Here is a 461,373-nt window from a genome sequence, read left to right as displayed (position 1 = left end):
GCCCGCGTGGTGGCGGCCACTTCGCCGTGGCTGTGGTAGGTCAGGCGCAGTGCCGGGTAGCGGAACAGGTCCCGCTCATCGGCGCCCGGCTCGGTACGGTCCTTCAAGTAACGCTTGAGGGCCTGGCTCAGGGCCCCGGTGGCCTGTTCATGCAAGGCCGCCAGACGGTCGACGGCCTGTTCGGGAGTATCAACGACTACAAAAGCGTGGCTCACACTGTGCTTCCTGTCTGGACATGCATGTGAACCATCTTGCCTGCCTTCTTGGGTAAAAACATCCCCATTGATCGGTGTTGCATGCATTCGCGGGCACGTCCGCTCCTACAGCGGCCAGGTGGGCGTAGCCCTTGTAACCAGAGCCTCGACATCTACACCCCGTGGTAACGCTCCGTACACCCGGCCGCTCCCCGCCAGCCGGCTACCGATAAAGGCATCACTCACCACCGCATTCCCTGCCTCCAGCAACAGCTTGGCCTGCAACGCCAGGGCAATGTCCTCAGTCAACTGCCGCGCCCGGTACTGCAGGTCGCCCGTGTCGGCAAACGCCCCCTTGAGGCTACCGATGTGCGCGGCCAACCGTGGGTCACCATGCCCATCACCCAACTCGGCAAACAACGCGTCCAGCACGCCCGGCTCCTTGGACAACGCCCGCAACACATCCAGGCATTGCACATTGCCCGAGCCTTCCCAGGTCGAGTTGACCGGTGCTTCGCGGTACAGCCGCGGCAGGATGCTGTCCTCCACATAACCCGCACCGCCCAGGCATTCGGCTGCCTCGTTGATCATGGCCGGCGCTCGCTTGCAGATCCAGTACTTGCCTACGGCCGTGACCAGCCGGGCGAAATGCGCCTGCTGCGGGTCGTCGAGCTGCTCCAGCGCCTGCCCCATGCGCAGGCTCAGGGCCAGCGCGGCCTCGCTTTCCAGCGCCAGGTCGGCCAGCACGTTCTGCATCAGCGGTTGTTCGTTCAATACCCGGCCACCGACCTTGCGGTGCGCGCAGTGGTGAGCCGCCTGAGTCAGCGCCTGGCGCATCAAGGCGCTGGAGCCGACCATGCAGTCGAACCGGGTCATGGCCACCATCTCGATGATGGTCGGCACGCCCCGCCCTTCCTCGCCAATCATCCACGCCAGTGCCCCCCGGAACTCCACTTCGCTGGAGGCGTTGGAGCTGTTGCCCAGCTTGTTCTTCAGCCGCTGGATATAGAACTGGTTGCGGTTGTCGTCCGGCCGATGGCGCGGCAGCAGGAAGCAGCTCAGGCCCTTTTCGGTCTGGGCCAAAGTCAGGAAGGCATCACACATGGGCGCCGAGCAGAACCACTTGTGCCCCACCAGCTCGTAGGCCTGACCCGGGCCGGCTGCGCCCACCGGATAGGCCCGCGTGGTATTGGCGCGCACATCGGTGCCGCCCTGCTTCTCGGTCATGGCCATGCCCAGGGTAACCCCGGCCTTGTGCCGGTCGCCGATGTTGCGAGGGTCATATTCGCAAGCCAGGATTTTCGGCAGCCAGTACTCGGCCAGCTCGGGTTGCAGGCGCAACGCCGGCACGGCGGCGAAGGTCATGGTCAGCGGGCAGCCGGTCCCGGCCTCGGCCTGGCTGTGCAGGTAGGTCATGGAAGCCCGTGCCACATGGGCGCCAGCACGGGGCTCGGCCCAGGGCAAAGAAGGCAGGCCGTGTTCGACGGCGGTGCGCATCAGCTCGTGGTAGGCGGGGTGGAACTCGACCAGGTCGATGCGATGACCATAGCGGTCGTGGCTGACGAATTCGGGTTTGTGTGCGTTGGCCAGGAAACCGGCCTGCATCAGCGGGCCGCCAGCCAGGGCACCGTAGGCGTCGATCCGCAACTCGGCCCAGCCTGCGCCGAAACGCCGGGACCATTCCTGCAGCGGCAGGTCGAGGCGGTAGAGGTTGACGCCGTCGAGGGGCGGAGGCTGGTTGGTGACTTCGTGGGTTTCAGCGTACTGGTGCAGGTTCATCGGGGGCTCCTGGATCCGGGTAGGCTTGAGAGACCCAGTGAAGCACTGGTTGCGGGGGAGTCAAAGGGGCATTAATGACGAAACGTGGGGTGGGGGCATGATTTGAGGATGTGTCAGGGCTGACAGGTGTCCGCCCTGCCCCAATCCCACACCTTCAAAGCGAACGCCGCGCCTGCAGGATGCTCGGGCTCATCTGCACCTGCGAAATCGCCATGTTCAAGCTCAACTCGAACCGGCTCCCCAACCCACGCGTCGACTCATGCGCCAACCGCGCGCCCAGCAATTCCCCCATCTGCCGGCAGATCGACAAGCCAATCCCCAACCCGCCATAGCGCCGGGTCATCGACCCATCCACCTGGAAGAACCGCTGGTACAGGGTCGACTGCTCAAGGTCATCAAAACCAATCCCGCTGTCACTGACCGTAAAGGTCAACGCCAGATCCCCCGGCCCTACCCGGCGCCCGCGCACCTGGATCATCACCCCGCCCTGGTGGGTGAACTTCAACCCGTTCTCCACCAGACAGCCAAGGCAGCGGGCCAATTTCTCTCCATCGCCCTCCAGCGCATCCGGCAGGTCAGCCGGGATATCCAGGCTCAGGTACAAGCCCTTGCCCAAGGCCTGCCCGGCATAACCGGCGCGCAAACCCTGCAACAGCGTGCGCAGGCTGAACGGCGCCGGCTGCGCACGTAGGCGGCCGGCCTGCAATTCAGACAAGGTGAGAATGGCATCGACCATGTCCATCATCCCCTGCGCAGACCCCACCGCCGTGCGGTGATACTGGGCCATCTCGGCCTCCATCGGCAGGGTGTGCATCAGTTCCAGCGAGCCGATCACGCCATTCATCGGGGTGCGCAGTTCGTGGGTCACACTGGCCAGAAACTCATCCTTCAACCGGTTGCTTCTGGCCAGTTGCAGGTTCAACTGCTCCAGCGTACGTCCGGATTCGCGCAAGGTTTGCGCCTGCTGCTCGCGCAGGCTGTTGATGCGGTCGGCCAGCGCCAGCGACAGCAGTGCCACCTCCAGCGCCGAACCCAGCTGGCTGGCATACATGGTGATGAACAGGTTCGGCAGGTAGCCCAGCACCATCAGGGTGTTGACCAGGCCGCCGAGCAGGAAGGCCGTCCAGGCGATGATGAACCAGCGCGCCACGCGCAAGCCCCGCCACCAGGCGTACAGCCCCGCACTGAAGATGCTCACGGTAAACAGCAAGGCCAGCAGCGTGGCCATGCGCAGGGCAATGCCATAGGGCACGCTCACCGCCATTACCATGACCAGCGCGCCAGCCAGCATCAGCACTTGCAGCAAACGGTCAAAGCCGCGGCTGATGTTGCCCAATTGCAGGAAATGCCGGGCAAACTGGCAACCGAACAAGCCTGCCGCACCGATGAACAGTGGTGTCGAGGCATTCGCCCACCAGGGGCTGTCCGGCCAGAAATAAGCGACACCCGCACCGTTCACCGACACCTGATAGAAACCGAACGAGGCGATGTACAGGATGTAATAGAGGTAGCTGACGTCCCGCACACTGAGGTAGATGAACAGGTTGTACACCAGCATCACCAACAACACGCCGTAGATCATCCCCAGCACATACAGGCGCGTGGGCTGCTCTTCCATGTAGGCTTCAGGGGACCACAGCGCCAGCGGTGCCTGCACCGAGCCCTGGCTGTGCAGGCGCAGGTAGGCAGTAGTCACCTCGCCTGGCGGCAACTGCAGTTCGAACAGGTAGTTGTTCTGCCGGATCTGCCGGCTGTTGTAGGGCAAGGCATCGCCGGTGCGCTGCGCCAGGCGGTAGACACCGCCGCTATCAGGCAAATACAGCTCCAGGTGGTCCAGCGGCGGGTAAGCCAGCTCCAGTAGCCACTGCCGTGGGGCAGCGCCGGGCGCGGCAACCGGGCGCAGCTCGACCTTGAGCCAGAACACCGAGGTGGAGTAACCGGCATTCAGCACGTCTTTATCGTGGGGGCGGAAATGTTTGGCAAACCCGGGGGCACTGACCTGGGCGATGCTGGCGCTGCCATCGAGGTCTTCATACACCTGCATGGCCTTGCCCAATGGAAGGTGCTGCGTAGCGCTGTCGAAATCGACCGCTCCAGCCAGCACGGGCAGCAAGCCCAGAAGCACAATCAGCAAATAGCGCATACAGCCCCAGCATGGCCTGCTCGGTCGCGTCGCGGTTGCCTCCCATCCGTTTGAGACGACGTGATCCTGCAGAACCCGTTTGTCGAGTTATCCGAGCACTCTAGCATAGCTTCGCAACCTGGCAATCGGCCATATCAAAAATCAAAGAGAAGGCTCTAAATCAATGCTTTCAAAAGATCTAAACAAATAATTCTGACCGTTCGATCAACAAAACTCGTTTGTCGGACGATCCGCCCAAACAGGTTTGGTGGTAAGCTCGCCGACCATGAATACCTACAGCTCCCGCCCCGTTGTCCTCTGTCTCTCCGGCCACGACCCAAGTGGCGGCGCCGGCTTGCAGGCAGATATCGAAGCCCTGATCGCCCAAGGCTGTCACGCTGCGCCCGCCGTGACCGCCCTGACCGTGCAGGATACCGTCAACGTTTCCGACTTCCGCGTGCTCGACCGCGAGTGGGTACTGGCCCAGGCCAATGCCGTGCTGGCCGACTCCACGGTGGCCGCCGTCAAGCTGGGCATGCTCGGCTCGATCGAGATGGTCGACACCGTGGCCGAGCTGCTGGCTGCCCATCCACACCTGCCGCTGGTGTGCGACCCGGTGCTGCGTGCCGGCGGCGGTGGCCGCCTGGGCAAGGACGAAGTGGGCTACGCCCTGCGCGAGCGCCTGCTGCCACTGGCGACCATCGCCACGCCAAACCTGCCTGAGGCACGCATCCTCGCCGAACTGCCCGAAGGCACCGCCGACGAGTGTGCCGAGAAACTCTTGCCGTTCTGTAGACACCTGCTGATTACCGGCGGTCACGGCGACGAAGACGAAATCCACAACCGCCTGTACACCCAGGACGGCAAGCACCACACCTGGACCTGCCAGCGCCTGCCGGGCAGCTATCACGGCTCGGGCTGTACCCTGGCCAGCGCGCTGGCCGGCCGCCTGGCCCTTGGCGAGCAACTGGAAAGCGCCGTACGCAGCGCACTGGACTACACCTGGCGCACCCTGCGTGACGCCGAACAGCTGGGCAAAGGCCAGTACGTGCCGCGCCGCCTGCCCCTGGACTTCTGCTCCTGATACGAGGCCTTCCATGAAGCTACGCGGTCTGTACGCCATCACCGACAGCCAGCTGCTCGCCGGCCGTTTCCTGTCCCATGTCGAGGCGGCACTGGAAGGCGGCGTGTGCCTGCTGCAGTACCGCGACAAAAGCGACGATGCAGCGCGCCGCCTGCGCGAAGCCGAAGGGCTGATGAAGCTCTGCGAGCGCTACGGCACTCAACTGCTCATCAACGACGACGCCGAACTGGCCGCACGCCTGGGCGTCGGCGTACACCTGGGGCAGACCGATGGCCCGCTGACCCCGGCCCGTGCCCTGCTCGGCCGCCAGGCGATCATCGGCTCAACCTGCCACGCCAGCCTCGACCTCGCCGCCCAGGCCGCCAGCGAAGGGGCCAGCTACGTGGCCTTCGGCCGCTTCTTCAATTCCGTCACCAAGCCGGGTGCGCCCGCTGCCAACGTCCAACTGCTGGAGCAGGCACGCGCCCAGGTGAAACTGCCGATCGCGGTGATCGGCGGCATCACCCTCGACAACGCCGCCCCGCTGGTCGCGCACGGCGCCGACCTGCTGGCGGTGATCCACGGCCTGTTCGGTGCCGACAGCGCGCAGGAAGTTACCCGCCGCGCCCGCGCCTTCAACGCCTTGTTCGCATCCTGATTTCGAGAGAACTTTCATGTCCCGTTCCGAAGACCTGTTCGCCAAAGCCCAGAAGCACATCCCCGGTGGCGTCAACTCGCCAGTGCGCGCTTTCAAAAGCGTGGGCGGCACGCCGCTGTTCTTCAAGCATGCCGAAGGCGCCTACGTTGTTGACGAGGACGACAAGCGCTACGTCGACTATGTCGGTTCCTGGGGCCCGATGATCCTCGGCCACGGCCACCCGGACGTGCTGAACTCGGTGCGCAAGCAGCTGGAGCACGGCCTGTCCTATGGCGCACCGACCGCCATGGAAACCGACATGGCCGACCTGGTCTGCTCGCTGGTGCCGTCCATGGAAATGGTGCGCATGGTCAGCTCGGGCACCGAAGCCACCATGAGCGCCATCCGCCTGGCCCGTGGCTACACCGGCCGTGATGCCATCATCAAGTTCGAAGGCTGCTACCACGGCCACTCCGACAGCCTGCTGGTAAAAGCCGGTTCCGGCCTGCTGACCCAGGGCGTGCCAAGCTCGGCGGGCGTACCGGCTGACTTCGCCAAGCACACCCTGACCCTGCCGTTCAACGACATCGCCGCCGTCGAGAAGACCCTGGCCGACGTCGGCCAGACCGTGGCCTGCATCATCGTCGAGCCGGTGGCCGGCAACATGAACTGCGTACCGCCGGCACCGGGCTTCCTCGAAGGCCTGCGCGAGCAGTGCGACAAGCACGGCGTGGTACTGATCTTCGACGAAGTGATGACCGGCTTCCGCGTTTCCCTGGGCGGCGCCCAGGGCCACTACGGCATCAAGCCGGACCTGTCCACCTTCGGCAAGATCGTCGGTGGCGGCATGCCGGTCGGCTGCTTCGGTGGCAAGCGTGAAATCATGGGCTGCATCGCCCCGCTCGGCCCGGTCTACCAGGCCGGCACCCTGTCGGGCAACCCGCTGGCCATGGCCGCCGGCCTGACCACGCTGAAGCTGATCAGCCGTCCGGGCTTCCACGCCGAGCTGACCGACTACACCAGCCGCATGCTCGACGGCCTGCAACAGCGCGCCGATGCCGCGGGCATACCGTTCGTCACCACCCAGGCCGGCGCCATGTTCGGCCTGTACTTCAGCGGTGCCGACGACATCGTCACCTTCGAAGACGTGATGGCCAGCGATGCCGAGCGCTTTAAGCGCTTCTTCCATTTGATGCTGGACGGTGGCGTGTACCTGGCACCAAGCGCATTCGAGGCAGGCTTCACCTCCATCGCCCATGGCGACAAAGAGTTGCAGATCACCCTGGATGCGGCTGAAAAGGCCTTCGCAGCCCTGAAATAATGGTTAGCCTGCACCGGCCTCGGTGGGAGCGGCGGTTCGGCGCCCCGACTTGCCCGCAAAGAGGCCGGCACAGGAAATAATTACCCCCGCACAATCAGCTGACTTCCCCAACCAAGCAGAAATTCGAGTAAAACTTTGTAAGGTTGGCGCTGCTTATCCCATAATGTGCCACCAGAGACATTGGCCGCAGCTTTGCAGAGGTAAGTCGATCCCCATGAACCGCACCGGCCGCGCCCTGACCCTGGGCTGCCTGTTGCTTCTTCAGCCCCTGCTGGCCCTGGCGGAGGGCGGTAACTCGTTGCTCATTCCGGCGACGGGCCGCTGCACCTTGAACGTTCAGCCTGAAGACCTGGCAAACGCCCTCAAGGCCTGCGAGCAGACGGCAACCGCAGGGGATGCCCAGGCGCAATTCGAACTGGGCGAGTACTTCTACACGCAAACGCCGAAAAACCTCGACAAAGCCCTGGACTGGTTTCAGAAGGCCTCGCTGCAAGGCCACGCCGACGCGCAGTACCGCCTGGGGGCCATGTTCTTCCATGGCGAAGGGGTCAAGGCCAACAACGTGCAGGCCTACATCCTGCTGAAGATGGCCGCCGTCAACGGCGCAGAAGATGCGCTGGACATGGCCGACGAAGTGACCGAGCAAATGCCCCGCGACGAGCTTGAGCACGCCACTCAGGTGCTCGGCCAGATCTTCCGCAAGTACCTGCTGGAACTGCAGAACGCCGAAGGGCGCACGCCGTTCTCGCCGCTCCCCTGAGGCTTACCTTTCCGGCATCGGCATCGGGAACGGCATGACATTGCCGCCGCCCTTGGCTTCGCTGATCTTGGCCGTGCCCAGGCGCTCCACCTCATCGATGCGCACGATCGAGTGCATCGGCACAAAACTGCGGACTACCCCTTCGAACTGGCTCTTGAGCTTTTCCTCACTCGGGTCCACCACCAGTTGCGAGCGCTCGCCGAACACGAACTCCTCGATTTCCAGAAAGCCCCACAGGTCGCTCTGGTAGATCTGCTTGGCATACATCTCGAAGACCTGCCCCTGGTTGAGGAAGATCACTTTATAGATGGCAGGTTCGCGTTTGCTCATGTTCGGCGGGATAACACATGCGTAAGAAAAGGCGGGCATCATAGCAGACAGGTTTGCTGATCTGTGTCGGCTGTAACGGCCCTACATACCGTTGAACGTTTCAGTGCTTTCGCCACTGCCATTCAAGGGTTATTCTTGAGTTCACATCCATTGCCGTCGAGCGGCTAAAAACGACCTTGAACGCACCCATAGAACCCCATCGTTTCATCCTCGAACCCTTCGAGGCCCACCGTTTCGCCAACCTGTGCGGCCAGTTCGACGAGCACCTGCGCCTGATCGAACAGCGCCTGGCCATCGAAATCCGCAACCGCGGCAATCAGTTCGAACTGATCGGCGAACCCAAGACCACTTCCGCTGCCGAACAGCTGCTGCGCCGTCTCTACCGCGAGACCAAGGCCACCGACCTGTCGCCGGAAACCGTACACCTGTACCTGCAGGAGTCGGCCGTCGAGAACATCGACAACCCGGCCGTCAACGAGGTCAGCGTGTCGCTGCGTACGCGCAAGGGCAACATTCGCCCGCGCGGGCTCAACCAGCAGCGCTACGTGAAGGAAATCCTGGCCAACGACATCAACTTCGGCATCGGCCCGGCCGGTACCGGCAAGACCTACCTGGCCGTGGCCTGCGCCGTGGACGCGCTTGAGCGTGAACAGGTACGCCGTATCCTGCTGGTACGCCCGGCGGTCGAGGCGGGCGAAAAACTCGGCTTCCTGCCCGGCGACCTGGCGCAGAAGATCGACCCGTACCTGCGCCCGCTGTACGACGCCCTGTACGAAATGCTCGGCTTCGAACACGTGGCCAAGCTGATCGAGCGCCAGGTGATCGAGATCGCCCCGCTGGCCTACATGCGTGGCCGCACCCTGAACAACAGCTTCATCATCCTCGACGAAAGCCAGAACACCACGCTGGAACAGATGAAGATGTTCCTCACCCGCATCGGCTTCGGCTCCACGGCGGTGATCACCGGCGACATCACCCAGGTCGACCTGCCGCGTGGCACCAAGTCGGGCCTGGCGCACGTCATCGAGGTGCTGAAAGACGTTCCGGGTATCAGCTTTACCCACTTCCAACCCAAAGATGTGGTTCGTCACCCACTGGTGCAGCGCATTGTCGAAGCCTACGACCGCTTCGAAGCCCGCCAGGCCAAGCCCGAGGCGCCCGGCAAAGATGCTTGAACTTGATATTCAACGGGCCACGGACGCTGCCGCCCCGGATGACGCCGCCTTCCGCCGCTGGTGCGAACTGGCCCTGCGCCAGCGCAGTGCCGACTCGGAAATGACCATTCGCCTGGTCGACGAAGCCGAAGGCCGCGAGCTGAACCACACCTACCGGCACAAGGACTACGCGACCAACGTGCTGTCGTTCCCGGCCGACGTGCCTGACGACCTGCTCGATATCCCGCTGCTGGGCGACCTGGTCATCTGCGTGGCGGTGGTCGAGCGTGAAGCGGCCGAACAGGGCAAGTCGCTCGAAGCGCACTGGGCACACCTGGTCATCCATGGTTGCCTGCACCTGCTCGGTTACGACCACATCGAGGATGAGGAAGCCGAGGAAATGGAAGGCCTGGAACGGGAATTGCTGGCAGAACTGGGTCACCCCGACCCGTATGCCGAAGATGAAACCGACTCAATCACACACTGATACACGAAGGATCACGAGAACCGCCATGAGCGAAGATCGATCGAGCAACGGGCAGAAGTCCTGGCTGGGTAAACTGACCCAGGCTTTTGCCCATGAGCCGAAAAACCGCCAGGAGCTGCTTGAGCTGCTGCGCGAAGCCCACCAGAACAAGCTGCTGGACAGCGAAGCACTGACCATCGTCGAAGGCGCCATCCAGGTCGCCGACCTGCAGGTTCGCGACATCATGGTCCCGCGTTCGCAGATGATCAGCATCAAGGCCAGCCAGTCGCCGCGCGAATTCCTGCCGGCGGTGATCGACGCCGCGCACTCGCGCTACCCGGTAATCGGCGAAAGCCATGACGACGTACTCGGGATCCTGCTCGCCAAAGACCTGCTGCCGCTGATCCTCAAGGAAAACGGCGACAGCTTCAACATCAAGGATCTGCTGCGTCCGGCCACCTTCGTGCCCGAGTCCAAGCGCCTGAACGTGTTGCTGCGCGAGTTCCGTGCCAACCATAACCACATGGCCATCGTCATCGACGAATATGGCGGTGTGGCGGGCCTGGTGACCATCGAGGACGTGCTGGAGCAGATCGTTGGCGACATCGAGGACGAGCACGACGTCGAGGAAGACAGCTACATCAAACCGCTGCCCAGCGGTGACTTCCTGGTGAAGGCGCTTACCCCGATCGACAACTTCAACGAGTTCTTCGACAGCGAGTTCTCCGATGACGAGTTCGACACGGTCGGCGGCCTGGTGATGAGCGCCTTCGGCCACCTGCCCAAGCGCAACGAAACTACCGAGATCGGGTCTTACAAGTTCCGTATTCTCAACGCCGACAGCCGGCGGATACACTTGCTGCGCCTGACCCCGATCACCCGTTAAGGACAAACATGCGTTGGATCACCCGCCCCGGCTGGCCCGGTAACCTGCTGGCCCTGGCGGCCGGTGCCTCCACACTCCTGGCCCTGGCGCCATTCGACATCTGGCCGCTGGCCGTGTTGTCCATCGCCATGCTCTACCTTGGCCTGCGCGAGCTCAGCCCGCGCCAGGCCATGTGGCGTGGCTGGTGGTTCGGTTTTGGCCTGTATGGCGCCGGCACCTGGTGGATTTACGTCAGCATGAACACCTACGGCGGCGCCTCGCCGCTGCTGGCGATTCTGCTGCTGCTGGCGTTCTTCGCCGCGCTGGCCTGGTTCTTTGCCTTGCCCACCTGGCTGTGGGCACGCTGGCTACGGCGCAACGAAGCGCCGCTGGCCGATGCCCTGTGCTTCGCGGCGCTGTGGCTGCTGCAAGAGGCCTTTCGCGGCTGGTTCCTGACCGGTTTCCCCTGGCTTTACGCCGGCTACAGCCAGCTGGACGGCCCGTTGGCCGGCCTGGCGCCGCTGGGCGGCGTGTGGCTGATTTCCTTCACGCTGGCGCTCACTGCTGCCCTGCTGTGCAACCTGCACCGCCTGCGTGCCCGCCCCTCGTTCCTGGCCGTGGGCTGCCTGCTGTTGTTGGCCCCATGGGCACTGGGCCTGGCGCTCAAGGGCCACGCCTGGACCAAACCGGTAGGTGACCCGTTGAAAGTGGCGGCCATTCAGGGCAACGTCGAGCAAGACCTGAAATGGGACCCTGCGCACATCGACGCGCAACTGGCCCTGTACCGTGACTTGAGTTTCAGCTCAAAGCCCGTGGATTTGCTGGTGTGGCCAGAAACGGCGGTGCCGGTGCTCAAGGACCAGGCCCAAGGCTACATCGACGTGATGGGCCGTTTTGCTGCCGAGCGGCATTCGGCGCTGATCACCGGCGTGCCCGTGCGGGAAGTGGTGCACCATCAGCGCCGCTACTACAACGGCATCACCGTGACCGGTGAAGGTGACGGCACCTACCTCAAGCAGAAGCTGGTGCCGTTTGGCGAGTACGTACCGTTGCAGGACATGCTGCGTGGCGCCATCGAGTTCTTCAACCTGCCCATGTCGGACTTCGCCCGCGGGCCGGAAGACCAGCCACTGCTGCAGGCCAAGGGTTATCAGATTGCGCCTTACATCTGCTACGAAGTGGTCTACCCCGAGTTTGCTGCTGGCCTGGCGGCACGCAGCGACCTGCTGCTGACCATCAGCAATGACACCTGGTTCGGCACCTCGATCGGCCCGTTGCAGCACCTGCAGATGGCGCAGATGCGCGCGCTTGAAGCCGGACGCTGGATGATCCGCGCCACCAACAACGGCGTGACCGCGCTGATCGACCCGTTTGGCCGTATTATCACGCAGATTCCGCAGTTCCAGCAGGCGGTGCTGTATGGCGAGGTGGTGCCGATGCAGCAACTGACGCCTTACCTGCAATGGCGTTCGTGGCCGTTGGCGATTGTCTGTGCATTGCTGCTGGGCTGGGCATTGCTGGCAGGCCGCATCGCCAAAACCGTCTGAGTTATCCTGTACCGGCCTCTTCGCGGGCAAGCCCGCAAAGAGGCCGGTACAGGCAGTGCAAGGCTCAATAGAAAATCCGATACCCCACCAACCCCACCACCTCATTAAACAACTGCCCGCTCTGCCACATCGCCCGGCTCTCCGGCAGCAACCCGCCAAACGGCCGCGCATGATCCTGCCCCAGGAACCCCACCGGCGCCGGCACCACCTCGAACCCCGCCTGCTCAAAGCTCCAGCGCGAGCGCTGCATGTGCCAGGCCTGGGTCACCACCACCACACGACGAATCCCCAACGGCTGCAGCACCTTGGCCGTGAACTGGGCATTTTCCCAGGTCGTGCGGCTGGCCTCTTCACGCCACTTCACGTCAACAGCAAAGTCTTCGTGAAGGCGATCCGCCATCAACCGCGCTTCGCTCGGCGGCGTGCCATAGTGCAACCCACCACTGGTCAGCACCGGAAGGCCTGACGCCTTGGCCAACTGCGCAGCAAAACGCATGCGCTCCAAAGCCGTGGCCGTGGGCTGGTCGCTACCGCCCCAGGCCGGATCGCCGCGCTCACGCCCTGCGCCCAGCACCACAATGGCATCCGCCCGCCGCGCAAGCGCGGTCCAGTCGTTTACGGCCAAGGGAGGCTCGCTTTCCAGCCTATGCGCGGTTTCCTGCACCACCAGCGGCAAACTCATCAGCCACAGGCCACCAAGCCCCATGGCAAAGCACAACGCCGCCAACCGTGGCCGTCGAGCACGCAGCCACCACGCTGCAAGCAGCAGCAGAAACAGGATGCCCGGCGGCATCAGCCATTGTTTGATGAAGAATCGGATCGGCATCGGCCACACCTCCTTGGCAGGCGTGCAGCCTAGAAGGATCGGCGCCGGTCAACAAGGGTGCGGCCGGCGCCGATCGTGAGTTGTGTGATAGTGAAGAACCGGCGCGCGATAGCCCGCGCCTGGCGTCCTGAACGGCTAGCGATGTGGCAGCGTCCTGGATCTCGCCGGATTGGCGGGGCGTTTCTTGTCCTTGAGCCAGAGGATCTTGGCCGATGTCGGCTCCGCTTGCGGGTAACTGCCGACAGAGGCATTGTGGCGCTCCGGGAGGGATTCCAGGTAAGCCTTGATCACTTCGAACTCTGCGTGGCTCAGGCCACGCAACTCCAGCTCGGCTGGCATCTCGTCGCGCAATCGTACCGAGGTCCTTGCCACTTCCAGTGCCAGGCCAAGCCGGTCGATCAGGCGCTCGTAAAGCTCCGGTTTCATTGCGGGTAGCTGCGTCTCTCCCATCCGTTCACCTCAATTGAAGATAAAGAATATCTCCCCCCACATCTGAGCTTAGCGGCGCCATGAAAAGCAGCCGGGTGCTGCGACCAGCGGCCATTCGCAACGAAGGTTTCCCACGATGCGCAGCGCTGCTGTATGCTACGGCGTTCACTCTAAACGACACCGGAGTGCCGGACGCAGCGAGGTTCCGCTGCCTGGAACAAGGTCTCTTCTCTCTCAGCCAAAAGTAGCCATGCACGAACAATACACGCCCCGTGATATCGAAGCCGCCGCCCAGAAGTTCTGGGACGAGCAACAATCGTTCGCTGTTACCGAACAGCCAGGCAAAGACACCTACTATTGCCTATCGATGTTCCCGTACCCGAGCGGCAAGCTACACATGGGCCACGTTCGCAACTACACCATCGGCGACGTGATTGCCCGTTACCAGCGCATGCTGGGCAAGAACGTCCTGCAGCCGATGGGCTGGGACGCATTCGGCATGCCCGCGGAAAACGCGGCGATGAAAAACAACGTCGCCCCGGCCAAGTGGACATACGAAAACATCGACTACATGAAGACCCAGCTCAAGAGCCTGGGTCTGGCCATCGACTGGGCACGTGAAGTCACCACCTGCAAACCCGACTACTACCGTTGGGAGCAGTGGCTGTTCACCCGCCTGTTCGAGAAAGGCATCATCTACCGCAAGAACGGTACCGTGAACTGGGACCCGGCAGACCAGACCGTACTGGCCAACGAGCAGGTCATCGACGGCCGTGGCTGGCGTTCGGGCGCGCTGATCGAAAAGCGCGAAATCCCGATGTACTACTTCCGCATCACCGACTACGCCGACGAGCTGCTGGAAAGCCTCGACGAGCTGCCGGGCTGGCCTGAGCAGGTCAAGACCATGCAGCGCAACTGGATCGGCAAGTCGCGCGGCATGGAAGTACAGTTCCCGTACGACCAGGCCACCATCGGCCACGAAGGCACCCTGAAGGTCTTCACCACCCGTCCCGACACGCTAATGGGCGCCACCTACGTCGCCGTCGCCGCCGAGCACCCGCTGGCCACCCAGGCGGCCCAGGGCAACCCGGCGCTGCAGGCGTTCATCGACGAGTGCAAGAGCGGCAGCGTTGCCGAGGCCGACATGGCCACCCAGGAGAAGAAAGGCATGGCCACTTCCCTGCTGGTAGAGCACCCGCTGACCGGCGAGAAGCTGCCGGTATGGGTCGCCAACTACGTGCTGATGCACTACGGCGATGGCGCCGTGATGGCCGTGCCGGCCCACGACGAGCGCGACTTCGAGTTCGCCCACAAGTACAACCTGCCGATCAAGGCCGTGGTGCGCACCAGCGCGGGCGATGAAGTGGGCAGCGAGTGGCAGGCCGCCTATGGCGAGCACGGCCAGCTGATCAACTCCGCCGAGTTCGACGGCCTGGACTTCGCCGGCGCCTTCGATGCCATCGAAGCCGCTCTGATCCGCAAGGAACTGGGCAAGTCGCGTACCCAGTTCCGCCTGCGTGACTGGGGTATCAGCCGCCAGCGCTACTGGGGCTGCCCGATCCCGATCATCCACTGCCCGTCCTGCGGCGACGTGCCGGTGCCGGAAGACCAGCTGCCGGTCACCCTGCCCGAGAACGTGGTGCCGGATGGCGCCGGCTCGCCGCTGGCGCGCATGCCGGAATTCTATGAGTGCACCTGCCCGAAATGCGGCACTGCGGCCAAGCGCGAAACCGACACCATGGACACCTTCGTCGAGTCGTCCTGGTACTTCGCCCGCTACGCTTCGCCGAACTACGACAAGGGCCTGGTAGACCCGAAAGCCGCCAACCACTGGCTGCCGGTCGACCAGTACATCGGCGGTATCGAGCACGCGATCCTGCACCTGCTGTACGCGCGCTTCTTCCACAAGCTGATGCGTGACGAAGGCCTGGTTACTTCGAACGAGCCGTTCAAGAACCTGCTGACCCAGGGCATGGTCGTCGCCGAAACCTACTACCGCGTGGCCAGCAACGGCGGCAAGGACTGGTTCAACCCGGCCGATGTCGAAATCGAGCGCGATGCCAAGGCCAAGATTATTGGTGCTCGCCTGAAGACCGACGGCCTGCCGGTGGAAATCGGCGGCACCGAGAAGATGTCGAAATCGAAGAACAACGGCGTCGACCCGCAGTCGATGATCGAAGCCTACGGTGCCGACACCTGCCGCCTGTTCATGATGTTCGCCTCGCCGCCCGACATGAGCCTGGAATGGTCCGACTCCGGCGTCGAAGGTGCCAGCCGCTTCCTGCGCCGCGTCTGGCGCCTGGCTCAGGCTCACGTCAGCCAGGGCCTGCCGGGCAAACTGGATGTCACAGCACTGGACGACGCGCAGAAGGTCATCCGCCGCGCCATCCACGCAGCCATCAAGCAGGCCAGCAACGACGTGGGCCAGTTCCACAAGTTCAACACCGCCATCGCCCAGGTGATGACCGTGATGAACGTGCTGGAAAAGGCCCCGCAGGCCAGCGAACAGGACCGCGCCCTGCTGCAGGAAGGCCTTGAAGCCGTCACCCTGTTGCTGGCACCGATCACCCCGCACATTTCCCACGAGCTGTGGCAGCAACTGGGCCACCAGCAGGCCTTGATCGACGCTGGCTGGCCAGCTGTCGACGAAGCAGCCCTGGTGCAGGACACCATCACCCTGGTGGTGCAGGTCAACGGCAAGCTGCGTGGCCAGGTCGAAATGCCGGCTGCTGCCAGCCGCGAAGAAGTCGAAGCCGCTGCCCGCAGCAACGAGAACGTCCTGCGCTTCATCGATGGCCTGACCATCCGCAAGGTCATCGTGGTACCGGGCAAGCTGGTCAACATCGTCGCCAACTGATGGCAGCGCTCGCTCGCAGTCACTGCGGGCGGGCGTAACTGGCCCACAAGGGAGCAACAACATGATCAAACGCAATTTGCTGGTAATCGGCCTGGCGGTCATGCTCAGCGCCTGCGGTTTCCAGCTGCGCGGCACCGGCTCTACCGAGCTGAGCGTGAAGGAAATGGACGTCAGCGCGCGCAACGCCTATGGCCCGACCGTGGTCCAGCTGCGTGAAGTACTGGAGCGTAGCGGCGTCAACGTACATGCTGGCGCACCGTATCGCCTGGTACTGACCAACGAACAGGAGCGCGAGCGCGCGGCCACCTACAACAGTGGTAACCGTACCGCCGAGTACGAGCTGACCACGGTGTTGAACTACAGCATTCAGGGCCTGAACAACCTGGAGCTGATGAGCGACAAGCTGGAAGTGCGCAAAATCTACCTGCGTGACGGCTCGAACATCACCGGTTCCGAGCAGGAAGCCAACCGCGCCCGTGAAGAAATGCGCCGCGATCTGGTCAACGCCATGGTCGTGCGCCTGCAGATGCTGAGCCCGTCCCAACTGGACGAGCTGCAGCGCAAAGCCGACGAACGCGCCCAGGCCGAAGCCGCCGCGCTGGAAGCTGCCCGCCGTCAGCAGGCCGAAACGCCTCAGCAGTCGCCGCTGGAAGTACCGGGCAACTAAGCCCGTGTGGGGCACCTTCGGGTGCCCCCCTGTTTCCCATGAAACTCGCCCCCGCCCAACTCAACAAGCACCTGCAAGGTACCTTGGCACCGGTCTACGTGGTCAGCGGTGACGACCCGTTGCTATGCCAGGAAGCCGCAGACGCCATTCGTAATGCCGCGCGTCAACAAGGTTTCGACGAGCGCCAGGTGTTCAGTGCCGACGCCAACTTCGACTGGGGCACCCTGCTCCAGGCTGGCGCCAGCCTTTCCCTGTTCGCACAACGCCGCCTGCTGGAACTGCGCCTGCCTTCGGGCAAACCTGGTGACAAAGGCGCCGCGGCGCTGATGGAATACTGCGCCAACCCCGCCGAAGACACCCTGCTGCTGGTCAGCCTGCCCAAGCTCGACGGTAGTGCGCAAAAGACCAAGTGGGGCAAGGCGTTGATCGAAGGCGCGCATTGCCAGTTCATCCAGATCTGGCCGGTGGACGTGCACCAGCTGCCGCAGTGGATCAACCAGCGCCTGCAACAGGCCGGCTTGTCGGCACAGCGTGACGCTGTCGACCTGATTGCCGCGCGCGTGGAAGGCAACTTGCTGGCAGCGGCGCAGGAAATCGAAAAGCTCAAGCTGCTGGCCGACGGCAACCAGATCACCGTGGAAACCGTGCAGGCCGCTGTTGCTGATAGCGCCCGCTTCGATGTCTTCGGCCTGGTGGACGCCATTCTCAATGGCGAAGCCGCGCATGCCCTGCGCATGCTCGAAGGATTGCGTGGTGAGGGTGTAGAACCACCGGTCATCCTCTGGGCCCTGGCCCGTGAGCTGCGCCAGCTGGCTGGGCTAGCCCAACAGTTCAGCCAGGGTGTACCGCTGGACAAGGCCTTCAGCCAGGCCCGCCCGCCGATCTGGGACAAACGCCGACCGTTGGTCAGCAAAGCCCTGCAGCGCTTGTCGGCGCAACGCTGGGCGCAGTTGCTGCAGGATGCCCAGCGTATCGACGCGCAGATCAAGGGGCAGGCCGAGGGCTCTCCTTGGACGGGCTTGGCGCGGCTGTCGCTGCTGATGGCTGGCCAGCGTCTGGCGCTACCTCCGGAATAACTGGGGTCGCTGTGGGAGCGGGCATGCCCGCTCCCACAGGACTGCGATCGACCATAAACACAATCAATTGGCCCGCCCCCGCCCCAAGCCCTACAGTGCGTCCCAAAACCACCCACCGGGAACCTGCACTATGAGCAAAAAGCCGAAAAAGCACGGCCCCAACAAGGCCAAGTCCATCATCGCCCAACCGCTGTTCCGCTGCCGCCAGGAACAACCGGCCAAGGGCAAAGGCAGCTACCGCCGCGAAGCCTTCCAATCGAGAGATTGGGAGGCTTCCTACTTTTTGGCTGCATGAAAGCATCGCAAGCGCAGGCATGGTATGGTCGTCACCTGACCTGCAATTCTGGATCTGTGCATGCTCTTCCGTCTTCTCCCCCGTTGGGAAACCCGCCAGCTGATCGCGGCCTCCAGCTTCATCCTGCTTGTGGCCTGCGCGGAAAAACCCACCGCCGCCGACGCACTGCCGCTGGCCCCTGCGCAACCCGCTCCCGTGGTAACCGTGCCCGGCGCGACGCCTGACGTCAGCACTGAAATCCAGCCTCTGCAAACCTTCGCCCAGTGGCAGGCCGGCTTCCGCCAACAGGCCTTGCAAGCCGGGATTTCACCCAGCACCTTCGACCGCGCGTTCCTCGGCGTCACCCCTGACATGGACGTGATCAAGGCCGACCGCAGCCAGCCGGAGTTCACCCGCCCGGTGTGGGAATACCTCGAAGGCGCCCTGTCGCCCCTGCGCGTGCGCAATGGCAAGAAGCTGCTGGAGCAGAATGCCGAGCTGCTGACACGTATCGAACAACGCTATGGCGTGGACCGCCAGGTGCTGGTCGCGGTGTGGGGCATGGAAAGCAACTTCGGTCAATTCCAGGGCAACAAGTCGGTGATCCGCTCACTGGCCACCCTGGCCTACGAAGGCCGCCGCCCACAGTTCGCCCAGGACCAGCTGATCGCTGCGCTGCAAATCATCCAGCATGGTGATATCCAGCCTGAAGCCATGCGCGGCTCGTGGGCCGGCGCCATGGGCCAGACCCAGTTCATCCCGACCACCTACAACACCCATGCCGTGGACTTCGACGGCGATGGCCGCCGCGACATCTGGAACAGCACACCGGATGCCCTGGCTTCGACCGCGCACTACCTGCAGAGCTCGGGCTGGAAACGTGGCCAACCGTGGGGCTTCGAGGTACAGGTGCCGGCTGGTTTCGATTTCTGGCAAGCCGATGGCGTGCTGCGCAAACCGGTGAGCGAATGGCTGGCGATGGGCGTGAAACTGCCTGCAGGCACGCAACTGCCGGCCAACAGCAACCAGTTGCCTGCCGCCCTGCTGCTGCCGGCGGGTGCGCGTGGGCCGGCGTTCCTGGTGCTGGACAACTTCCGCGCCATCCTCAAGTACAACAACTCGTCGTCCTACGCGCTGGCGGTGAGCTTGCTGGGGGATCGCTTCAGCGGCTGGGGCTTCATTGCCGGCAGCTGGCCGAAGGAAGACCTGCCGCTGAGCCGCAGCGAGCGTATGGAATTGCAGAACCTGCTGAACAGCAACGGGCATGAGGCCGGGAATGCTGATGGCATTATCGGCGCCAATACCCGCAAGGCCATTCGCAATGCCCAGCAGGGGCTGGGGTGGCCGGCGGATGGGTATCCGACCCACAAGCTGCTTGAGAGCCTGCGTGGCCAATGAAATTTCTGGGGCTGCTTTGCAGCCCCGGCAATCTCAAGCCTTGAACAGATCCTGCTCCAACACCAGACGCTGCCGATCACTGTCCAGCCTCACCCGCGCCCCCAACGGCAAGCACACATTCGGGTCACAATGCCCACTGCGCCACCCCGCCAGCACCGGTATCCCCAGAGGCGCAAAGGTTTCCTCCAGCAACGGTGCAAGCGCCGCCGTGGTAATCCCGGCAAAATCCCCAACCAGCACGCCCTTAACCCCTTCCAGCTTGCCCGCCAGACGCAACTGGGTCAGCAGCCGGTCCACCCGGTACAACGGCTCGTTGACGTCCTCGATAAACAGAATGCACCCCTGCGTATCCAGTTCGGCCAGCGTCCCCATGGTCGCACCCAGCATCGACAGGTTGCCGCCCAGCAGCGGACCACTGGCCACACCCGCCAATACACTGCTCAAGGGATAGTCCGTCGGGTGCACGATCTGCTCGCCTGCCCGCACATGCCCTGCCAGCTGCGCCAGCAACGACGACTCAGTTGGAGGCAACTTCGCCCCCAAAAGGTCGGCATTGAGCATCCCACCATGGAAGGTAACCAGCCCGCTATGCCGATAGATCGCCGTGTGCAGTGCGGTAATGTCGCTGTAGCCGATCAACGGCTTGGGGTTGCGCCGAATCAGGTCAAAATCCAGCCGGTCGAGCAGGCGCATACTGCCGTAACCACCGCGCATGCACAGGATGGCGTCGATGGCCGGATCGGCAAAGGCATCGTGCAAGTCTTGCAAGCGCTGCTGGTCGGAGCCTGCCAGGTAGCCCTGGGCCTGGTTAACAGCGGGGTACAGGCGGCAGCTGTAGCCACGGTCGGCAAACCACTGGCTGACCTTGTGCGTATCCAGCCGCGCCGCGCCTGCCGGGGCGACAATGGCAAAGCAGGCGTTAGCCGGCAACGCGGCTGGCAGGCTCGGTAGTAAGGTTTCGGCGCAGTTCATTGCGGCTCCTTGCAGCGCTTGGTACACAAACAAAAATGCCGATGCCGCCCTTCGGCGTGCATCGGCATGCGTGCCTCAGACCAGGCTCAGAGCTTGATCTTGGCTTCGTGGGCCTGCTGGTCAGCGTGGTACGAAGAACGCACCAGCGGGCCGGAGGCGACGTTCTTGAAGCCCATCTTGTAACCTTCCTCGGCGAACCAGGCAAAGGTGTCCGGGTGCACGAAACGCTGCACCGGCAGGTGGCTGCGCGACGGCTGCAGGTACTGGCCGAGGGTGAGCATGTCGATGTCATGCTCGCGCATGCGGTGCATCACTTCGATCACTTCCTCGTCGGTCTCGCCCAGGCCGAGCATCAGGCCCGACTTGGTAGGTACATGCGGGACCATCTGCTTGAACTTCTGCAGCAGGTCCAGCGACCAGTCGTAGTCCGAGCCCGGGCGCGCGGCCTTGTACAGGCGCGGTACGGTTTCGAGGTTGTGGTTAAACACATCTGGCGGCTCTTGCGCGGTGATTTCCAGCGCGACGTCCATACGGCCACGGTAGTCCGGCACCAGGGTTTCCAACTGCACGCCCGGCGACAGCGCGCGGATCTCGCGGATGCAGTCGGCAAAGTGCTGGGCACCACCGTCACGCAGGTCGTCGCGGTCCACCGAGGTGATCACCACGTACTTCAGGCGCAGGTCGGCAATGGCGACCGCCAGGTTTTTCGGCTCGTCCAGGTCCAGCGGCTTCGGCCGGCCGTGGCCCACGTCACAGAACGGGCAACGACGGGTGCAGATGTCACCCATGATCATGAAGGTGGCGGTACCACCCGAGAAGCACTCGCCCAGGTTCGGGCAGGAAGCCTCTTCACACACGCTGTGCAGCTTGTGCTTGCGCAGCAGTTGCTTGATGCGGTCTACCTCGGGCGATACCGGAATACGCACGCGAATCCAGTCAGGCTTTTTAGGCAGCTCTTCGGTGGGGATGATCTTCACCGGGATGCGCGCCACCTTTTCGGCGCCACGCAGTTTTACCCCAGCTTCCACCTTCTTCGGCGCTGGGCGCGGGGTGACATCCTGGGTGGGTATCAGGTTCGGCACGGCTTCTTGCACAGTTGTCATATTCAGTCGATTCCGCCCGTGAGGGTCGTCTGCTCAGCGTAGTCGAGGTGCTTGACCAGCTGTCCGCGCAGCCTTGTCCTGACCTCGTCGAGTTCGATCGGACCTGCCAGGTCGCGCAGCTGGGTCATCGCCAGCCCCGCATAGCCGCAGGGGTTGATTCGGCGGAATGGCGCAAGGTCCATGTCCACGTTCAGGGCAAGGCCGTGGAACGAACGGCCGTTGCGAATTCGCAGGCCGAGGGAGGCGATTTTCGCTCCATCGACATAGACGCCCGGGGCGTCGGGCTTGGCAGAAGCCTGCACGTCATAACTGGCGAGCAGCTCGACCAGCGTCTGCTCGATACGGCTGACCAGCTCGCGCACCCCAAAGCCCAGCCGGCGCACATCCAGCAGTAGGTAGGCCACCAACTGCCCGGGGCCATGGTAGGTCACCTGGCCGCCGCGGTCGGTCTGCACCACCGGGATGTCGCCCGGCACCAGCAGGTGCTCGGCCTTGCCAGCCTGGCCCTGGGTGAAGACCGCAGGATGCTCGACCAGCCAGATTTCATCCTGGCTGTCCGGGGTGCGCTGCTCGGTGAAGCGACGCATGGCCTCCAGCACCGGTTCGTAGGGCTGCAGACCAAGCTCGCGAAAACCGAGGCAGGCGGACATCAAAGCACCATTTTCACGATGCCAGTAGCGCGCAGGGCGCTGTTGATATCGTGCAGCTGGTTCTCGCTTTCGGCAACGATGTGCAATTGCACGGTGGTGTACTTGCCTTCCTTGCTCTGGCGCTCGGCCAGGGTGGAAAGGTCGACTTTGGCGTGCTTGCTGAGGATTTCGATCACGGTGTCCTTGAAGCCGACAACGGTATCGCCGATTACCTTGATCGGGTAATCGTCGCAAGGGAATTCGATTTTATGCGACTTGACGTCTGGTTCGCTCATGGCGGAAACGGCCTCGTAAGCCGTGGCAACAACAACGCCCCCGCGAGATACGCGGGGGCATGCAGGTCACGTATCAGTTGAACAACCCGTAGAAGAATAGACGGATGCTATCCCACATACGGCGGAAGAAACCACCTTCCTCGACGCCATCGAGGGCGATCAGGTCGGCACTGTGAACCACTTTCTCGTCCAGTTTGACTTCCACTTTGCCGATCACGTCACCTTTGGCGATGGGTGCGGTGAGCTGCGGGTTCATGGTCATCGAAGCCTGCAGGCGCTTCAATTGGCCTTTAGGCATAGTCATGGTCAGGTCGTCGGCCAGGCCAGCCTTGATCTGGCCGGTGGCGCCCTTCCAGACAGGAGCCTGGGTCAGCTCGGTGCCCTTCTGGTAGAAGGTCTGGGTTTCGAAGAAGCGGAAGCCATAGGTCAGCAGCTTCTGGGTTTCGGCAGCACGCGATTGCTCGCTGTTGGTACCGAACACCACGGCGATCAGGCGCTGGCCGTCGCGAACGGCCGAAGCCACCATGCAGTAGCCAGCTTCGTCGGTGTGGCCGGTTTTCAGGCCATCGACGGTCTTGTCACGCCACAACAGCAGGTTGCGGTTCGGCTGCTTGATGTTGTTCCAGAAGAATTCCTTCTGCGAATAGATGGCGTAGTGGGCCGGGTCGACGGTGATGATCGCACGGGCCAGGGTGGCCATGTCGTGCGCCGACGAATAGTGGTCCGGGTGCGGCAGGCCGGTCGGGTTCATGAAGTGGCTGTTGGTCATGCCCAGGTCGGCAGCCGTCTTGTTCATCATGTCGGCGAAGGCATCTTCGCTGCCGGCGATGTGCTCGGCCAGGGCGACCGAAGCGTCGTTGCCGGACTGGATGATGATGCCGTGCAGCAGATCGCTGACGGTCACCTGGCTGCCCACCTTGATGAACATGCGCGAACCGCCAGTACGCCAGGCGTTTTCGCTGACGGTGACCGGGTCGTTTTCACCGATCTGGCCACGGCGGATGTCCAGGGTGGCGATGTAGGCGGTCATCAGCTTGGTCAGGCTGGCCGGCGGCAGGCGCTCGTCACCGTTGTTCTCGACCAGCACGTTGCCGCTGGACGCGTCCATGAGTACGTAGGACTTGGCTGCCAATTGAGGTGGTGCCGGCGTCATCTGCTCAGCCGCGAAGGCGGCAGGCGTGATCATCAGCAGTACAGGCAGGCAAAGTCGTTTGGCAAGGTTGGTGATGTTCATCCGTCTCTCGAAAATCGCTAATGGTCTGAGATGTTCCCTGGGCAAGATCGTGTGCCCAGCGCCAGTCAGTCTAGTTTTGTGGCCGTCGGCCTGGCCCACGAACGTGCGGCTTTATGTCGCTGCGGGCAAAAGCCGTCATTGTACATGGGCGCGCCCGGCAATTCATGACAAAACCGACAGTTTGGTTGCGGCCACGCTGATGGCCGCCCCATATAAACGGTCAGTCTGCTGTGACCAGCTTGGCCTGCCCCAAGTTCGCCAGGCGGATGCTGTCTTGTGCCTGCTGGATCTCGCCCTGGCTGCCGATCGGCCCCAGGCGTACGCGGTGCAGGGTCTGCTGGTTACGCACGATCGAGCTGATGAACACCGGCGCATTGACCATGGTGCTGAGCTTGGAGCGCAGCAGCTCGGCTGCGTCCGGGTTGGCAAAGGCGCCTACCTGCAGGAAGCTGCCGCCGTTGCCCGCCGGCACGTTGTTGCCTCCCACCTGCACCGGCACCACCGGCGCTGCGTGCTGCTGCGGCGGCGGGGTCCATTGCTCGACACGCCCGGTGTTGGCCGGGATCGCCTGGGTCTGGGCTACCTGCGGTTCTTTGAGCACCATCGGCGGCGTCTGGCCACGCTGGGCCCACCACTGCTGCGGGTCGATACCCTCGACGCGCACATGCGCGGTGCCGATCTCGGCGTAACCCAGCTTTTTCGCCGCCGCATAGGACAGGTCGATGATACGGTCGGAATAGAACGGACCACGGTCGTTCACCCGCAGGATCACGCTGCGACCGTTGGCCAGGTTGGTCACCCGCACATAGGCCGGCAGCGGCAGCGTCTTGTGCGCTGCACTCATGCCGTACAGGTCATACAGCTCGCCGTTGGCGGTGTTCTGCCCATGGAACTTGGTGCCATACCACGACGCGGTGCCCTCGGCGCGGTAGTTGCGCGAGTCCTGCATCGGGTAGTAGGTCTTGCCCAGCACCGTGTACGGGTTGGCCTTGTAGTTGCCCGTATGCACGGTCGGCGTGGCATCGGGGATCTTGTTCACATCCACGTCCCACCACGGTGCGCCGTCCTTGTGTGCCCGGTTGATGTCCAGGCCTGGCTGGCTGCGAACGACGTTGCCACTGCTTTGCTGGGCCGGGCGATTGGAGGAGCAACTGGCCAGCACCACGCCAACGGCGAGGCAGGTGAGCAGCTTGAAAGAGTTGGCAGAGATGATTGCGCGCATTACTTGACGCCCCGTACTTGAACCAGCTGTTCCGCAAGCTGATGCACCGCCATGGCATACATCACGCTGCGGTTGTAACGCGTGATCGCGTAGAAGTTCTTCAGGCCCACCCAGTACTCGGGGCCATTGTCACCCTCAAGGCGGAAAGCGGTAACCGGCAGATCATCGCGCAGCGAATCATGAACCGACCAGCCGAGCGCGCGCAACTCCCCGACGGTTTTCACAGGCTCGATGCCTGTGGTCAGGCCTTCGTCGGCGCGTGCGCCATCCACCCAGGCGCGGCTGACCACGCCCCCACCGGCCACCCAGCCATGACGCTTGAAGTAGCTGGCGACGCTGCCGATGGCATCGTCCGGGTTGTTCCAGATGTTGATGTGACCGTCGCCGTCGAAGTCCACCGCAAAGTTACGGAAGCTACTCGGCATGAACTGCGGCAGGCCCATGGCGCCGGCGTAGGAGCCTTTGAGCGTGAGCGGGTCGAGCTGTTCATCGCGGGCCAGCAACAGGAATTCGCGCAGTTCCTTGCGGAAGAATTCAGCCCGAGGCGGGTAGTCGAAGCCCAGGGTCGACAGGGCATCGATCACCCGGTAGTTGCCAGTGTTGCGGCCAAAGAACGTTTCCACACCGATGATGGCGACGATGTACTGTGCCGGCACGCCGTATTCCTGCTCGGCACGGGCCAATACCGCCTCGTGCTGGCGCCAGAAGTCCACACCACGGGCGATACGCGCGTCGGTGAGGAACATCGGCCGGTAGTCCTTCCAAGGTTTGACCCGTTCGGCCGGGCGCGAGATAGCGTCGAGGATCGACTGCTTTCGCTGCACGTCAGCGAAAACGCCCATCAGCTGCTCAGGGGCAAAGCCATAGTCGCGGCTCATTTCGCCGACAAACTGGGCCACCTGCGGCGAGCCTTGGTAATCGCCGGCATGGGCCAGCTGTACAGCGCCGAACAGGCCCACCGCGCCGATCCACGGCGCACAACGGGCAGCCCAGTTACGCACTGCTTGCATGAAATTCTTCACCTTATTCAAACCTGTGCGATCCATTTGCGGTGCGTGTGGATCGACATCAGAACGCCAAACGCTGACAGCAGCGTCACCAACGATGTTCCGCCATAGCTGATAAACGGCAGCGGCACGCCCACCACGGGGAGAAGGCCGCTGACCATTCCGATATTGACGAACACGTATACAAAAAAGGTCATGGTCAGGCTGCCCGCGAGCAGCTTGCCGAACAGGGTCTGCGCCTGGGCCGTGATCATCAGGCCACGGCCGATCAGCAACAGATAGACAATCAGCAACAGGCAGATGCCGACCAGGCCGAATTCCTCGCCCAGTACGGCGATGATGAAGTCGGTGTGGCTTTCGGGCAAAAAGTCCAGGTGCGACTGGGTACCGAGCAGCCAGCCCTTGCCGAACACTCCGCCCGAACCGATTGCAGCCTTCGACTGGATGATGTTCCAGCCCGTGCCCAACGGGTCGCTCTCCGGGTCGAGGAAGGTCAGTACCCGCTGCTTCTGGTAGTCGTGCATCACGAAGAACCACATCGCCACCGCCACCGGCACTGCCGCTGCCAGCACGCTGAGGATCCAGCGCCAGCGCAGGCCACCCATGAACAGCACGAAAGCACCGGAGGCAAGGATGAGCAGCGCGGTGCCCAGGTCAGGCTGGCGTACGATCAATATGAACGGCACGCCAATCAGCACAAGGCTGATGGCCACGTGCTTCAAATGCGGTGGCAAGGTGCGTTTGGACAGGTACCAGGCGATGGTCGCCGGCATGATGATTTTCATGAATTCCGAGGGCTGGAAGCGGATCACCCCGGGGATGTTGATCCAGCGCGTGGCCCCCATGGCGTTGTGGCCCATCACGTCCACCACCACCAGCAACAGCACACCGGTCAGGTAGGCCAGCGGCACCCAACGGGCCATGAAGCGTGGCTCGAGCTGGGCGATGACGAACATCGACACCAGCCCGATGCCGAACGAGGTGGCCTGCTTGAGCAGCAAGTCCCAGTTCTTGCCACTGGCCGAATACAGTACGAACAGGCTGCCGGCCGCAAGGGTGAGCAGAATGACCAGCAAGGGGCCGTCGACATGAATGCGCTGCAGAAAGCTGGCGCGCCGACGCATCACATCCTCGCTGGAGAGCATGCGATCGAAATTGTTCATCACAGGGCCGATTCCTGGGTCACGGTGGCAGGCGCGAACTCGGGCTTGAGCCGGCCGTTTTCGTCGAGCAGCCAGGCGTCCATGATCTGGCGTACCACGGGGGCAGCAACACCAGAGCCGGACTCACCGTTCTCGACCATCACCGAGACCACGATCTTCGGGTCATCGGCCGGGGCAAAGGCGACGAACAGGGCGTGGTCGCGGTGGCGCTCCTGAAGTTTGTTGCGGTCGTACTTCTCACCCTGCTTGATCGCCACCACCTGGGCGGTACCGCTCTTGCCGGCAATGCGGTACTGGGCGCCAGCGGCCGCCTTGCGTGCAGTACCACGGGCGTTGTGCATCACCTGCTCCATGCCGTGGGTGACCTTGGCCCAGTCGGACTTGTCACGCAGCACGATGTTGTCCATGGGGTTTTCGTCCACCGGCGGCTGGCCTTCGATGGTCTTGGCCAGGTGCGGGCGGTTCCACACGCCCTTGTTGGCGATCAATGCGGTGGCCTGGGCCAATTGCAGTGGCGTGGCCTGCATGTAGCCTTGGCCGATGCCGAGAATCAGGGTTTCACCCGGGAACCAGGCTTGGCGGCGCGTGGCACGCTTCCATTCACGCGATGGCATCAACCCGGCGGACTCCTCGAACATGTCGAGGGAAACCCGCTGGCCGATGCCGAACTTGTTCATGTAGCTGGACAACCGATCAATGCCCATCTTGTGCGCAAGGTCATAGAAGTAGGTGTCGTTGGAACGCATGATCGCGGTGTCCAGATCGACCCAGCCATCGCCGGAGCGGTTCCAGTTACGGTATTTGTGGTCATAGTTGGGCAACTGGTAGTAGCCCGGGTCGAACACTCGGCTGCTGGCGTTGACCACGCCACTGTCCAGGCCGGCAATCGCCACGGCCGGCTTGATGGTCGAACCCGGCGGGTACAGGCCACGCAGCACGCGGTTGAACAGCGGCCGGTCTATCGAGTCGCGCAGTTCGGCATAAGCCTTGAAGCTGATGCCCGTCACGAACAGGTTGGGGTCGAAACTTGGCTGGCTGACCATCGCCAGCACCTCGCCAGTACGCGGATCGAGCGCCACCACCGCGCCACGCCGACCGCCCAGCGCGGCTTCGGCGGCTTCCTGCAGCTTGATGTCCAGGCTCAGCACGATGTCCTTGCCAGGTTTCGGGTCGGTGCGTTTGAGCACTCGCAGCACACGGCCACGGGCGTTGGTCTCGACTTCCTCGTAGCCGACCTGGCCGTGCAAGGCGTCTTCGTAGAAGCGCTCGATGCCGGTCTTGCCGATATGGTGGGTGCCGCTGTAGTTCACCGGGTCGAGGGTTTTCAGCTCTTTCTCGTTGATGCGCCCCACATAACCCACCGAATGGGCGAAATGCGCCCCCTGCGGATAATGCCGCACCAGCTGCGCAACCACTTCCACACCTGGCAGGCGGAACTGGTTTACTGCCACCCGGGCGATCTGCTCTTCATTCAGCTCGAACAGGATCGGCACGGGCTCGAAGGGCCTACGGCCCTGACGCATGCGCTTCTCGAACAGCGCCCGGTCATCGGCAGTCAACTCCAGCACTTCGACGATGGTATCCAGCACTTCTTGCCAGTTACCTGCACGTTCGCGGGTCATCGACAGGCTGAAGCTGGGCCGGTTGTCGGCAACGATCACCCCGTTGCGGTCGAAAATCAGCCCACGAGTCGGGGGAATCGGCTGCACGTGCACCCGGTTGTTCTCCGACAGCGTCGAGTGGTAGTCGTACTGGATGATCTGCAGGTAATACAGCCGTGCGATAAGCACACAAATAAGCAGCATGATCGCCACCGCGCCGACCACGACGCGGTTGCGCACCAAGCGGGCGTCTTTCTCGTGGTCCTTGAGACGGATCGGCTGCGACATCGGACTGCTTACAGGCTCATTTGTGGTAAGGGTGCCCGGACAACACGGTCCAGGCGCGGTAGATCTGCTCGCCGATGAGTATCCTTACCAACGGGTGCGGCAGGGTCAGCGGCGACAGCGACCAGCGTTGCTCGGCGCGCGCACAGACCTCAGGCGCAAGGCCTTCCGGGCCCCCCACCATCAAATTCACCGTGCGCGCATCCAGGCGCCAGCGATCCAGCTCGGTCGCCAACTGCTCGGTACTCCAGGGCTTGCCATGGACCTCGAGGGTGACAATGCGTTCCCCAGGCTGCACCTTGCTCAGCATGGCTTCGCCCTCCTGACGGATCAGGCGGGCGACGTCGGCATTCTTGCCACGGGTATTCAGCGGGATTTCCACCAGCTCCAGCGACAGCTCGGCAGGCAGGCGCTTGGCATATTCATGCCAGCCTTCCTCGACCCACTTCGGCATGCGCGAGCCGACCGCAATCAGGCGCAAACGCACAGCGCTGCCCTTATTCGCGGTCTTTGAGCTTGTCGGAGTACTCGTGAGCGTGGTCCGGGCTGTGGTGCTTGCCATCGGCAGCACGGCTTTGCTCGGCACCCTGCCACAGGCGCTCCAGGTCATAGAACTGGCGGGCAGCGGCAGTCATCATGTGCACGATGACGTCGTTCAGGTCCAGCAGCACCCAGTCGCTGTCGCCCTTGCCTTCTTCACCCAGTGGTTGGGCGCCCTTGGCCTTCACGGCTTCGCGGACCTTTTCCAGCATCGCGTTGATCTGGCGGTTGGAGGTACCGGTGGCAATGATCATGTAGTCGGTCAGGCTGTGCTTTTCGCGCACGTCGATGACCTGGATGTCCTGGGCCTTGACGTCTTCCAGCGCTGCCTTGGTCAGGGCGACCAGTTCTTCGCCGTAAATTTTCTGCTTGGTCATATAAAACTCGTTCAACTCGTTAGATGAGGCGCCAGAGGCACCGTCAGTTGGGCGCACGATACAGTTCGTGCGCCTCGATGTAGGCCAGTACGGCGTCCGGCACCAGGAACCTCACCGATTTGCCGCTGGCCAGCAGCTGTCGGATCTGTGTAGCCGACACCGCAAGCGGCGTCTGCCAGACGAACGAAATATTTCCCGCCGGGCCGGACATGGCGGCAGGATCGCTCTCCGAGCGCGCAGCCAGCAGGTTGCGCAGCTCGTCAGGGGGTTCTACGTCGGCATCCGGGCGTTGCAGCACCAGGATGTGACAGTGTTGCAGCAGTTCTTCCCAGCGATGCCAGGTAGGGAGGCCACAGAAGGCATCCCAGCCCAGCACCAGGAACAGCTGGTCGTTTTCGGCCAGTTCGGCGCGGATCGACTCCAGCGTATCGATGGTGTACGACGGTTTGTCACGTTCCAGCTCGCGGGCATCGACGCTCAGGCAGGCAACGCCTTGCACCGCTTCACGAACCATCGCCAGGCGATCCTCGGCGGCCACCTGCGGGGTGTCGCGGTGCGGCGGCCGGGCGTTGGGCAGCAGGCGCAACTCGTCCAGCCCCATGAACTCGGCCACTTCCAGCGCGCTGCGCAGGTGGCCGATGTGCACGGGGTCGAAGGTGCCGCCTAGAATGCCGATGCGCCGGACTGCCTGGGCCTTGCTCAACTCAGCACGACCCCTGGCCGCGCAGCTGGCCATCGCCGATGACCACGTACTTCTCGCAGGTCAGGCCTTCCAGGCCGACCGGGCCACGGGCATGCAGCTTGTCGGTGGAAATGCCGATTTCCGCACCCAGGCCGTACTCGAAGCCGTCAGCAAAGCACGTCGGGGTGTTGAGCATGACCGACGCCGAGTCGACTTCAGCCATGAACTGGCGGGCTTCGCCCTGGTGTTCGCTGATGATCGAGTCGGTGTGGTGCGAGCCATAGTGGTTGATGTGCTCGATGGCCTGGTCCAGGCCGTCCACCACGCGGATCGACAGGATCGCGTCCAGGTACTCGGTGTGCCAGTCGTCTTCGCTGGCCGGCTTGGCCTCGATCAGCGCGCGGGTACGCTCGCAGCCACGCAGCTCCACACCCTTCTCCCGGAAGCGGCGGGCCATTTCCGGCAGGAAGCGCTCGGCCACCTGCTGGTCGACCAGCAGGGTTTCCATGGCGCCACAGATGCCATAGCGGTAGGTCTTGGCGTTGAAGGCCACGTTCCAGGCCTTGTCCAGGTCGGCATGCTGGCTGACGTAGACGTGGCAGATACCGTCCAGGTGCTTGATGACCGGCACCCGGGCATCGCGGCTGATGCGTTCGATCAGGCCACGGCCGCCGCGCGGCACGATGACGTCGACGAACTGCGGCATGCTGATCAGCGCGCCCACGGCTTCGCGGTCAGTGGTCTCGACCACCTGAACCACGGCTGCCGGCAGGCCGGCTTCAGCCAGGCCACGCTGGATGCAGGTGGCGATGGCGCGGTTGGAATGGATGGCTTCGGAGCCGCCGCGCAGGATGGTCGCGTTACCCGACTTCAGGCACAGGCTGGCGGCATCGATGGTCACGTTCGGGCGCGATTCGTAGATGATCCCGATCACCCCCAGCGGTGTGCGCATCTTGCCGACCTGAATGCCCGATGGGCGGTAGCTCATGTCGCGAATCGCACCGACCGGGTCCGGCAGGCTGGCCACCTGGCGCAGGCCGGTGATCATGCCGTCGATGCGTGCCGGGGTCAGCGCCAGGCGGTCGAGCAGCGCCGGCTCCAGGCCATTGGCGCGGCCGGCGGCCAGGTCCAGTTCGTTGGCGGCAGTCAGCTCGGCACGGGCAGCATCCAGCGCATCGGCGGCGGCTTGCAGGGCGCGGTTCTTCTGCGCGGTGCTGGCACGGCCGATCACCCGGGAAGCCTCACGGGCAGCGCGACCCAGGCGGGTCATATAGTCAAGAACGGACTCAGTCATGGGTTCGGTGTCTTGGCGAAGGGGAAATCGGCTGATTATAACTGCCGCGCAGGTGTACGCCCAGCGGCGGGTGGCGGATGGTAGAAAATGGTAGTTCGTCTCACGATTATCTGCGCCTGTGAAATCGAGCGCCGCGCGGGCGGCGCTCAATTTCAACGACAACGAATACACCACGGCGAGCACACCGAAGCCCCACAAGCGAAACATACAGATACCATTCAATCGCGCCCCTGGTTCAGCCTCGATTAAGCCAATCATTGCTATCATCCCGCCTCCCCAGCCACGAACCGCCCGCATGCCAGCCCTGCCCGACAGCTTTTTCGACCGCGATGCCCAGACCCTGGCCAAAGCCCTGCTCGGCAAGGTTATCCGCCATCGCCACGGCGACCTGTGGCTTGCCGCGCGCATCATCGAGACCGAGGCTTACTACCTCGCCGACAAAGGCAGCCACGCCTCGCTCGGCTACACCGAAAAGCGCAAAGCGCTATTCCTGGATGGTGGTCACATCTACATGTACTACGCCCGCGGCGGCGACTCGCTGAACTTCAGCGCCCACGGGCCGGGCAACGCGGTGCTGATCAAGTCCGCCTATCCTTGGCAGGATGCCCTTTCAGGCCCCAACAGCCTGGCGCAGATGCAACTGAACAACCCCGATGCCAGTGGCAAGCTGCGCCCGGATGAGCGCCTGTGCGCGGGCCAGACCCTGCTATGCCGGGCCCTGGGCCTGAAAGTGCCGCACTGGGATGCCCAGCGCTTCGACGCCGAGCGACTGTACGTGGACGATTGCGGCAACGCCGTACCACGGGTTATCCAGGCCGCGCGCCTGGGCATCCCGCACGGACGTGACGAACACCTGCCCTACCGTTTCGTCGATGCCGAATACGCCCGCTTCTGCACGCGGAACCCGTTACGTCGCGGCCAAGTCGAAGGCCGTGACTTCTTCATTCTCGAACAAGGAAGCTGAACATGGGCCAATGGCTCGACAGCCTGACCGGCTGGCTCAGCGCCAACCCACAGTGGCTTGGCCTGGCGATTTTCCTGGTGGCCTGCATCGAATGCCTGGCCATCGCCGGCATCATCGTGCCGGGCACCGTGCTGCTGTTCGCCGTCGCGGTACTGGCCGGCAGTGGCGCCTTCAGCCTAGGTGAAACCTTGCTGCTGGGCTTCCTTGGCGGCCTTTTGGGTGATGTGCTGTCGTATACGGTGGGCAAGCACTTCCACCAGAACATCCGCCGCCTACCCTTACTGCGCCATCACCCGGAATGGATTGGCAGCGCCGAGACCTACTTCCAGCGTTATGGCATTGCCAGCCTGCTGGTAGGCCGCTTCATCGGCCCTCTGCGGCCGATGCTGCCGATGGTGGCCGGCATGTTCGACATGCCTCTGCCGCGCTTCATCGCCGTCAGCCTGGTGGCCGGCGCTGGCTGGTCGGTCGCCTATCTGCTGCCCGGCTGGGCCACTGGCGCAGCCATGCGCCTGCCGCTGCCGGAAGGCTTCTGGCTGGATGCGGGCATCATCGCCGGCACCCTGGCCGTGGTGATTGGCCTTAGCCTTAACTGCAGCCTGCGTGACCAGCGTCACGGCACCCGGCTGGTTGCAGGCCTCAGTTTCATCGCCCTGGCCGGGATATTTATCGGTTGGCCTTACCTGCATGAGTTCGATCAAGGCGTGATGACACTGGTCCAGGAACACCGCAGCCAGGCCATCGATGGCACCGTGGTCCTTGTGACGAGGCTGGGCGACTTCCGTACTCAGTTCTTCCTTGGCGGGCTGCTGACAGGCCTGTTGCTGCTTGCCCGGCAGTGGCGACACGCCATGTTCGCTGTCGGCGCCCTGATGGGCACGGCGATTGCCAACGGCACACTCAAATGGCTGTTCGCCCGGGCACGACCGGAAGTGCTGACCGACCCGCTGACCAGCTACAGCATGCCCAGCGGGCACAGTTCGGCGTCGTTTGCGTTCTTTCTGGTGATGGCCGTGCTGGCGGGGCGTGGGCAGCCACCGCGGATGCGCCTGACCTGGGTGATGCTGGGTTGCATTCCGGCCCTGGCGATTGCCCTGTCGCGGGTTTACCTGGGGGCTCACTGGCCGACAGACATTCTGGCCGGAGCACTGCTGGCGTGCTGCGTGTGTGCGCTTAGCCTGACCCTGGTGCAACGGCGCCAGACACTGCCAGCCTTGCCGCAGCGGGCGTGGTGGCTGGTGTTACCGGCCTGCGTGGCGCTGCTGGCGTTCTTTGCCATGCATGCGCTGCCGCAGGCTTTACTTCGATACCAATATTGATGTAGCCAGTACCCTCAGGCAAACAGTTCGCCCTGAATCCGCTCCAGCAGCTTCTGGATCTCCCCCAGCCGCTGCTGCGGTGAATCCAGGGTCAACAAGTCCAGCTTGTCCTCTTCCATGAACGGCAGCAGGTACGCCAGCTGATTGGACAGCGCCTGACGCCCATCCACTGGCCTCGGCATGTCCAGCGCTTCGACCATCGGGTGCTCACCCAGCGCCACCAGCAGCGCCAACAGGTCATCGTCGGCTTCAAGCAACGGGCTGTCCGCCTGTTCCGGCAACCACTGTACCTGCCCTACCAGCAACTGGTCTTTCTGCACTTCGGTGCTGTCGAGGTTAAAGCGCCGAACGCCTTCAACACGGATACCCAGCAACCCGTTGTCCTGCTGCACGAAGTCGCGGATGACCGCCTCACAGCCAATCGAGGCGACCATCGGCGGCGCTTTGCCAACCTGCTCGCCCTCAAGGATGCACACCACACCAAAACCTTCGCCCTGCTTCATGCAGCGGCTTATCATGTCCAGGTAGCGCGCCTCGAAAATCTGCAAATCGAGAAAGCAGCCAGGAAACAGCACGGTATTGAGCGGAAACAGCGGTAGCGTCATCACAAGTCCTCAAGCCACCAGGCTGACCGCCAGCGGCAGGAACACCGCCGTGGCCACGCCCATCAGGCTCATCGCCAGCGCGGCAAAGGCGCCGCATTCATCACTTTCCTGCAGGGCCACCGAAGTGCCCACCGCGTGCGCGGTCACCCCAAGCGACATGCCTCGCGCCTCAGGGCTGTGTACCCCGAAGCGGTTCAGCAGTGCCGGGCCGAAGATGGCCCCGATCACCCCGGTAATCAATACGAACACCGCAGCCAAGGCCGCCACGCCACCAATCTGTTCGGCCACCAGCATGGCGATCGGCGAGGTCACGGACTTCGGCGCCATGGTCATCAGGATCATGTGTTCGGCACCGAACCACCAGCCCAGCAACAGGCAGAACAGGGTGGCGAACAGACCCCCGACTACCAGCGTAGTAAATGTGGGCCAGAACAGCTGGCGGATACGCCGCAGGTTGAGATAGAGCGGCACAGCCAGGGCGACAGTGGCAGGCCCCAGCAGGATGTTCATGATTTCGGTGCTTTTGCGGTACTCGCTGTAGTCGATACCGCACAGCAGCAATACACCGATTACCAGCAACATCGACACCAGCACCGGCTGCAGAAAGATCCAGCGGGTCTTTTCGTAGGCCGCCAGCACAACCTGGTAGGCCCCGAGCGTAATGCCGATACCGAACAACGGGTGATGGACGACTGCGTCAAGCGCGCCTTGCCAGTCGAGCATCATGGCTGCTCCTCACGCTTGCCCTGGCGCTGGATGAGCTTTTGCATCAGCACCCCGACAAACACCAGCGTCACCAGACAGGAAATCAGCAAGGCACCGACAATGGCCCAGAAATCAGCGGCAATGTCCTTGGCATACACCATCACCCCTACCGCCGGCGGCACCAGCAACAGCGGCAGGTAGCGCAACAGGCTACTGGCGGCCTCGTTCAACGGCTTGCCCACTTCACCGCGAGCCATGAGAAAGAACAACAGCAGCAACAGGCCAATAATCGGCCCCGGCAAAACCGGCACCAACAGGTGATTGATCGCCGTTCCCAGCAGCTGGAACAGCACCAGCCAGCTCAAACCACGCAACAGCATAAGCATCTCCCTCGGGCATGGTGGCCATTATAAGCACGCCCGGCTATAGACCGATATTCGCCGAAAAGCGGGCAACTTGACTGAAACGGTTCGCCGTGCTGATCTTGCACTTTCGTACCAACTGACAACCCGGAGAGTCCGCGATGCCCTATGTACCGGTTACAGAGCTTTCGCAGTACGTTGGTAAGGAACTGGGCCGCTCTGCCTGGCTCAAGATCGACCAGCAGCGCATCAACCTGTTCGCCGAGGCAACCGGCGATTTTCAGTTCATTCATGTCGACCCTGAGAAGGCGGCAAAAACACCGTTTGGCGGCACGATTGCCCACGGTTTCCTGACATTGTCGCTGATTCCCAAGCTGATCGAGGACATCCTGGTCCTGCCGCAAGGGCTTAAGATGGTGGTGAACTATGGGCTGGACAGCGTCAGGTTCATTCAGCCGGTCAAGGTCGACAGCCAGGTGCGGTTGAAAGTGGACCTGGCCGAGGTGACAGAGAAAAAGCCGGGGCAGTGGTTGCTGAAGGCGATTGCCACCTTGGAAATTGAGGGTGAAGAGAAGCCTGCTTATATAGCTGAATCGCTTTCCCTGTGTTTTGTCTGATGCATTCCGGGGGCGCCGCGTGCGCCCCGATCCACAAATCCCCCGCACTCGCGTAAACTGCCAGCCTTCGCGCAGCCTAGGGCTGCCCCTGTCGATTTACCAAAGGTGCCCGCCATGCCCTGGCTGCAAGTACGCCTGGCCATCAGCCCGGAACAAGCCGAAACCTACGAAGACGCCCTGCTTGAAGTAGGCGCCGTCTCGGTCACGTTCATGGACGCCGAAGATCAACCGATCTTCGAGCCAGACCTCAACACCACCCCGCTGTGGTCGCACACCCACCTGCTGGCCCTGTTCGAGGCCGATGCAGAGCCTGAGCAGGTGTTTTCCCACCTGCGCCTGCTGACCGGCGCCGAGCTGCCCGAGCACCAGGCCGAAGTGATCGAGGACCAGGACTGGGAACGCAGCTGGATGGACAATTTCCAGCCGATGCGTTTCGGCCAACGTCTGTGGATCGTGCCGAGCTGGCACGATGCCCCGGAAAAGGACGCCGTCAACCTGCTGCTCGACCCGGGCTTGGCCTTCGGCACTGGCACCCACCCCACCACTGCCTTGTGCCTGGAGTGGCTGGATGCCCAGCAAATGCAAGGCACCCAGGTGCTGGACTTTGGCTGTGGCTCGGGCATCCTGGCCATTGCCGCGTTGCTGCTGGGCGCCCGTGAAGCAGTCGGTACCGACATCGACGTGCAGGCCATCGAGGCTTCGCGCGACAATGCCCAGCGCAACGGCATTGCCGATGAAAAGCTGGCGCTGTACCTGCCCGAGCACATGCCGGCCATGCAGGCCGACGTGCTGGTCGCCAACATTCTGGCCGGCCCGCTGGTATCGCTGGCGCCGCAGTTGTCCGGCCTGGTCCGCCCAGGTGGCCTGCTGGCTCTGTCGGGCATCCTCGCCGAGCAGGGCGAAGAAGTGGCTGCCGCCTACGCCGCCGACTTCGAGCTGGACCCGATCGTCGTACGCGACGGCTGGGTGCGCATCAGTGGTCGCCGCCGTTAAGCGGGCCTAGAATAGTCTTCTGCACAGCTCCCGGATTGCCGCATGACCGACAGTTTCGTCACCCAGTGCCCGCATTGCCAGACCAGCTTTCGCGTCACCCACCACCAGTTGAGCGTGGCTCGCGGTGTGGTGCGCTGCGGTCACTGCTTGCAGGTGTTCAATGCCGCCAAGCAGTTGCTGGAGCAGAACCGCGCCAATGCCCCCGTGGCGCCTGCGCCAGTACCCGCTGTGCCGGCCGAACCGCTGATCGAACAGGCGGTCACCCCTGAGCCCGCCATCGAAGTGCGCAACGATAGCGCTGACGATGCCTGGGCGCTTACCGCCCAGGCACTGGATGAGCTCGACCTCGACAAGGAACTGGAGCGCCTGGAACGTCGTGGCCAACCGGCACCCACACGCCCGGCCAACCTGGATGGCGGGCTGCAGGCACGGCGCGACGAGCTGCACCCGGACGAGCACGCAGACGACCTGTTCGGCACAGCCACCGATGAGCCCTTCGAACCCCAACAGCCGACAGAAGCCGCCCCGGCGCTGTTGGAGCCAGAGCCCCTGGCGCTGGACCTGGAACCGGCACCCGGCGAGCGCACCGAACCGACCCTGGGCAGCAACCACGACCTGGATATCGATGACGAGCCGCCCGTACACCGCGCGCCCGAAATCGATAAGCAGCCTGCCTTCAGCGAGCCACTGCGCGCCAGCGATGACGAAATACCGGAAAAAGGCCTGAGCGCCCGCGACGATGAGCCGCTGGCGCTGCATCTGTCGGCCCGCGACGATGAACCTGACGAGCCACTACCCGGCGACCGCCTTGAACCAGGCCTTGCCAGTAAACCTGAGCGCCCGGCCCGCAAGGAACCGCTGGTCGACGTGGTCGACGACCCGCTGCAGCTGGGCTGGGAAAAACCCGCCCCCAACTGGGGCAAGCGTTTGCTGTGGGGTTTTCTGACCTTGTTGGCTGCTGGCCTGCTGGCCTTCCAGTACGTGTGGTTCCATTTCGACGAGATGGCCCGCCAGGACCAGTACCGGCCAATTTTCCAGCAGGTCTGCCCGATGGTCGGTTGCCAGGTGCCCACCCGCGTCGATATTGCACGCATCAAGAGCAGCAACCTGGTGGTGCGCAGCCACCCCGACTTCAAGGGTGCACTGATCGTCGATGCGATCATCTACAACCGCGCCCCCTTCTCCCAGCCGTTCCCGCTGCTGGAACTGCGCTTTGCCGACCTCAATGGCCAGCTGATCGCCAGTCGTCGCTTCAAGCCCAGCGAGTACCTCTCAGGCGAATTGGCCGGGCGTGGCGACATGCCCAGCCAGACGCCGATCCATATCGCTCTGGACATCCTCGACCCGGGGCCGAAGGCCGTCAACTACAGCCTGAGCTTCCGTTCGCCGGAATAGGCAGTGCGCCAGCGGGGCTGCCAGGCAGCCCCGCTGTCCATATGTGGCACCAAAAGTCATAAGCCGACAACTGTTCAGATTTTATCCAAATCCATCTTTATCCGGTCACCGAGAGCGGGTATCATGCCAACCCTTTTTCGAACTCCAAGATTCGGCCCCACAACAGGGATCACCTATGTCGGCGGTACGCATCGGCCAATACACACTGCGTAACAACCTGATCCTCGCGCCCATGGCCGGGGTCACGGACCAGCCTTTCCGTACACTTTGCCAGCGCCTGGGCGCGGGCATGGTGGTGTCGGAAATGGTCAGCAGCGACATGAGCCTGTGGAACAGCCGCAAGTCGAGCCTGCGCCGCATCCATGAAGGTGATCCCGAGCCACGCTCGGTGCAGATCGCCGGCGGTGATGCGCAGATGATGGCAGCGGCGGCGAAGGCCAACGTCGAAGCGGGCGCCCAGATCATCGATATCAACATGGGCTGCCCGGCAAAAAAAGTCTGCAACAAAGCTGCAGGCTCTGCTTTATTGAGAGATGAAGCCTTGGTCCACGAAATCCTCCACGCCGTTGTAGGCGCCGTGGATGTTCCGGTGACCCTGAAGATCCGCACCGGTTGGGACCGGGCGAACAAGAACGGCCTGAACGTGGCGAAGATCGCCGAACAGGCCGGCATCCAGGCGCTGGCGGTGCATGGCCGTACACGCGCCGACCTGTACACCGGCGAGGCCGAATACGACACCATCGCTGCCATCAAACAGGCGGTGTCGATCCCGGTTTTTGCCAACGGCGATATCACTTCGCCAGAAAAGGCCCGGGCGGTGCTGGATGCCACCGGGGTCGACGGCCTGTTGATCGGCCGCGCCGCCCAGGGGCGGCCGTGGATCTTTCGCGAGATCGAGCATTACCTGCGCACTGGCGAACACCTGCCAGCGCCGCAGCTGGACGAAGTGGAACGCATCCTGCTGGAGCACCTGGCCGCGCTGCATGCCTTCTATGGCGATGTGATGGGCGTACGTATCGCCCGCAAGCACGTTGGCTGGTACCTGGCAACACGACCCGGCGGCAAGGAGTTTCGCTCCCGGTTCAACGCTTTGGAAGATACACAAGCGCAGTGCGCCAACGTTCGCGCGTTTTTCAGTGAACGTCGACAGAGCCTTGAGACAGAGGACGGACAAGGGGTGGCCGCATGACGATGATGACCGAGACATTTGTGAGTGGAACAACGCCCGTGAGCGAAAACGCCAACCTGAAACAGCACCTCAACACGCCGAGCGAAGAGGGCCAGACCCTTCGCGACAGCGTCGAGAAGGCGCTGCACAACTACTTCGCCCACCTGGAAGGCGCGACCGTGACGGACGTGTACAACCTGGTGCTCTCCGAAGTCGAGGCGCCCCTGCTCGAATGCGTGATGAACTACGTGAAGGGCAACCAGACCAAGGCCAGCGAGATGCTCGGGCTGAACCGAGGCACCCTGCGCAAGAAGCTCAAGCAGTACGACTTGCTGTAAGCCAGAATCCCAACCAGAAAAGGCGGCTCCCTGAACAGAGGCGCCTTTTTTGCTGACTCCACCGCGTTATTGGAACCCGAAATGACCGACCAGACTACCCGCCTGCCAGTCCGCCGCGCCCTGATCAGCGTCTCCGACAAGACCGGTATCCTCGAATTCGCCCGTGAGCTGCAACAGCTCGGTGTCGAGATCCTGTCCACCGGCGGCACCTACAAGCTGCTCAAGGACAACGGCGTGAACGCGGTGGAAGTGGCCGACTACACCGGCTTCGCCGAAATGATGGATGGCCGGGTCAAGACCCTGCACCCGAAGATCCACGGCGGCATCCTCGGCCGTCGCGGCACCGACGACGCCATCATGAACGAGCACGGCATCAAGCCGATCGACCTGGTCGCGGTCAACCTGTACCCGTTCGAAGCCACCATTTCCAAGCCTGGCTGTGACCTGCCGACCGCTATCGAGAACATCGACATCGGCGGCCCGACCATGGTCCGTTCGGCTGCCAAAAACCACAAAGACGTGGCCATCGTGGTCAACGCCAGCGACTACGCCGGCATCGTCGAAGGCCTTAAAGCCGGTGGCCTGACCTACGCCCAGCGCTTCGACCTGATGCTCAAGGCGTTCGAGCACACTGCCGCCTACGACGGCATGATCGCCAACTACATGGGCACCATCGACCAGGCCAAGGACACCCTTTCGACTGCCGATCGCAGCGAATTCCCGCGCACCTTCAACAGCCAGTTCGTCAAGGCCCAGGAAATGCGTTATGGCGAGAACCCGCACCAGAGCGCGGCGTTCTACGTAGAGGCCAAGAAAGGCGAAGCCAGCATTTCCACTGCCGTCCAGCTGCAAGGCAAGGAACTGTCGTTCAACAACGTGGCCGACACCGACGCCGCGCTGGAGTGCGTGAAGAGCTTCGTCAAGCCAGCCTGCGTTATCGTCAAGCACGCCAACCCGTGCGGCGTGGCCGTTGTGCCTGAAGACGAAGGCGGCATCCGCAAGGCCTACGACCTGGCCTATGCCACTGACACCGAGTCGGCATTCGGCGGCATCATTGCCTTCAACCGCGAGCTGGACGGCGAAACCGCCAAGGCCATCGTCGACCGCCAGTTCGTCGAAGTGATCATCGCGCCGAAAATTTCCCAGGCTGCCCGTGAAGTGGTTGCCGCCAAGCAGAACGTACGCCTGCTTGAGTGCGGCGAATGGCCTGCCGAGCGCGCTGCCGGTTGGGACTTCAAGCGCGTCAACGGTGGCCTGCTGGTGCAGAGCCGCGATATCGGCATGATCACCGCTGATGACCTGAAAATCGTCACCAAGCGCGCCCCGACCGAACAGGAAATCCACGACCTGGTGTTCGCCTGGAAAGTGGCCAAGTTCGTCAAGTCGAACGCCATTGTCTACGCCAAGCAGCGCCAGACCATCGGCGTAGGCGCTGGCCAGATGAGCCGCGTCAACTCCGCGCGCATTGCTGCAATCAAGGCCGAGCATGCTGGCCTGCAGGTGCAGGGTGCGGTCATGGCCTCGGACGCGTTCTTCCCGTTCCGTGATGGCATCGACAATGCGGCTAAAGTGGGTATCAGCGCCGTGATCCAGCCGGGTGGTTCGATGCGTGATGCCGAGGTGATTGCAGCCGCTGATGAAGCCGGTATCGCCATGGTGTTCACCGGTATGCGCCACTTCCGCCACTAATTACGTGGATCCCGAGGCGAGTCGAGATCCTGTGGGAGCGGGCTTGCCCCGCGAATACGATGGTGCCTTCACCACCGCATTCGCGGGTCAAGCCCGCTCCCACAGAGATCGCCGGCAGCCTCAGGATCACCTGAATCGAGGTTTTGACATGAAAGTTTTGATCATCGGCAGCGGCGGCCGTGAGCACGCCCTGGCCTGGAAAGTCGCCCAGGACCCACGCGTCGAGAAAGTCTTCGTTGCCCCAGGCAACGCCGGCACCGCTATTGAAGCCAAGTGCGAAAACGTCGCCATCGACGTCTGCGCGCTGGAGCAACTGGCCGACTTCGCCGAGAAGAACGTCGACCTGACCATCGTCGGCCCGGAAGCACCGCTGGTCATCGGCGTGGTGGACTTGTTCCGCAGCCGTGGCCTGGACTGCTTCGGCCCAACCAAGGGCGCGGCCCAGCTGGAAGGCTCCAAGGCCTTCACCAAGGACTTCCTGGCACGCCACAAGATCCCGACCGCCGACTACCAGAACTTCACCGAAATCGAACCTGCACTTGCCTACCTGCAAGAGAAAGGCGCACCGATCGTGATCAAGGCCGACGGCCTGGCTGCGGGCAAAGGCGTGATCGTCGCCATGACCCTCGAAGAGGCCGAAGCCGCCGTGCGTGACATGCTGGCCGGTAACGCCTTTGGTGAAGCCGGTTCGCGTGTGGTGATCGAAGAGTTCCTCGACGGCGAGGAAGCCAGCTTCATCGTCATGGTCGACGGCCACAACGTATTGCCCATGGCCACCAGCCAGGACCACAAGCGCGTCGGCGACCAGGACACCGGCCCGAACACCGGCGGCATGGGTGCCTACTCCCCTGCCCCGGTGGTGACCGCAGACGTGCACCAGCGCGTGATGGACCAGGTCATCTGGCCGACCGTGCGCGGCATGGCCGAGGAAGGCAACGTCTACACCGGCTTCCTCTACGCAGGCCTGATGATCGACAAGGCGGGCAACCCCAAAGTCATCGAGTTCAACTGCCGCTTCGGCGACCCAGAGACCCAGCCGGTCATGCTGCGCCTGGAGTCGAGCCTGGTGCTGCTGATCGAAGCCGCTTTCGCCAAAGCGCTGGACAAGGTCGAAGCTCAGTGGGACCCGCGTCCAAGCCTGGGCGTGGTGCTGGCAGCTGGCGGTTACCCAGGCGACTACGCCAAGGGCGACGCCATCAGTGGCCTGGACGCTGCGGCCAAGATCGAAGGCAAGGTGTTCCATGCCGGTACTTCGCTCAAGGATGGCCAAGTGGTCACCAACGGCGGCCGCGTTTTGTGTGCCACCGCCATGGGCAGCACCGTTGCTGACGCGCAGCAGCAAGCTTACCGTCTGGCCAAGGAAGTGAGCTGGAACGGCAGCTTCTACCGTACCGACATCGGTTATCGGGCCATCGCCCGCGAGCGCGGTGAGCACCAGCAGTAAGTACTACCGGAGCGCCGTAGCGCTTTCAGCGCACGGCATCCGGCTCGTCGACAAGGCCCGCCACGGGCCTTGCCTTCGACTTGGCGCGCCGCGCATAGTGAGTACCCGGCACATCGACCAAGAAGGGATTTCGTAGTGCGTCGGCTTCGGATTGCCTCAGCTCTGATCGTCAGCTTGCTGACCTTGCTCTGCATGTTCCCGGCAGCTGCCGAACATGACGGAGGCTGGACCGTTCTGCTCGACGAACAGGCCAACCTGCAACTGAGCGATGTGCGCTCCGAGCGCTACCGCAACCAGTTCAGCCCTCTGATTCTTGCCGAGCTGGATGCAGCGCCTGCGGAACAGGCCTTGTGGCTGCACTACCGCCTGCAACCCGGCGACCAGGAACAACTGCTGCGGGTATTTGCCCCAGACCTTTCTGGCCTGGACCTCTATGCCCTCGATGGCAACCAGCTTCTGCGTCAGCTGCACCACGGGCGCCTGGCCGGCAACGCCAGCCCCACCCTGCGTGGCAGCGACCATATATTACCCCTGCCCAACAGCAAACAACCGCTGGACATCTACCTGCGCCTGGTTTCCGAACACCAGCTACGCCCGGCCATCAGCCTGGAACCGGCAGCCGTAGCGGCTTCAGACCAAAGCCAGCCCCTGCTGTTCGGCATGCTGTTCGGTGGCCTGGTGATGCTGATCATGCACAACCTGATCCGCTTCCTCTACAGCCGTTCCACCACCACCCTGATCCTGGCGCTGTACCACGGCCTGATGCTGCTCAGCGGCCTGATCCTGCTGAACCTCAGCGGCCCTTGGTGGCATGTGTGGCACAACGCGCAAACACCCGCCGCCTACTTGACACTGGTGCTGGCAGGCCTGGCCGGGCTGTATTTCACCCAACATTTCTTCACGCCGTGCAATTCGCCACGGCTTAACCGCCTGCTGCAAGGTGAGATGCTGGTGGTCGGGGTCAGCGGCCTGGTGCTCTTGTTCGTCGACACCCTGCCCCTCAACCTGATGACCTACGCCCTGCTGGCCTTGGGCAGCGTGAGCATGCTGCTGGTCAGCAGCTACCACTGGTACCGTGGCTATGCACCCGGGCGCCTGTTCAGCCTGGCCATGGTGGTGTTCAACCTGGGTGGCCTGGTACTGCTGCCGGCCTTGCTGGGCCTGACCCGCACCTCGACGCCCTGGTTGCTGTGCATCCTGTTGGGCCTGACCGTGGTCAGCGGCCTGCTGCTGAACCTGGCCGTCAGCGAACGCCTGCGCCGCATGAGCGAGGAGCGATTCAGTGCTAGCCGTGCACTGGCCGCCAGCGATGCCGAAATCAATGCCAAGGCCGAGTTCCTGGCCAAGATCAGCCACGAAATCCGTACCCCCATGAATGGTGTGCTGGGCATGACCGAGCTGCTGCTGGGTACGCCGCTGTCAGTCAAGCAACGCGACTATGTGCAGACCATCCACAGCGCCGGTAACGAGCTGCTCACGCTGATCAACGAAATTCTCGACATTTCCAAGCTGGAATCCCGGCAGATCGAACTGGATGATGTGCAATTCGACCTTAACGCGCTGATCGAGGATTGCCTGAACATCTTCCGCGCTAAGGCCGAGCAACAAAACATCGAGCTGATCAGCTTCACCCAGCCACAGGTGCCGCGCGTGATCAGCGGCGACCCGACACGACTGCGCCAGGCCCTGTCGAGCTTGCTGGAGAATGCACTGAAAAATACCGACCAGGGCGAGATCCTGCTGGTGGTGGCGCTGGACCAGCGCGGCGAGGTGCCACGCCTGCGTATTGCCGTGCAGGACAGCGGCGAACCGCTGCCCGCCGCCGACCGCGAAGCCTTGCTGCAGGCCGAGTTGCACAGCCACCACTTCCTGTCCAGCAATAAGCTGGGCGGCCACCTTGGCCTGGTCATTGCCAAGCAGCTGATCGGCCTGATGCAGGGCGAGTTCGGCATCAAGAGCAGCACCGGTATGGGCAACACCCTGTGGCTGACCTTGCCGCTGGACCCTTCACGCCTGGAGCAACCACCGGCCGACCTCGAAGGGCCGCTGCGCGATGCCCGTGTGCTGGTGGTGGACGACAACGACACCTGCCGCAAGGTGTTGGTACAGCAGTGCAGCGCCTGGGGCATGAACGTCAGCGCGGTGCCATCGGGCAAGGAGGCCCTGGCGCTGCTGCGTACCAAGGCGCACCTGCGGGACTACTTCGACGCCGTGCTGCTGGACCAGAACATGCCCGGCATGACCGGTATGCAGCTGGCCGCCAAAATCAAGGAAGACCCGAGCCTGAACCACGACATCCTGGTGGTGATGCTCACCGGCATCAGCAATGCGCCGAGCAAGGTCATTGCGCGTAACGCCGGGGTCAAGCGGATACTGGCCAAGCCGGTGGCCGGCTACACGCTGAAAACCACCCTGGCCGAAGAGCTGGCACAGCGCGGCCGCGAGCAGGCGGTGCCTGCAAGCCTCCCAGGCATACCGCAGGCGCTGGACCTGCCTGGCAACTTCCGCGTGCTGGTCGCCGAGGACAACAGCATTTCGACCAAGGTCATCCGCGGCATGCTCGGCAAGCTCAACCTCGAGCCCGACACGGCCTGCAATGGCGAAGAAGCCCTGCAGGCGATGAAAGCGCATCGCTATGACCTGGTGTTGATGGACTGCGAAATGCCGATACTGGACGGCTTCTCGGCCACCCAGCAGCTGCGTGCCTGGGAAGCAGCCAACCAGCGCCAGCGCACACCAGTGGTGGCGCTGACGGCGCACATTCTGGCCGAACACAAGGAGCGCGCACGGCTGGCGGGCATGGACGGGCACATGGCCAAGCCGGTGGAATTGTCACAGTTGCGCGAGCTGATCCAGTACTGGGCCAACCAGCGGAAAACCCAGGTAGATCCAGCGCATACTTCCTAGCTGACACAAGCATCCGCATTGCTGAGGACTACGCCCCATGCTCCATGAGTTGTTCAGCGTCTACCTGAAAATGCTCGTGCTCTACAGCCCGTTCTTCGTGCTGTCGTGCTTCATCAGCCTGACCCGCGGCCACTCCAGCAAGGAGCGTAAGCAACTGGCCTGGAAGGTGGCCTTCGCAGCGCTGGTCGCCAGCGTGCTGCTGTACCTGTTCGGGCGGGTGATTTTCGGTATTTTTGGCATCACCGCCGACGCCTTCCGCATCGGAGCCGGCAGCGTGCTGTTCATCTCGGCCCTGGGCATGGCCCAAGGCAAACCGGCCGTGCAGGCCGATAACGTGCAGCAAGATGTGACCATCGTACCGCTGACCATCCCACTGACCGTCGGCCCCGGTACCATTGGTGCCCTGCTGGTGATGGGCGTCGGCCAGCCGCACTGGGATGACAAGTTGCTGGCCATCATCAGCATTGCCCTGGCCAGCTTCACCGTGGGCCTGGTGCTGTACCTGTCACACGGTATCGAACGCATTCTTGGCGAGCAGGGCCTGCAGATCGTCAGCCGCTTGATGGGCCTGTTTGTCTGCGCATTGGCAGCGCAGATCATCTTTACCGGTATCAAGGGATACCTGATGCCCTAAACCTCCATTTCATGGATTTCCTTCAAGGCAATCTTCACCAGTGCCCGCTCGACACCGCTGCGACGTTCCTGATTGAACAGGCGTGTATTGAAACGCACCAGCTCTGCGGCCACCTGCATGTTGCGGCGCTCGCGAAACAGAAAGCCATTGGTGAATACCGCCGTGTTGCCAGCCTCGTGGTACACCACAATATCCACGTAGTTGCCACTGACTGGCGCACAGGACAACAGTTGAAACTGCGCTCGGTCCCTGCTGCGAGACTCGAAATGCAGCAAGGGTTTGCCGTTTCTCTTTAGTGCCTCGAACGCCAGCGCCATGCTGCTGGAATGCTGAGCCCCTGCGACGGCGTCGATCTTGCTCAACGCCTGATCGACAATTCTGGGCCGTTGCGGGTCCGGCCAATGGACTTCTTCAGCAGACTTCGCGTCCCACCCCAGGTACATCAACTTCTTGCGGTAGTAATCGTATTGTTCCTGCTGCGTTGCTTTGGCCATGTCTTGCAACGTCACGGCCTCGGCCCATAACGAAGCAAGCTTCACGGCCTGACGCTGCTCAAGGCTGACGCCGGAAATGAACGAAACCAGGCTTGCGCCTACGACTACGGCTTCATGCTGTTGCATCGCCACCCTCCGGCTTCAACACGCCTAGATCAATGATTTTTCCAACATGCTGTGTTCGCTCAAGCAGATCGTGCAGGCCTTGGCGATGAGCGACAGTCAGGTATTCGCTCAATGTTCCGGCACTGGCCCGCAGGTCTATCCCCTCGGCAGGTATAGGCTGCAAACGGGTATCGGGACGAATCTGTGATGCAGGCAAGGCACTCTTGAACGCCAACCCACACATATCCAGAGACGCATCAGGCAGCATCACGCCCAGCTCGTAGGCGTAGTGTGTGGTCTTGTCCTGCTCCGCCAGCGTGAAGGGTTGCAGGTGCTTCTGCACCACCACCTGCGAGAGCAGGGTAAGGGCAGCCCGCAAATGACCCGCCAGGCTGGGATGACGGGCCTGCAAATCGTCGCTGAGCCGCTGAACCGGCACCAGTGATTGCCCAGCCTGCGCCTGCTGGTGATCACTGCGGCTGCGCACGACCACCCAGCCTCGCTCCTCCAGTGCCGTGCGGTACCCGCTGTACCAGCGCCCGTAGTGGGTAAACCGTGAGCCGTTCAATTTGTCCGAGCGCAGCTGGGCAAACAGAATCGAGTCCAGCGCATACTGCCTCAAGGGCTGCGCCGCGTCCGCGACCAGCAGCGCGGTGCCACCAACGAGCCACAAGGAGTAGCCTTCCTTACTCATTGCAATACCTCGAATTTCAAACGTGCAGAATGAAGAACGGGGCCCGCAGGCCCCGTTTGCTCTCAAATCTCGTATTCGTCGGCGGCCTTGACGGCCTTGTCAGCGAGTTTCTGCTCGATGGTTGCGCGCACCTGGTCGGTGTACACCACTTCATTCAGGGCAAGTACTGCCGAACCGCAGTAGCGGTCTTTGCTCGAACTCTTCCATTCGAACACCGTGGTATTCAGGTCGTTTTCACTTGGCGAAGCACTGAATGCGTTCACCAGCATGAACAGTTCGCCCTCAGGCGTTTCAATGCACGTTCCCAACCCTGTGGTCGAGACCGGGTTGCCTTTGACGTTCTGTTTGTAAACCTTCTGCGCTTCTTCGATGTTGCCGAACGCAGTGATGGCATCACCGGCCAACTTGGCCATGGCCTCGCCTACTGGCCCGCCGAGCAAGGCTTTACCTGCGGCACTGGCGACCTTGAACGCGATCGGGCCCAGGGTCAGCGATTTGCTCTTGTCATAGTCGCGCTCGTAAGAACGCCGGCCCGCCACCCAGCCCAGAGTGCGCATGACTTCCAGAAACTTGTTGAACCAGGCTTCGGACTCTCCGTCGCGGTCATGCAGTTTGGACGCCACGCGAGAAGCGAACTGGAAGGTGGTCTTGGCATCGCGCCGGCTTTGCGCCGACATGCCTGCGCTCAGCGCCAGAAGGGATTGTTCGACAACAGCAATGCTATCGCCACTGGATGCTTTGGTATCGGTCATGGAAAGGGTCCTTGAATGCCCTCGACGGGAATCATCGAGGGGCATTCACCCTATGCCGAAAACGACGAGGGAGCAGGCATGAACCGGTTCCCTCGGTACCTCACTCGTCTGCCGGGTACCAGCGCGGGGTATACACCCACTGCTTGCCATCGGCGCTTGGGAATTGGCAGGTCGTGGACGAGCCGACCAGAACCATGGTGCGCATGTCGACCATTTCTGGCAGCAACTCGGCCAATGTGACTACCTTCAGCGTCTGCCCCGGCCTACCGATGTCACGGCCAAGGACTACAGGGGTGTTGCCATCGCGATGCCGGCGCACAACCTCCAGCGCCACCCCAAGCTGGTGCGGTCGGGACTTGGAAATCGGGTTGTAGAAGGCCATTACCAGGTCAGCCTGGGCCGCCAGATCCAGCCGCTTCTCGATGATGGACCAGGGCTTCAGATTGTCCGAGAGCGACATCACGCAGAAGTCATGCCCCAGTGGTGCACCTGCCTGGGCGGCCGTCGCGAGCGAGGCTGATACGCCAGGCAGTATCTCGAGGTCGACGCGGTGCCACGCCGGGTCACTGGACTCATGCAACGCTTCAAGCACAGCAGCAGCCATGGCGAACACGCCCGGATCACCCGACGACACCACCACCACCGAACGGCCCTGGGCCGCCAGCTCGAAGGCATGCCGGGCGCGCTGCATCTCTTCACGGTTGTCGGTGCAGTGCAGCACCTGGTCGTCACGGAACGGCCCGGCCATGCGCACATAGGTTTCATAGCCAAGTACGTCTTCGGCACGCGCCAGCTCTGCCTTCACCGCCGGCACCATCAGTTCGGCAGCGCCCGGCCCCAGGCCGATAACGGCCAGACGACCACGACGGCGGCCAACCTGCGCCACCTCGACCGGGGCAGGCGCCACAGCAATGGCCGCCCCCTCAAGCTCGGTCAGCCGGGCATCGGGCAACGCCGCCGCAAGCATGCTGGCTACCCCGTCTGGATTGGCAGCGAAGCGCAAGGCCACACCCAACGCCTGCGCGGCCTCATGCAAGCCGCTGTCGGCCATGGCCTGCTCGTCCGCCAGCAGACAGGCTACCGATGGCTCGGCGATGCCGGCCTGCTGCAGTGCGGCACGAATACCGTGCAGGTTACCGCCTGCAACAGCCACAACCACCGAACGCGGGTGAATCAGCAGTTCGTCGCGGTTGGCCGGGCGCGCCTGATGCCCCACATGAATGGTGCGCCTAGCCGCCTCGCTGGCGGGTAACTGCGTCTGCTGCAGCCAGGGGGCATCACCTTCGATGCGCACCGAGTCGCCGGCCAGCAGGTCGGAGACAAAGCGCTTGCCTTGCTCGATATCCGCCAGGGCATAGCCCTGTGGCGGGTTCAGCAAGCAGGTACCAAAACGCAGCTCGCCACTGGTGGTAATGGCAGCGGCAACCCCCAGTGCTTCAGCCAGTTCACGCGCCATCACGTTCACGCCGCTCAGGCCACCGAGTAACGGCACTACCGCGCTGCCATCTTCGGCCACGGCCAGCACCGGCGGCTCGACGCCCTTCTCGCTGAGCAGGCTGGCCAGGCTACGGATGACGATACCTGCAGCGCACAGGGCGATGATCGGCGTGTCCTGCTGGTACAGCCGGCGCAGGGTGTCGCCGAACGCGGTGTAATGAAGGTCGACACCTTCGACCCGGCCTTCCAGGCCATGGATCGACGCCTGCGGGTAACGCTTCTGGATTCGCTGCGCGGTGGCCAGGCTGCCTGGGCCAAGGATGACAATGGCGGGTGCCTTGTGCATGTTCAACCCTGCCATTTTTCACCCGGCACAATGATCAGCGAGAAGTACGGCGACGACTGCGGGTCGACCTGGTCCAGCGGCACGATCTTCTGGTTGGCCATGGTGGCCCGCTCCACATACAGCGCACGCCCGTCCAGGCCCAGTTCGGCCAGCACCTCGCGTACCTTGGGGAAGTTGCGGCCAAGCTTCATGATCACCGCAGCATCGGCGTCGGCCAGGCGGCGCTTGAGCTCTTCGGCCGGCAATACACCCGACAACACCGACAGGCTCTGGTTGCGGTAGACCAACGGCGCGCCCAGCACCGAAGCACCACCGAGCATCGAGCAGACGCCCGGGATCACTTCGGCCTCATACCGCTGCGCCAGGCGATCGTGCAGGTACATGTAGGAGCCGTAGAAGAACGGGTCGCCTTCGCAGATCACCGCCACGTCGCGGCCGGCATCCAGGTGCTCGGCCACCTGCACGCTGGCTTCGTCGTAGAAGTCGCTGATTACCTGTTCATAGGACAGCGGCGCTGGCAGGGCTTCGGTGGTAACCGGGTAGACCAGTGGCAGCAGGGTCTGCTCGGGCTGCAGATGTGCCTCGATGATACCGAAGGCGTTGCCACGCTTGCCCTTGGCCACGAAGTAGCCGACCACAGGCGCTTCGCGCAACAGGCGCAGGGCCTTGAGTGTGATCAGTTCAGGGTCGCCAGGGCCCACGCCCAGGCCCAGCAGTCGTCCACGCGGCGCCATCATTCCACCTCCGTGGCCAGGGCGTTGACCGCAGCGGCGGCCATCGCGCTGCCGCCCAGGCGGCCCTGCATGATCACGAACGGCACGCCACGGCTGTCGGCGGCGAGCATGGCCTTGGACTCGGCGGCGCCGACGAAACCGACCGGGAAGCCAAGGATCAGTGCCGGCTTGGGAGCGCCCGCGTCAATCATCTCCAGCAGGTAGAACAGCGCGGTAGGCGCGTTGCCGATCACCACTACGCTGCCTTCCAGGTATGGGCGCCACAGCTCGAGGGCTACGGCGGAGCGGGTATTGCCAGCATCCTTCGCCAGGCCTGGCACGCTCGGGTCGCGCAGGGTGCAGATAACCTTGTTGTCTGCGGGCAGGCGTGCCCGGGTAATGCCTTCAGCCACCATGTGCGCATCGCACAAGATCGGCGCGCCGTTAAGCAGCGCTTCGCGCCCGGCCCGGCCGGCACCTTCGGAGAACTGCAGGCCGTCGATGGCATCGACCATGCCGCAGGCGTGGATCACGCGCACGGCGAGCTTTTCGAGGTCTGCGGGAATCCGCTCGAGCCGGGCTTCCTCACGGATGATACGGAAGGAATTGCGATAGATCTCCTGACCATCGCGGATGTAGTCAATCATCAAGGTGCTCCGTCGGCAGGTCGAGCATGGCGCCTGCTTCATTCAAGGTAAGGTCGGTGGCGCGCAGGGCTCCGAAGCCCGGATGGCGCGCATCACGCAGGTACAGGTCATAACGGCCCGGTGAACGGGCCAGCAAAGTGGCCGGGGCTACATGAGCCACGGCGCAGGAACGGGGGCAACCGGACAGGTGCACGCTGGCGGGTACACCTGGGCCCAGCAGCGCGGCCAAGGCAACGGCGTCGGCCTTGGTCTCGCCAAGGGCCTTGGCGCAGCCGCTGGCGCCGGTGCAGGCGCTGATACGTGCCAAGGGTTCATGGTCGTGGCACAGCAAGCCCAGCGCAGACAGTTCGGCCTGGGCCTGATCGATGTGTCGTTCTTGCAGATTGGTCAGCACCAGGCTTTGCCAGGGGCTAAAGCGCAGGCTGCCATCGCCCCATTCACGGGCAATACATGCAGCACCGCGCAACATGGCTGGGGTCAGGCGGCCTTGGGGTGGGGCAACGCCAAGGGCAAGGCCTTGAACCTGGGGTAGCACCCCCAGCCAAGAAGCACGGTGTGGTTCGCGTCGCCATGTGAGCACGGCGTCGTCGCGGCAGATGTCCAGCCCGAGCCCATCGACGAAATCGCTTGCCGGGTATACCTCAAGCAACTGGCGCATGCGCGCCTGCGCAGGGGTTGCCAGGTCGAGAAAGCGTTCCAGCACGGCACGCACCAGCGCCAGGCCTTGCTCCAGCGGCACCGCACCGAGCGCCTGGCCATCTGCCGGGCAACCCGCCAGGCCGAACGCCAGCCAGGTCTGCTGCTCCAGGCGCAGGGCCGACAGCCACAGGTCGTGAGGGTGTTCGAGCATGGCCAGGCGTTCGCCGGCATCCAGCTGCACGGCGAACTTGGCCGACAGTTGATGGAAGCGCGGGGTAATTTCCAGCATAAGGAGGATCTGCTCGGCCAACGGCCGCGCATCCAGCAGCATGGCTGGGTCATGCCCGGCCAGCGGGCTTAGCATCAGGTTGCGCACATCATCACCGGCCGCTTCGCGCGGGCCCAGGCCGGCAACGAGCAACGTGTCGATCAGCGCACGGTGCTCGCTACCGATGCCACGAATCTGCAGGTTGCCACGGTTGGTGGCCTCAATCACACCGCCGGCGAAGCGCTCGGCCGCCACCGCCACCGCTTCGGCCTGGCTGGCCAGCAGCAGGCCGCCCGGCAGCTTGATGCGGCAGATGCCGCCGTCACGGGCACTGACGATGCGCCACAACCCCGGGCAGGCCGAGGGGCGGGGCGAAACGTTGGGAGCATGGGCCTGCGTCAAAGGGGCGTCCGGCAATCTGTGAAAATGCGCTTGAGTGTAGAAGGCGCGGTATTATGCCTGCTTTGTCCGGCGGCATGAAAAGCCGGTGGTCGAGCATCATTCGAGTTTGAGCAGATTTTTGGGTGCGCAGCGGCCCCAAAATCTTGAAGAGGTATACATGGCACCCTGGCTGACAGTAGTAGGCATCGGCGAAGACGGCTTCAGTGGCCTGGGCAAACAGGCCCGGCGCGCGCTGCTGGGTGCTGCGCGGATCTTCGGCAGCCCGCGCCAGCTGGCCTTGCTGCCACGCTGCGTGCCCGGCGAACGGCTGGGCTGGCCAAGCCCGTTCTCGCTGGCCCCGGTGCTGGCCTTGCGCGGCGAGCCAGTGTGCGTGCTGGCCAGCGGTGACCCGATGTTCTACGGCGTCGGCGCCAGCCTGGCGCGCCAGGTGCCTGCCGATGAAATGCGCGTGCTGTCGATGCCCTCCTCTTGCGCCCTGGCCGCTGCGCGCCTGGGCTGGCCGCTGCAGGACGTGCAAGTGGTGTCGCTGGTCGCCCGCCCCTTGGCGGCGCTCAATGCCCACCTGCACAGCGGTGTGCGCTTGCTGGTGCTGAGCAACGATGGCGACAGCCCGGCGGCCGTTGCAGCATTGCTTCGCGAACGTGGCTTCGGGCCAAGCCGCCTGCGGGTTTTCGAACACCTGGGTGGCCAGGATGAACGCGCATTGGAGGGCACCGCCCAAAACTGGCCGCACGCCGAAACCGCAGCGCTCAACCTGGTGGCCATCGAATGCCTGGCCTCACCCGAAGCGCCACGCCTGCATCGCCTGGCCGGGCTGCCGGACAGTGCCTTCCGGCACGACGGCCAGCTGACCAAGCGCGATGTCCGCGCTATCACACTGGCGCGCCTGGCGCCCCAGCCCGGCGAACTGCTGTGGGACGTGGGCGCCGGCTGCGGCTCGATCGGCATCGAATGGATGCGTGCCCACCCGGCCTGCCGCGCACTGGCCATCGAGGCCGACGAAGGCCGCCAGGGCTTCATCGAACATAACCGCGATGCGCTGGGTGTACCTGGCCTGCAACTGGTTCGCGGCAAGGCGCCAATGGCACTGCAAGGCCTGGAACAGCCCGATGCCATCTTCATCGGCGGCGGCGTCACCCGTGAAGGCGTGCTGGACTTTTGCTGGGCGAACCTGCGCCCCGGCGGCCGGCTGGTGGCCAACGCAGTGACCTTGCAAAGCGAACTGGCCCTGGCGCACTTTCGCGAACAGCACGGGGGTGAACTGACCCGCCTGCATGTCGCCCATGCCCAACCCTTGGGCACGTTCGATACCTGGCGCCAGGCGCTGCCGATCACCCTGCTGGAAGTGATGAAGCCCGCCGATGCGTGAAGAAACCCGCGAACAGCCGGCGCCCCTGCGCAGCGGCCTGACCACCGGCAGCTGCGCTACCGCCACCAGCCTGGCAGCGGCCAAGCTGCTGCTCACCGGCCAGCAAGACGATGCAGTGGATATCACCCTGCCCAAGGGCAAGGTGGTGCAGATGCGCCTGGAGTTCTGCCGCCTGATCGGCGAAGGCGCCGAAGCCGGCACCCTCAAGGATGCGGGCGACGACCCGGATGTGACACACGGCGCCTTGCTCTACAGCCAGGTGCGTCTGTTGGCCGAGACGGGCATCCGCTTTGTCGCGGGGATCGGCGTCGGCACCGTGACCCGGCCGGGGCTGGTGCTTGCGGTTGGCGAACCGGCCATCAACCCGGTACCTCGGCGCATGATCACTGAACACCTGCAGCGCCTGGCCGATGAGTGTGGCTATCCCGGCGGTTTCGAGGTCACGGTCAATGTGCAGGGCGGTGAGCAACTGGCCCTGAAGACCATGAACCCGCGCCTGGGCATACTGGGCGGGCTGTCGATCCTCGGCACCAGCGGCATCGTGCGGCCGTTTTCCTGTGCAGCCTATATCGCCTCGATTCATCAAGGCATCGACGTGGCCCACACCAACGGCTACACGCATATCGCCGCCTGCACCGGCAACGCCAGCGAAGACACCATGCGCCGCGTCTACGGCCTGCCAGAAATCGCCCTGATCGAAATGGGTGATTTCGTCGGCGCAGTGCTCAAGCACCTGCGCAAGGTGCCGGTACCACGCCTGAGCCTGTGCGGTGGCTTCGGCAAGATCAGCAAACTGGCGGCCGGGCACATGGACCTGCACAGCCGCCATTCCAGCATCGACCTGCCGCAACTGGCTGGCTGGGCTGCAGACATTGGCGCTGACGAAGCGTTGCAGGCCGCCATCATCGGCGCCAACACCAGCCAGCAAGCACTCGCTCTGGCTCATGCGGCCGGCGTTGCCCTCGGTGATGCCGTGTGTGCCCACGCCCTGGCCTTCGCCCGCAGCGTGGTGCCGGCACAGGTGCAAGTGGAAGTGTTCGCCATCGACCGCCAAGGCGGCATCGTTGGCCGGGCGGGCGTGCAATGACTGCGCGCATTCTGCTGTTGGGCGGCGTCACCGAGGCCCTGGCCATCGCCCGTCGCCTCGGCCCGCAGCACGTTTACAGCCTGGCGGGTATCGGCCGCGTGCCGCAGGACCTGCAATGCCAGGTGCGGGTCGGTGGCTTTGGCGGCGCTGAAGGCCTGGCCAGCTACCTGCGCGAGGCCGGTATCACGCTGTTGATCGATGCCACCCACCCTTACGCCGCGCAGATCAGCCGCAACGCCGCCAGTGCTGCGCGTATTGCCGGCATCCCGTGCTGGGCCTTGCGACGCCCGGCCTGGCAGGCGCAAGCGGGGGACGACTGGCGCGAGGTCGAGGACTGGGCGGCGTTGATCGAGGCGCTCAAGCCGTTTCGCAGGCCGCTGTTCACGCTGGGGCGAGAGCCGCTGCAACATCTGGACGAAATACCGCCGGAACAGTTCTGGACCTTGCGGGCGTTGGAGGCATGCCCTGGCAACGAGCGTTGCGAAGTGATTGGTGCCCGCGGGCCATTCCATATCGAGGATGAACGGGCGTTGTTCCGGCGCCGCAGGATCGATGTGCTGATCAGCAAGAACAGCGGCAGTGTGGCGACCGAACCGAAGCTCGAAGTGGCGCGGGAGTTGGATGTGCCGGTACTGATCCTGAAGCGCCCGGTGCTGCCGGAAGTTGACCGACAATTCGGCTCACTGACTGATCTGGCAACAGCGCTCCTACACTGATTTCAGATTTTTCTTCCAGCCTGCCAAGTGGCCCGTTACCGCCCTACTGCCTTAAACTCAATTCCCCCACCCCGGAAGGTTTCACCCATATGGAAATGCAATGGTGGATCTGGCTGGTCTTCGGCATCGCGCTGATCCTGCTCGAACTGGTCCTGCCGACGTTCTTCATCCTCTGGTTCGGCATCGGTGCCGTGCTGGTCTCGCTCACCTCGCTGGCCGCCCCCAGTCTGCAACTGGACATGCAGGTATTGCTGTGGGTGTTGCTGTCGTCGGTCACCACCGCGTGTTGGTTCAAGCTGTTCCGGCGCAAGCAGCCGGATGTGCGCTGGACCGCCGACAGCGTGATCGGTGAAGTGGGCTTGCTGACCGCTGGCGTTTCAGAGTTCCAGAAAGGCCGCGTGCGCTTCCAGAAGCCGATTCTGGGTAACGAAGAATGGACCTGCATCGCCGACAGCGAGATCCCTGCTGGCGAACGGGTGCGCCTTACCGCCATCGAGGGGAACACCGCCCGCGTCATTCGGGCCTGAACCTGCACTAAAAGGAATTTCGCATCATGACCAGCCTTATCGTCGTCGCGGCCATCGCCCTGTTCGTCCTGATCACCGTGTTCAAGGGGGTGCGTATCGTGCCCCAGGGCGAGGAATGGATCGTCGAGCGCCTGGGCCGCTACCACAGCACGCTCAAGCCCGGCCTGAACATCCTCATCCCGTACATGGATGTGGTCGCCTACCGCCTGCCGACCAAAGACATCATCCTCGATGTGCAGCAACAGGAAATCATCACCAAGGACAACGCAGTCATCGTGGCCAACGCGCTGTGCTTCGCCAAGGTGGTCGACCCGCAGAAGGCCTCCTACGGCGTGCAGAACTTCTCGTTCGCCGTCACCAGCCTGACCATGACCTCGCTGCGTGCCATCGTCGGTGCCATGGACCTGGACGAAGCCTTGTCCAGCCGCGAGCAGATCAAGGCACGTTTGCGCGATGCGATGTCGGAGCAAACCGAAGACTGGGGCGTGACCGTGCGCTCGGTGGAAATCCAGGACATCAAGCCCTCCGAGAACATGCAGCTCGCCATGGAGCGTCAGGCGGCAGCCGAGCGTGAGCGCAAGGCCGATGTAACCCGTGCCGAAGGGGCCAAGCAGGCGGCGATCCTTGAAGCGGAAGCACGCCTGCAGGCCGCCAGGCTGGATGCCGAAGCGCAGATCAGCCTGGCCGAAGCTTCAGCGCGGGCGATTTCGTTGGTCAAGGAAGCGGTGGGCAACGAGACCGTACCGGCCATGTACCTGCTGGGCGAGCGCTATGTCGGGGCCATGGAGAACCTGGCGGGCAGCAGCAATGCCAAGGTGGTGGTGCTGCCGGCTGACCTGCAGGAGACCGTGCGCGGGTTGATGGGCCGTAACAAGGCTTGAGATTGTCAGGGGCGCTTTGCGCCCCCATTAACCGGCAACCTGCGTCACTTCACCGCACCCCGCCATTTTTACCTATACTCCGCCTTACAATACCCACCACGATTCCTGACCGGATCTCTCCATGCCCCCACGTCGGCACATTGCATGGATAGCCTGCCTTGCAGTGCTGTTCAACCTGCTGGCCATGCCGCTGTCTTCTGCTGCGCCCAAGGGCCCGGCCGAGCAGTTGCTGTGGGGGGCTTTCTGTTCCAGCATGGCCAACAAGGCCAAAGTCGACGTCCAGGCCCTGGCCAAGATCGACCTCGGCACGCAAAACGACGAAAGCGCCAGCATGATGAACTGCTGGTGCTGCTCGGGCGCCGCACCGCTGCTGGCCCTGCCCGGCTACCCGCCACAGTTGCACAACCCGCCGACACTGCTCGCCGGGCTATTGTCGCCACCGGCTGACTACCAACCCTCGCCGCGCCAACTTTGGCCTGCGCTCAACCCCCGTGCCTCTCCGCTGGCCTGAGTTCATCACGCTGTCTGCCTGAACCTGAACAGAACGGAGATTTACCATGCTCAAGCACGCCCTCGTCATGGCCGCCCTGCTGCTGCCTGGCGCCTTTGCCAATGCCCACGAATACAGCGTGGGCGACCTGCACATCGCCCACCCCTGGTCACTGCAGTTACCACCCAACGCGCCGAACGTCGCGGCGTATTTCGTGGTGCACAACTATGGCAAGACCGATGACCGCCTGCTCAGCGTCAACAGCCCCATCAGCGATGACGCGCAACTGCACGAGCATGCCATGAGCGCCAGCGGCGCCATGAAGATGCAGCAGGTGCCCAGCGTAGTGGTACCTGCCGGCAAGGACCTGACCTTCGCCCCCAGCGCCTACCACGTGATGCTGATGCAGCCCAAGGACCGCAGCCTGCTCACCGACGGCAAGCGCTTCCCGTTGACCCTGCACTTCGAAAAGGCCGGCAACATCACTGTTGAGGTGGCCGTGCAGAAGCAGGCGCCAGCGGACCAGCCGCAAGCCCACGAACACGCGCACTGACACCTGCTGACAGGCACTCGCCATGAGCCTGCCGCGCAACAGCATCAGCCGTACCACCCGCCCTGACCGCAGGCGCGCCGGTGGTGGATGGCTGAGCCTGTTCGCCATGTGGATGATCTTCATCGGCCCACTGATTTCCCAGTCGATGCCGATGGACCACCATGCCGGCATGAGCATGCCGATGGACATGCCGATGACGGCTGCCCATCAGCATGGCGGCGACACCCATCACGGCCACGGCAACGATGGCCAGCTGCATGTGATGTGGGAAAAGTGCGGTTACTGCAGCCTGTTGTTCAACTGCCCGGCCCTGCCCCAGGCCCTCAGCCCGCTCAGTGCCGGCAGTGTCGTCCCCACCCCCCACCTGCTTGCGCCAACGCACCAGGGCCATGCCCGGCAGGCTGTATTCCCCGGTGCGCGCAGCCGCGCCCCACCTTCCGCGATCAGCGTCTGAACCCACATTTTGCGCACGGAGCCAGGAGGCTTCGCGCTAACTCATGACTGATCGACTGGAATCATTATGTCCGGCTGCACCCCTGTTTTTGCCTTGTCCCTGCGTGGGACCATCGCCGCCCTGTGCGGCTCGCTGCTCGCGCCCGTGGCCCTGGCCGCCGACCCTGGCCATGAGGGCCATGTGCACGAAGCCCCCGAGCTGAGCCCGACGGTGATCACCGCCGTGGCCCCGAGTTCGCCGCTGACCGTGGTCACCAACCCGAAAGACCCGCGCCAGCCCGTACCGGCCAGCGACGGCGCCGACTACCTGAAGACCATCCCCGGCTTCTCGGCAATACGTGCCGGTGGCACCAACGGCGACCCGGTACTGCGCGGCATGTTCGGCTCGCGCCTGAACATCCTCACCAACGGTGGCCTGATGCTGGGCGCCTGCCCCAACCGCATGGACGCGCCCACGTCCTACATCTCGCCGGAAACCTACGACCGCCTCACCGTGATCAAAGGCCCGCAAAGCGTGATCTGGGGCCCGGGCGGCTCGGCAGGCACCATCCTTTTCGAACGCGAACCAGAGAAATTCGGCACCCTCGGCAGCCGGGTGAACGCCAGCCTGCTGGCCGGCTCCAACGGCCGCTTCGACAAGGTGCTGGATGCCGCCGCCGGCAACAGGCAGGCCTATGCCCGCTTCGTCGGTAACCAGTCTCGCTCGGACGACTACCACGACGGCAACAACGACACCGTGCCGTCGCGCTGGGAAAAATGGAACGGCGATGTCGCCCTCGGCTGGACGCCCGACCAGGACACCCTGCTGGAACTGACTGCCGGCAAGGGCGATGGCGAGGCCCGCTATGCCGGGCGTGGTATGGACGGCTCGCAGTTCAAGCGCGAAAGCCTGGGCCTGCGCTTTGAAAAGTCCAACCTCGGCGAGGTGCTCGACAAGGTCGAGGCGCAGGTCTACTACAACTACGCCGACCATGTGATGGACAACTACAGCCTGCGCACCCCATCGGGCAGCGGCATGATGGGCATGCCGATGGTCAGCAACGTCGACCGCCGCACCATGGGCGCACGCATCAAGGCCACCTGGCGCTGGGCCGACGTGCAACTGATCGGCGGCATCGACGCGCAGACCAACGAACACCGCAAGCGCGGTGGCATGGGCGTGGACGCGCACAAGGGCCAGGCCTGGACCAAGGACGCCGACTTCCACAACTACGGCGCTTTCAGCGAACTGACCTGGTACGTCAGCGGTGAAGACCGGCTGATTACCGGTGCCCGGCTGGACCGCGCCTCGGCCCGTGACTTGCGCAAAGGCAGCGCCACCGAAGGCGACACTCGCGCCGACACCTTGCCCAGCGGCTTCGTCCGTTATGAGCACGACCTGGCAGCCATCCCGGCCACCACCTACATCGGCCTCGGCCACGCCCAGCGCTTCCCCGACTATTGGGAGCTGTTCTCGCCCAAGCTGGCACCACCGGGGGCGGCCAACGCCTTTGACGGTATCAAGCCGGAGAAAACCACCCAGCTCGACTTCGGCATCCAGTACCGCACCGAGCGCCTAGAAGCCTGGGCTTCGGGCTATGTCGGGCAGATCCGCGACTACATCCTGTTCGACTACCGCACCGGCATGATGGGCATGAGCACCTCCCAGGCACAGAACATCGACGCCCGCATCATGGGCGGCGAACTGGGCGCGGCCTACCAGCTGACCGAAAACTGGAAGGCCGACGGCACGCTGGCCTACGCTTGGGGCAAGAACAGCAGTGATGGCAAAGCGCTACCGCAAATGCCACCCCTGGAGAGCCGCCTGGGCCTGACCTACAGCCGTGATGTGTGGAGCGTCGGCGCACTGTGGCGGTTGGTGGCGGCGCAAAACCGCATTGCCGAGAACCAGGGCAACGTGGTCGGCAAGGACTACGACAAGAGCGCCGGCTTCGGCGTGTTCTCGCTCAATGGCGCCTACAAGGTGAACAACAACCTCAAGCTCAGCGCGGGGGTCGACAACCTGTTCGACAAAACCTACGCCGAGCACTTGAACCTGGCCGGGAACGCCGGGTTCGGCTACCCGGCTACAGATCCACAGCCGGTCAATGAGCCAGGCAGGACCTTCTGGACCAAGGTCGATTTCAGCTTCTGACAACAACAACGGGCGCAACTTCGGTTGCGCCCATCAGCTGGTCACACAGGAGGTTCCCATGAAAGGAACACGCATCAATTTCTATAACCTGGCCTGGCGTTGGCATTTCTATGCGGGGCTGTTCGTGGCCCCGTTCATGATCCTGCTGGCGATCACCGGGATCATCTACCTGTTCAAGCCGCAGCTCGACCCGCTGCTGTACCGCGACCTGATGGTGGTCGAAGCCGGCCACCACCGACAGGGCGCCGATGCAATGCTGGCCGAAGTGCGCCAGGCCTACCCCAAGGCTCACGTCGGCCAGTACCTGCCGCCGCTGAACGCGGAGCGCAGTGCGCAGTTCGTGGTGCATGACGGCGGGCGTGAACTGAATGTGTTTGTCGACCCGTACAGCGGCAAGGTCCTCGGCGAGCAGGACGGCAAGCAAAACCTGCAAGCCATCGCCCGCGCCCTGCATGGCGAACTGATGGTCGGCACGGTTGGTGACCGCCTGGTGGAGCTGGCGGCCGGCTGGGGCATCGTGCTGGTGGTGTCGGGCCTGTATTTGTGGTGGCCGCGCGGACGCAACGGTGCCGGCGTGCTATGGCCACGGCTGTCGTCACGCGGCAGGCTGTTGTGGCGCGACCTGCATGCGGTAACCGGCTTCTGGGGCTCGGCCTTGCTGTTGCTGATGCTGGTCAGCGGCATGACCTGGACCGGCTTGTGGGGCAAGCAGTACGCCGATGTGTGGAACCGCTTCCCGGCGGCCATGTGGAACGACGTGCCCAAGTCGGACCAGCAGGCGGGTGAATTGAACAGTGCGCACCGCCAGACCGTGCCCTGGGCGATGGAGAACACGCCGATGCCGCAGTCCGGCGCGCACGCCGAACACGCCGGGCACCACATGATGTCGGACATGCCCGCAGCCCCCCAGGTGAGCGTGCAGCAGGTCGAAGACATCGCTACTGCCCGCCAGGTCGAGCCGGGTTACAGCATCACCCTGCCGACCACGGCAGACGGCGTGTTCACCATTGCCGTGTTTGCCGACGACCCGCGCAACGACGCCACCCTGCATGTCGACCAATATACCGGCAAGGTCTTGGCTGATGTGCGCTGGCAGGACTACAGCCCGGTCGCCCGCGCCACCGAGCTGGGGGTAATGCTGCACGAAGGCAAGATGTTCGGCGCCCTCAACCAGATCATCATCCTGCTGGTGTGCCTGATGATCCTGCTGGGCTCGATGAGCGGGCTGGTGATGTGGTGGAAGCGCCGGCCAACGGGTGGGCTGGGCGTACCGCCGCTGCGCCATGACCTGCCGCGGTGGAAGACGGCGGTGGGGGTGATGCTGGTGCTGGGGGTGATGTTCCCGCTGGTGGGGGTGTCGATGGTGGTGATGTGGGTGGTGGATAGCCTGGTGGTACGCCGTCGTCGGGTGCTGGCCAGCGCCTGAGTTTTAGCCTGCGCCGGTTTACCCGCGAAGAGGCCGGCACAGGCAGAACACTGCTACCCAAATGTAGAGTCGATCTGTCGCGCCCCGAACTGGAACGCGCGTGTTAGCCTAACCGGCTACCTCAGACAAGAAGACCGACCTTACAAGGGAATGCAGCCTATGACGCAAACCTCATCCACACCACCCGAAGAGCAACACCTGCAACGCAACCTGACCAACCGCCACATCCAGCTGATCGCCATCGGTGGCGCCATCGGTACAGGCCTGTTCATGGGCTCGGGCAAAACCATCAGCCTGGCCGGGCCATCGATCATCTTCGTCTACATGATCATCGGCTTCATGCTGTTCTTCGTCATGCGTGCCATGGGCGAACTGCTGCTGTCGAACCTCAACTACAAGTCGTTCATCGACTTCTCGGCCGACCTGCTCGGCCCCTGGGCAGGTTACTTCACCGGCTGGACCTACTGGTTCTGCTGGGTGGTCACTGGTATTGCCGACGTGGTGGCCATCGCGGCCTATACGCAGTTCTGGTTCCCGGACCTTCCACAGTGGATACCCGCGCTGACCTGTGTAGGGCTGCTGCTGTCGCTGAACCTGGTCACCGTGAAGATGTTCGGCGAGATGGAATTCTGGTTCGCGCTGATCAAGATCGTCGCCATTCTCGGCCTGGTCGCCACCGGGCTGTACATGGTCATCACCGGCTTCACTTCGCCCAGCGGGCGCACGGCGCAACTGGCCAACCTGTGGAATGACGGCGGCATGTTCCCTAATGGCCTGATGGGCTTCTTCGCCGGTTTCCAGATTGCCGTGTTCGCGTTCGTCGGTATCGAACTGGTGGGCACCACCGCAGCCGAAGCGAAGAACCCGGAGCGCACCCTGCCGCGGGCTATCAACTCGATCCCGGTACGGATCATCGTTTTCTATGTGCTGGCGCTGATTGCAATCATGGCCGTGACCCCGTGGCGCGACGTGGTGCCGGGCAAGAGCCCGTTCGTGGAACTGTTCGTACTGGCCGGCCTGCCGGCGGCAGCCAGCATCATCAACTTCGTGGTACTGACCTCGGCGGCCTCTTCGGCCAACAGTGGCGTGTTCTCCACCAGCCGCATGCTCTATGGCCTGAGCCAGGAAGGTGACGCACCCAAGGCGTTCGAAAAACTGTCGAGCCGCTCGGTGCCAGCCAACGGCCTGTACTTCTCCTGCACCTGCCTGTTGCTGGGTGCGGTGCTGATCTACCTGGTACCGAACGTGGTCGAGGCGTTCACCCTGGTGACCACCGTTTCGGCGGTGCTGTTCATGTTCGTGTGGACGCTGATCCTGCTGTCGTACCTGAAGTACCGCAAGCATCGTGCAGCGCTGCACCAGGCGTCGAAGTACAAGATGCCGGGCGGGCGCTTCATGTGCTACGTGTGCCTGGTGTTCTTTGCTTTCATCCTGGTGTTGCTGAGCCTGGAGGCAGATACGCGTTCGGCGCTGCTGGTGACGCCGATCTGGTTCGTGCTGCTGGCAGTGACTTATCAGGGTGTGCGCAGCAGACGTCATCCACGCTCGGCAGTGCGTAACGGCTGATAGCCCTGGGGCTGCTTTGCAGCCCCAATCCTGTGCACACAAATATCCCAGGCACCAATCTGGATCCAACCAACGCCCCAACACCTCGCACAACCCCTCTATTACGCACCTTCCGCCACTAGGCACACCCCTTGCAACCCCCTCCCCGCTTGCCCAACACATAAAAACTCAGCGGAGAGAGCACATGAAGCGTCGCAGTCTGATCAAGGCCTTTACCCTCAGCGCATCGATTGCGGCGATGGGCCTGAGCTGGAGTATCCAGGCCGCCGAGACCATCAAGGTCGGCATCCTGCATTCGCTGTCCGGGACCATGGCCATTTCCGAGACCTCGCTCAAGGACATGGCGCTGATGACCATCGACGAGATCAACGCCAAGGGTGGTGTGAACGGCAAGATGCTGGAGCCGGTAGTGGTCGACCCGGCTTCCAACTGGCCGCTGTTCGCCGAAAAGAGCCGCCAGCTGCTGACTCAGGACAAGGTGGCGGTGGTGTTCGGCTGCTGGACGTCGGTGTCGCGCAAGTCGGTGTTGCCTGTGTTCGAGGAGCTCAACGGCCTGCTGTTCTACCCGGTGCAGTACGAGGGCGAAGAAATGTCGCCGAACGTGTTCTACACCGGCGCCGCGCCCAACCAGCAAGCGATCCCGGCCGTGGAATACCTGATGAGCGAAGACGGCGGCAGTGCCAAGCGCTTCTTCCTGCTGGGCACCGACTACGTCTACCCGCGCACCACCAACAAGATCCTGCGCGCCTTCCTGCACAGCAAAGGCGTGGCCGACAAGGACATCGAAGAGGTGTACACGCCGTTCGGCCACGCCGATTACCAGACCATCGTCGCCAACATCAAGAAGTTCTCCGCAGGCGGCAAGACGGCGGTCATCTCAACGGTCAACGGCGACTCCAACGTACCGTTCTACAAGGAACTGGCCAACCAGGGCCTGAAGGCTACCGACGTGCCGGTGGTGGCGTTCTCGGTAGGCGAAGAAGAGCTGCGCGGCATCGACACCAAGCCGCTGGTGGGCCACCTGGCCGCCTGGAACTACTTCGAGTCGGTGGATAACCCGGTGAACCAGAAGTTCGTTGCCGACTGGAAGGCCTACGCCAAGGCCAAGGGCCTGCCGGGCGCCGACAAGGCCGTGACCAACGACCCGATGGAGGCCACCTACGTAGGTATCCACATGTGGGCGCAAGCCGTGGAAAAAGCCAAGTCCACCGATGTGGACAAGGTGCGCGAAGCGCTGGCCGGGCAAACCTTCAAGGCGCCATCGGGCTTCACCCTGACCATGGACAAGACCAACCACCACCTGCACAAGCCGGTGATGATCGGCGAGATTCAGGATGACGGGCAGTTCAGCGTGGTGTGGGAAACCGAACAGCCGCTGCGGGCGCAGCCGTGGAGCCCGTTCATTCCGGGGAATGACAAGCGCCCGGACTATGCAGTGAAAGGTAACTGAGTGCATTGGGGCTGCTTTGCAGCCCTTTCGCGGATAAATCCGCGCCTACAGGTTCAGCGCCGACCGTGTAGGAGCGGATTTATCCGCGATGAATCCACCGCCGATTTCCAGGATTACCCGCATGCTCAGACTCCTGCTCACCCTTCTCCTGCTATTGCCCTTGGCAACCCAGGCCAGCGAGGGCGAATTCTTCCTCACCGCCAAGCCCGCCGAGCAAGCCCAACTGCTCGAAAGCTGGGCGGCGCAACCCGATGCCACTCGCCTGCCGCTGCTCGAAAACCTGCGCCAAGGCCGCATCGCCGCTGACGACACCCGCAAAGTACGCCTGAACAACCGCCTGCGCGGCCTGATTGACAACGCCCTGGCCAGCCACCGGTTGCTCAGCGACAACAGCGATACCCGCCTGGCCGCCGCCCAGCAACTGCAAAAAAGCGCACAACCTGCGCAAATGGCCTTCCTCGACCGGCGCTTCGCCAGCGAACCCGACACCGCCGTGCACGCCGCCCTCGGCCTGGCCTTGGCCAACCTGCAACTGGGCGCCAGCGAGCCGGCAGTACGCCTGGCCGCCGTGCGCCTGCTGGGCGAAACCGGCGACCCGCTGGCCCGCACCCGCCTCGAAGCCCTGCTACAACCCGATGCAGAAAGCGACCCAGGGGTGCGCACCGCTGCCGAAACCAGCCTGGCCCAGGTCAAGCGCAAGCTGCTGGTCGGCGAGCTGCTCGGCCAGGCCTTCAGTGGCCTGTCGCTGGGCTCGATCCTGCTCCTGGCAGCACTCGGCCTGGCCATCACCTTCGGCCTGCTGGGGGTGATCAACATGGCCCACGGCGAAATGCTGATGCTGGGCGCCTACAGCACCTACATGGTCCAGGTGCTGGTGCAGCGCTACGCCCCGGACGCCATCGAGTTTTACCCTCTGATCGCCCTGCCGGTGGCCTTCGCCATCAGCGCCGGGGTCGGCATGGCGCTGGAGCGCACGGTCATCCGTCACCTCTACGGCCGCCCATTGGAAACGCTGCTGGCCACCTGGGGCATCAGCCTGATCCTGATCCAGGCCATCCGCCTGCTGTTCGGGGCGCAGAACGTCGAGGTGAGCAACCCGGCCTGGCTGTCGGGCGGCATCCAGCTGCTGCCCAACCTGGTGCTGCCGTACAACCGCCTGGTCATCATCGGCTTTGCCCTGGCCGTGGTGCTGCTCACCTGGCTGCTGCTCAACCGCACGCGGTTGGGCCTGAACGTGCGCGCCGTCACCCAGAACCGCAACATGGCTGCCTGCTGCGGCGTGTCCACCGGGCGTGTCGACATGCTCGCCTTCGGCCTGGGCTCTGGCATTGCCGGGCTCGGCGGCGTGGCCCTGAGCCAGGTCGGCAACGTCGGCCCGGACCTGGGCCAGAGCTACATCATCGATTCGTTCCTGGTGGTGGTGCTGGGCGGCGTCGGCCAACTGGCCGGCAGCCTCTGGGCCGCCTTCGGCCTTGGCATCGCCAACAAGCTGCTGGAGCCGCAGATCGGTGCCGTGCTTGGCAAGATCCTCATCCTTGCGTTGATCATTCTGTTCATCCAGAAACGCCCGCAAGGCCTGTTCGCCCTCAAGGGACGGGTAATCGACTGATGAACCAGCCACTGCTTGTCACCGCTACGCAAAAGGCCGGGCCGCGCCTGACGCTGGCCATCGGCGCCCTCGTCGTCCTGCTGCTGGTCGCCCTGCCGCTGTTGTCACTGCTGCCGGCGGACCATGCCTTGCAAGTGTCGGCCTACACCCTGACCCTGGTCGGCAAGATCCTCTGCTACGCCATCGTCGCCCTGGCCCTGGACCTGGTCTGGGGCTACGCCGGCTTGCTGTCGCTGGGCCACGGCCTGTTCTTCGCCCTGGGCGGCTACGCCATGGGCATGTACCTGATGCGCCAGGCGGCCGGTGACGGCCTGCCGGGGTTCATGACCTTTCTGTCGTGGACCGAGCTGCCGTGGTACTGGGCCGGCACCCAGCATTTCGCCTGGGCTCTGTGCCTGGTGGTGCTGGCGCCGGGGCTGCTGGCACTGGTGTTCGGCTGGTTTGCCTTCCGTTCGCGAATCAAGGGCGTGTACTTCTCGATCATGACCCAGGCCCTGACGTTCGCCGGCATGCTGTTGTTCTTCCGCAACGAAACCGGCTTTGGTGGCAACAACGGCTTCACCAACTTCCGCACCATTCTCGGTTTCGACATTACCGCGCAAGGCACCCGGGCAGTGCTGTTCCTGCTTACCGTCGGTTTGCTGCTGACCAGCCTGTACCTGTGCTGGCGCCTGACCCGTAGCAAATTCGGCCGCCTGCTCACCGCCGTGCGCGATGCCGAAAACCGCCTCATGTTCTGTGGCTACGACCCGCGTGGTTTCAAGCTGCTGGTGTGGGTGCTGAGCGCTGTGCTGTGCGGCCTGGCGGGTGCGCTGTACGTGCCACAGGTGGGCATCATCAACCCCAGCGAGATGTCGCCGACCAACTCCATCGAAGCCGCCGTGTGGGTGGCCCTGGGCGGGCGTGGCACGCTGATCGGCCCGTTGCTCGGTGCCGGCCTGGTCAATGGCATGAAAAGCTGGTTCACCGTGGCCTTCCCGGAGTTCTGGCTGTTCTTCCTTGGCGCACTGTTCATCCTTGTCACCCTGTACCTGCCCAAGGGCGTGGTCGGCCTGTTGAAGAAAAGGAGCCAGTCATGAGAGGCGTGCCCCCGGTCCACCCGGAATTCATGCTGGAACCTGTGTTCGACAACCTGGGCGCCGGCCGTGATGCCATCGGCCTGGGCCAGAGCCGCAAGGCCGGCCTGGATACCCGCCACGGCACGGTGCTGAGCCTGGAGGACATCAGCGTCAGCTTCGATGGCTTCAAGGCACTCAACGCGCTGAACCTGTACATCGGCGTGGGCGAACTGCGTTGCATCATCGGCCCCAACGGCGCCGGCAAGACCACGATGATGGACGTGATCACCGGCAAGACCCGCCCCGACACCGGCAGCGCCTATTTTGGCGACACCCTCGACCTGACCCGCATGAGCGAATACCAGATCGCCCAGGCCGGCATTGGCCGCAAGTTCCAGAAGCCCACGGTGTTCGAGGCGCTGACCGTGTTCGAGAACCTGGAGCTGGCGCTGAAGACCGACAAGTCGGTGTGGGCCAGCCTGGCGGCGCGCTTGGGCGGTGAGCAGCGCCAGCGCATCGAAGAGGTGCTGACCACCTTGCGTCTGCTGCCCCTGGCTCAACGTCAGGCTGGCTTGCTGTCCCATGGGCAGAAGCAGTTCCTGGAGATTGGCATGTTGCTGGTGCAAGAGCCGCAATTGCTGCTGCTGGACGAACCGGTGGCCGGCATGACCGATGCCGAGACCGAGTTCACCGCCGAGTTGTTCAAAGGCCTGGCCGGCAAGCACTCGCTGATGGTGGTGGAGCATGACATGGGGTTTGTGGGGAGCATTGCCGACCATGTGACCGTGTTGCACCAGGGCAGTGTGCTGGCAGAAGGTTCGCTGGAGCAGGTGCAGGCGGATGAGCGGGTGGTTGAGGTGTATTTGGGCCGATGATCTATTCCAAGGACATGACATGCTGAAAATCGACACGCTGCACCAATACTACGGCGGCAGCCACATCCTCCGGGGCCTGTCCTTCGAAGCCAAGGTTGGCGAAGTCACCTGCCTGCTGGGCCGCAATGGTGTGGGCAAGACCACGCTGCTGCGCTGCCTGATGGGCCTGGTACCTGCCCGCGATGGCAGCATCGAATGGGAAGGCAAGCCCATCACCAGCCTCAAGCCCCAGCAACGGGTACATGCCGGTATCGCCTATGTACCCCAGGGCCGCGAGATCTTCCCGCGCCTCACCGTCGAGGAAAACCTGCTGATGGGCCTGTCCCGCTTCCCGGCCCGTGAAGCCCGCGAAGTCCCCGCTTTCATCTACGAGCTGTTCCCGGTACTGGAGCAGATGAAGCAACGCCGTGGCGGTGACCTGTCGGGCGGCCAGCAACAACAGCTGGCCATCGGCCGCGCCCTGGCCAGCCGTCCGCGCCTGCTGATCCTCGACGAGCCGACCGAAGGCATCCAGCCTTCGGTCATCAAGGAAATCGGTGCTGTCATCCGCCGGCTGGCCGAGCGTGGTGACATGGCGATTCTGCTGGTGGAGCAGTTCTACGACTTTGCCGAAGAACTGGCCGACCAGTACCTGGTCATGGCTCGCGGTGAGATCGTCCAACGCGGGCGTGGCGAAAACATGCAGGCCGAAGGTGTGCGTGGGCTGGTAACCATTTAATCTGCAAGCAACGACCCTGCGAGACGCTGTCATGAGTTACGAAATACGCGATGCCCTGTCTCCCGACGTGCCAGGCATCCTCGACATCTACAACGACGCTGTGCGTAACACCACGGCGATCTGGAATGAAACACCAGTGGACCTTGCCAACCGCCAGGCCTGGTTCGATGCACGCGCGCAGCAGGGGTATCCGATTCTGGTGGCAGTGGATGAGACGGGTGTACTGGGGTATGCCTCGTTTGGCGACTGGCGGCCGTTCGAAGGTTTTCGCCTGACCGTGGAGCACTCGGTATATGTCCGGGGTGACCAGCGTGGCAAGGGGTTGGGGCCGGTGTTGATGGCGGCGTTGGTCGAGCGGGCACGCGGTTGCGGCAAGCATGTGATGGTCGCGGCCATCGAAAGTGGCAATGCGGCGTCGGTGCGCCTGCATGAGCGGTTGGGGTTTGTGGTGACCGGGCAGATGCCGCAGGTGGGGGTGAAGTTTGGCCGGTGGCTGGACTTGACCTTCATGCAGCTGGTGCTGAACCCAGGTGCAGAGCCATCCTGAGATTGATGTTGCCTAAACTGGCCTCTTCGCGGGCACGCCCGCGAAGAGGCCAGTTTAGGCAAACACACTCACATCTGAGTAAACCTGCCCAGCCGCTGGCGCAACATGTTGTTCTCACTGCGCAATTGCTGCACCTCCTGCAGCAACTCCAGCGCCAGCGCTACCCCTTCCCATTCCAGTTCCAGCTCCTGGTGCAGCTTGGCCGCACGCCGGGTCAGCAGCGGCGCCTGATCGTCGAACAACCAGTCCTCAGGCGTTCGCCCGGAGGGTTCGACAATGCCGTGCTCGACGATTTCGATCACGCAGTCCGCCGTGACATCGGCTTCCTGACACAGGGTACGCATGTCCAGTTGAACGATCAGGGTGCTGCTCATGATCACTTACTCCATTGTGCCCTCGGGTTGAACGCGGCCTTTTCGGAAAGCTTGGCCCACAGTTCACGGGTAGATTCGTCAGAAGTCGTCGGCATGACCACCTTGAGCTGCGCGTAAAGGTTGCCGCGCTCGCCCTGCTTGTTCGCCAGGCCTTTGCCCGGTACGCGCAGGCGCTGGCCGCTCTGGCTGTCGGGGCGGATGGTCAGGTTGATCTTGCCGTCCAGGGTCGGCACCGCCACCTTGGTGCCCAGGGCCGCCTCCCACGGTGCCAGTGGCACAGTGATGATCAGGTCATGGCCTTCGACATCGAACAGCGGGTGCGGTGCCATGCGGATGGTCAGGAACAGGTCGCCATTGGCCCCGCCACCGCTGCCCGGTGCGCCCTGGCCTTTAAGGCGGATACGCTCGCCGTCGGTCACCCCGGCCGGGATCTTCACGTTCAGCGTCTTGGTGGTGAAACCGGTGCGCTGGCCCATGGCATTGGTTTGCGGCACCTGGAAGGCGATCTGCTTGGACTCCTTGCTCAGGGTCTCTTCAAGGAATACCGCCAGTTCAAGCTCCACGTCCTGCCCTCGCCTGCCGGCACTGCGTTGTTGCTGACGGGCGCCACCGAAAGGGTTGCCACCCCCTCGCCCACCGAAGATCGAGCTGAAGAAGTCGGAGAAGTCGCCGCCCTCGAAGCCGCCGCCACCGCCACGGCTTTCCCAGCCCGGTGGTGCCTGGAACGGCCGGCCATGCTGGCCGCCGTACTTGCGGATTTCGTCGAACTCGGCACGTTTCTGCGCGTCGCCCAGGACTTCGTAGGCCTCGTTGGCCTCTTTGAATTTGTCCTCGGCGTCGCGCTCCTTGCTGACATCGGGGTGATACTTGCGGGCCAGCTTGCGGTACGCGGCCTTGATCGCCTTGTCGTCCGCCGTGGGCTCTACGCCGAGTATCTTGTAATAGTCTTTGAAGTCCATTTATGGATCACCAATGTAAATGTGCGTGTTGCCACTGAAGATAGGGGTCAAGCATAGCCTTTCAAGGCCGCTTTGGGTTTGCCCTATGGCAGACGACTGGTCTTGATTCTGTAGCCAACTGGCATACACTGCGCGGCCGTTTTGCCTCCGGAAGCTCATTCCCTATGTCTGACGTATCCCCGGCCCGCGCCCTGGGCATCGACTTTGGCACCTCCAACTCCACGGTCGGCTGGCACCGCCCTGGCGTGGAATCGCTGATCGCCCTGGAAGACGGCAAGATCACCTTGCCTTCGGTGGTGTTCTTCAACATCGAGGAACGTCGCCCGGTTTATGGCCGCCTGGCACTGCACGAGTACCTGGAAGGCTACGAAGGCCGCCTGATGCGCTCGCTGAAGAGCCTGCTGGGCTCCAAGCTGATCAAACACGACACCAGCGTGCTGGGCAGCGCCCTGCCGTTCAAGGACCTGCTGGGCATGTTCATCGGCGAGCTGAAAAAGCGCGCCGAGGCTGCCGCGGGTCGCGAGTTCGACCAGGTGGTGCTGGGCCGCCCGGTGTTCTTCGTCGACGAAGACCCGGCTGCCGACCAGGAAGCCGAAGACACCCTGGCCGATGTCGCGCGCAAGATCGGTTTCAAGGATGTGTCGTTCCAGTACGAGCCGATTGCCGCAGCCTTCGACTATGAGTCGAGCATCAGCCGCGAAGAACTGGTGCTGATCGTCGACATCGGCGGTGGTACGTCCGACTTCACCCTGATCCGCCTGTCGCCCGAGCGCCACTTGGTCGCCGAACGCCAGAGTGACATCCTCGCCACCGGCGGTGTGCACATTGGCGGTACCGACTTCGACAAGCAGTTGAGCCTGCAGGGCGTGATGCCGCTGTTCGGCTACGGCAGCCGCATGAAGAGCGGCGCGCTGATGCCCACCAGCTATCACCTCAACCTGGCCACCTGGCACACCATCAACGCCCTGTATTCACAGAAGTCGCAACTGGCGTTGGGCAGCATGCGCTACGACATCGAAGACAGCTTCGGCATCGACCGCCTGTTCAAGCTGATCGAACAGCGCGCCGGGCACTGGTTGGCGATGGAGGTCGAGGCCAGCAAAATCGAGCTGACCCACAGTGAAAGCCGCCACATCGACCTGCGCCGTGTCGAGCCTGAGCTGACGGCAGAGCTGACTCGCGTGCTGTTCGAAGAAGCGATCGAAGGGCTGCTGGAGCGAGTGCGGGGTAGCGTGACCGAATTGCTGGCCAAGGCTGGCGTGAGCGAAGGCCAGGTGGACACGGTGTTCTTCACTGGCGGTTCCAGCGGTATTCCGGCGCTGCGTAACAGCGTTGCGGCGATGCTGCCGAATGCGCGGCATGTGGAAGGCAATATCTTTGGCAGCATTGGTAGCGGGCTGGCCATCGAGGCGCGCAAGCGGTACGGGGCGGCCTGAAGCATCTTGGGGCTGCTTTGCAGCCCCGGCAATCTGTCAGACCAGTTCAGCCCGCTTGAGCTCACTCTTCAGATAGGCATAGTAAATCGGCCCCGCCACCACACCAGGCAGCCCGAACGCCGCTTCGAACACCAGCATCGCCAGCAGCAACTCCCACGCCTTGGCACTGATCTGCCCCCCCACGATCCGCGCGTTGAGGAAGTACTCGACCTTGTGGATGACAATCAGGTAGCCCAGCGCTGCCGCCGCCACCCAGATCGACAGCGACAAGCCGACAATGGTGATCAGGGTGTTGGACATCAAGTTGCCGATTACCGGCAGCAAGCCCAGCAGGAAGGTCAGCACGATCAGCGTCTTGGTCAGTGGCAGGTGCACGCCGAACAGCGGCATCACCACCGCCAGGAAGATGCCGGTGAAAAACGTGTTGAGCAGCGAGATCTTGATCTGCGCGAAGACGATGTTGCGAAACGCCTTCACCAGTAGATTGAGGCGCTCGAACAGCGCCGCGGCCAGGGGCTTGCGCCGGGAAACATCGGGAATGCGCTGCAAAGCGATGATGGCACCCAGGATCATGCCGATCAGCAGTGTCACGAACATGTGCGCCATGCCCTTGCCCACCAGTTGCAGATCGCTCAGGTGGCTCTTGATCCAGTCACCGATGGCCACCTTGAACTCGGCGGCGCTGGCGGGCAGGTAGCCCTCGATGAACGGCGGCAGTTGGCCACGGGCGCGCTCGACCAACGCCATGAACTTGTCCAGCGAGGCGCCGGGGTTTTCCGCCTCGTGCAGCAGGAAGCTGAAGGCACCGGCAATCAGCAGCGTCAGGGTACTGACCACCAGCGTACCGAGCAGCGCCACGGCCAGCCAGCGGGCGCGTTGGCCGGCCAGCAGCGGTTGCAGACGCGGGGTAAGCATGTTGACCAGTTCGAACACCAGCAGGCCGGCAAGCAGGCTGGGCAGCAACTTCAGGGGCAAGGCCAGCAGCAGCCCGGCCATGACGATGATCAGGCTGGCCAGGGTGATCTGACGGGGGGTAAAGGTCATACAGCCTCGACGGCAGACAGCGGGAATGCCCGCAGTCTGCCAGCCTTGCGCCTGCAGGCATAGGCGCAGGTCATTTCTTCTTCAGGCACTCGCTCATGAAGGCTTTGCGTTCGTCACCCTTCAGGGCCTTGGTGGTGGCGTCGGCGTTGCAGGTTTTCATCTTCTCTTGCTGGGTTTGCGGCACGTCCTTTTTCAGGCAAGTGCTCATGAAGGCTTTGCGCTCATCGCCCTTGAGGGCCTTGGCGGTGGCGTCGGCGTTGCAGGTTTTCATCTTTTCCTGCTGCGCGGTGTTGGCCGCGAAGCCTTGGGCGCTGAACAGCACGGCCAGCACCAGTAATGGAATGTGCAGCACTTTCATGGAGTGGTCTCCTTCGCTCCGCGCCCGATGCACGGGGGTCGAGCTGAGTGTAGCCAAGAGATGCCTGACTTGAGTTTTTCGGTGGTGCATAGATCGAGCGCCGCCCGTGCGGCGCATCGCGAGCTGCGCTCGCTCCTACGTTTGTTTCGGGCCAGTAACGCCTGTGCCAGGCGCGCGCGACCGCCTACTTCGTGCAACGCGATATTCAGCCATGCGCCAAAGCGTACGCACGCACATCCCACAGGCATAATTGGCCCGAAACAAACGTAGGAGCGAGCGCAGCTCGCGATGCGCCGCGCGGGCGGCGCTCGATCTGACAGGCGCCGCTGTTATCAAAGGCGAACGCCTCCAAAATCTGCTTTTCCGAGTACCTGTTCCATGAACTACCTGTTCCCCCTCACCGCCATCCTCATCTGGGCCGGCAACACCGTGGTCACCAAGATGTCCGCCGGTGCCATCCACCCCGCCGAAATCGGCTTCTACCGCTGGCTGCTGGCCGCCCTGCTGTTCACTCCGTTCCTGCTGCCCGCCGTGTGGCGCAACCGCGCAGCGATCCGCCCGTACCTGGGCAAGGTGTTCGTGTTGGGCGTGCTGGGCATGGCGCTGTACCAGAGCCTGGCCTACTTCGCCGCCGGCATTACCAGCGCCACCAACATGGGCATCATCCTCTCGCTGATGCCGCTGATGTCACTGGCACTTTCCATCGCCTGGCTGGGCCAGCGCCTGAGCTACGGTGCCCTGCTGGGCGCAGTGGTGTCGTTCTTTGGCGTACTGGAAGTGGTCAGCACCGGCCATCCCGCCAGCCTGCTGGCGCACGGCCTGAACAGTGGCGACCTGCTGATGCTGGTGGCCACCCTGGCTTACGCGCTGTACAGCTTCCTGCTGAAGAAATGGCAGCTGCGCCTGCCGCCTCTGCAGTTGCTGTACCTTCAGGTGCTGGTGGCCATCGTCGTGCTGCTGCCGTTGTTCCTGCTGTCGGACAAGACCGGCCTGAACAGCCACAACATCGGCCTGGTGCTGTACGCCTGCGTGCTGGCCTCGATGATCGCGCCGCTGGTGTGGATGCAAGCTGTGCATCGTCTGGGGCCAAGTCGCACCACGCTGTTCTTCAACCTGCTGCCGGTTGTCACCGCAGTGATCGCCGCCGTGGTGCTCGACGAGCAACTGGCCCGCTATCACCTGGTCGGCGGCTTGCTGACCTTGGCCGGGGTGGTGCTGGCCGAGCGCTGGACCACGCCCATTCGCCGCTAAAGCCCTTCAGCCTTGAGCCGGGCGGCATGTTCAGTGAACAGCCGCACCGGCTCTGCACCTTTGCCCACGGCGCCGAGCGACTGGTTGACGATATCCAGATGGTCCAACGGGTAGTCGTCACCAATCACCTGACCCAGGTGCGAACTGAAACGCCCGACCATGCCGTCACATTGGCCCTTTTCCTTGACGAAGCTGCGCGCGAACAGGCGGCAGAAGCGGTTGCTGCCGTCAAAGCGGTTGCGCCCCTGGTCGGTCAGGCCGGGCTGCAAGGTGCCGGACCACGAGTAATAGCGCACGCCATCGACTTCATACGCCCCTTCCCCGCCCCAGGTCTGCGGCAGGCCCTGTGGGTAAGCCTGGTTGAACAGCCCCACCCCGGCGCGGGTCAGCGACTGGTGCGAGGCGTGCACATCCACCGGCAGCGGGTCGCGGCGCCAGCCGGTTTCCAGCCACACCAGCAACACGGCAAAACCATGCAATACGGCCTTGAGAATACGGCCCTGGGGGGAATCGCCCGGTGCCGTGCGCTCCAGGTGGTCAGCCAGCTCGGAGCCATGGTTGGGGCCAGCCACCGAGGTGACCGAAGCCACGCGATCCGGCCGCTTGGCCGCAGCGTAGCGCGCACTCAGGGCACCCTGGCTATGGCCGATCAGGTTGACCTTGGCGGCGCCGGTGCGCTGGCAAATGTCTTCGATGATCGCCAGCAACTGCTCGCCACGCACCTCGCTTGAGTGCAGCGGCGAAACCTGCACCGGAAACACCCGTGCCCCGCCCTTGCGCAGGGCCGGCACGATGCCGAACCAATACGGATAGAGCACCAACCGGACAAACCCGAGCATGCCCGGCACCAGCACCAACGGGTATCGCGTGGCCAATTCCTGCTGCATTGCCCCAGCCCCTTTCCGTGGACGACCGGCCAACACTACAGCGGCCATCATGACCATCGCAATCGAACTCCTGGCGCGCGCTGTGGTTCCAAACCACACAGACCCTTTGCAAGGAGCGGGACCATGTACAAGCAGACCCTGGCAATCCTTCTGGCAAGCGCCACCCTGGCCGCCTGCGGCAGCCGCCCGGAAAACCCGGTGGACTACGTCACCTACCGCGACGAACCACTGGTCAAGCAAGTGGAACACGGCATGACCATGCAGAAGGTCATCGCCATCGGCGGCAGCCCGTCGAACGTGATCGACCTGCCGCACGGGGGCACCTGCAACGACTACATCCTCAACCGCGACGGCAAACAGCAGCCCTACTACGTGCGCTTCGACGCCACCGGCCATGTCGACGCCAAGGGCTTCAAAACCTGCAAACAACGCCAAGAGGACAGCGACGCCTTGCATGGCGCCTGAGTCCCACCCTGATCTACCGTCCTGACCCGTCTGGAGATAACCATGAGCAACGTTGAACTGACCGATGTGCAAACCCTGCGCGAGCGTGCCCGCCAGCATGTCGAGCAAGGCGCGGTGACCGAGGGCTACAACGCCGACCGCACGGAGATCCTGCGCCTGCTGAACGAGTCACTGGCCACCGAACTGGTCTGCGTGCTGCGCTACAAGCGCCACTACTTCATGGCCAGCGGCATCAAGGCCAGTGTGGCGGCCAGCGAGTTTCTGGAGCATGCCAACCAGGAAGCCGAGCATGCCGACAAACTGGCGGAGCGCATCGTGCAACTGGGCGGGGAGCCGGATTTCAACCCGGATAACCTGAGCAAGAATTCCCATGCCCAATATGTGGCGGGTAATTCATTGAAAGAGATGGTGCTGGAGGATCTGGTGGCGGAGCGGATTGCCATTGATAGCTACCGCGAGATCATTCAGTACATCGGCGATAAAGACCCGACTACGCGGCGCATCTTCGAGGACATCCTGGCGCAGGAAGAAGAGCACGCGGACGACATGTCCGATCTGCTACAAGGGCTGTAATCGCAAGGGGCTGCTCTGCAGCCCATCGCCGGCTTGCCGGCGCTTGGGCCGCAACGCGGCCCCCTATCATTTCTTGCCTTTCACCGCAGCCGGCGCCTTGCCCGCCTTCATCTGCTGCAACAGCGGCGTGCACTGGTTGGGATCATCCCCACTGCTGGGCGCAATCAGCGCCAGCAACCCCGCCGCCGGCCCGGCCACGACACCGAGCGCCACCATTCCCGCACCGCGCAGCGCCAGCGGCAACGCCTGCACCCCGGCACTGGGCTTGGCAAACGGCCCGCGCACATACAGCGGCGAGCGCAGCGAGAACAGCCGCAGCCCTTTCGATTCCGGCGTGATCTTCAAGTCCAACTGCTCGCTGGCGAAATTGGCCGTGCCGTTGATGTAGATGATGGCGTTCTCGGTATCGAAGATGAACAGGCGCGTTGTGGCCAGGCCATCCTTGATCCCCACATCTGCCGCCGCGCAATTGATCTTCACATCCTCGTCACCAAACAGTTTGCCGACCACGTAGTTGCCCACGTTCAAACCGGCAATCTCCATCAAGCTACGACTGATGGCGCCATCGTTGATCAGCATGCGCAGGTCACCATTGGCCGTGCCCAGCAAAGCCGCTACCGAGTTGCCACGGCCGCTGATGTCGGCATCACCGTTCAGCTCGCCAAAGCTGGTCTGCATCGGTGCAAAGGAAGGGAACAGTTGCTTGAGCTTGAAACCACGTGCAGTCAGCTGGGCACGCCCCTGCAATGGCACGTTGCGCCCGTCCAGGCGAATCTTCGAGGCCAGGTTGCCGCCCGCCACGCCAAACCGCAGGGGCTCCAGGCGCAGCAGGCCGTCTTCCAGAATCACGTGGGCCGACAAGTCATTGAACGGCAGTTGCGCGCTGTGCACGATGCGCTTGCCGGCAAAGGTGACATCCGCGTCCATGGCGCGCCAACGCTCGGTGCGGAACTCTTCCACCGGCAGCACCTTGCCCGTCGGCTGCTTGCTGGCACCGCCACGGGCCTTCTGTTCGGCGTTGGAGTCGGCGCCGATCAGCGGTGCCAGGTCCTTGAACAGCAACTGGTTCGAAACCAGGTTGCCGGACAACTTGGGCCGTGGCTGGCTGGCGACGAAGGCCAAGTCACCGTGAATATCGCTGTCACCGATCTTGCCATTGAAGCCCTGATAGTTGAATGTCGCCCCTTGCGCCGCGTGCAGGTTGGCGTTGAGGCGGCCGTCAGTGGAGTAGGCCGGGGTGTCTGGCAGAGTCACGCCGGTCAATGGATAGAGGTTACCCAGGCTGGCGCCGGACAAGCGCAGGCGCAGGTCGAGGGCGCCGAGGTTGCGTGGATCGGTCAGGGTGCCGGCGAGCACCACATGGGTATCGGCAATCCGCACGTCGGCCTGCAGCGGGAACGGCTGGCTGGCGTCCTGTAATGCCAACAGGCCGCCGATTTTGCCGGTGCCGGACACCGGCTGGCCCTTGTAGCGGCCCTGGGCCTTGAGCCCGAAGGCGTAGTCCTGGGCACCACCGGCTTTTTCGGCGCTGGCCTTGCCGACGATGTCGCTGAACGGGATCGGTTTGCCCAGCGGGTCGATCTGCACCTTCATGTTGGTTTGCAGGGTCTGGTCGTCGAAGCTGACATTACCTTGGTCGAAACCGATGGCGCCGATGTCCAGCTGCCATTTTGAAGGTTCTGCGTTTTCGTCTTTTGGCCCGAGGTCAAAGGTCCAGTTGGCCCGGCCATCGGCCAGGCGGGTGAGGCTGGCCGTCGGTTTGGTCAGGTTGATGCGCGGGATGCTGATCTGCTGGAACAGCAACGGCAGCGGCGCCAGGCGGAACTCGACACGCTCCAGGCCGACCATCTTCGGCTCCTTGAGCCAGTCGGGGTTGCCCAACGTCAGGTCTTCGGCGATGAAGTGCGGCCATGGCACCCAGGCACGCCAGCCACCTTCTTCGGGCTCGGTATGCCACTGCACGGCAAGGTTGCCATTGATCGCAAAAGGCCGCTGCAGGGCCTCGGACACCTTCTCGTTCAGCAGCGGCTTGACGCGGTTCCAATCAAAGGTGGCAATCACAACCACCAGGATCGCCAGCAGTGTCAGCAGGCTGGTGAGGGTCCAGACGAGAATTCTGGCGGGACGCGTCATTGCGGGGTTCTCCTTGCGGCATGGCACAAAACGGGCGCAGCGGTGGCACTTGATATCTGGGACTGATGAAAACCCGCAGGGTTTTATCGATGGCGCCATGATAGCGAAGTTTTTCCTGGCCTTTTGCTCAGCAATTTGTCGCGCCAGGCCCTACCTGTTACCCGCCCGCAGCAGGGGAAACTCGCCGCGCCTATCCCTGCAAGGTACGGAATAGAGCCGTTTCCAACCTCTATCAATGCGGTCGATTGTTACCATTACCCGTATGAACTTCTCTCTGGCGTTACGCGGCGTAGCATTGGCTCCGTACCCACTTTCCAGCCCCCGAGAGGAGCACCGAAATCATGAAACGTCATCTGCTGACCCTGACCCTGTCCATCCTGGCTGCCAACGCGTTTGCCCTGCCAGCCGCCGAACAACACCTGACCGCTGAATCGCGCTCCAGCGCTGCCGAAATCGCCCAACCGCTGAAAACCGTAGCCGAAGGTGGTTCTGACCGCCTGATCGAACGCAGTGGCCGTGTCGCCGAAGGTGGCTCTGATCGCCTGATCGAACGCAGTGGCCGCGTCGCCGAAGGTGGCTCTGATCGCCTGATCGAACGCAGTGGCCGCGTCGCCGAAGGTGGCTCTGATCGCCTGATCGAACGCAGTGGTCGCGTCGCCGAAGGTGGTTCGGATCGCCTGATCGAACGCAGTGGCCGCGTCGCCGAAGGTGGTTCTGATCGCCTGATCGAACGCAGTGGCCGCGTCGCTGAAGGTGGTTCGGATCGCCTGGTTGAACTCAGCCGTGTGAGCTGATCGCCATGGTCGAAAAGAACAACTCATGTCACAACGCTTGCTCCCCTCCAGGCCCGGTCATTGACCGGGCTTTGTTTTTTTAACTAGAGTGCCCAGCCTTACCGTCACAGAAGCCCGCACCATGCTGCCGCGCGCCGAACAGAAGCTACAGACCCGCCAGGCCCTGCTCGATGCCGCCTGCCTGCTGATGGAGAGCGGCCGGGGGTTCGGCAGTATCAGCCTGCGTGAAGTGGCCAAGACGGCAGGCATCGTGCCCACCGGGTTCTACCGGCATTTTTCCGACATGGACGCCTTGGGCCTGGCCCTGGTGGCCGAAATCGACACAACCTTCCGTCAGACCATCCGCCTGGTACGGCAAAACGAATTCGAACTGGGCGGCATCACCGACGCCTCGGTGCGCATCTTCCTCGACGTGGTGGCCGCCCACCGCGCGCAGTTCCTGTTCCTGGCCCGCGAGCAGTACGGAGGTTCACAAGCCGTGCGCCAAGCCATTGCCCGCCTGCGCCAGGACATCAGCGACGACCTGGCCACCGACCTTGCGCGCATGAAACGCTGGCAGCACCTGGACAGCGCCGCGCTGGCGGTGATGGCCGACTTGGTGGTGAAAACGGTGTTTGCCACCCTGCCAGAGCTTATCGACAGCCCGGAAGCGGGTTATCCACAAGCGCTGACACCGCAGGAAAAGATCACCCAGCAATTGCGCTTCATCTTTGTCGGGGCGCGGCATTGGCAAGGGCTAGGCAACCCACAACCCTAGTTCTGCTACCATGGCGCCCTGCCCGACAGCGACGAGCGCCGACATGTCCAACCCCCGCCACACCCTGCCCGAACTGGCCCGTTTCAACCAGCACTTCGCCGAGCGCATCGTACCGCTGTGGCAAGGCCCGGGCTGGAATGCCGACATGGCCCTGCCCTACGAGGCGCTGGACAATCAGCATCAGCCATTGCCAGTGCAGCGCTACCGGGCCATGGCCTGCGCACGCCAGCTGTACCTGTTCAGCAGCCGCATCGGGCAACCGGGCGCAGCCGAGCGCGCAGCCGCCTTGTTCCGCTCGTTGCAAAAGCACTTTCACGACGCCGAGCACGGTGGCTGGTTCTACAGCATCGATGCCCAGGGCAAACCGCTGGACCGCCGCAAGGACCTGTATACCCACGCGTTCATCGTCTTCGCCTGCGCGCACTACTGGGGCAAGGTACGCGAAAACCTGGTCGAGTCCACCTTGAACGCTGCGCTGGACATCATCGACCAGCAGTTCGCCCGTGACGACGGCCTGTACGAAGCCAGCCTGGGCGAAGACTGGGCCGACCTGGGCAGCGGCCCGCTGCAGAACCCGCAGATGCACCTGGCCGAAGCGTTCCTGCAAGTGCTGACGGTGCGTGATGACGGGCATACCCAACAGTCGCTGCTGCAACTGTGCGAGGCACTGCAAACACACTTCATCGAACCGGCCCACGGCCTGATGCTTGAAAAGCCACGCGGGGCTGTGGATAACTGGTTTGAGCCGGGGCACCAGTTCGAGTGGTTCTACCTGCTGCATACCTCACCGCTGCTGCGTGATACGCCGCTGCATGCGTCCATCGACCGGGCATTCGGCTTTGCCGAGCAGTACGGGGTGAAAGATGCGGCAGTGCTGGCGATGCTGGATGTGGAGGGCAAGGTGATCGACGCCACCCAGCGGATCTGGGCGCAGGCGGAGTACCTGCGGGCGCTGGTGCTACGTGAGGCGGGTGAGGCGAAATTGGCTACCCAGATGCAGGCGCTGGAAGCGCGGTTCCTGCGGGAAGCGGGCTGGTATGAATGCCGGGATGGGGAAGGCAATGTCAGCCGGCATGATATGCCTTCGACTACGCCCTACCACTTGGCAACCTGCCTGGAAGGCTTGCAGCGCCTGAGCTGATGCGTTCGCGGGTAAACCCGCTCCCACAGGTATTGCACAAGCCCTGTGGGAGCGGGTTTACCCGCGAATAGGCCATCAAATCTAGCCCTTGACCGTACGGTCGATGGAGAACCCTGCCCAATCCTGGCTCACCGGCATCAGCTCCAGGCTGTTGATGTTGATGTGCGCCGGCTGGTTGAGGATCCAGAAGATGGTCTCGGCAATGTCCTGCGGCTGGATCGGCTCCGCACCGGCATAGGTAGCGTCGTACTTGGCCTGGTCACCGCCGAAGCGCACCAGCGAGAACTCGCTCTCGCACAGGCCCGGCTCGATGTTGCTCACCCGCACGCCAGTCCCGCGCAGGTCGCAGCGCAGGCTCAGCGAGAACTGGCCAACGAAGGCCTTGGTGCCGCCATACACGTTGCTGCCTGGGTACGGGTAGTTGCCCGCCACAGAACCCACGTTGAGGATCGATGCACCACGGCCGTGGGCGATCAGGCGTGGCAGCAGCAGGCGGGTGGTGTACATCAGGCCCTTGATGTTGGTGTCGACCATGGTTTCCCAGTCGTCCAGGCTGCAGTTCTGCGCTGCGTCCACGCCCAGCGCCAGGCCAGCGTTGTTCACCAGGCCGCGCAGCTTGTCGAATCCGGCCGGCAGAGTGGCGATGGCCTGTTCCATGGCCTTGCGGTCACGTACGTCCAGCACCAGGCCATGCACTTCGGTCTTGGCCGACAGTTCCGCGCACAGGGCGTCCAGGCGCTCCTTGCGACGGCCAGTGAGCACCAGTTTCCAGCCGGCCTCGGCAAAGCGGCGGGCGGTGGCCTCGCCGAAACCGGACGTGGCGCCAGTGATGAATACGGTGGACGTCATGCTCTGTTCCTCACGGTAGGTTGTCATGGCAGCTTTGCAGCATGCCCGCGCCGGGCGCTGGCAGCAAGCCAGTCAGGCGGCTGTTCATTTTTTGTTCATCTGCGGCAAACCCTTGCCGCAGAGGGCCCGGCGCCAGCTATGCGCATGTTATCCACAAGGCTTTCCCCACGGATTGGGGGCAACTTGTCCACGGTGCGGAACCCTTTCAGCGCTGCGTGGTCGGTGGATATCTTTTCGATGATGGCGCAGGGCTTTCAAGCATGCCGCCTGCAGCAGTCTGTCCAACGTTTCTTCACAGAGTTATCCACAGGTTTTTCAGCGGCATCCAAGTGTTTGCAGGGCTTTGAAAAACCTTGAAAAATCATCCACAAAGAGCGCCTGATCAAAAAACGATCAAACCTCTGCAGAGCACGGTATCAAAGGGCTTGAGCGAGATGCCACCATGTTTTCCACAGGCGGTTCCACATTATCCGTGGAAAAGATCCGGCCTGTGGAAAGATGGGCTTGGGAAGGAAAACCGGGGTATGTGGAGACAGGCCCATGGCAAGTTGTCCACATTGCGAATGGGGCCGCTCAGCGGCCCCGAATGAAACTCAGTGCCCGCCAAGGTAGGCGTTACGCACCTCTTCGTTGACCAGCAACTCCTGCCCGGTCCCGGTCATGCGGATCTGCCCGTTGACCATCACATACGCACGGTCCGACAGCTTCAGCGCATGGTTGGCGTTCTGCTCCACCAGAAAGATGGTCATCCCGCTCTTGGCCAGCTCGCGCAAGGTCGAGAAGATCTGCTTGACCACAATCGGCGCCAGCCCCAGCGACGGCTCATCCAGTAGCAGCAGCTTCGGCCGGCTCATCAACGCCCGGGCAATGGCCAACATCTGCTGCTCACCCCCGGACATGGTCATGGCCCGCTGGTTACGCCGCTCCTTCAAGCGCGGGAACAGCTCGTACATGCGCTGCATGTCTTCGTCGGCATGCTTGTCGCCGATGGGGATGGTGCCCATCATCAGGTTCTCCTCGACGGTCATGTCGGGGAATACCCGGCGCCCTTCCGGCGACTGAGCGATGCCGTTGGAGGCGATGTAGTGCGACGACTTGCGGGTGATGTCGGTGCCGCGATAAACGATGTGCCCCGACGCTGCCCGAGGCTGGCCGAAAATAGACATCAACAGGGTCGACTTGCCCGCACCGTTGGCACCAATCAGGCTGACCGTCTCACCTTCGTTGATGTGCATCGACACCTTTTTCAGCGCCTGGATCGGCCCATAGAAAACGTCCAGGTCCTTCAGTTCGAGAATGGGCGCACTCATACCAGTTCCTCTTCGTCTGCACCCAGGTAGGCGGCGATCACCGTCGGGTTGTGGCGGATGTCTTGCGGGGCGCCTTCGGCAATCACGTTGCCGTGGTCCAGCACCACGATATGGTCGGAAATGCTCATGACCATGCCCATGTCGTGCTCAATCAGCACCACGGTGATGTCGTGCTCGTCACGCAGCACGCGGATCATGCGGCTGAGTGCCTCGGTTTCCTGCGGGTTCAGGCCTGCTGCCGGTTCATCCAGGCAGATGACTTTGGGCCGCGTACACATGGCCCGGGCAATCTCCAGGCGACGCTGCTGACCGTACGACAGCTCGCCGGCCAGGCGGTTGGCGCAGTCGACCAGGTCGACCACTTCCAGCCAGTAGAAGGCGTGGTCCAGCGCATCGCTCTCGGCCTTGCGGTAGGCCTTGGTGTTGAGCACCCCGGCCAGCAGGTTGCGGTTGACCCACATGTGCTGGGCCACCAGCAGGTTTTCCACCACCGACATTTCCTTGAACAGGCGAATGTTCTGGAAGGTACGGGCCAGGCCTGCACGGTTGACCAGGTGAGTGCCGCCGAACATCTTGTAGTACATGCGGTTGGCAAAGCGCGCCGGCGACACGAAGTCCGCCGCCTGGAAGCGCTCGCCCAGCAGCTGGATGACGTTGGTGTGGCTGCCGCGAACGTTCAGCTCGATGCGCCCGCCGCTGGCCTTGTAGAAGCCGGTCAGGCAGTTGAACACCGTGGTCTTGCCCGCGCCATTGGGGCCGATCAGGGCGAAGATCTGGTTGCGCTTGACCTTGAGGCTGACGTCGCTGAGCGCCTTGATGCCACCGAACTGCATCATCAGGTTGTCGACCGAGAGAATGATATCGTCGCTCATGGCGCCACTCCTTTACGCGGGGTCACACCGGTACGGCTGATGCGGATCAGCCCACGCGGTCGCCAGATCATCATCAGCACCATCAGTACGCCAAACAGCAGCACCCGGTATTCGGAAAAGCTGCGCAGCAGCTCGGGCGCCACGGTCAGCACGAACGCTGCGATCACCACGCCCACGGTCGAGCCCATGCCACCCAGCACGACGATGGCGAGGATCAGCGCCGACTCGAAGAAGGTGAACGACGACGGGTTGACGAAGCCCTGGTAAGTGGCAAAGAACACCCCGGCCAGGCCGGCAGTGGAAGCACCCAGGGTAAAGGCCGACAGCTTGACCAGTACGTGGTTCAGGCCCATCGAACGGCAGGCGATCTCGTCTTCACGCAGTGCTTCCCAGGCCCGGCCGACCGGCATGCGGGTCAGGCGGTGCTTGATGTACAGCACGGCCAGCACGACGATGAACAGCACCGCGTAGATGAACACGAACTTGAGGTTGGCGTTGTAATCGAAGCCGAAGAACTCGTGGATCGGCACGCCGCCGTCCTTGGCCCGACGGCCGAACTCCAGGCCGAAGAAGGTTGGCGACGGCGCCGGCATGCCGTTGGGGCCACCGGTGAACGACAGCCAGTTGTTCAGCACCAGGCGGATGATTTCGCCAAAGCCCAAGGTCACGATCGCCAGGTAGTCACCGTGCATCCTCAGCACCGGGAAGCCGAGAATGCACCCCGCCAGTGCTGCGGCAATCGCCGCCAGCGGCAGCACGCTCCAGAAGCCCAGGCCCAAATACTGGTAGCCCAGCGCCAACCCGTAGGCACCAATGGCATAGAACGCCACGTAGCCCAGGTCGAGCAGGCCGGCCAGGCCGACCACGATGTTAAGGCCAAGGCCCAGCAACACGTAGATCAGCCCAAGGATGACCACGGTCAGCAGGTACTTGTTGGCAAACACCGGGAACACAATGGCAATCACGATCAGCGCGGGGATGATGTAACGCAAGCGCGACTTGTAGTCCGGTGCGTTCACATGCACGCCCGAGCCACCGCTTTCAAAGCCCTGGAGCATGCGCGTGCCAGCGGCGGTCTGCAGGTACAGGCTGAGCAGGAAGCGCCCCAGCATCACCCCGCCCACCAGCCAGGCCACGCGCCGCGGCTCGGCATTGAAGCTGTAGCCGTCGAGCACCACGCCGACGACCGGGCCAAACACAATGAGTGCCAGCAGGCCGGCGACGATGGTCTCCAGCAGGCTGCGTTTAAGGTCGAAACCCTTGGTTTCGGTAACAGCGGCAGTTTTGGCAACGGACATGTTCACACCTTAGCCACGAGCGGGTGACCCAGCAGGCCTTGTGGGCGGAAGATAAGGATCATCACCAGCAGCGAGAAGCTGAACACGTCCTTGTAGTCGGAGTTGATCAGGCCAGAGAACAGCGACTCGGAAATACCCAGGATGATCCCGCCGAGCATGGCGCCAGGCAGCGAGCCTATACCACCGAGCACAGCGGCGGTGAACGCCTTGATGCCGATGATGAAGCCGGCGTAGAAGTCGAAGGTGCCGTAGTTCATGGTGATCAGCACGCCGGCCAGCGCGGCCATGACTGCGCCGATGACGAACACGTAGGAGATCACCCGGTCGGTATTGATGCCCAGGATCGAGGCCATCTTGCGGTCTTGCTGGGTGGCGCGGCACATGCGGCCGAGTTTGGTGTACTTGATCACGTAGGTGAGCAGGCCCATGCCGACGAAGGCGGCCACCAGAATGAAGATCTTGGTGTAGGTCAGTTGCACGAAGCCGGTGCCGACTTCGACACGCATGGCACCTTCAAGCAAGGTTGGAACACCTTGCTGGCGGGCACCCTGGCTGATCTGTGCATAGTTTTGCAGGATCAGCGAAATGCCGATGGCGCTGATGAGCGGTGCCAGGCGGGTAGAGTTACGCAGGGGTTTGTAAGCGATGCGCTCGATGGTGAAGCCGTATACGCCCGTAACGACGATGGTGAACAACAGCGTGCCCAGCATCAGCAGGGGGAACGACTCGATACCGAAGTAAGCCAGCAATGCCAGGCTGATCGCCGCCAGGTACGCGGAGATCATGTACACCTCGCCGTGCGCGAAGTTGATCATGCCGATAATGCCATAGACCATTGTGTAGCCGATGGCGATCAGGCCATAGACCGACCCGAGGGTCAGGCCGTTGACCAGTTGCTGCAGGAAAATACCATCCATAACGCAATCTCACCTGATTGAGATTGCACGAGCGCCGACCACGGCGCGGGCCACCGGTGCGGGGCCCTCGCAGCGCAGAACTGTGCAGATCTACGAATAAAGACAGGTACCGCGGGGCTTGGGCCCGAGCATCAGCCCGGGCCGTGGGCCGTTGTTATTTTTGTTTTTCCAGCTGGTGGTATTTACCGTCTTTATCCCACTGGTAGACCACATAGTCGGACACGGTCAGGTCACCCTTGCTGTCCCACTTCTTCTCGCCCATCACCGTCTTGACCGGGTTGGCCTTGAGCCACTTGGCGGCGTCTTCGCCCTTGTTCGATTTGGCGCCATTGAAACCGGCGGCCAGGGCTTCCAGGGAGGCGTAGGCATACAGGGTGTAGCCTTCTGGTTCGGTACCGTTCTTGCGGAACTCCTCCACCACCGCCTTGCTGTCTGGCAGCAGGCGCGGGTCGGCGCCGAAGGTCATGTACACGCCATCGACGTACTGCGCGCCGCCAGCTGTGGCCACCAGTTCGTCGGTGACGATGCCGTCATCGGACATGAACTTGACGTCCTTCAGGCCCTGCTCGCGCAGCTGGCGCACCAGCGGGCCAGCCTCTGGGTGCAGGCCGCCGAAGTAGACCACGTCGGCACCCGTGGAGCGGATCTTGGTGACCACGGCGCTGAAGTCTTTCTCGCCACGGGTCAGGCCTTCGTACAGCACAGGCTTCACGCCGCGTTTTTCCAGTTGCGCCTTGGTCGCGTCGGCCAGGCCCTGGCCATAGGTGTCCTTGTCGTGCAGCACCGCGACTTTCTTGCCCTTGAGCACGTCAACGATGTAGTCGCCGGCGACGATACCCTGCTGGTCGTCACGGCCGCACATGCGGAACATGGCACTGAGGCCGCGCTCGGTCACTTGTGGGTTGGTCGAGCCCGGGGTAATGGCAATGATGCCCGCTTCGTCATACACCTCAGAGGCTGGAATGGTGTTGGAAGAACAGAAGTGCCCCACCACGCCGATCACTTTGTCCTGATCGGCCAGGCGGTTGGCCACGGCCACGGCCTGCTTCGGTTCGCAGGCGTCATCGCCTTTGACCAGGACAATTTTCTCGCCGTTGACGCCACCGGCGGCGTTGATCTTGTCGGCCGCTGCCTGCGCACCTTTCATGTACTGATCGCCAAACGCGGCGTTAGCCCCGGTCATTGGGCCCGCTACACCGATCTTGACGTCGGCCTGAACATACGAAGAAACACCCAGTGCTGTAGCCACGGCCAGAGCCAGGAAACCTTTCTTGTAAAACGTCTGCGACATGAGGTGGTGCTCCTAGAGTTTTTTTTGGTTGGCACTACAACTTCTCAACCCTGTGCTCAGAGCAAGGGCCGTGCCATAGGGTTTGTCTTCCGGGAAAACACACTGTGCTAGGCGCCAGCAGGCGACCGGCGGCCTTTTCTTTATTGAGCGTGCAACCGTCTGCCACGCGGCAGGCGCCACCACACGTACAGACAAGGAGCTACCGCCTGGTGCCATCATTGCAACCCCGCCAAGTGTTAACGTGCAACCAGCCTGTAACAGCGGACGTCACCGAACTGCACACCGCTGGTGCGCGACTGCTACAGGCGGCACCGTTTCAAGGCTAGCCGGTGCACGGAAAAACACCTCTGTTTTGGCTGTTCCGGCCTCTTCGCGGGCAAGCCCGGACACAACAAGCCCCAAAAGGCTGGCACAATGTCCGCCATTCGCCGCTTCCGGAGCCCCACTTGATGAGCGAGAGCGCATTCGCCGAGCGCATCGTGCACAACCTGCTCGACACCGACTTCTATAAACTCACCATGATGCAGGGTGTGCTGCACAACTACCCGGACGCCGACGTCGAATGGGAATTCCGCTGCCGCAACGGTGAGGACCTGCGCCCTTATCTTGGCGAGATCCGTCACCAGCTCGAACTGCTCAGCGACCTCACGCTGGATGATGGCCAGCTGGCCTTCCTCGAACGCATCAGCTTCCTCAAGCCCGATTTCCTGCGCTTTCTGCGGCTGTTTCGCTTCAACCTGCGCTACGTACGCATCGGTATCGAAAACGACCAGCTGTTCCTGCGCCTGAAAGGCCCGTGGCTGCATGTGATTCTGTTCGAAGTACCGTTGCTGGCCATCATCAGCGAAGTGCGCAACCGCCACCTGCACCCACGCATGCGCCTGGCTGAGGCCCGCGACCAGCTTCACCGCAAGTTCGACTGGCTGCGCGCGCATGCCAGTGACGATGAACTGGCCGAACTGCAGGTAGCCGACTTCGGCACCCGGCGGCGCTTTTCCAGCCGTGTGCAGGAAGACGTGGTGCGGGTACTGCGCGACGACTTCCCGGGCCGCTTCGTCGGCACCAGCAACGTCGACCTGGCATGGAAACTGGATATCAAGCCACTGGGTACCATGGCCCACGAATGGATCATGGCCCACCAGCAACTCGGCCCGCGCCTGATCGACAGCCAGATCGCCGCGCTGGACTGCTGGGTACGCGAATACCGCGGGCTGCTCGGCATCGCCCTGACCGACTGCATCACCATGGATGCCTTCCTTGGCGATTTCGACCTGTACTTTGCCAAGCTCTTCGACGGCCTGCGCCACGACTCCGGTGAACCGGTGGCCTGGGCCGAGAAAGCCATTGCCCACTACCAGAAACTGGGTATCGACCCGATGACCAAGACCCTGGTGTTTTCCGATGGCCTCAACCTCACCCGTTCGCTGGAAATCTTCCGTGCCCTGCGCGGTCGCATCAACGTCAGTTTTGGCATCGGCACCAACCTGACCTGCGACATCCCGGGTGTGGCCCCGATGAGCATCGTGCTTAAAATGACCGACTGCAACGGCGCGCCAGTGGCCAAGATCTCGGACGAAGCCGCCAAGACCCAATGCCGCGACGAGAACTTCGTCGCCTACCTGCGCCACGTATTCAAAGTCCCCAGCAAGGAGTAACCCATGCAAGCGGTTCAGCAAGAGATTGCACAGGCACTGAAGGTACAGCCGCCGTTCGCCGACACTGCCGCGCTTGAGGCCGAAGTCGCCCGGCGCGTGGCGTTCATCAAGGACTGCCTGGCCAACGCCCGGCTCAAGACCTTGGTGCTGGGCATCAGCGGTGGCGTCGACTCGCTGACCGCCGCCCTGCTCGCCCAGCGCGCCATCAACGAGTTGCGCGCCGAGACCGGCGACAAGGCCTACACCTTCATTGCCGTGCGCCTGCCGTACCAGGTGCAGCATGACGAGCATGACGCCCAGGCCTGCCTGGACGTGATCAAGGCCGATGAAGTGCACACCGTCGACATTGCCCCGGCAGTGAGGGCGCTGGCCGCCGAGGTTGTAGAACTGAAGAATGGCTCGCCAACCCTGGTGGACTTCGTGGTGGGCAACGTCAAGGCGCGTACGCGCATGGTCGCCCAGTACACCATTGCCGGCGCACGTGCGGGCCTGGTGATCGGTACCGACCACGCCGCTGAGGCGGTGATTTCTACCCCCCTTCACTAAAGTGCACACCCCCCTTCGTATCGCCTACCCCCCCCCCTTTCCCCCGCCACATTTCCCCACCCATAATTCACATGATTAGTACACCAACAAATTTGTCTGGATGGCTAAGGTGCGAAGATGAAGGTGATCACTGTCAAAGCGAAGCCCTTAGACCTTAGTGACTCAGTCCTCGCCCGAGGACCGTACCGGGAACAGTTCCTTGCTCAGCCCGAAGCCCGGAATACTCAAGTGGTGGTCACGGGGTGCGTGTTGATAGGGAATGACGAGCAGGTTCAGCCTCTGACCTCTGACTACCTGTGCCGCAATTACCGCAAGACCCTGCTGGCTGATGCCACGACCACCTGCTACGCAAGCCGCATCTCTTACCTCTTGGATTACCTAAGAACCCAGGTTGAGTTTGAAGGAAGTGATCGAGATGAAGCGCTGCTTAGCGTTACGGTCGGTAGGCTCGAGCAGTACCTAGCCGGCCTTAATAAAGCAGGACTTGCGCCGAAGACAGTGCAAGGCAGGGATGCAGCGCACCATCATCTCTTTAATACGTACCTGTGCAAGCGCTTCGACGAGCGCGCAGCGTTTAGGGAGGACAACCCGTATTCGGATGGTCTGATCTGGAGCGGTAAGGCCAACGCCTTAGGCATTGTTCAGCCCTGCAACATGGATGAGCTGGAGCAGCTGATTCTGCATGCAGAGTGTGAACGTGAGCGCTGCCTGATCCAAGCCATCTACGACACGGGAGTCCGAAAGTCGGAGGTTCCTCGAATCACATTGCAGGCTGTGCGGGATGCGCTCAACTTCCAGCGGCTTTTGTTCATCACCACAGGCGACATGCCTCCTCTAAAGGCTCCGTATTGCCCGCTACATATCCTAGGGAGCAAGGGATTCAAGAACCAGATCAACCCTCGAACCACGTTGGTGAGCAGGACGACGCTGGAGCGGATTGAGGACTACCACAAGACCCCGCTTTATCGGAGGTTTGCAAAGAACTATGCGTCTCCGGAAGAAACCCCTGCGTTCTTCAATGCATTGGGTCAGCCCTACACCAAAAAAAATGTCGAGAAGCTCTTTGAGCGAGTCTGTAAACGCGCCATTAAGAAAGGAAAGATCAGGCGTCTAATTTCGCCTCATAAGCTGAGGCATGGTGGCGCATACGCCATTCTTCACAGCCCTGATTTGGGTAAGGACTATATGGATCGCCTGGCTACGCTTATGAAGTCTTGGGGGCATAAGAGCCCGGAAACATCTGAAGGTTACACGCTTATCCCTTTTGACATTTACCTAATGCTAGCCGAGCCTAATTCAGTGATGAGAACGAAATCCAGCGAGATGGAACTTCTGCGAAATCGAACTACTAAGCGCATCCGAATGGGAGATAGTAAATGACATACAAAACTCCCAAAAGCGTGCGTCACGACGAGATAGGGCTAGCCAAGCGCAAGCGTTTGGAGCGCGATATCACAAAGGAGTTTGAGGCTTGGGCTATTGAGGTCAAGTCCAGCAGGAATAATCTGCTGAGCGTTCCGCTCCAAAAAAAGGGCGAGCCAGCTATAGCTTGCAAGTATTTACAAGCAAAGTTTAAGTGTGATTACAGTGTTTGCAGTTCACGAACCGAAATCCTTAATTCGGTTATCGATGCAATGATTAAAGAAAAAATCATCATCACAGGCCACAACTCTTCTTCGAATGAATGGCGACGCAAACTACTGGCATGGTACGAAAGCCTCAGCGACAATGAAAAACAATCCATCCCCATTATCGCCAACACTATTTCAGCACATAGATACCTCAAGCATATTCCTGGAATGGAAAACCTTAAATGGGCTCGTTCAAATCTTCCATTGGTCGAGAAAACGTTCAATGAAATAATTACCGACCTGGAAAAGCGCGGGGTTATCAACTCTAACTACAAGACAACCGCAGAACGCCAACTGGAGATCAAAAAAAAGAGAGAGCTATCACCTCGAGGTGATAGCTGGGAGAAGCAGCTGAAGGATCTGCAAGCCGTTCCTCTTTCCCATATCGATGATCTAGTTCCAACAGATCCTGCCAGGCCGTTCGTACAAATCTTTCATATGTTCGCAGCTACATCTCTGAGGAGGAAAAGCGAGGAAAGCCAACGGAACTTTGTAGAAAGCTTCAGGTATGTAAGCAAGCATTTGAAGAGTGTTGGCTATTCAGGGATCGAACATGCCTTTGATTGTATAGGGCCAAACTATTTACCGAGATTTCGCAATTTCCTAATGGAGGAACGTTCCAGCGGAGCAATCAGTTCGCATACAGCCAACTCAATCATGGCGAATACGCGACAGATGATGAGGCGGGCCCTAAATATAAAAGGAATTGGCTTTGCAGCTTTCATCTATGCAGAGGGCTTTTATGCAAAACGCGACTCTGGGGAGTACTGCCCTTATCCCGCCAAAGCTCGGCAAGAAATTAAGGAAGCATGCGAGCGGGAGATAAAAATAACAAATGAGCTGGCTACTGATTACATAAATTTCAACGGCGGATGTGATCCTATTGATGAGCAAGGCAATCTCCGACGAGGAAAAGCGACGCTTGACAATGCTCGCTGGATTTTCGAAAAGAAGCTCAACTGCCAGAGGATAAGCGCAGCGTTCGCCGACATGAGCAATGTTTATGAAAAAGGGTTTTGTCAGATTTTCCGCTACGCGCCTCAGAGCATTGTTCAAATCTACGAAAGCTGGGGCATAATTTATGCGCACACCTCACGCTTGCTTGCCCCCTATGTAATTCGTCTAGCACAAATTACCGGCCTTAATGCCGACCCGCTTAAAGCTCTCGATATTGATGACTTCATCAAAAGTCACGCGATCACCAAACGTCCATATTTGCGTTACTGGAAAGAACGCTCCGACGGTGAAAAACTGTTACATCTGGACCTAATGAAGGCGGATTATAATTGGTTAAGTGTTGCCCAGAGCATTGAGGTTGAAAAGATTTTCAGGGATGTAATTTTCTTGACTCGTAACATTCGAAAAAACGCGGCCCCTTCAATAAAGAATAGGCTTTTCCTTTACGAGTCCGGAGACTCTAAAAATTTCCGAGAGATCAAATCTCTCGAGCGCTCCGCTGTCATCAATGCCATCATGAATAGATTCGCTAAAGATCACGGATTGAAGGATGAAAAAGGTAATGATTTAGCGATATCCGCGTCTCGGCTCAGGCCAAGCCTCGTAGCTGAACTGGTCGACCAAGGTGCATCTATCCGTGAAATCCAGGTGATCCTCGGACACAAGCACATCACGACTACTTTGGGATATCTGGACAAGCTTGAGTTCAGCAAAATCGCGCGAAAGGTGGTTGATGAAGGTTTGCAGAAAATTCACAAAGAATATGTACTCGCGGAGCCGAGCATTGCGGACGCATCCAATCGCACCATCGACACCCATAACGATTCTCACTCCACCGCGGTCTTCATCAGAACAGGGTTAGTAGAGTGCCGTGACGCATACGATCCGCCCCCTGAGATCAAAGAGCTCTCTGACTACAAAGAGGGCAACCCTTGCTCGCTTTTGAATAAGTGCCTGTCGTGCCGCAACTGCATCATCACGGCCTCCAATTTGCCTGACCTTTTCGCTATGCAACGCGATTATCGTGCGATGCTAGAAACTAGCAACGTCGCACAGACACCGTACGGTCACATCATCCGGGAAAATCTTTTAACTTTGGGCAGCATTCTCACTCCTTCTCCACAGGGTTTCGATGCAGAGCAGTTAGAACTAGCTGAGCGACTGTCTGAAAATATCCTAACGAGCACCTTGGTAGAAGGAATGACACTCTAATGGCAATGTTTGAGACCCTGATCTACCAAATCAAACCATTAAGAGAAGAGTTCGCACACCTGCTTAGCGCGCAGCATGATCCTGAGGCAGATCTTGCGTGCGCCAATTTGCGAGATTTAGGAAAAATCGCTAATGCGCTCACAATCTTCAACGCCCTTATGAATCTTCCCGTAAGCAAAATTAGCGTCATGAAGGATATGATATGGGACTTCAATGATGAAGCACATTTGATCGCGAGAAACATAGAAGGTGCTAAATCCAGAATTGATTTCGGAATCTATACAAACCTCAACTCGACCATTTTGTTTGAGCTCCGTATCGCTTTCATGTGCATCCTCCAGATGCCTGGCGCCGTTCGCGCAGGAAGAAAAAACAAGTCCGCTCCCAAGCCACATACAGTTATCGACATCTTCAAAACGGTTATCCCTTTCGTAGATAAGCTTTGCGAGCACAAGCGTCGTGATCTGGGTGGCGAATTTTTCGAGTTATCATATTATAGTCTCGCTGATTTTTGCGAAAGCGACTATGTCGACCAGGCAAAAAAATTTGATCGAGCGTACACCAAATCAATCCACCAGGGTTTCAAGTTTCTTCGCTCTCATTTTTTGGCAGAAAATCTTTTCGAGAAGCCATTACCACACGTTGAAATGTCATCTCTGGAGTGGATCAAAAATAGGGTCGCAAGCCCTAAACATCGTGAAAGGCAAAAATATTTTGATAATGATATTTTCGAAAAATGCTCACGCCAGGCGACCTTCGCGGTGGTCGATTTCCTCAAAGCATTAGCAGAACCAGTCCATGACAAAGATGGACTGGATCGCGCCAAACTGAGCAATTATGACCGAGCATCACAGGTCAAACTAACCCGCAGAAATTATGATATCTATGTAGCAATTCGACTCTCTTCAAAAAACTATCCTGGAAAAGATATCGTTCCACTTCTCTACGAACCTAATGAGGAGTTTTGGTCACCGCAGCAGCAGGGATTATTCAGAGATCAGGAAGGGTTACGGAAGCTGACGAACGCAAAAATTGATAAAAACTTCTATCGTTACCTTACTCACATCAACAATAGTGCCTATTACATAATTGGCCAGTACACTGGCATGAGACCATCTGAGCTTTCAGGCATCCTGGCTGAAGGGTGCCTGACGACCGATGACTTTGGACACCACCTAATACTAAGTACCGTTATAAAAAATAGACAGGCCACCACCAAAATTTTTGGAGATACATGGGCTGCAATCCCGGTCGTCCTAGATGCTGTTAGAGTGCTACAGCTATTAAACAGATTCAAACTAAACCCTTGGCTCCTGACTAACATGAACACTGTAAGCCCAGGACAGCAAGATAAAGCCAAACCAATAGTGAAATTCAATTACCTGCTACAAGCATTCTTAGCAGAAACACTTGAGCCCAAAAAGGTCGGCGAGCTGGATGTCTCTCCGTACACGCTTCGGCATTCCCTGGCCCACCAGATGTTCCGTGCCGCTGTAGGATTGCCATTTATTTCATATCAGCTCAAGCATTTCGGCAACTTGGTCAGTAGCATCGGGCAGAACCGCCTGAGCGCTGTTACCATTGATTACGGCAACATCGGGTCTGCACTCACGTCCGATGCCGGTCGAGAAGCGATTAACGCTATACGACATGACGCTGAAAAAGAGTTTGTCATGAACGCGTGTAACCCAGACGGCGGCTTTGTAGGTGACAATGCTGAGGCTCACCGTCAACGGCTGAGGAATTACTTTCAGGGCTACCTTGAAGGCGGTTACTCCAAGGACGAGATCTTTGATCGGATGGTTGAGGTTGGCTTCGCGATCATCAACGTGGGTCAGGGTTACTGTTATGGGGATGCCACGGAAGAATTCGACTCATCTCTTCCCTGTATTGGCTCACTTCGTTGCAACCCGTATCGCTGCAAGAACGCGGTGGTCACCAGAGCCAACGCACCTAAATGGCGAGAGGTCTATGTACAGAACACGATCGCTCTTCGCCAGTTGGAGTCGCAGGCTGGAGCCAACGGGCAGATGATTCATGCTGGCTTTGCGAAATCGATCATGCAGATGAAAGCAGCCATTGCGGAAGCGGAAGCAGTTCTATTGGGTCTCGGAGAAGAGTTAACGGTATGAGCTCGGCACACTACGACGATAAGAACGCTGAACTGGCTGCTGCCATTACGCAGCAGTTGAACGAAACCCTGCACAGACTAGAGAAAGACTCCTCCCTTCCTGCCTCAGCTTCCTCATTGGCCAAGCTATCTGGTGTCCATCGAAACACCATATACAACCGCAAATGGCCATTGGTGAAGCTTAAAGAGATCAGGGCCAAGCGAGCCCTTCAGAAAGCAGAAGAAGCTTCCTCAAAGGCTGTTCAGAAGTCACCCGAGGAGCTGCTTGAGCTGAGTCGGCTAGAAGTCGTCTACTGGTTCACCCAACTACAGGATGCGCGAAGCTCAGTGGCATCGTTAACTAAGAAAGTCAAGGAAACCGAATCAAGTCGGAATTTTTATATGAACATAGCTTTAGAGCGGCTAACCAAAATCAACGAACAGGCATCCGAAATCATCAAGCTTCAGGATGCGCTCGCACTGCAGGAGGAAGAGATTTCACAGCTAAAGCTCAGCTTGAACCCCGAATAGTGTGATCCTAGCCTCCCGTCTCGCTACAAATTTCAGCCGAGTAAGCCTGGCGCATTGCATCATCGGTAATGTAGGAATCAGCTTTCCCTGAAAACAGCTATTTGAATACGAACCTGTGCATGGCTTCGGGGCTTGTTAGTTTATTTCACTAACCTTTGAGCTTATGGAGCTGTATCACCTTGCTCCAGAGAGATGTCGCTATGTGGCAGACTTGCAGTCCGCTTGCAGGACACGATTGCCGCTCATTCCCTAAACCATTTTCCTCGGCAAGATACCTAGGGAAAAATAATCGCCTAAATCTAACCCTGCAACACCGGATAATGCTAAAGCCTGAATATTAATCACAATGGCTGAGCTCCAGAGCGCAGGGTCATCACTAGCCAATAGGCTATGCCAGCTTAGCGCCCCTTATGATCATAAGAATGATCGCAAAATACAGGGCGCACGGTGGCAAAGCGTGTGGACTGTTCGAACATGTAGGCAATGCGTAGCAGATCCAGATCTCGCCTGTAGCGCCCGACAATCTGAACCCCAACAGGTAGACCTGTCTGCGAGAATCCACACGGCACGGAGATAGCAGGATGGCCAGTGACAGATATGTAGTAGGAAGCGCTCATCCAATCGATGTAGCTTCCCATGGGAACAGCATTAATTTCGGTGACGTACTCCTGTTCGACGGGGAATGGCAGAACCTGGCTCACTGGGGTTACCAGAAAATCATACTGGGTCAAAAACTGGGAAAGCTTCGCAAAGCATTGACTTTGCAATCTCTGCGCTTGTGCAATTTTCAGTGCAGTCAGATTTCTACCAAGCTCCAGGTTCCACCTCACCGTATCCTTGAGCGCGTCTTTGTGATCCGGGTATAGGTGGCCGTAGGTCGTTTCGAAAATCATTCCCCGCAAGGTATGAAATGCTTCATGCGCACCGGTCAAGTCCGGCGTTGCCTCCTCGACTTCACAGCCAAAACTGGAAAACACATCCAACTGTTTTTGAATTACCTGAATGACTTCAGGTGCAACGGGTAGGCAGCCCAAATTGGGTGACCAAGCTATGCGAGCACCAGAGAAATCATGCTCTAGCCGACCGGAGAAGCTCGCTGAGTCTTGTCTGAATGAACAAGGGTCGCGCGGATCCTCACCACAGATCGCATTGAGCAGTAAACCGACATCCTCAACACTTCGGGCCATGGGCCCTGATGCACATAGGACATCGAAGCCATTCACGACTGGGTACTGCGGGACAACACCAATCGATGGCCTCAGCCCAACAATATTGCAGAAGCTTGCAGGGTTTCTTAGAGATCCGCCCATGTCGCTCCCATCGGCAAGTGGGACGAAACCACAGGCTAATGCCGCCGCAGCCCCACCACTACTGCCACCACAGGTGAGATCAAGGTTGTAGGGATTGCGCGTTGGGCCAAATACCTGATTAAATGTCTGCGAGCCTGCCGCAAATTCAGGTACATTCGTCTTCCCCACTGAAATAGCGCCCGCCTATTGGGACTTTTCGACAACAGCATTATTTTCGGTTGGAACAAAGTCTTTGAACAACGGGGATCCAAATGTAGTGCGCATTCCGGCCGTGAGGAAAGTATCTTTATGAGCAATAGGTAGTCCATGCAAAATACCTAATTTGTGTCCTTTGACCTGTGCTTCATCGGCATCAAGTGCACGCTTCAGAGTTCCTTCCACATCCAACGTTACAATCGCCTTCACACGACCGTTGAAATCTTCGATCTGACTCAAATGCGCCTGCGCGACATCTCTCGAACTAATATGCCCCGCCCGAATTTCTGAAGCCAACTCAGTAGCGCTTTTAAAACACAATTCATTAGACGCAGACATGCAGCCTCCGCACACGCAACGGGTGGACACTAAACTTTGGCAAGTGAAATATTACGCGTCTCGGGCATCTGCCAGGCCGCGATAAATGAGCCTAGGCAAAGAACCATTAGGGAGAGGGTGAATAAATACTGCCTATCCATATTGGTCAGCAGTGTATTTAAGTAAGGAGCAGTTCCTCCGAACAAGGCCACGGAGAGTGAGCTAATTAAACCGATGCCCATGGCCCGCGATCGGGTAGGGAGTTGCTCAGCCATTAATGCAGGGTAGATCGAGGTGAGCATCGCCCAAAAAATCAACGCAACAGACTGCGCCCAGAACAATGTCCATGCGCTGGAAGAAACCAGCCAGTTAAGCGGGAAGGCGAGCAAGAACATGCCACTGGCGAAGGCTAGACACATGGGCCGGCGGCCAACTCGATCGGAGAGCGCTCCGAAAACAGGTAATGCTACGAGGCCCACCAGCTGAGCACAAAGACTTGCCACATAGGCGTCGCTGGCAGATATGCCTTTGACAGTGATCGCATAGGTCGAGGCAAATACACACCACGTGTAGTACGTGATGGTCGAACCGCCTGTCAAAATCACCAACCTCAAGCCTTTATAAAAATTCGATGTCGAATTTTCAGTCTGGGCGCCGGTGTCGCTCCCCTGCTCTTTTTCAAAGATCTCGCTTTCGACCATCCCACGTCGCATAAAGCAGGCATAGAGTCCTAGCAGCGAGCCTACGAGGAACGGAACCCGCCAACCCCAGTCCAGCATCTGCTCGGCAGTAAGGGTGCTCGTGAGCAACGTGCCGAGTGCTGTAGCACTGAGGGTGCCGATTGAAACCGCCACATATACTGCGCTCGACCAAAAGCCGCGGGAATGATCGGGAGCAATTTCGCTTATTTAGACGTAAGAGGCTGCGCTCTCTCCGCCATGCGCTAAGCCCTGCCCAATTCGAGCTACGACCAAGATAGCGGAGCTGATCACTCCCACCTGTTCATATGTGGGAGCCAGGCCAATCACCAAGCTGCCTATAGCCATAAATGAAGTGGTAGCAATCATAGCGAATCGACGGCCTTTGACATCGGCGATCCTGCCGAAGAAAACCCCACCTATCGGTCGAGCGACAAAGCCCACTGCGAAGATAGCCAACGTGGCTAGAAGCGCCGATAGACCTTGGGATTTGTCGAACATGTTCTGAGCGAGAAACGACGAGAAAATGGCGTAACACTTCCAGTCGAATCACTCCATTGCATTCCCAACGCTGCTCGCCCATAACCCTTTAAGCCGAGTGCTTCGAGCCTTAGCGATTGAAGGGCCTGAGGGGGCATCCCCCGGATCCGAGATTGAGCTAAGCCCTACAGAGGTGACATTCATGTAGCCTCCTGGTGAGTTTCTTATTTTAGTGACCGGGGGCCTCAAGCCTGCGCGCTCAAGGCAGACTGGATGCTAAGTTCCTGTAATTTAAATTACAAACAAATCAACTTTACGGTTTCTGTAATGAATACTACTTTAACGGAGCAATTCAGGCCTCACGGGGCTAACAGGAGCGCCGGACAGAACATCGTCTGCGCTAAACCGCTGTACAGCCGGGGATCGGCCGATCGGTGGCGTGCTGCGCGTCAGCGACGATTTCGAATACGAAATGGTCGGCGTTAGCACCGCGAAAATCGCCAACGAGAGAACCCCGTTTAGGGGCGACAAGCAACCAAGCATTGAGGCAGGTGCGGCCCCCCCAATGACCTCACGTCCGCTATTTTCAGTAACGCCGACGCGCTCGTCAGGGCAACATGCACCTCATTCCTCGTCCACGAAAGTGGATACTGAGGGCGCGTCTACTTTCACCAGCGTATAGCGCGATCTAGTGCATTTAACCCCCCCTAACAAATCAACCAATGTCCATAACAATGCCGCAGGCCGATAACGCAGTGACTTTAAAAATCAGCGCTGCGCAAAAACACCGAATTAACAATCGAAGACACTGATCTGTTAGCGCCGCGCTCAACGAATTCATTGCAGGTCCAGGTAGAAACTTCATAAGACGTAGTAAAAGGGTAATGCAATCATTTGACTCGCCCACTCTTTTGCAGCTAGAGGTGGCGGTTCGTCAGTAACCAAGCTTACCGGCTATGCCTTCCAACCTTTCGCGCTAAACCTCCGCCGCTCGTCGTCTGCCCCCTCACAAGCCGCTTCGCGCTACGGGAAATACTGGACAAATAGCCACCACAGGCGATACTCTTGGCTATGTAAGTGTAAGAGTTTTTAACTAAGCTCGACACAAACACAAACTGGAAAGGAGTCCTTTACATGTTAGCTCTCAGTGATTCAGCCTATTAGTTGCACTGCTTAGGGCAAGAATTGGTTTCGTGAGTTGATGGCTCTGAGAAACGACCTTGATGCAGGGCATTTTTAAATGGCTAATGGTAAGATACTTAGGCAGCTTTTCAAGGCAGGTGCTCTCGGAGACCCTGCAGCATTTCGACGAGCGTCTGAAGCTATAATTGAAGAAGAGCGCCAAAAACAACATCATTTATTAGCAAATGATCTTGAGCAGATCCTCTACGGCGGGGATATGCACGTGCAGTCCACGCGAAAGCCCCAAGTCTTGACCGATATTCCGGTCGATAAAGAGCGTGGGCTACCGCTTCTCGACATAAGACCGCCGAAGCGCTCCCTTGAAGAGATCATCCTGCCAGACAGCAGTACAGCAATGATCGACGAAATGCTTGAGGAGCATCGCCGCGCAGACGTTTTGAGAAGCTATGGCATGAAGCCCTCAGGCAAGGTCATTTTCTTCGGCCCACCTGGATGCGGTAAGACGCTGGCCGCCGAAGTCATAGCGTTCGAGCTCGACCGATCTTTGGCAATTGTTCGGCTTGATGCGCTTGTGTCCTCCTTCCTAGGAGAGACTGCCGCTAACCTGCGTAAAGTCTTTGAGTTCATTGCCAAACACCAGCTGGTCGTTTTATTTGACGAATTTGATGCGATTGGTAAAGAGCGTGCAGATAGCTCCGAGCACGGCGAGCTTCGACGTGTAGTGAACGCCGTTCTACAGATGATGGATGCCTATGATGGGCAAAGCCTTATCTTGGCTGCGACGAATCATGAAAATATCCTAGACTCAGCAATTTGGCGCCGGTTTGATGACGCCATCGAGTTTCCATTACCCGATCACAAACAGCTAAGTGCATTGTTACAACTCAAATTACGGGGAATTCGACGCCAGTTCGATGTTGATGATGGTGAGTTGCTTGCAGAGTTTGAAGGCAAAAGCGGTGCGGATGTTGAGCGTGTTGTAAGGCGCGCGGTTAAGCGTATGATACTTAGGAATCAAGAGTTCCTCACCGTGAAAGAGTTGCGTAGCGCACTGGTACGAGAGGGCCTCCGAAAACACTAACCCGCTGCTATCAAGGATGATGAATTGGCTACCTATAAGCACCTGAGCTTTGAGCGCGAGAACCTTGACAACACGAGACGCTCAAAACAACCCCCCAAGTTCACTACCCGTGGTGATCTTCGAGGGCATGGTCAGAAGCTAAATGGTTACTTTGCTACCGCAGCGGGAGCTGCGCGTCTACAGCAGCGGTCTTCAGAAAACTCTCCCTTTGTTCTCAAGCTCCAGTACGACGGCGCCATGAGCTTCGACAAGCTCGAGAAGCATGGCCTGGAATTCATCAGCCAAGAAGGTAAGCAGATATGCGTCGTGTTTGCCGATGAGGCGGGCTTGGCCGTCTTTCAGGAACACCTGAACAAGCTGGGTGTGCTTGGCGAAAACGTCACCTATAAACAGGTATTGGAGGCTATCGAGGGCATTGATGCCTGGTCTGCCGAGGATCGAAAAAGTTGGGCGTTAAGGCACATTGGACTGCCCGACACGAACACCTTCAAGCTGGATGTCGAACTTTGGCCTCACCATGTAGCGAATCATCCTACACGTCTGCGTCTACGCGTCTCGTTTGAGAAATGGCTTGCTGAGGCTGACATCACCACCATCCACAAGCTCAATTACGACAGCTTGGTCATGTACCGCGTGGAAGTGAGCAAGGCTCAAGCCGACGCCCTACTGGACCACAGCGACGTGCGCTTTGTCGATCTGATTCCTCAGACCGGTATTTCCTATCCCCAGTTAAATCGAGACATCGCCGACCTGCCGCTGGATATCCCTCAGCCGCCTCAAGACGCGGCGCGGATATGCATTCTCGACAGTGGTATTAACACGAACCATCCCCTACTCAGAATGGCTATCGGCGAGAGCGAGTCGTTTGTCGACGGTCAGGATCCGTTCGACGAGGCAGGGCACGGCACCGCTGTGGCAGGTATCGCATTGTATGGTGATGTAGAGGCCTGTAATGAAGGCAATTTCTGGAGGCCGCAGTTCTGGCTGTACAACGGCAAGGTCATGCGCAAATGCCAGCAAACTCACAATGCGGTGTACGACGAGCATACAGTCGAAGCGACGCTCACTGAAGCTGTGGATCACTTTGTCGGTTTGGGCTGCAGGATTTTCAACCTCTCACTCGGCAATAGCAACGCCCCATACGATGGTACCCATGTTCGAGGTCTTGCTTACATCCTCGATGTGCTCGCCCGCAGACATAATGTCCTTTTCATCGTGTCGACCGGAAACTTTGCGGGCTCGGATGATCCTGCAGTGCCCGTCAACAGCTGGCGTGAGGAATACCCAGAGTATTTGCTTCACGAGCGGAGTGTCATTATCGATCCCGCCCCAGCAATGAATGTTCTGACTGTGGGCAGCATTGCTCGACATGACGCTACGTACGATAGCCAGCGTTACCCTGAGATACATCAGCTGGCACCCGCCTGTGAAAATCAGCCGTCACCATTCACCCGCCATGGGCCTTCGGTGAAAGGGGCTTTTAAGCCGGAACTGGTCGCTCCTGGTGGCAATCTAGCGTGCCCTATGAATACGCCAAACAATCAGTGGCGAATTGACATGCGCGGGCTGGGGGTTCTGACCATGAACCATGAGTGGCAAGGTCGTACGCTATTCAAAGAAATCAGTGGCACCAGTTTTTCGGCACCCTATATCACTCATCTCGCTGGCCGGCTCCTGAACGAGTACCCGAACGCCTCGGCCAATCTCCTACGTGCCATGCTTGTCAACCATGCGTCACTTGCCCAGCAAGTGCACAGCACCTTTTCTGACGAGATGCGAGCGGGATACAAGGCCAACAAAGCCACATACAATCGGGAAATCTCCCGTGACGTGGGTGGATATGGCCAAGTCAACGAAGCAGATCTGTTCCGATCGTCTGACCAATGCGTAGTGTTGATGTGTGAGGAGGCAATCGAGAAAGACTCCTGCCAATTCTTTGAGTTGCCCCTTCCAGCATCGTACCTGCGGTCGACCAGAGCGGTAAGGGAGCTCACCGTGACCCTGGCATACTCGCCAGTGGTTAAAACAACACGACTGGACTATCTAGCCACCCAAATTAGCTATCGTTTGGTGAAAGGCAGCTCGCTCGATGAGGTGCAGTCATTTTTCAATAAAGACACGCAAGGCGAAGCAGATACACGGAACGATGACGCATCGACAAATCGCGAAGTCTCAGCCCAGCAGCGAAGCCGTGGAACAGTCCAGTCATCCAAATGGACGTTCAAACAACGCAATCCCAATGAAAAATGGTTTGTCGTCGTGATCCGACAGGATAGGGAATGGAACCATCCAGACGTACTGGACAAAGAGCCTTACTCGCTGGTGGTAACTGTTGCTGACCGAGATAACGAACACGCTCAGCTCTATACTGAAATCCAAGCAGCTCTGCAGCTCCAGGCACAGGCACGCGAACTGGCGAGGCAGAGAGCAACAGTTTAATCGCGAATCTGCTTAGTCCGTGTCCTGCGGATCCCCCAGGCACGAACACCTTCTGGCAGTTAGCGTGAATACGCTGCTGCAGTACTGATGATGGATGCCTAGCAGAGCGAAGCAGTCGTGCCCGCCACCTTGTAAACCACTTTTTTGATCTGTAAACCACAATGGTTTACAGGTCAAAAAAGTGGTTTACAACAGACTGATACGCCTAACTCATGACATGACCTCCGAAATCTAATCGGAGGTTTTGGGACTTTAACCAAGCTGGAAACTCAATGCAGAGCAGTAATTACCAGCCAGAAAAATCCTGACAACCATTAAGCTCTACCTCGCCCTCAACAACATCAGACAATGCTTTCTCAAGGATCGCCAACCCTTGCGCCGCTATACTTTTTGTTATATTGAGTGCTGGCGTTAGTTCAATTACGTTACTATGGATGCCCACATAATATACGACGAGACCTAATTGGAACGCCCGAAAAACAACGCGAGCAGCAAGATCCTTTCCACTTACTCCCGGAAGAATATCGTCTCTGAGTTCAATACCTAACGCCAGCCCAATACCACGCACCTCGTGAATCGCAGGTTGTTGTGTTGCTAGGACATTTAAGCGGTCATGGATGTAAGCACCAACGTCGTTGGCATTGCGCAGCAATTTTTCCCCATCAATTGTCTGAAGAACTGAAATTGCAGCTGCGGCGCAAACAGGGTTGCCATGAAGTGTCTGGAGAGAAAAGCCGGTACTGAAGTTCATCAGCCATTCTGGCCCTATCACGGCCGAGATTGGCAATCCACCTCCTAAGCCCTTCCCCATGATCACGACGTCTGGTTCAATATTGAAATTCTCAAATGCGTGGAATACTCCTATTCTGCCAACGCCAACTTTCACCTCATCGGAAACAAGCAAAACTGCGTTATCACGGCATCGCTGCTGCACAGCCTCAAAAAATCCAGCAGGCGGAACCAGTAATCCACCGTCGGCTTGGATAGGCTCAATGAAAAATGCGCCGTAATATCCCGGTCTCGCAGAAATCGCCTCATCAATACAGGCTAGGGCCTCGCACGCTTGCGAACGACTGGCCGGGTACGGTATTAAAGTCAGGTGTTCTGACCTAGTGGCTCGCTGAAAAGGGTGCCCCGAGAAGGCCATTGATCCGCTCGTACCACCGTGATAAGCCCCCTCGAATGCCAAAATGCCAGGCCGGCCAGTGGCAGCACTGATGACCCGGTTTGCTGTCTCGTTGGCATCTGACCCCGAATGGCCGAACCATACCCGTCCTGCTGCTCGAGCAGGTGTGCGGGCGAGCAACATCTCTGCCAACTCGACAGTGGGCAGATTAGCACTGGAAAGATAACTAGCACCCGCCTGATCGGAGAGCGCGCTGTTTACTGCCGAACAGATGGCTGCATGGGAATGACCTAGAGAAGCAGCTCCCCAAGAGGCAGAAAAATCGATTAGAGTGCGCCCATCGTCTCCACGTAGTGTTGCGCCTTTGCCTCCGGTTACCGCGAGAGGGAAAAACCGGAGATGGGCTAGCTTGGAAATCGAGCATAAATCTCGCTCATATAGGCCAGAAATCGAACTCCCAGACTTTGTACCCTGCGAATCTGAACGATTATCCATTACACCCTCCAGCGTAGCTATTCTTATGCAATTCTGCGACTAGCCGCACTCTCACACGAAGTTAATTTAGCTGATCGAAAACCAGCGCGGGATAAACTATCTCGCTAATTCTCTCCGCCATTAACCAGGCAGTTTCACACAAACCAAGAATTAAGCCATTTACTTTTCGGCGGTATCATCAGGCGGCCATTTGATTAGTAAGTGCAAGTTAGTTATATGCGCGGCGAAAGGTGGATCCCTGCGATCATACAGCGCACAGATCCCCCTGCCAGTTCGACGGTTGGCACCTGCAGAGGCACCAGACGCGCGGTATGCAATCGGGTCGGCACGATTCGAACGCGCAGTAAAGGCTATACGCGACAAATGGTCGAACACCATGGTCCCCGTTCCCTCCAGAAACAAACCATCGGCCTCAAGTCCTGAGTAGTCTATGACGCCCTGGACGCGATATTCCTTTTTGAGCATCTCGATGACATCGTTTCTACGCTCCCACCGGCGATTGGGCGAATACATTGGATAGATCGCGATGTGTCCGCCGGTGTGGGTAGAAAACCAGTTATTGGGAAAAACAGAGTCAGGCGTGTCATTATTGCCGAGATCTTCGAACAGATAAACACGTACGCCTTCGGTCTCAAGCCGTACGACGGCTTGGGTCACTTCATTGTAAGCCGCTTGTGCGATCGCACTGTCCGCCAGGTGGCTTGCTTTACTTTGGAACTTATTATCGACAGCTGTCTCTGGATTCGGCATGAATAAACGGGGCCGAATCATTACTACAGAAGAAGGTGCCTGAATGGAGCGTCTAGATACCTGCATTTTTTGAATTTCCTAGTTTGTTTATCTAGGACACATGTGCTGAAAAAAAATTGGGGATTTAGGAGTAGTCCGGCAACCTTTTTAAGCAACTCTGGTAGACACCGGGTACAAGTGCCTAGGTTTGATATCGGCGATAGTCAAAAAGCAGTACCAAATCCTGGCGCTGAATGGCGCACATCCGATCTGGAAACTGAGCGTTGTCTTCGAGCGTATGACACCAGGCGCGCAACAGGCGCAAATGACTGACCAGATATCCCGCCAGGAAACTCCTGAGTCGACTGCCAAAGCAGGAAATCTGGTGGCGACTGTCGAGAATCCAGTTAATAAAGACTCGTACGTCTTTAGGCTGAGTCAAATCTAGAGCTTCATGGGGAGTGCGTTCGCTGTCCTGCAGATACAGAGTCCACGCATCGTCTTGGCTGTGGGGAGCCCGGGGTTGAAGCAGAGTCCTAGGCGATCGAAGCCTTTGATCCATTTCACTGGGCAAGACCTCCTGAAAATCAGGGTAGCCGGCAAATCCAAGCTTCTTCACCAAACGAATGATTGTCGGATCGCTGACTCCGGCTTGCTCCGCCAAGCGTGTCATCGAGCCCAGCCCACTATGGGGATATCGGTCGAGCAACACACGGATTACCTTGCGTTCTGAAGGGCTTGGCTTGAGAAATGCTTCGCTAATTTTGTCACGTAAATTCGTCATTGGATCGCCTTCAAAAAGCGCTGTTGTTTTTACTACAGAGTCCAATGAATCAATCCTATTAGAAGCAAACACTACACGTCCAGCACATTTCTCACCACTTGGCGAATTCACTACCCAGGGAAGACGATCGGCTGCCTTGGTCGCGTCGAGCCAGTATGACTGTCGATGGCCGCAGGTATTGGGAGAGGCATGACTAGCCTAGAGAGGCCACGTCGGACACTTAATCGAGCGCGCTCCGAGCATTCAAGGCACCCGGCTCCGTTTCTGCAGCTCTGGAAATCCGAACGAAATTCAGTGTGATTGACGTGAAGGTAGACGCTCCATCACGTCAAAAATTGATATTCAGTGCTGAAGGCAGCACGCAATTAAATACTCCCTCGTTCAAAGATCCGCATCCTGGCGGGCCACCAAACCGACGGATATGCGCGCCGGTACGGAAACAGCATTGGCCCGGGTGATGGAGGTGTTCGGTTGCGGCTAACCCCCACTGTGCTTACGTCTTCGCCATTCGCCGGGCTAACCGGATGAAAGCGCTGGTCCAGCTTCAACCAGTCGAAGAACCCTCGAATCTCTCTAGAGCTTTGGAGCTACCAGCGTAAGCATCCGAGGAACTCACCCACGTCGGCCACGTTCGCTGTGGAGCAATGAATGTGATGGGCCAGATCTGCCAACCACACATGTATAGAAGGCTCCTTCAGCACGTATCCCATCTAACGGTCGCGTGAACAGATGGCTTGAGCCACAAGCACATTTCTCGGCTGACATGACGCCCTTAATTGACAGTTCCCTCAGCAAAGCTCAATCTGTCCACAGTCTTCAGTGGGCTATTTTCACACATCTCAAGCGACAGCCCCCCCCTGCCGCTGGCAATACCAACTCTAAACCACCTCTATAGGAGATATCCGATGCCATCGTTTCCTAATGCTGTGTTTAGCCCATCAGAGTGGGCTCTGAGGTGCGAGCTTGCTGCGTTGTATCGTCTGCTTGCTCACTTCAAGATGACGGATCTCATCGATACCCACATTTCTGTCAGATTGCCCGACAGTGGTGAAGCCTTTCTGATCAATCGGTACGGTGTGCTCTTCCATGAAATCAAGGCCACCGACCTGGTCAAGGTCGACCTCCATGGCGACGTGATCGATCAGCGTGATGGCACCTACCCAGTCAATAAAGCGGGCTTCAACATCCATTCAGCCATTCATAGCGCCCGACCTGATGCTGCCTGTGTCATCCATACCCATACCGCTGCTGGTATAGCCGTCTCGGCTCAGGAGGATGGCCTCCTCCCGCTTACGCAGCATGCACTGAAGTTCTACGGGTGCTTGAGCTACCACGACTACGAAGGCATTGCCCTAAATCCTGAGGAATGCCCGCGTCTTGTCAAAGATCTCGGATCGAACAAGGCCATGATCCTGAGGAACCATGGGCTGCTTACTCTGGGCAGCTCGATGGCAGAAGCCTGGAACCAAATCTACTTCTTGGAAAGAGCTTGCCAAGCTCAAATCCAAGCGCTTGCGGGTGGAGTCAAGCTTCGGTTTCCGTCTGAAGATGTCTGCCGACTAACCGCCATCCAGTCAGCCGATGAGATTAGGGACAATCTGCATCTCCTGGCCTGGGACGCGGCACTGCGATTAGTCGCTGACCAAAAAGCTGAGTACTGCTCCTAGAGAATGAAATCCTGGCATCCCGTCTTGCCAATGTCTTGGCTCTTAGGGATTCCAGACCAGGCCAAGCCGCCACTGCTTTCCCAACCCCCAGGCCTTCGGAGATCAGCAAGTGGCTCAAGCTATCCAAGCGAGCGGTTCGGTTTCCGTGAGAAATCCCTTTCAGTGAAAGCAAAGGTGATGAATAGGGCGGGGGTAAAGGCCTTCACTCTGCATCGGCTACCGCTGATCTGGGCTTCGGGATCATCTGCATGGAGAGTTGACAGCAAAACGCAACGATAGCAAACTGTCCACAGTCTACAGTCCTCAGGACCTTTCAGGCCCAATTCGACGGAAGACAACGCGCTGATCGAAGATGGAATGCGATCAGGAGCAGGACTAGGAAGAAGGTATAACTACAAGAATCAGCTGTATCGACAGTATGCCAAGGCGAATCGATAACTCACGGCTGTTCCAAGCATGATGTAAAACTGCCCCCAACAATTTGTCATAAAAAAGTGGAGCGCCTTATGCGTGAGGACAACATTGTAGGCATTGACATCGGTGGCACGTTCACTGATTTCGTGTCTTATGACGCTACGACCGGCCAAATCGAAAACTGGAAAAATTTGACGACCCCAGAGAACCCCATTGAGGGTGTATTGGAAGGTCTATCGAAAATTGAGTCGATGGAGACCGTCAACAAAGTCCGTTTGGGTACTACAATTGCGACCAATGCCCTTTTAACGCGCAAAGGTGCAAAGGTTGCCTATGTAACTACCTGCGGATTCAAAGATGTGCCTTTCATTCAGCGCGGTGATCGTCGTAGCCATTACGATATCAGCTGGATCAAAACTAAGCCTTTCGTAAGTCGAGCTGATTGCTTCGAAGTGGTAGAGCGGGTAAGCGCACTCGGCGAAGAAATTATCGCTCTTGATGAAAGCGGTGTTCGTGAGATCGCTAAGCAGATTCGTGAAGATGGTACCATCGAAGCAATTGCTGTCTGCACACTTTTCTCTTATGTGAACCCGAAGCACGAAGATCGAATTGCTGAAATCTTGGCAGAAGAACTTCCAACCATTCCGGTTTCGTCGTCTTTCAATGTTCTTCCTAAATGGAAAGAATATGATCGTGCCTCTACAACCATTGCCGACGCTTTCCTCAAGCCAATTGTCCAGGAAAGTTTCGCACGCATCAAGTCGTGCCTTGATGATCTGGGTGTAGGCGACAAGGTTGGAGTCATTAAGTCGAACGGCGGTGAATCCAGCATCTGGGGTGCTGCCGCAACTCCAGTACAAATGGCTCTCTCCGGCCCCACTGGTGCCGTGGTTGCTACCCGCACAGTGGCCGAATTGACCGGCATCAAAAATCTCGTCATTTTTGACATGGGAGGCACGTCTACTGACTGCGCCACCGTCGTGAATGGCCAAGAGAATATCACCACCGATTTCGAAATCGAGTGGGGTATCCCAATTCAAGTGCCGATGATCGACGTACACACCATCGGTGCCGGCGGCGGCTCCCTCGCCTGGATTGATAAAGGGGGCTTGCTACGTATGGGCCCTCAATCCGCGACTTCCGTGCCTGGGCCTGCCTGCTATGGGCGCGGCGGGTTGGAAGCCACCGTCACTGACGCCAACGTGGTTTTGGGTCGGATAAACCCTGACTATTTCTTAGGTGGCCGAATGAAGCTGGATGCGAAGGCAGCGCATCAAGCTGTAGCGCGAATTGCAGACAAACTGCAGATGGCAGTGGATGAAGCGGCAATGGCCATGCTGCAAATTGCCAACAACAACATGTTGGGTGCTCTGCGAACCGTACTGCTTCAGCGTGGCTTGGATCCTCGCGATTTCACTCTTCTGTCTTCGGGTGGGGCTGGCCCCGTGCATGTCTGTGATCTGCTGAATATCAGCGGTATCCCTCAAGGACTTGTCCCGAATTATCCTGGCCAGTTCTCGGCGTTCGGTTTCATCATGACCAACGCCCGCGTAGATAAGCACAGAACTATCCAGCAAGTATCGACCCGCTTCGACGCTGCTTCTGTTGATCAAACGATGATAGGTTTGGTTGAAGCTGCGGTCAAAGAGTTGGTTGATCAAGGCTACGAACAGAACATCCAAGTTCAGCGCTCCATCGAGGCTCGCTATCTTGGCCAAAACCATGGGCTGGAACTCCAAGTGGCTATGGAGACGATCACGGATGAGTCTGCATCGCAGCTTTGGGCAAGCTTCCACGAAATCCACAAGGCTCGCTTCGGTTTCGCCATTCCTGGTGAGACGATTGAACTTGTTACCGTGAAGGTGGTTGCTGTTGCCTCGGCTGAAAAGCCAAATATTCCAAAGCTCCCTGCAGCTACCACTCCTGCTGCATGGATATCCAGCCGTAAGGTTCGGTACGAGCAAGGATGGATCGACACGCCTATTTATGATCGTACCAATCTACTGTGTGGTCATACTATTTATGGACCTGCCGTGATCGAAGAAAGCGCATCTGTAACTATCCTGCGCCCCGATCAGCAGATCGTGGTGAATGAATACGGCTACATGCTTGTTTCGGCAAAAGTTGTGGGGGGTGAATGATGGACATGGTGGCAATGAGTGTTCTCGACTCGACAATGGTGTCCATCTGCCGGGAAATGGGTATCACCCTGCAGAAAACTTCATACTCTACGATTTTCAACGAAGCTCTGGACTTCACTTGTGGGCTTGCAGACATCAAAGGCAATCTGATTGCCGTAGCGGATTTCTGCCCTGCAATGATCGGCGGCATCCCACTACTTGTGCAGTCGTGCCTGAAGGAGATCGATGTGGAAGACCTCCAAGAAGGCGACATCATTCTTCACAACGACCCCTACCGTGGCGGTTTACACACTCCAGAGCATACCTTCTTCAAGCCGATCTTCTTTGAGGGCAAGCTGCAGGGATGGGCGATTGCTATCGGCCACATTGCAGAGGTTGGCGGCATGGCGCCTGGTGGCTTTGCAGGCGAAGCTACTGAAATCTTCCAAGAAGGCGTCCGTATTCCTCCGGTAAAGATCAAGAAAGCCGGTGTAGATAACAACGATATCTGGCGCATGATCCTCGCCAACGTTCGTACCCCTCGCACTAACTACGGCGACCTCCGAGCTTTGATCGCTGCGGTTGATTTGGGTGAGCGGCAGATGATCGAAGTTCTGAAGAAGTACGGGACCGTAGAAGTCCAGCAGATTGTCGGCGATCTGCTCGATTACGCTGAGCGGCGCATGAAGGCAGAGATCGAAGCGATCCCTGACGGTGTCTATGCCTTCGAAGATGTAGTCGAAAGTGACGGTGTTACGCCTGATACAACTTACCGTATCGCTGTGGAAGTTCATGTGCGTGGAAGCCAGATCATCATCGACTACGCCGGCTCTGCTCCACAGGCAAGAGGCCCTATCAACGCAACCTTGGGCGTCTCGACCTCGGCCGCTTACAACGCAGTGTTACACATGACGGATCCTTCAATTCCTCGTAACAGCGGGTGCTTCCGTCCGATCAAGGTGTTGTCGCCCCCCGGCACCATCATGAACGTGGACTTCCCAGCGCCGTCGGTGGGTGGCAACACAGAAACCCATCCTCGCATTACGGGCGCTATTTTGGGGGCGATGGCATCGGCGGTACCCAATCGGGTAATGGCCGCAGAAGGTGCCACTCACTGTAATTTCGTCTTCGGTGGGGTTGATGCGGTCAGCGGCGAATACTTCGCTTGCTATGACCTTGAGACTGTGGGCTGGGGGGGACGTGCCTTCGCGGACGGTAACGATGCCGTTGACTCGATTAACGGTAACTGCCGCACAACGCCTGTCGAGGTCTTTGAGACTCGTTTCCCATGGCGCGTCGAGAAGTTGGCCTTCGACACCGACTCCGGTGGTGCCGGGGAATTCCGCGGCGGCCTGGGCTACTCCAAGGAGATGGTGTGCCTGAACGCGTTGATCACCGTCTCTCAGATGACCGACCGCCATGAGACGAAGCCCTGGGGCCTCAATGGTGGCCTGGATGGCCAATGTGGTGCCACTTTGGTTAAGAAGAAGGGCACTGACATCTGGGAAACCATGTGCGAGGCCTATGGCAAAGTTTCAAGCAGCCGGTACTCGAACGTTTCGATTCTTGAAGGCGACCGAATCAAGCTAAAAACGCCTGGTGGCGGCGGCTTCGGCAACCCTGCGAAACGTAGTCGAGAGTCTGTTGAGCGCGACCTGCAAAATGGATACATCTCGCTTGAGTCGGCTAAGGCTAACTACGGATATCTGGAGAAATAATCATGAAGTTCTCTGAAAACGGCCTCTACATTGAACGATATGTGAAGTGCGCCAATTGTGGGGTGTTGATCTATCCGCAGGACGCCGACAAAAAAGTCAAGATTGACCACAAAGAGCTTTGCTCCGACTGGTGCGTTACCTGGGCTGCTGAACGTGAAAAGCGGGCCGCTAAACAGTAGTTGTTTTAGGGGGCAGAAATGCCCCCATGCAACTCTTAGGAGACAGGATGAAAAAGGTTAGCTTCAAACGTATTGATCAGATGACGCCCAGCGAGTGGAAACTCATTGAGTCTTTCGAAACTGAAGAGCACAGGAGCATGCCCTCGCTGGTAATCGACAGCCTAAAAATGCTCGCTCATGGTGAGCAGCCCTATCAGATTGATCGTCTGCAGCACTCCCTTCAGTCCGCTACGCGGGCCTTTCGGGATGGAGCAGATGAAGAGATGGTCGTAGCAGCGTTGGTACACGACATTGGTGATAGCTTAGCACTCTACAACCATGCTGAAATGGCAGGCGCTTTGATCAAACCCTATGTTTCGGAGAAAACTCACTGGATCGTCCTGAATCATGATGTCTTCCAAGGCTTCTACTATTGGGAGAACCTGGGCTGGAATAAGGATGCTCGCGAGAAGTTCCGAGGTCATCCGTGGTTCGATGAGTGTGATAAATTCTGCCGCGACTGGGACTGCCTATCTTTTGATCCAGAATATGACACTCTGAGCCTTGATTTCTTTGCACCAATGATTGAGCGTGTATTTTCGCGCAAACCGTACTCTCACCGATAATAAAAATAGCAGCGCGCTCTGGTTTTTCCGGAACCATTAAAGACAACTGCCTCGAATAAGATAGTTTCCAGACACTTCAGTTAAGTTCGGAGATATAAAAATGGCGGCCCCTACTAAAAGCGGCGGCGCGGAGCATTCTGTCGCCGTCATACCACTTGATGAACGAGTTAATAAAGTTTCGCTGTCCATGGCATGGTGGGCGGTGTGCAGTGCTATGTTCTACATTATTGTCGGAGGGGCACTGGCTCTAGATTTTGGAACATTCAATGCCATTGTCGGCATGTTGTTGTCCGTGGTGGTATACAGCGTCATTACTTGCGTCATGACCAAGCATGCGATAATGACTGGCCATTCGGTCACCTCGTTCTCTGTAGAGCTTTTCGGATCCAAAGGCTCCGTTTTGGCCGCTATGATTTTGGGCGCAACAGCAATTTACTACGCAGTATTTGAAGGCTCTGTAATCGCGTTCGCTCTCAGCCATTTTTTCTCGAGCATTAGCTACTCTGTGGCTGCACTCCTAGTGGTGATCTATAGTGTCCCCTTGGTTCTTGGCAAAATCCAGGTGTGGCTTGATAAGCTGAACGGATTTCTTCTGCCAATCTATTTAATCGGACTAGCCGCAGCAGTATTTATTTCGGTTTACGAATACGGCTATAAAACCGACTGGATGACCTTTGGCCCCGAAAATCCTTCGCCGTACGGATGGTGGAACTGCTTCGTGTACTATATGGGTGTATGGGTACTGATGCTATTTGCCTATGAATATGCGAAGTTCGGAAAGCCTTCCGACACCCGCTTCCACAGCAAATTCAATTTTGGCTACCCATTCTATTTTGTCACAATTGTGGTAAACGGAGCCTGTGGCATTTATTTGGTTAGCTCGGTTCCTAGCATCGAGAAAATTTCCGAGACCTCCGTTGTTCTCGCCATTCTCAATCTCCTCGGCATCTGGGGGCTTCTATTTGTCTGGGCCACTCAAACAAGGATCAATACCGCGAACTACTTTGTGGCTACGACCAATCTTCGAAATATAGGTCAGATATTCGGCCTGCGACTGAGTTGGGCTGTATGGGCGGCAGTTGTCGGTTGCTTCGTGTACCTGCTTATGCTAGCTGATGTGTTCAAGTATCTTATGGAAGCGCTAGCCTATCAGGGCATTATTGTTGTTGCCTGGGTGGGAGTAGCCCTATGCAAAATTATTGAAGCCAGCGAGGCCAAATTCTCAGCGCCCCCAACCCCAACGAAATCCATCAACATAGGTGGAATTGGCGCCTGGACTGTTGCCTCGCTTATTGGAGTCGCGTTGATGAGTAGCCCCGGACTGTTGGCAACATTTTCAGCACCAGCAACAGCTGTGGTGGCGTATGCCGCAATGCGGTGGGCGTCCAAAGTCAAGGTTAAGCCTGAGGTGCCAGCTGATGCAGGTGAATCAGTGTAAATGACTCGGCAGGCCGTTGTCCGCAGCGGCCTACCCTTAGCTCATTGACACCCATTTCGGAAGGGCGCAGAATTCTGTCCACAGCCGACAGTGCGCAATCAAATATAAGAGTTTACCTGAATCTTGGTTGCGCTTGAATTTCCAAGCCGGGTTATATTCATGAGCCAAGTTTTAACCAGCGTCGTTTCGACACAAGATCTCACTAAATCGACATTGAGCGTTCCTGTGTTAGAGAGCAAGCCCTTGTCGGAACAGGTTACGGAATACCTTTATAAACTGCTGGTCACGGGTGAGCTCAAGGGCGGACAGCGGGTCAATGAAGCTGAGCTGGCTCGGACCCTGAAAATTAGCCGCAATCCAGTGAGGGAGGCGATTCGAAAACTTGAAGAGCGTGGACTGTTGATTTCCAGTCCCCGGCGTGGCACGTTTGTTCGCTCTTTCTCAGCCTCCGATATCCAAGATATATTCACGTTTCGTATTGCCCTCGAGGAATTCGCAATTCGTCAGGCTTTCTCTCTTCTCACGGATGAAGATGTAGAAAGCCTTACGCTGATTGTCCGCCAAATGGAAGCGGCCGCTCGCGCCGGCCATGAAATGGAACTAGTCGAGAGAGATATCGCGTTTCATCAGCGCATCTGTGAGCTTTCGAGAAATACCCAAACGATTCGGGCGTTCTCTAATATTTATGCTGAAATCCAAATATCGATCAGCCTGGTTGAGCACAAGTTTGACAACCTGGTAGAGGCTGCAATTGATCACTGGCCAATCATTGATGCGTTTCGAGCGCGAGATGAGGAAAAGATCATCGAGTCTGTTCGGTATCACATCCGTGATTCGTGGAAGCGAATCAATGAGGCCTACAACTATTAAAGCGGTTTAGGCTTTATTCCATACAGAAGCTTCGACCAAGCCAGCGCAGGCTACTCGGCCTGCACTGAACTGACCAAGTGGTTTGGAAGCTGTGGATAATCCGACAGCCTTTGAGCGATGTGGGTGAAGTACGCCTTTAAGGATTCTCCGATCAAGTCAGCACAGGCCGTCTGACCTGTGCTGAAATAGCCTTCCGTCCAACTGCCCTCTACAAGCCCGCCATTCCATGAGTCAGATGAGCTTTTCCGATTTCGAGTACGCCGGTGAGCGCAAGTAAACCCGCCGCGAGCGTTTCCTGGCCGAGATGGAGCAGGTGGTTCCGTGGAGCGGTTTGGTGGCTTTAATTGAGCCGCACTACCCAAAGGCCGGCGGTGGTCGCAAGCCGTATCCACTGGAAACCATGCTGCGCATTCACCTGCTGCAGAACTGGTTCTCGTTGAGCGACCCAGCCATGGAAGAGGCGCTGTACGAGATCACTTCGATGCGCCAGTTTGCGCGGCTGACGCTCAGCGCTCCGATCCCCGAAGACACGACCATCATGAATTTCCGACACCTGCTGGAGAAGCACGAACTGGCGGCGGGCATTCTGGAAACCATCAACCATTACCTGCGAGACAAGGGCCTGTCGTTGCGCCAGGGCACCATTGTCGATGCCACCATCATTCACGCGCCCAGTTCGACCAAGAACAGGGACGGCAAGCGCGATCCCGAGATGCACCAGACGAAGAAAGGCAACCAGTACTTCTTTGGCATGAAGGCGCATATCGGTGCCGATGCTGAATCGGGCCTGGTGCACCACGTCCACGGCACAGCTGCGAATGTGGCTGATGTAACGGAGGTCGCTCACCTGCTGCATGGCGACGAAAATGTTATCTGTGCCGATGCGGGCTATACCGGCGTAGAGAAGCGACCGGAGCATGAAGGGCGGTGGTGGTCTGGCAGGTCGCAGCCCGCCGCAGTACCTACAAGCACTTGAGCAAACGCAGCGTGCTCTACAAAGCCAGACGCAAGATCGAGAACGTCAAAGCGCAGACGCGAGCGAAAGTCGAACATCCATTTCGTGTGATCAAGCGTCAGTTCGGCTATGTGAAAACCCGCTTCCGTGGCTTGGCCAAGAACACGGCGCAACTGACCACGCTGTTTGCCCTGTCGAATTTGTGGATGGTGCGCCGGCAATTATTGCCTGCTGCGGGAGAGGTGCGCCCGTGAGGGCAGAAAACCAAGGCTTTGACTTGGTTATCCAATAATCAGCGGCTGAAAATCGGGCTTTTCGGCATCCCTCAACCGCCCACTTCCGGCTGATGAGAAACTTGCTCGGAGTTTCCTTAGCGGATCTGAATCATGGCGAAGCCCTGATTTTGGTCCGATTGACGGCTGGAAAAAGGTGTCTGGTGCGATCGAGATGTTGCTCATGGTTCGCTCGCGCAAACTTGTTCGCAGTTTCCAAGGAGCGATGCTTCAATGGTCTACAATCCGGACGACTGTTTGTCGCAAACGCTCGTAGAGCATTGGGGCGTCCGCTAGCTTTGGACGTGACTGGAATACGGCTACGATCTGGATACCATCATGATTTTTCCCACTGAACAGTGCGCTTCCCACCTCGAGCCACTCACGCGCACGGCAGACAATGCCGCCATGTATGCGGCTCTGATGGCAGCGGGATGTACGCATGAGATCTGTGAGCAGTTCGGTAGTACTGTGCCTGGTTACCGTTTGATCCGAGTTGACGATCGGCTGAAAGCTGTTGCCGGCAACGACTTTGAGATTGCGTTGGTCGACGATAGCTCAAAATCGATCGCCTATTATGCCAAAGTCACGTCGGTAGATTTCCCGTGCATCGGTGACCGAACGGTTGTGCGCCATCAGATCTGGCGATCGGCAGACATACGCCATACTCAAGCGCTTCTAGATATATCGCAGGGAGTGCTTTTCAGCTACCTCGTGAAGCACTATGACATCCTCTTGGACGAGGCTGGTATAACTGGTGGTGGAAGATTTTACTGGTCCCGTCAGATCTCACGTGCCATCGACGATGGCTTAGATGTGTATCTGTATGAGCCAGCGACGCGAGCGCTTCGGCCAATTCCAACGCAGAGTGTGCTGAATGGCATAGAGAATCAGAATTCTGCGGGCTCCAGTCAGGATCCCTTGCTAGCTCTCATTTCGAGCTGTACCCGGCAAACCCGCCGGGGCAAAAAGCCCCAGTGTGAAGCGCGTGGTATCAATGTCTAGCTGATGTCGTTGCGGCCGATGCGAATTGCGGCTCGGCCGCAACGGATTTTTTCGATATGTCAAACGCCGTGCAGTACTGCCGAGAAGGTGTATAGCTGATAAATATCTGGGCTTACATATTCAACCTAGGGGGCAGCTGGCGAACGGATGCAATTCTCGCAGGCCACACAATGAAGTATCCGTCCGGCCAACACACCTTCCTGACGCCACCGCCGAAGGCCATGGTGTCCACCTAATTTAAGTGGACACCATTTCTGGCCCTTCAAGTGGATTTCCCATGCACCGTCAGCACCGCATCTACAGCAAATCTTTCAAAGCCCAAGTCATCCAGGCGTGTTCCGAGCCCGGTGCCTCCATCGCCAACGTCGCCTTGGGTTACAGCCTTAATGCCAACCTCGTCCATAAATGGATTCGGCTGCACAATTTGAAAACCACGGCTGTCCAGCCAGCGTTCATCCCGCTGCACCCTCAAATGCTCAGCGCCGGATCGCATGCCCAGCCCTCCAGCATTTGCCTTGAAATCCAACACTCACGCACGCCCATCAAAATGAATTGGCCAGTGGACAGCGCAGCCGCCTGCGCCAGCTTTCTTCGAGAGTTGCTGCGGTGATTCGCATCGACACCATCTGGCTCGCCACTGAACCGATGGACATGCGCGCCGGCACCGACACTGCCATGGCCCGCGTGATTTCGGTGTTCGGTGCGGCGCAGCCGCACTGTGCTTATCTGTTCGCCCACCGCCGCGCCACGCGCATGAAAGTCCTGGTGCACGACGGGCTCGGTATTTGGCTGGCAGCACGCCGACTGCATCAAGGTAAGTTCACCTGGCCAGGTACCCGCCAGATCGTGTCCCGAGAAGTGGTGTAACTGAACCAACCGAGGGCGCCCTGTGGGCGAAAGAGAGTGGTCATCGTGGTTCTTGGCTAACGTTGAGTTTGCGAAGACCTAACACTCACCAGGGAAACCACGATGACCAAGCCCACTATCGCACTGACCGAGTTGGTTGAGAAAGGGGCAGACGCTGATCTGCTCAAGCAAATGATCCAGTTCGTTGCCCAGCGCATGATGGAATTCGATGTCGAAAGCCTGTGCGGCGCCGGCTTCGACGTTAAAAGCCCTGACCGGATCAACAGCCGCAACGGCTACCGGGATCGCCTCTGGCAAACCCGCGCTGGCGATGTCGATCTCAAGATCCCGAAACTGCGTCAGGGCAGCTATTTCCCCGGCTTTCTTGAGCCTCGTCGTACTGCCGAGAAGGCCATGGCGGCGGTGATCCAGGAAGCGTATATCCAAGGCGTTTCAACGCGTTCGGTGGACGAGCTGGTCAAAGCCATGGGCATGACCGGCATCTCGAAGAGCCAGGTGTCACGGCTGGCCGGCGAGATCGATGAACGCGTCCACGCCTTCCTTGATCGCCCTCTGGAGGGCGACTGGCCTTACCTGTGGATCGACGCTACGTCCGTCAAGGTGCGGGAGGCCGGACGCATCGTCTCGGTCGCCGTAATAATCGCCGTGGCCGTGAACACTGATGGTGGCCGCGAAGTCCTGGGCATGCGGGTCGGCCCGTCAGAGGCCGAGCCGTTCTGGACGGACTTCCTGCGAAGCCTGATGCGGCGCGGCCTGCGTGGCGTGAAATTGGTCATCTCCGATGCCCACGAAGGTCTGAAGGCTGCGGTTTCCAAGGTCTTCAACGCGACCTGGCAGCGCTGTCGCGTGCATTTCATGCGCAACGCCATGGCCCATGTCGGCAAAGGCCAGCGCACCATGGTGGCAGCGCTTCTGCGCACGGTTTTCGCTCAGGATAGCCGCGCTGAATGCCATCAACAGTGGCGCCTGGTTGCAGACCAACTGCGCGAAAAGTACCCCAAGATCGCGACACTCATGGACGGCTGCGAGGACGAAGTGCTGGCGCACATGGCGTTTCCCAAAGCGCATCGACAGCAACTGCATAGCACCAATCCACTGGAGCGGCTCAACGCAGAGATCAAGCGCCGCACCGACGTCGTGGGCATCTTCCCCAACGATCCTGCGATCACAAGGCTGGTAGGGGCGATGCTGCTGGAGCAGAACGACGACTGGTGCCTGCAACGGCGATATATGCAGTTGGAGGCCTTTGAATCCGTCAGCGATAATCCACAGGCCAAGCTGTCGGCCGTGATCAACTAAACGGCAAACTCAGTGGCCAGAACCATGATGAGTTACACCACTTACTGGAACACGATCGGAGCACGATAAAATAGACTCGGACTTTGCAGAATTATCCAAACGATGCGCTGGCTTGAAGCAGCTCAAAACCAATGCGCAAGGAAGTGATTGGAACGCCGTCGAGCTGATTTTGTACCCATTGCTGCTCACATTCGCGCTGGCACTTCGCCTGTGACGGACTCCTGCGGACTACCTAAGATAAGCCAAACAGGCTCAGGCACAAGCCCTCTCTACTTGCGGCCTATCTGGCACAACGGAAGTCAATGCCCAGCAACGGTGATACGCGGCTGGATTTAGAAGCAACCGAAAAACCTTAGTTTCTATCTGAAATTCCGAGAAACTGAACTTTCGCCGCTCGGAAGCTGAAATTTTGTGGAGTTTTCAGCCATCTACGGAAAGGAATTCTGTGATGGCGAAGCGCTACGAACTTTCAGATGAGGCATGGGATGTGATCGCTGATCTCTTTACCCCGACTCATAACAGAGGCAGGCCGCGATCCAGTGATCGCCTGATGCTCGACGGCGTGCTGTGGCTTTTGTGCTCAGGTGCTGCGTGGCGGGACATGCCGGAGCGCTTCGGACCTTGGCGAACGGTCTACCACCGCTTTCGGGATTGGCGGATCCGGGGAATCTTCGATCAGATGCTCAAGCGATTACACCTCAAGCTCAACGATCAAGGCCTCATCGACTTGCAGACCTGGATGATCGACTCAACCGCAATTCGAGCAACCCGCGCCTCATCAGGTGCAGGTAAAAAAGGGGGCCTGATGAACCTGCCTATCACCCTTTAGGCCGCAGTCGCGGCGGCCTCACGACTAAAATTCACACGCTTTTCGAAGCCCACGGCGTGCCGGTTCGGTTTCTTCTGTCCGGCGGTCAAGCCAGTGACATCAGCTACGCCAAGCCGCTGCTAGATGACGTCATCATTCCAACGAGCCTGCGCGGTCGGCCTCGCAAGCGCTGCCGCTGGCTCCTGGCCGACAAGGGCTACGACGCTGATGCTCTGCGGCGGTACTGTGATCGGTACCGGGTGCAACCGGTCATACCGCTACGTTGGATGTAGCGCAAACCCAAGCGCGGATGTTTGGCTGGCTGAAAGAAAACCGACGTATCGTGACACGCTTCGACAAGCTCGCGAAAAGTTACGCGGCGATGGTCTCGCTGGCTTGCGTCATGCGATGTTTGCGACACCTCTTTTCAGACAGAACCTAGGCTCCTCACCCCCACCTGGAGAGGGTGGGGATGAGGATTAAGCGGAGGGCCCTACTTTCTTGGAGAGAGGTGGATGCCCGCAATCATGCAACGCACGGAGCCTCCAGCCATCTCGACAGTGGGAACATCGAGCGGTACGAGCCTGGCCGAGCGCTCAATACGACCGCGTTGCTCTGCGGTGAGGCTGTTATAAGCCCTGCGCGAAAGAGCCAAGATGCGCCCGTCCCGCCCGGAGAGCTCAATGGCATTGCCGGCAAACTCATTGATTTGCTGGTTAGTCAGATCAATGACATCACGTCCCGACTCCATCAATCGCATGCGCACTTCCTCAGCGCGAGCCTTGTTTGTGAACGTACCGAAGCCCACCAGAGCGAACTCGGTCGCCACGCACATCAGCACGTTAGTGTGGTAGATCGGCGCCCCCTTTTCGTCTGCTGTATCAAACAACATCGGCTCGAAGTTGAAGTGGGTACTGAAACGCTCCAAGGCAATCGGATTAGCCCGATTTGAACGTGCTGTGTAAGCGACTCTGGACATGTGATCGAAGACCATTGCCCCGGTTCCCTCAAGGAACAGTTCATCCTGCTCAAGCCCCGAGTAGTCGATCACATCTTGAACCCGGTACTCCCGCTTGAGCATCTCAATGACATCCACTCGTCTTTCCCTTCGACGATTTGGAGAATACATCGAGTAAATCGCCACATGCCCGCCTGGGTGGGTCGAGAACCAATTATTGGGGAAGACGGAGTCGGGGGTGTTGTTCTCACCAAAGTCATCAAACAGGTGAACCCGCACACCCTCAGCTTCAAGCCGGCCCGCGGCCTGCGTGACCTCGCCCCGGGCAATCTCGGAGAGCGCTTGAGCAGCGATCTCAGAATTGGTGCTCTGGAATGAGTTATCTGCTGCCGTTTCCGGGTTGGGGGTGAAAGTATGTGGCCTGACCATCACCACTGCCGCAGGTGCCTGAATCGATCGCGTAGGAAATGCCATCTCGAAATTCCGATGTGTGCCTGATCTTGGAGTTATGCTACGCGTCGGATGCGTTTCTTGGCAGCCCGACCACGGGTATGGCTGAACAGATCCTTGGGATCATCCTCAACCCATGGCACCAGATCGATCTTCGTCCCCGCACCACGTTTCTCAGCTTGCTGCAGCACGTAGCGCAGTACCGAGTAGTCCTCAAGAGCAAAGCCCACGGAGTCAAACACCGTAACTTGCTCAGCGCTTTGGCGCCCTTCCTGTTCGCCCGTCAGCACTCGCCAGAGGTCAACGACAGGCGAGTCTGCTTCAAGCTGCTGGATGTCGCCTTCGATACGGGTTTGAGGCTCGTATTCCACGAAAACCCTGGCCTTGCGCAACACATCAGCGTGAAGCTCGGTCTTACCGGGGCAGTCACCACCAACAGCGTTCAGGTGCATGCCCGGCTCAAGCATCTCCGGTGTGATAATGGTTGCGTAGGCCTTGTCGGCAGTCACGGTGGTGACGATGTCCGCACCCCCTACTGCATCGGCAACACTCTGGGCACGCGTGATTTTGAGCTCTGAATATTCCTGCAGGTTTCGGATCAGTTTCGCGGTGGCAAGAGGATCGGTGTCGAAGGCCGCGATCTCCTGGATGCCGAGATGCTTATGGAAAGCCAGGGCCTGGAACTCACTCTGGGCGCCATTCCCGATCAATGCCATCTTGCGAGAGTTCGGACGGGCGAGTGCTTTCGCCGCCATCAACGAGGTCGCGGCAGTACGCAGAGCCGTCGCGATTGTCAGCTCGGACAGCAGGACGGGATAGCCAGTGTCGACATCGGCCAAAACCCCGAATGCCATGACTGTATGCAGATCTTTGAAAGTATTGGATGGATGGCCGTTCACATACTTGAACGCGTACTTACTGTTGTCAGCCACTGGCATTAACTCAATCACCCCAACATCTGAATGACTCGCGACACGGGCGGATTTATCGAATTCCGGCCAACGCTTGAAGTCCTCTCGGATGACCTCAGAAAGCTCTCCCAGGAACTGGACTACTCCAATGTCATGAACCAGATCAGACATAGTTGGAACATCGATGAAATGCGTCATTGTTTTGCACCTTATAAGTGCGCCCGCTCCCAGTCAGTGCACAGCGAGCGCCAGATATATTTTTGCCAACCCCAAAATTATGATGAAATATTGGTACAAATTGAAGCATACAGGTTGCCAGATTTATCAGATTTCTGGACAATTTGCTTACCCAACCTAGCAGTATGGCCAGCGCAGAATTATGGACAGCATTGATCGAGAACTCATCGCCCTCCTCCGAGACAACGCTCGACTCCCCATCATGACACTAGCCAAAAAGCTCAAGGTCGCTCGGGCTACCGTTCAAAACCGCCTCACCAAGCTGGAAGACAGCGGCATCATCATGGGCTACACGATCCGCCTACAATCAGACGCCATCGAGCGGGGAGTAAGGGCAATCACCAGTATCGGTATCAGTGGACATCACGCTGCAGAGGTCAAACACGCGCTGCGCGGGCATCCCAACGTGGTTGCCATTCATACAACCAATGGCCGCTGGGACCTCATGGCAGAGCTCCGCGCCGAAACACTCGAAGCCTTTGACAAGGCGCTGAACACCATCCGATCCATCCCCCACATCGAAAACACTGAAACCAGCATCCTGCTGTCGACGTTCAAAATGTAGGGAGATAGTAGGCTTTAGCACCAAAGCTGTGCAGCTGAGCAGAATGCTCAGCGAGCTACGCAGAATGCTGAATGAGCCCTCTAGGGCTGACGTTTTGTAGCGTTCCTGTTGACAACAGTGGCTGGCAGAATGGGCACTTCCCAGCCATTAGGGCGAAAGCCGGCAACAAAACAACAATAACCTTACACCGCTACTGAGATCTAATTATCTGACAATTTAGTCAGGTTATTCCTTCGGGATTACTGTTTTCGTCAGCGTAATCACGAGCACCTCCACTTCATGAGGTGCCCACGCGCATATAATCACCTTCCGTAAGGTATGGTGTATTAGGTTTCTATAAAAAAAGAATAAGAGGTCAATTATGCATCAATCGTGCAATTCGCAAGACGCGATACATGGCGACCGTCGAACACTTAAGCGACGATTGGAAAACAGACACATCCAGCTAATTGCCATCAGCGGCGCCATTGGCACAGGTCTATTCATGGGTTCCGGGAAGATGATCGCCCTTTCCGGATCATCAATCATCTTAGTCTACGCAATTATTGGATTCTTCGTCTTCTGCATCATGCGAGCAATGGGCGAGATGCTCCTCGCCAACCTTGAAATGGGCTCGTTCGCAGAGCTCGTCCATCATCACCTGGGCCCACGCGCCGGGTTCATTCTCGCCTGGTCTTATTGGCTTAGCTGGGTGGTCACCGCAGTGGGTGACGTAGTAGTAGTCGCCGGATTTCTTCAATACTGGTATCCAGATCTTCCTACCTGGATTCCGGCATTCGGCGCGATGTTCCTGCTCGTAGCGCTCAACATGCTCGCCGTCAAAGCCTTCGGCGAGGTGGAGTTCTGGTTCGGTCTGATCAAGATCATCGCCATCGTAGCCCTCGTGCTCACCGGCCTTTACATGGTGGCCACCTCCTACACCTCCCCTGGTGATGTGACTGCGTCGTTCAGCCACCTGGTCGAGCCGGGCGTGATGATGCCGCACGGCGTGTTGGGCTTCCTGGCCGGCTTCCAGATCGCCATCTTCTCGTTCGTAGGCACCGAACTCATCGGCACCGCTGCAGCTGAGGCCCACAACCCCGAGAAAACGCTCCCCAAGGCCATTAACACCATCCCGCTACGGATCTTACTGTTCTACATCGCTGCGCTCGCCTGCATCATCAGCGTGATCTCCTGGGCCCACGTGCCTGCGAACCGAAGCCCCTTCGTCGAGCTGTTCCTGCTGGGCGGCTTGCCAGCGGCTGCCGGGATGATCAACTTCGTGGTGATGACGTCTGCGGCCTCCTCGGCCAACAGCGGCGTGTACTCTGGCTCTCGCATGCTCTACGGCCTATCGCACAACAAGCAGGCTCCTCAGACCTTCGGACGTCTGTCAGATTCAGGCACTCCCATCCGGGCACTGATGTTCTCCGGCCTGTGCATGACCATCGCGCTGACGTTGCTGTTTGTGATCCCAGACGTCATGGCGGTCTTCACCCTAGTCTCTACCATCTCGGCGGTCATGGTGATCGTGACCTGGTCATTGATCTTGCTGTCGTACCTCGCCTACCGCCGCAGCAGCCCTGAAGCCCATCAGCGATCAACCTTCAAGCTCCCCGGCGGCAAGCTCACTGCGGTGACGTCACTGGTGTTCCTGATGTTCGTCCTGTGTCTGCTTGCACTTGAAGCAGATACCCGCACCGCCCTGTATGTGATGCCTGTCTGGTACATCGGCTTGCTGCTGGCCTATCAGCGCAGCGCGAAGGCATCCGGCCATGTAGCCGTATCGGCGTTATGAGGGGATGCCCGTGAGCTCGACCACAGGCATCAAACTTGACGCTCTGACCAAAGAGCGCATCAGGGAAGCAGCAGGCTCGCTTGACCGAACGCCTCACTGGTTCATGAAGAAGGCCGTGATGTACTGGCTGGAGCGAGTTGAGGCGGGTGCCAGCGTTGCTGACATGCTGAACGAGGTCGAGCTCAAGGACGATGATCGGCTGAACAGCGTGCTGACCCGGCAGCGACTGCTGAACGCCGACTAGCGAAAGGTAACGACCGCAGCCAGTGCTGCGGTCGTGTCACTTGGGCCCCTCAAACGAGCGAGGCCTGAGCGAGACAGTGCTGAAAGCTCTCCAAGAACACCGTCTCCGCCATGGTCATCCTCTGCTCCCTGTTCCAGAGCAGGTGCAAGTCCACATCGACAATCCCTTCGTAGGGCGGCAGCCGCCAGAGCAAGCCTTTCTCCAGATCCTCATGGAGAAGGTGCTCAGGCATGCAACCCACTCCGTAGCCGGCACACACCAGCCTCTGGACTTCCTCGACGCTCGGCGAGGAAGCAACGATGCGCCCGGTGAAACCATGCTGATCGCGGAACATCGCAAGCGGCGAAAGGTTGCCGCCCAACTGGTCGCTCACGAAGCTCACAAAGTTCTCCCCACGCAGGGACTCGAGGCTGACATCGGTGCGCCCGAACAGCCGATGTCGCACACCACAGAAGAACGCATAGCGCTGATTGAGAAGCAGGCGCTGCTCCAGCTTGGGCTGAGGTATACGACACAGACCAACACCTGCCGTGGCGGTCTTCTGCAGCAGAGAACTGATGATGTCGGCACTGCGCATGACATCAATCTCCAGCTCGACTCGCGGGTGAGCCTCGTGGAAGTCACCCAGAAAATCGTCATAGACCCGCGACTGCACGCGACTGACGCTCAGGATCCGCACCTTCCCCACGACCTCATCGCTCCCTTTCTCAACAGCCGCACTGATACGTGACACGTCGCCATAGATATCGATGGCGATACGCAGCACTTCCTCCCCGGCAGCCGTCAGGTCGAAGCGCGGGCCACCTCGAAGAATGAGGGCACAGCCAAGCTGCTCTTCAAAACGCCTAAGCGCCTGGCTAACCGCTGACTGGGTCACATGCAACCTTGCTGCAGCCCTACTGATGCTGCCCTCCTGGCCAATCGCAAGGTAGGTACGCAGCAGGTTCCAGTCCAGGCGGTCGTTCAGAAATCGACGCCCTTCCCATTTGTTGACCAAAGCATCAGATCTTGAAGTTGGCGGATTCATTTACGGGCCCATTAGTAGAGCTGCTAATACGACGGATAAGAATTAGCAAATTGACTAATCATAGCCCCAAGGCGATAAATCCCGAAAGCGCCGAACAGAGCGCAACCGGTACAGCCAAACCTGCCCACCTGCCTATAACTCTAAGAAGGGCCTTGCATGCATACGTCAAACCAGCCGCGTCGTGCGGCGGCTGCCGCATTTGTCGGCACCACCATCGAGTTCTACGACTTCTACATCTACGCCACGGCGGCTGCACTGGTACTGGGTCAGGTGTTCTTCCCGAGCAGCAACCCTTTGCTCAGCACCTTGGCGGCATTCGGCACCTTCGCCGTAGGCTTCATTGCCCGACCGATGGCAGGCATGGTCTTCGGCCATCTGGGCGACCGTCTGGGCCGCAAGAAAATGCTGCTGGTCACCATGGTGCTGATGGGCCTGGCCACCACAGGCATTGGCCTGCTGCCCAGCTACGCCTTTGCTGGCATCTGGGCCCCCATCGGACTGATTGCCCTTCGAATTGTCCAGGGGATCTCTGTCGGTGGTGAGTGGGGTGGTGCCGTCCTGATGGCCAGCGAGCATGCGCCGGCCAAACGCAAAGTGTTCTACGCCTCGTTCGCTCAGCTCGGCAGCCCGGCTGGCCTGCTGCTCGCGCTGATCGCATTCCGCCTGGTGTCTTCCTTGGAGCCCGAAGAGTTCCTGAGCTGGGGTTGGCGTCTGCCGTTCCTGGCCAGTGGCGTCCTGATGCTGGTGGGTCTGGCTATCCGCTTCGGCGTCGAGGAAAGCCCTGAATTCCAAGCCGCCAAGGCCAAGCAAGAGGTCGTCAAATACCCGGTGCTGGAAGTGGTACGTGACTGCTGGAGGCAGATCCTGTTTGCCGCTCTCGCGGTGACCATCGGCTCTGCCGGCTTCTTCTTCACGAACACCTTCATGATCACCTACGTCACCACCTACCAGGGTATCCCTCGAGCAACCATCCTCGACTGCCTGTTCCTGGTGACCATCCTGCAGTTCCTGACTCAGCCACTGGCCGCGCTGCTGGCTGAACGCATTGGCGAAGGCCGCTTCCTCAAGCTGGTAGCCCTGCTGTGCATGGCTGTGCCCTACCCCATGTTCATGCTGGTCGGCACCCAAAACCTGGTGTTGATGACAGCCGGCATCGCCATGGCAGTGGTCACGCTCTCGGCACTGTATGCAGTGATCGCCGGCTACATGACCCAGGCCTTCCCTGCTCACCTGCGCTACTCCGGGATCTCTCTGGCCTACCAGTTGATTTGCGCTATCGCCGGGGGCAGCACGCCGATCATCGGCACGTTGCTGGCCGACCGCTTCGCCGGCCAGTGGCTGCCACTCGCCGTGTTCTTCACCGCGCTCTCCACGCTTTCTTTGATCGGCGTCTGTGGCCTCTCTCGCCTGCGTGGCGAGCAGCAGCAACCCACCCCCGCCATCGCTCGTTAAATCAGGAGTTTTCATGAGCAAGCCGCACAACATTAGCGATGTCGAATGGCAGGCACGCTGCGAACTGGCCGCGCTGTACCGGATGGTTGCGCACTTCCGCATGACCGATTTGATCGACACCCACATCACCCTGCGTATTCCTGGGCCTGAGCATCACTTCCTGATCAACCAATACGGCGTGATCTTCGACCGGATGCGCGCCAGTGATCTGGTACGCATCGACCAACATGGCAATGTGGTCGACCAGGCCAATGGCGAGCGCCGGGTGAACGCGGCTGGCTTCGTGATCCACTCGGCGATCCACATGGCACGACCGGACATGCACTGCGTGATCCACACCCACACCGCAGCCGGCATCGCCGTCTCGGCTCAGGAGCACGGGTTGCTCCCGATCAGCCAGCACGCGCTGAAATTCTACGGCAAGCTGGCCTACCACCAGTACGAAGGCATTGCCCTGTCTCTGGATGAACGCGAGCGCCTCATCGCCGACCTCGGCACGCACAAGGCAATGATCCTGCGAAACCACGGCCTGCTGGCCGGCGGCTCCAGTGTTGCCGAGGCCTTCCACGAGATTCACTTCCTAGAGCGCGCCTGCCAGGCGCAAGTACAGGCATTGGCCGGCGGCAGCAAACTCATCTACCCCAGCGAAGAAGTCTGCCGCCACACCGCCGCGCAGTTCCAACGCGACGAGTCAGCGCAAATCATCAGCCTGAGCTGGAACGCCGCCCTGACCTTGATCGAACACCAACGCGAGTCGTACTGCTCATGAAACCGCTGGTACTGCTTTCAACCGACCAGGCACTTCTGGGCCAACTGCAGTCTGCCTTCGCTCGCAGTGCTCCCCAGCTACGCGTAGTGCTGGCCAACGATCCCGCAGCCCAGGAGGCACAGGTAGCCGCATGCTGGTTCCCTCCCGTAGGTAGCCTCAGCGCATTACCCAACCTGAAGCTGATCCACTCGGTGGCTGCAGGTGTTGATCACCTGGCCAACGACCCGAGCCAGCCAGCCTTGCCAGTGTGCAGAGTCGTAGACCCAGCTCACCGCCAAGGCATGGCGGAGTATGTTCGCTGGGCGGTCATCCACTACCACCGGGACTTCGACCGAGCACTTGCCCAACAGCAGCAACAGGTATGGCAACGTCATCCTCAACGCCTCGCTGGTGAATACCGCATCGGCGTCATGGGGCTCGGCTCCCTTGGAGGGGCTATTGCCGGCGAGTTGGCCGAGGCTGGGTATGCTGTCCGAGGTTGGTCGAGGAGTGCCAGACAGCTGAGCGGCGTGCGCACATTCTCGGGCCCAGCGGAGTTCGACCAGTTCCTGGATGGTCTCGACCTGTTGATCAACCTGCTGCCATTGACCGATGCCACTCGCCGCATCCTCTGCCAGAAGACCTTTGAAGCCTTGGCGCCAAACGCGGCAGTGATCAACTGCGGACGAGGGCAGCACCTGCAGGTAGATGACCTGATCAACGCCGTCAACAGTGGCCGACTGCGCGGTGCGCTTCTCGATGTGTTCGAGAAAGAGCCGCTGCCTTTGGACAGCCGCCTCTGGAACACGCCGGGAATCGTCGTCACACCCCACATGGCCTCATGCGCTTCCCACGACTGTATTGCCCAGCAAGTTGCCGAGAACGCTCGGCGTCTGGCCTGTGCTGAACCACTCCTGAACCAAGTAGACCCCGCGCTCGGATACTGATCCCACCGCCTGTTTGAGGATTCACATCATGCATACATGCAATGGCACACGGCTGTGGGACAGCCTCATGGACATGGCCAAGGTCGGCCCAACCGCCAAAGGCGGCAACTGCCGCTTGGCACTGTCGAAAGAAGACCGAGACGGACGCGAGCTGTTCGCAAGCTGGTGCCGCGAGGCCGGAATGAGCATCCATGTTGATGCCATCGGCAACCTATTCGCCCGCCTGCCAAGCCGCAATGACGCCCTGCCCCCTGTGGTCATGGGCAGCCATTTGGACACCCAACCGAAGGGCGGTCGCTTCGATGGCATCTACGGCGTACTTGCCGGCCTGGAAGTGATACGTAGCCTTCAGGACAAAGGCCTGCAGCTCGAGCGCCCATTGGAAATCGCGGTCTGGACGAACGAAGAAGGCGCTCGTTTCACTCCTGCCATGCTCGGATCGGCGGTGTTCACGGGCGAGCTGCCCCTCGAGCAAGCGCTGTCCAGCCGCGATGCTGAAGGCGTCAGCGTTGCCGAAGCGTTGGAGCAAACCGGCTACGCAGGTGAGCTACCTCTGGGCCGTGAGTTCGACGCGTACTTCGAAGCACACATCGAGCAAGGCCCAATCCTGGAGGACGCCGGCCTGCCCGTAGGGTTGGTCACGGGTGGGCAAGCGATCTGCTGGCTGGACATCGAGATCAGTGGCCAGGCCGCTCACGCAGGCACCACGCCAATGCCTCTGCGCCGCGACTCCTTATTCGGCGTAGGGGAAATGATCACCGCACTGGAACAACTGTCACGCGACTTTGCGCCCAAAGGCCTTGTTACCGTTGGCCAATTGCAGATCGCTCGCTCTTCCCGCAACACCATCCCTGGCCACGTGGCGTTTACCCTCGATCTTCGCAACCACGAAGATGCCGCCATCGCTGACATGGAAGCCAGCGCCCGTGCACTCATCGACCAAATCGCCACCAAGCGTGGCTTGGAAGTCCAGATCAACCGTCACTGGCTGAGCCCGGCCACGCCTTTCGACCCGGCCTGCATCGATGCAGTACGCAAAGCCATCGAAGGCCTGGGCTACCCGTACCAGCCAATCGTCAGCGGCGCCGGCCATGACGCCATCCACCTGGCCCGTCACTGCCCAACCACCATGGTGTTCATCCCCTGCGTCGGCGGCCTGAGCCATAACGAAGCCGAAGACGCCTTGCCCAACGACGTGACCATGGGCTGCGACGTACTGCTCAACGCCGTGCTGACCCGCGCCGACAGACGCTGACTTAACCAGATCCACCCAGACGCCCAGCCAATTCAAGAAAGCTGGGCCCACGGGAACGCTTTGCCCAAAAACAAGAAGTAGCCGCTCCGCCTTCAGCTGCCAATAACAACCAGAACCCATCTTTCGGGAGAAAATGGCAATGACCAGCCCTGCGTACACCGAGGTTGCCAGCGCGCAACCACAACGCACCGCCGACATGAAAAAAGTCGCGGTCGCCAGTGTGATCGGCACCACCGTTGAGTGGTATGACCTGTTCCTCTTCGCCACGGCCTCGGCCCTGGTATTCAACAAGATCTTCTTCCCAGGCTTTGATCCCCTGGTAGGCACCCTCCTCGCTTTCGGCACCTTTGCTTCAGCCTACGGCGCCCGGATGATCGGCGCCGCGCTGTTCGGTCACTTCGGTGATCGCCTGGGCCGAAAGTCGATGCTGCTCATCTCGCTGCTGACCATGGGTGCGGCCACCTTCGCCATCGGCCTGTTGCCGAGCTATGAATCGGTGGGCATCTGGGCGCCGATCATGTTGCTTACACTGCGCATCATCCAGGGCCTGGCTCTGGGCGGAGAATGGGGCGGCGCCGTGCTGATGGCGGTGGAACATGCGCCAAAGCATCAACGCGGACTCTACGGCTCGTGGGTTCAGATCGGCGTACCGGCGGGGACGATGCTGGCCAACCTCGTGTTCCTGATGTTCGCCACCACGCTGACCAACGAGCAGCTGCTGGATTGGGGCTGGCGTGTGCCGTTCCTGCTCAGCGTTCTGCTGATCGGATTGGGCTTGTACATTCGCCTCAACATCCATGAGACACCGTCGTTCAAAGCGGTGGAGAACAAAGGCAGCCAAGTCAAAGTGCCGCTGTTCGAGGTGTTCCGCAAATACTGGAAGCAGGTAGTCCTGGGTGGTGTGGCAACTATGTCCACTGGCACCTCCTACAACCTCATCGTGGCCTTCGGCCTGACCTACGGCACCCAGACCTTGGGCTTCACACGTGGAGAAATGCTCACGGTAGTGCTGGTTTCCTGCGCTGCCTGTATCGCTATGCTGCCGTTCTTCGGCGCCCTCTCCGACAAGGTTGGACGCAAGCCGATCATCATCGGCGGGATCATCGCCGAGGCACTCGTGGCCTTCCCGATGTTCTGGCTGATGGATTCCAAAGTTCTCGGCCTGGCGTTCGCCGGTTACATGCTGATGATGACGGCATTCGCGGCCAACTACGGCCCCATTGCCACATTCCTCGCGGAGTTGTTCGGCACTCGAGTTCGTTACTCGGGCCTGTCGATCAGCTACATGCTTTCCGGCCTGCTCGGAAGCGCCGCAACCCCTCTGGTTACCACCGCATTGCTGTCGTGGACTGGCAAAGGCTCATCGATTGCCTGGTACATGATCGGCTCAGCCGTTGTTTCTCTGATCGCGCTGCTGCTACTCACTGAGACCTTCAAACGGGATATCGACCAAGCACGGCAGTAATTCCGTGCTGTACCCCCGAGTTTCTCTCGCCAACCAGGCGAGTGTTTCCTACTTCCGTTTGAAGAGATTCCAGATGAAAAAATACCTGATGAGTGCAGGCGTTTTCGCCTTGTCCCCTTTCGCTCAAGCCGATCTGGTGGGCGACAGCCATGCGAACCTTGGCCTGCGCAATTTTTACTTCAACAACGACTTCCGCGATCAGGCCGGCAGTCTCGGCCAGAGCAAAACCGAAGAATGGGCCCAGGCCTTCGTCCTCGACTTCAAATCCGGCTACACCGAAGGGCCAATTGGGGTCGGCGTGGATGCCCTGGGATTGATGGGCGTGACGCTTGATAGCGGCGATGGTCGCCACCGGGGCAGCAGCATGATCCCCGACGACGGCAGTGGCGCGGCCCAACAGTGGAGCCGCCTGGGCCTGACACCCAAGCTGAAAGTCGCCAACACCGAACTGCGATACGGCACGCTGATGCCCAAGCTGCCGGTGCTGACCTACAACGATGGTCGCCTGCTGCCCCAAACGTTCGAGGGGGCCCAGATCACCTCAACCGACCTAGATGGCCTGACCCTTACCGGCGGGCGCCTCAACCGTGCTACGGGCCGTGCCTCCAGTGACCGTACTGGATTGGCCGTAGCCGGCGGCACCCGTGAGAGCGACCAGTTCCTCTTCGCGGGTGGCGACTACCGGATCGGCAAACAACTCACGGCGCAATACTACGTTGCCAACCTCGAGGACTATTACACCCAGCACTTCGTCGGTCTCACCCACACGCTCCCACTCTCCGAAGGCCAATCGCTGCGCACTGACCTGCGCTACTTCCGCACCTTCTCCGATGGAGCCAACGACTCCGCTGCGGGTCGCGCAAGTGGATACCGAGTGGGCGGCTACACCGAGGACGGTGACGGCAAGATCGATAACCACACCTGGAGCGCAGCGCTGACCTATTCCGTCCAGGGCCACGCGCTCATGGCCGGCTATCAGGAGGTGTCGGATGGAAGCAACTTCGTCCAACCGAACCAGGGCTCCCTCAGCGGCAAGGGCGCAGGTGGTGCCAGTGTCTACCTCTACACCGACCGGATGCTCGCGAGCTTCAACCGAGCGGGCGAGCGTACCGCGTTTGCCCAGTACAGCTATGACTTCGCCGCTGCCGGCGTACCTGGCCTGAAATTCTTCCTGATGTACCTGAAGGGTGAAGACATCCGCACCACCAGCGGCAATGACGCGTCCGAGTGGGAACGGGATGTGGGCCTGGACTATGTCATCCAGGACGGTGCGCTAAAAGGCCTCGGCCTGGCCTGGCGCCATGGATTGCTGCACTCCGAAATCGACCCCAACCAAGAGCAGAACCGACTCATCGTCAGCTACACCCTGGCGCTTTTCTGATCCCTGACCATGTGCTGTCGGCGAGCCGGCGGCACATCTTCGCTTCAAGGAGCTCTCAATGAACCGCATCCACAGCGCCCCTGGAACCATCAGCCCAGTGGGCCCCTACTCCCAAGCCGTGGTCAGCGGCCACTTGGTGTTCACCGCTGGCCAAATCCCATCGCTAGGCAGCCTGGAAGAACAGCCCGACAATTTCAAAGATCAGGTCAGGCAGACCTTCGCCAACCTTGCCGCGATCCTCGAAGCGGCGGGCTCCAGCCTTTCCAACATCGTCAAGGTGAACGCCTACCTGACAGCCCCAGATCAACTGGTGCCCTTCAACGAGGTGTACAAGGAAATCCTTGGCCATGCACCACCCGCACGTACAACCGTCTGCGTGCAGCTGTGGGGCGTGAGCTTGGAAATCGACTGTGTGGCCGAGCTGGTCGACATGGAGCGCGGGCAATGAACGACGACCTGATCGCAAAACTACGAGAAGTGAGCTTCGCCACGCTTGGCCACTTCCTCGAGCGCGGGTTCGTCAGCCATGAAGTCCGCGCAATGGTGCCGGGCGGTCGCATTGTTGGGCGCGCCGTGACGCTTCGCCTGGCCGAACCCGATGCCATTGCCGTCAACCGCGCCCTTATCGCCCTTCGGCCAGGCGATGCCCTGGTGATTGACACCATGGGGGACCATGCCCACGCGTGCGTGGGTGCAGTCACGCAGTTTGCAGCTCGTTGCTCGGGTGCCGCTGGCATCATCGTCGATGGCTTGGTCACCGATATCAACGAACTGCGAAGCTGCCAGTTGCCGGTGTTCGCTCGCGGTACTACCCAGCTCACGACCAAACTCATCGGCGGCCAGGCTAGCCAGATAGATGTGCCCGTGACCTGCACTGGTGTTGAAGTTCATCCAGGGGATTACGTGCTGGGTGATGACAATGGCGTACTGATCCTACCGCCAGAAGAACTTGCGACAGTGATCGACAAAGCGCTGCAGTCCGAACTCAGTGAACCCGACATCCTGGCGCGCCTGCGCAATTGTGAACCGCTTCAGGATGTGCTAGCCACGACTACAGGAAACAGCTAACCCAGGCCGGTGAGCCTGATCTCGGGTGAGTGAGTGCTAAATCTGCCACTCACCCATAATTGGAGGGCAAAAAAGCCCGCGATGGAGGAGCGGGCCGGATGAACCGTAGAGATGTAGGATAGCCAAACCCGCCCTTTGTGAAATTTACGTGAGGCACTCTGCGTGCAACGAGCCGGTGTGCTTGATCAGCAATCGAAAGCTCTGAAACCCGTGGGCATCAATGTAATCAATGTGATCGTGTTAGATGCACGATATGTAGTAGACATGCTCACTCTACGTGAGACATGTCTCGCTCTATCCGTTTCAAATGCCCCTCGACGTAGAACGCTGCTGCGTCCTCATCGCCAGTCACGATCGCTTCATAGATTAGTTGGCGTTCAGCCAGATACAGCCGAGTGCGCTCAAGGCCCGAAATTTTGCCTGGATTTGGCCTCGTCCATTGCGCTTGAGCCATGACGCCATTGATCTCTTCGGCAATTTTCGTAATCAGTGGATTACCAGTCATCTGCGCGAGCTGGCGATGGAATAGCCGGGCGGATTTGTTCCAGCTCGCTTGGTACAGCGGGTCGGTGATGTCTTTCACGTCGCTCATCTCATCGAGATACTGCTCTGCGATCGGATCGCGTTGAGCACGGCGCGCAGCCAACCGGGCAATCGCTGGCTCAATCAGCATACGCACTTCGAGAGCGCTTATAAGGCTTAGCTCTAGATCGGCCATCTGATCCCGCGGGGGGAGCGGTGGAACGTTGCTGCGACACTCCAGAGTATCGGCGACATAGGTACCTGAGCCCTGTCGAGTGACTACAAGACCTTCATCCTGAAGAGCGCCGATAGCTTCCCTCACCGCTGGCCGGCTTACGCCAAGCAGTTGCGCCAAATCGCGCTCGGAGGGTAGGCGCGAGCCTTGAGCGTATCGTCCATCGAGAATGCCTGCCCGGATCCGATCTGCGACCTGTTCATAGATCTGCTTAGGGCGAAAGTCTGCTTGCATTGGGTGGCTCTCTTCACGGGTGCTCGTGGATTCAAGGAGAAAATTTTACCACTAGTCAGCTAACTGGTAATGAAGCTGACCAGATTAGGCAAGTGCAACCCGATTAAATCATTGATTTTTAACAATTTATTTGAATTTTAGCGCTGCGGACTGGGCCGAAATGACCCGCAGAGGTTGCACCAGTCATTGCAACCTGGAACAAGCGGGCCTAGAATGACCGAATATTGGTCTGCGAAATTACCAATAAGTAGAATTTTCCCTTTTCAGGATGTGCATTCTGAAGAATTTCTTCTTGATCTGGTCCGTTTTAGAACCGAAATGAACCAGGCAAGCTACCCACAAGATCACTACTCTCGGTGAAGGCAATGCCAATCGTAGGTGTAAATAAGCTGATCGGTTACATGCAAGCACTGCTCCGGAAGGTGACCCGACTGAGGTCGAAAATCTTTAGCCGCATGGTCGAGACATTGGACGCCATCGTTAGCGAAATTCGCCGTCAAAACTGGGTAAACGAGAACCCGTTGTAAACAGCACTCGCCTACTGCCAGCGCTAACTCGAAGCGCATCGCACCGCAATTTCACTGTTCGCCGAACCCAGGAAATCAAGACATGAGCACAACAACAACTGTCGGCGTCAAACTGACTGCCGAACTTCGTGATCGCCTGAAAACCGCCGCACAATCGATCGAGCGCACGCCCCACTGGGTAATCAAGCAACTGGTGGTCGGTTTCGTCGAGCGTACCGAGCAGGGCTCGGCTGTGGGCCATCTGGTTAACCTTTTCGATGAAGCTGTCAACGAGCAACAGATCCTTGATGCGATTCCGGAGGGGGGCGAACACGTCTTCTTGGAGTTTGCAGAGAGTATCTTGCCGCAGACGGTGATGCGCGCGGCCATCACATCGGCTTACCGCCGGCCAGAGAATGAAGCGGTACCGATGCTGCTCGAAATGGCCCGTCTGGGTGAAGACCAAGCCGAGGCGGCCAACAAGATGGCATTGGGTATCGCCCAAAAACTGCGAAACCAGAAGAATGCCAGCGGTCGCCAGGGGTTAGTGCAGGGCTTACTACAGGAGTTCTCACTTTCCTCCCAAGAAGGTGTTGCGCTGATGTGTCTGGCCGAAGCCTTGCTGCGCATCCCGGATAAAGCCACTCGGGATGCATTGATCCGGGACAAAATCAGCAATGGCAACTGGGGGCAACACCTGGGTAATAGCCCATCAATGTTCGTTAATGCCGCATCCTGGGGGCTGCTGATCACCGGCAAACTAGTAAGTACCCACAATGAATCGGGTATGACTTCAACCCTTAATCGGATCGTCGGTAGAAGCGGTGAGCCGCTGATTCGCAAAGCCGTAGATATGGCGATGCGCTTGATGGGCGAGCAGTTTGTTACCGGTGAAACGATCGGCCAAGCGTTGGCCAATGCCACCAAAATGCAGAATCAGGGTTTCCGCTATTCCTACGACATGCTGGGTGAAGCTGCTCTGACCGATGAAGACGCCCGTCGTTATCTGGCTTCTTATGAGCAAGCCATTCATGCCATCGGCAAAGCCTCGCAAGGTCGCGGTATCTACGAAGGCCCAGGGATTTCCATCAAGCTATCGGCGCTTCATCCACGCTACAGCCGTGCCCAGTACGATCGAGTAATGAGCGAGCTGTTTCCTACCCTGCTGGGCTTGACTCGATTGGCGAAGCAGTACGACATCGGGATCAACATCGATGCCGAAGAAGCTGACCGCTTGGAAATTTCCTTGGACTTGCTCGAGCGACTGTGCTTCGACCCGTCGCTAGCTGGCTGGAACGGCATTGGCTTCGTAATTCAGGCCTACCAGAAGCGCTGTCCGTACGTGATCGACTACGTTATCGATCTGGCCAAACGTAGCCGCCACCGTCTTATGATTCGTCTGGTAAAAGGTGCCTACTGGGATAGTGAGATCAAGGTTGCGCAGGTCAATGGACTTGAAGGCTACCCCGTTTATACCCGTAAGCCTTACACCGACTTGTCATACGTCGCCTGTGCCCGAAAGTTGCTGGCGGCGCCACAGCACATCTACCCACAGTTCGCTACTCATAACGCCCATTCGTTGTCAGCCATCTATCAGCTTGCCGGTCAAAATTATTACACCGGACAATACGAGTTCCAGTGCTTGCATGGCATGGGCGAGCCTCTGTATGAACAAGTCGTCGGTAACCTGGCTGACGGCAAATTCAACCGGCCCTGCCGAATCTATGCGCCAGTCGGTAGCCATGAGACTCTTTTGGCCTACCTGGTGCGTCGCCTGCTGGAGAATGGTGCCAACACTTCTTTTGTGAACCGCATTGCCGACCACAGCATTGCCTTGAAGGATTTGGTCGAAGATCCGGTACATCAGGTGGAAAAGTTTGCTGCTCAAGAAGGCGAAGTCGGAAAGCCGCACCCGCGCATCCCATTGCCCCGTGACCTGTACGGCGATGCCCGGCTTAACTCTGCCGGCCTCGATCTATCCAATGAGCAGCGTCTTGCATCGCTGTCTTCGACTTTGCTGGCGAGCTCGCATCAAGCCTATGAAGCCAGACCGGTAATCGGGAACTATGCGCCTCAGTGCCTGGAACCAACGCCTATTCTCAATCCAGCTGACCATCGTGATGTGGTAGGCCAGGTTAGTGAGGCCAGTCTGTCAGATGTGCACATGGCTTTGGACATCGCTGAGTCTAGTGCACAGATTTGGCAATCGACTCCACCGGAGGAGCGCGCCGCGATTTTAGATCGTGCAGCCGACATAATGGAGGGCGATATGCAGCCGCTGATGGGGCTGCTGGCTCGTGAAGCAGGCAAGACATTCAACAATTCGATCGCTGAAGTTCGAGAAGCAGTGGACTTCCTGCGCTACTACGCAGATCAGGCGCGCAGCTTTGCAAACGATAGCCATCGCCCACTAGGGGCTGTGGTGTGCATTAGCCCATGGAACTTCCCTTTGGCGATTTTTACGGGGCAGATTGCGGCAGCACTGGCTGCAGGCAATACGGTGTTGGCGAAGCCGGCAGAGCAGACTCCGCTCATCGCTGCTGAAGGCGTACGTATTCTTCTTAAAGCTGGCATCCCAGAAGGTGTGTTGCAGCTATTGCCGGGCCGCGGCGAAACCGTTGGGGCAACCTTAGTTGGTGACGGTCGAGTACGTGGTGTCATGTTCACCGGTTCCACCGAGGTCGCTGGCATCCTGCAGCGTAACATTGCAGGTCGCCTGGACTCTCGGGGCCGTAACGTACCCTTGATCGCAGAGACCGGCGGTATGAACGCAATGATTGTCGACTCGTCGGCACTTGTTGAGCAGGTGGTAGTGGACGTTATCAGTTCCGCCTTCGACAGCGCCGGCCAGCGCTGCTCTGCACTTCGCGTACTGTGTGTGCAGGACGATGTAGCTGACCGAGTAGTGCAAATGCTTAAAGGTGCCATGGCAGAGTACCGGTTAGGCTCCCCGGAGCATCTTGAAGTCGATATCGGTCCGGTCATCGACCAAGAGGCAAAGGACGTGATCGATCGGCATATTCAGGCCATGCGTCAGAAAGGGCGCGGCGTCTTTCAAGCCGCACGCTTTCAGAGCGAAGACGTTCGCAAAGGCACGTTTGTGGTGCCGACACTTATCGAGCTGGAAAGCTTTGGCGAGTTAGTAAAGGAGATCTTCGGTCCGGTACTTCACCTCGTGCGCTATAAGCGCAGCGAGCTGCCTAATCTTTTGGAGCAAATCAATGCTTCAGGTTATGGACTGACATTAGGTGTGCACACCCGTATCGACGAGACCATCGCTCAAGTGGTCGACTCTGCGAATGTTGGCAATCTCTATGTCAACCGCAACATCGTCGGAGCCGTTGTCGGTGTGCAGCCGTTCGGGGGCGAAGGTTTGTCCGGTACCGGTCCAAAAGCTGGTGGCCCGCTGTACATGTATCGCCTACTGTCCAGTCGACCGGAAAACGCAGTGATTGAGCAGTTGGCCAAAGGAAACTCCGAGGCAGTCGCAGTGCCTGCCGCAACGGCTGAAGGGTTGGCCGCTCTGATGCACTGGGCCAAAGAACATGACCCGGCGTTGGCTGGTGTGCTGGACGATTTTGTCACCCGTTCACCGAGCTTCCGCTGCCATACCTTAGTAGGCCCGACCGGCGAACGTAACACCTATACATTGCTTCCTCGCGAACGGGTGCTCTGCTTAGCTCAGAACAAGCAGGACCTGCTGGTGGAAATTGGTGCAGCTTTGGTTGTGGGTAGTCTGGCGGTCGTACAGGAGCACCAGTTTGCGTTGATTGCCGCTCTGCCAAAGGCCGTCACTCGGCGAGTGGCCACCGTTGCGGATTGGACGGCCGTAGGGTGCCAGTTCGACGCCATTCTGCATCACGGCGATTGTGATCAACTGGCAGAAATAAGCCGACATGCCGCTTCGCGCAAAGGCGCGATTATTGGTGTGCATGGCTTGAGCGCCGGTGAGACTGACGTGCCACTGGAACGCCTGCTTATCGAGCATGCCCTTAGCGTCAATACCGCTGCTGCGGGTGGTAACGCCAACCTTATGACAATCGGTTGAGTAGTCTCCGCCGGGGAAAGAAAACTCGGCGGTTTCTTGTGTTTTTTCCTCAGCGACTTGGCGCTCCAGTGTGCTGGAGCCCGTCGCTTTTTTTGACACTGCGATTTGCCCCGCGATGGCAATTTCAATCAAATCCACTTGAGGTAGAGCAACATGGCCAAGGCCGCCGATGTCGTTGTGCAATGCCTGGAAAACGAAGGTGTCGAGTATGTGTTCGGCATTCCTGGTGAGGAAAACCTCGACCTGCTCGAATCCCTGCGCAAGTCGAAGATCAAGCTGGTACTGACCCGTCACGAGCAGTCTGCAGGCTTTATGGCTGCCACCTATGGCCGTCTGACCGGCAAGACCGGCGTCAGCCTGTCGACCCTTGGCCCTGGCGCCACCAACCTGGTTACTGCCAGCGCCTACGCCTACCTGGGCGGCATGCCGATGATGATGATCACCGGCCAGAAGCCGATCAAGAAGTCCAAGCAGGGCCGTTTCCAGATCATCGACGTGTGCGGCATGATGGACCCCATCACCAAGTACACCCACCAGTTCGCCTCGGCTGACAACATCCCGGCGCGCATGCGTGAAGCCTTCCGCCTGGCAGAAGAAGAAAAGCCCGGTGCCGTGCACCTGGAGTTGCCGGAAGACATCGCCGCCGAGCAGACCGACAGCCTGCCGATACCCCCCAGCCTGCACCGTCGCCCGCTGGCTGAGCACAAGGCCATCGAGGCAGCCGTGCAGAAGCTGCAGAACGCCCGCAACCCGATCCTGGTGATCGGCGCCGGCGCCAACCGCAAGATGACCGCCAAGGTCTTGAAGCAGTTGATCGACAAGACCGGTATCCCGTTCATCACCACGCAGATGGGCAAAGGTGTGGTGGACGAGCGTCACCCACGCTTTTTGGGCAACGCCGCGTTGTCGTCGGGTGATTTCGTGCACCGCGCCGTCGAAGCCGCCGACCTGATCGTCAACATCGGGCACGACGTAATCGAGAAGCCGCCGTTCTTCATGGTGCGCGGCGGCACCGAGGTTATTCACATCAACTTCCGTTCGGCTGAAGTGGATGCGGTGTACTTCCCGCAGGTGGAAGTGATCGGCGATATCGCCAACGCCGTGTGGCAGATTGGCGAGGCCCTGACCGATACCAGCCACTGGGACTTCACGCGCCTGATGGCCATTCGCGAGGCCAACGAAGCGCAGACTGCCGAAGGCGCCGACGACGACCGCTTCCCGGTCTACCCGCAGCGCCTGGTGGCCGACATCCGTCGCGTGCTGCCGTCCGAAGGCATCGTGGCCTTGGACAACGGCATCTACAAGATCTGGTTCGCCCGCAACTACAAGGCCCACAAGCCTAACACCGTGCTGCTGGACAACGCCCTGGCGACCATGGGCGCCGGCTTGCCTTCGGCCATGGCGGCGCACCTGGTGTACCCGGACCGCCCGGTGATTTCGGTGTGCGGCGACGGTGGCTTCATGATGAACAGCCAGGAGCTGGAAACTGCCGTACGCCTGGGCATGCACGTGACCGTGGTGATTCTGCGCGATGACGGCTACGGCATGATCCGCTGGAAGCAGGCGAACATGGGCTTCACCGATTTCGGCCTGGACTACGGCAACCCGGACTTCGTGAAGTATGCCGAGGCCTACGGTGCCAATGGCCACCGTGTGGAAAGCGCTGAAGGTTTGCTGCCGTTGCTGGAGCACTGCATCAAGACCCCAGGCGTGCATGTGATCGACTGCCCGGTCGACTACAGCGAAAACGACCGGATCCTTAACAGCGAGATCCGGGAGCGCGCACTCGCTCTGTGAGGACCTTGAGTTTTCCTACAATTTCCTCATAAGCCACTGATGTGGCGAGCGCGTCTGACTACCTTCCCTCCAAGGGCAATGCCCAAAATCCCGATATGGGGACTCATCGCATACCTGTTGAGTCCGCCCCGAGTGGCGAGCAGAAGCCGCCCATCCGCATCGAAAACCTCGATGCTGGGCGGCCCTTGGCTCCAATCACAGTGACGCTCTCTGTTAGCCCCATTCTAGAGGCGTTTCGAGCGTGGCTAACCTCCAGACCGGCTACCAGCATATCGCCAAAAGTCACCATCAAGGTGTGAAATAGAAATTTCAGGCATGAGCAAAAACTGTAGACTGTAGTGAAACCTACAGATATAATTTGGGCATAGAATGTGAAGCAAAACATACATCCCATAAAAATGTGCGCACATGACTAATCTACGAGAACGCCTAACCTCCGCCGACCTGAGTCCGACTCCATCAGAGCGGAAGGTTATTCGAGCCCTACTGGATAACTATCCACGCAGTGGGCTGGGGCCGATGGCCAGACTGGCTGAGCATGCTGGCGTTAGCGATCCGACAATCGTTCGCTTGGTTAAGAAGCTCGGTTTCAGCGGATACGCTGAGCTCCAAGATGTGCTGCTGAGCGAGATGGATCACCGTCTGCGCTCACCTGTCACCTTGCTACAGCCGAAATCTCACTCTTCCCAGGACGATACTTGGAATAGCTATCTGAGTGAGAGCTGCCGGACCCTAAGTGAGGCTCAGGCCCTCACCCAGCCCGAGGATGTCCGGGTATTAGTCGAGCTTATTCTTGAGCCCCGTCATTCGTTGTATTGCTACGGAGGGAGGCTGAGCAGCTTTTTGGCGCAATACCTTGTGAGCCACTTACGACTGCTTCGTCCAAGCTGCTACACCCTTGAAGATAATGCTCAATTACCAGACAGGTTGTACGACATTGAGCGTCAGGACGTAGTTCTGTTGTTCGACTACCGCCGATATCAAACTCAAGCATTACGCGCTGCCACTGCCGCCAAATCTCGCGGAGCACGCTTGGTGCTATTCACCGATATTTATGCTTCGCCTCTACGTGAGTTAGCTGACCTTGTCATTAGCGCCCCGGTTGAATCCTTCTCCGCGTTTGACACTCTGGTTCCCGCTCTAGCTCAAGTGGAGGCGCTGATAGCCGTTCTCACGCTGCGCAGCAAAGACCTTGAAGGTCGTCTGGAAGGCATAGACACGCTGCGGGCAAGTTTCGCCGCTCACCTGCTCGAGGAAAAACAATAATGTTGACGTTGCCCCACCAATCACCTCGCGACTTGCCCTATGTGCATGGTCACACCGCACTTTTGTTGGTCGACATGCAGCGTGCGTGGTTAGATCCGCAGTTCGACCCCCATTTGCAGAATGCGGACGCTGAGTATTTCCTGACTCGAACTCAGGCTCAAGTCATACCTAACCAGCAACGCCTTCTCAAGGCGATGCGTGATGCCCAACAAAACGTGCTTCACACCATCATCGAAAGTCTTACCGCGGATGGGCGTGATCGTTCGCTGGACCACAAACTGTCGGACATGCATTTGCCGAAGGGGTCCTACGAATCAGGAATTATTGATGAGTTGGCTGCCACAGAAAATGAAGTGGTCCTGCCCAAGACATCTTCTGGCGTATTCAACTCCACCAACATCGACTATGTCCTACGCAACCTGGAAACCCGGCATTTGATCATTGCCGGCATCGTTACCGACCAGTGTGTGGACATGGCCGTGCGCGACGCCGCTGATCGCGGGTTTTTGGTGACGTTGGTAGAAGATGCCTGTGCTACTTATAGCTCGACCCGCCATCAGGCCTGCTTGGAAGCTATCAAGGGATATTGCTGGATTACGGATACAGAAACCGTCATCAAGCGCCTGCAGGAGATGTCGGTATGAACCGTTCCAGCTTGAATAACGCACTGATCGCAGCCACGCCGATGACTACTGTTGTCACCACAGATTTGGTAGGAATCACCCGAGGTCGGTCATTCCCTACGGACGAGCTCGAAAGCTATCGGGTAGCGGGTGTTGGTTGGGTACCAGCAAACAGTGCTATCACCCCCCAGTCAACTGTAGCCGAAGATAATCCTTGGGGGGCATACGGTGACCTACGTCTGATTCCTGATATGGCATCACGGGTTCGCGTTCCTAATGGTCCCGATGCCGGTGCACCCGCTCTAGACTTTGTCCACGCTGACATTTGCGAGACAGATGGGCGCCCATGGGCAGCCTGTCCGCGCACGTTGCTGCGAAACGAAGTACAGCGTTATCAAGATGAGCTGGGACTGACTATCACTGCCGCTTTCGAGCATGAATTCAATCTCGGTATTCCTCAGTCAGGATCGGCACATCATGCCTTTTCTTTGGGTGCACAGCACGCCGCAGCGAGCTTCGGTGGCTGGCTGCTCAGTGCTTTGAGGGCTGGAGGTGTGGAACCGGAAATGTTCCTGCCTGAATACGGCAAGGCTCAGTACGAAATCACCTGCCGGCCGACTCAGGGTGTGGCCGCAGCTGACCGAGCAGTGAACGTACGAGAAATAACACGAGAAATTGCTCGGCAGATGGCCTTGGACATCAGCTTCTCGCCGAAGGTCGAGGAACAGGCCGTTAGTAACGGGGTACATCTGCACATCAGCCTTCAGGATCAAGACGGCGAAGCAATGATGTACGATCCCAATCAAGAGAATGGGCTGTCAGAGCTCGGACAGCAATGGGCTGCAGGTGTGCTGAAATACCTGCCGGCGTTGTGTGCTTTCAGTGCACCAACACCGATTTCCTACCTGCGATTGAAGCCTCATCACTGGAGCGCTTCCTACGCATGCCTGGGCCAGCGTAACCGTGAAGCATCTCTGCGTATCTGTCCGACCATCACGCTTGGTGGTAAGTCTCCCGCCAAACAGTACAACTTGGAGTTCCGGCCACTTGATGCCACCGCGTCGCCACATCTAAGCATGGCTACCGTGCTTATTGCTGGACGCCTTGGTATCGAGCAGAAATTGTCTCTGAGCGCGACAACGGACGAAGAGCCAGACACTCTCAGTGACGAGCAGCGCCGGGCGCGCAACATTGTTGCTTTACCAGGAAATTTGGGTGAGGCGCTGGCTTGCTTGAAAGACCATGCAGATATCGTCGAAGCGCTGCCAGAAGTTCTGACACGTGCGTACTTTACAATGAAAGCACAAGAGCTGGCCGCAACAGAAAAGCTCGCCCCCAATGAATTGTGTGACCACTATGCGCTCCTTTACTGAGTTTAATGAAAGTCGGGAGCTGGGCTTTTACCAGCAGCCTGCTTACACGGTTGAGCGGGGGGACTCAAAGCACCCAGTAATTTTGGTGTGCGAGCATGCTAGTGCTTACATTCCGGAACAGCTCGGCAGCTTGGGGTTGAGTGAAGAAGCAGCTCGGGAACATATTGCTTGGGACATTGGTGCTTTGGCGCTTGCTAAAGAGCTCTCAGAAAATCTCGGTGCCACACTGATAGCGGCAAACTATTCGCGCCTGCTAATAGACCTGAACCGCCCGCTTGAGGCCCCAGACAGTATTCCTGAGCGTAGCGAAATTTACGAAATCCCAGGCAATCAAGATCTCGATGAAATTACACTGAAGTATCGGAGAGAAACTTTATTCACCCCTTTTCACCAGCGATTGAGTGAGTTAATCAATGCGCGGCTCGCTAAGGGACAGCCGGTGCGTGTTATCGGCGTGCACAGTTTTACTCCTCTATATTTTGGCAAGCCGCGGAGTCTTGAGGTAGGCGTGCTGTATGCGCACGCTCATGACTATGCTGGGCGGATGCTGGAAGGTCTGGCGTCTCGGGGTGTGAAAAGTGCGGCCAATCAGCCATATGAAATTAACGCTCTTGAAGACATGACTGTTCCCGTTCATGGGGATAATCGCGGCATTGACGCTGTGCTAATTGAAGTCAGAAACGACCTATTGCGGACACCGGACGCCGTGAGGGCTTGGTCGGAGGTGCTAGCGCCACTGTTATAAAGCCTTTTGCTGGGTAGCTCGGTAATACAACTACAAAAACACCGTTTGGGCGCTTTATTAAATCTGCCGGTTTAAAGAAGTTCGCGCCGCTGTTGACCCATGTCCAGCGGCCGGACATCGCCCTTCCTTGCTTACGGAGTACGCTGTCATGGCATTAGAAGATTTTGGTTATAAACAGGAGCTGAAACGAAGCCTGTCGCTAGCCGACCTTGTAATTTACGGCATGATTTTCATGATTCCTATTGCGCCGTTTGGCGTGTATGGGTACGTCAACCAAGAAGCTCCTGGAATGGTGCCGTTGGCTTACATCATTGGAATGGTGGCCATGTTGTTCACCGCCTTGAGCTACGGCAGCATGGCCCGTGCTTTCCCCATAGCAGGATCGGTTTATTCGTACGCACTCAGAGGGCTGCATCCTAATGTCGGATTCCTCGCTGGCTGGCTGCTTCTGCTGGATTACTTACTGATTCCACCACTGCTGTACATCTATGCAGCCATGGCGCTGAATCATCTCTATCCTGAGATTCCGAAGTTTGCCTTCATCCTGATGTTCATGGTTAGCGCCACACTGGTAAACCTTCGCGGGATAACTTTTACAGCGCGTATGAATATCTTGTTCCTCGTCGCGCAATTGATTGTCCTGGGGATTTTTCTCGCGTGTGCATGGAAAGCATTGCACAGTGGGGCGGGCAATGGGCAGTTGACGCTTTCGCCTCTTTACAATGCAACAAATTTCAACTTCTCGCTGCTGATGCAGGCTGTATCAATTGCCGTCCTGTCATTTTTAGGTTTTGACGCTATTTCCACCTTGGCTGAAGAAACTAAAGGTGATGCAGGAAAGAGCATAGGTCGAGCTGCACTGATCAGTCTCCTCATTATGGGAGGGATCTTTGTAGCACAAACATGGTTGGCTACCGACCTCGCTGCTGGCATGGGCTTTACCTCCGCAGACACAGCGTTCTATGAAATCGCAGCCGTTGCTAGTGGAGATTGGCTCGCTTCACTAACCGCAATAGCCACTGCGCTGGCTTGGGGCGTAGCTGTATCGATCACTTCTCAGGCGGCCGTATCACGCCTGCTGTTCGGTATGGCGCGCGATCGCAAATTGCCTCAGTTTCTTGCCAAGGTTCATCCGAAATATAGTACACCTCATCTGAGCATCTATTTGGTAGCCGTTCTCTCTGCGCTGATTTGCTATCTGTTTATCGACGCGGTCGACACCCTTACATCGCTTGTCAACTTCGGAGCCCTCAGCGGATTTTTAATCCTGCATTTGACTGTGATTAACTACCACTGGCGCCGACAGAAATCAGGAAAATTCCTGGCTCATTTGGTATTTCCTCTTCTCGGCTTCGCGATTACCGCAGCCATTATGATGAATATGGGACTTGAGGCTCAAGAGTTGGGCTGTGCTTGGGTCGTGATAGGTCTCGCGTACTTGTATTTCTTGAATCGCCGAGGTGACAACTTGGTCCTCTCGAAAGACATTTGAAGATTATAGGTGGCTAATGTCCGCCAGCTTTTCACTGGTATTGATGTTTTAAATGGATGAGGGCCCATAGCTCTCATCCATAGATACCTACTAAACTTAAAGCCGGAGAAATGAACGATGACTCGTTATCTTGATGTAAATGACCTAAGCCAACTGGTGGCCAGCAAGGGCCTCGCTGTGTGTCTTGCCGAAATGGCTGAGTGCATCCGCGAAGACTATGCCCGCTGGAGCGACTTCGATAAGTGTGCCCGTCTAGCTAACCACTCTGAGAACGGCGTTATTGAGTTGATGCCTGTCTCGGATGCTTCGCTGTATGCCTTCAAATATGTGAACGGGCATCCAAAAAACACCTTCAACAACATGCTGACCGTAATGGCATTCGGTGCATTAGGCGATGTAGATACTGGTAAGCCAGTCCTGCTGAGCGAAATGACCCTTATTACGGCGATTCGGACCGCAGCGACCTCTGCCTTGGTCGCCCGTTATATGGCCCGCCCTAGATCCCGTGTTATGGCATTGATCGGTAATGGCTCGCAAAGCGAGTTCCAGGCGATTGCATTCCATACAATGGTGGGGATTGACGAGGTGCGTCTATTTGACATAGACGCTAACGCTAGCAAAAAACTGGCGAAAAACTTGAAAAGCTACCCAGCACTGAAAGTGGTGATCTCTCCTTCTGCTGCCGAAGCTGTGCGAGGTGCGGATATCATCACCACAGTCACTGCCGATAAAGCATACGCCACGATCCTAACTCCTGAAATGATCGAACCTGGTGTACACCTGAATGCAGTAGGTGGAGATTGCCCAGGCAAGACTGAACTGCACCGGGACATTGTCGAGCGTAGTCGCGTAGTAGTCGAGTACGAACCACAGAGTCGTATTGAAGGTGAAATTCAGCAGATGCCTGCCGACTCGCCAGTGATTGAGTTCTGGCAAGTAGTGAATGGCCAGGCGTCGGGCCGTGAGCATGAAGAGGAAGTGACGCTGTTTGACTCTGTAGGGTTCGCGCTCGAAGACTACTCTGCACTCCGTTATATCCTGAATATCGCGAAACAAGGGAACTTTGGTAGCGAGATCGAGTTGGTGCCAGAACTAGATAATTGTAAAGACCTGTACGCTCGCCTACTCAATGTGAAATCCCCGGCCGAGCGCAAGCGCGCGTAACTTAATAGGGCAAGGTATGCTGCGCACAGCTTACCTTGCCCAGTCCCACTTAAATAGTGAAACACTCTTAGCCAGAGATTCTTCCTAGCAATTAATTGTCTCGCAAAATCAACTTAAAGAGTGATCTGTCTTTAGTGACCCTGGGCATTACATTCACTCTAGCAATCATTTGATAAAAGCTTAGATGCGCTCTGATGCCGTCTTCAAAATTGTAGCGCCCCGCTAAGACAATTAATTGATACGAGTGCTAGCGCTTAGTTATATTTTCAGACTGATTGACTTCTCGCACGATCCTTAATAATCAGCTCGGGCAGCGAAATAGTTTTGCACTGATTAGCATAAACTGCACTGACTTTGAGATCTTTGTGTTGTGCTAACACCCGGTCTCGCTCGTAACGGCTCAACATCAGTTTGGTTCAACAGGATCTAGTCCCATGAGTGTTAACCGAATTTCCATTCAATGGAAGATCACCTTGCTGGCCGGACTGTGTCTACTGGCCATTGTCGCCACACTTATAAGTATCTCGCTGTACCGCATGCACGCAGGGACCACGCTGGTCAAAGCTAACAACGCGCAAATGCTTGAAGCCTCAGCACGGGAGCGCCTGAAGGGAGAGGGTAAAATCCAGGCCCTGACGATACAAAGTTATTTGATGGCGTCTTACCAAAACGGTCTAAACTTCTCCCGTTATGTACTTCTACAACGTCTTCAAGCGCAAAAGCTGCGAATCGAAAGTAAGGTGCTTCGTGACGAGCTTAACCAACAAGTGAAGGCGGTACTTCAGGCCAATCCGCAATTGCTCAGCCTCTACCTGGTGTTCGAGCCTGATGCGCTGGCGGGCGATGATGCCATTTTTGCAGGCCGTAGCGGTGTTGGCAGTAATGAAAACGGCCGCTTCGCCACCTACTGGGCGCAGCGCGGCGGGCAACTCAGTAGCCTTGCAGTGACCGAGGACATGATCCGCGATGTCACGCCCATGCTTGACGGCAGCCCCTCCAATACTTGGTTCAACTGTTCTAGGCAGTCTCTGCAACCCTGCTTGCTAGAACCATATTTTGATGACACGTCGGGTCAGAAGACTCTCATAACGACCCTGACATTCCCAGTTCTCGAAAACGGCAGAATGTTAGCGGTAGTTGGCATGGACATAAGTCTAAGCAACTTGCAGCAACTGGCCTCCGACGGCAGCATGGGTCTTTATCAAGGCAAGGGCGCCATCAGCATCATCAGCCCAGCAGGCCTCTTGGCGGGCCACAGCAGTGATTCCAGCCTTCTCGGCCTGACACTGGCCAAGGCCTATCCGGAGGAAGCGAAAGGACTACTGGACCTGCAACGCCAAGGCCAACCGCACGAGCAACAGACCGGCGGCCACTTACAGGTACTGTCGCTGCTGCAACCGATACCGGGTGCGCGGCCGTGGGCCGTGCTGCTGGACGTGCCGATGGGCACCTTGCTTGCGCCGGCGTTGGCTCTGCAAAAAGACCTAGACCAACGCAACGCACACGGGACTTGGCTGGAACTGGTGTTCGGGTTGGCCGCAGCTATCGTCGGCTTGTTGCTTGTGTGGTTAACAGCGCGGGGGGTTACCCGGCCGATCCTCGGTGTGGCGTATATGCTCCAGGATATCGCCAGCGGCGAGGGCGACCTGACCCGACGCTTAGACTATGCGCGCAAAGATGAACTCGGCGAGCTGGCCGGCTGGTTCAATCGCTTCCTCGACAAACTGCAACCGGTGATCGCTGACGTTAAGCGTTCGGTGCATGACGCTCGCAACACTGCCGACCAGTCCGCCGCCATTGCAAGCCAGACCAGCGCTGGCATGCAGCAGCAGTACCGCGAAGTGGACCAGGTAGCCACAGCATCTAACGAGATGAGCGCCACTGCCCAGGATGTCGCGCGCAGCGCGGCGCTGGCCGCGGATGCTGCCCGCGGCGCTGACCAGGCTACCCGTGAAGGCCTGAGCGCGATCGGCCGTACCACCACTGCCATCGAAGCTCTCGCCCGCGACATGAGTAGCGTCATGAGCCAAGTCGAGGGTCTGGCGGGCAATAGCGACCAGATTGGTCTGGTGCTGGAAGTGATCCGTAGTATTGCGGAACAGACTAACCTACTTGCACTAAATGCCGCCATTGAGGCGGCCCGGGCCGGAGAAGCCGGGCGTGGCTTCGCGGTAGTGGCCGACGAGGTGCGCAACCTTGCCAAGCGGACTCAGGACTCGGTGGAGGAAATCCGTCAGGTCATCGAGGGACTGCAGGCCGGCACCCGCGATGTCGTCGAGTCCATAAACAGCAGTTACCAGCAGGCCCAGGGCAGCGTCGAGCAGGTCGAGCAGGCGGTGACCGTCTTGCGCCGGATCGGCGACTCTGTGTCGATCATCACTGACATGAACCTTCAGATTGCCAGTGCCGCCGAGGAACAGAGCGCGGTGGCTGAGGAGATCAACCACAATGTGGCGGCGATCCGCGACGTTACAGAATCACTTTCAGGCCAAGCGGCGGAATCGGCACAGGTCAGTCAGTCGCTGAACCGCTTGGCCAGCCATCAGCAGGGACTGATGGAACAGTTCAAGGTCGTTTGAGTTAATCGGTCCGCTCCTGCAAGTGACTGAGCAAGCGTCGTAGTTGAAGAGTGGATTGGTATACAATCAACTGACAACGGATAAGCTCTGTAGGCTGAACGACGATAAACTGCTATGACATTCCAGGTAAAACAGTGATGAACATGCGGTTTTCTCAGCAGCAATCAGCGGTTGGCTTGAAGGTCGCGCTGAGAATTATCAGGGCTTGGGACGCGACACCTCAGCAGGCATGCCGCATCCTCCGGATCTCCCTCTCTACGTATCGACGGGTTATGAAGGATGGGGATGGCTTGCGACGACTGGATCGAGACCAAGAGCAGCGGATCGGTTTTGTGCTTGGCATACACGCCACACTGAGAAGCGTCTTTAGTAATCAGGCCAACGTCCAGAGCTTTCCTCGACTTAAAAACGGGAATGAGTTTTTTGATGGGCGCTCTCCTCTTGAGGTCATGGCGCATGGAGGCATGATCTCCTTGTACGAAACCTACAAGCGATTGCTAGAGCTTCGACAAGCGCTGTAGCTCGGCCGTTGCCCAAGTGAATATTTTCAATACATACAACGGGTCCCTGAATGCTTCGGGACTCGGCCCTGGTGGCTTGCGAAATGTCACTCGCAGTAGGAATGGTGACTGTAGCAGGTGGACGTTTTCTCGAAAGCTTTTATGACCGTTGCATGGACTTGTATTTCGACCTGGCTTGCAAGCTTCAGAGTTAAACACAGGACCAAATCCGCGAAGTGTTAGAAACCCGCTTGTGGGAAATCGAAAATCCTTTGATCGTATTCGTCGATGACATTGACAGATAGAGACAGATTCGCGTTGTCCTGACACAAGCAAAAGCTAATGCTAACCTACCTAGTACCATTCTTTCAGCCTAGCATTGTAGAAAAGGCTCTTATTCCAAAACTAATGGAGATGCTTGAGCACTCCTGAGAAATATTGTTTAAGCAAACTGTGGTCTACCAACGACTCCAACTGCTCTAACACATGCTCTTTTGGGGGGAGAGGGGTTATCCCAATACCTAGACTCTATGCGAGCGAGGCTAAAGGCTTTCCACGCCCTTCCCGTTTCCTCCCAGGATATTTGGGGCCCAAATCAGCAGTTGGTGAGAATTCGGTGGCATACTTCCCTATGTTCCTAGGTGCAACGGAGACCGAAGACACTTCAAATGCGATGATATAAGTGACTGACGCAGCGCAATAATTGGACATCAAAACCTCCACTACTGAAGCCTCCGCAACACCCCGCGACTGGTGCATGGATAGCGCTGCAGCACTATTTTCTTGAAAATTAAAGCTATATTTTGCTCGTCATCATCATCTCCCTCAAGAAGGAATACTTGACTCATTAATTAATTCATCCAAAATCTTTGCAATCCATGCTTGAAAAGCACTGAGCTCCGCGTCACTTTGAGATCCTGCGTTAGATGCTTGATAGATACTCCGCACACTCATTATTTTTTCTACTTTAACCTCTTGGTTGTCTGCGAAATATTTCCCAGATGCGATGCGATATGCATAGGTATCTATATGATCCTTGCCAGTGTCCATCGTAACTCTCGTAAAGTCCAGCACGGGGTGCACCACCCATTTGGCCGCTTTGTTCATTCTCGGGGGTAAGGCCAACTGGACTCCTACTATGGCCTGGTGAGCATTCGGTCTGTCCAAGCTATTGAGAAGATCAAGAGCCTCCTGACCGGTTTCACAAATCACAACGTCAATTACATCATCCGGCGTCCGAAGATCCAAAACACAAGCCAGAAGGAATGTCGACTGGCCTTTTGTGAGAAGCGTTTCAGCAAAGGTTTCCATGCTCACTCGTAGCTTAGGCATAACGCGTCGCTCCCAGAAAATGAACACTATAGGGTGTAGCACTATAGGATTCAAAGAGGCTTGATCATACCTTTTGTGGATTAAGCGCAAATGGAGCTCAGGCAGGCCTTCGCCCAAGCATTACGGAAGACCCGCAACAGTCGCGGCCTCACGCAAGAAGCCTTTAGCGATGTCAGCGGTCGTACTTATCTCAGCGCCTTGGAGCGCGGCCTTAGAAGCCCTACCCTAGACAAGGTTGTTGAGTTGTCAGAGCGAATGGGCGTCCATCCGCTCAGTCTACTAACCGAGGTTTTTTTGCTAGCTGACGAAGAAAGCGATATCGAAGCGCTTCTTGCCAAGGTCAGAAGCGATCTCTTGTAACAGGTGCTTTTTAGGGGGGGGTCTACGATGCTCAAGACGTCGAGGATCGGCCGCGCTACTCTAGAACGCGTGAAGAGCCTCGGCGGAATGAGTCGAACGAGCTTGCAGTTCCGGTCAGAAACGAAGGCGCCCTCATTTTCGCGGGTTCGGACGCGCCTCTTTCGGAAGATGTGCAGGCAAAGCCGAGAACGACCCTCGCACCATAACCGCGTAGAAATGCTCCCCCCCCCCTCTTAGCACCGAGGGCAGGTAACCACCTGGGCTGCGATCGTTTGGCTAGAGGCCTAGGTGTGGCTATCTAAAACCGCGTAGGGCTCGTGGCGAGCGGGATGGGTAGGCTGGATGAGAATGCTTAATGTCGCTTCGACCCTGTGAGGTCATCGCTGCCTTCTGGAGGCTGGTTCGGAGGTATTGAGGGAACTGGATGTCTCTCCGCCAGGCCCCATCGCGGATGGGGCTGGCTTACCTTTCTTAATGACTCACATTCTTGCGATCTTACCGAGCCCTTTCTGACCTCTTGCTTCAGTGCAGCCAGTAATTACTCACCTATACTCCACTTAGAAGTAATTGGATAACGACGGTCTCTCCCGAACCCCCTCTCAGTTACTCGAGGGCCAACCGCAGCTTGGCGTCGCTTATACTCATTCAAGTCAACAAGCCTAATAACCCTGTACACAATCTCTCTGTCGAAGCCTTCATCAATGATGGCATCTGCGGAATAGTCATGTTCAACATACAACCGCAAGATCTCATCCAGAACAGGATACGGCGGAAGTGAATCTTCGTCCTTTTGATCAGGTGCAAGCTCTGCTGACGGTGGACGGTCAATCACACGTTGCGGGATGACATACCCAAGCGTATTCCTGTATTCACTCAGCTTGAATACAAGCGTCTTAGGGACATCTTTCAATACATCGAACCCACCGGCCATGTCACCATAGAGCGTCGCATACCCAACAGCCATCTCACTCTTGTTACCAGTGGTCAGCACCAAGTATCGTTTCTTATTGGAGATGGCCATGAGAATCACACCACGACAACGAGCCTGTAGATTCTCTTCCGTGGTATCTTTCGCCAATCCAGCAAACTCAGATGCCAAAGTATTGAGGAAAGCCTCAACCATCGGCTGAATAGGCATGACGCTGTATTTAACCCCCAGCAAATCCGCTTCTTCTTGGGCATCGTCCTGACTTATTTGTGCAGTATAGTGATACGGCATCATTACCGCTTCAACATTCTCTGCACCCAACGCATCAACAGCTACAGCCAAACTCAATGCCGAATCAATACCACCTGACAGGCCAAGTACTACTCCCTTAAAGCCGTTGCGCTGTACGTAGTCCCTCACGCCAGTTACAAGCGCTTGGTAAACGCTAGCTTCGACGCTCAGCAGCTCTGACTTTTCACCTGAAATCGGTGTAACTTTTTTGCCGTCGTTCTTAAAGTCAACCGAGTGTAGACCTTCTACGAATGCCGGAGCACGCTGGATAACTTGGCCATTACCGTCGACAACAAAGCTATTACCGTCGAAGACGAGCTCATCCTGGCCGCCGACTTGGTTGACGTAAACCATTGGAATCAAGCACTCATTTGCTCTCTGAGCCAAGAGCTCTTCACGCTCAGCTTGTTTACCTCGATGGAACGGCGAGGCGTTCAGCGTCAGCATAAGTTGTGCGCCAGCATTACATGCTAGACGCAGTGGCTCAGGGAACCAAATGTCCTCGCAGATACCAAGCGCTATCTTCACCCCGAATAAATCAACGACGCAGGGCTCGTGTCCAGGTACAAAGTAACGCTTCTCGTCGAACACACGATAGTTTGGAAGCTGCTGTTTGTAATAGCGCGCTACCTCTTGCCCATCTGCGAAAATCCCGCAGCTGTTGTAGCGATGACTTTGAAGTTCTTCGTGGCCGGAGCCTTCCTCTACCCACGGAAAGCCGACCACGATCGCAATACCTTGAGCAGCGCTTTTAATTTTCGCTAGAGCTTTTTCAATTCGATGCTGCATGCTAGTTCGCAGCAGCAAATCTTCCGGCGGATAGCCGCAGAGAGTTAGTTCGGGGAAAACGATGATTTGGGCATTGAGCTCATCACGGGCCTTCCTCGCCGCTTCGATGACCTTTTCGACGTTACCTTGAATATCCCCTACCCGGATATTCAACTGAGCCATTACCACTCTCAAACTCTGCATGGTTCCTCCTACGCCTTGAGCGGGATTGCAAGATGCAGCGCTTGTCCGGACGGGAGGGGTGGCGACCAGGTGGGGATCTGGGCTTCGGAAGGGAAGCTCTATGGTGGCCATTTACTCGGAGCCGGGAGCGGCATCTTGCTGTAAATCTCACCATTATGCCCTAACCTTCCAACCAGTTTTGAAACCGTTGCACAACTGCCTCGAAAAAATTTACACTTTTTTTGGAGTTGTGCACTCGTGATTTTTGCACAACCTCTCACCTTATATACAAGCCTTTCTGAGACGTGTGTTGTGCACTTTCAAGGGGGGTAGAACCTACTGGGCTTCTTTACCAAGTTTGGTGATGGTGCCTGCGACCTGGCGCCGCTGAGCGGGCTGGTGAAAAACCAGGTACGGGCCATTGCGCGCAGCTTTGGTGCGCCGGAGTCACTGGTGGAGAAGGTGCCGACTGCAGACCTTGAAGACCTGGCGCCGGGCAAGCCGGACGAAGCGTCCCATGGCGTGACCTACCAGCAGATCGATGCCTTCCTGCATGGTCAGCCGGTTGATCAGGCGGCGTTCGACATCATCGTTGCCACCTACCGCAAGACCCAGCACAAGCGCGAACTGCCGTTCGCCCCTTGAAGCTAAGGGGCCGCCTTGCGGCCCCTTACCCGCTTACTTGACGACGACCTTGCCCTTCATCATCGAGATGTGGCCCGGGAAGGTGCAGAAGAAGCTGTAGTCACCACCGGCTTCCAGCTTGGTAGCGTCGAACTTCACTTCGGTTTCTTTCTCAGGCGCACCGATCATCTTGGTGTGAGCGATGATCGCGGCGTTGTCAGCCTTGATGTAGTCCTTGTCCAGGCCCTGGCTCATGCCTTCGGTAGCAATGCCCTGCATGTCGGCAGTCTTGCTGATCACCAGATTGTGGCCCATCACGTTCTTCGGCAGGTTGCCCGAGTGGGTCAGTTTGACGGTGAATTCCTTGCAGCTCTTGTCGACGGTGATTTCCTTGGTGTTGAAGGACATCTGGTCGGTCGAGTCGACAGTTACCGAGCACTCGGCGGCGAAGACAGAGGCGCTGGCGAGGGTCAGCAGGGATACCGCTACAGCTTTCGCAAACATCATGAATCTCCTTGGCAGGGTTTTATCAATTGCGAGACTGCCTGAAACCGTTCAGCCCCTTGCTGATATGGGTCAAGGGGGTGTCAAGAGGCCAGCCAGTAGAATTGTTCAATGGATTGTATACAACCAATCTAAGGGCACATCATGCCCTTTTATTAGACGATGGGACAACCTCTCATTTAGGAGCAATACCAAATGCCCATCTCTGCCTTCATCAATAGCCTGCTCGCCGCCTATGCCCACGGGGCTACCGGCGCCATCTGCGAATTCTCCCGCCCGGAATGAACGCGGCCTTGGAAGCAACGGGCATGCGCCGTACCCTGTGCACCTGAGTGACAGGAGATGAGCAATGCCCGTACGTTCCGTTTGTGTGTTCTGTGGTGCCAGCATTGGCGCCAACCCTGCTTACCGTGAAGCTGCCGTCGCGCTCGGCCAGGCCATTGCCCGCCGTGGGCTGACCCTGGTGTATGGCGGCGGCGCCGTGGGCCTGATGGGCGTGGTGGCCGACGCGGCCATGGCGGCAGGTGGCGAGGTGGTCGGCATCATCCCGCAAAGCCTGCTGGACGCTGAAGTCGGCCACAAAGGCCTGACGCGCCTGGAAGTGGTCGATGGCATGCACGCGCGCAAGGCACGCATGGCCGAGCTGAGCGATGCCTTCATCGCCTTGCCGGGTGGGCTGGGTACGCTGGAAGAATTGTTCGAGGTATGGACCTGGGGGCAACTGGGCTATCACGCCAAGCCGCTGGGGCTGCTCGATGTGAACGGCTTCTACGACAAGCTGGGCGGGTTCCTCGACCATATCGTCGAAGAAGGCTTTGTGCGGCAGCAACATCGGGCGATGTTGCTGCTGGCGCAGCAGCCGGATGAACTGCTGGATGGCATGGACAGCTTCATTGCGCCGGTGGCGCCGAAGTGGGTCGACAAGAAGCCTGATTGACCTTGAGATTTCGGGGCTGCCTTGCAGCCCCGAAATTCATCAATCAGCGCGGGATCACTGGCTGACGCGGCTTCTTGTTGCCCTTGCCACCCTTGGCTGCTTCCTTGCGCTCTTTGGCCGCCTTCTCGTTACGCGCAAACGCCTCGGCCTTGGCCTTCTCGCGTTTGTCCCACGGCTTGCTGCCATCGCTGGCACGCGGCGGCAGGCCGGTGTGCTGGGTAAGGATCTTCTGATCCTTGCCCACCTTGTGGCTGCCCGCCGGCGTCGAGTTTTTGCGGCGTGCGCTCTGGTAGGTATCGGTCTGCGGCTGGTGCAGCGGGATCAGTTGGTGCTTGCCCGGCCCGATCAGGTCGGCACGGCCCATGCGCTGCAGCGCCTCACGCAGCATCGGCCAGCCTTTCGGGTCGTGGTAGCGCAAGAACGCCTTGTGCAGGCGGCGCTGCTCGTCGCTCTTGACGATCTCAACCCCTTCGCTCTTGTAGGTCACCTTGCGCAGCGGGTTCTTGCCCGAGTGATACATGGCCGTGGCCGAAGCCATCGGCGACGGGTAAAACGCCTGCACCTGGTCGGCGCGGAAGCCGTTACCCTTCAGCCACAGGGCCAGGTTCATCATGTCTTCGTCAGTGGTGCCCGGGTGCGCGGCGATGAAGTACGGGATCAGGTACTGTTCCTTGCCCGCCTCTTTCGAGAACTTCTCGAACATGCGCTTGAAGCGGTCGTAGGTGCCGATGCCCGGTTTCATCATCTTGTCCAGCGGGCCACGCTCGGTGTGCTCCGGGGCAATCTTCAGGTAACCGCCCACATGGTGGGTAACCAGCTCCTTCACGTACTCCGGCGACTCGACGGCCAGGTCGTAACGCAGGCCCGAGGCGATCAGGATCTTCTTCACACCCGGCAAGGCACGGGCCTTGCGGTACAGCTCGATCAACGAGCTGTGGTCGGTGTTGAGGTTTTCGCAGATGCCGGGGAACACGCACGACGGCTTGCGGCAGTGCTTCTCGATATCGTGGCTCTTGCAGGCGATGCGGTACATGTTGGCAGTCGGGCCACCAAGGTCGGAGACCACGCCGGTGAAGCCCGGCACCTTGTCGCGCATCTCTTCGATCTCATTCAGGATCGACTCGTGCGAGCGGTTCTGGATGATGCGGCCTTCGTGCTCGGTGATCGAGCAGAAGGTGCAGCCACCGAAGCAGCCACGCATGATGTTCACCGAGAAACGGATCATCTCGTAGGCCGGGATGCGCTCCTTGCCATAGGCCGGGTGCGGCACACGGGCGTACGGCATGCCGAACACATAGTCCATTTCTTCGGTGCTCATGGGGATGGGCGGCGGGTTGAACCACACATCCACTTCGCCGTGCTTCTGCACGAGGGCGCGGGCGTTGCCCGGGTTAGTCTCCAGGTGCAGCACGCGGTTGGCGTGGGCGTAGAGAACCGGGTCGTTACGCACCTTTTCGAACGACGGCAGGCGGATCACCGATTTTTCACGGGTCACGCTCGGGCTGTCGAGAATCTGCACCACTTTGGCTTCGTTCGGGTCTTCCTGGTCGCCCTTGGCCTGCTCGATCGCGCAGGCCTGGGTGTCCTGGGTGTTCACGTACGGGTTGATGATCTTGTCCACGCGGCCTGGACGGTCGATACGTGTGGAGTCGATCTCGTACCAGCCTTGCGGTGTATCACGGCGCACGAAGGCAGTGCCGCGCACGTCGGTGATGCTTTCGATTTTCTCGCCGTTGGACAGGCGCTGGGCCACTTCGACCACCGCGCGCTCGGCGTTGCCGAACAGCAGGATGTCGGCGCTGGCGTCGATCAGGATCGAGTGGCGGACCTTGTCCTGCCAGTAGTCGTAATGGGCGATCCGGCGCAGCGAAGCTTCAATACCGCCGAGTACGATCGGCACGTGCTTGTAGGCTTCCTTGCAGCGCTGGCTGTACACCAGGCTGGCGCGGTCCGGACGGCTGCCGGCCAGGCCACCAGGGGTGTAGGCATCGTCCGAACGCATCTTCTTGTCTGCGGTGTAGCGGTTGATCATCGAGTCCATGTTGCCCGCGGCCACACCGAAGAACAGGTTCGGCTCGCCGAGCTTCATGAAGTCGTCTTTCGACTGCCAGTTCGGCTGGGCAATGATGCCCACGCGGAAACCCTGGGCCTCCAGCAGGCGGCCGATGATGGCCATGCCGAACGACGGATGGTCGACGTAGGCATCACCGGTCACGATGATGATGTCGCAGGAATCCCAGCCGAGCAGATCCATCTCCTCCCTGCTCATTGGCAGGAAAGGTGCTGGCCCGAAGCATTCGGCCCAGTACTTGGGATAGTCGTAGAGTGGTTTGGCTGCTTGCATGTCAGTGACCGGTTCTGGTGTGCAGGGAAATCGCGGGCGCGGAATATAGCACAAATTTTGACCAAATCCGACGGTGGTTGTCGGATTCATTGGGAGCATGGCGACCCCTATGGGAGCGGGTCTGCCCGCCCCCACAGGTTGCTGAGTTCGCCTTTATTCGTCGTCGTCGAAGTTGTACATACCCGGCGCGAGGTTCTCGAAGCGGGTGTACTTGCCGATGAACGCCAGGCGTACGAAGCCGATGGGGCCGTTACGCTGCTTACCGATGATGATTTCGGCCACGCCCTTGTGCTCAGTCTCGGGGTGGTACACCTCGTCGCGGTACACGAACATGATCACGTCGGCGTCCTGCTCGATTGCACCAGATTCACGCAAGTCGGAGTTCACCGGGCGTTTGTTCGGGCGCTGTTCCAGGGAGCGGTTCAGCTGCGAGAGGGCGATGACCGGGCAGTTGAATTCCTTGGCCAGGGCCTTGAGCGAGCGGGAGATCTCGGAAATTTCGTTGGTCCGGTTGTCGCCGGCCGACCCCGGAATCTGCATCAACTGCAGGTAGTCGACCATGATCATGGCAATTTCGCCATGCTCACGGGCCAGCCGACGGGTACGGGCGCGCATTTCCGAGGGGCTAATACCGGCGGTATCGTCGATGAACAGCTTGCGGTCGTTGAGCAGGTTCACCGCCGAGGTCAGGCGCGGCCAGTCATCGTCGTCCAGCTGGCCGGAACGCACCTTGGTCTGGTCGATACGGCCCAGCGACGAAAGCATACGCATGATCAGCGATTCGCCTGGCATCTCGAGGGAGAACACCAGCACCGCCTTGTCGGTACGCAGCACGGCATTTTCCACCAGGTTCATGGCGAAGGTGGTTTTACCCATCGACGGACGGCCCGCGACGATGATCAGGTCGGCAGCCTGCAGGCCACTGGTTTTTTCATCCAGGTCGGTAAAGCCGGTGGACACGCCGGTGATATCGCTGTCGGAGTTGAACAGCGTATCGATACGGTCGATGGCCATGGTCAACAGTTCGTTGACGCCGACCGGGCCGCCGGTTTTCGGCCGCGCCTCGGCGATCTGGAAGATCTGCCGTTCGGCATCGTCGAGGATTTCTTCGGCGTTACGCCCCTGCGGGTTGAAGGCGTTGTCGGCGATGTCGGTACTGATGCTGATCAGTTGGCGCAACGTGGCCCGCTCGCGAATGATCGCGGCATAGGCCTTGATGTTGGCCACCGACGGGGTGTTCTTGGCCAGCTCGGCCAGGTACGCCAGGCCGCCGATTTGCGATGAGAGGCCTTCTTTATCCAGTTGCTCGTGCAGGGTCACCACGTCGAATGGCTGGTTGGCGTCGGCCAACTTGTGCACGGCACGGAAAATCAGGCGGTGGTCATGCCGGTAGAAGTCGCCATCCGACACCTGATCCAGCACACGCTCCCAGGCGTTGTTGTCCAGCATCAGGCCACCGAGCACGGCCTGTTCGGCCTCGATGGAATGCGGCGGCACCTTCAGGGCTGCGGTTTGCAGGTCTAGCTGTTCGGAGGTGGTGATCTCGTTCATGGCCACGAAAGAATTCTGGAGGATGAAAAAGACAAAGGGCACGGCCTGTCGAAAACAGGACCGTGCCCGATGTTAACCGCCTGGCTCGCAAGGAGCCAGCCAGTCAGCGCAGCTTAGGCAGCTACGACAACCACGCGTACGGTGGCTTCAACGTCGCTGTGCAGGTGCACGGCTACGTCGTATTCGCCAACCTGACGGATGGTGCCGTTCGGCAGACGAACTTCAGCTTTGGCCACTTCAACGCCGGAGGCGGTCAGGGCGTCAGCGATGTCGTGGGTGCCGATCGAACCGAACAGCTTGCCTTCGTCGCCAGCGGTGGCAGTGATGGTCACTTCCAGCTCGGCCAGTTGGGCAGCGCGGCTTTCAGCCGAAGCTTTCTTGTCAGCGGCTGCTTTTTCCAGCTCGGCGCGACGCTCTTCGAACGCAGCCAGGTTGGCGGCGTTGGCAACGGTGGCCTTGCCGAATGGCAGCAGGAAGTTACGGCCGTAACCAGCCTTAACTTTTACTTTGTCGCCCAGGTTGCCCAGGTTAGCGACTTTTTCCAGCAGGATCAGTTCCATTTGGTAAAACCTCTTAACTTTTAACCTTCACCGTTCGCGGAGTCATTCCCCTTGGGGGACTTGCGACCGCGAAAATCAATCAGGCTGTCGACAATGGCCAAAACCACCAGCAACGGATAAATCAGCTGCATGATCAGCGGCAGCGTCACGTACATACCCACCAGCCAGAAACCGGCCAGTCGGCCCTGTGCCACCAGCCCGTGCATCAAGGCGATGCCGGCCAGCACCAGAACCAGGCTGGAAGCCGATGCCAGTATGATGAACTGCGGGCCGATAAACGGCGCCACCACCATCACTGCCACCAAGACCGCCATGGTCTGTTTCGGCAACTTCAGTTCGCGAAACTCGCGACCGAAGCCTCCAGGGTTGTACAACGCTGCCTGCCAGTAGCGCGCCAGCATTAACGCCAACACACTGAACAATTGCACCGTCACTGCTGTGGAAGCGACCAGCACAGGGCGGATCAGCTCACCGGAGAGCACCGGTTGCCCTTCGATTTTCGGCATGGCCTCGGCAAACGCCTTGGCCAGCACATCGAAGGTTTGCGCCAGCGCCAGATCAAGCACGAGGCTAAACGCCACGGCGAACACGGCACTGGCCAGCAACACCCGGCTCCAGGGATGCTCGGCACGCAGCATGGCGGCCAGGGCCAGGGCACCCGCAATCACCAGAAAGGTGATGGGATCGCCCATGACCCACACGGCCAGCCCGGCCAGCAGGCCGCCGACGATGACCGTTGTAGCATCCTTGAACCCACGCCGCAGCAGCACAAGGCTGCTGGCAGCGGCACTCAACCAGAACAGCAGCGGCAGTACCGCGCTGATGACCACCACCAGGGTGGCCTGCACACGACCGCGCATGATGAAACTTGCTAACGCTCGCATGCTAATCCCTTACTGCTTGTCGACGACCCGGTCTCAGCGGCCGTGGCTGTCGGTGTAGGGCAGCAGGGCCAGGAAGCGGGCGCGCTTGATAGCGGTAGCCAGCTGACGCTGATAACGAGCTTTGGTACCGGTGATACGGCTTGGAACGATCTTGCCGGTTTCGGATACGTAAGCTTTCAGGGTGTTGAGATCTTTGAAGTCGATCTCTTTCACGTCTTCAGCAGTGAAGCGGCAGAATTTACGACGACGGAAGAAACGTGCCATTTAATAGGCTCCTCTAAAGGTCCGTGGATTACTCGTCAGCGTTATCGCTGGAGTCGCTGTCATTGCTGTCGTCGCCTTCGGCGGAGTCAGCATGCTCAGGACGCTCGCGACGCTCACGGCGCTCGCTGCGGTTCTCTTCAGCCTTCAGCATCTCGGACTGGCCGGTAACGGCTTCGTCGCGACGGATGACCAGGTTACGGATAACGGCATCGTTGTAGCGGAAGTTGTCTTCCAGCTCGGCCAGGGCCTTGCCGGTGCACTCAACGTTCAGCATCACGTAGTGAGCCTTGTGAACATTGTTGATTGCGTAGGCCAGTTGACGACGGCCCCAGTCTTCCAGGCGGTGGATTTTGCCACCATCTTCTTCGATCAGCTTGGTGTAACGCTCAACCATGCCGCCGACTTGTTCGCTCTGGTCCGGGTGAACCAGGAAGATGATTTCGTAATGACGCATGAATGCTCCTTACGGGTTAGTAGTCTGCCAGGAAATCTGGTCAGACAAGGAGTGAATGACACTGTATGTCTTGCACGGAGGGGAGGCACATGAGCGCCTGCCAGCTCGGCAAGGGGCGCAATTGTAGAGAAGGCGGGGCGTACAAGCAAGGAGATTGGTGAATATTTGAACAGCCTGAAACATATTCTCAGGCTACCGGCCCTTTCGCGGGTAAACCCGCTCCAGCAGGGATCCCACAGCCTTGAAGACAGTGAAAATCCTGTGGGAGCGGGTTTACCCGCGAAGAGGCCGGAACAGGCTTACGCGATCAGCGCTTGGCTTGCCGCTGGCGCACCGCTTCGAACAGGCAAACCCCGGTCGCTACCGAAACGTTCAGGCTGCTGACGCTGCCGCCCATCGGCAACTTCACCAGGAAGTCGCAATGTTCACGGGTCAACCGGCGCATGCCCTTGCCTTCCGCGCCCATGATCATCACCAGTGGCCCGGTCAGGTCCTGCTGGTAGATCTCCTGCTCGGCCTCGCCGGCAGTGCCCACCACCCACAGGCCACGCTGCTGCAGCTTCTCCAGCGTACGCGCCAGGTTGGTCACGGCCACCAGCGGGATCACCTCTGCCGCACCGCAGGCCACCTTGCGCACAACCGGCGTCAGGGTGGCCGACTTGTCCTTGGGCACGATCACAGCCGTGGCACCCGCCGCATCGGCCGTGCGCAGGCACGCGCCGAGGTTATGCGGGTCGGTCACACCGTCCAGCACCAGGATCAGCGGCGGCGTTTCGGTGCGCTCAAGCAACTCTTCGAGCATCAACTCGCCCCATACCTGGCTTGGGCTGACCTCGGCGACCACGCCCTGATGCACACCTTCTACCCAGGCATCCAGCTCACGGCGCTCGGCCTGACCGACCGGCACGCGGTTTTCCGCCGCCAGCGCCAGCAAGGTTTCCAGGCGTGGCTCGCTGCGCCCTTCCGACAGCCAGATCTGCTTGACGCGCTTCGGATGGTGCTTCAGCAATGCCTGCACGGCGTGCACGCCGTAGATCTTTTCCAGCTGACTCATGACTTGCTCTTGCTCTTGCGTGGCGCACCGGACTTCGGCGGGCCTTTACGGTGCTTGGTCGGCTTGCCGGAACCGGAGGCCTTGCCACCTTTGTCCGACTTGCTGCTGGCATGGCCGCCACTGCGTGCCTCGCTCATCAGCGCCTTCTTCATTTCGCGGCTCTTGCGCACTTCGGCGTTACGCTGCACGGCGTCTTTCGGGAAGTACGCCTCGGCGGTTTCGCTCTTGCGGCTACGCGGTTTAGGCGTGGCTTTCGCTTCGGTTACCGGCTGCTGTTCAACCTTGTCGGCTGCTGGCGCGGCGCCGCGCTGCTTGCGGCCGATCGGTGCGGCGAGGGTTTTTTCCGACACCTCGAAGTCGATCTTGCGCTCGTCCAGGTCAACACGCATGACCTTGACTTCGATGGTGTCGCCCAGGCGGAAGCTGCGCCCGGTGCGCTCGCCCGACAGACGGTGGTGCACAGGGTCGAAGTGGTAGTAGTCGCCCGGCAGCGCACTGACGTGCACCAGGCCCTCTACGTAAATGTCGGTCAGCTCGACGAACAGGCCGAAACCGGTCACGGCGGTGATCACACCCGGGAAGGTCTCGCCCACGCGATCCTTCATGAACTCGCACTTGAGCCAGTTCACCACGTCACGGGTGGCTTCGTCGGCCCGGCGCTCGGTCATCGAGCACTGCTCGCCGAGTTGCTCCAGGGTGTTCTCGTCGTACGGGTAGATACGCGCCTTGGGAATGCTCATGGCGCCAGCACGCTTGACGTGCGGGGTATCCACCTTGGAACGGATGATGCTGCGGATGGCGCGGTGTACCAGCAGGTCCGGGTAACGGCGGATCGGCGAGGTGAAGTGGGTGTACGCCTCGTAGTTCAGGCCGAAGTGACCATTGTTCTCGGTGCTGTACACGGCCTGGCTCAGCGAACGCAGCATCACGGTCTGGATCAGGTGGAAGTCCGGGCGCCCGGCGATGCTTGCCAGCAGGGCCTGGTAATCCTTCGGCGAAGGGTCCTTGCCTTTGTGCAGGCTCAGGCCCAGCTCACCGAGGAACGCGCGCAGCTTTTCCAGGCGCTCCGGCGGCGGGCCGTCGTGAACGCGATACAGGGCTGGCACGCCGTGCTTTTGCAGGAACTCGGCGGTGGCCACGTTGGCCGCCAGCATGCATTCCTCGATCAGCTTGTGGGCATCGTTGCGCACGGTCGGGCGGATTTCCGCGATCTTGCGCTGGTCGCCGAAGATGATGCGGGTTTCCTGGGTTTCGAAGTCGATGGCGCCACGGGTGTGACGGGCATCCACCAGCACCTTGTACAGGTTGTACAGGTTCTTCAGGTCCGGTACGACTTCCTTGTATTCCTCGCGCAGCGCCTTGCCTTCGCGGGTGCGGGCGTGCTCGAGCATGCTGCTGACCTTGTTGTAGGTCAGGCGGGCATGGGAGTGGATGACACCTTCATAGAACTGGTAGTCGACCATCTGGCCGGCTTTGTTCATGGTCATTTCACAGACCATGGCCAGGCGGTCGACGTGCGGGTTCAGCGAGCACAGGCCGTTGGACAGCTCTTCGGGAAGCATCGGCACTACACGCTCGGGGAAGTACACCGAGTTGCCGCGCTGCTGAGCCTCGACGTCCAGGGCCGAGCCCAGGCGAACGTAGCTGGACACGTCGGCAATCGCCACATACAGGCGCCAGCCACCGGAGAACAGGCGCAGCTTGCCCAGCGGTTCGCAGTAGACGGCGTCGTCGAAGTCCCGAGCATCCTCACCGTCGATGGTGACGAACGGCAGGTGGCGCAGGTCGACGCGCTTCTCTTTGTCCTTCTCTTCGACTTCGGAGCGGAACTTGCGCGCTTCCTTGACGACAGCATCAGGCCAGACGTGCGGAATATCGTAGCTGCGCAAGGCAACGTCGATTTCCATGCCCGGCGCCATGTAGTTGCCGATGACCTCGACCACGTCGCCTTGCGGCTGGAAGCGCGGGGTTGGCCAGTGGGTGATCTTGATCTCGACGAACTGGCCGATCTTCGCGCCGCCGTTACGCCCGGCGGTCACCAGCACTTCCTGCTGGATCTTCGGGTTGTCCGGGGTTACGTAGCCAATGCCACCTTCTTCGAAGTAACGGCCGACCACGCTTTCGTGGGCACGGGAGATGACCTCGACCAGCACACCTTCGCGGCGGCCACGGCGGTCGACGCCAGAGACACGGGCCAGGCCGCGGTCACCGTCGAACACCAGGCGCATCTGCGACGGGCTGAGGAACAGGTCTTCGCTGCCGTCATCGGGAATAAGGAAGCCGAAGCCATCGCGGTGGCCGGAGACGCGACCACAGATCAGGTCCAGCTTGTCTACCGGGGCATAAGTGCCACGCCGGGTATAGATAAGCTGGCCGTCACGTTCCATGGCACGCAGGCGGCGGCGCAGGGCTTCGATCTGGTCTTCTTCGTACAGACCGAACTCGGCCGCCAGCTCCTCACGCGCGGCCGGTTCGCCACGGTCGGCGAGGCGCTGCAGGATCAGCTCACGGCTGGGGATAGGGTTGTCGTATTTTTCCGCTTCGCGAGCGGCCTCGGGATCGAGGGATTGCCAATCGGCCATCAGAAGGGGTTCACCTTGGGGTATATAGATAGGAATTCTGGCATAGGCGTATTGAAACCGGAAATGTCAGCCTTGGACAGCCCCACCGGCGCTTCCGGCGAACAGGAATAGGCCTGCGGAATCAACAAGTTGAATTTTTTGAATTTTTTTTCGCTTGGGGGGTTTACAGCCCCCCGGACCGTCCGTATAGTGCGCACCACAACGACGGACAACCCCGAAGTTGTAGTAGAGATGAACGACGCTGTAAAGCATCAAGTAACCTCGAATGTGTGCCCAGGTGGCGGAATTGGTAGACGCGCTGGTTTCAGGTATCAGTGGCTTAACGGCCGTGGAAGTTCGAGTCTTCTCCTGGGCACCAAATATTTTCAAGTAATAGATGACCAAGGATCTGTTACTACTGTGTGAAGCTGACAATAGTCGCCTTCTGCAGATGATGTAAAGCTTTGCCCAGGTGGCGGAATTGGTAGACGCGCTGGTTTCAGGTATCAGTGACTTAACGGTCGTGGAAGTTCGAGTCTTCTCCTGGGCACCATACAAAAACCCACTAGCTTGCTAGTGGGTTTTTTCTTGCCTGCGTTTTTTGTATCCCTCGTCTTTCGGTCATAGGTGCAAACCTGTGCCGGCCTCTTGGCGGGCACGCCCGCCCCCACAGAATCATCACAGGCCTTCCGGGTAGTGAAATACCTGACACCTTCAGACTCTTACACCTTGGTCTGACCATGAATTTCTCGTCACCCGGCCACTTGAGAAACGATTTCGTTTACCATTGTTTCCAAATATGTAGCCGTAAGCGAGGAAGTACCCGCATGACGATCCGCCCGCAACCGCTGATGCGTACCTTGGCCGCCGCCGTGCTGAGCCTGGTCATCGGCGCTCCGGCCGCCATGGCAGACGCACCGGTCACCCTGACCATGTACAACGGTCAGCACAAGGAAATCGGCGAAGCCATCGCCAAGGCCTACGAGGCCAAGACCGGCATCCACATCGATATCCGCAAGGGCAGCAGCAACCAGCTGGCCAGCCAGATCATCGAGGAGGGCGACCGTTCGCCAGCCGACCTCATCTACACCGAAGAGTCCCCGCCCCTGAACAACCTGGGCGAACTGGGCCTGCTGGCGAAGATCGACGACGCCACCGCGAACATGGTGCCCAAGGAGTATGTGGGCGCGAACGGCACCTGGATGGGCATCACCGCGCGCACGCGCATCGTGGTGTACAACCCGAAGAAGGTCGATGAAAAAGACCTGCCGACCACAGTGATGGACTTCGCCAACCCTGAGTGGGAAGGCCGCGTCGGCTACGTACCCACCAGCGGTGCATTCCAGGAGCAGGCCGTGGCCATCCTGAAGATGCATGGTCGTGAAGCCACCGAAGAATGGCTGACCGGCCTGAAAGCCTTCGGCAAAACCTACACCAACAACATGGTTGCCCTCAAAGCCGTGGAAAAAGGTGAAGTGGCTGCGGTACTGGTGAACAACTACTACTGGTACGCACTTGAACGCGAACGCGGCAAGCTCGACACCAAGCTCTACTACCTGGCAGATGGCGATGCCGGCAACCTGGTGACCATCTCTGGCGCCGCTGTGGTCAAGGCCAGCAAGCACCCGAAAGAAGCCCAGGCACTGCTCAACTGGATGGCCAGCGAAGAAGGCCAACGTGTGATTACCCAGACCACCGCCGAGTACCCGCTGCACAAGGGCATGGTTTCCGACCGGGGCCTGAAGCCGTTCGAAGACCTGCGCCCGCCGAAAATCTCGCCGGCCGACCTGGGCAATGCCGAGGAAGCCATCGAGCTTGAACGCGAGGTCGGCCTGCTCTGATGACCGCCGCCCTGTCCGAGCCGGCGCCGGTACGCTTCGTACCGCGCCGCAAGCGCCCCTCCATCTGGGTGGTGCTGCCTGTGCTGTTCCTAGTGGCGATGAGCTTGCTGCCGCTGCTGTATGTCGCCATCAAAGCCTGGGAAGCCGGCTGGCGTGAAGCCTTGCACCTGCTGTGGCGCCCCTTTGTCTGGGGGCTGATGCGCAATACCCTGATGCTGATGGTCGGGGTGACACTGGCCTGCATGGTGGTCGGGCTGGCCCTGGCCTGGCTGCTGGAGCGCAGCAACCTGGCTGGCCGCCGGCTGTGGGGCGTGGTGCTTTGCCTGCCCTTCGCTGTGCCGTCGTTCGTCAGCAGTTTCACCTGGGTGTCGCTGAGCTCGGACTTCGAAGGGCTGGGCGGGGCCATCCTGGTCATGGCCCTGTCCAAGTACCCATTGGTGTTCCTGCCGGTGGCCGCCACCCTGCGCAACCTCGACACCTCGCTGGAGGAGTCGGCGCGCACCCTGGGTTGTAGCCGCTGGGGCGTGTTCATCAAGGTCACCTTGCCGCTGCTGTGGCCCTCGATGCTCGGCGGAGCGCTGCTGATCGCCCTGCACATGCTGGTGGAGTTCGGTGCGTTGTCGATCCTCGGCCTGCAGACCTTCACCACGGCGATCTACCAGCAGTTCGAACTGGAATTCAGCAATGCCAACGCGGCCATGCTGTCTGCCGTGCTGTTGGCGATGTGCCTGGTGATGCTGTGGCTGGAATTGCGCGTACGTGGCAAAGCCCGCCATGTGCGCATCGGCCAGGGCGTGGCACGCCGCGCGCAACCCGTGCGACTGCGTGGCTGGGCCGTACCGGCGCAGCTACTCTGCGTGGCCCTGGCAGTGCTGGGCAGCGGTATCCCACTGGCCATGCTCGGCTACTGGCTGAGCGTGGGTTCGTCGGCGGCCTTCCCGGTGGGGGCCATCTCCAAGGCGCTGTTCACCTCGCTGTCGGTGTCGCTTGGCGGTGCCGGTTTCTGTGTGCTGCTGGCGCTACCGATCAGCTTCCTGGTGGTGCGCTACAAAGGCCGTCTTGCGATCTGGGCCGAGCGCTTGCCGTACCTGCTGCACGCCCTGCCCGGCCTGGTGATTGCACTGACCTTGGTGTTCTTCGCCCTGCACTACGTGCCGGCGCTGTACCAGACCACGGCGTTGCTGCTCTTGGCGTATGCGCTGCTGTTCCTGCCATTGGCGCAGTCACCGGTGCGCACCGCGCTGAACAAGGCCTCGCCAACACTGGAGGAAGCCGCGCGCACCCTGGGTGCCAGCAGCTTCACGGCATTCTGCCGGGTGACCCTGCCGATCATCTTCCCGGCCATGGCGGCAGCGTTTGCGCTGGTGTTTCTGGATGCCATGAAAGAACTGACAGCTACCCTGCTGCTCAGCCCGACCGGTATGACCACCCTGGCTACCGAGGTGTGGGCGCATACGGCCAACGTCGAGTTCGCGGCGGCGGCGCCCTATGCAGCCTTGCTGATCGTGGTGTCAGGCCTGCCGGTTTATCTGTTGACCACGCGGATGTACCTGAACAAGGCATAAGCTTCTTCGCGGGTAAACCCGCCCCCACAGGAATTGCGACGGGCTTGCAAATGATTACGCCCTGAACTGGCCCAGGCTGGCCCGTAGCTGCGCCGCCAGATCATCCAGCACCTTGCTACTGGCCGTGGTCTGCATCACCACCTCGGCCGAGCGCTCAGCCTGGGCATGGATAGTCTCCACCCGCCCACGCACCGCCTGCGCCCCGCTCGCCTGCTGCTCGGCCGCGCGGGTAGCCAGGCCGATGGCTGCGTGCACCTGCTCCACCGCCGCCTGCACAGACTGCTGACGGCGCTCGTTGTCACGCAGCACCAGCAGCCCTTCGCTGGCCTTCAGCCCGGCCTGGCTGATCGTCGCCACAGCCTCCTTGGCGCCCTTCTGCAGCGCAGCAATATGCGCCTGGATATCCCCCGTGGAGCTTTGCGTCTTGCTCGCCAACGCCCGCACCTCATCAGCCACCACGGCAAAGCCGCGCCCGGTCTCACCGGCACGGGCCGCTTCGATGGCCGCATTCAACGCCAGCAGGTTGGTCTGCTCGGCGATGCCGTGGATCACCGTCAGCACTACTTCGATCTGCTCACTCTGCTTGGCCAGGCGCTCGATCACCTGAGAGCCCGTCTCTACCTGGCCAGCCAGGTTTTCGATCAACCCTGCAAGCTGGGTCGAGGTACGGCTGTTTTCATCGGTGGCCTGGCGGATATCCACCACCTGTTTCAATGCCGCCTGCATCGCATGGCTTTCGGCCTGGGCTTCATCGGCCATGCTCGAAAGGTCGCGCAGGCTGGCCGCCACTTCATCACGCTGCAGCGCAGCAGCAGCATCGGCACCGGCATTACGCTGGGCCATCGCGCCAATTTCCACACCGGTACGCTGGGCCACCTCGCCCGCCTCGCGCACAATCGGTTGCAACTTGTCGACAAAGCGGTTCACGGCCGAAGCCATGTCGCCGATCTCGTCTCGGCTGTCGAGTGGCACACGCTTGGTCAAGTCGCCCTCGCCTGCCGCCAGGTCGTCAAGCGCAGCAATCAGCAGGCGCAGCTTGCTCAGCACACGACGACCAAGCACCACGGCCACCACCAGCAACACGCCCAGGCCAACCAGCACCAGGCCCAGACCAATGCGCCAGCGCAGCTCGCCGGCAGCATCGCGAACGGTTTGCGCGGTGTTGGCCTGCATGGCAGCAGCACTGCCCTGTGCTTTTTCCAGCCGTTCACGCAGGGTTTGGCCACTGTCAGCAGCAGCACCGACCAGGCTGTCGCCTACCAGTTGCTCGCCACTGGCGATCAGGGCCGCGAAGCGCTGATCGAGCGCCTTCAGTTCCTGCTCGATACCCGCTGTGGAAACCCCCATCACTACCTTGCCGATTTCTGCGCCATTGGGGCTGATCGAAGCCTCGACGAAATAAACGGCAGGATCGCGCCGGGCTGCATCGATCACTTTGTCCAGCGCTCGCTCGCCCTGGCCTTTTTCCATCAACGCCTGGTTGATCGGGTTTTGCCGGTTCAGATAGCGGGTGAGGTGCTGGCCCTGGGCGTCGTCGTACACCACGAACAGCACGTTGGGATTGCGCTGGGCACGCCGTGCAAAGTCTGAGAGCACCGGCACATCGTTGTCCCAGATGGCACGCGGGGCAACCGAGGCCAGCAGCTCTGCCATATCGTTGGCGGAGTCCTTCAGGTTCTTTTCCAGGGTGCTGCGCAATTGCTGCTGTTCGCTTTGCAGGCGTGCCGACAACCCTGCGCTCAGGCGCTGACGGGTACTGCTGGACAGACTGTCCAGGCCCGAGCGCACATCTTGCCCGGCTTGCTCCAGTTCGCCGGCCAACTGACGGCTGTCATTGCCCAGGCGTTCGCCAAGGTCGGCCTCCAGGGCAGTGACCGTGCTTCGGGTAAGCGCAACGGCAACCAGCACCTGCACCAAAAGAGCGATACCAAGGGCAACAAACACAGGCCGCAAAAGGCGGCTTCGTAACAGTGAGAGGATGGCAGACACGGTGTAACCCTCGTGTTTTCTGGCGCCACTATTTTGATGGCATCTACAGAAACTTCTTACAGCAAGGGTTGTGCCGGAGACAGCAGGCATAAACGCCAAGATTCAGCCAGGTGGTGAGCTGCTTTCGCTCGGCGCAGAAATGAAAACGCCGCAGCCCCTTTCAGGGCCACGGCGTCAGATCAGCCTGGAGGGCAGATCAGGCGAACGGATGGCGCAGCACGATGGTCTCGTTGCGGTCCGGGCCGGTAGAAATGATGTCGATCGGCGCGCCGATCAGGTCTTCGATGCGCTTGATGTAGGCGCGAGCGTTGGCCGGCAGCTCTTCCAGGGTTTTAACGCCCACGGTCGACTCGCTCCAGCCTGGCATCTCTTCGTACACCGGCTCCAGGCCGATGTAGCTGTCGGCATCGGACGGCGCGTCGATGACAGCACCGTTCTCGTTCTTGTAGCCAACGCAGATGTTGATGGTTTCCAGGCCGTCCAGTACGTCCAGCTTGGTCAGGCAGATGCCCGAGATGCTGTTGACGTCGATGGCGCGACGCAGGATCACGGCATCGAACCAGCCGCAACGACGGGCACGGCCAGTGGTGGAACCGAACTCGTGGCCACGCTTGGCCAGGGTAGCGCCGGTTTCGTCGAACAGTTCGGTCGGGAACGGACCGGAACCAACGCGAGTGGTGTAGGCCTTGGTAATACCCAGGATGTAGTCCAGGTACATCGGGCCAACACCGGAGCCGGTGGAGATACCGCCAGCGGTGGTGTTGGAGCTGGTGACGTACGGGTAGGTACCGTGGTCGATGTCCAGCAGCGAGCCCTGGGCACCTTCGAACATGATGTCCTTGCCAGCGCGGCGCAGGTTGTGCAGCTCGGCGGTGACGTCCAGCATCATCGGCTTGAGCTGTTCAGCGTAGGCCATGCACTCGTCCAGGGTTTGCTGGAAGTCGATGGCCGGCTCTTTGTAGTAGTTCACCAGCTGGAAGTTGTGGTAGTCCAGCAGCTCACCCAGCTTGGCCGCGAAACGCTCGCGGTGGAACAGGTCGCCTACGCGCAGGCCGCGGCGCGCAACCTTGTCTTCGTAGGCAGGGCCGATGCCACGGCCGGTGGTGCCGATCTTGGCTTCGCCACGGGCTTTTTCGCGGGCCTGGTCCAGGGCCACGTGGTACGACAGGATCAGCGGCGCAGCCGGGGAGATGCGCAGGCGCTCGCGCACCGGTACGCCCTTCTCTTCCAGCTTGGTGATTTCACGCATCAGGGCATCCGGGGCAACGACCACGCCGTTGCCGATCAGGCACTGTACGCCTTCACGCAGGATGCCGGACGGAATCAGGTGCAGAACGGTCTTTTCACCGTTGATCACCAGGGTGTGACCCGCGTTGTGGCCACCCTGGTAGCGCACTACGGCGGCAGCATGTTCGGTCAGCAGATCGACGATCTTGCCTTTGCCCTCATCACCCCACTGGGTGCCCAGGACGACGACATTCTTACCCATTACATTGGTCCTCATTCACGCAAACTTGGTTGCCGGCCTGTTGCCGACGCAGAAACTCACTGGGCCAGCGGCAGAACCTGCCAGCGCCCGTCTTGCTGAATCAATTGCCGATCACAATCCGCCTCGAGAGCAGCACTCAACGGCTGGCCAGGCAGGGCCTGGACCACACGCTGGCCCTCGCTGCGCAACTGGCAGACTTGCTGCCAGAGGGCCGCATCACCAGTGTCCGGCATCCAGATGCCGCCCGTTGGCAATACGACCTCCGCTCGCCCCAGTGTGACCAGGGTCTTCAAATCCGTGGAGAAACCGGTGGCCGGGCGCGCCCGGCCAAAATCGGCGCCGATGTCGTCGTAACGCCCGCCTTGGGCGATCGACTGACCTTCGCCCGGTACGAACACGGCGAACACCACGCCCGTGTGATAGTGGTAACCGCGCAATTCGCCGAGGTCGAAGTACAGCGGCAGGTCCGGGTAGCGCGACGCCAGGCGGTCAGCGATCGCCAGCAGATCGTCCAGCGCTGCCAGCACGCTGGCCGGGGCACGGCCCAGGCGCACGCGGGCTTCGGCCAGCACTTCACGGCCACCGCATAGCTCGACCAGAGCGCGCAGCATGTTGCCCAGGTCTTTCGGCAGATCGGCGGTCAGCGCCTGCACTTCATCGACAGCCTTGCGTTGCATGGCGTCGAACAGTTGCTGCTCCACCGCACCGGACAGGCCGGCGGCACGGGCCAGGCCACGGTAGATACCAACGTGGCCCAGGTCCATGTGCACATCCGGCACATCGGCCAGCTGCAGCGTGGCGAGCATCAGGCTGATGACTTCGACATCACTGGTAGGGCTGGCATCGCCATACAGCTCGGCGCCCAGCTGGATCGGGCTGCGCGAGGTCGACAGTGCACGCGGCTGGGCGTGCAGCACGCTACCGGCATAGCACAGGCGGCTCGGGCCTTCACGGCGCAGGGTGTGGGCGTCGATGCGCGCCACCTGCGGGGTGAAGTCGGCGCGGAAGCCCATCAGGCGGCCGGACTGCGGGTCCACCACCTTGAAGGTGCGCTGATCCAGGTCCTGGCCGGCGCCGGTGAGCAGCGACTCCAGGTACTCGATATGCGGGGTGACGACCAGTTCGTAGCCCCAACTCTGGAACAGGTCCAACACCTGGCGGCGCGCGATCTCGATGCGCGCAGCTTCAGGTGGCAGTACTTCCTCGATGCCATCTGGCAGCAGCCAGCGGTCTACCGTTGCCATTACGCCATTTCCCCTCTGGTCCGGGCGGCTTGCCAGCAGGCGAGCCGTCAGTAAAGCCGGTATCGCGCACAGCAGCGGGCAGCACTGATCCCAGCGCAGCCACCGTACCCGATACCCTCGAATTGCCTTGCGAGCTGACCAAACCGTCAACTGGCGCGTTGCCAATCAACCTTGCAGACGCAAAAAAGCCGGGAAATTTCCCGGCTGCCTCATCATACACCCCTTTTCATTCAGGATGCACCCCGCCTGGTGTTTTAGCTGCCAGGCGGGGCGCCGCTGCATGAAAATCAGGGCCTGAGCATCACGGCTTGCTCTTGTCCAGGTAACGGAAGAACTCGTTCTTCGGGTCCAGGACCAGCACGTCGCTCTTGCTCGAGAAGCTCTCGCGGTATGCCTGCAGGCTACGGTGGAACGCATAGAAATCAGCGTCCTGGCTGTAGGCCTTGGCATAGATGGCGGCCGCCTGAGCGTCGCCGTCACCACGGGTTTCTTCTGCTTCGCGGTAGGCCTCGGCCAGCAGCACACGGCGCTGGCGGTCGGCGTCGGCACGAATACCTTCAGCCAGCTCGTTACCCTTGGCACGGTGCTCGCGCGCTTCACGCTCACGCTCTGTGCTCATGCGGTCGAACACGCTGCGGTTGACTTCCTTCGGCAGGTCGATGGCCTTGACGCGCACGTCGACCACTTCAATGCCCAGCTCCTTATTGGCCATGCGGTTCAATGATGCAGTGATGTCAGCCATCAGTGCGTCACGCTCACCGGAAACCACCTCGTGCAGGGTACGTTTACCGAACTGGTCGCGCAGGCCGCTTTCCAGACGACGCGACAGACGCTCGTCGGCGATCTGCTTCATGCCGGACGTGGCGGTGTAGAAGCGCTCGGCATCCTTGACGCGCCACTTGGCGTAGGCGTCGACCATCACCGCTTTCTTCTCCAGGGTCAGGAACCGCTGGGTCGGGGCGTCGAGCGTCATGAGGCGGGCGTCGAACTTGCGCACCTGGTTCACGTACGGGATCTTCACGTGCAGGCCCGGCTGAACATCTGCCTGGACCACCTTACCGAAGCGCAGCAGTACCGCACGCTCGGTCTGGGACACGATGTAGAAGCTGTTCCAGGCCACGATGGCCAGAACCACGGCGGCGATCAGGGCGATCAGCGATCTATTGCTCATCAGCGGCTCTCCCTAGTACGCAGCGGCTGCTGTTGCTGTTGCAGGTCCTGCGCCGCACGGGCGGCCGCATCGTTGACCGATGGCGACACGCTGGTGGTTGGCGCGGACGGGTTGCGGCTGCCTTCGACCATCTTGTCCAGTGGCAGGTAGAGCAGGTTGTTCTGCCCGTCCTTGGTCGCCACCATGACCTTGCTCGAATTGCTGTAGACCTCTTGCATGGTCTCCAGGTACAGACGCTGACGGGTCACGTCAGGTGCCTTGTGGTACTCGGCGACCAGCTTGGTGAAGCGGTCGGCCTCACCCTTGGCCCGGGCGATGACTTCGTCGCGGTAACCGTTGGCGTCCTCGATGATGCGCTGGGCCTGACCTCGGGCTTCCGGCACCACGCCATTGGCGTAGGACTCGGCCTGGTTGCGGGCACGCTGCTCGTCTTCGCGGGCACGGATCACGTCGTCGAAGGCTTCCTGCACTTCACGCGGGGCTGCCGCGCTCTGTACGTTGACCTGGGTAACGGTGATACCGGTACGGTAGTTGTCGAGGAAGCGCTGCAGGCGTTCGCGGATATCCACGGCCATCTGCTCACGGCCTTCGGTGAGCACCTGGTCCATCGAGGTGGAACCCACCACGTGGCGCAGGGCACTGTCGGTCGCGTGCTGCAGGCTTACCTCAGGCTGGTCGACGTTGAGCACGAAGTCCTGCAGGTTGCTGATCTTGTACTGGACGGTCAGCGGCACCTCGACGATGTTCTCGTCTTCGGTCAGCATCTGGCCCTGCTTGGTGTAGGCACGCTCACGCGTGACGTTTTCCATGTACTTGCGATCGATCGGCGGGAAGTAAATGTTCAGGCCGGGACCGACCGTCTCATAGTACTTGCCGAAGCGCAGCACCACGGCCTGCTCCTGCTCGTCGACCACGTACACGGCGCTGTACAGCCAGATGGCAGCCAGCACCGCCAGGCCAATGCCCAGCAGGCCAAGGCCACCGCCCTTGCCGACATTGCGGTCACCGCCGCCACGTTTCTTGCCACTGCCGAACATGCCATTCAGGCTGTCCTGCAATTTGCGGAAGGCCTCGTCCAGATCCGGCGGACCTTTCTTGTCACCACCACCGCCACCGCCACCACGGCGGCCGCCCCAGGGATCCTGATTGTTCGAGTTGCCACCCGGCTCGTTCCAAGCCATAGCGCTCTCCATCTGATAAAGCAAAGACGCGCCCACGGCGCGCCGTCCAATGCTACAGAATGCCTGTCACTGCTGCCCGGCGACCTCGACGAGCATTTATTGCAAAGTGTGTTGCTCGACAAACACTTGCGGCTCCATGCCTTCGCGGCTGACCAGGCGATTCAGTTCTACCATGGGCAGTCGCACGCTCAGCAGGCTGCGCCCTTCTTCATCATGCTCTTCACTCTGCACGGCACCCAAGGCAAAGAATTGCGCGCGCAAACGGGCAAAACGCTGCTCCAGACACAGGGTACCGACAAACAGATCATCCCCCAGCAACTCGGCAATTGCCTGGCCGACCAGCTCCAGGCCACGCCCATCGCGTGCCGATACCCAGACCCGTTCCGGCTTGCCATCGGCATTGCGCTGGATCTGCGGCTCGACATCTTCGAGCAAGTCGAGTTTGTTATACACCTCGAGGATCGGCAAGCCTTCGGCACCAATCTCGCCCAACACGGCCAGTACCTGCTCGATCTGTTCCATGCGCTCAGGCTCATGGGCGTCGATCACATGCAGCAACAGGTCGGAGTTGCTCGACTCTTCGAGCGTAGCCCGAAATGCCTCGACCAGCTTGTGCGGCAGGTGGCGAATGAAGCCCACGGTGTCGGCCAGCACGATCGGCCCCAGGTCGTTCAGCTCAAGCCGGCGCAAGGTCGGGTCGAGCGTGGCGAACAACTGGTCTGCAGCGTACACCTCGGATTCGGTCAGGGCGTTGAACAGCGTGGACTTGCCGGCGTTGGTGTAACCCACCAGCGACACCGACGGGATGTCTGCGCGCTTGCGCCCACGGCGCGCCTGCTCGCGCTGGCTGCGTACCTTTTCCAGGCGTGACTTAATCTGGCGTATGCGCACCCGCAACAGGCGGCGGTCGGTTTCCAGCTGGGTTTCACCCGGGCCGCGCAGGCCGATACCACCCTTTTGTCGCTCAAGGTGGGTCCAGCCGCGCACCAGCCGCGTGCTCATGTGCTCCAGCTGGGCCAGTTCGACCTGCAGCTTGCCTTCATGGGTACGCGCCCGTTGGGCGAAGATATCGAGGATCAGCCCGGTACGGTCGAGCACACGACACTCGAACACACGTTCAAGGTTGCGCTCCTGACTGGGCGTGAGGGTGTGATTGAAAATCACCAGGTCTACCTGCTCGGCATGGACCAGGTCGTGCAATTCCTCGACCTTGCCACTGCCAATCAGGTATTTGGCGGAAGGCTGATGCCTTGACACCGTGACCAACGAGACGATGTCGGCACCGGCCGACAATGCCAGCTCCTGAAACTCCTGCGGGTCTTCGCGCGCCTCAGGGTTCTGACCTTCCAAGTGAACGAGCAACGCCCGCTCACCACCACCGTGGCGCTCAAAGAACAATGCAGGCTCCTATCAGGCGTTGCCTGGCTCGCTGTCGCCGTGTTCGGAATCGGACGGGCTTGGCAGGCGAACCGGACGGGCAGGCACGACAGTCGAAATGGCGTGCTTGTAGACCATCTGGCTGACGGTGTTTTTCAGCAGTACCACGAACTGGTCGAAGGATTCGATCGAGCCCTGCAGCTTGATGCCGTTGACCAGGTAGATGGATACCGGGACCTTTTCTTTTCTCAAGGTGTTCAAGTAAGGGTCTTGTAGCGAATGCCCTTTTGACATATGCCGCACTCCTGTAAGGATAAATAATAGAAAATCAATAAAATCGATAAATTAGGCCGCCCCTTCGCAAGAATAGACGGCAATCAGCAGGGACTCAGCTCAATATGGAGATGGCCCCAAGGTATTTCAAGGTGCGGGACAGATTGTCGCAGGCCAGGCTGTCAAGCCAGTGTACGTCAGGCCAGCCACGCAACCAGGTGAACTGCCGCTTGGCCAGCTGCCTGGTTGCAATGATACCGCGTTCACGCATCTCATTCTCAGTCAGCTTGCCATCCAGGTAATCCCAGACCTGCCGATACCCCACTGCCCGTATAGACGGCAGCCCGGCGTGCAAGTCACTTCTGGCTCGCAGCGATCGGACCTCGTCAACGAAGCCCTGTTCCAGCATCTGCGAAAATCGTAACGCAATTCGCTGATGCAAAATGTGACGATCTGTAGGAGCAATCGCCAAACTGGCGACAGTATAGGGCAAATGTCCGTCAGCGCCTGCGTCTGCGCCGCGACTTTCCGCGAATTGACGTTGGCGATGAGCCGTCATGCTCTCGCCACTCACCCGGTACACTTCCAGCGCTCGGATCAGCCGCTGCGGGTCATTGGGGTGAATGCGCGCCGCTGACACCGGGTCAACCTCGGCCAGCTGGCGGTGCAGCTCGGCCAGGCCCAGCGCTTCGGCCTGAGCCTCCAGCTCGGCGCGCACGGCAGCGTCTGCTGCCGGCATGTCTGCCAGGCCATCGATCAACGCCTTGTAGTAGAGCATGGTGCCACCCACCAGCAGCGGTATCTTGCCGCGTGCAGTGATCTCGGCCATGGCCTCCAGGGCGTCAGCACGGAACTGCGCGGCCGAATAGCTCTCGGCCGGGTCGCGGATGTCGATCAGCCGGTGCGGGTGGGCAGCGAGGATTTCTTTCGACGGTTTGGCCGAACCGATGTCCATGCCACGATAGACCAGCGCCGAATCGACGCTGATCAGCTCGCAGGGCAGTACTTGGGTCAGCTCGATAGCCAGATCGGTCTTGCCGGCCGCCGTCGGGCCCATCAGGAATATTGCAGGGGGCTTGCCGCTCATTTCATCGACCGCGCAGGAAGAGTTTGTCCAGGTCGTCCAGGCCCATCTGGGTCCATGTGGGACGGCCATGGTTGCACTGGCCGCTGCGCTCGGTGTTTTCCATGTCGCGCAGCAGGGCGTTCATCTCGGGAATGGCCAGGCGCCGGTTAGCGCGCACCGCGCCGTGGCAGGCCATGGTGCCGAGCAGCTCGTTGAGGTGCGCCTGGATACGGTCGCTGGTGCCGTATTCCATCAGGTCGGCGAGCACATCCTGCACCAGTCGGTTGGCCTGCGCCTGCTTGAGCAAGGCCGGGATCTGGCGGATCGCCAGGGTCTCCGGGCCCAGGCGCTGAAGCTCGAAGCCCAGGCGCTGGAACCACTGCGCGTGTTCTTCGGCGCAGTCCGCTTCGCGCTGGCTCAGGGCCAGGGTTTCAGGCACCAGCAGCGGTTGCCCGCTCAGGCCTTCGCTGGCCATGGCCACCTTCAGGCGCTCGTACATGATGCGCTCGTGGGCGGCGTGCATGTCCACCAGCACCAGGCCAACGGCGTTCTCAGCGAGGATGTAGATGCCCTTGAGCTGCGCCAGCGCGTAGCCCAGCGGGGGAATGTCACCCTGGCTTTCGGGAAGGGCCGTTGCCGGCGCCGCACCGTTTTCCAACGGCTTGTAAAATTCGCGATACACCGCCTGCGCTTCGGCAGCCGGCACCGGCTGTGACGGGCGTGGGGTGTACTGATACTGATAGCCCGCACCACTGCCGCCATTGGAGAACGACTGCTGCGGGGCACGAGGCTGCTCAAGCACCGGCGAAGCCAGGCGCATTTCGCCCTGCGGGCCGAACTCACCGGCCTGTTGGCCAGTGGGGCGGATCACCTCAGGCACGGCGGCAGGCGCGGCCAGCTGGTCTTCCGGGCGCACATCGGCCAGGGCACGGTGCAGGGTGCCATACAGGAAATCGTGCACCGAACGCCCTTCGCGGAAGCGCACTTCGTGCTTGGTCGGGTGCACGTTGACGTCGACGCCGTTGGGCTCCAGCTCCAGGAACAGCACGAAGGTCGGGTGCCGGCCATTGAACAGCACGTCGCGGTAGGCCTGGCGCACGGCGTGGGCGACCAGCTTGTCACGCACTGCGCGGCCATTGACGAAGAAGTATTGCAAGTCTGCCTGGCTGCGCGAGAAGGTCGGCAGGCCGACCCAGCCCCACAGGCGCAGGCCGTTGCGCTCGACGTCGATCGGCAGCGCCTGCTCCATGAAGCCCGGGCCGCAGATGGCACCTACCCGCCGGGCACGCGCTGTTTCGTCGTGAGCCTCATGCAGGCTGAGGATGCTCTTGCCGTTATGCCGCAGGTGGAAGCCGACATCGAAACGTGCCAGCGCCAGCCTGCGGATCACTTCCTGCAAGTGATCGAATTCGGTTTTCTCGGCCTTGAGGAACTTGCGCCGCGCCGGGGTATTGAAGAACAGGTCGCGCACTTCTACCGAAGTTCCCACCGGATGCGCCGCCGGCTGTACGCGCGGGAGCATGTCACGGCCTTCGGTTTCCACCTGCCAGGCCTCGGTAGCGCTGGCGGTACGCGACGTCAGGGTCAGCCGCGCCACGGAGCTGATCGAAGCCAGCGCCTCGCCACGGAAACCCAGGCTCAACACCCCTTCGAGGTCTTCCAGCTCGCGGATCTTGCTGGTGGCATGGCGGGCCAGGGCCAGCGGCAGGTCATCGGCAGAAATGCCGCTGCCATCGTCGCGCACCTTCAGCAGCTTGACGCCGCCCTGCTCCACTTCCACGTCAATGCGTCGGGCACCGGAGTCCAGGCTGTTTTCCAGCAGTTCCTTGGCGACCGAGGCCGGCCGCTCGACAACCTCGCCAGCGGCAATCTGGTTGGCCAGCCGCGGGCTGAGCAGCTGAATGCGCGAACCGCCACTCATTGCGAGGCCAGTGTAGTAGCAGGGATGTCGAGGCGCTGGCCGACCTTCAGCTCATCGGTCTTGAGGCTGTTGGTGCTGCGCAGGCTGGCCACGCTCACCTGGTAGCGCACGGCGAGCATCGCCAGGGTTTCGCCAGGGCGTACCGTGTGCTCACGCGGGCCGGCGGCAATCTTGCCGGTGTCACGCAGCCAGGCGATATACGTGCCAGGCGGCGGGTTTTGCTGGAAGTACTGGCGCACACCGGTGTGGATCGAGCGGGCCAACGCCTGCTGGTGGCTGGCGGTGGCCAGCTTGGCGGCTTCGTTGTTGTTCGAGATAAACCCGGTTTCAACGAGAATCGATGGAATGTCCGGCGATTTCAGCACCATGAAGCCGGCCTGTTCCACACGCTGCTTGTGCAGCGAGGTGACGCGTCCCATGTTACCCAGCACCTTCTGCCCCACATTGAGGCTGGAGCTGAGGGTGGCGGTCATCGACAGGTCCAGCAGCACGCCAGCGAGCATGCGGTCCTTATCATCCAGACTGACGTTGCCGGCACCCCCGATCAGGTCGGAACGGTTTTCCGTGTCGGCCAGCCAGCGCGCGGTCTCGGAGGTAGCGCCACGGTCAGACAGGGCGAACACCGAGGCACCAAAGGCGGCGCGCGACGGTGCCGCGTCGGCATGGATCGAGATGAACAGGTCGGCGCCCTTCTTGCGGGCGATTTCCGTGCGTTTGCGCAGCGGGATGAAGTAGTCGCCAGTACGGGTCAGCTCGGCACGGAAGCCTTTTTCGCTGTTGATCTGGCGCTGCAGCTCTTTGGCGATCTGCAGCACGATGTCTTTTTCGTGCTGGCCGCGCGAGCCGGAGGCCCCCGGGTCTTCGCCGCCGTGACCGGCGTCGATGGCCACCACGATGTCACGCTTGCCGCTCGGTACCGGTGGCAGCTTGATGGCGGGCTGGGCCGGGCTTACCGGCACGGCAGGCGTGGTCGCAGGCGTCTGCACCGGCGCCGGGGCCGGAGGCGGCGCGCTGGCCGCAATGGCGTCGGCCTCCTGGTCGTACAGGTCGACCACCAGGCGGTTGCCGTACTGGGCATTCGGCGCCAGGGTGAAGCTTTTCGGGGTGACCGACTTTTTCAGGTCGACCACCACGCGCAGGTCGGTCGGGGTACGCTGGGCCGAACGCACGCTGCTGATCGGCGTGTTGGAGGTGGCCACGTTCAACGGCGCGGCCAGCGTCGCACCATTGATGTCGATAACCAGGCGGTCCGGCGCGCTCAGGGTGAAGACGCTGTGCTGCACGGGGCCAGACAGGTCGAAGACCAGCCGCGTGTTGTCTGGCGCGCGCCACAGGCGCACGCTCTTGACTTGAGTGACGGCCAGAGCGTCAACGGTCACCGTTGTCAGCAGCAGACCAACGATGGCGACCAGTGCGCGTATGCGCATACCTACCCCACTTACTGTTTATAGTGTTTGGCCAGTGCCACGCACCAGGCCTCGCCGCGAGCCCCCTGCGGCGAAAGGATCAGCGAGCGTCCGCCCGCTTGGGGGCTTATGGTAATGGTCAGGTCAGGCTTTGGCAAAACGCCCGCACCCTTTTGTGGCCACTCGAACAGGCACAGCGGGTCGCCCTCGAAATAGTCACGAATCCCCATGAACTCCAGTTCCTCCGGATCGACCAGGCGATACAGGTCGAAGTGGAATGCTCGGACCTCACCGATCTCGTAGGGTTCGACCACGGTGAAGGTCGGGCTTTTCACTGCACCCGTATGGCCCAGGCCGCGGATCAGCCCTCGGGAAAGCGTAGTCTTGCCAGCGCCCAGGTCGCCTTCAAGAAAGATCACGCCGCGACCGCCGGTCACCTCGGCCAGTGCTGCGCCAAATTTGACCGTGGCGTCTTCATCGGCCAGAAACAGGGTTATGCCAGACACGCAGAATGCTCCTCCAACAACGTTCGAATGACCGGCGCCAGATCACTGGCCGCCAGGCCTCTACCTTTTACACCCAGCCGCTCGCCCGCACAGGCGTGCAGCCACACCCCCAGCCCGGCGGCCTGCCAGGCATCCAGGCCCTGGGCCAGCAACGCCGACAGCACACCGGTCAGCACATCGCCAAAGCCGGCACCGGCCATGGCCGGATGGCCACGCTCGCACAGCATCAACTGCCCGGCAGGGTCGGCCACCAGGGTACCGGCCCCTTTCAGCACGCAGACGCTGTTATACCGTCGCGCCAGCTTGCGCGCAGCACCCGGGCGGTCGGCCTGCACCGCCTCGATGGAAATGCCCAGCAACCGCGCCGCCTCGCCCGGGTGCGGAGTGAGGATGCTGCCACTGGGCAGGGCCAGTGGGGTACGTGCCAGCAAATTCAGGGCATCGGCGTCCCACACCTGCGGCCGCTCGGCATTGGCCACCGCCGACAGCAAGCTGCGGCCCCATGCCGCCTGCCCCAACCCCGGGCCGACCACCAGCACCGAGGCTCGCTCCAGCACACCCATCAACTGATTGGCCGAACTGACGCCCAGGCACATTACCTCGGGCAAACGCGCCAGGCTGGCCGAGACATGTTCGGGCCGGGTTGCCACGCTGACCAGCCCGGCACCGCACCGCAGCGCGGCTTCGGCGCTGAGCAGCACGGCGCCGCCGGTGCCAAGGTCACCGCCGACCACCAGGACATGGCCAAAGTCGCCTTTATGGGCATGCGCATGCCGGGCCGGCAGGTGCGCGACGGTCACGCTGCTGAGCAGTTGAGGGGCATGGCTGGGGTGTTTGGTCTGCGGCATGGGGTCAAAGGCTCCAATGTCTGGCAGAATTATACGCACCTGAACCCGTATTGCCTTGCCCATCCATGTCCGTCTGTACGCCTGACCTCGCCCAACTGGCCCAATCGATCAAGATTTGGGGCCAAGAACTCGGTTTTGCCCACGTTGGCATCGCCGGGGTCGACCTTGGCGAACACGAACATCACCTGCAACGCTGGCTCGATGCTGGCTACCAGGGCGAGATGGAGTATCTGGGCGCACATGGCAGCAAGCGCTCGCACCCCGATCAGCTGATCCCCGGTACTGTGCGCGTGGTGTCGCTACGCATGGACTACCTGTCCGGCGACACACAGATGGCACAGCGCCTGGCACAGCCTGAAAAAGCCTACATCTCGCGCTATGCGCTGGGCCGGGACTATCACAAACTGGTGCGCAAGCGCGTGCAGTTCCTGGCCGACCGCATCCAGGAGGCCATCGGCCCGTTCGGTTACCGCGCTTTCGTCGACAGCGCCCCGGTGCTGGAAAAGGCCCTGGCCGAACAGGCCGGCCTGGGCTGGATCGGCAAGAATACCCTGCTGCTCAACCGCAAGGCAGGCAGCTACTTCTTCCTCGCCGAGCTGTTTGTCGACCTGCCAATACCGGTGGACGAAGCCACCACCAGCGAACACTGCGGCCGCTGCCAGGCCTGCCTGGACATCTGCCCGACCCAGGCCTTCGTCGGGCCCTATGTGCTGGATGCGCGGCGCTGCATTTCATACCTGACCATCGAACTGAGGGGCGCGATCCCTGTCGAGCTGCGCGCGAAGATGGGCAACCGGGTGTTCGGTTGCGACGATTGCCAGATCGTCTGCCCATGGAACCGCTTTGCCAAACACAGCCAGGAGCAGGACTTCCAGCCACGGCATGGGCTGGAAAATGCCGAGCTGGCGGAAATGTTCCTGTGGGATGAGCGCACCTTCCTGCGCAAGACCGAGGGCGGGCCGTTGCGGCGGGCGGGGTATGAGCGGTTCTTGCGCAACCTGGCGGTGGGGTTGGGCAATGCGCCATCCACCATTCCAGTGATCGAGGCGCTGAAAGCACGGCGTGACGATGAATCGGAGCTGGTGCGCGAGCATGTGGAGTGGGCGCTGGCCCGGCACGGTATTCAATAGCTGGGGCCGCTGTGCGGCCCACGAATTCACTGCTGGTCGTTATAGTGAAACTTGGGCATTTCCCAGTGGAAACGAATCGCCAGCAAGCGCACCAGGAACCCGCCAAACAACGTCAGCAGCATCGCCTGCTCTGCCGGCACCTTGAAATACACACACCCCAGGTAGAACCAGGCCGCCGCGAACGACACGCTGGCATAGAGCTCGCGCCGGAACACCAGCGGAATGTCGTTACAGAAGATATCCCGCAAGATGCCGCCAAACACCCCGGTGATCACCCCGCTTATCGACGCCACCAGCATGCCCTGCCCCATCTCCAGCGCGGTCATGCAGCCAATCAGGGTAAAGGCCACCAGCCCCAGTGCATCGAGCACCAGAAACAGCGAGCGCAGGCGGCGCATCATCGGCGCAATGAAGATGGTCAGCAGCGCCGCGAAGCTGGTCAGCACCAGGTATTCCGGGTGCTTCACCCAGGTCAGCGGGTAATGCCCGAGCAGCACGTCGCGCACCGAGCCGCCACCCAGGGCGGTGACGCAGGCGATCAGCACCACGCCGAACCAGTCCATGCCGCGGCGCCCGGCAGACAGCGCGCCAGTCATGGCTTCGGCAGTGATGGCGATGAGGTAGAGCATCAACAACATGGTGCGTGTCCGTGCGAGAAAGGCGCGCAGTCTAACCAGTTGCTCGAAGCACCAAAAGGGGGCGCAGATACAATATCTGCGCCGTTTCAGCTCACACCTTGATGAAGTGTTCGCGGTAGTGGCGCAGCTCGGCGATCGATTCGCGAATGTCGTCGAGCGCGAGGTGGGTGTTGCCCTTCTTGAAGCTGTCACGCACATTCGGCGCCCAGCGCGCGGCCAGCTCCTTCAGGGTGGAGACATCCAGGTTGCGGTAGTGGAAGTAGTTTTCCAGGTTGCGCATGTGGCGATAGAGGAAGCGGCGGTCCTGGCAGATGCTGTTGCCGCAGATGGGCGACTTGCCCTTGGGCACCCACTGTTCGAGGAAAGCGATGGTCTGCGCCTCGGCTTCAGCCATGCTGACCTTGCTCTCGCGCACGCGCTGGGTCAGGCCCGAAGCACCGTGGGTGCGGGTGTTCCATTCGTCCATGCGCGCCAGCACTTCGTCACTGTGATGGATAGCGATCACCGGCCCTTCGGCCAGGGTGTTCAGCTCACTGTCGGTGACGATGGTCGCCATCTCGATGATGACGTCGCTGTCCGGATCCAGGCCGGTCATTTCCAGGTCGATCCAGATCAGGTTCTGTGGGTTTTGCATGTAGGGGCTCCTCGTATAGGCCGTCATAGTAGCCTAGTGGCCAAGGCACGCCCATTCACTGCACAAAGGTAAGCGGAAAAGTCCAACGCCTGGCGTGCTAAACTGCCTGCCGTTTTCAATGCCCCTCGCCGGGCCTCTCTCACGGTACTTTCATGGCCAAACGCCAGCTCAATCGCCGCCAGAACTGGCGGATCGAAAAAATCCAGGGCGAGCGCGCCGCTCGCGCCGCCAAACGCGAGCAGCACGTGCTGCAGGAACTGGAAGGCGGCGATCTGGGGCCTGAGCAACTGGGCCTGGTGATCGCGCACTTCGGTGTGCAGGTAGAGGTGGAAGCCCAGGACGGCGAATCCGCAGGCCAGGTGTTCCGCTGCCACCTGCGCGCCAACCTGCCAGCACTGGTCACCGGTGACCGCGTGGTATGGCGTGCGGGCAACCAGGGCATTGGCGTGATCGTGGCGCAGATGCCGCGCAGCACCGAGCTGTGCCGGCCGAACAATCACGGGCAGCTGAAGCCTGTGGCAGCCAACGTCGACCTGATCGTGATCGTGTTTGCCCCGGCCCCGGAGCCCCACCCGAACCTGATTGACCGCTACCTGGTCGCTGCCGAGCACGCGGGGCTGCGCCCGCTACTGCTGCTGAACAAGGCCGACCTGATCAACGACGAGAACGGCCCTGGCCTGCATGCGTTGCTGGAGGTTTACCGCGAACTGGGCTACCCACTGCTGGAGGTATCGGCACACCACGGTGATGGCATGCAGCGCCTGCAACAGCAGCTCGACGGCCACATCAGCGTATTCGTCGGCCAGTCGGGCGTGGGCAAGTCGTCGCTGGTCAACAGCCTGCTCCCAGACGCCGACACCCGTGTCGGCGACCTGTCGGAATGGTCTGGCCAGGGCACCCACACCACTACCACGGCACGGCTGTACCACTTCCCTAACGGCGGCGACCTGATCGACTCGCCGGGCATCCGCGAATTCGGCCTTGGCCATGTCAGCCGCGACGATGTGGAAGATGGCTTCATCGAGTTCCGCGACCTGTTCGGCACCTGCCGCTTCCGCGACTGCAAACATGACCGCGAACCGGGCTGTGCGCTGCTCAAGGCACTGGACGAAGGGCGCATCAAGCCGCAGCGCATGAACAGCTACCGCTCGATCATCGCCAGCCTGTCACAAGACAGCCATTGAGTTGCAGGCGCGGCCTTGCGCCGCGCCTGCAAGGGCCGAGCAGGCTTACTGCTCTTTGGCCTCATCCATCTTCAGCGTGCCATCTTCAAAGATGTTCAGCTTTTGGCGCAGCTCACGCGGCTGCATTGGCGCTTGTTCAGTTGCCCCTGGTGCAGCCGGCGCCGCAGCCCCTGGCGCAGCACCGCTGGCCGGTGGCGCAGGCTCGGCAGCCGGCGCTTCCGGCGCACCCTGCTCACCCTCGATATTGCGCTGTGCCTTCTTGGTCAGCACGATGATGTCGATGCGGCGGTTGACCGGGTTGAACGGGTCCTTGCGGTCGAACAGCGACGACGAAGCGTAGCCCACCACCCGCGCCACCTGCCCGTCCGGGTAACCACCGGCCACCAGCGCACGGCGTGCGGCATTGGCACGGTTGGCCGACAGCTCCCAGTTGCCGAATTCGCCAGTGCCGGCATACGGCTTGGCATCGGTGTGGCCGCTGATGCTGATCTTGTTCGGCACCGTCTTGATGGTGTCGGCCATGGCCAGCAGGATATCTTCGAAGTACGGCTGCAGGCGCGCGCTGCCGATGTCGAACATCGGCCGGTTCTCGGCATCCATGATCTGGATGCGCAGGCCATCCTGGGTGATCTCAAACAGGATCTGGTCCTTGAACTTCTGCAGTTGCGGGTTCTCTTCCACCTTGTTCTGCAGCTCTTGCAGCAGCAACTCCAGACGCTCACGCTCGACCTGCTCGGCCATGGTCTCGACCTGGTCTTTGTTCAGCTGGGTCGTGGTTTCGGGCATCGGCTCGGATTTGGCTTCCGGATTGATGGTTTTTTCCGGTGCCAGCTCAGGCGAACCACCCAGGTCGATGACATAAGGCGTGCCGCTTTCCGAAAAGCCGATCGGGTCCTTGAAGTAGCCGGCGATGGCGATCTTCTGCTCCGGCGTGGCCGTGGACATCAACCACAGCACAAGGAAGAACGCCATCATTGCCGTAGCAAAGTCGGCAAAAGCGATTTTCCAGGCACCACCGTGGTGGCCGCCGCCAAAGCGCTTGACGCGCTTGACGATGATGGGCTGATTGTTCTCCATGACTCAGCGACCGCGAACCGCTTGTTCCAGCTCGGAGAAGCTTGGGCGGTGCTTGGGGTACAGCACCTTGCGCCCGAACTCGACCGCCAGCGAAGGTGGCATGCCCGAGGCCGAGGCAACCAGCGAAGCCTTGATCGATTCGTAAAGGTTCAGCTCTTCCTTGGCATCGTGCTCCAGGCACTTGGCCAACGGGCCAAAGAAGCCGTACGCCGCCAGAATACCGAAGAAGGTACCGACCAGTGCCGCACCTACGTGCATGCCGATAGCCGCCTGGTCACCCTCGCCCAGCGAGGCCATGGTCACCACGATCCCTAGCACTGCAGCGACGATACCGAAGCCAGGCATGCCGTCGGCGATACCGGTCACCGCATGGGACGGGTGCTCCAGCTCTTCCTTCATGCTCAGCAGCTCCATGTCGAACAGGCCTTCGAGCTCGTGCGGGGCCATGTTGCCGGTGGACATGATGCGCAGGTAGTCGCAGACGAACGCGGTCATGCGCTCGTCGGCCAGCACCGTCGGGTACTTGGCGAAGATCGGGCTGGCTGCTGCGTCCTCGATGTCGGCCTCGATGGCCATCATGCCTTCGCGACGGCTCTTGTTGAGGATCTCGTACACCAGGCCCAGCACCTCCAGGTAGTAGGCGTGGGTGAAGCGCGAGCCGAACATCTTCATCGACTTCTTGATGACGTGCATGGTCATGTGGCCAGGGTTGGCCTGCAGGAATGCACCAAAGGCCGCACCGCCAATGATCAGTACTTCGAACGGCTGGATCAGCGCCGCGATCTTGCCGTGGGAGAGCACGTACCCGCCGAGCACGCTCGCGAATACGACGATGATGCCGATAATTTTAGCCATAGGTTCAAAGCACTTGCTGTCGTGGTCAGGGGAAGAGACGGGAGCTTTAAAACTCTTCTTCTACTTATCGGCAGAACTGCGCCAGACTATAGCCACTCAATGCGAAAAGCCAGTTCGGACTGATGTCAAAATGCCAATTGAAACCAAGGTGCCCGCTCAGGCCCCACGTACGCTAGAGGCCTGGGTAAAGCTGCTAGAGAGTGTTCGCATCCCCGTGCCGAAGCACAGCTACGACCGGGTCATGGCTGCCATCCACGATAGCCGCCGCTCGCTGCGCGATATCGCCGAACTGATGCAGGATAGCCCGGCACTGGTGCTGTCGGTGATGCGCGAAGCCAATCACCCCACCAATGCCAGCCAGGCAGAGCCTGCCGAAAGCCTGGAAGTCGCCCTTAATCGCCTGGGCCTGGAGCGCAGTGAGCAACTGCTCAAGCGCCTGCCCTCGGTGCCCGTCGAAGAAATCCCACCCGTACTCAGCCAGTTCCAGCTGATCAGCCAGCACGCCTCGCAACAGGCCAGCGGCCTGTTCGCCAGCCGCCTGGCACGGCTGTGGCAGGAGATTCACTGGGGCAGCCTGCTGTTCCTGTCGCCACTCTGGCCGCTGGCGTTGGCCTACCCCAAACTGCTCGACACCTGGGAGCTACGGGTTATCCACAAGGGCGAAGACGCCGCCCATGTCGAGGAAGAACTGTTTGGCGTGCGGATCCTGGCGCTGTGCCAGACCATGGCCGAGTACTGGCGCCTGCCGCAGTGGGTAACCCAGGGTTACCGCCTGCTGCTGGAAGAGCGCGAGCAACTGGCTCAGGTGCTGAGTATCGCCCGCGACGAAGACCTGCTCAGCCAGCAACACCGCCTGGACGCCGAGCCCGGCCTGCGCCGCTGGTTCAACCAACCGGCCAACACCGTGCTGCTGGCCAACAACCTGGCCCTGGCAGCACAAGTTGGCTGGGACAACCCGCACCTGCTGCGCTGGCAGCTGCTGACTGCGCTGTACCTGCAAACCTCGCTGGAAGATGTGCAGCAGCAAGTGCACCAACAGGCCGCCGCCAGTGCCCGCCGCCACGCCCGGCACGCGTTGTTCCACCCGGCAGAGGCGTTGATCTGGCCCTGGCACCAGCGCCGCCCGCACCCGGACATGCTCGCCCCGCCGCCGCCCAGCAGCGACGACCTGGCACGCTGGCGCAAGCTGTGCCAGCACCTGCTGGCCCAGCCTAGCCCGTTCACCAACACCGTACACTTGGCCACCCAGGCCCTCGAAGCCCTGCAGGCCTGCGGCATGCAACGCATCCTGCTGCTGAGCCTGGACAAAGCCAGCGACTACCTGCGCGTGCAGCAACTTGCCGGCCTGCCCAAGGAGGCTGGCGCCATGGCCCTCCAAGTGTCGCAGAACAAACTGCTGCAAAAGCTGCTGGCCCAGGCAGGGCAATTGCGCATCACCCCGGAAAACCACACCCAGTTCTCGGCACTGTTACCCGCGCCCCTGCGTGCACTGTTCCGCAGCGAGCATGTGCTGCTACGCTCGCTGGCGGTGAACGACCAGGTGCTGATGCTGATGGTGGCCGACCAAGGCTGCCGGCCTTTGGCCGACATCAGCGTGCAGGCCTTCGGCAAGACCGCGCAATGTACCGAGCGGGCGCTGTCGGTGTTTGCCAACCGCAAGGGCTGAGCCTTGCGCTACAATCGCCCCTCTTTCCACACTGGAGACCGTGGATGACTGACTTTTCCGGCTTGCCCCTGGTGATCGAAGCCGCGGACCTGCTGCCACGCCTGGATTCGCCCCAGCTGATCCTGGTCGACCTGAGCAGCGCCAACCGCTATGTCAGCGGGCATATCCCCGGCGCACGCTTTGTCGAAGGCAAGCGTACCCAGCTTGGCCAGCCTCCTGCGCCCGGCCTGCTGCCTGCGCTGGGTGACCTGGAAAAACTGTTCAGCGAACTCGGCCACCGCAACGACGCCGTGTATGTGGTGTATGACGATGAAGGCGGCGGCTGGGCCGGGCGTTTCATCTGGCTGCTCGACGTGATCGGCCATAAGCATTACCACTACCTCAATGGCGGCATCCAGGCCTGGCCAGCAGACAAGCTGACCACCGAAGTGCCCGCCAACGGCAACACTCCGGTGCACCTGCGTATCGACAACGCGCCCACCGCCACCCGCGAGTACCTGCAAAGCCGCCTGGGCGCCGATGACCTGGTCATCTGGGACGCGCGCGGCCCGCAGGAATTCAACGGCGAGAAAGTGCTGGCAGCCAAGGGTGGCCATATCCCCGGTGCGATCAACTTCGAGTGGACCGCCGGCATGGATCTCAACGACCACCTGCGCATTCGCAAGGACATCAAAGAAGTCCTCGAGCACCTGGGCATCACCCCTGACAAGGAAGTGATCACCCACTGCCAGACCCATCGCCGCTCCGGTTTCACTTATCTGGTGGCCAAGGCCCTCGGCTACCCACGCGTCAAGGCCTATGCCGGCTCGTGGAGCGAATGGGGCAACCACCCGGACACGCCTGTAGACGTTTAAGGAACCTGCATGAAATCCCGTCTGTTCATCATCAGCCAGTACCTGCTGCCGCACCACCTGCTGTCGCGGTTGGCCGGCTGCGTTGCCGAGTGCCGCGCGCGCTGGTTCAAGAACGCCTTCACCGCCTGGTTCGCCAAGCGCTACCAGGTCAACATGTCCGAAGCCCTGGTCGAGGACTTGAGCGCCTACGAGCACTTCAATGCGTTCTTCACCCGCGCCCTGAAACCGGGTGCGCGCCCGCTGGACGAAACACCAGGTGCCATCCTGTGCCCGGCCGACGGTGCTGTCAGCCAGCTCGGCCCGATCGAGCATGGCCGCATCTTCCAGGCCAAGGGCCACGGTTTCAGCGCGCAAGAGCTGCTGGGCGGTGATCCGGCCATGGCCGCGCCGTTCATGGGCGGCGAGTTCGCCACCATCTACCTGTCGCCCAAGGATTACCACCGCGTGCACATGCCGCTGGCCGGCACCCTGCGCGAAATGGTCTACGTGCCGGGCCGTCTGTTCTCGGTCAACCAGACCACCGCAGAGAACGTTCCCGAGCTGTTCGCCCGCAACGAGCGCGTGGTCTGCCTGTTCGACACCGAACGCGGGCCGATGGCCGTGGTGTTGGTGGGTGCAATGATCGTGGCCTCGATCGAGACCGTGTGGGCCGGGCTGGTAACGCCACCCAAGCGTGAACTGAAGACTTTCCGTTACGACGAAGCCAGTCGTGCGCCGATCCACCTGGAGAAAGGTGCCGAGCTGGGCCGCTTCAAGCTGGGCTCGACCGCCATCGTGCTGTTCGGACCAGAGCAGGTGAAATGGGCTGAAAACCTGGGCGCTGGTTCCGCAGTGCGCATGGGGCAACTGTTGGCAGAGCCTGCACAGGCTTGACTCAAGCCGCATGAAAAAGGCCCTGCATGAGCAGGGCCTTTTTATTGGGGCTTTGCAGCCCCAGACTCCCAGGTCAACCGCGGGCGTCGCGGTCGCGCAGGCCCAGCAGGTACAGCACACCATCCAGCCCCAAGGTGGAGATGGCCTGCTTGGCCGACTGGCGCACCAGGGGCTTGGCGCGGAACGCCACGCCCAACCCGGCCAACGACAGCATTGGCAGGTCGTTGGCACCGTCACCCACGGCAATGGTCTGCTCCAGCTGCAAACCTTCTTCACTGGCCAGCTTCTGCAACAGCTCGGCCTTACGCTGGGCATCGACGATCGGCTCGACCGCCACGCCGGTCACCTTGCCGTCGACCACTTCCAGTTCGTTCGCGAATACGTAGTCGATACCCAGACGCGCCTGCACCTGGCGGGCAAAGTAGGTAAAGCCACCCGACAGGATCGCAGTCTTGTAACCCAGGCGCTTGAGTTCTGCGAACAGGTTTTCGGCGCCCTCGGTCAGGCGCAGCGAAGCCCCGATTTCGTCCAGCACGCCCACATCCAGGCCCTTGAGCAGCGCCATGCGCTCCTTGAAACTGGCGCGGAAGTCCAGCTCGCCGCGCATGGCACGCTCGGTGATGGCCGCCACCTGCTCACCCACGCCGGCCGCCTTGGCCAACTCATCGATGACTTCGGCCTCGATCAGCGTGGAGTCCATGTCGAACACCGCCAGACGGCGGTTGCGACGGAACAGGTCGTCCTTCTGGAAGGCGATGTCGACGCTCAGCGCTTCAGCCAGGGCGAAGAAGTCAGCCCGCAGGGCCTGGGCGTCACTCGGCACGCCACGCACGGAAATCTCGATGGCCGCCTTGCCCTTTTCGGTTTCGGCGTCCAGCGCTACCCGGGCCGACAGGCGTTCGATGCGCTCGATGGTCAGGCCGTACTCGCTGATCACCGCACTCACACGCTGCAATTGCTCTGGGGTGATCTTGCGGCTGAGCAGGGTCACGATGTGGCGCGCTTCACCCTGGCCGTCGGCCCAGTGCTGGTAGTCTGCCTCGGAAATCGGCGTGTAGCGGGCCTGCAAATTCAGCTCGTGAGCCTTGGCCTGCACGCTTTGCAGCAGCGCGGTAGCCACTTCGTTGTCCGGGATATCGACCAGAATGCCGAACGACAAGGTGCCGTGCATGACCGCCAGGCCGATGTCGAGGATGCTCACACCGCCCTGCAGCAGGACGCCGGTGATAGCCGCAGTGAGACCGGGACGGTCCTCACCGGTGATGTTGATCAGGACGATTTCGCGCACAACCTGGCTCCGACTTCGATGAAAAATGCGCATTCTACCGATTTTCCGTGACCATCGGGCGCCAACGATACTTTGCCGACAAAACCCGGGTCGCTATACTCCCCCCACTTTCATGCCATTAAGAGCCGAGCTCAGTGAACCGGCCCACGCCCGTCAAACCAGACAACTTCTTCCTGATGATCTATCGTGCCCTGAGTCAACGTCGCGTGCCGCTGGCACTGCGCATCGCCTGCACCAACATCTTCCTGGTGGCGCTGGCGCTGGTGATCTACGCCTGCGTCATGGGCCTGCAGTTCAAGCAGGCCATGCATGAGCAGGCCGATGCCTTGGGCCAGAGCCTGACCACCCAGACGGCCACGTCGGCAACCGAGCTGCTGGTGTCAAACGACATCCTCAGCCTCAACGTGCTGCTGGGTAATCTGGTGAAAAACCCGCTGGTGGCCCATGCGGCGATCTACAGTGTGGACAACCGTATCCTCGCCGAAGCCGGCCAGCGCCCGCGCAACAGCCTGCTGGGTGAGGCCGAGGGCTTGTACCAGACCAAGATCACCTTCCAGGACGTCACTGCCGGGCAACTGCGCATAAGCCTGGACATGAGCCAGTTCCAGCAGCCGATGCTGATCAGCCTGCAGAGCATGGGCATCCTGGCCGCTATCCTGCTGGTGCTCGCCTTGACCCTGAGCCTGCGCCAGGGCCGTTTCATTACCCTGCCGCTGCTGCAGTTGCGGGTATGGCTGCGCGACCCGCAACCCTACACCCCGGCCACCGACCGTCAGGACGAGATCGGCGATATCGCCCGCCAGCTGCATGCGCGCCTGGCCCCGCCGCCACCGCCAGAGCCCGAGCTGGAGGAAGAGGACGACGCGCAATACGACGACCTGCACGAGGCTTCACCGCCCCCCAAGGCCGCACCACGCGCCAAGGTTGCCGCGGTGGAAGACGAGGATGACGACGATGCCTTCGCCGGCCTGCTGGACGACGACAGTGCGCCCAAGGCCGCTGCAGTGGTTGAGTCTGACGAACCGCAGTACAGCGCCGTCCTTGCCGTGCAACTGGGCTCGCAGGAGCAGTTGCGCCGCTTGCCACGCACACGCCTCACCGAGCTGACCGAACGCTACCGCGATTGCCTGGAGCACGCGGCTTCGCTCTACGACGGTGAAACCCACACGCTGAACGATGGCAGCACCCTGGTGCTGTTCCACAGCCGCGAGTGCGGCGAAGACTACCTGACCAATGCCATCTGCTGCGGCGAGCTGTTGCGCGCCCTGGGCCACGCCCTGCAGATTGAAGTGGCCGACAGCGGCATCACACTGCAGCTACAGCTGGGCCTGGCTCTGGGCAACGACCTGCAAGGGCTGGAGATGGTGGACCTGCTCATGGCCGAAAAGGCCCAGGATGCCCTGGCGCTGTCGCAGCACAGCCGCAACCTGTTGCTGGTGGAGCGGCAAATCAGCGATGACGCGCTGATTCGCCAGCGTGCGCGTATTCGCCCGATTGCCAGCCCTGAGGGTGCCTGCTGCGTGGAGCGCTTGATGGAGCCTTACCCGTCGATGCTGGAGCGGCAGTTGGCGCGGATGCACGAACGCAGGGCCTGATACCGAGGTGGCCTCTTCGCGGGTAAACCCGCGAAGAGGTCAGCACTGATAGCGAAAAACAGCAGATATGAAAAAGCCCGCAAATATGCGGGCTTTTTTGTAGCTGGCGGCTTGATCAGAACCGATAAACTTCCATATCGGTACGAATCGGCGAAGCCATCGGGATCTTGGACTTCTCCGGCGTCTTCTTCACTTGCACCGGCGCTGCAGGCTTTTTAGGCGATTCTTCGGCAATTGCCGGCTGGTTGGCCAGTGGCTTCACCGCCGCGCTCAGCTGCTCAGCCAGCTTTTGCAGCAGTTGGCCCTGGGCCTGCACCTGCGACGACTCGCTACCCTCGTGCGGCTGCTCAAGGTGAATGATGCGGTTGTCACGCACATGGCCACGGCGGTCCAGCAGACGCCATTGGGCATCGAGAATGGCCGGCTGGTTTTTGCCCGAGTCCAGGCGGGTGATCGACAACAGCACTTGTACATCCGGGCTGAAACCAGCGGTTGCCGGAGCCAACACCACGCGCTGGCTGTCCAGGCGCCAGGCAAGCTGACGCACCAGCAGTTGGTCGATATCCGACGAAAGGCTGCCCGCCCAGCGACCGTCGGTCGCTGCGCTCAGGCTGCCATCGGCCTGACGTTGCAGGAACGTCTCGCGCTGCAGGTAATCGGCAACCGATACCGGGCCGAGTACCACGGCCATGCCTGCACTTTGCGAAGGCTGGCCAGGATCACCACTGTCGAGCTGGTACAGGGCAACCGGCTGATGCATGGTGCACCCGCCAAGGCCCAGCAGGCCAGTCATCAACAGCGCAAATGGAAGGCGCAGAAATTTCATCATCCCATCCAGGCGGTCGCCTTCAGGCACACCGCAGTGATACATATAGATTCAAACGGGCACACGACTACGTCGGCACCGCAAGGGCCATATCATCCGCGAAATAACCGTCCGACTCCAGCATTTCTGCCCGGAACGGCGCTGAAATTGCCGTTCCAGACATTTCTACCGGTTAAGCCGGTACTTCCACCTGCAACCCATCGACGCGCTGGAAGCCGCGTGGCAGCTTGCTGCCCCGCCGTCCGCGCTCGCCCTTGTAATGCTCCAGGTCGTCCGCTTTCAGAGATAGGGTACGCTTGCCGGCTTGCAATACAAGGGTTGCACCTTCGGGAATCACGGCCAGATCGGTGACAAATTCTTCACGGCTGGCCACCCGGTCGCCCGGCACGCCAATGATCTTGTTGCCCTTGCCTTTACCCAGCTGCGGCAAGTCGCTGACCTTGAATACCAACAAGCGGCCCTCGGTGGTGACTGCCGCCAGCCAGTCCTGCTCGCGGTCGGCCACCGGGCGCGGGGTCATGACCTTGGCGCCGTTGGGCAGGCTGAGCAAGCCCTTGCCGGCCTTGTTCTTGGCCTGCAAGTCTTCGCCCTTGACCACAAAGCCGTAACCGGCATCCGATGCCACCACATAAAGTGCATCGTCATCAGGCAGCAGCACGCATTCGAAAGTCGCCCCCGGTGGCGGCGTCAGGCGACCCGTCAACGGCTCGCCCTGGCCACGCGCCGAGGGCAGGCTGTGAGCGGCCAGCGAGTAGCTGCGGCCGGTGGAGTCGATCAGCACGGCAAACTGGTTGGAACGCCCGGCCGCAGCGGCCTTGAAGCCGTCGCCGGCCTTGTAGGAAAGGCCGGTAGCGTCGATATCGTGGCCTTTGGCACAACGCACCCAGCCCTTCTCCGACAGCACCACGGTAACCGGCTCGGTCGGCATCAGTTCGTTTTCCGACAGTGCCTTGGCTTCGGCGCGCTCGACAATCGGCGAGCGGCGGTCGTCGCCGTAGGTTTCGGCATCCTTGATCAGTTCGCTACGCACCAGCTTGCGCAGTTTGGCCTCGCTACCCAGCAAGGCCTGCAGCTTGGCTTGCTCCTTCAGCAGCTCGTCCTGCTCGCCGCGGATCTTCATCTCTTCAAGGCGTGCCAGCTGCCGCAGGCGGGTCTCGAGGATGTAGTCAGCCTGAATCTCGGTCAGCTCGAAGCGCTCGATCAGCGCCTGCTTGGGGTGCTCTTCGGTACGGATGATATGGATCACTTCATCCAGGTTGAGGAACGCGGTGAGCAAACCGTCCAACAGGTGCAGACGCTTCTCGACCTTGTCCAGGCGGTGCTGCAAGCGGCGGCGAACCGTGTTGGTACGGAACTCCAGCCACTCCACCAGGATGGCACGCAGGTTCTTCAACTGCGGCCGACCGTCGAGGCCGATGATGTTCACGTTCACCCGGTAGCTGCTTTCCAGGTCGGTGGTGGCGAACAGGTGCTGCATCAGCTCGTCGGCATCCACGCGGTTGGACCGTGGGATGATGACGATACGGCACGGGTTCTCGTGGTCCGACTCGTCACGCAGGTCGGCGACCATCGGCAGCTTCTTGGCCTGCATCTGCGCGGCGATCTGCTCCAGCACCTTGGCCCCGGAAACCTGATGCGGCAGCGCGGTGACGACGATATCGCCATCTTCGACGCGGTACACGGCACGCATGCGGATCGAGCCACGGCCGCTCTCGTACATTTTGAGGATTTCCGCCCGAGGCGTGACAATCTCGGCCTCTGTCGGGTAGTCCGGCCCCTGAATGTGCTCGCACAGCTGCTCGATGGTGGCCTTTGGCTCGTCGAGCAGGCGCACACAGGCGCTGGCCACTTCACGCAGGTTGTGCGGCGGTACGTCGGTGGCCATCCCCACGGCGATACCGGTGGTGCCGTTGAGCAGGATGTTGGGCAGGCGCGCGGGCAGCACGGCCGGCTCCTGCAGAGTGCCGTCAAAGTTCGGCACCCAGTCGACGGTGCCCTGGCCGACTTCACTCAGCAGCACTTCGGCGTAGCGCGACAAGCGCGCCTCGGTGTAACGCATGGCGGCGAACGACTTCGGATCGTCCGGCGCCCCCCAGTTGCCCTGGCCGTCGACCAGGGTGTAGCGGTAGCTGAACGGCTGCGCCATCAGCACCATGGCCTCGTAGCAGGCCGAGTCGCCGTGGGGGTGGAACTTACCGAGCACGTCACCGACGGTACGCGCCGACTTCTTGTGCTTGGCATCGGCATCAAGCCCCAACTCGCTCATGGCGTAGACGATGCGTCGCTGCACCGGCTTCAAGCCGTCGCCGATATGCGGCAAGGCGCGGTCCATGATCACGTACATGGAATAGTTGAGGTAGGCCTGTTCGGTGAAGTCAGCCAGCGAGCGGCGTTCTACGCCGTCCAGGCTGAGTTCCAGTGAGTCGCTCATGCGGGCCTCGTCATTTCAGGTTCTGGCGCAGTAGCATGGTGCCGCCGCGCTGGGTAAATTCAAGTTGTTTCAGGGCACTCATGCCCAGCAATACAGTTGGCCCGTCCAGGCCTCGCACCACGATTGCGCGTACGCCCTGCAGGCGGATGTCGCCCAGTTGCAGGCTGGCCAGGCGTGTGCGGTAGCCCTCGGTGCGCCCGTTGGCGGTGCTGAGCAGGACCGGGCTGCCCCGCTCCAGGTTCAGGTCCCGGGCCAATGCCTCGGGGATGGCCACGTCGGTAGCGCCGGTGTCGAGCATGAAATGCACGACCTGGCCATTGATGGCACCATCCACCACGAAATGGCCCTGGCCATTGCTCAACAGCCGCACCTCGATAAAGCCTTCGCCATGCTCGGACTGCACCTGGGTATTGGGGTTACGCTGGCTGTCTTCCCACTGGCCGAAAAAACGCGTAGCAAGAAACAGTGCCGCCGCCCAGGCGACAACCATCAGCACCCTGCCCGCGCGCTTGCCCGGCGTCTGGCTCATGGCTTGGCGCTCCAGCCGCCTTCCGGCGCATCGAAGCGCCAGACGATCGGGCGGGTTTCGCCATCGGCACGGGCACCGTTGTTGTTGTCCAGGCCAATCCAAGCGCCCTTGGCATCGATTACCAGCGCTTCAGCCAGTCCGAACGGTTGTGCGTAGCGGCGCGACTCCACCAGGGCATCTGCTGCAAACGACCAGCAGCGCTCGACCTTGCCGCTATCGACATCACGCCGGCACACCCGGTAGGCGTTGCGTTCGAGCGTAAACAGCTTGCCCTCGAACCAGGCCAGGTCGGAAAAATCACGCGAAAGCGCTCGGGCATCGGGCATTTGCGCCGGCTGCATCTCGACCCCGGCCTCGCTCAACAGCACACAGCTGCGCCCGCAAGTCCATACCGATTGCTGGCGTTCGATGGCTACCAGGCCACGCCGTTCGCGCTCGGCGGCCAGCCACAGGCGGTCGCCCGCCGGGTTGATAGCCAAGCCTTCGAACAGTGCATTGAAGTTCAACAGCATGCCGCTGGCGCGGGCCTGGCGAACCATGGCCGGGTCGATTTTCAACCAGTCCGGTTCGCCGTCCACGGGCAACTGCAAAACGGCGGCATGGGCTTCACTGGCCAGGTAGAGGTTACCCGCCTGATCACAGGTGATGCCCTCGAAGTCCAGCTCGCCTCCGCGAATGTACGACGCCGCCCAGTTGCGCGACTTCAGACCCCACGGCAGCCCGCTTTCCGGTGGCGATGGCGGGGTAAAGGTCAGCGGTTGTGCGCGCCAGGTCGGGTTTTGCTGGTCAAAGCGGTAGATACGGTCGTCGTCGCGATCGGACACGCCCCACAGCCCGCCCCGGCATTCCACCAGGCCCGAAAGGTTGCCACCGCGCATGCCTTCGACCGGGTGTTCGGCACTGAGCTTCAGCTCCGGCCAGTTGCCCGCCAGGCTTGGCAGGGCAACCAGCGCAAGGCAAACGGCAAGAAACTGCCGAATCAAACCATGACCTCAGCCAGGTTGCCTTTGGTTTCCAGCCAGCTCTTGCGGTCGCCGGCGCGCTTCTTGGCCAGCAGCTTGTCCATCAGCTCGCAGGTGGCCTGCACGTCATCCAGGGTCAACTGCACCAGGCGCCGGGTGTTCGGGTCCATGGTGGTTTCGCGCAGCTGTGGCGGGTTCATCTCGCCCAGGCCCTTGAAGCGGGTGACCTGCGGCTTGCCGCGCTTCTTCTCGGCCACCAGGCGATCGAGGATGCCGTCACGCTCGGCTTCGTCGAGGGCGTAGTAGATTTCCTTGCCCAGGTCGATGCGGTACAGCGGCGGCATGGCCACATACACGTGCCCGGCCTCGACCAGCGCCCGGAAGTGCTGAACGAACAGCGCGCACAGCAACGTGGCAATGTGCAGGCCGTCAGAGTCGGCGTCGGCGAGGATGCAGATTTTGCCGTAGCGCAGCTGCGCAAGGTCGGTGGCACCGGGGTCAACGCCAATGGCCACGGCAATATTATGCACCTCCTGGCTGGCCAGGACTTCGCCACCGTCCACTTCCCAGGTGTTGAGGATCTTGCCGCGCAGCGGCAGGATCGCCTGGAACTCCTTGTCCCGCGCCTGCTTGGCCGAGCCACCGGCCGAGTCACCCTCGACCAGGAACAGCTCTGCACGCATCGGGTCCTGGCCGGCACAATCGGCCAGCTTGCCGGGCAATGCCGGGCCCTGAGTGATGCGCTTGCGCTCGACCTTCTTGCTGGCCTTGAGGCGACGTCCGGCATTGCTGATGGCCAGCTCGGCCAGCTGCATGCCCAGCTCGGGGTGGGCGTTGAGCCACAGGCTGAAGGCGTCCTTGACCACGCCGGAAACGAACGCTGCCGCTTCACGCGAAGACAGACGCTCTTTGGTCTGCCCGGAGAACTGCGGGTCCTGCATCTTCATCGACAGCACGAAGGTGATGCGTTCCCAGACGTCTTCCGGTGCCAGCTTCACCCCACGCGGCAGCAGGTTGCGGAACTCGCAGAACTCGCGCATGGCATCCAGCAGCCCCTGGCGCAGGCCGTTGACGTGGGTACCGCCCTGGGCGGTCGGAATCAGGTTGACATAGCTTTCCTGGATGCTGTCGCCGCCCTCTGGCAACCACAACAAGGCCCAGTCAACGGCTTCCTTGTTACCGGCCAAGCTGCCGCAGAACGGCTCGTCGGGCAGGCGCTGGAACTCGTTGACCGAATCGACCAGGTAAGAGCGCAAGCCGTCCTCATAGTGCCACTCGACCTTTTCGCCGCTGGCCTTGTCCTCGAAGCTGACCAGCAGGCCCGGGCACAGCACGGCCTTGGCCTTGAGCACATGCTTGAGGCGGCTGATGGAGAACTTGGGCGAATCGAAGTACTTCGGGTCAGGGCTGAAGTAGACGCTGGTGCCGGTGTTGCGCTTGCCGACCGAACCGACCACCTCCAGCTCGCTGGCCTTGAAGCCATCGGCAAAGGTCATCTGGTATTCGTTGCCGTCGCGCTTGACGCGCACACGCACCTGGGTCGACAGGGCGTTGACCACCGAAATACCCACACCGTGCAAACCACCGGAGAACTGGTAGTTCTTGTTGGAGAACTTGCCGCCGGCGTGCAGCTTGGTGAGGATCAGCTCGACCCCGGACACCCCCTCTTCCGGGTGGATGTCCACGGGCATGCCGCGGCCATCGTCGCTGACTTCCAGCGAGTGGTCGGCATGCAGGATGACCTGCACCGAACGGGCGTGGCCAGCCAGGGCTTCGTCGACGCTGTTGTCGATGACTTCCTGGGCCAGGTGATTGGGGCGGCTGGTATCGGTGTACATGCCCGGCCGCTTGCGGACCGGGTCAAGGCCCGAGAGGACTTCGATGGCGTCTGCGTTATAGGCGCTAGCGCTGGGATTGGCCATAGGGTCTCTTCGTCAGTCTGGTGAATGCAAAAAAGTCAAAATACAGAAAAGTCGAGCGCCGCATACTGCCCGCGGGCAATGCCGGCGAAGGCCAGCAGTGCCGGCAGGTGCTGGGCGAAGCCCTGGAAGCTGTGGTCGCCACCGGCCTGGATGCGCAGGGCACAGGCACGGTAATAGTGCTCGGCGTGGCGATAGTCCAGGGTTTCATCGGCGGTCTGCAGCCACACTTGATAGCGGCTGGCATCGACCGGGGCCGGTACTTCCAGCTCGGCCAGGGCCTTCACGTGATCGTGGGTCAGCTCCCAGGTTTCACCACTGTAATGATTGCGCTGGGTGCCCAGGTAACCGTCGAAATGCTTGTGCGGGGTTACCGCCGGGTTGACCAGCAGCGCTTTCAGGCCATAGCGCTCGGCCAGATGGGTGGCATAGTAGCCGCCGAGCGAGCTGCCCACCAGTAATGGCGCACCGAGTTCTGCGATAGCCGCTTCGAGCTGGGCGATGGCCTGGCGCGGGTGGTGGTGCAAGGCTGGCACGCGTAGCTGGGCCGACAGCCCCAGTTGCTGCATCACAGCCTCGAGCTGGCGCGCCTTGGTGGAAAGCGGCGAGCTGTTGAAGCCATGGATATAGAGGATGGAACCCGACATGCTGCCCCCGGAAACTGTGGCGTTGCGCCTGATGATGCGGGCGCAGGGACGCGCAGTGTAGCGCGTTCGCCGGGTTTTGACGCAGTGTCACGGGTTTCGCAACAATTTCTTCAAGAGAGCCGGGGCCGCTCCGCGCCCCAAGTTCTTCAATATCCTGGACTATCGAAATCGAGAGCAACCTTGAAATCCAGCGCCCGCTCCACCCCGGTCTCCAGCCGCCCATCAGCATGCAGGCGCAACCAGCGGTAACCAGGCGGCTCTTCGCTCACCTGGAAATCCTCACTGCGCGCCGCGAACTGAATGCAGGTCGACGGCGTAGCCAGCAGGCGCCGGCCATCACGTACTTCATCCCATTCCTGATGCACATGCCCCCACAGCAACGCCCGCACCTGTGGATAAGCCTCGACGATATCGAACAGTGCCTGGGCGTTGCGCAAGCCGATCGGCGCGATCCAGGCGCAGCCGATGTCTACCGGCTGATGGTGGAAACACACCAGGCAATGGCGCTCGCCCGCCCCTTTCAGCGCGGCTTGCAGCACGGCCAGCTGGTCATCCTCCAGCAGGCCATGTGTCGCGCCATGCACTGCCGTGTTGAGCATGACAATACGCCAGGCGCCGATATCGGTTACCGCCTGCAGCAGCTCCGGGGCCACTTCGGCCATGACCCGGGCTTCGTCATGGTTGCCCGGCAACCAGCGGGTGGGCACGGCAAATGGCGCGGTCAGCTCACGAAACGCTTCATAAGAGGCAACACTGGCATCCTGGGACAGGTCGCCCGTACACAGCAGCAAGTCGACAAGCGGTTGCTCACGCTGCACCTGGGCCACCACATGGCCCAGGCTGTCACGGGTTTTAAGGCCCAACATGCTGCCGGCCGGATCGGCGAAAAGGTGAGCGTCGGTCAGTTGCACCACATGCACAGGGCGCGTCAGGTCTGGCTGCATGTCAGCGAACACTTGCCAGTTCGTGACCGCAAGCCAGGCAATGGCTCAACCATTCACCGAGGAACAGGTTGAGCTGGGCCTTTTCGTCCGGCTGATGCATGGCCTCGTTAGGGTACGGATAGATGCTGCGCAGGCGCCGCGTGTGTTCGGCACTGACCACTTCGGCCATGCGCGCATCGTGGTACACCTGCACTTCCAGGTGCGGCACAGGCAGCCACGGCAGGCTGTGCTCTTGGCGTACATGCAGGGTGGTGGTGTACGGGCAGGCCAGCACCACGTCGAGCACCAGCACACCGAGCATCTGGTCACCCTGGGTCATGCCGATACGGCGCGAGCTCTGGGTGGTGCGCATGTCGGGCAACAGGCGCATCAGCCGGGCGTAGTTGGCCTCGCAGGCTGCCTGCAGCCCGACCAGATCGACTCGATAGCGCTCGCGCAGCAAATTCACTTCCACATACCTCGTACTTCGTCGCGGTTCAGCGCCAGCCATTGCAGGCCGATGATGGTCGCCGCGTTGCAGATACGCCCGTCGCGCACGGCCTGCAAGGCGTCCTCGAACGACCACACGCGCACGCGAATGTCTTCGCCCTCTTCTTCCAGGCCATGAAGGCCGCCCGCCCCCTCGCTGCTGCACCGGCCAAGGAACAGATGAACGTATTCGTCACTGCCGCCGGGCGACGGGAAGTAGCGGGTCATCGGCCACAGTGCAGTGAACGTCAGGCCAGCTTCTTCTTCGGCTTCGCGGTGAGCGACTTCTTCGGGTTGTTCGTCCTTGTCGATCAGCCCGGCGACCATCTCGATCAGCCAGGGGTTATCGATCTTGCCCATGGCGCCAACGCGAAACTGCTCGATCAGCACCACTTCATCACGCAACGGGTCGTAAGGCAGTACACACACTGCATCGTGGCGCACGAACAGTTCGCGGCTGATCTCGCGGCCCATGCCTCCGGCAAACAGCTCGTGGCGCAGGTGCACCTTGTCGAGCTTGTAGAAGCCCTGGAAACAGTTGGCCCGCTTGACGATCTCGACCGCCTTGGGCACCGAATTCAATGTGTCTGACATGGAAATCCTCGTTGCTACATCAACCGCCTGGTTACTGCATCGCGCCATCCTACTCTGCACGCCTGCCGGTTTCATCCCTTTCCGCCAACCGCTGGCGCACTCGGGACAGCAGGTCTTCACTCTGTTAGCTTAGTGGCGAACTGAAGGCCGCGCAGACGGTCAAAGGCCGACTTTTCCCTGTTCTGCAAGGATCATCATGACACTTGTCAAACTGACTTCCGTGGCTGTGCTGGCACTCGCTCTGGGCGCCTGCCAGAGCCTGTTCACGCCCAACTACCGGGCCCCGCTCGAGGTCAAGCGCGACGCCTGGGAGCACGTGAAACCCGGCTGCAGCGAAAGCGACTGCCCGTTGGTGAACATCGACATGGTCCACTTCCCGGCCTTGCCAAAGCTGGACGCCATCGTCGAAAAACGCCTGCTGCAACTGACCGAAGACAATCAGCATGGCACCGCGCCGAGCACCCTGCAGGCCTACGAGCAGCAATACCTGGCCAGTGCCGACAAACGTAACAGCAGCTACCTGCAAGCCAAAGTACGCGAGCAGCATGACGGGCTGGTGATCATCGAATTGTCCAGCTACCTGGACAGCGGTGGCGCCCACGGCATGCCGGGGCGTGGCTTCATCAACTATTCGCGAAAGCTGGACAAGGTGCTGACCCTGCAGGACATGCTGGTGCCCGGCCAGGAAGACACCTTCTGGAAAACCGTCGAGGAGTCGCACCGGGCCTGGCTGATGAGCGTGGGCATGGACAAGGACGCCGAGTTCGTCAAAACCTGGCCGTTCAAGAAATCGCCGCACATCGCCCTGACGTACGGCGCAGTCGTGGTCAAGTATGAGGTCTACGCCATCGCGCCCTATTCCATGGGCCACGTGGAGCTGAAGATCCCCTACCCACGCCTGAATGGCGTGCTCAAGCCTGAACTGTTTCCCGGCCGCGGCTGAGGCTCAGCAGCCCGTGCAGTAGCCCTGCCAGCACCAGTGCCGGCAGGGTCGCCCCGAAGTCCGGCGCCTGTGTAGCGATGACATGGTAAGCCGCCACCCCCACCACCCAGGCCAGCAGCGCCTGCCAGTGCAAACCACCCACCTGGGCCGGCAGGCGACGGCGACGCACCACGTAGTGGTCCATCAGCACCACGCCGAACAGCGGCGCGAACACCGAGCCGATCAGTAGCAGGAAGTTCTCGTACTGGGCCAGCGGCGCCAGCAAAGCGATCAGGGTGCACAGCACGCCAATGGCCAAGGCCAGGTGCTCGACCTTCACCGGCACCAGCACACCGGTGGACACGGCCGCCGAATGGATGTCGGCAAAGGCCTTTTCCGACTCGTCCAGCAAAATCAGCAACAGCGGAATACCCATGCCGGCGGCCGCCAGGGCCAGCAGCAGGGCATTGACCTCGCCATTGGCAGCGAAGGCCAGGGTGTAAGCCACGCCCAGGCTCATCAGCCAGGTGTTGCCGATAAAGTAGCCCACCACCGTACCGCCAAATACATGCTTGCCGTTGCGGGCGAAGCGCGAGTAGTCGGCGATCAGCGGGAGCCACGACAGGGGCATGGCAATGACGATGTCGAAGCCCACCGCCAGCGACATCGAGCCGTCCCCGGCGCGGTTCCACAGATCAGCCAGGTCAGCTTTGGCGAACAGGTTCCAGGTCAGCCAGACGCAAGCACCCAGCAGCAACCAGATACCCCAGGCGCGCAGTACCTTGCGCACGAAGGCCAGTGGCCCGCTCACTGCCAGCAAGGTGGCCAGGGCACCGAAGCACAGGGTCCAAAGCATCGGGCTGTTCCAGGCACTGCCTTCGCCGAAGGCGCGCGCGCCCAGCAGGCTGGCAGCATCGCGCATGACAATGATCTCGAACGCGCCCCAGCCGACCAGTTGCAGCAGGTTGAGCAGCGCCGACAGGCGCGCGCCGTGGCCGCCCAGGCTGAGTTTCAGGGTGCCCATGGCCGACAGGCCGGTGTCGCTACCGATCACACCGGCAGCCCCCAGCAACAGCACGCCCACGCCGGTGCCCAGTGCGATGGCCAGCACTGCGCCCGCCAGGCCCAGACCGGGGGCCAGCATGGCGCCGACCTGCAGCACCATCAGGCCGATGCCGAGGGAGAACCACAGCGAGAACAGGTCGCGGGCACCGAAGATGCGCTGGTGGGGGGGGATCGGGTGGTCGGGGGAAAATTGGCTGGGGGTGGTCATTGTTATGTTCGCCAGAAGGATTGATAGGGTTTCGCCGACCCACTGAGGGAGCGGGCTTGCCCCGCGAAGGCGTCAGGCCTGCCAAACGCGTTGGCGCAGCTGACGCGTTCGCGGGACAAGCCCGCTCCCACAGTGGAGAAACGGCGCTTTTACACTTTGTGGTACAGCTGGCTGCCTTCCTGGCGGAACCGCTCGGCCTGCTCGCGCATGCCTTCTTCGACCGACACGTCCACGGTCTCGATCCTGGCGGCGTATTCACGCACTTCCTGGGTGATCTTCATCGAGCAGAACTTCGGCCCGCACATCGAGCAGAAGTGCGCGACCTTGGCCGATTCCTTCGGCAGGGTCTCGTCGTGGAAGGCACGGGCAGTGTCCGGGTCCAGGCCCAGGTTGAACTGGTCTTCCCAACGGAACTCGAAACGCGCCTTGGACAAGGCGTTGTCACGAATCTGCGCGCCGGGGTGGCCCTTGGCAAGGTCGGCGGCGTGCGCGGCGATCTTGTAGGTGATGATGCCGGTTTTCACGTCGTCCTTGTTCGGCAGGCCCAGGTGCTCCTTGGGCGTGACGTAGCAAAGCATGGCGCAACCGAACCAGCCGATCATCGCCGCACCAATGCCCGACGTGATGTGGTCGTAACCCGGTGCAATGTCGGTGGTCAGCGGGCCGAGGGTGTAGAACGGCGCCTCGTCGCAGCACTCCAGCTGCTTGTCCATGTTCTCCTTGATCAACTGCATCGGTACATGGCCAGGGCCTTCGATCATGCACTGCACGTCGTGCTTCCAGGCGATCTTGGTCAGCTCGCCGAGGGTTTCCAGCTCACCGAACTGCGCGGCGTCGTTGGCGTCGGCAATCGAGCCAGGGCGCAGGCCGTCACCCAGCGAGAAGCTGACGTCGTAGGCCTTCATGATTTCGCAGATTTCGTCGAAGTGGGTGTACAGGAAGTTTTCCTTGTGGTGCGCCAGGCACCACTTGGCCATGATCGAGCCACCACGGCTGACGATGCCGGTAACACGTTTGGCGGTCAGCGGCACATAGCGCAGCAGCACGCCGGCGTGGATGGTGAAGTAGTCCACGCCCTGTTCAGCCTGCTCGATCAGGGTGTCGCGGAACAGCTCCCAGGTCAGGTCTTCGGCCACGCCGTTGACCTTTTCCAGCGCCTGGTAGATTGGCACGGTACCGATCGGCACCGGCGAGTTGCGGATGATCCACTCGCGGGTTTCGTGGATGTGCTTGCCGGTGGACAGGTCCATGACCGTGTCCGAACCCCAGCGGATGCCCCAGGTCAGCTTGGCCACTTCTTCCTCGATCGAGGAACCCAGGGCGCTGTTGCCGATGTTGCCGTTGATCTTCACCAGGAAGTTGCGGCCGATGATCATCGGTTCCACTTCCGGGTGGTTGATGTTGGCCGGGATGATCGCGCGGCCACGGGCGATTTCCTGGCGGACGAATTCGGGGGTGATTTCTTTCGGGATGTTGGCGCCGAAGCTGTGGCCGGCGTGCTGCTCTTTCAGCAGGCCGGCGGCGCGGGCCTCTTGCAGCTTCATGTTTTCGCGGATGGCCACGTATTCCATCTCGGCGGTGATGATGCCCTGGCGGGCATAGTGCATCTGCGAGACGTTGGCGCCGGCCTTGGCGCGGCGCGGGTTGCGCACGTGGGCAAAGCGCAGCTTGGCCAGTTCGGCATCGTTCAGGCGCTGCTGGCCGAAATCGGAGCTCAGGCCGTCCAGGCGCTCGGTGTCACCACGGGCGTCGATCCACGCCGAACGCACGTCGGCCAGGCCCTTGCGCACGTCGATGATCACGTTTGGGTCGGTGTACGGGCCAGAGGTGTCGTAGACCAGCACCGGGGCATTGGTTTCGCCACCGAAATCGGTCGGGGTATCGTCCAGGCTGATTTCACGCATGGGCACGCGGATGTCCGGGCGCGAGCCTTCGACATACACCTTGCGCGAACGCGGGAACGGTTGCACGGACTGCTGATCGACTTGTGCCGATTCGCTGAGGTTGATCGCTTTTTCTTGTTTGGTCATCACAGGCTCTCCAGACGGCTTCCTAGCAGTGGAATGTCGGGGTGAACCTGAATGGCGCGGACACACCCATGATGGGTGCAGTGCCGGATATGGGGGTGCCTGAAGCTGCATGCAGCTGCGACATTCCCGGACCTGGCACAAGAGGCTCCCCGGGAAGGCGAGCAATCTTGTTCCCTACGCAGGCGCTAACCTGATCAGGTTCAACGGGATCCGCACCTCTGCGATCTCAGCCTTTGCTTCAAGGCACCCCGACAAGAACATGCGCAGTCTAGACTGGAGTGGTCGGCAAAGCCAAGCGGGTAAATGCGCACTTGATGAAAGGCACACCAGGCGATTGTTGCCGGGGGCGCATGGCACTACACTGGCCCGTCATCCGATACTCAACAGTTCAGTAATTAAATTTCGTACAAGGATTGCCTCTATGCTGCGCAAACTCTCACTGGCGATAGCCGTGTCTTGTGCGTCCAACGGAGTGGTCTGGGCAGCGGACGTGCCCCCGACAGTGAAGACCGACCTGGTCAGCGTCTACCAGGAAGCGGTGGACAACAACGCCGACCTGGCCGCCGCCCGCGCCGATTACGGCGCCCGCCGCGAAGTGGTGCCACAGGCCCGCGCCGGGTTGCTGCCCAACCTGTCGGCTGGCGCCGAGATGATGAACACCCGCACCAAGCTGGACGAGCCCTCTGCCACCACCAACCGCAGCGGCAATACCTGGAGCGCCACCCTGGCGCAGCCGATCTTCCGCGCGGACCGCTGGTTCCAGCTGCAGGCTGCCGAAGCGGTCAACGAACAGGCGGCACTGGAGCTGTCGGCCACTGAACAGAACCTGATCCTGCAATCCGCGCAGAGCTACTTCGCCGTGCTGCGCGCTCAGGACAACCTGGCCGCTACCAAAGCCGAAGAAGCTGCCTTCAAGCGCCAGCTCGACCAGTCCAACGAACGTTTCGATGTGGGCCTTTCGGACAAGACCGACGTGCTGCAGTCCCAGGCCAGTTACGACACCGCCCGGGCCAACCGTATCATCGCCGAGCGCCAGGTGCAGGATGCATTCGAAGCGCTGGTCACCCTGACCAACCGCGAATACACCTCGATCCAGGGCGTAGTGCATACCCTGCCGGTACAGGTGCCAACCCCGAACGACGCCAAAGCCTGGGTCGAAACCGCCGGGCGCCAGAACCTCAACCTGCTGGCTACCAACTATGCGGTTTCCGCCGCTGAGGAAACGCTGCGTCAGCGCAAGGCAGGCCATGCACCGACGCTCGATGCGGTGGCCAAATACCAGAAAGGCGACAACGACAGCTTCGGCTTCACCAACCCTGCACCGGCCCCTGTTTCACGCTATAGCGGTGACGTCGAGCAAACCAGCATCGGCCTGCAGCTGAACATCCCGATCTACAGCGGTGGCCTGACCAGCTCGCAAGTACGCGAGGCCTACCAGCGCCTGAGCCAGAGCGAGCAGCAGCGCGAAAGCCTACGCCGCCAGGTGGTGGAAAACACCCGCAACCTGCACCGCGCGGTGAACACCGACGTGGAACAGGTGCAGGCGCGCAAGCAGTCGATTATCTCCAACCAGAGCGCGCTGGAAGCCACTGAAATCGGTTACCAGGTGGGTACCCGCAACATCGTCGACGTGCTCGATGCCCAGCGCCAGCTGTACACCTCGGTGCGGGATTACAACAACAGCCGCTATGACTACATCCTCGACAACCTGAGCCTGAAGCAGGCGGCCGGCACCCTCAGCCCGCAAGACCTGCAGGACCTCAAGCGCTACCTGAAGCCGGACTACAACCCGGACAAGGACTTCCTGCCGCCGGACTTGGCTGCGGCGGCTGCCAAGAACTTTGAGCGCAGGCCTTGATATAGATGCTGGATTCTTCGCGGGTTTACCCGCGAAGAAGGCCACACAAAAATCAGTGGAGGAGCGCGCCCAGCCCATCAAGCAACCGCTGCAATGCCCCCTGATTGGCCCGCATCACCGCCCTGCCCGCCTCGCCCATGCGCTGTGCATCCTGCGGCAACTCGACCAGCCGCCGCACTGCCCCGGCCAGCCCCTCGGCATCGTCCACCTGCTGCAACGCCCCCGCCTCACGCAGCATCGCGCTGATTTCAAGGAAGTTGAACACATGCGGCCCCATCAGCACCGGCAACGCCAATGCTGCCGGCTCCAGCGGGTTGTGCCCACCCGTCGCCACCAGGCTACCACCGACAAAGGCAATGTCGGCCAGCGCATACAGGAACAACAACTCACCCATCGTATCGCCAAGCAATACCTGGGTTTGCGCATCGACGGGCGTGCCAGCAGAGCGCCGCACGGTAGCGAATTGCTCGCTGCACAGCACATGTACCGCATTGAATCGCTCGGGATGGCGCGGCACCAGGATCAGCAACGCATCACCATGCACCTGTAGCAACTGCCGGTGCGCCTGCAAAATCAGCGCATCCTCGCCTTCATGAGTACTGGCCGCAATCCACACCGGGCGCTGCTCAGCCCCCCATTGCGCGCGCAGTGCCTTGGCACGCGGGAGCAGTTGCTCATCAATCTTCAGGTCGAACTTGATCGAACCGGTGACCTGCACGCACTCAGGGCGCGCGCCCAAATCACGGAAGCGCTGGGCCTCGGTTTCGGTCTGCACCGCAATCAGGCTCATCTCCGCCAGCATTGGCCGTGTCAGCTTGGCAAAGCGCCCATAGCCACGGGCCGAGCGCTCGGACAACCGCGCATTGGCCAGCGCCACCGGGATGCCGCGTTTGGCGCACTGGTGAATGTGATTGGGCCACAGCTCGGTTTCCATGATGATGCCCAGCTTCGGCTGCACATGGTCGAGAAAGCGCCCGGCCGCCCAGGGCAGGTCGTAGGGCAGGTAGCAATGCTGCACGCGTGGTTCGTCTGCGAACATGGCGCGAATGCGCTCGGAACCGGTCGGCGTCATGCAGGTAAGCGTGATCGGCAGGCCCGGGTAGGCCTTGAGCAAGGCACGCACCATCGGCGCTGCTGCGATGCTTTCGCCCACCGACACTGCGTGCACCCAAATGCCACCCTGGCGCATGGCCGGCAGCTTGAAGGCAAAGCGCTCGCCGATGCGTTGGCCATAGGCCGACGCCTTGCGTGCGCGCAGGTACAGGCGCAGCGCAACCAACGGCAGGCCCAGGTGAAACAGCAAGGTATAGAGTGTTCTGTTCATGGCGGCGGAGTTTACCCGATCGCACGCAAGTGCACTGCAAAGCGCTCGGCCAGCCACTGCGCCGCAGGCCCCAGCGGCTCATCACGGCGCCAGGCCAGTTCTGCCACGAGTGCCGGCGGGCGCCACTCGCTGTCCAGTTCGACCATGTGCGCCTGGTAAGTCGGGTACTGCACCACATGCCGCGGCAACCAGGCCCAGCCCAGGCCGCGCATCAGCAGTTCGGCCATGGCGTAGAAGCTGTCGGCACGCCACACCTGCGGGCTGACTGCCTCGCCGCCGGGGTAACCGCTTTGCTGTGGCGTGATGAGGAGTTGCCGGTGGCGGGCCAGTTGCTGGCGGGTGACCCGGCCCTCACCTGCAAGCGGATGGCCGACAGCGCACACCGTGACCATCTCCACACTGCCCAGGGCGCGCCGCTCCAGTGATGCCGGCATGCTTTCGTGGTGGAAGAACAGGCCCAGGTCGGCGCGGCGCTCCACCAGCTTGCGCGCCACATCACCTTGCGCACCACTGGCCAATTGCACTTCTAGAAATGGATAGCGGCTGGCCAGTTCGTCGAGGCTGTCGATCACCGGCTGATAAGGCATGGCTTCGTCCTGCGCCACCCGCAACAAAGCCTCCTGCCCGCGCATCAACGCAAGGGCGCGGCCATCCAGGCGCTCGCACTGGCGCAACAGTTCGCGGGCATCTTCCAGCAATGCACTGCCGTTTTCGGTCAGCTTCGGCTGCCGGCCACTGCTGCGCTCGAACAGGGTGACCCCCAGGTCGGTTTCAAGCAGGGCAATCGCGCTGCTGATGGCCGACTGCGCCTTGCGCTGCTCACGGGCCACGGCAGAAAACGAGCGCAGTTCAGCGACGCGCAGGAAGGTGCGCAGTTGCTCAAGGTTCCATTGCTCAGCCATCAACCTATCTCCCCTACTGATAGGTAATGACTTTACCCCATCCAGGTAGCGTCTAGAATGCCCGACCAGTTACCGGAGGATCCTGCCATGAATGCCTACACCTACCTCGCCATCGCCATCTGCGCCGAAGTCATTGCCACCGCTTCGATGAAAGCAGTGAAGGGCCTGAGCACGCCATTGCCGTTGCTGCTGATGGTGGTTGGCTATGGCATCGCGTTCTGGATGCTGACCCTGGTAGTGCGCAGCATTCCGGTGGGCATTGCCTATGCCATCTGGTCCGGGCTGGGGATCGTGCTGATCAGTGTGGCGGCGCTGGTGATCTACGGGCAGAAGCTGGATATACCGGCGATGCTGGGCATGGCGATGATCGTGGGTGGGGTGGTGGTGATTCAGCTGTTTTCCAAGACTGCCGGGCACTGAAGCTGCCTGTATACTTGTCAGCTGTCCCAGTCTTCGAGGTACCGCCATGCCATCTGCCATTTCCACTGACGTACTGATCGTCGGCGCCGGGGTCGCAGGCCTCTGGCTCAATGCCCGCCTGCGCCGCCTGGGGTATTCGACAGTGCTGGTGGAACGCGCCAGCCTTGGCGGCGAGCAGACCATCAAGTCTCAAGGCATCATTCACGGCGGTACCAAGTACGCCCTGCAAGGTGCCCTCACCGGTGCTTCGGAAGCCATCGCCGACATGCCGCGCCGCTGGCGCGAAGCCTTGAGCGGTAGCGGCGAGCTGAACCTGAGCAACACCCGCCTGCTGTCCGAGGCCCACTACCTGTGGTCGCCAGGCACCCTGGCCGGCAACCTCACCAGCTTCTTCGCGAGCAAGGCCGTGCGCGGCCGGGTCGACCAGGTAAAAGGCGAGCAACTGCCGCCCGCCCTGCAAGACCGCGCTTTCAAGGGCAAGGTCTATCGCCTGGCCGAACTGGTCATCGACGTACCAAGCCTGCTGGCCAACCTGGCCGACCTGGCGGGCGACAGCCTGCTGGCCGGGGAACGCATCGAGCCGCTGCGCGAAAGCGACGAACTGGTCGGCCTGCGCGTCGATGGCCGCGACATCCGTGCCCAGCGTATCGTGCTCAGCGCCGGTGCCGGCACCGAGGACCTGCTGCATGCCTTGGGCCTGAAGCTGCCTGCGATGCAAATTCGCCCGCTGCACATGGTCATGGCCAAGGGCCCTAACCTCAAGCCGCTGTATGCACACTGCCTGGGCGGCGGCCCCAAGCCACGGGTAACAGTGACGACTCACCCGGCTGCTGATGGCCAATGGGTCTGGTACCTGGGCGGGGATCTGGCCGAAGCCGATGGCGTGGCACGTGAGCCGGCGGCACAGATTGCGGCGGCGCAGAAGGAAATAGCCAACCTGTTGCCATGGATGGACCAAAGCCAGGTCCGTTGGGCCACCTTGCGCGTCGACCGCGCCGAACCTGCGCAGTCCGGCCTGGTGCGCCCGGACAACGCCTTCCTCGCCGACCAGCAACGCCTGTTGGTGGGCTGGCCGACCAAGCTGGCCCTGGCGCCGGACTTCAGCGACCGGGTCATCAGCCACCTGGAGCGCGACGGTATCCGCCCGCAGGCACAAGCCGAACTGGCCGGCCTGCCACGCCCACCGCTGGGTGTGCCGGCCTGGGAGCAACTGCTGCCATGACCCTGCCAACCCTGCACGACTTCCACCGCCCGCTGGGCAGCACCGGTTTCAAGGTTTCACCGCTGGGCCTGGGCACGGTCAAGCTGGGCCGCGACCAAGGCGTGAAGTACCCCGCCGGCTTCACCATCCCCGGCGATGACGAAGCCCGCCTGCTGCTGGCCCAGGCCCGCGAGCTGGGCATCAACCTGATCGACACCGCCCCGGCGTATGGCCGCAGCGAAGAACGCCTGGGCCCCCTGCTGCGCGGCCAACGCGATGAGTGGGTGATCGTGAGCAAGGTCGGTGAAGAATTCGACAACGGCCAGTCGCACTTCGACTTCAGCGCCGCCCACACCCGCTGCTCAGTGGAGCGCAGCCTGCGCCGCCTGGAAACCGACCGCATCGAACTGGTACTGGTGCATTCCGACGGCAACGACCTGGCGATCCTCGAACAGCAGGAGGTCTACCAGACCCTGGCGGAACTTAAGCAGGAGGGCAAGATCCTCGGCTTCGGCCTGTCTGGCAAGACCGTGGCCGGCGGCCTGAAAGCACTGGAACAGGGCGACTGCGCCATGGTCACCTACAACCTCAACGAGCAGGCAGAACGCCCGGTACTGGACTACGCTGCCGAGCACGGCAAGGCCATCCTGATAAAGAAGGCCCTGGCCAGTGGACATGTCTGCCTGGCCCCTGGCGTTGACCCGGTGCAGGCCAGCTTCGAACTGCTGTTCGCCCACCCGGGCGTCAGCAGTGCTATCGTCGGCACCATCAACCCGCTGCACCTGGCCCACAATGTGGCCACCGTTGCCCGTATCCTGGGCCAGCATTGAGTTTCCCCAGGCCCAAGGGCCTGGCGACTGACCCGACGCAAGGAGGAGCCTCGTGGCGCGAACGCTGATCCGCAAGAACCCGAGCAACTTCAAGACACTGCCGCTGCATGTCGAGGCCACGCCCGAAGGGCTGATTTATCAAAGTATCGGCATGCCGCTCAACTTTGCCCAGACCCAGCAGCGGCGCAAGGCCATCCAGCTACCCGACACGCAGCACTTCGTGGCCGAACTGGCCAACCTGGGCGTATCGGTGCGCCTCACCCTGCATTGGCAAAACCGCGATTACTGGGTGCTGGTGCGCCAGCGCCGCCAAGACCGGGGCGATGTGGTGCTGAAACTGATTTCTGGCTATGTACCGGCACAGGAGCTGAACCTGCCGTTGCACACGGCGGTGCAGGAAGTGGCTGAGGAATGCCTGCTGGAAACCCCGGAAGGCTGGCTGGGCGGGCGCTTCAACGATACCTGGCTGCCCGTACCGTACGCCGCCGCCCTGCACTATCGCGAAACACCGCACTTCCTGCTGACCCCGCAGTCCGGCGCCGCCCGCCCCGTGCACTGCGGCAACCTGATGCTGCTGGAGCGGCCACGGGCCTATGTGCACTTGCCCACCGCCTCGCTGCAACTGATATACGACATGCGCCTGCAGGTGCCTCGTGAAGCCAAGAAACTGAGCCTGTTCCACGTCGATGAGCGACTGGAGAGCGGCCAGCTGGTGGCGCGACTCAACCGCAAACGGCCAGACCTGTACCTGATGCCGTTGAAGGACGGCCAACCGCTGGCGGAGCTGTATACGCTGAAGAAGGATGAGCTGGTGCCGGCGAGTACGCGTGGGCTGTACCTGGCAGAGAGTTTTGCCCGGCAGGAAGGCTGGGTGGTGAAGGACGAGCGAGTGCGCTGGAAGGACTGGGTGAAGCAACAGGGGCTGGTGGAGCCCAAGCCGTTGCGGGCATCGCACTTGCAGCGGTTTGGTGACAAAGCGCGGGCGCTGCTGGAGCGGGCGCGTACCTCACTTCACAAGTGAAAGCCTGGGGCTGCTTTGCAGCCCCAGCGATATCAGTTCTTGCGAATCTTCTCGACAATCGCCGTGGTCGAGCTGTTCTCGACCAGCCCCAGCACCTTCACGGTACCGCCATAGGCCTTGACGATATCGGCGCCCACCACCTGGTCGATGCCATAGTCGCCACCCTTGACCAGCACATCCGGCTTGACCTGGCTCAGCAGGTTTTCCGGCGTGCCTTCTGGGAAACTGATCACCCAGTCCACCGCCCCCAGCCCGGCCAGTACCGCCATGCGCCGGTCTACGCTGTTGATCGGTCGACCCGGCCCCTTTAAACGGCTGACCGAGGCGTCGTCGTTGACCGCAACAATCAGTCGATCGCCCTGGGCCCGCGCCTGTTCCAGGTAGGTAACATGCCCAGCATGCAGGATGTCGAAGCAGCCGTTGGTGAAGACGATTTTCTCTTTGTGCGCCCGCGCATCATCGATGGCCAGCAGCAGCTGCTCAAGGCCCAGCACACCGCGCTCGGAGCCTTCTTCGCGCTGGATGGCCCGGCGCAGTTCGGGGGCGCTGATCGCAGCCGTACCCAGCTTGCCAACCACGATGCCTGCCGCCAGGTTGGCCAGCGCCACCGCGTGGGGCAGGTCCTCGCCAGCCGCAATAGCCGCCGCAAGGGTGGAGATGACAGTATCACCGGCACCGGTCACATCGAACACTTCGCGCGCCCGCGCCGGCAGGTGCAGCGCTGGCTGCCCCGTGCGCAGCAGGGTCATGCCGTGCTCACCACGGGTGACCAACAAGGCCCCTAGGTCCAGGTCCTGCAGCAGTTGCACGCCTTTGGCAACCAGCTCGGCCTCATCGGCACAACGGCCAACGATGGTCTCGAACTCGCTGAGGTTCGGGGTGATCAGGCTGGCACCGCGGTAGATGGAAAAATCCTTGCCCTTGGGGTCGGCCAGCACCGGAATACCTTTGGCTCGCGCCGCCTGGATAAGGCTCTGGTGGTTTTTCAGTGCGCCCTTGCCGTAGTCGGAAAGGACCAGCACCTTGACGCCTTCGAGCAAGCTTTCGACTTCCGCGCCCAGCGACAGCGGATCGGTGGCGAACGGCTCTTCGAAATCGATACGCAGCAATTGCTGGTGACGGCTCATGACCCGCAGCTTGACGATGGTCGGCTGGTGCGCGATGCGCTGGAACACCGAACGCACACCGGCAGCCTGCAGGCTGTTGGCCAGACTATCGGCAGCTTCATCCTGGCCGGTGACGCCGATCAGCGAAGCCGGCGCGCCCAGCGCAGCGATGTTCAAGGCAACGTTGGCCGCACCGCCTGGGCGATCTTCGATCTGATCGACCTTGACCACCGGAACTGGCGCCTCAGGCGAGATACGCGAAGTACCGCCATGCCAGTAGCGGTCGAGCATGACATCGCCGACCACCAGTACCGGGGCTTGATCGAAACGCGGCATGGACAACTTCATGGGCAACCCATATGGAAATAATGAACAGGGGCAGGATATTAGCACAGGGTAGTCAACGGCTTTATGGCCAGATCGTCCCCGGAAAATTCCCGTGACAATCGGGGCCATGATGGCCCCGATCAAGGAGGGTTCAGGTGATATCAGCCTTGGCCGGCTCATCCAGCCCCATGGCGTGCAGGCGGGCATAATGGCCATTAGCCGCAAGCAGCTCGGTATGGGTGCCGCGCTCCACCAGGCGGCCCTGATCCATGACCAGGATCTGATCGGCCTTCTCGATGGTCGACAGGCGGTGGGCGATCACCAGCGTGGTGCGACCTTGCATCACATGGTCCAGGGCAGCCTGGATGTGCCGCTCGGACTCGGTATCCAGCGCCGAGGTGGCCTCGTCGAGAATCAGCAGCGGTGCGTTTTTCAGCAGCGCGCGGGCAATCGCCAGGCGCTGGCGTTGGCCGCCGGAAAGCAGCACACCGTTCTCACCCACTTCGGTATCGAAGCCCTTGGGCAACCGGTCGACGAACTCCTTGGCGTAGGCGTCGGCCGCAGCAGCTTCGATATCTGCGCGCGGGGCGCCAGCCAGGTCGCCGTAGGCGATGTTATTGGCCACGGTGTCGTTGAACAAGGTGACGTGCTGAGTCACCTGCGAAACATGGCGGCGCAGGTTACGCAGGCGATAGTTCTCGATTTCCACGCCATCGAGCAGAATCTGCCCTTGGTCGTGGTGATAGAAGCGCGGGATCAGCGCGGCCAAAGTCGACTTGCCGCTGCCGGAGCGGCCCACCAGGGCGATCATTTGCCCTGGCTCGGCGACAAAGCTGATGTCGCTTAGCACTTCGCGCTCGGTACCCGGGTAGGTGAAGCTCAGGTTGCGCACTTCCAGGCGCCCTTCCACGCGCTCCTTCTCGACAGTACCGGTGTCCAGCTCAGGTTCTTCGTCCAGTTGCTCGAAGATGCTTTCTGCACCGGCCAGGCCCTTCTGGATGGTCGAGCTGACTTCCGAAAGCTGGCGGATCGGTTTGGGCAGCAGGCCGGCGGCGGTGATATAGGCAACCAGGTCGCCAGCCGTGGACTCGCCGCGCAGGAACAGCACCAGGAACATGAGCGCGGCCATGGCGCTGTAGATCACCAGCTGCAGCATCGGCGTGTAGAGCGAGCCGGTCTTGGTCATACGCAATTGCTTGTCGGTGTTGCTCTGGCTGGCCTTGGCGAAGCGCTGTTCCTCATAGGCCTCGCCACCAAAGCTGCGCACCACGCGGTAGCCCTGGATGGTTTCCGAGGCAACGTGGGTGACATCACCCATGGCCACCTGGATCTTCTTGCTCTGTTTGCGGAATTTCTTGCTGGCAACGCTGACCATTACCGCAATTACCGGCAGGATGGCGACCATCACCAAGGTCAGGTGCCAGTTCATCCACAACAGGTAGGCGAACAGGAACACCACGGTCAGGCCTTCGCGGATCACCACCTTGATGGCGTCGGTCGCCGCGCCGGTGACCATGGTCACGTTGAAGGTGATGCGCGAAATCAGGTGCCCGGAGTTATGGTTGTCGAAATAGCGGTTGGGCAACACCAGCAGCTTGTTGAACAACTCCACCCGCAGGTCATGCACCAGGCACAGGGACACCTTGGCCAAGAAGTAGTTGCCGAGGAACGAACCCAGGCCCTGCCACGCGGCGATCAGGATGATCAGCAGCGGCACTGCCTGCAACAATTGTAGGTCGCGCAGGTAGGGCACGTTGGGGAACAACACCGCTTCGGGGTTGCTCAGCCCATCGACGAAGTATTTGAGGATGCCCGCCAGCATTGGCTGGGTTGAGGCAAAGATCACGAAACCGACAATGCTCAGCAGGAAAATGCCGACATAGGGTTTCACATAGCTCAGCAGCCGGAAGTAGATCTTCAGGCTGGAGGTTTGCTCCGCCGGTCGCGGTGTTTCGGCCATTATCGAGCTCGCTGTTCAGGTTGAACCCGAAATTTTACCACAGGCGCCATTTTCGGCACGCCCCCATGGCAGCATCATGGCAAGGCCGACAGGCAGCCAGCTGATGAACCACTCGGCACGCGGCGTCCCGGTGAGGCTGGCGGCATCGAACTGCATGGCCAGGGTCGAGTACACCCAGAACCCCAGAAGGATCTTGCCAAACAGTGTGCCGCGCGCACGGATGATTTCGCCCAGGGTGAACAACCACACGATGACCCAGAGCAACATGCCAGGGATCCCCATTTCCACGGCAACATGGGTGAACATGTTGTGGGTGTGGTCAAAGTGTTTACCCACGGCACTTACGTCGTAGGCAGCCCCCAGCCCCAGGCCGGTCCAGGGGTGTGCGGCAATCATATCGATGACGGCATTGAAGATTTCCGGCCGATAGGACGAACCGCGCTTGGCGATCAGGTCGTATACGACGAAGAACGCCAGGCCGGTGGCAACCAGCGCAAGGATGGAAAACACCTGGCTGTGGCGATCGCGGAACCACAGCGGCGCGATCACCACGGTGATCACCAGGGCCAGAACCGCCCCGCGGCTCTGGCTGAGCATGGCAAACGCGCCCAGACAGACCAGCGCCGCCAGCCATAACAGCTGCATGCCACGCTGGCGCGGCGGCTCGTACAGCAAGAAGAGCACCGCCGAGCCGATGACATAAGCCCCCAGAATCGGGTGCGAGATCTCGCCAATGCCTGCCAGACGGGCTAGCAACGATTTGCCCTGCAAACCGTAGAAATTGATGATCGAGACCAGCGCGGCGAGGGCCAACAGGCCGCTGCCAAGCAGCAACAGCTGACGAATGCGGGCCCTGCCTTGCTGCGCCAGCAGCGGGAATGCCAGCAGGAATACCAGAATGTAGACAAGCCGCTTGATCTCGCGCCCTGGGTCTTCTGCGGGCGACCAGGCCAGGCTCAGCCCGCACCACGCCAACAACAGCAGCACACTCACCCACAGCGCCGGCTGGCGCCTCCAGGCTTGCACCAGCACTTCACGGGCAGACCACGCCAGTACCAGCGTTGGCAGCCACAAAAACAACACCAGCCCCTGCTGGTAAACCTTGTTGCTCGGTGCCAGGGCAATTGCTGCCAGGAACCAGACCAGACCCAAACCTAACCAGGCCCGTGCCCAGTTTTTTTGATACAACATCCTTTCCCCCGATGAATCAAAGACACCATCCATGGTGCAACAGCATTATTTTCGGCATTATTGCCGGTCATTTTGCTCGCCAGACGACAAGGCTCTATTCATGCAATGCTCCCGGCTCACCCAGGTCGACTTCGATCAGCTGACACAAGGCGCACAGGTGCTTGAGGCAGACAGCCATGGCGCCAAAGTCTACCTGCTCAAGGATGGAAATTTCCTCAAGGTTTTTCGTAGGAAGCGGCTGATTTCATCTGCACTGTTGCGCCCCTACTCGCAGCGCTTCGTCGATAACGCTGCGCGCCTGGCACAACTGGGCATCCCTACGCTCGAGGTGATCAGCCAGCACAAGCTCGACCTGCCAGGCCGTACCGCCGTGCTGTATCGCCCGCTGCCCGGGCGTACCCTGCTGCAAATGTCGCGCGATGAAGGGTTCAGCTGGGATACCTACCTGCCGCAGCTGATTCAGCTGGTTCGCCAGCTGCACCACAGCGGCGTGTACTTCCGCTCGCTGCACCTGGGCAACGTGGTGGTTACCCCCGACCAGCGCCTGGGCCTGATCGACGTGGCCGACATGCGTTTCCTGCGCCCGCCGTTGTCGGCACGCATGATTCGTCGCAATGTGCAGCACATGGTGCGCTATATCGAGCGGGAGAACCTGGGTGACCGGTTCCCCCTCGCTGCGTTCGAGGCTGCCCTGCTGGCACGCTGAACGTCAGTTGCGCAGCAAGCTCTGCGAGCCATTGCAGAAGGCCTGCCAGGCTTGCTCCGGCGCCAGCGCCTGACGCTGCCGGGCGGCTACCGTCCGGGCGCTGAGGGACGTGCATCGTTCGATTGCCTCGGCCCATGCCCCCTCATCGGCTACCGGCAGGTAACCCCCGGTATCCTGCAACTGTTCGCGAAACACTTGCAGGTCGCTGCACACCACCGGCACGTCGGCCATGACCGCCTCCTGCACCACCAGCCCCAGGCCTTCAGAGCGAGAAGGCACCAGTAGCCAATCGAACGCCCGATACAACTGCTGCAGGTCTTCACGGTGACCGCACAGGTGAACGCGCGCGGCCAGGCCCAGTGCATCGATACGCGCTTGCAGCACGGCGTGCAGAGGGCCTTCGCCAATAATGGCCAACTGCAGGTCCGGCTGATGTGTGCTGGCCCGGGCAAACGCCTCGATCAGCATCTCGAAGCCTTTGCTTTCCACCAACCGCCCTACCGCGCCGAGCATCACCCCAGTCGCAACAGGCAACTGCAGCGCCTGCCTGGCGCTGTCACGGCTCAACAACGGCTCGACGAACGCTAACGGGTCAAGCGCCATGCGCAGGGTCTGCACCGGCCTGCCCAAGTCGTGCTCCAGTGATTCGGCCAGCGTATGCGACACCGCTGCGATGCTCAGGCGCTCGGCGGGGAACATACGCAACAAGCGTACATCGCTACTGTTCAGGCGCGTCTTGCCATGGAACAGCACCTTTGCCCGTACCTGGGGAATGTTCTGCAACAGCGGCAGCACCAGCCGCGCGACACCAATACCGTCGAGCAGCACGACCTCAGCCTTGGCCTCGGCCAGCGCCTTGCGCAAACGCAAGCGCAACCAGGGCCGCAACAGGCGCCACAGGTGCCGCCCTTTCAGCGCACGCAGTGGCATGTGCCACTCCCGGGTCGAGCCAAGCCCGCAACACAACCCGCTTCCCAGCAGCAACCAGTTACTGATCCGGGCATCAGTACCTGCGTGCGACAGCACTTGGCGATGCACCTTGTGGATGGACATGTACGGCGTTCCACCCGCCCACATCATATTGACGATGTTCATGGGCCCTCTCCCGCTCATGTCAGGTGGGACAGCGACTTCATTGAACAAAAATGGTGATACCCATGCCGATCAAGGCACCCGTCACCAGCGTCAATGCCAGTTTGATCCGATCACGTTGACGGCGTTTGGCCTTGCGCTCCACTTCGATGGGCAAGGTCACGTGATTACCGAATCCAGTGTGCAATACTGCATCACCCTCCAAGGTGACCGCTGTCAGATTTAACTCAGCGTAGCGTCGGGAAAGCGCCTTCTCTCCAGCATAGGCGGCAAATGGCGCGCAGCGCTGGTAATCACTCAAACGCCGCAGACCGGGGTTGAGCGAAAACGCCTGCCATTCAGCCTTGTCGGACAGCAGCGGGTAGCAAGGCACACCCGCGATCACCTGCCGATCGCCCAAGTGGATGTAAGGGCTATGGATGGCCAGGTCGTGAGCATGACTGCGCAGCCACACCTGCAACAGGTTGGGGCTCACATCCAGAATGGCCCGCGAGTCTTCGACAAAGCCTTGGCGATAGAAATGCCAGTCGTCCTCGCAGTGGAAGATGTACGGCGTCTTGACGTGGCTGTAAGCCAGGTCGATAGACGGCAACTGGCCAAGCTTGGGCCGGTTAACGAACACCTTGCAGTGCGGTTTCCAGTGCTCTGGCACAGCGGCATGCACAGCATCGTCACCGGAATCTTCGGTGATGAATACCTCGCGAATGGGCGCGGTGTTGCAGCGGTCGAAACTCTCAAGGGTATCTTTGAGCAGATCGAACCGCCCACAACTGGTCACGACGAGTGTGACGTCACTCTCATTTGAAAAGCGCACCGGACTCCCTCCGCATTGCGACAAACGGCCTTCAACAACCCGCTCCTGGGCGTGAAAGCTCTTATTTAGATGCCCAGCTTCAGGCGCAACCGCTGCCATGCAGACAAGGGCGGGTGGGGCCTGAGCGCCGGGCGCATGTGGTCGACGATGCTACGTCCAACTGCGGCGAAACTGAAACGGGAAACCGCCAGATGGCGGCCATTTTCTGCAATCTGCCGGGCCAGTTCAGGGTCTGCCCGCAAACGGCGGAGCTTTTCCTGAAGGGTCGGGATGTTGTCATAGAACACCACGTTGTGCATGTCCTGCAGGCCCAGCGCGCGGTTCTCTTCCTCGCCCTGGTCGTATGCCAGCAATACGCAGCCACAGGCCATGGCTTCGAAATTCTTGATCATGTATTCGCCCATGCCAACGTCGGCACTGACGAAGAACCGGATACGGTTGAGCGTGTTGCAGTAGTCTTCGCCCGACTTGGTACGGGTAACCAGCAGGTTCTCGACCTGCCCCAATTCGTCCAGCAGCGCCTTGCGGCCGCTGTAGGCCACGCTGTTGACACTGCCGACGAAGGCCAGTTCGATATCGCGCTCACGCCCTTGGTCGGCCAGCAGTTGCTCGTCATAGCCCTTGGGCACGAATACCGCATCGAAGCCTTCCTGGCGCAGGCGTTCGCTGACCATGTAGCCCGAGCTGATGACCCGCGCCCATGGCAGCTGCCGGTAATGGGCGCTGAACTTGCCGGTGTACTTGCACGGGATGTAGTTCTGGTAGGCATCGTGCTCCAGGATGACCAGGTTCGGCACGGTGCGGATGAAAGCCACCTGGCGAATCTCCTGCTTGAAGCGCAGGAAGAACACGATGCGGTCATAGCGCTCGACCTGCACTTCACGCTTGAAGTAGCGGCGCAGGTTGCGCTGGTCATCGCTGGTCAGCCAGCGCAGGTCGCACTCGCAGTTGGCCGCGACGCCGTCGTACAGGCGGTCGAGAATAGCCCGCTGTTCCTTCTGTACCAGAAATAGGACTTTCATAACGTTCCTTGGGCGCTCTGCGCCATCGCGGTCAACCATGGGGCGTGCTTACAGTTCACGCCGCCAGAACAGTTCGTGCCGGCGCACGGCCTTGCGGAAGAACTCGTTCTCCCCGTAAGGCGAGGGCTGCCGCCCGGCCAGCCAGCGCTGCAGCAGGCGGCGCAAGCGGCGCTTTAAGGGCGCCGGCGGCTGCAAGTCGTGCATCATGCCCAGGGCCATGGCCTTGTCGCGCTGCGTGGCCAGGTCCAGCACCAGGCTGCAGGGTGCCCAGGCCTGGGCTGCGCTCAACTGCGGCGGCAAGGCCACGCCGTCGCCACTGTCGCCCATCGGCCAGCGGTCGTTGTCGTGCAGGTGATTGGCGTAGCACAACAAGGTCTGCGGCTGCCAGGCCAGGCCTTGCAGGGCCTCCAGCACGGCCGCCTGGGCGCAGATGTGATCGGGGTGCGGGTCGAGTTGTGGGTGCGGCATCACCAACACTTCCGGCTTGGCCATTTCCAGCAAGGCCCGCAGGTCGGCCAGCAGGTTGTGCCAGGTTGGCGCGCCATCGCGGTCGGCCGGTAGCGGGAACGGGTTGAACTGGCGGAACACGCGGATATCGGCCAGGTCAGCTTCACGGGAAGCAGCCGGCTGATCGGGCGCGGCCTGCATGGCAGGCAGTTGCAGGCAGAAGTAACCCAACTGCACGCAACGTGACTCCGGCACACCAGCCCAGCGGGGCACAGCGATGCTGTCCCAGGCACGCAAGCGGCCCTTCAGGCGGGCGGCCTCGGCTTTTGCCAGGCCCATCTGCTGGTAGTGTTCGGCTTCGATCTCGCCAGCTGTCAGGGTGACCACCCAGGTTTCGTCGGCTTGGCTGTAGAGGCCATATGCAGCCAGCTCGGCGTCATCGGCGTGCGGCGCGATCACCATCACTCGGCGACGTTGCAGCTCGACAGCGGGGGTTATCCACAGGCGCGGCTGGCCTTGCAGCCGGCAATGACGACCGCGCAGGCGCAAGGTACCCGCTTGCAAGGGCACGGCCAGGCCGGTCAGGTTGAGAAACCGTACGCCATCGACACCACGCTCGAACGTTTGCCGGTCAGCCTGCTCAGCAGCGCCCAGCTCTACCCGAGGGTCGAGAAACCGCCCCAGCCAGGAGCTTTTTACCTGCAGCTCAAGCATGAGGGTTTCGTCACCCTGCAGCACGCAATCGGCCTGGAGCTGGCCATCGCGCAGGCTGGCAGGCACTTCCCGCGCCTGTTCACCGAAGTCGTAGGCGTAATCCTCGCCCGGGGCGTAGAACAGATGGTCGGCAAACCAAGCTTCGTGAGCCGCCCAGACCAGCGGCAACAGCAGCAGTGGCAGCCACCACCAGCTGAAACCCCCCAAGGCGACCAACGCAACCAGGCCCGTCAGCAAGCCCAGGCGCTTGTTGCGCCGGTGGCGCTTGAGCAACTGCTGCTTGCGGCTCACGCCTGGTACACCGGCACAGGGTTGCACCAGCGGTCCTTGTACTCGCGGTCGGCACGGCCGAACGAGAACCGCAGTGGCTTGTTGCGCGCACGGGCGTCTTCCCAGGCGGCCTGGGTATTGAGGAAGCTCAGCACGCTACCCGGGCTGAAAGCCTTGGTTTCAGGGTCTACGCCGCCATTGATGTACTCGACGCTGATCCATTCCGGCGCTTCGACGCGGTACACCAGCTGAATGGCAATCGGCTTGCCATCCAGCAGCAGTACCGAGCCGATCAGCAGCGCTTGCAGGCGCTCCAGCACCTGGGCCATGTGCTCGGCACCGGTGGCCGGGAAGCCCCAGCGGCGCTGGAACAGGTCGCAGTACATGCTGGCGATTTCCTGCGCACTGAAGTCGCTGATCGGGCGTACCACGCCACCTGCTTCTTCCAGCAGGCGCAGTTCGCGGCGCTGGTTGTAGCGGAATTTTTTCGACAGGTCTTCAGGGGCGCGGGCCATGGCCAGCTGTTCCTTCTGCGCCTTGAGGCCGCTGAAGCGGCCCTGGTTCAGGTCGGACAGGTAGCGTGCGGCATGGCGCAGCGGTGCAGCGGCATCGGCTGCCGCCGGCAGGATGATTTCGGCATTGCCCAGATCGAACAGGGCTTTCTTGCCAGCACGCTTGAGCACATCCTTGGACAGCGCCAGGTGACGCCCCCAGGTTGGGATGGCGGCCTTCAGCTCACCCGCCTGATGCCAGCCCAGGTATCGCACCGGGATCTGTGCCAGGTCTGCCAGCTGTTCGACCACCAGCGGATGAGTGGCAACACTGCCACCAAAGCGCGCCCATGCCTCGGCATAGGCCTTGGCGTCTATAACTTGCCAACCGCGTTCGCGGAAGGCCTGGATTCGATTGAGCATCAGGCCTGCTCCACCAGCGCACGCACTTGCGGCAGCTGCCAGAAGGCTTCACGCACCGCATGGTCAGAGAAGCGTTCACGCAGACGCTGCAACATGTGCTCGGCACAGACCTGGCGCTGCTCGCCGTCCAGCACGGCCAGATGCTTCAGCCCCTGCGCCAACTGTGCAGCATCGCCCAGCGGGAACAGCACACCCACACCCTCGACCACTTCGCGGGCCCCGCCGCATGCCGTGGCGAGCACCGGCACACCGGCGACCATGGCTTCGAGCAGGACCATGCCGAACGGCTCATGGTCAGAGCTCAGGGCAAACACGTCGAACGCCTGGAAATAGCGCCGTGCATCCGGCACTTGGCCCAGGAAGTCCACTTGCCCGGCAATACCCAGCTCGGCGGCCTGAGCCTTGAGCTTGGCCTCCAGCCGGCCCTTGCCGAGAATCGCCAGACGGGCGCCCGCTGGCAGCCCTGGCAACGCCTGAGCAAAACCACGCAACAGGGTTGCCTGGTCTTTGTCGGGGTGCAGGCGCCCGACATTACCGACGATCCATGCCTGTGCATCCAGGCCCAAGGCCTGGCGTGCTTCGGCGCGCGGCACCAGTGCCGCTTGCAGGGCGTCGATATCGATGCGGTTGTACAGGGTCTGGATGCGTTCGGCCGGCCAGTGCGGCAGGCAGCGGCGCATATCGTCACGCACGGCGTCCGACACGCCCAGCAAGCTCAGGCGCTTGCTGAACAGGTTGGCGAACAACCGGCGGCCTTTGCGCTCGTAGTCGCCAAAGGCATGATGCACGCCAATCACCGGCAGGCCGGTGCCCAGCAGGGCCACGTAGATCGGCTTGAAGCGGTGAGCAATGCAGAACGCGAAATTGCGCTCGGCCGCGATCCGCCGCAAGGCACGGATGGCGCCGAGCTTCAGGCCACGCACGGCCTTGGAGCTGAACGCCAGGAACAGCACCTCGTCCGACGCGCAGCCCGCCGCTACCTGCGGGTCGGCAGCGCCGGTGAGGAACACCGTGGTGACCTGGTAGCCACGGCCCTGGAACAGGCTGGCGTACTGACGGGCGCAATCCAGGAAAGGCCCGTCATAGCCATGGCAGAACTGCAGGATGCGCGGTTCAGAGCGGCTGGTCATAGGCGGCAGCGCCGTCCTTCACGACCAGGATGTCTTCCATGATCAGGTACTGCAGGTCCGAGCCGAAGAACATGTTCAGGGCATCGGTCGGCGAGCAGATCATCGGCTCACCACGGCGGTTCAGCGAGGTGTTCAGCGACACGCCGTTGCCGGTCAGGTCTTCCAGCGCCTTCATCATGTCGTAGTAGCGTGGGTTGTACTCACGCTTGAGCACCTGGGCACGCGAAGTACCGTCCTCGTGGACCACTTCCGGCACACGGGTTTTCCACTCTTCAGCCACTTCGAAGGTGAAGGTCATGAACGGCGCCGGGTGGTCGACCTTGATCATCTGCGGGGCGACGGTGTCGAGCATCGACGGGCAGAAAGGTCTCCAGCGTTCGCGGAACTTGATCTGGTGGTTGATGCGGTCAGCCACACCTTCAACGCTCGGGCAGCCGATGATAGAGCGGCCACCGAGGGCACGCGGACCAAACTCCATGCGGCCCTGGAACCAGGCTACCGGGTTGCCGTCGACCATGATCTGGGCGATCTGCTGCGGCATGTTCTCCAGCTTGCGCCACTTCGGCTGGTTCGGGTGACGGGCGCAGGCCGCGATCACGTCTTCGTTGGAGTAAGACGGGCCGAGGTAGACGTGTTCCATCTTCTCGACCGGTACGCCACGGGCATGGGAAACATAGGCCGCGGCGCCAACGGCAGTGCCTGCGTCGCCAGAGGCCGGCTGGACGAACAGCTCTTTCACGTCCGGGCGGGCGATGATCTTCTGGTTCAGTTTCACGTTCAGCGCGCAGCCGCCGGCGAAGGCCAGCTTGCCGGTTTCACGCAGGGTGTCGCCCAGGTAGTGGTCGATCATCTGCAGCGCCAGTTTCTCGAACAGCGCCTGCATGCTGGCCGCGTAATGAATGTACGGCTCGTCGGCGATGTCGCCTTCGCGCTTGGGGCCCAGCCATTCGATCAGCTTCGGCGAGAAGTAGAAGCCCTTGCCCTTCTCTTTATAGCGGCGCAGGCCGATAACGTTGGCATACTCGGTGTTGATCACCAGTTCGCCGTTTTCGAAGCTGGCCAGGCGCGAGAAGTCATACTTGCTGGCGTCGCCATACGGCGCCATGCCCATGACCTTGAACTCGCCGTCGAGCATTTCGAAGCCGAGGAACTCGGTGATCGCGCCGTACAGGCCACCCAGGGAGTCCGGGTCGAAGAACTCCTTGATCTTGTGGATCTTGCCGTTTTCGCCGTAGCCAAAGAAGGTGGTGGCGTATTCGCCTTTACCGTCGATGCCGAGGATGGCGGTTTTTTCCTTGAAGCCCGAGCAGTGGTAGGCACTGGAGGCGTGAGCCAGGTGGTGCTCGACCGGCTCGATCTTGACCTTTTTCGGGTCGAAGCCCAGCTGCTCCAGGCACCAGACGATCTTCTTGCGGTAGCGCTTGTAGCGACGGTTGCCCATCAGGATGGCGTCGAGGGCACGATCCGGGGCGTACCAGTAGCGCTTGGCATAGTGCCAGCGCGCCTTGCCGAACAGGCTGATCGGGGCGAACGGGATGGCTACCACGTCGACGTCGGACGGCTTGATGCCTGCCTGTTCCAGGCAGAACTTCGCCGACTCGTAGGGCATGCGGTTCTTCGCATGCTTGTCACGCACGAAGCGCTCTTCTTCGGCGGCGGCAATCAGCTTGCCGTCAATGTACAGGGCCGCGGAAGGGTCATGGCTAAGGGCGCCGGACAGGCCAAGGATCGTCAATGCCAAGGGATTAGCCTCTTCATTCGGTAAAAATGCGCCAGCGGCCTCTTGGGCGGGTGGCGGCTAAAGGGCGGGATTATAACGCAAAGATCAGGAACTGCGCGGTCGTTGTGGGAGCGGGCTTGCCCCGCGAACACCGGCAAAGCCGGTGCCATACACCGCGTCGCCTGCTTCGCGGGACAAGCCCGCTCCCACAAGGGATAGGAGACAGCTGCTTACTCGGCGATCAACCAGTCCATACGGTAGCTGCCATCGGTCTGCGCCAACTCCTTGGCCAGCCAAGGCAGCAGCTCCTTGAGCTCTTCTTCCAGCCCCCACGGTGGATTGGCAATGGCCAGGCCAGAGCCATTGAGCCCCTGCGGGCTGTCCTGATGATGCACATACAGCTCGACCCGCAGCAGTTTCGGCGCACCGGTGCTGGTCAGGTCCTGGTAGTAGCGAGTCAGCGAGCGCTGGTCCTTGATCGGGTACCAGATGGCCGCAACAGTCTGGCGCATGCGGCCAATCGCCTCTTTCATGGCATTGGTGCAGCGCTTGAGCTCATCGGCCTGCTCGAACGGCGGGTCGATCAGCATGATCGCGCGCTTTTCCTGCACGGGCAGCAAGGCCCGCGGCACATGCCAGCCTTCGCCCAGGTGCACGACCACGCGCGGGTCTTTTTTCATGTTCTCTTTAAGCAGCGGCCCGTCTTCGGGGTGCTTCTCGTTGAGCAGGGCACGGTCTTGCTGGCGCATCAGGCGGCGGGCCAGCTCGGGCGAACCGGGGTAGTAGCGCAGCTCGCCGTCGGCGTTCAGGCGCTTGATGACGCGCAGGTAATCGGCAGCCATGGCTGGCAGATCCTCACGATTCCACAAGCGGGCAACGCCTTCCAGATACTCGCCGGTACGGGTTGCCTGGTCGCCTTGCAGGTCGTAAAGACCAAGCCCTGCGTGGGTATCGATGTAGGCGAACGGCTGCTCCTTGCGCGACATCAGGGCGATGAGGCGGGTCAGCACGATGTGTTTGAGGACGTCGGCGTGGTTGCCGGCGTGGAAGGCGTGACGATAGTTCATGGCAACTCCTGCGGGGGTGGCAAGTTTACCTTGCCTTGCAGGCGGAGTCAGGCCTTGCTGCTGATCGGTGGCGCCCGCGAAGCAGGCGCCCCCAATTCAACGGGTATTACTTGTCAGCGTGATAAGCCGCATCAGCGGTTTCGAAACGCTTGACCATCGACTGCGACGGGCTGCCCAGCTTGCTCACCAGCACAATGGCAATGCTGGCAAACAGGAAGCCCGGGATGATTTCGTACAGCCCGAGGGTGTCGAAGTTCTTCCACAGGATCACGGTCAGCGCACCCACCACGATACCGGCCAGCGCGCCGTTACGGGTCATGCCTTTCCACAGTACCGAAATCAGCACCACCGGGCCGAAGGCCGCACCGAAGCCAGCCCAGGCGTAAGCCACCAGGCCCAGCACGCGGTTTTCCGGGTTGGCGGCCATGGCGATGGCGATCAGCGCAACGGCCAGCACCATCAGGCGGCCGACCCACACCAGCTCACCCTGCGAAGCGTTCTTGCGCAGGAAGGCTTTGTAGAAGTCTTCGGTCAGGGCACTGGAGCACACCAGCAACTGGCAGCTCAGGGTGCTCATTACTGCCGCCAGAATGGCCGACAGCAGCACACCGGCAATCCATGGGTTGAACAGGATCTTGGCCAGCTCGATGAACACACGCTCGTGGTTTTCAGTTACCGGGCCCGCCAGGTCAGGGTGCGCCGAGAAGTAGGCAATGCCGAAGAAGCCCACGGCACAGGTACCGGCCAGGCACAGGATCATCCAGGTCATGGAGATACGGCGAGCGTTGGCAATCGACTTCACCGAGTCGGCAGCCATGAAGCGCGCCAGGATGTGCGGCTGGCCGAAATAGCCCAGCCCCCAGCCCATCAACGAGATGATACCGACGAAGGTCGCGCCCTTGAGCATGTCGAAGTTGGCCGGGTTCACCGCGTCGATGGCGGCGAAGGTGGTGTCGAAGCCACCGGTCGAGATCAGCACGATCACCGGGGTGAGGATGAGCGCGAAGATCATCAGCGACGCTTGCACGGTGTCGGTCCAGCTCACTGCCAGGAAGCCACCCACGAAGGTGTAGGCAATCGTCGCCGCAGCCCCCGCCCACAGGGCAGTTTCATACGACATGCCGAAGGTGCTTTCGAACAGGCGGGCACCGGCAACGATGCCAGAGGCGCAATAGATGGTGAAGAACACCAGGATGACGATGGCCGAGATGATCCGCAGCAGGCCGCTGTTGTCTTCGAAGCGGCTGGAGAAGTAATCCGGCAGGGTGAGTGCATCACCGTTGTGCTCGGTCTGCACGCGCAGGCGGCCGGCGACGAACAGCCAGTTCAGGTAGGCGCCGACGGTAAGACCGATGGCGATCCAGGCCTCGGAAAGACCAGAGAAGTAGATGGCGCCCGGCAGGCCCATGAGCAGCCAGCCGCTCATGTCGGAAGCGCCAGCGGAAAGCGCGGTCACCACGCTGCCCAGGCTACGACCGCCGAGGATATAGTCGGAAAGGTTGTTGGTGGAGCGATAGGCAGCGAAGCCGATCAGCACCATTGCCGCGATGTAGATCACGAAGGTGATCGTTAGTGGGTTGCCCATACGTGTGCCCTGGCGTTTGTTTTTATCTCATGCGCAACCGCAGCCATGGCGGTTGCACCCAGGCGGCGAATGCTATGCAACAACGCAAAGCGGGTGCAACCCTTTTTCATTTGCAAGTTGCACCTGCCGGTGCATTTTCCGATAAAGCTGCTTTTTTGCTCCTTTTTGGCGCATCAAGCCGTTTTTTCAGAATAAAAAGCACCGAAAACGACCCTTTCCATCGTGTGGAAATGACTGTCAGACGAGTTGCACCTTTTACACAAAAAATTCGGGTTGCACCTGGTTGCACCCGAATTGTCCTACAGATACTCTTGACGCCAGCTTAGGCCACAACCGTGGCAATAACGAGGATAAGAAATGGCGACTACCACCCTTGGGGTCAAACTCGACGACCCGACCCGTGAGCGACTCAAAGCAGCTGCGCAGTCCATTGACCGCACGCCGCACTGGTTGATCAAGCAAGCGATCTTCAATTACCTGGAGAAGCTCGAGGGTGGTGCCACCCTGACCGAACTCAACGGTCATGTCAGCAACCTGGCCGACGACGCCGGCGAAGTCCAGGCTGACCACAGCCACCAGTGCTTCCTCGAATTCGCCGAGAGCATCCTGCCGCAGTCGGTGCTGCGTTCGGCAATCACTGCCGCCTACCGCCGCCCCGAGCAGGAAGTGGTGCCAATGCTGCTGGAGCAGGCGCGCCTGAGCGCCCCGCTGGCAGAGGCCACCAACAAGCTGGCCGCCGGCATCGCTGAAAAACTGCGCAACCAGAAGAGCGCTGGTGGCCGTGCCGGCATCGTCCAGGGCCTGCTGCAGGAATTCTCGCTGTCGTCCCAGGAAGGCGTGGCGCTGATGTGCCTGGCCGAAGCCTTGCTGCGCATCCCCGACAAGGGCACCCGCGACGCGCTGATCCGCGACAAGATCAGCACCGGCAACTGGCAGCCGCACCTGGGCAACAGCCCATCGCTGTTCGTCAACGCCGCCACCTGGGGCCTGCTGCTGACCGGCAAGCTGGTCAGCACCCACAACGAATCCGGCCTGACCTCCTCGCTCACCCGCATTATTGGTAAAAGCGGCGAGCCGATGATCCGCAAGGGCGTCGACATGGCCATGCGCCTGATGGGCGAGCAGTTCGTGACCGGTGAAACCATTGCCGAAGCCCTGGCCAACGCCAGCCGCTTCGAAGCCAAAGGTTTCCGCTATTCCTACGACATGCTCGGCGAAGCGGCACTGACCGAGCACGACGCACAGAAGTACCTGGCGTCCTACGAGCAGGCCATCCACTCGATCGGCAAGGCCTCCCATGGCCGCGGCATCTATGAAGGCCCGGGCATCTCCATCAAGCTGTCGGCGCTGCACCCGCGCTACAGCCGCGCCCAGTACGAGCGCGTGATGGAAGAGCTGTACCCGCGCCTGCTGTCGCTGACCCAGCTGGCCAAGCAGTACGACATCGGCCTGAACATCGACGCCGAAGAGGCCGACCGCCTGGAGCTATCGCTCGACCTGCTCGAGCGCCTGTGCTTCGAACCGTCACTGGCCGGCTGGAACGGTATCGGCTTTGTTATCCAGGCCTACCAGAAGCGTTGCCCGTACGTGATCGACTACGTCATCGACCTGGCCAAGCGCAGCCGCCACCGCCTGATGATCCGCCTGGTAAAAGGCGCCTACTGGGACAGCGAGATCAAGCGCGCCCAGGTCGAAGGCCTGGAAGGCTACCCGGTCTACACCCGCAAGGTGTACACCGACGTGTCCTACGTGGCCTGCGCCCGCAAGCTGCTGGCCGTGCCAGAAGCCATCTACCCGCAGTTCGCCACCCACAACGCCCACACCCTGTCGGCCATTTACCACAATGCCGGGCAGAACTATTACCCGGGCCAGTACGAGTTCCAGTGCCTGCACGGCATGGGCGAGCCACTGTACGAGCAAGTGGTCGGCAAGGTTGCCGACGGCAAGCTGAACCGCCCGTGCCGCGTGTATGCACCGGTCGGCACCCACGAAACACTGCTGGCCTACCTGGTACGCCGCCTGCTGGAAAACGGCGCCAACACCTCGTTCGTCAACCGCATCGCCGACCACTCGATTTCCATTCAGGAACTGGTTGCCGACCCGGTCGCCAGCATCGAGCGCATGGGCACCCAGGAAGGCAGCATCGGCCTGCCGCACCCGCGTATCCCGCTGCCGCGTGAACTGTATGGCAGCGAGCGCGCCAACTCGGCCGGTATCGACATGGCCAACGAACACCGCCTGGCGTCGCTGTCCTGCGCCATGCTGGCCACCGCCCACAACGACTGGAAAGCCGCCCCGCTGCTGGCCTGCGCGGCCAGCCAAGGTGCCGCCGCACCGGTACTGAACCCGGCAGACCACCGCGACGTGGTGGGCCATGTACAGGAAGCTACCGTCGCCGATGTCGACAACGCCATCCAGTGCGCGCTGAATGCTGCACCGATCTGGCAGGCCACCCCGCCCGCCGAGCGCGCCGCCATTCTGGAGCGCACCGCCGACCTGATGGAGGCCGAAATCCAGCCGCTGATGGGCCTGCTCATCCGCGAAGCGGGCAAAACCTTCGCCAACGCCATCGCCGAAGTGCGTGAAGCCGTGGACTTCCTGCGTTACTACGCGGTACAAGCCCGCAACGACTTCAGCAACGACGCCCACCGCCCTCTGGGCCCAGTGGTATGCATCAGCCCGTGGAACTTCCCGCTGGCGATCTTCACGGGCCAGGTGGCCGCTGCCCTGGCGGCCGGTAACCCGGTGCTGGCCAAACCAGCCGAGCAAACCCCGCTGATCGCAGCCCAGGCCGTGCGCCTGCTGCTGGAAGCCGGCATCCCTGAAGGCGTGCTGCAACTGCTGCCAGGCCGCGGCGAAACCGTTGGTGCCGGCTTGGTAGGTGATGAGCGCGTCAAAGGTGTGATGTTCACGGGCTCCACCGAAGTGGCCCGCCTGCTGCAACGTAACGTCGCCGGCCGCCTGGACAACCAGGGCCGACCGATCCCGCTGATCGCCGAAACCGGTGGCCAGAACGCCATGATCGTCGACTCCTCGGCACTGACCGAGCAGGTGGTGATCGACGTGGTGTCCTCGGCCTTCGACAGTGCCGGCCAGCGTTGCTCGGCCCTGCGCGTGCTGTGCCTGCAGGAAGACTCCGCCGACCGCGTGATCGAAATGCTCAAGGGCGCCATGGCCGAAAGCCGCCTGGGCTGCCCGGACCGCCTGGCCGTGGACATTGGCCCGGTGATCGACGCCGAAGCCAAGGCCGGCATCGAGAAGCACATCCAGGGCATGCGCGAGAAAGGCCGCTCGGTCTATCAAGTGGCAATCGCCGATGCCGCCGAGATCAAGCGCGGCACCTTCGTGATGCCAACCCTGATCGAACTGGAAAGCTTCGACGAGCTGAAGCGCGAAATCTTCGGCCCGGTGCTGCACGTGGTGCGCTACAACCGTCGCAACCTGGACCAACTGATCGAGCAGATCAACAATTCCGGATACGGCCTGACCCTCGGCGTGCACACCCGCATCGACGAGACCATCGCCAAAGTCGTGGAAACCGCCAACGCCGGCAACATGTACGTCAACCGCAACATCGTCGGTGCGGTGGTAGGTGTTCAGCCATTCGGTGGTGAAGGCCTGTCTGGTACCGGCCCGAAAGCCGGCGGCCCGCTGTACTTGTACCGCCTGCTGTCGACCCGCCCGGCCGACGCGATTGGCCGCCACTTCCAGCATCAAGATGGCGAAGGCAAGCCGGACCGCACCCTGCACGATCAGCTGATCAAGCCGCTGCACAGCCTGAAGGCCTGGGCAGAAAACAACCAGCTGGCCGACCTGGCCGCGCTGTGCAGCCAGTTCGCCAGCCAGTCGCAGAGCGGTATCGCCCGCCTGCTGCCAGGCCCGACCGGCGAGCGCAACAGCTATACCATCCTGCCGCGCGAGCACGTGCTGTGCCTGGCCGACAACGAGGCCGACCTGCTGGCCCAGTTCGCGGCCGTGCTGGCGGTGGGCAGCTCGGCGGTATGGGCTGACGGCGAACCTGGCAAGGCGCTGCGCCAGCGCCTGCCACGCGAGCTGCAGGCCAAGGTGAAGCTGGTTTCGGACTGGAACAAGGATGAAGTGGCGTTCGACGCTGTGATCCACCATGGCGACTCTGACCAACTGCGCGGCGTTTGCCAGCAGGTGGCCAAACGCGCCGGGGCGATCGTGGGTGTGCACGGGCTGTCCAGCGGGGATCACCAGATTGCGCTGGAGCGCTTGGTGATCGAGCGGGCGGTGAGTGTAAACACTGCTGCTGCGGGCGGTAATGCCAGCTTGATGACCATTGGCTGAGGCTGAGGGTTGTTGATAAAGGAGAGCTTCGGCTCTCCTTTTTTATGGGCGCATGGTTTGAGATGTTCAGCGCCTATGATACCGAGCGCCGCCCGCGCGGCGCATCGCGAGCTGCGCTCGCTCCTACGTTTGTTTCAGGCCAATTATTCCTGCGGGATTTGCGCGCGAACGCTTTGGTGCATGACACGATATCGCATCGCACAAACCAGGCGGTCGCGCGCCTCTGGCACAGGCATGACTGGCCCGAAACAAACGTAGGAGCGAGCGCAGCTCGCGATGCGCCGCGCGGGCGGCGCTCGATCGCGCAGGCGCCAAAAAACAAAAGACAAGCGCCTAAATGCCCCAACCCCTTTCTAAACCCATATCACCCAAACCTATTAACCTGTCCCCACCCCGACCTCGCCCCTACACTCGCAGCATCCCGCCTCAGGACCGCCACCATGCCCGAGACCCTGCTCAGCCGCCGCAACCTCGCCTTCGAACTCTATGAAGTCCTCGACGCCGAAGCCCTCACTCAGCGCCCGCGCTTCGCCGAGCACAACCGCGAAACCTTCGACGCCGCGCTAACCACCGCCCGCACCATCGCCGAAAAGTACTTCGCCCCGCACAACCGCAAGGCCGACGAGAACGAGCCGCGCTATGTGGACGGCCGGGCCGAACTGATCCCGGAGGTGAAGCCCGCGGTCGATGCCTTCCTCGAAGCCGGCTTCCTCAACGCTAACCGCGATTTCGAAGCCGGCGGCATGCAGCTGCCCAGCCTGGTCTCACAAGCCTGCTTCGCCCACTTCCAGGCCGCCAACGCCGGCACCACGGCCTACCCGTTCCTGACCATGGGCGCAGCCAACCTGATCGAGAGTTTCGGTAACGACGAGCAAAAGCGCCTGTTCCTGCAGCCGATGATCGAGGGCCGCTATTTCGGCACCATGGCGCTGACCGAGCCCCACGCCGGCTCATCGCTGGCCGACATCCGCACCCGCGCCGAACCTGCCGGCGACGGCAGCTACCGGCTCAAGGGCAACAAGATCTTCATCTCCGGCGGCGATCACGAACTGTCCGACAACATCGTGCACATGGTGCTGGCCAAACTGCCGGACGCCCCGCCTGGGGTGAAAGGCATCTCGCTGTTCATCGTGCCGAAATACCTGGTGAACCAGAACGGCAGCCGTGGCCCACGCAATGATGTGCTGCTGGCCGGGTTGTTCCACAAGATGGGCTGGCGCGGCACCACCTCTACCGCGCTGAACTTCGGTGACAACGGCGAGTGCGTCGGCTACCTGGTCGGCCAACCGCACCAAGGCCTGGCCTGCATGTTCCAGATGATGAACGAGGCACGCATCGGCGTCGGCATGGGCGCGGTGATGCTCGGTTACGCCGGTTACTTGTACTCGCTGGAATACGCCCGCCAGCGGCCGCAGGGTCGACTGCCGGATAACAAAGACCCGCACAGCCCGGCGGTGCCGATCATCGAACACAGTGATGTGAAACGCATGCTGCTGGCGCAGAAGGCCTACGTCGAAGGCGCCTTCGACCTGGGCCTGTACGCCGCTCGCCTGTTCGACGACACCCAGACCGCCAGCGAAGAAAGCACTCGCAAGCAGGCTCAGGAGCTGCTCGACCTGCTGACCCCTATCGTCAAATCCTGGCCCTCGGCCTTCTGCCTCAAGGCCAACGAACTGGCCATCCAGATTCTCGGCGGCCACGGCTATACCCGCGAATACCCGGTAGAACAGTACTACCGCGACAACCGCCTGAACCCGATCCACGAAGGCACCGAAGGCATCCAGTCGCTCGACCTGCTCGGCCGCAAGCTGGCGCAGAACAATGGCGCCGGCCTCAAGCAACTGATCCGCCTGATCGCCGGTACGGCCGAGCGCGCCAGCCATCACCCGAACCTCGACCCGCTACGCCAGCCGCTGGAGCAATTGGTCAACCGACTGCAAAGCGTGACCCTTGCCCTGCTCAGCGACCTGGCTCAGGGCAAAGTTTCTGGTGCCTTGGCCAACTCGGCCCTGTACCTCAAGGCGTTCGGCCACTGCGTGATCGGCTGGCGTTGGCTGGAACAGGCCATTCACGCCGAGCTTGGCCTGCTCAAGGGCAACGCCAGCGACCGCGACTTCTACCTCGGCAAGCTGCAAGCGGCCCGTTATTTCCTGACCTGGGAAGTACCGGGCTGCCATCATGAGCTGGCATTGCTAGAGGCACGCGACGACACCTGCCTCGCGATGCAAGACGCCTGGTTCTAGGAGCGCATTGCGCGCCTTCATGCACGGTGCCTATCTCTCCACTGCATGTGCAGGCGAAGTCACCCTGCGCGGGCTACGCGCAATGGCGATTCCCGCAGCGACCACTGCGACGCCTGCATAGGTTGTCCAGTGGATCGCGTCCCCGAACATCAGTGCTGCCCATAGCAAGGTCACTGGCGGCTCCAGATAGACCAGTGCCGAAACGCGAGTCGCCGACAGTTTTGTGAGCAGTATCCACAGGCTCAAGTAGGCGATGAACGTCGAGAATAAGGTCAGCCATGCAACAGCCGCCCAGACTTGCGTGCTGGCAGGAACCTCGATCAGGCCCAGCGGCAAGCCTGTGGCTGCCAGCAGTACCAACGTCGTGGTTGACTGCAAAAATAGCGGCATCAACAAGCCGTCCTTGCTGTGGTCGGTCGCCAGTACCGATTGCCGCCGCTGATAAAGTGTGGCAATGGACAACGTGACGGCGGCGATCAGCGGCAGAGCGTATAGCCAAAGCTCAAGCCGGGTCGTGGACAGGCTGTACTCTCCCAGCACGACCACACTTACGCCCGCGAACCCGACCCCAAGCCCCAGCCACTCCTGCCGACCGCTGCGCTCATGCTGGTCCTTGCGGCTCATCGATGCCGTTATCAGTGGCTGCAGGGCGCAAATAATGGCAGCGATCCCGGCCGGTAGCCCACCTCGAATAGCGATGTAAACACTCACCAGGTAGGCGAACTGGGCCAAAAAGCCGATCACGGCGTTGTAGCGTATTTGTGCCCACGACAATGCCCCCAGTCGATGCGCGACAATGGGCAACAGGCAGATGCTGACCAGCAGAAAGCGCCAGAAGAGCAGGCTGATCGCACCCGCGTCCTCTGTACCCAGCCGGGCGCCAATGAAGCCCGAACTCCAGGACAGGACAAAAATGGCTTGCAGCAGGATCAGGTAGAGCACACTGCTTGGCATACTCACGCCCCTATGGGATGCAATTCCTCGAACGTAATCGGCTCAATGCCGATACGCGCATAGTGCCGGGCAGCCGGCCGGTGCAGTGCCCAGCGTAACCCCAGCCAATTCGGCAGGGTCGCGGGAATGCCGTCGTCAGAAGCCAGGTGCCAGAAACGGTTGGAGTCGTCACTGAACCAGGGACAATGGAACGACAACACCAGTGACATGCGTCGCCCGCTGAGTACCGGGCGAACACCGTGAAATAATCGGCTGCCGTAGATGAACAAGGCATCACCAGGCGCGTCCAGGCGTGCAGTTTCGAAGGTGCGGTAATCCAGGGCATCAAAGGTATCGACTGTACCGTTGTGGAACAGGAACTCGCCGCCGCTGTAATCGGAAGGCCCCGACAGCACGATGTTGAGCACATAATTGGTGCCGTCCGTGTGCCACATGCCCAGTTGCTGCTGTTGCTCCGCTGGCTTGGGATAGAAATAGTTGATCTGCGAGCGGGCGTTGAGCATGGGGTAAGGCACCAGCGGCACGCCCGCAATGCGCGACACGGCCAACAGGAATGCGCGACTGCACATCATGTCGTTGATGAACGACGACAGCGCGGTAACCCCTCGCGTGCGCCGGGAAATGATCCATTCACTGTCGCCAGCGGCTTCCTCCAGGCGTGTGCAGATGCCTTGCAAGGCCGCAACACCTTCAGGTGTGAACAGCCGATGGACAACCGCTACCCCAGTGATGGTATCGACCGAAATTTTGGCGTGCGGGCTGCGGGTATAGCCCAGCTCTCCCAGTGTTCGGGTATCGGCGATGGTGGCGCCTTGGGGCCAGAGCAGATCGTCCCGCCAGGCAACCTCCTCGCCGAGGCATATCGACGAAGGTCGCGGCGCGCGCTTCAGCGTTGACTTGAGCGCCAGCTTCACACGGCCAACGCCGCGCTCGAACAAAGGTAAGGTGTCTGAGTGGTTCATGATGAGTCTGTCCCTGTAAGCCGCTACTGGAGGTACTTCGCGATTTGATAGCGCACCGAGCCGTCGCCACTGGCAAATTCGTCCATCACGCTGCAGTTGCAGTGCTGTGCCCTGATGCGACGGAACTGTTCGGGCGTGTACTTGAGGCAGATATTGGTCAGCAGATACCCATGTTGATGTAGGCGCTGAACAGGCTGCAGGGTCACAGCCACATGGATCGACTCACCCAGAATTCGCAACGGCACGAGCATGGCTTCATGCGGCCCCGACGGTGTGAAGCCTTGTTGAAGCGCAACCATTCGGGAGAACTGCAGCATGTTGGGGTTGGCGTAGAACCCAAGGATGGGCTGTTCCAACCCTTCCTCGTACACCTGCATTTCCGAAAGAATGTAGGTCGTTTCACCTGCAAGACTACGGATCAGCCTTCCCGTGCTCACCGGCAACTCGTTACCCTCCTGAAAGCCCAGCAGGGTGATCAGGGTAAGCTCCTGGTCGTGACGTAAATCGTCATGGGTGACCGTGCGGTAGTCGGCGGCGATGTAGTTGAAGCTCCCGTCGCCCTGCACTATCGGCCGCACCGCATCACTCATCGCGGGCTCCGAAGTCTGGTTGATATCGATGGCGGTGTAGCGAATGGAGCTGGAAGTCTCGGCCATTCGCTTCAGCAGGCAAGCGCTCTTGATCGGCTCAGGGCCCAACTCGACATAGTGCACCCTGCGCCCATTGCCAAGTGCTGCCAGGCGGTCGGCAACATTGCTAATGACGCTTTTGAGCGCCCCCTGTCCTTGTGCGTCGGCACACAGCCCCTCCTGCCCCACACCCTGTTCATTCAAGGCCCGCATCAGCAGAAATATCTCGTGGTTAAAACGATGATCGCTTTGCGGCCCAAGCTCAGGCTGAGACAGGGTCGAGTACTTCTCGTGGTTCTCGACCGTCCATAGCCGAGCGTTCTGGTACGAAGGGGTATGCACAAGTGCATCTACAACGAAGTCGTTCAGGCTCATCCGTATCATTCCATTGCATTTTCGGGAGGTAGGCGTGCTTTGACCTCACAGTAAGAGGGGGTATAAAGCCTGTACAGTTGAATAAATCGAAGCGCTGGTTCGATCCGGCTAAATCAGGTGGCGCAATGGGCAAAGGCCTCGACATCAACGTACTGAGAACCTTCCAGGCAGTAGCGCGGCTGGGCCGCTTCAAGGATGCAGCCGACTACGTCCACCGCAGCCCTTCGGCGGTAACCACACAAATCCAGAAGCTGGAAGAAAAGGTCGGGCAACAACTGTTTGCCCGCAGCAACCAATCGGTGGAGCTGACCCCGGCAGGCCGGCACTTGCTGGGCGAGGCAACACGTTTTCTGATGGCGCATGACAGGTTGCTGGCTACGCTGTCACCGCAGCAGATCACCGGAAAAGTGCGCCTGGGTGTGCCCGACGGCTATGCCGCCAACCTCATGAGCGACTTCTTGCCGGTGTTTGTTGCCAGTAACCCGAAACTGGAACTGGAGGCCGTGGCACGGTCCAGTGCCGAGCTCATCGACCTGTTTGCCCGACAGCGGCTGGACCTGGCAGTGGCGGTCAGCAGTGAAGACTGGCAGCAAGGTGAATGGATACGATCGACTCAGCCTCGCTGGGCCGCCGCCCCGGGGTTCAATCATGATGCCAGCCGCCCCTTGCCACTGGCTCTGCAGTTGAAAGGCTGCCCGTACAGAGAGGCGGCCTTGCAGGCACTGAAAGCCCAAGGCATCGCGTACCGCATCCTGCTGGAAAGCGCCAACTGGCATGCCGTGCTGGCCTGCATGAGGAGTGGCCTGGCCGTTGGCATCGTCGAAGGGCTGGATAACGCCGACCCATCGCTCACTTACGTGGAGGGCATGGGCTTGCCCGACCTCGCCGAGCATCACGTCTACCTGCTGACGGACACCTCTCACCATGTCGCGCTGCATTTGAACGGAATGTTGAAAGCCGCCATCCAGAAAGAAGGGGTGGCAACGCCCGACCATTTCCCGCCGCGCGTTATTTCCTGACCTGGAAAGTACCGGGCTGCCATAATGAGCTGGCATTGCTAGAGGGGTGGTTCTAAGGGGGAGCCACCGTGTACACGGAGGCTTGTGCATGTTTGATTCCAGCGCCCTGCTGCGCCAGCGCTTTGCCGCGCTGCGCAGTACGGCCGAATTGTTTTCCCTGCGCCATGTGAAACAGTCGCACCAGGCGCTGTCGGTTCGCCGCAACGTTGCCGAACCTCCGTTCTTCAGCCAGGACGAAGGCGCCATGCTCACTGTGCGAGTCAACGGCGTGGAGGCTTACGCGGCCACCGCCGACCTGTCCCAGGCGGGTCTGCAACACGCGCTGGAACAGGCCGAGGCCCTGGCCCGACAGATCGCCCGGCACAGCTTGCTCGATCTGTGCGACCAGCCCGTGACCAGCGCGCGGCACGACCACATCTCACCCAACTTCGACCAGCCCGTGCCGTCCCTCGCCGACTGCCTTGGCTTGCTCGCCGCCGAATCGGCCAGCGTGCCCAAGGACAGCCGCCTGGTGGACTGGCAGGCGAGCCTGGGCCTGACCCTGGTCGAGCAAACCTACCTGAACTCGGCCGGTGCCGAACTGCGCCACGCCCAGCGCTTCCTGTTCCCGGGCCTGGGTGTCACCGCCAGCGATGGCCAGGACAGCCAGAGCCGCAGCCTGGGCCGCGACAACTTCGGCCAGCAGGGCGGGTTCGAAATCATCGAGCGTTGCGGGCTGGTGGGCGCCGCCCGGCAAGTTGCCGACGAGGCACTGCAGTTGCTGCTGGCACCCAACACCCCCAGCGGCCCACGCGACCTGCTGCTGATGCCAGACCAGATGATGCTGCAGATTCACGAGTCCATCGGCCACCCGCTGGAAATGGACCGCATCCTCGGTGACGAGCGTAATTACGCTGGCACCAGCTTCGTCAAAGCCAGCGATTTCGGCCACCTGCAGTACGGCTCCAACCTGCTGAACGTGACCTTCGACCCCACCATCGGCGAAGAGCTGGCCAGCTACAGCTTCGATGACGACGGCACCCCGGCCAGCAAGCAGTTCCTGATCCGCGACGGCCTGCTGTTGCGCCCGCTGGGCGGCGCATTGTCGCAATTCCGCTCTGGCCTGGACGGCGTGGCCAACAGCCGCGCCTGCGGGTGGAACCGTGCACCGATCGACCGCATGGCCAACCTGAACATCGAGCCGGGCGACCAAAGCCTGGAGCAACTGGTGAAGGGTATCGAGCACGGCATCCTGATGCGCACCAACCGCTCCTGGTCCATCGACGATGCACGCAACAAGTTCCAGTTCGGCTGCGAATGGGGCCAGCTGATCGAAAACGGCGAGCTCAAGGGCATCGTCAAGAACCCCAACTACCGCGGCATCTCCGCACAGTTCTGGCGCAACCTGGCGGCGGTTGGCGACCGCAGCACCTTCCAGGTACTCGGCACGCCCAACTGCGGCAAGGGCGAACCCAACCAGGTGGTGCGGGTCGGCCATGCATCGCCCGCCTGCGTATTCCGCCAGATTGATGTATTCGGAGGAGACGCCTGATGAAACATGCTTTCGAAACCTTGGTCGGGGATGTGCGCGCCGCCCTGCAAGCAGGCGAGCAGTTCACCCTCGGCTACAGCGCCGAACAGTCGCAATTCGTGCGTTTCAACCACGCCAAGGTGCGCCAGGCCGGCACTGTCAGCCAGGCCAGCGCGCAACTGCGGCTGGTCCGTGATGGCCGCCAGGCGGAACAGCAGGTGACCTTGAGTGGCGACGCGCAACTGGACCGCCAGCGCCTTGGCGATGCGCTGGAGCAACTGCGCCAGACCTTGCCACTGTTGGCCGTTGACCCTTATCTGCGGCTAGACGAAAGTGCCTGGCAAAGCCACAGCCTGCAGGCGCAGCCCCTGCCCGAACTGGACGAAGTACTGGCCCTGCTCGACCGCGAAGCAGGCGAGCTGGACCTGGTCGGTATCTACGCTGCCGGCCCGATCTGCCGGGGCTTTGCCAGTTCGTTCGGTGCCTTTGGCTGGCACCAGGCCAACAGCTTCAACTTCGACTGGAGCCTGTTCCACAAAAACGGCCAGGCGGTGAAGGCCAACTATGCCGGCCAGGTGTGGAGCACGGATGACTTCATCGCACGTCTGCGCCAGGCGCGAGAACAGTTGGGCTTCCTCGGCCGCCCGGCAGTCACCCTCAAGCCCGGCAGCTACCGCGCCTACCTGGCCCCGGCGGCCATGGACGAAATCGCCGGCATGCTGTGCTGGGGTGGCTTTTCCGCGCAGGCGCTGGCCACCGGCAACAGCGCCTTGCAGCGTTTGTACAACGCAGATGCCCGGCTGAGCCCGCTGGTGAGTTTCTCCGAGCAGGTTAGCGGTTCGCTGAGCCCGGCGTTTTCCGATGAGGGGGCTCCACGCCTGGATGTGCCATTGATCCAGCAAGGTGAGGCTCGGCAGCGGTTGATCAGCGCGCGCAGTGCGGCCGAATTCGAGTTGCTGGCCAATGGTGCCGACAGCTACGAGTCGCCGTGCGCACTGAGCCTGGCACCGGGTAACTTGGCGAGCGAGCACATTCTCGAGCGCCTGGGCACCGGGCTGTATATCAGCAACCTGTGGTACCTGAACTACTCTGACCTGCCGGCAGCGCGCATGACCGGGCTGACCCGGTTCGCGACCTTCTGGGTAGAAAACGGGCAGATCCAGGGGCCCGTGAGCACCATGCGTTTCGATGACAGCCTCTACAGCTTGCTCGGCAGCCAGCTGGAGGACCTGACCCGCGAGCGCGAGATGATCTTGTCGACCAGCACCTATGGACAGCGCAGTACCGGGTCGAGTCATTTGCCGGGGGCGCTGGTCAAAGGTCTCACACTGACATTGTGACTGGATTTGCTGGCCCTTTAGCCGCGAAGGGGCCGGCACTGACAAACGAGGAAGTCATGCCCGAACGCCCACCGCTAGACCCCGTCACCGCCCGCTGGATCCCCTGGGTGGTGGCCATCGCCTTCTTCATGCAGTCCCTGGACGGCACCATCCTCAACACTGCGCTGCCGGCCATGGCCCGCTCGCTGGCCGAAGACCCGCTGCGCATGCAGGGTGTGATCATCGCCTACATGCTCACCGTGGCCCTGCTGATCCCCGCCTCGGGCTGGATCGCCGACCGTTTCGGCACCAAACGCATCTTCTTCAGCGCCATCCTGCTGTTCAGTTTCGGCTCGCTGCTGTGCGCCGCCGCCAACAGCCTGGGCTTTTTGATCTTCGCCCGGGTCGTGCAGGGCCTGGGCGGTGCGCTGATGCTGCCGGTCGGGCGGCTGGTGGTGTTGCGCGCCTACCCACGCAGCGAGCTGGTGCGAATCATGAGTTTCATCACCATCCCCGGCCTGCTCGGCCCATTGCTGGGCCCGACGGTCGGTGGCTGGCTGGTGGAAATCCTCAGCTGGCACTGGATCTTCCTGCTCAATCTGCCCGTCGGCCTGATCGGTTGCTTTGCGGTATGGAAGTTCATACCAGACCTGCGCGGCGCCGAGCGCACCACGTTCGACGGCCCCGGTTTCCTGCTGTTCGGCGCCGCGATGGTACTGATCACCATCGCCATGGAAGGCCTGGGCGAGCTGCACCTGCCGCACTTGCGGGTGATGTTGCTGCTGTTCGCCGGCATGGCGTGCCTGGCCGCCTACTGGCTGCGGGCCGGGCGCGACCCGGAGCCTTTGTTCTCGCCCAGCCTGTTCCGCGTGCGCACCTTCGCCATCGGCATCCTCGGCAACCTGTTCGCCCGCTTGGGCAGTGGCGCCCTGCCGTTCCTGGTGCCGTTGCTGCTGCAGGTCGCGCTGGGCTACTCACCGGCCCAGGCCGGCATGAGCATGATCCCGCTGGCGGCAGCGGCCATGCTGGCCAAGTCCGTTGCCCGCCCGCTGATCGAGCGCTTCGGTTACCGCATCATCCTCACCGGCAACACCCTGCTGCTGGGCCTGCTGCTGGCCAGCCTGGGGCTGGTCGACGAGCAGACGCCCTACGCCGTGCTGCTGATTCAGTTGGGCTTGCTGGGGGCGGTCAACTCGATGCAGTTCACCGCGATGAACACCGTGACCCTGATCGACCTGGACGACGCCAGCGCCAGCAGCGGTAACAGCCTGCTATCGGTGGTCGCGCAACTGGCCCTGAGCCTGGGCGTGGCCTGTGCCGGTGCCTTGCTGGGCGGCTTTACCGCAGCGGGCAGCGCCGAAGGCGTGGAGTCCACCTTGGGCGCCTTCCAGCTGACCTTCGTCACCATCGGCGTGATGGCCATGCTGGCGGCAGCGATCTTCCTGCAACTGGCGCCCACGGACGGAAGGCGTGCCCGTCGTCCGGAAGAACACATGGAGTCGTAGGGCGAATGACCATGAGGCTGGTAGACTGTGCGGCATTTTTCGCTTCGCACCGCAGGCCAGCCTCGTGACCACCGAATCCACCGCCTTTGCCACACTGCCGTTGTCCGCCGCCATGCTGGCGAATCTGGACGCCCTCGGCTATGCCTCGATGACACCGATCCAGGCCCAGAGCCTGCCAGTCATCCTCAAGGGTCAGGACCTGATCGCCCAGGCCAAGACCGGCAGCGGCAAGACCGCCGCCTTCGGCATCGGCCTGCTGAACCCGATCAACCCGCGCTACTTCGGCTGCCAGGCGCTGGTGCTGTGCCCTACCCGCGAACTCGCCGACCAGGTGGCCAAGGAGCTGCGCCGCCTGGCCCGCGCCGAGGACAACATCAAGATCCTCACCCTGTGCGGCGGCGTTTCGCTGGGCCCGCAAATCGCTTCGCTGGAGCACGGTGCGCACATCATCGTCGGCACCCCGGGGCGTATCCAGCAACACCTGGACAAGGGCACCCTGGTACTCGATGGTCTGAACACGCTGGTATTGGACGAAGCCGACCGCATGCTCGACATGGGCTTCTTCGACGCCATCGCCGGCATCATCGGCAAGACCCCGTCGCGCCGCCAGACCCTGCTGTTCTCAGCCACCTACCCGGCCGGTATCAAGCAACTGGCCGCCGACTTCATGCGCAACCCGCAGCAGGTGAAGGTCGAAAGCCTGCACACCGACAACCAGATCGAACAGCGCTTCATCGAGATCGACCCGCAGCAGCGCCTGGAGGCCGTCACCCGCGTGCTCGGCCACTACCGCCCGCAGTCCTGCGTGGCGTTCTGCTTCACCAAGCAGCAGTGCGAGGACGTGGTTGCCCACCTGACCGCCAAGGGTATCGTTGCCCAGGCGCTGCATGGCGACCTGGAGCAGCGCGACCGCGACCAGGTGCTGACCATGTTCGCCAACCGCAGCAGCTCGGTGCTGGTGGCTACCGACGTGGCCGCGCGCGGCCTGGATATCGATGGCCTGGACATGGTCATCAACGTGGAGCTGGCGCGTGATGCGGAAATCCACGTACACCGTGTGGGCCGTACTGGCCGTGCGGGTGAGAAAGGTGTTGCAGTCAGCCTGGTGGCACCGGCCGAAGGCCACCGCGCACAGGCCATCGAGGCGCTACAGAAGAGCCCGCTGCGCTGGGACCAGCTGGACAGCCTGAAGAACAAAGGCGGCGAGCCGCTGCTGCCGGTGATGAGCACCCTGTGCATTGCAGCCGGGCGCAAGGACAAGCTGCGCCCGGGCGATATTCTCGGGGCACTGACCGGTGATGCCGGCATTCCGGGCAAGCAGGTGGGCAAGATTGCCATCTTCGACTTCCAGGCGTTCGTTGCCGTGGAGCGGGCGCTGGCCAAGCAGGCCATGCAGCGGCTGAACAGCGGCAAGATCAAGGGCCGCGCCCTGAAAGTCCGTATCGTCTAAACCCGCTCCCACCGGTTCAGCGTTCCCATTACGAATCCAGATAGGTTTACACCGTGCATTCCACCGACGTCATCATCCTCGGCGCCGGCGCCGCCGGCCTGATGTGCGCCCAGCTCAGCGCCCGCCGTGGCCGCCGGGTGCTGCTGCTCGACCACGCCAACAAGCCCGGCAAGAAGATCCTCATGTCAGGCGGCGGGCGCTGCAACTTCACCAACATGTACACCGAGCCGGCCAACTTCCTGTCGCAGAACGCGCATTTCTGCAAGTCGGCCCTGGCCCGCTACACCCAATGGGACTTCATCGAACTGGTGTGCAAGCACGGCGTGGCGTACCACGAGAAGAAGCTCGGCCAGCTGTTCTGCGACAACAAGGCCAGCGACATCCTCGACATGCTGCTGGCCGAGTGCGACGAGGCTGGCGCCGAAATCCGCATGCATACCAGCATCGAACAGATCGAAAAGACCGAAACCGGCTACCTGCTGCAGACCAGCGGTGGCCAGTTCGCCTGCCAGTCTCTGGTGATTGCCACCGGCGGCCTGTCGATCCCGACCCTGGGTGCCACCGGTTTCGGCTACCAGGTGGCGCGCCAGTTTGGCCACACCCTGCTGCCGACCCGCGCCGGGCTGGTGCCGTTCACCATCACCGAGCCCCAACTCAAGGCACTGTGCACCGAGTTGTCCGGCACCTCGCTGGACTGCACCGCCAGCTGCAATGGCACCAGCTTCCGCGAGAACCTGCTGTTTACCCACCGTGGCCTGAGCGGCCCGGCGATCTTGCAGATTTCTTCGTTCTGGGAAGCCGGTGACACGGTGGAGATCAACCTGCTGCCCGACCGCGATGCGCTCACCTGGCTGCAACAGATGCAAACCGAGCGCGCCAACGCCGAACTGAAGACCGTGCTAGGCGAGGTGTTCACCCGCAAGCTGGCCAACCTGCTGGCCGAGCAGTGGTTCGAGTCCAGGCCGATGAAGCAGTACACCCCGGCAGAGCTGGCACAGATCGCCGAAAAGCTGGCGAACTGGCAAGTGGTACCGGCCGGCACCGAAGGCTATCGCACCGCCGAAGTCACCCTGGGCGGCGTGGATACGCGCGAAGTGTCGTCCAAGACCATGGAATCGCTCAAAAGCCCGGGGCTGTACTTCATTGGCGAAGTGCTCGACGTCACCGGCCACCTGGGCGGTTTCAACTTCCAGTGGGCCTGGGCATCAGCCAACGCCGCAGCGCAGTTCGTGTAGAGTAGAATCCATTCAGCAGCACGGAACGCTTCTTGCTGGCCCGTGCTGCAATGCATTCTTCGCTTACTGCCTAGCAGGCCATCATGTCATCGAGCTCGTTCCGTCAGTCACTGCGTCGCCTGTGGGGCCAAGACAAGTTCAGCTACAGCATCCGGGTCACCATCGCCCTCACCGGCAGCCTGGCCCTGTGCTGGTACCAGAACGAGATGGCCCTGCTGATCCCCCTGTTCCTCGGCATCATCGCCAGTGCCCTGGCCGAAACCGACGACAGCTGGCAGGGCCGTCTCAGTGCCCTTGCCGTTACCCTCGTGTGTTTTGCCATCGCCGCGTTGGCGGTGGAGCTGCTGTTCCCCTACCCCTGGGTTTTCGTTGTTGCCTTGGCCTTGGCCGCATTCGGCCTGACCATGCTTGGCGCACTGGGCGAGCGCTATGGTGCGATTGCCTCAGCGACACTGATCACGGCGGTGTACACCATGATCGGCGTAGACCAGCGCGGTGGCCAAGTGACGGACTTCTGGCACGAACCGTTGCTGTTGGTGGCGGGTGCGGCCTGGTACGGGCTGCTGTCAGTGCTGTGGCAGGCGCTGTTTTCCAACCAGCCAGTGCAGCAAAGCCTGGCCAAGCTGTTCTTCGAGCTGGGCAGCTACCTCAAGCTCAAGGCCAGCCTGTTCGAGCCGGTACGCACCCTCGACGTCGAGGCCCGGCGCCTTGAACTGGCGCAGCAAAACGGCAAGGTCGTGGCGGCGCTCAACGCAGCCAAGGAAATCATCCTGCACCGGGTGGGTAACAGCCAGCCGAACTCCAAGGTCAGCCGTTACCTCAAGCTGTACTTCCTGGCCCAGGACATCCACGAGCGCGTCAGTGCCTCGCACTACCCCTACAACGCCCTGACCGAGGCGTTTTTCCACAGCGACGTGATGTTTCGCTGTCAGCGCCTGCTGCGTAAGCAGGGTTCGTCCTGCCAGGAACTGGCGCGCTCGATTCGCCTGCGCCAGCCGTTCGTGCTGGCCAGCGGTTATCCCGAGGCGCTCGAGGACCTCAATGCCTCACTGGAGCACCTGCGCATCCAGAGCAACCCGGCCTGGCGTGGCCTGTTACGTTCGCTGCGGGCACTGGCCGCCAACCTGGCAACACTGGATCGCCTGCTAAGCGCCGCCAGCAACCCGGACAGCCTGGCCGACGCCAGCGACAGCAGCCTGCTCGACCGCTCCCCACGCTCGCTTAAAGACGTGTGGACACGCCTGCGTACCCAGCTGACGCCGACCTCGCTGTTGTTCCGTCATGCCCTGCGCCTACCGCTGGCGCTGTCGATAGGCTACGGCATGGTGCACCTGATCCACCCCACCCAAGGCTACTGGATCATCCTGACCACGTTGTTCGTGTGCCAGCCCAACTACGGCGCAACCCGGCGCAAGCTGGTACAGCGAATCTTCGGCACCGCCATCGGCCTGACAGTGGGCTGGGCGTTGTTCGACCTGCTCCCCAACCCGGTCATCCAGTCGCTGTTCGCCGTGGTCGCCGGGGTGGTGTTCTTCGTCAACCGCACCACTCGCTACACCCTGGCCACGGCGGCGATCACCCTGATGGTACTGTTCTGCTTCAACCAGATCGGCGATGGCTATGGGCTGTTCCTACCGCGCCTGTTCGATACCCTTGTGGGCAGCCTGATCGCCATCCTGGCGGTGTTCCTGTTCCTGCCTGACTGGCAAGGGCGGCGGCTGAACAAGGCACTGGCCAATACCCTGGCCTGCGCCAGCGTATACCTGCGCCAGATCATGCAGCAGTATGCCCACGGCAAGCGCGACGACCTGGCCTACCGCCTGGCCCGGCGCAATGCCCACAACGCCGACGCGGCGCTGTCCACCACCTTGGCCAACATGCTGATGGAGCCTGGGCATTTCCGTAAGGAAGCGGATGTGGGCTTCCGTTTCCTGGTGCTGTCGCACACCCTGCTCAGCTACCTCTCCGGGCTGGGTGCACACCGCGACACGGCATTGCCGGCGGAGGTCCAGGAACAGCTGATCGAAGGCGCCGGGCAAAGCCTGGCCAGCAGCCTGGACGAAATAGCCAATGGGCTGGCGGCGCGGTTACCGGTGGCGATTCACAGTGATGAAGAAGAGGCACTGGCCAATGCCCTGGAGCAGATGCCGGAAGAGCTGGATGAGCATCAGCGGCTGGTGCAGACACAGTTGGCGCTGATTTGCCGGCAGCTGGGGCCATTGCGGACCTTGGCGGCACATTTGATCAAGGAGGGTGCGCCTGCCTGAGAGCAGGCACAACCTTCAGAAACCATACTGGCGCAGCAACCGCGCGTAACTGCCATCCGCCTTCATGGCCGCAATCGCCTGCTCGAACCCCTGGACAATCCGCGCATGCCCCGGGTGCTTCAGGCTAACCAGGATATGCAGGGTGTTCTCCCCCAACGGCGGCTCCACCAGCATTACCCCATCGCGCACTTCCTGCGGCTCACGCTGCAAGTTGTAACGCGCCACATACTCATCCTCCACCGCCAGGTTCACCCGCCCCGCCGCTAGCATGCGCACGGCCGACGAAAAGTTGCGCACCGGCACCTTGTTCAACCGGGTATCGCCGTCGAACTCAGGTGAGTAGGCGTAATCACGCACCACAGCAATGCTGTAGGGGTACAAGTCCGACTGGTGCTGATAGCGCAATGGCTCGCCCTTGCGATGCAGCAGGCGAATACGGTTAGTCAGGTAAGCGCTGGAGAACTGCCCGATACGGGCACGCGAGTCGTTCTGCCAGGCATTGATCAGCACGTCGTAACGCCCTTCACTCACTCCCAGCAACGCCCGTGCCCAAGGCGCTTCTTCAAACGTTGTGGCATAGCCCGCGCGGGCCAGCGCTGTGGTAACAATGCTGGTGGCCAAGCCCCCGCCCGGCATGCTGGTATCGGTGAACGGCGGCCAGCTGTCGGCCACCAGGCGCAGCTTGTCGTCAGCTGCGACGGGTGTTGCCAGCATCATTGCCAGTAATCCCAGAACACAAAGCAGTGGCCGCATGCTCACGTCCTTTCGCGATGGGGGGCACACACTGCCGATGAGATTACACAAAGCGGTCGCCGAGGGCAGCGGCCAATAGTGTCATTTAGCCTCTATTTTGGCCGAAGGGCACAGGCCATGCGATGATCGATGGCTCACTCAAGGAGTTCGCGCCTATGTCCATCGACTGGCTCTGCAAGCACCACACCGACCTCGGCAAGGACCAGCTCTACGCCATTCTGCAATTGCGCACGGAAGTGTTCGTGGTAGAGCAGCGCTGCGCCTACCAGGAAGTGGACGGCCAGGACCTGACGGGCGATACCCTGCACCTGATGGCCTGGCAGGATGACAAGCTGGTCGCCTACCTGCGCCTGCTCGATCCGCAGTCCCAGGGCGGGGATGTGGTGATCGGGCGAGTGGTGACTTCGCCGTCAGCGCGCGGGCTGAAGCTGGGGCATCCGTTGCTGCTCAAGGGGCTGGAGGCGGCTGAGCATTGCTGGCCAGGCGTGCCGGTTTACCTGTCGGCGCAAGCGCATTTGCAAGGGTTCTATGCCCGGCACGGGTTTGTGGTGGTGGGAGAGGAATACCTTGAGGACGATATTCCGCATATCGGGATGCGCAAAGGTTGAGGTTGCCGGGGCCAGTCTGCGGCCCCGGAACTTCACGGGTAGCCCAAGACTTCGCGGATCTGCCGCAGGTGCTGGATGATCCACTGCTTGTCGATCGCGCCCCAGTCATGAATGCGGTAATGCCCGGCATGATTGCGCGCGCCTTCCTGCTGCTCGAACTCACAGACGATGTCCAGGTCGGCCAGGGCGGCGATGGTGTCCTGGGCCGTGCGCCGTGGCATCCCGGTGGCCTCCATCAACGCGGGTACGCTGGTCGCGGTCCGGCTGTCGATCAGCCAGGCCACGTACAAACGGCGGTAGAAGCTGCTCTTGGTCTTGCTCACTTCCATGCTGCGTGGTCCTTAAACGTTGCCCGGCAGCTCCCGATAAGTCAGGTAGACGCGCAGGTCGAATTCCAGTTGGTGGTAGTCCGGCTCCATGTGCTGGCAGAGCTGGTAGAACGCCTTGCTGTGATCGCGCTCGCGCAGGTGCGCCAGTTCGTGCACCACGATCATGCGCAAGAACTGTGGCGCGGCCTCCTTGAACAACGAGGCAATGCGGATTTCCTTTTTTGCCTTGAGCTTGCCGCCCTGCACCCGCGACACCGCCGTATTCAGGCCCAAGGCCCGATGGGTCAGGTCAAGGCGGTTGTCGAACAATACCTTGTCCAGGCCCGGCGCGGTGCGCAGGTACTGCTGGCGCAGGTCCTGGGCATAGCCATAAAGCGCCTTGTCGCTTTGCACGTCATGGCGGTCGGGGTAGCGTCGCTGCAGGTACTCGCCCAGGCGGCCGCTGTCGATCATCTGCCGCACCTGCGCTTGCAGGTGCGGGGGGTAGGCTTGCAAGTAACGTAATACGGTCATGGCGCTGCATTCGGCGTAACGAATGCCGATTCTAGCCAATCATGGCCCTGGCCACGAGAAAATTGCCGGAAAGCCGCTGGCGTCCGCTGCGATCATCGGGTGAGCCACCAGGAAGCCCTGCACATATTCACAGCCATTGGCCTTGAGCCAGGCCGCCTGAGGCGGGGTCTCCACCCCTTCGGCAATCACCGTGATACGGTAGTCGGCACACAGGCCAATCACCCTGCGGACCAAAGCCGCATCCACCGCCGAGTCGGGCAGGCGTGCCACCAGGTGGCGGTCAAGCTTGAGGGTGTCGATTGGCAAGTCGCGCAGCATGCGCAATGAGCAGTCACCCGCCCCAAAGTCATCCAGCGCCACCCGAACTCCCAACTCGCGCAGGCGGTGTATCTGCTTGACGGCCGCATCGATGTTGTACATCAACGAGGTCTCCGCCACTTCCACCTCCAGCTGCGCCGGGTCCAGTTGGTAAAGCTGGATGACTCGCTGCAACTCTTCAACCAGGCTGGGCATGACGAACTGCGCACGGCTCAAACTGATGCCAAGTACCAGGTCTGCGGGGAAGCGTTCGTACCAGGCCTGGCGCTGAGCGGCCCCCTGCCGATAAATCCAGCTGGCCAGGCGGTTGATCAGCCGTGCTTCCTCCAGCAACGGAATGAACAGCCCCGGCGGTACGTCGCCGACGCTGGGGTGCTGCCAGCGCAACAATGCTTCGAATCCACGCAGACGGCCATCGATGAACGACACCTGAGGCTGATAGACCAAGGTGAAGTCCTGCTGCTCGATGGCGGCGCGCACGCCGTCTTCAAGCATCAGGCGCGAACGTGCGCGGCCGTTGAGTTCCTGGTCATAGAAGCGGTACTGCTGGCGCCCGGCCTGCTTCGCGGCATACATCGCCGCATCGGCTGCACGCAACAGGCCCTCCACATTGGCGCCGCAGTCCGGGTAGGTGGCGATGCCGATACTGACCCCAAGGCTCACATCAAGCCCTTCGATCTGGTGACTGATCGAAATACGCTCAAGCAGTTTCTCGGCATAACGGCCCGCCTGCTCGGGGTAAGGCAGGCTGTCGAACAGTGCAGTGAATTCATCACCGCCCATCCGCGCCAGCAACGCCTCGCTACCCAGGCAGTCCTTGAGTTGCTCGCCTACCCAGCGCAGCACGCGGTCACCGGTTTCATGGCCCAGCGAGTCGTTGATGCGCTTGAAGCCATCCAGGTCCATGTACATCAGCGCCTGCGCCTTGTCCGAGCGCTCGTTACGCAGCAGCGCACCTTCGGCGGCCTGGTAGAAACCCCGCCGGTTGAACAACCCGGTGAGCGGGTCGGTAACCGCCTGGTACTCCAATTGCTGGTGCAGGTTGCGCACCACCGACATGTCCAGCACCGTCACCACCATGGCCTGCTGGTCGGCCGGCAGCGGTGCACAGGACAGCGCCACCGGCACCAGCTCGCCCTCCAAAGTGCGCAACTGGGCATCGTGTACGCGGAAAATGCGCCGCCCCAGGTAGGCCTGGTAGAAGTCGGACTCCCCCCACAGCCTGGCATTGGCCAGTTGCACCAGGTCAAGCAGGTGAGCGCCCTGCAATTGCTGCACCGGTGCCGCCAGCAAGCGCGAAATGGCCGGGTTGGCAAAACTGATGACACCTTGTGCATCTACCACCAGGATACCCTCGGCAGCATTCTCCAGGATCGATGCATTGAATGCCCTGGCGGCCTCCAGCTCTCGGCTCAGACGTTGCAGCATGCGCCGGTTGCGCTGCTGCTCGAGCAAGGCCTGAACCTTGGGCTTGAGGATTTGCGGGTCGAACGGCTTGAACATGTAGTCCACGGCGCCGCTGGCGTAGCCTTTGAGCACGGCGGCTTCGGACTGTTCGTTGGCGGTGAGGAAGATAATCGGGGTCAGCCGGGTGCGTTGGCTGCCACGCATTAGCCGGGCGACTTCGAAACCGTCCATTTCCGGCATTTGCACATCCAGCAGGACCAGGTCGACATCGTGCTCGAGCAACGCGCTCAAGGCTTCCATCCCTGAGCTTGCCGTCAACACTTGCCAATCCTGCCGGGCCAACAAGGCCCGCATGCTGATGAGGTTCTCGGGGTAGTCGTCTACCACCAGAAGAACCGAGCAGCCATCCAGTGGCTGTGGTTGAGCTTGAGCGCCATCCATGCTGCTTCTCTGTTATGTGACCGACTTCAAAATACGGTTGGATCCATTAATACTCTAGACCCGAGGCCGTAACGCGCAATGCAATCAGAACGCTATCAGTGGCTCAACTGTACGGTAGCCGACTAACGGTCAGTCTGCCGGGTTTATGTGCAGGTTCTCTCGCCCATAAAAAAACCCGCATCGCTGCGGGTTTTTCATGCTGCCGGTCGATCAGTTGACCTTGGCGGCCAGCTCACCTTTCAGGTAGCGCTGGTACATGCCTTCCAGGGAGATCGGCTTGATCTTCGAGGCATTGCCGGCGGTGCCGAAGGCTTCGTAACGGGCGATGCACACGTCGCGCATGGCCTTGACGGTTTCGCCGAAGAACTTGCGTGGGTCGAACTCGCTCGGGTTCTGTGCCATCAGGCGGCGCATGGCACCGGTAGAGGCCAGACGCAGGTCGGTGTCGATGTTGACCTTACGTACGCCGTACTTGATACCTTCGACGATCTCTTCAACCGGTACACCGTAGGTTTCCTTGATGTCGCCGCCGTACTGGTTGATGATCGCCAGCCACTCTTGCGGTACCGAGGAAGAACCGTGCATCACCAGGTGGGTGTTGGGGATGCGCTTGTGGATTTCCTTGATGCGGTCGATGGCCAGCACGTCGCCGGTAGGCGGCTTGGTGAACTTGTAGGCACCGTGGCTGGTACCGATGGCGATCGCCAGGGCGTCGACCTGAGTCTTCTTGACGAAGTCGGCAGCCTCTTCCGGGTCGGTCAGCATCTGGCTGTGGTCCAGAACGCCTTCGGCGCCGATGCCGTCTTCTTCACCGGCCATGCCGGTTTCCAGCGAACCCAGGCAGCCCAGCTCGCCTTCTACCGAAACACCGCAGGCGTGTGCCATGGCAACGGTCTGCTGGGTAACGCGGACGTTGTACTCGTAGTCGGTCGGGGTCTTGCCGTCTTCACCCAGCGAGCCGTCCATCATGACCGAGCTGAAGCCCAGCTGGATCGAGCGCTGGCAGACGTCAGGGCTGGTGCCGTGGTCCTGGTGCATGCACACCGGGATGTGCGGGAATTCTTCGATGGCCGCCAGAATCAGGTGGCGCAGGAACGGGGCGCCAGCGTATTTGCGGGCACCGGCCGAAGCCTGGACGATCACCGGGGAGTCGGTCTTGTCGGCCGCTTCCATGATGGCGCGCATCTGCTCGAGGTTGTTGACGTTGAAAGCTGGTACGCCGTAACCGAACTCGGCGGCGTGGTCCAGCATCTGGCGCATGCTAATGAGTGCCATTGTGTATCTCTCTCCCGACAAGCGTCGTTTGTTTCGTGCAAGCCTGCCGCAGGGGCGGTTGCTGTTCAAGTAGTGTGGGCCACCGTTGCGGCCCGGCCAGTCACGGTGCCTTGCAGCCCCGCCCAATCAGATCGTTGGTTGCCACCCAGTACACCAGGCCTTCTTCGCCCTTGGTGTGGAAGGCCAGCATGCCATCGCTGTACAGCGCACCCGAGGCACCCGGCTCGGACTTGAGCCGGTAGACCTGGTCGCCGCCACCCAGGCGCACGTCGACCTGGTCGCGTTGTGCATCGGCGAAGCGCCACAGCACTTCGGCCTGGGTGTCGCAGACCCAACGGGTCCAGTTGTCTGCCGGGGCGGGTTGCGCCGGCTGCAGCAGTGAGCATCCTGCCAGTGTCGCCAGGGCCGTAGCGGCCAAAAGCGCTTTCATTACATATCCTCTAGATGACCACACAGCGGTCGCTTGGTTGCCTGAGCCGACGAAACGCCGAGCTCAAGGGCAACCCGGCGCCTTGCGCTGGTGGTCTTCGTCGTACTTTTCCAGGCCTTCCGGGCCCACGCGCTTGCTGATGACCGGCACGGTTTCGGCCTGCCATTCGGACTGATAGCAGCCGCCCCTGGGCGAATGCGCCGGATCGGCATCGGAAGCCGGGCTGCCAGAGCAGGCGCTCAGCAGGCCGGCCAGCATCATCACAGGCAATTGCTTGACCATCAGGCCACTCCCTTTGCCAAGCGCCGACGTCATCAGGCCTTGGCCCGCTCTTCCAGGATTGCCACGGCGGGCAGGACCTTGCCCTCGACGAACTCGAGGAAGGCACCACCACCGGTAGAAATGTAGGAGATATCCTTGCTGACGCCATATTTGTCGATAGCGGCCAGGGTGTCACCGCCACCGGCGATGGAGAATGCAGCGCTGTCGGCGATGGCCTTGGCCAGTACCTGGGTGCCGTTGCCGAACTGGTCGAACTCGAACACGCCGACCGGGCCGTTCCACAGGATGGTCTTCGACGACTTCAGCAGCTCGGCGAAGTTGGCCGCGGTTTGCGGGCCGATGTCCAGGATCATGTCATCGGCTGCCACGTCGGCGATGGCCTTGACCGTAGCTTCGGCCGTTTCGGCGAATTCCTTGGCAACCACCACGTCTACTGGCAGTGGCACGCTGACCTTGGCGGCGATGGCCTTGGCGGTGTCGACCAGGTCAGGCTCGTACAGCGACTTGCCCACCGGGTGGCCAGCAGCGGCCAGGAAGGTGTTGGCGATGCCGCCACCGACGATCAGCTGGTCGCACACGGCGCTCAGGCTGTTCAGCACGTCCAGCTTGGTGGACACCTTGGAACCGGCAACGATGGCCGCCATCGGCTTGGCAGGCGCCTTCAGGGCTTTGCCCAGCGCATCCAGCTCGGCAGCCAGCAGCGGGCCGGCAGCAGCGACCTTGGCGAACTTGGCCACACCATGGGTCGAACCTTCGGCGCGGTGAGCGGTGCCGAACGCGTCCATGACGAACACGTCGCACAGGGCAGCGTACTTCTGCGCCAGTTCGTCAGCGTTCTTTTTCTCGCCCTTGTTGAAGCGCACGTTCTCGAACAGCACCAGGTCACCGGCCTGTACCGCGACACCGTCCAGGTAGTCGGCAACCAGCGGCACGTCGCGGCCCAGGGCCTTGCTCAGGTAGTCGGCAACCGGCTTGAGGCTGTTCTCGGCAGAGAACTCGCCTTCGGTCGGGCGGCCCAGGTGCGAGCAGACCATTACCGCCGCGCCCTTCTCCAGGGCCAGCTTGATGGTCGGCAGCGCTGCCAGGATACGCGCATCGCTGGCTACCACACCGTCCTTGACAGGCACGTTGAGGTCTTCACGGATCAGTACGCGTTTACCTTGCAGGTCGAGGTCGGTCATCTTCAACACGGTCATGAATGCAGTCCTTCAGGGCTGTTTGTTGCGGGTTGGGTGAACGACGTGCAGAAAGTGTTCGGCAACGTCGAGCATTCGGTTGGCAAAACCCCATTCGTTGTCGAACCAGGCCAGCAAGTTCACCAGGCGGGGGCCGGAAACACGGGTCTGGCTGGCATCGACGATCGCCGAATGCGGGTCATGGTTGAAATCACAGCTGGCGTGCGGCAGTTCGGTGTAGGCCAGCAAGCCTTTGAGCGGGCCTTCCAGTGCCGCCTCGCGCAATACCCGGTTGACCTCGGCCGCGCTGGTGTCGCGGGCGGTCTGCAGGGTGATGTCCAGGCACGAGACGTTGACGGTGGGCACGCGTACCGCTTTGGCCTGGATTCGCCCAGCAAGTTCCGGCAGCAGGCGCTCGATGCCACGCGCCAGACCAGTGGACACCGGGATCACCGACTGGAAGGCCGAACGCGTGCGGCGCAGGTCTTCGTGGTGGTAGGCGTCGATCACCGGCTGGTCGTTCATCGCCGAGTGAATGGTGGTGATCTGCACGTATTCGATGCCGAACGCCTGGTCCAGCACACGCAACAGCGGCACACCGCAGTTGGTGGTACACGAGGCGTTGGACACCAGGCGTTCGCTGCCGGTCAGGCAGGCCTGGTTGATGCCGTAGACCACCGTGGCGTCAACGTCGGCTTCGCTGGCCATGGGCTGCGAGAACAGTACCCGGGGCGCACCGGCGTCGAGGAAACGCTGGCCATCAGCGCGGGTGTTATAGGCGCCGGAGCATTCCAGCACCAGGTCGATGCCGAGCGCTGCCCAGTCGATGCCTTCAGGGGTAGCACTGCGCATTACCTTCACGCAGTCGCCATTGATATGCAGACAATCGCCATCGACCTTCACCTCACCGGGGAAACGCCCGTGGGTGGAGTCGAAGCGAGTCAGGTATTCCAGGCTGGCCTGATCGGCCAGGTCGTTCAGCGCGACGATCTCGAAACCGGCCTTCGCCCCCCGCTCGAACAGCGCGCGCAGGACACAGCGGCCGATACGGCCATAACCGTTGAGTGCAACTTTGTAGGGACGCAGGTGGCGCATAGGTAGCTCTTGAACTCCGGCAGTTGAACGGGGCCGCTGCGCAGCCCATTCGCGGCACAAGGCCGCTCCTACAGGGGACGGCATACGCAATACCCTGTAGGAGCGGCCTTGTGCCGCGAACGAGGGCCAAAGGCCCTCGCCTTCCTTGTATCAGTCTTCCAGCAGCTCTTCGGCAGTACCGAGGATGTTCTCCAGGGTGAAGCCGAACTCTTCGAACAGTGCCGAAGCCGGCGCCGACTCACCGTAGGTGGTCATGCCAATGATACGGCCTTCCAGGCCGACGTACTTGTACCAGAAGTCGGCGTGGGCCGCTTCGATGGCGATACGCGCACCCACTTCCAGCGGCAGCACCGACTGCTTGTAGGCAGCGTCCTGGGCATCGAACACGCTGGTGCACGGCATGGAAACCACGCGCACCTTGCGGCCTTGCTCGGTCAGCTTGTCGAACGCCTGAACGGCCAGGCCCACTTCGGAACCGGTGGCGATCAGGATCAGCTCCGGCTCGCCGGCGCAGTCCTTGAGCACGTAGCCACCACGGCTGATGTCGGCGATCTGCTGGGCATCGCGGTCCTGGTGCTGCAGGTTCTGGCGCGAGAAGATCAGTGCCGAAGGGCCGTCCTTGCGCTCCAGGGCGCTTTTCCAGGACACGGCGGATTCCACCGCGTCGGCCGGGCGCCAGGTGTCCAGGTTCGGCGTGCTGCGCAGGCTGGTCAGTTGCTCGATTGGCTGGTGAGTCGGGCCGTCTTCACCCAGGCCGATGGAGTCGTGGGTATAGACGTGGATCACACGCTGCTTCATCAGTGCCGACATGCGCACGGCGTTGCGGGCGTATTCCATGAACATCAGGAAAGTCGCGCCGTAAGGCACCAGGCCACCGTGCAGGGCGACACCGTTCATAATGGCGGTCATGCCGAACTCGCGCACGCCGTAGAACACGTAGTTGCCGCTGGCGTCATTGGCTTCGACGCCCTTGCAGCCCTTCCACAGGGTCAGGTTGGAGCCTGCCAGGTCAGCCGAGCCACCCAGGAACTCGGGCAGCAGTGGGCCAAAGGCGTTCAGGGCGTTCTGGCTGGCCTTGCGGCTGGCAATGGTTTCGCCCTTGGCGGCCACTTCGTTGATGTAGGCCTGGGCCTTCTCGCTGAAGTCGGCCGGCAGCTCGCCGCTGTCACGGCGTTTGAATTCGGCAGCCAGTTCCGGGAAGGCCTTGGCGTAGGCGTCGAAACGCTGGTTCCAGTCAGCTTCAGCCTTGGCACCAGCGGCCTTGGCGTCCCACTCGGCATAGATGTCGGCCGGGATTTCGAACGGACCGTGGTTCCAGTTCAGTTCCTTGCGGGCCAGGGCGATTTCGTCGTTGCCCAGCGGGGCACCGTGGCAGTCTTCCTTGCCCTGCTTGTTCGGCGAACCGAAGCCGATGATGGTCTTGCAGCAGATCAGGGTCGGGCGGTCGCTCTTGCGCGCCGTCTCGATGGCCATCTTGATTTCTTCGGCATCGTGGCCGTCGACGTTGCGAATCACCTGCCAGTTGTACGCTTCGAAGCGCGCCGGGGTGTTGTCGGTGAACCAGCCGTGTACTTCACCGTCAATGGAGATGCCGTTGTCGTCGTAGAAGGCGATCAGCTTGTTCAGGCCCAGGGTGCCGGCCAGCGAGGCGACTTCATGGGAGATACCTTCCATCATGCAGCCATCGCCCAGGAACACGTAAGTGTTGTGGTCGACGATGGTGTGGCCTTCACGGTTGAACTGGGCAGCCAGTACTTTTTCGGCCAGGGCGAAGCCCACGGCGTTGGCGATACCCTGGCCCAGTGGGCCGGTGGTGGTCTCGACGCCTGGGGTGTAGCCGTATTCCGGATGGCCCGGGGTGCGGCTGTGCAGCTGACGGAAGCCTTTGATGTCATCGATGGTGACGTCGTAGCCGGTCAGGTGCAGCAGCGAGTAGATCAGCATCGAGCCGTGGCCGTTGGACAGCACGAAGCGGTCACGGTCAGCGAAGCTCGGGTTGCTCGGGTTGTGCTTCAGATAGTCGCGCCAAAGCACTTCGGCGATATCCGCCATGCCCATAGGGGCACCTGGGTGGCCGCTGTTGGCCTTTTGCACGGCATCCATGCTGAGGGCACGAATGGCGTTGGCACGTTCACGACGGCTGGGCATCGCTGATCTCCTGGGGGGCTTGAATAGGTGGTGTCACGAAAAAAGGCGGCCATTTTCGCCCACTGGGGGGGCTTGGGGCAATGACGTATGGTCGCAGTCGGGGGATTTTCCTGTGATTGGCCTTCAATTCGGGGCAAAACCGGGATAACCGCCCCGCCCATCACTCAATATCAAAACTTTTTGATATTGGCCTTGCTAGGGCATTGATGCCTGTCTAGACTGCCGCCCCATGAACCTCCGTGCGCAATCGATCCCCGAGCAACGCGAAGCATTGGCCGCCCTGTGCAAGGCCAGTGGCGACGCGCTGCGCCTGAACGTATTGCGCGCCCTGGCCAACGACTCGTTCGGTGTGCTGGAACTGGCGCAGATCTTCGACATCGGCCAGTCGGGCATGAGCCACCACCTGAAGGTGCTGGCCCAGGCCGAGCTGGTGGCAACCCGTCGCGAAGGCAACGCCATCTTTTACCGCCGCGCCCTGCCCGATGGCCTGCGCCTGGGTGGCCGGCTGCACGCGGCATTGCTTGAAGAAGTGGATGACATGGCCCTGCCGCCTGACGTGCAAGCGCGGATCGCCCAGGTGCAACAACGCCGCGCGGCCACCAGCCAGGACTTCTTCCTGCGTGTGGAAGAGAAATTCCGCGCCCAGCAAGACCTGATCGCCGGCCTGCCGCAATACCGCGAAAGCCTGCTGACACTGCTCGACAAACTCAATTTCGACCGGGCCGCCAGCGCCTTGGAGGTTGGCCCCGGCGACGGCGGCTTCCTGCCAGACCTGGCCCGGCGCTTTGCCCACGTCACCGCCCTGGACAACAGCCCGACCATGCTTGAGCTGGCGCGCCAGGTGTGCCAACGCGAAGGGCTTCACAACGTCAACCTGCAGTTGGCCGATGCACTGGATGCAACGGATGTGGCCGCCGACTGCGTTGTGCTGAACATGGTGCTGCACCATTTCAGCGACCCGGCCCTGGCCTTGCGCCAGCTGGCCAAACGGGTAAAGGCAGGCGGCAGCCTGCTGGTCACCGAACTGTGCAGCCATGACCAGGGGTGGGCGCGCGAAGCCTGCGGCGACCTGTGGCTTGGCTTCGAGCAGGACGACCTGGCCCGCTGGGCCAACGCTGCCGGGCTCGCCCACGGGGACAGCCTGTACGTAGGCTTGCGTAACGGTTTCCAGATCCAGGTCCGCCATTTCCAGCGGACGGCTGGCGACATACACCATCGGTAAATTTCAGGAACCTTCGAGATGAGCGAATACTCCCTTTTCACCTCCGAGTCCGTGTCCGAAGGGCATCCGGACAAGATCGCCGACCAGATTTCGGACGCTGTCCTCGATGCCATCATCGCCCAGGACAAATACGCCCGCGTGGCCTGCGAAACCCTGGTCAAGACCGGTGTCGCCATCATCGCCGGCGAAGTCACCACTTCGGCCTGGGTCGACCTGGAAGACCTGGTGCGTAAAGTCATCATCGACATCGGCTACAACAGCTCCGACGTCGGCTTCGACGGCGCCACCTGCGCCGTGATGAACATCATCGGCAAGCAGTCGGTGGACATCGCCCAGGGCGTGGACCGCTCCAAGCCTGAAGACCAGGGCGCTGGCGACCAGGGCCTGATGTTCGGCTATGCCAGCAACGAAACCGAAGTGCTGATGCCGGCACCGATCTGCTTCTCGCACCGCCTGGTCGAGCGCCAGGCCGAAGCGCGCAAATCCGGCCTGCTGCCATGGCTGCGCCCGGACGCCAAGTCGCAAGTCACCTGCCGCTATGAAAACGGCAAGGTGGTCGGTATCGACGCCGTGGTGCTGTCGACCCAGCACAACCCTGAGGTTTCGCAGAAAGACCTGCAAGAAGCCGTGATGGAGCTGATCGTCAAGCACACCCTGCCTGCCGAGCTGCTGCACAAGGGCACCCAGTACCACATCAACCCGACCGGCAACTTCATCATCGGCGGCCCGGTGGGTGACTGTGGCCTGACCGGCCGCAAGATCATCGTCGACTCCTACGGCGGCATGGCCCGCCACGGTGGTGGCGCGTTCTCCGGCAAGGACCCGTCCAAGGTCGACCGTTCCGCCGCCTACGCCGGCCGCTACGTGGCCAAGAACATCGTTGCCGCCGGCCTGGCAGAGCGTTGCGAGATCCAGGTGTCGTACGCCATTGGCGTGGCCCAGCCGACCTCCATCTCGATCAACACCTTCGGCACCGGCAAGGTTTCCGACGACAAGATCATCCAGCTGGTGCGCGAGTGCTTCGACCTGCGTCCGTACGCGATCACCACCATGCTCGACCTGCTGCACCCGATGTACCAGGAAACCGCTGCCTACGGCCACTTCGGTCGCACCCCGCAGCAGAAGACTGTCGGCGACGACACCTTCACCACCTTCACCTGGGAGCGCACCGACCGCGCCCAGTCGCTGCGTGACGCTGCCGGCCTGTAAGCTTCCTACAGCGCCTGGCGAAAGCCCCTGCCGAGTGATCGGCAGGGGCTTTTTTGTGACATATCGGCTGACAATCTCGCTGCGGCAAGCACCAGCAAACCTGCCTAGGCTGGGGGCTCCTACACGCCACGCAAGGATGCTGGCCATGCTTCACCCTTTGTTGCTTACCCTGCTGCTGTTGCTGCAGGCCCCAATGGCCCGGGCCGAGCAGTGCCCCGACTGGTCTGCACAACACGTCGACGCCGAAGTAGCGCAACTGCGGGCCACACTTGCCCGCTGGGACGATCACTACCACCGACAAGGTGTTGCGCTGGTGGCCGACGCGCTTTACGACCAGAGCCGCCTACGCCTGGAGCATTTGCAGCAATGCTTTGGCCTGGCCACCGCTCCATCCCCCTTGGCCAGCGCGCGAGGCCCGATCCCTCACGCGGTACCGCATACCGGCATCGACAAGCTGGCTGATCGCCAGGCCGTCGCACGTTGGCTGGTCGGCAAGACCGGTGTATGGGTGCAGCCCAAGATCGACGGTGTTGCCGTCTCGCTCACCTATCGGCAAGGCCAGCTGGTGCAGTTGGTCAGTCGCGGAGACGGCGTGCAAGGGCACGACTGGAGCCGGCACATTCCCCAGCTAGGCACCCTCACCCGGCAGTTGCCTCAGGCAATCGACCTGCAATTGCAGGGTGAGTTGTATCTGCGCCTGGACCAGCATGTGCAAGCCTGGGCAGGCAGCGCCAACGCCCGCGGCACCGTGGCCGGGCTGCTCGCACGCAAACAGCTGACAACTGAACAAGGCGCCGGCATCGGCCTGTTCGTCTGGGACTGGCCGCACGGCCCCAGCCAGCAGGCTGAGCGCCTCAAGCAACTGGCGCAACTGGGCTTTCCGGAAAGCCTGCGCTACAGCATCGCCATAGGCACCACGGACGAGGCCGCCCATTGGCGCGACCACTGGTACCGCTCTGCCCTGCCTTTCGCCACCGATGGTGTGGTGCTGCGCCAGGGCAGTCGGCCGCCGGCAGAGCGCTGGCAAGCCAAGGCGCCTTACTGGATCGCGGCCTGGAAGTACCCCTATGCACAGGCCTTGGCCGAAGTGCGTGACGTACGCTTCCGGGTCGGTCGCACCGGCAAGGTCACGCCAGTTTTGCAATTGCTGCCGGTCACCCTGGACGACCGACGCATTACCCAGGTGAGCCTGGGCTCGCTGGCGCGCTGGCACAGCCTCGACATCCGCCCCGGTGACCAGGTAGCCATCAGCCTGGCCGGGTTGACCATCCCACGCCTGGAGCAGGTGGTGCATCGCGCAGTCGAACGCCAGGCGGTCAGCGCGCCGGCGCCCGACCGTTACCACGCCCACACTTGCTGGCAGGCCAGCGAGGGCTGCGAGGAGCAGTTCATTGCCCGCCTGACGTGGCTCAGCGGTAAACACGGGCTGGCCTTGCCACGCACCGGGCCTGGCACCTGGCGCCGGCTGGTGGACGCCGGGCTAGTGACATCGATGGCCGACTGGTTGCATCTGGATGCCGAGCGCCTGGGCCAGGTGGCAGGCATCAGTGATGCGACATCTGTGCAGTTGGCGAGCAGCTTCGATGTGGCTCGCACACGGCCTTTTGCCCAATGGTTGCGCGGGCTGGGCACCCCCCTACCGTCGAGCCTGCAACTGACAGGCGACTGGCCAGGATTGGAAAAACGCAGCAGCCGTGAATGGCAAGCCTTGGCCGGGATTGGCGAAAAACGTGGGCAGCAACTGGCGGGGTTTTTTGCTGCCGATGAGGTCAAAGCCCTTGCCGCAGAGCTGGCCCTGGCAGGGATCAACGGGTTCCAGAGCAGCAGCGAACCCATCAAGCAATGATTTTTTACCAATTTACTTGTAGGGAAACCCTGAGATAGCCCCAGAAAAAGCCGACAAGGGTTCCTAAATGGGCAAAACCAAGGCAGGATTTCCACCAACTTTTGCTGCCCCGCCCCGTCCAGGAGGCTTTTCATGAAACGTATTTCGACCCTTTTGCTGCTCGCGACACTTGGCCTGGCCGCAGGCACCGCACAGGCTGCCCAGCCGGATGCCGGCCTGACCGGCTGCGCCGCTAAGCGCAGTGCCATCGAAAACCAGCTGAAGATTGCCCGTGACCATGGCAACAGCGACCAGGTTGCAGGGTTGGAAGAAGCCCTGCGCGGGGTGGACAATTGCACCGACGCCAGCCTGCGCAAGGAACGTGAGCAGAAGGTGCTCGACGCCCGCCATGAAGTGGCGCAGCGGGAAAAAGACTTGAAGAAGGCCGAGAAGAAAGGCGACGCCGAGAAGATCAACAAGCGCAAAGACAAGCTGGCCGAGTCGCGTAAAGAATTGCAGGAAGCAGTCGACGACCTGGACCGCTGAGACCAGCAGCAAACGCGGTCAATGTAGAAGCGGCCCATGCCATCAGTGATTGCGGAATTCGGTATGACAGGCCTTGCACGCCGCTTCGACCTTGTCCATCGGCGCCTTCAACTGCGCGGCATCCAGCGGCTGGCTGCGGGTTACACCGACCAGTTCGCCGGTAACGCCCTCCAGTTGCCGGGCCAGGTCATGAAAACGCGTTTGGCGCTCCCATACCTCGGCACGGGCGGCGCTGTCGCCGCCATCGCGTACCTGAGGAAAGTGCTGCCAGGGTTGATGGGCAAGGCCGTCCAGCTTCAGCGCACCGTCGGCAAACTTCACCCCGTCGAACGGCAACCGGCCACGCAGCATGCCACCCAGGTCTTCGCTGGTCTTGAGCATGTCCTTGAATATCACCTTGCGCTTGCCCAGCGGCGAGTTCGGGTCAACCCGGTCACAACCGCCCAGGGCCAGTGCTGCCAGCAGAACAACGGTCAATCGCTTCAACATCACGCTCACTTCGGCCTACGCAAATGGGCGGCCAGTATCGCTGCCCAAGGGCCAAAGACCAATAGCCACATAAATTACAGGGGTGAATCTTCATTTTCGCCCATGACAGGAATGCACTCATGAAATCTGCCCTGCGCCACCTGGCCTGGACACTCCCTGTACTGGCGTTGCTGGCCGGCTGCAATGGCGGCGAGAACGCCAAGCCCGAGCCCCACGCCATCGCCACCTATGCCCCGGCCACCTGGAAAGACCTGCCGGCGGTCAGCGATGAAGACCTGTTGGCCGGCTTTTACGCCTGGCGCAGCGGCTGCGAGAAGCTCAAGCGCGACCCCGTGTGGGCTGCCACCTGTGAAGCGGCCGGAAGCGCCACGGCAAGCGCCGCGCAAGTGCGCACCTTTCTGGAGCAGAACCTGGAGGTGTACGGCCTGCGCTCTGCCGAGAACAACGCCAACGGCCTGATCACCGGTTACTACGAGCCGGTCTACCCCGGCAGCCTGAAGCAGTCGTCGACCAACCATGTGGCGGTTTATGGCATTCCTGAGGACATGATCGTGGTCGACCTGGCCAGCGTGTACCCCGAGCTGAAGGGCAAACGCCTGCGCGGTCGCCTCGATGGCCGGGTGCTCAAGCCTTACGACACTGCCGAGGTGATCAACCGTGACGGCGTCAAGGCGCCGGTGCTGGCCTGGCTGACCGACCCGATGGACCTGCAGTTCCTGCAGATCCAGGGCTCCGGCCGCGTCCAACTGGAGGACGGCCGGCAACTGCGCCTGGGCTACGCCGACCAGAACGGCCACCCCTACCGGCCAATCGGCCGCTGGCTGGTGGAACAGGGCCAGCTGAAAAAAGAAGAGGTGAGCATGGGCGCGATTCACGCCTGGGCCCAGGCCAACCCGCAGCGCGTGCCGGAACTGCTGGCCAGCAACCCCAGCTACGTGTTCTTCAGCACCCGCCCGGACAGCAACGAAGGCCCGCGCGGGTCGCTGAATGTGCCACTGACTGCCGGCTACAGCGTGGCCATCGACCGCAAGGTGATACCGCTGGGCAGCCTGTTGTGGCTGTCCACGACTCGCCCGGATGGCTCGCCGGTGGTGCGCCCGGTTGGGGCGCAGGACACAGGCGGGGCGATTGCTGGCGAGGTGCGTGCGGACCTGTTCTGGGGTACCGGGCCGCAAGCCGGCGAGCTGGCCGGGAACATGAAGCAGCAGGGGCAGATCTGGATGCTGTGGCCCAAGGGCCAGCCACTGCCTGAAGTGCCCAAAGTGCCTTGATCGGCGGTGGATTCTTCGCGGGCTTGCCCGCGAAGAACACAACGCGGTCTCACATGGAAACCACAAAGAACGACACGATCAGCGCCAACCCGGCAAACCACACCAGCGACCTCAAGGCAGCCCAGTCCGCCAGGTAGCAGATGATGTAAAGCAGCCGGCTGGTGATGTACATCACCCCCAGCACATCCTGCGTCACCTGCTCGGCATTGCCGACGATGTCCGCTACCAGCACCGCTGCGGCAAACGCCGGAAACGCCTCGTAGCCATTCTGCTGCGCAGCATGGGCACGCCGCGGCAAGCCCGACAAGGTATCGAGGAAGGCACGCGGGTCATGGTTATCCTTGAGACCAAAGCGGCCACTGCTCACCTTGGCGATCAAGGCACACAGCGGATTCAACAGCAGCGCGATCAAAATGCACCACAGGGCAACGGTCATGCTCGGGACTCCTTGTTCGAAAATGGGTTAGAGCTTCATCACCAGCATGCCTGCCAGGACCAGCCCGCAAGCTAGGAGTCTTGGCCCGCCAAAAGGTTCTTTGAGGTAGCGCATGCCCAGCAGCACCACCAGGATTACGCTCAACTCGCGCAACGCAGCTGCCTCGGCCACCGACCCCAGATGCATGGCCCAGAGCACCAGGGCGTAGCTGAACAATACGCAAAAGCCCACCGCCAGCCCCAGGCGCCATTGTGTTCGCCAGAACAGCATGAACGGTGCGCGCCGAGCCACGCTGGCCAGCAGCGGAAATTGCCAGGCGCTGAGCAGGGTCAACCACACCAGGTAGTCCCAAGGCTTGCCCCACAAGCGCACGGCCTGGCCATCGAACCAGGTGTAGCAGCCGATGCACAGGCCAATCAGGGCAACCACCGGCAGCATCGACCAAGGCAGCCGGTCACCACCACCGCCCTGCCACAACAGGCAGGCCATGCCACACGGGATCAGCAGGATGCCGATGATCTGCTGCTGGCTCAGCGACTCCCCGGCGAAGGCCAGGGTCAGCCCCAGCACCACCAATGGTGACAGCCCGCGCATCAGAGGATAGACCAGCCCCAGGTCGCCCACGCGATAGGCCTGGATCAGCAAATAGCGGTACAACTGCTCGGCGAGTGCCGAAGCGATCAACCAAGGCCAGATTTCAGCGGGCGGCACATCGACGAACGCCACGGCCAGCACCGCGAAAGCGAGTGCAACCGTGTCCATGCTGGCGATTACCAGCAGGCGCTCGCCGCTGAATTTGATCAGGGTATTCCAGGTCGCATGCAGCAGGGCGGCGACCAGCACCAGGGATGTTGCCAACACGCCTTCTTATCCTTGCAGGGTTGTAAGGGGTCGAATATAGGGCATTCCGGGGGGCCGCCGCGCCCCCGGCATGGGAACGATTTCAGGGGATTCGGTCAAACCCTGTGTCCCGAACCCCGCGCCAGGTCATCAAAGAACTGCCCGAGCCCTTCGGGTAACGACTTGGAAGCCACTGTTACAGGATTCGGGATGCTTGAATTAGTTGCCGCGTTTATCTGCCTCACCACCCTTCTTACCTACGTCAATTACCGCTTCATCGGCCTACCCCCCGCCATCGGCGTGATGGTCACGGCATTGCTGTTCTCCCTGATGCTGCAGGGCCTGAGCCTGATCGGCTTCCCGGGCCTGGAAGAACGCGTCGAAGGCTTGATGAACCAGATCGATTTCAACGACCTGCTGATGCACTGGATGCTGGCCTTCCTGCTGTTTGCCGGCGCACTGCACGTCAATCTCAGCGACCTGCGCAGCTACCGTTGGCCCATTGGCCTGCTGGCGACATTGGGCGTGCTAATCGCCACCGTGGTTATCGGCTATTTGTCGCACTGGGTATTCGCCCTGTTCGGCTGGCAGGTGCCGTTGATTTACTGCCTGCTGTTCGGTGCGCTGATTTCGCCCACCGACCCGATTGCCGTGCTGGGCGCGCTGCGCACCGCCAACGCCTCCAAACCGCTCAAAACCACTATCGTTGGCGAGTCGCTGTTCAACGATGGCACGGCGGTAGTGGTGTTCACCGTGCTGCTGGGCATCATCCAGCTGGGTGAAACACCGAGCATGACCGACACCGCCATCCTGTTCGCCCGGGAGGCCATCGGTGGCGTGGTGTTCGGCGGCCTGATCGGCTACGCCACCTACCGCATGATCAAAAGTGTCGAGCAGTACCAGGTCGAGGTCATGCTGACCCTGGCACTGGTCATTGGTGGCTCGGCCATGTGCTACGAGCTGCATGTCTCGGCGCCGATCGCCATGGTGGTGGCCGGCCTGATCATCGGTAACCTTGGGCGCAACCTGGCGATGAATGACATGACCCGTCGCTACATGGACGGTTTCTGGGAGTTGATCGATGACATGCTCAACGCCTTGTTGTTCGCGTTGATCGGCCTGGAGCTGTTGCTGCTGCCGTTCAACTGGATGCACCTGGCGGCCGGCGGCGTGCTGGCGCTGGCGGTGCTGCTGTCGCGGTTGCTGACCGTGGCCCCGGCCATTGTGCTGCTGCGGCGCTGGCGCCCGGTGCCGAAAGGCACGGTGCGGGTGCTGACCTGGGGTGGCTTGCGGGGTGGGGTGTCGGTGGCCCTGGCGCTGTCGTTGCCGCTGGGCGAGGAGCGTGACCTGCTGCTGTCGATCACCTACATCGTGGTGCTGTCGTCGATTCTGGTGCAGGGGTTGAGCATCGGGCGGGTGGTGCGCAAGGTCAGCGCCCAGCCTTGAGATTCTGGGGCCGCTTTGCGGCCCCCAAAATCGTCATTCCACCGCAGAATCCGGGAACTGGTCCTGGATGTACTTGATCTCGGTACGCCCATGCGGCGCCGGCAGGCCGTCTTCACCCAGGTTGACGAAGACCATCTTGTCGACCGTGAGGATGGCCTTGCGGCTGATCTTGTTGCGCACTTCGCACTTGAGCGTGATCGAGGTACGACCAAACTCGGTGGCGGTGATGCCCAGCTCGATGATGTCGCCCTGGCGCGAAGCGCTGACGAAGTTGATTTCGGAAATGTACTTGGTTACCACGCGCTGGTTGCCCAGCTGGACGATGGCGTAGATCGCCGCCTCTTCGTCGATCCAGCGCAACAGACTGCCACCGAACAGGGTGCCATTGGGGTTGAGGTCTTCGGGTTTAACCCACTTGCGGGTGTGAAAGTTCATCTGTACTCCTGACCTGCTTGGCTAACGTAGAGCAATGATGGCAGAGCGGCCGCCATCGCTCCATTGAACATCGACTATCGTCGCGATTAATCGACAGAAAACCTTGGGCAAGCGGGCGGGGGCGGCTATAATCTGCGCCGCTTCACATGGTTGCCCACAGCGGCGCCATGCCCGCCACCTGTCCGAGGGGCGCTGCAGCAGGCTAGGCCTGTCAGGCTCGGATGGGGCGTTGCTCGCTCTTGCGGGCGCTTAACGCACAACGGCGCCCATTCGCACACTACGAATGGAGGCTCTCATGAGCGCTGCAAACATGCCTGCTGGTTTTACCGATTACAAAGTCGCCGACATCTCCTTGGCCGCCTGGGGCCGTCGCGAAACCATCATTGCCGAATCGGAAATGCCTGCGCTGATGGGCCTGCGTCGCAAGTACCTGGCCGAGCAGCCGCTCAAGGGTGCGAAGATCCTGGGCTGCATCCACATGACCATCCAGACCGCCGTGCTGATCGAAACCCTGGTAGCCCTGGGTGCCGAAGTGCGCTGGTCGTCCTGCAACATCTTCTCCACTCAAGACCAGGCCGCCGCGTCCATCGCCGCTGCTGGCATTCCGGTATTCGCCTGGAAAGGTGAAACCGAAGAAGAGTACGAGTGGTGCCTGGAGCAGACCATCCTGAAAGATGGCAAGCCATGGGACGCCAACATGGTCCTCGACGACGGTGGTGACCTGACCGAGCTGCTGCACAAGAAGTACCCACAGGTACTGGACCGCGTACACGGCGTGACCGAAGAGACCACCACCGGCGTACACCGCCTGCTGGACATGCTGGCCAAGGGCGAGCTGAAAGTGCCGGCCATCAACGTCAACGACTCGGTCACCAAGAGCAAGAACGACAACAAGTACGGCTGCCGTCACAGCCTGAACGACGCCATCAAGCGCGGCACCGACCACCTGCTGTCGGGCAAGCAGGCCCTGGTGATCGGCTACGGTGACGTGGGCAAGGGCTCGGCCCAGTCCCTGCGCCAGGAAGGCATGATCGTGAAGGTCACCGAAGTTGACCCGATCTGCGCCATGCAGGCCTGCATGGACGGCTTCGAGCTGGTCTCGCCGTTCATCGATGGCATCAACAACGGCACCGAAGCCAGCATCGACAAGGCCCTGCTGGGCAAGATCGACCTGATCGTCACCACCACCGGTAACGTCAACGTCTGCGACGCCAACATGCTCAAGGCCCTGAAGAAGCGTGCCGTGGTCTGCAACATCGGCCACTTCGATAACGAAATCGACACCGCCTTCATGCGCAAGAACTGGGCCTGGGAAGAGGTCAAGCCGCAGGTACACAAGATCCACCGTACCGGCGCTGGCAGCTTCGACCCACAGAACGACGACTACCTGATCCTGCTGGCCGAAGGCCGCCTGGTCAACCTGGGTAACGCCACTGGCCACCCAAGCCGCATCATGGACGGTTCGTTCGCCAACCAGGTGCTGGCCCAGATCTTCCTGTTCAAGCAGAAGTTCGCCGACCTGTCGGCCGAGAAGAAGGCCGAGCGCCTGACCGTAGAAGTGCTGCCGAAGAAACTCGACGAAGAAGTAGCCCTGGAAATGGTCCGCGGCTTCGGCGGTGTGGTCACCAAGCTGACTCAGCAACAAGCCGACTACATCGGTGTGACCGTCGAAGGCCCGTTCAAGCCGCACGCCTACCGCTACTAAGCGTTCGTAGGCAACGCTTCGCAACGATGCCCAAGCCAGGCCGGCCCACACCGCCCTGGCTTTTACTTGCAGCCTGCCGCGTGAAGCAGGCTGCTTGAGGAACGAGTGATGTCACAAGAACGCCGCTACAGTTTCGAGTTCTTCCCCACCAAGACCGACGCCGGTCACGAAAAGCTGATGGGCGTCGCCCGCCAGCTGGCCAGCTACAACCCGGACTTCTTCTCCTGCACCTACGGCGCCGGCGGCTCCACCCGCGACCGCACGCTGAACACCGTGCTGCAGCTGGAAAGCGAAGTGAAGGTACCTGCCGCGCCGCACCTGTCGTGCGTGGGCGACTCCAAGGACGACCTGCGCGCCCTGCTGGCCGAATACAAGGCCGCCGGCATCAAGCGCATCGTCGCCCTGCGTGGCGACCTGCCGTCGGGCATGGGCATGGCCAGTGGCGAACTGCGCTACGCCAGCGACCTGGTCGAGTTCATCCGCCAGGAAACCGCTGATCACTTCCACCTGGAAGTGGCCGCCTACCCTGAGATGCACCCGCAGGCGCGCAACTTCGAGGCCGACCTGGCCAACTTCGTGCATAAGGTCAAGGCCGGTGCCGACAGCGCCATCACCCAGTACTTCTTCAACGCCGACAGCTACTTCTACTTCGTCGAGCGCGCACAGAAGCTGGGCGTGGACATCCCGGTGGTGCCTGGCATCATGCCAATCACCAACTACAGCAAGCTGGCCCGTTTCTCCGACGCCTGTGGCGCCGAGATCCCGCGCTGGATCCGCAAGCAGCTGGAAGCCTATGCCGACGACACCGCCAGCATCCAGGCCTTCGGCGAAGAAGTGATCACCCGCATGTGCGAACAGCTGCTGCAAGGTGGCGCACCGGGCCTGCACTTCTACACCTTGAACCAGGCCGAACCGAGCCTGGCGATCTGGAACAACCTCAAGCTGCCGCGCTGAAATCTTTTGGCAAAATCTGCTTAAGAAATGATTAAGGCTTTGGTCATAGACTAAAGCCTTATTCATTTTCGGGTTACATAGGTCTTGCCTGCCATGCAGCATTCCCAGCCACCGCGTCCACAGCTTGTCTACCTGGCTTTTGGCCCGGCAACCTATCACCAGGAAGCCTGCTTCAGCATCGTCAGCGCCCTTGCCCACCTGGGTACGGCACGTGAAGCCATGGACATCCAGGTGTACACCGACAACCCGCAGCCCTATGCCAAACTGCCTGTCAGCATCCACCTGCTGGACGAAGCCACGCGCCAGGCATGGAACGCCCCCCACGGTTATCACTTTCGCAGCAAGCACGTGCTGTTGCGCCAGGTGCTGGAGCAACACCCGCTGGCGGTGCTGATCGACACCGACACCTTTTTCCGCACGTCGCCACTGCAACTGTTCGCCCGCGTGGCCTCAGGCAAGCTGCTGTGCAATGCCATCGGCCCGCGCTACGGCGCGAACCAGAAGTGCCTGCTGTACAAGAACCTGCTGACCATTTTGCAAAGCCGGGGCCTGGCCGACTGCCAGATGCCACTGATCAACTCCGGCGTGATCGGCCTCACGGCCGAGGACGCCAGCACACTGGACAGTTCCATCGCCATGATGGACGAGTTCTACCCCCTCGCCCGCGAGGCTTATACCCTCGAAGAGTTCTGCCTGGCGGTGGCGGCCTATCGCCAACTGGAGCTGGCAGAGTGCACCGATGTCATCCACCACTACTGGAGCCGCAAGGCGCAATTTCGCGCCAAGATCCAGGCCTGGCTGCGCAAGCACGACCACGACCCGCTGGGCCAGGCGGCGCTGGCTGACGTCAAGCTGGTCAACGACCAGCTACCCCGGCCACCCGCGCTGCACCGCCTGGGCTACAAGGCGTTGAGCATGACCCTGCCTAGACACGAGCGCCAGTTCGCCCGCGAGTTGCTCTATGGCTGCTACCCCTACCCCAATGAGTTCGACCGCGCCTGCGCGCCGGCCTGGTGGGACAAGGCCCTGGAAAACCTCAACGCCCGCTGCGGCCAGCTGCAACCCGAGCAACTGCGCCAGTGCTTGCGCCACCCGGGGCTGCGGCTGTCGCTGGGTGAGCGGCGCAAGGAAATCGAGACGCATTTGCTGAGGTCCTCCCACATTTGAGTGGGCCGGCACAGGAGAACATCACACCCTCTGGCCTAGAACAGGCCGAGCGCGTAATCTCCGGCCATGCCACTCGTCGCCCGCCTGTTCTGCACCCTGCTGCTCGCCTGCCTGAGCCCGTCGGCCTTGGGCGAGCGTCTGCGCTTGGTGTCCGATGACTGGGCACCCTACATCTACCAGCAGAATGGCCAACCCCACGGCATCGACTACGAAGTCACCACCGAGGTGTTCAAACGCCTCGGCGTCGAGGTGGAATGGCAGTTCCTTCCATGGAAGCGCTGCCTGGCAATGATCGAGCAAGGCCTGGCCGACGGGATTCTGGACATCTTCCAGACCGAAGCCCGGCGCCCCTACCTGGTCTATGCCCCCGAGCCCTTGTCGCAAGTCGAATTCGTGTTGTTCCAGGCGCGCGCACGCCGCCACCCTGTAACCGGCCCAGACGACCTCGCAGGCCTCACCATCGGCACCTCGCCCGGCTATGCCTACGGCGCCGCGTTCAACGAGGCCACGCATTTCCGTCGGGAAGCCGCACCCACCCAGGAAGCCAACTTCGGCAAGCTGCTGTTGGGCCGTATCGACCTGGCAATCACCGATCGCAAGGTTGGTCATTACCTGCTCCGGCAACTGGGCCTGGAACAGCAAGTAGAGGCGCTGCCGCTGGTGATCAACCGCCAGGCCCAGTACCTGGGGCTGGTACGTAAACCCGGGCGTGAGGCATTGGCCCTGGCCTTTGCCGAAGCACTGCAGCGTTTCAAACAGGAACCGGCCTTTGCCGCCATCAGCCAGCGCTACACAGACGACATCGGAAACATTCTCAACGCCGTTGAGCAGCAGGAAAGCAGCACAGCGCGATAGCTCTGTTATACTCGGGCCTTCCCGCCCGGCTCACGCCCGGACGCTCGGCCTCGCAACAGGCATCCCGATCGGCACCGACGCCCCTTCGCGTCCACCCTCCGTTTCCCGGATGTGCAGTGAAAGCCCAGCTGGACCGGACGCGATCGCATCCCACCGATGCCCGTCGCGCCAGGCAGAACATCCCAACGGGCCCAGCCCACACGAGAACAGGATCGCCCATGTCCTTTGCTTCCCTCGGTCTCTCCGAGGCTCTTGTCCGCGCTATCGAGGCTGCGGGCTATACCCAGCCGACCCCCGTGCAACAGCGGGCCATTCCCGCCGTGTTGCAAGGCCGTGACCTGATGGTTGCCGCACAGACAGGTACTGGTAAAACCGGCGGTTTCGCCCTGCCGATTCTCGAGCGTCTGTTCCCGGCCGGCCACCCCGACAAGTCGCAACGTCACGGCCCGCGCCAGCCGCGCGTTCTGGTCCTGACCCCGACCCGCGAACTGGCAGCCCAGGTGCACGACAGCTTCAAGGTGTATGCCCGCGACCTGCCACTGGTCAGCGCCTGCATCTTCGGCGGCGTTGGCATGAACCCGCAGATCCAGGCCATCGCCAAAGGCGTTGACGTGCTCGTCGCCTGCCCGGGCCGCCTGCTCGACCTGGCCGGCCAAGGCAAGGTCGACCTGGCCCACGTAGAAATCCTGGTCCTCGATGAAGCCGACCGCATGCTCGACATGGGCTTCATCCACGACGTCAAGAAAGTACTGGCCCGCCTGCCGGCCAAGCGCCAGAACCTGCTGTTCTCGGCCACCTTCTCCAAGGACATCACCGACCTCGCCGACAAGCTTCTGCATAACCCGGAGCGTATCGAGGTCACCCCGCCGAACACCACGGTCGAACGTATCGAGCAACGCGTCTACCGCCTGCCTGCCAGCCACAAGCGCGCGCTGCTGGCACACCTGATTACCCTGGGTGCCTGGGAACAGGTGCTGGTGTTCACCCGTACCAAGCACGGCGCCAACCGCCTGGCCGAGTACCTGGAAAAGCACGGCCTGACCGCCGCTGCGATCCACGGCAACAAGAGCCAGAACGCCCGCACCAAGGCGCTGGCCGACTTCAAGGCCAACAGTGTGCGCGTGCTGGTTGCCACCGACATCGCCGCCCGCGGCCTGGACATCGACCAACTGCCTCATGTGGTCAACTTCGAGCTGCCCAATGTCGAGGAAGATTACGTTCACCGCATTGGCCGTACCGGCCGTGCCGGTCGTTCGGGCGAGGCGATTTCCATGGTCGCGCCGGATGAAGAGAAGCTGCTCAAGAGCATCGAGCGGGTTACCAGGCAGAAGATCCCTGACGGCGACCTGATGGGCTTCGACGCCAGCCAGGTAGAAGCCGAAAAACCCGAAGTGCGTGAGCGCCCGCAGAACAATGGCCGTGGCGGCCGTAATCAGCCACGCGGCGAAGGCAGCAAGGACGCCAACGGCGGCCGCAAGGACAAAGGCAAGGATAAAGGCAAGGCCAAGCAGCAGGCTGCGGACAAGCCAGCCGACAAGGAAAAGAGCGGCGACAAGCAACAACTGCCGCGCAAGCCGCGTGACAAGAAGCCGCGCCAGCAACAGCAACAGGCCAGCAACAGCAGCGTACCGAAAGCGCCAGCTGACCGTGACCCGGAAGAGTTCCTGGACGACGATATCGACAACTTCGGTAACCGCGCTGACTACGTCAGCCCCTACCAGGGCAAGAACCAGGGCCGCAACCGCCGCCCAGGTGGTGGTGCCAGCCAAGGTCAGGGCCAGGGCAATGGCCAGCGCAGCAATGCCGGTGGCCAGGGCCAGGCTCGCAGTGGTGGCCAGCAGCGCAGCGGTAGCGGTGCCCGTCGCGATGGCGGCGGCGCAGGCCGTGGCCGCCCTGCCCGTGACGATGCCGCCCGGCAAGAGCCGGCCGTGCGCAACCCGCGCCAGCCGGAAAAACAGCCGGTCATCATCCGCAAGGAATCCAAGCTCGACCGTTACCCAACGCCTGAGCAGCTGGATGACCTGCCAAGCCGCCCGCGCGGTGAGCGCCCAGCCTTGTTGACCCGAAAAGGCTAAGAAACGAAAACGCCGCCCAATGGGCGGCGTTTTTTATTGCCGAAGCATCACTTACTTCTGCTTCACACCTTCAACACTGATATCAAGGTCCAGGGTCTGCGAAGTAGCACCCGGGCCTTTGATACCGAAGTCGTTCAGGTTCAGGGTGGTGGTGGCGTTAAAGCCAGCACGCTCGCCGCCCCATGGGTCCTTGCCTTCACCGTTGAAGGTAGCCTTGAAGGTGACCGGCTTGGTCACGCCGTGCAGGGTCAGGTCGCCGGTCACGTCAGCCGTCTTGTCGCCAGTCGACTTGACGCTGGTGGAGACAAACTTGGCTTCCGGGTACTTCTTCACGTCGAGGAAATCGGCACTGGCGATGTGCTTGTCACGCTCGGCGTGGTTCGACCACAGGCTGGCGGTTTTCAGGTCGACGTTGATCTTGCTGGCTTCAGGCTTGGCGCTGTCCCAAGTGAAATTACCGTCGAAGTCCTTGAAGGTACCGTGGATGAAGCTGTAGCCCAGGTGGCTGATTTTCCAGTCAACGAACGCGTGCTGGCCTTCCTTGTCGATCTTGTACTCGGCAGCCATGGCCTGGCCAGCGCAGAGCAGTGCGGTACCGAGCGCCAGAGCGGCAAAAGTCTTTTTCAACATCCTGTTCCTTCCTATGCAATTGAGGTTGAGGGTCAAGCTTTGCGGCCCAGCATGCGGGTCAGGGTCGCGTCACGGTCGATGAAATGGTGCTTGAGCGCTGCCAGGGCATGCAGCACGGCAAAAATGACCAGGCCCCAGGCCAGCCACAGGTGAATCACACCCGCCACGTCTGCCTGATCGGGCAAGTCGCTGATCAATGCCGGCACTTCGAACAGGCCGAACACCGGAATGCCGACGCCGTCGGCGGTGGAAATCAGGTAACCGGCCGCCATCACCGCAAACAGCCCAAGGTACAGGGCCAGATGCCCCAGCTTGGCCGCCAGGCGGGTGAAGGCGCCATGGTTGGCCGGCGCCGGAGGTGGCGGGCTGACGAAACGCCAGACTACGCGCAGCAACATCACCGCCAACAGCACCAGGCCGATGCTCTTGTGCAGGTCCGGGCCGGCTTTGCGCCAAGGGCTGTAATAGTCGAGGCCGACCATCCACAAGCCCAGGCCAAACAGGCCGAAGACTGCCAGCGCCACACCCCAGTGCAGGAGTATGCTGACCACGCCGTAGCGAGAAGATGAATTGCGCAGTTGCATGTTGGCGTGTTTCCCCGTGAAAGCTGTGCACAGACTAACGCGAAATGTATCGAAGAAAAGCGGAAAAAATTGCTTCGGATTATCGATAAATCCGATAGTTATTCTGTAACCTTCCCATTAAGGAAACATTAACGATAGCCGGGGTGTTCAAGGTTGCCAGTGCCGGCCTGTTCGCGGGTTTACCCGCGAAAGGGGCGGCACTGGCAATAAATCAACCCGCCTTGGCCTGGGTATTGGCCACAGGTTTCTTGGTCGGTTCGGACTTGGCCGTTGCCTTCTTGGTCTCGGCAGGCTTGTGCGCGGGCTTGTGCGCCGGCGCATGCTTGGCCGGGGCCGCCTTGGTCGCTGCTGGCTTGGCAGCCGCCTCCTTGACCACAGGTGCAGGCGCAACCGGTGCCGGCGCGGCTTGTGGAGCTGGCGCGGGTGCCGGCGCCACTTCCTCAGCCTTGGCGATCGGCTCTGCCTTCGCTTGCGGCTTGTCCGCCCCGCCAAACAGGCGCTTGAAGAAGCCCGGCTTGTCCTGCTTGGCCTCTTCGACCTTTTTCGGCTCCTCTTTCACTGGCGCCTTGTCAGCCTTGTCGGACGAACCACCGAACAGATTGGAGAAGAAACCACCCTTGCTTTGCTTGGCGGCCACCGCACCAGCTGCCGCTGCCGCCGCAACCGGCGCCGCTTTGGCCGGGTCGAACGACTTGCCGGCCAACAGGTCCTGCACCTGGCTGGCCGCACGCTGGCCGCTGCGCAGGGCGCCTTCCAGGGTGCCAGGGTACAGGGCATCGGTATGCTCACCGGCAAAGGTGATGCGTTGCACCGGGCGCTCCCACAAGCGCCAGTACTTGCTGATCTGCCCTGGGCCATAAGCCAGGTAGGCGCCGCCGGTGCCGGCGTCGGTGCTGTAGCGCTTGAGCTCGTAACCGGTAAACGCACCACGGGCCTGTGGGTAGAACGCATGCAGGCGGATCAGCACCTGGTCGACCATCTGCTTGTCGCCAAATGCCTGCAGCAGGCGGGCGTTGTCGCCGGACAGGTTGATCACCACGTTGGCGCCGCCCTTGAGTGCAGGCTCGATCCACAGCATGCCGAGGCCGGCGTTACTGAAGATTTCGCCCGACATGCGTGCGCGGCTTTCCCACACGGGCTTCTTGAACTTGAGCATCAGCTGGTCGCGCCAGCCATAGTTGGTGCCCTTCAACGCTGCCAGGTGCTGGTTGTCCAGGCCCGGGGTCATCTGGATCTTGGCCAGGGCGCGCAGCGGCACGGCCATGACCAGGTAATCGGCCTGGTAGCCCACGCTGCCGACTTTTACCGTTACCCCGTCCTTGTCCTGGACAATGGCGGTGACCGGCGAGCTGGTCTTGATGGTTTTCAGCTGTTTGACGAAAGCCTGGGCCAGCACCGGGCTGCCACCCGGCAGGCGTGCGGCACGCAGGTCGCGGTCGCTGACGCCACGGTACACGCGGTTCTGCTGGGCGAAGTACAGCAGCGAGAGGCGTGACGGCTCATCGTAGCGGGTACGGATCTGCTGGTTGACCAACTGACGGGCCGTGGCCGGCAACTGCAACTTGTCGAGCCAGGTGGAGACGTTGATCTGGTCGAGGGCAAACAATGTGCTGGTTGCCTGCGGGTTCAGCGGGTCGTCGATGGAGCGGGCCAGGTCGTCGAGGGTTTTCTCGTAGCGCTTGAGTGCTTCGGCGGTAGCAGGCTGCTTGGTGGCCAGGTCGGTGGCGCTGAAATACTCGCCGTCGATCAGGTAACCGGGGGTACGCACGAACTCCGGCGCCGGCAGTGTTTCAAGCTTGAAACGGTCCAGGTACTGGTTAAGCACCGGCTGCGCCTTGGCGTTGCCGATCCATTCGCTGGTGGCCAGGCCCGAACGCCCGCCCATGCCCGACTTGGCTTCCAGCAGAGTCACCTGCCAGCCTTTGTTCTGCAGCTCGTAGGCTGCCGTCAGGCCTGCCAGGCCGCCGCCCACCACAATTGCCGTGGGCGTCTTGTCCTTTGCCAGCGCGGCGCCGCTGGACACACCAATCAATACCAACGCGCACAGGCGCACCCAAGCAGCAGCCATGTCGGCGAACTCCGAGTCAGAGGTTACAGATACGGGAAGAGGCAGGAATGCCCCGAGAGAGATGCGTTAAGAATACGTCACCTCCGCCAACCCTGCCAGCGCAGTGACATCAAGTGCTTTTGGCAACTGACATTTTTGCCAGTAGCCCGGTCACACAGCGGCAAGTGAAACTGACGAAGGTGGCCAGAGCCCCGCCAGGAGGGCACGAACATGATCTTCGAGGAGCACTTTCAACACGTCGAACGGCAGTTTTTGTGGCACAAGCAAACGCTTCGAACAGCCTCTGGCCTGAGTATCCGCTCCAACAGCACCTCATGGACCGGCTTTCATGAAGCGTTCAAGGGCGAAGACGGCACCGAACTGGTCATTGGTGAGCACAGCGATGTGGAGATCACCTTCGCTCAGGAAGTCGCATGCCTGCGGCTGGAGTACTATGTGGTCAGCGATTTCCTCTGTGACGACCTGAACATGCTGTTCGATGCCGACAATAATGACTACGACCTGATTGCTCCGGCGCCGCGCCACTTCTACTGGCTCACCCTGGAAGGCTACGGCGTCCGTGACCTGCGCCCCGGGCCTATTGCGACGTCTCCCTATCACCAGGTGATCGATGGGCCTTTCCGGCGGCTGACCATCTCCACCTCGCAGGCAGGGACCGTACACATCCGCAAGCTTGAATGGACCGGCACCCACCGCCATTGAACGCAAGCGGTTGTCGTGCCCTGCGGCATTGCTTAGGCTTACGCGGTCGAACCACGCCGCAAAGCCAGGAGAAGTGCCCATGGGCCTCAATGATCAGTGGATGCAACGCGACCTCAAGGTCCTGTGGCACCCCTGCACCCAGATGAAAGACCACGAGCAGCTGCCGCTGATCCCGATCAAGCGCGGCGAAGGCGTGTGGCTGGAGGACTTCGAAGGCAAGCGCTACCTGGACGCGGTGAGCAGCTGGTGGGTCAACGTGTTCGGCCATGCCAACCCGCGCATAAACCAGCGCATCAAGGACCAGGTCGACCAGCTGGAACATGTGATTCTGGCCGGTTTCAGCCACCAGCCTGTGATCGAGCTGTCCGAGCGCCTGGTGGCCATGACCCCAGCCGGGCTCGACCGGGTGTTCTACGCCGACAATGGCTCGTCGTGCATCGAAGTGGCGCTGAAGATGAGCTTCCACTACTGGCAGAACGTCGGCAAGCCAGGCAAGAAGCGCTTCGTGACCCTGACCAACAGCTACCACGGCGAAACCATTGCCGCCATGTCGGTGGGCGATGTGCCGTTGTTCACCGAAACCTACAAGGCGCTGCTGCTGGACACTCTCAAGGTGCCCAGCCCCGACTGCTACCTGCGCCCCGAGGGCATGGGCTGGGAAGAGCACTCGCGCAACATGTTCCAGGCCATGGAACAGACCCTGGCCGAGCATCACGCCTCCATCAGCGCCGTGATCGTCGAGCCACTGATCCAGGGCGCTGGCGGCATGCGCATGTACCACCCGGTGTACCTCAAGCTGCTGCGTGAGGCCTGCGACCGCTACGACGTGCACCTGATCCACGACGAGATCGCCGTGGGCTTTGGCCGCACCGGCACGATGTTCGCCTGTGAACAGGCGGGCATCCGCCCGGACTTCCTGTGCCTGTCCAAGGCGCTGACCGGTGGTTACCTGCCGTTGGCCGCCTGCCTGACCACCGACAAGGTGTACCAGGCGTTCTACGACGACTACCCGACCCTGCGCGCGTTCCTGCACTCGCACAGCTACACCGGCAACCCGCTGGCATGTGCTGCAGCGCTGGCGACCCTGGACATCTTTGAACAGGACAACGTGATCGAGGCCAACAAGGCCTTGGCTACGCGCATGGCAACGGCGACTGCACACCTGGCCGATCATGCTCACGTTGCCGAAATTCGCCAGACCGGCATGGCCCTGGCCATCGAGATGGTCAAGGACAAGGCTGGCAAGGTTGCCTACCCGTGGCAGGAGCGGCGCGGCCTGAAGGTGTTCGAGCATGCCCTGACCCGCGGCGCCCTGCTGCGCCCGCTGGGCAGCGTGGTCTACTTCCTGCCGCCTTACGTGATCACACCCGAGCAGATCGACTTCCTGGCGGAAGTGGCCAGTGAAGGCATCGACATCGCTACCCGGGAAAGCGTCAGCGTTGCGGTGCCGGCCAACTTCCACCCCGACTTCCGCGACCCGGGCTAGGCCCGGCAGTTCGCCACATCACTTTTCCTGTGGGAGCGAGCGCGCTGCCTGCTTCGCGGGCATGCCCGCTCCCACAGGGGATCTGCGTCTCTCTTCTACCGAGCAAATCCATGAGACTGTCCCGCTTCTTCATCGACGCCCCCCTGAGCCTTGGCGAGCACGACCTGCCCGAAGCCCAGGCCCACTACATCGGCCGCGTACTGCGCATGGCCCCCGGCGACGCCGTGCAGCTGTTCGACGGCAGCGGCCAGGAATACCTCGGCCAGTTGCTCGAAGTGGGCAAGAAAACCGTACGCGTCAACCTCGACCAGGTACTGCCTGGCCAGGCCGATTCGCCACTGCATGTACACCTCGGCCAGGGCCTGTCCCGTGGCGAGCGCATGGACTGGGCGATCCAGAAAGCCACCGAACTGGGCGCCAACGAAATCACCCCGATCGTCAGCGAGCGCTGCGAAGTGCGGCTGAAGGACGAACGCGCCGACAAACGCCTGGCCCACTGGCGCCAAGTGGCAATCAGCGCTTGTGAACAATGCGGTCGCTCGACCTTGCCCGTCATTCACCCGCCGATCACGCTGGCCGAGTGGCTGAACAGCACCAAGGCCGACCTGAAACTGGTACTGCACCCGGTGGCCGAGCCGCTCACCAGCCACGACAAGCCTGCCAACCTGGCCTTCCTGATCGGCCCCGAAGGCGGCCTGAGCGAAGGCGAAGTCGAGCACGCCAAAGCATCCGGCTTTCATGCCGCACGCCTCGGCCCACGGGTGCTACGCACCGAGACCGCGCCAGTGGTGGCGCTGTCGGTGGCACAACAGCTTTGGGGCGATTTTTAACTAGCGTACGTAGAACGACACCGCCACGAAGTGCATGAGGCTGCCGGCGATCACGAACAGGTGCCAGATGCCGTGCCCATGGCGCAAGCGGCTATCCAAGGCGAAGAAGATGATGCCGACGGTGTAGAACACCCCGCCGGCAGCCAGCCAGGCAAAACCGGCAGTGCCCAGCGAGTGGAGCAATGGCTTGACCGCCACCAGCACGATCCAGCCCATCACCGCATAGATGATGATCGACAGAACCCGCGCCTCGGAGCGCGGTTTGATCTCTTGCAGCATGCCGATTACCGCCAGCCCCCAGACCACGCCAAACAGGCTCCAGCCCCAGGGGCCGCGCAGGCTGACCAGGCAGAAGGGTGTGTAGCTGCCAGCGATCAGCAGGTAGATCGACAGGTGATCGAGCTTGCGCATGATCACCTTCGCCCGCCCGCGGGTGCTGTGGTACAGGGTGGAGATGCTGTACAGCAACAGCAGCGTGCTGCCGTAGATGGAGAAACTGACAATCTTCCACGGGTCGCCTTGCAGGCCCGCGACCACGATCAGCCAGATTGCACCGATACAGGCCAGGACAGCACCGACCAGGTGGGTCCAGGCGTTGAAGCGTTCACCGTAATACATGCAAACACAGACCTCCTGAGGTGGGCTGGGTTCCTCATTCCGTCAGTGACGGCCCTGAATCTTACCCAAACTGAGGTTGCAGTTCCGCGTCACGCACCAGCCTTTCCAGCCCGGCCAGGTCAGGCACCCGCGCCACCTGCTCGCCCACCTGCACCGCCGCCAGCTCCAGGCGCCCCAGCGCCACATCCACATAATTCAGCTGGCTGTCGAGCTTGCACGAACGCGGAATGTCCTGCAGCAACAGCGCCAAATAGCGCAGGCCGGTGTCGCCCAAAGCATTGAGCACCACAACCCGCGCCCGCTCGCCGCACGGCGTCTCGCCACCACACGCCGCTTCGAACCCGATCAGCGGCAGGCGCTGCTTTCTCCAGTCGATCCAGCCCAGGTGCCAGGCCGGCTCACCGCGTTGGCACACCAAATTGCGCTGGCCGCTCAACTCGGCCACCGCCACGTTGGGCAATACCAGGGTGCGGTCGCCCAAGGGCAGCAACAGCCCGGTCAGGCTGCTGCGCTGGCCGGCAATCAGTTCAAGCATGAGGCTGGCTCCAGTGTGCAATGCTCTGCAGCAACAACGACTCCTGATACGGCTTGCCCAGGTATTCGTTGACGCCGATGGCCATGGCGCGGTCGCGGTGCTTCTGCCCGGTACGCGAGGTAATCATGATGATCGGCAGGTCTTTCAGCCGCGCGTCACGGCGAATGCGGGTGGCCACCTCGAACCCGTCCATGCGCGGCATCTCGATATCCAGCAGCAACACGTCCGGACGGTGCTCTTCCAGCAAGGCCATGGCATCGACCCCGTCCTTGGCCGTCAGCACGCTCATGCCGTGGCGTTCCAGCAAGCGACTGGTAACCTTGCGCACAGTCACCGAGTCGTCCACCACCATCACCAACAATGCGCGGCGCGGCACCGGGCCGAGCAACTGGCGTGGGGTGCCGCCACCGGGCAAACGAGCCAGGCGCCGCTGCTGGCCGCGCAGCTGGCCAAGCAGGTCGAGAATCAGCACGACCCGGCCATCGCCCAGCAGCGTCGCCCCCGACAGCCCGGCAACGGCAGCAAACTGCGGCCCCAGGCTCTTCACCACGATTTCGCGGCTGGGCGACAGGCTATCGGCTTGAATGGCGAACGATTGCTCCTTGGCATGCACCAGCAGCACTGGCAACGGCACACTCTGCCCCAGCAAGGCCGGGCGCGGCAGGCCTTGCAGCAACTCGCCCAGGTAACGCAGCTCGTATTCATGGCCGGCATAAACATAGCGGGGCGGGTCCAGTTGATAGCACGCCGCCAGCTCTGCCGGCGGCACACGGACGATGCCCTCGATGGTATTGAGCGGGATGGCGTACTGCTCCTCACCCAGGTGCACCATCAGTGCCCGGTTGATCGACACGGTGAACGGCAAGCGTATCAGGAAGCGCGCGCCCTTGCCCTGAGCCGACTCGATGCTCATCGAGCCCCCCAGTTGCTTGACCTCCTCGTGCACCACGTCCATGCCCAGGCCGCGCCCGGAGATCTGGGTGATCTTCTCGGCGGTGGAAAAACCCGGGCGCAGGATGAACTGCAGGATCTCGTGATCGCTCAACTGCGCCTGCGGGTCCAGCAAGCCGCGCTTGATGGCCTTGCGCCGCACCGCTTCAAGCGGAACGCCAGCACCGTCGTCGGTCATTTCGATCACGATATCGGCGCCTTCGTGCAGCAAATTCAGGTGGATGGTGCCCTGCTCCGGTTTGCCGGCGGCCAGGCGTGCTTCGCGGCTTTCCAGGCCATGGTCGACGGCGTTGCGCAGCATGTGCTCAAGCGGTGCCACCATGCGCTCAAGCACACTGCGGTCCAGTTCACCTTCGGCGTTGCCGACCACCAGTTCGACCTGCTTGCCCAGCTCGCTGGCCACCTGCCGCACCACGCGCTGCAAGCGCGGCACAAGGCGCTCGAACGGCACCATCAAGGTTGCGGTCAAGCCTTCCTGCAACTGGCTGTTCACCCGCGCCTGCTGCTGCAGCAGGCTGTAGGCCTCCTGGGCACGCTGAGCCAGGGTTTCCTTCAGGTCGAGCAAGTCCGAGGCGGACTCGAACAAGGCCCGCGACAACTGCTGCAACTGTGAATGGCGGTCCATTTCCAGCGGGTCGAAATCATCATAGGCATCGCCTTCGAACTGCTGGCGGCTGGAGATCCGCCCTTGGGTCTCGATGTCCAGGCGCAACAGCTGGTCGCGCATGCGCTCAAGGGTGGTTTCCATCTCGTTGAGGGTGAACTGTGCATCGTTGACTTGCTGCTCGATGCGCCCACGAATGATCGAATGCTCACCCGCCAGGTTACCCAGGTCGTCGAGCAACTCGGCATCGACCTTGACCATGTCGCCTGGCGCCCGCTCTGGCGCTGCTGTCGGCACCTCACTAGCGGCGGCTTCGACCGGCCCCTGGCCGGCAGCACTGTCGGTCAGGGCCGCGCTGCTGAAGTTGCGGATATAGTCGATCAGCGCCGTGGCGGCATGCAGTGGCTGCCCCAGGCGCACGGCATCGAGCATGTGCGCCAATCGGTCGTGGCAGTTCTGCAACAGCGCGAACAAAGGCGCGCTCGGCGGCAAGCGGCCGGCAGCCAGCAGTTCGTACAGGAACTCCAGTTCGTGAGCCAGGTCACCAATGGGGGCAATTTCGACCATGCGCGCCACACCCTTGAGGGTGTGCAGGTCGCGCATCAGGTTGTCTACCTCGACGCTGCTGCGCGGGTCGGCCTGCCAGCGCGCCAAGGCTGCGGCGGCGCTTTCGACGATGTCCGAGCTTTCTTCGAGGAACACTTCCAGCAGCTCTTCGCCTGGGCTTTCCGGTTCCTCAACCAAAGGCTCGGTCACGTCAGGCAGCTGCGGCTGATGGGGCAGCCCCAGGCCCAGGGTATCGGCCACGTCCATGTCCGGGTGCAACGGCGTGACCGTGTCGATGCCCACCAGGCCAGTGGCCTCTGGCGCCAAGGCTTGGTCCAGCAAGTTGCGTAGACCGTCGACCGTTTCTGACCGTGGCGCGACGTCCTGCCCGGCCGCCACTTCATCGAGCATGTCCAGCAGGGCTTCATGGGCGCGCCGGGCGTGGGCGAAGAAGCGTGCATTGGCAGGCAGGCTGCCCTCTTCAACGGCGCCATACAGGTCCAGCAAGGCCTCGCACACATCATCCATCTGCCACATGTCGGCCAGGTGCGCGGCGTGGCCCAGGGTGGTCAGCTGGTCGAGCAGGGTGTCCAGCGCATCACGCTGCCCAGGCTGTTGCTGCCAGCGCGACAGCAACGCCTCGGCATCGAGCAGGATATCCATGGCCTGGGCCAGGAAACTGGCGACCAACTGCGGGTCGCGCTTGCCGCGCCGGACATGCTGCGGGTCGTCATGCAAGCTGGCCAGGCGTGCGTCTACGGCCTGGCCAACCTGTTCGATCAGCTCCGCAGCACCAGCGATGGCGGCCAACGGAGTGCTGTCGAGTTGCGCCAGGCCCAGGTGGAACAGCGAGCGTGCGGCTTCCAGCCATTCGATCTCGGCCATTTGCAGGGGGAGTTGGTGGCCCTTGTACTCACGGGCCAGGCGGTCGAAGGCAGTGGCCAGCTCGGCGACCGGCATCAACCCGGCCATGGCAGCACTGCCCTTGAGCGTATGCAAGGCGCGCTGCAGGCCATCGCTGACCGGCGTATCGTGGCCGTCTGCGCCCTGCAGAAATACATCGAGGCTGGCGAGGTGGCCTTGCGCCTCCGTGCGGAAAATATCCAGCAGCTGCGGGTCGAGGCCATCGATATCGGCAGCACCCGGTGCGTCGTTTTCTGCCAGGGCATGCAGGTGCCCAGCCAACTGTTCGATTTCGGTCAGTTGCGGCAATTGGCCAGCCGCAAAGTCGGCCAGCAAATCGGGTAGGTGGACGAACACTTGCTGCAGGGCCACCACGCCTTCCGGGCTCAGCACGCTACGGCCCTCCAGCACCCGGTTCAGCAGGTGCTCGGCGCCCCAGGCCAGCTCGGCCACCGCTTCGGCATGCACCATGCGGCCGCTGCCCTTGAGCGTATGCAGCGCACGGCGCACTTCCCCCAGCGCCTCGCGCTGCTGGTTGTCGGCACGCCAGCGCAGCCAGTGCCGCTCGATCTCCGGCAGCAACTCGCCGGCTTCATCGAGAAACACCTCGCGCAACTCGTCATCGATGCCGTCGCCATTGGCATCCAGGCCTGCACGGGTGTCGGCCTGCGCACAATACACGCCCAGCGCTGCCAGGCTTGCACGGGCCATGTCGATGAACGGCTGAGCATCCGCCAGCGGGTCGGCCACCCGCCATTGCAGGTAGCATTCAGCGGCACTCATGGCCTCACCCAAGTGGGCCAGCTCATCGGCGGGCGGCTCTACATCCAGGTGCTGCAACCAGCGCTGCACATAGCTGGCGCAGCCGGCGAACAGCTCGGCTACGGCGGGCAGCATCAACATGGCCAGCGCGCCGCGAATCTGCTGCAACAGCCCCGGCAACGGTTGCAGGCGTTGGCGCGGCCAGTCGGACTCCAGGTAGTCGCCGATCAGGTCCTTGGCCTGCTGCAGTACGTTCAGCGATTCGTTCAGCACCAGTTGGCGTATCTCGGCCAGGTCCGAGCCTGGCAGCCCGCCCTGCCCGTTTTCTTCCAGCGGACCGACCATGCCGTTCAGCGAAGCCTCCACGTACAGCAAGGCGCCCGCCACATCCATCAGTACCGCGTCGTCCACCACGCGCTCGCCCTGGGCCAGGGCCTGCAGCGCCAGCACCTGGTCGATGATGACCCGCCGTGGTTGCTGGAAGCCCAGCACAGCCAGGGTATCGGCCACATGGCGCAGCGGCGCCAGCAGGGCATCGAGCTGCTCGCTGTGCTGGCGGTCGCTGCGCACGAACTGGTCCAGGCGCTCCTTGATGCGCATCAGGTCGTCGCACAGCGCGGTCACCACCGAGCGCAGGGCATCGCGGCCCGGCCCGGCCTGCAATTGTTCACGCCAATTGCCCAACGACAGGTCAAGGTTGGCCAGGTCGTCGGCGCCGGCAAAACGCTGTGCTGCACCGCTGATCAGGCTGGCTTGGGCCAAGGGCTCGATACCTCGGCAGGCACGTAACTGATTGAGCAGCGGCAGCATCACCAAGGGCAGATCGTGGCGGGCACCGCGCAAGCGCTCAAGGTACGAGGGCAATTGCTCCAGGCCACGGAACAACGCCCCCAGGCAATCGCCCCGTGGGCTGACCTGGCCGTCGGCCAGCGCCTTGGCGAACAGTTCCAGCTCTTCGGCCAGGCGCGTCGCTCCGCGCAGTTCAAGCATGCGCAGGCAACCATGTACCTGATGCAGGTTGTCGACCACGAAGGCCAGCATCGACAGGTCGCCCGGTTCGCCGGCAAAACGCTCCAGCGCCTGGCGCGCCTGGCCCAGGCAGTCGAGGATGGCAGCCTTGGTCCAGGCCAGCGCTACCGTGTCGTGGCGCTCGGGACTTACAGCAGCAGAAGCCATGGGCACTCCTCAGCGCGGCGCATCGGTGGGGCTTTGTGCAGGTGGCGGCAGGGTGAAACCGGACACCGAACGGCGCATCTCGCTGGCCATGCGGGCCAAGTGGCGGATGCTGTCGGCGGTGGCACCGGAGCCGGCGGAGGTTTGTGCGGTAATCTGCTGGATCACCGCCATGGTGTGGGAAATCTGCCCGGCCGACGAGGTCTGCAACTGGGCAGCGTCAGAAATGCTGTGGATAAGATCGGCCAGGTTCTGCGATACCCCTTCGATCTCGGCCAGCGCCACCCCGGCATCCTGCGCCAGGCGAGCGCCACGCACCACTTCGGCGGTGGTCTGCTCCATGGAGATGACTGCCTCGTTGGTGTCGGCCTGAATGGTACGCACCAGCGCCTCGATCTGCCGGGTGGCCGACGACGAGCGCTCTGCCAGGCGCTGCACTTCGTCGGCCACCACGGCAAAACCACGGCCAGCCTCGCCGGCCAGCGAGGCCTGGATCGCCGCGTTGAGGGCAAGGATGTTGGTCTGGTCGGCAATGTCGTCGATCAGGCTGACGATGTCGCCGATTTCCTGAGAGGACTCGCCCAGGCGTTTGATCCGCTTGGCGGTGTCCTGGATCTGCTCGCGAATGTTGTCCATGCCGTTGATGGTGTTATGCACCACCTCGTTGCCCTTGTTGGCAATGGCTACCGAGCGCTCGGCCACCTTGGCCGATTCGTAGGCATGCGCCGAAACCCGGTCGATCGACTCGACCATGTCGCCGACCGCCTCAGAGGCCTCGCTGATCTGCTCGGCCTGGTGTTCGGAAGCCTTCGCCAGCTGGCGGGCGGTGTTCTGGGTGTCCTGTACGGCAGCGGCAACCTGCACGGCGCTATGGTTGATGGTAGCGACCAGGTCGCGCAGCTGGTCCACGGAATAGTTGATCGAGTCAGCAATGGCGCCAGTGAAGTCTTCGGTCACCGATACGGTCACGGTCAGGTCGCCGTCGGCCAGCTCTTCGATTTCATCCAGCAGACGCATGATTGCCTGCTGGTTGCGTTCGTTCTTTTCCGCGGTTTCGCGCAACTGGCGGTTGGTGGTGCGCACCATGACCAGGCCGATGAGGATGATCGAAGCCAGCGCCAGCAGGCCCAAGGCATAGCCGCCAACGGTATCGAGGGTGCGCCCACCGGCCAGGTTCTCGAAACCATTGGCCAGGTGGGATGCCTCGTCCAGCAGGGTTTGCGACAGGCTGAAAATGTTGCCCGCAGCCTCACGCACGCGGAACAGTTCGGGCGAGGTTTCGAGAATTTCGTCGACCGAACCCGCGACGAACTGGAACAGTTCGGCGATTTCGGCCAGCCGCGCACGGGCGTCGGCGTCCTCGACACGGGTTACCTGGATGGCCGCGTTACCACTGAGCATCCCCTCCAGCACCTGACCAAAGCGCCCGGCATCGCGGCCAAAGGCATCAGCCGCCTGAGCGGCGGTATCATCACCCGCCAGCACGGTGTTGACCGAACCGAGGATGCGCTCGGCCAGCAACAGCTGGCGCTGCGCCACCGCCACCTGGTTGGCCGGAGCGCCGCTTTGCAGCAGAATCTCGACCACTTTTTCATATTCCACCTGCAACTGCGGCACGGTTTCGGCCAGCGTCGCCGCCACCTGGTGCAGCGACAGCACGGTCTGTTCACTGGCCAGGATGGTGTCGGTGTTCTTGCGCAGGTTTTCCCAGTCGCGGCGTACCGCCTCCATCTCGTCTCGCACCGTAGGCGGCGCAGCCGGCAACCCGGTGGACTTGTCACCCTGGCGCAGGTAGCCCCAGCGCCGCTCGAAGTCGTTGCGTGCATCCGACAGCAGCTTGAAGGCCAGGGCCTTACCGGCGGCGGCTTCGGTGGCGTTCTTGGCAATGCGCTGTGACAGCACCCGCAGCTCGCCGGCATGGCCGATGTACTGCTTGTCGTAGTTGGACTGGGTGTTCAGGTAGGCAAAGTTGGCGAACAGCAGGATGATCGACAGGATCAGGATCAGAAACAGCACGGTGATCTGCGCGATGCTGCGGGTACGTGGGGTCACGGTGGTGGCTGTGACGGGGGCGGCAGGCTTGTTCACGTTCGCAGGTCCTATAACGCCACATCAAGAAAGCCCGGCGCCTGGGCCAGGGCGAAGGGGCTGAAGATTGCCCAGTTGCGTTCACGCGGGAAATGCCCCTGCACGAAGCGTGCAGCGGCGCGGATCAATGGCTGCGGCGGCGACAGCTGCAGGCTGTCGAGGGCGAAGTGTTGCAGGCCAAGTACCTCGTCCACCAGCAAACCGACGAACAGGTCGTCGTGGTCCAGTACCAGCACCCGCCGCTGCTTGCCCGGAGCGGCGTGGCCCAGGCCGAAGAAACTGCTCAGGTCCATCACCGGCAACAGCCGGCCACGCAGATTGGCAACCCCGCATACCCACGGTTGCACACCCGGGACGCGGCTGCTGCGCGGTTCGCGCAGTACCTCGGCCACCTCACCCATGGGCGCGACGAACCACTGCCCGGCGATGCGAAAGCCTATACCGCTCCACTGTTGCAGGCGGTTGTCCTGCGGGGGCTGGTCGGCGACCAGCAGGCGGCAGCGCCGGTCGATGTCCAGCAACAACTCGAAGGCGGTCAGCGACGCGCCTTGTGGGCGGGTGGTCAAGCCCCCAGCACTTCTTTGAGCTTGGCGATCAGCGCGTCTTCTTCCACCGGTTTGGTCAGGAAGTCACGGGCGCCCTGGCGCGTGGCCCAGATGCGGTCGGTTTCCTGGTCCTTGGTGGTGACCACGATCACGGGGATGGCGGCGGTTTCCGGGTCCTTGCTGAGCTGGCGGGTGGCCTGAAAGCCGTTCATGCCGGGCATGACGATGTCCATCAGCACCGCGTCCGGCTTGTCCTGCCGGGCCAGGGCCACGCCATCGGCACCGTTGCTGGCCTTGAGCACCTGGTAGCCGTGCTTTTCCAGCCACTCGGTCAAGCGGTACATCTCTGTCGGCGAGTCGTCGACAATCAGAACTCGGGCCATGCTGTTTCCCCATCAGGAAAGTAAGACCGTGCCATGGCGGGGCACGGTCAGGGTGCGGGTTGTTGGGTTGCGACAAAACCGGGCACGTGGGCGCGGATCGCATCGAGCAGTTCTTCTTTGCTGAACGGCTTGGTCAGAAACTGATCAGAACCGACCACCCGGCCGCGGGCTTTGTCGAACAGGCCGTCGCGCGACGACAGCAGGATGACCGGCGTGTCCTTGAAAGCACTGTTGTGCTTGATCACGGCGCAGGTCTGGTAGCCGTCCAGGCGCGGCATCAGCACATCGACGAAGATGATACCGGGCTGGTGGTCGACGATCTTGGCCAGGGCATCGAAGCCATCGCTGGCAGTGATCACCTCGCAGCCCGCTTCACCGAGCAACATCTGTGCGGTGCGGCGGATCGTGCGGGAATCGTCGATCACCATCACCTTCAGGGGTTGTTCCATAGACGCCTACCAATGGAAATTAGCTGCATTTTTAGCACACTCCGGGTGGCCATTCCATCTGCGCCGCCCCTTGACCGGCGGCGTTCGCGGCGCCACCCTGAGCCACTTTTCTTTCGAGCCATCGCGGCACCTGCCGCCAAGAGGAACCACCCCATGAGCGTACGCCTCGGCATTGTCATGGACCCCATCGCGTCCATCTCCTACAAGAAGGACAGCTCGCTGGCCATGCTGCTGGCCGCCCAGGCACGCGGCTGGAGCCTGTTCTACATGGAACAGCAAGACCTGTACCAGGGCGAAAGCAAGGCACGCGCCCGCATGCGCCCGCTGAAGGTGTTTGCCGACCCGGCGCACTGGTTCGAACTGGGCGAAGAGCAGGACAGCCCCCTGGCCGAGCTGGACGTGATCCTGATGCGCAAGGACCCGCCGTTCGACATGGAATTCGTCTACAGCACCTACCTGCTGGAACAGGCCGAGAATGATGGCGTGCTGGTGGTCAACCGCCCGCAAAGCCTGCGCGACTGCAACGAGAAGATGTTCGCCACGCTGTTCCCGCAATGCACCACGCCGACCTTGGTCAGCCGCCGCCCGGACATCATTCGTGAGTTCGCGGCCAAGCATGTTGACGTGATCCTCAAGCCGCTGGATGGCATGGGCGGTACGTCGATCTTCCGTCACCGGGCTGGCGACCCCAACCTGTCGGTGATCCTGGAAACCCTGACCGCGCTGGGCACCCAGCAGATCATGGCCCAGGCCTACCTGCCGGCCATCAAGGACGGTGACAAACGCATCCTGATGATCGATGGCGAGCCGGTGGACTACTGCCTGGCGCGCATCCCGGCCAGTGGCGAAACCCGTGGCAACCTGGCCGCCGGCGGCCGTGGCGAGGCCCGCCCATTGACCGACCGCGACCGCTGGATTGCCGCCCAGGTCGGCCCGACCCTGCGCGAAAAGGGCCTGCTGTTCGTGGGCCTGGACGTGATCGGCGATTACCTCACCGAAATCAACGTCACCAGCCCTACCTGCATCCGCGAAATCGATGCTGCCTACAACACCGACATCGGTGGCAAGCTGATGGATGCCATTGATCGCAAGCTGAAGGCGCGCTGACAGCCAACGCGAAGCAAACGCGTAGAGTGGGGTATGATGCCGGTCCTATTCGACTGAGCTGCTGCCCCGCCCTGCGGTTGCTGGATACCTGATGACGCTGCCCGCTGACATCCCCGCCACCCTGCTGCCTCCCCGTGTTCGCCCGGTGGACCGGCTTGGCTTTACCCTGTTCCTGGCTGCCCTGGTGCACCTGGCGCTGATCCTTGGCGTCGGCTTCAGCGTGGTCAAGCCTGCCGAAATCCGCCACACCATGGACATCACCCTGGCCACCTTCAAGAGCGAGAAACCGCCCGAGAAGGCCGATTTCCAGGCCCAGGACAACCAGCAGGGCAGCGGCACCCTGGACAAGAAAGCGGTGCCTACAACCACTGAATTGGCGCCGTTCCAGGACAGCAAGATCAACAAGATCACCCCACCGCCTGCCGCCAAGCCCGAGGTGGTGCCGCCCCCTACCCCACAAAAGTCGGCGGTGGTGACCACGGCGCCCAAGCCGCAGAAGGTTGAGCCCAAACCCAAGGAAAGCAAGCCACAGCCCAAGCCGGCGGCGCCAGCGCCAGACTTCGACAGCTCGCAGCTGTCCAGCCAGATCGCCAGCCTGGAGGCGGAGCTGTCCAACGAACAGCAGATGTACGCCAAGCGGCCGAAGATTCACCGCCTGAATGCTGCATCGACCATGCGCGACAAGGGTGCCTGGTACAAGGAAGAGTGGCGCAAGAAGGTCGAGCGGGTGGGCAACCTGAACTACCCCGACGAAGCGCGCCGGCAACAGATTTACGGCAATTTGCGGATGATGGTGTCGATCAACCGCGATGGTTCGTTGTATGAGGTGCTGGTGCTGGAATCGTCCGGGCAGCCGGTGCTGGACCAGGCGGCACAACGTATTGTGCGACTGGCGGCGCCTTTTGCGCCGTTTACCGGGGATCTGGCCGAGTTTGACCGACTGGAGATTATTCGTACCTGGCGTTTTGCGCGTGGGGACCGTTTGTCCAGTAACTGATCTCGGGCCTCGGTATAGGGCTTGCTATATGCGGTGGCGCTCGATCTCACAGGCACCAAACCCCTCAAGACAGGCGCCAACCAAACGACACAAATCCGCACCTTGTCAGCCCCGCCACCTGGCGCCACACTATCCCTCATGAAAACCCTCGCCCCGAGCTACCTCAAGCATCAGTTCCTGATCGCCATGCCACACATGGCCGATCCGAACTTCGCCCAGACCCTCACCTACATCGTCGAGCACAACGAGCATGGCGCCATGGGCCTGGTGGTCAACCGGCCGCAGGAGCTGAGCCTGGCCGACATCCTCGAGCAGCTGCGCCCGGATGAAACACCACCGGCCAGCACCTTGCAGGTGCCGATCTACCAGGGTGGGCCGGTGCAGACCGACCGCGGCTTCGTGTTGCACAGCAGCGAGTGCAGCTTCCAGGCCACCGTGGCACTGGAAGGGCTGGCGCTGACCACGTCGCAGGACATCTTGCTGGCCATCGCTGCCGGGGTAGGCCCGAAACAAAGCCTGATCACCCTGGGTTATGCCGGCTGGGAAGCCGGACAGCTGGAAGCCGAACTGGCCGACAACGCCTGGCTAAACTGCCCGTTCGACCCGGAAATCATCTTTGGCCTGGCCAGCGACCTGCGCCTGGACGCGGCCGCCGCCAGCCTGGGGATCAACCTGAACCTGTTGACCAGCCAGGCGGGCCACGCCTGATGGCCGAACTACGCCTGCTGCTGGGCTTCGACTACGGCAGCAAACAGATCGGTGTGGCCGTTGGCCAGGTGGTCACCGGCCAGGCCCGCGAACTGTGCACCCTTAAGGCACAAAACGGCGTACCGGACTGGGCTCAGGTGGAAAAGCTCATCAATGAGTGGAAACCCGACGCCATCGTCGTCGGCCTGCCGCTGAACATGGACGGCACGCCTAGCGAAATGAGCGCCCGCGCCGAAAAGTTCGCCCGCCGCCTGAACGGCCGCTTCAACCTGCCCGTGCATACCCACGACGAGCGCCTGACCACCTTCGAGGCCAAGGGCGAGCGCATGGCCCGTGGCGGCCAGCGCGGCAGCTACCGCGACAACCCGGTCGATGCCATCGCCGCCGCCCTGTTGCTACAAGGCTGGCTGGAGGCCAATACCTGATCATCTTTGCCGCCGGACCCGCCCGGCGCACCCTTCCGAGGAGCCCGCAATGAGCCTACCCAATCCCGCCGAGCTGATCCGGCAGATGGCTGTCGACCTTCGCGCCCACCTGGCCCGCCGCAACATCAGCGAGCCACGTTACATCGGCATCCGCACCGGCGGTGTCTGGGTTGCCCAGGCCCTGCAGGAAGCCATGGGTGATACCAGCCCCATGGGCACCCTGGACGTTTCGTTCTACCGCGACGACTTCAGCCAGAACGGCCTGCACCCGCAAGTGCGCCCGTCCGAGCTGCCATTCGAAGTGGAAGGCCAGCACCTGGTGCTGGTAGATGACGTGCTGATGAGCGGTCGCACCGTACGCGCTGCACTCAACGAACTGTTCGATTATGGCCGCCCGGCCAGCGTCACCCTGGTCTGCCTGCTGGACCTGGATGCCGGCGAACTGCCGATCCGCCCGAATGTGCTGGGTGCCACCCTGTCGCTGGCCGCCCATGAACGGGTAAAATTGACCGGACCCGCACCGCTCGCCCTCGAGCGCCAGGACCTCGCCTCCGCTTCCGCCCTTTAAGAGTCCCCCGCGATGACGCCATTCGACGCCAAGCGCCCGCTGCAGCTCAATGATCAGGGCCAGCTGCGCCACTTCCTCTCGCTGGACGGTTTGCCCCGCGAACTGCTCACCGAAATCCTCGACACCGCCGACTCCTTCCTGGAAGTCGGTGCCCGGGCCGTGAAAAAAGTCCCGTTGCTGCGCGGCAAGACCGTGTGCAACGTGTTCTTCGAGAACTCCACCCGTACCCGCACCACTTTCGAGCTGGCGGCCCAGCGCCTGTCGGCCGACGTGATCAGCCTGAACGTGTCGACCTCCTCGACCAGCAAGGGCGAGACCCTGTTCGACACCCTGCGCAACCTCGAAGCCATGGCCGCCGACATGTTCGTCGTGCGCCACTCCGACTCCGGCGCCGCACACTTCATCGCTGAGCACGTGTGCCCAGATGTTGCCGTGATCAACGGCGGTGACGGCCGCCATGCGCACCCGACACAGGGCATGCTCGACATGCTCACCATCCGCCGCCACAAGGGCAGCTTCGAGAACCTGTCGGTGGCTATCGTCGGCGACATCCTGCACTCGCGCGTGGCCCGCTCCGACATGCTGGCGCTCAAGGCGCTAGGTTGTCCGGACATCCGTGTGATCGGCCCGAAAACCCTGATCCCGATCGGCATCGAGCAGTACGGCGTGAAGGTGTACACCGACCTCGCCGAAGGCCTGAAAGACGTCGATGTGGTGATCATGCTGCGCCTGCAGCGCGAGCGCATGGCCGGCGGCCTGCTGCCCAGCGAGGGCGAGTTCTACCGCCTGTTCGGCCTGACCACCGCACGCCTGGCCGGGGCCAAGCCCGACGCCATCGTCATGCACCCGGGCCCGATCAACCGGGGCGTGGAAATCGAGTCGGCGGTGGCCGACGGCAAGCACTCGGTGATCCTCAACCAGGTCACCTACGGCATCGCCGTGCGCATGGCCGTGCTGTCCATGGCCATGAGCGGGCAGAACGCGCAACGTCAATTCGACCAGGAGAACGCCCAGTGACCCTCAGTATTCTCGGCGCCCGGGTCATCGACCCCAAGACAGGCCTGGACAAGGTTACCGACCTGCACCTGGACGGCGGCCGCATTGCCGCCGTTGGCACCGCCCCGGCCGGCTTCAGCGCCAGCCGCACGATCCAGGCCGATGGCCTGGTTGCCGCGCCTGGCCTGGTCGACCTTGGCGTGTCCCTGCGCGAGCCGGGCTACAGCCGTAAAGGCAACATCGCCAGTGAAACCCGCGCGGCCGTGGCGGGTGGTGTCACCAGCCTGTGCTGCCCGCCGCAAACCAAGCCGGTACTGGACACCTCGGCCGTGGCCGAGCTGATCCTCGACCGCGCCCGCGAAGCCGCCAACAGCAAGGTCTACCCGATCGGCGCCCTGACCAAGGGCCTGGAAGGCGAACAACTGGCGGAGCTGGTAGCCCTGCGCGACACCGGTTGCGTGGCCTTCGGCAACGGCCTGAAGGAAATCCCCAACAACCGTACCCTGGCCCGTGCCCTGGAATACGCCGCCACCTTCGACCTGACCGTGGTGTTCCACTCCCAGGACCGCGACCTGGCCCAAGGCGGCTTGGCCCATGAAGGGGCCATGGCCAGCTTCCTCGGCCTGCCGGGCATCCCGGAAACCGCCGAAACCGTGGCCCTGGCGCGCAACCTGCTGCTGGTGGAACAGACCGGCGTGCGTGCGCACTTCACCCAGATCACCAGCGCCCGTGGCGCACGGTTGATCGCCCAGGCCCAGGCCCTAGGCCTGCCGGTAACCGCCGATGTGGCGCTGTACCAACTGATCCTCACCGATGAGTCGCTGCGCGAGTTTTCCAGCCTGTACCACGTGCAGCCGCCACTGCGCACCGCTGCTGACCGCGATGGCCTGCGGGAGGCGGTGAAGTCGGGCGTGATCCAGGCGATTTCCAGCCACCACCAGCCGCACGAACGCGACGCCAAGCTGGCCCCGTTCGGCGCCACCGAGCCGGGCATCAGCAGCGTTGAATTGCTGCTGCCACTGGCCATGACGCTGGTGCAGGACGGCCTGCTCGACCTGCCGACCCTGCTGGCCCGCCTGAGCAGCGGCCCGGCGGCTGCCCTGCGCCTGCCGGCTGGTGAGCTGAAGGTGGGTGGCGCGGCCGACCTGGTGCTGTTCGACCCGCAAGCCTCCACCGTTGCCGGCGAGCAATGGTTCTCGCGCGGCGAGAACTGCCCGTTCATCGGCCACTGCCTGCCGGGTGCAGTGCGTTATACCTTGGTCGATGGGCACGTTTGCCACGAGGCCTGAGTAACGCTTTTCGCGGGCACGCCCGCTCCCACAGGATCACCACTATCCCAAGGCACGTGGTGATCCTGTGGGGGCGGACGTGCCCGCGAATGCCCCAACGCTGTTCATCCTGCCAAGCGCGACCATTCATCCCCCACGGTTGAAATCCTTCCCCCCACCCCCATATGAGTCTGCATCAGGCACTTTCGCCCCGCTGCGTGGAGACTCTCCCCTTGACCACCATCGTTTCTGTCCGCCGTAACGGCAAAGTCGTCATGGGTGGCGACGGCCAGGTATCCCTCGGCAACACCGTGATGAAAGGCAACGCCAAGAAGGTGCGCCGCCTGTACCACGGCCAGGTCATTGCGGGCTTCGCCGGTGCCACCGCCGACGCCTTCACCCTGTTCGAACGCTTTGAAGGCCAGCTGGAAAAACACCAGGGCCACCTGGTACGTGCCGCCGTCGAGCTGGCCAAGGAATGGCGTACCGACCGTTCCCTGAGCCGCCTGGAAGCCATGCTGGCCGTGGCCAACAAGGACGCTTCCCTGATCATCACCGGCAACGGCGACGTGGTCGAACCCGAAGACGGCCTGATCGCCATGGGTTCCGGTGGCGCCTACGCCCAGGCCGCAGCCCGCGCCCTGCTGAACAAGACCGACCTCTCGGCCCGTGAAATCGCCGAAACCGCCCTGAACATCGCCGGTGACATCTGCGTGTTCACCAACCACAACCTGACCATCGAGGAGCAGGACCTGGCCGACTGAATCAGCTGTTCTGGCGCCCCTTCCCGGTGACGGGGCTTTTCCACGCTGATTCATCTGCCCAAGGACCGTATTGACCATGTCCATGACCCCCCGCGAGATCGTCCACGAACTCAACCGCCACATCATCGGCCAGGACGACGCCAAACGCGCCGTGGCCATTGCCCTGCGCAACCGCTGGCGCCGGATGCAGCTGCCTGCCGAGCTGCGTGCCGAAGTGACCCCGAAGAACATCCTGATGATCGGCCCTACCGGCGTCGGTAAAACCGAAATCGCCCGTCGCCTGGCCAAGCTGGCCAACGCGCCCTTCCTCAAGGTGGAAGCGACCAAGTTCACCGAAGTGGGCTACGTGGGCCGTGACGTCGAGTCGATCATCCGTGACCTGGCCGATGCCGCGCTGAAGATGCTGCGCGAGCAGGAGATCATCCGCGTGCGCCACCGCGCCGAAGATGCCGCCGAAGACCGCATCCTCGATGCCCTGCTGCCGCAGGCACGGGTGAGCAGCTTCGCCGAGGAAGCCGCACAGACCAGCACCGACTCCAACACCCGCCAGCTGTTCCGCAAGCGCCTGCGTGAAGGCCAGCTGGACGACAAGGAAATCGAAATCGAAGTGGCCGATGCCGTGGGCGTCGAAATTGCCGCGCCACCCGGCATGGAAGAAATGACCAACCAGCTGCAAAGCCTGTTTGCCAACATGGGCAAAGGCAAGCGCAAGGCGCGCAAGCTGAAGGTGAAAGAAGCGCTGAAGATGGTGCGCGATGAAGAAGCGAGCCGCCTGGTCAACGAGGAAGAGCTCAAGGCCAAGGCCCTGGAAGCGGTCGAGCAGCATGGCATCGTGTTCATCGACGAAATCGACAAGGTTGCCAAGCGCGGCAACGTGGGCGGCGCTGACGTGTCCCGTGAAGGCGTGCAGCGCGACCTGCTGCCGCTGATCGAAGGCTGCACCGTCAACACCAAGCTGGGCATGGTCAAGACCGACCACATTCTGTTCATTGCCTCGGGTGCATTCCACCTGAGCAAGCCAAGCGACCTGGTGCCCGAGCTGCAAGGCCGTCTGCCGATTCGCGTGGAACTGAAGGCACTGACCCCGGAAGACTTCGAACGCATCCTGCAAGAGCCGCATGCCTCGCTGACCGAGCAGTACCAGGCCCTGTTGAAAACCGAAGGCCTGAACATCGCGTTCCAGGCTGACGGCATCAAGCGCCTGGCCGAGATTGCCTACCAGGTGAACGAGAAGACCGAGAACATCGGTGCCCGCCGCCTGCACACCCTGCTTGAACGCCTGCTCGAAGAGGTGTCGTTCAGTGCTGGCGATCTGGCGAGCGCCCACGACGAAACGCCGATCCAGATCGACGCTGCGTATGTGAACAGCCACCTGGGTGAGCTGGCGCAGAACGAAGACCTGTCGCGTTACATCCTGTAAGTCCGCACGGGGCCGCTTTGCGGCCCCTTGCACATTCCTCCAAATCTCCAGAAGCTGTACTTCATCAGCTCCCGAGAGATTCCCCCATGGCCCGTCTACCTACCGCCATCAACCTGCACAAAGCCTCGAAAACCCTCACCCTCACCTACGCCCCCGGCGAGGCCTACAACCTGCCTGCCGAATTTCTGCGCGTGCATTCCCCCTCTGCCGAGGTCCAGGGCCACGGCAACCCCATCCTGCAATTTGGCAAGATCAACGTCGGCCTCGTCGGCCTGGAACCTGCCGGCCAATATGCACTGAAACTGACCTTCGACGACGGCCATGACAGCGGCCTGTTCACCTGGGAGTACCTCGAACAGCTGTGCCTGCGCCAGGAACAGTTGTGGGCCGAGTACCTCGACGAACTGCACAAGGCCGGGAAATCCCGCGACCCGGCCGAATCGGTGGTGAAACTCATGCTCTAGCGCAAGGGCTGCAGGGTTTAGAGCGCATTTTCTAAATTCATCTGTTTGAATGACTTGCAGACAGCCCAGTGAAGGGCTGTCTTGCGCATTACATGAAAGTCGGGTAACCAATGGGCATGGCAAGTTCCCTGCATCATTTTGCAGGCAGTCAGAACCCCCGCAGCACCGCTGTTCCTTATCACTGGTCACCCGAGTAGCAGTACCGGGCTCAGGGCTGTGCTCCTGCCACAGCAACCGGTACTCGTCTCAGGACAACGGAGCGTCGTAGATGAGTAACAAGAACAACGATGAGCTGCAGCGGCAGGCCTCGGACAATACCCTGGGGCTGAACCCGGTCATCGGCATTCGCCGCAAGGACCTGTTGAGCTCGGCACGTACCGTGCTGCGCCAGGCCGTGCGCCAACCGCTGCACAGCGCCAAGCATGTGGCCCACTTTGGCCTGGAGCTGAAGAACGTGCTGCTGGGTAAATCCAGCCTGGCCCCGGAAAGCGACGACCGTCGCTTCAATGACCCGGCCTGGAGCAACAACCCGCTGTACCGCCGCTACCTGCAAACCTACCTGGCCTGGCGCAAGGAGCTGCAGGACTGGATTGGCAGCAGCGACCTGTCACCGCAAGACATCAGCCGCGGCCAGTTCGTCATCAACCTGATGACCGAAGCCATGGCACCGACCAACACCCTGTCCAACCCGGCAGCGGTCAAACGCTTCTTCGAAACCGGAGGCAAGAGCCTGCTCGACGGCCTGTCCAACCTGGCCAAGGACATGGTCAACAACGGCGGCATGCCCAGCCAGGTGAACATGGACGCCTTCGAAGTGGGCAAGAACCTGGGCACCAGTGAAGGTGCCGTGGTGTACCGCAACGATGTACTGGAGCTGATCCAGTACAGCCCCATCACCGAACAGGTGCATGCCCGCCCGCTGCTGGTGGTACCACCGCAGATCAACAAGTTCTACGTGTTCGACCTGAGCCCGGAGAAGAGCCTGGCGCGCTACTGCCTGCGCTCGCAGCAGCAAACCTTCATCATCAGCTGGCGCAACCCGACCAAGGCCCAGCGCGAGTGGGGCCTGTCCACTTACATCGATGCGCTCAAGGAAGCGGTCGATGCCGTGCTGGCCATTACCGGCAGCAAGGACCTGAACATGCTCGGTGCCTGCTCCGGCGGCATCACCTGCACCGCACTGGTAGGCCACTATGCCGCCCTCGGTGAGAACAAGGTCAACGCCCTGACCCTGCTGGTCAGCGTGCTGGACACCACCATGGATACCCAGGTTGCACTGTTCGTCGACGAGCAGACCCTGGAGTCTGCCAAGCGCCACGCCTATCAGGCCGGCGTACTGGAAGGCAGCGACATGGCCAAGGTGTTCGCCTGGATGCGCCCCAACGACCTGATCTGGAACTACTGGGTCAACAACTACCTGCTCGGCAACGAGCCGCCCGTGTTCGACATCCTGTTCTGGAACAACGACACCACGCGCCTGCCGGCCGCCTTCCACGGCGACCTGATCGAAATGTTCAAGAGCAACCCGCTGACCCGCCCGGACGCCCTTGAAGTGTGCGGCACCCCGATCGACCTGAAGAAAGTGCAGTGCGACATCTTCAGCGTTGCCGGCACCGCCGACCACATCACCCCGTGGCAGTCGTGCTACCGCTCGGCGCACCTGTTCGGCGGCAAGATCGAGTTCGTGCTGTCCAACAGTGGCCATATCCAGAGCATCCTCAACCCGCCAGGCAACCCCAAGGCACGCTTCATGACCGGTGCCGATCGCCCGGGTGACCCGGTGGCCTGGCAGGAAAACGCCACCAAGCATGCCGACTCCTGGTGGCTGCACTGGCAAAGCTGGCTGAGCGAACGTGCCGGGGAGCTCAAAAAGGCGCCGACCCGCCTGGGCAACCGCGCCTATGCCGCTGGCGAAGCCTCACCGGGTACCTACGTTCACGAGCGTTGAGTGGCCTTGCCGTGGCCGCCAAGGCGCGCCACGGTGTTTTTTTTCACCGAAGAGTCGAACGCATGCCGGAACCCTACATCTTCAGGACCGTCGAACTGGACGACCAATCCATTCGCACTGCCGTCCGCCCGGGCAAGCCGCACCTGACACCGTTGCTGATTTTCAACGGCATCGGCGCCAACCTGGAGCTGGTGTTCCCGTTCATCGAAGCACTGGACCCGGACCTTGAGGTCATCGCCTTCGATGTGCCCGGGGTGGGCGGTTCGTCCACACCGCGTCATCCCTATCGCTTTCCGGGGCTGGCCAAGCTGACCGCGCGCATGCTCGATTACCTGAACTACGGCCAGGTCAGCGCCATCGGCGTGTCCTGGGGCGGCGCCTTGGCCCAGCAGTTCGCCCATGACTACCCGGAGCGCTGCAAGAAGCTGGTGCTGGCCGCCACTGCCGCCGGCTCAGTCATGGTGCCGGGCAAGCCCAAAGTGTTGTGGATGATGGCCAGCCCCAGGCGCTACGTGCAGCCCTCCCATGTCATCCGCATCGCGCCGATGATCTATGGCGGCGCTTTCCGTCGCGACCCGGACCTGGCCATGCACCATGCGTCCAAGGTCCGCTCTGGCGGCAAGATGGGTTACTACTGGCAACTGTTCGCTGGCCTGGGCTGGACCAGCATCCACTGGCTGCACAAGATCCACCAGCCGACCTTGGTGCTGGCCGGTGATGACGACCCGCTTATTCCGCTGATCAACATGCGCCTGCTGGCCTGGCGGATTCCCAACGCCCAGCTACACATAATCGACGATGGTCACCTGTTCCTGATTACCCGGGCCGAGGCCGTCGCACCGATCATCATGAAGTTTCTCCAGGAAGAACGTCAGCGCGCGGTCATGCACCCGCGCCCCGCCTCCGGCGGTTGATTGTCGCTGCCCGGAAAACGGGTAAGACGAGGGAGTGTTGCCATGACAGACAAACCGGCCAAAGGAACGAAAACGCTCCCCGCCACCAGCATGAACGTACAGAACGCCATACTCGGCCTGCGCGGGCGCGACCTGGTATCGACCCTGCGCAGGGTGGGTCGCCACGGCTTGACCAACCCGCTGCATACGGCGCGGCACCTGCTGGCACTCGGCGGCCAGCTGGGCCGCGTGATGCTGGGCGACTCGCCCTACCAGCCCAACCCCCGCGACGCCCGCTTCAGCGATCCGACCTGGAGCCAGAACCCGTTTTACCGCCGTGGCCTGCAGGCCTACCTGGCCTGGCAGAAGCAGACCCGCCAATGGATCGACGAAAGCCACCTGGACGACGATGACCGGGCCCGCGCGCACTTTCTGTTTGGCTTGATCAATGACGCCCTGGCGCCTAGCAACTCGCTGCTCAACCCGCTGGCGGTAAAGGAACTGCTCAATACCGGCGGGCAAAGCCTGGTGCGTGGCGTGGCCCACCTGCTCGACGACCTGCGCCATAACGACGGCCTGCCGCGCCAGGTGGACGAACGCGCTTTCGAGGTCGGTGGCAACGTCGCTGCTACGCCCGGCGCAGTGGTGTTTCGCAACGAGCTGCTGGAACTGATCCAGTACAAGCCGATGAGTGAAAAACAGCACGCCCGGCCCTTGCTGGTGGTGCCGCCGCAGATCAACAAGTTCTATATCTTCGACTTGCAGGCACACAACAGCTTCGTCCAGTACATGCTCAAGAACGGCCTGCAGGTGTTCATGGTCAGTTGGCGCAACCCCGACCCTCGTCACCGCGAGTGGGGGTTGTCCTCGTATGTGCAGGCCTTGGAAGAAGCGCTCAACGCCTGCCGCAGCATCAGTGGCAACCGCGACCCCAACCTGATGGGCGCCTGCGCCGGCGGGCTGACCATGGCCGCGCTGCAGGGGCATCTGCAGGCCAAGCGCCAACTGCGCAGGGTGCGTAGCGCCACGTACCTTGTCAGCCTGCTGGACAGCAAGTTCGACAGCCCGGCCAGCCTGTTCGCCGACGAGCAGACCGTCGAGGCCGCCAAGCGTCGCTCGTATCAACGGGGGGTGCTGGACGGCGGCGAGGTGGCCAGGATTTTCGCCTGGATGCGCCCCAACGACCTGATCTGGAATTACTGGGTCAACAACTACCTGCTGGGCAAGACGCCGCCAGCGTTCGACATCCTTTACTGGAACGCCGACAACACACGCCTGCCGGCAGCCCTGCACGGCGACTTGCTGGACTTCTTCAAGCACAACCCGCTGACCCACCCCGCAGGCCTTGAAGTGTGCGGCACGCCCATCGACCTCAAGCAGGTCGATCTGGACAGTTTCACCGTAGCCGGCAGCAACGATCACATCACCCCGTGGGATGCCGTGTATCGCTCGGCCTTGCTGCTCGGTGGTGACCGGCGCTTCGTGCTGGCCAATAGCGGGCACATCCAGAGCATCATCAACCCGCCGGGCAACCCCAAGGCTTACTACCTGGAAAACCCCAAGCTTACGGGCGACCCGCGCGCCTGGTTCTATGAAGCCAAACGCAGCGACGGCAGCTGGTGGCCGTTGTGGCTGGAATGGATCACGCCACGTTCCGGCCCGCTCAAGGCGCCCCGTACCGAACTGGGCAACAGCACGTATCCACCGCTCGGCCCGGCGCCAGGCACCTATGTCCTGACCCGATGAGCCTGACGACTGGATGAAGACCCGCGACCGTATCCTCGAATGCGCCCTGCAGCTGTTCAACCAGCAGGGCGAACCGAACGTTTCCACCTTGGAGATTGCCAACGAACTGGGCATCAGCCCCGGCAACCTGTATTACCACTTCCACGGCAAGGAGCCCTTGGTGCTGGGCCTGTTCGAGCGCTTTGAGGAAGCGCTGATGCCCCTGCTCGACCCGCCGCTGGAGGTGCGCCTGGATGCCGAGGATTACTGGCTGTTCCTGCACCTGATCGTCGAGCACATGGCCCAGTACCGCTTCCTGTTCCAGGACCTGTCCAACCTGACCGGGCGCCTGCCCAAGCTGGCGCGCGGCATGCGCAGCCTGATCAACGCGCTCAAGCGTACGCTGGCGGCGTTGCTGGCCAGCCTCAAGGGCCAGGGGCTGGTGGAGAGTGAGACCCAGGCGCTGGGACAGTTGGTGGAGCAGATCACCCTGACGCTGATGTTCTCGCTGGATTACCAACGAGTACTGGGGCGCGAGGGGGATGTGGGGATTGTGGTGTATCAGGTCATGATGCTGGTTGCGCCGCATTTACAGGCACAGGCGCGAGCGGCAGCGGAGCAGTTGGCGGTGCGGTATCTGGAGGGGTAACAATGATGCCAGCCAACTGAGTCCTCCAGTTTGACTGGGGCTGCTTTACAGCCCTTCGCGGGCTCGCCCGCTCCCACAGGGATCGCACAAACCAAGGGTTCTGCGATAAACCTGTGGGAGCGGGCAAGCCCGCGAAGCAGGCGACGCGGTATCAGATCAGGGTACCGGTGCCCGTTGGTGCCGACGGCGTGCTGCTGGCCGGGGCTGCAACAGGTGCCGGTGCGGCGGTCGCGGCCGGGGCGGCGCTGGCCGTTGGGGCTGCTGGCTTGGCGGCTGCCGGTTTGGCCGGGGCCTTTTTCACCGCAGGTTTCTTCGCCGCAGCAGGCTTGGCCGGTGCCGGTTTGGCGGCTGGCTTGGCCGCAGCAACCTTGGCTGCAGGCTTGGCAGCCGGTTTTGCCGCTGTGGTTTTAGCTGCCGGCTTGGCCGCTGCGGTTTTTGCCGCAGGTTTAGCTGCCGCTTTGGCCAGTGGCTTGGCCGCCGCCTTGCTCGCAGCCGGCTTGGCAGCAGCGGTGCGCGACGAAATCGGCGTAACCGAAGCACCGGTCAGCTTCTCGATCTGCTTGGTCAGGCTGTCCACCTGCTGGTGCAGGGCCTTGATCTCGTTGCGGCTCGGCACACCCAGGCGCGAGATGGCGCTGTTCAGGCGCTTGTCAAAAGCCTCTTCGAGTTCGCTCCATTTGCCCAATGCACGGTCCTTCACGCCAGACACGCGCGAAGTGGTGGAGGACTTGGCGGTTTCGGCCACATCTTCAGCGGTTTTCTTCGCCTGCTTCTCGGCCTTCTCGCCATCCTTCACCAGCGAGTCGAACAGCTTCGGGCCGTCCTGGTCGATCTTCGAATAGATACCCAGCCCCGCCAGCCAGATCTTGCGGGAGTATTTCTCGATCCCGCCGACCCAGGAGCTGCCTTCTTTTTCGGTGTTCTTCTTGCCAGCCATCCTGCTCTCCTTATGGTTTGTGCGCGACGCGCTCAAGCAGCTCGTGCAACTGTTCAAGCTTGATCGACAGCGCCTCAACGTCATGTTTAGACGGAATGCCCAGGCGATTCAAGGCGCGCCCTACCCGTGCGTCGAAAGCTTTTTCGATCTTGTCGAGTTGAATTTCTACCTTGCCGCGTACGCGACTGACTTCCTCAGCCGCTTCGTCGATCTGGTTGTTGGCAGCATCGAGCTCTTTGTCGATGCGTTTCTTGCCACGCTTCTCGACGCCTTCGCCGGCCTTGACCAGTTCCTGAAAGTAGTCGGAGCCTTCCTGGCCCACCCGCGCATAAGCGCCGATGCCAGCCAGCCAGATCTTGCGCGCGTAACCGCGCACCTCGCCCAGCGTGCCCGGGGCATCGTCCTTTTTCTTCACAGTCGCTTTGGCCATGCTCTGTACCTCATGCTCATGAGTGGAGGAGGAACCGCCCATGGAGGTTGGGCTTGAGCATAAGGTAGGGTTTGGAATTAGAATCTTCACCCTAAGATGGCCGCGCTGACTTATCTACCGCAGCGGCTTCAGGTTAACGCTTCAGCATTCGGCTCCCCTTTGACCGGAGCCTGATGCCATGCCCCAATCACTGCCCTCGCCATCTGTGTCCTTCAAGCATCTGGTAGCGACGCAGTTCGCCAGCCGCCCCGGCCTGCGCGAAGTCGTGGCCAGCGCTGGTTTCGACGCACTCGCAGCACGCTACCCCTGGACCCGCAAGAACCACCCGCAGCTGCAATCCCTGACCGGTTTCAGCATCCTGCATGATCTGGATGAAGGACCACTGACACCGCCAGGCAACCTGGTGGATACATTGCTCGAACATTTCCTCAGCGGCCAACCCATGGCGCTCAAGCCCACGGACCAACTCAGCCTGAACCCACCCGCCATCTTTCGTCCCCAGCATGTTGCGCCAGTCATCGATATCCGCATGGCCGACCTGAACACTGACTACGACGATGTGCTTGCAACCCTTTCCGAGACCTTTCAACAGGCGCAGGTCAGTTTCTGGAACAGCCGCGACGGTGATTCAGATGTAACCCGCCTGCGTTGGATGCAGGAGGTTCTCAAGGCCGCACTGCTCGGCACCCTTGAACGCCAGGGCCTGGACAGCGATCAGAAGGCCCTGGTGTACGCCATTCTCGCTCAAGCCGGCACAGAGGCAAACGTGCAGGGGTTGCAGGTTTCACTCGCCAGCCCAGGCTGCACGGTTCACGAGGTAATACCGGACCTGCTCATCACTGGCAATCAAAATGCGCGCGATCTGGTCTTGTGGTGCAAGCCCTCTGGCACCGTGCGCGGCTTCAACGGGATCACTGCGTTCGCCACCGCCCTGCGCGACGAGCTTTAAGAGCATCATACGTTCGACACGATGTCCTGGGCCTGCACGGCATTGACCGAAGACCCGTTCAGCTATCAGGCTCGGCAATTGCTCAACGGCCTGCTGCAAAAAATTGACCGGGTGCAGCTTGGCGCCATCGAACACGTTGCAGATCTGGAAGCGCTCTTCAACACGCTGAGCGACCCCTCATCGATATTCCCGGCGTGCTTCCACCTCGTGCAATCGACACCCGCGATCCCGCTGCCTGACTGGCTCGAGAGCGCCACCGTGACTGACCGTTTCCAGTACCACACGGCACTGCTGAAGCTGTCGGCAGGGCAAATGCTGGCGCAAGGTGAAACCTCCCTGGACGGGATCGAAACCCTGCAGCAATACACGGTTCGTCGCCTGCGTGAGCAAATGCGCGATGACCACCCGAACCAGCAACCGTGCAACCCAGACCAGGTGCTGATCACAATTTCACAAGTTGTACAGGTGTCCTCCGTGGGGCCCGCAAAGCTTGAGTATCTGAAAACCATCAGCCTGACCGAGCTGGCCATCTCACGCCTGCAATTGGGTAGCGACCAGGTGGCCTCGGCTATTCAATTGGCCGGGCAACAGCCGACAAGTCGCTGGATGGACCTTGACTATGTCAACGCACTGATCGTTGCCGTGGATGTCGGTGGCCAGTATCCGCAGTTTGTCCACGACCAGTTGCAGACGAGCACTGACACCGACAAGCGGCGCCAGCGCTTTGCCGAAGAATGGCGCAATGCCTTACTGCTGAGCGCATTACACGCCAAGATCGCGGGGCAGCTGAGCGAACGCAACTGGCAGGTCGTCGCAGATTTTTGCCACCGTGACGCCCACTCGAGCACATCGCTGAAGATGGGGCCACTGTCGTTCAGCAGCGTGCCGGGTGGTCCAAAGGCAAACCGGGTGCATGCCATGTTCGTCATCGAGGTATCCGCCACCGGGGCCTGGATACTCTACCGGCCCATGTACGCAACGCAGGCCATCAGACAGTTCAGCAGCCGCACTCAATTGATGAACACCATCCGGACCGAACAAGCCCTGCAGCAGGACATCCTCACCTGGCTGGATGACGACGCCCGCCCTATTTATGCCAACCATGGTTTTACCCATCCGCATCTGCATGAGGGCCTCACTGAACTGGCGCATCTGGTGGGGCCAGGATCGGCAATGACCGCTGACGCGATTGAGCGCTTGAGGGCGCCTGTCACCTTGGCCTTCACTCCATGGTCGGGCAACCTGGACAATTCGATGTATCAAGCCAGGGCTGACATGCTCGTGTTGCTGGCCTCATGGCAGAGCATCTCCAACGCCCAGCAACGCTGGGCCCTGGTCAAGCAGTTCGCATGGCTGGCGTTCAATACGGCCACGCCATTGCTGCGAGGGCCTGCAGGTTTGCTGGCCTGGCTGGTCACAGCCTTGCTCAGTATCAAGGACGACCTGGTCGCATTGACCCAAGGCAGCAACGACGAAAAGTGGCTCGCCGGTGCCGACATCCTGCTGAACCTGGCCATGTTGCTAGCCCATGGGCCCGCTACCGCCAGCCCCGAGCCGGAACTGCCCGTTCAGCCCGGACCGCGCCGAGTTTCCAGCCGAACTGCACCACAGCCACCCGAGGAATCAGCCTGGGCCCCTGCAACCGAGCAACCCGGGCCTGCTGCGCTCAACGTCAGCCAATGGGGCCGCGACCAGCGGCTCGGCAACCTGCCGCGTGAAGCCCGTGCGGCACTCAACACCTTACGCGCCAAGGTCAACCTCAACGGGCAAAATGCAGTGGCCAACGGCCGAATGCGAGGCCTGTACAAGGTTGACGACCGCTACTATGTGAAACTGCAGGATGTTGCCTATGAGGTTGAAGAGACCTATAGCGGCATGCGCATCATCGGACCGGAAGTCAGCCAGAGTGAATGGTCACAGACGTGGGGCGCAGAACCTGACGGTTACTACATTGTCGGCCGCGAACGCAGCCGTGGGCCTTGGCTGACGCGCTGGAACGGCGAATGGATGCTCGACCTACACCTGCCGGGTGGGATGCCGAAAGCGACCAAGGTGCTGATTGATGAGAAGAAACAAGCTTTCACGAAAATGCTGGAAAGCCGCGCGGCAAATGACAAAAAACTCACCAGCATGGAAACGTTCCTCAATGGCTATCTGGAACGGGTAAAACCGTATGACGAGGCACACCTGGCATTCCAGCAATCCCTGGATGCCAACCCCGGCGTAGACCTTGGCGACCTGCCAGAGGAACTGCAGGTACAACGACAGGCACTACAGGCCCTGCGCAACGAGGCGCGTGCGAACTTTGATGTGTTGGCCCTTACCTACGAAAAACAGGCCGCCCTGATAAGGGATCAAGCGCAGCTCTTCGCCAGCATGAGTGACCCGAAATATGCCAGGTTCGACCCAAAGGCAACAGCCTCCTATGCCCGTGGGCAGTGGTGGGAGCAGTTGCTCACCGCCGACGTGCAGCAGTTCCGCCGCCTGCTCGAAATGAATGACTATGGGGCACTCAAAGACCAATCGCGCCGGCTCGTACAGCTGCCTTTTGGCCACGAGCAGGCCCAGCTGTACCTGGATTACAGCAAGAACGTCGAGGCAGCACTGGCAACACATAGACGCCTCTTCAACGTCAGCCAACGCCTCGACCAAAACCTCAGCGAAGCGCTGACAGATGGGCAGATCCAGTTCTCTGGCAAGCGCAAGAAACTTGATGCCATTATCAACAACCGGCGCTATTCGACGCTGATTATCCGAGCCCAGATCCTCAGCGACCTGTATCAGCTGGTCGTGAACAGAGACCGGCTGACCGCTGAGAGCTTTGAAAGCACCCTGCTGTCACAGAAAACGCTGCGCAGCAAACATCTGCATGAAGCGCTGCTGAGCCATGACAGCCTGGCTGCAGCCGGCCTAAAGCCCGATGAGCAGAAAGAGCCGCTGGAAAGCGCGTTGAGCGAATACAAACTGTCACTGGGCAATGCCGAGTATCTGCTTTCGCGCAACTTGCCGGCAGTGGACAGCGGCAAGCTCAATGAATACATCGCTGAACTGCATGCACTGATAGACCTGACCGAGAATGACCTGGGCTTGATCTCTGCTAGCGCCGACACGCAGGATGCAGTGCCCGAACAGCCTGTGACACATAGGGTACGCCCCGTCAGACGCAAGGTGATCCGCACCAACCGGGGCAGATCCCTGGTTGTCGAGCAGGCTGATGAAAACAGCGAAGCCGTGCAGATCGACCCGCTGACCGAACAGACCGTTGCGCGCTATCAGCAACAAGCCGATCACTGGGAGGCCGTGGCGCAAGTTGCGCCGGTAACGGACTACGCTCGCCTTCGCCGCACCGGTAACGACCTGCTGGCCCAGAAAACCGCCAGGGTCGCTTACGCTGCCCGCCATCTGGAAGGTCCCAACAGCCTGGCGGACCAACTCGACTTCTATATTCAGGACATGGCGGACATCGCTGCTACTTTGCGTGCCGGCCCGGATCAAGAGCATTCACTGGCCGCCAGGCTGGAACAGGCAATAACCGAGGTACAAGCAGAAAAAAAGCGCCTGTTGACCACGGCTTACCTGGACACCCAGCACCCGGACAGCAAAGCGTTGCGTTTCCTGATAGAAGCCGGCGAAGTCGAGGTCAGGCTGACCAGAAGCCGCAAGAGGCTCAAGGCCAACGATTTTCTGGATGTGTATGACATTCATCGGCTGCAGCCCAGAGCCAAGCTCTGGGAAGCGCATTTCCATTACACCAGCGCCACTGCCAATGCCCGGCGGTTTGCCAAAGGGCATTTGAAGTTCCCGGACGCCATGAGCCGCGACGAGCGGTTACAACGGGTTCTGGCGCCCTCGGAGCGCTATCAGATCTATCGGGGTGACCTGCGCCTGGAGCAGATCGAGGACCTTGTCCCGTTCCCCGACAACTGAGCTCAGCGGGCGTCAGGCCAGTGCCTTGTCCAGCGCCCGCTCTATTTCACCTTTGATGGTGCCGCTCATCATCGACAGCATCATGCCCAGCTTCAGCTCCACACGGATGCTGTCCTCGCCAATGTGCACGCTACCGTTGGCGCCGCTGCGCGCCACATCGACCCGGTCACCGTTCCAAGTGGCCTTGAGGTCGTATTCGCGGCTGAGCTTGTCGACCAGGGCTTCGGCCTTGGCGCGGGCGGCATCGCGGCCGAGGGAGTGTTTGCGTTCGACGCTGATCTGGGTCATGCGGGTGTTCCTGAAGATGTAGACATAATCGGCATTATGCCCGCCCCTGCCCACTGGCACACCCCGCCAAGACAAATCCGCCCGTTCGCCCTAGAATGGCGGTAATTTTTTCCGGTGAAGCGATATGAACGACCAGCGCAAAGGCGAACACGCCGAACCCACCACCCATTTCGGCTACCAGGACGTCCCTGAAAGCCAGAAGGCTAAGAAAGTCGCCGAAGTGTTCCATTCGGTGGCCGCCAAGTACGACCTGATGAACGACGTGCTGTCCGGCGGCATGCACCGCCTGTGGAAGCGCTTTACCATCGAGCTGTCGGGCGTGCGCAGCGGCAACCGCGTGCTGGATATCGCCGGTGGTACCGGCGACCTGGCCGCCAAGTTCTCGCGCCTTGTAGGCCCGACCGGCCAGGTGGTGCTGGCCGACATCAACGATTCGATGCTCAAGGTCGGCCGTGACCGCCTGCTCGACCGTGGCGTGGCCGGCAACATTGAGTTCGTCCAGGCCGACGCTGAAAAGCTGCCGTTCCCGGACAACCACTTCGATTGCGTGACCATCGCCTTCGGCCTGCGCAATGTCACCCACAAGGACGAAGCCATCCGTTCGATGCTGCGCGTGCTCAAGCCCGGCGGCCGCCTGTTGATCCTGGAGTTCTCCAAACCGACCAACAAGCTGATGTCCAAGGCCTACGACGCTTACTCGTTCGCCTTCATGCCGCTGGCCGGCAAGCTGATCACCAACGACTCGGAAAGCTACCGTTACCTGGCCGAATCGATCCGCATGCATCCGGACCAGGAAACCCTGAAGAGCATGATGGTCGAGGCCGGTTTCGACCGCGTCACCTACCACAACATGACCAGCGGCATCGTTGCCGTACACCGGGGGATCAAGCCCTGATGCTGCTGGCCGGGCTGCTCGCCAGCGTCGAACATGGCCTGAACCGCATCCTGCGCATGGACAGCACGGCCCTGCCGCGCCTGGCCGCGCTGGAAGGCAAGGTCATCGAAATCGACTGCCGCCAACCGGCCCTGCAGGTGTTCATCCTGCCCGATGAAGAGGGCCTGATGCTCGCCGCCCATTGGCAGGGCGAGGTCGACTGCAGCCTGCGCGCCCCGGCTGGCAGCCTGGCGCAACTGGCCCTGGCCAAAGACAAGACCACCGTGCTGCACAGCCCGCAGGTGGAGCTGCATGGCGACAGCGCCGTACTGCTAGACCTGTTCGGCGTGCTGCAAGACCTTGAGCTGGACTGGGAGCACGAGCTGCAACGCTGGCTTGGCCCGGTCGCCACGGCCATGCTGGCCGGCCATATCCGCCTGCGTGCACGCTGGACCCGCCAGGGCCTGGCGCGCTTCAGCCAGAACCTGTCCGAGTACCTGGCCGAAGAGTCCCGCACCCTGGTGGGCAAACGCGAAGCCGAAGCCGCCTTCAGCGAACTCGATGCCCTGAAGCTCGACACAGAACGCCTCGAGGCGCGCCTCAAGCGCCTCTCCCGATCCCTTGATACCAGCGAAAACGCATGAAGCTGCTCGCCGTCCGCCGTCTTTTTCGCATCCAGCGTGTGGTGATCCGCTACCGTCTCGATGACCTGCTGTTCGACCTGCCGCTGCCCTGGTGGCTGATGAGCCTGCGCCTGCTGATGCCGTGGCGCTGGCTGCCACGCAAGCCGTCCGAGCTGAGCCGTGGCGCGCGCCTGCGCCTGGCACTGCAGGACCTGGGGCCGATCTTCATCAAGTTCGGCCAGTTGCTGTCCACCCGACGCGACCTGCTGCCCAACGACATCGCCGATGAGCTGATGCTGTTGCAGGACCGTGTGCCGCCGTTCGACCCCAAGCAGGCCGTGGCCTTGATCGAGGCACAGCTGGGCGCCCCGGTGGCGCAGCTGTTCAGCCGCTTCGACGTGGAGCCACTGGCCTCGGCCTCGGTGGCCCAGGTACATGCCGCACGTCTCAAGACCGGCGAAGAAGTGGTGGTCAAGGTCGTGCGCCCGGGCCTGAAGCCGGTCATCGCCCAGGACCTGGCCTGGCTGTTCCTGATCGCCAAGGCCGCCGAACGCGCCTCTGCCGATGCCCGCCGCCTGCACCCGGTGGAAATCGTTGGCGACTACGAAAAAACCATTTACGACGAGCTCGACCTGCTGCGCGAAGCGGCCAACGCCAGCCAGCTGCGGCGCAACTTCGAAGGCTCCGATCTGATGTACGTGCCCCAGGTGTACTGGGACCTGTGCCGCCCCAAGGTGCTGGTGATGGAGCGCATCTACGGCGTGCCGGTGACCGACATGGCCACCCTGGCCGACCAGCGCACCGACATGAAGCTGCTGGCCGAGCGTGGGGTGGAAGTGTTCTTCACCCAGGTGTTCCGCGACAGCTTCTTCCATGCCGACATGCATCCCGGCAACATCTTCGTCAGCACGGTCAAGCCGTGGAGCCCGCAGTACATCGCTATCGACTGCGGCATTGTCGGCAGCCTCACCGCCGAGGACCAGGACTACCTGGCGCGCAACCTGATTGCCTTCTTCAAACGTGACTATCGCCGTGTCGCCCAGCTGCACATCGACTCGGGCTGGGTACCGGCCCACACCAAGGTCAACGAGTTCGAAGCGGCGATCCGCACCGTGTGCGAGCCGATCTTCGAAAAACCGTTAAAGGATATTTCCTTCGGTCAGGTGCTGATGCGCCTGTTCCAGACCGCGCGGCGCTTCAACATGGAAGTGCAGCCGCAGTTGGTGCTGCTGCAAAAGACCCTGCTCAACATCGAAGGCCTGGGCCGTCAGCTGTACCCCGACCTGGACCTGTGGAGCACCGCCAAGCCGTATCTGGAACGCTGGATGCGCGACCGCTACAGCCCCAAGGCGATGTTCGGCAACATCCACAGCCAGGTCGAGCAACTGCCACACCTGGCCGACATGGCCCGCGACCTGCTAGAACGCCTGTCACAGCCGCACCTGCACGACCCGCAACTGCCGGAACGGCGCCGCCAGGGCGACCGCTGGGCACTGCGCCTGCTGGGCGCTGGCCTGCTCGGTGGTGGTGCGGTACTGGCCGCTGGCGCCGCCGAAGCTGCCAGCCTGGCCGCCCCGGCTGCGTGGCCGGCCTGGCTGATGCTGGCCGCAGGCCTTTACCTGATCGTACGCCAATAGCCAGCCGCGCCCGTGGCTGGCACACTAGCGCAAAGGGCCCGGTACAGGAGCGGGCCCGTTTTGGAGTCGACGATGAAAGACTGGCTGGACGAGATCAAGTGGAACAGCGATGGCCTAGTACCGGCAATCGCCCAGGACCACAAGACCGGACGCGTGCTGATGATGGCCTGGATGAACCGCGAATCGCTGGCACTTACCGCCGCCGAGCAACGCGCCATCTACTGGTCGCGTTCGCGTGGCAAGCTGTGGCGCAAGGGTGAGGAATCCGGGCATGTGCAAAAGCTGCATGAGCTGCGCCTGGACTGCGACGCCGACGTGATCATCCTGATGGTCGAGCAACTGGGTCATATCGCCTGCCATACCGGCCGTGAAAGCTGCTTCTACCGTGTGTACGAAGACGGCCAGTGGAAAATCGTCGACCCGGTCCTGAAGGACCCGGATGCCATCTACAGCGCAGGACACTGACATGAGCGACACCCTCAACCGCCTGGCCGAAGTGCTTGAAGAACGCAAGCAAGCGGCGCCTGACAGCTCCTACGTGGCCAGCCTGTACCACAAGGGCCTGAACAAGATCCTCGAAAAGCTCGGCGAAGAGTCGGTCGAGACCATCATTGCAGCCAAAGATGCTGCCGTGAGCAAGGATTACAGCGATGTCATCTACGAAACCGCCGACCTGTGGTTTCATAGCCTGGTGATGCTCAGCGCGCTGGGACAGCATCCTCAAGCCGTGCTCGATGAGCTGGAGCGCCGTTTCGGGCTGTCCGGGCACGATGAAAAGGCCGCGCGACAGCCTTCGGCTTGAGCACAACGCATTCTAGGAGAGCACCATGGGTATTTTTGACTGGAAACACTGGATCGTCCTGCTGGTCGTCGTGGTCCTGGTGTTCGGCACCAAAAAGCTGAAAAACTTCGGCAGCGACCTGGGCGAGTCGATCAAGGGCTTCCGCAAAGCCATGAACGACGAAGAGAACAAGCCGGCCGAGCAAACCCCGCCGCCTGCCCAACCGGTGCCACCAGTGCAGGCGCCTCACCAGCAGAGCACCGCGCAGCCGCAGCAAGGCCACACCATCGAAGGCCAGGCCCAGCCGGTCCAAGAGCCACAGCGGAAAGACTGACCCATGTTCGGCATCAGTTTCAGCGAGCTGCTGCTCGTCGGCCTGGTCGCTCTGCTGGTGCTCGGCCCCGAGCGCCTGCCGGGTGCCGCGCGCACGGCAGGCCTCTGGATCGGCCGGCTCAAGCGCAGCTTCAACAGCATCAAGATGGAAGTGGAGCGCGAAATCGGCGCCGACGACATCCGCCGCCAGCTGCACAACGAGCACATCCTGCAGATGGAAGAGGAAGCCAAGCGCATCCTCAACCCGCTGACGCCACCTGCACAGCCGCCGGTGACCACGGCCAGCGTGCAGCCACCTGCCGGGCTGGAAGCCAGGCCGGTCGAGCCGCCTGCCGCCCCGGCCACGCCTTCTGAACCGCCTCAACCGCCGCGAGCCCCATGAGCGAGATCCCGGAACACGACCAGCCGATGCCGCTGGTTTCGCACCTGACCGAACTGCGCACCCGCCTGCTGCGGTGCGTTGCCGTCATTTTCCTGATCTTTGCCGGGCTGTTCTCCTTCGCCCAGCAGATCTACACACTGGTCTCGGCGCCGCTGCGCGAGCACTTGCCGGCCAATGCGACGATGATCGCCACCGATGTGGCCTCGCCGTTCCTCACGCCGTTCAAGCTGACCATGATCGTGTCGCTGTTCCTGGCGATTCCGTTCATCCTGCAGCAGATCTGGGGCTTTATCGCACCCGGGCTGTACCGCCATGAAAAGCGCATCGCCATTCCGTTGCTAGTGTCGAGCATCTTTCTGTTCTACGCCGGCATGGCGTTCGCCTATTTCCTGGTGTTCCCGCTGATCTTCGGCTTCTTCGCCAGCGCCACGCCGGAAGGTGTGTCGATGATGACCGACATCGCCAGCTACCTCGACTTCGTGATGACGCTGTTCTTCGCCTTTGGCGTGGCCTTCGAAATCCCGGTAGCGGTGGTGCTGCTGGTGTGGATCGGCGTGGTCGACGTGAAGTACCTGAAGAAGATCCGCCCCTACGTGATCATCGGCTGCTTCGTGGTCGGCATGGTGCTCACCCCGCCGGATATCTTCTCCCAGACCCTGCTGGCCGTGCCCATGTGGCTGCTGTTCGAGGTGGGTGTGCTGTGCGGCAGCATGATCCGCAAACGCAGCGCCCATGACGAAACTGCCGACGACCATAACGACCAGCCGCCTGCGACCCAACCGTGAACCTGTTGCTTCTTGAAGAGGCCGACTTCGTTTCGGCCGACCGCGTCGTTCTCGCTGACCGGCGCTTCACCCACATGCAGGACATCCACCGCGTGGCGGTGGGCGACAACCTGCGCGTGGGCCGTATCAACGGCCTGATGGGCAAGGCCACGGTGCTGCGCCTGGAAAAGCACGAAGCCGAGCTGGAAGTTGCGTTTGACCAGCCCCCGCCGGCCAAGCTGCCGCTGACCCTGGTGCTGGCGGTGCCGCGGCCGAAAATGCTACGTCGGCTGTTCCAGACCGTGGCCACCCTGGGCGTGCCACGCCTGATCCTGGTGAACAGCTACAAGGTCGAGAAAAGCTTCTGGCAAACGCCCTTCCTGCAGCCAGAAAGCATTCGCGAAAACCTGATCCTTGGCCTGGAGCAGGCGCGCGACACCGTGCTACCCGAAGTCATCATCGAAAAGCGCTTCAAGCCCTTCGTCGAAGACCGCCTGCCCGCCATCGCGGCTGGCACCCTGGGCCTGGTCGGCCACCCTGGCCCCTACCCCGCCTGCCCCCGTGCCGTGGAGCAAGCCGTTACCCTGGCCATCGGCCCCGAAGGCGGCTGGATCCCCTACGAGGTCGACCTGCTGGGCAAGGCCGGGCTGGCGCCGGTGCAGCTGGGTGAGCGCATCTTGCGGGTCGAGACTGCGGTAACAGCGCTGCTTTCGCGTATTTTCTGACGCAAACGCCGTTTTTTAGCCCATCAAGTTTCCCTCTCCCAGGCCGATGCCTTGGCAATACAGCAACTATTTGTACTGCCAAGTCGCCAGGGAGTCGTACATGTATCAATGGTTAGCCCAATCGCTGGGCAATGTGAGCGTCAATCGCAAACTAGGGCTGGGCTTCGGCCTGGTGCTGCTGTTGACCCTGGCTATTACCCTGACCGGCTGGCACGGCATGGACAGCATCATCGACCGTGGCGACAAGCTGGGGAACATCTCGGTCATCCAGCAGTACACCCAGGAACTGCGCATTGCTCGCCAGCACTACGAGCGCCGGCGTGACGATGCCTCAGTGGCCGAGCTTGAAAAGGCCTTGGCCAACCTCGACCGCCAGGTACAGCTGATGCTCGGGCTGATCGAGCACCCCGCCGATCGCCAACGCCTGGAGCAGCAGCGCGAAGCCGTGCGCACCTACCAGCAGGCATTCAACGAGCTGAAGCAGGCCGGCCAGCGCCGCGAAGCCAGCCGTGACGTGCTCGGCGACAGCGCCGACAAGGCAGCGGAACTGATCGGCCGCGTGCAGCGAGGGCTGCAGCAAGGTGGCGATATCAACCAGTACCAGCATGCGGTGGATGTGAGCGCCCTGCTGCAGCAGGCACGTTTTCAGGTGCGCGGCTACACCTACAGCGGCAACGCCGACTTCCAGCAAACGGCGTTGAAGGCCATCGACCAGGCACTGGTCGAGCTGCGTGCGCTGCCGTCCAAGGTGCCTGCCGAACATGCCGCCAGCCTGGACGATGCCGCCACAGCCATGGCTGGCTACCGTGATGCGGTCATCCAGTTCGGCAATGCCCAGACCGCCAGCGAGCAAGCCCTGCAACGCATGGCCGAACAAGGCACGGTACTGCTGCAGACCAGCCAGGCGATGACCACGTCTCAAACCGAGGTGCGCGACGCCGCTGCAGCCCAGGCCAAAACCCTGCTCGCGCTTGCCACCGTGCTGGCCCTCGCCTTCGGCCTGGTGGCCGCCTGGGCCATTACCCGGCAGATCATCATCCCGCTGCGCCAGACCCTGCGCGCCGCCGAACGTGTGGCCAATGGCGACCTGACCCAGAGCCTGCCCGTACAGCGCCGCGACGAACTGGGCCAGTTGCAGGCCAGCATGCAGCGCATGACCCAAGGCCTGCGCGAGTTGATCGGCGGCATTGGCGACGGCGTAACGCAGATCGCCAGCGCCGCCGAACAGCTCTCTGCCGTCACCGAGCAAACCAGCGCCGGGGTCAACAACCAGAAGGTCGAGACGGATCAAGTGGCGACCGCCATGAACCAGATGACCGCCACTGTGCATGAAGTGGCGCGCAACGCCGAGCAGGCCTCGGAAGCCGCCCTGATGGCCGACCAGCAAGCCCGCGAAGGTGACCGGGTGGTGGGCGAGGCCGTGGCGCAGATCGAGCGCCTGGCGGGCGAAGTGGTCAACTCCAGCGAAGCGATGAACCAGCTCAAGGCCGAGAGTGACAAGATCGGCAGTGTGCTCGACGTAATCAAGTCGGTGGCCCAGCAAACCAACCTGTTGGCCCTGAACGCGGCAATCGAAGCCGCCCGTGCCGGCGAGGCCGGGCGTGGCTTTGCCGTGGTGGCCGACGAAGTGCGCAGCCTGGCCCAGCGCACACAGCAGTCGACCGAAGAGATCGAAGAACTGATTGCCGGCCTGCAAAGTGGCACCCAACGGGTGGCCACTGTGATGGACAACAGCCGCCAGCTGACCGACAGCAGCGTCGAGCTGACCCGCCGCGCCGGCAGTTCGCTGGAAACCATCACCCGTACCGTGTCGTCGATCCAGGCGATGAACCAGCAGATTGCCACGGCTGCAGAAGAACAGACGGCCGTGGCCGAAGAGATCAACCGCAGCGTGATGAATGTGCGGGACATTTCCGACCAGACCTCAGCAGCCAGTGAAGAGACGGCCAGCTCCAGCGTGGAGCTGGCGCGGCTGGGCACCCACCTGCAGGGGTTGGTGGGGCGGTTCAGGCTCTAAACCGAGGACCGGAAGAGCCTTCCTACATACCGCGGCGAAATTTCCTACCTGATTATCAGGTCAAGTCCTACAGCTCCGCAGCCGATTGGCAGAGGTGTATGCCGGCAATACGCCTGCATGCCCTCCCCCAATCGCACGGAGACTTCCCATGCTCGGCTACCTCAACCGCAAGCTCGGCAACCTCAATGTCGCCGCCAAGCTGGCCCTCGGCTTCGCCGTGGTCCTGCTGCTCACCCTGGCCACCACCATCAGCGGCTGGCGTGCACTTGATGGCGCCATCAACCGCTCGCAACAGCTCAGTGAAATTGGCCAGATCAACGATCTGGTCAAAGACCTGCGTGCCGAGCGCATCAACTACCGCGTACTCAGCGACGACACCAGCAAGGCACGTATCCAGCAGGCCATCGAGCAACTGGAGCGCATGCTGAGCACGTTGCAGCAACGCAGCAACGTTGACGAATCCCGTCAGTTGCTCACACAAAAACTGCAATTGCTGCAACAGCTGCGCGAAGACTTCACCGAGCTGCAAAGCACCGTCGCCAGCCGCACGACACTGCGCCAGGCCATGCAAGCGCAAGCGCTCAAACTGGACGATGTCATCGACGACTTGCAGACCCAGGCCTTGCTGACGATGTCTGAGAGTCAACAAGGCAGCGCGCTGGGCCTGATGGAAAGCCTCAGTCACTATGTCGAAGGCGCCAACCAGCAAAGCCTTGTACCGGCCTACACCTTCTCGCCCGTCGAGGCGTTCGCCAAGGTCGGCGACGATGCACTGGACGCCGCCGACAAGAGCCTTGAGCAACTGCTAAAGGCCTTGGCCCCGCTGAGCTTGCCACGATCACTGACCGAGCAGCCCGGCGTCGAGTTGGCCAAGTACCGGGCCAGCCTGGATCAGTACCGCCGCGCAGCGGTGCGCGCCGAGCAGCTGCAGGGCAACATGGAAAAAATGAGCGACGAGCTGGGCGTGGCGAGTGTCGAACTGGCCGGGCGCAAAGTTGAACAACGGGACAGCGAAGCCCTGGCTGCCCGCTCGCTGCTGACCAGCGTGGCATTGCTGGCCATGGTGCTTGGGGTGATAGCCGCCTGGCTGATTACCCTGCAGATCACCCAGCCACTACGTCAGACACTGGCCGTGGCCGCGCGCATCGCCAAGGGTGACCTGAGCCAGGTTGACACCGTGCAACGCCGCGACGAAATGGGCCAGCTGCAAACCAGCATGCGCGAAATGACCTTGAGCCTGCGCGAGCTGATCGGGGGCATCGACCAAGGTGTCGGCCAGCTGTCACAGGCCGCCACACAGCTGGCGACCAGCAGCGAGGACACCAAGCTGCGCATCAACCAGCAGCGTGAGGAAACCGACCAGGTAGCCACTGCCATGAACCAGATGAGTGCCACCGTGCAGGAAGTGGCACAGAACGCCGAGCAGGCCTCGCTCGCCGCGACCAACGCCGACCAGCAGGCGCAACTGGGCGACCAGGTGGTAGCCGAAGCCATCGGCCGTATTGAGCAACTGGCCATGCAAATGGACCATTGCCTGACGGCCATGCAGCACCTGGCGGGCGAAAGCCAGCGGATTGGCAGCATCCTCGATGTGATCAAGTCGGTGTCCGAACAGACCAACCTGCTGGCCCTGAACGCGGCGATCGAAGCGGCACGGGCCGGTGAAGCCGGGCGTGGCTTTGCCGTGGTGGCCGACGAGGTACGCGGCCTGGCCCAACGCACCTCGACAGCGACCGAAGAGATTGGCCAACTGATCGACAGCCTGCACAACGGCACCGACGAAGTGACCCGCTTGCTGGACAGCAGCAAGAACCTGACCGAGCAGAGCGTGGAACTGAGCCGCCGCGCCGGGGATGCACTGAGCCAGATCACCGACACGGTGTCGAGCATTCAGGGCATGAACCAGCAGATCGCCACGGCCAGCGAGGAACAGAGCGTGGTGGCCGAGCAGATCAACCGAAGCGTCATCAGTGTGCGGGATGCATCAGATCAGACCAGTGCCGCCAGTGAGCAGACGGCGGCTTCGAGTGGGGAGTTGGAACAGTTGGGGCAGCAGTTGCGGGGGATGGTGGGGCGGTTCAGCATTTGAGATGGACGGGGCTGCTTTGCAGCCCCTCGACCCTCACGTCAGCCTAGCATTTTTGCCAGTTGCGGGGGCTACCTTGCGGCCAGCATCCTTGGGGTCAAGTTCCAATAGGAAGTTATCTCATGGGTAATCGTCAGCTACGCTTTTATGAGCATGATCGGCTCGCAGTTATTGGTGTGCCTGGTAGCTTAGTACGAATGCTTAACGCGGCCAGCACTCCGGTGTGCCAGCTAGGGAGCTCACCTTCTGCCGAACCCCATCTCATTGCTATCGACAGAGCAAACTCCGTGCTGGCTTCACGCAATAGTTCAGCCATCAACAGCGTGACGTATTGTGCTTATGGAAATACCCCCATTGGATCGTTACCGATAGAACTAGGCTTCAATGGTGAGCACCCTGAAGCTTTCGGCGTGTACTTGTTAGGCCGCGGCGAGCGTGGGTACAGCCCCCATCTTAGGCGATTTATCTCAGCCGATCGTGCCAGCATATTCGTGGCCGGCAACCTTAATGCATACGTTTACACTGCGGGTGACCCGATTAACTATAATGATCCTTCAGGAAATTTCCGTGGACTTATAGCTCGCTACAAGGATTGGAAAGCTGGAAAAGCGCTAGTCAAGGCTTCAGAAAACTTGAAATATCACATAGACAGCACTGAAAACTTAGAATTCAACATCAGCAACGAAAAACGAAAAGATGTTCAAAGAGCCAGGGAAATTGAAACGGTTAATACCAATATTAATACAACACGCGATGAAATGTTAATACTCATGGACTCCATGAGCAAAATGGACGGCACAGTCACCTACGAGCACAGCAAACACGGCTTAAAGGCAAATTATTTGTACGCAGGCTACGCCGATAATACGTCCAAATTAAGAAAGCTGGAGTCCACTCTTGAAGAGCTGACGGTCACGCGTTTAAAACTAGAGCAAACAACGTCTCAAGTTTCGAATGCAAAGTGGAAGCTTGAACAGAATAAAATAGCAATCCAGGCAGCCCGCAACCGCCTAGACTATTTAACAAATAAATATCCTCATGTAGCTTCAAAAGCAATTAGAAAAATCACTTAAGCCACAGAGTGCACAATTATTCATTTAGCCGCTGCATTGCAAACAACGAGTAAGCAAGATAGCCAACCCGCAGGAAGCGAGTTTCGGGGTTGGCTACACTCTACCGCTCACTAAGTTTCACAACACCTGGCGCAGGAACGCCTGCGCACGCGGGTCTTTCGGCGCAGCAAAGAAGGCGGCCGGGGCCGAGTCTTCCAGCAGCTTGCCATGGTCGAAGAACAGCACCCGGTCCGCCACTTCGCGGGCGAAGCCCATTTCGTGGGTGACGCAGACCATGGTCATGCCTTCTTGGGCCAGGGTCTTCATTACGTCCAGCACTTCGCCGACCATTTCCGGGTCGAGCGCCGAGGTGGGCTCGTCGAACAGCATCACTTTCGGGTCCATCGCCAAGGCGCGGGCAATCGCTACCCGCTGCTGCTGGCCACCGGACAGGCGCGACGGGAATTCGTTGGCCTTCTGCGCAATACCCACTTTTTCCAGCAGCGCACGGGCCTTGGCTTCACGCTCGGCCTTGCTGCGCTTGCGCACCACCTTCTGCGCCAGGCACAGGTTTTCCAACACGGTCATGTGCGGGAACAGGTTGAAGTGCTGGAACACCATGCCCACTTCGCGACGGTAGGCGTTGATGTCGGTCTTGGGGTCGGCCAGTTGCAGGCCGTCGATGGCCACATGGCCTTCGTCGAAATGCTCCAGGCCATTCAGGCAGCGCAGGAAGGTCGACTTGCCCGAGCCCGATGGGCCGAGCACCACCACCACTTCGCCCTTGGCGACCTGGGTGGTGACGTTATCCACAGCCCGTACCACCTGGCCACGGGTGTCGAAGACTTTCAGCAGGTCACGGACTTCAATCACTTTGCGCAAGCCTCCGCTCGAGCCGGCTGGCAATGTGCGACAGCGGCAGGTTGATCAGCAGGTACAGGCCTGCCACGCAGAACCAGATCTCAAACGTCGAGAACGAGGTGGTGATGGCCTCACGTCCGCTCTTGGTCAGTTCGGTAATGGCAATTACCGACACCAGCGAGGTGTCTTTGACCAGGCTGATGAACTGGCCGGCCAGCGGCGGCAGCACGCGTTTGAACGCCTGCGGCAAGATGACATGACGCATCGACTGGCCGGCGTTCAGGCCCAGCGAGCGGGCCGCTTCGTTCTGGCCCTTGGCAATGGACTGCACACCGGCACGGACGATTTCGGCCACATAGGCGCCAGTGAACAGCGCCAGCGCTGCCACCCCGGCAAACTCGCGGGAGAGGTTGAGCACGGTGCCGATGAAGAAGTAGAAGATGAAGATCTGTACCAACAGCGGCGTGCCGCGCACCAGTTCGACATAAACGGTCGACAGGTCGCGCAGGGTCGGGTTGTTCGACAACCGGCACAGGCCGGCGAACAGGCCGATCACCAGCCCCAGTGCCCCGGACACCACCGAAATCCACAAGGTGGTCCACAGGCCCCAGGCCAGCGGGCCCGCTGCCCAATGGCGGGTTACGCCTATCGCGTCGCCTTCGGCAACATCGTCGCCACGGCTCAGTTGCAGGCTGTCCTTGGCGACATCGAGTACTTGTTCCGCGCCGCTTTCATCCTTCAGCGTGACGCGCGCGTTATCGCCAGAGACGACGATGTCCTGCACGGTACCGTAATTGGCTGCGCGCTGCGTTTCCTCGGCCTTGTAGGCGAAGTACTGCGGTACGCGGTTCCAGCGCCACTCGTAGGAAATCATCGAGGTGGCCATGTACAGGCTGAACGCCAGGCCCACCAGAACCAGGGCCGTCAGCCCATGCCAGGGCCACTGGGCTTTCTTGTGTTTGATCACGTGGGGTACTTCCGTAAATGCGAACGCGCAGGGTTTGCCTGCGCGTCGGGGTCATAAAGCCGGGCTTGTGGCCTGGGCCTTATTCCATTTCCTTCAGCCAGTCCTTGTTCTTGAACCACTTGTCGTGAATACGATCGTAGGTCCCGTCATGCTTGATCTGGTGCAGGAAGTTGTTGATGAAGTTGATGCTGTCGTAGTCGCCTTTCTTCAGGCCGAAGGCCAGCGGCTCGTAGGTGAAGGGTTCTTCGAGGAACAGCAGCTTGCCAGCGCCGGCTTTTTCTACGGCCACCACGTTATACGGCGCATCATAGACAAAGGCGTCAGCCTTGCCGTTGACGACGTCCATCACCGCTTCCTGCTCGTTGTCGTAGCCGTGGTACTTGGCTTTGCCGATCAGCTTCTTGGAAACCATCTCGCCGGTGGTGCCGAGCTTGGAGGTAAGGCGGTACTTCTCGTTGTTCAGGTCCTTGTACGACTTGATCTCGCCAGCCAGTTCCTTGCGGATCAGCAGGGTCTGACCAACCACGATGAAGGGTTCGCTGAAGTTCAGACGCAGGTTGCGTTCCTGGGTCAGGGTCATGCCGCTGCCGATCATGTCGAACTTGTCGGTCAGCAGGGCCGGGATGATGCCGTCGTAGGCGGTGGATACGGCCTCGAACTTGACGCCCATGGACTTGGCCATGGCTTTGAGGATATCGACTTCGAAGCCGATGATTTCGCCACGCTTGTTGGTCATCTGGAACGGCATGTAGGTCGGGTCCATGCCCACCCGCAGGGTGCCGCGCTTGACTGCATCATCGATGGCGCCGGCCTGGGCCGCTGTCACGGCGACCAGGGCGGTAACACCGACCAGCAGTCGCGAAAGGTATTTCTTGATCATCACCAAGTCCCCTAGCAAGAAAAGTAGCGAATCTTATTGTATTGGCACGGCCGTACTGGCCGAGGCGTCGTATCGGAATGGGATGCTAACGCATGGCGGCTCGGGGACCTAGAGCCGGGGGGGACTTTGTTGGCCAAAATCGGATTGTGGCCGAAGAATCGAGCGCCGCTTGCGCGGCGCATCGCGAGCTACGCTCGCTCCTACGGGTGTTCATCGTAGAAGCGAGCGTAGCTCGCGATTGCAATCGATCAGGCGCCGACGAGTGCCGGTTGGCCTTCATTCTCCGGGTGCAGCGGCAACAGCGGCGAATGCGGGTCGTTCATGATCGACGCACGCCACACATCGATCCACGCCGTATTGTGCTCGGCCCACACCTGCTCGTGCAGGCGGGTGAGCGCCACCGGGTCGCTGAGCAGGGCCAGGCGGGTATTGAGGTCCAGCCCTTTCGGCCCGACTTCCATCGCCTTGGCCACGCGCTCGGCACGCAGCGCTTCGATCGGCGCCGCCTGGCCATGACGGGCAGTGGCCATGGCGCACGCCAGGGCGTTCTGCCGAGGGTCGACCACAGCACGCACGAAGCCGTCGTGCAGGGCATGCCAGCGGTTCTCGTGGGTGTACCGGTCGGTGGCCAGCAACTCTTGCGGGGTAGCGTATTCCTCGGGAATGAGGAACAGCTTCTCGTCTTTGGCTGCCAGGCCCAGGCGGGTACGGCTGGAAATCACCGAAACCGGAATCGACAGCACCAGTGAGCCAACGATAGGCGCCAGCCACCACAGGAAGCTCGGGTTCAACCACGCCACCAGCCCAGCCCAGGCGATACCCAGCAGGGTTTGCGGACCATGGCGGCGCACAGCCTCGCCCCACGGGGTGGAGTCGTCGTCACGCTGCGGCGAATTCCAGGTCGCGGCCCAGCCGAGGAACGCGGCCAGCACGAAGCGGGTGTGGAAGATCATGCGTACCGGTGCCAGCAGCATGGAGAACAGCATCTCCATCAGCATCGACAAGGTGACCTTGAGCCGCCCGCCGAACTCGACGGCACCTTTGGCCCAGATCAGGATGACACTGAGCAGCTTGGGCAGGAACAGCAGCACGATGGTGGTGGAGAACAGCGCCACGGCCTTCTCCGGGTGCCACTGCGGCCACAGCGGGTACAGCTGATACGGCTCGATGAAGTACTGAGGCTCCATCAGGGTGTTGGTCGCCAGCAGCGCGGTCGACAACACCAGGAACAGGAACCACAGCGGCGCCGACAGGTACGACATCACCCCGGTGAGGAACACCGCACGGTGCACCGGGTGCATGCCCTTGACCAGGAACAGGCGGAAGTTCATCAAGTTGCCGTGGCACCAGCGGCGGTCGCGCTTGAGCTCGTCCAGCAGGTTTGGCGGCAGCTCTTCATAGCTGCCCGGGAGGTCGTAGGCGATCCACACGCCCCAGCCGGCACGGCGCATCAGCGCGGCTTCGACGAAGTCGTGAGAAAGGATTGCACCGGCGAACGCGCCCTTGCCCGGCAACGGCGCCAGGGCGCAGTGCTCGATGAACGGCTTCATGCGGATGATCGCGTTATGGCCCCAGTAGTGCGACTCGCCCAGCTGCCAGAAGTGCAGACCGGCGGTGAACAGCGGGCCGTATACGCGGGTGGCGAACTGCTGCATGCGCGCATACAGAGTATCCATGCCCGAGGCTTTCGGCCCGGTCTGGATGATGCCGGCGTCCGGGTTGGCCTCCATCAGGCGCACCAGGCTGCTCAGGCATTCGCCGCTCATGACGCTGTCGGCGTCGAGCACGACCATATACTTGTATTCGCCACCCCAGCGACGGCAGAAGTCGTCGAGGTTGCCGCTCTTGCGCTTCACCCGGCGCCGACGGCGGCGGTAGAAGATGCGGCCAAAGCCTTTGGTTTCGCGGCACACGTCCAGCCAGGCCTGTTGCTCGGCCACGGCGATGTCGGTGTCGTTGGTGTCGCTGAGCACGAAGAAGTCGAAACGGTCGAGGTTGCCGCTGGCAGCCACCGACTCGAACGTTGCACGCAGGCCGGCGAACACGCGCGGCACGTCTTCGTTGCAGATCGGCATCACCAGCGCGGTACGCGCCTCGGGGGCAATCGGCTCGTTGCCGGCGCTGCTGCCCGAAATCTTGTACTTGTCACGCCCGGTGAGCAGCTCAAGGAAGCCCATCAGCGCAGTCCAGAAGCCCGCCGACACCCAGCAGAACAGGATGCCGAAGAGGATCAGGATGGAGGTTTGCAAGGCATACGGCCAAACCTGCACCACCGTATCCCACAGCGACTGGTTGAGGATTTCGTCGAGGTCGACGAACGACCAGCCCTGGTACGGCAGGATGCCCTTCATGTACCAGCCGGCGACGATGGTCTGGCCGATCATCAGGGCCAGCAGGATGTAGCGGCGGATCGAGCCGACCGTGCGCCAACGCGCCGGCGGCAGCTCGCGCTTGGGTGGCTGCGGCGCATTGGTGCGGCCGGTCATGCGCCGCCATATGCGGATCAGCACGTTGGTGCGCCAAGGCTCTGGCACCACTTTGGTGCGCTTGATCGGCGGGGCGATTTTCAGACACAGGCGACCGCTGCCGTCGACGCCGAGCATTTCGGCGTCCTCCAGCTCGGCGGCGCTGCCCACGGTCAGGCGCGGGCCCACCGAGGCCTGCACGGCCTCGGCAGCGTCGGCGGCCGGTTTGGCCGCCAAACGTTGGTGCAGCTCACTGAAAGACGTGCAATTGGCGAGTTCCGCCCGTTGCTCGTCACTCAGAGGTAGGTGGGCCAGGTACTCGCCAAGCGATACTGGCCTTGCGCTTGAGTTACTCATCGGCAGGCAACTGATAGCTCCAGGTCTCGGTCAACACCTTCTCGGTGGTGGCCGGGGCCCCGTTGGTGGGCGCCGCATCGGCGGCAGGTTGTTCGGCCTTGGCCGTTTGCTCAGCCTTGACGGCTTTCTCGGCCTTGGCATGCTTGGCTGCGGCCTTGTCCTGCTTGGCGTCCTGCGCAGGCTTGGCGGGTTCGACCGGCACATCGCGCACCAGCGCGGCACGCATTTCGGTCGATTTGTTGGCTTCCTTGACCTTCAAACGCAGGGTCAGGCGCCAGCCCTTGGTCTCAGGGTTATAGCGCAGATTGTTCTCGACCACCTCGGCGTTGTCGCCCACGCTGATCTGGCTGCGCACGGCGGTGTCTTCCGGCAGTGCGGCCAGGGTCGGGCCGGCGAAGTCGACCAGGAAGGCCACGCTGCCGTCTGGCTGGCGAATCAGGTTGGACTGCTTCACGTCACCGGTGGAGCGTAGGGTCTGCTTGACCGAGCCCAACTCAGGCGCCTGGAACTTCGCCTCGTTGATGGTCCAGTGCAGGCGGTAGGCGTACTCGAACGGCTTGCCCGGCTCCGGCAGCTTTTCCGGGCTCCAGAAGGCAACGATGTTGTCGTTGGTCTCGTCGGCAGTCGGGATTTCGACCAGGTCGACGGTACCTTTACCCCAGTCACCTTTCGGCTCGATCCAGGCGCTTGGGCGTTTCTGGTAGTTGTCGTCGAGGTCTTCGTAGTCGCTGAAGGCGCGCTGACGCTGCATCAGGCCGAAACCACGCGGGTTCTCGACACTGAAGTTGCTCACGGCCAGGTGTTTCGGGTTGTTCAGCGGGCGCCAGATCCACTCGCCGTTACCGGCATGGATCGACAGGCCTTCAGAGTCGTGCAGGGCCGGGCGGTAGTTGAGCACCTTGGACGGCTGATTAGGGCCGAACAAGTACATGCTGGTCAGCGGGGCAATACCCAGGCGGCTGACCTGGTCACGCAGGAAGACCTGGGACTGTACGTCGACCACGGTATCGTTGCCCGGGCGCAGGGTCAGCTTGTAGGCACCGGTGGAGCGTGGCGAATCCAGCAGGGCGTAGATCACCAGGTGCTTGTCGGCCGGCTTGGGTTTTTCGACCCAGAACTCGGTGAATCGCGGGAATTCCTCGCCCGATGGCAGCGCGGTGTCGATGGCCAGGCCACGGGCCGACAGGCCGTACACGTGGCCCTTGCCGACCACGCGGAAATAACTGGCGCCAAGCAGGGTCATGATCTCGTCCTGCTTGTCGGACTTGTTGATCGGGTACAGCACGCGGAAACCGGCGTAACCCAGGTTTTTGGTGGTTTCCGGGTCGTGTGGCACGTCACCGAACTCGAAGCGGCTCGGGTCGTACTTGATTTCCTCGACCTTGGTGGCGGTGACCTCGTTGATTTTCACCGGGGTATCGAAGTGCATGCCCTGGTGATAGAACGACAGCTTGAACGGGGTCTTGTCCTTGGCCCACTCGGCCTTTTCCTGCAGGAAATGAATTTTCTGATAGTCCGCAAACTTCATGTCGCGGAATACGGCCGGCAGGTTGCTTTTGGGTGCTTCGTACTTCTGGCCGGCCAGATCCTTTGCCTTGGCTGCAACATCGTCAAGATTGAATGCCCACAGCTGGCCCGCGCTCATCAGGCCTACCAGTGCCACACTGGCCATCAAAGCCTTGCGCAGCCCGGTTCCGGGGATTCTTGATGCTTTTTGGGGACTAACAATCACGAGCAACCCTCGCCGAAAACAGATCATGAAACCAACGGCCAGCGACAAATGCCGGGTTGGCGAGCACTGTTCGGACCCCGTGAGGGCGTAATGATTCCCCAAACGGATCCAGACAATGCTCGAGTCAGAGTGAAACGAACCTGCGAACGCAGGTCCATGCAGCGCGCGATTATCCAGCAGGTCGCGTGACAACGCATCAGGCTGGAACAACTATTTATCGTACAAAACCCCTTGTTTTCCTATAAACAAAGGGTTTTTTGAGCTCACATTTGTAACATAAATGTTACGGGGCCATCATTGACCAGGTGCACCTGCATATCCGCACCGAAACGGCCACTGGCCACGTCGGTGTGCTGCGCGCTTGCCTGCTGCAAAAGATAGTCGAACAACTCGGCGCCGAGGGCCGGTGGCGCTGCCGTCGAGAAGCTCGGGCGCATGCCGTTGCGGGTGTCCGCCGCCAAGGTGAACTGCGACACCAGCAACAAACCGCCACCGACATCCTTGAGCGACAGGTTCATCTTGCCCTGCTCGTCGCTGAACACACGGTAGTTCAACAGCTTGTGCAACAGCTTATCGGCCTGTTCACGGGAATCTTCAGGCTCGACGGCCACCAGCACCAGCAAACCCTGGTCGATGGCGCCGACCACCTCGCCCGCGACTTCAACCCGCGCACCACGCACGCGCTGGAGCAGGCCCCTCATGCTTCTTCCAGAGGCAGGTCGAGCAGGCGCCGGGCCATCTGGTCGGCCGCACGCACCAAGGCATCGGTAATACCCGGCTCGGAAGCCGCGTGGCCAGCGTCGCGGATGACTTTCAGCTCGCTGTTCGGCCAGGCCTGGTGCAGTGCCCAGGCGTTGTCCAGCGGGCAGATCACGTCATAGCGGCCGTGCACGATAACCGCCGGTAGGTGGGCGATTTTCGGCAGGTCGCGGATCAGCTGGTCCGGCTCGAGGAACGCATTGTTCATGAAGTAGTGGCATTCGATGCGGGCGATCGACAGCGCACGTTGCGGCTCGGAGAAGCGATCGACCACCAGCGGGTTGGGGCGCAGGGTGGCAGTGCGGCCTTCCCAGGTGGACCAGGCCTTGGCGGCGTGCATCTGGGCAATCTGGTCATTGCCGGTCAGGCGCTTGTGGAAGGCCTTGACCAGGTCGCCGCGCTCATCCGGCGGAATTGGCGCGATGTAGTCCTGCCAGTAGTCCGGGAACATTCGGCTGGCGCCTTCCTGGTAGAACCACTCGATCTCCTGCGGCCGGCACAGGAAGATGCCGCGCAGGATCAAGCCATGCACGCGCTCGGGGTGGGTCTGGGCATAGGCCAGGGCCAGGGTGGAGCCCCAGGAACCGCCGAACAGCACCCACTTGTCGATACCCAGGTGCTCACGAATGCGCTCCAGGTCCTCGACCAGGTGCCAGGTGGTGTTGTTCTCCAGGCTGGCGTGTGGCGTGGAGCGGCCACAGCCGCGCTGGTCGAAGGTGATGATGCGGTACAGCGTGGGGTCGAAGTAGCAACGGCTCTGGGCGTCGCAACCGGCGCCCGGGCCACCGTGGATGAACACCACCGGCAGACCTTCTGGCGAGCCGCTTTCGTCGACATACAGCACATGCGGCGCTTCCACGGCCAGATCGTGCCGGGCGTAGGGTTTGATCTGCGGGTACAGGGTCTGCATTGCGCACTCCGTGTGAGGATTATTCGGCCGTGGGCCATCATAAACCTGAATTGCACTTTCAGCACCGTCCTCGCTGATACGGCCAACCTTGCGGACACATATATCTACCCCCAGCCGCCCAAGCGGCCCAGCGATAGTCCCTTGCCTCCTATCCTGCAAGGGCTCCGTCCATGCCAACACCACTCACTGCACCGCCCAGCATTCATTACACCACCATCGAACGCAGGCTCCCTGCCTGGCTCAGGCAAGCCCCTGCTGAAACCCATCGTGCGATGCGCAACTGGCAGCAGGCACCCGCCTGGCTGGCAACAGCCATCGCGCAACACCCGGAAATTGCCCGTGCATGGCAGGCGGAACATGCCCGCCACCGTGAACACCAGGCCCAGGTGCAGAAACTGTTCGAGCAACTCCCCGACCTGGAAACCTACGCTGCCCAAGCCTTGACCGACGCCATCAGGCAGCGATTCGGGCTGGACCTTGATGTTCGCAACACATACCTGGTCGATGCCCGCCTGATCGACACTGCCCACGCAAGCGACGCTCGCCAGGCGATCAACCAGGCCACCCGCTCGCTGCTGCACAGTGCCTTGCAGAACTTCGACCCGGCCGCCTGTGCAGAGCACGGCATGGATGCGCCCAAGGCCCTGCTGAAGAAATCCGTCATTCTCGACCACCGGCGCTTCATGGGCACCGTCCCGATCACCAATGCGGTAGGGCTAGGCGCCGAAGACTTCGCCGACCTGTGCCGTACCCTGAACATCGGCGGTAAATACCATGCGCTGGTGCATGCCATCTATTACCCTGCGGCCACAGCACTGCTCAGCGCCGATGAAGCTGCCCTGGCCGTTTATGAGACCCTGGGGCGGGCCGAAGTCTCGGCCTACAAGCAGTCCCTGCATTTCGCCCGTTTGAAAGGCGACATCAGCGAGGCGCTTTACACCGCGGCCCTTGCCACGCCGCTCGATCAAGCCCCACAGGCCCGCTCGCCCGTGACGTTCAGCCTGCTTAACCTGTGGGAGGCCGAGCTGACTGGCGTTGCGCTCATCAGCCTGCAAACTGCAGGGCACTCGGCCATGGCCCTGTACATCCCCGAGGACAGCACGACACCGCTAAAAGAGTTCGCCACCTGGGAAGCCTTGCAGGACGCGTTGCGCGACAGGCTCCACGCCAACCTCCATTACCTGGACAAGCACCTCGCCGACCGCGACAAAGCGCCGATACTTGCCCGCCTAAAGGAACGGCTCACACCGCTCGGCTGGAGCACGCGCGGCTTGCATGAGCCGGTCCCGGACCCACATGCCACCCTGCGCCCGGTCCCACAGCCCTTCACCCATGCCTTCCAGGGCGTGATGGCGTTCCAGAAAGCCCAACGCCACGAGAAGGATGTGCTGTACCACGCCATACCGACCGAAATCGTCGACCGGCGTACTGCCCAGGCGCACCGGGACCTGATCGCCGGCCGCGTGCTGACGGCGCTGAACATCGCCGGGTTCTTCGTGCCTGGGCTGGGTGAGCTGATGCTCGCCGTGTGTGTGGTCCAACTGGCCCATGAGGTGTATGAGGGCATCGAAGCGTGGGAAAACGATGAGCGCGATACCGCTTACGGGTACATGATCGATGTGATTGAAAACGTGGCGGTAATGGCCGCCCTTAGCGCAGCGGCCAAGGTGCTGAAAGGTGCCAGAAGCGGCGAAGCGGGCGGTGCCGAGGCAGGGCCAGGGGTGAAGGAGCCCGAAATCGAAGCGCCCGAGGTAGAGCGGATTCCGGTGGAAACCCCCTCCTTCATTGAGGAGCTGGACGACATCGAGACACCGGATGGCCAACGGCGCCTGTGGAAGCCAGACCTTACGCCGTACCACAACCCCCAAGTGCTACCCGACGACCTGATGCCGGACGAACACGGCCTGCTGCACCACCAGGGCAAACGCTGGCTGGTGCTGAACGGCAACCGGTACCTCGTCGAGCAGGCGCCAGCGACAGGTGAGTACCGCCTGCAACACCCGGAAAACCCTCGCCGCTACCGGCCACCCGTACGGCACAACGGTGCCGGGGCCTGGGTGCAGATTACGGACAAGCCACTGAGCTGGTCGGGAATGGCACTGTTGCGCCGCATCGGTCACTTGAATGCGCATTTCGACGACCCGACGCTGCAGCGCATTGTCGCCGTCAGCGACACCCACGAAGACGTGCTGCGCAGGGCATTGGCGGAAAACCAGCGGCTACCGGCCTTGTTGGAAGACACGATGCAACGCTTCAAGCTGGACGAAACGGTCAGCCAACTGCCCGATGCCAGTACCTGGCAAGCCGAGTTTGCCAGGGCCTATGCCCGCCTTCCTGTCAGCCCGGCGCCGGGTGCCGCCGCCCTCCAGCGGGCGTACCCTGCCCTACCGGCCGCGGTCATCGATGAACTGGCACGCAGCGCCAGCACCCACGAACTGCACATGCTCGACACCGGCAAGGTGCCCTTGCGCCTTGGCGAGGAGATCCGCATTTACCAGCAACACATCCGCCTGGCCCGCGCGTATGAAGGGTTGTACCTGTCCTGTGTGCCAAGCTGGGACAGCGACCGCCTGATCATGCATACGCTCCAGCACCTCCCCGGCTGGCCCGCCGAGACAAAACTGCAAGTGTTCCAACGCATGTCCTGGCCGGCCCAGGAGCATGCCATCGGCCCGCCGGACGCGCGCCCGTACACAACCATCACCCATGCCAGGGCTGGGTATATCGTCCACGATGAGCGCCAGCTGAGCACGGTAGTGACTGCCTACCCAAACCTTTTTGCCGCGCTGCATGAGGCGCTGCCAGCAGCCATGGCACAGCTGGGTGCCACCGATCAGCAGGCGTTGCAGCGCCTGGTACAAGCAAGCCCCCTGCTGCCCCGCCCGGCCTTGAGGGTGGTGCTGGGTATGCAACCCGTACGTCCTGGCTACCGTTCGCCCATGCGCCTGGCCGATGGCCGCCTGGGTTACCCACTCAGTGGTGGAAGCGAAGCTGCGCAAGGCGTAACCCACCAACAGTTGAAGGACGCAGTAGAAGCAACAGGTCTGCCAGCGCGTACGGGACGGTCGACGGATCAGGTACTCCTGGCACTCGCCAGCCCCGGGCGCACCCGCTTGCAGATTTTCGAACATTTGCAAATGTTGCTGGAACAGCGCAATGAGCTGCAAAGCAGACTGGCGGACTGGAGCGAAGCCATCACGCCAGCGACAGAGCAGGCTGCACTCGACTATGAAGGCTTGGGCGACGCAATATTGCAGCATTGGTATGACACCGCTCTGGAAGATACTCAGCACTCGGCGGAGCTACAGATAACGCGCGTCCCCCTGGCCGACGTTCCGATGAATCTGCCTGATTTTTTCGGTTCGCGCGTTCGCTCCCTGAGATTGCTCGACTTACCCTCTCAAGCCCTTGCAGGCTGGGCCCAGAACGAGCGCTTGCTGCAACGCCTGCTCAGGCAGGTACCGCAGCTGGAATCGCTGGAGGTCAGCAGGCCTTATGACCCCAGAGCAACACCTTCGCCCTTCCTTTTCAGCGTCCCCACCATCACTGAGAACGCGCCCGAACTGCAAAGGCTGGTGCTGACCAACCAGAACATCGCACTCTCCGAAAACGACCTGAACCTGTTGGCCAGCCTTCGCCGACTGAGGCACCTGGACCTGAGTGGCAACCGGCTGGCACAACACAACAGCCCAAGTTTCCACGAACTGACTCTGGACTACCTTGGGCTGGACCGCATGCAGCTGGCTCAATGGCCTATCGGGATTGGCAGCGATGCCTTGGGCCGTATAGCCCGCCTGTCGTTGCGCAACAATAACCTCAGGTCGCTACCCACGTTCTTGCTCAATGACACAGACGGATTGCCCAACACAGCGGAGATCTCGCTCCAAGGCAACAGCCTCAATGAAAACCACCTGCAACGCTTGCTGTTGAGGGCGCATAGCGAGCGGGCCAACATTGCTGTTGATGTGCCAACAGAGCTCGCTGCAAGACTTACGCGTATTCGCAGCGAACGGCAGCAAATGCGTGATGCGATCGATGGCTGGTCCCAGGCCTCAAGCTCAAGCAACCCACTGACCCAGGCGGCGTTGGCCGATCGACACAGCATCGAAACCGCCATCAGCGAATTCTGGGAGCAGCAGGAACAGGGCCAGCAGTACCTGCGCCTGCAACTCGAAGATGTAGCCATCGAGCATTTCCCCAGGCGGCTTCCATCCTTCTTTGCCGAGCGCGTGCAAGCCATGAGCCTGACACGGTTGCGTGGTACCGCCTCACAGCTTGATGACCTGCTCAGCCGCTTCCCCAACATCACCCGACTGAGCATCGATGCCCACCAGGCAGCCACCTCTTCTCTGACATCTGCGTTGCTACGCCTCCCGCAACTCTCGCACCTGGAATTTCACAACATGGGCCTGGAAGTCGATCAGGCCATGCTGGAAACCCTGGCAAGGCTTGAGCACCTGACATCGCTGGACTTGTCGGGCAATCGCATGGGCACTATCAACCAGGTACCTGCACGCTTGGCCAGCAATCTGCAGTCTCTCGCGCTGACCAACATGAACCTGCAAGCCTGGCCCGACTGGTGCGACAGCCTGCTGCCTCTTGAGCTGCTGGATCTAAGCGCCAACAGCATCACCCAATTACCCGAGCACATCCTCACGAACCTGAACAATCCCATGCCGATTTCGTCGATCGCCTTGTTCGACAACCCTTTACCGCTTGAAACGATTTTGCGCGTGCGCACATTCTCGGACAGCCAGCACAGTTACTCATTTGCCTTGGATATCCCGGGCGACCTCATGCTTGTCGAAACGTCCAGCGAAGGATCACTCGACTTCGACCACCCGCACTTCCCACTGTTGGGCGATGATCGCCCAAGGTTGGAAGACTGGATGCTTGGTAATCAGTTGCAGAACGAAGCACTGCAGGACTGCTGGAAAACGCTGGAAGGCAGCGACCTGTTGCGCCTGGTCGGCCGGCTGCACAATGCCGCGCCGTATGTGGACCCAAACACACGCACCAGCTTCTGCGAACGGGTACGCATGATGCTGGTAGTGGCGGCGAGTAACGATACCGAGCGCCCGGTGATGGAAAGTATCGCCGCAGCCGCATTGCCAGACCCGGAAACCGGCTCGCAAACCTGCCACGATGGTGCCTTGCAGGAGTTCAACAATATCGAGCTGTACCTGATGGGGCAGCGATTGCTGGTCGATGCGGGAGATACGTTGCAAACGCTGCGTCAGCGCTTGTTGCAGCTATTTCGGATCGACCAGCTGGAGTTTCTGGCCAACAAGCGCTCAGGCTCGGGTGACCTAGTGTCGGTCCGCCTGGCCTACCGCCGCGAACTGGCCAAGGAACTGGACCTGCCGATCGCCGACAGCATGCGTTTTCGTGGCGCTGCGAACCTGGCGCGCAATGAGCTTTCCAGCGTGCTGGAAAAGGTTCGGAAAATTGAACGCAGTGATGCCCTTGTCGACTACATGCTGGCAAATACAGATTGGACGGCACGCCTGCGAGCCGAGTATGCGGACCGTTTCGACGAAATAGAGGCACGCTTGCGCCTGCGTGTACTCGAACTGGCCGGCGCGGACTATCCGCTTGCGCAAGAGCTGGAGTTGCAAAAGGGCTTGCAACGCGACAAGGAACAGGAGGAAGCGGAGCTGCTGCGCGAACTGACCATTGCGCAGGTAGCCAACGACTGAGCCCCCATGAAGCAAGGCGACGCCAATGGCGTCGCCCCCTCCCACTCAACGCTTGTAACGCTCCGCGCCCCAATCCAGCAGCGCCTGCAGAAGCTGCTTCAGTACGTCTTGCGTCGGTCTGGCCAAGTCTTCCCGGTAGGCAAACGGCTCGGTTTCGTCCATGTACGTGCTTTGTGCCAGCTCCAGTTGCACAGCATGAATATGGTTGGCCGGGTCACCGTAATGCCGGGTGATGTGCCCGCCTTTGAAGCGGCCATTAAGCACATGGCTGTAACCTTGTACCTTGGCGCACACGCCTTGCAGCCGCTCAGCCAATGCCGGGTCACAACTGGCGCCGTTGAAAGTGCCCAGGTTGAAGTCCGGCAGCTTGCCGTCGAACAAGTGCGGGATCAGCGAGCGAATGGAATGGGCATCCCACAGCAGGGCGTAACCAAACTGCTCGCGCAACCGGTCCAGCTCGCTGCGGATCGTGCCGTGGTAGGGACGCCAGATCTGCTCCAGATAACCTTTGCGTTCTTCACCTGAGGGCGCCAGCCCATCCTTGAACAGCGGCTCGCCATCGAACAACGTGGCCGGATACAGGCCAGTGGTAGCGCCGGCATACAACGGCTTGTCGTCATCCGGGCGGTTGAGGTCGATGACGAAGCGCGAGTACTCCGCCGCGACCACGCTGGCCCCCATGTCACGGGCAAAGGCGTACAACCGGGGGATGTGCCAGTCGGTGTCCGGCAAGCTGCGCGCCTCATCGACCAGGCCGTCGCGCACCGCGTTGCTCAAGCCCAGGCCGGCGTGCGGCATGCTGATCAGCAGCGGCAGGTGGCCTTGGTGAAAACTCAGTACCTTGTCCATCGTGCCTCGCTCAATTGGAGATTTCGTTGCCCTTGCGCACCACGCGCTTGGGCAGGTCGCCGCCCAGCCAGTAGGCCAGGTCGGCAGGGCGTTCGATTTGCCAGGCGACGAAGTCGGCCACCTTGCCCACTTCCAGCGAGCCGTGGCTGTCGCCCAGGCCCAGTGCCGTGGCGGCATGTACCGTAACGCCAGCCAACGCTTCTTCCGGGGTCATGCGGAAACAGGTGCAGCCCATGTTCAGCATCAGCCGCAGCGACAACCCTGGTGACGTGCCGGGGTTGAGGTCGCTGGCCAAGGCAATTTTCACCCCGTGGCGCCGCAGTGCATCCATGGGCGGCAACTGGGTTTCACGCAGGAAGTAGAAGGCGCCCGGCAGCAGCACAGCAACAGTGCCGGCTGCGGCCATGGCGATGGCGTCTTCCTCGGTCATGAACTCCAGATGATCCGCCGACAGCGCCTGGTAACGCGCTGCCAGGCTGGAGCCGTGCAGCGACGACAACTGTTCGGCGTGCAGCTTGACCGGCAGGCCCAGCTCACACGCCTTGATGAAGAGCCGCTCGACCTGGGCCGGGGAAAACGCCAGGTGTTCGCAGAAGGCATCCACTGCGTCCACCAGGCCCTCGGCAGCCAAGGCTGGCAGCATCTCGTCGCAGATATGCGCGATATAGTCGTCGGGCCGGCCGGCGTACTCCGGTGGCAGGGCGTGCGCGGCCAGGCAGGTGGCCCGCACCGCCAGCGGCAGTTCGTCCGCCAGGCGCCGGGCCACGCGCAGCATCTTGCGTTCGTTGGCCAGGTCCAGGCCGTAGCCAGACTTGACCTCGATCGTGGTCACGCCATCGCGCATCAGCGCCTGAACCCGCTGACGAGCACTGGCGAACAGTTCGTCCTCGCTGGCCGCGCGGGTGGCCCGCACGGTGCTGGCGATACCACCGCCCTGGGCAGCAATTTCGGCATAGCTCACGCCCTGCAGGCGCTGCTCGAACTCACCGCTACGGTTGCCACCGAACACCGCGTGGGTGTGGCAGTCGATCAGCCCCGGGGTGACCCAGGCGCCGCCCAGGTCCACCGTGCGGTCAGCGTCGACCGGCGCCAGCTCGGCGCGTGGGCCGATCCACTCGATCAGCCCGGCACGGGTGACGATGGCCGCGTCCTCGATGGCCGAATAACGGCCCTCGGCCATGGTAGCCACATGGCAATGCTGCCAGAGGGTTCTCATGCACAATCTCCTTTACTAACGGTGCAGCTCTACGGGTTCTGCTGCCGGCTTGCCCTGCCCTGCACGCGGCTTGCACCACAGCAGGTAGGACGCCACCAGGAACACCACCCAGACCACGCCGACGATCAGTGCTGCCTGGGTGTCCGGGAAGTAGCCGAGCACACCAAAGATGAACACCATGAACGCAATGGCCATGGCCGGGCCGTAGGGCCAGAACGGTACCGGGAACTTGAGTTGGGCCACTTCCTCACGGCTCATGCTGCGGCGCATGGCCACCTGGGTGAGCAGGATCATCAGCCACACCCATACAGTGGCGAAGGTGGCAATGGAAGCGATGAGCAGGAACACGTTCTCCGGGATCAGGTAGTTGAGCAGCACGCCAATCAGCAGTGCAGCGCCCATCACCACCACGGTCATCCACGGCACGCCATGCTTCGACAGTTTGCCGAAGCTGCGTGGCGCGTGGCCTTGGTGGGCCAGGCCGTACATCATGCGGCCGGCGCCGAAGATGTCGCTGTTGATGGCCGAGATGGCGGCAGAAATCACAACGATGTTCAGCACGGCGGCGGCAGAGCCAATGCCCAGGTTGCTGAAGATCTGCACGAACGGGCTGCCCTGGCTGCCGATCTGCGGCCATGGGTACAGGCACATCAGCACGAACAGGGTGAGTACGTAGAACAGCAGGATGCGCAGCGGCACGGCGTTGATCGCCTTGGGGATGACGCGCTGCGGATCTTTGGCCTCACCGGCGGTGACGCCAATGATCTCGATGCCGCCGAAGGCGAACATCACCACGGCAAAGGACGCGATCAGGCCACCCACGCCGTTAGGCATGAAGCCGCCGTGGTCGAACAGGTTGCTGACGCCGACGGCATGCCCGGTACCCACCTGGCTGAAGCCGAAGGCCATGATGCCGAGGCCGGCCAGGATCATCGCCACGATAGCGCCGACCTTGAGCAGCGACAGCCAGAACTCCATTTCGCCGAACACCTTGACGTTGCACAGGTTGAGGCCGCCGATCAGGAAGACGATGCCCAGCACCCAGATCCAGCGGGCCACTTCCGGGAACCAGAAGCCCATGTAGATACCGAAGGCGGTGACGTCGGCGATGGCGACGATGACCATTTCGAAGGCGTAGGTCCAGCCGAGGATGAAGCCGGCCATGGGGCCGAGGTAGGTGCTGGCGTAGTGGCCGAAGGAGCCGGCCACCGGGTTATGCACGGCCATTTCGCCGAGGGCGCGCATGACCATGAACACGGCAGCGCCGCCGATCAGGTAGGCCAGCAGCACGGCCGGGCCGGCCATCTGGATGGCCGAGGCAGAGCCGTAGAACAGCCCGGTGCCGATGGCGGAACCGAGGGCCATGAAACGGATGTGGCGGGCACTTAGCCCGCGCTTGAGACCTGGAGCTTGTTGCATGTCACGTCCTTAAATTGTTTTTGTGGTCGTGAGATCAGGGGGCCGCCATGCAACCCAATCGCGAGCAAGCTCGCTCCTACAAGGGAACGCGTTGCCTTTATAGGAGCGAGCTTGCTCGCGATGGGCCGCAACGCGGCCCTAGGGGCATTACAGGCTTGGCAGCACACCCGCCGGCAGCAAACCGGTCAGGCCACCCTTGGCCAACAGTTCCACGGCCTTTTCGATGTCTGGCGCGAAGAAACGGTCACGGTCGTAGTGCGGCACTTCGCTGCGCAGCGCCTTGCGCGCCTGCTCCAGCTTGGCGGAAGTCTTCAGGCCTTTGCGCAGGTCCAGGCCCTGGCAGGCGCCCAGCCATTCGATGGCCAGTACGCCACGGGTGTTTTCAGCCATTTCCCACAGGCGCTTGCCGGCAGCCGGGGCCATCGACACGTGGTCTTCCTGGTTGGCCGAAGTCGGCAGGCTGTCGACGCTGTGTGGGTGCGACAGGGCCTTGTTTTCGCTGGCCAGGGCAGCAGCGGTCACCTGGGCGATCATGAAGCCGGAGTTGACCCCACCGTTTTCCACCAGGAATGGCGGCAGCTGGGACATGTGCTTGTCCATCATCAGCGAGATGCGGCGCTCGCTGAGCGAGCCGATTTCGGCGATGGCCAGGGCAATGTTGTCGGCAGCCATGGCCACCGGCTCGGCGTGGAAGTTACCACCGGAAATCACATCACCTTCGGCGGCGAACACCAACGGGTTGTCGGACACGGCGTTAGCTTCGATGCCCAGCACTTCGGCAGCCTGGCGCAGCTGGGTGAGGCAGGCGCCCATGACCTGCGGCTGGCAGCGCAGGGAGTACGGGTCCTGGACCTTGTCGCAGTTCTTGTGCGACAGCGACACTTCACTGGAATCGCCCAGCAGGTCGCGGAAGCAGGCGGCGGTGTCGATCTGGCCGCGCTGGCCACGCACTTCGTGGATACGCGCATCGAACGGCGAACGCGAGCCCAATGCCGCTTCGACGCTCAGGCCACCGCAGGCGATGGCAGCAGCGTACAGGTCTTCACCCTGGAACAGACCGCGCAGGGCGTAGGCGGTGGAAGCCTGGGTACCGTTGAGCAGGGCCAGGCCCTCTTTGGCAGCCAGGGTCAGCGGTTCGAGGCCGGCAACTGCCAGGGCTTCGGTGGCCGACAGCCACTGGCCTTTGTAGCGGGCCTTGCCTTCGCCCAGCAGCACCAGCGACATGTGCGCCAGCGGCGCCAGGTCACCGGACGCGCCCACCGAGCCTTTCAGCGGGATGTGCGGGTAGACTTCGGCGTTGACCAGGGCGATCAGCGCGTCGATGACCTTGCGGCGAATGCCGGAGAAGCCACGGCTGAGGCTGTTGATTTTCAGCACCATGATCAGGCGCACCAGGTCGTCATCCAGCGGCGCGCCGACACCGGCGGCGTGGGACAGCACCAGCGAGCGCTGCAGGTTTTCCAGGTCGTGGCTGGCGATGCGGGTCGAGGCCAGCAGGCCGAAACCGGTGTTGATGCCGTAGGCGGTGCGGTCTTCGGCAATGATCTGCTCGACACAGGCAACGCTGGCGTCGATGGCCGGCGCGGCGCTGGCATCCAGTTGCAGGCGCACGGGCGCGGCGTGGATCGCACGCAGCTGGGCCAGGGTCAGGGTGCCGGGCTTGAGGGTGAATTCGGTCACGTTGCTACTCCAAATCGCGTGGAGCCGCAGGCCCGTTTTTCGGTGCCTGCGCGCTCCTTCTTGTTGTTCAGTATCACCCCTTGCGGGGTGCGATCCAAAGCGCGGCGATCAGCCAGTGATCATCGGCAGGTCCAGGCCCTGCTCCTTGGCGCAGTCGATGGCGATGGCGTAACCGGCATCGGCGTGGCGCATCACGCCAGTCCCCGGGTCGTTGGTCAGCACGCGGGCGATACGCTCGGCGGCTTCGTCGGTACCGTCGCAGACAATCACCATTCCCGAGTGCTGCGAGAAGCCCATGCCCACGCCGCCGCCGTGGTGCAGCGACACCCAGGTGGCGCCGCCTGCGGTGTTCAGCAGGGCGTTGAGCAGCGGCCAGTCGGAGACAGCGTCCGAGCCATCACGCATGGCTTCGGTTTCGCGGTTAGGGCTGGAGACCGAACCCGAGTCCAAGTGGTCACGGCCGATCACCACCGGTGCCGACAGCTCGCCGCTGCGGACCATTTCGTTGAACGCCAGGCCCAGCTTGGCGCGCAGGCCCAGGCCAACCCAGCAGATACGTGCCGGCAGGCCCTGGAAGCTGATGCGCTCGCGGGCCATGTCCAGCCAGCGGTGCAGGTGGGCGTCGTCGGGGATCAGTTCCTTGACCTTGGCGTCGGTCTTGTAGATGTCCTCGGCATCGCCAGACAGCGCCGCCCAGCGGAACGGGCCGATGCCACGGCAGAACAGCGGGCGGATATAGGCCGGCACGAAGCCCGGGAAGTCGAAGGCATTGGCCACGCCCTCTTCCTTGGCCATCTGACGGATGTTGTTGCCGTAGTCGAAGGTCGGGATGCCTTGCTTCTGGAAGTCCAGCATGGCTTGTACGTGCACGGCCATCGACTGCTTGGCGGCCTTGACCACGGCAGCCGGTTCGGTCTGCGCACGGTCGCGGTACTGTTCCCAGGTCCAGCCGGCTGGCAGGTAGCCGTTCAGTGGGTCGTGGGCGCTGGTCTGGTCGGTGACCATGTCCGGACGCACGCCACGCTTGACCAGCTCTGGCAGAATTTCGGCAGCGTTGCCGTGCAGGGCGATGGAGATGGCCTTGCCTTCGGCAGTGTACTTGGCGATGCGCGCCAGGGCGTCGTCGAGGTCGGTGGCCTGCTCGTCGACGTAGCGGGTTTCCAGGCGGAAGTCGATGCGGCTCTGCTGGCATTCGATGTTCAGCGAGCAGGCGCCGGCCAGGGTAGCGGCCAGTGGCTGAGCGCCGCCCATGCCGCCCAGGCCTGCGGTGAGTACCCACTTGCCTTTCAGGCTGCCGCCGTAGTGCTGGCGACCGGCTTCGACGAAGGTTTCATAGGTGCCCTGGACGATGCCCTGGCTGCCGATGTAGATCCAGCTGCCGGCGGTCATCTGGCCGTACATGGCCAGGCCTTTGGCGTCCAGTTCGTTGAAGTGTTCCCAGTTGGCCCAGTGTGGCACCAGGTTGGAGTTGGCGATCAGCACGCGCGGGGCGTTGCTGTGGGTCTTGAACACGCCGACCGGCTTGCCCGACTGTACCAGCAGGGTTTCGTCGTCTTCCAGGCGGGTGAGGGTTTCGACGATCTTGTCGTAGCATTCCCAGTTACGGGCGGCGCGGCCGATACCGCCGTACACCACCAGTTCTTTCGGGTTTTCCGCAACCTGTGGGTCGAGGTTGTTCATCAGCATACGCAGTGGCGCTTCGGTCAGCCAGCTTTTGGCGGTCAGCTTGTTGCCACGTGGGGCACGGATTTCAACGTCACGGTATTTGTTGTTGTCGGTCACGGGAAAGGTCCTCTGCGGTCGTCCGCGGGCGGGTATGTCGTGGTCAATATACAAACACACCTTTACTTGTATGTACAAGCATGGACAACCAAAATATTTGGACTGATCCGCTGAACGGCTGAAAAAGCTGGGGCCGCTTTGCGGCCCCGGATATCTCAACGTGAAATGAGTTCGATCAGGCAGAACCGCCCCTGAACCTCCAGCCCAAGCAATTCGTCATTGCCTTCGAGCCGCAGGCAGTCATGCAACCCCAACCGCTGCGTTTCGCGCCCTGCCATGGTCACCTCAACCTGGCTACTGGCCGCAAACAACAACACCGTCGACGCCGAGCTGTACAACCGGCTGGTGCCATCGAACCACTGCAACCGCGCCCGATACCGCTGCGGTGCATAGATCAGGTTGAAATCGCGAATCGGCCCGCCCAGCAGCTTGCAGCTGACCTGGCTTTCGCCACTGAAGGCAAAGGCATCCAACGGCAACAACGGTCGACTGGCCTGGCCATTGACCAGCAGTCGCATGCCATCGCCCTGCAGCACAGTGATGATCCGCTGGTAGCCGGCGAACGTGGAAAACCCGCCCGACTCCTCGATATCGGCAATCGACAGGCGCCAGCCAAAACCGTCCAGCCCTTCACCGCTGTCGCGAGTAATTTCTTCGGTGAAACCGCCACCGTTCTTCCACGGCATGCGCGGGTAATCCTGCGCACGCAACAACTGCAGTTGGCTCATTTACTGAAACGTCCTTCCAGGCGATGACGGGAACCGGGGTGTATCAACCGTGCAGCGGTCACCGGCTGGCGGCCGGACCAGGTGCGGCGGCGAATCAGCAGACAAGGCTCGCCCCGCTCGATCTGCAACAGGGTGCATTCGTCCGGCTCGGCCAGGATGGCCTCGACCACGTGCTCGCCCTCGGTCAGCGGCGCCACCTGGGACAGGTAGGCGTAAGGCGTCTGCCGGGTGAAGTCCTGCTTGAGGTAGTCAGGGGCAATGGCCGCGTTGACGTAGCGGTCCTCGATCTGCACCGGCACGCCGTTTTCAAAATGCACGATCAGCGAGTGGAACACCCGCTGGCCTTCACGCATGTCCAGGGCCAGGGCCCGTTCGGAGCCGGCGGCTTCTTCGGCAAGGGTAATGACCTGGCAGCTATGCTGATGGCCGCGCGCGGCGATTTCGTCGGCAATGTTGTTGACCTCGAACAACGCCGATCGGCCCTTGGGCTCAGCCACGAAGGTACCCACGCCTTGCATGCGCACCAGCAGGCCTTCAGCCGTAAGCTCGCGCAGGGCGCGGTTGATGGTCATGCGGCTGAAACCCAGCTCGCTGACCAGTTCGCTCTCGGAGGGAACCCGGTGGTGGGGCGGCCAGCTGCCGTTGTCGATCTGCTGGACGATCATGTGTTTGACCCGGGCATACAGCGGCGCCGGGCCCTCGCCCATCTGGGCAACCAGCGCGGAGACAGGAGGTGTCGGCACGGCGTTGAGTCCTTTGCAATGGAATGAGCGGTAGCTTGCCGCAGTTTACCCGGCAGGCAAACGCCTGTATATGTATATACAAGTTAACAATAACAGGATTTTACCGATGTCCGTCTACTTCGCCGAACGCGCCCTGCTGCCAACGGGCTGGGCCAACCATGTCCGTATCGAGGTCGCCAGCGATGGCCATGTAGTCAGCATCGAGCCGGGCGCTTCGGCCGAAGGTGCTGAACGCCTGGCCGGCCCGTTGCTGCCCGGCATGCCCAACCTGCACTCGCATGCCTTCCAGCGCGCCATGGCAGGCCTGGCGGAAGTCGCTGGCAACCCCAACGACAGTTTCTGGACATGGCGCGACCTGATGTACCGCCTGGTCGGGCAGATCACCCCGGACCAGCTGCAGGTCATCGCCCGCCAGCTGTACATCGAGATGCTCAAGGCCGGCTACACCTCGGTAGCCGAGTTTCATTACGTGCATCATGACAATGCCGGCAAGGCCTACGCCGACCCGGCGGAGCTTTCCCGCCGCATCAGCGCGGCTGCGGCCGACAGCGGCATTGGCCTGACCTTGCTGCCGGTGCTGTACAGCCACGCCGGCTTCGGCGGCCAGGCACCGAACGACGGGCAGCGGCGCTTCATCAATTCCACCGAAGGGTACCTGCAACTGCAGGCACAACTGTCCCCGATCCTGGCCGCGCAACCTGCACAGCAGTTGGGCCTGTGCTTCCACTCGCTGCGAGCGGTAACGCCTGGGCAGATCGCCGACGTGCTGACGGCCAGCGACAAGCAATGCCCGGTGCATATCCATATCGCCGAGCAGCAGAAGGAAGTGGACGACTGCCTGGCCTGGAGCGGCCTGCGCCCGCTGCAATGGCTGTACGAACATGTGGATGTCGACCATCGCTGGTGCCTGGTGCATGCCACCCATGCCGAGCCGGATGAAGTCACCGCCATGGCCCGCAGCGGTGCCGTGGCCGGGCTGTGCCTGACCACCGAGGCCAACCTGGGTGACGGGATTTTCCCGGCGGTGGACTACCTGGCGCAGGGCGGGCGCATGGGCATTGGTTCAGACAGCCATGTGTCGCTGAGCGTGGTGGAAGAACTGCGCTGGCTGGAATATGGCCAGCGCCTGCGTGACCAGCGGCGTAACCGCCTGTACCGCGCCGACCAGCCGATGGTCGGGCGCACGCTGTATGACGCAGCACTGGCAGGTGGTGCGCAGGCACTGGGGCAAGGGATTGGAGAGCTGGCCGTGGGCAAGCGTGCCGACTGGCTGGTGCTCGACGGGCAGGACCCTTACATCGCCCTGGCGGATGGCGATGCCATTCTTAACCGCTGGCTGTTTGCAGGTGGCGATCGCCAGGTGCGGGATGTGATGGTGAATGGGCAGTGGGTAGTGCGCCAAGGGCGGCATGCACAGCAAGAGGAAAGCGCGCGGGCGTTTGCTCAGGTATTGCGGCAGCTTTTGGGTTGAGTGTACTGGGGCTGTTTTGCAGCCCCAAAAATCAGTGCATTTTTACAATCTGTTGATCAGACGCCCGCCAGATCAAGCGGCTGGTGTCATACCCCTGCTGCCGAGCCTTGGACAACAGGTTCTCACGCTCCCACGCCGGCAATGTCGCCGTACGCGACAGAATCCACAGGTGCTTGCGATCCGGGCTGCCGACCACCGCCGTGCGGTAACGGTCATCCACGTACAGAATCCAGTACTCGCCCCGAGCCACGCCCGGCACCAGCTTGGTAAACCAGTTGTCGAACTCTACCCACAGCTTGTCGGTATGCCCCGGTTCCTGAATGCTGGCGTGCCCCTCGGCACGCAGCCATTCATCACCCATGGTGCGGCAGCGGTTGAGCACGCCAAAGCTGCCATCCGGCTTGAGGTTGTAGTGCGCCTCGGACTGCTCGCAGCCGGTCTGGTAGCGCATAGGCAGGCGTGCCAGCTCGAACCATTTGCCCTGATAGCGCTTGAGGTCGACATTGCCGGCGGTTTTCGGCGCCAGCGGGTCGTGCACGGAGCCTGCACAACCGCCCAGCAGCAACGCCAGGCACACCCCCATCAGCAGGTACGCACGCCTCATTTGAGACCCTGCCCTGAATACATCAGCACCTTGTCAGCGGCGTACTGCACGCTGATGAAGCTCTTCTCGTCCCCCCAGGTGCAGCTGCTCATGCCCAACGCGCCAGAGCACTCGGTCGGCGTGCCGAGCAACTGCTCGACCTCGGCCTTGTTCATACCGGCCTTGATCTTGGAATAGTTTTCCTGGTTGATCTTGCTGCAGGCAGTCAGGACGACGCACAGCGACAACAGGGCGAGGGAACGCAACGACATGAAGGACACTCCTGGAGAGGGGATACAGGCGAGTGGCCTGCAGTGACCTTCGACGGAAAAAACCCTCCCAGGTTCCCTACTCCACCCCATTTACCCCTACACCATTGGTCGGGTGGCCACTACCGTGCGATTAATCACAAAGTAATAGTCATCGCCCAATAAAAAAGGCCGCCCCTTTTAGGAGCGGCCTTGCGTCACGACAGCCTGCGCAGCAGGCCCAATGCCTCAGAACCTGGACCCGGGCTCCAGCAAAAAGTCCATCTCTTCACTGGTACTCGGCCGCTCCAGCACCAGATTGCGGTGCGGGAAGCGCCCGAACCGGGCAATCACGCGCTGATGCTGCTCGGCATAGTCGAGGAAGCCTTCGAACAGCCGGCGATGGGCCTCTGGCTGCTCGTTGAGCAATACCTGATAACGCTCGACACACAGGTTCTGCCAGTCCAGCACCTCGGCATGCTCCAACACCAGCAGCACGAACACCCGCTGGATGGGCAGCAACTGGTAGTCCCAGCCCTTCTGCAGGCCCTGCATGGCCACCACCTGGGCACGCCGGTCGCCCTCGAAAGCGCGCGGCGTGTCGCGGTAGATCATGCGCGGCAGCTGGTCCAGCAGAATCAGCAGGCCCAGCCAGCCCTGCGGGCTTTGCTGCCACTCGTCGAGCCCGCCGGCCAAGGCCTGCTCGGTCAGGTCGCCAAACAGCGCATGGGCATCGGCATCGTGATGCTTGCCGAACCACAGCGTGCTCTTCTCGTCAGCCACGGCCTGGGGACTGGTGCCCCAACCGAACCACCATTCCAGCAACGGCTGCCAAGGTGCGAGCATGACTTACTCCTTGTGGTAGGCGGTAACGCGCTCGACCTCTTCCTTCGAGCCGAGGATCACCGACACGCGCTGGTGCAGGCTTTCTGGCTTGATGTCGAGGATGCGATCGTAACCGTTGGTGGAGGCGCCGCCGGCCTGCTCGATGATGAAGGACATCGGGTTGGCTTCGTACATCAGGCGCAGCTTGCCCGGCTTGCTTGGTTCACGGGCGTCACGTGGGTACATGAACAGGCCGCCACGGGTCAGGATGCGGTGCACGTCGGCCACCATCGAGGCGATCCAGCGCATGTTGTAGTTCTTCTTCAGCGGGCCGGTCTCGCCTGCCAGCAGCTCGCCCACGTAGCGTTGTACCGGGGCTTCCCAGTGGCGCTGGTTGGACATGTTGATGGCGAATTCGGCGGTGCTTTCCGGCACACGGATGTTTTCGTGAGTCAGAACGAAGCTGCCCAGCTCGCGGTCCAGGGTGAAGCCCTTCACGCCATTGCCCAGGGTGAGGATCAGCATGGTCTGCGGGCCGTAGATGGCGTAACCGGCGGCGACCTGCTGGGTGCCTGGCTGCAGGAAGGCGTTTTCGTTCAGGGTTTCGTTCTGGCTCAGGTATTCGTTAGGGCAACGCAGTACCGAGAAGATGGTACCGACCGACACGTTGACGTCGATGTTCGACGAACCGTCCAGCGGGTCGAAGACCAGCAGGTAGGCGCCTTTCGGGTATTTGCCCGGGATCTGGTAGGCGTTGTCCATTTCTTCGGACGCCATGCCGGCCAGGTGGCCGCCCCACTCGTTGGCTTCCAGCAGGATATCGTTGGAAATCACGTCCAGTTTCTTCTGGACTTCGCCCTGCACGTTTTCAGTGCCCATGCTGCCCAGCACACCACCCAGGGCGCCTTTGGACACGTGATGGCTGATTTCCTTGCACGCACGCGCCACCACTTCGATCAGGAAGCGCAGATCGGCAGGGGTATTGTTGCTGCGGGTCTGCTCAATCAGATAGCGACTCAGGGTAACGCGGGACATGTATGGCTCCGAACGGATTGGGGGGGATGAAAAACCCCCGCAGTTTACAGGGAGAGTTGCAGGCTAGCGAGTGATGAGACTCGCCACGGCTCTCTGACGGCACAATAGGTCGGTAGTTCAGCCTTCACCAGGCCGGTGGTCTGGTTGTGGGCCCATTCGCGGGCGCGCCCGCGAATGGCCTCACATCAATCCAAAGCCTTCCAGATCTCGGTGGCATATTCCCGAATGGTCCGGTCCGACGAGAACCACCCCATCCGCGCCGTGTTCAGCACCGCCATGCGCCACCACTCCTGCGGCGTGTGCCACAGTTCCTCGACCCGCCGCTGGGCATCCCAGTAGGCATCGAAGTCGGCGCACACCAGGAAGCGGTCATACGCCACCAGCCCGTCGATCAAGCCGGCGTAGCGCGAAGGGTCGTCCGACGAGAACACACCGCTGCGAATCGCCTGCAGCACGTCATTCAGGCGGTTGGACGCAGCAATCGCCGCACTGGCACCAAAATCACCCGCCTTCTTGCGCGCCTCGACCTGCTGGGCGGTCAGGCCAAAGATGAACATGTTGTCGGCGCCCACCTGTTCGCACATCTCCACGTTGGCGCCATCCAGCGTGCCGATGGTCAACGCGCCGTTCAGCCCGAACTTCATGTTGCTGGTACCGGAGGCTTCATAACCGGCCGTGGAAATCTGCTCGGAAAGGTCTGCCGCCGGGATGATGCTTTCAGCCAGACTGACGTTGTAGTTGGGCAGGAACACCACCTTCAGCAGGCCACGGACGGTCGGGTCGTTGTTCACCACCCGAGCGATGTCGTTGGCCAGTTTGATGATCAACTTGGCCTGGTGATAACTGGCTGCCGCCTTGCCGGCGAAAATCTTCACCCGCGGCACCCAGTTGGTACCGGGGTCGTTGCGTATGGCCTGGTACAGCGCCACGGTGTGCAGCAGGTTGAGCAACTGGCGCTTGTACTCGTGGATGCGCTTGACCTGCACGTCGAACAACGCCTCGGGGTTTACCGTAACGCCTATGCGGTCCTGGATGATGCTGGCCAGGGCGCGCTTGCTGTGCAGGCGCTGGGCGGCGAACTGCTTGCGAAAACCAGGCTTGTCGGCAAACGGCACCAGGCCAGCCAGCCGCCCTTCAGGGTCGTCCTTGAGCTCTGGCCCGAGCGCCTCGACCAGCATGTCGGTCAACTGAGGATTGGACTGGTACAACCAGCGGCGGAAGGTAATGCCGTTGGTCTTGTTGTTGATACGCTGCGGGTAAAGCTTGTGCAACTCGGAGAACACGGTGCTCTTCATCAACTTGCTGTGCAGCGCCGACACGCCGTTGACGCTGTGCGAGCCAAGAAACGCCAGGTTGCCCATGCGCACGCGGCGGCCGTTGTCTTCCTCGATCAGCGACACGGCGCGCAGCACGTCGAAATCGTGCAGGCCTTTGGCGCGCAGCGAGTCGATATGGTAGGCATTGATGAGGTAGATGATCTGCATGTGCCGGGGCAGCATGCGTTCCATCAGCGCGACCGGCCAGGTTTCCAGGGCTTCGGGCAGCAGCGTGTGGTTGGTGTAGGCGAGCGTGCCGACAGTCAGCTCCCAGGCCTTTTCCCACGGTATTTCATGCTGATCCACCAACAGCCGCATCAACTCCGCCACCGCAATCGATGGGTGGGTGTCGTTGAGCTGGATGGCTGCCGCATCGGGCAGGTTGAGCAGGTCTTTGTGCATGTTCAGGTGACGGCGGAGCAAATCCTGCAACGAAGCCGACACGAAGAAGTACTCCTGACGCAGGCGCAGTTCCTGCCCCGCCTCGGTGCTGTCCGCCGGGTACAGCACGCGAGAAATGCTCTCGGCCCGCGCCACTTCGGCCACGGCCCCCAGGTGGTCGCCTGCATTGAAGCGTTCAAGGTGCAGCTCTTCCAGCGCCCGCGCACGCCACAAGCGCAAGGTGTTGACGCTGGACCCGCGCCAGCCGACAACGGGCGTGTCGTAGGCGACCGCCCGCACCGTTTCACCCGGCGACCAGACCTGGCGCTGGGCACCGCTATCATCGCTCAAGGTTTCAACGCTGCCGCCGAAGCTGATCGGGTAGATCACCTCGGCACGCTCGAACTCCCACGGGTTGCCGAAATCCAGCCAGTTTTCGGTCTGCTCCTGCTGCCAGCCATCGACCACGGCCTGACGGAACAGCCCATGCTCGTAACGGATGCCATAACCATGGGCGGCAATGCCCAAGGTGGACATACTTTCCATGAAGCATGCTGCCAGCCGGCCAAGGCCTCCGTTACCCAGCGCGGCATCGGGTTCGAGCAGGCGGATGCGCTCCAAGTCCACATCCAGCCCTTCCAGTGCATCGCGGGCGATGTCCAGCAGCCCCAGATTGCTCAGGCTGTCGTAAAGCAGGCGCCCGATAAGGAATTCCAGGGAGAGGTAGTAGACCCGCTTCTGGCTGCGTCGATAAGCCTGGCGGGTATGGTCCATCCAGTGGTCGACCATGTGATCGCGCGCAGCCAGGGCAATGGCTTCGAACCAGTCATGGTCGAAGGCGTGCTCCGGGTCCTTGCCAACCGCATAGGTCAGCTTGTTCAGTACGGCGGCGCGAAAATCCGCGACTTCGGCGTCACGTGCTTTGGGTTCCTGGGACATGCGACATCCTCGGGCAAGTTGACGAAAGCGGAGGGAGATTGTTGAGACTAGACCCTTCGACCGGGAGTGACAGTTACGGTTCGCAGTTTTCATGCCCACTCTGCGATTCCGGCAAAAGGTTGTTCATAAATTGAACAATTCCGGTATCATCGCGCGCCCCAAGACCGTGATCCACCCTATAACGATGAAAACGACCCTGATCGCCGCCGCCGAAGTCGACCGCCTGGAGACTTGGCAGCGCTATGCCAGCCACATGTGCGGTGGCTGCCACTCGACCTGTTGCACCCTGCCGGTGGAGGTGAAGATCAAGGATCTGATCCGTATCGGCGTGGTAGACGAGTTCGAAAAAGACGAGCCGCCGAAAAACGTGGCCAAACGCCTGCAGAAGGAAGGCATCATCGAGCGCTTCAACCAGAAGTCGGGCATCTTCACCCTGACCCGGATGAGCAACGATGACTGCATGTACCTGGATCGCAAGAGCCGGCTGTGCACCATTTATGACAAGCGCCCGGATACCTGTCGCAACCACCCCAAGGTTGGGCCGCGACCGGGGTATTGTGCGTACAAGCCCAAGGTGGTTGGGCGCTGATCGTTAGCCTTCAAGTGCCGCTTCGTGGGCTTGCCCGCGAAGAGGGCAGCACAATTCCTGAAGGCATAAAAAAACGCCCCCGGCCTTTCGACCGGGGGCGTTTTCATTCAGCCTGAGCTAACTCAGTTCTTGGCTTTCTTGGCAGCGCGGGTACGCTCGCCTTCGTCCAGGATCTTCTTGCGCAGACGGATCGACTTAGGCGTCACTTCGCACAGCTCGTCGTCCTGGATGAATTCCAGGGCCTGTTCCAGGGTGTGGCGAACTGGCGGTACCAGGGCGATGACTTCGTCTTTGCCCGAAGCACGCATGTTGTCGAGCTTCTTGCCTTTGGTCGGGTTCACGCCCAGGTCGTTGTCACGGCTGTTCAGGCCGATGATCTGACCGTTGTAGATCTCCTGACCGTGCTCGACGAACAGCTTGCCGCGCGCCTGCAGGGTTTCCAGCGAGTAGGTCAGCGCCTTGCCGGTTTCGACCGAAACCAGAACGCCGTTCAGGCGGCCGGACATCTGGCCCGACTTCATGGTGTCGTAACGATCGAAGATCGAGGTCAGGATGCCTGCACCGTTGGTCAGGGTCAGGAACTGGTTACGGAAGCCGATCAGACCACGGGCTGGAATGTTGTACTCCAGGCGCACACGACCCTTGCCATCCGGAACCATGTTGGTCAGGTCGCCTTTACGCAGACCCATCTCTTCCATCACCTTGCCCTGGGATTCTTCAGGGATGTCGATGGTGACGTTCTCGAACGGTTCCTGCTTCACGCCGTCAACTTCGCGGATGATTACTTCAGGACGGCCTACGGCCATCTCGAAACCTTCACGGCGCATGGTTTCGATCAGAACCGACAGGTGCAGCTCACCACGGCCCGATACCTTGAACTTGTCAGGGGAATCGGTTTCCTGAACGCGCAGAGCAACGTTGTACAGCAGCTCTTTGTCCAGACGGTCCTTGATGTTACGGCTGGTGACGAACTTGCCTTCTTTACCGCAGAACGGCGAGTCGTTGACCTGGAAGGTCATGGAAACGGTCGGCTCGTCAACGGTCAGCGGCTTCATCGCTTCTACCGCATCCGGGGCGCACAGGGTGTCGGAGATGAACAGCTCGTCGAAACCGCTGATGCAGACGATGTCGCCAGCCTGGGCTTCTTCAACGTCTACACGGTGCAGGCCGTGGTGGCCCATCAGCTTCAGGATACGGCCGTTACGCTTCTTGCCGTTGGTGTCGATGGCAACAACCGGGGTGTTCGGCTTAACGCGACCACGGGCAATACGGCCAACGCCGATAACGCCGAGGAAGCTGTTGTAGTCCAGTGCGGAGATCTGCATCTGGAACGGGCCGTCACGGTCAACAGACGGTGCAGGTACGTTGTCGACGATCGACTGGTACAGGGCGGTCATGTCTTCGCCCATTTCGGTGTGGTCCAGGCCGGCAATGCCGTTCAGGGCCGAGGCGTAGACGACTTTGAAGTCCAGCTGTTCGTCGGTAGCACCGAGGTTGTCGAACAGGTCGAAGATCTGGTCCAGAACCCAGTCAGGACGTGCGCCCGGGCGGTCAACCTTGTTGATCACGACGATTGGCTTCAGGCCGGCTTCGAAGGCTTTCTTGGTCACGAAGCGGGTTTGCGGCATCGGGCCGTCCTGGGCGTCGACCAGCAGCAGCACGGAGTCGACCATCGACATTACACGCTCAACCTCACCACCGAAGTCGGCGTGGCCGGGGGTGTCGACGATGTTGATGTGGTAGCCGTTCCAGTTGATGGCGGTGTTTTTCGCCAGAATGGTAATACCGCGCTCTTTTTCCTGGTCGTTGGAGTCCATGACGCGCTCGTCGTTGAGCTCGTTACGCTCCAGAGTGCCGGACTGACGCAGGAGTTTGTCGACCAGGGTGGTTTTACCATGGTCAACGTGGGCGATGATGGCGATGTTACGCAGATTTTCGATCACAAGTGTATCTCGATCAGAGGATTTGGTTGCCGCCCAGTGTAGGCGGCCAATATGTACTGTTTAAGGCTCAGCGGGCCCGGCGGTCGGGAGGGCGATGGCGGATACTGCCGCCATACAGCCCCGGCGTCTTATGTCGGACGATAAACACGCACATTGGCATGTCCCTCACTGAGCAGGTGGTGTGCGTGCAAACGGCTCATCACACCCTTGTCGCAATACAGCAAGTACTGGCGCGTGGGGTCCAGGTGCTTGAACTTGCTGTTGATCGCGTAGAACGGCATGGCCTGGACTTCGATACCTTCCAGCGCCAGGGGTTCGTCTTCCTGGGCATCGGGGTGACGAATGTCGATGACGATCTGGCCTGGCAACGCTTCGGCCACTTCCTCGATTTCGATGTCCTTGCCCAGCTCATCGATCACATGGTCGATGGAAATGAATTTGGCGCGCTCCAGGGCGCGCTCCAGCACGGCCATGTCGAACTGTTTTTCTTCATGCTCCATGCGGTGGCGCTTGGCGTGGGTGGTCGGGTTTACCGAGATCACGCCGCAGTATTCTGGCATGTGCTTGGCGAAATCGGCGGTGCCGATTTCGGTGGCCTGGTCGATGATGTCCTGCTTGTGGCTGGCCAGCAACGGGCGCAGCACCAGCTTGTCGGTGGCCGAGTCGATGATCGACAGGTTCGGCAGCGTCTGGCTGGACACCTGGGAAATCGCCTCGCCGGTGACCAGCGCGTCGATCTGCAGGCGGTCGGCCATGTGCGCGGCACCGCGCAGCATCATGCGCTTGAGGGTGACGCCCATGTAGCTGTTGTCGACCTTGTTGAGGATTTCGCCGACCACTTCTTCGAACGGCACGCTGATGAACAGCACACGCTGGCTGCTTCCGTACTTTTTCCACAGGAAATGGGCCACTTCCATCACGCCCAGCTCGTGGGCACGGCCGCCGAGGTTGAAGAAGCAGAAGTGGGTCATCAGGCCACGGCGCATCATCTGGTAGGCCGCCACGGTGGAGTCGAAACCACCGGACATCAGCACCAGGGTCTGCTCCAGGGCGCCCAGCGGGTAACCGCCGATGCCGTTGTGCTGGTTGTGGATCACGTACAGGCGCTGGTCGCGGATTTCGATGCGCACCAGCACTTCAGGGTTCTTCAGCTCGATGCCGGCGGCGCCGCATTGCTGGCGCAGCTGGCTGCCGACGTAGCGGTCGACGTCCATCGAGGTGAAGTCATGGTGGCCACCGCGCTTGCAGCGCACGGCGAAGTGCTTGCCGGCCAGCAAGTGGCCGAAGTGGTGCTTGCACTTGGCGACGATGTCGTCGAAGTCACCCAGCGGGTATTCCTCTACCTGCAGGAAGTGGGTGATACCCGGCGTGCAGGTGAGGCGCTCGATCATCTCGCGCTGGACTTTCTCGTCTTCGACGCGGGTGACCACTTCGAGATTGTCCCAGACACCATCGACCGCGAGCTCAGGGTCGAGGTCCTTGAGCACGTTGCGGATGTTCTTGCCGAGCTGGCGGATGAAGCGCTTGCGCACCGGCCGGCTCTTGATGGTGATTTCTGGGAAGACTTTGACGATAAGTTTCATTGGTTAACAGCGCGCGCAGGGCCTGCCGAAAATGAGGGGCGCGAATTATAGCGGAAATTGCTCAGGATTTGACCAACTTTTGATCAGAAGCTTTCAGATAAATGCAAGGCGGGGGTTTTGCGGTGCCCGTGAGATCGATCGCCCAGGCGCCACACAAATCAAGCAATGCACTTCTTTGGTGCATTGATACCAAAGCCCGCATCTTAAGGGTGCATTTTTCGCCATCACCCGCGCGCCAAATGCCCGCAAACGCCCCCTTTTATCCCGCCCTCGCCATTTTCGGGCACTGGCATGCAATTTGCTCCCTTGTGAGGCAGGTAAGCTTGGCCGACTATCCGCGCCCGGCAACACCCTTTTTCCAGGGCAGCGGCCCACCGCGCTCTAGACCATCCGGAGGACAACATGTCGAAGTCGGTTCAACTCATCAAAGATCATGACGTCAAGTGGATTGATCTGCGTTTCACGGACACCAAAGGCATTCAGCACCACGTGACCATGCCGTCGCGTGATGCGCTGGACGAGGACTTCTTCGAAGTCGGCAAGATGTTCGACGGTTCCTCCATCGCTGGCTGGAAAGGCATCGAAGCTTCCGACATGATCCTGATGCCGGTTGACGAAACCGCCGTGCTGGACCCGTTCACCGAAGAACCAACCCTGATCATCACCTGCGACATCGTCGACCCGTCGAGCATGCAGGGCTACGATCGTGACCCACGCGCAATCGCCAAGCGCGCCGAAGAGTACCTGAAGAGCACCGGCATCGGTGACACCGTATTCGCAGGCCCCGAGCCAGAATTCTTCATCTTCGACGAAGTGAAGTTCCAGTCGGACATCTCCGGCTCGATGTTCAAGATCTTCTCCGAGCAAGGCTCGTGGATGACCGGTGCTGACGTGGAAGGCGGCAACAAAGGCCACCGCCCAGGCGTGAAAGGCGGCTACTTCCCGGTTCCGCCGTTCGACCACGACCACGAAATCCGTACTGCCATGTGCAACGCACTGGAAGAAATGGGTCAGACCGTTGAAGTTCACCACCACGAAGTGGCGACTGCCGGCCAGAACGAAATCGGCGTCAAGTTCAACACCCTGGTGAAGAAGGCTGACGAAGTACAAGCCCTGAAATACGTCGTGCATAACGTTGCCGACGCTTACGGCCGTACCGCCACCTTCATGCCGAAGCCACTGTACGGCGACAACGGTTCGGGCATGCACGTACACATGTCGATCTGGAAAGACGGCAAGAACACCTTCTCGGGTGAAGGCTATGCCGGCCTGTCCGACACCGCCCTGTACTTCATCGGCGGTATCATCAAGCACGGCAAGGCCCTGAACGGCTTCACCAACCCGTCGACCAACTCGTACAAGCGTCTGGTACCAGGCTTCGAAGCCCCGGTAATGCTGGCCTACTCGGCGCGTAACCGTTCCGCCTCGATCCGTATTCCTTACGTCGGCAGCCCGAAAGCCCGCCGTATCGAAGCACGCTTCCCGGACCCATCGGCCAACCCGTACCTGGCCTTCGCGGCCCTGCTGATGGCCGGCCTGGACGGCATCCAGAACAAGATCCACCCAGGCGATGCTGCCGACAAGAACCTGTACGACCTGCCACCAGAAGAGGCCAAGGACATTCCGCAAGTGTGCGGCAGCCTGAAAGAAGCCCTGGAAGAGCTGGACAAAGGCCGTGCGTTCCTGACCAAGGGCGGCGTGTTCTCCGACGACTTCATCGATGCCTTCATCGAGCTGAAATCGGAAGAAGAGATCAAGGTCCGTACCTTCGTGCACCCGCTGGAATACGAGCTGTACTACAGCTGCTGATCTGATCGGCGCCTCGCGCCGATGACATGATCAGGAACGGCCTCCCTCGGGAGGCCGTTTTCGTTTCTGCGCCACACAGAAATCACCTCACCCACGCTATGCTCTATCTTGGTGCATAACAAAGCGCCATGCCCCTATTTGCTCCCCAATCTGGTTCAGATGAAACGTTTCATCCAGAGTTTCTGATCCGAATTTGCGCAGATACAGGCCATTATCGGCAAATCCCGCTTCTTTTCGGAGCTTTGGTTTGTTTCTTGCATTTCTTGCAGGTAGAGAGCCTCGCATCGGCGGGGCCACCGCACCTGGCCCTGGCCAAAGCAGTGCCAGGCAAGCGCCAAAAGAGGTCAACGACGCCTTATGACCATCAGCGATGCACAGCACCGTCTGCTTCTGGACAACCTGACCACCGCCACGTTGCTGCTCAATGCCGAGCTGCGCCTGGAGTACATGAACCCGGCTGCGGAAATGCTGCTGGCTGTCAGCGGGCAACGTAGCCATGGGCAGTTCATCAGCGAGCTGTTCACCGAGTCGACCGAAGCGCTCAGCTCGTTGCGCCAGGCGGTCGAACAGGCGCACCCGTTCACCAAGCGCGAAGCGCAGCTCACCTCGCTGACCGGACAGACCATCACAGTCGACTACGCGGTAACCCCCATCCTCAACCAGGGCCAGACCCTGCTGTTGCTGGAGGTTCACCCGCGCGACCGGCTGCTGCGTATCACCAAGGAAGAGGCCCAGCTGAGCAAACAGGAAACCACCAAGATGCTGGTGCGCGGCCTGGCTCACGAAATCAAGAACCCCCTCGGCGGCATCCGTGGCGCGGCGCAGTTGCTGTCACGCGAATTGCCCGAGGAAGGCCTGCGCGACTACACCAACGTAATCATCGAAGAAGCCGACCGCCTGCGTAACCTGGTAGACCGCATGCTCGGCTCGAACAAGCTGCCGTCGCTGGCCATGACCAACATCCACGAAGTGCTGGAGCGGGTCTGCAGCCTGGTCGAGGCCGAAAGCCAGGGTTGCATCACTTTGGTGCGCGATTACGACCCGAGCCTGCCGGACGTCTTGATCGACCGCGAACAGATGATCCAGGCCGTCCTCAACATCGTGCGTAACGCCATGCAGGCAATCAGTTCGCAGAACGAGCTGCGCCTGGGCCGCATCACCCTGCGCAGCCGCGCCTTGCGCCAGTTCACCATCGGCCATGTGCGCCATCGTCTGGTGGCGCGGGTGGAAATCATCGACAACGGCCCGGGCATCCCGCCGGAACTGCAAGACACCCTCTTCTATCCCATGGTCAGTGGCCGCCCCGACGGTACCGGGCTGGGCCTGGCCATTACCCAGAACATCATCAGCCAGCACCAGGGCCTGATCGAGTGTGAAAGCCACGCAGGCCACACCGCCTTTTCGATCTACCTGCCTCTGGAACAAGGAGCCACCGCCTCATGAGCCGAAGTGAAACCGTATGGATCGTCGACGATGATCGCTCCATCCGCTGGGTACTGGAAAAAGCCCTGCAACAGGAAGGCATGACCACCCAGAGCTTCGACAGCGCAGATGGTGTGATGGGCCGCCTTGCGCGCCAGCAACCGGACGTGATCATTTCCGACATCCGCATGCCGGGTGCCAGCGGCCTCGACCTGCTGGCACAGATTCGCGAGCAGCACCCACGCCTACCGGTCATCATCATGACCGCTCATTCCGACCTGGACAGCGCCGTGGCGTCTTACCAGGGGGGTGCCTTCGAATACCTGCCCAAGCCGTTCGACGTGGACGAGGCTGTCTCGCTGGTCAAACGTGCCAACCAGCATGCCCAGGAACAACAAGGGCTGGATGTGCCACAGAACCTGGCGCGCACACCCGAAATCATCGGCGAAGCACCGGCCATGCAGGAGGTGTTCCGCGCCATCGGCCGCCTCAGCCACTCCAACATCACCGTATTGATCAACGGTGAGTCGGGTACCGGTAAAGAGCTGGTCGCCCATGCGCTGCACCGCCACAGCCCGCGTGCGGCGTCGCCGTTCATTGCCCTGAACATGGCCGCCATCCCCAAGGACTTGATGGAGTCCGAACTGTTCGGCCATGAGAAAGGCGCCTTCACGGGTGCCGCCAACCTGCGCCGGGGCCGCTTCGAGCAGGCGGATGGCGGCACGCTGTTCCTCGACGAAATCGGTGACATGCCTGCCGACACCCAGACCCGCCTGCTGCGGGTGCTGGCCGATGGCGAGTTTTATCGCGTTGGCGGCCACGTGCCGGTCAAGGTCGATGTGCGCATCATTGCCGCGACCCACCAGAACCTGGAGTCGCTGGTGCAGGCCGGCAAGTTCCGCGAAGACTTGTTCCACCGCCTGAACGTGATTCGCATCCATATTCCTCGGCTGGCCGACCGCCGTGAGGACATCCCCGCCCTCGCCCGCCATTTCCTCGCCCGCGCCGCCCAGGAGCTGGCGGTGGAGCCGAAAATTCTCAAGCCGGAGACCGAAGAGTTCATCCGCAACCTGCCGTGGCCGGGCAACGTGCGGCAGATGGAGAACACTTGCCGCTGGATCACCGTGATGGCCTCCAGCCGAGAGGTGCTGATCGGCGACCTGCCGCCTGAACTGCTAAACCTGCCGCAGGACGCCGCACCGGTCACCAACTGGGAGCAGGCCTTACGCCAGTGGGCCGACCAGGCGTTGGCGCGCGGGCAGTCGAACCTGCTGGACAGCGCGGTGCCGAGCTTTGAGCGGATCATGATCGAGACGGCGCTCAAGCATACCGCCGGTCGGCGCCGGGATGCGGCGCTTTTACTGGGTTGGGGGCGTAATACCTTGACCCGCAAGATCAAGGAGCTGGGGATGAATGTGGCGGGCGGTGATGACGAGGAAGGTGACGACCACTAACTCTCGGTAATCCTGCAAGATCCCTGGGGCCGCTTTGCGGCCCCAGCCATTTCAGCCTACCGATGCACCGATCCTGTGCCCAATGCACCTCTGGAAGGCACAAATCCCCTCAAAAACCGGCCAAATACCCCTCAAAGCCCAATATTTACGGGCTTTGCAAAATTGGCACGCCCCCTGCAATACCTAATACATACCCAGTTTCGGGGGCCCTGGTACAGGCAGGCCGGGTGAACCCCTCTTTTATTCGCAACACCGCCCGTTTTGGGGACCTCGGTACAGGCAGGCCGGGACATCCCCCCTTTACACGCAACACGCAGTACCCCTTTTGGGGACCCTGGTACAGGCAGGCCGGGATATCCCCTCTTTTATTCGTGCAGCTTCACCTGCACACGCCAACGCCCAGCGTCCTCTGTACCGGCCCACTCGCCGTGCAGGGGACGCGCGGCCACCACTGTCAGCAACAAGCCTTCCTTGCTCTTCTGCACCCGCCAGCTAACTGGCTTCCCCGCCAGGCTCAATTGCCCTTGCTGGGCCTTGCCCTGGGCCTGGAACAGCAACGCAACCGTCCCTTCCACGTTCTCGCCGTGCAGCTGCGGTTCTTCATTGAACCAAAGGTCCAGGCCGTCCTGCACCACCTCCACCTGCTGCAACACCCGCTCTTCGGGCGTTGTCAGGCGGCCAATCATCAACCCGACCATGACGCCAACGATCGCCAGCGACAGCATCATCCGTGGGAAGGCCTTCGAACGCACGTCCGGTTCAGGGGTAGAATGCCCGTCATCTTCACGCTTGGAGCCGTGCATGTTTCACGTCATCCTTTTTCAACCAGAAATTCCGCCAAATACCGGCAACATCATTCGCCTGTGCGCCAACAGCGGCTGCCACCTGCACCTGATCGAACCCATCAGTTTCGAACTGGACGACAAGCGCCTGCGCCGTGCGGGGCTGGACTACCACGAGTATGCCACGCTCAAGCGCCATGAGAGCCTGGCCGGATGCCTGGAAAGCCTGGGCAATCCACGGCTGTTCGCCTTTACCACCAAGGGCTCGCACCCGTTCCATGAAGTGGCCTATCAACCGGGTGATGCCTTCCTGTTCGGGCCAGAGAGCCGCGGGTTGCCAGCCGAGGTGCTGGACAGCTTGCCGGCTGAGCAGCGCCTGCGCCTGCCAATGCGGCCTGGGTGCCGTAGCTTGAACCTGTCGAACACTGTGGCGGTGACCGTGTATGAGGCGTGGCGGCAGAATGCGTTTGCCGGCAGTTGATGCATGGGCAGGAACGGCCTCTTCGCGGGGCAAGCCCGCTCCCACATTTAAATGTGTACGCCAAACCATTGTGGAAGCGGGCTTGCCCCGCGAAGAGGCCCGCACAGGCAATAAAAAAGCGCCCCGAGAGGCGCTTTCTTGATACCGGCAGTGATTACTGCACAGTCGGCGCAGCGCCCGCTTCCTGCATGCGTTGCAGTTCTTGCGCATACAGTGCGTCGAAGTTGACCGGCGACAGCATCAGGGCCGGGAACGAACCGCGGGTCACCAGGCTGTCCAGGGTCTCACGGGCGTACGGGAACAGGATGTTCGGGCAGAACGCACCCAGGGTGTGGCTCATCGAAGCTGCATCCAGGTTGGCGATCAGGAAGATACCGGCCTGCTGTACTTCAGCGATGAACGCTACTTCGTCACCGTTCTTGACGGTAACCGACAGGGTCAGCACCACCTCGTGGAAGTCGCCTTCCAGGGCTTTCTGCTTGGTGTTCAGGTCCAGCGCAACGCTCGGCTCCCAGCTCTGGCGGAAGATCTGCGGGCTTTTCGGGGCTTCGAACGACAGATCGCGCACGTAGATGCGCTGCAGGGAAAACTGTGGGCTGTTGTCTTCTGCAGCAGCGCCGTTGGTCTGTTGGTCAGTCATGGCAGATCCTTATCCTAATGTTTTTGAATGCAGTGCAAATCAGGCCGCCAGCAGCGCGTCGAGCTTGCCGGCGCGCTCCAGGGCATAGAGGTCATCGCATCCACCGACATGGGTGCTGCCGATCCAGATCTGCGGCACCGACGTACGGCCGGCCCTCTGGCTCATCTCGGCGCGCACCTGCGGTTTGCCGTCGACCTTGATTTCCTCGAACGCCACGCCTTTGCTCTCAAGCAAGTACTTGGCGCGCATGCAGTAGGGGCAGTAGTCGCTGGAATAGACGATGACGGGCTTCATATCACTTCACCAGGGGCAGGTTATCGGCTTTCCAGCTGGAAACGCCACCGCTCAGTTTGGCAGCGGTGTAGCCAGCCTTGAGCAGTTCGCGGCAGTGGGTGCCGGACTGCTGGCCCATTGCGTCGACGACGATTAGGGTCTTCTCTTTGTGCTTGTCCAGCTCGCTCATGCGGGTGGCCAGCTTGTCCTGCGGAATGTTGATCGCACCGACGATGTGGCCGGCGGCATATTCCTTGGAAGTACGGATGTCGACGACCAGACCCTTGTCGGCATTGACCAGGGCGGTCAGCTGGCCGTTGCTCAGGCTCTGGCCGCCACGGCGGATTTCATTGAGCAGCAGCAGGACCAGCAGAACAACGAAGATCGCAACCAGGATGTAGTGATCTGTCGCGAATTGAATCAGGTGAGCAACCATCAGCGGTGTTCCAGGCGATTGAAAATGCCGGCCAGTATACACAGCCCCCCAGTGCCACCAAAGCCCGACAGGCCGGCCGGAAAGGTACCTTCATGTTGCTACATCGGGCGCGCTGGTCAGGCAACAGGACGAATATTCGCCGCTGGTGGCGGATTTGCCCTAAAATGCGTGTCTTTATCATCTTTGAACAACCGTGAGTTTGATTGATGACGAGTACGCCCAAACCCCTGGTCCTGATCATCCTGGATGGCTTCGGCCACAGCGAAAGCCCCGAATACAACGCCATCTACGCCGCCAACACACCGGTCTATGACCGCCTGCGCGCCAGCCAGCCGCACGGCCTCATTTCCGGTTCGGGCATGGATGTCGGCCTGCCGGACGGGCAGATGGGCAACTCCGAAGTCGGTCACATGAACCTCGGCGCCGGCCGCGTCGTGTACCAGGACTTCACCCGGGTGACCAAGGCCATCCGTGACGGCGAATTCTTCGAAAACCCCGTGCTCACCGGCGCCGTGGACAAGGCCGCCAGTGCCGGCAAGGCCGTGCACATCCTCGGCCTGCTGTCCGATGGCGGCGTACACAGCCACCAGGACCATCTGGTGGCCATGGCCGAACTGGCCGCGCAGCGCGGTGCAGAAAAAATCTACCTGCACGCCTTCCTCGATGGCCGCGACACCCCGCCGCGCAGCGCGCAGTCGTCCATCGAACTGCTCGACGCCACCTTCGCCAAACTGGGCAAGGGCCGCATCGCGAGCCTGATCGGCCGCTACTTCGCCATGGACCGCGACAACCGCTGGGACCGCGTCAGCGCCGCCTACAACCTGATCGTCGACAGCGCCGCCGAATATACCGCCGACACCGCGCTGGCTGGGCTGGAAGCGGCCTACGCACGCGACGAGAGCGACGAGTTCGTCAAGGCCACCCGCGTTGGCGAAGCGGTCAAGGTCGAAGACGGCGATGCCGTGATCTTCATGAACTTCCGCGCCGACCGTGCCCGCGAGCTGTCGCGCGTGTTCGTCGAAGCCGACTTCAACGAATTCCCGCGTGCCCGCCTGCCAAAACTGGCGGCCTACATCGGCCTGACCCAGTACTCGGCCAAGATTCCGGCCCCTGCGGCCTTCGCCCCGGCCAGCCTGCACAACGTGCTGGGCGAGTACCTGGCGAAAAACGGCAAGACCCAGCTGCGCATCGCCGAAACCGAGAAATACGCTCACGTCACCTTCTTCTTCTCCGGCGGCCGCGAAGAGCCGTTCGAAGGCGAGGAACGCATCCTCATTCCATCGCCGAAGGTTGCTACCTACGACCTGCAGCCGGAGATGAGCGCACCGGAAGTGACCGACCGCATCGTCGAAGCCATCGAGCAGCAACGCTATGACGTGATCGTGGTCAACTACGCCAACGGCGACATGGTCGGCCACACGGGCGTGTTCGAGGCGGCCGTGAAAGCCGTCGAGGCCCTGGACGGCTGCGTCGGCCGCATCGTTGAAGCGCTGGACAAGGTGGGCGGCGAAGCGCTGATCACCGCCGACCACGGCAACGTCGAGCAAATGGAAGACGAATGCACCGGCCAGGCGCACACCGCGCACACCACCGAGCCGGTGCCGTTCATCTATGTGGGCAAGCGCAACGTGAAAGTGCGTGATGGCGGCGTGCTGGCCGACGTGGCACCGACCATGCTGAAGCTACTGGGGCTTGAGAAGCCGGTGGAAATGACCGGCACCTCGATCCTGGTTGACGCCTGATTCGGTGGGTTGGGGCTGCAAAGCAGCCCCTTTGCACATGAATTCCGGACAAACGCCCCTCTGCACCCGCAGCGAGGCGTTTTTTTTGCCCGCCCGGGCGGGCATACTAGGCCAGTCTCCATCCTTGGTACGCCAAACCCCATGCTTCGCGCCCTGATTCTCCTAGCCCTGTCTTGCCTGCTCAGCCCGGCCTTCGCCGATGAGCGTGCGCAGACCCAGCAGCAACTGGACGCCACCCGCCAGGACATTGCCGAGCTCAAGAAGACGCTGGGCAAGCTCCAGGAAGAAAAGGCCGGTGTGCAAAAGGACCTCAAAGCCACCGAGACCGACATCGGCAACCTCGAAAAACAGGTGGAGGCGCTGCAGCAAGAGCTAAAAAAGACCGAGGGCGATCTGGAGCGCCTTGATACCGAGAAAAAAAAACTCCAGAGCGCCCGCGTTGAACAACAACGGCTGATCGCCATCCAGGCCCGCTCGGCCTACCAGAACAACGGCCGCGAGGAATACCTCAAGCTGCTGCTCAACCAGCAGAACCCTGAGAAGTTCGCCCGCACCCTCACCTACTACGACTACATCAGCAAGGCGCGCCTGGAACAACTGCGCACCTTCAACGAGACCCTGCGCCAGCTGGGCAACGTCGAGCAGGAAATTGCCACCCAGCAGGAGCAGTTGCTGGCCCAGCGCGCCGACCTCGACAGCCGCCGCCAGGCCTTGGAAGCCGAGCGCGGCAAGCGCCAGCAGGTGCTGGCCAAGCTCAATGGCGACATGAAGGACCGCGACCAGAAGTTGCAGGCCCGCGAGCAGGACCAGGCCGACCTGTCCAAAGTCCTCAAGACCATCGAGGAAACCCTGGCCCGTCAGGCCCGCGAAGCCGAGGAAGCGCGCAAGAAAGCCTTGCTGGCCCAGCAGGAAGCGGAAAAGCGCCGCCAGCAGGAAGCCCTGGCCGCCGCCGCCGCCCGCGAACAAGCCAAGGAACCCGTGGAGCCACCGAAAAAGGCCCGTACCACGCTCGGCCCGATGGTTTCCACCGACGGCGCAAGCTATGGCGGTGCATTTTCTTCCGCACGGGGAAAACTTCCTTGGCCAGTCAACGGTCGATTGCTGGCACGCTTCGGGGATGCCCGCGGCAGCGATGCCCGTGCCAAATGGGACGGGGTGATGATCAGCGCCAACCCAGGCACCCAGGTACGTGCGGTGCACGGCGGGCGTGTAGTGTTCGCCGACTGGTTGCGCGGTGCAGGGCTTCTGGTCATTCTCGACCATGGCAACGGTTACCTGAGCCTGTACGGCCACAACCAGAGCCTGCTCAAGAGCGCCGGTGATATCGTCAAGGCCGGTGAAGCCATTTCCACCGTTGGCGACAGCGGCGGCCAGGACGCGGCAGGCTTGTACTTCGCCATCCGCCAGCAGGGCCGGCCGACCGACCCTTCGCAATGGTGCCGGGGCTAGTCAAATTTCTACGGCGTAGCCTGAGTGCTGCGCCGATGCTCCCCAGGGAGCGCTTACAGGATCAGGAGTTCGTTCGACATGCTGCACTCGCCTCGTCTCACCCAGCTGGCCCTGTCCATCGCCCTGGCGGTCGGTGCGCCCCTGGCCATCGCTGCCGAGCCGGCCAAGGCCGCCGCAGTGCCTGCCACCGAGGTCACGGCCAAGGCGCCACTGCCGCTGGAAGAGCTGCGTACCTTCGCCGAGGTCATGGACCGCATCAAGGCGGCCTATGTAGAGCCAGTGGACGACAAGACCCTGCTGGAAAACGCCATCAAAGGCATGCTCAGCAACCTTGACCCGCACTCGGCCTACCTCGGCCCCGAGGACTTCCAGGAGCTGCAGGAAAGCACCAGCGGCGAGTTCGGCGGGCTGGGCATCGAAGTGGGCCAGGAAGACGGCTTCATCAAGGTGGTCTCGCCTATCGATGACACCCCGGCCTCCCGGGCTGGCGTGCAGGCCGGCGACCTGATCGTCAAGATCAACGGCGCCCCCACCCGCGGCCAGACCATGACCGAAGCGGTCGACAAGATGCGCGGCAAGGTTGGCGAAAAAATCACCCTGACCCTGGTGCGCGACGGCGGCAACCCGTTTGACGTGACCCTGGCCCGCGCGGTCATTCAGGTCAAGAGCGTGAAGAGCCAGCTGCTGGAAAACGACTACGGCTACATCCGTATCACCCAGTTCCAGGTCAAGACCGGCGACGAAGTGGGCAAGGCCCTGGCCAAGCTGCGCAAGGACAACGGCAAGAAGCTGCGCGGCGTCGTGCTGGACCTGCGCAACAACCCGGGCGGCGTACTGCAATCGGCGGTGGAAGTGGCCGACCACTTCCTGACCAAGGGCTTGATCGTCTACACCAAAGGCCGCATCGCCAACTCCGAACTGCGCTTCTCCGCCGACCCGGCCGACGCCAGCGAAGGCGTGCCACTGGTAGTGCTGATCAACGGCGGCAGTGCCTCGGCCTCCGAGATTGTCGCCGGCGCCCTGCAGGACCAGAAACGCGCCGTGCTGATGGGTACCGACAGCTTCGGCAAAGGCTCGGTGCAGACCGTGTTGCCGCTGGCCAACGACCGTGCCCTGAAACTCACCACCGCGCTGTACTTCACCCCCAATGGCCGCTCGATCCAGGCCCAGGGCATCGTTCCCGATATCGAAGTGCGTCCGGCCAAGCTCACCGCTGAAGTCGACACCGACAATTTCAAGGAAGCCGACCTGCAGGGCCACCTGGGCAACGGCAACGGCGGCGCCGACCGCCCGACCGGCAGCAGCAAGCGCAAAGAGCGCCCACAGGATGACGACTTCCAGTTGAGCCAGGCGCTGAGCCTGCTCAAAGGGCTGAACATCACCTCAGGCAAGTGATTCACCCTATGCGGTATCTGCTGTGTCTGTTGTTCTGCCTGTTGGCCGGGGTCGCGCAAGCGGCACCGGCCAACAAGGCCTACATGAGCATCATCATCGACGACCTGGGCCAGAGCACCGAGCGGGACAGCCGCACCCTCGCCCTGCCCGGCCCGGTGACCATGGCAATCATGCCCGACACCCCGCATGCCAGCGATTTCGCTCGTCAGGCACACAAAGCTGGCAAGACGGTGATCCTGCACATGCCGATGGACCCTGCGACCGGTCCCTATGCCTGGCACCCCGAGTTGCCGCTGCCGGTCCTGGCCAGCAGGTTGGACGCAGCCTTGGCCAAGGTGCCATTCGCCGCCGGCATCAACAACCACATGGGCAGCCGGATGACCGCCCAGCGTGAGCCCATGGCCTGGTTGATGGGTGAGTTGCAACAACGTCACCTGTTCTTCGTCGACAGCCGCACCAGCGCGGCCACCGTAGCGGCTGCCGAAGCCCAGCGCATCGGCCTGGCCCACGTTTCGCGTGATGTGTTCCTCGACGATGTGCGCACTACCGAGGCCATCAGCGGGCAGTTACAGCAAGGCATCGCCCTGGCGCGCAAGCAGGGTTCGGCTGTGTTGATCGGGCATCCTTATCCTCAGACTCTCGATGTGCTGGAGCGGGCACTGCCACAGCTCAGAGGCCAAGGCATCGAACTGATCAAGCTCAGCCAAATGATTGCCCTGCGAAGCAACCAAGCGATGCCTGGGCATGGCAAGAATGGCCGCTACACCAATCGCTGAGAAACAGGGGCTACAACGCGGCCCAATAAAAAACCCGCTCAGGTGAGCGGGTTTTCTTTTACCTAAACAGCAATCAGCTATACACACGCCCCAACAGCTGGCGGTGGCTTTCGAACTGGTCCAGCACATCACGCACGATCTGCTCCGGCGCAAAGCCCATCAGGTCGTACTCCTGGCTGCCGTCGTGCAAGTACACCTCGGCACGGTAGAAGCGCTGGCGCACTTCCGGCTCGCCTTCCACCGGCGCCTCGCTCGGCGCGGCCATGTAGCCGTCCAGGCTGACTTCGTAAACGAACGGGTTACCCTCGTCCATCATCACCCGCAGGCCCATCATGTTGCGCGACTGGCCAACACGGGTTTCCACTTCGAAGCCCAGGGTTTGCAGTTGCGCGGCCGCTTCTTTCAGCGCCGGGCTAACCTGCTTGTCCATGAAGCGCTGCACCACGGCCTGGGTCGGCTGCAGCTCCAGCTGGGTGAGGCGCTCGCTGAAGCCGCGACGGCCACGGGCGGCCAGCTCGGCGCGCTCGCTTTCCACCGCCACGTCCTGCTTCATGGCCTTGTACAGGCCGAACATGAACAGCACCAGCACCACCGAGAACGGCAGGCCCGCCAGCACCACCATGGTCTGCATGGCTTCGAAGTTACCGGCAAACAGCAGGCCGATGGTGACCAGGGTGATAACCACCGACCAGAACACCACCATCCAGTGCGGGGCGTCTTCGTCGACCTTGCCGCCTTTGCACGACAAGTTGGCCATCATCACCGCGCCTGAGTCGGCCGGGGTGAGGAACAGCACAAAGCCCACAAACACCGCTACACCGATCACGATCTTGGCCGCCGGGAAGTATTCCAGCAGCTGGTAGATCGACATCGACGGTTGTTCCAGCGCAGTCTTGCCCAGCTCCACGGCGCCCTGGTTGATCACCAGGTCCAGCGCGGTGTTGCCGAAGATCGACAGCCAGGCCAGGGTAAAGCCCAGCGGGATCAGCAGCACGCCCATCACCAGTTGGCGCACGGTGCGGCCCTTGGAGATACGGGCAATGAACATGCCGACGAACGGCCCCCAGGAAATCCACCAGGCCCAGTAGAACACGGTCCACAGGCCCAGCCAGCGCTCGGACTTGCCCGCCTCGCCTTCATACACATACAGGTCGAAGGTTTTCAGCACGATGCCGTTCAGGTAGTCACCGATGTTCTGCACGAAGCCGTTGAGCAGGTGCAGGGTTTCACCACCCAGCAGTACGAAGATCAGCAGGCCGCTGAACAGCATGATGTTCAGGTTGGACAGGCGGCGAATGCCGTTTTCCACACCCGAAACCGCCGCCACGGTGGCCACACCGGCCATGACCAGGATCACCACCAGCAGGTTGGTCTTGCTGTGGTCCATGCCAAACAGGTATTCCAGGCCGGAAGACACCTGCATCGAGCCGATCCCCAGGTTGGTCACCAGGCCCAGCAGGGTCACGAACATGCCGAAGATGTCCACGGCGTTGCCGGCAGCGCCCTTGACCCAACGCTCACCCACCAGCGGGTACAGCGCCGAGCGCAGTGCCAGCGGCTGGTTGTGGCGGTAGGCGAAGTAACCCACGGCCAGGCCGACCAGGGCATAGATTGCCCAGCCGTGCAGGCCCCAGTGCAGGAAGGTCAGTTGCAGGCCCTGGCGCGCAGCTTCGAGGCTGGCCGGGGTGCCTTCCGGTGGGTTGAAGTAGTGGTCCAGCGGTTCGGACGCGCCGAAGTACAGCAGCGAAATACCGATACCGGACGAGAACAGCATGCCGGCCCAGGCGCCGTAGCTGAAGTCCGGCTGGTCGTCCTTGCCGCCCAGCTTGAGGCTGCCGTAGTCGGAGAAGGCCAGGTAGACGACAAACAGCAGGTAACCGCAAATCACCAGCATGTAGTACCAGCCAAAGGTGCGCGTCAGCCATTTCTGGGCCACGCCCAGCACCTGGCCGGCGGTTTCGGGTACAGCGATCAGCAAGGCAGTCAGAACAAGGATCATCAGCGCGGAGGTGAAGAACACCACGCGGTTGACCCGTACCCTCTCGGCGGGGGGCTTGGTAAGTGAGGCAGAACTCATTGCACGAATGCTCCGGGCAGTGCGGCTGTGGAGGCTAATCAGTCTTTCCCGAGCAATTGGTGGAATATCCCCACTGCATCAGGTGTTATAAAAGCACCCTGGAAACCGTGATCCCGAATCGATACGTTGCAAAAAAACAGACAGGTGGCCTGCTGAAAAAGCCACACCTCGGCAGAGGTGCGCGCATTCGTCACAGATCACCCCGCCCGCTCCAAGGGCCTGTCGCAGGGCCAGTGACCGTACGGCGAAATCTGCATTTCGCATCGCTCATGCCCGTCAACGCCTTGTATTCCGGGGGTTACGCGATTTCCTGGGGTGTCAACTCGTGCCTTCTCGACCGCCTGAAAAACTGTCAATGGCACAAATTGTCGCAGAGCTTATTCTTTATTGATTGAACGTTCAATCAAAACAAAATAGACTGGCCTTCGCCGAGTCAGCCGCCCGTCGTCTGCTCGCAGGCCTGAGGAGATAGCAAGATGCCCAAGGTCGGTATGCAACCCATCCGCCGCCAGCAGTTGATCGAAGCCACGTTACAGGCGGTCGATCAGGTCGGTCTGGGGGACGCCAGCATTGCGCTGATTGCCCGTTTGGCCGGTGTGTCGAACGGCATCATCAGTCACTACTTTCGGGACAAGAACGGCCTGATTGCAGCGACGATGGGCTACATCATGAACATGCTCAACGAAGGTGTTCGAGCACGTCGCCAGGCCCTGAAGGACGACAGCCCGCGCGCCCACCTGAAAGTGATCATCGAGGGCAACTTCGATGCCAGCCAGGTGAACGGCCCGGCAATGAAAACCTGGTTGGCCTTCTGGGCTTCCAGCATGCACCAGCCCGATTTGCACAGGTTGCAGCGGATCAACGACCACCGCTTGTATTCCAACCTGTGCTGCCAGTTCCGCCGCGCCTTGCCGCTCTACCATGCGCGCAAGGCAGCCCGCGGCCTGGCAGCTTTGATCGATGGCCTGTGGCTGCGTGGTGCCCTGTCGGGTGATGCATTCGACACCGACCAGGCGATACGGATTGCTTACGAATACATGGATCTACAACTGGCTAAACAGCACACCCTGGGTACAAACGACCAGGCCGCTGAACAACCGCGCACGGCCCTTGCCAACCCGGCTGGAGCGTGACGCGCAAGCCAAACCACACACTGCACTTGCGAGGACACTATGGCCCGTTTCGGAACGCAAAAACTCTACATTGATGGCGCTTACGTCGACGCTGGCAGCGATGCCACCTTCGAAGCCATCAACCCGGCCACCGGCGAAGTCCTCGCCCACGTACAGCGTGCCACCCAGGCTGACGTCGAGAAGGCTGTGGAAAGCGCCGAGCGCGGCCAGAAAGTCTGGGCAGCGATGACTGCCATGCAGCGTTCGCGCATCCTGCGCCGCGCCGTCGACATCCTGCGCGAGCGCAACGACGAGCTGGCCATGCTGGAAACCCTGGACACCGGCAAGTCGTACTCCGAAACACGCTATGTCGACATCGTCACCGGCGCCGACGTGCTGGAATACTACGCAGGCCTGGTACCGGCCATCGAAGGCGAGCAGATCCCGCTGCGCGAATCGTCCTTCGTCTACACCCGTCGCGAGCCGCTGGGCGTCACCGTAGGTATCGGTGCCTGGAACTACCCGATCCAGATCGCCCTGTGGAAGTCCGCCCCGGCCCTGGCCGCTGGCAACGCGATGATCTTCAAGCCGTCGGAAGTCACCTCGCTGACCACCCTGAAACTGGCCGAGATCTACACCGAGGCCGGCCTGCCAAACGGCGTGTTCAACGTCCTGACCGGCAGCGGCCGCGAAGTCGGCACCTGGCTGACCGAGCACCCACGCATTGAAAAAGTGTCCTTCACCGGCGGCACCACCACCGGCAAGAAGGTCATGGCCAGCGCGTCCAGCTCGTCGCTGAAGGAAGTGACCATGGAACTGGGCGGCAAGTCGCCCCTGATCATCTGCGCCGACGCCGACCTGGACAAGGCCGCCGACATCGCCATGATGGCCAACTTCTACAGCTCGGGCCAGGTGTGCACCAACGGCACCCGCGTGTTCATCCCTGCGCAGATGAAAGCGGCTTTCGAAGCCAAGATCGCCGAGCGCGTTGCCCGCATTCGCGTTGGCAACCCAGAAGACGAAAACACCAACTTCGGCCCGCTGGTCAGCTTCCCGCACATGGAAAACGTGCTGGGCTACATCGCCAAGGGCAAAGAAGAAGGTGCCCGCGTGCTGTGCGGCGGCGAGCGTCTGACTGCCGGTGACTTCGCCAAGGGCGCCTTCGTGGCCCCGACCGTGTTCACCGACTGCACCGACGACATGACCATCGTCAAGGAAGAAATCTTCGGCCCGGTGATGAGCATCCTCACCTACGAAACCGAAGAAGAAGTGATCCGTCGTGCCAACGACACCGAGTACGGCCTGGCCGCCGGTGTGTGCACCAACGACATCACCCGCGCCCACCGCATCATCCACAAGCTGGAAGCCGGTATCTGCTGGATCAACGCCTGGGGCGAATCGCCGGCCGAAATGCCGGTCGGTGGCTACAAGCAGTCGGGCGTCGGCCGTGAGAACGGCGTCAGCTCGCTGGCTCAATACACCCGCATCAAGTCGGTCCAGGTCGAGTTGGGCGGCTACAACTCGGTCTTCTAAGGCCCAGTCCAGCCACGCCCGTGCCGCCGTGCGCGGGCGTTCCCGCTCCCTGATCACCGCCAACACGAGGGTACTTTCATGTCCCAAGAATTCGATTACATCATCGTCGGCGCAGGCTCCGCCGGTAACACCCTGGCGACCCGCCTGACCGAAGACGCCGGCGTTACCGTACTGCTGCTGGAAGCCGGTGGCCCCGACTACCGCTTCGACTTCCGCACCCAGATGCCAGCCGCACTGGCTTTCCCGCTGCAGGGCCGCCGCTACAACTGGGCCTACGAGACCGACCCGGAGCCGTACATGGACGGCCGCCGCATGGAATGTGGCCGCGGCAAGGGCCTGGGCGGCTCGTCGCTGATCAACGGCATGTGCTACATCCGCGGTAACGCCATGGACTTCGACGGCTGGGCAGAACTGCCAGGTCTGGAAGACTGGACCTACCTGGACTGCCTGCCGTACTTCCGTAAAGCCGAAACCCGCGACATCGGCCCGAACGACTATCACGGCGGCGAAGGCCCGGTCAGCGTGACCACGCCAAAAGCGGGCAACAACCCCCTGTTCCACGCCATGATCGAAGCCGGCGTGCAGGCCGGTTACCCGCGCACCGAAGACCTCAACGGCTACCAGCAGGAAGGCTTCGGTCCCATGGACCGTACCGTGACCAAGAACGGCCGCCGTTCCAGCACCGCCCGTGGCTACCTGGACCAGGCCAAGAAGCGCCCGAACCTGACCATCGTCACCCACGCCCTGAGTGACCGCGTGCTGTTCGACGGCAAGCGCGCCGTTGGCGTGACCTACCTGGTCGGCGACAGCGAAGAGCGCGTTGAAGCCCGTGCGCGCAAGGAAGTGATCGTCAGCTCCGGCGCCATCGCTTCGCCGCAACTGCTGCAACGTTCCGGCGTCGGCCCGCGTGCCCTGCTGGAAAGCCTCGACATCCCGGTGGTGCACGACCTGCCGGGCGTTGGCGAAAACCTGCAGGACCACCTGGAGCTATACCTGCAGTACGCCTGCACCCAGCCGGTGTCGCTGTACCCCTCGCTGCTGTGGTGGAATCAGCCGGCCATCGGTGCCGAGTGGATGTTCAACGGCACCGGCATCGGCGCCAGCAACCAGTTCGAGGCTGGCGGTTTCATCCGTACCCGCCCTGAATTCAAATGGCCGAACATTCAGTACCACTTCCTGCCAGTGGCCATTAACTACAACGGCTCCAATGGCGTGAAGGAACACGGTTTCCAGGCGCACATGGGTTCCATGCGCTCCCCTGCCCGCGGCCGCATCCAGGTCAAATCGAAGGACCCGCGCCAACACCCGAGCATCCTGTTCAATTACATGTCCACCGAGCAGGACTGGCAGGAATTCCGTGACGGCATCCGCCTGACCCGTGAAATCATGGCCCAGCCGGCGCTGGACCCGTACCGTGGCCGCGAAATCAGCCCGGGCGCCCACGTGCAAACCGACGAAGAACTGGACAAGTTCATCCGCGAGCACGCCGAAACTGCCTTCCACCCGTCCTGCTCGTGCAAGATGGGCACCGATGACATGGCAGTGGTCGACGGCGAAGGCCGTGTGCACGGCATGAAGGGCCTGCGTGTGGTCGATGCGTCGATCATGCCGCTGATCATCACCGGCAACCTCAACGCCACCACGATCATGATCGCCGAGAAAATCTCGGACAAGATCCGTGGACGCAAGCCGCTGCCGCGCAGCACCGCCAAGTACTACGTGGCGGGCGATGCACCGGTGAAGGGCAAGCCGATGCGTGAAGTGAAGCAAGGCTGACAGCAGTACTAATGGGGCTGCTTTGCAGCCCCAAATCACTTGATTGGCTGACATCAAAGATGTGTCACGTCGGTACCGCAAAAAACGTACGCATCAACCCGTCATCCTCCACACCCAATCGTTCAGCCATCACCTGACGGTCGAACAAGGCCCCCGTGCGCATCTCACGCACCCTCGCCCCCTCCGGCGCCCGCGCCAGTGCCTTCAGGCACACTTCCATGAAGCGATGATTGCCTCCCTTCACCGGCGTCAGCTTTTCAACCTGCAAATAACGCCCCGGCATCATCAGCGACTCCGCCTCGTCCGGACGCCTTGAGAACGGCCCGATCGGCATTGCCTGCACGTTCTCACCCGGCTCCAGCACATACACCAACGCATTGTCGCCAAAAGCCCCCTTTCCGCTCGCCTGGGTCTGCGGGTCGTTGAACACCTCCCACAGGGCATAAGGGTTTTCTGTGAACGACGTGAAATCGCTGGTCACCAACACGTCGCCCACTGCAAGGGCACCCTCGCCCGTCGTCGGTATGCCAGAACCACGCAGGCCGGACGCCGCACGGTACAGCCGCACTTGATTGTTCAAGCCTAATTGCCCAAGCGCATGTGCAAGGTCGTGGCTGCGCTGGATGCTCTCTGCACGCGAGCCTTCCAAAGGCAAACCTTGCCACAAGTTGTTGTAGCGCTCCGGCGAGCTGGTGTATTCGGCAATGGCGGCCGAGCCAAAGCCATGCTCATCGCGGTAAACCGGGTAGGGCTCACTGAAAGCATCGAGATAAGCACCGCCGGCACCTACGCTGTCGAGATCGGCCCAAGGCACCGCTCCAAGCAAAGCGGCCTGGCGAGCCAAGGCCTGATCCGACATGGCCAGCAACTCGTCTGCAGCCGGTGCCATGTAGCGCGCCCAGTCCACCTTGGCAACGACGGTTTGCGCCTGGCCTGCCACGCGTGGCGGCAGGCGGGCATCGGTGAACAGCTCACTGGCACGCAGCATTGCCGCATCGAGCAGAATGAACAGCACATCCACAACCACCGCCCACCAGGCAGCCGTGCGCCAGGCCGCCTTGCCATTGAGCGCACGGTCCAGGTGCAGGGCCAGGCTCGCAGTGCCAAGCCCGAGCGACGTCAGGATCACTGGCCAACCCAGTGGCGCCATCGGCGCAATCAACATGCTTGCAGCCTGCAACCCAGCCAGCCATTCGGCCTTGCGCAGCTGTGCATTGGTGGTCAGCCGTTCGTGGGCCTCATGGACCAGCGCATCCATGAACATCTCACGAACACGAATGAACAGGTCACCCACAACAGCTTGCCGCTGCGTGTCATTCGAAAAAGCATGCGCTGCAATCCAAGCCTGTAACGCCTGGCGGCCGCCAAATACCAGCAGCACATCCTGCGCAGCGGGTAGAAAAGCGCACGCTCTACCGGTCTTGAGCGTGTACAGGAACAGTGGCTTGGCATCAGGGGCATGGCCGGACAGCGCACACCAGCCACCCCGGGCATTTGCAGGGTAATCCTCGCGCAAGGCTTTCAGGCTACTCGGCAGCTTCGTCACACGGAGTGTTGCCGCCAGCAGTTCACGCCGCTCAGGTTCGCTCAGCACGGATTGACCGACAGCGGCAAGAAAGCGAGCGCGGGCCAGTACGCAGTAATCTTCGCCACGCTGCTCGCGAAAACGGCTCAGTGCCTCGCTGTAGCGCCCCGCAAAATCCATTTGCCAGAACGCCTTCAGCATCGCCTGCGGGTCGAGCCGCACTTCGTTACGCTCGTCATAATCGCTATGGCTGGCATCCACCCGGTAGAAACCGCCGTAGACACTCAACTCATCGGCAGCAGTCTGCTGCTGAGGGCTGAAGCGTTGGATAACCAGCTCGGTCAGGCTCAGCGACCGCCGCGGCGGCCCACGGTGGCGCCAGCCGGTGTAGCTGCGGGGGCTGTTGGCCGTTGACTTGAATTCATGCCAGTAGAGCGTGTCCGGGTCCAGCCAGTATCCCAGCTGGTGGCGCAGCACATGGCCCGCCGCCTCGCGCGCCATGCCGTGCAGATCTGGAAATTGCCCGAGCAGGCGCTGGGCCACCTGGGCAAGAGGGAGGCGTTGTTTATCGTTCATGTTACTCGGCTGCCTGACTGTGGGGGGCACCACTACATCCGCAAGCCGTAACTACAGTGCGGTATCGCTTTACAGCCCGCATCAGCCTCAGGTTAGAATCGATTGGCACGCGACCTGCTAGCTTTTGCTGAAAAATCCGCTACCACGTCCCTTCCCCCGCTGTTTCGGAGTACCTGCCTTTGGATGCAAGCACCATCAATAGCCTGTTCCTGATCGGCGCATTGCTGGTGGGTGCAAGTATCCTGGTCAGCTCGCTGTCGTCGCGCCTGGGCATCCCTATCCTGGTCATCATCCTCGCCGTCGGCATGGTCGCCGGTGTGGATGGTGGCGGCATCATCTTCAACAACTACCCCACCGCCTACCTGGTGGGCAACCTGGCACTGGCCGTGATCCTGCTCGACGGTGGCCTGCGCACACGGGTGGCAAGCTTTCGCGTGGCACTGTGGCCGGCGCTGTCGCTGGCCACGGTCGGGGTAATGATCACCACCGCCCTCACCGGCTTGGTCGCCGCCTGGCTGTTCAACCTCAGCCTGATCCAGGGCCTGCTGATCGGCGCCATCGTCGGCTCTACCGACGCTGCGGCGGTGTTCTCGCTGCTGGGCGGCAAAGGCCTGAACGAGCGGGTTACCGCTACGCTGGAAATCGAGTCGGGCAGCAACGACCCGATGGCGGTGTTCCTCACTGTCACCCTGATCGACATGATCGCCAGCGGCCAGACTGGCCTGCACTGGAGCCTGCTGGGCCATCTACTGCGCGAATTCGGCATTGGCGGCCTGTTGGGGCTGGGCGGTGGCTGGCTGATGCTACAACTGGTCAACCGCATCAACCTGGCCGGCGGCCTGTACCCCATCCTGGTGGTGGCCGGTGGCCTGGTGGTGTTCTCGCTGACCAACGCCCTGCACGGCAGTGGCTTCCTCGCCGTTTACCTGTGCGGCCTGGTGCTGGGCAACAAGCCGATCCGCAGCCGCCACGGCATCCTGCACATGCTCGACGGCATGGCCTGGCTGGCCCAGATCGGCATGTTCCTGGTGCTGGGGCTGCTGGTCACCCCGCACGACCTGCTGCCCATCGCCCTGCCGGCGCTGGGCCTGGCGCTGTGGATGATCCTGGTGGCGCGGCCGCTGTCGGTGGTCGCTGCCTTGCTGCCCTTCAAGGCCTTCCATGGCCGCGAGAAAGGCTTCATTTCCTGGGTCGGCCTGCGCGGCGCGGTACCGATCATTCTGGCGGTGTTCCCGCTGATGGCCGGCCTGCCGGACGCCCAGCTGTTCTTCAACCTGGCGTTCTTCATCGTGCTGGTGTCGCTGCTGGTGCAAGGCACCAGCCTGCCGTGGATGGCCAAGCTGCTGAAAGTGACCGTACCGCCAGACCCGGCACCGATTTCCCGCTCTGCCCTGGAAGTGCACATCACCAGCGAGTGGGAGCTGTTCGTGTACCGCCTGGGTGCCGAAAAATGGTGCATCGGCGCCGCCCTGCGCGAGCTGAAAATGCCCGAAGGCACGCGGATCGCCGCCCTGTTCCGTAACGAGCAACTGCTGCACCCGTCGGGCAGTACCGTGCTGGAAGTAGGCGACATGCTCTGCGTGATCGGCCACGAGCACAACCTGCCGGCCCTGGGCAAACTGTTCAGCCAGGCGCCACAGCGTGGCCTGGACCTGCGTTTCTTCGGCGATTTCGTGCTCGAAGGCGATGCCGAACTGGGCGCAGTGGCAGCGTTGTACGGCCTGAAACTCGATGGCCTGGACGCGAAAATGCCGTTGGCGCAGTTCATCCGACAAAAGGTCGGAGGCGCTCCAGTAGTAGGTGACCAGGTCGAATGGCATGGCACGATCTGGACCGTGGCGACCATGGACGGGAACAAGATCCAGAAAGTGGGCGTCAGATTCCCCGAAGGAACGCGACCCGGACCAGGATTGTTCCTCTAAACTTCGTTTCTGCCGGATCCACAAGTAGTCTGCCTATGTCCCTGCGCGTGTACCTTCGCACAGCCCTGCTCGGGCTGTGCCTGTCCCTTTCCTTTGCGGCCACTGCCGCAGAGGCGCCGACCACCGCCAGCATCCAGAACAGCCTCGACAAGATCGCTGAGCGCAAGCTGCCTGAGGCCGACCAGAAGGCCCTGCAGCAGGTGCTCGAACAGACCTTGAGCCAGCTCGCCAGCAAGGAAGACAGCGAGAAGAAACTTGCCGCGCTGAAGCAGCAGCTGGCCGGGGCCCCGAAAGAAACCAGCGACAGCCAGAAAGAGCTCGCCAGGCTCAAGGAAAGCAAGCCCCAGCCTGTCGCCCAGCGTTATGCCACGCTGAGCGTGCCGCAGCTTGAGCAAATGCTCAACGAACGCAACACCCAGCAGGGCGAGCTGCAAAAGGCGCTGTCCGAAGCCAACAGCCTGATCATCAATTCACAAACCCGCCCGGAACGCGCCCAGGCCGAAATCAGCAACAGCCAGGCCCGTACCCAGCAGATCAACAACATCCTGAAAACCGGCAAGGACGGCGGCAAATCCATCAACGCCGACCAGCGCAACCAGCTCAATGCCGAGCTGGCCTCGCTCAATGCGCTGACCCTGCTGCGCCGCCAGGAGCTGGCCGGCAACAGCCTGCTGCAAGACCTGGGCAACGCCCGCCACGACCTGCTGATCGAACGCGCTACGCGCCTGGAGCAGGAAATCCAGGACCTGCAGACCCTGATCAACGACAAGCGCCTGGCCCAGTCTCAGGAGGCGGTTACCCAGCAGTCCATCGAAGCCCAGAAGGCCGGCGGCAGCAGCCTGCTGGCCACCGAAAGCGCGCTTAACCTCAAGCTTTCCGACTACCTGCTGAAAAGTACCGACCGCCTGAACGAACTGACCCAGCAGAACCTGCGCACCAAACAGCAACTGGACAGCCTGACCCAGGCCGACCAGGCACTGGACGAGCAGATCAACGTGCTCAAGGGCAGCCTGTTGCTGTCCAAGATCCTCTACAAGCAGAAGCAGACCCTGCCGCACCTGAAGGTCGACCGCGACCTGGCCGACCAGATCGCCGACACCCGCCTGTACCAGTTCGAGGTCAACCAGCAGCGCGAGCAAATGAGCAGCCCGGTCACTTACGTCGACAAGCTGCTGGCTGCCCAACCGCAGGAAGAGGTGACGCCTCAACTGCGCAAGGCCCTGCTGGAAGTGGCCATCAACCGTAGCGACCTGCTGGAGCGGTTGAACCGCGAGCTGTCGGCGCTGCTGAACGAATCGATCACCCTGCAGCTCAATCAGAAGCAGTTGCTGGGCACCGCGCAGAGCCTGCGCACCACCCTCGACGAGCAGATGTTCTGGATCCCCAGCAACAAGCCGCTGGACTGGGACTGGCTGAGCTATGTGCCAGAGCGCCTGGCCGACCAGGTCGCCAACCTGCCGTGGGGCTCGGGCCTGAAAGAACTGGCCGACGGCCTCAGCCAGCGCCCGCTGCTGTTCCTGCCATTGCTGCTGGTGATTGGCGCCTTGCTATGGCGGCGCAAGTACCTGTACCAACGGCTGGGCAAGGTACACCAGGACATCGGCCACTTCCGCCGTGACAGCCAGTGGCACACGCCCCAGGCAATCTTCATCAATATCCTGCTGGCAATGCCGGTCAGCCTTGGCCTGGCGCTGTGCAGCTACGCCCTGCAGATCGACGCCCGCGGGCAGAACGCCAACCTGGGCGCCGCCCTCTGGCAACTGGCCCAGGCCTGGCTGGTGTTCTACACCGCCTACCGCATCCTCGCCCCCGGTGGCGTGGCCGAAATCCACTTCCGCTGGCACAAGCCGCAGGTCGAGTTCCTGCGCGGCTGGGTGCGCCGCCTGGGCACCGTGGTGCTGGCGCTGGTCGGTGTGGTGGCGGTGGCCGAGCACCAGCCCTCGGCGCTGGCCGACGACGTGCTGGGGATCGGCGTGGTGCTGACGTGCTACGCACTGATGGCCTGGCTGCTCAGCCGCCTGCTGCTCAGCAGCCCGGCACACCGCGACACTTCACTGTTCCGCAAGGCAGTGGGCGTGGCCTTCACCGCCCTGCCCATCGCCCTGTTCGTCGCCGTGTGCTTCGGCTACTACTACACCGCACTGAAACTCACCGACCGGCTGATCTACACCCTGTACCTGCTGCTGTTCTGGCTGGTGATCGAGGCTGCATTCGTGCGTGGCCTGTCGGTCGCGGCACGGCGCCTGGCCTACCAGCGGGCGCTGAGCAAGCGGGCGGCGGCCAAGGAAGGGCTGGATGGCGAAGTCATCACCGAAGAGCCGACGCTGGACATCGAGCAGGTCAACCAGCAATCGCTGCGCCTGATTCGCCTGGCCCTGCTCGGCGGCTTCATCGCCGGCCTGTACTGGGTGTGGGCAGACCTGATTTCAGTGTTCGCCTACCTCAACAACTTCGTCCTCTACGAATACACCAGCGGCACCGGCGCCGCCGCCAGCATGGTACCGATCAGCCTTGGCGACCTGCTGGGTGCGCTGGTGATCGTCGGTATCACCTTCGCCCTGGCCGGCAACTTGCCGGGCCTGCTGGAAGTGCTGGTGCTGTCACGCCTGAACCTGGCCCAGGGCAGCGCCTACGCCACCACCACGCTGTTGTCGTACACCATCGTCGGCGTCGGTATCGTCAGCACCCTGTCCACCCTGGGGGTGAGCTGGGACAAGCTGCAATGGCTGGTGGCTGCACTGTCGGTGGGCCTGGGCTTCGGCATGCAGGAAATCTTCGCCAACTTCATCTCTGGCATCATGATCCTGTTCGAGCGCCCGGTGCGCATTGGCGACACCATCACCATCGGCAACCTGTCCGGCACGGTCAGCAAGATCCGCATCCGCGCCACCACCATCACCGACTTCGACCGCAAGGACATCATTGTCCCCAACAAGACCTTCATCACCGGCCAGCTGATCAACTGGTCGCTGACCGACACGGTTACCCGGGTGACGCTGAAACTGGGCATCGACTACGGCTCCGACCTGGACCTGGTACGTGACCTGCTGCTCAAAGGTGCGCATGAGAACCCACGGGTGCTCAAGGACCCTGAACCGATCGTGTACTTCCTCAACTTCGGCGAAAGCTCGCTGGACCACGAACTGCGCATGCACGTACGCGACCTGGGCGACCGCAACCCGACGCTGGACGAGATCAACCGCTACATCAGCCGCGAGTTCAAGGCGCACAACATCAAGATCTCGGTGCGCCAGGTCGAGGTATTCCTGATGGACCCCAACGGCGGCAAACAGCAGTTGATTCCGATGGAGCAGCCCAAACCGGATGGCACTGCACCGGCCTGAGTGGGCTCGAATGCTTTATTCTGTGCTGAATCTCAGGAGCAGCCCGTGAAAGCCCTCGACCAACTCACCTTCGACAACCGCTTCGCCCGCCTGGGCGATGCGTTCTCTACCCAGGTCCTGCCAGAACCCATCGCAGACCCGCGCCTGGTCGTTGCGAGCGAGTCGGCCATGGCGCTGCTCGACCTCGACCCCGCCCAGGCCGACCTACCGGTGTTCGCCGAGCTGTTCAGCGGCCACAAACTGTGGGAAGAAGCCGACCCACGCGCGATGGTGTATTCCGGCCACCAGTTCGGCTCCTACAACCCGCGCCTGGGCGATGGCCGTGGCCTGCTGCTGGCCGAAGTGCTCAACGACAAAGGCGAACACTGGGACCTGCACCTGAAGGGGGCCGGCCAGACCCCGTATTCGCGCATGGGCGACGGCCGCGCTGTGCTGCGCTCGTCGATCCGCGAGTTTCTGGCCTCCGAAGCCCTGCACGCCCTTGGCATCGCCACCAGCCGTGCGCTGTGCGTGGTCGGCTCCAGCACCCCGGTATGGCGCGAAACCCGCGAAAGCGCTGCCATGCTCACCCGCCTGGCGCAGAGCCATGTGCGCTTCGGCCATTTCGAATACTTCTACTACACCAAACAGCCCGAGCAGCAGCGCGTGCTGATCGATCATGTACTGCAGCAGCACTACCCTGAATGCCAGGATGCCGAGCAACCGTACCTGGCCATGTTCCGCACCATCGTCGAGCGCAATGCCGAACTGATCGCCCGCTGGCAGGCCTATGGTTTCTGCCACGGGGTGATGAACACCGACAACATGTCGATCCTGGGCATCACCTTCGACTTCGGCCCCTACGCCTTCCTCGATGACTTCGACGCCAACTTCATCTGCAACCACTCCGACGACCGTGGCCGCTACAGCTACGCCAACCAGGTGCCCATCGCCCACTGGAACCTCAGCGCGCTGGCACAGGCCCTGACCACGGTGATCGAGGTGGAGCCCCTGAAGGAGGCACTGGGGCTTTTCTTGCCCCTGTACCAGGCCCATTATCTGGACCTCATGCGCCGCCGCCTGGGCCTGACCACTGCCGAGGATGACGACATGGCGCTGGTCGAGCGCCTGCTGCAGTGCATGCAGCGGGGTGGTGTGGACTACAGCCTGTTCTTCCGAAAGCTGGGCGAACAGCCGGTTGCCGAGGCGCTGAACCTAGTGCGCGATGATTTTATCGACCTGGCCGCTTTCGATGCCTGGGGCGCAGATTATCTGGCCCGCTGTGAGCGTGAACCCGGTAATGCCGAAGGGCGCCGTGAACGGATGCATGCGGTGAACCCGCTGTATGTGCTGCGTAATTATCTGGCCCAGAGAGCCATCGAAGCGGCCGAAGCGGGGGATTACAGTGAAGTGCGGCGGTTGCATCAGGTGCTGACCAGGCCGTTCGAGGAACAAGCCGGCATGCAAGCCTACGCTGAGCGACCGCCGGAATGGGGCAAGCATCTGGAAATCAGCTGCTCTTCTTGATTGATGATTGCTCAGCCGGCGATAGGGCCGGCAAAAACAACACAAGGAATTGATATGTCCGACCCACTGGTAATCCCCTGCCCCCACTGCAACGGCCTCAACCGCCTGCCCGCCGAGCGCCTGGGTGACGCCCCGAAATGCGGGCGCTGCAAACAAGACGTGCTGCTGAGCACTCCTTTCGAGCTCACCGAAGCCAGCTACGCCAGCCAGATCAAAGGCGACCTGCCGCTGCTGGTCGACATCTGGGCCGACTGGTGCGGCCCGTGCAAATCCTTCGCCCCCACCTTCGAACAGGCTGCCCGCCAGCTGGCTGGCCGTTGCCGACTGGCCAAGCTCGACAGCGAAGCCAACCGCAACCTCGCCGGGCAACTGGGCATCCGCTCGATCCCCAGCCTGCTGCTGTTCAAGAACGGCCGCGAAGTCAGCCGCCAGGCCGGGGCGTTTCCACTTCAGTCGTTGCTGGAGTGGGTGCGTAGCCAAGGGGTTTAGGTGTGTTTTCTGGTGCATGCCTTTAGCAGGATGGCGGCTGTGGCATCGAGCGCCGCCCGCGCGGCGCTTCGCGGGACAAGCCCGCTCCCACATTTGTTTCTGGCCAATTACTCCTGTGCTATAGGCGCGCGCACCCTTGGTATATGGCGGGAGATGGGTGAAGGGTAGCTGCGTAACGTTCGATATCGAATGGAACAAACAAGGCGGACAGCGGTGAACTCACAGGAGGGACTGGCCGGAAACAGATGTGGGAGCGGGCTTGTCCCGCGAAGCGCCGCGCGGGCGGCGCTCGATTTCACAGGCGCCGAAAATGCTGCGCCAGGCACCTGGCAGCCTTGATACCTAACAGACGTCTAACCTCTCTCCTCCAGCAAATCATGCAACTCGACAAACTGCTGGGTCAGCTTGTGCTTCGGCTCCAGGTGAATCAGGGGCAGGCTGGCGTGGTGCGATTCACGCATCTTCACCGAGCTGCCCAGGTACACCGGTAACACCGGCATGCCTTCGGCCAGCAGTTCGTCGAGCATCTGCTGCGGCAGGCTGGCGCGGGACTGGAACTGGTTGACCACGATACCTTCAACCTGAAGGCCCTCGTTGTGGTCGTCCTTGAGCTCTTCGATTTCCGCCAGCAGGCCATACAGCGCCTGACGCGAGAAACTGTCGCAGTCGAAGGGAATCAGCACGCGATCGGCGGCAATAAGTGCAGAAACCGCATAAAAATTAAGCGCCGGCGGTGTATCGATGTAGATCCGCTCGTAGTCCTCGTCCAGCTCGTCCAGCAGCTTTCTCAGCTTGTTGATCTTGTGCTTGGCCTCAAGCTTGGGTTGCAAGTCGGCCAGTTCTGCCGTGGCAGTGACCACATGCAGGTTGTCGAACGGGGTTTCGTAGATATCGACCTTGTTCTTCTTGCTGAACGGCCCGCTGGACAGGCTTTGCTTGAAGAAGTCGGCAATCCCCATGGGGATGTCCTCGCCGGTGAGGCCGGTAAGGTACTGGGTCGAGTTGGCCTGGGCATCCAGGTCGATCAACAGGGTCCGATAGCCTTCATTGGCACTGACCGCCGCCAGGTTGCAGGCAATGCTCGACTTGCCCACGCCACCTTTCTGATTGAACACCACGCGCCGCATGATTGACCTCCGTGTTTCAACGAATGCCCGAGTATGTGGCGGCACTGCGGCAATGGCCAGTGCCATTTGACCGGCATCAGCCCTGGCCGACCACCTGCCCCGTCAACAGCTCGGCAAACGCCTTGGCCATCACCGAATTGCCGCGCTCGCGCTGCACCAGCCAAACCGCCGACATCGCCCCTTCATCCAGCAAGGTGCGGTACACCACCCCCTCGATGCGCATGCGCTGGAATGACGCCGGCAACACCGACACCCCCAACCCCGCCGACACCAGCCCGATGATGGTCATCGCCTCCCCCGCCTCCTGGGCAAAGTGCGGGCTGAAACCTGCCTGACGCGCCAGGCTCAGCAACTGCGCATGTAAGCCGCTGCCATAACTGCGTGGGAAGAACACGAATGGCTCATGGGCCAGCGCCGCCATGTGCACACCCTGTTCAGTGCCCTCGGCAAGCGGATGCGAAGCATTGATGACTGCCACCAGCGGCTCACGAAACAACTCGGTGACCTGCAAACCTTCAGGCAGCGGCATCGGCCGCATCAACCCGACTTCGATGGACTCGTCGAACACCCCTTCGGCGACATCGCGGCTGCTCATTTCCTTGAGGTTCAGATGCACCGCCGGGAAACGCTGGCGAAAGGCATGGATGGCCTTGGGGATCTTCGAGGTGAAGGGCGCAGACGAGGTAAAGCCGATCTTCATTTCACCCAGTTCTCCCAGCTGAGCACGCCGGGCCACATCGGCCGCCTTCTCCACCTGCGCCAGCACCTGACGCGCTTCCTCAAGGAATAACCGCCCCGCCTCGCTCAGCTCCACCCGACGGTTGGTACGCTCGAACAGGCGAGCCCCCAGCTCCTGCTCCAGGGCCTGGATTTGTTGGCTCAGCGGCGGCTGCGAAATGCCCAGTTGCTGGGCGGCACGGCCAAAGTGCAGCTCTTCGGCCACGGCGATGAAGTAACGCAGATGGCGCAGTTCCATGATCAGCTCCGAATGAGTCGAAAAACATCTTAAATAGGTCGAACAATATATTGGATCTAATCATTAGCCAGCTATATGCTTTTTTCATTGCGCCAGAGGTACCCGCCCGTGAAAACTGCTGTAGCCCCCCTTCCAGCCGAACCAGAACCTGCCCCCCTGAACGAAATGTGGATCGAGAAAGGCACCCCCGCCTTCATGAAGACTGTGCTGGCGCTATTCAGCGGCGGCTTCGCCACCTTCGCCCTGCTGTACTGCGTGCAGCCGATGATGCCGTTGCTGTCGAAGGAGTTTGCCATCAATGCGGCGCAGAGCAGCCTGGTGCTGTCGGTGTCCACCGCCATGCTGGCGTTCGGCCTATTGATCACCGGCCCCATTTCTGACCGCATTGGGCGCAAGCCGGTAATGGTCTTTGCCCTGGTTTGCGCCGCCCTCTCCACCTTGGCCAGCGCAGTGATGCCGAGCTGGGAGCTGGTACTGGTCACCCGCGCATTGGTCGGCCTGTCGTTGAGTGGCCTGGCGGCAGTGGCAATGACTTATCTCAGCGAAGAGATCCACCCGCAACACATCGGCCTGGCCATGGGCCTGTACATCGGGGGCAACGCGATTGGCGGTATGAGTGGGCGGCTCATCACGGGCGTATTGATCGACTTCGTCAGCTGGCACACAGCGATGCTGACCATCGGCGGCCTGGCGCTGGTAGCCGCGCTGGTGTTCTGGAAGGTCTTGCCCGAATCGCGCAACTTCCGCCCACAGTTGATGAACCCGCGCAGCCTGCTGGACGGCTTTGTCATGCACTTCAAGGATGCCGGCCTGCCTTGGTTGTTCCTTGAAGCCTTCCTGCTGATGGGGGCCTTCGTCACCCTGTTCAACTACATCGGCTACCGCCTGTTGGCTGAGCCCTACCATATGAACCAGGCGCTGGTCGGCCTGCTGTCGGTGGTGTACCTGTCTGGCATCTACAGCTCGGCACAGGTCGGCGCACTGGCGGACAAGCTGGGCCGGCGCAAGGTGTTCTGGGCCAGTATCGTGGTGATGGCAGGTGGCTTGCTGATGACCCTGGCCAGCCCGCTGGCCATGGTGATCGTCGGCATGCTGGTGTTCACCTTCGGCTTCTTTGGCGCGCACTCGGTTGCCAGCAGCTGGATCGGCCGCCGGGCGCTGAAGGCCAAGGGGCAGGCCTCGTCGCTGTACCTGTTCAGCTATTACGCCGGGTCGAGCGTGGCGGGTACTGCGGGCGGGGTGTTCTGGCACCAGGGGGGCTGGAATGGCATCGGGCTGTTCATTGGCAGCTTGCTGGCGGTGGCGTTGCTGGTGGCGTTGCACCTGAGCAAGCTTCCACCGAAAACGGCTTGAGGGCCATTCGCGGGTTTACCCGCGAATAGGCCCTCGGTTCAGTTGATGATCTCGACAATATCCACATCCACTTCCCGGCTCATCAGGTGCTTCTCCACCTCACCGGTCAACTTGACCTTGGTCTTGTCGTTGAACGGCGTCGGCGGCAGGTCTTCGTCATCGATCTCGACGGTGATGGTGCCGGTGTTGTCCTTGAATTCGTACTTGTCGTCGTTGTTGATCTTCTTGGTCACAAACCCTTGCAGCACAACAGGGGTGTCATCGGCAGCATCGTTGGCAGCGGCAACAGTAGTGACCGACTGAGCGCCGGGGCCGGTATAGGTCGCAGCCAGTGCGCCGGTGCTAAACAGAGGGGCGAGGATCAGGGCGAGGTAACGTGCTTTCATGAGAATCGGGTCCTGTTTGGGTTTCGATGGGACCAGATTAGCGACGATCGCTGAATTAAAACTTAATGCGACAAAAAGCCCGGCACAGGGCCGGGCTCGGGTTTTCAGCCTTCAGATCACTGATGATACTGCGCCGACAGCTCATGCACGGCGTTGATGAATACACCCGCGTGCTCCGGGTCGACTTCCGGTGTAATGCCGTGGCCCAGGTTGAACACATGGCCAGTACCCTTGCCATAGCTGGCCAGAATGCGCGCCACTTCCTGGCGAATGGCCTCGGGCTTGGCGTACAGCACGGTCGGGTCCATGTTGCCTTGCAGGGCCACCTTGTCACCCACGCGGCGGCGGGCGTCGCCGATCTCGCAGGTCCAGTCCAGGCCCAATGCGTCGGCACCGGCGTCGGCAATGCTTTCCAGCCACAGGCCACCGTTCTTGGTGAACAGGATCACCGGCACCTTGCGCCCTTCGTGCTCGCGGATCAGGCCGCTGACGATCTTGCGCATGTAGGCCAGGGAGAATTCCTGGTAGGCCGCCGCCGACAGGTTGCCACCCCAGGTGTCGAAAATCTGCACAGCCTGGGCACCGGCCAGAATCTGGCCATTCAGGTAGCTGGTCACAGACTGGGCGAGCTTGTCCAGCAGCAGGTGCAGGGCTTGCGGGTTGTCGTAGGCCATGGCCTTGGTCTTGCGGAAGTCTTTCGACGAGCCGCCTTCGACCATGTAGGTGGCCAGGGTCCACGGGCTGCCCGAGAAGCCGATCAGCGGCACACGGCCGTTGAGCTCGCGGCGAATGGTGCTGACCGCGTCCATCACATAACCCAGGTCTTTCTGTGGGTCGGGGATTGGCAGCGCTTCGATGTCGGCCGGGGTGCTGATTACCTTCTTGAAACGCGGGCCTTCGCCGGTTTCGAAGTACAGGCCCAGGCCCATGGCGTCAGGGATGGTGAGGATGTCCGAGAACAGGATCGCCGCGTCCAGCGGGTAGCGGTCCAGCGGCTGCAAGGTGACCTCGCAGGCGAACTGCGGGTTCATGCACAGGCTCATGAAGTCACCGGCCTTGGCGCGGCTGGCGCGGTACTCCGGTAGGTAGCGGCCGGCTTGGCGCATCATCCACACCGGGGTGACATCTACGGGTTGCTTGAGCAGTGCACGCAGGAAACGATCGTTCTTCAGGGCAGTCATGTCGGCATCCGGAAAAATAGTGCGGGCATTTTCTCAGACACACAAAGAAAAGGCACGGCTCATTGCCGTGCCTTTTCTCTATGGGTATGTCCTGGATCAATAGATTTTGTATACAAAATCTAAATGATTTCAGACTTCGAGGTAGTCCAGGATGCCTTCAGCAGCGGTACGCCCTTCGAAGATGGCCGTTACCACAAGGTCCGAACCGCGCACCATGTCGCCACCGGCAAACACTTTCGGGTTGCTGGTCTGGTGCTTGAACTTGCCTTTCTCCGGCGCCACTACGCGGCCTTGGCTGTCCAGCTGGATACCATGCTGCTCGAACCACGGCGCCGGGCTTGGGCGGAAGCCGAAGGCGATTACCACGGCATCGGCCGGCAGGATCTCTTCAGAACCCGGGATCGGCTCGGGGCTACGGCGGCCACGGGCATCCGGCTCACCAAGGCGGGTTTCGACCACTTTCACGCCTTCCACCTTGTCCTCGCCAACGATGGCGATAGGCTGACGGTTGTAGAGGAACTTCACGCCCTCTTCCTTGGCGTTCTTCACCTCTTTGCGCGAACCCGGCATGTTGGCCTCGTCACGGCGATAGGCGCAGGTCACCGACTTGGCGCCCTGACGGATCGACGTGCGGTTGCAGTCCATCGCGGTGTCACCACCGCCCAGCACCACGACCTTCTTGCCCTGCATGTCGACGAAGTCTTCAGGCGACTTCTCGAAGCCCAGGTTACGGTTGACGTTGGCGATCAGGAAGTCCAGCGCGTCGTGCACGCCTGGCAGGTCCTCGCCCGGGAAGCCACCCTTCATGTAGGTGTAGGTACCCATGCCCATGAATACGGCGTCGTACTCGGCGAGCAGCTGTTCCATGGTGACGTCCTTGCCCACCTCGGTGTTCAGGCGGAATTCGATGCCCATGCCGGTGAAGACTTCGCGGCGGTTGCTGAGCACGGTTTTTTCCAGCTTGAACTCGGGGATGCCGAAGGTCAGCAGGCCACCGATTTCCGGATTCTTGTCGAACACCACCGGGGTCACGCCGGCACGCACCAATACGTCGGCGCAGCCCAGGCCAGCAGGGCCGGCGCCGATAATGGCAACGCGCTTGCCGGTTGGCTTGACCTTGGACATGTCCGGACGCCAGCCCATGGCGAAGGCGGTGTCGGTGATGTACTTCTCCACCGAACCGATGGTCACCGCACCAAAGCCGTCGTTCAGGGTGCAGGCACCCTCGCAAAGGCGGTCTTGCGGGCACACGCGGCCGCACACTTCCGGCAGGGTGTTGGTCTGGTGCGACAGCTCGGCGGCGGCCAGGATGTTGCCTTCGGAAACCAGCTTCAACCAGTTGGGGATGAAGTTGTGTACCGGGCACTTCCATTCGCAATACGGGTTACCGCAGCCCAGGCAGCGGTGCGCCTGGTCCACGGACTGCTGCGGCTTGAACGGCTCGTAGATTTCCACGAACTCTTTCTTGCGCTGGCGCAGCAGCTTTTTCTTCGGGTCCTTGCGGCCCACTTCGATGAACTGGAAGTCGTTGTTCAGACGTTCAGCCATTTTTCAAAACCTCTTTACAGCAGCTGCAAGCTACAAGCTGCAAGCCGCAAGACGATCACTTAAGCCGGGCAAACCTCGTACTGCCTTTACGTGCAGCTTGAGGCTTGCCACTTGCAGCTGTTTTTACTGCGGGTTGGCACGGGTGCTGGACAGCAGTTGCTTCAGGTTGGCTGCCTTCGGCTTCACCAGCCAGAAGCGCCGCACGTAGTCGTCCAGGTTCTCCGAGAGCTCACGCCCCCACTCGCTGCCAGTTTCTTCCACATACTCGGCAAGGACGCGCGCCAGGTGGCTGCGGTAGGCCTCCATCGCTTCACCACTGATACGCTGGATTTCCACCAGTTCGTGGTTGAGTTTGTCGACGAAGCTATTGTCCATGTCGAGCACGTAGGCGAAGCCGCCAGTCATGCCAGAACCGAAGTTGTAACCGGTCTTGCCCAACACGCAGACAAAGCCGCCGGTCATGTATTCACAGCAGTGATCGCCAGTGCCCTCGACAACAGCGTGGGCGCCGGAGTTACGTACAGCGAAGCGCTCGCCAGCAGTACCGGCGGCGAACAGCTTGCCGCCGGTGGCACCGTACAGGCAGGTGTTGCCGACGATGGCGCTGTGCTGGGTTTCGAACGGGCTGCCGGCTGGCGGCACGATGGTGAGCTTGCCACCGGTCATGCCCTTGCCGACGTAGTCGTTGGCGTCGCCTTCCAGGTGCAGGTTCAGGCCACCGGCGTTCCACACACCGAAGCTTTGGCCCGCAGTACCCTTGAAGCGGAAGGTGATCGGCGCCGCTGCCATGCCCTGGTTGCCGTGCAGGCGGGCGATTTCACCCGACACGCGCGCACCGATGGAACGGTCGCAGTTGCAGATGTCGAGGTTGAACTCGCCACCAGCCTGGTCACGGATGGCCGGCATGGCCATTTCCACCATCTTCTCGGCCAGCTCGCCCTGGTCGAACGGCGGGTTCTTGTCCACTTCGCAGAACTGTGGCTTGTCAGCCGGAATGTGCGAGCTACCCAGCAGCGGCGACAGGTCCAGGTACTGCTGGCGCTCGGTGTCGCCTGGCAATACGTCGAGCAGGTCGGTACGGCCGATCAGTTCGCCCAGGCTGCGCACGCCCAGTTTGGCCAGCCATTCACGGGTCTCGAGGGCGACGAAGGTGAAGAAGTTGATCACCATGTCGACGGTGCCGATGTAGTGATCCTTGCGCAGCTTGTCGTTCTGGGTGGCTACGCCGGTGGCGCAGTTGTTCAGGTGGCAGATGCGCAGGTACTTGCAGCCCAGGGCGATCATTGGCGCGGTACCGAAGCCGAAGCTTTCGGCGCCAAGGATGGCCGCCTTGATCACATCCAGGCCGGTTTTCAGGCCGCCGTCGGTCTGTACCCGCACCTTGCCGCGCAGGTCGTTGCCACGCAGGGTCTGGTGGGTTTCGGCCAGGCCCAGTTCCCACGGGGCGCCGGCGTACTTGATCGACGTCAGCGGCGAAGCACCGGTACCCCCGTCGTAACCCGAGATGGTGATCAGGTCGGCATAGGCCTTGGCCACACCAGCGGCGATGGTGCCCACGCCGGCTTCCGCCACCAGCTTGACCGACACCAGCGCCTGCGGGTTGACCTGCTTGAGGTCGTAGATCAGCTGGGCCAGGTCTTCGATCGAGTAGATGTCGTGGTGCGGTGGTGGCGAAATCAGGGTCACGCCCGGTACCGCATAGCGCAGCTTGGCGATCAGGCCGTTGACCTTGCCGCCTGGCAGCTGGCCGCCCTCACCGGGCTTGGCGCCCTGGGCTACCTTGATCTGCAGCACTTCGGCGTTGACCAGGTATTCCGGGGTCACGCCAAAGCGACCGGTGGCCACCTGCTTGATCTTGGAGCTGCGCAGGGTGCCGTAGCGCGCCGGGTCTTCACCGCCCTCACCGGAGTTGGAGCGCGCGCCCAGGCGGTTCATGGCCTCGGCCAGCGCCTCGTGGGCTTCCGGCGACAGGGCACCTAGCGAGATACCGGCGGAGTCGAACCGCTTGAGGATGGCCTCCAGCGGTTCGATCTGCTCCAGCGGCAGCGGCTGGTCGGCCACTTTCACTTTCAGCAGGTCGCGAATCATCGACACCGGGCGGGTGTCGACCAGCGTGGTGTATTCCTTGAACTTGGCGTAGTCGCCCTGCTGCACGGCGGCTTGCAGGGTGTTGACCACATCCGGGTTGTAAGCGTGGTACTCGCCACCGTGAACGAACTTCAGCAGGCCGCCTTGCTGGATCGGCTTGCGCGCGCTCCAGGCTTCGGCCGCCAGCAGCTTCTGGTCGCTTTCCAGGTCTTCGAAGCGCGCACCCTTGATACGGCTGGACACGCCCTTGAAGCTCAGGCCGACCACTTCCTCGGCCAGGCCGATGGCTTCGAACAGCTGCGCACCACGGTACGAGGCGATGGTGGAGATACCCATCTTCGACAGGATCTTCAGCAGGCCCTTGGAGATGCCCTTGCGGTAGTACTTGAAGACTTCGTCAAGGTCGCCCAGTACTTCGCCGGTGCGGATCAGGTCGGCCAGCACTTCATAAGCCAGGTACGGGTAAACAGCCGAGGCACCGAAGCCCAGCAGCACGGCAAAGTGGTGCGGGTCGCGGGCGGTGGCGGTTTCCACCAGGATGTTGCTGTCGCAACGCAGGCCTTGTTCGGTCAGGCGGTGGTGCACTGCACCCACGGCCAGCGAAGCGTGCACCGGCAGTTTGCCCGGGGCGATGTAGCGGTCGCTCAGCACCAGCTGGGTCTTGCCAGCGCGCACGGCTTCTTCAGCCTGGTCAGCGATATTGCGGATGGCCGCTTCCAGGCCGACACCCTCTTCATAGTTGAGGTCGATCAGCTGGCGGTCGAAACCTTCGCGCTCCAGGCTCATCAGCGAACGCCACTTGGCGGGCGAAATGACCGGCGAGCTGAGGATCACCCGCGAAGCGTGCTCCGGGGACTCCTGAAAAATGTTGCGCTCGGCGCCCAGGCAGATTTCCAGCGACATCACGATCGCTTCGCGCAGCGGGTCGATCGGCGGGTTGGTCACTTGGGCGAACTGCTGGCGGAAGAAGTCGTACGGCGAACGCACACGCTGCGACAGCACGGCCATCGGCGTGTCGTCACCCATCGAGCCGACAGCTTCCTGGCCCTGCTCACCCAGCGGGCGCAGCACCTGATCACGCTCTTCGAAGGTGACCTGGAACATCTTCATGTATTGCTTGAGCTGGTCAGCGTCATAGCTGGCCACGCCCTGGTCGTCGGTCAGCGTCGCCTGGATACGGGTGGCGTGCTGACGCAGCCAGCGCTTGTAGGGGTGACGCGACTTCAGGCGGTTGTCGATGGCGTCGGTGTCGAGGATCTGGCCGGTTTCGGTGTCCACGGCCAGGATCTGACCCGGGCCGACACGGCCTTTGGCCAGCACTTCCTCAGGCTGGTAGCCCCATACGCCGATTTCCGAGGCGATGGTGATGTAGCCATTGGTGGTGGTCACCCAGCGTGCCGGGCGCAGGCCGTTCCGGTCCAACAGGCACACCGCGTGGCGGCCTTCGGTCATGACGATACCGGCCGGGCCGTCCCACGGCTCCATGTGCATGGAGTTGTATTCGTAGAAGGCGCGCAGGTCGGCGTCCATGGTCTCGACGTTCTGCCAGGCTGGCGGTACCAGCATGCGCACACCACGGAACAGGTCGATGCCACCGGTCACCATCAGTTCCAGCATGTTGTCCATGCTCGACGAGTCGGAACCCACGCGGTTGACCAGCGGGCCGAGCTCTTCGAGGTCGGGGATCAGGTCGTTGGCGAACTTGGTGCGACGGGCCATGGCCCAGTTGCGGTTGCCGGTGATGGTGTTGATCTCGCCATTGTGGGCGAGGAAGCGGAACGGCTGCGCCAGCGGCCATTTCGGCAGGGTGTTGGTGGAGAAGCGCTGGTGGAACACGCAGATCGCGGTTTGCAAGCGCTCGTCACCCAGGTCTGGGTAGAACGCCGCGAGATCGCGCGGCATCATCAGGCCTTTGTAGATGATGGTCTTGTGCGAGAAGCTGCAGATGTAGTGGTCGGCGTCGTGGGCGTTGGCCACCGACGAACGGCGACGGGCACTGAACAGCTTGATCGCGAATTCCTGATCGCTCAGGCCTTCACCGCCGATGAACACCTGCTCGATCTGTGGCAGGCGCTCCAGGGCCAGGCGGCCGAGCACGCTGGTGTCGATCGGCACCTTGCGCCAGCCGACCAGTTTCAGGCCGGCTGCGAGGATTTCGCGGTCCATGTTGGCGCGGGCGGCTTCAGCTTTGACCGGGTCCTGGTTGAAGAACACCATACCGACGGCGTACTGCTTCGGCAGCTCGACGGCGAAGTGCTCCTGGGCCACGGCACGCAGGAATTGATCGGGCTTCTGCATGAGCAGACCGCAACCGTCACCGGTCTTGCCGTCGGCGTTGATGCCGCCGCGGTGGGTCATGCAGGTCAGCGCCTGCATGGCGGTTTGCAGAAGGTGGTGGCTCGGTTCGCCCGTCATGTGGGCGATCAGGCCAAAACCACAGTTGTCCTTGAATTCTTCGGGATGGTACAGACCTGTTTTCATAGACACATTCTCACCAGGTTCACCTCTCAACGGAGGCAAATCTCTTTTTTAACAACCACTTACCATCCACGCCGATCAAACGCCAGCTTTTTTGCGGTGGCCATGGAAAACCATTGTTGCACAGCGACAGCGATGCCCACAAATTTTCATGTCTCACCATTGAAAATTTATGTCGCAATTTTGAATGCTTTTGCGCCATGCGCCGTGATAGCAGCTTGGCTCGAGTCTGAAGCGTTTCAGCCATGACTGCAAGTAAGGCTTGTGGCCGGCAGTCTGGGACAGAAAAGCCTGCCGCGTTAAAACGCAGCAGGCTAGTCGAAAGCTAGAATTCGCTTAGCTACTGGGCGGCGGGGTGATGCCGCCCGGAAGGTATCAGCGGGCCGAGGCCAGCTCTTGTTGGACGCTGGCGACGGTACGTGGCCAAGGTTTACCAGCCTGGACCTTCGCTGGCAAGTTCTTGATTGCCGCAACCGCTGCATCGCGGCTGGCGAAGCTGCCATAAGTCACGACGTACAACGGCTTGCCCTGCAGGTTTTTCTTGAAGTAGCGATAGTCGCCACCCTGGGCCTTGACGTACGCCTGAGCCGAAGCCTCGGAGCTGGTGCCGAGGATCTGCACCACATAGTTACCCGGCTTTTGCCCGGCGTACCAGCCACCGCTGCCACCACCGGATGCCGCTGGTTTTTCAGCCGGTTTGGCGGCTGGCTTGGCCACGGCAACCTGGGTCGGTGCTGGCGTAGGCTTGGCAGGTGCAACCGGTTTGGCCGGTTGGGTTGCGACGGGCTTCGGCGCAGGTGCCACCGGCTGCACAGGCTGGGCAGGCACGCTGGCGACGGGCTGGGCAGGCGCAGGTGCCGGGCCGGCGGGCACGCCTTGCGGCGGAGCAATGGTGGTCACGGTTGGCGGTGGGTTGCCAGGCTGCAGCGCGGTATCACCTGCCGGGCTGCCTTCTTCACCTTCACCCATGCCTGCGGCTTGGGCCAGCGGTTCGCGCATCACCGGCTGGGACTGGCCCACCAAAGGCAGTGGCATCGGCTGGGACGAGCCAGAGAACTCGATGGCAGCACCTTGCTTGCCTTCGCCAAGCGGCAACTGGGCTTGGGCGGCTGGCGCATCGGCCGGCGCCTTGTCGCCTTTCTTGGGCATCAACACCGCGGCGCCAACGGCGACCACGACCACAGCGGACAGCGCGAGCACATGTTTTTTAGGCATCTTGAACCCCATGGATGGTCGCTTGGCCGTTGAGCGGCTGGCGATCATGGCTTCGATCAAAGTGTCACGGGCGACCTGGTTGATGTTGCCAGGCCAACCGTCGGAGTTTTCATGGATATCGACGATCTGTTCACGGCTGAACACCTCGATGCCCCGGCCCGCGCCTTCCAGACGCTGCTCCAGGTACTCGCGGGTTTCCTCTTCACTGTAGGGGGCGAGCTCGATGATGTGGAAGCGTTCTTCCTCGATATTGAGCTCATCCAGCCCGGCAATCAGTGACGGTTCACCGAACAGGAACACATGCGGGCGTCCTTCCGGTACACCGGCCGCCAATTCCAGCAACGCTTGGAGTGCCGACTCGTCGAGTTGTTCCGCATCGTCTACCAGCAAATACACTTCCTGCCCGGTGAGTGCCAGCTGCACCACCTTGGACAGAATCGCCTGCACTTCAGCTTGGTCCACACCCAGATCCTGGGCGACCTGGGCCAGCATGCCGGAAGCATCGCTGGCACTACGGGCAGACACCACAACGCTCTGCACCGCCTGTTTGTTGGTGCTGGCCACCAGGGCCTGGCGCAGCAGCGACTTGCCGCTGCCCAGCGGGCCGCTGACTACCAGCATCAACTGGCTATAGCGTGCCAGATGGTGCAATTGGCCAAGCACGGGCTTGCGCTGGGCCGGGAAGAACTTGAAGCCGGGCACGCGGGGCGCGAACGGATCGTGGCTCAACTGGTAATGGTCGAGAAAGGCCTCATCGGCATGCAAACTGGTCATTGCGCTGTCACAACCTCAAAGCTGGGCCACGATCGCGCGGTAATCCGCCGACAGCGTGGCCTGTAGAATCTCTTTCGGATAGTCGTCGGTCACCACGGCCTCGCCCATCTGGCGCAGCAGCACCAGACGCAGACGACCGTCGAGCACCTTCTTGTCGACCGCCATGTGCTCCATGAAATGCGCCGGGGTCATTTCCTGTGGTGGCACCACCGGCAAACCTGCGTCCTGCAACAGGCGGATTCCGCGATCGCGCTCGGCCTGGTCGATCCAGCCAAGGCGCATGGACATTTCCAGGGCCATCACCGTGCCCGCTGCCACGGCTTCGCCGTGCAGCCACACGCCGTAGCCCATGTGGGTCTCGATGGCATGCCCGAAGGTATGCCCCAGGTTCAGCGTGGCCCGTACGCCAGACTCGCGCTCATCGGCCCCGACTACCGCAGCCTTTGCCGCGCAGGAACGACGAATGGCTTCGGTCAGGGCCACAGGGTCCAGGCCGCGCAGGGCCTGCATATTGTCTTCGAGCCAGGCAAGGAACGGCTTGTCGCAGATCAGGCCGTACTTGATCACCTCGGCCAGGCCAGCCGAAAGCTCGCGTGCAGGCAGCGTCTTCAGGCTGGTGGTGTCGATCAGCACTGCATTGGGCTGATAGAAGGCACCGACCATGTTCTTGCCCAGCGGGTGGTTGATACCGGTCTTGCCGCCCACCGAGGAGTCGACCTGGGACAGCAGGGTGGTCGGCACCTGGATGAAGTCGACACCACGCTGGTAGCAGGCGGCCGCGAAGCCGGCCATGTCACCGATCACACCCCCGCCCAGAGCAACCACGGTGGTGCGGCGATCATGGCGGGCGGTCAGCAGGCCATCGAAAATCAGCTGCAGGGTTTCCCAGTTCTTGTAGGCTTCGCCATCGGGCAGCACCACTGGCAGCACCGAATAGGCGCCGAGGGTCTTGGTCAGGCGTTCGAGATACAGGGGCGCGACGGTCTCGTTGGAAACGATGGCGACTTGCCGGCCGGCAATGTGCGGCGCCAGCAACTCGGGCTGGTCCAGCAAGCCTTCGCCTATGTAGATCGGGTAGCTACGCTCGCCCAGGTCGACCTTAAGTGTCTGCATGTATCCCCACAATGTACTTAGGCGCGGCGCCGTACGGGCAACCTGCGCGGTAACGTTGAACCTCGCCTCGGCGCTGGTGGCCGAGAATAGTCCCGGGTTAACGGGGCGGCAACTGCTGCAAGCGCTCGAGAATGTCGATCACCACCATGCGCGGCGGCCGCTCGTCGGTTTCCACCACCAGGTCGGCGATCTCGCGGTAGAGCGGGTCGCGCGCTTCCAGCAGGGCGCGCAAGGTCGCCTCGGGGTTGGCGGTGCGCAGCAGCGGGCGATTGCGGTCGCGTGCGGTACGGCCAACCTGCTGCTCCACCGAGGCGTGCAGGTAGATCACCCGACCACCCTGGTGCAATGCCTGGCGGTTGGCTTCGCGCATCACCGCGCCGCCGCCGGTGGCCAGGACCACGCCATCAAGCGCGCACAGTTCGGCGATCATCGCTTGCTCGCGATCACGAAAACCCGGCTCGCCTTCCTTGTCGAAAATCCACGGGATATTGGCGCCGCATCGCAGTTCGATTTCCTTGTCGGAATCCTTGAACAGCAGGCGCAGCTCTTTGGCCAAAAGGCGTCCAATGGTGCTTTTACCAGCGCCCATGGGCCCCACAAGTATCAAATTTCGCACAGAATCAACGACTCACAGCAATCGCCTGGTCACTCATGATACGCGGAGTCAGGAAGACCAGCAGCTCGGATTTTTTCTCTTGTAATGCATCGCGTCGAAACAGCCGCCCAACATACGGCAGATCGCCGAAAAATGGCACCTTGTCGACCACATTGTTTTGCGAAGTGGAGTACACGCCACCAATCACGATGGTTTCACCGTCCGCCACGCGAACCTTGGCATTGACCTCGTTCTTGCGAATCGGCGGTACGTTGTTCAAGGCATTGACGTAATCCGGCTCGTCCTTGGTCACCCTGACGGTCATGATCACCTTGTTGTCCGGGGTGATTTGCGGTGTCACCTCCAGCGACAGCGAGGCTTCACGAAACGACACCGAGGTGGCGCCACTTTGACTGGTTTCCTGGTAGGGCACCTCGGTGCCTTTGAGGATCCTGGCCGTTTCCTTGTCGGCCGTTACCACTTTGGGCTGCGAAATGATCTCGCCGTTGCCGCTTTTTTCCATGGCGCTGAGCTCCAGGTCGAGCAACAGGTCGCCACGCAGCAGGCCCAGGCCGAGACTACTGCCCGCACGCTCCACACCAAGATCGACAAACAGCTCCTGGCCCGGCCGCAGGTTTTCGCTATACAACGGCCCGCCCCAGCGCACCCCCAGGCTTTTCTCGTAATCGACGTTGGCTTCGACGATACGCGCCTCGATCGCCACCTGGCGCACCGGCACGTCCAGTTGCGCAACCAGCTGCCGCAGTTCCGCCAGGCGGTCGGCGGGCTGGTACGCCACCAGTGTATTGGTGCGCTCGTCGACAGTCAGGCTGCCCCTGGCAGTGAGGGTGCCGTCATCCGCCAGGCTGGTCAGCAATAGATCAACCAGCTCGGCGGCCTTGGCATGATGGATTGGTATCAGCTCACGGCGTAGCGGCTGCACCTGAGCATTCGGCTCCAGCCCCAAGGGGGCATCGAACGGCTGCGCGGCAAACGCTGCCGCAGGTGCCACCAGCAGTACATTACCCTCCTGCCGCCGGGCCAGGCCCTTGCTTCGCAACACCAGGTCGAGTGCCTGATCCCAAGGTACATCCTGTAAACGCAACGTGACGTTACCTTGTACGTCGTCACCCGCAACCAGGTTGACGCCCGCATAATCAGCCAGCACCTGCAGCACCGAGCGCACTTCCACATCCTGGAAGTTCAACGACAGGGGCTCACCCTGGTAAGGCATCGCCGACGCCAGCGGGATCGGCAGCAGGGCTGCCAACACCCATTTCATCAACATTTTCATTCCGGTCCGGGGCCTCCTTGCCCAGGCGCTTTGCAAGGGTGATGAACGCTGTGCGCTCGTGCCACACCCCCGCCATGAATAGCCGTTCGCGGACCTCGACCTGGTCTTGGTCGACCCGCTCCACCACACCGTGGTTACGCCCTAAACGCTCGCCTGCCCGAACCCTATAGAGCCTGCCAGCCGCCATCAGCAGCGCCTCGTGCGACATCCCGCGCGACAGGCTGCCGACCATTTCCAGTTGTGCCAACGGCACACTGCCCAGCCCAAAGCTTGCCATTCGTCTTGCTGCTGGTGTGAAAGGGTCGACCACGGGTTCTGGTGTGGCGGCCCTGGCCGAGGTGCGTGCAAACGCCTCGGGTGCCGGCACCGGCGCGACAGCCTCGAAGGCCTCTACACGCAGTTGCAGGCGCAAAAGCCTTGGCTGCCCCTCGACAATAGAAAGGTTGATGTCGCCACTGCGCAGCAGACGCGCCTGGCCCAGCCAGTCGTGCAGCCATTGACGCAAAGCCGTGTAAGGCCCCATCACCTGCACCTCCAGGGGTGTTTTGCGGTAGCCTGCCTGCGGCTCGCTTTCATGCACATCGAACCGCTCGACCAGTAGGCCGTGCGCATGCCCCGACGAAGCCAGGCTGCCGAGCACGTCGCTCATGCCCTCCCCGCTGGCCAGGTGCCAGTGAGCCTCCAGCAACGCCTGCTCGGTAACAATCAGAGCTGCCCGCAGTTGCTCCAGCTCGACCAGCTTCGCCGTGCTGGCTGACTGCTGTTCATCTAATGAGGCTTGCCTGGACGCCTCTTGTGCCTGTTGCTGGAGCGCTGCCGGCAGGCGCAACGCGCAACCCAGACCGAACACCAGCACAGCGGCCATGGCTGGCGCCAGGCACCTGATACGCCTGGAGTGCTCGGCGACCGCCAGCCAGGCAAAGATCGGCGCCACATTCACGACCAGAACGCCGAAACGCGCGCGACCAACAGAAACTCATCGCCACCCGGCACGCTCCTGATGCGCTTGAGCTCCAGGTCGAGCAGAACACGCGAATGTTCCAGGTCGCGCATGAACTGCGCAACCACGGCGCCGGAGGTAGCCAGCCCGGCCAGCTGCAAGTGGCCGTTTTCCAGGCTGAGGTCAAGGAGCTGCACGCCCATCGGCAGCGCCCCTTCGAGGTCAGTGAACACATCACCCAGAATGCCCTGCTGAGCGCGCAAACGCTCAAGCGCAGCCAAACGCTCCAGCAGCGCCTGATGCTGTGCACGCACATCATCCAACGGCCGCAATTGCTCGGCCAAGCGTTCAAGCGCGGCCTGTTGCCGGGTGTTGGACAGCGCCTGCTGCTGCCCGCGCTGGCGGGCCAGCTGGTCGACCAGCATCACCGCGCACAGCGCCAGAATGGCGCCAGCGACCAACCGGGAGCGAAAACGCCGAAGCGTGGCCTGGCGCTGCCGCTCACGCCAAGGCAGCAGGTTCAGTCGCATCATGGCCGCAATCCTCCATAAGCAAGGGCGCAAGCCAGCAGCATCGACCCGTCGACATGCTCAAGCCCGGCCCGGCCAGGCAAATACCGGCACGTCGTTTTCAGTTGACGGCCCAGGCTTTGCAGCCAGTCAGGATCCAGCGAACAACTGCTGGTTATCCACAGGCCCGCAGGCAGATGCTCATCGGCAAGCAGCGCATGCAGCGCCTCCGACAGCGGCCCCATCCCCTTCTGCCCCTGCGTTTGCAATTCACGACGCTGGCTGGGCCGACCGGGATGCCAGTCATAAAGAACTGCACCATGTGCCTCTACACGCAGTAATGCCGAGCCTTCGAAGCACCCCTGAGGCAACATGCGGCACAGGGCGATGTTATCGACCTCGACGGCTTCCAGCTGCAACCCTGCCTCATCGACGATGGCCTCCAGAGACGCCAACGCACTTTGCCGGCATGCGGCCACCATCACCTCGGCGCATCCCGGTTGCACGCGAGACGCCCCTAGCACCTGAAAATCCAGGGCCAGGTCCTCCAGCGGAAACGGAAACAGTCGCTCGGCATCGGCCAGCAAGTGCGCCTCCAGCTCTGCACCAGTCTGCTCCATCGGCAGATGACACAGCTTGCAGATCACCTGGTTGGCGGGTAATGCCAACGCTACCCGCCGCTGCCTGAGACCACTGCGCCGGTAGGCACGACGCAAGGCTGCCACCACCGCAGCGGGCTCCGCTGCCCAATCCTTGCCGGCCGCTGACTCGAACGGTTCCTGAGCCGAGGCAAGCACCCGACAACGCCGGCTGCGCCGCTGAAGCTGCACAACCCGAACAGCGTCCGGGGCAATTTCTACCCCCACCAGTGAACCGGCATCCTTGCCGAAGCGTCCTAACATCGCGGCTTCCTTGCTGCGTGTCGCAGCGATCTGTCGCAACCCCGCGGCAACACTGGGCCGGGGCTGCTCATCGGGGCGACGGGCAGCCTGGCCGGTAACCCGGAGAGGCGAAAAATGCTTATAATGCCCAGCGTTTTCTGGTCCGCCGGACCTGCGTGCAATCCACTCTCAACCTGGACACCGAAAAACCTTGATACGTCTGCTGAAGTTCTTCTGGTGGTCTTCCGTCGCAGTCATCTGCGCGCTCGTACTCGGTGTGAGCGGTGCGTTTCTGTATCTTAGCCCCAGCCTGCCCTCGGTCGAGTCGCTCAGAAGCATCCAGTTGCAGATCCCCCTCAGGGTGTACAGCAGCGATGGCAAGCTGATTGCCGAGTTTGGCGAGATGCGCCGCTCGCCGATCCGCTTCGCGGAAATTCCACCACAGTTCATTCAGGCACTTCTGTCAGCCGAGGACGACAATTTCCTCAACCACTACGGTGTCGACCCCAGCAGCCTGATGCGCGCAGCGACCCAGCTGGTAAAAACCGGGCATATCCAGACCGGCGGCAGCACCATCACCATGCAGGTGGCGAAAAACTTCTTCCTCACCAGCGAACGCAGCTTCTCGCGCAAGACCAACGAGATCCTGCTGGCCCTGCAGATCGAGCGCGAGCTGACCAAGGACGAGATCCTCGAGCTGTACGTGAACAAGATCTACCTGGGCAACCGCGCCTACGGCATCGACGCAGCCGCGCAGGTGTATTACGGCAAGTCGATCCGCGACGTGAGCCTGGCGCAGATGGCCATGATCGCCGGCCTGCCCAAAGCACCGTCACGCTTCAACCCGCTGGCCAACCCGGTGCGCGCCAAGGAGCGCCGCGACTGGATCCTTGGCCGCATGTACAAGCTGGGCAAGATCGACGAAGCCAGCTACCAGGCTGCCCTGGCCGAGCCCCTCAATGCCAGCTACCACGTGCCGACGCCTGAGGTGAATGCCCCCTACATCGCTGAAATGGCCCGCGCGGAAATGGTCGGCCGCTACGGCAGCGACGCCTACACCGAAGGCTTCCGCGTCACCACCACAGTGCCCAGCGACATGCAGGAAATGGCCAACAAGGCCATCCTGAACGGCCTCTCCGACTACGACGAGCGCCACGGCTATCGCGGCCCCGAAGCCCGCTTCCCGGGCCGTACCCAGGCAGCCTGGCTGGAGGAACTGGGCAAGCAGCGCATCCTTGGGGGACTGGAGCCGGCCATTGTCACCCATGTCGAAAAAACCGGCCTGAAGGTGCTGACCCGCGACGGCCAGCAAGCCGAGGTTGCCTGGGACACCATGAAGTGGGCGCGCCCGTTCATCAACAGCAACGCCCAGGGCCGTACACCGCAGTCGCCGGCCGACGTGGCCCAGGTCGGTGACCTGGTGCGCCTGCAGCGTCTGGACGACGGCAAGCTCAAGTTCAGCCAGGTGCCTGGCGCACAAAGCGCCCTGGTCACCCTCGACCCGTACAACGGCGCCATTCGTGCACTGGTTGGCGGCTTCTCGTTTGAGCAGAGCAACTACAACCGCGCCATGCAGGCCAAGCGCCAACCGGGTTCGAGCTTCAAGCCGTTCATCTACAGTGCCGCACTGGACAGCGGCTACACGGCAGCCACCCTGGTCAACGATGCGCCGATCGTGTTCGTCGACGAGTCGGTGGATAAAGTGTGGCGGCCGAAGAACGATACCAACACCTTCCTTGGCCCGATCCGCATGCGCGAAGCGCTGTACAAGTCGCGTAACCTGGTGTCGATCCGCTTGCTGCAGGCCATGGGTGTAGACCGCACCATCGACTACATTGCCAAGTTCGGTTTCAACAAGCAGGACCTGCCACGCAACTTGTCGCTGGCCCTGGGCACCGCCACCCTGACCCCGATGGAAATCGCCACCGGCTGGAGCACATTCGCCAACGGCGGCTACAAGATCACCCCGTACCTGATCGACCGCATCGAAAGCCGCAGCGGCGAGACCCTGTTCACCGCCAACCCGGCCCGCGTACCGCAGGGTGCCGAAGACCAGGCGGGCCTGGCCGCACCTGAACAACCCATCAGCACCGCCGCCATGCCAGGTGAGGCGCCGCCGGCCTTCAGCCAGGTTGCGACTGCACCACAAGCACCTGCGGTGGCCGAACAGATCATCGACGGGCGCACCACCTACATCCTCACCAGCATGCTGCAGGACGTGATCAAGCGCGGCACCGGCCGCCGGGCGCTGGCACTGGGCCGCACCGACTTGGCAGGTAAGACAGGCACCACCAACGAATCCAAGGACGCCTGGTTCTCCGGCTACAACGCCGATTACGTGACCACCGTGTGGGTCGGCTTCGACCAGCCGGAAACCCTTGGCCGTCGCGAGTACGGCGGTACGGCGGCCTTGCCGATCTGGATGAGCTTCATGGGTGCGGCGCTGAAGGACAAACCGAATCACGCACCGGCAGAACCGGAAGGCATCCTTAGCCTGCGGGTCGACCCGGTCAGTGGCCGCGCTGCCTCGCCGAGCACGCCGAATGCCTACTTCGAGCTGTTCAAGGCCGAAGACTCGCCGCCGTCGGTGGATGAGCTGGGCAATGGTGCAGCGCCTGGCAGCCCGCTGCCAGCGGATGAAGCGGCGCCGATGGATCTGTTCTGAGGCTGGGTGTTTGACTGGGGTTATGTGAGGCTGCTGACATCGAGCGCCGCGCGGGCGGCGCTCGATCTCATAGGCGACAACTTTGCCATGGCAAACACCCTGCAGCCCTGACACATCCTTCACAATGCCAAACAAAAAGCCCCGGCTCATACGAGCCGGGGCTTTTTCATGTCGCTACAGCGGCAATCAGCCGTTGAACACGTCATCCACGCTGGTCAGCGGGTAGTGCTTCGGATACGGCAGGGTAGCCACGCCGGATTCGATGGCGGCCTTGGCCACAGCGTCGGAAACGACGGTGATCAGGCGTGCGTCCAGCGGCTTCGGAATGATGTACTCACGGCCGAACTCCAGGCCTTCGACGCCGTAGGCTTCGCACACTTCCTTCGGCACTGGCAGCTTGGCCAGGTCCTTCAGGGCGATAGCGGCAGCGATCTTCATATCTTCGTTGATGCGCTTGGCGCGAACGTCCAGAGCACCACGGAAGATGAACGGGAAGCCCAGTACGTTGTTGACCTGGTTCGGGTAGTCGGAACGACCGGTCGCCATGATCACGTCGCTGCGGGTGGCGTGCGCCAGCTCTGGCGAGATTTCCGGGTCCGGGTTCGAGCAGGCGAACACGATCGGGTTGGCCGCCATCGACTTCAGGCCTTCCGGGCTCAGCAGGTTCGGGCCGGACAGGCCCACGAACACGTCTGCACCGTTCAGGGCATCAGCCAGGGTACGTTTGTCGGTAGCGTGGGCGAACTGCGCCTTGTACTGGTTCAGGTCGTCGCGGCCAGCGTGAATCACGCCGCTGCGGTCGATCATGTAGATGTTCTCGACCTTGGCACCCATGCTCACCAGCAGCTTCATGCAGGAGATGGCGGCTGCACCAGCACCCAGGCAGACGATCTTGGCGTCTTCCAGCTTCTTGCCGGCGATTTCCAGGGCGTTGATCATGCCGGCAGCGGTCACGATGGCGGTACCGTGCTGGTCATCGTGGAATACCGGAATGTCGCACTGTTCGATCAGGGTGCGCTCGATCTCGAAGCACTCAGGCGCCTTGATGTCTTCGAGGTTGATGCCACCGAAGGTGATCGAAATACGGCGAACGGTATCGATGAACGCTTGTGGGCTTTCCGATTCGACTTCGATGTCGAACACGTCGATACCGGCGAAACGCTTGAACAGAACACCCTTGCCTTCCATGACCGGCTTGGAAGCCAGTGGGCCGAGGTCGCCCAGACCGAGGATGGCGGTGCCATCGGAAATCACCGCAACCAGGTTGCCTTTGCCGGTGTACTTGTAAGCCAGCTCTGGATCACGGCCGATTTCACGCACGGGTTCTGCAACACCTGGGCTGTAGGCCAGGGCGAGGTCACGGGCGGTGGCAGTGGGCTTGGAGAGCTCGACGCTCAGTTTCCCCGGACGAGGTTGAGCGTGGTATTCGAGAGCGGCGGTTTTCAGGTCTGACATGGTGGGCATTCCGCTATTTACTGTTCTGACGGACCGCCGAGGATACGCAAAGAGCCGGGGAGTCACAAGACTGGTCGGTCACTTGTGTCAAGGCCTTTAGCCTACGACTTTACGCTATAACCCACGGGGGCATACGGCTCACAGTGTGTACAATCTAATAGCGAAATGTCTACATCTTTTAGCCTGAAATACGCTCCAACATGCTCGGATCGGTCAATGGCAGCACCCAGCGTCGCTGCCCGGGCTTCAAGCCGCCCTTGCGGGAACGGTCCAGCACCCAGCCACGCGCCTCGACCTGGCGTCCCTTGAGGTTATCGAAGAAGCTAGCGGGGAAGTTGCGTTGCAGACGAGCGGGAACCTGCAGCACCACGGCGTCGTCGAGGGTCAGCCAGACACCGCCACGGTTGCGTTCGATACCCTTGATGCGGCCACCAACCACAGCGAAACCCGGCTGCCTGACTTCCCCTGCCGGGACCACGGGCGAGCGGCGCCACAAGCCGCTGCCTGCCTTGCGCGCCGCTTGCTCGGCAAGTTGCTGGCAACCGCTGAGACGCACATTCGGAGCCACTGCCACGCGGTAGCCCAAACCCTCGCTGAGTAACTGTGCTTCCAGATTGTCGCCATTACGGCCGTAGATATGCGCCAGCGTGCGGCCGTATTTGTCTTTGGCCTCAACGCCTGGCACCAGCCCGATACGCCCATCACTGGCCTTGACCAGCGCCTGCAAGCGCCGCTTCGCGGCCTCGGCATAAGGCTCGCTGGTGCGCCCGTTGCGGCCAATTTCCGGGGCGTTGATGCCAATCAGGCGTACGCTGCGGCCATCGGCCAGGCGCACGGTATCGCCATCCACCACCTGGCGCACCAGCACCTGCTGTGGCTGCTGCGGTAGCGGGCAGAATGCCATGGCGGGAAAGGCCCAGATGACACCCATAAAAAAAGCGCCCACAAGGGGCGCCTTTTTTTGCAGCACTGCGAAACCCGAGGGGTTCGCCATGCGCATGATTACTTCTTGGTACCGAACATACCGAAGCGATCGGCGAACTTCTGTACGCGGCCGCCGGTGTCCAGGACTTTCTGCTTACCGGTGTAGAACGGGTGGCACAGGTTGCAAACGTCGATCGACAGGACATTGCCCAGGGTCGAACGGGTTTCGAACTTGTTGCCGCAGCTGCAGGTGACTGCAACTACTTCGTAGTTCGGGTGGATACCTTCTTTCATGGTCACTTCCTCGAGCTGCGTGCCGCCACCCAACACCAATTGTTGAATACCGCACGTAATTAGGCGGCGAATAATACCAGAGCACAGCGTCAGTGCAAGATGTCGCTTGCACCGACCGTCGTCTGCTAGGCTCGCCAGTTCTTGTAACGCCCTCCGAGACTTTTTGCGTGTCCGACGTCATCCTGCGCCTTGCCCTGCCCTCCCCATTGCGCCGCCTGTTCGACTACAAGGCGCCGGCGAGCATGGCGCGCCAGGCCTTGACCCCGGGCATGCGCATCCGCGTGCCCTTTGGCCGCCGCGAAATGATCGGTGTGCTGGTGGAGGTATGCGCACAGAGCGAAGTGCCTGCCGACAAGCTGAAACCGGCCAGCGCCCTGCTCGACCCGGTGTCCCCCATCCCGGCGTCGCTGTTCAAGCTGTGCCTGTGGACCGCCCAGTACTACCAGCATAGCCTGGGCGATACCCTGAGCTGGGCCTTGCCCACGCTGCTTCGCCAGGGCGAACCCGCCGAAATGCGCCAGGAGCGCTTCTGGCACATTGCCCCCGGCGCCCGCCTGGAAGACCCTCGCATTGCCCGCGCGCCGCGCCAGCGCGACGCCCTCAAGACCTTGGCCCAGCACCCGCATGGCGTGGCCCACACCCTGCTGGCCAAGCTCAACCTGAACAAGGACAGCCTTGACCTGCTACTGGCCAAGGAACTGGTACAGGTCGAGGTCCGTCGCCACTTGCCGGCACTGCGCCACGAACACTGGCTGGCACAACCGGAACTGCCGCTCAACGAAGAACAACGCGATGCCTTCGACGCGGTACGCGAGGGCTTTGGCGGCTTCGGCGCGTTCCTGCTGGCCGGCGTCACCGGCAGCGGCAAGACCGAGGTCTACCTGCAACTGATCCGCGAAACCCTGGAAGCCGGCAAGCAGGCGCTGGTGCTGATCCCCGAAATCAACCTCGGCCCGCAAACCCTGGCGCGCTTCGAACAACGCTTCAACGCCCGCATCGCCCTGCTGCATTCGGCGGTGAACGACCGCGAACGCCTGGACGCCTGGCTGGCGGCGCGTGACGGCGAGGCCGACATCATCATCGGCACTCGCTCGGCGCTGTTCACGCCAATGAAAAACCCCGGCCTGATCATCATCGACGAGGAGCACGACGGCTCCTATAAACAGCAGGAGGGCCTGCGCTACCACGCCCGCGACCTGGCACTGGTGCGTGCCCACCAGGAAAACATCCCGATCCTGCTCGGCTCTGCCACGCCGTCGCTGGAAACCCTGCACAACGCCCTGACCGGCCGCTACCGCCTGCTGCGCATGAACCAGCGCGCCGGCGGCGCCCGCCCGCCACGCATGCTGCGTCTGGACGTGAAAAGCCTGCCTCTGGACAGCGGTATCAGCGGCCCGTTGCAGCAGGCCATCCGCCAAACCCTGGAAGCCGGCCAGCAAGTGCTGGTGTTCCTCAACCGCCGCGGCTTCGCCCCGACCCTGCTGTGCCACGATTGCGGCTGGCTGTCCGAATGCCCGCGTTGCGACGCGCGCATGACCGTGCATCAGCGCTCCGGCGTACTGCGCTGCCACCACTGCGGCTATGACGAGCGCCTGCCGCACCAGTGCCCAACCTGCAACCACGTCGACCTGCGTCCGGTCGGTGCCGGCACCGAGCGCGCCGAAGAACGCCTGAAGGTGCTGTTCCCGGACTACCCGATCCTGCGGGTGGACCGCGACAGCACGGCGCGCAAGGACGCCATGCACAACCTGTTCAGCACCATCCAGCGGGGCCAGCCGAGCATCCTTGTCGGCACGCAGATGCTTGCCAAGGGTCACCATTTCCCACGGGTTACCCTGGTGGCCATCCTCGACGCCGATGGCGGGCTTTTCTCGGGTGATTTCCGCGCCAGCGAACGCATGGCGCAGTTGATCGTGCAGGTGGCCGGGCGTGCCGGGCGTGCCGAAGAGCCCGGCAAGGTCATCATCCAGACCCACCTGGCCGACCACCCGCTGCTGGTGCAGCTTACCGAGCAGGGCTACTTCGCCTTTGCAGAACAGGCCCTGGACGAACGCCGCGCCGCCGGTTTGCCACCTTATTCTCATTTGGCGCTGTTGCGCGCCGAAGCGCACAAGCCGGGGCAGGCCGAAGGTTTCCTTGACGAAGCCTGCGCCGCCGCCGAGCGCCTGGTGGCCGAACAGCGCCTGCCGGGTATCGAACTGCTAGGCCCAGTACCGGCGCCCATGGAGCGCCGCGCCGGGCGCTTCCGGGCGCAACTGTTGATACAGGCCAATACCCGGGCGCCTTTGCATCGACTGATCAGCGCCTGGTTGCTAGTGTTGGAGCAGATGCCGAGCGGGCGCCAGGTGCGTTGGTCACTGGATGTCGACCCGGTCGACCTGTACTGACGTCCGGGCTGCTTTGCAGCCCCAAAGGTTGGCAACCCGCTCCCAGCCACGGATAATGCCCAGTTTTTCCACCTGCGCATCCAGGCGCTCACCGCGCTTGCGGTCGAAAAGAGATCCCCATGAAAGACACCATTCGCCAGCTGATCCAGCAAGCCCTCACCCAACTCGTCACCGACGGTGTGCTGCCTGAAGGGCTGTCGCCGGCGATCCAGGTGGAAAACGCCCGGGACAAGACCCACGGCGATTTCGCCAGCAACATCGCCATGATGCTGGCCAAGCAGGCGGGCATGAAGCCGCGTGACCTGGCCGAAAAACTGATCAATGCCCTGCCGGCCAGCGCCGACATCAGCAAGGTCGAGATTGCCGGCCCTGGCTTCCTCAACTTCTTCCAGAACACCGACGCCCTGGCCAACCGCCTGGACGCTGCCCTGGCCGATGCCCACCTGGGCGTGCGCAAGGCCGGCCCGAGCGAGAAAGTCGTCATCGACATGTCGGCGCCGAACCTGGCCAAAGAGATGCACGTCGGCCACCTGCGTTCGACCATCATCGGTGACAGCGTGGCTCGCGTACTGGAATTCCTGGGTGACAACGTCATTCGCCAGAACCATGTGGGCGACTGGGGTACCCAGTTCGGCATGCTGATGGCCTACCTGCAGGAAAACCCGATCACCAGCGACGAGCTGTCGGACCTGGAAAACTTCTACCGCGCCGCCAAGAAGCGCTTTGACGAGTCGGAAGAGTTCGCCACCCGCGCCCGCGGCCTGGTGGTCAAGCTGCAAGCCGGCGACCCGGACTGCCTGGCCCTGTGGACGCGCTTCAAGGACATCTCGCTGTCGCACTGTCAGAAGACCTACGAACTGCTCAACGTCAAGCTGACCATGGCCGACGTGATGGGCGAAAGCGCCTACAACGACGACCTGGCCAACGTGGTGGCCGACCTCAAGGCCAAAGGCCTGCTGGTCGAAGACCAGGGCGCCCAGTGCGTGTTCCTCGAAGAATTCAAAAACAGCGAAGGCGAGCCACTGCCGGTCATCGTGCAGAAGGCCGACGGCGGCTACCTGTACGCCACCACCGACCTGGCCGCCGTGCGCTACCGCAGCAACGTGCTCAAGGCTGACCGCGCCCTGTACTTCGTCGACCAGCGCCAGGCCCTGCACTTCAACCAGGTGTTCGAAGTGGCACGCCGTGCAGGCTTTGTCGGCCACCCGATGCAGATGGAACACATGGGCTTCGGCACCATGAACGGCGCCGACGGCCGCCCGTTCAAGACCCGTGACGGCGGCACCGTGAAGCTGATCGACCTGCTTACCGAGGCCAAGGAACGCGCCTATGCGCTGGTCAAGGAAAAGAACCCGAGCCTGGCCGACGAAGACCTGCGCCACATCGGTGAAGTGGTAGGCATCGGCGCGGTGAAATACGCCGACCTGTCCAAGCACCGCACCAGCGACTACAGCTTCAACTTCGAGCTGATGCTCAACTTCGAAGGCAACACCGCCCCTTACCTGCTGTACGCCTACACCCGCGTGGCTGGCGTGTTCCGCAAGCTGGGCAAGGGCTTTGACGAAGTCGACGGCAACATCGTGCTGCAGGCTGCCCACGAGCAGGACCTGGCCGCACGCCTGGCGCAGTTTGGCGAAATCCTCAACAACGTCGCTGACAAGGGCACGCCGCACGTACTGTGCAGCTACCTGTACGACCTGGCCGGCCTGTTCTCCAGCTTCTACGAGAACTGCCCGATCCTCGCTGCGGACACCCCCGAGCAGCAGCAAAGCCGCCTGCGCCTGGCTGCCCTGACCGGCCGCACCCTCAAACAAGGTCTGGAACTGCTCGGCCTGGAAACCCTGGAGCGCATGTAAGTTGGCTGCCAAGAAAAAACCCGCACCCAAGCGCGGTGCCAGCCGCCAGACGGCGCCGGCCAAGCAGCCGATCCCCGGCTGGGTATGGCTGGCCGTCGGCCTGACCGTAGGCGCATTCATCGTGTTCCTGATGAAGCTCGAACCTGGTAGCGAAGACATCAAGCGCGCCAAGCCCGAGCAGCAAAAGCCTGAGAAAGTGGCCGAAGCGAGCAAGGCAGCGCAGCCCTCCCCGCAGCAGCCAGTGAAGCCGAAATACGACTTCTACACCCTGCTGCCGGAGTCCGAGGTGATCGTGCCACCAGAGGCCGTGCCGGAGAAAACACCACCGGTGCCGGCCCAGCCGGTAACCCCGGTGACGCCAGCAGAAGCGGCGAAAATCGACACCGCACGGGCCCAAGCGGCCTTGCTCGGCCAAACCCCGCCACCGGCACCACCGGTGATCAAGCCCGCAGCCACCACCCAGTACTTCCTGCAGGCCGGCTCGTTCCGCAAGCAGGCCGATGCCGACAAAGTGCGCGCGCAGATCATCCTGCTGGGCCAGTCGGTGAAGGTAGAGTCGGGTACGGTCAAGGACGAAACCTGGTACCGCGTGCTGGTGGGCCCGTTCAGCAACCGCGAGCAGCTGACCGGGGCGCAAAAGCAATTGTCCGGGGCAGGGTTCAGCAACCTGTTGCTGCAGCAGCGACAGACCCGCCAGTAACAAAAAAAGGCCTTGCCGCTTCTACGCGACAAGGCCTTTTTTTGTGGGCGCTTCCGGCCTCTTCGCAGGCTCACCCGCGAAGCCTCTCAACGCAAAGCATTCCTCTCGGAGACCTGGCTGTTCAACGTCCAGAAGTCATACAGCACTCCCACCAGGAACAGCCCGCCGGTAAAGAAGTAGATGATCGCGGTGATCCACTTGCCCTGATACAGCCGGTGCAGGCCAAACACTCCGAGGAAGGTCAGCAGGATCCAGGCGATGTTGTAGTCGATACGCCCGGACTGGAACCTCAGATCGGCTTCACGGTCCATGGACGGGATCAAAAACAGGTCGATCAACCAGCCAATGCCTAGCAGCCCGAAGGTGAAGAACCAGATCGTCCCGGTAATCGGCTTGCCGTAGTAGAAGCGATGTGAGCCGGTGAAGCCGAAAATCCACAGCAGGTAGCCGATGGTCTTGCTGTGAGTGTCGTGATAGGGCACACCCTGTTGATAACTGTTCATTCATAGCCCTCGTGGGTTATCTGAAAAATTTTCTAAAAAAAAATGTGACTTTCTTGCCGCAGGCCGACGTACGGCAGCCGGGCAATCGACCAACGGATCAAAGATTGATCAAAAAGCTGTTATAAAGTTGCGCGCCCAACACATAACTATTCATAAGAGCTTCATCTATGCCGCCTTTACTCAAGACATGGCTGACCCTCTGTCTATTATTGCCCCTGGCCGCCCACGCCACCAATCGTGAGCAACGTCTTCCCAATGGTTTCACCGGCTACACCACCAATGCCTCGGTGAGACACGCGCCAACCAAGCAGGCCACCCTGCGCGCGCGCCCGAGCAACGCTGCCAGCAGCCGTGGTGCGCCTGTTGCTGCCATGTCGCCGAAGCAGAGCAGCGATGTGCTCAGCCGTGCGGTGAATGTGCTCGGCACCCCTTACGTTTGGGGTGGCAGCAGCCCGAAAAAAGGCTTCGACTGCAGTGGCCTGGTCAAATACGCCTTCAACGATGTTGCCGACGTCGACCTACCGCGTACCTCCAATGCCATGGCCCAAGGCCACGGCGTGAAGGTGGCCAAGGGTGACCTGAAGCCTGGTGACCTGATCTTCTTCAACATCAAGAGCCGCCGGGTGAACCATGTTGCCATCTACCTGGGCAACGACCGCTTCATCCATGCGCCACGGCGTGGCAAGCGGGTGAGCATCGACACCCTGAGCAAGCCTTACTGGCAGAAGCACTATGTCGTGGCCAAGCGGGTGCTGCCGAAAGAACAGCAGCAGCTGAGCCTGGCCAAGCGCTGACCCCGGCTCTGTCAGTACTGGCCTTATCGTCGGCAAGCCAGCGATAAGGCCGGAACAGGCACTATAAATCGCTGATCAATCGCTTTTCCTTCAGCTCCCGCATTGCCCCCTCCATCGTCCGCATCCCTTCTGCAGCACCCGCCTGCATCACCGAACACAACTGCGCCATCCGCCCCTCACGCACCAGGTTACGCACCGCCGTCGTCGCCACCAGCACTTCCCGCGCTGCAACCCGCCCGCCACCTACGCGCCTGACCAGCACCTGCGCCACCACCAGGCGCAGCGACTCGGCCAGCATCGCGCGCACCAACGGCTTTTCCTCGGCAGCAAACACCTCCACCAACCGATCGATGCTGTTTACGGCCGAACGCGTATGCACCGTCGCCAGCACCAGGTGCCCAGTCTCTGCCGCGCGCAAGGCCAGACGAACGGTCTCCAGGTCGCGCAATTCGCCAATCATGATCACATCCGGGTCCTGTCGCAGGGCACTGCGCAGCCCCTGGGCAAAGCCGCCGCTGTGGCGGCCAATCTCACGCTGATTGACCAGGCTGCGTTGGCTGCTGTGGATAACTTCGACCGGGTCTTCCAGGGTAATGATGTGCAGCGCACGCTCCCGGTTCAGCTGGTCAAGCAGCGACGCCAGGGTGCTGGACTTGCCACTGCCGGTCGGCCCACCCACCAGGACCAAGCCATCATGGCATTGCGCAACAGCTTGATACACATCCCCCAGGTCCAGTTCATCCAGCGTGGCGATCCGCCCGGGGATCAGCCGAAAGGTTGCTCCAGGGCCATTCAGCTGGCGAAACAGGTTCAGCCGAAAACGGCCGAGCGTGGGCAATGCCAGCGCCAAGTCCAGTTCATCGCCCTCGGCCCATTGCCGCCTTTGCTGCTCTGTCATCAAGAGCGCCATACCCTCGGCCAGGTCTGCCGCCACCAGCGGCGGCAAGTACATGCGCTGCAATTCACCGTCCAGGCGCAGCATCGGTATCTGGCCCGCCGCCAGGTGCAGGTCCGAAGCCCCCGCCTCCACGGCTCGGGCCAACAGGTCGGTCACATCCATGAGACTCCCCAAAGGCCTTCAAGTAGGTAGAATGCCGCAAACCCTACAGCTGCCGGCATCCATCCATGTCCACCCTAGCAGACAACCTTTCCGCGATTTCCGCCCGTATCGCCAGTGCTGCCCAGGCAGCCGGGCGTGATCCGGCCAGCGTCCAGCTGCTGGCTGTGAGCAAGACCAAGCCCGCCAGCGCTATCCGCGAGGTCCACGCTGCCGGCGTGCGTGACTTCGGGGAAAACTACCTACAGGAAGCGCTGACAAAGCAGCAGGCGCTCAGCGACTTGCCCTTGATCTGGCACTTCATCGGCCCCATTCAGTCGAACAAGACCAAAGCCATTGCCGAGCATTTCGACTGGGTGCATTCCGTGGACCGCCTGAAAATCGCCCAACGCCTGTCCGAGCAGCGCCCTGCCGGGCTGGCGCCACTGAACATCTGCCTGCAGGTGAACGTCAGTGGCGAAGACAGCAAGTCCGGCTGCGCCCCCGCCGACCTGCCGGCCCTGGCCAAGGCCGTGGCCGCATTGCCCAACCTGCGCCTGCGCGGGCTGATGGCAATCCCCGAACCCACCGATGATCGCGCTGCCCAGGAGGCTGCTTTCGCCAGCCTGCGCGCGTTGCAGGAAGGGCTGGACCTTGGCCTGGACACCCTGTCCATGGGCATGAGCCACGACCTGGAAGCGGCGATTGCTCAGGGTGCGACCTGGGTGCGTATCGGTACCGCCCTGTTCGGGGCACGCGACTACGGCAACACCTGATTCCATGCTTCACTCACTCTTTTCCACAAGGACCTGACATGAGCAAGACTCGCATTGCCTTTATCGGCGCCGGCAACATGGCCGCCAGCCTGATCGGTGGTCTGCGTGCCCAGGGCCTGGACGCCTCGCAGATCCGCGCCAGCGACCCGGGCGCCGAGACCCGCAGCCGCATCCAGGCGGAGCACGGCATCGAAACCTTCGAGCACAACGCCCAGGCCATCGACGGCGCCGATGTCATCGTGCTGGCAGTCAAGCCGCAGGTCATGAAAGCCGTGTGCCAGGCCCTGCAACCCAACCTGCAGGATGGCCAGCTGATCGTTTCCATCGCCGCCGGCATCACCTGCGCCAGCCTGCAAAGCTGGGTGGGCGCTCGCCCGGTCGTGCGTTGCATGCCCAACACCCCGGCGCTGCTGCGTCAGGGCGTGAGCGGCCTGTACGCCACCGCCGAAGTGTCCGGCGAACAGCGCCAGCAGGCCGAGCAACTGCTGTCGGCCGTGGGCACTGCCCTGTGGCTGGAGCAGGAGCAGCAACTGGACGCTGTGACCGCCGTGTCCGGCAGTGGCCCGGCGTACTTCTTCCTGCTGATCGAGGCCATGACAGCGGCAGGCGAAAAACTCGGCCTGCCACGCGAAACCGCCTCGCAGCTGACCTTGCAGACGGCCTTGGGCGCGGCGCGCATGGCGGTTGCCAGCGATGTCGATGCCGCCGAACTGCGCCGCCGCGTCACCTCGCCCGCCGGCACCACGGAAGCGGCGATCAAGTCGTTCCAGGCCAGCGGCTTCGAAGCCATCGTCGAGCAGGCACTGCAGGCTGCGGCCACGCGCTCTGCCGAGCTGGCCGAACAACTGGGCAAATAAGGAGCTTTAGATGAATGCACTGTCCGGTGCCGCGATCTTCGTGGTGCAAACCTTGGTCAGCCTGTACCTGGTGATCGTACTGCTGCGCTTCGTGCTGCAGCTGGTCAAAGCCAACTTCTACAACCCGCTTTGCCAGTTCGCGGTGCGCGCCACCCAGCCGCTGCTCAAGCCGATCCGCCGGGTCATCCCCAGTGTGGGCGGGCTCGACACCTCGTCGCTGCTGCTGGCAATCGTTATCCAGGCCCTGCTGATGGGCTTCGTGCTGATGGTCACCTACGGCACGTTCGGCGACATCCTGCACCTGCTGATGTGGGCGATCATTGGTATCACCTCGCTGTTCCTGAAGATTTTCTGGGTGGCGATGATCGTGATGGTGATCGTTTCGTGGGTCGCGCCCAACAGCCATAACCCGGCCGCCGAGCTGGCCTACCAGATCAGCGAGCCAGTGCTGGCACCGTTCCGCCGTATCGTGCCTAACCTGGGCGGCATGGATATCTCGCCGATCTTCGCCTTCCTGGCGATCCAGGTGATCCAGTCGTTCGTCATGCCCCCGCTGGCCGCCTACGCCGGCATGCCACAGGAACTGTTCCGCATGATCTGACCCTGGTTACCCCCAGCGGCAAGCCTTTGCTTGCCGCTGGGGGTAGCGCTCTTTAGACTTACGCCTCCGTCAAGCGTGAGCAGGGTCGATGTCCACTGTCTTTCCCGAAGATTCCGTCGGTCTGGTAGTACCGCAAACCGCCCGGTTCGATGAACCGCTGGCCCTGGCCTGTGGCCGTTCCCTGGCCAGTTACGAGCTGGTCTACGAGACCTATGGCACCCTGAACGCCAGCGCGAGCAACGCCGTGCTGATCTGCCATGCCCTTTCCGGCCACCACCATGCCGCTGGCTACCATGGCGACACCGACCGCAAGCCGGGTTGGTGGGACAGCTGCATCGGCCCTGGCAAGCCCATCGACACCAACCGCTTCTTCGTGGTCAGCCTGAACAACCTCGGCGGCTGCAACGGCAGCACCGGCCCCAGCAGCATCAACCCGGCCACCGGCAAGCCTTATGGCGCCGATTTCCCGGTGCTGACTGTCGAAGACTGGGTACACAGCCAGGCACGCCTGGCAGACCGCCTGGGCATTGCGCAATGGGCGGCAATCGTCGGCGGCAGCCTGGGTGGCATGCAGGCACTGCAATGGACCATGACCTACCCCGAGCGTGTGCGCCATTGTGTCGACATCGCCTCGGCGCCCAAGCTGTCAGCACAGAACATTGCCTTCAACGAAGTGGCACGCCAGGCCATCCTTACCGACCCCGAATTCCACGGCGGCTCGTTCCAGGACCAGGGCGTGATCCCCAAGCGCGGTCTGATGCTGGCGCGCATGGTCGGCCACATCACCTACCTGTCGGACGACTCGATGGGTGAAAAATTCGGCCGTGAGCTCAAGAGCGACAAGCTCAACTACGACTTCCACAGTGTCGAGTTCCAGGTCGAAAGCTACCTGCGCTACCAGGGCGAAGAGTTTTCTGGCCGTTTCGACGCCAATACCTATCTGCTGATGACCAAGGCGCTGGACTATTTCGACCCGGCCGCCGCCCAGGGCGGTGACCTGGCTGCCACTCTGGCCCACGTCAAGGCGGACTACTGCATCATGTCGTTCACGACCGACTGGCGCTTCTCGCCGGCCCGTTCGCGCGAAATCGTCGACGCCCTGATGGCGGCCCGCAAGAACGTGTGTTACCTGGAGATCGACTCGCCTTACGGGCACGATGCCTTCCTGATCCCCACACCTCGCTACATGCAGGGTTTCTCGAACTACATGAACCGCATTGCCATCTGAGGACAGCATGAGAGCCGATCTGGAAATCATCCACGACTGGATCCCCGCCGGCAGCCGGGTACTTGACCTGGGCTGCGGCAGCGGCGAACTGCTGGCCTCGCTGCGTGACCGCAAGCAAGTCACCGGCTATGGCCTGGAGATCGACGCCGACAACATTGCCGCATGCGTGGCCAAGGGCGTCAACGTCATCGAGCAGGACCTGGACAAAGGCCTGGGCAACTTCGCCAGCAACAGTTTCGACGTAGTGATCATGACCCAGGCCCTGCAGGCCGTGGAATACCCCGACCGCATCCTCGACGAGATGCTGCGCGTGGGCCGCCAGTGCATCATCACCTTCCCGAACTTCGGCCACTGGCGCTGCCGCTGGTACCTGGCCACCAAGGGACGCATGCCGGTATCGGACTTCATGCCGTATACCTGGTACAACACGCCGAACATCCACTTCTGCACCTTCGCCGACTTCGAAGAGCTGGTGCACGAGCGCAGGGCCAAGGTGCTCGACCGCCTGGCCGTCGACCATTTGCACCGTAACGGGTGGGGTGGCCGGCTTTGGCCTAATCTTCTAGGTGAGATCGGCATCTATCGCGTCAGCAGCCCGGGCCTGCAAGAGCACCAGCTCGCGGTCTGACGCCCACCGGAGGAATCGCCCCATGCGTCGCCTAGCCCTGTTCCTGATCAGCCTGTGCCTGGCCTTGCCGGTACTGGCTGCCGATGCCGCCCGGCCCGAGCGCAAGGAAGTGTTTGGCGACGTGACGGTGCACTACAGCGCGTTCACGTCGAGCATGCTCACGCCCGAGGTGGCCGCAGCCACCGGCCTGGTGCGCAGCAAGAACCAGGGCGTGCTCAACATTGCCGTACTCAAGGCCAACAAACCTGCCACAGCGGTAGTCAGCGGCACGGTCAAGGACCTGACCGGGCGTAGCAGCCCGCTGTCGTTCAAACAGATTACCGAACAGGGCGCGGTGTACTACATCGCCCAGTTCAAGATCGAACAGCCAGAAACCGTTACCTTCGACCTGACTATCGAAACCGGCGGTATCAGCAATTCCCTTAGCTTCAACCAGGAAGTGTTCCCAGGCGAATGATGAATTTCCAGCAACTCGTATTGGCCAGCCACAACGCCGGCAAACTCAAGGAACTGCAGGCCATGCTCGGCCAGTCCGTGCAACTGCGTTCGATTGGCGAATTCAGCCAAGTAGAGCCAGATGAAACCGGCCTGTCGTTCGTTGAAAACGCCATTCTCAAGGCGCGTAACGCCGCACGTATCTCCGGCCTGCCGGCCTTGGCTGACGATTCCGGCCTAGCGGTGGACTTCCTTGGTGGTGCGCCGGGCATCTACTCGGCGCGCTACGCCGATGGCAAGGGTGACGCGGCCAACAATGCCAAGCTGCTCGAAGCCTTGAAGGACGTGCCCGAAGCCGAGCGCGGTGCGCAGTTCGTCTGCGTACTGGCTTTGGTGCGGCACGCCGACGACCCGCTGCCGATCCTGTGCGAAGGCCTGTGGCACGGCAGCATCCTGTTCGAGGCCAGCGGCGAGCATGGCTTTGGCTACGACCCGCTGTTCTGGGTGCCGGAGCGCAACTGCTCTAGTGCCGACCTGGCCCCGGTGGACAAGAACCAGCTCAGCCACCGCGCCCGTGCCATGGCCCTGCTGCGCCAACGTCTGGGCCTGGCATGATCGCAACGTTGTCCCCCCCCGGCGCAGCGGGTTTCACCAGCCTGCCGCCACTGGCGCTGTACATCCACATTCCGTGGTGCGTACGCAAGTGCCCTTACTGTGATTTCAATTCCCACGCTGCCGGGCCTGAACTGCCGGAAGACGCCTACGTCACAGCACTACTGGACGACCTCGATCAGGAGCTGGCCGCCGTACAGGGCCGCCCGATCAGTTCGATCTTCTTCGGTGGCGGTACGCCCAGCCTGTTCAGCGCCAACGCCCTGGGCCGGCTGCTGCGCGGCGTGGAACAACGCATCCCGTTCGCACCAGACATCGAAATCACCCTGGAAGCTAACCCGGGCACCTTCGAGCAGGACAAGTTCAAGGCCTACCGGCAAACTGGCATCAACCGCCTGTCCATCGGTGTGCAAAGTTTCCAGCCCGCCAAGTTGGAGGCGCTGGGGCGCATCCACAATGGCGATGAAGCGGTCCGTGCTGCCGGCATGGCGCGTGCGGCCGGCTTCGACAACTTCAACATGGACCTGATGCACGGCCTGCCCGACCAATCGCTGGATGATGCGCTGGGCGACCTGCGCCAGGCCATCGACCTGGGGCCGACGCACCTGTCGTGGTACCAGCTGACCGTGGAGCCAAACACGGTGTTCTGGAACCAGCCGCCTGAGTTGCCCGAGGACGACATCCTCTGGGATATTCAGGAAGCCGGCCAGGCACTGATGGCCGAGCACGGTTTCCGCCAGTACGAGGTATCGGCCTACGCCCAGGCGGGCCGCGCTGCCCGGCACAACCTGAACTACTGGCGCTTCGGCGACTTCATCGGCATCGGCGCCGGCGCCCACGGCAAGCTGACTTTCGCCGACGGGCGCATCCTGCGTACCTGGAAGACCCGCCTGCCCAAGGATTACCTGAACCTGGCCAAGCCATTCAAGGCCGGAGAGAAGCTGCTGCCGGTCGACGAGCTGCCGTTCGAGTTCCTGATGAACGCCCTGCGCCTGACCGACGGAGTGGAAGCCGAGCTGTTCACCCTGCGCACCGGTTTGCCACTGGAGCAACTGCGCGAGGCACGCCGCGCCGCCGAACAAAAGGGCCTTTTGCAGGTCGAACCGGATCGACTGGTGGCCACGCCGAGGGGCCAATTGTTCCTCAATGACCTGCTGCAGTATTTCTTGACCTAAGGATGACCCATGGATCTGGTACTTGATCTGCTCGCGACGGTTTCCCGCTGGAGCCGCGGTAACCTGTCGGAGATTTCACTGGCCTTGGTAGGCTGCCTGCTGGTGCTGTTTGGTAGCGATGTCAAAGCCTGGGCCGAGCAGCGGCTAGGTGGCTTGGCAGGCGCCCTGCGCGTGCCGTTCATGGCGCTGATGGTGATGATCGGCAGCGGTGCGGCGCTGATCTATGCCACGCCGTGGGTGGTGAAGGGGTTGAGCCAGTTCAACAACTACGCGCTCGCGCCGGTGCTGTTGGTAGTGCTGGTGTTGATTGGTGTGGTGGCGGATCGCCGCGGGTAAGCATTGCTAAAAGCTGCCCCGGGATACCAGGGCAGCCCTACCTCCTGACTAGCCCTTAACGGGCATCATCGAAGTGGTCGCGCATGAAATCCCGAACGGTCTTGATCACTATCAAGATCCGGACAAGCTTCCAGACGCGGCTCAGCGCATCAAGCAAACGCTTCATATGCCTTGGCCTCCATGTTGGCGGGCCAATCTTCCAGCATCTAACCGGCACTTCGATGCCTTCGAAAACCACGTGAATGTTTTCGGTGAAGTGGCCAGGTTAATGGCCCTTCGAAGTCAGTTGCCGGCACGGTTCTCAGGCCATGTCGAAGGGGCCGGAAAGCAGAATTCTTCTCTTACCCGGCCCATCACCGAACACATCCACACAGGAGCAGAGCAATGATACTTGGGATCTTCGCACAAGACAGTTAACCGCGCCGACACACGTGATGCCGGATATTTCGGAGCATTGACGCACGGTATCACCCTGCTTATGATCCTCTTACCACGTGAATGTTTTCAGTGAAGTCCCAGACCAAAGGATACTCAGTCCTGTCGCTCACAAAAAAAACCGCCTTTCTCAAGGCGGTTTTTTTGTCTGCATTTCTGCAAGCACCAACACATCGAAAGGCCAGATCAGCCGATCAATCCACCCTCTCGAACTTCAAGTCCCACACCCCATGTCCCAGCCGCTCGCCGCGGCGTTCGAACTTGGTGATCGGGCGCTCTTCCGGGCGTGGCACGTAGGTGCCGTCGGCCGCACGGTTGCGATAGCCAGGCGCAGCACTCATCACTTCCAGCATATACTCGGCATACGGCTCCCAGTCGGTCGCCATGTGGAACACGCCACCGGGCTTGAGCTTGCGACGTACCAGCTCGGCAAACTCCAGCTGCACGATGCGGCGCTTGTGGTGACGGGCCTTGTGCCACGGGTCGGGGAAGAACAGCATCAAGCGGTCGAGGCTGTTGTCCGCCACGCAGCGGTTCAGCACTTCGATGGCATCGCAGTCATACACCCGCAGGTTCTTCAGGCCCTGGGTCAGCACGCCGTTGAGCAGCGCGCCCACACCGGGGCGGTGCACTTCCACGCCGATAAAGTCCTGCTCAGGCGCGGCAGCAGCCATTTCCAGCAGGGAATGGCCCATGCCGAAGCCGATCTCCAGGGTGCGCGGCGCCGAGCGGCCAAACACCTGGTCGTAGTCCACCGGGCTGTCGGCCAGCGGCAGGATGTACAGTGGGCCGCCCTGGTCCAGGCCGCGTTGCTGGCCTTCGGTCATGCGCCCGGCGCGCATCACGAAGCTCTTGATGCGGCGGTGTGGGCGGGCGTCGCCGTCGGGGGTGATCGGCGTATCGTGCGATTCAGTCATCAGGAGCTCTTACTTGATCAGACCATCCAGCGGCGAAGAGGCGCTGGCATAGAGTTTCTTCGGCATGCGGCCGGCCAGGTAGGCCAGGCGACCGGCGACGATGGCGTGCTTCATGGCTTCGGCCATCAGCACTGGCTGCTGGGCGTGGGCAATGGCCGAGTTCATCAGCACGGCCTCGCAACCCATTTCCATGGCGATGGTGGCGTCGGAAGCCGTGCCTACTCCCGCATCGACCAGTACCGGCACCTTGGACTCCTCCAGGATGATCTGCAGGTTGTAGGGGTTGCAGATACCCAGGCCGGTACCAATCAGGCCAGCCAGGGGCATGACCGCGATGCAGCCGGCTTCGGCCAGTTGGCGGGCGATGATCGGATCATCGCTGGTGTACACCATCACGTCGAAACCGTCCTTGACCAGCACTTCGGCGGCCTTGAGGGTTTCGATCACGTTAGGGAACAGGGTTTTCTGGTCGGCCAGCACTTCCAGCTTCACTAATGTGCGGAATTCGTGCGATTTGCGCCCATCCAGCAGTTCGCGGGCCAGGCGGCAAGTACGCACCGCTTCCACCGCGTCAAAGCAGCCTGCCGTGTTCGGCAGGATGGTGTACTTGTCGGGCGCCAGTACGTCGAGCAGGTTCGGCTCGCCCGCATTCTGACCAAGGTTGGTGCGGCGCACGGCGACGGTGACGATTTCAGCACCCGAGGCCTCGGTAGCCAGGCGGGTTTCTTCCATGTCACGGTACTTGCCGGTGCCCACCAGCAGGCGCGACTGGAAAGTACGCCCGGCCAGGGTGAAGGGCTTGTCGCTACGAACGTTGCTCATCGTTGTTCCTCGGGAAAAGGTTGCAGGGCTAGCTTGTGAACCGCCGGGCTGCTGTCAGCCGCCACCAATGGCGTGGACCACTTCGACCTGGTCGCCGTCGTTCAGCAGCGTGCTGTCGTGCTGGCTGCGCGGCACGATGTCCAGGTTCAGTTCCACTGCGACACGGCGCCCGGCAAGCTCCAGGCGCGTCAGCAGGGCTGCAACGCTTTCGCCAGCAGGCAGTTCGTAAGGTTCACCGTTCAGTTGAATGCGCATGCGCACGGCCACCATTGTTCTTTGGGGCCCGCATTCTAGCGCCGAACCGCCCTGCAACCCAAGGGCGGTGCGCGCCATTAGTCGCGATTGTGGACCACCCAGTCAGCCCAGCCTCCAGGCTGCCAAGCCCAGGCACAACCAGCCGGCCAGGAAGCATAGGCCGCCAATTGGGGTGATGATGCCCAGTTTGCCCAGGCCGCTGAGGGTCAGCAGGTAAAGGCTGCCGGAGAACAGCACGATCCCCAAGGCAAACAGGCCACCAGCCCAGCCCACCAGGCGCCCGGGCAGGTGCGCCGAGAGCACGGCAACGCCGAAGATCGCCAGGGCATGCACCAGCTGGTAGGTCACACCGGTATGGAAAATGGTCAGGTAGTCAGCCGTCAGACGGTTTTTCAGGCCGTGGGCGGCGAAGGCACCCAGGGCGACCCCAGTAAAGCCGAAAAAGGCGGCAAGCATCAGGAAGCTGCGAAGCATGGGACGACTCCTTGGATCGGGTCTGTATAATGGCCCCTTCCACCCGTACGGCCAAGCCATCGCCATGCTGCCAACCCTTCTTCGCCGCCTTTCCCGTGCCCTGCTCTGGTTCGCAGCCGGCAGCACCGTGCTGGTGCTGGTGTTCCGCTGGGTGCCACCGCCCGGTACTGCACTGATGGCCGAGCGCAAGGTGCAATCGTGGGTCAGTGGCGAGCCGATCGACCTGCAACGCGACTGGGAGCCGTGGGAGAACATCTCCGATGAGCTGAAGGTTGCCGTCATTGCGGGTGAGGACCAGAAGTTCGCCAACCATTGGGGGTTCGACATCCCGGCCATCCAGGCGGCACTGGCCTATAACGAGCGCGGCGGCAGCGTTCGCGGTGCCAGCACCCTGACCCAGCAAGTGGCCAAGAACCTGTTTTTGTGGTCCGGGCGCAGTTGGTTCCGCAAAGGGCTGGAGGCGTGGTTCACGGCCTTGATCGAGCTGTTCTGGTCGAAGGAGCGAATTCTCGAGGTCTACTTGAACAGCGCCGAATGGGGCAAGGGCGTGTTCGGCGCTCAGGCAGCGGCGCGCTATCACTTTGGCGTGGATGCCAGCCGGCTTAGCCGCCAGCAGGCGGCGCAACTGGCGGCCGTGCTGCCTAGCCCAATCAAGTGGAGTGCCAGCCGGCCAAGTGCCTATGTGGCCAGCCGGGCCGGGTGGATTCGCCGGCAGATGAGCCAGTTGGGTGGGCCTGGCTACCTGATGCAACTCGACACTTCGCGCAAACTTTGAGCCTTTTGGGGCTGCCGCGAAAGGGCCGCACAGCGGCCCCAAAACCTCACAGGCATAAAAAAGCCGCTGCCCCTCACGGCCAGCGGCTTTTCAATACAGCCAGGCTAGATCAGACCGCGATCAACGCCTTGACCTTGTTCATCGCATTCTTCTCCAGCTGGCGAATCCGCTCAGCCGACACGTTGTACTTGTCTGCCAGCTCATGCAGCGTAGCCTTCTCTTCCGCCAACCAGCGCTGGTAGAGAATATCGCGGCTACGCTCGTCCAGCCCTTGCAGTGCTTCGTGCAGGTTACTGGTCGAGTTGTCGCTCCAGTCAGCATCCTCAAGTTGCACCGCCGGGTCGTACCGGTGGTCTTCCAGGTAATGTGCAGGCGACTGGAAGGCGCTGTCGTCGTCAGCTTCCGCTGCCGGGTCGAACGCCATGTCCTGGCCACTCAAGCGGCTTTCCATCTCACGCACTTCACGCGGCTCTACACCAAGGCTTTCTGCCACGCGATGCACTTCGTCGTTGTTCAGCCAGGCCAGACGCTTTTTCTGGCTGCGCAGGTTGAAGAACAGTTTGCGCTGGGCCTTGGTGGTCGCCACCTTGACGATACGCCAGTTGCGCAGGATGAATTCGTGGATTTCTGCCTTGATCCAGTGCACGGCGAACGACACCAGACGCACACCCATTTCCGGGTTGAAGCGCTTGACGGCTTTCATCAGGCCGACGTTGCCTTCCTGGATAAGGTCAGCCTGGGCCAGCCCGTAACCCGCATAGCTACGGGCAATGTGTACGACGAAACGCAGGTGGGCCATCACCATTTGACGAGCGGCCTCGACATCCTGCTCATAATAGAGACGCTCGCCCAGATCACGCTCCTGCTCGACCGTCAGCAGCGGGATGCTGTTGACCGTGTGCACATAGGCTTCCAGGTTTGCACCGGGTACCAAGGCATAGGCAGGTTGCAACGATGTGGTCATTCAAGAACCTCCGACTTACAAAACTCGCGCCTTGTGGGCGCTGCCAACATTGACCTGGAACGACGGTACAAGTTCCACAGTGAAGAAAATGTCAATGCTGGCACGTAAAAACTATCGCGGCGCCAGCTCGTTCAGGTGACGAGCGACTGCGATCCATGCACCGATATACCCCAACAACACTGCTCCGATCAAGAGGGACAGACCATCGGACGCCGGCACCCCCCCCAGGGCGAAATCACTGCCATACAGCCCGGAAAGCCCTACAACCGCCTCGTTCAGCCAGTTCAGGCCAAACGCCAGGATGCCCCACGCCAACAGGCCCGCACCCAGGCCATAGAGGGCCCCCATGTACAGGAAAGGCCGGCGTACGTAGGCGTCGGTGCCGCCGACCAGCTTGATCACTTCGATCTCGATCCGGCGGTTTTCAATGTGTAGACGAATTGTGTTACCGATTACTAACAGCAGGGCAGAAATCAGCATCACGGCCAAGCCGAAGACGAAACGGTCACCCAGCTTGAGGATGGCCGCCAGGCGCTCGACCCACACCAGATCCAGTTGCGCCACTTCAACCCGTGGCAGCTCCGACAGACGCTGACGCAACGCTTCCAGGGCCGGTTTGTCGACCTCGGTCGGGGTCACAACCACCACGCCAGGCAACGGGTTGTCGGGCAGTTCACGCAGGGCCTCGCCCAGGCCGGACTGCTGCTGGAATTCCTCCAGCGCCTGCTCGCGGCTGACATATTGCGCGTCTGCCACGCCGGGCATGCCCTTGATCTCATCCCGCAACGCCTCACCATCACGGCTGCCGGCATCCAGCTTGAGGAACAGCGAAATCTGCGCGGCGCGCTGCCACGAGCCGCCAAGCTGCTCGATGTTCTTCAGCAGCAACGACAAGCCCATGGGCATGCTCAGCGCCACCGCCATCACCAGGCAGGTGAAAAAGCTGCCGATCGGCTGCTTGCCCAAGCGGCGCAGGCTGTCGGCCATGCTGGCACGGTGGCTTTCCAGCCAGGCATGCAGCAGCGTGCGAAAATCCGGGCCATCATCGTCTTCGCCGCGCTTTTTCTTCGCCGGTTGCGGGTCAGCGGGCTTTGGTGCAACCCGCTCGGAAACCTTCGGCGTACGTGTAGTGCTCATTGCCCGGCCTCCCCATCGCCGATCAAGCGGCCGCGTTGCAAGGTCAGCATGCGGTGGCGCATGCGCGCAATCAGTGCCAGGTCGTGGCTGGCGATCAATACCGTGGTACCCAGGCGGTTGATGTCCTCGAAGACACCCATGATCTCTGCGGCCAAGCGCGGGTCGAGGTTACCGGTGGGTTCGTCGGCCAGCAGCAGGGCCGGCTGGTGGACGATGGCGCGGGCAATGCCTACCCGCTGCTGCTGCCCGGTGGACAGGTCGGCCGGGAACAGCTCGCCCTTGTCGGACAGTGATACACGCTCCAGGGCCGAATCCACGCGCTTGGCGATCTCCGCCTTGGACAGGCCGAGAATCTGCAGGGGCAAGGCGATGTTGTTGAACACCGTGCGGTCGAACAACAGCTGGTGGTTCTGAAACACCACGCCGATCTGCCGGCGCAGGAACGGGATTTGCGCATTGCTGATCTGGCCCAGGTCCTGCCCGGCCAGCATGAGCTTGCCGCTGGTCGGGCGCTCCATGGCCAGCAACAGGCGCAGCAAGGTGCTCTTGCCGGCGCCCGAGTGCCCCGTGACGAACAGGAACTCGCCCCGGCGCGCCCGGAAACTCAGCTCATGCAAACCCACATGACCATTGGGGTAGCGCTTGGCAACCTGTTCGAATCGGATCATGGTCAGTCTCGCTCGGCGAACAGAGCCTTGACGAACGGCTCGGCTTCAAAGGTACGCAGGTCGTCGATGCCTTCACCCACACCGATGAAGCGGATCGGAATGTTGAACTGCTTGGCCAGGGCGAAGATCACCCCGCCCTTGGCAGTGCCATCCAGCTTGGTCAGGGCCAGGCCGGTCAGCTCGACGCTTTGGTTGAAGTACTTGGCCTGGCTGATGGCGTTCTGGCCAGTACCGGCGTCGAGCACCAGCAGCACCTCGTGCGGCGCATCGGCGTCGAGCTTGCCGATAACCCGGCGGACCTTCTTCAGTTCTTCCATCAAGTTGTCTTTGGTGTGCAGGCGGCCGGCGGTGTCAGCGATCAGCACATCGGCGCCACGCGCCTTGGCGGCTTGAACTGCGTCGAAGATCACCGACGCGGAATCGGCGCCAGTATGCTGGGCGATTACCGGAATCTGGTTACGCTCGCCCCACACTTGCAACTGCTCGACCGCTGCGGCACGGAAGGTATCGCCAGCGGCCAGCATCACCTTCTTGCCTTCCAGCTGCAGCTTCTTGGCCAGCTTGCCGATGGTGGTGGTCTTGCCGGCGCCGTTCACGCCAACCACGAGGATGACGTAAGGCTTGTTTTGCGCCTGCACTTTCAACGGCTGCTCGACCGGGCGCAGCAGTGCGGCCAGCTCTTCCTGCAGCGACTTGTACAGGGCATCGGCGTCGGCCAGCTGCTTGCGCGCGACCTTCTGGGTCAGGTTCTGGACGATAGCCGAGGTTGCTTCCACGCCGACGTCAGCGGTCAGCAAACGGGTCTCGATCTCGTCGAGCAGGTCGTCGTCGATGACTTTCTTGCCCAGGAACAGGCTGGCCATGCCCTCGCCGATGCTGGCGCTGGTCTTCGACAGGCCCTGCTTCAGGCGGGCGAAGAAGCCGGGTTTGGCTTGCTCGACAACGGCTGGGGCAGCGACAGGGGCCGGTTCTGGCTCGACAGGTGCTGCTACCAGACGCTCGGGGATCGCTGGCGGGGCCTTTGGTTCCAGGTCGGGAACCAGAGCAACAGGCTCTTCGGCAACGGGCAGGACCAAGTTGCTGACAGGGGGCTCGACGGCTTGAATGACCGGTGCTGCTACGGGTGCAGGGGTTTCGACCTGCGGGGCGGCAGGCTCTGCAGTCGCGGGCACGCCCGCTCCCACAGGGGCCGGGGTTGGCTCAGGGGCCTGGGCCACCACAGGGGCAGGTGCCGGCTCGAATACCGGAGTCGCCACTGGCGCCGTTGCAGGCTCAGAGGCCAAGGCTGGCTCGGCAACCCGAGGGGCCTTCGCTACAGCTGCGGGGGTTGCTGCAACCACCGGCTCGACCGGAGCAGCTTCAGGGCGCTCGACGGCGGGCTGCGGCGCTACGGGTTCTGCAGCCTGGGGTTCGGGGGCTTGTGGCTGTTCGGCGACAGGTTGCTGCGGCTTCTTTCGAAACCAGCTGAACAGGCCTTTCTTTTCGCCAGCCTCGGCCGGCGCTTTTTTGTCGTCGTTGGAACCAAACATGGAGGACGGCTATCTCAGGGTAGCGATGAGCCAGCAATGGCACATCGGGAATTCTCTCTACGCAGAACAGACTATCTTGAAGCCCGCTGGTTCATGCGCAACGTTTTGTCTTAGTGTCCTGTGGGCCAGAACGGCGACAGGCATGGTCGCCAGGCAACCGGATCAGTATCCTAGCACCTCCTGGCCCGTCGACGCTAAACCCAGCGGGCCGCCGAACAGGTTAAACACTGTATGAATGCTCTAGCCCGCCGCGCCGCTGGCCTGTTGTTCGGCACGCTCTGCCTGCCGCTCGCGGCCCTCGCCGCCGATGTGCAACCCACCCACGAATTCATCCTCGACAATGGCCTGAAAGTGGTCGTGCGCGAAGACCACCGCGCCCCGGTGGTGGTCTCGCAGATCTGGTACAAGGTGGGTTCCAGCTACGAGACCCCGGGCCAGACCGGCTTGTCCCACGCGCTGGAACACATGATGTTCAAGGGCAGCGCAAAGGTCGGCCCCGGCGAAGCTTCGCGCATCCTGCGTGACCTGGGCGCCGACGAAAACGCCTTCACCAGCGACGACTACACCGCTTACTACCAGGTGCTGGCCCGCGACCGCCTGCCGGTAGCCCTGGAGCTGGAGGCTGACCGCCTGGCCAGCCTGCGCCTGCCCGCCGACGAGTTCAGCCGCGAAATCGAGGTCATCAAGGAAGAGCGCCGCCTGCGTACGGACGACCAGCCCAATCAAAAGGCGTTTGAGCTGTTCCGCGCCATGGCCTACCCAGCCAGCGGCTACCACACCCCGACCATCGGCTGGATGGCCGACCTTGAACGTATGAAGGTCGAGGAGCTGCGTCACTGGTACGAGTCCTGGTACGCGCCCAACAACGCGACGCTGGTGGTGGTCGGCGATGTTACCGCCGACGAGGTCAAGGGCCTGGCGCAGAAGTATTTCGGCAGCATTCCCAAGCGCGCCGTGCCACCGGCCAAACTGCCCCTGGAGCTGGCCGAACCTGGCCACCGCCAGTTGACCCTGCATGTACGCACCCAACTGCCCAGCCTGATCTACGGCTTCAACGTACCCGGCCTGCCCACCGCCAAAGACCCGCGCACCGTGCACGCCCTGCGCCTGATCTCGGCCCTGCTCGATGGCGGCTACAGTGCCCGCATGCCGGCACGCCTGGAGCGTGGTCAGGAGCTGGTGGCCGGCGCTTCTTCCAGCTATAACGCCTTCACCCGCGGCGACAGCCTGTTCCTGATTTCGGCTACGCCGAACGTCCAAAAGCAGAAAACCCTCGCCGATGTCGAAAAAGGCATCTGGCAGTTGCTTGAAGAACTCAAGACCACCCCGCCCAGCGCCGAAGAGCTCGAACGCGTTCGCGCCCAGGTCATCGCCGGCCTGGTCTACGACCGCGACTCCATCAGCAGCCAGGCCACCACCATCGGCCAGCTGGAAACCGTCGGCCTGTCCTGGAAGCTGATCGACAGCGAGCTGGACGAGCTCAAGCGTGTCACCCCGCAGGACATCCAGAACGCCGCGCGCACCTATTTCACCCGCGAACGCCTGAGCGTTGCCCATGTACTGCCCGAGGAGTCCGCTCATGAGTGATTGCCGCGCACCACGCCCAACCCTGCTGGCCACGGGCATCCGCGCCCTGGCGCTGGCGACCGTGCTGGCCGCCCCGGCCATGGCCGACAACGCCGCCAAGGCCGACAACAGCGCCGCTCGCCCAGCCAACACCTTGCAGTCCTTGGCCGAGCTGGATGGCAAGGCACCCAGCCGGCGCCAGTTGAACATTCAGCACTGGAACACCGCCGAAGGCGCCCGTGTGCTGTTCGTAGAAGCCCGCGAACTGCCCATGTTCGACCTGCGCGTCACCTTCGCCGCTGGCAGCAGCCAGGACGGCGTTACGCCAGGCGTGGCCGCACTGACCAACGCCATGCTCAACGAGGGCGTGGCCGGCAAGGACGTGACCGCCATCGCCGAAGGCTTCGAAGGCCTGGGCGCGGACTTTGGCAACGGCTCCTACCGCGACATGGCCGTGGCCTCGCTGCGCAGCCTCAGCGCCAAGGACAAACGCGAACCGGCCCTCAAGCTGTTTACCGAGGTGGCTGGCAAGCCGACCTTCCCCGAGGACGCCCTCAAGCGCATCAAGAACCAGATGCTGGCCGGCTTCGAATACGAAAAGCAAAACCCCGGCAAGATCGCGGGCAAGGCGCTATTCGGCAAGCTTTACGGCGATCACCCTTACGCCCACCCCAGCGACGGTACCGCCGAAAGCATCGACGGCATCACCCTGGCACAGCTGCGCGCCTTCCATGCCAAAGCCTATACCGGTGGCAACGCGGTCATCGCGCTGGTCGGCGACCTGAGCCGCGCGGAAGCCGAAGCCATTGCGGCCCAGGTATCTGCCGGCCTGCCGAAGGGCCCGGCACTGGCCGCGCCAGCCCAGCCCACTGACGCCAAAGCTGGCCTGACTCACATCGACTTCCCGTCCAAGCAAACCCACCTGATGCTGGCCGAACTGGGTATCGACCGCCAGGACCCGGACTGGCCAGCCCTGTCGCTGGGCAACCAGATCCTCGGCGGCGGTGCGTTCGGCACCCGCCTGATGAGCGAGGTACGTGAAAAGCGCGGCCTGACCTACGGTGTGTACTCGGTGTTCAGCCCGATGCAGGTCCGCGGCCCGTTCATGATCAACCTGCAAACCCGTGCCGAGCTGAGCGAAGGCACGCTGAAGCTGGTGCAGGACATTCTTGCCGACTACCTCAAACATGGCCCTACCCAGCAAGAGCTGGACGACGCCAAGCGTGAACTGGCCGGCAGCTTCCCGCTGTCCAATGCCAGCAACGCCAGCATCGTCGGGCAACTGGGTGCAATCGGCTTCTACAACCTGCCACTGACCTGGCTGGAGGACTTCATGCAGCAGTCCCAGGCCCTCACCGTCGAGCAGGTCAAGGCGGCCATGAACAAACACCTGTCAGCCGATAAACTGGTGATCGTCACCGTTGGCCCGAAAGTGCCACAAAAACCGCTGCCAGCCCCCACTGACAAGCCCTCCGAGCAGCCGCTCGGAGTACCGGAGCACTAATGCCAAGATCCACCCCTCCCGCCCGCCCGCAATCGGGCCAAAGCAAGGGCCAGGGCCACCTGCGCATCATCGCCGGCGAGTGGCGCAGCCGTCGCCTGGCGGTACCGGAAGGCGAAGGCCTGCGGCCAACGCCCGACCGCGTGCGGGAAACCGTATTCAACTGGCTGGCGCCTTACATCGAAGGCGCCCGCGTGCTGGACGCCTTCACCGGTAGCGGTGCCCTGGTGCTCGAAGCCCTGTCGCGCGGAGCCGAAGACGCCGTGGCGCTGGACAGCAACCCGGCGGCCATCGCCAACCTGAAGAACAACCTCGAAATCCTGCGCTGCCCGCGTGGGCAGATCCTGCAAACCGATGCCCTGCGCTACCTGCAAGGCCCGGCCAAGCAGCAGTTCGATGTGGTGTTCCTCGACCCGCCGTTCCACCAAGACCTGCTGGCCAACACCTGCAACCTGCTGGAGCAGAACCAGTGGCTGCGCGAACAGGCGTGGGTCTACACCGAAAGCGAAGCCGCGCCTTCAACCTTGCAACTGCCAGGCAACTGGCGCCTGCACCGCGAGAAGAAAACCGGTCAAGTGCACTACGCGCTCTGGCAGCGGGACTAACCGTTTAACCCAAGGTTGGCTACTTAGTTACCCCCAGCCCGCCGACCACATGGCTGAAGCTGCTCCTTCGTTCTTGCAGGAGCACTTCAACCATGACCGAACACCCTTCCCCGCCCATACCGACCGGCGCGGTAAGTTCTTTCACACTAACCAACGGCCTGCGCGTCTATCTGCGTACAGACCAGCGTGCGCCATTGGTCAGCGTGCAACTGTGGTATCACGTTGGCTCCAGTTACGAGCCCAAAGGCCACACCGGCCTGTCGCATGCCCTGGAGCATCTTTTGTTCGAGGGCAGCAGCAAGCTGGCTGCGGGCCAATATTCCGCCCTCATGGCCCGCTTGGGCGGCGAGCCAAATGCGTTCACTCACTCCGATGCCACTGTCTTTCCTCTGACACTACCAGCCAACCGCCTGGAAATCGCCCTGGAGGCAATGGCAGACGTCATGGCCAGCGCGACCCTCGGCGATGCCCCTTTCGCTCGTGAGCTCGCGGTGGTCATGGCCGAGCGACGAGAGGATATCGATAACAGCCCTTGGGCTTTGGCACTGGAGCATCACCTGCTGCTTGCCTACGGCGACAGCGGCTATGGCACCCCCGTGATCGGCCATAACACCGACCTTACCCACGCAACCCTGGCGGCTGCACGCACTTGGTATCAGACCTGGTATCACCCCAACAACGCCACACTTGCAGTGGCTGGCGACATTACCCTGCCTCAGTTGCAGACGCTGGTCACACGGCATTTTGCAGCGATCCCCGCCCATCGCCTACCCGCGCAGCAAATCCCCACAGCGCCAGCAGGGCTGGTTCGGCGCTTTCAAACCCTGCGACTGCAAGGCCTGTACAACGGAGCGATCACCAGTTTCAATCTCCCAAGCCAATGTACTGCCACCTCTGACACGCAGGCATATGCCCTGCGGTTGCTGCCCGACATCCTTGCCGAGGGCCATGCCAGCACCCTGCAGCGCCGCATGGTGCTGGACGACCCCTTACTGTCGGGCCTCAGGGCTAGCTACGAGCCTTGGCAGCGAGGTGACAGTCTATTGACCCTCTATGCACTTTGTAGCCCACAAGTCAGCCCTGAAACCGCAGCAGAAAGGCTTACGCTCGAAATCGAAGCGTTCTGTCAGTCGGTGCCGGCCGCAGCAGACCTGCAACGCGCCAAAGCGCGCTGGATAGCACGGCAGGTGTACGAAAAGGATGACATCGCAAAACAGGCACATTCCATTGGCAAGCAGGCCGCCTGTGGCCTAGACCCGGTTGCACTGGGGGATGAGTGCCAAACCATCGAAGCCGTGACAGCCGAGGAGATCGGCGAAGTCGCCCATGAATTCCTGACCAAGGCCCGCACAGCAATCACCTTCATGCATCACAAGGAAAGTGCAGATGAATAACTTAGACTCAGCTGCACAGCAGCCCGACGCAGCCGACGGCATTCCTGGCGGTTTGGTCTCAGCCCGAGGGCTTGACCTGGAACAATTCGAAACCCTTCAAACGCCGGTGCATACCTGGACAACTGAAGGCGGCACAGGGGTGAAGTTCGTCGAAGCCCGCGGGCTACCGATCGTGGATTTGATATTGCGGTTCAAGGCCGGCACAACCCAGGACACCTCTCAACGCGGACTGGCTGCCCTGACGTTGTACATGCTCGATGAGGGCAGCCAGCATTTCACCGCGATCGAGCAGGCAGATCAGCTGGAACGCCTGGGCGCGATCATGGAAAAGCATATTCGCCTGGAGCACGCGACTCTGAGCCTGCGCAGCCTCAGCACGAAAACACTGCTTGATCCTGCATTGGGGCTCTTCATCGACCTTGTCGCACACCCTGCGTTCACGCCTTCGGCGTTGGAAAAAACCAAGCGCCAGCTGATGCAGCACAACGCATCTCGCGAACGACACCCCTATCTCAGGGCGCGATGCGAAGCCTATCGACATCTGTTCCAAGGCCACCCCTATGGCAATCCACTCGGGAGCACCGATCAAGGCATCGAAGGCATTTCCTCTGCAGATTTGAGGCGTTTCCATCAGCGTGCTTACTGTGCCAGCAACCTCGAAATGGTGCTGATTGGAGACCTTTCGCCCGAGGCCGCCCAAGCCATTTCACAGCGCGTTAGCCAGGCATTGCCCCAAGGCTGGTCCGCAGCTGAACTGCCCGTCATACCACCGGCGACCAGCGCAACGATCAACATTGAGCAGGCTGGTGCCAGCACCGCCGTCCTGCTTGCGCTTCCCATGAATGTGCCAGCCAATGATCCTGAATACCCTGCCCTGGCACTGGCCAGCACCGTGCTGGGGGCGGGTATAGAGTCCCGCCTGATGCTGGAACTGCGCCAACGTCGCGGCTTGACCTATGGCATTCATGCCAAAGTGACGCCCATGAGTGCTGGCGGGCTGTTCACCATCGATTGGGAAATTGCACCGAAGCATGCGCAAAGCTCAGCTCAACTGGTTGATGCCTTGCTGCGTGACTTCATCGAGCAAGGGCCAACCCAGGCCGAGCTGCAACTGGCACGGATACAGCTGGCAGGGCAACTATTACGGGCCGTGGCGCAGAACAAGAACCTGGCGGACTTGCTGGCCGAGGTCACCTATCAACGCCAACCTGCGGACCATCTCGACACCTACGTCGAGCGCATCCGCGCGCTGACACCGGCCGATATCAGCGCCGTCATGCGGCGCAGGCTCGATCTGACGAAAAGAGTATTGGTCAGCGTCGGTCCATCGGCCAAGCAGCAACCTCTGCCAGATCTCGACCAATAGCGCAGGTACTGTGGCGCTTTTTCATGGCACTCTAGGCAGGCACATCACGAGTCGCCCAGTATGCCCAGCCAAAGCGCCACATTTCGCCCGGCCACCGGCCTTTCCAACCCCCACCTGCAAACCCTGTGGGGGCCCCTGTGGCGCAAGCTGCCTGAACTGCAGCGCAACCGCGAGCGCCTGTGGCTGGCCGACGGCGACTTCATCGACCTCGACTGGCATGGCCCCCATGAACCCCATGCGCCACTGGTGCTTGTGCTGCATGGGCTGACCGGCTCGTCACATTCGCCCTATGTGAAAGGCTTGCAGCAAGCGATGCAAGGGCGCGGTTGGGCCAGCGTGGCAGCGAACTGGCGCGGCTGCTCGGGCGAACCCAACCTGTTACCACGCAGCTACCATTCCGGCGCCAGTGAAGACCTGGCGGAAATTGTCAGCCACCTGCGCGCCCAACGCCCCTTGGCGCCACTGTATGCAGTGGGCTACTCGCTGGGTGGCAATGTACTGTTGAAATACCTGGGCGAAAGCGGGGTTGCCAGCCAACTGGAAGCAGCGGTTGCAGTGTCGGTGCCCTTTCGTCTGGACCACTGTGCCGACCGTATCGGCCAAGGGTTCTCCAAGGTGTATCAGGCGCACTTCATGCGCGAAATGCTGGCTTATGTGCAGCTCAAACAGCGGCACTTCCACGAGCAGGGTCAGCATGATCGGCTGGCGGCGCTGGAGCGCCTGGGGCAACTGACCAACTTGCGCACATTTTGGGACTTCGACGGCAAAGTCACCGCACCGCTCAACGGCTTTCGCGATGCGCACGACTACTATCGCCGCTCATCGAGCCACTTCTTCCTCGGCCAGAACCGCACGCCAACGCTGATCATCCATTCCAGCGATGACCCGTTCGTATCCGGCCATAGCCTGCCAACGGCCCGTGAGCTGGCGCCACAAACCTGCTTCGAACTGCACAGCCGCGGTGGTCATGTGGGCTTTGTCGATGGCAGCCTGCGAAATCCGGGGTACTACCTGGAACGGCGGATTCCGCAGTGGCTGGTGGAGGGCCAATAGGGCGCTTACCGATTACTCGCCAGTGGCTACGCCATGCTCCGGATCATTGATCCACTCGCTCCAGGACCCGGCATACAGCTTGCCCAACGGGTACCCCGCCAGCGCCAGCGCAAACAGGTTGTGGCAAGCCGTCACCCCAGACCCACAATAAGACACGAGTTGCTCCGGCGCGCGTCCGGCCAGCTTTTCGGCAAAGCGCTGCTTGAGCTGCTCCGCCGGCAAAAAGCGCCCATCAGCCCCCAGGTTGTCGGTAAACGCTGCGCACTGGGCCCCGGGAATATGCCCCGCCACTGGATCGATCGGCTCCACTTCACCGCGAAAACGCGGCAAGGTACGCGCATCGATCAAGGTCAGGTCACTGCTACCCAGGCGCTTGCCCAGGTGGTCGGCATCGATCAGCAGCCTGGCGTCCGGCTCACCCTTGAAGTTGCCTTCGCGTTTAGGCGGCGGGTCCAGGCTCAGCGGCAGGTTCGCGGCATGCCAGGCCTTCAGGCCACCGTCGAGAATCGCCACACCGCTGCGCTTGCCCAGCCAGGCCAACAGCCACCAGGCACGGGCGGCAAAGGCTCCGGGGCCGTCGTCGTACAGCACCACCTCACTGTCGTTGTCCAGGCCCCACTCACGCAGGCGCGCGACCAGCCGCTGCGCATCGGGCAATGGGTGGCGCCCGGTGCGCCCCTTGCTCACCGGCCCGCTGAGGTCGCGGTCAAGGTCGGCAAAATGCGCCCCAGCGATATGCCCTTGGGCATAGCTGCGTTGGCCGTAGTCCACATCCTCAAGGGCAAAGCGGCAGTCGAGAATCACCAGCTTGGGCGCGTCCAGGCGCTCGGCCAACTGCTGCGGGGTGATCAATTGCGCAAGGGGCATGACAATCTCCTGATCGATGGCACTTGGGCCCTGGGCTAAAACTCCAGGGCCTGGTTGAACGGTACATGGAATTCCTGGCACAAGGCGTCCACGGCAGCGCGGGCGTTGTCGGTCACATAGCCGAGCTCCAGCACCAGCACCTGATAGACGCCGCGTTTGAAAGCTTCTTCACCCAAATGCGCGGAATGTTCACGCGTGGTGCTGAGAAAACGCACCCACGATGTCAGCACGATCCAGGCATTGATGGTCAGCGACTCGATCTGTGCCGGCGCCATGGTCAGAATGCCCGCCTCGACAAAGCCACGGTAGATCGCCTGGCCCTGGCGCAGGCAGCGCTCAGAAAAGCGCCGGTAACGGGCGGCCAGTTCGGCATCGCTGTCCAGCAGGTGCTCCAGGTCGCGGTGCAGGAAGCGGTAGTTCCACATGGCGGCCAGCAAGGCCTTGAGGTAGAAGCGTTTGTCCTCCACGGTGGCCGCGCGGCCTTGTGGCGGGCGCAGGAAGCTGTCCACCAACTCTTCATACTGGCTGAACAACAGGGCGATGATCGCCTGCTTGTTGGGGAAGTGGTAATACAGGTTGCCGGGCGAGATTTCCATGTGCGCGGCAATGTGGTTGGTACTGACGCTGCGTTCGCCCTGCTGGTTGAACAGCTCCAGGCTGTTCTGCACGATGCGCTCTCGGGTCTTCATGCGCGGGGCCATGCTCAGCTCCCAGTCTGCGGGCCTTCTTCAAAGGGTCATCTTACGGCGTATTGCAGGTGGAATGCACCGTTCGAACACGTGGAAAAACTCGCACCATCGTGCAAATTAGAGTATAGGCTCTAGAGATTCCCTGCCCGGACTCGACACCGCCATGAACTCGCCCAGTGCCTTGCCCCCTGTGCAATCCGACCTCGACCTTGCAGCGTTGTTCGCAGCCCAGCGCCAGGCCTTTGCAGGTACCCCTCTGCCACCGGCCGCCCAGCGTCGGCGATGGCTGAAAAGCCTGCGTGAAGCCCTGTTGGCCAGCCAGGATGAACTGATCGAGGCCATCAGCGAGGACTTTACCGGACGCAGCGCCGACGAGACCTTGCTGGCCGAGTTGCTGCCCTCGATACAGGGCCTGCGCCACGCCGAAAAACACCTGCAACGCTGGATGCGCGCCAGCCGGCGACGCGTTGGTCTGGCCTTCCAGCCAGCCAGCGCGCAGGTGCGATACCAACCGCTGGGGGTGGTCGGCATCATCGTGCCGTGGAACTACCCGCTGTTCCTCGCCATCGGCCCGCTGACTTGCGCGCTGGCTGCCGGTAACCGGGTCATGCTCAAGCTCAGTGAAGCCACACCCGCCAGTGGCCAGGTATTGAAGCGGCTGTTAGAGCAAGTGTTTCCCGCCGACCTGGTCAGCGTGGTACTCGGCGAGGTCGAGGTGGGCCAGGCCTTCGCCCGCCTGCCCTTCGACCACCTGCTGTTTACCGGCGCCACCAGCGTGGGCCGCCAGGTGATGCTGGCTGCGGCGCAGAACCTGACGCCGGTCACCCTGGAACTGGGCGGCAAGTCGCCCGCCATCGTGTCGGACGACGTGCCCCTGGACACTGCCGCCGAGCGCATCGCCTTCGGCAAAACCCTCAACGCCGGCCAGACCTGCGTCGCCCCCGACTATGTGCTGGTGCCGCGTGATCGGCTGGCGGCCTTCAGCGACGCCTACCAGCGCGCCGTTCAGCGCCTGTACCCGCGCATCGCCGACAACCCTGACTACACCGCCATCATCAACCCACGCCAGCTGCAGCGTTTACAGTACCTGCTGGATGATGCCCGCGAAAAAGGTGCGCAAGTGCTCGACCTGTACCCTGGCGAGCCCCGCCAAGGCCGACGCCTGCCGCCACACCTGCTGCTGGCCGTGAGTGACGACATGCAGGTGATGCAGGACGAAATCTTCGGCCCGCTGCTGCCGCTGGTGCCCTACGACAGCCTCGACCAAGCGCTGGCCTACATCAACCAACGCCCGCGCCCGCTGGCGCTTTACTACTTCGGGTATGACCGGGCCGGGCAGGAACACGTGCTGCGCCACACCCACTCTGGCGGCGTGTGCCTGAACGACACCCTGCTGCATGTGGCCCAGGACGACCTGCCCTTCGGCGGCATCGGCCCCTCGGGCATGGGCCACTACCATGGCCACGACGGTTTCCTGACCTTCAGCAAGGCCAAGGCCGTGCTGGCCAAGCAACGTTTCAACGCCGCGCGGCTGATCTACCCGCCTTATGGCAAAGCCTTGCAGCGCCTGGTCTACAAGCTGTTCATCCACTGAGGGGCAGCCTATGCACCGTCGTGATCTGCTGCGTTTCAGCCTTGGCGCCAGCATCTTTCTGAGTGCAACCGGCCTGGTCGGCTGCACCGCGCAAACCAGCGCACAGGGTTACCAACTACTGCGCGACGACGACCTGCCACTGCTACGTGCGCTGATCCCGGTGGTGCTGGCCGGCACACAGGCCGCCGAGACGTGGGTACTGCACAGCCTCGACCACAAATTGGCGGCCTTGTCGCCGGAAATGCTCAAGCTCACCCGGCAACTGTTCGACGTGCTCAGCCTGCCGCTTACCCGTGGCCCGTTGACCGGTGTCTGGGGCGCCTGGGAACAGGCCAGCGCCACCCAAGTCACAGCCTTCCTGCAACGTTGGCAGGACAGCTCACTGAACCTGCTACGCATGGGCCACGCTTCATTGCTGCAACTGCTGCAAATGGCCTGGTACGAACGCCCCGAGTCCTGGGCCGCCTGCGGTTACCCGGGCCCACCGAAAATCTGAAAATAACAAGAGCATCGCCAATGCCTGTAGCCGACCCGTTTCGCCAAGGCCTCGAACGCGGCTGGATCACCCATGACGCGTCACGCCTGGAGCACGACCTTTTGCTGGAGGCCGATATTGCCGTGATTGGCAGCGGTGCCGGCGGCGCCACCAGCGCACAAATGCTCAGCGCCGCCGGTTTCAAGGTGCTGTTGATCGAAGAAGGCCCGCTCAAGACCAGCAGCGACTTCCACCTGTTGGAAAACGAAGCCTATGCAACCCTGTATCAGGAGGGCCTGGGGCGCATGAGCAAGGATGGCGCCATCACCATCCTGCAAGGCCGCGCCGTAGGCGGCACCACGTTGGTGAACTGGACGTCGAGCTTTCGTACCCCGCCCCAGACGCTGGCGCACTGGGCCTCGGCCCACGGCGTGACGGGCCTGGGCGAAGATGACCTGCGCCCCTGGTTCGAGCGCATGGAGCAGGACCTGGGCATTACGCCATGGGCCATGCCACCCAATGCCAACAACGACGTACTGCGCCAAGGCTGCGAACAGTTGGGTTACCGCTGGGCGATTATCCCGCGCAACGTACGCGGCTGCTGGAACCTGGGCTACTGCGGCATGGGCTGCCCGGTGAATGCCAAGCAATCGATGTTGGTAACCCGTATTCCCGCCACCCTCGACCATGGCGGCGAACTGCTGTACCTGGCCCGGGCCGAGCGCTTCACCCACAACGGCGAGCGCATCCAGGGCCTCACATGCTTGGCCCTGGATGCCCAAGGCGTACGCCCCACCGGCAGGCAGGTCAGCATCCGCGCGCGCCATTACCTGCTCGCCGGCGGCGGCATCAACAGCCCGGCCCTGCTACTACGTTCCGACGCACCGGACCCTCATGGCCGCCTGGGCAAACGCACCTTCCTGCACCTGGTGAACTTCAGCGCCGCGCGCTTCAAAAACCGTATCGACCCCTACCATGGCGCCCCGCAGTCCATCTACAGCGACCACTTCCAGTGGCAAGGCGGCACGGATGGCCCGGTCGGCTACAAACTGGAAGTGCCGCCGTTGCACCCGGCCCTGGCCAGCACCCTGCTGGGTGGGCACGGACAAGAAAACGCCCAACGTATGGCCGAGTTGCCGCACACCCATGTGATGTTGGCGCTGCTGCGAGATGGCTTCCACCCCGAGAGCCAGGGCGGTGCCGTGGAGCTGCGTGGCGATGGCTCACCGGTGCTCGATTACCCGGTCACCGACTACCTGCGCGACGGCTTGCGTCGCGCCTACCGCAGCATGGCGCAGATCCAGTTTGCCGCCGGCGCTACCCAGGTCACCCCCGTGCACAGCGATGCCAGCGCCACGTCCAGCCTGGAACAGGCCTTGGCCATGATCGACACGTTGCGCCTGGAACCCTTCCGCACACGCCTGGGCAGCGCCCATGTGATGGGGGGCTGTGCGCTGGGCGAAGACCCGCGCCAAGCGGTGTGTGACAGCCAGGGCCGTCATCACCAGCTGGAAAACCTGTCCGTCCACGACGGTTCGCTGTTCCCCACCAGCATCGGCGCCAACCCACAACTCTCGGTGTATGCCATCAGTGCCAGGCTCACCGAAGCACTGGTCGCCCGCCTGGCACGCAACGCATGACAACGAATACGCCCCCTGTCTATAGTGCCATCAGCCGGCCGCATGACTTGGCCGGGGCGCCGTCGCTGCGCTACCATCCGACTCCCCAACGCACTCCAGCCAGGATGACGCGATGAACCGAGTGTTGTACCCGGGTACTTTCGACCCCATTACCAAAGGCCATGGCGACCTGGTCGAACGCGCTTCGCGGCTGTTCGACCATGTGATCATCGCAGTGGCGGCCAGCCCGAAGAAAAACCCCCTGTTCCCGCTGGAACAACGGGTGGAGCTCGCCCGTGAGGTCACCAAGCACCTGCCCAATGTCGAAGTCATCGGCTTCTCTTCCCTGTTGGCGCATTTCGCCAAGGAACAGGGCGCCAACGTCTTCCTGCGTGGCCTGCGTGCCGTGTCCGACTTCGAATACGAGTTCCAGTTGGCGAACATGAACCGGCAACTGGCCCCCGATGTCGAGAGCCTGTTCCTCACGCCTTCTGAGCGTTATTCGTTCATTTCCTCGACGTTGGTCCGGGAAATTGCCGCACTGGGTGGAGATATCAGCAAGTTCGTCCACCCGGTGGTGGCCGACGCGCTGACCGAACGCTTCAAGAAGTAACCCTGATCGCCTGATTGTCGCGCCCGCGTGCACTGCGGGCGCGAATGCGGCACAATTGTGCCCATTGCGTTGAACATGCCCGGGCGGTGAGCCCCGGCCGGAGTCCCCATGTCCCTGATCATCACCGACGATTGCATCAACTGCGACGTCTGCGAACCCGAGTGCCCGAACGAGGCCATCTCCCAAGGCGAAGAGATCTACGTGATCGACCCTAACCTGTGCACCCAGTGCGTGGGCCACTACGACGAGCCGCAGTGCCAGCAGGTCTGCCCGGTCGACTGCATCCCGCTGGATGAAGCCCACCCGGAAACCGAAGAGCAGCTGATGGCCAAGTACCGCCGCATTACCGGCAAGGACTGATCGCCACCAGGCAAGGGCCTCGCCCTTGCCTCAGCGCTGGCAACGCGGGCAGTACACGCTCGCCCGCTGCCCCAGCTTCACCTCGCGCAACTCCGTGCCACACACCTTGCACGGCTGCCCGCCGCGACCATAAACGAACAATTCCTGCTGGAAGTACCCCGGCTGCCCATCGCCCCCGATAAAGTCGCGCAGGGTGGTGCCCCCTTGCTCGATTGCCGCCGCCAGCACACGCTTGATCTCGATCGCCAGCTTCAGGTAGCGCGCCCGGGAAATCCCGCCCGCCTCCCGGCGTGGGTCAATCCCTGCAGCAAACAGCGCCTCGGTGGCGTAGATGTTGCCCACCCCCACCACCACGGCGTTGTCCATGATGAAGGGCTTGACCGCCATCGACCGGCCGCGCGACAGCTGGAACAGCCGCTCGCCGTCGAACAGGTCGGTCAACGGCTCTGGCCCCAGGCGCAGCAGCAATTCGTGGTTCAGCGGATCCAGGCTCCACAGCATGGCCCCAAAGCGGCGCGGGTCGGTGTAGCGCAGCATCAGCCCCGATTCCAGCTCGATATCGACATGTTCATGCTTGGCCGCCGGCAAACCCAGCTCAACCAGCCGCAGATTGCCTGACATGCCAAGGTGGCTTATCAACGTGCCGACTTCAGCATTGATCAACAGGTACTTGGCACGCCGCTCGACGCTGACAATGCGCTGCCCCGACAGGCGTACATCCAGGTCTTCCGGAACGGGCCAGCGCAGGCGCCGGTCGCGTACCACCACACGGCTGACGCGTTGGCCTTCCAGGTGCGGCGCAATACCGCGCCGGGTGGTTTCTACTTCTGGCAATTCCGGCATGTGTCAGTGCCCGCCTAGCTCGCGAATGTTCTGCTTGAGGTTTTCGAAATCGTATTCCGACAACCCAATGTAATCGAGCACCAGCGGGCCCACCACATTCCATTCATGGTCCACCGCCTGGTTGCCCAGTACCCGGTAGGACGCGCAAATGTGCTCGGCCATCTTCAACACCGCCAGCAGGTTTTTCAGCTGGCTCTGGGTATTGCGCGAACTCTCGTCGCGGAACACCGCCAAGGCGTTATGGTGGTTGGCAATGGCCGCGCTAAGATGCTCGGGCAGACGCCAGGACTTGGCGGTGAAATAGCCGACCACCGAATGGTTGGTGTTGAACGTATGGTTTTCAGTATCGACCACGCGCGTTTCTTCACCGGCCTTGGCGTAGGCCTCCTCCAGCACCTCCATGTAATTGGGGAAGCGCTTGAGCATCAACGGTATGCCGCAGTCATGGAACAGGCCCAGTGTGTACGCCTCGTCCGCTGCCTGGATACCGGTGCGCTTGGCCAGGGTCAGGCAGGTGTTCGCCACGTCCTGAGCGGTATCCCAGAAGCGGTTGAGGGTAACGATGGTCTCATCGCTCATCTCGCCCTTGATCGACTGGGCGTTGATCAGGTTGATGATCGAACGGCTGCCCAGCAGGTTCACCGCGCGCTGGATCGAACCGATCTTGTTGGACAGGCCGAAGTGCGGCGAGTTAACCAGTTTGAGCAAGGCACCGGAGAGGCCCGGGTCCTGGGAAATCAGCTTGGCGATGGTTTCCAGGTCCGGGTCAGGCATGTACTGCTCGAACTGAAGATCGACCATGATCTGCGGTTGCGGCGGGATGGTGATGCCTTGCAAGGCTTGCTGGATCTGTTCGGCGCTGAGTTCTTGGGACATACGTGCACACTCGTTTAGGACGGGGGATTCTAACCCAGTTGAGTGCGCAAGCGCTTTGTCGCGCCTCGAACAGAAGTGCGGCCCAACAGGTTATACTCCCGCTCTTTTTTCCCGGAGCGACGTCATGTCCCTGCCCAGCCTTCGCCTCAAAGCCAATGCCGACCGCCGTCTGCGCGCCGGCCACCTGTGGGTCTACAGCAACGAAGTCGACGTCAGCGCGACCCCGCTGCAAGGCTTCCAGGCCGGTCAGCAGGCTGTTCTCGAGGCAGCCAACGGCAAGCCTCTGGGCATCGTTGCACTCAGCCCGAACAACCTGATCTGCGCCCGCTTGCTGTCGCGCGACATCAAGCTGCCGCTGGACAAGTCGCTGCTGGTTCACCGCCTGAACGTCGCCCTGTCGCTGCGTGAACGCCTGTTCGACCAGCCGTGCTACCGCCTGGTCTATGGCGACTCCGACCTGCTGCCGGGCCTGGTGGTCGACCGCTTCTTCGACATCCTCGTGGTGCAGTTGGCCTCGGCCACCATGGAAGCGCACAAGGACGACGTGATCGCCGCCCTGGTTCAGGTGCTCAAGCCAAGCGGCATCCTGTTCAAGAACGACTCCGCCGCACGTGACGCCGAAGGCTTGCAGCGCTATGTCGAAACCGTCTACGGCGAAGTACCGGACTGGGTGCCGCTGGAAGAGAATGGCGTCAAGTTCGAAGCCCCGGTGCGTGAAGGCCAGAAGACCGGCTGGTTCTACGACCACCGCATGAACCGTGCGCGCCTGGCCCCCTATGTAAAAGGCAAGCGTGTACTTGACCTGTTCAGCTACATCGGTGGCTGGGGCGTGCAAGCGGGTGCCTTCGGCGCCAGCGAAGTGTTCTGTGTCGATGCTTCGGGCTTTGCCCTGGATGGCGTGGAGCGCAACGCGGCACTCAACGGCATCAGCGAGAAAATGACCTGCATCGAAGGCGACGTGTTCGAGGCCTTGCGCGAACTGAAGGCCGCCGAAGAGCGCTTCGACGTGATCATTGCCGACCCACCCGCCTTCATCAAGCGCAAGAAAGACCTGAAGAACGGTGAAGCGGCCTACCGCCGCCTGAACGAGCAGGCCATGCGCATGCTGAGCAAGGACGGCATCCTGGTCAGCGCCTCGTGCTCGATGCACCTGCCCGAGGACGACCTGCACAGCATCCTGCTGACCAGCGCCCGCCACCTGGACCGCAACCTGCAGCTGCTTGAGCGCGGCGGCCAAGGCCCGGACCACCCGGTGCACCCGGCCATCGCCGAGACCCGCTACATCAAGAGCATCACCTGCCGCTTGCTGCCAAACAGCTGATTGCTGTCGGTCGGGGGCCTTGCGCCCCCGGCCCGCTTCAAATATCCAGAACGTGCGTCGCAATCCCGAAGTACACCAATACCCCCGCTGCATCGGCAATCGATGTAATCAGTGGCCCGCTGGCTGTCGCTGGGTCCAGCCGCAAGCGGCTCAGCAGAAATGGCAGGCTCATGCCGATCAGGCTTCCAACCAGTACGATGATCACCATGCTGCTGGCTACGATCAGGGCAATTTGCGGCCCGCCGCGCAGTACCCCCAAGGACGCCACGGCAACAGCCATGGTGCATCCCAGAGCCAATGCAACCCCGAACTCCCGACCCAACATGCGCCACCAGTCACGCATGGCCACTTCACCCGTCGCCAGGCCTCGTACCATCAGCGTTGCAGACTGAGCACCAGCATTACCGCCGCTGTCCACCAGCAATGGCAGGAAGAATACCAAGGCGATATGGGCGGCGATGGTTTCCTCGAAAGCGGCGATACCCGCCCCAGAAAACAGGTTGCCAAACACCAGCAAAACCAGCCATAGCACGCGCTTTCGGTAGAGCAAACCAAGGGTCGCATCGCGCAAGTTACCGACATGGTTGGTGATTGAAGCGCCCTTGTGAAAGTCCTCTGTCGCTTCGCGCCGTTGGGCCTCCAGGGCTGCATGGGCGTTCGACTGAAGGGTGTTTTTATCGATTTGATGTTGCATGAAGTTCTCCAGGCGCCGACGCAGGCGCCTGCAGACTTCAGCCTCGCGGACTCAAGCCTTCGGCAGCCCTGGCGGCGGCGCGCTCAGTGCCAGATAGCAGGTTCATGTGGAACCGGTAACTGGGAAGGTCCATTGAGGGTTATCTCGTTAAACCGCACATGCGGCGGCCGGATGATAGTTATTCGAGGTGCGCAAGTCAGCCCGTTGGGGGATGTTTCGGAAGCGTCCTACAGGTACCGGCTGTACGGGCAAATTCACCGACCAGGCACATCTTCATTCCCTCGCCGCGCCAGCGGTGTAGAATCGGCCTATTCATCGCCAGTCATCCCCGGCGGGTTTATGAGCTCTGGCCAAGCACGCGGCGATCCCGCGCGGTCTTCGGCCTCATCCGTGCCAGTGGCAACCGGCCTGCGGCGCAAAGGACAAGAGAAGCTCACTCCCCTTTTTGTGACCTGATTAAGCCGCCAGGAGTGTTTCATGCCTGATTATCGTTCCAAGACGTCCACCCAAGGCCGCAACATGGCCGGCGCCCGTGCCCTGTGGCGCGCCACCGGGATGAAGGACGAAGACTTCAAGAAACCGATCATCGCCATCGCCAACTCGTTCACCCAGTTCGTCCCGGGCCACGTGCACCTGAAGGACCTGGGCCAACTGGTTGCCCGCGAGATCGAGCGCGCCGGTGGCGTGGCCAAGGAATTCAACACCATCGCGGTCGATGACGGCATCGCCATGGGCCACGACGGCATGCTGTACTCGCTGCCAAGCCGCGAGATCATCGCCGACGCCGTGGAATACATGGTCAACGCCCACTGCGCCGACGCCATTGTGTGCATTTCCAACTGCGACAAGATCACCCCCGGCATGCTGATGGCCGCCCTGCGCCTGAACATCCCGGTGATCTTCGTTTCCGGCGGCCCGATGGAAGCCGGCAAGACCAAACTGGCCAGCCACGGCCTGGACCTGGTCGACGCCATGGTCATCGCCGCCGACTCCACGGCTTCGGACGAAAAAGTCGCCGAATACGAGCGCAGCGCCTGCCCGACCTGCGGTTCGTGCTCCGGCATGTTCACCGCCAACTCGATGAACTGCCTGACCGAAGCCTTGGGCCTCGCCCTGCCGGGCAACGGCTCGACTCTGGCCACTCACTCCGACCGCGAGCAGCTGTTCCTCACCGCCGGCCGCACCATCGTGGAGCTGTGCAAGCGCTACTACGGCGAGAACGACGAGTCGGTACTGCCGCGCAGCATCGCCAACTTCAAGGCGTTCGAAAACGCGATGATGCTCGACATCGCCATGGGTGGCTCGACCAACACCATCCTGCACCTGCTGGCTGCCGCCCAGGAAGGCGAGGTGGCGTTCGACCTGCGCGACATCGACCGCCTGTCGCGCAAAGTGCCGCAGCTGTGCAAAGTGGCGCCGAACATCCAGAAGTACCACATGGAAGACGTGCACCGCGCCGGCGGCATCTTCAGCATCCTCGGTTCGCTGGCCCGTGGCGGCCTGCTGCACACCGACCTGCCGACCGTGCACAGCCGCAGCATGGAAGAAGCCATCGCCAAATGGGACATCACCCAGACCGATGACGAAGCCGTTCACACCTTCTTCAAGGCAGGCCCTGCCGGCATCCCGACCCAGACCGCGTTCAGCCAGTCGACCCGTTGGGAAACCCTGGATGACGACCGCGAAAACGGCTGCATCCGCAGCTTCGAGCACGCTTATTCGCAAGAAGGCGGCCTGGCCGTGCTGTACGGCAACATCGCACTCGACGGTTGCGTGGTGAAAACCGCCGGTGTCGACGAGTCGATCCACGTGTTCGAAGGCACCGCGAAAATCTTCGAAAGCCAGGACAGCGCCGTACGCGGCATCCTCGCTGACGAAGTGAAGGCCGGCGACATCGTGATCATCCGCTACGAAGGCCCGAAAGGCGGCCCGGGCATGCAGGAAATGCTGTACCCGACCTCGTACCTGAAGTCCAAAGGCCTGGGCAAGGCTTGCGCCCTGCTCACCGACGGCCGCTTCTCGGGCGGCACTTCGGGCCTGTCGATCGGCCACGCCTCGCCTGAGGCTGCTGCTGGTGGCGCCATCGGCCTGGTGCGCGATGGCGACAAGGTATTGATCGACATCCCTAACCGTTCGATCAACCTGCTGGTCAGCGATGAAGAGCTGGCTGAGCGTCGTGTAGAGCAGGACAAGAAGGGCTGGAAGCCTGCCGAAGTACGCCCACGCAAGGTGACCACTGCGCTGAAGGCCTACGCCCTGCTGGCGACCAGTGCCGACAAGGGTGCTGTGCGCAACAAGGCTATGTTGGAAGGCCTGTAAGAAGCGTCTGAAAACACCAACCGGCGCCCCGTGCGCCGGTTTTTTTTGCTTTTCCGCTCCCATACTGCCTAAAAAGCAGCCTTAGGGGGCAATGGCAGCCATGAGTTGGAAAAGCCTGCTGTACAGCGTGACCATAGGGTACGCATGCCTGGTACCCACCTCTACCCAAGGTCAGGAGCGTGCAATGACCGGAGCCATCAGTTTCAGGGGCTCGGTACATGTACCTGGTTGTCGCCATGCCTGGGATGCCGAACAAGGGCGCTTGGTGCTTACCGATTGCCCCAGCGCCTTTCTTCCATCAGACGCACCCCCTGTCCATTTGCAAGCCGAGAACATTTTCTCTGGCGAGTACACCACGGTCATTCATCAAGAGACCCTGGCCGGTCACACGTTCGCCATTCACGACCGCTACGGCAAACGTGTTTCCAGCGGCAGTTATCGAATCACGGTACACGTACCATGAGCCTACTGGATCTGCTCCGGCGTCACGATCACCCAGTTCTTGTCCGCCGTCACCAAGAGCCCTTCCTTGGCCTGCGCCGCCGCATTCTTGGCAATCATCCCGTTAAGCTGGTCCATGTACTTGGCCTTGCGGTTTATCCACAGGTGAATACCGCCCTTGCCTACATCCACCCCATGAAACTGCATGTAACCGTCACTGGTCGGCGTGTCGCCCCCCACCAGCACCGGCTTCTTCCACTCATCGATATAGGTCAGGATCGCCGCCTGCTTGCCCGCCATCCAGGTGGCGGGGGTCCACAGGTACGGGGTCAGTTCCAGCCCTTCGTTGGCCTTGGCGTCATAGTGCCCGGCGCTGATCTGCTTGCGTGCCGTGGTCAGCTGGCCATTGACGCGGTCTTTCAGCAGCAGGCTCACACCAATCACGTTCTGCGGCTTCACGTTGTACCCGTACTTGGGGTCTGACGCGACCATGCGCACCAGCTCTTCCGAAGCCGCCGAAATCACGTACACCTCGATGCCGTTCTCCATCAGCTTGTTGTACAGCTCGGCCTGGCCTTTGAAGACCTTGGGCGGCTGTACCTCGATGGCCTTGACCTGGTCCCCGTCGTAATAGGTGCTGGGGATCGGCTTGGTGGAGGCCATCAGCTCATCCACCTGCACTTTCAGCTCCTTCAGGGTAAAGCCCGAGAACACCTGGGCCACCCACGGATAGCAGACCATGT

At 61.6% G+C, this 461,373-nt stretch carries 394 protein-coding genes, 2 tRNA genes, 11 pseudogenes and 2 riboswitches (2 of these 409 cut by a window edge); of the genes and pseudogenes, 213 read left to right on the top strand and 194 right to left on the bottom strand.

Going from position 1 to position 461,373, the window contains the following annotated elements:
* The 3 genes from amn to D8767_RS04130 all read right to left on the bottom strand — a co-directional run.
* Positions 1-215, bottom strand: the start of a protein-coding gene (amn, locus tag D8767_RS04140) for an AMP nucleosidase (RefSeq protein ID WP_016712161.1). It extends 1,249 nt beyond the left edge of the window; the window shows 215 of its 1,464 coding nt (coding positions 1-215); it begins with the start codon at positions 213-215; the stop codon falls past the left edge of the window.
* A 105-nt stretch (positions 216-320) separates the two neighbouring features.
* Positions 321-1,973 carry an acyl-CoA dehydrogenase family protein gene (locus tag D8767_RS04135; RefSeq protein ID WP_016712162.1) on the bottom strand — a complete coding sequence of 551 codons (1,653 nt, stop codon included), beginning with the start codon at positions 1,971-1,973 and terminating at the stop codon, positions 321-323.
* A gap of 154 nt (positions 1,974-2,127) precedes the next feature.
* A complete protein-coding gene (locus D8767_RS04130) occupies positions 2,128-4,116 on the bottom strand; it encodes a hybrid sensor histidine kinase/response regulator (RefSeq protein WP_063977371.1) in 1,989 nt (662 codons plus the stop codon).
* A gap of 265 nt (positions 4,117-4,381) precedes the next feature.
* Here D8767_RS04130 and D8767_RS04125 point away from each other — a divergent pair, with 265 nt between their 5' ends.
* The 4 genes from D8767_RS04125 to D8767_RS04110 all read left to right on the top strand — a co-directional run bounded on the left by D8767_RS04125 (position 4,382) and on the right by D8767_RS04110 (position 7,876).
* Positions 4,382-5,179: a hydroxymethylpyrimidine/phosphomethylpyrimidine kinase gene (locus D8767_RS04125; RefSeq protein ID WP_016712164.1), complete on the top strand. Its 798-nt coding sequence runs from the start codon at positions 4,382-4,384 to the stop codon at positions 5,177-5,179.
* 13 nt (positions 5,180-5,192) lie between these two features.
* Entirely contained in the window at positions 5,193-5,816 is a 624-nt protein-coding gene (gene thiE, locus D8767_RS04120; RefSeq protein WP_016712165.1) for a thiamine phosphate synthase, read from the top strand.
* 16 nt (positions 5,817-5,832) lie between these two features.
* Positions 5,833-7,116, top strand: a complete 1,284-nt coding sequence (gene hemL, locus D8767_RS04115) for a glutamate-1-semialdehyde 2,1-aminomutase (RefSeq protein ID WP_028698514.1) — start codon at positions 5,833-5,835, stop codon at positions 7,114-7,116.
* A gap of 214 nt (positions 7,117-7,330) precedes the next feature.
* Entirely contained in the window at positions 7,331-7,876 is a 546-nt protein-coding gene (locus D8767_RS04110; RefSeq protein WP_016712168.1) for a tetratricopeptide repeat protein, read from the top strand.
* A 3-nt stretch (positions 7,877-7,879) separates the two neighbouring features.
* On the opposite strand, the gene D8767_RS04105 is transcribed toward D8767_RS04110, so the two are convergent.
* A complete protein-coding gene (locus tag D8767_RS04105; protein ID WP_016712169.1) occupies positions 7,880-8,206 on the bottom strand; it encodes a DUF1820 family protein in 327 nt (108 codons plus the stop codon).
* 176 nt (positions 8,207-8,382) lie between these two features.
* On the opposite strand from D8767_RS04105, the gene D8767_RS04100 reads away from it, so the two are divergent.
* From D8767_RS04100 to lnt, 4 genes are read left to right on the top strand one after another with little or no spacing between them, the layout of a single operon-like run.
* Positions 8,383-9,381, top strand: coding sequence for a PhoH family protein (locus D8767_RS04100; protein ID WP_016712170.1), 999 nt, complete (start codon positions 8,383-8,385; stop codon positions 9,379-9,381).
* Positions 9,374-9,847 carry an rRNA maturation RNase YbeY gene (gene ybeY, locus D8767_RS04095; protein WP_016712171.1) on the top strand — a complete coding sequence of 158 codons (474 nt, stop codon included), beginning with the start codon at positions 9,374-9,376 and terminating at the stop codon, positions 9,845-9,847. The genes D8767_RS04100 and ybeY overlap by 8 nt, the downstream gene beginning before the upstream one ends.
* Positions 9,848-9,872: 25 nt before the next feature.
* Complete coding sequence (locus D8767_RS04090) at positions 9,873-10,712, top strand: HlyC/CorC family transporter (protein ID WP_016712172.1); 840 nt, start codon at positions 9,873-9,875, stop codon at positions 10,710-10,712.
* A gap of 8 nt (positions 10,713-10,720) precedes the next feature.
* Positions 10,721-12,238 (top strand): apolipoprotein N-acyltransferase, encoded by a 1,518-nt coding sequence (gene lnt / locus D8767_RS04085; RefSeq protein ID WP_016712173.1) that lies wholly within the window; start codon positions 10,721-10,723, stop codon positions 12,236-12,238.
* Between the two features lie 64 nt (positions 12,239-12,302).
* Here the strand turns inward: lnt and D8767_RS04080 are convergent, their stop codons facing one another.
* Positions 12,303-13,064: a YdcF family protein gene (locus tag D8767_RS04080; protein ID WP_016712174.1), complete on the bottom strand. Its 762-nt coding sequence runs from the start codon at positions 13,062-13,064 to the stop codon at positions 12,303-12,305.
* 135 nt (positions 13,065-13,199) lie between these two features.
* Positions 13,200-13,514, bottom strand: coding sequence for a hypothetical protein (locus tag D8767_RS04075; protein WP_016712175.1), 315 nt, complete (start codon positions 13,512-13,514; stop codon positions 13,200-13,202).
* 229 nt (positions 13,515-13,743) lie between these two features.
* Here D8767_RS04075 and leuS point away from each other — a divergent pair, with 229 nt between their 5' ends.
* From leuS to D8767_RS04050, 5 genes are all read left to right on the top strand, one after another.
* Positions 13,744-16,350, top strand: coding sequence for a leucine--tRNA ligase (leuS, locus tag D8767_RS04070; protein ID WP_122048282.1), 2,607 nt, complete (start codon positions 13,744-13,746; stop codon positions 16,348-16,350).
* Between the two features lie 61 nt (positions 16,351-16,411).
* Entirely contained in the window at positions 16,412-17,017 is a 606-nt protein-coding gene (lptE, locus tag D8767_RS04065; protein WP_016712177.1) for an LPS assembly lipoprotein LptE, read from the top strand.
* A 38-nt stretch (positions 17,018-17,055) separates the two neighbouring features.
* On the top strand, positions 17,056-18,093 hold the full coding sequence (gene holA / locus D8767_RS04060) for a DNA polymerase III subunit delta (RefSeq protein ID WP_016712178.1): 1,038 nt from the start codon (positions 17,056-17,058) through the stop codon (positions 18,091-18,093).
* Positions 18,094-18,223: 130 nt separating this feature from the next.
* Positions 18,224-18,388: an alternative ribosome rescue factor ArfA gene (gene arfA / locus D8767_RS04055; RefSeq protein WP_016712179.1), complete on the top strand. Its 165-nt coding sequence runs from the start codon at positions 18,224-18,226 to the stop codon at positions 18,386-18,388.
* 60 nt (positions 18,389-18,448) lie between these two features.
* Entirely contained in the window at positions 18,449-19,765 is a 1,317-nt protein-coding gene (locus D8767_RS04050; protein ID WP_016712180.1) for a lytic murein transglycosylase, read from the top strand.
* A gap of 33 nt (positions 19,766-19,798) precedes the next feature.
* On the opposite strand, the gene D8767_RS04045 is transcribed toward D8767_RS04050, so the two are convergent.
* The 13 genes from D8767_RS04045 to D8767_RS03985 all read right to left on the bottom strand — a co-directional run bounded on the left by D8767_RS04045 (position 19,799) and on the right by D8767_RS03985 (position 32,170).
* A complete protein-coding gene (locus tag D8767_RS04045; RefSeq protein ID WP_016712181.1) occupies positions 19,799-20,737 on the bottom strand; it encodes an LD-carboxypeptidase in 939 nt (312 codons plus the stop codon).
* A gap of 86 nt (positions 20,738-20,823) precedes the next feature.
* Positions 20,824-21,840 (bottom strand): lipoyl synthase, encoded by a 1,017-nt coding sequence (gene lipA / locus D8767_RS04040; protein WP_016712182.1) that lies wholly within the window; start codon positions 21,838-21,840, stop codon positions 20,824-20,826.
* A 2-nt stretch (positions 21,841-21,842) separates the two neighbouring features.
* Positions 21,843-22,490 carry a lipoyl(octanoyl) transferase LipB gene (gene lipB / locus D8767_RS04035; protein ID WP_016712183.1) on the bottom strand — a complete coding sequence of 216 codons (648 nt, stop codon included), beginning with the start codon at positions 22,488-22,490 and terminating at the stop codon, positions 21,843-21,845.
* Positions 22,490-22,765: a DUF493 domain-containing protein gene (locus D8767_RS04030; RefSeq protein ID WP_003249736.1), complete on the bottom strand. Its 276-nt coding sequence runs from the start codon at positions 22,763-22,765 to the stop codon at positions 22,490-22,492. Before D8767_RS04030 ends, lipB begins: the two co-directional genes overlap by 1 nt.
* A gap of 73 nt (positions 22,766-22,838) precedes the next feature.
* Positions 22,839-23,999: a D-alanyl-D-alanine carboxypeptidase family protein gene (locus tag D8767_RS04025; protein ID WP_016712184.1), complete on the bottom strand. Its 1,161-nt coding sequence runs from the start codon at positions 23,997-23,999 to the stop codon at positions 22,839-22,841.
* Between the two features lie 220 nt (positions 24,000-24,219).
* Positions 24,220-25,221 carry a septal ring lytic transglycosylase RlpA family protein gene (locus D8767_RS04020; RefSeq protein ID WP_016712185.1) on the bottom strand — a complete coding sequence of 334 codons (1,002 nt, stop codon included), beginning with the start codon at positions 25,219-25,221 and terminating at the stop codon, positions 24,220-24,222.
* Positions 25,221-26,231 carry a lytic murein transglycosylase B gene (mltB, locus tag D8767_RS04015; protein ID WP_028698510.1) on the bottom strand — a complete coding sequence of 337 codons (1,011 nt, stop codon included), beginning with the start codon at positions 26,229-26,231 and terminating at the stop codon, positions 25,221-25,223. The genes D8767_RS04020 and mltB overlap by 1 nt, the downstream gene beginning before the upstream one ends.
* A gap of 17 nt (positions 26,232-26,248) precedes the next feature.
* Complete coding sequence (gene rodA / locus D8767_RS04010) at positions 26,249-27,352, bottom strand: rod shape-determining protein RodA (RefSeq protein ID WP_042131952.1); 1,104 nt, start codon at positions 27,350-27,352, stop codon at positions 26,249-26,251.
* Positions 27,353-27,390: 38 nt separating this feature from the next.
* On the bottom strand, positions 27,391-29,280 hold the full coding sequence (mrdA, locus tag D8767_RS04005) for a penicillin-binding protein 2 (protein WP_016712188.1): 1,890 nt from the start codon (positions 29,278-29,280) through the stop codon (positions 27,391-27,393).
* 16 nt (positions 29,281-29,296) lie between these two features.
* Positions 29,297-29,764, bottom strand: a complete 468-nt coding sequence (gene rlmH, locus D8767_RS04000) for a 23S rRNA (pseudouridine(1915)-N(3))-methyltransferase RlmH (protein WP_003249722.1) — start codon at positions 29,762-29,764, stop codon at positions 29,297-29,299.
* A 10-nt stretch (positions 29,765-29,774) separates the two neighbouring features.
* On the bottom strand, positions 29,775-30,194 hold the full coding sequence (rsfS, locus tag D8767_RS03995; protein ID WP_016712189.1) for a ribosome silencing factor: 420 nt from the start codon (positions 30,192-30,194) through the stop codon (positions 29,775-29,777).
* A gap of 43 nt (positions 30,195-30,237) precedes the next feature.
* Positions 30,238-30,930: a nicotinate-nucleotide adenylyltransferase gene (gene nadD / locus D8767_RS03990; protein WP_016712190.1), complete on the bottom strand. Its 693-nt coding sequence runs from the start codon at positions 30,928-30,930 to the stop codon at positions 30,238-30,240.
* Complete coding sequence (locus D8767_RS03985; RefSeq protein WP_016712191.1) at positions 30,899-32,170, bottom strand: glutamate-5-semialdehyde dehydrogenase; 1,272 nt, start codon at positions 32,168-32,170, stop codon at positions 30,899-30,901. Before D8767_RS03985 ends, nadD begins: the two co-directional genes overlap by 32 nt.
* A gap of 295 nt (positions 32,171-32,465) precedes the next feature.
* On the opposite strand from D8767_RS03985, the gene D8767_RS03980 reads away from it, so the two are divergent.
* Together D8767_RS03980 and D8767_RS03975 are read left to right on the top strand one after the other, a co-directional pair.
* Positions 32,466-33,134 (top strand): DNA-3-methyladenine glycosylase, encoded by a 669-nt coding sequence (locus D8767_RS03980; protein WP_016712192.1) that lies wholly within the window; start codon positions 32,466-32,468, stop codon positions 33,132-33,134.
* 2 nt (positions 33,135-33,136) lie between these two features.
* The gene (locus D8767_RS03975) at positions 33,137-34,453 is read left to right on the top strand and encodes a bifunctional DedA family/phosphatase PAP2 family protein (RefSeq protein WP_016712193.1); all 1,317 of its coding nucleotides are present in this window, start codon (positions 33,137-33,139) and stop codon (positions 34,451-34,453) included.
* A gap of 14 nt (positions 34,454-34,467) precedes the next feature.
* On the opposite strand, the gene D8767_RS03970 is transcribed toward D8767_RS03975, so the two are convergent.
* From D8767_RS03970 to D8767_RS03960, 3 genes are read right to left on the bottom strand one after another with little or no spacing between them, the layout of a single operon-like run.
* Entirely contained in the window at positions 34,468-35,058 is a 591-nt protein-coding gene (locus D8767_RS03970) for an LON peptidase substrate-binding domain-containing protein (protein WP_016712194.1), read from the bottom strand.
* 9 nt (positions 35,059-35,067) lie between these two features.
* Complete coding sequence (locus D8767_RS03965) at positions 35,068-35,784, bottom strand: LrgB family protein (protein ID WP_016712195.1); 717 nt, start codon at positions 35,782-35,784, stop codon at positions 35,068-35,070.
* Positions 35,781-36,143, bottom strand: coding sequence for a CidA/LrgA family protein (locus D8767_RS03960; RefSeq protein ID WP_016712196.1), 363 nt, complete (start codon positions 36,141-36,143; stop codon positions 35,781-35,783). Before D8767_RS03960 ends, D8767_RS03965 begins: the two co-directional genes overlap by 4 nt.
* Positions 36,144-36,286: 143 nt before the next feature.
* On the opposite strand from D8767_RS03960, the gene D8767_RS03955 reads away from it, so the two are divergent.
* From D8767_RS03955 to D8767_RS03915, 9 genes are all read left to right on the top strand, one after another.
* Positions 36,287-36,742 (top strand): MaoC family dehydratase, encoded by a 456-nt coding sequence (locus D8767_RS03955; protein WP_016712197.1) that lies wholly within the window; start codon positions 36,287-36,289, stop codon positions 36,740-36,742.
* 114 nt (positions 36,743-36,856) lie between these two features.
* A complete protein-coding gene (gene prmA, locus D8767_RS03950; RefSeq protein WP_016712198.1) occupies positions 36,857-37,735 on the top strand; it encodes a 50S ribosomal protein L11 methyltransferase in 879 nt (292 codons plus the stop codon).
* 42 nt (positions 37,736-37,777) lie between these two features.
* The gene (locus D8767_RS03945) at positions 37,778-39,130 is read left to right on the top strand and encodes a DUF3426 domain-containing protein (RefSeq protein ID WP_016712199.1); all 1,353 of its coding nucleotides are present in this window, start codon (positions 37,778-37,780) and stop codon (positions 39,128-39,130) included.
* Between the two features lie 175 nt (positions 39,131-39,305).
* Positions 39,306-40,319 (top strand): tRNA dihydrouridine synthase DusB, encoded by a 1,014-nt coding sequence (gene dusB / locus D8767_RS03940; RefSeq protein ID WP_016712200.1) that lies wholly within the window; start codon positions 39,306-39,308, stop codon positions 40,317-40,319.
* Entirely contained in the window at positions 40,316-40,636 is a 321-nt protein-coding gene (fis, locus tag D8767_RS03935) for a DNA-binding transcriptional regulator Fis (protein ID WP_016712201.1), read from the top strand. Before dusB ends, fis begins: the two co-directional genes overlap by 4 nt.
* 81 nt (positions 40,637-40,717) lie before the next feature.
* Entirely contained in the window at positions 40,718-42,325 is a 1,608-nt protein-coding gene (purH, locus tag D8767_RS03930) for a bifunctional phosphoribosylaminoimidazolecarboxamide formyltransferase/IMP cyclohydrolase (protein WP_016712202.1), read from the top strand.
* 148 nt (positions 42,326-42,473) lie between these two features.
* Positions 42,474-43,769 (top strand): phosphoribosylamine--glycine ligase, encoded by a 1,296-nt coding sequence (gene purD / locus D8767_RS03925; RefSeq protein ID WP_016712203.1) that lies wholly within the window; start codon positions 42,474-42,476, stop codon positions 43,767-43,769.
* 135 nt (positions 43,770-43,904) lie between these two features.
* Positions 43,905-46,676, top strand: a complete 2,772-nt coding sequence (locus tag D8767_RS03920) for a hybrid sensor histidine kinase/response regulator (RefSeq protein ID WP_016712204.1) — start codon at positions 43,905-43,907, stop codon at positions 46,674-46,676.
* A 37-nt stretch (positions 46,677-46,713) separates the two neighbouring features.
* The gene (locus D8767_RS03915; protein ID WP_016712205.1) at positions 46,714-47,310 is read left to right on the top strand and encodes a MarC family protein; all 597 of its coding nucleotides are present in this window, start codon (positions 46,714-46,716) and stop codon (positions 47,308-47,310) included.
* On the opposite strand, the gene D8767_RS03910 is transcribed toward D8767_RS03915, so the two are convergent.
* The 7 genes from D8767_RS03910 to cobG form a co-directional block, all read right to left on the bottom strand.
* Positions 47,307-47,930 (bottom strand): hypothetical protein, encoded by a 624-nt coding sequence (locus D8767_RS03910; protein WP_016712206.1) that lies wholly within the window; start codon positions 47,928-47,930, stop codon positions 47,307-47,309. The two genes, D8767_RS03915 and D8767_RS03910, sit on opposite strands and share 4 nt — an antisense overlap.
* On the bottom strand, positions 47,917-48,603 hold the full coding sequence (locus D8767_RS03905; protein WP_016712207.1) for a hypothetical protein: 687 nt from the start codon (positions 48,601-48,603) through the stop codon (positions 47,917-47,919). Before D8767_RS03905 ends, D8767_RS03910 begins: the two co-directional genes overlap by 14 nt.
* Before the next feature lie 62 nt (positions 48,604-48,665).
* Positions 48,666-49,355, bottom strand: coding sequence for a hypothetical protein (locus D8767_RS03900; RefSeq protein ID WP_016712208.1), 690 nt, complete (start codon positions 49,353-49,355; stop codon positions 48,666-48,668).
* Between the two features lie 100 nt (positions 49,356-49,455).
* Positions 49,456-51,153 carry a precorrin-3B C(17)-methyltransferase gene (gene cobJ / locus D8767_RS03895; RefSeq protein WP_122048281.1) on the bottom strand — a complete coding sequence of 566 codons (1,698 nt, stop codon included), beginning with the start codon at positions 51,151-51,153 and terminating at the stop codon, positions 49,456-49,458.
* On the bottom strand, positions 51,141-51,875 hold the full coding sequence (locus D8767_RS03890) for a precorrin-2 C(20)-methyltransferase (RefSeq protein ID WP_016712210.1): 735 nt from the start codon (positions 51,873-51,875) through the stop codon (positions 51,141-51,143). Before D8767_RS03890 ends, cobJ begins: the two co-directional genes overlap by 13 nt.
* Complete coding sequence (locus D8767_RS03885) at positions 51,872-52,498, bottom strand: precorrin-8X methylmutase (RefSeq protein WP_016489386.1); 627 nt, start codon at positions 52,496-52,498, stop codon at positions 51,872-51,874. Before D8767_RS03885 ends, D8767_RS03890 begins: the two co-directional genes overlap by 4 nt.
* The gene (gene cobG / locus D8767_RS03880; RefSeq protein ID WP_016712211.1) at positions 52,491-53,822 is read right to left on the bottom strand and encodes a precorrin-3B synthase; all 1,332 of its coding nucleotides are present in this window, start codon (positions 53,820-53,822) and stop codon (positions 52,491-52,493) included. Before cobG ends, D8767_RS03885 begins: the two co-directional genes overlap by 8 nt.
* Before the next feature lie 142 nt (positions 53,823-53,964).
* Between cobG and D8767_RS03875 the strand changes: the two genes are divergently transcribed.
* The 17 genes from D8767_RS03875 (at position 53,965) to D8767_RS03795 (ending at position 71,266) form a co-directional block, all read left to right on the top strand.
* Positions 53,965-55,176, top strand: a complete 1,212-nt coding sequence (locus tag D8767_RS03875; RefSeq protein ID WP_016712212.1) for a bifunctional cobalt-precorrin-7 (C(5))-methyltransferase/cobalt-precorrin-6B (C(15))-methyltransferase — start codon at positions 53,965-53,967, stop codon at positions 55,174-55,176.
* A complete protein-coding gene (locus tag D8767_RS03870; RefSeq protein ID WP_016712213.1) occupies positions 55,169-56,263 on the top strand; it encodes a cobalt-precorrin-5B (C(1))-methyltransferase in 1,095 nt (364 codons plus the stop codon). The genes D8767_RS03875 and D8767_RS03870 overlap by 8 nt, the downstream gene beginning before the upstream one ends.
* Entirely contained in the window at positions 56,260-56,979 is a 720-nt protein-coding gene (locus tag D8767_RS03865) for a cobalt-precorrin-6A reductase (protein WP_016712214.1), read from the top strand. Before D8767_RS03870 ends, D8767_RS03865 begins: the two co-directional genes overlap by 4 nt.
* 89 nt (positions 56,980-57,068) lie before the next feature.
* Positions 57,069-57,506 (top strand): NfeD family protein, encoded by a 438-nt coding sequence (locus tag D8767_RS03860; protein WP_016712215.1) that lies wholly within the window; start codon positions 57,069-57,071, stop codon positions 57,504-57,506.
* 26 nt (positions 57,507-57,532) lie between these two features.
* Positions 57,533-58,387 (top strand): SPFH domain-containing protein, encoded by an 855-nt coding sequence (locus D8767_RS03855; RefSeq protein WP_016712216.1) that lies wholly within the window; start codon positions 57,533-57,535, stop codon positions 58,385-58,387.
* Between the two features lie 121 nt (positions 58,388-58,508).
* Entirely contained in the window at positions 58,509-58,898 is a 390-nt protein-coding gene (locus tag D8767_RS03850) for a DUF2946 domain-containing protein (RefSeq protein WP_016712217.1), read from the top strand.
* Between the two features lie 46 nt (positions 58,899-58,944).
* On the top strand, positions 58,945-59,430 hold the full coding sequence (locus D8767_RS03845; protein ID WP_016712218.1) for a copper chaperone PCu(A)C: 486 nt from the start codon (positions 58,945-58,947) through the stop codon (positions 59,428-59,430).
* Positions 59,431-59,452: 22 nt separating this feature from the next.
* The gene (locus D8767_RS03840) at positions 59,453-59,884 is read left to right on the top strand and encodes a DUF2946 domain-containing protein (RefSeq protein WP_016712219.1); all 432 of its coding nucleotides are present in this window, start codon (positions 59,453-59,455) and stop codon (positions 59,882-59,884) included.
* A gap of 66 nt (positions 59,885-59,950) precedes the next feature.
* Entirely contained in the window at positions 59,951-62,017 is a 2,067-nt protein-coding gene (locus D8767_RS03835) for a TonB-dependent copper receptor (protein WP_016712220.1), read from the top strand.
* 58 nt (positions 62,018-62,075) lie between these two features.
* Complete coding sequence (locus D8767_RS03830) at positions 62,076-63,443, top strand: PepSY domain-containing protein (protein ID WP_016712221.1); 1,368 nt, start codon at positions 62,076-62,078, stop codon at positions 63,441-63,443.
* Between the two features lie 159 nt (positions 63,444-63,602).
* The gene (cycA, locus tag D8767_RS03825) at positions 63,603-65,009 is read left to right on the top strand and encodes a D-serine/D-alanine/glycine transporter (protein WP_016712222.1); all 1,407 of its coding nucleotides are present in this window, start codon (positions 63,603-63,605) and stop codon (positions 65,007-65,009) included.
* A 184-nt stretch (positions 65,010-65,193) separates the two neighbouring features.
* On the top strand, positions 65,194-66,459 hold the full coding sequence (gene urtA / locus D8767_RS03820; RefSeq protein ID WP_016712223.1) for an urea ABC transporter substrate-binding protein: 1,266 nt from the start codon (positions 65,194-65,196) through the stop codon (positions 66,457-66,459).
* A gap of 88 nt (positions 66,460-66,547) precedes the next feature.
* Positions 66,548-68,068 carry an urea ABC transporter permease subunit UrtB gene (urtB, locus tag D8767_RS03815; protein WP_371058969.1) on the top strand — a complete coding sequence of 507 codons (1,521 nt, stop codon included), beginning with the start codon at positions 66,548-66,550 and terminating at the stop codon, positions 68,066-68,068.
* Positions 68,068-69,147 (top strand): urea ABC transporter permease subunit UrtC, encoded by a 1,080-nt coding sequence (gene urtC / locus D8767_RS03810; protein ID WP_016712225.1) that lies wholly within the window; start codon positions 68,068-68,070, stop codon positions 69,145-69,147. Before urtB ends, urtC begins: the two co-directional genes overlap by 1 nt.
* Positions 69,144-70,001, top strand: a complete 858-nt coding sequence (urtD, locus tag D8767_RS03805; RefSeq protein ID WP_016712226.1) for an urea ABC transporter ATP-binding protein UrtD — start codon at positions 69,144-69,146, stop codon at positions 69,999-70,001. The genes urtC and urtD overlap by 4 nt, the downstream gene beginning before the upstream one ends.
* 19 nt (positions 70,002-70,020) lie before the next feature.
* Positions 70,021-70,719 carry an urea ABC transporter ATP-binding subunit UrtE gene (gene urtE, locus D8767_RS03800; protein ID WP_016712227.1) on the top strand — a complete coding sequence of 233 codons (699 nt, stop codon included), beginning with the start codon at positions 70,021-70,023 and terminating at the stop codon, positions 70,717-70,719.
* Positions 70,720-70,750: 31 nt separating this feature from the next.
* Complete coding sequence (locus D8767_RS03795) at positions 70,751-71,266, top strand: GNAT family N-acetyltransferase (protein WP_016712228.1); 516 nt, start codon at positions 70,751-70,753, stop codon at positions 71,264-71,266.
* Between the two features lie 68 nt (positions 71,267-71,334).
* Here the strand turns inward: D8767_RS03795 and D8767_RS03790 are convergent, their stop codons facing one another.
* Positions 71,335-71,640: a chaperone modulator CbpM gene (locus D8767_RS03790; protein ID WP_016712229.1), complete on the bottom strand. Its 306-nt coding sequence runs from the start codon at positions 71,638-71,640 to the stop codon at positions 71,335-71,337.
* Positions 71,641-71,642: 2 nt separating this feature from the next.
* The gene (gene cbpA, locus D8767_RS03785; protein ID WP_016712230.1) at positions 71,643-72,599 is read right to left on the bottom strand and encodes a curved DNA-binding protein; all 957 of its coding nucleotides are present in this window, start codon (positions 72,597-72,599) and stop codon (positions 71,643-71,645) included.
* A gap of 164 nt (positions 72,600-72,763) precedes the next feature.
* Between cbpA and D8767_RS03780 the strand changes: the two genes are divergently transcribed.
* Entirely contained in the window at positions 72,764-74,035 is a 1,272-nt protein-coding gene (locus D8767_RS03780; protein WP_016712231.1) for an Hsp70 family protein, read from the top strand.
* A gap of 36 nt (positions 74,036-74,071) precedes the next feature.
* Here the strand turns inward: D8767_RS03780 and D8767_RS03775 are convergent, their stop codons facing one another.
* Both D8767_RS03775 and D8767_RS03770 read right to left on the bottom strand, forming a co-directional pair.
* Positions 74,072-75,079, bottom strand: a complete 1,008-nt coding sequence (locus D8767_RS03775) for an AI-2E family transporter (protein ID WP_016712232.1) — start codon at positions 75,077-75,079, stop codon at positions 74,072-74,074.
* A gap of 70 nt (positions 75,080-75,149) precedes the next feature.
* Complete coding sequence (locus tag D8767_RS03770; RefSeq protein WP_016712233.1) at positions 75,150-75,437, bottom strand: PsiF family protein; 288 nt, start codon at positions 75,435-75,437, stop codon at positions 75,150-75,152.
* Positions 75,438-75,815: 378 nt separating this feature from the next.
* On the opposite strand from D8767_RS03770, the gene D8767_RS03765 reads away from it, so the two are divergent.
* On the top strand, positions 75,816-76,688 hold the full coding sequence (locus D8767_RS03765; protein ID WP_016712234.1) for a DMT family transporter: 873 nt from the start codon (positions 75,816-75,818) through the stop codon (positions 76,686-76,688).
* Here the strand turns inward: D8767_RS03765 and D8767_RS03760 are convergent.
* On the bottom strand, positions 76,685-77,575 hold the full coding sequence (locus tag D8767_RS03760; protein ID WP_029380229.1) for a triacylglycerol lipase: 891 nt from the start codon (positions 77,573-77,575) through the stop codon (positions 76,685-76,687). The two genes, D8767_RS03765 and D8767_RS03760, sit on opposite strands and share 4 nt — an antisense overlap.
* 123 nt (positions 77,576-77,698) lie before the next feature.
* Between D8767_RS03760 and osmE the strand changes: the two genes are divergently transcribed.
* Together osmE and D8767_RS03750 are read left to right on the top strand one after the other, a co-directional pair.
* Complete coding sequence (gene osmE / locus D8767_RS03755; protein WP_016712236.1) at positions 77,699-78,040, top strand: osmotically-inducible lipoprotein OsmE; 342 nt, start codon at positions 77,699-77,701, stop codon at positions 78,038-78,040.
* Between the two features lie 42 nt (positions 78,041-78,082).
* Positions 78,083-78,613, top strand: a complete 531-nt coding sequence (locus D8767_RS03750; protein ID WP_016712237.1) for a bacterioferritin — start codon at positions 78,083-78,085, stop codon at positions 78,611-78,613.
* Positions 78,614-78,679: 66 nt separating this feature from the next.
* On the opposite strand, the gene D8767_RS03745 is transcribed toward D8767_RS03750, so the two are convergent.
* The gene (locus tag D8767_RS03745; RefSeq protein ID WP_016712238.1) at positions 78,680-80,746 is read right to left on the bottom strand and encodes an AsmA family protein; all 2,067 of its coding nucleotides are present in this window, start codon (positions 80,744-80,746) and stop codon (positions 78,680-78,682) included.
* A gap of 341 nt (positions 80,747-81,087) precedes the next feature.
* On the opposite strand from D8767_RS03745, the gene D8767_RS03740 reads away from it, so the two are divergent.
* From D8767_RS03740 to D8767_RS03730, 3 genes are all read left to right on the top strand, one after another.
* Positions 81,088-81,540, top strand: coding sequence for a hypothetical protein (locus D8767_RS03740; protein ID WP_027614722.1), 453 nt, complete (start codon positions 81,088-81,090; stop codon positions 81,538-81,540).
* Between the two features lie 121 nt (positions 81,541-81,661).
* Positions 81,662-82,297: a TetR family transcriptional regulator gene (locus tag D8767_RS03735; RefSeq protein WP_016712240.1), complete on the top strand. Its 636-nt coding sequence runs from the start codon at positions 81,662-81,664 to the stop codon at positions 82,295-82,297.
* A 43-nt stretch (positions 82,298-82,340) separates the two neighbouring features.
* The gene (locus tag D8767_RS03730; protein WP_016712241.1) at positions 82,341-83,438 is read left to right on the top strand and encodes an AGE family epimerase/isomerase; all 1,098 of its coding nucleotides are present in this window, start codon (positions 82,341-82,343) and stop codon (positions 83,436-83,438) included.
* 81 nt (positions 83,439-83,519) lie between these two features.
* Here D8767_RS03730 and D8767_RS03725 read toward each other — a convergent pair whose 3' ends face one another.
* The 6 genes from D8767_RS03725 to D8767_RS03700 form a co-directional block, all read right to left on the bottom strand.
* Positions 83,520-84,287, bottom strand: coding sequence for an SDR family oxidoreductase (locus D8767_RS03725; protein ID WP_016712242.1), 768 nt, complete (start codon positions 84,285-84,287; stop codon positions 83,520-83,522).
* Between the two features lie 593 nt (positions 84,288-84,880).
* A complete protein-coding gene (locus D8767_RS03720) occupies positions 84,881-85,597 on the bottom strand; it encodes an ABC transporter ATP-binding protein (RefSeq protein ID WP_016712243.1) in 717 nt (238 codons plus the stop codon).
* Positions 85,594-86,469 (bottom strand): ABC transporter ATP-binding protein, encoded by an 876-nt coding sequence (locus tag D8767_RS03715; protein ID WP_016712244.1) that lies wholly within the window; start codon positions 86,467-86,469, stop codon positions 85,594-85,596. Before D8767_RS03715 ends, D8767_RS03720 begins: the two co-directional genes overlap by 4 nt.
* The gene (gene livM / locus D8767_RS03710) at positions 86,466-87,767 is read right to left on the bottom strand and encodes a high-affinity branched-chain amino acid ABC transporter permease LivM (RefSeq protein ID WP_016712245.1); all 1,302 of its coding nucleotides are present in this window, start codon (positions 87,765-87,767) and stop codon (positions 86,466-86,468) included. Before livM ends, D8767_RS03715 begins: the two co-directional genes overlap by 4 nt.
* A gap of 2 nt (positions 87,768-87,769) precedes the next feature.
* A complete protein-coding gene (locus D8767_RS03705) occupies positions 87,770-88,684 on the bottom strand; it encodes a branched-chain amino acid ABC transporter permease (RefSeq protein ID WP_016712246.1) in 915 nt (304 codons plus the stop codon).
* Between the two features lie 154 nt (positions 88,685-88,838).
* Complete coding sequence (locus D8767_RS03700; protein ID WP_016712247.1) at positions 88,839-89,975, bottom strand: branched-chain amino acid ABC transporter substrate-binding protein; 1,137 nt, start codon at positions 89,973-89,975, stop codon at positions 88,839-88,841.
* Positions 89,976-90,424: 449 nt separating this feature from the next.
* Between D8767_RS03700 and pncB the strand changes: the two genes are divergently transcribed.
* The 6 genes and pseudogenes from pncB (at position 90,425) to D8767_RS03670 (ending at position 98,617) form a co-directional block, all read left to right on the top strand.
* On the top strand, positions 90,425-91,630 hold the full coding sequence (pncB, locus tag D8767_RS03695; protein ID WP_016712248.1) for a nicotinate phosphoribosyltransferase: 1,206 nt from the start codon (positions 90,425-90,427) through the stop codon (positions 91,628-91,630).
* 3 nt (positions 91,631-91,633) lie between these two features.
* Positions 91,634-92,158: pseudogene (gene nadE, locus D8767_RS03690) on the top strand (NAD(+) synthase); the annotation flags it as partial.
* Between the two features lie 135 nt (positions 92,159-92,293).
* Positions 92,294-93,556: a tyrosine-type recombinase/integrase gene (locus D8767_RS03685; RefSeq protein ID WP_016712250.1), complete on the top strand. Its 1,263-nt coding sequence runs from the start codon at positions 92,294-92,296 to the stop codon at positions 93,554-93,556.
* Positions 93,553-95,976 carry a tyrosine-type recombinase/integrase gene (locus D8767_RS03680; protein WP_099814358.1) on the top strand — a complete coding sequence of 808 codons (2,424 nt, stop codon included), beginning with the start codon at positions 93,553-93,555 and terminating at the stop codon, positions 95,974-95,976. Before D8767_RS03685 ends, D8767_RS03680 begins: the two co-directional genes overlap by 4 nt.
* Positions 95,976-98,108 carry a site-specific integrase gene (locus D8767_RS03675; protein WP_016712252.1) on the top strand — a complete coding sequence of 711 codons (2,133 nt, stop codon included), beginning with the start codon at positions 95,976-95,978 and terminating at the stop codon, positions 98,106-98,108. Before D8767_RS03680 ends, D8767_RS03675 begins: the two co-directional genes overlap by 1 nt.
* Positions 98,105-98,617, top strand: coding sequence for a hypothetical protein (locus D8767_RS03670; RefSeq protein WP_016712253.1), 513 nt, complete (start codon positions 98,105-98,107; stop codon positions 98,615-98,617). Before D8767_RS03675 ends, D8767_RS03670 begins: the two co-directional genes overlap by 4 nt.
* 398 nt (positions 98,618-99,015) lie before the next feature.
* On the opposite strand, the pseudogene D8767_RS03665 reads toward D8767_RS03670, so the two are convergent.
* Together D8767_RS03665 and D8767_RS03660 are read right to left on the bottom strand one after the other, a co-directional pair.
* Positions 99,016-100,461, bottom strand: a pseudogene (locus tag D8767_RS03665) (amidase).
* Positions 100,462-100,490: 29 nt separating this feature from the next.
* Positions 100,491-101,666: pseudogene (locus D8767_RS03660) on the bottom strand (MFS transporter).
* A gap of 1,192 nt (positions 101,667-102,858) precedes the next feature.
* Here D8767_RS03660 and D8767_RS03650 point away from each other — a divergent pair.
* On the top strand, positions 102,859-103,842 hold the full coding sequence (locus D8767_RS03650; protein WP_016712254.1) for an AAA family ATPase: 984 nt from the start codon (positions 102,859-102,861) through the stop codon (positions 103,840-103,842).
* Between the two features lie 24 nt (positions 103,843-103,866).
* Positions 103,867-106,281 (top strand): S8 family peptidase, encoded by a 2,415-nt coding sequence (locus D8767_RS03645; protein WP_099814357.1) that lies wholly within the window; start codon positions 103,867-103,869, stop codon positions 106,279-106,281.
* 286 nt (positions 106,282-106,567) lie between these two features.
* On the opposite strand, the gene D8767_RS03640 is transcribed toward D8767_RS03645, so the two are convergent.
* The 4 genes and pseudogenes from D8767_RS03640 to D8767_RS03630 form a co-directional block, all read right to left on the bottom strand.
* Positions 106,568-107,902 carry an aspartate aminotransferase family protein gene (locus tag D8767_RS03640; RefSeq protein ID WP_202799575.1) on the bottom strand — a complete coding sequence of 445 codons (1,335 nt, stop codon included), beginning with the start codon at positions 107,900-107,902 and terminating at the stop codon, positions 106,568-106,570.
* Between the two features lie 212 nt (positions 107,903-108,114).
* Positions 108,115-108,189: a hypothetical protein gene (locus tag D8767_RS29545; RefSeq protein WP_371858376.1), complete on the bottom strand. Its 75-nt coding sequence runs from the start codon at positions 108,187-108,189 to the stop codon at positions 108,115-108,117.
* A gap of 91 nt (positions 108,190-108,280) precedes the next feature.
* Positions 108,281-108,652: pseudogene (locus D8767_RS03635) on the bottom strand (arginine deiminase-related protein); the annotation flags it as partial.
* Between the two features lie 184 nt (positions 108,653-108,836).
* Positions 108,837-109,415: pseudogene (locus D8767_RS03630) on the bottom strand (MurR/RpiR family transcriptional regulator); the annotation flags it as partial.
* A 905-nt stretch (positions 109,416-110,320) separates the two neighbouring features.
* On the opposite strand from D8767_RS03630, the gene D8767_RS03625 reads away from it, so the two are divergent.
* From D8767_RS03625 to D8767_RS03570, 13 genes and pseudogenes are all read left to right on the top strand, one after another.
* Positions 110,321-111,082, top strand: a complete 762-nt coding sequence (locus D8767_RS03625) for a class II aldolase/adducin family protein (RefSeq protein ID WP_016712260.1) — start codon at positions 110,321-110,323, stop codon at positions 111,080-111,082.
* 506 nt (positions 111,083-111,588) lie between these two features.
* Positions 111,589-113,637 carry a hydantoinase/oxoprolinase family protein gene (locus tag D8767_RS03620; protein ID WP_016712261.1) on the top strand — a complete coding sequence of 683 codons (2,049 nt, stop codon included), beginning with the start codon at positions 111,589-111,591 and terminating at the stop codon, positions 113,635-113,637.
* Between the two features lie 14 nt (positions 113,638-113,651).
* A complete protein-coding gene (locus D8767_RS03615) occupies positions 113,652-115,334 on the top strand; it encodes a hydantoinase B/oxoprolinase family protein (RefSeq protein WP_202799576.1) in 1,683 nt (560 codons plus the stop codon).
* A gap of 2 nt (positions 115,335-115,336) precedes the next feature.
* Positions 115,337-115,513, top strand: coding sequence for a hypothetical protein (locus D8767_RS28625; protein WP_016712263.1), 177 nt, complete (start codon positions 115,337-115,339; stop codon positions 115,511-115,513).
* A gap of 47 nt (positions 115,514-115,560) precedes the next feature.
* The gene (locus D8767_RS03610) at positions 115,561-116,118 is read left to right on the top strand and encodes an HD domain-containing protein (RefSeq protein ID WP_016712264.1); all 558 of its coding nucleotides are present in this window, start codon (positions 115,561-115,563) and stop codon (positions 116,116-116,118) included.
* Between the two features lie 100 nt (positions 116,119-116,218).
* Complete coding sequence (locus D8767_RS03605) at positions 116,219-117,556, top strand: cytosine permease (protein WP_029380233.1); 1,338 nt, start codon at positions 116,219-116,221, stop codon at positions 117,554-117,556.
* A gap of 159 nt (positions 117,557-117,715) precedes the next feature.
* A complete protein-coding gene (locus tag D8767_RS03600; RefSeq protein WP_080578085.1) occupies positions 117,716-118,426 on the top strand; it encodes a GntR family transcriptional regulator in 711 nt (236 codons plus the stop codon).
* A 295-nt stretch (positions 118,427-118,721) separates the two neighbouring features.
* Positions 118,722-119,635: pseudogene (locus D8767_RS03595) on the top strand (IS5 family transposase).
* Positions 119,636-119,992: 357 nt separating this feature from the next.
* Positions 119,993-120,658, top strand: a complete 666-nt coding sequence (locus D8767_RS03590; protein ID WP_016712270.1) for a hypothetical protein — start codon at positions 119,993-119,995, stop codon at positions 120,656-120,658.
* 277 nt (positions 120,659-120,935) lie between these two features.
* A complete protein-coding gene (locus tag D8767_RS28620) occupies positions 120,936-121,268 on the top strand; it encodes a transposase (RefSeq protein WP_016712271.1) in 333 nt (110 codons plus the stop codon).
* On the top strand, positions 121,265-121,525 hold the full coding sequence (tnpB, locus tag D8767_RS03580) for an IS66 family insertion sequence element accessory protein TnpB (RefSeq protein ID WP_016712272.1): 261 nt from the start codon (positions 121,265-121,267) through the stop codon (positions 121,523-121,525). Before D8767_RS28620 ends, tnpB begins: the two co-directional genes overlap by 4 nt.
* Before the next feature lie 102 nt (positions 121,526-121,627).
* Positions 121,628-122,824, top strand: coding sequence for an IS256 family transposase (locus D8767_RS03575; protein ID WP_099814356.1), 1,197 nt, complete (start codon positions 121,628-121,630; stop codon positions 122,822-122,824).
* Positions 122,825-123,272: 448 nt separating this feature from the next.
* Positions 123,273-124,074, top strand: a pseudogene (locus tag D8767_RS03570) (IS5 family transposase).
* 51 nt (positions 124,075-124,125) lie between these two features.
* On the opposite strand, the gene ctlX reads toward D8767_RS03570, so the two are convergent.
* Entirely contained in the window at positions 124,126-125,064 is a 939-nt protein-coding gene (gene ctlX / locus D8767_RS03565) for a citrulline utilization hydrolase CtlX (RefSeq protein ID WP_016712276.1), read from the bottom strand.
* 32 nt (positions 125,065-125,096) lie between these two features.
* Positions 125,097-126,149 (bottom strand): ornithine cyclodeaminase, encoded by a 1,053-nt coding sequence (locus D8767_RS03560; RefSeq protein ID WP_016712277.1) that lies wholly within the window; start codon positions 126,147-126,149, stop codon positions 125,097-125,099.
* 181 nt (positions 126,150-126,330) lie between these two features.
* On the opposite strand from D8767_RS03560, the gene D8767_RS03555 reads away from it, so the two are divergent.
* The 3 genes from D8767_RS03555 (at position 126,331) to D8767_RS03545 (ending at position 128,774) form a co-directional block, all read left to right on the top strand.
* A complete protein-coding gene (locus D8767_RS03555) occupies positions 126,331-126,753 on the top strand; it encodes an Lrp/AsnC family transcriptional regulator (RefSeq protein ID WP_016712278.1) in 423 nt (140 codons plus the stop codon).
* Positions 126,754-127,114: 361 nt separating this feature from the next.
* Positions 127,115-128,530 carry an amino acid permease gene (locus tag D8767_RS03550; RefSeq protein WP_122048280.1) on the top strand — a complete coding sequence of 472 codons (1,416 nt, stop codon included), beginning with the start codon at positions 127,115-127,117 and terminating at the stop codon, positions 128,528-128,530.
* 4 nt (positions 128,531-128,534) lie between these two features.
* The gene (locus tag D8767_RS03545; RefSeq protein WP_016712280.1) at positions 128,535-128,774 is read left to right on the top strand and encodes a hypothetical protein; all 240 of its coding nucleotides are present in this window, start codon (positions 128,535-128,537) and stop codon (positions 128,772-128,774) included.
* Positions 128,775-128,823: 49 nt separating this feature from the next.
* Here D8767_RS03545 and D8767_RS03540 read toward each other — a convergent pair whose 3' ends face one another.
* Positions 128,824-129,801, bottom strand: a complete 978-nt coding sequence (locus D8767_RS03540) for a LysR family transcriptional regulator (protein ID WP_050545241.1) — start codon at positions 129,799-129,801, stop codon at positions 128,824-128,826.
* Between the two features lie 156 nt (positions 129,802-129,957).
* Between D8767_RS03540 and D8767_RS03535 the strand changes: the two genes are divergently transcribed.
* From D8767_RS03535 to D8767_RS03500, 8 genes are all read left to right on the top strand, one after another.
* On the top strand, positions 129,958-131,253 hold the full coding sequence (locus tag D8767_RS03535; RefSeq protein WP_016712282.1) for an MFS transporter: 1,296 nt from the start codon (positions 129,958-129,960) through the stop codon (positions 131,251-131,253).
* Between the two features lie 13 nt (positions 131,254-131,266).
* Positions 131,267-132,022 carry a class II aldolase/adducin family protein gene (locus D8767_RS03530; protein WP_016712283.1) on the top strand — a complete coding sequence of 252 codons (756 nt, stop codon included), beginning with the start codon at positions 131,267-131,269 and terminating at the stop codon, positions 132,020-132,022.
* Positions 132,019-132,948 carry a glyoxylate/hydroxypyruvate reductase A gene (locus tag D8767_RS03525; protein ID WP_029380237.1) on the top strand — a complete coding sequence of 310 codons (930 nt, stop codon included), beginning with the start codon at positions 132,019-132,021 and terminating at the stop codon, positions 132,946-132,948. Before D8767_RS03530 ends, D8767_RS03525 begins: the two co-directional genes overlap by 4 nt.
* 28 nt (positions 132,949-132,976) lie before the next feature.
* On the top strand, positions 132,977-134,203 hold the full coding sequence (locus tag D8767_RS03520; protein WP_016712286.1) for a Zn-dependent hydrolase: 1,227 nt from the start codon (positions 132,977-132,979) through the stop codon (positions 134,201-134,203).
* A 139-nt stretch (positions 134,204-134,342) separates the two neighbouring features.
* Complete coding sequence (locus D8767_RS03515; RefSeq protein WP_016712287.1) at positions 134,343-135,668, top strand: MFS transporter; 1,326 nt, start codon at positions 134,343-134,345, stop codon at positions 135,666-135,668.
* 73 nt (positions 135,669-135,741) lie between these two features.
* Entirely contained in the window at positions 135,742-137,049 is a 1,308-nt protein-coding gene (locus D8767_RS03510; protein WP_016712288.1) for an OprD family porin, read from the top strand.
* A gap of 58 nt (positions 137,050-137,107) precedes the next feature.
* Positions 137,108-137,497, top strand: coding sequence for a RidA family protein (locus D8767_RS03505; RefSeq protein WP_016712289.1), 390 nt, complete (start codon positions 137,108-137,110; stop codon positions 137,495-137,497).
* Complete coding sequence (locus tag D8767_RS03500) at positions 137,494-138,117, top strand: RraA family protein (RefSeq protein ID WP_016712290.1); 624 nt, start codon at positions 137,494-137,496, stop codon at positions 138,115-138,117. The genes D8767_RS03505 and D8767_RS03500 overlap by 4 nt, the downstream gene beginning before the upstream one ends.
* A gap of 268 nt (positions 138,118-138,385) precedes the next feature.
* Here D8767_RS03500 and D8767_RS03495 read toward each other — a convergent pair whose 3' ends face one another.
* Complete coding sequence (locus tag D8767_RS03495) at positions 138,386-139,108, bottom strand: FadR/GntR family transcriptional regulator (RefSeq protein ID WP_016712291.1); 723 nt, start codon at positions 139,106-139,108, stop codon at positions 138,386-138,388.
* A 609-nt stretch (positions 139,109-139,717) separates the two neighbouring features.
* Here D8767_RS03495 and putA (D8767_RS03490) point away from each other — a divergent pair.
* The 11 genes and pseudogenes from putA (D8767_RS03490) (at position 139,718) to D8767_RS29075 (ending at position 155,222) form a co-directional block, all read left to right on the top strand.
* Complete coding sequence (gene putA, locus D8767_RS03490) at positions 139,718-143,662, top strand: trifunctional transcriptional regulator/proline dehydrogenase/L-glutamate gamma-semialdehyde dehydrogenase (RefSeq protein WP_016712293.1); 3,945 nt, start codon at positions 139,718-139,720, stop codon at positions 143,660-143,662.
* A 153-nt stretch (positions 143,663-143,815) separates the two neighbouring features.
* Positions 143,816-145,459 carry an acetolactate synthase large subunit gene (locus D8767_RS03485; RefSeq protein ID WP_099814355.1) on the top strand — a complete coding sequence of 548 codons (1,644 nt, stop codon included), beginning with the start codon at positions 143,816-143,818 and terminating at the stop codon, positions 145,457-145,459.
* Between the two features lie 408 nt (positions 145,460-145,867).
* Complete coding sequence (locus D8767_RS03480; protein ID WP_029380238.1) at positions 145,868-146,725, top strand: MurR/RpiR family transcriptional regulator; 858 nt, start codon at positions 145,868-145,870, stop codon at positions 146,723-146,725.
* Positions 146,725-147,369, top strand: coding sequence for an isochorismatase family cysteine hydrolase (locus D8767_RS03475; protein WP_016712296.1), 645 nt, complete (start codon positions 146,725-146,727; stop codon positions 147,367-147,369). The genes D8767_RS03480 and D8767_RS03475 overlap by 1 nt, the downstream gene beginning before the upstream one ends.
* Positions 147,366-148,721, top strand: a complete 1,356-nt coding sequence (locus tag D8767_RS03470; RefSeq protein ID WP_033723992.1) for a glutamine synthetase family protein — start codon at positions 147,366-147,368, stop codon at positions 148,719-148,721. The genes D8767_RS03475 and D8767_RS03470 overlap by 4 nt, the downstream gene beginning before the upstream one ends.
* The gene (locus D8767_RS03465) at positions 148,705-149,466 is read left to right on the top strand and encodes an N-formylglutamate amidohydrolase (protein WP_016712298.1); all 762 of its coding nucleotides are present in this window, start codon (positions 148,705-148,707) and stop codon (positions 149,464-149,466) included. Before D8767_RS03470 ends, D8767_RS03465 begins: the two co-directional genes overlap by 17 nt.
* 148 nt (positions 149,467-149,614) lie before the next feature.
* A complete protein-coding gene (locus D8767_RS03460; RefSeq protein ID WP_016712299.1) occupies positions 149,615-150,958 on the top strand; it encodes an APC family permease in 1,344 nt (447 codons plus the stop codon).
* Between the two features lie 117 nt (positions 150,959-151,075).
* Positions 151,076-152,122, top strand: coding sequence for an ornithine cyclodeaminase (locus tag D8767_RS03455; RefSeq protein ID WP_016712300.1), 1,047 nt, complete (start codon positions 151,076-151,078; stop codon positions 152,120-152,122).
* Positions 152,123-152,556: 434 nt separating this feature from the next.
* A pseudogene (locus D8767_RS29540) lies at positions 152,557-153,840 on the top strand (HAMP domain-containing protein); the annotation flags it as partial.
* A gap of 102 nt (positions 153,841-153,942) precedes the next feature.
* Complete coding sequence (locus D8767_RS29535; RefSeq protein WP_371858375.1) at positions 153,943-154,701, top strand: methyl-accepting chemotaxis protein; 759 nt, start codon at positions 153,943-153,945, stop codon at positions 154,699-154,701.
* A gap of 137 nt (positions 154,702-154,838) precedes the next feature.
* Positions 154,839-155,222 carry an antitoxin Xre-like helix-turn-helix domain-containing protein gene (locus D8767_RS29075; protein ID WP_016712301.1) on the top strand — a complete coding sequence of 128 codons (384 nt, stop codon included), beginning with the start codon at positions 154,839-154,841 and terminating at the stop codon, positions 155,220-155,222.
* Positions 155,223-156,026: 804 nt separating this feature from the next.
* Here D8767_RS29075 and D8767_RS03440 read toward each other — a convergent pair.
* Positions 156,027-156,512 carry a hypothetical protein gene (locus D8767_RS03440; protein WP_016712302.1) on the bottom strand — a complete coding sequence of 162 codons (486 nt, stop codon included), beginning with the start codon at positions 156,510-156,512 and terminating at the stop codon, positions 156,027-156,029.
* A gap of 111 nt (positions 156,513-156,623) precedes the next feature.
* Here D8767_RS03440 and D8767_RS03435 point away from each other — a divergent pair, with 111 nt between their 5' ends.
* The gene (locus D8767_RS03435; protein WP_016712303.1) at positions 156,624-156,893 is read left to right on the top strand and encodes a helix-turn-helix domain-containing protein; all 270 of its coding nucleotides are present in this window, start codon (positions 156,624-156,626) and stop codon (positions 156,891-156,893) included.
* Positions 156,894-157,431: 538 nt separating this feature from the next.
* Here D8767_RS03435 and D8767_RS03430 read toward each other — a convergent pair.
* The gene (locus D8767_RS03430) at positions 157,432-159,084 is read right to left on the bottom strand and encodes an NAD+ synthase (RefSeq protein ID WP_016712304.1); all 1,653 of its coding nucleotides are present in this window, start codon (positions 159,082-159,084) and stop codon (positions 157,432-157,434) included.
* Positions 159,085-159,399: 315 nt separating this feature from the next.
* Between D8767_RS03430 and nadE (D8767_RS03425) the strand changes: the two are divergent.
* Positions 159,400-159,708, top strand: a pseudogene (gene nadE / locus D8767_RS03425) (NAD(+) synthase); the annotation flags it as partial.
* 33 nt (positions 159,709-159,741) lie between these two features.
* Here the strand turns inward: nadE (D8767_RS03425) and azu are convergent.
* Entirely contained in the window at positions 159,742-160,191 is a 450-nt protein-coding gene (gene azu, locus D8767_RS03420; protein ID WP_025752457.1) for an azurin, read from the bottom strand.
* A 349-nt stretch (positions 160,192-160,540) separates the two neighbouring features.
* Here azu and D8767_RS03415 point away from each other — a divergent pair, with 349 nt between their 5' ends.
* A complete protein-coding gene (locus tag D8767_RS03415; RefSeq protein ID WP_025752455.1) occupies positions 160,541-161,128 on the top strand; it encodes a TIGR00730 family Rossman fold protein in 588 nt (195 codons plus the stop codon).
* Between the two features lie 43 nt (positions 161,129-161,171).
* Here the strand turns inward: D8767_RS03415 and D8767_RS03410 are convergent, their stop codons facing one another.
* From D8767_RS03410 to rnr, 8 genes are all read right to left on the bottom strand, one after another.
* Positions 161,172-163,472, bottom strand: coding sequence for a YgiQ family radical SAM protein (locus D8767_RS03410; protein ID WP_025752453.1), 2,301 nt, complete (start codon positions 163,470-163,472; stop codon positions 161,172-161,174).
* A 153-nt stretch (positions 163,473-163,625) separates the two neighbouring features.
* Positions 163,626-165,023 carry a replicative DNA helicase gene (gene dnaB / locus D8767_RS03405; protein WP_025752446.1) on the bottom strand — a complete coding sequence of 466 codons (1,398 nt, stop codon included), beginning with the start codon at positions 165,021-165,023 and terminating at the stop codon, positions 163,626-163,628.
* Between the two features lie 113 nt (positions 165,024-165,136).
* Positions 165,137-165,583: a 50S ribosomal protein L9 gene (rplI, locus tag D8767_RS03400; protein ID WP_003249568.1), complete on the bottom strand. Its 447-nt coding sequence runs from the start codon at positions 165,581-165,583 to the stop codon at positions 165,137-165,139.
* A 20-nt stretch (positions 165,584-165,603) separates the two neighbouring features.
* Entirely contained in the window at positions 165,604-166,467 is an 864-nt protein-coding gene (locus D8767_RS03395; protein WP_016712310.1) for a hypothetical protein, read from the bottom strand.
* 33 nt (positions 166,468-166,500) lie between these two features.
* Positions 166,501-166,731 (bottom strand): 30S ribosomal protein S18, encoded by a 231-nt coding sequence (rpsR, locus tag D8767_RS03390; RefSeq protein ID WP_003249563.1) that lies wholly within the window; start codon positions 166,729-166,731, stop codon positions 166,501-166,503.
* A 28-nt stretch (positions 166,732-166,759) separates the two neighbouring features.
* On the bottom strand, positions 166,760-167,185 hold the full coding sequence (gene rpsF, locus D8767_RS03385) for a 30S ribosomal protein S6 (RefSeq protein ID WP_003249557.1): 426 nt from the start codon (positions 167,183-167,185) through the stop codon (positions 166,760-166,762).
* A gap of 307 nt (positions 167,186-167,492) precedes the next feature.
* Entirely contained in the window at positions 167,493-168,239 is a 747-nt protein-coding gene (gene rlmB / locus D8767_RS03380; protein WP_016712311.1) for a 23S rRNA (guanosine(2251)-2'-O)-methyltransferase RlmB, read from the bottom strand.
* The gene (gene rnr / locus D8767_RS03375; RefSeq protein WP_016712312.1) at positions 168,236-170,821 is read right to left on the bottom strand and encodes a ribonuclease R; all 2,586 of its coding nucleotides are present in this window, start codon (positions 170,819-170,821) and stop codon (positions 168,236-168,238) included. The genes rlmB and rnr overlap by 4 nt, the downstream gene beginning before the upstream one ends.
* 271 nt (positions 170,822-171,092) lie before the next feature.
* On the opposite strand from rnr, the gene D8767_RS03370 reads away from it, so the two are divergent.
* The 4 genes from D8767_RS03370 (at position 171,093) to D8767_RS03355 (ending at position 174,206) form a co-directional block, all read left to right on the top strand.
* A tRNA-Leu gene (locus D8767_RS03370) sits at positions 171,093-171,179 on the top strand.
* Positions 171,180-171,266: 87 nt separating this feature from the next.
* A tRNA-Leu gene (locus tag D8767_RS03365) sits at positions 171,267-171,353 on the top strand.
* Between the two features lie 274 nt (positions 171,354-171,627).
* Positions 171,628-172,641, top strand: coding sequence for an extracellular solute-binding protein (locus D8767_RS03360; protein ID WP_016712313.1), 1,014 nt, complete (start codon positions 171,628-171,630; stop codon positions 172,639-172,641).
* Entirely contained in the window at positions 172,641-174,206 is a 1,566-nt protein-coding gene (locus D8767_RS03355) for an iron ABC transporter permease (protein ID WP_016712314.1), read from the top strand. The genes D8767_RS03360 and D8767_RS03355 overlap by 1 nt, the downstream gene beginning before the upstream one ends.
* Before the next feature lie 54 nt (positions 174,207-174,260).
* Here D8767_RS03355 and D8767_RS29530 read toward each other — a convergent pair whose 3' ends face one another.
* The 13 genes and pseudogenes from D8767_RS29530 to D8767_RS03295 form a co-directional block, all read right to left on the bottom strand.
* Positions 174,261-174,965, bottom strand: a complete 705-nt coding sequence (locus tag D8767_RS29530) for a methyl-accepting chemotaxis protein (RefSeq protein WP_371058791.1) — start codon at positions 174,963-174,965, stop codon at positions 174,261-174,263.
* 201 nt (positions 174,966-175,166) lie between these two features.
* Positions 175,167-175,379: pseudogene (locus D8767_RS29525) on the bottom strand (methyl-accepting chemotaxis protein); the annotation flags it as partial.
* Between the two features lie 1,012 nt (positions 175,380-176,391).
* Complete coding sequence (locus D8767_RS03345) at positions 176,392-177,684, bottom strand: adenylosuccinate synthase (RefSeq protein WP_016712316.1); 1,293 nt, start codon at positions 177,682-177,684, stop codon at positions 176,392-176,394.
* A gap of 56 nt (positions 177,685-177,740) precedes the next feature.
* On the bottom strand, positions 177,741-178,928 hold the full coding sequence (locus D8767_RS03340) for an ATP phosphoribosyltransferase regulatory subunit (protein WP_016712317.1): 1,188 nt from the start codon (positions 178,926-178,928) through the stop codon (positions 177,741-177,743).
* 301 nt (positions 178,929-179,229) lie between these two features.
* On the bottom strand, positions 179,230-180,099 hold the full coding sequence (gene hflC / locus D8767_RS03335; RefSeq protein ID WP_012274454.1) for a protease modulator HflC: 870 nt from the start codon (positions 180,097-180,099) through the stop codon (positions 179,230-179,232).
* Positions 180,099-181,280 carry an FtsH protease activity modulator HflK gene (gene hflK, locus D8767_RS03330; RefSeq protein WP_016712318.1) on the bottom strand — a complete coding sequence of 394 codons (1,182 nt, stop codon included), beginning with the start codon at positions 181,278-181,280 and terminating at the stop codon, positions 180,099-180,101. The genes hflC and hflK overlap by 1 nt, the downstream gene beginning before the upstream one ends.
* A gap of 96 nt (positions 181,281-181,376) precedes the next feature.
* A complete protein-coding gene (hflX, locus tag D8767_RS03325) occupies positions 181,377-182,678 on the bottom strand; it encodes a ribosome rescue GTPase HflX (protein ID WP_016712319.1) in 1,302 nt (433 codons plus the stop codon).
* 12 nt (positions 182,679-182,690) lie between these two features.
* Positions 182,691-182,951: an RNA chaperone Hfq gene (gene hfq / locus D8767_RS03320; protein ID WP_003258160.1), complete on the bottom strand. Its 261-nt coding sequence runs from the start codon at positions 182,949-182,951 to the stop codon at positions 182,691-182,693.
* Between the two features lie 94 nt (positions 182,952-183,045).
* Positions 183,046-184,017 (bottom strand): tRNA (adenosine(37)-N6)-dimethylallyltransferase MiaA, encoded by a 972-nt coding sequence (gene miaA, locus D8767_RS03315; protein ID WP_016712320.1) that lies wholly within the window; start codon positions 184,015-184,017, stop codon positions 183,046-183,048.
* Between the two features lies 1 nt (position 184,018).
* Positions 184,019-185,917, bottom strand: coding sequence for a DNA mismatch repair endonuclease MutL (mutL, locus tag D8767_RS03310; RefSeq protein ID WP_016712321.1), 1,899 nt, complete (start codon positions 185,915-185,917; stop codon positions 184,019-184,021).
* Positions 185,914-187,344 carry an N-acetylmuramoyl-L-alanine amidase gene (locus D8767_RS03305; protein ID WP_016712322.1) on the bottom strand — a complete coding sequence of 477 codons (1,431 nt, stop codon included), beginning with the start codon at positions 187,342-187,344 and terminating at the stop codon, positions 185,914-185,916. The genes mutL and D8767_RS03305 overlap by 4 nt, the downstream gene beginning before the upstream one ends.
* Before the next feature lie 11 nt (positions 187,345-187,355).
* Entirely contained in the window at positions 187,356-187,829 is a 474-nt protein-coding gene (gene tsaE / locus D8767_RS03300) for a tRNA (adenosine(37)-N6)-threonylcarbamoyltransferase complex ATPase subunit type 1 TsaE (protein ID WP_016712323.1), read from the bottom strand.
* On the bottom strand, positions 187,817-188,677 hold the full coding sequence (locus D8767_RS03295; RefSeq protein ID WP_029380243.1) for an NAD(P)H-hydrate dehydratase: 861 nt from the start codon (positions 188,675-188,677) through the stop codon (positions 187,817-187,819). The genes tsaE and D8767_RS03295 overlap by 13 nt, the downstream gene beginning before the upstream one ends.
* A gap of 65 nt (positions 188,678-188,742) precedes the next feature.
* On the opposite strand from D8767_RS03295, the gene queG reads away from it, so the two are divergent.
* Positions 188,743-189,807 (top strand): tRNA epoxyqueuosine(34) reductase QueG, encoded by a 1,065-nt coding sequence (queG, locus tag D8767_RS03290; RefSeq protein WP_016712325.1) that lies wholly within the window; start codon positions 188,743-188,745, stop codon positions 189,805-189,807.
* Positions 189,808-189,833: 26 nt separating this feature from the next.
* Here the strand turns inward: queG and D8767_RS03285 are convergent, their stop codons facing one another.
* A complete protein-coding gene (locus D8767_RS03285; protein WP_003249516.1) occupies positions 189,834-190,445 on the bottom strand; it encodes a trimeric intracellular cation channel family protein in 612 nt (203 codons plus the stop codon).
* A 91-nt stretch (positions 190,446-190,536) separates the two neighbouring features.
* Complete coding sequence (gene orn / locus D8767_RS03280; protein WP_016712326.1) at positions 190,537-191,079, bottom strand: oligoribonuclease; 543 nt, start codon at positions 191,077-191,079, stop codon at positions 190,537-190,539.
* A 152-nt stretch (positions 191,080-191,231) separates the two neighbouring features.
* Between orn and rsgA the strand changes: the two genes are divergently transcribed.
* Positions 191,232-192,263, top strand: coding sequence for a small ribosomal subunit biogenesis GTPase RsgA (gene rsgA, locus D8767_RS03275; RefSeq protein WP_016712327.1), 1,032 nt, complete (start codon positions 191,232-191,234; stop codon positions 192,261-192,263).
* Between the two features lie 45 nt (positions 192,264-192,308).
* Here the strand turns inward: rsgA and motB are convergent, their stop codons facing one another.
* Both motB and motA read right to left on the bottom strand, forming a co-directional pair.
* Positions 192,309-193,340 (bottom strand): flagellar motor protein MotB, encoded by a 1,032-nt coding sequence (gene motB / locus D8767_RS03270; protein WP_016712328.1) that lies wholly within the window; start codon positions 193,338-193,340, stop codon positions 192,309-192,311.
* A gap of 3 nt (positions 193,341-193,343) precedes the next feature.
* Positions 193,344-194,195, bottom strand: coding sequence for a flagellar motor stator protein MotA (gene motA / locus D8767_RS03265; protein ID WP_016712329.1), 852 nt, complete (start codon positions 194,193-194,195; stop codon positions 193,344-193,346).
* A 130-nt stretch (positions 194,196-194,325) separates the two neighbouring features.
* Here motA and D8767_RS03260 point away from each other — a divergent pair, with 130 nt between their 5' ends.
* From D8767_RS03260 to asd, 3 genes are read left to right on the top strand one after another with little or no spacing between them, the layout of a single operon-like run.
* The gene (locus D8767_RS03260; RefSeq protein ID WP_016712330.1) at positions 194,326-195,861 is read left to right on the top strand and encodes an HDOD domain-containing protein; all 1,536 of its coding nucleotides are present in this window, start codon (positions 194,326-194,328) and stop codon (positions 195,859-195,861) included.
* Positions 195,862-195,905: 44 nt separating this feature from the next.
* Entirely contained in the window at positions 195,906-196,715 is an 810-nt protein-coding gene (locus D8767_RS03255; RefSeq protein WP_016712331.1) for a rhodanese-like domain-containing protein, read from the top strand.
* Positions 196,716-196,724: 9 nt separating this feature from the next.
* Positions 196,725-197,588 carry an archaetidylserine decarboxylase gene (gene asd / locus D8767_RS03250; RefSeq protein WP_016712332.1) on the top strand — a complete coding sequence of 288 codons (864 nt, stop codon included), beginning with the start codon at positions 196,725-196,727 and terminating at the stop codon, positions 197,586-197,588.
* Between the two features lie 73 nt (positions 197,589-197,661).
* Here the strand turns inward: asd and serB are convergent, their stop codons facing one another.
* Complete coding sequence (gene serB / locus D8767_RS03245) at positions 197,662-198,876, bottom strand: phosphoserine phosphatase SerB (protein WP_016712333.1); 1,215 nt, start codon at positions 198,874-198,876, stop codon at positions 197,662-197,664.
* A gap of 134 nt (positions 198,877-199,010) precedes the next feature.
* On the opposite strand from serB, the gene D8767_RS03240 reads away from it, so the two are divergent.
* Entirely contained in the window at positions 199,011-200,471 is a 1,461-nt protein-coding gene (locus D8767_RS03240; RefSeq protein WP_019097699.1) for an AhpA/YtjB family protein, read from the top strand.
* A 115-nt stretch (positions 200,472-200,586) separates the two neighbouring features.
* Here D8767_RS03240 and D8767_RS03235 read toward each other — a convergent pair whose 3' ends face one another.
* The 9 genes from D8767_RS03235 to D8767_RS03195 all read right to left on the bottom strand — a co-directional run bounded on the left by D8767_RS03235 (position 200,587) and on the right by D8767_RS03195 (position 209,791).
* Positions 200,587-201,297: a membrane integrity-associated transporter subunit PqiC gene (locus D8767_RS03235; RefSeq protein ID WP_028698485.1), complete on the bottom strand. Its 711-nt coding sequence runs from the start codon at positions 201,295-201,297 to the stop codon at positions 200,587-200,589.
* A gap of 172 nt (positions 201,298-201,469) precedes the next feature.
* Positions 201,470-203,728, bottom strand: a complete 2,259-nt coding sequence (gene parC, locus D8767_RS03230) for a DNA topoisomerase IV subunit A (RefSeq protein ID WP_016712337.1) — start codon at positions 203,726-203,728, stop codon at positions 201,470-201,472.
* Between the two features lie 10 nt (positions 203,729-203,738).
* Complete coding sequence (locus D8767_RS03225) at positions 203,739-204,257, bottom strand: TIGR02281 family clan AA aspartic protease (protein ID WP_016712338.1); 519 nt, start codon at positions 204,255-204,257, stop codon at positions 203,739-203,741.
* Positions 204,254-205,240 (bottom strand): esterase-like activity of phytase family protein, encoded by a 987-nt coding sequence (locus D8767_RS03220; protein ID WP_028698484.1) that lies wholly within the window; start codon positions 205,238-205,240, stop codon positions 204,254-204,256. The genes D8767_RS03225 and D8767_RS03220 overlap by 4 nt, the downstream gene beginning before the upstream one ends.
* On the bottom strand, positions 205,237-207,141 hold the full coding sequence (gene parE / locus D8767_RS03215; protein WP_016712340.1) for a DNA topoisomerase IV subunit B: 1,905 nt from the start codon (positions 207,139-207,141) through the stop codon (positions 205,237-205,239). The genes D8767_RS03220 and parE overlap by 4 nt, the downstream gene beginning before the upstream one ends.
* 35 nt (positions 207,142-207,176) lie before the next feature.
* The gene (locus D8767_RS03210) at positions 207,177-207,785 is read right to left on the bottom strand and encodes a YqiA/YcfP family alpha/beta fold hydrolase (protein ID WP_016712341.1); all 609 of its coding nucleotides are present in this window, start codon (positions 207,783-207,785) and stop codon (positions 207,177-207,179) included.
* Positions 207,786-207,931: 146 nt separating this feature from the next.
* The gene (gene cpdA / locus D8767_RS03205) at positions 207,932-208,729 is read right to left on the bottom strand and encodes a 3',5'-cyclic-AMP phosphodiesterase (RefSeq protein ID WP_028698483.1); all 798 of its coding nucleotides are present in this window, start codon (positions 208,727-208,729) and stop codon (positions 207,932-207,934) included.
* A gap of 1 nt (position 208,730) precedes the next feature.
* Complete coding sequence (locus D8767_RS03200; RefSeq protein WP_016501905.1) at positions 208,731-209,183, bottom strand: DUF1249 domain-containing protein; 453 nt, start codon at positions 209,181-209,183, stop codon at positions 208,731-208,733.
* Entirely contained in the window at positions 209,174-209,791 is a 618-nt protein-coding gene (locus tag D8767_RS03195) for an NUDIX domain-containing protein (RefSeq protein WP_016712343.1), read from the bottom strand. The genes D8767_RS03200 and D8767_RS03195 overlap by 10 nt, the downstream gene beginning before the upstream one ends.
* Positions 209,792-209,987: 196 nt before the next feature.
* On the opposite strand from D8767_RS03195, the gene D8767_RS03190 reads away from it, so the two are divergent.
* Positions 209,988-210,734, top strand: a complete 747-nt coding sequence (locus tag D8767_RS03190) for an RsiV family protein (RefSeq protein ID WP_016712344.1) — start codon at positions 209,988-209,990, stop codon at positions 210,732-210,734.
* On the opposite strand, the gene cytX is transcribed toward D8767_RS03190, so the two are convergent.
* Together cytX and thiC are read right to left on the bottom strand one after the other, a co-directional pair.
* Positions 210,703-211,986 carry a putative hydroxymethylpyrimidine transporter CytX gene (cytX, locus tag D8767_RS03185; RefSeq protein WP_122048278.1) on the bottom strand — a complete coding sequence of 428 codons (1,284 nt, stop codon included), beginning with the start codon at positions 211,984-211,986 and terminating at the stop codon, positions 210,703-210,705. The genes D8767_RS03190 and cytX overlap by 32 nt on opposite strands.
* Before the next feature lie 149 nt (positions 211,987-212,135).
* Positions 212,136-214,016: a phosphomethylpyrimidine synthase ThiC gene (gene thiC, locus D8767_RS03180; protein WP_016712346.1), complete on the bottom strand. Its 1,881-nt coding sequence runs from the start codon at positions 214,014-214,016 to the stop codon at positions 212,136-212,138.
* Positions 214,017-214,170: 154 nt separating this feature from the next.
* A riboswitch (TPP riboswitch) is annotated at positions 214,171-214,277 on the bottom strand.
* A gap of 160 nt (positions 214,278-214,437) precedes the next feature.
* Between thiC and D8767_RS03175 the strand changes: the two genes are divergently transcribed.
* Positions 214,438-215,874 carry a TolC family outer membrane protein gene (locus D8767_RS03175; protein WP_016712347.1) on the top strand — a complete coding sequence of 479 codons (1,437 nt, stop codon included), beginning with the start codon at positions 214,438-214,440 and terminating at the stop codon, positions 215,872-215,874.
* A 52-nt stretch (positions 215,875-215,926) separates the two neighbouring features.
* Here D8767_RS03175 and waaA read toward each other — a convergent pair whose 3' ends face one another.
* Together waaA and D8767_RS03165 are read right to left on the bottom strand one after the other, a co-directional pair.
* Complete coding sequence (gene waaA, locus D8767_RS03170) at positions 215,927-217,198, bottom strand: lipid IV(A) 3-deoxy-D-manno-octulosonic acid transferase (protein ID WP_016712348.1); 1,272 nt, start codon at positions 217,196-217,198, stop codon at positions 215,927-215,929.
* An 11-nt stretch (positions 217,199-217,209) separates the two neighbouring features.
* Positions 217,210-218,100, bottom strand: a complete 891-nt coding sequence (locus tag D8767_RS03165; protein WP_016712349.1) for a LysR family transcriptional regulator — start codon at positions 218,098-218,100, stop codon at positions 217,210-217,212.
* Between the two features lie 87 nt (positions 218,101-218,187).
* Between D8767_RS03165 and D8767_RS03160 the strand changes: the two genes are divergently transcribed.
* From D8767_RS03160 to D8767_RS03145, 4 genes are read left to right on the top strand one after another with little or no spacing between them, the layout of a single operon-like run.
* Positions 218,188-218,520 carry a multidrug efflux SMR transporter gene (locus tag D8767_RS03160; RefSeq protein WP_003249458.1) on the top strand — a complete coding sequence of 111 codons (333 nt, stop codon included), beginning with the start codon at positions 218,188-218,190 and terminating at the stop codon, positions 218,518-218,520.
* A gap of 46 nt (positions 218,521-218,566) precedes the next feature.
* Entirely contained in the window at positions 218,567-219,742 is a 1,176-nt protein-coding gene (locus D8767_RS03155; RefSeq protein ID WP_016712350.1) for an FAD-binding oxidoreductase, read from the top strand.
* Positions 219,739-220,551, top strand: a complete 813-nt coding sequence (locus D8767_RS03150) for an aldo/keto reductase (protein WP_016712351.1) — start codon at positions 219,739-219,741, stop codon at positions 220,549-220,551. Before D8767_RS03155 ends, D8767_RS03150 begins: the two co-directional genes overlap by 4 nt.
* 52 nt (positions 220,552-220,603) lie before the next feature.
* Positions 220,604-221,572 (top strand): hypothetical protein, encoded by a 969-nt coding sequence (locus tag D8767_RS03145; RefSeq protein ID WP_016712352.1) that lies wholly within the window; start codon positions 220,604-220,606, stop codon positions 221,570-221,572.
* 32 nt (positions 221,573-221,604) lie between these two features.
* Here D8767_RS03145 and hldE read toward each other — a convergent pair whose 3' ends face one another.
* The 3 genes from hldE to D8767_RS03130 form a co-directional block, all read right to left on the bottom strand.
* Positions 221,605-223,026, bottom strand: a complete 1,422-nt coding sequence (gene hldE, locus D8767_RS03140) for a bifunctional D-glycero-beta-D-manno-heptose-7-phosphate kinase/D-glycero-beta-D-manno-heptose 1-phosphate adenylyltransferase HldE (RefSeq protein WP_016712353.1) — start codon at positions 223,024-223,026, stop codon at positions 221,605-221,607.
* A gap of 130 nt (positions 223,027-223,156) precedes the next feature.
* Positions 223,157-224,965, bottom strand: a complete 1,809-nt coding sequence (gene msbA, locus D8767_RS03135; RefSeq protein WP_016712354.1) for a lipid A export permease/ATP-binding protein MsbA — start codon at positions 224,963-224,965, stop codon at positions 223,157-223,159.
* Positions 224,966-224,980: 15 nt separating this feature from the next.
* Positions 224,981-226,156, bottom strand: coding sequence for an O-antigen ligase (locus tag D8767_RS03130; RefSeq protein ID WP_016712355.1), 1,176 nt, complete (start codon positions 226,154-226,156; stop codon positions 224,981-224,983).
* A gap of 100 nt (positions 226,157-226,256) precedes the next feature.
* On the opposite strand from D8767_RS03130, the gene D8767_RS03125 reads away from it, so the two are divergent.
* Positions 226,257-226,862 (top strand): hypothetical protein, encoded by a 606-nt coding sequence (locus tag D8767_RS03125; protein WP_016712356.1) that lies wholly within the window; start codon positions 226,257-226,259, stop codon positions 226,860-226,862.
* Between the two features lie 3 nt (positions 226,863-226,865).
* Here the strand turns inward: D8767_RS03125 and D8767_RS03120 are convergent, their stop codons facing one another.
* The 9 genes from D8767_RS03120 to putP all read right to left on the bottom strand — a co-directional run bounded on the left by D8767_RS03120 (position 226,866) and on the right by putP (position 237,637).
* A complete protein-coding gene (locus D8767_RS03120) occupies positions 226,866-227,957 on the bottom strand; it encodes a glycosyltransferase (RefSeq protein WP_016712357.1) in 1,092 nt (363 codons plus the stop codon).
* Positions 227,958-227,994: 37 nt separating this feature from the next.
* Positions 227,995-228,768 (bottom strand): glycosyltransferase family 2 protein, encoded by a 774-nt coding sequence (locus D8767_RS03115; protein WP_016712358.1) that lies wholly within the window; start codon positions 228,766-228,768, stop codon positions 227,995-227,997.
* Between the two features lie 65 nt (positions 228,769-228,833).
* The gene (locus tag D8767_RS03110) at positions 228,834-229,790 is read right to left on the bottom strand and encodes a glycosyltransferase (protein ID WP_016712359.1); all 957 of its coding nucleotides are present in this window, start codon (positions 229,788-229,790) and stop codon (positions 228,834-228,836) included.
* 48 nt (positions 229,791-229,838) lie between these two features.
* Positions 229,839-231,242, bottom strand: coding sequence for a PIG-L deacetylase family protein (locus D8767_RS03105; RefSeq protein ID WP_122048277.1), 1,404 nt, complete (start codon positions 231,240-231,242; stop codon positions 229,839-229,841).
* On the bottom strand, positions 231,239-232,135 hold the full coding sequence (locus D8767_RS03100; protein ID WP_016712361.1) for an antimicrobial resistance protein Mig-14: 897 nt from the start codon (positions 232,133-232,135) through the stop codon (positions 231,239-231,241). The genes D8767_RS03105 and D8767_RS03100 overlap by 4 nt, the downstream gene beginning before the upstream one ends.
* Positions 232,135-233,265 carry a glycosyltransferase gene (locus D8767_RS03095; protein ID WP_016712362.1) on the bottom strand — a complete coding sequence of 377 codons (1,131 nt, stop codon included), beginning with the start codon at positions 233,263-233,265 and terminating at the stop codon, positions 232,135-232,137. The genes D8767_RS03100 and D8767_RS03095 overlap by 1 nt, the downstream gene beginning before the upstream one ends.
* Complete coding sequence (locus D8767_RS03090) at positions 233,249-235,006, bottom strand: carbamoyltransferase (protein ID WP_016712363.1); 1,758 nt, start codon at positions 235,004-235,006, stop codon at positions 233,249-233,251. Before D8767_RS03090 ends, D8767_RS03095 begins: the two co-directional genes overlap by 17 nt.
* A 209-nt stretch (positions 235,007-235,215) precedes the next feature.
* A complete protein-coding gene (locus D8767_RS03085) occupies positions 235,216-236,052 on the bottom strand; it encodes a 23S rRNA (adenine(2030)-N(6))-methyltransferase RlmJ (RefSeq protein WP_122048276.1) in 837 nt (278 codons plus the stop codon).
* Between the two features lie 106 nt (positions 236,053-236,158).
* On the bottom strand, positions 236,159-237,637 hold the full coding sequence (gene putP, locus D8767_RS03080; protein WP_016712365.1) for a sodium/proline symporter PutP: 1,479 nt from the start codon (positions 237,635-237,637) through the stop codon (positions 236,159-236,161).
* 74 nt (positions 237,638-237,711) lie between these two features.
* Between putP and D8767_RS28610 the strand changes: the two genes are divergently transcribed.
* The 3 genes from D8767_RS28610 (at position 237,712) to D8767_RS03070 (ending at position 244,191) form a co-directional block, all read left to right on the top strand.
* Positions 237,712-237,963, top strand: a complete 252-nt coding sequence (locus tag D8767_RS28610) for a hypothetical protein (protein WP_141099571.1) — start codon at positions 237,712-237,714, stop codon at positions 237,961-237,963.
* Between the two features lie 31 nt (positions 237,964-237,994).
* Entirely contained in the window at positions 237,995-241,948 is a 3,954-nt protein-coding gene (gene putA / locus D8767_RS03075; protein ID WP_122048275.1) for a trifunctional transcriptional regulator/proline dehydrogenase/L-glutamate gamma-semialdehyde dehydrogenase, read from the top strand.
* 440 nt (positions 241,949-242,388) lie between these two features.
* Positions 242,389-244,191 (top strand): acyl-CoA dehydrogenase, encoded by a 1,803-nt coding sequence (locus D8767_RS03070; protein ID WP_016712367.1) that lies wholly within the window; start codon positions 242,389-242,391, stop codon positions 244,189-244,191.
* A gap of 30 nt (positions 244,192-244,221) precedes the next feature.
* Here the strand turns inward: D8767_RS03070 and D8767_RS03065 are convergent, their stop codons facing one another.
* Genes D8767_RS03065 through D8767_RS03055 form a run of 3 tightly spaced genes read right to left on the bottom strand, consistent with a single transcriptional unit; the run spans position 244,222 to position 247,111 of the window.
* Positions 244,222-245,145, bottom strand: a complete 924-nt coding sequence (locus D8767_RS03065; protein WP_016712368.1) for a DMT family transporter — start codon at positions 245,143-245,145, stop codon at positions 244,222-244,224.
* 2 nt (positions 245,146-245,147) lie between these two features.
* The gene (locus tag D8767_RS03060) at positions 245,148-246,107 is read right to left on the bottom strand and encodes a 2OG-Fe(II) oxygenase (protein ID WP_016712369.1); all 960 of its coding nucleotides are present in this window, start codon (positions 246,105-246,107) and stop codon (positions 245,148-245,150) included.
* 23 nt (positions 246,108-246,130) lie between these two features.
* Positions 246,131-247,111, bottom strand: coding sequence for a hypothetical protein (locus tag D8767_RS03055; protein ID WP_016712370.1), 981 nt, complete (start codon positions 247,109-247,111; stop codon positions 246,131-246,133).
* A 125-nt stretch (positions 247,112-247,236) separates the two neighbouring features.
* On the opposite strand from D8767_RS03055, the gene D8767_RS03050 reads away from it, so the two are divergent.
* The 7 genes from D8767_RS03050 (at position 247,237) to yccS (ending at position 257,416) form a co-directional block, all read left to right on the top strand.
* On the top strand, positions 247,237-248,130 hold the full coding sequence (locus D8767_RS03050; protein WP_016712371.1) for a LysR family transcriptional regulator: 894 nt from the start codon (positions 247,237-247,239) through the stop codon (positions 248,128-248,130).
* Positions 248,131-248,218: 88 nt separating this feature from the next.
* A complete protein-coding gene (locus D8767_RS03045) occupies positions 248,219-249,661 on the top strand; it encodes a TldD/PmbA family protein (RefSeq protein ID WP_016712372.1) in 1,443 nt (480 codons plus the stop codon).
* Positions 249,661-250,980: a TldD/PmbA family protein gene (locus tag D8767_RS03040; protein WP_016712373.1), complete on the top strand. Its 1,320-nt coding sequence runs from the start codon at positions 249,661-249,663 to the stop codon at positions 250,978-250,980. The genes D8767_RS03045 and D8767_RS03040 overlap by 1 nt, the downstream gene beginning before the upstream one ends.
* 56 nt (positions 250,981-251,036) lie before the next feature.
* A complete protein-coding gene (gene mdtD, locus D8767_RS03035; protein ID WP_016712374.1) occupies positions 251,037-252,464 on the top strand; it encodes a multidrug transporter subunit MdtD in 1,428 nt (475 codons plus the stop codon).
* 112 nt (positions 252,465-252,576) lie between these two features.
* Positions 252,577-253,914, top strand: coding sequence for an ATP-dependent RNA helicase DbpA (dbpA, locus tag D8767_RS03030; RefSeq protein ID WP_231115641.1), 1,338 nt, complete (start codon positions 252,577-252,579; stop codon positions 253,912-253,914).
* A gap of 53 nt (positions 253,915-253,967) precedes the next feature.
* On the top strand, positions 253,968-255,149 hold the full coding sequence (locus tag D8767_RS03025; protein ID WP_016712376.1) for an NAD(P)/FAD-dependent oxidoreductase: 1,182 nt from the start codon (positions 253,968-253,970) through the stop codon (positions 255,147-255,149).
* 83 nt (positions 255,150-255,232) lie between these two features.
* Positions 255,233-257,416 carry a YccS family putative transporter gene (yccS, locus tag D8767_RS03020; RefSeq protein WP_016712377.1) on the top strand — a complete coding sequence of 728 codons (2,184 nt, stop codon included), beginning with the start codon at positions 255,233-255,235 and terminating at the stop codon, positions 257,414-257,416.
* Between the two features lie 15 nt (positions 257,417-257,431).
* On the opposite strand, the gene D8767_RS03015 is transcribed toward yccS, so the two are convergent.
* Entirely contained in the window at positions 257,432-258,169 is a 738-nt protein-coding gene (locus D8767_RS03015; protein ID WP_016712378.1) for an ABC transporter substrate-binding protein, read from the bottom strand.
* A gap of 155 nt (positions 258,170-258,324) precedes the next feature.
* Between D8767_RS03015 and D8767_RS03010 the strand changes: the two genes are divergently transcribed.
* Positions 258,325-258,777 carry a GNAT family N-acetyltransferase gene (locus tag D8767_RS03010; RefSeq protein ID WP_016712379.1) on the top strand — a complete coding sequence of 151 codons (453 nt, stop codon included), beginning with the start codon at positions 258,325-258,327 and terminating at the stop codon, positions 258,775-258,777.
* 32 nt (positions 258,778-258,809) lie between these two features.
* Here D8767_RS03010 and D8767_RS03005 read toward each other — a convergent pair whose 3' ends face one another.
* From D8767_RS03005 to tkt, 9 genes are all read right to left on the bottom strand, one after another.
* Positions 258,810-259,106: a helix-turn-helix domain-containing protein gene (locus tag D8767_RS03005; RefSeq protein ID WP_016712380.1), complete on the bottom strand. Its 297-nt coding sequence runs from the start codon at positions 259,104-259,106 to the stop codon at positions 258,810-258,812.
* Positions 259,107-259,118: 12 nt separating this feature from the next.
* On the bottom strand, positions 259,119-259,619 hold the full coding sequence (locus D8767_RS03000; protein WP_026020381.1) for a M48 family metallopeptidase: 501 nt from the start codon (positions 259,617-259,619) through the stop codon (positions 259,119-259,121).
* Between the two features lie 39 nt (positions 259,620-259,658).
* Positions 259,659-261,785: a bifunctional diguanylate cyclase/phosphodiesterase gene (locus D8767_RS02995; RefSeq protein ID WP_060709408.1), complete on the bottom strand. Its 2,127-nt coding sequence runs from the start codon at positions 261,783-261,785 to the stop codon at positions 259,659-259,661.
* Between the two features lie 210 nt (positions 261,786-261,995).
* Positions 261,996-263,060 carry a class II fructose-bisphosphate aldolase gene (gene fba, locus D8767_RS02990; RefSeq protein ID WP_016712383.1) on the bottom strand — a complete coding sequence of 355 codons (1,065 nt, stop codon included), beginning with the start codon at positions 263,058-263,060 and terminating at the stop codon, positions 261,996-261,998.
* Between the two features lie 100 nt (positions 263,061-263,160).
* Positions 263,161-263,490, bottom strand: coding sequence for an MliC family protein (locus tag D8767_RS02985; protein ID WP_016712384.1), 330 nt, complete (start codon positions 263,488-263,490; stop codon positions 263,161-263,163).
* Positions 263,491-263,553: 63 nt separating this feature from the next.
* Entirely contained in the window at positions 263,554-263,805 is a 252-nt protein-coding gene (locus tag D8767_RS02980; RefSeq protein ID WP_016712385.1) for a hypothetical protein, read from the bottom strand.
* Complete coding sequence (locus tag D8767_RS02975) at positions 263,805-264,968, bottom strand: phosphoglycerate kinase (protein WP_016712386.1); 1,164 nt, start codon at positions 264,966-264,968, stop codon at positions 263,805-263,807. Before D8767_RS02975 ends, D8767_RS02980 begins: the two co-directional genes overlap by 1 nt.
* Before the next feature lie 12 nt (positions 264,969-264,980).
* On the bottom strand, positions 264,981-266,042 hold the full coding sequence (gene epd, locus D8767_RS02970; protein WP_016712387.1) for an erythrose-4-phosphate dehydrogenase: 1,062 nt from the start codon (positions 266,040-266,042) through the stop codon (positions 264,981-264,983).
* 150 nt (positions 266,043-266,192) lie between these two features.
* Positions 266,193-268,190 carry a transketolase gene (gene tkt, locus D8767_RS02965; protein ID WP_016712388.1) on the bottom strand — a complete coding sequence of 666 codons (1,998 nt, stop codon included), beginning with the start codon at positions 268,188-268,190 and terminating at the stop codon, positions 266,193-266,195.
* 229 nt (positions 268,191-268,419) lie between these two features.
* Between tkt and D8767_RS02960 the strand changes: the two genes are divergently transcribed.
* The 4 genes from D8767_RS02960 (at position 268,420) to D8767_RS02945 (ending at position 272,992) form a co-directional block, all read left to right on the top strand.
* Entirely contained in the window at positions 268,420-269,412 is a 993-nt protein-coding gene (locus tag D8767_RS02960) for a metalloregulator ArsR/SmtB family transcription factor (protein WP_016712389.1), read from the top strand.
* Positions 269,413-269,430: 18 nt separating this feature from the next.
* On the top strand, positions 269,431-270,621 hold the full coding sequence (gene metK / locus D8767_RS02955) for a methionine adenosyltransferase (RefSeq protein ID WP_003249375.1): 1,191 nt from the start codon (positions 269,431-269,433) through the stop codon (positions 270,619-270,621).
* Between the two features lie 145 nt (positions 270,622-270,766).
* A complete protein-coding gene (gene ligB / locus D8767_RS02950; RefSeq protein WP_122048274.1) occupies positions 270,767-272,467 on the top strand; it encodes an NAD-dependent DNA ligase LigB in 1,701 nt (566 codons plus the stop codon).
* Positions 272,468-272,599: 132 nt separating this feature from the next.
* A complete protein-coding gene (locus D8767_RS02945; RefSeq protein ID WP_016712391.1) occupies positions 272,600-272,992 on the top strand; it encodes a DUF1090 domain-containing protein in 393 nt (130 codons plus the stop codon).
* A 42-nt stretch (positions 272,993-273,034) separates the two neighbouring features.
* On the opposite strand, the gene D8767_RS02940 is transcribed toward D8767_RS02945, so the two are convergent.
* Complete coding sequence (locus D8767_RS02940) at positions 273,035-273,481, bottom strand: cytochrome c (protein ID WP_016712392.1); 447 nt, start codon at positions 273,479-273,481, stop codon at positions 273,035-273,037.
* 119 nt (positions 273,482-273,600) lie between these two features.
* On the opposite strand from D8767_RS02940, the gene D8767_RS02935 reads away from it, so the two are divergent.
* Entirely contained in the window at positions 273,601-274,752 is a 1,152-nt protein-coding gene (locus D8767_RS02935) for a murein transglycosylase A (protein ID WP_016712393.1), read from the top strand.
* Positions 274,753-274,801: 49 nt separating this feature from the next.
* Here the strand turns inward: D8767_RS02935 and D8767_RS02930 are convergent, their stop codons facing one another.
* A complete protein-coding gene (locus D8767_RS02930; protein ID WP_016712394.1) occupies positions 274,802-275,188 on the bottom strand; it encodes an MAPEG family protein in 387 nt (128 codons plus the stop codon).
* A gap of 27 nt (positions 275,189-275,215) precedes the next feature.
* Entirely contained in the window at positions 275,216-276,049 is an 834-nt protein-coding gene (locus D8767_RS02925; RefSeq protein WP_016712395.1) for an EamA family transporter, read from the bottom strand.
* 189 nt (positions 276,050-276,238) lie between these two features.
* Here D8767_RS02925 and D8767_RS02920 point away from each other — a divergent pair, with 189 nt between their 5' ends.
* Positions 276,239-277,474 (top strand): sodium:proton antiporter, encoded by a 1,236-nt coding sequence (locus tag D8767_RS02920; protein ID WP_016712396.1) that lies wholly within the window; start codon positions 276,239-276,241, stop codon positions 277,472-277,474.
* 33 nt (positions 277,475-277,507) lie between these two features.
* Here D8767_RS02920 and D8767_RS02915 read toward each other — a convergent pair whose 3' ends face one another.
* Positions 277,508-277,909 (bottom strand): acyl-CoA thioesterase, encoded by a 402-nt coding sequence (locus tag D8767_RS02915; protein ID WP_016712397.1) that lies wholly within the window; start codon positions 277,907-277,909, stop codon positions 277,508-277,510.
* A gap of 178 nt (positions 277,910-278,087) precedes the next feature.
* Positions 278,088-278,184: riboswitch (S-adenosyl-L-homocysteine riboswitch) on the top strand.
* 20 nt (positions 278,185-278,204) lie between these two features.
* On the opposite strand from D8767_RS02915, the gene ahcY reads away from it, so the two are divergent.
* From ahcY to D8767_RS02890, 5 genes are all read left to right on the top strand, one after another.
* Positions 278,205-279,614, top strand: a complete 1,410-nt coding sequence (gene ahcY / locus D8767_RS02910; protein ID WP_016712398.1) for an adenosylhomocysteinase — start codon at positions 278,205-278,207, stop codon at positions 279,612-279,614.
* 108 nt (positions 279,615-279,722) lie between these two features.
* On the top strand, positions 279,723-280,568 hold the full coding sequence (gene metF, locus D8767_RS02905; RefSeq protein ID WP_016712399.1) for a methylenetetrahydrofolate reductase [NAD(P)H]: 846 nt from the start codon (positions 279,723-279,725) through the stop codon (positions 280,566-280,568).
* Between the two features lie 93 nt (positions 280,569-280,661).
* Positions 280,662-281,735 (top strand): hypothetical protein, encoded by a 1,074-nt coding sequence (locus D8767_RS02900; RefSeq protein WP_016712400.1) that lies wholly within the window; start codon positions 280,662-280,664, stop codon positions 281,733-281,735.
* A gap of 66 nt (positions 281,736-281,801) precedes the next feature.
* Positions 281,802-282,590 (top strand): ABC transporter substrate-binding protein, encoded by a 789-nt coding sequence (locus D8767_RS02895; RefSeq protein WP_016712401.1) that lies wholly within the window; start codon positions 281,802-281,804, stop codon positions 282,588-282,590.
* Between the two features lie 218 nt (positions 282,591-282,808).
* Positions 282,809-284,665, top strand: coding sequence for a DEAD/DEAH box helicase (locus tag D8767_RS02890; RefSeq protein WP_016712402.1), 1,857 nt, complete (start codon positions 282,809-282,811; stop codon positions 284,663-284,665).
* A gap of 51 nt (positions 284,666-284,716) precedes the next feature.
* Here D8767_RS02890 and D8767_RS02885 read toward each other — a convergent pair whose 3' ends face one another.
* The 3 genes from D8767_RS02885 to D8767_RS02875 all read right to left on the bottom strand — a co-directional run bounded on the left by D8767_RS02885 (position 284,717) and on the right by D8767_RS02875 (position 287,947).
* Positions 284,717-285,295: a YceI family protein gene (locus D8767_RS02885; protein ID WP_016712403.1), complete on the bottom strand. Its 579-nt coding sequence runs from the start codon at positions 285,293-285,295 to the stop codon at positions 284,717-284,719.
* Between the two features lie 32 nt (positions 285,296-285,327).
* The gene (locus D8767_RS02880) at positions 285,328-285,879 is read right to left on the bottom strand and encodes a cytochrome b (RefSeq protein WP_028698469.1); all 552 of its coding nucleotides are present in this window, start codon (positions 285,877-285,879) and stop codon (positions 285,328-285,330) included.
* Positions 285,880-286,090: 211 nt separating this feature from the next.
* Positions 286,091-287,947, bottom strand: a complete 1,857-nt coding sequence (locus D8767_RS02875; protein ID WP_016712405.1) for a flavin monoamine oxidase family protein — start codon at positions 287,945-287,947, stop codon at positions 286,091-286,093.
* A gap of 210 nt (positions 287,948-288,157) precedes the next feature.
* Here D8767_RS02875 and D8767_RS02870 point away from each other — a divergent pair, with 210 nt between their 5' ends.
* From D8767_RS02870 to D8767_RS02860, 3 genes are all read left to right on the top strand, one after another.
* Positions 288,158-288,649 (top strand): hypothetical protein, encoded by a 492-nt coding sequence (locus D8767_RS02870; protein WP_016712406.1) that lies wholly within the window; start codon positions 288,158-288,160, stop codon positions 288,647-288,649.
* 79 nt (positions 288,650-288,728) lie between these two features.
* Positions 288,729-290,135 carry an adenosylmethionine--8-amino-7-oxononanoate transaminase gene (locus tag D8767_RS02865; protein ID WP_016712407.1) on the top strand — a complete coding sequence of 469 codons (1,407 nt, stop codon included), beginning with the start codon at positions 288,729-288,731 and terminating at the stop codon, positions 290,133-290,135.
* Positions 290,136-290,245: 110 nt separating this feature from the next.
* A complete protein-coding gene (locus D8767_RS02860) occupies positions 290,246-290,965 on the top strand; it encodes a 16S rRNA (uracil(1498)-N(3))-methyltransferase (RefSeq protein ID WP_016712408.1) in 720 nt (239 codons plus the stop codon).
* Here D8767_RS02860 and D8767_RS02855 read toward each other — a convergent pair whose 3' ends face one another.
* The 7 genes from D8767_RS02855 to D8767_RS02825 form a co-directional block, all read right to left on the bottom strand.
* The gene (locus D8767_RS02855; RefSeq protein ID WP_016712409.1) at positions 290,966-291,583 is read right to left on the bottom strand and encodes a hemolysin III family protein; all 618 of its coding nucleotides are present in this window, start codon (positions 291,581-291,583) and stop codon (positions 290,966-290,968) included. It abuts the gene before it with no gap.
* A 61-nt stretch (positions 291,584-291,644) separates the two neighbouring features.
* Positions 291,645-292,118, bottom strand: a complete 474-nt coding sequence (locus D8767_RS02850; RefSeq protein WP_016712410.1) for a chemotaxis protein CheW — start codon at positions 292,116-292,118, stop codon at positions 291,645-291,647.
* Positions 292,111-297,060: an Hpt domain-containing protein gene (locus tag D8767_RS02845; protein WP_016712411.1), complete on the bottom strand. Its 4,950-nt coding sequence runs from the start codon at positions 297,058-297,060 to the stop codon at positions 292,111-292,113. The genes D8767_RS02850 and D8767_RS02845 overlap by 8 nt, the downstream gene beginning before the upstream one ends.
* 9 nt (positions 297,061-297,069) lie before the next feature.
* Positions 297,070-299,109 (bottom strand): methyl-accepting chemotaxis protein, encoded by a 2,040-nt coding sequence (locus D8767_RS02840; protein WP_223623663.1) that lies wholly within the window; start codon positions 299,107-299,109, stop codon positions 297,070-297,072.
* A gap of 47 nt (positions 299,110-299,156) precedes the next feature.
* Complete coding sequence (locus tag D8767_RS02835) at positions 299,157-299,711, bottom strand: chemotaxis protein CheW (RefSeq protein ID WP_012274550.1); 555 nt, start codon at positions 299,709-299,711, stop codon at positions 299,157-299,159.
* Positions 299,708-300,073 (bottom strand): twitching motility response regulator PilH, encoded by a 366-nt coding sequence (gene pilH, locus D8767_RS02830; RefSeq protein WP_016712413.1) that lies wholly within the window; start codon positions 300,071-300,073, stop codon positions 299,708-299,710. Before pilH ends, D8767_RS02835 begins: the two co-directional genes overlap by 4 nt.
* 47 nt (positions 300,074-300,120) lie before the next feature.
* Positions 300,121-300,522, bottom strand: a complete 402-nt coding sequence (locus D8767_RS02825; protein ID WP_016712414.1) for a PleD family two-component system response regulator — start codon at positions 300,520-300,522, stop codon at positions 300,121-300,123.
* A 153-nt stretch (positions 300,523-300,675) separates the two neighbouring features.
* Between D8767_RS02825 and gshB the strand changes: the two genes are divergently transcribed.
* The 14 genes from gshB (at position 300,676) to D8767_RS02755 (ending at position 314,454) form a co-directional block, all read left to right on the top strand.
* A complete protein-coding gene (gene gshB / locus D8767_RS02820) occupies positions 300,676-301,629 on the top strand; it encodes a glutathione synthase (RefSeq protein WP_016712415.1) in 954 nt (317 codons plus the stop codon).
* A gap of 91 nt (positions 301,630-301,720) precedes the next feature.
* A complete protein-coding gene (locus D8767_RS02815) occupies positions 301,721-302,626 on the top strand; it encodes an energy transducer TonB (protein ID WP_016712416.1) in 906 nt (301 codons plus the stop codon).
* A gap of 138 nt (positions 302,627-302,764) precedes the next feature.
* A complete protein-coding gene (locus tag D8767_RS02810) occupies positions 302,765-303,334 on the top strand; it encodes a YqgE/AlgH family protein (protein WP_016712417.1) in 570 nt (189 codons plus the stop codon).
* Positions 303,334-303,759 carry a Holliday junction resolvase RuvX gene (ruvX, locus tag D8767_RS02805; RefSeq protein WP_012312410.1) on the top strand — a complete coding sequence of 142 codons (426 nt, stop codon included), beginning with the start codon at positions 303,334-303,336 and terminating at the stop codon, positions 303,757-303,759. Before D8767_RS02810 ends, ruvX begins: the two co-directional genes overlap by 1 nt.
* Before the next feature lie 49 nt (positions 303,760-303,808).
* Positions 303,809-304,327 (top strand): bifunctional pyr operon transcriptional regulator/uracil phosphoribosyltransferase PyrR, encoded by a 519-nt coding sequence (gene pyrR, locus D8767_RS02800; RefSeq protein WP_016712418.1) that lies wholly within the window; start codon positions 303,809-303,811, stop codon positions 304,325-304,327.
* Between the two features lie 12 nt (positions 304,328-304,339).
* Entirely contained in the window at positions 304,340-305,344 is a 1,005-nt protein-coding gene (locus tag D8767_RS02795) for an aspartate carbamoyltransferase catalytic subunit (RefSeq protein WP_011536054.1), read from the top strand.
* On the top strand, positions 305,341-306,612 hold the full coding sequence (locus tag D8767_RS02790; protein ID WP_016712419.1) for a dihydroorotase: 1,272 nt from the start codon (positions 305,341-305,343) through the stop codon (positions 306,610-306,612). The genes D8767_RS02795 and D8767_RS02790 overlap by 4 nt, the downstream gene beginning before the upstream one ends.
* A 212-nt stretch (positions 306,613-306,824) precedes the next feature.
* Positions 306,825-307,355, top strand: coding sequence for an ATP-dependent protease subunit HslV (hslV, locus tag D8767_RS02785; protein WP_003249309.1), 531 nt, complete (start codon positions 306,825-306,827; stop codon positions 307,353-307,355).
* 76 nt (positions 307,356-307,431) lie between these two features.
* On the top strand, positions 307,432-308,775 hold the full coding sequence (gene hslU, locus D8767_RS02780) for an ATP-dependent protease ATPase subunit HslU (RefSeq protein WP_016712420.1): 1,344 nt from the start codon (positions 307,432-307,434) through the stop codon (positions 308,773-308,775).
* Between the two features lie 86 nt (positions 308,776-308,861).
* The gene (locus D8767_RS02775) at positions 308,862-309,239 is read left to right on the top strand and encodes a gamma-butyrobetaine hydroxylase-like domain-containing protein (protein WP_016712421.1); all 378 of its coding nucleotides are present in this window, start codon (positions 308,862-308,864) and stop codon (positions 309,237-309,239) included.
* Positions 309,240-309,507: 268 nt separating this feature from the next.
* Positions 309,508-311,187 (top strand): class II poly(R)-hydroxyalkanoic acid synthase, encoded by a 1,680-nt coding sequence (gene phaC / locus D8767_RS02770; protein WP_121757852.1) that lies wholly within the window; start codon positions 309,508-309,510, stop codon positions 311,185-311,187.
* Between the two features lie 62 nt (positions 311,188-311,249).
* A complete protein-coding gene (gene phaZ, locus D8767_RS02765) occupies positions 311,250-312,101 on the top strand; it encodes a poly(3-hydroxyalkanoate) depolymerase (protein WP_016712423.1) in 852 nt (283 codons plus the stop codon).
* Positions 312,102-312,143: 42 nt separating this feature from the next.
* On the top strand, positions 312,144-313,826 hold the full coding sequence (gene phaC, locus D8767_RS02760) for a class II poly(R)-hydroxyalkanoic acid synthase (protein WP_025752348.1): 1,683 nt from the start codon (positions 312,144-312,146) through the stop codon (positions 313,824-313,826).
* A 13-nt stretch (positions 313,827-313,839) separates the two neighbouring features.
* Positions 313,840-314,454 carry a TetR/AcrR family transcriptional regulator gene (locus D8767_RS02755; RefSeq protein WP_016712425.1) on the top strand — a complete coding sequence of 205 codons (615 nt, stop codon included), beginning with the start codon at positions 313,840-313,842 and terminating at the stop codon, positions 314,452-314,454.
* A 151-nt stretch (positions 314,455-314,605) separates the two neighbouring features.
* On the opposite strand, the gene D8767_RS02745 is transcribed toward D8767_RS02755, so the two are convergent.
* Both D8767_RS02745 and D8767_RS02740 read right to left on the bottom strand, forming a co-directional pair.
* Positions 314,606-315,391 carry a phasin family protein gene (locus D8767_RS02745; protein WP_016712426.1) on the bottom strand — a complete coding sequence of 262 codons (786 nt, stop codon included), beginning with the start codon at positions 315,389-315,391 and terminating at the stop codon, positions 314,606-314,608.
* A gap of 10 nt (positions 315,392-315,401) precedes the next feature.
* Positions 315,402-315,821, bottom strand: a complete 420-nt coding sequence (locus D8767_RS02740) for a phasin family protein (RefSeq protein WP_016712427.1) — start codon at positions 315,819-315,821, stop codon at positions 315,402-315,404.
* A 178-nt stretch (positions 315,822-315,999) separates the two neighbouring features.
* Between D8767_RS02740 and D8767_RS29070 the strand changes: the two genes are divergently transcribed.
* Complete coding sequence (locus tag D8767_RS29070) at positions 316,000-316,770, top strand: hypothetical protein (RefSeq protein ID WP_016712428.1); 771 nt, start codon at positions 316,000-316,002, stop codon at positions 316,768-316,770.
* A 21-nt stretch (positions 316,771-316,791) separates the two neighbouring features.
* Complete coding sequence (locus tag D8767_RS02735) at positions 316,792-320,697, top strand: DUF6543 domain-containing protein (protein ID WP_016712429.1); 3,906 nt, start codon at positions 316,792-316,794, stop codon at positions 320,695-320,697.
* Positions 320,698-320,709: 12 nt separating this feature from the next.
* Here D8767_RS02735 and D8767_RS02730 read toward each other — a convergent pair whose 3' ends face one another.
* Positions 320,710-320,985 carry a polyhydroxyalkanoic acid system family protein gene (locus tag D8767_RS02730; protein ID WP_016712430.1) on the bottom strand — a complete coding sequence of 92 codons (276 nt, stop codon included), beginning with the start codon at positions 320,983-320,985 and terminating at the stop codon, positions 320,710-320,712.
* A 124-nt stretch (positions 320,986-321,109) separates the two neighbouring features.
* On the opposite strand from D8767_RS02730, the gene ubiE reads away from it, so the two are divergent.
* The 13 genes and pseudogenes from ubiE to D8767_RS02670 all read left to right on the top strand — a co-directional run bounded on the left by ubiE (position 321,110) and on the right by D8767_RS02670 (position 332,280).
* Complete coding sequence (ubiE, locus tag D8767_RS02725; RefSeq protein WP_016712431.1) at positions 321,110-321,880, top strand: bifunctional demethylmenaquinone methyltransferase/2-methoxy-6-polyprenyl-1,4-benzoquinol methylase UbiE; 771 nt, start codon at positions 321,110-321,112, stop codon at positions 321,878-321,880.
* A complete protein-coding gene (locus D8767_RS02720) occupies positions 321,880-322,503 on the top strand; it encodes an SCP2 domain-containing protein (RefSeq protein WP_016712432.1) in 624 nt (207 codons plus the stop codon). The genes ubiE and D8767_RS02720 overlap by 1 nt, the downstream gene beginning before the upstream one ends.
* A complete protein-coding gene (gene ubiB, locus D8767_RS02715) occupies positions 322,500-324,119 on the top strand; it encodes a ubiquinone biosynthesis regulatory protein kinase UbiB (RefSeq protein WP_016712433.1) in 1,620 nt (539 codons plus the stop codon). The genes D8767_RS02720 and ubiB overlap by 4 nt, the downstream gene beginning before the upstream one ends.
* Positions 324,120-324,191: 72 nt before the next feature.
* The gene (hisI, locus tag D8767_RS02710; RefSeq protein ID WP_003249284.1) at positions 324,192-324,584 is read left to right on the top strand and encodes a phosphoribosyl-AMP cyclohydrolase; all 393 of its coding nucleotides are present in this window, start codon (positions 324,192-324,194) and stop codon (positions 324,582-324,584) included.
* 1 nt (position 324,585) lies between these two features.
* Positions 324,586-324,921, top strand: a complete 336-nt coding sequence (locus D8767_RS02705) for a phosphoribosyl-ATP diphosphatase (protein WP_013974545.1) — start codon at positions 324,586-324,588, stop codon at positions 324,919-324,921.
* Positions 324,922-324,946: 25 nt separating this feature from the next.
* Positions 324,947-325,234, top strand: a complete 288-nt coding sequence (locus tag D8767_RS02700) for a twin-arginine translocase TatA/TatE family subunit (protein WP_016712434.1) — start codon at positions 324,947-324,949, stop codon at positions 325,232-325,234.
* Positions 325,235-325,237: 3 nt separating this feature from the next.
* A complete protein-coding gene (tatB, locus tag D8767_RS02695; RefSeq protein ID WP_016712435.1) occupies positions 325,238-325,615 on the top strand; it encodes a Sec-independent protein translocase protein TatB in 378 nt (125 codons plus the stop codon).
* Complete coding sequence (tatC, locus tag D8767_RS02690) at positions 325,612-326,400, top strand: twin-arginine translocase subunit TatC (RefSeq protein WP_016712436.1); 789 nt, start codon at positions 325,612-325,614, stop codon at positions 326,398-326,400. Before tatB ends, tatC begins: the two co-directional genes overlap by 4 nt.
* A complete protein-coding gene (locus D8767_RS02685; protein ID WP_016712437.1) occupies positions 326,397-327,104 on the top strand; it encodes a 16S rRNA (uracil(1498)-N(3))-methyltransferase in 708 nt (235 codons plus the stop codon). Before tatC ends, D8767_RS02685 begins: the two co-directional genes overlap by 4 nt.
* Before the next feature lie 46 nt (positions 327,105-327,150).
* Positions 327,151-328,266: pseudogene (locus D8767_RS29520) on the top strand (methyl-accepting chemotaxis protein); the annotation flags it as partial.
* On the top strand, positions 328,249-329,121 hold the full coding sequence (locus D8767_RS29515; protein ID WP_371058789.1) for a methyl-accepting chemotaxis protein: 873 nt from the start codon (positions 328,249-328,251) through the stop codon (positions 329,119-329,121). The pseudogene D8767_RS29520 and the gene D8767_RS29515, both read left to right, overlap by 18 nt.
* A 148-nt stretch (positions 329,122-329,269) precedes the next feature.
* Positions 329,270-331,210, top strand: coding sequence for a methyl-accepting chemotaxis protein (locus tag D8767_RS02675; protein WP_016712439.1), 1,941 nt, complete (start codon positions 329,270-329,272; stop codon positions 331,208-331,210).
* 119 nt (positions 331,211-331,329) lie between these two features.
* Positions 331,330-332,280 carry an RHS repeat-associated core domain-containing protein gene (locus D8767_RS02670; RefSeq protein WP_080578089.1) on the top strand — a complete coding sequence of 317 codons (951 nt, stop codon included), beginning with the start codon at positions 331,330-331,332 and terminating at the stop codon, positions 332,278-332,280.
* A 117-nt stretch (positions 332,281-332,397) separates the two neighbouring features.
* Here D8767_RS02670 and D8767_RS02665 read toward each other — a convergent pair whose 3' ends face one another.
* The 7 genes from D8767_RS02665 to pip all read right to left on the bottom strand — a co-directional run bounded on the left by D8767_RS02665 (position 332,398) and on the right by pip (position 341,190).
* On the bottom strand, positions 332,398-333,132 hold the full coding sequence (locus tag D8767_RS02665) for an amino acid ABC transporter ATP-binding protein (RefSeq protein ID WP_029380244.1): 735 nt from the start codon (positions 333,130-333,132) through the stop codon (positions 332,398-332,400).
* Positions 333,125-334,087: an amino acid ABC transporter permease gene (locus tag D8767_RS02660; protein ID WP_016712441.1), complete on the bottom strand. Its 963-nt coding sequence runs from the start codon at positions 334,085-334,087 to the stop codon at positions 333,125-333,127. The genes D8767_RS02665 and D8767_RS02660 overlap by 8 nt, the downstream gene beginning before the upstream one ends.
* A 79-nt stretch (positions 334,088-334,166) precedes the next feature.
* On the bottom strand, positions 334,167-334,964 hold the full coding sequence (locus tag D8767_RS02655; RefSeq protein WP_025752328.1) for a transporter substrate-binding domain-containing protein: 798 nt from the start codon (positions 334,962-334,964) through the stop codon (positions 334,167-334,169).
* Positions 334,965-335,215: 251 nt separating this feature from the next.
* Positions 335,216-337,789, bottom strand: coding sequence for a glucans biosynthesis glucosyltransferase MdoH (gene mdoH, locus D8767_RS02650; RefSeq protein WP_060709401.1), 2,574 nt, complete (start codon positions 337,787-337,789; stop codon positions 335,216-335,218).
* The gene (locus D8767_RS02645; protein ID WP_202799578.1) at positions 337,782-339,521 is read right to left on the bottom strand and encodes a glucan biosynthesis protein G; all 1,740 of its coding nucleotides are present in this window, start codon (positions 339,519-339,521) and stop codon (positions 337,782-337,784) included. The genes mdoH and D8767_RS02645 overlap by 8 nt, the downstream gene beginning before the upstream one ends.
* 263 nt (positions 339,522-339,784) lie before the next feature.
* Positions 339,785-340,222, bottom strand: coding sequence for a D-aminoacyl-tRNA deacylase (gene dtd / locus D8767_RS02640; protein WP_016712444.1), 438 nt, complete (start codon positions 340,220-340,222; stop codon positions 339,785-339,787).
* On the bottom strand, positions 340,219-341,190 hold the full coding sequence (gene pip / locus D8767_RS02635) for a prolyl aminopeptidase (protein ID WP_016712445.1): 972 nt from the start codon (positions 341,188-341,190) through the stop codon (positions 340,219-340,221). Before pip ends, dtd begins: the two co-directional genes overlap by 4 nt.
* A gap of 170 nt (positions 341,191-341,360) precedes the next feature.
* Here pip and D8767_RS02630 point away from each other — a divergent pair, with 170 nt between their 5' ends.
* Positions 341,361-346,889 carry a dermonecrotic toxin domain-containing protein gene (locus tag D8767_RS02630; protein ID WP_029380246.1) on the top strand — a complete coding sequence of 1,843 codons (5,529 nt, stop codon included), beginning with the start codon at positions 341,361-341,363 and terminating at the stop codon, positions 346,887-346,889.
* 45 nt (positions 346,890-346,934) lie between these two features.
* On the opposite strand, the gene hutG is transcribed toward D8767_RS02630, so the two are convergent.
* The 7 genes from hutG to hutC all read right to left on the bottom strand — a co-directional run bounded on the left by hutG (position 346,935) and on the right by hutC (position 355,270).
* Complete coding sequence (hutG, locus tag D8767_RS02625) at positions 346,935-347,738, bottom strand: N-formylglutamate deformylase (protein ID WP_016712447.1); 804 nt, start codon at positions 347,736-347,738, stop codon at positions 346,935-346,937.
* Between the two features lie 10 nt (positions 347,739-347,748).
* On the bottom strand, positions 347,749-348,954 hold the full coding sequence (gene hutI / locus D8767_RS02620) for an imidazolonepropionase (RefSeq protein ID WP_016712448.1): 1,206 nt from the start codon (positions 348,952-348,954) through the stop codon (positions 347,749-347,751).
* 15 nt (positions 348,955-348,969) lie between these two features.
* Positions 348,970-350,373 (bottom strand): amino acid permease, encoded by a 1,404-nt coding sequence (locus D8767_RS02615; RefSeq protein ID WP_016712449.1) that lies wholly within the window; start codon positions 350,371-350,373, stop codon positions 348,970-348,972.
* A 147-nt stretch (positions 350,374-350,520) separates the two neighbouring features.
* Positions 350,521-352,053, bottom strand: coding sequence for a histidine ammonia-lyase (gene hutH, locus D8767_RS02610; protein ID WP_016712450.1), 1,533 nt, complete (start codon positions 352,051-352,053; stop codon positions 350,521-350,523).
* 108 nt (positions 352,054-352,161) lie between these two features.
* On the bottom strand, positions 352,162-353,835 hold the full coding sequence (gene hutU / locus D8767_RS02605; protein ID WP_016712451.1) for a urocanate hydratase: 1,674 nt from the start codon (positions 353,833-353,835) through the stop codon (positions 352,162-352,164).
* 155 nt (positions 353,836-353,990) lie between these two features.
* Positions 353,991-354,563, bottom strand: coding sequence for a HutD family protein (locus D8767_RS02600; protein ID WP_016712452.1), 573 nt, complete (start codon positions 354,561-354,563; stop codon positions 353,991-353,993).
* The gene (hutC, locus tag D8767_RS02595; protein ID WP_174244684.1) at positions 354,560-355,270 is read right to left on the bottom strand and encodes a histidine utilization repressor; all 711 of its coding nucleotides are present in this window, start codon (positions 355,268-355,270) and stop codon (positions 354,560-354,562) included. Before hutC ends, D8767_RS02600 begins: the two co-directional genes overlap by 4 nt.
* A gap of 142 nt (positions 355,271-355,412) precedes the next feature.
* Here hutC and D8767_RS02590 point away from each other — a divergent pair, with 142 nt between their 5' ends.
* Positions 355,413-356,777: a formimidoylglutamate deiminase gene (locus D8767_RS02590; RefSeq protein WP_028698456.1), complete on the top strand. Its 1,365-nt coding sequence runs from the start codon at positions 355,413-355,415 to the stop codon at positions 356,775-356,777.
* A gap of 31 nt (positions 356,778-356,808) precedes the next feature.
* Here the strand turns inward: D8767_RS02590 and D8767_RS02585 are convergent, their stop codons facing one another.
* From D8767_RS02585 to D8767_RS02565, 5 genes are all read right to left on the bottom strand, one after another.
* Entirely contained in the window at positions 356,809-357,381 is a 573-nt protein-coding gene (locus D8767_RS02585) for a lipocalin family protein (RefSeq protein ID WP_016712455.1), read from the bottom strand.
* Positions 357,378-357,632: an outer membrane protein assembly factor BamE gene (gene bamE / locus D8767_RS02580; protein WP_003249234.1), complete on the bottom strand. Its 255-nt coding sequence runs from the start codon at positions 357,630-357,632 to the stop codon at positions 357,378-357,380. The genes D8767_RS02585 and bamE overlap by 4 nt, the downstream gene beginning before the upstream one ends.
* 225 nt (positions 357,633-357,857) lie before the next feature.
* A complete protein-coding gene (locus D8767_RS02575; protein WP_016712456.1) occupies positions 357,858-358,454 on the bottom strand; it encodes a DUF924 family protein in 597 nt (198 codons plus the stop codon).
* 3 nt (positions 358,455-358,457) lie between these two features.
* Entirely contained in the window at positions 358,458-359,468 is a 1,011-nt protein-coding gene (locus D8767_RS02570) for a class 1 fructose-bisphosphatase (RefSeq protein ID WP_016712457.1), read from the bottom strand.
* A gap of 185 nt (positions 359,469-359,653) precedes the next feature.
* Positions 359,654-362,104, bottom strand: a complete 2,451-nt coding sequence (locus D8767_RS02565) for a glycogen/starch/alpha-glucan phosphorylase (RefSeq protein WP_016712458.1) — start codon at positions 362,102-362,104, stop codon at positions 359,654-359,656.
* A 184-nt stretch (positions 362,105-362,288) separates the two neighbouring features.
* Here D8767_RS02565 and D8767_RS02560 point away from each other — a divergent pair, with 184 nt between their 5' ends.
* Positions 362,289-362,693 carry a YkgJ family cysteine cluster protein gene (locus D8767_RS02560; protein ID WP_016712459.1) on the top strand — a complete coding sequence of 135 codons (405 nt, stop codon included), beginning with the start codon at positions 362,289-362,291 and terminating at the stop codon, positions 362,691-362,693.
* A 122-nt stretch (positions 362,694-362,815) separates the two neighbouring features.
* On the opposite strand, the gene typA is transcribed toward D8767_RS02560, so the two are convergent.
* Together typA and thiI are read right to left on the bottom strand one after the other, a co-directional pair.
* Entirely contained in the window at positions 362,816-364,636 is a 1,821-nt protein-coding gene (gene typA / locus D8767_RS02555; RefSeq protein WP_016712460.1) for a translational GTPase TypA, read from the bottom strand.
* Positions 364,637-364,764: 128 nt separating this feature from the next.
* On the bottom strand, positions 364,765-366,219 hold the full coding sequence (gene thiI / locus D8767_RS02550) for a tRNA uracil 4-sulfurtransferase ThiI (protein WP_016712461.1): 1,455 nt from the start codon (positions 366,217-366,219) through the stop codon (positions 364,765-364,767).
* 402 nt (positions 366,220-366,621) lie between these two features.
* On the opposite strand from thiI, the gene glnA reads away from it, so the two are divergent.
* The 3 genes from glnA to ntrC all read left to right on the top strand — a co-directional run bounded on the left by glnA (position 366,622) and on the right by ntrC (position 370,904).
* The gene (gene glnA, locus D8767_RS02545; protein ID WP_016712462.1) at positions 366,622-368,028 is read left to right on the top strand and encodes a type I glutamate--ammonia ligase; all 1,407 of its coding nucleotides are present in this window, start codon (positions 366,622-366,624) and stop codon (positions 368,026-368,028) included.
* A 357-nt stretch (positions 368,029-368,385) separates the two neighbouring features.
* Positions 368,386-369,471 carry a nitrogen regulation protein NR(II) gene (gene glnL / locus D8767_RS02540; protein ID WP_016712463.1) on the top strand — a complete coding sequence of 362 codons (1,086 nt, stop codon included), beginning with the start codon at positions 368,386-368,388 and terminating at the stop codon, positions 369,469-369,471.
* Entirely contained in the window at positions 369,468-370,904 is a 1,437-nt protein-coding gene (gene ntrC, locus D8767_RS02535) for a nitrogen regulation protein NR(I) (protein WP_016712464.1), read from the top strand. The genes glnL and ntrC overlap by 4 nt, the downstream gene beginning before the upstream one ends.
* 365 nt (positions 370,905-371,269) lie before the next feature.
* On the opposite strand, the gene D8767_RS02530 is transcribed toward ntrC, so the two are convergent.
* On the bottom strand, positions 371,270-371,707 hold the full coding sequence (locus tag D8767_RS02530; RefSeq protein ID WP_016712465.1) for a hypothetical protein: 438 nt from the start codon (positions 371,705-371,707) through the stop codon (positions 371,270-371,272).
* Here D8767_RS02530 and trmL point away from each other — a divergent pair.
* Positions 371,706-372,167 carry a tRNA (uridine(34)/cytosine(34)/5-carboxymethylaminomethyluridine(34)-2'-O)-methyltransferase TrmL gene (gene trmL, locus D8767_RS02525; protein ID WP_016712466.1) on the top strand — a complete coding sequence of 154 codons (462 nt, stop codon included), beginning with the start codon at positions 371,706-371,708 and terminating at the stop codon, positions 372,165-372,167. The two genes, D8767_RS02530 and trmL, sit on opposite strands and share 2 nt — an antisense overlap.
* Positions 372,168-372,321: 154 nt before the next feature.
* Here trmL and secB read toward each other — a convergent pair whose 3' ends face one another.
* The 3 genes from secB to D8767_RS02510 are packed head-to-tail and all read right to left on the bottom strand — an operon-like array spanning position 372,322 to position 373,516.
* The gene (gene secB, locus D8767_RS02520) at positions 372,322-372,807 is read right to left on the bottom strand and encodes a protein-export chaperone SecB (RefSeq protein ID WP_016712467.1); all 486 of its coding nucleotides are present in this window, start codon (positions 372,805-372,807) and stop codon (positions 372,322-372,324) included.
* 39 nt (positions 372,808-372,846) lie between these two features.
* A complete protein-coding gene (grxC, locus tag D8767_RS02515; RefSeq protein ID WP_016712468.1) occupies positions 372,847-373,101 on the bottom strand; it encodes a glutaredoxin 3 in 255 nt (84 codons plus the stop codon).
* Between the two features lies 1 nt (position 373,102).
* Positions 373,103-373,516: a rhodanese-like domain-containing protein gene (locus D8767_RS02510; RefSeq protein WP_016712469.1), complete on the bottom strand. Its 414-nt coding sequence runs from the start codon at positions 373,514-373,516 to the stop codon at positions 373,103-373,105.
* A gap of 206 nt (positions 373,517-373,722) precedes the next feature.
* Here D8767_RS02510 and gpmI point away from each other — a divergent pair, with 206 nt between their 5' ends.
* From gpmI to D8767_RS02490, 4 genes are all read left to right on the top strand, one after another.
* Positions 373,723-375,258: a 2,3-bisphosphoglycerate-independent phosphoglycerate mutase gene (gene gpmI, locus D8767_RS02505; RefSeq protein WP_016712470.1), complete on the top strand. Its 1,536-nt coding sequence runs from the start codon at positions 373,723-373,725 to the stop codon at positions 375,256-375,258.
* Between the two features lie 141 nt (positions 375,259-375,399).
* Positions 375,400-376,707 (top strand): murein hydrolase activator EnvC, encoded by a 1,308-nt coding sequence (locus D8767_RS02500; RefSeq protein ID WP_016712471.1) that lies wholly within the window; start codon positions 375,400-375,402, stop codon positions 376,705-376,707.
* 78 nt (positions 376,708-376,785) lie between these two features.
* Positions 376,786-378,102, top strand: a complete 1,317-nt coding sequence (locus tag D8767_RS02495) for a S41 family peptidase (RefSeq protein ID WP_016712472.1) — start codon at positions 376,786-376,788, stop codon at positions 378,100-378,102.
* 8 nt (positions 378,103-378,110) lie between these two features.
* Positions 378,111-378,878, top strand: a complete 768-nt coding sequence (locus tag D8767_RS02490; RefSeq protein ID WP_060709396.1) for a divergent polysaccharide deacetylase family protein — start codon at positions 378,111-378,113, stop codon at positions 378,876-378,878.
* Positions 378,879-378,951: 73 nt separating this feature from the next.
* Here the strand turns inward: D8767_RS02490 and D8767_RS02485 are convergent, their stop codons facing one another.
* Positions 378,952-380,898, bottom strand: a complete 1,947-nt coding sequence (locus D8767_RS02485; protein ID WP_230852945.1) for a BCCT family transporter — start codon at positions 380,896-380,898, stop codon at positions 378,952-378,954.
* 533 nt (positions 380,899-381,431) lie between these two features.
* Here D8767_RS02485 and betI point away from each other — a divergent pair.
* The 3 genes from betI to betA all read left to right on the top strand — a co-directional run bounded on the left by betI (position 381,432) and on the right by betA (position 385,376).
* On the top strand, positions 381,432-382,088 hold the full coding sequence (gene betI / locus D8767_RS02480) for a transcriptional regulator BetI (protein ID WP_016712476.1): 657 nt from the start codon (positions 381,432-381,434) through the stop codon (positions 382,086-382,088).
* A 39-nt stretch (positions 382,089-382,127) separates the two neighbouring features.
* Complete coding sequence (gene betB / locus D8767_RS02475) at positions 382,128-383,600, top strand: betaine-aldehyde dehydrogenase (protein ID WP_016712477.1); 1,473 nt, start codon at positions 382,128-382,130, stop codon at positions 383,598-383,600.
* A 78-nt stretch (positions 383,601-383,678) separates the two neighbouring features.
* Entirely contained in the window at positions 383,679-385,376 is a 1,698-nt protein-coding gene (betA, locus tag D8767_RS02470) for a choline dehydrogenase (RefSeq protein WP_016712478.1), read from the top strand.
* A gap of 64 nt (positions 385,377-385,440) precedes the next feature.
* Here the strand turns inward: betA and D8767_RS02465 are convergent, their stop codons facing one another.
* Positions 385,441-387,477 carry a dermonecrotic toxin domain-containing protein gene (locus tag D8767_RS02465; protein WP_016712479.1) on the bottom strand — a complete coding sequence of 679 codons (2,037 nt, stop codon included), beginning with the start codon at positions 387,475-387,477 and terminating at the stop codon, positions 385,441-385,443.
* 179 nt (positions 387,478-387,656) lie between these two features.
* Between D8767_RS02465 and D8767_RS02460 the strand changes: the two genes are divergently transcribed.
* The 4 genes from D8767_RS02460 to trxC are packed head-to-tail and all read left to right on the top strand — an operon-like array spanning position 387,657 to position 394,738.
* Positions 387,657-389,399, top strand: a complete 1,743-nt coding sequence (locus D8767_RS02460) for a potassium/proton antiporter (RefSeq protein WP_016712480.1) — start codon at positions 387,657-387,659, stop codon at positions 389,397-389,399.
* 35 nt (positions 389,400-389,434) lie between these two features.
* Positions 389,435-392,743, top strand: a complete 3,309-nt coding sequence (mscK, locus tag D8767_RS02455; protein WP_016712481.1) for a mechanosensitive channel MscK — start codon at positions 389,435-389,437, stop codon at positions 392,741-392,743.
* Between the two features lie 45 nt (positions 392,744-392,788).
* Positions 392,789-394,249, top strand: coding sequence for a protein adenylyltransferase SelO (gene selO / locus D8767_RS02450; RefSeq protein WP_016712482.1), 1,461 nt, complete (start codon positions 392,789-392,791; stop codon positions 394,247-394,249).
* A gap of 54 nt (positions 394,250-394,303) precedes the next feature.
* Positions 394,304-394,738 carry a thioredoxin TrxC gene (gene trxC / locus D8767_RS02445; protein ID WP_016712483.1) on the top strand — a complete coding sequence of 145 codons (435 nt, stop codon included), beginning with the start codon at positions 394,304-394,306 and terminating at the stop codon, positions 394,736-394,738.
* Positions 394,739-395,091: 353 nt separating this feature from the next.
* Here the strand turns inward: trxC and D8767_RS02440 are convergent, their stop codons facing one another.
* Positions 395,092-395,865, bottom strand: a complete 774-nt coding sequence (locus D8767_RS02440) for a ParA family protein (protein ID WP_016712484.1) — start codon at positions 395,863-395,865, stop codon at positions 395,092-395,094.
* Positions 395,866-395,941: 76 nt separating this feature from the next.
* A complete protein-coding gene (locus D8767_RS02435) occupies positions 395,942-396,841 on the bottom strand; it encodes a LysR family transcriptional regulator (protein WP_016712485.1) in 900 nt (299 codons plus the stop codon).
* A 165-nt stretch (positions 396,842-397,006) separates the two neighbouring features.
* Here D8767_RS02435 and D8767_RS02430 point away from each other — a divergent pair, with 165 nt between their 5' ends.
* The gene (locus D8767_RS02430; RefSeq protein ID WP_231115640.1) at positions 397,007-398,194 is read left to right on the top strand and encodes an MFS transporter; all 1,188 of its coding nucleotides are present in this window, start codon (positions 397,007-397,009) and stop codon (positions 398,192-398,194) included.
* Positions 398,195-398,232: 38 nt separating this feature from the next.
* On the opposite strand, the gene D8767_RS02425 is transcribed toward D8767_RS02430, so the two are convergent.
* The 11 genes from D8767_RS02425 to pilM all read right to left on the bottom strand — a co-directional run bounded on the left by D8767_RS02425 (position 398,233) and on the right by pilM (position 413,217).
* Positions 398,233-398,580 (bottom strand): YgiW/YdeI family stress tolerance OB fold protein, encoded by a 348-nt coding sequence (locus D8767_RS02425; RefSeq protein ID WP_016712487.1) that lies wholly within the window; start codon positions 398,578-398,580, stop codon positions 398,233-398,235.
* Between the two features lie 116 nt (positions 398,581-398,696).
* Positions 398,697-399,761, bottom strand: coding sequence for a uroporphyrinogen decarboxylase (gene hemE, locus D8767_RS02420; protein ID WP_016712488.1), 1,065 nt, complete (start codon positions 399,759-399,761; stop codon positions 398,697-398,699).
* Positions 399,762-399,890: 129 nt separating this feature from the next.
* Positions 399,891-401,309 (bottom strand): FAD-dependent oxidoreductase, encoded by a 1,419-nt coding sequence (locus D8767_RS02415; RefSeq protein WP_016712489.1) that lies wholly within the window; start codon positions 401,307-401,309, stop codon positions 399,891-399,893.
* A 123-nt stretch (positions 401,310-401,432) separates the two neighbouring features.
* Entirely contained in the window at positions 401,433-405,878 is a 4,446-nt protein-coding gene (gene gltB / locus D8767_RS02410) for a glutamate synthase large subunit (protein WP_016712490.1), read from the bottom strand.
* Between the two features lie 372 nt (positions 405,879-406,250).
* Complete coding sequence (locus D8767_RS02405) at positions 406,251-407,864, bottom strand: SPOR domain-containing protein (protein WP_016712491.1); 1,614 nt, start codon at positions 407,862-407,864, stop codon at positions 406,251-406,253.
* A 15-nt stretch (positions 407,865-407,879) separates the two neighbouring features.
* Positions 407,880-408,977, bottom strand: coding sequence for a 3-dehydroquinate synthase (aroB, locus tag D8767_RS02400; RefSeq protein ID WP_028698446.1), 1,098 nt, complete (start codon positions 408,975-408,977; stop codon positions 407,880-407,882).
* A 97-nt stretch (positions 408,978-409,074) separates the two neighbouring features.
* Positions 409,075-409,593 carry a shikimate kinase AroK gene (gene aroK, locus D8767_RS02395; RefSeq protein WP_028698445.1) on the bottom strand — a complete coding sequence of 173 codons (519 nt, stop codon included), beginning with the start codon at positions 409,591-409,593 and terminating at the stop codon, positions 409,075-409,077.
* 4 nt (positions 409,594-409,597) lie between these two features.
* Positions 409,598-410,866 (bottom strand): type IV pilus secretin PilQ, encoded by a 1,269-nt coding sequence (locus D8767_RS02390; protein WP_016712494.1) that lies wholly within the window; start codon positions 410,864-410,866, stop codon positions 409,598-409,600.
* Positions 410,790-411,791, bottom strand: coding sequence for a pilus assembly protein PilP (locus D8767_RS02385; RefSeq protein ID WP_028698443.1), 1,002 nt, complete (start codon positions 411,789-411,791; stop codon positions 410,790-410,792). Before D8767_RS02385 ends, D8767_RS02390 begins: the two co-directional genes overlap by 77 nt.
* Positions 411,792-411,802: 11 nt before the next feature.
* Positions 411,803-412,339: a PilN domain-containing protein gene (locus D8767_RS02380; protein WP_016712496.1), complete on the bottom strand. Its 537-nt coding sequence runs from the start codon at positions 412,337-412,339 to the stop codon at positions 411,803-411,805.
* Positions 412,336-413,217: a type IV pilus biogenesis protein PilM gene (gene pilM / locus D8767_RS02375; protein WP_016712497.1), complete on the bottom strand. Its 882-nt coding sequence runs from the start codon at positions 413,215-413,217 to the stop codon at positions 412,336-412,338. Before pilM ends, D8767_RS02380 begins: the two co-directional genes overlap by 4 nt.
* A 190-nt stretch (positions 413,218-413,407) precedes the next feature.
* Here pilM and D8767_RS02370 point away from each other — a divergent pair, with 190 nt between their 5' ends.
* Positions 413,408-415,861: a penicillin-binding protein 1A gene (locus tag D8767_RS02370; protein WP_016712498.1), complete on the top strand. Its 2,454-nt coding sequence runs from the start codon at positions 413,408-413,410 to the stop codon at positions 415,859-415,861.
* A 186-nt stretch (positions 415,862-416,047) separates the two neighbouring features.
* Here D8767_RS02370 and D8767_RS02365 read toward each other — a convergent pair whose 3' ends face one another.
* The 3 genes from D8767_RS02365 to rpmE form a co-directional block, all read right to left on the bottom strand.
* The gene (locus tag D8767_RS02365; protein WP_060709875.1) at positions 416,048-417,316 is read right to left on the bottom strand and encodes a malic enzyme-like NAD(P)-binding protein; all 1,269 of its coding nucleotides are present in this window, start codon (positions 417,314-417,316) and stop codon (positions 416,048-416,050) included.
* Between the two features lie 178 nt (positions 417,317-417,494).
* Positions 417,495-418,316, bottom strand: coding sequence for a thermonuclease family protein (locus tag D8767_RS02360; RefSeq protein ID WP_016712501.1), 822 nt, complete (start codon positions 418,314-418,316; stop codon positions 417,495-417,497).
* A 2-nt stretch (positions 418,317-418,318) separates the two neighbouring features.
* The gene (gene rpmE, locus D8767_RS02355; RefSeq protein ID WP_012274639.1) at positions 418,319-418,534 is read right to left on the bottom strand and encodes a 50S ribosomal protein L31; all 216 of its coding nucleotides are present in this window, start codon (positions 418,532-418,534) and stop codon (positions 418,319-418,321) included.
* 167 nt (positions 418,535-418,701) lie between these two features.
* Between rpmE and D8767_RS02350 the strand changes: the two genes are divergently transcribed.
* The 3 genes from D8767_RS02350 (at position 418,702) to D8767_RS02340 (ending at position 423,477) form a co-directional block, all read left to right on the top strand.
* Complete coding sequence (locus D8767_RS02350; RefSeq protein WP_016712502.1) at positions 418,702-420,921, top strand: primosomal protein N'; 2,220 nt, start codon at positions 418,702-418,704, stop codon at positions 420,919-420,921.
* 119 nt (positions 420,922-421,040) lie between these two features.
* The gene (gene argS / locus D8767_RS02345; protein ID WP_016712503.1) at positions 421,041-422,777 is read left to right on the top strand and encodes an arginine--tRNA ligase; all 1,737 of its coding nucleotides are present in this window, start codon (positions 421,041-421,043) and stop codon (positions 422,775-422,777) included.
* Between the two features lies 1 nt (position 422,778).
* On the top strand, positions 422,779-423,477 hold the full coding sequence (locus D8767_RS02340; protein ID WP_016712504.1) for an SPOR domain-containing protein: 699 nt from the start codon (positions 422,779-422,781) through the stop codon (positions 423,475-423,477).
* A gap of 86 nt (positions 423,478-423,563) precedes the next feature.
* On the opposite strand, the gene D8767_RS02335 is transcribed toward D8767_RS02340, so the two are convergent.
* Entirely contained in the window at positions 423,564-423,980 is a 417-nt protein-coding gene (locus tag D8767_RS02335; RefSeq protein WP_016712505.1) for an NINE protein, read from the bottom strand.
* Positions 423,981-424,147: 167 nt separating this feature from the next.
* Between D8767_RS02335 and D8767_RS02330 the strand changes: the two genes are divergently transcribed.
* Positions 424,148-424,774: a C40 family peptidase gene (locus tag D8767_RS02330; RefSeq protein ID WP_016712506.1), complete on the top strand. Its 627-nt coding sequence runs from the start codon at positions 424,148-424,150 to the stop codon at positions 424,772-424,774.
* A 61-nt stretch (positions 424,775-424,835) separates the two neighbouring features.
* On the opposite strand, the gene D8767_RS02325 is transcribed toward D8767_RS02330, so the two are convergent.
* Positions 424,836-425,834 (bottom strand): type IV pilus twitching motility protein PilT, encoded by a 999-nt coding sequence (locus tag D8767_RS02325; protein ID WP_016712507.1) that lies wholly within the window; start codon positions 425,832-425,834, stop codon positions 424,836-424,838.
* Positions 425,835-425,899: 65 nt separating this feature from the next.
* On the opposite strand from D8767_RS02325, the gene D8767_RS02320 reads away from it, so the two are divergent.
* The 9 genes from D8767_RS02320 to D8767_RS02280 all read left to right on the top strand — a co-directional run bounded on the left by D8767_RS02320 (position 425,900) and on the right by D8767_RS02280 (position 432,458).
* On the top strand, positions 425,900-426,586 hold the full coding sequence (locus D8767_RS02320) for a YggS family pyridoxal phosphate-dependent enzyme (protein WP_016712508.1): 687 nt from the start codon (positions 425,900-425,902) through the stop codon (positions 426,584-426,586).
* 38 nt (positions 426,587-426,624) lie between these two features.
* Positions 426,625-427,443, top strand: a complete 819-nt coding sequence (proC, locus tag D8767_RS02315) for a pyrroline-5-carboxylate reductase (protein WP_025752259.1) — start codon at positions 426,625-426,627, stop codon at positions 427,441-427,443.
* Positions 427,444-427,453: 10 nt separating this feature from the next.
* Positions 427,454-428,044 carry a YggT family protein gene (locus D8767_RS02310; protein ID WP_016712510.1) on the top strand — a complete coding sequence of 197 codons (591 nt, stop codon included), beginning with the start codon at positions 427,454-427,456 and terminating at the stop codon, positions 428,042-428,044.
* Positions 428,045-428,132: 88 nt separating this feature from the next.
* The gene (locus tag D8767_RS02305) at positions 428,133-429,272 is read left to right on the top strand and encodes a homoserine O-acetyltransferase (protein WP_016712511.1); all 1,140 of its coding nucleotides are present in this window, start codon (positions 428,133-428,135) and stop codon (positions 429,270-429,272) included.
* Between the two features lie 7 nt (positions 429,273-429,279).
* Positions 429,280-429,900 (top strand): methionine biosynthesis protein MetW, encoded by a 621-nt coding sequence (metW, locus tag D8767_RS02300; protein WP_003249106.1) that lies wholly within the window; start codon positions 429,280-429,282, stop codon positions 429,898-429,900.
* 22 nt (positions 429,901-429,922) lie between these two features.
* Positions 429,923-430,357: a DUF4426 domain-containing protein gene (locus D8767_RS02295; RefSeq protein ID WP_016712512.1), complete on the top strand. Its 435-nt coding sequence runs from the start codon at positions 429,923-429,925 to the stop codon at positions 430,355-430,357.
* On the top strand, positions 430,354-430,950 hold the full coding sequence (rdgB, locus tag D8767_RS02290; protein ID WP_016712513.1) for an RdgB/HAM1 family non-canonical purine NTP pyrophosphatase: 597 nt from the start codon (positions 430,354-430,356) through the stop codon (positions 430,948-430,950). Before D8767_RS02295 ends, rdgB begins: the two co-directional genes overlap by 4 nt.
* Positions 430,947-432,122 carry a radical SAM family heme chaperone HemW gene (gene hemW, locus D8767_RS02285; protein ID WP_016712514.1) on the top strand — a complete coding sequence of 392 codons (1,176 nt, stop codon included), beginning with the start codon at positions 430,947-430,949 and terminating at the stop codon, positions 432,120-432,122. The genes rdgB and hemW overlap by 4 nt, the downstream gene beginning before the upstream one ends.
* Positions 432,123-432,131: 9 nt before the next feature.
* A complete protein-coding gene (locus tag D8767_RS02280) occupies positions 432,132-432,458 on the top strand; it encodes a DUF3392 domain-containing protein (RefSeq protein ID WP_016712515.1) in 327 nt (108 codons plus the stop codon).
* 629 nt (positions 432,459-433,087) lie between these two features.
* Here D8767_RS02280 and trmB read toward each other — a convergent pair.
* The 4 genes from trmB to D8767_RS02260 form a co-directional block, all read right to left on the bottom strand.
* Complete coding sequence (gene trmB / locus D8767_RS02275) at positions 433,088-433,810, bottom strand: tRNA (guanosine(46)-N7)-methyltransferase TrmB (RefSeq protein WP_016712517.1); 723 nt, start codon at positions 433,808-433,810, stop codon at positions 433,088-433,090.
* A gap of 9 nt (positions 433,811-433,819) precedes the next feature.
* Positions 433,820-434,632 (bottom strand): thiazole synthase, encoded by an 813-nt coding sequence (locus D8767_RS02270; RefSeq protein ID WP_121757853.1) that lies wholly within the window; start codon positions 434,630-434,632, stop codon positions 433,820-433,822.
* 54 nt (positions 434,633-434,686) lie between these two features.
* The gene (gene thiS / locus D8767_RS02265; RefSeq protein WP_012274654.1) at positions 434,687-434,887 is read right to left on the bottom strand and encodes a sulfur carrier protein ThiS; all 201 of its coding nucleotides are present in this window, start codon (positions 434,885-434,887) and stop codon (positions 434,687-434,689) included.
* A 102-nt stretch (positions 434,888-434,989) separates the two neighbouring features.
* Positions 434,990-435,361, bottom strand: coding sequence for a DUF423 domain-containing protein (locus D8767_RS02260; RefSeq protein WP_016712519.1), 372 nt, complete (start codon positions 435,359-435,361; stop codon positions 434,990-434,992).
* Between the two features lie 64 nt (positions 435,362-435,425).
* On the opposite strand from D8767_RS02260, the gene mtgA reads away from it, so the two are divergent.
* Positions 435,426-436,136, top strand: a complete 711-nt coding sequence (mtgA, locus tag D8767_RS02255) for a monofunctional biosynthetic peptidoglycan transglycosylase (RefSeq protein ID WP_016712520.1) — start codon at positions 435,426-435,428, stop codon at positions 436,134-436,136.
* A gap of 109 nt (positions 436,137-436,245) precedes the next feature.
* On the opposite strand, the gene rpoH is transcribed toward mtgA, so the two are convergent.
* From rpoH to ftsY, 4 genes are all read right to left on the bottom strand, one after another.
* Positions 436,246-437,100, bottom strand: coding sequence for an RNA polymerase sigma factor RpoH (rpoH, locus tag D8767_RS02250; protein WP_016712521.1), 855 nt, complete (start codon positions 437,098-437,100; stop codon positions 436,246-436,248).
* A gap of 111 nt (positions 437,101-437,211) precedes the next feature.
* The gene (ftsX, locus tag D8767_RS02245; RefSeq protein WP_016712522.1) at positions 437,212-438,237 is read right to left on the bottom strand and encodes a permease-like cell division protein FtsX; all 1,026 of its coding nucleotides are present in this window, start codon (positions 438,235-438,237) and stop codon (positions 437,212-437,214) included.
* Positions 438,234-438,905, bottom strand: a complete 672-nt coding sequence (gene ftsE, locus D8767_RS02240; RefSeq protein ID WP_012274659.1) for a cell division ATP-binding protein FtsE — start codon at positions 438,903-438,905, stop codon at positions 438,234-438,236. The genes ftsX and ftsE overlap by 4 nt, the downstream gene beginning before the upstream one ends.
* 2 nt (positions 438,906-438,907) lie before the next feature.
* Positions 438,908-440,434, bottom strand: coding sequence for a signal recognition particle-docking protein FtsY (gene ftsY, locus D8767_RS02235; RefSeq protein ID WP_016712523.1), 1,527 nt, complete (start codon positions 440,432-440,434; stop codon positions 438,908-438,910).
* A gap of 231 nt (positions 440,435-440,665) precedes the next feature.
* On the opposite strand from ftsY, the gene D8767_RS02225 reads away from it, so the two are divergent.
* The 6 genes from D8767_RS02225 to D8767_RS02200 all read left to right on the top strand — a co-directional run bounded on the left by D8767_RS02225 (position 440,666) and on the right by D8767_RS02200 (position 447,919).
* Positions 440,666-442,021, top strand: a complete 1,356-nt coding sequence (locus D8767_RS02225) for a pitrilysin family protein (protein WP_028698433.1) — start codon at positions 440,666-440,668, stop codon at positions 442,019-442,021.
* Positions 442,014-443,504 carry a pitrilysin family protein gene (locus D8767_RS02220; RefSeq protein WP_016712526.1) on the top strand — a complete coding sequence of 497 codons (1,491 nt, stop codon included), beginning with the start codon at positions 442,014-442,016 and terminating at the stop codon, positions 443,502-443,504. The genes D8767_RS02225 and D8767_RS02220 overlap by 8 nt, the downstream gene beginning before the upstream one ends.
* The gene (gene rsmD, locus D8767_RS02215; RefSeq protein ID WP_016712527.1) at positions 443,504-444,106 is read left to right on the top strand and encodes a 16S rRNA (guanine(966)-N(2))-methyltransferase RsmD; all 603 of its coding nucleotides are present in this window, start codon (positions 443,504-443,506) and stop codon (positions 444,104-444,106) included. Before D8767_RS02220 ends, rsmD begins: the two co-directional genes overlap by 1 nt.
* A gap of 92 nt (positions 444,107-444,198) precedes the next feature.
* Entirely contained in the window at positions 444,199-445,500 is a 1,302-nt protein-coding gene (locus tag D8767_RS02210) for a pitrilysin family protein (RefSeq protein WP_016712528.1), read from the top strand.
* Positions 445,493-446,866, top strand: coding sequence for a pitrilysin family protein (locus D8767_RS02205; protein WP_016712529.1), 1,374 nt, complete (start codon positions 445,493-445,495; stop codon positions 446,864-446,866). Before D8767_RS02210 ends, D8767_RS02205 begins: the two co-directional genes overlap by 8 nt.
* Positions 446,867-446,926: 60 nt before the next feature.
* The gene (locus D8767_RS02200) at positions 446,927-447,919 is read left to right on the top strand and encodes a hydrolase (protein WP_016712530.1); all 993 of its coding nucleotides are present in this window, start codon (positions 446,927-446,929) and stop codon (positions 447,917-447,919) included.
* A gap of 12 nt (positions 447,920-447,931) precedes the next feature.
* Here the strand turns inward: D8767_RS02200 and D8767_RS02195 are convergent, their stop codons facing one another.
* Together D8767_RS02195 and D8767_RS02190 are read right to left on the bottom strand one after the other, a co-directional pair.
* A complete protein-coding gene (locus D8767_RS02195; RefSeq protein ID WP_016712531.1) occupies positions 447,932-448,786 on the bottom strand; it encodes a sulfurtransferase in 855 nt (284 codons plus the stop codon).
* A 35-nt stretch (positions 448,787-448,821) separates the two neighbouring features.
* Positions 448,822-449,487 (bottom strand): TetR/AcrR family transcriptional regulator, encoded by a 666-nt coding sequence (locus tag D8767_RS02190; protein ID WP_016712532.1) that lies wholly within the window; start codon positions 449,485-449,487, stop codon positions 448,822-448,824.
* 151 nt (positions 449,488-449,638) lie between these two features.
* Here D8767_RS02190 and D8767_RS02185 point away from each other — a divergent pair, with 151 nt between their 5' ends.
* The 5 genes from D8767_RS02185 to D8767_RS02165 all read left to right on the top strand — a co-directional run bounded on the left by D8767_RS02185 (position 449,639) and on the right by D8767_RS02165 (position 454,136).
* Complete coding sequence (locus D8767_RS02185) at positions 449,639-451,069, top strand: coniferyl aldehyde dehydrogenase (protein ID WP_016712533.1); 1,431 nt, start codon at positions 449,639-449,641, stop codon at positions 451,067-451,069.
* Between the two features lie 10 nt (positions 451,070-451,079).
* Positions 451,080-451,565, top strand: coding sequence for a hypothetical protein (locus D8767_RS02180; protein ID WP_016712534.1), 486 nt, complete (start codon positions 451,080-451,082; stop codon positions 451,563-451,565).
* 20 nt (positions 451,566-451,585) lie between these two features.
* Entirely contained in the window at positions 451,586-453,184 is a 1,599-nt protein-coding gene (locus D8767_RS02175) for a GMC family oxidoreductase (protein WP_016712535.1), read from the top strand.
* 112 nt (positions 453,185-453,296) lie between these two features.
* Positions 453,297-453,776 carry a pantetheine-phosphate adenylyltransferase gene (gene coaD, locus D8767_RS02170; RefSeq protein WP_003249065.1) on the top strand — a complete coding sequence of 160 codons (480 nt, stop codon included), beginning with the start codon at positions 453,297-453,299 and terminating at the stop codon, positions 453,774-453,776.
* A gap of 108 nt (positions 453,777-453,884) precedes the next feature.
* Complete coding sequence (locus tag D8767_RS02165; RefSeq protein ID WP_016489663.1) at positions 453,885-454,136, top strand: YfhL family 4Fe-4S dicluster ferredoxin; 252 nt, start codon at positions 453,885-453,887, stop codon at positions 454,134-454,136.
* Positions 454,137-454,166: 30 nt separating this feature from the next.
* Here D8767_RS02165 and mutM read toward each other — a convergent pair whose 3' ends face one another.
* Positions 454,167-454,979 carry a bifunctional DNA-formamidopyrimidine glycosylase/DNA-(apurinic or apyrimidinic site) lyase gene (mutM, locus tag D8767_RS02160; protein ID WP_016712536.1) on the bottom strand — a complete coding sequence of 271 codons (813 nt, stop codon included), beginning with the start codon at positions 454,977-454,979 and terminating at the stop codon, positions 454,167-454,169.
* Positions 454,980-454,982: 3 nt separating this feature from the next.
* Positions 454,983-455,801, bottom strand: a complete 819-nt coding sequence (locus D8767_RS02155) for an HDOD domain-containing protein (protein ID WP_174442274.1) — start codon at positions 455,799-455,801, stop codon at positions 454,983-454,985.
* 178 nt (positions 455,802-455,979) lie between these two features.
* On the opposite strand from D8767_RS02155, the gene D8767_RS02150 reads away from it, so the two are divergent.
* Positions 455,980-457,176 carry a class I SAM-dependent rRNA methyltransferase gene (locus D8767_RS02150; RefSeq protein WP_016712538.1) on the top strand — a complete coding sequence of 399 codons (1,197 nt, stop codon included), beginning with the start codon at positions 455,980-455,982 and terminating at the stop codon, positions 457,174-457,176.
* Positions 457,177-457,213: 37 nt separating this feature from the next.
* On the opposite strand, the gene D8767_RS02145 is transcribed toward D8767_RS02150, so the two are convergent.
* Positions 457,214-457,870: a magnesium transporter gene (locus D8767_RS02145; RefSeq protein ID WP_016712539.1), complete on the bottom strand. Its 657-nt coding sequence runs from the start codon at positions 457,868-457,870 to the stop codon at positions 457,214-457,216.
* Between the two features lie 477 nt (positions 457,871-458,347).
* Here D8767_RS02145 and ilvD point away from each other — a divergent pair, with 477 nt between their 5' ends.
* Entirely contained in the window at positions 458,348-460,189 is a 1,842-nt protein-coding gene (gene ilvD, locus D8767_RS02140) for a dihydroxy-acid dehydratase (protein WP_003249056.1), read from the top strand.
* 184 nt (positions 460,190-460,373) lie between these two features.
* Positions 460,374-460,652 carry a hypothetical protein gene (locus D8767_RS02135; protein WP_033724012.1) on the top strand — a complete coding sequence of 93 codons (279 nt, stop codon included), beginning with the start codon at positions 460,374-460,376 and terminating at the stop codon, positions 460,650-460,652.
* A gap of 2 nt (positions 460,653-460,654) precedes the next feature.
* Here D8767_RS02135 and D8767_RS02130 read toward each other — a convergent pair whose 3' ends face one another.
* Positions 460,655-461,373, bottom strand: partial view of a phosphorylcholine phosphatase gene (locus tag D8767_RS02130; RefSeq protein WP_016712540.1) — the 3' portion only. The gene runs 337 nt beyond the window's last position; 719 of the gene's 1,056 nt are visible here — the last part of the coding sequence; its start codon lies off the right edge, out of view; the stop codon is at positions 460,655-460,657.

The organism is Pseudomonas sp. LTGT-11-2Z (assembly GCF_003691445.1).
GTDB classification, from domain to species: Bacteria; Pseudomonadota; Gammaproteobacteria; order Pseudomonadales; family Pseudomonadaceae; genus Aquipseudomonas; species Aquipseudomonas monteilii.
The sequence above is the reverse complement of the archived record's forward strand: the minus strand, read 5'-3'. Positions and strand labels throughout refer to the sequence as shown.

Bases quoted from the DNA above. Each gene is read 5' to 3' on its own strand.
- D8767_RS02630 (WP_029380246.1), top strand. From the start codon at position 341,361: ATGCCAACACCACTCACTGCACCGCCCAGCATTCATTACACCACCATC.
- D8767_RS02945 (WP_016712391.1), top strand. From the start codon at position 272,600: ATGAAACGTATTTCGACCCTTTTGCTGCTCGCGACACTTGGCCTGGCC.
- D8767_RS03605 (WP_029380233.1), top strand. From the start codon at position 116,219: ATGGCGGCCCCTACTAAAAGCGGCGGCGCGGAGCATTCTGTCGCCGTC.
- betA (WP_016712478.1), top strand. From the start codon at position 383,679: ATGTCCCAAGAATTCGATTACATCATCGTCGGCGCAGGCTCCGCCGGT.
- D8767_RS03095 (WP_016712362.1), bottom strand. From the start codon at position 233,265: ATGACCAGCCGCTCTGAACCGCGCATCCTGCAGTTCTGCCATGGCTAT.
- ligB (WP_122048274.1), top strand. From the start codon at position 270,767: ATGCTTCACCCTTTGTTGCTTACCCTGCTGCTGTTGCTGCAGGCCCCA.
- D8767_RS03670 (WP_016712253.1), top strand. From the start codon at position 98,105: ATGAGCTCGGCACACTACGACGATAAGAACGCTGAACTGGCTGCTGCC.
- D8767_RS03955 (WP_016712197.1), top strand. From the start codon at position 36,287: ATGCCCTATGTACCGGTTACAGAGCTTTCGCAGTACGTTGGTAAGGAA.
- dusB (WP_016712200.1), top strand. From the start codon at position 39,306: ATGTCGGCGGTACGCATCGGCCAATACACACTGCGTAACAACCTGATC.
- D8767_RS02885 (WP_016712403.1), bottom strand. From the start codon at position 285,295: ATGTTGAAAAAGACTTTTGCCGCTCTGGCGCTCGGTACCGCACTGCTC.
- D8767_RS02795 (WP_011536054.1), top strand. From the start codon at position 304,340: ATGACGCCATTCGACGCCAAGCGCCCGCTGCAGCTCAATGATCAGGGC.
- D8767_RS03195 (WP_016712343.1), bottom strand. From the start codon at position 209,791: ATGTCAGACACATTGAATTCGGTGCCCAAGGCGGTCGAGATCGTCAAG.
- D8767_RS03435 (WP_016712303.1), top strand. From the start codon at position 156,624: ATGGAGCTCAGGCAGGCCTTCGCCCAAGCATTACGGAAGACCCGCAAC.
- D8767_RS03600 (WP_080578085.1), top strand. From the start codon at position 117,716: ATGAGCCAAGTTTTAACCAGCGTCGTTTCGACACAAGATCTCACTAAA.
- ubiE (WP_016712431.1), top strand. From the start codon at position 321,110: ATGAACGACCAGCGCAAAGGCGAACACGCCGAACCCACCACCCATTTC.
- D8767_RS02670 (WP_080578089.1), top strand. From the start codon at position 331,330: ATGGGTAATCGTCAGCTACGCTTTTATGAGCATGATCGGCTCGCAGTT.
- D8767_RS03470 (WP_033723992.1), top strand. From the start codon at position 147,366: ATGAACCGTTCCAGCTTGAATAACGCACTGATCGCAGCCACGCCGATG.
- D8767_RS02745 (WP_016712426.1), bottom strand. From the start codon at position 315,391: ATGGCTGGCAAGAAGAACACCGAAAAAGAAGGCAGCTCCTGGGTCGGC.
- D8767_RS03850 (WP_016712217.1), top strand. From the start codon at position 58,509: ATGCCCCCACGTCGGCACATTGCATGGATAGCCTGCCTTGCAGTGCTG.
- D8767_RS02700 (WP_016712434.1), top strand. From the start codon at position 324,947: ATGGGTATTTTTGACTGGAAACACTGGATCGTCCTGCTGGTCGTCGTG.
- mtgA (WP_016712520.1), top strand. From the start codon at position 435,426: ATGCTGCCAACCCTTCTTCGCCGCCTTTCCCGTGCCCTGCTCTGGTTC.
- D8767_RS03285 (WP_003249516.1), bottom strand. From the start codon at position 190,445: ATGTTGTTGATGCTCTACCTCATCGCCATCACTGCCGAAGCCATGACT.
- cobJ (WP_122048281.1), bottom strand. From the start codon at position 51,153: ATGGCAGGGTTGAACATGCACAAGGCACCCGCCATTGTCATCCTTGGC.
- D8767_RS03650 (WP_016712254.1), top strand. From the start codon at position 102,859: ATGGCTAATGGTAAGATACTTAGGCAGCTTTTCAAGGCAGGTGCTCTC.
- D8767_RS02330 (WP_016712506.1), top strand. From the start codon at position 424,148: ATGCCGCCTTTACTCAAGACATGGCTGACCCTCTGTCTATTATTGCCC.
- D8767_RS03110 (WP_016712359.1), bottom strand. From the start codon at position 229,790: ATGAAAGTCCTATTTCTGGTACAGAAGGAACAGCGGGCTATTCTCGAC.
- betI (WP_016712476.1), top strand. From the start codon at position 381,432: ATGCCCAAGGTCGGTATGCAACCCATCCGCCGCCAGCAGTTGATCGAA.
- hflK (WP_016712318.1), bottom strand. From the start codon at position 181,280: ATGGCTTGGAACGAGCCGGGTGGCAACTCGAACAATCAGGATCCCTGG.
- D8767_RS02530 (WP_016712465.1), bottom strand. From the start codon at position 371,707: ATGCACGGCTCCAAGCGTGAAGATGACGGGCATTCTACCCCTGAACCG.
- D8767_RS03485 (WP_099814355.1), top strand. From the start codon at position 143,816: ATGGCCAAGGCCGCCGATGTCGTTGTGCAATGCCTGGAAAACGAAGGT.
- D8767_RS02430 (WP_231115640.1), top strand. From the start codon at position 397,007: ATGTGGATCGAGAAAGGCACCCCCGCCTTCATGAAGACTGTGCTGGCG.
- D8767_RS02440 (WP_016712484.1), bottom strand. From the start codon at position 395,865: ATGCGGCGCGTGGTGTTCAATCAGAAAGGTGGCGTGGGCAAGTCGAGC.
- metW (WP_003249106.1), top strand. From the start codon at position 429,280: ATGAGAGCCGATCTGGAAATCATCCACGACTGGATCCCCGCCGGCAGC.
- D8767_RS03835 (WP_016712220.1), top strand. From the start codon at position 59,951: ATGTCCGGCTGCACCCCTGTTTTTGCCTTGTCCCTGCGTGGGACCATC.
- D8767_RS03870 (WP_016712213.1), top strand. From the start codon at position 55,169: ATGCGTGAAGAAACCCGCGAACAGCCGGCGCCCCTGCGCAGCGGCCTG.
- D8767_RS03065 (WP_016712368.1), bottom strand. From the start codon at position 245,145: ATGCCAAGCAGTGTGCTCTACCTGATCCTGCTGCAAGCCATTTTTGTC.
- ybeY (WP_016712171.1), top strand. From the start codon at position 9,374: ATGCTTGAACTTGATATTCAACGGGCCACGGACGCTGCCGCCCCGGAT.
- D8767_RS02920 (WP_016712396.1), top strand. From the start codon at position 276,239: ATGCTTGAATTAGTTGCCGCGTTTATCTGCCTCACCACCCTTCTTACC.
- hemL (WP_028698514.1), top strand. From the start codon at position 5,833: ATGTCCCGTTCCGAAGACCTGTTCGCCAAAGCCCAGAAGCACATCCCC.
- D8767_RS03530 (WP_016712283.1), top strand. From the start codon at position 131,267: ATGAGCAAGCCGCACAACATTAGCGATGTCGAATGGCAGGCACGCTGC.
- D8767_RS03575 (WP_099814356.1), top strand. From the start codon at position 121,628: ATGACCAAGCCCACTATCGCACTGACCGAGTTGGTTGAGAAAGGGGCA.
- D8767_RS02205 (WP_016712529.1), top strand. From the start codon at position 445,493: ATGAATAACTTAGACTCAGCTGCACAGCAGCCCGACGCAGCCGACGGC.
- D8767_RS03430 (WP_016712304.1), bottom strand. From the start codon at position 159,084: ATGCAGAGTTTGAGAGTGGTAATGGCTCAGTTGAATATCCGGGTAGGG.
- D8767_RS02195 (WP_016712531.1), bottom strand. From the start codon at position 448,786: ATGCCCCTTGCGCAATTGATCACCCCGCAGCAGTTGGCCGAGCGCCTG.
- ftsX (WP_016712522.1), bottom strand. From the start codon at position 438,237: ATGAGCACTACACGTACGCCGAAGGTTTCCGAGCGGGTTGCACCAAAG.
- D8767_RS02935 (WP_016712393.1), top strand. From the start codon at position 273,601: ATGAAATCTGCCCTGCGCCACCTGGCCTGGACACTCCCTGTACTGGCG.
- hemE (WP_016712488.1), bottom strand. From the start codon at position 399,761: ATGACTGCCCTGAAGAACGATCGTTTCCTGCGTGCACTGCTCAAGCAA.
- D8767_RS02510 (WP_016712469.1), bottom strand. From the start codon at position 373,516: ATGGTTGCTCACCTGATTCAATTCGCGACAGATCACTACATCCTGGTT.
- pip (WP_016712445.1), bottom strand. From the start codon at position 341,190: ATGCAGACCCTGTACCCGCAGATCAAACCCTACGCCCGGCACGATCTG.
- D8767_RS02740 (WP_016712427.1), bottom strand. From the start codon at position 315,821: ATGGCCAAAGCGACTGTGAAGAAAAAGGACGATGCCCCGGGCACGCTG.
- D8767_RS02575 (WP_016712456.1), bottom strand. From the start codon at position 358,454: ATGCTCGCACCTTGGCAGCCGTTGCTGGAATGGTGGTTCGGTTGGGGC.
- D8767_RS03845 (WP_016712218.1), top strand. From the start codon at position 58,945: ATGCTCAAGCACGCCCTCGTCATGGCCGCCCTGCTGCTGCCTGGCGCC.
- D8767_RS04075 (WP_016712175.1), bottom strand. From the start codon at position 13,514: ATGGGAGAGACGCAGCTACCCGCAATGAAACCGGAGCTTTACGAGCGC.
- D8767_RS03085 (WP_122048276.1), bottom strand. From the start codon at position 236,052: ATGAACTATCGTCACGCCTTCCACGCCGGCAACCACGCCGACGTCCTC.
- mdoH (WP_060709401.1), bottom strand. From the start codon at position 337,789: ATGAGTAACTCAAGCGCAAGGCCAGTATCGCTTGGCGAGTACCTGGCC.
- D8767_RS02915 (WP_016712397.1), bottom strand. From the start codon at position 277,909: ATGAACTTTCACACCCGCAAGTGGGTTAAACCCGAAGACCTCAACCCC.
- cpdA (WP_028698483.1), bottom strand. From the start codon at position 208,729: ATGCAGCCAGACCTGACGCGCCCTGTGCATGTGGTGCAACTGACCGAC.
- hutI (WP_016712448.1), bottom strand. From the start codon at position 348,954: ATGAGAACCCTCTGGCAGCATTGCCATGTGGCTACCATGGCCGAGGGC.
- D8767_RS02260 (WP_016712519.1), bottom strand. From the start codon at position 435,361: ATGCTTCGCAGCTTCCTGATGCTTGCCGCCTTTTTCGGCTTTACTGGG.
- D8767_RS29535 (WP_371858375.1), top strand. From the start codon at position 153,943: ATGCAGCAGCAGTACCGCGAAGTGGACCAGGTAGCCACAGCATCTAAC.
- metF (WP_016712399.1), top strand. From the start codon at position 279,723: ATGTCACAAGAACGCCGCTACAGTTTCGAGTTCTTCCCCACCAAGACC.
- rnr (WP_016712312.1), bottom strand. From the start codon at position 170,821: ATGGCCGATTGGCAATCCCTCGATCCCGAGGCCGCTCGCGAAGCGGAA.
- D8767_RS03150 (WP_016712351.1), top strand. From the start codon at position 219,739: ATGACCCTGCCAACCCTGCACGACTTCCACCGCCCGCTGGGCAGCACC.
- D8767_RS02875 (WP_016712405.1), bottom strand. From the start codon at position 287,947: ATGGCTGCTGCTTGGGTGCGCCTGTGCGCGTTGGTATTGATTGGTGTG.
- pilM (WP_016712497.1), bottom strand. From the start codon at position 413,217: ATGTTAGGACGCTTCGGCAAGGATGCCGGTTCACTGGTGGGGGTAGAA.
- D8767_RS02270 (WP_121757853.1), bottom strand. From the start codon at position 434,632: ATGAGCAACGTTCGTAGCGACAAGCCCTTCACCCTGGCCGGGCGTACT.
- rpmE (WP_012274639.1), bottom strand. From the start codon at position 418,534: ATGAAAGAAGGTATCCACCCGAACTACGAAGTAGTTGCAGTCACCTGC.
- D8767_RS02825 (WP_016712414.1), bottom strand. From the start codon at position 300,522: ATGGAACAACCCCTGAAGGTGATGGTGATCGACGATTCCCGCACGATC.
- hldE (WP_016712353.1), bottom strand. From the start codon at position 223,026: ATGAAGTTGTCCATGCCGCGTTTCGATCAAGCCCCGGTACTGGTGGTC.
- ftsY (WP_016712523.1), bottom strand. From the start codon at position 440,434: ATGTTTGGTTCCAACGACGACAAAAAAGCGCCGGCCGAGGCTGGCGAA.
- D8767_RS02490 (WP_060709396.1), top strand. From the start codon at position 378,111: ATGCGGTATCTGCTGTGTCTGTTGTTCTGCCTGTTGGCCGGGGTCGCG.
- hutG (WP_016712447.1), bottom strand. From the start codon at position 347,738: ATGGACAAGGTACTGAGTTTTCACCAAGGCCACCTGCCGCTGCTGATC.
- nadD (WP_016712190.1), bottom strand. From the start codon at position 30,930: ATGGCCAGCTGCGCGGCCAGGGGTCGTGCTGAGTTGAGCAAGGCCCAG.
- phaZ (WP_016712423.1), top strand. From the start codon at position 311,250: ATGCCGGAACCCTACATCTTCAGGACCGTCGAACTGGACGACCAATCC.
- mltB (WP_028698510.1), bottom strand. From the start codon at position 26,231: ATGCAAGCAGTGCGTAACTGGGCTGCCCGTTGTGCGCCGTGGATCGGC.
- D8767_RS03675 (WP_016712252.1), top strand. From the start codon at position 95,976: ATGGCAATGTTTGAGACCCTGATCTACCAAATCAAACCATTAAGAGAA.
- D8767_RS03830 (WP_016712221.1), top strand. From the start codon at position 62,076: ATGAAAGGAACACGCATCAATTTCTATAACCTGGCCTGGCGTTGGCAT.
- motB (WP_016712328.1), bottom strand. From the start codon at position 193,340: ATGGAGAACAATCAGCCCATCATCGTCAAGCGCGTCAAGCGCTTTGGC.
- ilvD (WP_003249056.1), top strand. From the start codon at position 458,348: ATGCCTGATTATCGTTCCAAGACGTCCACCCAAGGCCGCAACATGGCC.
- D8767_RS02310 (WP_016712510.1), top strand. From the start codon at position 427,454: ATGAATGCACTGTCCGGTGCCGCGATCTTCGTGGTGCAAACCTTGGTC.
- D8767_RS03865 (WP_016712214.1), top strand. From the start codon at position 56,260: ATGACTGCGCGCATTCTGCTGTTGGGCGGCGTCACCGAGGCCCTGGCC.
- D8767_RS04020 (WP_016712185.1), bottom strand. From the start codon at position 25,221: ATGCGCGCAATCATCTCTGCCAACTCTTTCAAGCTGCTCACCTGCCTC.
- D8767_RS03000 (WP_026020381.1), bottom strand. From the start codon at position 259,619: ATGACCGTATTACGTTACTTGCAAGCCTACCCCCCGCACCTGCAAGCG.
- D8767_RS03165 (WP_016712349.1), bottom strand. From the start codon at position 218,100: ATGGCTGAGCAATGGAACCTTGAGCAACTGCGCACCTTCCTGCGCGTC.
- D8767_RS02305 (WP_016712511.1), top strand. From the start codon at position 428,133: ATGTCCACTGTCTTTCCCGAAGATTCCGTCGGTCTGGTAGTACCGCAA.
- D8767_RS03900 (WP_016712208.1), bottom strand. From the start codon at position 49,355: ATGACCGATACCAAAGCATCCAGTGGCGATAGCATTGCTGTTGTCGAA.
- holA (WP_016712178.1), top strand. From the start codon at position 17,056: ATGAAACTCGCCCCCGCCCAACTCAACAAGCACCTGCAAGGTACCTTG.
- urtB (WP_371058969.1), top strand. From the start codon at position 66,548: ATGAATCCACCGCCGATTTCCAGGATTACCCGCATGCTCAGACTCCTG.
- D8767_RS03965 (WP_016712195.1), bottom strand. From the start codon at position 35,784: ATGATGCTCGACTGGCAAGGCGCGCTTGACGCAGTCGTCCATCACCCG.
- waaA (WP_016712348.1), bottom strand. From the start codon at position 217,198: ATGAACAGAACACTCTATACCTTGCTGTTTCACCTGGGCCTGCCGTTG.
- D8767_RS04110 (WP_016712168.1), top strand. From the start codon at position 7,331: ATGAACCGCACCGGCCGCGCCCTGACCCTGGGCTGCCTGTTGCTTCTT.
- D8767_RS03545 (WP_016712280.1), top strand. From the start codon at position 128,535: ATGCCCGTGAGCTCGACCACAGGCATCAAACTTGACGCTCTGACCAAA.
- gltB (WP_016712490.1), bottom strand. From the start codon at position 405,878: ATGAAAACAGGTCTGTACCATCCCGAAGAATTCAAGGACAACTGTGGT.
- D8767_RS02280 (WP_016712515.1), top strand. From the start codon at position 432,132: ATGGATCTGGTACTTGATCTGCTCGCGACGGTTTCCCGCTGGAGCCGC.
- D8767_RS03745 (WP_016712238.1), bottom strand. From the start codon at position 80,746: ATGACGCGTCCCGCCAGAATTCTCGTCTGGACCCTCACCAGCCTGCTG.
- D8767_RS03360 (WP_016712313.1), top strand. From the start codon at position 171,628: ATGACGATCCGCCCGCAACCGCTGATGCGTACCTTGGCCGCCGCCGTG.
- cycA (WP_016712222.1), top strand. From the start codon at position 63,603: ATGACGCAAACCTCATCCACACCACCCGAAGAGCAACACCTGCAACGC.
- D8767_RS29075 (WP_016712301.1), top strand. From the start codon at position 154,839: ATGAACATGCGGTTTTCTCAGCAGCAATCAGCGGTTGGCTTGAAGGTC.
- proC (WP_025752259.1), top strand. From the start codon at position 426,625: ATGAGCAAGACTCGCATTGCCTTTATCGGCGCCGGCAACATGGCCGCC.
- D8767_RS04130 (WP_063977371.1), bottom strand. From the start codon at position 4,116: ATGCGCTATTTGCTGATTGTGCTTCTGGGCTTGCTGCCCGTGCTGGCT.
- D8767_RS02320 (WP_016712508.1), top strand. From the start codon at position 425,900: ATGTCCACCCTAGCAGACAACCTTTCCGCGATTTCCGCCCGTATCGCC.
- urtA (WP_016712223.1), top strand. From the start codon at position 65,194: ATGAAGCGTCGCAGTCTGATCAAGGCCTTTACCCTCAGCGCATCGATT.
- D8767_RS03720 (WP_016712243.1), bottom strand. From the start codon at position 85,597: ATGAGTGCGCCCATTCTCGAACTGAAGGACCTGGACGTTTTCTATGGG.
- mutM (WP_016712536.1), bottom strand. From the start codon at position 454,979: ATGCCGGAATTGCCAGAAGTAGAAACCACCCGGCGCGGTATTGCGCCG.
- D8767_RS03590 (WP_016712270.1), top strand. From the start codon at position 119,993: ATGATTTTTCCCACTGAACAGTGCGCTTCCCACCTCGAGCCACTCACG.
- putP (WP_016712365.1), bottom strand. From the start codon at position 237,637: ATGGGCAACCCACTAACGATCACCTTCGTGATCTACATCGCGGCAATG.
- thiS (WP_012274654.1), bottom strand. From the start codon at position 434,887: ATGCGCATTCAACTGAACGGTGAACCTTACGAACTGCCTGCTGGCGAA.
- D8767_RS04025 (WP_016712184.1), bottom strand. From the start codon at position 23,999: ATGAACATCACCAACCTTGCCAAACGACTTTGCCTGCCTGTACTGCTG.
- D8767_RS02210 (WP_016712528.1), top strand. From the start codon at position 444,199: ATGACCGAACACCCTTCCCCGCCCATACCGACCGGCGCGGTAAGTTCT.
- D8767_RS03680 (WP_099814358.1), top strand. From the start codon at position 93,553: ATGACATACAAAACTCCCAAAAGCGTGCGTCACGACGAGATAGGGCTA.
- epd (WP_016712387.1), bottom strand. From the start codon at position 266,042: ATGCGCCACCTGCGTCCCTACAAAGTTGCACTCAACGGTTATGGCCGT.
- parC (WP_016712337.1), bottom strand. From the start codon at position 203,728: ATGAGCGACTCACTGGAACTCAGCCTGGACGGCGTAGAACGCCGCTCG.
- D8767_RS02495 (WP_016712472.1), top strand. From the start codon at position 376,786: ATGCTGCACTCGCCTCGTCTCACCCAGCTGGCCCTGTCCATCGCCCTG.
- arfA (WP_016712179.1), top strand. From the start codon at position 18,224: ATGAGCAAAAAGCCGAAAAAGCACGGCCCCAACAAGGCCAAGTCCATC.
- D8767_RS02220 (WP_016712526.1), top strand. From the start codon at position 442,014: ATGAGTGATTGCCGCGCACCACGCCCAACCCTGCTGGCCACGGGCATC.
- lipB (WP_016712183.1), bottom strand. From the start codon at position 22,490: ATGTCCGCCTGCCTCGGTTTTCGCGAGCTTGGTCTGCAGCCCTACGAA.
- D8767_RS03780 (WP_016712231.1), top strand. From the start codon at position 72,764: ATGTCTGACGTATCCCCGGCCCGCGCCCTGGGCATCGACTTTGGCACC.
- rpoH (WP_016712521.1), bottom strand. From the start codon at position 437,100: ATGACCACATCGTTGCAACCTGCCTATGCCTTGGTACCCGGTGCAAAC.
- D8767_RS03210 (WP_016712341.1), bottom strand. From the start codon at position 207,785: ATGTCGGGTTCCATCCTCTATATCCATGGCTTCAACAGCTCGCCGCTT.
- D8767_RS03235 (WP_028698485.1), bottom strand. From the start codon at position 201,297: ATGAAATTTCTGCGCCTTCCATTTGCGCTGTTGATGACTGGCCTGCTG.
- D8767_RS03510 (WP_016712288.1), top strand. From the start codon at position 135,742: ATGAAAAAATACCTGATGAGTGCAGGCGTTTTCGCCTTGTCCCCTTTC.
- hslU (WP_016712420.1), top strand. From the start codon at position 307,432: ATGTCCATGACCCCCCGCGAGATCGTCCACGAACTCAACCGCCACATC.
- asd (WP_016712332.1), top strand. From the start codon at position 196,725: ATGAAATCCCGTCTGTTCATCATCAGCCAGTACCTGCTGCCGCACCAC.
- glnA (WP_016712462.1), top strand. From the start codon at position 366,622: ATGTCGAAGTCGGTTCAACTCATCAAAGATCATGACGTCAAGTGGATT.
- D8767_RS03340 (WP_016712317.1), bottom strand. From the start codon at position 178,928: ATGGCAACGGTAGACCGCTGGCTGCTGCCAGATGGCATCGAGGAAGTA.
- trmL (WP_016712466.1), top strand. From the start codon at position 371,706: ATGTTTCACGTCATCCTTTTTCAACCAGAAATTCCGCCAAATACCGGC.
- hisI (WP_003249284.1), top strand. From the start codon at position 324,192: ATGAAAGACTGGCTGGACGAGATCAAGTGGAACAGCGATGGCCTAGTA.
- D8767_RS02960 (WP_016712389.1), top strand. From the start codon at position 268,420: ATGAACCTCCGTGCGCAATCGATCCCCGAGCAACGCGAAGCATTGGCC.
- D8767_RS03305 (WP_016712322.1), bottom strand. From the start codon at position 187,344: ATGCGCATACGCGCACTGGTCGCCATCGTTGGTCTGCTGCTGACAACG.
- D8767_RS02180 (WP_016712534.1), top strand. From the start codon at position 451,080: ATGCACCGTCGTGATCTGCTGCGTTTCAGCCTTGGCGCCAGCATCTTT.
- D8767_RS04135 (WP_016712162.1), bottom strand. From the start codon at position 1,973: ATGAACCTGCACCAGTACGCTGAAACCCACGAAGTCACCAACCAGCCT.
- hflC (WP_012274454.1), bottom strand. From the start codon at position 180,099: ATGAGCAATAGATCGCTGATCGCCCTGATCGCCGCCGTGGTTCTGGCC.
- motA (WP_016712329.1), bottom strand. From the start codon at position 194,195: ATGGCTAAAATTATCGGCATCATCGTCGTATTCGCGAGCGTGCTCGGC.
- D8767_RS03905 (WP_016712207.1), bottom strand. From the start codon at position 48,603: ATGAGTAAGGAAGGCTACTCCTTGTGGCTCGTTGGTGGCACCGCGCTG.
- D8767_RS02675 (WP_016712439.1), top strand. From the start codon at position 329,270: ATGCTCGGCTACCTCAACCGCAAGCTCGGCAACCTCAATGTCGCCGCC.
- D8767_RS04050 (WP_016712180.1), top strand. From the start codon at position 18,449: ATGCTCTTCCGTCTTCTCCCCCGTTGGGAAACCCGCCAGCTGATCGCG.
- D8767_RS03970 (WP_016712194.1), bottom strand. From the start codon at position 35,058: ATGACGCTACCGCTGTTTCCGCTCAATACCGTGCTGTTTCCTGGCTGC.
- D8767_RS03040 (WP_016712373.1), top strand. From the start codon at position 249,661: ATGAAACATGCTTTCGAAACCTTGGTCGGGGATGTGCGCGCCGCCCTG.
- trmB (WP_016712517.1), bottom strand. From the start codon at position 433,810: ATGACTGAATCGCACGATACGCCGATCACCCCCGACGGCGACGCCCGC.
- D8767_RS02190 (WP_016712532.1), bottom strand. From the start codon at position 449,487: ATGGCCCCGCGCATGAAGACCCGAGAGCGCATCGTGCAGAACAGCCTG.
- D8767_RS03295 (WP_029380243.1), bottom strand. From the start codon at position 188,677: ATGCCGCAGACCAAACACCCCAGCCATGCCCCTCAACTGCTCAGCAGC.
- cytX (WP_122048278.1), bottom strand. From the start codon at position 211,986: ATGACCACCCCCAGCCAATTTTCCCCCGACCACCCGATCCCCCCCCAC.
- D8767_RS02735 (WP_016712429.1), top strand. From the start codon at position 316,792: ATGTCCTGGGCCTGCACGGCATTGACCGAAGACCCGTTCAGCTATCAG.
- D8767_RS03050 (WP_016712371.1), top strand. From the start codon at position 247,237: ATGGGCAAAGGCCTCGACATCAACGTACTGAGAACCTTCCAGGCAGTA.
- D8767_RS03625 (WP_016712260.1), top strand. From the start codon at position 110,321: ATGCCATCGTTTCCTAATGCTGTGTTTAGCCCATCAGAGTGGGCTCTG.
- grxC (WP_016712468.1), bottom strand. From the start codon at position 373,101: ATGAAGCCCGTCATCGTCTATTCCAGCGACTACTGCCCCTACTGCATG.
- D8767_RS03015 (WP_016712378.1), bottom strand. From the start codon at position 258,169: ATGCGGCCACTGCTTTGTGTTCTGGGATTACTGGCAATGATGCTGGCA.
- D8767_RS29530 (WP_371058791.1), bottom strand. From the start codon at position 174,965: ATGGCCGATGAAGCCCAGGCCGAAAGCCATGCGATGCAGGCGGCATTG.
- D8767_RS02615 (WP_016712449.1), bottom strand. From the start codon at position 350,373: ATGCAACAAGCTCCAGGTCTCAAGCGCGGGCTAAGTGCCCGCCACATC.
- D8767_RS02890 (WP_016712402.1), top strand. From the start codon at position 282,809: ATGTCCTTTGCTTCCCTCGGTCTCTCCGAGGCTCTTGTCCGCGCTATC.
- rdgB (WP_016712513.1), top strand. From the start codon at position 430,354: ATGATGAATTTCCAGCAACTCGTATTGGCCAGCCACAACGCCGGCAAA.
- prmA (WP_016712198.1), top strand. From the start codon at position 36,857: ATGCCCTGGCTGCAAGTACGCCTGGCCATCAGCCCGGAACAAGCCGAA.
- thiI (WP_016712461.1), bottom strand. From the start codon at position 366,219: ATGAAACTTATCGTCAAAGTCTTCCCAGAAATCACCATCAAGAGCCGG.
- D8767_RS03550 (WP_122048280.1), top strand. From the start codon at position 127,115: ATGCATCAATCGTGCAATTCGCAAGACGCGATACATGGCGACCGTCGA.
- D8767_RS02380 (WP_016712496.1), bottom strand. From the start codon at position 412,339: ATGATGCGACTGAACCTGCTGCCTTGGCGTGAGCGGCAGCGCCAGGCC.
- D8767_RS02150 (WP_016712538.1), top strand. From the start codon at position 455,980: ATGTCCCTGCCCAGCCTTCGCCTCAAAGCCAATGCCGACCGCCGTCTG.
- D8767_RS02500 (WP_016712471.1), top strand. From the start codon at position 375,400: ATGCTTCGCGCCCTGATTCTCCTAGCCCTGTCTTGCCTGCTCAGCCCG.
- D8767_RS03505 (WP_016712289.1), top strand. From the start codon at position 137,108: ATGAACCGCATCCACAGCGCCCCTGGAACCATCAGCCCAGTGGGCCCC.
- D8767_RS03345 (WP_016712316.1), bottom strand. From the start codon at position 177,684: ATGGGTAAGAATGTCGTCGTCCTGGGCACCCAGTGGGGTGATGAGGGC.
- D8767_RS03500 (WP_016712290.1), top strand. From the start codon at position 137,494: ATGAACGACGACCTGATCGCAAAACTACGAGAAGTGAGCTTCGCCACG.
- ahcY (WP_016712398.1), top strand. From the start codon at position 278,205: ATGAGCGCTGCAAACATGCCTGCTGGTTTTACCGATTACAAAGTCGCC.
- D8767_RS04105 (WP_016712169.1), bottom strand. From the start codon at position 8,206: ATGAGCAAACGCGAACCTGCCATCTATAAAGTGATCTTCCTCAACCAG.
- D8767_RS02940 (WP_016712392.1), bottom strand. From the start codon at position 273,481: ATGTTGAAGCGATTGACCGTTGTTCTGCTGGCAGCACTGGCCCTGGGC.
- D8767_RS29515 (WP_371058789.1), top strand. From the start codon at position 328,249: ATGCAGCGCATGACCCAAGGCCTGCGCGAGTTGATCGGCGGCATTGGC.
- D8767_RS03465 (WP_016712298.1), top strand. From the start codon at position 148,705: ATGCGCTCCTTTACTGAGTTTAATGAAAGTCGGGAGCTGGGCTTTTAC.
- D8767_RS03540 (WP_050545241.1), bottom strand. From the start codon at position 129,801: ATGAATCCGCCAACTTCAAGATCTGATGCTTTGGTCAACAAATGGGAA.
- D8767_RS02435 (WP_016712485.1), bottom strand. From the start codon at position 396,841: ATGGAACTGCGCCATCTGCGTTACTTCATCGCCGTGGCCGAAGAGCTG.
- secB (WP_016712467.1), bottom strand. From the start codon at position 372,807: ATGACTGACCAACAGACCAACGGCGCTGCTGCAGAAGACAACAGCCCA.
- phaC (WP_121757852.1), top strand. From the start codon at position 309,508: ATGAGTAACAAGAACAACGATGAGCTGCAGCGGCAGGCCTCGGACAAT.
- D8767_RS03960 (WP_016712196.1), bottom strand. From the start codon at position 36,143: ATGCTGTTGCGTGGTTTGAGCTGGCTGGTGCTGTTCCAGCTGCTGGGA.
- osmE (WP_016712236.1), top strand. From the start codon at position 77,699: ATGTACAAGCAGACCCTGGCAATCCTTCTGGCAAGCGCCACCCTGGCC.
- dnaB (WP_025752446.1), bottom strand. From the start codon at position 165,023: ATGAACGAGATCACCACCTCCGAACAGCTAGACCTGCAAACCGCAGCC.
- D8767_RS02880 (WP_028698469.1), bottom strand. From the start codon at position 285,879: ATGCAACTGCGCAATTCATCTTCTCGCTACGGCGTGGTCAGCATACTC.
- D8767_RS03410 (WP_025752453.1), bottom strand. From the start codon at position 163,472: ATGCAAGCAGCCAAACCACTCTACGACTATCCCAAGTACTGGGCCGAA.
- D8767_RS03260 (WP_016712330.1), top strand. From the start codon at position 194,326: ATGCCAATTGAAACCAAGGTGCCCGCTCAGGCCCCACGTACGCTAGAG.
- D8767_RS02570 (WP_016712457.1), bottom strand. From the start codon at position 359,468: ATGTCCCGCGTTACCCTGAGTCGCTATCTGATTGAGCAGACCCGCAGC.
- D8767_RS03475 (WP_016712296.1), top strand. From the start codon at position 146,725: ATGTTGACGTTGCCCCACCAATCACCTCGCGACTTGCCCTATGTGCAT.
- D8767_RS03005 (WP_016712380.1), bottom strand. From the start codon at position 259,106: ATGGAAGTGAGCAAGACCAAGAGCAGCTTCTACCGCCGTTTGTACGTG.
- tkt (WP_016712388.1), bottom strand. From the start codon at position 268,190: ATGCCCAGCCGTCGTGAACGTGCCAACGCCATTCGTGCCCTCAGCATG.
- D8767_RS03770 (WP_016712233.1), bottom strand. From the start codon at position 75,437: ATGAAAGTGCTGCACATTCCATTACTGGTGCTGGCCGTGCTGTTCAGC.
- D8767_RS03915 (WP_016712205.1), top strand. From the start codon at position 46,714: ATGCTCCATGAGTTGTTCAGCGTCTACCTGAAAATGCTCGTGCTCTAC.
- D8767_RS03455 (WP_016712300.1), top strand. From the start codon at position 151,076: ATGACTCGTTATCTTGATGTAAATGACCTAAGCCAACTGGTGGCCAGC.
- D8767_RS02145 (WP_016712539.1), bottom strand. From the start codon at position 457,870: ATGCAACATCAAATCGATAAAAACACCCTTCAGTCGAACGCCCATGCA.
- metK (WP_003249375.1), top strand. From the start codon at position 269,431: ATGAGCGAATACTCCCTTTTCACCTCCGAGTCCGTGTCCGAAGGGCAT.
- D8767_RS03985 (WP_016712191.1), bottom strand. From the start codon at position 32,170: ATGACTGAGTCCGTTCTTGACTATATGACCCGCCTGGGTCGCGCTGCC.
- mrdA (WP_016712188.1), bottom strand. From the start codon at position 29,280: ATGTCGCAGCCGATCCGTCTCAAGGACCACGAGAAAGACGCCCGCTTG.
- D8767_RS03875 (WP_016712212.1), top strand. From the start codon at position 53,965: ATGGCACCCTGGCTGACAGTAGTAGGCATCGGCGAAGACGGCTTCAGT.
- D8767_RS03615 (WP_202799576.1), top strand. From the start codon at position 113,652: ATGAGTGTTCTCGACTCGACAATGGTGTCCATCTGCCGGGAAATGGGT.
- D8767_RS03190 (WP_016712344.1), top strand. From the start codon at position 209,988: ATGACACTTGTCAAACTGACTTCCGTGGCTGTGCTGGCACTCGCTCTG.
- D8767_RS02225 (WP_028698433.1), top strand. From the start codon at position 440,666: ATGAATGCTCTAGCCCGCCGCGCCGCTGGCCTGTTGTTCGGCACGCTC.
- D8767_RS02755 (WP_016712425.1), top strand. From the start codon at position 313,840: ATGAAGACCCGCGACCGTATCCTCGAATGCGCCCTGCAGCTGTTCAAC.
- D8767_RS02405 (WP_016712491.1), bottom strand. From the start codon at position 407,864: ATGACCAGTTTGCATGCCGATGAGGCCTTTCTCGACCATTACCAGTTG.
- D8767_RS03685 (WP_016712250.1), top strand. From the start codon at position 92,294: ATGAAGGTGATCACTGTCAAAGCGAAGCCCTTAGACCTTAGTGACTCA.
- D8767_RS29070 (WP_016712428.1), top strand. From the start codon at position 316,000: ATGCCCCAATCACTGCCCTCGCCATCTGTGTCCTTCAAGCATCTGGTA.
- D8767_RS03855 (WP_016712216.1), top strand. From the start codon at position 57,533: ATGACCAGCCTTATCGTCGTCGCGGCCATCGCCCTGTTCGTCCTGATC.
- D8767_RS03775 (WP_016712232.1), bottom strand. From the start codon at position 75,079: ATGACCTTTACCCCCCGTCAGATCACCCTGGCCAGCCTGATCATCGTC.
- queG (WP_016712325.1), top strand. From the start codon at position 188,743: ATGTCCGTCTGTACGCCTGACCTCGCCCAACTGGCCCAATCGATCAAG.
- D8767_RS02900 (WP_016712400.1), top strand. From the start codon at position 280,662: ATGCAGCATTCCCAGCCACCGCGTCCACAGCTTGTCTACCTGGCTTTT.
- D8767_RS03415 (WP_025752455.1), top strand. From the start codon at position 160,541: ATGCCCGTACGTTCCGTTTGTGTGTTCTGTGGTGCCAGCATTGGCGCC.
- D8767_RS02390 (WP_016712494.1), bottom strand. From the start codon at position 410,866: ATGAAAATGTTGATGAAATGGGTGTTGGCAGCCCTGCTGCCGATCCCG.
- D8767_RS02705 (WP_013974545.1), top strand. From the start codon at position 324,586: ATGAGCGACACCCTCAACCGCCTGGCCGAAGTGCTTGAAGAACGCAAG.
- D8767_RS03515 (WP_016712287.1), top strand. From the start codon at position 134,343: ATGACCAGCCCTGCGTACACCGAGGTTGCCAGCGCGCAACCACAACGC.
- D8767_RS03160 (WP_003249458.1), top strand. From the start codon at position 218,188: ATGAATGCCTACACCTACCTCGCCATCGCCATCTGCGCCGAAGTCATT.
- D8767_RS02425 (WP_016712487.1), bottom strand. From the start codon at position 398,580: ATGAAAGCACGTTACCTCGCCCTGATCCTCGCCCCTCTGTTTAGCACC.
- rplI (WP_003249568.1), bottom strand. From the start codon at position 165,583: ATGGAACTGATCCTGCTGGAAAAAGTCGCTAACCTGGGCAACCTGGGC.
- rsgA (WP_016712327.1), top strand. From the start codon at position 191,232: ATGGCCAAACGCCAGCTCAATCGCCGCCAGAACTGGCGGATCGAAAAA.
- livM (WP_016712245.1), bottom strand. From the start codon at position 87,767: ATGTCCGTTGCCAAAACTGCCGCTGTTACCGAAACCAAGGGTTTCGAC.
- D8767_RS03795 (WP_016712228.1), top strand. From the start codon at position 70,751: ATGAGTTACGAAATACGCGATGCCCTGTCTCCCGACGTGCCAGGCATC.
- pyrR (WP_016712418.1), top strand. From the start codon at position 303,809: ATGAGCCTACCCAATCCCGCCGAGCTGATCCGGCAGATGGCTGTCGAC.
- tatB (WP_016712435.1), top strand. From the start codon at position 325,238: ATGTTCGGCATCAGTTTCAGCGAGCTGCTGCTCGTCGGCCTGGTCGCT.
- hfq (WP_003258160.1), bottom strand. From the start codon at position 182,951: ATGTCAAAAGGGCATTCGCTACAAGACCCTTACTTGAACACCTTGAGA.
- D8767_RS02585 (WP_016712455.1), bottom strand. From the start codon at position 357,381: ATGAGGCGTGCGTACCTGCTGATGGGGGTGTGCCTGGCGTTGCTGCTG.
- glnL (WP_016712463.1), top strand. From the start codon at position 368,386: ATGACCATCAGCGATGCACAGCACCGTCTGCTTCTGGACAACCTGACC.
- D8767_RS03460 (WP_016712299.1), top strand. From the start codon at position 149,615: ATGGCATTAGAAGATTTTGGTTATAAACAGGAGCTGAAACGAAGCCTG.
- D8767_RS03730 (WP_016712241.1), top strand. From the start codon at position 82,341: ATGTCCAACCCCCGCCACACCCTGCCCGAACTGGCCCGTTTCAACCAG.
- D8767_RS02995 (WP_060709408.1), bottom strand. From the start codon at position 261,785: ATGGATGGCGCTCAAGCTCAACCACAGCCACTGGATGGCTGCTCGGTT.
- D8767_RS02855 (WP_016712409.1), bottom strand. From the start codon at position 291,583: ATGTATTACGGTGAACGCTTCAACGCCTGGACCCACCTGGTCGGTGCT.
- D8767_RS03395 (WP_016712310.1), bottom strand. From the start codon at position 166,467: ATGCGAGCGTTAGCAAGTTTCATCATGCGCGGTCGTGTGCAGGCCACC.
- D8767_RS02850 (WP_016712410.1), bottom strand. From the start codon at position 292,118: ATGCTTGAACTGATTGCCGGCCAGCGCAGCAGCCTGACCGGGCTGTTG.
- D8767_RS02360 (WP_016712501.1), bottom strand. From the start codon at position 418,316: ATGCGCATGGCGAACCCCTCGGGTTTCGCAGTGCTGCAAAAAAAGGCG.
- D8767_RS03525 (WP_029380237.1), top strand. From the start codon at position 132,019: ATGAAACCGCTGGTACTGCTTTCAACCGACCAGGCACTTCTGGGCCAA.
- D8767_RS02135 (WP_033724012.1), top strand. From the start codon at position 460,374: ATGACCGGAGCCATCAGTTTCAGGGGCTCGGTACATGTACCTGGTTGT.
- azu (WP_025752457.1), bottom strand. From the start codon at position 160,191: ATGTTTGCGAAAGCTGTAGCGGTATCCCTGCTGACCCTCGCCAGCGCC.
- D8767_RS03790 (WP_016712229.1), bottom strand. From the start codon at position 71,640: ATGAGCAGCACCCTGATCGTTCAACTGGACATGCGTACCCTGTGTCAG.
- D8767_RS03560 (WP_016712277.1), bottom strand. From the start codon at position 126,149: ATGACGCATTTCATCGATGTTCCAACTATGTCTGATCTGGTTCATGAC.
- D8767_RS03715 (WP_016712244.1), bottom strand. From the start codon at position 86,469: ATGAGCGACGATATCATTCTCTCGGTCGACAACCTGATGATGCAGTTC.
- D8767_RS03980 (WP_016712192.1), top strand. From the start codon at position 32,466: ATGCCAGCCCTGCCCGACAGCTTTTTCGACCGCGATGCCCAGACCCTG.
- purD (WP_016712203.1), top strand. From the start codon at position 42,474: ATGAAAGTTTTGATCATCGGCAGCGGCGGCCGTGAGCACGCCCTGGCC.
- D8767_RS02720 (WP_016712432.1), top strand. From the start codon at position 321,880: ATGCTGCTGGCCGGGCTGCTCGCCAGCGTCGAACATGGCCTGAACCGC.
- D8767_RS02295 (WP_016712512.1), top strand. From the start codon at position 429,923: ATGCGTCGCCTAGCCCTGTTCCTGATCAGCCTGTGCCTGGCCTTGCCG.
- D8767_RS02560 (WP_016712459.1), top strand. From the start codon at position 362,289: ATGAAAACGACCCTGATCGCCGCCGCCGAAGTCGACCGCCTGGAGACT.
- D8767_RS02810 (WP_016712417.1), top strand. From the start codon at position 302,765: ATGAAAACCCTCGCCCCGAGCTACCTCAAGCATCAGTTCCTGATCGCC.
- tatC (WP_016712436.1), top strand. From the start codon at position 325,612: ATGAGCGAGATCCCGGAACACGACCAGCCGATGCCGCTGGTTTCGCAC.
- gpmI (WP_016712470.1), top strand. From the start codon at position 373,723: ATGACGAGTACGCCCAAACCCCTGGTCCTGATCATCCTGGATGGCTTC.
- ctlX (WP_016712276.1), bottom strand. From the start codon at position 125,064: ATGGCATTTCCTACGCGATCGATTCAGGCACCTGCGGCAGTGGTGATG.
- D8767_RS03440 (WP_016712302.1), bottom strand. From the start codon at position 156,512: ATGGAAACCTTTGCTGAAACGCTTCTCACAAAAGGCCAGTCGACATTC.
- urtE (WP_016712227.1), top strand. From the start codon at position 70,021: ATGCTGAAAATCGACACGCTGCACCAATACTACGGCGGCAGCCACATC.
- D8767_RS03760 (WP_029380229.1), bottom strand. From the start codon at position 77,575: ATGCAGCAGGAATTGGCCACGCGATACCCGTTGGTGCTGGTGCCGGGC.
- rsmD (WP_016712527.1), top strand. From the start codon at position 443,504: ATGCCAAGATCCACCCCTCCCGCCCGCCCGCAATCGGGCCAAAGCAAG.
- parE (WP_016712340.1), bottom strand. From the start codon at position 207,141: ATGGCCAATCCCAGCGCTAGCGCCTATAACGCAGACGCCATCGAAGTC.
- D8767_RS02895 (WP_016712401.1), top strand. From the start codon at position 281,802: ATGCCACTCGTCGCCCGCCTGTTCTGCACCCTGCTGCTCGCCTGCCTG.
- gshB (WP_016712415.1), top strand. From the start codon at position 300,676: ATGAGCGTACGCCTCGGCATTGTCATGGACCCCATCGCGTCCATCTCC.
- D8767_RS03640 (WP_202799575.1), bottom strand. From the start codon at position 107,902: ATGGATAATCGTTCAGATTCGCAGGGTACAAAGTCTGGGAGTTCGATT.
- orn (WP_016712326.1), bottom strand. From the start codon at position 191,079: ATGCAAAACCCACAGAACCTGATCTGGATCGACCTGGAAATGACCGGC.
- D8767_RS03890 (WP_016712210.1), bottom strand. From the start codon at position 51,875: ATGATGGCGCCGCGTGGACGACTGCTGGGCCTGGGCGTGGGCCCTGGC.
- dbpA (WP_231115641.1), top strand. From the start codon at position 252,577: ATGCTGGCGAATCTGGACGCCCTCGGCTATGCCTCGATGACACCGATC.
- pilH (WP_016712413.1), bottom strand. From the start codon at position 300,073: ATGGCCCGAGTTCTGATTGTCGACGACTCGCCGACAGAGATGTACCGC.
- D8767_RS02200 (WP_016712530.1), top strand. From the start codon at position 446,927: ATGCCCAGCCAAAGCGCCACATTTCGCCCGGCCACCGGCCTTTCCAAC.
- ntrC (WP_016712464.1), top strand. From the start codon at position 369,468: ATGAGCCGAAGTGAAACCGTATGGATCGTCGACGATGATCGCTCCATC.
- D8767_RS03765 (WP_016712234.1), top strand. From the start codon at position 75,816: ATGAACTACCTGTTCCCCCTCACCGCCATCCTCATCTGGGCCGGCAAC.
- D8767_RS02590 (WP_028698456.1), top strand. From the start codon at position 355,413: ATGTCCGTCTACTTCGCCGAACGCGCCCTGCTGCCAACGGGCTGGGCC.
- dtd (WP_016712444.1), bottom strand. From the start codon at position 340,222: ATGAGGGGCCTGCTCCAGCGCGTGCGTGGTGCGCGGGTTGAAGTCGCG.
- D8767_RS03255 (WP_016712331.1), top strand. From the start codon at position 195,906: ATGACTGACTTTTCCGGCTTGCCCCTGGTGATCGAAGCCGCGGACCTG.
- D8767_RS02185 (WP_016712533.1), top strand. From the start codon at position 449,639: ATGAACTCGCCCAGTGCCTTGCCCCCTGTGCAATCCGACCTCGACCTT.
- D8767_RS04030 (WP_003249736.1), bottom strand. From the start codon at position 22,765: ATGAGCGAACCAGACGTCAAGTCGCATAAAATCGAATTCCCTTGCGAC.
- D8767_RS03555 (WP_016712278.1), top strand. From the start codon at position 126,331: ATGGACAGCATTGATCGAGAACTCATCGCCCTCCTCCGAGACAACGCT.
- lipA (WP_016712182.1), bottom strand. From the start codon at position 21,840: ATGACAACTGTGCAAGAAGCCGTGCCGAACCTGATACCCACCCAGGAT.
- D8767_RS03225 (WP_016712338.1), bottom strand. From the start codon at position 204,257: ATGAGCCAGACGCCGGGCAAGCGCGCGGGCAGGGTGCTGATGGTTGTC.
- D8767_RS03750 (WP_016712237.1), top strand. From the start codon at position 78,083: ATGAGCAACGTTGAACTGACCGATGTGCAAACCCTGCGCGAGCGTGCC.
- D8767_RS02815 (WP_016712416.1), top strand. From the start codon at position 301,721: ATGACGCTGCCCGCTGACATCCCCGCCACCCTGCTGCCTCCCCGTGTT.
- D8767_RS03975 (WP_016712193.1), top strand. From the start codon at position 33,137: ATGGGCCAATGGCTCGACAGCCTGACCGGCTGGCTCAGCGCCAACCCA.
- coaD (WP_003249065.1), top strand. From the start codon at position 453,297: ATGAACCGAGTGTTGTACCCGGGTACTTTCGACCCCATTACCAAAGGC.
- D8767_RS03885 (WP_016489386.1), bottom strand. From the start codon at position 52,498: ATGATTGACTACATCCGCGATGGTCAGGAGATCTATCGCAATTCCTTC.
- phaC (WP_025752348.1), top strand. From the start codon at position 312,144: ATGACAGACAAACCGGCCAAAGGAACGAAAACGCTCCCCGCCACCAGC.
- argS (WP_016712503.1), top strand. From the start codon at position 421,041: ATGAAAGACACCATTCGCCAGCTGATCCAGCAAGCCCTCACCCAACTC.
- ftsE (WP_012274659.1), bottom strand. From the start codon at position 438,905: ATGATCCGATTCGAACAGGTTGCCAAGCGCTACCCCAATGGTCATGTG.
- D8767_RS03520 (WP_016712286.1), top strand. From the start codon at position 132,977: ATGCATACATGCAATGGCACACGGCTGTGGGACAGCCTCATGGACATG.
- rpsR (WP_003249563.1), bottom strand. From the start codon at position 166,731: ATGGCACGTTTCTTCCGTCGTCGTAAATTCTGCCGCTTCACTGCTGAA.
- D8767_RS02415 (WP_016712489.1), bottom strand. From the start codon at position 401,309: ATGGCTGAACGTCTGAACAACGACTTCCAGTTCATCGAAGTGGGCCGC.
- thiC (WP_016712346.1), bottom strand. From the start codon at position 214,016: ATGACCAAACAAGAAAAAGCGATCAACCTCAGCGAATCGGCACAAGTC.
- D8767_RS03060 (WP_016712369.1), bottom strand. From the start codon at position 246,107: ATGAACCACTCAGACACCTTACCTTTGTTCGAGCGCGGCGTTGGCCGT.
- msbA (WP_016712354.1), bottom strand. From the start codon at position 224,965: ATGGCCGAAACACCGCGACCGGCGGAGCAAACCTCCAGCCTGAAGATC.
- D8767_RS02985 (WP_016712384.1), bottom strand. From the start codon at position 263,490: ATGAAAGCGCTTTTGGCCGCTACGGCCCTGGCGACACTGGCAGGATGC.
- D8767_RS03910 (WP_016712206.1), bottom strand. From the start codon at position 47,930: ATGCAACAGCATGAAGCCGTAGTCGTAGGCGCAAGCCTGGTTTCGTTC.
- miaA (WP_016712320.1), bottom strand. From the start codon at position 184,017: ATGAGCGGCAAGCCCCCTGCAATATTCCTGATGGGCCCGACGGCGGCC.
- D8767_RS04080 (WP_016712174.1), bottom strand. From the start codon at position 13,064: ATGCCGATCCGATTCTTCATCAAACAATGGCTGATGCCGCCGGGCATC.
- leuS (WP_122048282.1), top strand. From the start codon at position 13,744: ATGCACGAACAATACACGCCCCGTGATATCGAAGCCGCCGCCCAGAAG.
- D8767_RS02845 (WP_016712411.1), bottom strand. From the start codon at position 297,060: ATGGCTTCTGCTGCTGTAAGTCCCGAGCGCCACGACACGGTAGCGCTG.
- fba (WP_016712383.1), bottom strand. From the start codon at position 263,060: ATGGCACTCATTAGCATGCGCCAGATGCTGGACCACGCCGCCGAGTTC.
- D8767_RS02930 (WP_016712394.1), bottom strand. From the start codon at position 275,188: ATGACCGTTGCCCTGTGGTGCATTTTGATCGCGCTGCTGTTGAATCCG.
- urtD (WP_016712226.1), top strand. From the start codon at position 69,144: ATGAGAGGCGTGCCCCCGGTCCACCCGGAATTCATGCTGGAACCTGTG.
- rpsF (WP_003249557.1), bottom strand. From the start codon at position 167,185: ATGCGTCATTACGAAATCATCTTCCTGGTTCACCCGGACCAGAGCGAA.
- thiE (WP_016712165.1), top strand. From the start codon at position 5,193: ATGAAGCTACGCGGTCTGTACGCCATCACCGACAGCCAGCTGCTCGCC.
- purH (WP_016712202.1), top strand. From the start codon at position 40,718: ATGACCGACCAGACTACCCGCCTGCCAGTCCGCCGCGCCCTGATCAGC.
- D8767_RS02365 (WP_060709875.1), bottom strand. From the start codon at position 417,316: ATGTCAGACCTGAAAACCGCCGCTCTCGAATACCACGCTCAACCTCGT.
- D8767_RS02975 (WP_016712386.1), bottom strand. From the start codon at position 264,968: ATGACCGTGTTGAAGATGACCGACCTCGACCTGCAAGGTAAACGCGTA.
- betB (WP_016712477.1), top strand. From the start codon at position 382,128: ATGGCCCGTTTCGGAACGCAAAAACTCTACATTGATGGCGCTTACGTC.
- D8767_RS02860 (WP_016712408.1), top strand. From the start codon at position 290,246: ATGAGACTGTCCCGCTTCTTCATCGACGCCCCCCTGAGCCTTGGCGAG.
- D8767_RS04090 (WP_016712172.1), top strand. From the start codon at position 9,873: ATGAGCGAAGATCGATCGAGCAACGGGCAGAAGTCCTGGCTGGGTAAA.
- D8767_RS03130 (WP_016712355.1), bottom strand. From the start codon at position 226,156: ATGTTGTATCAAAAAAACTGGGCACGGGCCTGGTTAGGTTTGGGTCTG.
- D8767_RS28610 (WP_141099571.1), top strand. From the start codon at position 237,712: ATGCAACAACGCAAAGCGGGTGCAACCCTTTTTCATTTGCAAGTTGCA.
- ubiB (WP_016712433.1), top strand. From the start codon at position 322,500: ATGAAGCTGCTCGCCGTCCGCCGTCTTTTTCGCATCCAGCGTGTGGTG.
- aroB (WP_028698446.1), bottom strand. From the start codon at position 408,977: ATGCAGACACTTAAGGTCGACCTGGGCGAGCGTAGCTACCCGATCTAC.
- D8767_RS03055 (WP_016712370.1), bottom strand. From the start codon at position 247,111: ATGAGCCTGAACGACTTCGTTGTAGATGCACTTGTGCATACCCCTTCG.
- D8767_RS03620 (WP_016712261.1), top strand. From the start codon at position 111,589: ATGCGTGAGGACAACATTGTAGGCATTGACATCGGTGGCACGTTCACT.
- D8767_RS03705 (WP_016712246.1), bottom strand. From the start codon at position 88,684: ATGGATGGTATTTTCCTGCAGCAACTGGTCAACGGCCTGACCCTCGGG.
- bamE (WP_003249234.1), bottom strand. From the start codon at position 357,632: ATGTCGTTGCGTTCCCTCGCCCTGTTGTCGCTGTGCGTCGTCCTGACT.
- hutC (WP_174244684.1), bottom strand. From the start codon at position 355,270: ATGGGCGAGGGCCCGGCGCCGCTGTATGCCCGGGTCAAACACATGATC.
- D8767_RS03155 (WP_016712350.1), top strand. From the start codon at position 218,567: ATGCCATCTGCCATTTCCACTGACGTACTGATCGTCGGCGCCGGGGTC.
- cbpA (WP_016712230.1), bottom strand. From the start codon at position 72,599: ATGGACTTCAAAGACTATTACAAGATACTCGGCGTAGAGCCCACGGCG.
- D8767_RS03100 (WP_016712361.1), bottom strand. From the start codon at position 232,135: ATGCTCAATCGAATCCAGGCCTTCCGCGAACGCGGTTGGCAAGTTATA.
- rodA (WP_042131952.1), bottom strand. From the start codon at position 27,352: ATGCGTCGGCGCGCCAGCTTTCTGCAGCGCATTCATGTCGACGGCCCC.
- D8767_RS03125 (WP_016712356.1), top strand. From the start codon at position 226,257: ATGCAATGCTCCCGGCTCACCCAGGTCGACTTCGATCAGCTGACACAA.
- D8767_RS03700 (WP_016712247.1), bottom strand. From the start codon at position 89,975: ATGTCGCAGACGTTTTACAAGAAAGGTTTCCTGGCTCTGGCCGTGGCT.
- D8767_RS03740 (WP_027614722.1), top strand. From the start codon at position 81,088: ATGAAACGTCATCTGCTGACCCTGACCCTGTCCATCCTGGCTGCCAAC.
- D8767_RS02325 (WP_016712507.1), bottom strand. From the start codon at position 425,834: ATGGATGTGACCGACCTGTTGGCCCGAGCCGTGGAGGCGGGGGCTTCG.
- D8767_RS03725 (WP_016712242.1), bottom strand. From the start codon at position 84,287: ATGACGTCCACCGTATTCATCACTGGCGCCACGTCCGGTTTCGGCGAG.
- fis (WP_016712201.1), top strand. From the start codon at position 40,316: ATGACGATGATGACCGAGACATTTGTGAGTGGAACAACGCCCGTGAGC.
- D8767_RS02565 (WP_016712458.1), bottom strand. From the start codon at position 362,104: ATGTCCCAGGAACCCAAAGCACGTGACGCCGAAGTCGCGGATTTTCGC.
- urtC (WP_016712225.1), top strand. From the start codon at position 68,068: ATGAACCAGCCACTGCTTGTCACCGCTACGCAAAAGGCCGGGCCGCGC.
- D8767_RS03535 (WP_016712282.1), top strand. From the start codon at position 129,958: ATGCATACGTCAAACCAGCCGCGTCGTGCGGCGGCTGCCGCATTTGTC.
- D8767_RS02730 (WP_016712430.1), bottom strand. From the start codon at position 320,985: ATGACCCAGATCAGCGTCGAACGCAAACACTCCCTCGGCCGCGATGCC.
- rsfS (WP_016712189.1), bottom strand. From the start codon at position 30,194: ATGACCAAGCAGAAAATTTACGGCGAAGAACTGGTCGCCCTGACCAAG.
- D8767_RS03495 (WP_016712291.1), bottom strand. From the start codon at position 139,108: ATGCAAGCAGACTTTCGCCCTAAGCAGATCTATGAACAGGTCGCAGAT.
- D8767_RS02165 (WP_016489663.1), top strand. From the start codon at position 453,885: ATGTCCCTGATCATCACCGACGATTGCATCAACTGCGACGTCTGCGAA.
- D8767_RS03045 (WP_016712372.1), top strand. From the start codon at position 248,219: ATGTTTGATTCCAGCGCCCTGCTGCGCCAGCGCTTTGCCGCGCTGCGC.
- hemW (WP_016712514.1), top strand. From the start codon at position 430,947: ATGATCGCAACGTTGTCCCCCCCCGGCGCAGCGGGTTTCACCAGCCTG.
- putA (WP_122048275.1), top strand. From the start codon at position 237,995: ATGGCGACTACCACCCTTGGGGTCAAACTCGACGACCCGACCCGTGAG.
- D8767_RS02870 (WP_016712406.1), top strand. From the start codon at position 288,158: ATGATCTTCGAGGAGCACTTTCAACACGTCGAACGGCAGTTTTTGTGG.
- D8767_RS03010 (WP_016712379.1), top strand. From the start codon at position 258,325: ATGTCCATCGACTGGCTCTGCAAGCACCACACCGACCTCGGCAAGGAC.
- D8767_RS02980 (WP_016712385.1), bottom strand. From the start codon at position 263,805: ATGACGTCGGCGCTTGGCAAAGGGAGTGGCCTGATGGTCAAGCAATTG.
- D8767_RS03840 (WP_016712219.1), top strand. From the start codon at position 59,453: ATGAGCCTGCCGCGCAACAGCATCAGCCGTACCACCCGCCCTGACCGC.
- mutL (WP_016712321.1), bottom strand. From the start codon at position 185,917: ATGAGTGGCGGTTCGCGCATTCAGCTGCTCAGCCCGCGGCTGGCCAAC.
- D8767_RS03175 (WP_016712347.1), top strand. From the start codon at position 214,438: ATGCTGCGCAAACTCTCACTGGCGATAGCCGTGTCTTGTGCGTCCAAC.
- lnt (WP_016712173.1), top strand. From the start codon at position 10,721: ATGCGTTGGATCACCCGCCCCGGCTGGCCCGGTAACCTGCTGGCCCTG.
- D8767_RS02865 (WP_016712407.1), top strand. From the start codon at position 288,729: ATGGGCCTCAATGATCAGTGGATGCAACGCGACCTCAAGGTCCTGTGG.
- D8767_RS03735 (WP_016712240.1), top strand. From the start codon at position 81,662: ATGCTGCCGCGCGCCGAACAGAAGCTACAGACCCGCCAGGCCCTGCTC.
- yccS (WP_016712377.1), top strand. From the start codon at position 255,233: ATGTCATCGAGCTCGTTCCGTCAGTCACTGCGTCGCCTGTGGGGCCAA.
- D8767_RS03070 (WP_016712367.1), top strand. From the start codon at position 242,389: ATGCCCGAGACCCTGCTCAGCCGCCGCAACCTCGCCTTCGAACTCTAT.
- D8767_RS04045 (WP_016712181.1), bottom strand. From the start codon at position 20,737: ATGAACTGCGCCGAAACCTTACTACCGAGCCTGCCAGCCGCGTTGCCG.
- mdtD (WP_016712374.1), top strand. From the start codon at position 251,037: ATGCCCGAACGCCCACCGCTAGACCCCGTCACCGCCCGCTGGATCCCC.
- D8767_RS03610 (WP_016712264.1), top strand. From the start codon at position 115,561: ATGAAAAAGGTTAGCTTCAAACGTATTGATCAGATGACGCCCAGCGAG.
- D8767_RS02335 (WP_016712505.1), bottom strand. From the start codon at position 423,980: ATGAACAGTTATCAACAGGGTGTGCCCTATCACGACACTCACAGCAAG.
- mscK (WP_016712481.1), top strand. From the start codon at position 389,435: ATGTCCCTGCGCGTGTACCTTCGCACAGCCCTGCTCGGGCTGTGCCTG.
- D8767_RS02600 (WP_016712452.1), bottom strand. From the start codon at position 354,563: ATGAGCCAACTGCAGTTGTTGCGTGCGCAGGATTACCCGCGCATGCCG.
- putA (WP_016712293.1), top strand. From the start codon at position 139,718: ATGAGCACAACAACAACTGTCGGCGTCAAACTGACTGCCGAACTTCGT.
- ruvX (WP_012312410.1), top strand. From the start codon at position 303,334: ATGGCCGAACTACGCCTGCTGCTGGGCTTCGACTACGGCAGCAAACAG.
- lptE (WP_016712177.1), top strand. From the start codon at position 16,412: ATGATCAAACGCAATTTGCTGGTAATCGGCCTGGCGGTCATGCTCAGC.
- D8767_RS02775 (WP_016712421.1), top strand. From the start codon at position 308,862: ATGGCCCGTCTACCTACCGCCATCAACCTGCACAAAGCCTCGAAAACC.
- rlmB (WP_016712311.1), bottom strand. From the start codon at position 168,239: ATGAGTCAGCTGGAAAAGATCTACGGCGTGCACGCCGTGCAGGCATTG.
- trxC (WP_016712483.1), top strand. From the start codon at position 394,304: ATGTCCGACCCACTGGTAATCCCCTGCCCCCACTGCAACGGCCTCAAC.
- D8767_RS03945 (WP_016712199.1), top strand. From the start codon at position 37,778: ATGACCGACAGTTTCGTCACCCAGTGCCCGCATTGCCAGACCAGCTTT.
- D8767_RS28625 (WP_016712263.1), top strand. From the start codon at position 115,337: ATGAAGTTCTCTGAAAACGGCCTCTACATTGAACGATATGTGAAGTGC.
- D8767_RS03860 (WP_016712215.1), top strand. From the start codon at position 57,069: ATGGAAATGCAATGGTGGATCTGGCTGGTCTTCGGCATCGCGCTGATC.
- D8767_RS28620 (WP_016712271.1), top strand. From the start codon at position 120,936: ATGCACCGTCAGCACCGCATCTACAGCAAATCTTTCAAAGCCCAAGTC.
- pncB (WP_016712248.1), top strand. From the start codon at position 90,425: ATGAGCGAGAGCGCATTCGCCGAGCGCATCGTGCACAACCTGCTCGAC.
- D8767_RS02175 (WP_016712535.1), top strand. From the start codon at position 451,586: ATGCCTGTAGCCGACCCGTTTCGCCAAGGCCTCGAACGCGGCTGGATC.
- D8767_RS03480 (WP_029380238.1), top strand. From the start codon at position 145,868: ATGACTAATCTACGAGAACGCCTAACCTCCGCCGACCTGAGTCCGACT.
- D8767_RS02465 (WP_016712479.1), bottom strand. From the start codon at position 387,477: ATGAACGATAAACAACGCCTCCCTCTTGCCCAGGTGGCCCAGCGCCTG.
- D8767_RS03355 (WP_016712314.1), top strand. From the start codon at position 172,641: ATGACCGCCGCCCTGTCCGAGCCGGCGCCGGTACGCTTCGTACCGCGC.
- D8767_RS04125 (WP_016712164.1), top strand. From the start codon at position 4,382: ATGAATACCTACAGCTCCCGCCCCGTTGTCCTCTGTCTCTCCGGCCAC.
- D8767_RS03120 (WP_016712357.1), bottom strand. From the start codon at position 227,957: ATGAACATCGTCAATATGATGTGGGCGGGTGGAACGCCGTACATGTCC.